The sequence below is a fragment of the Leifsonia sp. GW821-FHT13C05 genome (assembly GCF_058806515.1).
Window position 1 is genome coordinate 224,481 of the sequence record NZ_JBXAPT010000002.1, and the last position, 446,753, is coordinate 671,233.

445 protein-coding genes and 1 tRNA gene (2 of these 446 cut by a window edge) are annotated in these 446,753 nt (G+C 69.8%); 207 read left to right on the top strand and 239 right to left on the bottom strand.

The window, feature by feature from the left end:
* Window positions 1-96, bottom strand: the 5' end (the start) of a protein-coding gene (locus AC1ROC_RS07630) for a glycosyltransferase (protein ID WP_492999226.1). 810 nt of this gene lie to the left of the window's left edge; 96 of the gene's 906 nt are visible here — the first part of the coding sequence; its start codon is at window positions 94-96; the stop codon falls past the left edge of the window.
* 74 nt (window positions 97-170) lie between these two features.
* Between AC1ROC_RS07630 and AC1ROC_RS07635 the strand changes: the two genes are divergently transcribed.
* On the top strand, window positions 171-1,112 hold the full coding sequence (locus AC1ROC_RS07635) for a glycosyltransferase family 2 protein (RefSeq protein ID WP_492999228.1): 942 nt from the start codon (window positions 171-173) through the stop codon (window positions 1,110-1,112).
* Window positions 1,109-1,837 carry a polysaccharide deacetylase family protein gene (locus tag AC1ROC_RS07640; RefSeq protein WP_492999229.1) on the top strand — a complete coding sequence of 243 codons (729 nt, stop codon included), beginning with the start codon at window positions 1,109-1,111 and terminating at the stop codon, window positions 1,835-1,837. The genes AC1ROC_RS07635 and AC1ROC_RS07640 overlap by 4 nt, the downstream gene beginning before the upstream one ends.
* On the opposite strand, the gene AC1ROC_RS07645 is transcribed toward AC1ROC_RS07640, so the two are convergent.
* Window positions 1,827-2,873, bottom strand: a complete 1,047-nt coding sequence (locus tag AC1ROC_RS07645; protein ID WP_492999231.1) for a glycosyltransferase — start codon at window positions 2,871-2,873, stop codon at window positions 1,827-1,829. The two genes, AC1ROC_RS07640 and AC1ROC_RS07645, sit on opposite strands and share 11 nt — an antisense overlap.
* 149 nt (window positions 2,874-3,022) lie before the next feature.
* On the opposite strand from AC1ROC_RS07645, the gene AC1ROC_RS07650 reads away from it, so the two are divergent.
* Together AC1ROC_RS07650 and AC1ROC_RS07655 are read left to right on the top strand one after the other, a co-directional pair.
* The gene (locus AC1ROC_RS07650) at window positions 3,023-4,138 is read left to right on the top strand and encodes a glycosyltransferase family 4 protein (RefSeq protein WP_247597160.1); all 1,116 of its coding nucleotides are present in this window, start codon (window positions 3,023-3,025) and stop codon (window positions 4,136-4,138) included.
* The gene (locus AC1ROC_RS07655) at window positions 4,135-5,484 is read left to right on the top strand and encodes an oligosaccharide flippase family protein (RefSeq protein WP_085369089.1); all 1,350 of its coding nucleotides are present in this window, start codon (window positions 4,135-4,137) and stop codon (window positions 5,482-5,484) included. The genes AC1ROC_RS07650 and AC1ROC_RS07655 overlap by 4 nt, the downstream gene beginning before the upstream one ends.
* Window positions 5,485-5,581: 97 nt before the next feature.
* Here AC1ROC_RS07655 and AC1ROC_RS07660 read toward each other — a convergent pair whose 3' ends face one another.
* Entirely contained in the window at window positions 5,582-8,137 is a 2,556-nt protein-coding gene (locus tag AC1ROC_RS07660; RefSeq protein WP_492999236.1) for a right-handed parallel beta-helix repeat-containing protein, read from the bottom strand.
* Between the two features lie 445 nt (window positions 8,138-8,582).
* Between AC1ROC_RS07660 and AC1ROC_RS07665 the strand changes: the two genes are divergently transcribed.
* Window positions 8,583-9,167 carry an arsenate reductase/protein-tyrosine-phosphatase family protein gene (locus AC1ROC_RS07665; protein ID WP_492999238.1) on the top strand — a complete coding sequence of 195 codons (585 nt, stop codon included), beginning with the start codon at window positions 8,583-8,585 and terminating at the stop codon, window positions 9,165-9,167.
* 90 nt (window positions 9,168-9,257) lie between these two features.
* Window positions 9,258-9,680 carry an FAD synthase family protein gene (locus AC1ROC_RS07670; RefSeq protein WP_085369092.1) on the top strand — a complete coding sequence of 141 codons (423 nt, stop codon included), beginning with the start codon at window positions 9,258-9,260 and terminating at the stop codon, window positions 9,678-9,680.
* Between the two features lie 79 nt (window positions 9,681-9,759).
* On the opposite strand, the gene AC1ROC_RS07675 is transcribed toward AC1ROC_RS07670, so the two are convergent.
* Genes AC1ROC_RS07675 through ypfJ form a run of 3 tightly spaced genes read right to left on the bottom strand, consistent with a single transcriptional unit; the run spans window position 9,760 to window position 12,807 of the window.
* Complete coding sequence (locus tag AC1ROC_RS07675) at window positions 9,760-10,944, bottom strand: amidohydrolase (protein ID WP_492999241.1); 1,185 nt, start codon at window positions 10,942-10,944, stop codon at window positions 9,760-9,762.
* A gap of 5 nt (window positions 10,945-10,949) precedes the next feature.
* Window positions 10,950-11,906, bottom strand: a complete 957-nt coding sequence (pip, locus tag AC1ROC_RS07680; protein WP_085369094.1) for a prolyl aminopeptidase — start codon at window positions 11,904-11,906, stop codon at window positions 10,950-10,952.
* Window positions 11,907-11,916: 10 nt separating this feature from the next.
* The gene (gene ypfJ / locus AC1ROC_RS07685; protein ID WP_492999243.1) at window positions 11,917-12,807 is read right to left on the bottom strand and encodes a KPN_02809 family neutral zinc metallopeptidase; all 891 of its coding nucleotides are present in this window, start codon (window positions 12,805-12,807) and stop codon (window positions 11,917-11,919) included.
* A 46-nt stretch (window positions 12,808-12,853) separates the two neighbouring features.
* Here ypfJ and AC1ROC_RS07690 point away from each other — a divergent pair, with 46 nt between their 5' ends.
* The gene (locus AC1ROC_RS07690; RefSeq protein ID WP_492999244.1) at window positions 12,854-13,876 is read left to right on the top strand and encodes a malate dehydrogenase; all 1,023 of its coding nucleotides are present in this window, start codon (window positions 12,854-12,856) and stop codon (window positions 13,874-13,876) included.
* A gap of 30 nt (window positions 13,877-13,906) precedes the next feature.
* Here AC1ROC_RS07690 and AC1ROC_RS07695 read toward each other — a convergent pair whose 3' ends face one another.
* Window positions 13,907-16,006, bottom strand: coding sequence for an acyl-CoA dehydrogenase family protein (locus AC1ROC_RS07695; protein WP_492999248.1), 2,100 nt, complete (start codon window positions 16,004-16,006; stop codon window positions 13,907-13,909).
* 188 nt (window positions 16,007-16,194) lie between these two features.
* On the opposite strand from AC1ROC_RS07695, the gene AC1ROC_RS07700 reads away from it, so the two are divergent.
* From AC1ROC_RS07700 to AC1ROC_RS07710, 3 genes are read left to right on the top strand one after another with little or no spacing between them, the layout of a single operon-like run.
* Window positions 16,195-16,701 carry an SRPBCC family protein gene (locus tag AC1ROC_RS07700; protein WP_492999250.1) on the top strand — a complete coding sequence of 169 codons (507 nt, stop codon included), beginning with the start codon at window positions 16,195-16,197 and terminating at the stop codon, window positions 16,699-16,701.
* A gap of 31 nt (window positions 16,702-16,732) precedes the next feature.
* Complete coding sequence (locus AC1ROC_RS07705) at window positions 16,733-17,278, top strand: helix-turn-helix domain-containing protein (RefSeq protein WP_492999252.1); 546 nt, start codon at window positions 16,733-16,735, stop codon at window positions 17,276-17,278.
* Window positions 17,275-18,585 carry an MFS transporter gene (locus tag AC1ROC_RS07710; RefSeq protein WP_492999254.1) on the top strand — a complete coding sequence of 437 codons (1,311 nt, stop codon included), beginning with the start codon at window positions 17,275-17,277 and terminating at the stop codon, window positions 18,583-18,585. The genes AC1ROC_RS07705 and AC1ROC_RS07710 overlap by 4 nt, the downstream gene beginning before the upstream one ends.
* Window positions 18,586-18,669: 84 nt before the next feature.
* Here the strand turns inward: AC1ROC_RS07710 and AC1ROC_RS07715 are convergent, their stop codons facing one another.
* On the bottom strand, window positions 18,670-19,140 hold the full coding sequence (locus AC1ROC_RS07715) for a DapH/DapD/GlmU-related protein (protein WP_492999256.1): 471 nt from the start codon (window positions 19,138-19,140) through the stop codon (window positions 18,670-18,672).
* Window positions 19,141-19,288: 148 nt separating this feature from the next.
* Between AC1ROC_RS07715 and AC1ROC_RS07720 the strand changes: the two genes are divergently transcribed.
* The 3 genes from AC1ROC_RS07720 (at window position 19,289) to AC1ROC_RS07730 (ending at window position 22,480) form a co-directional block, all read left to right on the top strand.
* Window positions 19,289-19,858: a YdeI/OmpD-associated family protein gene (locus AC1ROC_RS07720; RefSeq protein WP_492999258.1), complete on the top strand. Its 570-nt coding sequence runs from the start codon at window positions 19,289-19,291 to the stop codon at window positions 19,856-19,858.
* Between the two features lie 270 nt (window positions 19,859-20,128).
* Window positions 20,129-21,151 carry a lamin tail domain-containing protein gene (locus tag AC1ROC_RS07725; RefSeq protein WP_492999260.1) on the top strand — a complete coding sequence of 341 codons (1,023 nt, stop codon included), beginning with the start codon at window positions 20,129-20,131 and terminating at the stop codon, window positions 21,149-21,151.
* A 9-nt stretch (window positions 21,152-21,160) separates the two neighbouring features.
* Window positions 21,161-22,480, top strand: a complete 1,320-nt coding sequence (locus tag AC1ROC_RS07730) for an esterase-like activity of phytase family protein (protein ID WP_492999262.1) — start codon at window positions 21,161-21,163, stop codon at window positions 22,478-22,480.
* Between the two features lie 105 nt (window positions 22,481-22,585).
* Here AC1ROC_RS07730 and recQ read toward each other — a convergent pair whose 3' ends face one another.
* The gene (recQ, locus tag AC1ROC_RS07735) at window positions 22,586-24,607 is read right to left on the bottom strand and encodes a DNA helicase RecQ (protein WP_492999264.1); all 2,022 of its coding nucleotides are present in this window, start codon (window positions 24,605-24,607) and stop codon (window positions 22,586-22,588) included.
* A gap of 114 nt (window positions 24,608-24,721) precedes the next feature.
* Here recQ and AC1ROC_RS07740 point away from each other — a divergent pair, with 114 nt between their 5' ends.
* The 10 genes from AC1ROC_RS07740 (at window position 24,722) to AC1ROC_RS07785 (ending at window position 34,048) form a co-directional block, all read left to right on the top strand.
* Window positions 24,722-25,927, top strand: coding sequence for a hypothetical protein (locus AC1ROC_RS07740; RefSeq protein WP_492999266.1), 1,206 nt, complete (start codon window positions 24,722-24,724; stop codon window positions 25,925-25,927).
* Window positions 25,928-25,952: 25 nt separating this feature from the next.
* Window positions 25,953-26,516, top strand: coding sequence for a dihydrofolate reductase family protein (locus AC1ROC_RS07745; RefSeq protein ID WP_168690327.1), 564 nt, complete (start codon window positions 25,953-25,955; stop codon window positions 26,514-26,516).
* Window positions 26,516-27,430: an EamA family transporter gene (locus AC1ROC_RS07750; protein ID WP_492999268.1), complete on the top strand. Its 915-nt coding sequence runs from the start codon at window positions 26,516-26,518 to the stop codon at window positions 27,428-27,430. The genes AC1ROC_RS07745 and AC1ROC_RS07750 overlap by 1 nt, the downstream gene beginning before the upstream one ends.
* Window positions 27,431-27,479: 49 nt before the next feature.
* Window positions 27,480-29,060 (top strand): amino acid permease, encoded by a 1,581-nt coding sequence (locus tag AC1ROC_RS07755; protein WP_492999270.1) that lies wholly within the window; start codon window positions 27,480-27,482, stop codon window positions 29,058-29,060.
* Window positions 29,061-29,078: 18 nt separating this feature from the next.
* Window positions 29,079-29,798: a helix-turn-helix transcriptional regulator gene (locus AC1ROC_RS07760; protein WP_492999272.1), complete on the top strand. Its 720-nt coding sequence runs from the start codon at window positions 29,079-29,081 to the stop codon at window positions 29,796-29,798.
* A gap of 96 nt (window positions 29,799-29,894) precedes the next feature.
* Window positions 29,895-30,302 (top strand): VOC family protein, encoded by a 408-nt coding sequence (locus AC1ROC_RS07765; protein WP_492999274.1) that lies wholly within the window; start codon window positions 29,895-29,897, stop codon window positions 30,300-30,302.
* A gap of 33 nt (window positions 30,303-30,335) precedes the next feature.
* Window positions 30,336-30,965, top strand: a complete 630-nt coding sequence (locus AC1ROC_RS07770) for an ECF transporter S component (protein WP_492999276.1) — start codon at window positions 30,336-30,338, stop codon at window positions 30,963-30,965.
* Window positions 30,966-30,970: 5 nt separating this feature from the next.
* Window positions 30,971-32,689: an ABC transporter ATP-binding protein gene (locus AC1ROC_RS07775; protein ID WP_492999278.1), complete on the top strand. Its 1,719-nt coding sequence runs from the start codon at window positions 30,971-30,973 to the stop codon at window positions 32,687-32,689.
* Window positions 32,686-33,480, top strand: a complete 795-nt coding sequence (locus AC1ROC_RS07780; protein WP_085370506.1) for an energy-coupling factor transporter transmembrane component T family protein — start codon at window positions 32,686-32,688, stop codon at window positions 33,478-33,480. Before AC1ROC_RS07775 ends, AC1ROC_RS07780 begins: the two co-directional genes overlap by 4 nt.
* 91 nt (window positions 33,481-33,571) lie before the next feature.
* On the top strand, window positions 33,572-34,048 hold the full coding sequence (locus AC1ROC_RS07785) for a GyrI-like domain-containing protein (RefSeq protein ID WP_085370507.1): 477 nt from the start codon (window positions 33,572-33,574) through the stop codon (window positions 34,046-34,048).
* A 35-nt stretch (window positions 34,049-34,083) separates the two neighbouring features.
* Here the strand turns inward: AC1ROC_RS07785 and AC1ROC_RS07790 are convergent, their stop codons facing one another.
* The 9 genes from AC1ROC_RS07790 to AC1ROC_RS07830 form a co-directional block, all read right to left on the bottom strand.
* Window positions 34,084-34,542 carry a MarR family winged helix-turn-helix transcriptional regulator gene (locus AC1ROC_RS07790; RefSeq protein WP_247597166.1) on the bottom strand — a complete coding sequence of 153 codons (459 nt, stop codon included), beginning with the start codon at window positions 34,540-34,542 and terminating at the stop codon, window positions 34,084-34,086.
* Window positions 34,543-34,557: 15 nt separating this feature from the next.
* Window positions 34,558-36,300 (bottom strand): MFS transporter, encoded by a 1,743-nt coding sequence (locus AC1ROC_RS07795; protein ID WP_434949706.1) that lies wholly within the window; start codon window positions 36,298-36,300, stop codon window positions 34,558-34,560.
* Between the two features lie 78 nt (window positions 36,301-36,378).
* Complete coding sequence (locus tag AC1ROC_RS07800; RefSeq protein WP_085370509.1) at window positions 36,379-37,431, bottom strand: SIS domain-containing protein; 1,053 nt, start codon at window positions 37,429-37,431, stop codon at window positions 36,379-36,381.
* Window positions 37,428-38,192: an ATP-binding cassette domain-containing protein gene (locus AC1ROC_RS07805; protein ID WP_085370510.1), complete on the bottom strand. Its 765-nt coding sequence runs from the start codon at window positions 38,190-38,192 to the stop codon at window positions 37,428-37,430. Before AC1ROC_RS07805 ends, AC1ROC_RS07800 begins: the two co-directional genes overlap by 4 nt.
* The gene (locus AC1ROC_RS07810; RefSeq protein WP_085370511.1) at window positions 38,189-39,415 is read right to left on the bottom strand and encodes an alanine racemase; all 1,227 of its coding nucleotides are present in this window, start codon (window positions 39,413-39,415) and stop codon (window positions 38,189-38,191) included. Before AC1ROC_RS07810 ends, AC1ROC_RS07805 begins: the two co-directional genes overlap by 4 nt.
* 27 nt (window positions 39,416-39,442) lie before the next feature.
* The gene (locus tag AC1ROC_RS07815; RefSeq protein ID WP_085370512.1) at window positions 39,443-40,423 is read right to left on the bottom strand and encodes an ABC transporter permease; all 981 of its coding nucleotides are present in this window, start codon (window positions 40,421-40,423) and stop codon (window positions 39,443-39,445) included.
* Window positions 40,420-41,361, bottom strand: coding sequence for an ROK family protein (locus AC1ROC_RS07820; protein ID WP_085370513.1), 942 nt, complete (start codon window positions 41,359-41,361; stop codon window positions 40,420-40,422). Before AC1ROC_RS07820 ends, AC1ROC_RS07815 begins: the two co-directional genes overlap by 4 nt.
* A complete protein-coding gene (locus AC1ROC_RS07825) occupies window positions 41,358-42,368 on the bottom strand; it encodes a phosphotriesterase family protein (protein WP_085370514.1) in 1,011 nt (336 codons plus the stop codon). Before AC1ROC_RS07825 ends, AC1ROC_RS07820 begins: the two co-directional genes overlap by 4 nt.
* Before the next feature lie 124 nt (window positions 42,369-42,492).
* Window positions 42,493-43,614: a substrate-binding domain-containing protein gene (locus tag AC1ROC_RS07830; protein ID WP_085370515.1), complete on the bottom strand. Its 1,122-nt coding sequence runs from the start codon at window positions 43,612-43,614 to the stop codon at window positions 42,493-42,495.
* A 245-nt stretch (window positions 43,615-43,859) separates the two neighbouring features.
* On the opposite strand from AC1ROC_RS07830, the gene AC1ROC_RS07835 reads away from it, so the two are divergent.
* The gene (locus AC1ROC_RS07835; RefSeq protein WP_085370516.1) at window positions 43,860-45,041 is read left to right on the top strand and encodes an ROK family transcriptional regulator; all 1,182 of its coding nucleotides are present in this window, start codon (window positions 43,860-43,862) and stop codon (window positions 45,039-45,041) included.
* 7 nt (window positions 45,042-45,048) lie between these two features.
* Here the strand turns inward: AC1ROC_RS07835 and AC1ROC_RS07840 are convergent, their stop codons facing one another.
* Window positions 45,049-45,744: an esterase/lipase family protein gene (locus AC1ROC_RS07840; protein WP_256922061.1), complete on the bottom strand. Its 696-nt coding sequence runs from the start codon at window positions 45,742-45,744 to the stop codon at window positions 45,049-45,051.
* Window positions 45,741-46,520 (bottom strand): alpha/beta fold hydrolase, encoded by a 780-nt coding sequence (locus AC1ROC_RS07845; RefSeq protein WP_085370517.1) that lies wholly within the window; start codon window positions 46,518-46,520, stop codon window positions 45,741-45,743. Before AC1ROC_RS07845 ends, AC1ROC_RS07840 begins: the two co-directional genes overlap by 4 nt.
* A 107-nt stretch (window positions 46,521-46,627) precedes the next feature.
* Between AC1ROC_RS07845 and AC1ROC_RS07850 the strand changes: the two genes are divergently transcribed.
* Entirely contained in the window at window positions 46,628-47,383 is a 756-nt protein-coding gene (locus tag AC1ROC_RS07850) for an alpha/beta hydrolase (RefSeq protein WP_256922062.1), read from the top strand.
* Here the strand turns inward: AC1ROC_RS07850 and AC1ROC_RS07855 are convergent.
* Window positions 47,380-48,357, bottom strand: a complete 978-nt coding sequence (locus tag AC1ROC_RS07855) for an aldo/keto reductase (RefSeq protein WP_085370519.1) — start codon at window positions 48,355-48,357, stop codon at window positions 47,380-47,382. The genes AC1ROC_RS07850 and AC1ROC_RS07855 overlap by 4 nt on opposite strands.
* A 162-nt stretch (window positions 48,358-48,519) precedes the next feature.
* On the opposite strand from AC1ROC_RS07855, the gene AC1ROC_RS07860 reads away from it, so the two are divergent.
* Entirely contained in the window at window positions 48,520-49,368 is an 849-nt protein-coding gene (locus AC1ROC_RS07860) for a helix-turn-helix transcriptional regulator (RefSeq protein ID WP_085370520.1), read from the top strand.
* A gap of 67 nt (window positions 49,369-49,435) precedes the next feature.
* On the top strand, window positions 49,436-49,876 hold the full coding sequence (locus AC1ROC_RS07865; protein ID WP_085370521.1) for a MarR family winged helix-turn-helix transcriptional regulator: 441 nt from the start codon (window positions 49,436-49,438) through the stop codon (window positions 49,874-49,876).
* A 67-nt stretch (window positions 49,877-49,943) separates the two neighbouring features.
* On the opposite strand, the gene AC1ROC_RS07870 is transcribed toward AC1ROC_RS07865, so the two are convergent.
* On the bottom strand, window positions 49,944-50,909 hold the full coding sequence (locus AC1ROC_RS07870) for a diacylglycerol/lipid kinase family protein (RefSeq protein WP_247597169.1): 966 nt from the start codon (window positions 50,907-50,909) through the stop codon (window positions 49,944-49,946).
* A gap of 125 nt (window positions 50,910-51,034) precedes the next feature.
* Between AC1ROC_RS07870 and AC1ROC_RS07875 the strand changes: the two genes are divergently transcribed.
* Window positions 51,035-51,727 carry a GNAT family N-acetyltransferase gene (locus AC1ROC_RS07875; RefSeq protein ID WP_492999289.1) on the top strand — a complete coding sequence of 231 codons (693 nt, stop codon included), beginning with the start codon at window positions 51,035-51,037 and terminating at the stop codon, window positions 51,725-51,727.
* Between the two features lie 24 nt (window positions 51,728-51,751).
* Here the strand turns inward: AC1ROC_RS07875 and AC1ROC_RS07880 are convergent, their stop codons facing one another.
* Window positions 51,752-53,116: a serine/threonine-protein kinase gene (locus tag AC1ROC_RS07880; RefSeq protein WP_492999290.1), complete on the bottom strand. Its 1,365-nt coding sequence runs from the start codon at window positions 53,114-53,116 to the stop codon at window positions 51,752-51,754.
* A gap of 105 nt (window positions 53,117-53,221) precedes the next feature.
* Here AC1ROC_RS07880 and AC1ROC_RS07885 point away from each other — a divergent pair, with 105 nt between their 5' ends.
* The 3 genes from AC1ROC_RS07885 to AC1ROC_RS07895 all read left to right on the top strand — a co-directional run bounded on the left by AC1ROC_RS07885 (window position 53,222) and on the right by AC1ROC_RS07895 (window position 54,272).
* Window positions 53,222-53,722: a MarR family winged helix-turn-helix transcriptional regulator gene (locus AC1ROC_RS07885; protein ID WP_143465973.1), complete on the top strand. Its 501-nt coding sequence runs from the start codon at window positions 53,222-53,224 to the stop codon at window positions 53,720-53,722.
* A 111-nt stretch (window positions 53,723-53,833) separates the two neighbouring features.
* Window positions 53,834-53,998, top strand: a complete 165-nt coding sequence (locus tag AC1ROC_RS07890) for a hypothetical protein (RefSeq protein ID WP_168690344.1) — start codon at window positions 53,834-53,836, stop codon at window positions 53,996-53,998.
* Between the two features lie 16 nt (window positions 53,999-54,014).
* Entirely contained in the window at window positions 54,015-54,272 is a 258-nt protein-coding gene (locus AC1ROC_RS07895) for a DUF6458 family protein (protein WP_492999293.1), read from the top strand.
* A 96-nt stretch (window positions 54,273-54,368) separates the two neighbouring features.
* Here the strand turns inward: AC1ROC_RS07895 and AC1ROC_RS07900 are convergent, their stop codons facing one another.
* Window positions 54,369-55,718 carry a pyridoxal phosphate-dependent decarboxylase family protein gene (locus AC1ROC_RS07900; RefSeq protein WP_493000003.1) on the bottom strand — a complete coding sequence of 450 codons (1,350 nt, stop codon included), beginning with the start codon at window positions 55,716-55,718 and terminating at the stop codon, window positions 54,369-54,371.
* A 202-nt stretch (window positions 55,719-55,920) separates the two neighbouring features.
* On the opposite strand from AC1ROC_RS07900, the gene AC1ROC_RS07905 reads away from it, so the two are divergent.
* From AC1ROC_RS07905 to AC1ROC_RS07920, 4 genes are all read left to right on the top strand, one after another.
* Window positions 55,921-56,439 (top strand): hypothetical protein, encoded by a 519-nt coding sequence (locus tag AC1ROC_RS07905; protein ID WP_492999294.1) that lies wholly within the window; start codon window positions 55,921-55,923, stop codon window positions 56,437-56,439.
* Window positions 56,440-56,570: 131 nt separating this feature from the next.
* Window positions 56,571-56,699 carry a hypothetical protein gene (locus tag AC1ROC_RS07910; protein WP_492999296.1) on the top strand — a complete coding sequence of 43 codons (129 nt, stop codon included), beginning with the start codon at window positions 56,571-56,573 and terminating at the stop codon, window positions 56,697-56,699.
* 3 nt (window positions 56,700-56,702) lie between these two features.
* A complete protein-coding gene (locus AC1ROC_RS07915; protein WP_492999298.1) occupies window positions 56,703-57,305 on the top strand; it encodes a hypothetical protein in 603 nt (200 codons plus the stop codon).
* On the top strand, window positions 57,278-57,466 hold the full coding sequence (locus AC1ROC_RS07920) for a hypothetical protein (RefSeq protein WP_168690346.1): 189 nt from the start codon (window positions 57,278-57,280) through the stop codon (window positions 57,464-57,466). Before AC1ROC_RS07915 ends, AC1ROC_RS07920 begins: the two co-directional genes overlap by 28 nt.
* A 70-nt stretch (window positions 57,467-57,536) precedes the next feature.
* On the opposite strand, the gene AC1ROC_RS07925 is transcribed toward AC1ROC_RS07920, so the two are convergent.
* The 13 genes from AC1ROC_RS07925 to AC1ROC_RS07985 all read right to left on the bottom strand — a co-directional run bounded on the left by AC1ROC_RS07925 (window position 57,537) and on the right by AC1ROC_RS07985 (window position 71,922).
* A complete protein-coding gene (locus AC1ROC_RS07925) occupies window positions 57,537-59,324 on the bottom strand; it encodes an ABC transporter family substrate-binding protein (protein ID WP_492999301.1) in 1,788 nt (595 codons plus the stop codon).
* 49 nt (window positions 59,325-59,373) lie between these two features.
* Window positions 59,374-60,828 (bottom strand): FAD-dependent oxidoreductase, encoded by a 1,455-nt coding sequence (locus AC1ROC_RS07930; protein WP_492999302.1) that lies wholly within the window; start codon window positions 60,826-60,828, stop codon window positions 59,374-59,376.
* 1 nt (window position 60,829) lies between these two features.
* Window positions 60,830-61,111: a (2Fe-2S)-binding protein gene (locus AC1ROC_RS07935; protein WP_085370528.1), complete on the bottom strand. Its 282-nt coding sequence runs from the start codon at window positions 61,109-61,111 to the stop codon at window positions 60,830-60,832.
* Window positions 61,104-62,306: an NAD(P)/FAD-dependent oxidoreductase gene (locus AC1ROC_RS07940; protein WP_085370529.1), complete on the bottom strand. Its 1,203-nt coding sequence runs from the start codon at window positions 62,304-62,306 to the stop codon at window positions 61,104-61,106. Before AC1ROC_RS07940 ends, AC1ROC_RS07935 begins: the two co-directional genes overlap by 8 nt.
* On the bottom strand, window positions 62,303-63,235 hold the full coding sequence (locus AC1ROC_RS07945) for a dihydrodipicolinate synthase family protein (protein WP_492999304.1): 933 nt from the start codon (window positions 63,233-63,235) through the stop codon (window positions 62,303-62,305). The genes AC1ROC_RS07940 and AC1ROC_RS07945 overlap by 4 nt, the downstream gene beginning before the upstream one ends.
* Complete coding sequence (locus AC1ROC_RS07950; protein WP_492999306.1) at window positions 63,232-63,699, bottom strand: nuclear transport factor 2 family protein; 468 nt, start codon at window positions 63,697-63,699, stop codon at window positions 63,232-63,234. The genes AC1ROC_RS07945 and AC1ROC_RS07950 overlap by 4 nt, the downstream gene beginning before the upstream one ends.
* Window positions 63,696-65,390: a DUF885 domain-containing protein gene (locus AC1ROC_RS07955; RefSeq protein ID WP_492999308.1), complete on the bottom strand. Its 1,695-nt coding sequence runs from the start codon at window positions 65,388-65,390 to the stop codon at window positions 63,696-63,698. The genes AC1ROC_RS07950 and AC1ROC_RS07955 overlap by 4 nt, the downstream gene beginning before the upstream one ends.
* Window positions 65,387-66,634: an amidohydrolase family protein gene (locus AC1ROC_RS07960; protein WP_492999311.1), complete on the bottom strand. Its 1,248-nt coding sequence runs from the start codon at window positions 66,632-66,634 to the stop codon at window positions 65,387-65,389. The genes AC1ROC_RS07955 and AC1ROC_RS07960 overlap by 4 nt, the downstream gene beginning before the upstream one ends.
* The gene (locus AC1ROC_RS07965) at window positions 66,624-67,457 is read right to left on the bottom strand and encodes an ABC transporter ATP-binding protein (RefSeq protein ID WP_492999312.1); all 834 of its coding nucleotides are present in this window, start codon (window positions 67,455-67,457) and stop codon (window positions 66,624-66,626) included. The genes AC1ROC_RS07960 and AC1ROC_RS07965 overlap by 11 nt, the downstream gene beginning before the upstream one ends.
* Window positions 67,454-68,284, bottom strand: a complete 831-nt coding sequence (locus AC1ROC_RS07970; protein WP_168690352.1) for an ABC transporter ATP-binding protein — start codon at window positions 68,282-68,284, stop codon at window positions 67,454-67,456. The genes AC1ROC_RS07965 and AC1ROC_RS07970 overlap by 4 nt, the downstream gene beginning before the upstream one ends.
* Entirely contained in the window at window positions 68,281-69,186 is a 906-nt protein-coding gene (locus AC1ROC_RS07975; protein ID WP_492999316.1) for an ABC transporter permease, read from the bottom strand. Before AC1ROC_RS07975 ends, AC1ROC_RS07970 begins: the two co-directional genes overlap by 4 nt.
* Complete coding sequence (locus AC1ROC_RS07980) at window positions 69,183-70,205, bottom strand: ABC transporter permease (protein WP_085370537.1); 1,023 nt, start codon at window positions 70,203-70,205, stop codon at window positions 69,183-69,185. Before AC1ROC_RS07980 ends, AC1ROC_RS07975 begins: the two co-directional genes overlap by 4 nt.
* A 118-nt stretch (window positions 70,206-70,323) precedes the next feature.
* Window positions 70,324-71,922, bottom strand: coding sequence for an ABC transporter substrate-binding protein (locus AC1ROC_RS07985; protein ID WP_492999319.1), 1,599 nt, complete (start codon window positions 71,920-71,922; stop codon window positions 70,324-70,326).
* 161 nt (window positions 71,923-72,083) lie between these two features.
* Here AC1ROC_RS07985 and AC1ROC_RS07990 point away from each other — a divergent pair, with 161 nt between their 5' ends.
* Together AC1ROC_RS07990 and AC1ROC_RS07995 are read left to right on the top strand one after the other, a co-directional pair.
* The gene (locus AC1ROC_RS07990; RefSeq protein ID WP_492999321.1) at window positions 72,084-72,620 is read left to right on the top strand and encodes a cupin domain-containing protein; all 537 of its coding nucleotides are present in this window, start codon (window positions 72,084-72,086) and stop codon (window positions 72,618-72,620) included.
* Between the two features lie 96 nt (window positions 72,621-72,716).
* Window positions 72,717-73,616 (top strand): aminoglycoside phosphotransferase family protein, encoded by a 900-nt coding sequence (locus AC1ROC_RS07995; protein ID WP_492999324.1) that lies wholly within the window; start codon window positions 72,717-72,719, stop codon window positions 73,614-73,616.
* Window positions 73,617-73,730: 114 nt separating this feature from the next.
* Here AC1ROC_RS07995 and AC1ROC_RS08000 read toward each other — a convergent pair whose 3' ends face one another.
* The 11 genes from AC1ROC_RS08000 to AC1ROC_RS08050 form a co-directional block, all read right to left on the bottom strand.
* Window positions 73,731-74,591 (bottom strand): patatin-like phospholipase family protein, encoded by an 861-nt coding sequence (locus AC1ROC_RS08000; protein ID WP_492999325.1) that lies wholly within the window; start codon window positions 74,589-74,591, stop codon window positions 73,731-73,733.
* Between the two features lie 82 nt (window positions 74,592-74,673).
* Entirely contained in the window at window positions 74,674-76,929 is a 2,256-nt protein-coding gene (locus AC1ROC_RS08005) for a DEAD/DEAH box helicase (RefSeq protein WP_492999327.1), read from the bottom strand.
* A gap of 272 nt (window positions 76,930-77,201) precedes the next feature.
* Complete coding sequence (locus AC1ROC_RS08010; RefSeq protein ID WP_085370543.1) at window positions 77,202-77,705, bottom strand: hypothetical protein; 504 nt, start codon at window positions 77,703-77,705, stop codon at window positions 77,202-77,204.
* A 148-nt stretch (window positions 77,706-77,853) separates the two neighbouring features.
* A complete protein-coding gene (locus AC1ROC_RS08015) occupies window positions 77,854-78,204 on the bottom strand; it encodes a VOC family protein (RefSeq protein WP_085370544.1) in 351 nt (116 codons plus the stop codon).
* Between the two features lie 42 nt (window positions 78,205-78,246).
* Window positions 78,247-79,104, bottom strand: a complete 858-nt coding sequence (locus AC1ROC_RS08020) for a MurR/RpiR family transcriptional regulator (protein WP_492999329.1) — start codon at window positions 79,102-79,104, stop codon at window positions 78,247-78,249.
* Window positions 79,101-79,952 (bottom strand): metallophosphoesterase family protein, encoded by an 852-nt coding sequence (locus AC1ROC_RS08025; protein WP_492999330.1) that lies wholly within the window; start codon window positions 79,950-79,952, stop codon window positions 79,101-79,103. The genes AC1ROC_RS08020 and AC1ROC_RS08025 overlap by 4 nt, the downstream gene beginning before the upstream one ends.
* A 9-nt stretch (window positions 79,953-79,961) precedes the next feature.
* Entirely contained in the window at window positions 79,962-80,894 is a 933-nt protein-coding gene (gene phnE / locus AC1ROC_RS08030) for a phosphonate ABC transporter, permease protein PhnE (protein ID WP_492999332.1), read from the bottom strand.
* A complete protein-coding gene (gene phnE / locus AC1ROC_RS08035; RefSeq protein WP_492999334.1) occupies window positions 80,891-81,688 on the bottom strand; it encodes a phosphonate ABC transporter, permease protein PhnE in 798 nt (265 codons plus the stop codon). The genes phnE (AC1ROC_RS08030) and phnE (AC1ROC_RS08035) overlap by 4 nt, the downstream gene beginning before the upstream one ends.
* Window positions 81,685-82,485, bottom strand: a complete 801-nt coding sequence (gene phnC, locus AC1ROC_RS08040) for a phosphonate ABC transporter ATP-binding protein (protein ID WP_085370548.1) — start codon at window positions 82,483-82,485, stop codon at window positions 81,685-81,687. Before phnC (AC1ROC_RS08040) ends, phnE (AC1ROC_RS08035) begins: the two co-directional genes overlap by 4 nt.
* A gap of 77 nt (window positions 82,486-82,562) precedes the next feature.
* Window positions 82,563-83,594, bottom strand: a complete 1,032-nt coding sequence (gene phnD / locus AC1ROC_RS08045) for a phosphate/phosphite/phosphonate ABC transporter substrate-binding protein (RefSeq protein ID WP_492999336.1) — start codon at window positions 83,592-83,594, stop codon at window positions 82,563-82,565.
* Between the two features lie 91 nt (window positions 83,595-83,685).
* Entirely contained in the window at window positions 83,686-84,435 is a 750-nt protein-coding gene (locus AC1ROC_RS08050) for an HAD family hydrolase (RefSeq protein ID WP_168690363.1), read from the bottom strand.
* 99 nt (window positions 84,436-84,534) lie between these two features.
* On the opposite strand from AC1ROC_RS08050, the gene AC1ROC_RS08055 reads away from it, so the two are divergent.
* The 6 genes from AC1ROC_RS08055 (at window position 84,535) to AC1ROC_RS08080 (ending at window position 88,779) form a co-directional block, all read left to right on the top strand.
* Window positions 84,535-84,918, top strand: coding sequence for a hypothetical protein (locus AC1ROC_RS08055; RefSeq protein WP_085370551.1), 384 nt, complete (start codon window positions 84,535-84,537; stop codon window positions 84,916-84,918).
* A gap of 118 nt (window positions 84,919-85,036) precedes the next feature.
* Window positions 85,037-85,486 carry a hypothetical protein gene (locus AC1ROC_RS08060; RefSeq protein ID WP_492999339.1) on the top strand — a complete coding sequence of 150 codons (450 nt, stop codon included), beginning with the start codon at window positions 85,037-85,039 and terminating at the stop codon, window positions 85,484-85,486.
* Between the two features lie 53 nt (window positions 85,487-85,539).
* Window positions 85,540-86,130, top strand: a complete 591-nt coding sequence (locus AC1ROC_RS08065; protein WP_492999341.1) for an RNA polymerase sigma factor — start codon at window positions 85,540-85,542, stop codon at window positions 86,128-86,130.
* On the top strand, window positions 86,127-86,738 hold the full coding sequence (locus AC1ROC_RS08070) for a hypothetical protein (protein WP_492999343.1): 612 nt from the start codon (window positions 86,127-86,129) through the stop codon (window positions 86,736-86,738). The genes AC1ROC_RS08065 and AC1ROC_RS08070 overlap by 4 nt, the downstream gene beginning before the upstream one ends.
* 33 nt (window positions 86,739-86,771) lie before the next feature.
* Window positions 86,772-88,337: a phytoene desaturase family protein gene (locus AC1ROC_RS08075; protein ID WP_492999345.1), complete on the top strand. Its 1,566-nt coding sequence runs from the start codon at window positions 86,772-86,774 to the stop codon at window positions 88,335-88,337.
* Between the two features lies 1 nt (window position 88,338).
* On the top strand, window positions 88,339-88,779 hold the full coding sequence (locus AC1ROC_RS08080) for an SRPBCC family protein (protein ID WP_492999347.1): 441 nt from the start codon (window positions 88,339-88,341) through the stop codon (window positions 88,777-88,779).
* 5 nt (window positions 88,780-88,784) lie between these two features.
* Here AC1ROC_RS08080 and AC1ROC_RS08085 read toward each other — a convergent pair whose 3' ends face one another.
* From AC1ROC_RS08085 to AC1ROC_RS08135, 11 genes are all read right to left on the bottom strand, one after another.
* Window positions 88,785-89,567: an alpha/beta hydrolase gene (locus AC1ROC_RS08085; RefSeq protein ID WP_492999349.1), complete on the bottom strand. Its 783-nt coding sequence runs from the start codon at window positions 89,565-89,567 to the stop codon at window positions 88,785-88,787.
* Window positions 89,568-89,577: 10 nt separating this feature from the next.
* Window positions 89,578-90,390, bottom strand: a complete 813-nt coding sequence (locus tag AC1ROC_RS08090) for an HpcH/HpaI aldolase/citrate lyase family protein (RefSeq protein WP_492999351.1) — start codon at window positions 90,388-90,390, stop codon at window positions 89,578-89,580.
* On the bottom strand, window positions 90,387-91,580 hold the full coding sequence (locus AC1ROC_RS08095; protein ID WP_492999353.1) for a CaiB/BaiF CoA transferase family protein: 1,194 nt from the start codon (window positions 91,578-91,580) through the stop codon (window positions 90,387-90,389). Before AC1ROC_RS08095 ends, AC1ROC_RS08090 begins: the two co-directional genes overlap by 4 nt.
* Entirely contained in the window at window positions 91,577-93,550 is a 1,974-nt protein-coding gene (locus AC1ROC_RS08100; RefSeq protein ID WP_492999356.1) for an SUMF1/EgtB/PvdO family nonheme iron enzyme, read from the bottom strand. The genes AC1ROC_RS08095 and AC1ROC_RS08100 overlap by 4 nt, the downstream gene beginning before the upstream one ends.
* 67 nt (window positions 93,551-93,617) lie before the next feature.
* Window positions 93,618-94,583, bottom strand: coding sequence for a ribokinase (locus AC1ROC_RS08105; protein WP_492999357.1), 966 nt, complete (start codon window positions 94,581-94,583; stop codon window positions 93,618-93,620).
* A complete protein-coding gene (locus tag AC1ROC_RS08110) occupies window positions 94,580-96,028 on the bottom strand; it encodes an ADP-ribosylglycohydrolase family protein (RefSeq protein ID WP_492999359.1) in 1,449 nt (482 codons plus the stop codon). The genes AC1ROC_RS08105 and AC1ROC_RS08110 overlap by 4 nt, the downstream gene beginning before the upstream one ends.
* A complete protein-coding gene (locus tag AC1ROC_RS08115) occupies window positions 96,028-97,179 on the bottom strand; it encodes an ADP-ribosylglycohydrolase family protein (RefSeq protein WP_492999361.1) in 1,152 nt (383 codons plus the stop codon). The genes AC1ROC_RS08110 and AC1ROC_RS08115 overlap by 1 nt, the downstream gene beginning before the upstream one ends.
* Window positions 97,180-97,244: 65 nt before the next feature.
* Window positions 97,245-98,540: an ABC transporter substrate-binding protein gene (locus AC1ROC_RS08120; protein ID WP_492999364.1), complete on the bottom strand. Its 1,296-nt coding sequence runs from the start codon at window positions 98,538-98,540 to the stop codon at window positions 97,245-97,247.
* Between the two features lie 56 nt (window positions 98,541-98,596).
* Window positions 98,597-99,541: a carbohydrate ABC transporter permease gene (locus AC1ROC_RS08125; protein ID WP_179150844.1), complete on the bottom strand. Its 945-nt coding sequence runs from the start codon at window positions 99,539-99,541 to the stop codon at window positions 98,597-98,599.
* Window positions 99,538-100,494 carry a carbohydrate ABC transporter permease gene (locus AC1ROC_RS08130; protein ID WP_085370564.1) on the bottom strand — a complete coding sequence of 319 codons (957 nt, stop codon included), beginning with the start codon at window positions 100,492-100,494 and terminating at the stop codon, window positions 99,538-99,540. The genes AC1ROC_RS08125 and AC1ROC_RS08130 overlap by 4 nt, the downstream gene beginning before the upstream one ends.
* On the bottom strand, window positions 100,491-101,564 hold the full coding sequence (locus AC1ROC_RS08135; protein WP_492999366.1) for a LacI family DNA-binding transcriptional regulator: 1,074 nt from the start codon (window positions 101,562-101,564) through the stop codon (window positions 100,491-100,493). The genes AC1ROC_RS08130 and AC1ROC_RS08135 overlap by 4 nt, the downstream gene beginning before the upstream one ends.
* Window positions 101,565-101,703: 139 nt before the next feature.
* Between AC1ROC_RS08135 and AC1ROC_RS08140 the strand changes: the two genes are divergently transcribed.
* The 3 genes from AC1ROC_RS08140 (at window position 101,704) to AC1ROC_RS08150 (ending at window position 103,748) form a co-directional block, all read left to right on the top strand.
* A complete protein-coding gene (locus AC1ROC_RS08140; protein WP_085370566.1) occupies window positions 101,704-101,976 on the top strand; it encodes a DUF2277 domain-containing protein in 273 nt (90 codons plus the stop codon).
* 100 nt (window positions 101,977-102,076) lie between these two features.
* Window positions 102,077-102,553 (top strand): GNAT family N-acetyltransferase, encoded by a 477-nt coding sequence (locus tag AC1ROC_RS08145; RefSeq protein ID WP_492999369.1) that lies wholly within the window; start codon window positions 102,077-102,079, stop codon window positions 102,551-102,553.
* A gap of 52 nt (window positions 102,554-102,605) precedes the next feature.
* Window positions 102,606-103,748 (top strand): S1C family serine protease, encoded by a 1,143-nt coding sequence (locus tag AC1ROC_RS08150; protein ID WP_492999371.1) that lies wholly within the window; start codon window positions 102,606-102,608, stop codon window positions 103,746-103,748.
* A gap of 55 nt (window positions 103,749-103,803) precedes the next feature.
* Here the strand turns inward: AC1ROC_RS08150 and AC1ROC_RS08155 are convergent, their stop codons facing one another.
* The gene (locus tag AC1ROC_RS08155) at window positions 103,804-104,562 is read right to left on the bottom strand and encodes an IclR family transcriptional regulator (RefSeq protein ID WP_492999373.1); all 759 of its coding nucleotides are present in this window, start codon (window positions 104,560-104,562) and stop codon (window positions 103,804-103,806) included.
* 137 nt (window positions 104,563-104,699) lie between these two features.
* Between AC1ROC_RS08155 and hutH the strand changes: the two genes are divergently transcribed.
* Genes hutH through hutI form a run of 3 tightly spaced genes read left to right on the top strand, consistent with a single transcriptional unit; the run spans window position 104,700 to window position 109,190 of the window.
* Entirely contained in the window at window positions 104,700-106,247 is a 1,548-nt protein-coding gene (hutH, locus tag AC1ROC_RS08160) for a histidine ammonia-lyase (RefSeq protein WP_492999376.1), read from the top strand.
* Window positions 106,248-106,296: 49 nt separating this feature from the next.
* Entirely contained in the window at window positions 106,297-107,952 is a 1,656-nt protein-coding gene (gene hutU / locus AC1ROC_RS08165; RefSeq protein ID WP_492999377.1) for a urocanate hydratase, read from the top strand.
* A gap of 2 nt (window positions 107,953-107,954) precedes the next feature.
* On the top strand, window positions 107,955-109,190 hold the full coding sequence (gene hutI / locus AC1ROC_RS08170) for an imidazolonepropionase (protein ID WP_492999379.1): 1,236 nt from the start codon (window positions 107,955-107,957) through the stop codon (window positions 109,188-109,190).
* A gap of 23 nt (window positions 109,191-109,213) precedes the next feature.
* Here the strand turns inward: hutI and AC1ROC_RS08175 are convergent, their stop codons facing one another.
* From AC1ROC_RS08175 to yczR, 4 genes are all read right to left on the bottom strand, one after another.
* Window positions 109,214-110,125: an arginase family protein gene (locus AC1ROC_RS08175; protein WP_085371320.1), complete on the bottom strand. Its 912-nt coding sequence runs from the start codon at window positions 110,123-110,125 to the stop codon at window positions 109,214-109,216.
* 263 nt (window positions 110,126-110,388) lie between these two features.
* Complete coding sequence (locus tag AC1ROC_RS08180) at window positions 110,389-113,862, bottom strand: efflux RND transporter permease subunit (protein ID WP_492999380.1); 3,474 nt, start codon at window positions 113,860-113,862, stop codon at window positions 110,389-110,391.
* A gap of 157 nt (window positions 113,863-114,019) precedes the next feature.
* Entirely contained in the window at window positions 114,020-115,021 is a 1,002-nt protein-coding gene (locus tag AC1ROC_RS08185; protein WP_143466087.1) for a putative endonuclease domain-containing protein, read from the bottom strand.
* 145 nt (window positions 115,022-115,166) lie between these two features.
* Entirely contained in the window at window positions 115,167-116,651 is a 1,485-nt protein-coding gene (gene yczR / locus AC1ROC_RS08190) for a MocR-like transcription factor YczR (RefSeq protein WP_492999383.1), read from the bottom strand.
* A gap of 61 nt (window positions 116,652-116,712) precedes the next feature.
* Between yczR and yczE the strand changes: the two genes are divergently transcribed.
* On the top strand, window positions 116,713-117,606 hold the full coding sequence (gene yczE, locus AC1ROC_RS08195; protein ID WP_492999385.1) for a membrane protein YczE: 894 nt from the start codon (window positions 116,713-116,715) through the stop codon (window positions 117,604-117,606).
* A 247-nt stretch (window positions 117,607-117,853) separates the two neighbouring features.
* On the opposite strand, the gene AC1ROC_RS08200 is transcribed toward yczE, so the two are convergent.
* From AC1ROC_RS08200 to AC1ROC_RS08225, 6 genes are all read right to left on the bottom strand, one after another.
* Window positions 117,854-118,609 (bottom strand): MerR family transcriptional regulator, encoded by a 756-nt coding sequence (locus tag AC1ROC_RS08200; protein WP_492999387.1) that lies wholly within the window; start codon window positions 118,607-118,609, stop codon window positions 117,854-117,856.
* Window positions 118,610-118,680: 71 nt separating this feature from the next.
* Window positions 118,681-120,810 (bottom strand): APC family permease, encoded by a 2,130-nt coding sequence (locus tag AC1ROC_RS08205; protein WP_492999389.1) that lies wholly within the window; start codon window positions 120,808-120,810, stop codon window positions 118,681-118,683.
* Window positions 120,811-121,083: 273 nt separating this feature from the next.
* A complete protein-coding gene (locus AC1ROC_RS08210; protein ID WP_085371313.1) occupies window positions 121,084-121,710 on the bottom strand; it encodes a PadR family transcriptional regulator in 627 nt (208 codons plus the stop codon).
* Window positions 121,707-122,591 carry a DUF4097 family beta strand repeat-containing protein gene (locus AC1ROC_RS08215; protein WP_492999392.1) on the bottom strand — a complete coding sequence of 295 codons (885 nt, stop codon included), beginning with the start codon at window positions 122,589-122,591 and terminating at the stop codon, window positions 121,707-121,709. Before AC1ROC_RS08215 ends, AC1ROC_RS08210 begins: the two co-directional genes overlap by 4 nt.
* Window positions 122,592-123,142: 551 nt before the next feature.
* A complete protein-coding gene (locus AC1ROC_RS08220; RefSeq protein WP_168690387.1) occupies window positions 123,143-123,772 on the bottom strand; it encodes an antibiotic biosynthesis monooxygenase in 630 nt (209 codons plus the stop codon).
* 55 nt (window positions 123,773-123,827) lie between these two features.
* On the bottom strand, window positions 123,828-124,877 hold the full coding sequence (locus tag AC1ROC_RS08225; protein ID WP_434949834.1) for a LacI family DNA-binding transcriptional regulator: 1,050 nt from the start codon (window positions 124,875-124,877) through the stop codon (window positions 123,828-123,830).
* A gap of 332 nt (window positions 124,878-125,209) precedes the next feature.
* On the opposite strand from AC1ROC_RS08225, the gene AC1ROC_RS08230 reads away from it, so the two are divergent.
* The 5 genes from AC1ROC_RS08230 to AC1ROC_RS08250 are packed head-to-tail and all read left to right on the top strand — an operon-like array spanning window position 125,210 to window position 131,389.
* Window positions 125,210-126,463, top strand: a complete 1,254-nt coding sequence (locus AC1ROC_RS08230; RefSeq protein WP_085370913.1) for a sugar ABC transporter substrate-binding protein — start codon at window positions 125,210-125,212, stop codon at window positions 126,461-126,463.
* Between the two features lie 24 nt (window positions 126,464-126,487).
* Entirely contained in the window at window positions 126,488-127,651 is a 1,164-nt protein-coding gene (locus AC1ROC_RS08235) for a carbohydrate ABC transporter permease (RefSeq protein ID WP_492999396.1), read from the top strand.
* Complete coding sequence (locus AC1ROC_RS08240) at window positions 127,648-128,574, top strand: carbohydrate ABC transporter permease (RefSeq protein WP_085370911.1); 927 nt, start codon at window positions 127,648-127,650, stop codon at window positions 128,572-128,574. The genes AC1ROC_RS08235 and AC1ROC_RS08240 overlap by 4 nt, the downstream gene beginning before the upstream one ends.
* Entirely contained in the window at window positions 128,571-129,359 is a 789-nt protein-coding gene (locus AC1ROC_RS08245) for a Type 1 glutamine amidotransferase-like domain-containing protein (RefSeq protein WP_492999399.1), read from the top strand. Before AC1ROC_RS08240 ends, AC1ROC_RS08245 begins: the two co-directional genes overlap by 4 nt.
* Window positions 129,356-131,389, top strand: coding sequence for a glycogen debranching N-terminal domain-containing protein (locus AC1ROC_RS08250; RefSeq protein WP_492999402.1), 2,034 nt, complete (start codon window positions 129,356-129,358; stop codon window positions 131,387-131,389). Before AC1ROC_RS08245 ends, AC1ROC_RS08250 begins: the two co-directional genes overlap by 4 nt.
* 54 nt (window positions 131,390-131,443) lie before the next feature.
* Here the strand turns inward: AC1ROC_RS08250 and AC1ROC_RS08255 are convergent, their stop codons facing one another.
* On the bottom strand, window positions 131,444-132,517 hold the full coding sequence (locus AC1ROC_RS08255) for an NAD(P)-binding domain-containing protein (RefSeq protein ID WP_085370909.1): 1,074 nt from the start codon (window positions 132,515-132,517) through the stop codon (window positions 131,444-131,446).
* A gap of 145 nt (window positions 132,518-132,662) precedes the next feature.
* Here AC1ROC_RS08255 and AC1ROC_RS08260 point away from each other — a divergent pair, with 145 nt between their 5' ends.
* Entirely contained in the window at window positions 132,663-132,866 is a 204-nt protein-coding gene (locus tag AC1ROC_RS08260; protein ID WP_055898390.1) for a DUF3073 domain-containing protein, read from the top strand.
* Window positions 132,867-132,908: 42 nt separating this feature from the next.
* Here the strand turns inward: AC1ROC_RS08260 and AC1ROC_RS08265 are convergent, their stop codons facing one another.
* The 10 genes from AC1ROC_RS08265 to AC1ROC_RS08310 all read right to left on the bottom strand — a co-directional run bounded on the left by AC1ROC_RS08265 (window position 132,909) and on the right by AC1ROC_RS08310 (window position 142,643).
* Window positions 132,909-133,523: a response regulator transcription factor gene (locus tag AC1ROC_RS08265; RefSeq protein WP_492999404.1), complete on the bottom strand. Its 615-nt coding sequence runs from the start codon at window positions 133,521-133,523 to the stop codon at window positions 132,909-132,911.
* Window positions 133,520-134,701 carry a sensor histidine kinase gene (locus AC1ROC_RS08270; protein ID WP_492999406.1) on the bottom strand — a complete coding sequence of 394 codons (1,182 nt, stop codon included), beginning with the start codon at window positions 134,699-134,701 and terminating at the stop codon, window positions 133,520-133,522. The genes AC1ROC_RS08265 and AC1ROC_RS08270 overlap by 4 nt, the downstream gene beginning before the upstream one ends.
* 25 nt (window positions 134,702-134,726) lie before the next feature.
* Window positions 134,727-135,470: an ABC transporter permease gene (locus tag AC1ROC_RS08275; RefSeq protein ID WP_492999408.1), complete on the bottom strand. Its 744-nt coding sequence runs from the start codon at window positions 135,468-135,470 to the stop codon at window positions 134,727-134,729.
* Window positions 135,467-136,441, bottom strand: coding sequence for an ABC transporter ATP-binding protein (locus tag AC1ROC_RS08280; RefSeq protein WP_492999410.1), 975 nt, complete (start codon window positions 136,439-136,441; stop codon window positions 135,467-135,469). The genes AC1ROC_RS08275 and AC1ROC_RS08280 overlap by 4 nt, the downstream gene beginning before the upstream one ends.
* A 177-nt stretch (window positions 136,442-136,618) precedes the next feature.
* The gene (locus tag AC1ROC_RS08285; RefSeq protein WP_492999412.1) at window positions 136,619-137,932 is read right to left on the bottom strand and encodes a Calx-beta domain-containing protein; all 1,314 of its coding nucleotides are present in this window, start codon (window positions 137,930-137,932) and stop codon (window positions 136,619-136,621) included.
* A 132-nt stretch (window positions 137,933-138,064) separates the two neighbouring features.
* Window positions 138,065-139,087: a glycosyltransferase family 2 protein gene (locus AC1ROC_RS08290; RefSeq protein WP_492999414.1), complete on the bottom strand. Its 1,023-nt coding sequence runs from the start codon at window positions 139,085-139,087 to the stop codon at window positions 138,065-138,067.
* Window positions 139,088-139,128: 41 nt separating this feature from the next.
* Entirely contained in the window at window positions 139,129-140,250 is a 1,122-nt protein-coding gene (gene purM / locus AC1ROC_RS08295; protein ID WP_085370902.1) for a phosphoribosylformylglycinamidine cyclo-ligase, read from the bottom strand.
* Between the two features lie 27 nt (window positions 140,251-140,277).
* Window positions 140,278-141,852, bottom strand: a complete 1,575-nt coding sequence (purF, locus tag AC1ROC_RS08300) for an amidophosphoribosyltransferase (protein ID WP_085370901.1) — start codon at window positions 141,850-141,852, stop codon at window positions 140,278-140,280.
* A 21-nt stretch (window positions 141,853-141,873) separates the two neighbouring features.
* Complete coding sequence (locus AC1ROC_RS08305) at window positions 141,874-142,236, bottom strand: hypothetical protein (protein WP_085370900.1); 363 nt, start codon at window positions 142,234-142,236, stop codon at window positions 141,874-141,876.
* A 50-nt stretch (window positions 142,237-142,286) separates the two neighbouring features.
* Window positions 142,287-142,643 (bottom strand): sterol carrier family protein, encoded by a 357-nt coding sequence (locus tag AC1ROC_RS08310; RefSeq protein ID WP_492999418.1) that lies wholly within the window; start codon window positions 142,641-142,643, stop codon window positions 142,287-142,289.
* A gap of 33 nt (window positions 142,644-142,676) precedes the next feature.
* Between AC1ROC_RS08310 and purD the strand changes: the two genes are divergently transcribed.
* Complete coding sequence (gene purD / locus AC1ROC_RS08315) at window positions 142,677-143,936, top strand: phosphoribosylamine--glycine ligase (protein WP_085370898.1); 1,260 nt, start codon at window positions 142,677-142,679, stop codon at window positions 143,934-143,936.
* Window positions 143,937-144,032: 96 nt separating this feature from the next.
* Here the strand turns inward: purD and AC1ROC_RS08320 are convergent, their stop codons facing one another.
* Entirely contained in the window at window positions 144,033-145,277 is a 1,245-nt protein-coding gene (locus tag AC1ROC_RS08320) for an FAD-binding protein (RefSeq protein WP_085370897.1), read from the bottom strand.
* A 215-nt stretch (window positions 145,278-145,492) separates the two neighbouring features.
* On the opposite strand from AC1ROC_RS08320, the gene AC1ROC_RS08325 reads away from it, so the two are divergent.
* Both AC1ROC_RS08325 and AC1ROC_RS08330 read left to right on the top strand, forming a co-directional pair.
* Window positions 145,493-145,921 (top strand): DUF6325 family protein, encoded by a 429-nt coding sequence (locus tag AC1ROC_RS08325; protein WP_085370896.1) that lies wholly within the window; start codon window positions 145,493-145,495, stop codon window positions 145,919-145,921.
* 8 nt (window positions 145,922-145,929) lie between these two features.
* A complete protein-coding gene (locus AC1ROC_RS08330) occupies window positions 145,930-146,310 on the top strand; it encodes an SHOCT domain-containing protein (protein ID WP_492999423.1) in 381 nt (126 codons plus the stop codon).
* A gap of 31 nt (window positions 146,311-146,341) precedes the next feature.
* Here the strand turns inward: AC1ROC_RS08330 and AC1ROC_RS08335 are convergent, their stop codons facing one another.
* Window positions 146,342-146,752, bottom strand: coding sequence for a GntR family transcriptional regulator (locus AC1ROC_RS08335; RefSeq protein WP_256922097.1), 411 nt, complete (start codon window positions 146,750-146,752; stop codon window positions 146,342-146,344).
* A 385-nt stretch (window positions 146,753-147,137) separates the two neighbouring features.
* On the opposite strand from AC1ROC_RS08335, the gene AC1ROC_RS08340 reads away from it, so the two are divergent.
* On the top strand, window positions 147,138-148,049 hold the full coding sequence (locus AC1ROC_RS08340) for a phosphoribosylaminoimidazolesuccinocarboxamide synthase (RefSeq protein WP_085370894.1): 912 nt from the start codon (window positions 147,138-147,140) through the stop codon (window positions 148,047-148,049).
* A gap of 159 nt (window positions 148,050-148,208) precedes the next feature.
* Here the strand turns inward: AC1ROC_RS08340 and AC1ROC_RS08345 are convergent, their stop codons facing one another.
* Complete coding sequence (locus AC1ROC_RS08345) at window positions 148,209-150,101, bottom strand: heavy metal translocating P-type ATPase (RefSeq protein WP_085370893.1); 1,893 nt, start codon at window positions 150,099-150,101, stop codon at window positions 148,209-148,211.
* 97 nt (window positions 150,102-150,198) lie between these two features.
* Between AC1ROC_RS08345 and AC1ROC_RS08350 the strand changes: the two genes are divergently transcribed.
* Window positions 150,199-150,894: an RraA family protein gene (locus AC1ROC_RS08350; RefSeq protein WP_143466026.1), complete on the top strand. Its 696-nt coding sequence runs from the start codon at window positions 150,199-150,201 to the stop codon at window positions 150,892-150,894.
* A 12-nt stretch (window positions 150,895-150,906) separates the two neighbouring features.
* On the opposite strand, the gene AC1ROC_RS08355 is transcribed toward AC1ROC_RS08350, so the two are convergent.
* Entirely contained in the window at window positions 150,907-151,467 is a 561-nt protein-coding gene (locus tag AC1ROC_RS08355; RefSeq protein ID WP_085370892.1) for a hypothetical protein, read from the bottom strand.
* A gap of 36 nt (window positions 151,468-151,503) precedes the next feature.
* On the opposite strand from AC1ROC_RS08355, the gene AC1ROC_RS08360 reads away from it, so the two are divergent.
* Window positions 151,504-152,109, top strand: coding sequence for a TetR/AcrR family transcriptional regulator (locus tag AC1ROC_RS08360; protein ID WP_085370891.1), 606 nt, complete (start codon window positions 151,504-151,506; stop codon window positions 152,107-152,109).
* A 42-nt stretch (window positions 152,110-152,151) separates the two neighbouring features.
* Entirely contained in the window at window positions 152,152-153,024 is an 873-nt protein-coding gene (locus AC1ROC_RS08365; protein ID WP_085370890.1) for a VOC family protein, read from the top strand.
* A 64-nt stretch (window positions 153,025-153,088) separates the two neighbouring features.
* Here the strand turns inward: AC1ROC_RS08365 and AC1ROC_RS08370 are convergent, their stop codons facing one another.
* Both AC1ROC_RS08370 and AC1ROC_RS08375 read right to left on the bottom strand, forming a co-directional pair.
* On the bottom strand, window positions 153,089-154,765 hold the full coding sequence (locus tag AC1ROC_RS08370) for a DHA2 family efflux MFS transporter permease subunit (protein WP_085370889.1): 1,677 nt from the start codon (window positions 154,763-154,765) through the stop codon (window positions 153,089-153,091).
* 13 nt (window positions 154,766-154,778) lie between these two features.
* Window positions 154,779-155,360 carry a PadR family transcriptional regulator gene (locus AC1ROC_RS08375; RefSeq protein WP_085370888.1) on the bottom strand — a complete coding sequence of 194 codons (582 nt, stop codon included), beginning with the start codon at window positions 155,358-155,360 and terminating at the stop codon, window positions 154,779-154,781.
* A gap of 111 nt (window positions 155,361-155,471) precedes the next feature.
* Here AC1ROC_RS08375 and AC1ROC_RS08380 point away from each other — a divergent pair, with 111 nt between their 5' ends.
* Window positions 155,472-156,281, top strand: coding sequence for a FadR/GntR family transcriptional regulator (locus AC1ROC_RS08380; protein WP_492999434.1), 810 nt, complete (start codon window positions 155,472-155,474; stop codon window positions 156,279-156,281).
* Here the strand turns inward: AC1ROC_RS08380 and AC1ROC_RS08385 are convergent.
* From AC1ROC_RS08385 to AC1ROC_RS08420, 8 genes are all read right to left on the bottom strand, one after another.
* The gene (locus AC1ROC_RS08385; protein WP_247597176.1) at window positions 156,266-157,102 is read right to left on the bottom strand and encodes an amidohydrolase family protein; all 837 of its coding nucleotides are present in this window, start codon (window positions 157,100-157,102) and stop codon (window positions 156,266-156,268) included. The genes AC1ROC_RS08380 and AC1ROC_RS08385 overlap by 16 nt on opposite strands.
* Window positions 157,099-157,437 carry an L-rhamnose mutarotase gene (locus tag AC1ROC_RS08390; RefSeq protein WP_492999437.1) on the bottom strand — a complete coding sequence of 113 codons (339 nt, stop codon included), beginning with the start codon at window positions 157,435-157,437 and terminating at the stop codon, window positions 157,099-157,101. The genes AC1ROC_RS08385 and AC1ROC_RS08390 overlap by 4 nt, the downstream gene beginning before the upstream one ends.
* Window positions 157,434-158,615 (bottom strand): mandelate racemase/muconate lactonizing enzyme family protein, encoded by a 1,182-nt coding sequence (locus tag AC1ROC_RS08395; RefSeq protein WP_168690406.1) that lies wholly within the window; start codon window positions 158,613-158,615, stop codon window positions 157,434-157,436. The genes AC1ROC_RS08390 and AC1ROC_RS08395 overlap by 4 nt, the downstream gene beginning before the upstream one ends.
* 28 nt (window positions 158,616-158,643) lie before the next feature.
* A complete protein-coding gene (locus AC1ROC_RS08400) occupies window positions 158,644-159,552 on the bottom strand; it encodes a carbohydrate ABC transporter permease (protein ID WP_492999439.1) in 909 nt (302 codons plus the stop codon).
* Between the two features lie 2 nt (window positions 159,553-159,554).
* Complete coding sequence (locus AC1ROC_RS08405) at window positions 159,555-160,496, bottom strand: carbohydrate ABC transporter permease (RefSeq protein ID WP_085370884.1); 942 nt, start codon at window positions 160,494-160,496, stop codon at window positions 159,555-159,557.
* Window position 160,497: 1 nt separating this feature from the next.
* Window positions 160,498-161,820: an ABC transporter substrate-binding protein gene (locus tag AC1ROC_RS08410; protein WP_434949896.1), complete on the bottom strand. Its 1,323-nt coding sequence runs from the start codon at window positions 161,818-161,820 to the stop codon at window positions 160,498-160,500.
* A gap of 145 nt (window positions 161,821-161,965) precedes the next feature.
* Window positions 161,966-162,727 (bottom strand): SDR family oxidoreductase, encoded by a 762-nt coding sequence (locus tag AC1ROC_RS08415; RefSeq protein ID WP_492999441.1) that lies wholly within the window; start codon window positions 162,725-162,727, stop codon window positions 161,966-161,968.
* Window positions 162,724-163,740, bottom strand: a complete 1,017-nt coding sequence (locus AC1ROC_RS08420) for a zinc-dependent alcohol dehydrogenase (RefSeq protein WP_492999443.1) — start codon at window positions 163,738-163,740, stop codon at window positions 162,724-162,726. The genes AC1ROC_RS08415 and AC1ROC_RS08420 overlap by 4 nt, the downstream gene beginning before the upstream one ends.
* A 140-nt stretch (window positions 163,741-163,880) precedes the next feature.
* Here AC1ROC_RS08420 and AC1ROC_RS08425 point away from each other — a divergent pair, with 140 nt between their 5' ends.
* The 3 genes from AC1ROC_RS08425 (at window position 163,881) to arfA (ending at window position 167,600) form a co-directional block, all read left to right on the top strand.
* Entirely contained in the window at window positions 163,881-164,888 is a 1,008-nt protein-coding gene (locus AC1ROC_RS08425) for an aldo/keto reductase (RefSeq protein WP_492999447.1), read from the top strand.
* Window positions 164,889-164,986: 98 nt separating this feature from the next.
* The gene (locus AC1ROC_RS08430; protein WP_492999450.1) at window positions 164,987-165,991 is read left to right on the top strand and encodes a LacI family DNA-binding transcriptional regulator; all 1,005 of its coding nucleotides are present in this window, start codon (window positions 164,987-164,989) and stop codon (window positions 165,989-165,991) included.
* A gap of 103 nt (window positions 165,992-166,094) precedes the next feature.
* The gene (gene arfA / locus AC1ROC_RS08435; RefSeq protein ID WP_434949906.1) at window positions 166,095-167,600 is read left to right on the top strand and encodes an arabinosylfuranosidase ArfA; all 1,506 of its coding nucleotides are present in this window, start codon (window positions 166,095-166,097) and stop codon (window positions 167,598-167,600) included.
* A 7-nt stretch (window positions 167,601-167,607) separates the two neighbouring features.
* On the opposite strand, the gene AC1ROC_RS08440 is transcribed toward arfA, so the two are convergent.
* Together AC1ROC_RS08440 and AC1ROC_RS08445 are read right to left on the bottom strand one after the other, a co-directional pair.
* Window positions 167,608-168,222 (bottom strand): TIGR00645 family protein, encoded by a 615-nt coding sequence (locus AC1ROC_RS08440; RefSeq protein WP_168690412.1) that lies wholly within the window; start codon window positions 168,220-168,222, stop codon window positions 167,608-167,610.
* A 338-nt stretch (window positions 168,223-168,560) separates the two neighbouring features.
* A complete protein-coding gene (locus AC1ROC_RS08445; RefSeq protein WP_492999456.1) occupies window positions 168,561-169,172 on the bottom strand; it encodes a uracil-DNA glycosylase in 612 nt (203 codons plus the stop codon).
* Window positions 169,173-169,248: 76 nt separating this feature from the next.
* Here AC1ROC_RS08445 and AC1ROC_RS08450 point away from each other — a divergent pair, with 76 nt between their 5' ends.
* Window positions 169,249-170,529: a cation:proton antiporter gene (locus AC1ROC_RS08450; RefSeq protein WP_492999458.1), complete on the top strand. Its 1,281-nt coding sequence runs from the start codon at window positions 169,249-169,251 to the stop codon at window positions 170,527-170,529.
* A gap of 5 nt (window positions 170,530-170,534) precedes the next feature.
* Here the strand turns inward: AC1ROC_RS08450 and AC1ROC_RS08455 are convergent, their stop codons facing one another.
* From AC1ROC_RS08455 to AC1ROC_RS08465, 3 genes are read right to left on the bottom strand one after another with little or no spacing between them, the layout of a single operon-like run.
* Window positions 170,535-171,347 (bottom strand): DUF6999 family protein, encoded by an 813-nt coding sequence (locus AC1ROC_RS08455; protein WP_492999459.1) that lies wholly within the window; start codon window positions 171,345-171,347, stop codon window positions 170,535-170,537.
* Window position 171,348: 1 nt separating this feature from the next.
* Window positions 171,349-172,041 carry an iron-containing redox enzyme family protein gene (locus tag AC1ROC_RS08460; RefSeq protein WP_168690416.1) on the bottom strand — a complete coding sequence of 231 codons (693 nt, stop codon included), beginning with the start codon at window positions 172,039-172,041 and terminating at the stop codon, window positions 171,349-171,351.
* 1 nt (window position 172,042) lies between these two features.
* Window positions 172,043-173,200 (bottom strand): 3-oxoacyl-[acyl-carrier-protein] synthase III C-terminal domain-containing protein, encoded by a 1,158-nt coding sequence (locus AC1ROC_RS08465; RefSeq protein WP_492999461.1) that lies wholly within the window; start codon window positions 173,198-173,200, stop codon window positions 172,043-172,045.
* Window positions 173,201-173,469: 269 nt separating this feature from the next.
* On the opposite strand from AC1ROC_RS08465, the gene AC1ROC_RS08470 reads away from it, so the two are divergent.
* On the top strand, window positions 173,470-175,566 hold the full coding sequence (locus tag AC1ROC_RS08470) for an Ig-like domain-containing protein (protein ID WP_492999463.1): 2,097 nt from the start codon (window positions 173,470-173,472) through the stop codon (window positions 175,564-175,566).
* A gap of 72 nt (window positions 175,567-175,638) precedes the next feature.
* Here the strand turns inward: AC1ROC_RS08470 and AC1ROC_RS08475 are convergent, their stop codons facing one another.
* From AC1ROC_RS08475 to AC1ROC_RS08500, 6 genes are all read right to left on the bottom strand, one after another.
* Window positions 175,639-176,682 (bottom strand): alcohol dehydrogenase catalytic domain-containing protein, encoded by a 1,044-nt coding sequence (locus AC1ROC_RS08475; protein ID WP_492999465.1) that lies wholly within the window; start codon window positions 176,680-176,682, stop codon window positions 175,639-175,641.
* 119 nt (window positions 176,683-176,801) lie between these two features.
* Window positions 176,802-177,656: a phosphonatase-like hydrolase gene (locus AC1ROC_RS08480; RefSeq protein WP_168690419.1), complete on the bottom strand. Its 855-nt coding sequence runs from the start codon at window positions 177,654-177,656 to the stop codon at window positions 176,802-176,804.
* Window positions 177,657-177,715: 59 nt separating this feature from the next.
* Window positions 177,716-178,924 (bottom strand): TIGR03364 family FAD-dependent oxidoreductase, encoded by a 1,209-nt coding sequence (locus AC1ROC_RS08485; protein WP_247597180.1) that lies wholly within the window; start codon window positions 178,922-178,924, stop codon window positions 177,716-177,718.
* Entirely contained in the window at window positions 178,921-180,522 is a 1,602-nt protein-coding gene (gene phnE, locus AC1ROC_RS08490; protein WP_085370867.1) for a phosphonate ABC transporter, permease protein PhnE, read from the bottom strand. The genes AC1ROC_RS08485 and phnE (AC1ROC_RS08490) overlap by 4 nt, the downstream gene beginning before the upstream one ends.
* Window positions 180,522-181,376: a phosphonate ABC transporter ATP-binding protein gene (gene phnC / locus AC1ROC_RS08495; RefSeq protein ID WP_085370866.1), complete on the bottom strand. Its 855-nt coding sequence runs from the start codon at window positions 181,374-181,376 to the stop codon at window positions 180,522-180,524. Before phnC (AC1ROC_RS08495) ends, phnE (AC1ROC_RS08490) begins: the two co-directional genes overlap by 1 nt.
* Window positions 181,377-181,590: 214 nt before the next feature.
* Complete coding sequence (locus AC1ROC_RS08500; RefSeq protein WP_085370865.1) at window positions 181,591-182,529, bottom strand: phosphate/phosphite/phosphonate ABC transporter substrate-binding protein; 939 nt, start codon at window positions 182,527-182,529, stop codon at window positions 181,591-181,593.
* Here AC1ROC_RS08500 and AC1ROC_RS08505 point away from each other — a divergent pair.
* From AC1ROC_RS08505 to purL, 10 genes are all read left to right on the top strand, one after another.
* Window positions 182,516-182,731, top strand: a complete 216-nt coding sequence (locus AC1ROC_RS08505) for a hypothetical protein (RefSeq protein ID WP_143466024.1) — start codon at window positions 182,516-182,518, stop codon at window positions 182,729-182,731. The genes AC1ROC_RS08500 and AC1ROC_RS08505 overlap by 14 nt on opposite strands.
* Window positions 182,728-183,588 carry a tryptophan 2,3-dioxygenase gene (gene kynA, locus AC1ROC_RS08510; protein WP_085370864.1) on the top strand — a complete coding sequence of 287 codons (861 nt, stop codon included), beginning with the start codon at window positions 182,728-182,730 and terminating at the stop codon, window positions 183,586-183,588. The genes AC1ROC_RS08505 and kynA overlap by 4 nt, the downstream gene beginning before the upstream one ends.
* Window positions 183,585-184,751 (top strand): amidohydrolase family protein, encoded by a 1,167-nt coding sequence (locus tag AC1ROC_RS08515; protein WP_492999473.1) that lies wholly within the window; start codon window positions 183,585-183,587, stop codon window positions 184,749-184,751. Before kynA ends, AC1ROC_RS08515 begins: the two co-directional genes overlap by 4 nt.
* The gene (locus tag AC1ROC_RS08520) at window positions 184,748-186,106 is read left to right on the top strand and encodes a kynureninase (protein ID WP_492999475.1); all 1,359 of its coding nucleotides are present in this window, start codon (window positions 184,748-184,750) and stop codon (window positions 186,104-186,106) included. The genes AC1ROC_RS08515 and AC1ROC_RS08520 overlap by 4 nt, the downstream gene beginning before the upstream one ends.
* Window positions 186,099-186,989 (top strand): PaaX family transcriptional regulator, encoded by an 891-nt coding sequence (locus tag AC1ROC_RS08525; protein WP_492999478.1) that lies wholly within the window; start codon window positions 186,099-186,101, stop codon window positions 186,987-186,989. Before AC1ROC_RS08520 ends, AC1ROC_RS08525 begins: the two co-directional genes overlap by 8 nt.
* Window positions 186,990-187,077: 88 nt before the next feature.
* On the top strand, window positions 187,078-187,338 hold the full coding sequence (locus AC1ROC_RS08530; RefSeq protein WP_055898292.1) for a phosphoribosylformylglycinamidine synthase subunit PurS: 261 nt from the start codon (window positions 187,078-187,080) through the stop codon (window positions 187,336-187,338).
* Complete coding sequence (gene purQ, locus AC1ROC_RS08535) at window positions 187,338-188,036, top strand: phosphoribosylformylglycinamidine synthase subunit PurQ (RefSeq protein WP_085371445.1); 699 nt, start codon at window positions 187,338-187,340, stop codon at window positions 188,034-188,036. Before AC1ROC_RS08530 ends, purQ begins: the two co-directional genes overlap by 1 nt.
* 67 nt (window positions 188,037-188,103) lie before the next feature.
* Window positions 188,104-188,562, top strand: coding sequence for a DUF3817 domain-containing protein (locus tag AC1ROC_RS08540; protein WP_085371446.1), 459 nt, complete (start codon window positions 188,104-188,106; stop codon window positions 188,560-188,562).
* Window positions 188,563-188,636: 74 nt separating this feature from the next.
* Window positions 188,637-188,849 (top strand): hypothetical protein, encoded by a 213-nt coding sequence (locus AC1ROC_RS08545; protein WP_085371447.1) that lies wholly within the window; start codon window positions 188,637-188,639, stop codon window positions 188,847-188,849.
* A gap of 113 nt (window positions 188,850-188,962) precedes the next feature.
* On the top strand, window positions 188,963-191,281 hold the full coding sequence (gene purL, locus AC1ROC_RS08550) for a phosphoribosylformylglycinamidine synthase subunit PurL (RefSeq protein ID WP_492999482.1): 2,319 nt from the start codon (window positions 188,963-188,965) through the stop codon (window positions 191,279-191,281).
* 9 nt (window positions 191,282-191,290) lie between these two features.
* Here purL and AC1ROC_RS08555 read toward each other — a convergent pair whose 3' ends face one another.
* Window positions 191,291-192,202 carry a DMT family transporter gene (locus AC1ROC_RS08555; protein WP_434949947.1) on the bottom strand — a complete coding sequence of 304 codons (912 nt, stop codon included), beginning with the start codon at window positions 192,200-192,202 and terminating at the stop codon, window positions 191,291-191,293.
* Between the two features lie 153 nt (window positions 192,203-192,355).
* Between AC1ROC_RS08555 and AC1ROC_RS08560 the strand changes: the two genes are divergently transcribed.
* Complete coding sequence (locus AC1ROC_RS08560; protein WP_492999484.1) at window positions 192,356-193,849, top strand: glycosyltransferase family 2 protein; 1,494 nt, start codon at window positions 192,356-192,358, stop codon at window positions 193,847-193,849.
* Window positions 193,850-193,861: 12 nt separating this feature from the next.
* On the opposite strand, the gene AC1ROC_RS08565 is transcribed toward AC1ROC_RS08560, so the two are convergent.
* From AC1ROC_RS08565 to AC1ROC_RS08585, 5 genes are all read right to left on the bottom strand, one after another.
* Window positions 193,862-194,281 carry an organic hydroperoxide resistance protein gene (locus AC1ROC_RS08565; protein WP_085371355.1) on the bottom strand — a complete coding sequence of 140 codons (420 nt, stop codon included), beginning with the start codon at window positions 194,279-194,281 and terminating at the stop codon, window positions 193,862-193,864.
* Window positions 194,282-194,350: 69 nt separating this feature from the next.
* A complete protein-coding gene (locus tag AC1ROC_RS08570; protein ID WP_492999487.1) occupies window positions 194,351-195,277 on the bottom strand; it encodes an SDR family NAD(P)-dependent oxidoreductase in 927 nt (308 codons plus the stop codon).
* Window positions 195,274-195,588, bottom strand: coding sequence for a chorismate mutase (locus tag AC1ROC_RS08575; RefSeq protein WP_085371357.1), 315 nt, complete (start codon window positions 195,586-195,588; stop codon window positions 195,274-195,276). Before AC1ROC_RS08575 ends, AC1ROC_RS08570 begins: the two co-directional genes overlap by 4 nt.
* A 55-nt stretch (window positions 195,589-195,643) precedes the next feature.
* Window positions 195,644-196,984, bottom strand: coding sequence for an FtsX-like permease family protein (locus AC1ROC_RS08580; RefSeq protein WP_492999489.1), 1,341 nt, complete (start codon window positions 196,982-196,984; stop codon window positions 195,644-195,646).
* Entirely contained in the window at window positions 196,981-197,712 is a 732-nt protein-coding gene (locus AC1ROC_RS08585; RefSeq protein ID WP_492999491.1) for an ABC transporter ATP-binding protein, read from the bottom strand. Before AC1ROC_RS08585 ends, AC1ROC_RS08580 begins: the two co-directional genes overlap by 4 nt.
* Window positions 197,713-197,885: 173 nt before the next feature.
* On the opposite strand from AC1ROC_RS08585, the gene AC1ROC_RS08590 reads away from it, so the two are divergent.
* Together AC1ROC_RS08590 and AC1ROC_RS08595 are read left to right on the top strand one after the other, a co-directional pair.
* Window positions 197,886-198,305 carry an SRPBCC family protein gene (locus tag AC1ROC_RS08590; protein ID WP_492999493.1) on the top strand — a complete coding sequence of 140 codons (420 nt, stop codon included), beginning with the start codon at window positions 197,886-197,888 and terminating at the stop codon, window positions 198,303-198,305.
* Entirely contained in the window at window positions 198,302-198,742 is a 441-nt protein-coding gene (locus tag AC1ROC_RS08595; protein WP_492999495.1) for a MarR family winged helix-turn-helix transcriptional regulator, read from the top strand. Before AC1ROC_RS08590 ends, AC1ROC_RS08595 begins: the two co-directional genes overlap by 4 nt.
* A gap of 11 nt (window positions 198,743-198,753) precedes the next feature.
* On the opposite strand, the gene AC1ROC_RS08600 is transcribed toward AC1ROC_RS08595, so the two are convergent.
* Window positions 198,754-200,040, bottom strand: coding sequence for an adenylosuccinate synthase (locus AC1ROC_RS08600; protein WP_085371362.1), 1,287 nt, complete (start codon window positions 200,038-200,040; stop codon window positions 198,754-198,756).
* A gap of 116 nt (window positions 200,041-200,156) precedes the next feature.
* Here AC1ROC_RS08600 and AC1ROC_RS08605 point away from each other — a divergent pair, with 116 nt between their 5' ends.
* The 5 genes from AC1ROC_RS08605 to AC1ROC_RS08625 are packed head-to-tail and all read left to right on the top strand — an operon-like array spanning window position 200,157 to window position 204,669.
* Complete coding sequence (locus AC1ROC_RS08605) at window positions 200,157-200,795, top strand: TetR/AcrR family transcriptional regulator (RefSeq protein ID WP_434949964.1); 639 nt, start codon at window positions 200,157-200,159, stop codon at window positions 200,793-200,795.
* Entirely contained in the window at window positions 200,792-201,535 is a 744-nt protein-coding gene (locus AC1ROC_RS08610; protein WP_492999498.1) for a hypothetical protein, read from the top strand. Before AC1ROC_RS08605 ends, AC1ROC_RS08610 begins: the two co-directional genes overlap by 4 nt.
* On the top strand, window positions 201,532-203,385 hold the full coding sequence (locus AC1ROC_RS08615; protein WP_434949968.1) for a YhgE/Pip family protein: 1,854 nt from the start codon (window positions 201,532-201,534) through the stop codon (window positions 203,383-203,385). The genes AC1ROC_RS08610 and AC1ROC_RS08615 overlap by 4 nt, the downstream gene beginning before the upstream one ends.
* Before the next feature lie 25 nt (window positions 203,386-203,410).
* Window positions 203,411-204,256 carry a metallophosphoesterase gene (locus AC1ROC_RS08620; RefSeq protein WP_168690437.1) on the top strand — a complete coding sequence of 282 codons (846 nt, stop codon included), beginning with the start codon at window positions 203,411-203,413 and terminating at the stop codon, window positions 204,254-204,256.
* Window positions 204,253-204,669, top strand: coding sequence for a DUF3052 family protein (locus AC1ROC_RS08625; protein ID WP_492999500.1), 417 nt, complete (start codon window positions 204,253-204,255; stop codon window positions 204,667-204,669). The genes AC1ROC_RS08620 and AC1ROC_RS08625 overlap by 4 nt, the downstream gene beginning before the upstream one ends.
* On the opposite strand, the gene AC1ROC_RS08630 is transcribed toward AC1ROC_RS08625, so the two are convergent.
* The gene (locus tag AC1ROC_RS08630; protein ID WP_492999502.1) at window positions 204,638-205,285 is read right to left on the bottom strand and encodes a TrmH family RNA methyltransferase; all 648 of its coding nucleotides are present in this window, start codon (window positions 205,283-205,285) and stop codon (window positions 204,638-204,640) included. The two genes, AC1ROC_RS08625 and AC1ROC_RS08630, sit on opposite strands and share 32 nt — an antisense overlap.
* Window positions 205,286-205,344: 59 nt before the next feature.
* Here AC1ROC_RS08630 and AC1ROC_RS08635 point away from each other — a divergent pair, with 59 nt between their 5' ends.
* Entirely contained in the window at window positions 205,345-206,139 is a 795-nt protein-coding gene (locus tag AC1ROC_RS08635) for an HAD-IIA family hydrolase (RefSeq protein ID WP_143466093.1), read from the top strand.
* Window positions 206,140-206,227: 88 nt separating this feature from the next.
* Here AC1ROC_RS08635 and AC1ROC_RS08640 read toward each other — a convergent pair whose 3' ends face one another.
* Together AC1ROC_RS08640 and pyrE are read right to left on the bottom strand one after the other, a co-directional pair.
* On the bottom strand, window positions 206,228-208,831 hold the full coding sequence (locus AC1ROC_RS08640; RefSeq protein ID WP_492999504.1) for a hypothetical protein: 2,604 nt from the start codon (window positions 208,829-208,831) through the stop codon (window positions 206,228-206,230).
* The gene (pyrE, locus tag AC1ROC_RS08645) at window positions 208,831-209,379 is read right to left on the bottom strand and encodes an orotate phosphoribosyltransferase (RefSeq protein ID WP_085368122.1); all 549 of its coding nucleotides are present in this window, start codon (window positions 209,377-209,379) and stop codon (window positions 208,831-208,833) included. Before pyrE ends, AC1ROC_RS08640 begins: the two co-directional genes overlap by 1 nt.
* Before the next feature lie 89 nt (window positions 209,380-209,468).
* On the opposite strand from pyrE, the gene AC1ROC_RS08650 reads away from it, so the two are divergent.
* Both AC1ROC_RS08650 and AC1ROC_RS08655 read left to right on the top strand, forming a co-directional pair.
* Window positions 209,469-210,314, top strand: a complete 846-nt coding sequence (locus tag AC1ROC_RS08650; RefSeq protein WP_085368124.1) for an exodeoxyribonuclease III — start codon at window positions 209,469-209,471, stop codon at window positions 210,312-210,314.
* Window positions 210,315-210,420: 106 nt separating this feature from the next.
* Window positions 210,421-210,717, top strand: a complete 297-nt coding sequence (locus AC1ROC_RS08655; protein ID WP_085368127.1) for a hypothetical protein — start codon at window positions 210,421-210,423, stop codon at window positions 210,715-210,717.
* A gap of 11 nt (window positions 210,718-210,728) precedes the next feature.
* Here AC1ROC_RS08655 and AC1ROC_RS08660 read toward each other — a convergent pair whose 3' ends face one another.
* Entirely contained in the window at window positions 210,729-211,235 is a 507-nt protein-coding gene (locus AC1ROC_RS08660; protein ID WP_492999506.1) for a DUF1990 domain-containing protein, read from the bottom strand.
* A gap of 77 nt (window positions 211,236-211,312) precedes the next feature.
* Between AC1ROC_RS08660 and AC1ROC_RS08665 the strand changes: the two genes are divergently transcribed.
* The 8 genes from AC1ROC_RS08665 (at window position 211,313) to AC1ROC_RS08700 (ending at window position 216,946) form a co-directional block, all read left to right on the top strand.
* Window positions 211,313-211,555, top strand: coding sequence for a hypothetical protein (locus AC1ROC_RS08665; RefSeq protein ID WP_492999510.1), 243 nt, complete (start codon window positions 211,313-211,315; stop codon window positions 211,553-211,555).
* Window positions 211,556-211,692: 137 nt separating this feature from the next.
* Window positions 211,693-212,349: a hypothetical protein gene (locus tag AC1ROC_RS08670; protein WP_085368133.1), complete on the top strand. Its 657-nt coding sequence runs from the start codon at window positions 211,693-211,695 to the stop codon at window positions 212,347-212,349.
* Window positions 212,350-212,357: 8 nt separating this feature from the next.
* The gene (locus tag AC1ROC_RS08675) at window positions 212,358-212,948 is read left to right on the top strand and encodes a hypothetical protein (RefSeq protein ID WP_492999514.1); all 591 of its coding nucleotides are present in this window, start codon (window positions 212,358-212,360) and stop codon (window positions 212,946-212,948) included.
* The gene (locus AC1ROC_RS08680) at window positions 212,945-213,583 is read left to right on the top strand and encodes a hypothetical protein (RefSeq protein ID WP_492999516.1); all 639 of its coding nucleotides are present in this window, start codon (window positions 212,945-212,947) and stop codon (window positions 213,581-213,583) included. The genes AC1ROC_RS08675 and AC1ROC_RS08680 overlap by 4 nt, the downstream gene beginning before the upstream one ends.
* On the top strand, window positions 213,580-214,236 hold the full coding sequence (locus AC1ROC_RS08685) for an LAVTG motif-containing sortase-dependent surface protein (RefSeq protein ID WP_492999518.1): 657 nt from the start codon (window positions 213,580-213,582) through the stop codon (window positions 214,234-214,236). Before AC1ROC_RS08680 ends, AC1ROC_RS08685 begins: the two co-directional genes overlap by 4 nt.
* Window positions 214,233-215,708: an RCC1 domain-containing protein gene (locus tag AC1ROC_RS08690; RefSeq protein ID WP_492999520.1), complete on the top strand. Its 1,476-nt coding sequence runs from the start codon at window positions 214,233-214,235 to the stop codon at window positions 215,706-215,708. Before AC1ROC_RS08685 ends, AC1ROC_RS08690 begins: the two co-directional genes overlap by 4 nt.
* A 1-nt stretch (window position 215,709) precedes the next feature.
* Window positions 215,710-216,381, top strand: a complete 672-nt coding sequence (locus AC1ROC_RS08695; RefSeq protein ID WP_492999522.1) for a hypothetical protein — start codon at window positions 215,710-215,712, stop codon at window positions 216,379-216,381.
* Between the two features lie 22 nt (window positions 216,382-216,403).
* Window positions 216,404-216,946 carry a signal peptidase I gene (locus AC1ROC_RS08700; protein ID WP_492999524.1) on the top strand — a complete coding sequence of 181 codons (543 nt, stop codon included), beginning with the start codon at window positions 216,404-216,406 and terminating at the stop codon, window positions 216,944-216,946.
* Window positions 216,947-216,949: 3 nt separating this feature from the next.
* Here AC1ROC_RS08700 and AC1ROC_RS08705 read toward each other — a convergent pair whose 3' ends face one another.
* The 3 genes from AC1ROC_RS08705 to AC1ROC_RS08715 are packed head-to-tail and all read right to left on the bottom strand — an operon-like array spanning window position 216,950 to window position 217,559.
* A complete protein-coding gene (locus tag AC1ROC_RS08705; protein WP_179150712.1) occupies window positions 216,950-217,108 on the bottom strand; it encodes a hypothetical protein in 159 nt (52 codons plus the stop codon).
* A complete protein-coding gene (locus tag AC1ROC_RS08710; protein ID WP_179150713.1) occupies window positions 217,108-217,281 on the bottom strand; it encodes a hypothetical protein in 174 nt (57 codons plus the stop codon). Before AC1ROC_RS08710 ends, AC1ROC_RS08705 begins: the two co-directional genes overlap by 1 nt.
* On the bottom strand, window positions 217,278-217,559 hold the full coding sequence (locus AC1ROC_RS08715; protein ID WP_168690454.1) for a ParB family protein: 282 nt from the start codon (window positions 217,557-217,559) through the stop codon (window positions 217,278-217,280). Before AC1ROC_RS08715 ends, AC1ROC_RS08710 begins: the two co-directional genes overlap by 4 nt.
* 204 nt (window positions 217,560-217,763) lie before the next feature.
* Here AC1ROC_RS08715 and AC1ROC_RS08720 point away from each other — a divergent pair, with 204 nt between their 5' ends.
* Entirely contained in the window at window positions 217,764-220,064 is a 2,301-nt protein-coding gene (locus AC1ROC_RS08720) for an ATP-binding protein (protein ID WP_492999529.1), read from the top strand.
* 60 nt (window positions 220,065-220,124) lie between these two features.
* A complete protein-coding gene (locus tag AC1ROC_RS08725) occupies window positions 220,125-220,829 on the top strand; it encodes an RNA polymerase sigma factor (protein WP_492999531.1) in 705 nt (234 codons plus the stop codon).
* Here the strand turns inward: AC1ROC_RS08725 and AC1ROC_RS08730 are convergent.
* From AC1ROC_RS08730 to AC1ROC_RS08740, 3 genes are read right to left on the bottom strand one after another with little or no spacing between them, the layout of a single operon-like run.
* The gene (locus AC1ROC_RS08730; protein ID WP_492999532.1) at window positions 220,745-222,238 is read right to left on the bottom strand and encodes a phytoene desaturase family protein; all 1,494 of its coding nucleotides are present in this window, start codon (window positions 222,236-222,238) and stop codon (window positions 220,745-220,747) included. The genes AC1ROC_RS08725 and AC1ROC_RS08730 overlap by 85 nt on opposite strands.
* Entirely contained in the window at window positions 222,235-223,479 is a 1,245-nt protein-coding gene (locus AC1ROC_RS08735) for an HTTM domain-containing protein (RefSeq protein ID WP_085368156.1), read from the bottom strand. Before AC1ROC_RS08735 ends, AC1ROC_RS08730 begins: the two co-directional genes overlap by 4 nt.
* The gene (locus AC1ROC_RS08740; protein ID WP_256921849.1) at window positions 223,476-224,303 is read right to left on the bottom strand and encodes a DUF5819 family protein; all 828 of its coding nucleotides are present in this window, start codon (window positions 224,301-224,303) and stop codon (window positions 223,476-223,478) included. Before AC1ROC_RS08740 ends, AC1ROC_RS08735 begins: the two co-directional genes overlap by 4 nt.
* Before the next feature lie 174 nt (window positions 224,304-224,477).
* Here AC1ROC_RS08740 and AC1ROC_RS08745 point away from each other — a divergent pair, with 174 nt between their 5' ends.
* The 3 genes from AC1ROC_RS08745 to AC1ROC_RS08755 all read left to right on the top strand — a co-directional run bounded on the left by AC1ROC_RS08745 (window position 224,478) and on the right by AC1ROC_RS08755 (window position 227,482).
* Window positions 224,478-225,329 carry an ABC transporter ATP-binding protein gene (locus AC1ROC_RS08745; protein WP_085368158.1) on the top strand — a complete coding sequence of 284 codons (852 nt, stop codon included), beginning with the start codon at window positions 224,478-224,480 and terminating at the stop codon, window positions 225,327-225,329.
* Window positions 225,330-225,519: 190 nt separating this feature from the next.
* Window positions 225,520-226,557, top strand: coding sequence for an aliphatic sulfonate ABC transporter substrate-binding protein (locus AC1ROC_RS08750; RefSeq protein ID WP_168690460.1), 1,038 nt, complete (start codon window positions 225,520-225,522; stop codon window positions 226,555-226,557).
* A 7-nt stretch (window positions 226,558-226,564) separates the two neighbouring features.
* Window positions 226,565-227,482 (top strand): ABC transporter permease, encoded by a 918-nt coding sequence (locus tag AC1ROC_RS08755; RefSeq protein WP_492999537.1) that lies wholly within the window; start codon window positions 226,565-226,567, stop codon window positions 227,480-227,482.
* 51 nt (window positions 227,483-227,533) lie between these two features.
* On the opposite strand, the gene AC1ROC_RS08760 is transcribed toward AC1ROC_RS08755, so the two are convergent.
* The 3 genes from AC1ROC_RS08760 to AC1ROC_RS08770 all read right to left on the bottom strand — a co-directional run bounded on the left by AC1ROC_RS08760 (window position 227,534) and on the right by AC1ROC_RS08770 (window position 230,583).
* A complete protein-coding gene (locus AC1ROC_RS08760; protein ID WP_168690461.1) occupies window positions 227,534-228,937 on the bottom strand; it encodes an APC family permease in 1,404 nt (467 codons plus the stop codon).
* Window positions 228,938-229,041: 104 nt separating this feature from the next.
* Window positions 229,042-229,815: an SDR family NAD(P)-dependent oxidoreductase gene (locus tag AC1ROC_RS08765; protein WP_492999540.1), complete on the bottom strand. Its 774-nt coding sequence runs from the start codon at window positions 229,813-229,815 to the stop codon at window positions 229,042-229,044.
* Window positions 229,816-229,854: 39 nt separating this feature from the next.
* Window positions 229,855-230,583, bottom strand: a complete 729-nt coding sequence (locus AC1ROC_RS08770; RefSeq protein WP_492999542.1) for a DNA alkylation repair protein — start codon at window positions 230,581-230,583, stop codon at window positions 229,855-229,857.
* 181 nt (window positions 230,584-230,764) lie between these two features.
* Here AC1ROC_RS08770 and AC1ROC_RS08775 point away from each other — a divergent pair, with 181 nt between their 5' ends.
* Genes AC1ROC_RS08775 through AC1ROC_RS08785 form a run of 3 tightly spaced genes read left to right on the top strand, consistent with a single transcriptional unit; the run spans window position 230,765 to window position 233,985 of the window.
* Window positions 230,765-232,210, top strand: coding sequence for a DUF6421 family protein (locus AC1ROC_RS08775; protein ID WP_492999544.1), 1,446 nt, complete (start codon window positions 230,765-230,767; stop codon window positions 232,208-232,210).
* On the top strand, window positions 232,207-232,887 hold the full coding sequence (locus AC1ROC_RS08780) for an SDR family NAD(P)-dependent oxidoreductase (protein WP_492999546.1): 681 nt from the start codon (window positions 232,207-232,209) through the stop codon (window positions 232,885-232,887). Before AC1ROC_RS08775 ends, AC1ROC_RS08780 begins: the two co-directional genes overlap by 4 nt.
* 27 nt (window positions 232,888-232,914) lie before the next feature.
* Entirely contained in the window at window positions 232,915-233,985 is a 1,071-nt protein-coding gene (locus AC1ROC_RS08785; RefSeq protein ID WP_492999548.1) for a threonine aldolase family protein, read from the top strand.
* 214 nt (window positions 233,986-234,199) lie between these two features.
* Here the strand turns inward: AC1ROC_RS08785 and AC1ROC_RS08790 are convergent, their stop codons facing one another.
* Entirely contained in the window at window positions 234,200-235,003 is an 804-nt protein-coding gene (locus AC1ROC_RS08790; protein WP_492999551.1) for a GNAT family N-acetyltransferase, read from the bottom strand.
* A gap of 100 nt (window positions 235,004-235,103) precedes the next feature.
* Here AC1ROC_RS08790 and AC1ROC_RS08795 point away from each other — a divergent pair, with 100 nt between their 5' ends.
* A complete protein-coding gene (locus AC1ROC_RS08795; RefSeq protein WP_085368174.1) occupies window positions 235,104-235,397 on the top strand; it encodes a hypothetical protein in 294 nt (97 codons plus the stop codon).
* A 30-nt stretch (window positions 235,398-235,427) separates the two neighbouring features.
* On the opposite strand, the gene galU is transcribed toward AC1ROC_RS08795, so the two are convergent.
* From galU to AC1ROC_RS08815, 4 genes are read right to left on the bottom strand one after another with little or no spacing between them, the layout of a single operon-like run.
* Entirely contained in the window at window positions 235,428-236,507 is a 1,080-nt protein-coding gene (galU, locus tag AC1ROC_RS08800; protein ID WP_492999554.1) for a UTP--glucose-1-phosphate uridylyltransferase GalU, read from the bottom strand.
* A gap of 16 nt (window positions 236,508-236,523) precedes the next feature.
* On the bottom strand, window positions 236,524-237,918 hold the full coding sequence (locus AC1ROC_RS08805; protein ID WP_085368178.1) for a UDP-glucose dehydrogenase family protein: 1,395 nt from the start codon (window positions 237,916-237,918) through the stop codon (window positions 236,524-236,526).
* Between the two features lie 25 nt (window positions 237,919-237,943).
* Window positions 237,944-239,398, bottom strand: coding sequence for a glycosyl hydrolase (locus AC1ROC_RS08810; protein ID WP_168690468.1), 1,455 nt, complete (start codon window positions 239,396-239,398; stop codon window positions 237,944-237,946).
* A 43-nt stretch (window positions 239,399-239,441) separates the two neighbouring features.
* A complete protein-coding gene (locus AC1ROC_RS08815) occupies window positions 239,442-240,983 on the bottom strand; it encodes a glycosyltransferase (protein WP_492999557.1) in 1,542 nt (513 codons plus the stop codon).
* Window positions 240,984-241,462: 479 nt separating this feature from the next.
* Here AC1ROC_RS08815 and AC1ROC_RS08820 point away from each other — a divergent pair, with 479 nt between their 5' ends.
* The 3 genes from AC1ROC_RS08820 to AC1ROC_RS08830 all read left to right on the top strand — a co-directional run bounded on the left by AC1ROC_RS08820 (window position 241,463) and on the right by AC1ROC_RS08830 (window position 245,077).
* A complete protein-coding gene (locus AC1ROC_RS08820; protein ID WP_085368184.1) occupies window positions 241,463-242,053 on the top strand; it encodes a nitroreductase family protein in 591 nt (196 codons plus the stop codon).
* Between the two features lie 173 nt (window positions 242,054-242,226).
* The gene (locus AC1ROC_RS08825; RefSeq protein ID WP_179150714.1) at window positions 242,227-243,624 is read left to right on the top strand and encodes an APC family permease; all 1,398 of its coding nucleotides are present in this window, start codon (window positions 242,227-242,229) and stop codon (window positions 243,622-243,624) included.
* A gap of 160 nt (window positions 243,625-243,784) precedes the next feature.
* On the top strand, window positions 243,785-245,077 hold the full coding sequence (locus AC1ROC_RS08830) for an ABC transporter substrate-binding protein (protein WP_085368187.1): 1,293 nt from the start codon (window positions 243,785-243,787) through the stop codon (window positions 245,075-245,077).
* 75 nt (window positions 245,078-245,152) lie between these two features.
* Here the strand turns inward: AC1ROC_RS08830 and AC1ROC_RS08835 are convergent, their stop codons facing one another.
* The 3 genes from AC1ROC_RS08835 to AC1ROC_RS08845 all read right to left on the bottom strand — a co-directional run bounded on the left by AC1ROC_RS08835 (window position 245,153) and on the right by AC1ROC_RS08845 (window position 251,354).
* Complete coding sequence (locus AC1ROC_RS08835; protein WP_492999561.1) at window positions 245,153-246,202, bottom strand: zinc-dependent alcohol dehydrogenase family protein; 1,050 nt, start codon at window positions 246,200-246,202, stop codon at window positions 245,153-245,155.
* 68 nt (window positions 246,203-246,270) lie between these two features.
* Window positions 246,271-247,176 (bottom strand): homocysteine S-methyltransferase family protein, encoded by a 906-nt coding sequence (locus AC1ROC_RS08840; protein WP_247597185.1) that lies wholly within the window; start codon window positions 247,174-247,176, stop codon window positions 246,271-246,273.
* Between the two features lie 311 nt (window positions 247,177-247,487).
* Complete coding sequence (locus AC1ROC_RS08845) at window positions 247,488-251,354, bottom strand: beta strand repeat-containing protein (RefSeq protein ID WP_492999564.1); 3,867 nt, start codon at window positions 251,352-251,354, stop codon at window positions 247,488-247,490.
* Between the two features lie 198 nt (window positions 251,355-251,552).
* Here AC1ROC_RS08845 and AC1ROC_RS08850 point away from each other — a divergent pair, with 198 nt between their 5' ends.
* From AC1ROC_RS08850 to AC1ROC_RS08875, 6 genes are read left to right on the top strand one after another with little or no spacing between them, the layout of a single operon-like run.
* On the top strand, window positions 251,553-251,990 hold the full coding sequence (locus tag AC1ROC_RS08850; RefSeq protein ID WP_492999566.1) for a DUF6916 family protein: 438 nt from the start codon (window positions 251,553-251,555) through the stop codon (window positions 251,988-251,990).
* The gene (locus tag AC1ROC_RS08855; RefSeq protein ID WP_492999568.1) at window positions 251,990-252,454 is read left to right on the top strand and encodes a GNAT family N-acetyltransferase; all 465 of its coding nucleotides are present in this window, start codon (window positions 251,990-251,992) and stop codon (window positions 252,452-252,454) included. Before AC1ROC_RS08850 ends, AC1ROC_RS08855 begins: the two co-directional genes overlap by 1 nt.
* Entirely contained in the window at window positions 252,451-252,750 is a 300-nt protein-coding gene (locus AC1ROC_RS08860) for a DUF6916 family protein (protein WP_492999569.1), read from the top strand. The genes AC1ROC_RS08855 and AC1ROC_RS08860 overlap by 4 nt, the downstream gene beginning before the upstream one ends.
* On the top strand, window positions 252,747-253,259 hold the full coding sequence (locus tag AC1ROC_RS08865; protein WP_085368198.1) for a phage tail protein: 513 nt from the start codon (window positions 252,747-252,749) through the stop codon (window positions 253,257-253,259). The genes AC1ROC_RS08860 and AC1ROC_RS08865 overlap by 4 nt, the downstream gene beginning before the upstream one ends.
* Before the next feature lie 19 nt (window positions 253,260-253,278).
* The gene (locus AC1ROC_RS08870) at window positions 253,279-253,773 is read left to right on the top strand and encodes a phage tail protein (RefSeq protein ID WP_085368200.1); all 495 of its coding nucleotides are present in this window, start codon (window positions 253,279-253,281) and stop codon (window positions 253,771-253,773) included.
* Window positions 253,774-253,780: 7 nt separating this feature from the next.
* On the top strand, window positions 253,781-254,323 hold the full coding sequence (locus AC1ROC_RS08875) for a phage tail protein (RefSeq protein ID WP_168690475.1): 543 nt from the start codon (window positions 253,781-253,783) through the stop codon (window positions 254,321-254,323).
* A gap of 39 nt (window positions 254,324-254,362) precedes the next feature.
* On the opposite strand, the gene AC1ROC_RS08880 is transcribed toward AC1ROC_RS08875, so the two are convergent.
* Window positions 254,363-256,522: an ATP-dependent Clp protease ATP-binding subunit gene (locus AC1ROC_RS08880; protein ID WP_085368204.1), complete on the bottom strand. Its 2,160-nt coding sequence runs from the start codon at window positions 256,520-256,522 to the stop codon at window positions 254,363-254,365.
* A gap of 171 nt (window positions 256,523-256,693) precedes the next feature.
* Here AC1ROC_RS08880 and AC1ROC_RS08885 point away from each other — a divergent pair, with 171 nt between their 5' ends.
* The 4 genes from AC1ROC_RS08885 to AC1ROC_RS08900 are packed head-to-tail and all read left to right on the top strand — an operon-like array spanning window position 256,694 to window position 259,024.
* A complete protein-coding gene (locus tag AC1ROC_RS08885) occupies window positions 256,694-257,053 on the top strand; it encodes a PadR family transcriptional regulator (protein WP_492999574.1) in 360 nt (119 codons plus the stop codon).
* A 2-nt stretch (window positions 257,054-257,055) separates the two neighbouring features.
* The gene (locus AC1ROC_RS08890) at window positions 257,056-257,448 is read left to right on the top strand and encodes a DUF1048 domain-containing protein (RefSeq protein WP_085368209.1); all 393 of its coding nucleotides are present in this window, start codon (window positions 257,056-257,058) and stop codon (window positions 257,446-257,448) included.
* Between the two features lie 11 nt (window positions 257,449-257,459).
* The gene (locus AC1ROC_RS08895; RefSeq protein WP_493000005.1) at window positions 257,460-258,263 is read left to right on the top strand and encodes an ABC transporter ATP-binding protein; all 804 of its coding nucleotides are present in this window, start codon (window positions 257,460-257,462) and stop codon (window positions 258,261-258,263) included.
* Window positions 258,260-259,024, top strand: a complete 765-nt coding sequence (locus AC1ROC_RS08900; protein ID WP_492999576.1) for an ABC transporter permease — start codon at window positions 258,260-258,262, stop codon at window positions 259,022-259,024. Before AC1ROC_RS08895 ends, AC1ROC_RS08900 begins: the two co-directional genes overlap by 4 nt.
* An 86-nt stretch (window positions 259,025-259,110) precedes the next feature.
* Here the strand turns inward: AC1ROC_RS08900 and AC1ROC_RS08905 are convergent, their stop codons facing one another.
* Both AC1ROC_RS08905 and glsA read right to left on the bottom strand, forming a co-directional pair.
* On the bottom strand, window positions 259,111-260,739 hold the full coding sequence (locus tag AC1ROC_RS08905) for an MFS transporter (RefSeq protein ID WP_492999578.1): 1,629 nt from the start codon (window positions 260,737-260,739) through the stop codon (window positions 259,111-259,113).
* Window positions 260,736-261,776: a glutaminase A gene (gene glsA / locus AC1ROC_RS08910; protein ID WP_492999580.1), complete on the bottom strand. Its 1,041-nt coding sequence runs from the start codon at window positions 261,774-261,776 to the stop codon at window positions 260,736-260,738. The genes AC1ROC_RS08905 and glsA overlap by 4 nt, the downstream gene beginning before the upstream one ends.
* 161 nt (window positions 261,777-261,937) lie before the next feature.
* Here glsA and AC1ROC_RS08915 point away from each other — a divergent pair, with 161 nt between their 5' ends.
* From AC1ROC_RS08915 to AC1ROC_RS08945, 7 genes are all read left to right on the top strand, one after another.
* A complete protein-coding gene (locus tag AC1ROC_RS08915) occupies window positions 261,938-262,294 on the top strand; it encodes a hypothetical protein (protein ID WP_168690479.1) in 357 nt (118 codons plus the stop codon).
* A 41-nt stretch (window positions 262,295-262,335) separates the two neighbouring features.
* Complete coding sequence (locus AC1ROC_RS08920; protein ID WP_085368216.1) at window positions 262,336-262,962, top strand: MerR family transcriptional regulator; 627 nt, start codon at window positions 262,336-262,338, stop codon at window positions 262,960-262,962.
* Window positions 262,959-263,909: a hypothetical protein gene (locus AC1ROC_RS08925; protein ID WP_168690480.1), complete on the top strand. Its 951-nt coding sequence runs from the start codon at window positions 262,959-262,961 to the stop codon at window positions 263,907-263,909. The genes AC1ROC_RS08920 and AC1ROC_RS08925 overlap by 4 nt, the downstream gene beginning before the upstream one ends.
* Window positions 263,906-264,298, top strand: coding sequence for a DUF2834 domain-containing protein (locus AC1ROC_RS08930; protein WP_085368218.1), 393 nt, complete (start codon window positions 263,906-263,908; stop codon window positions 264,296-264,298). The genes AC1ROC_RS08925 and AC1ROC_RS08930 overlap by 4 nt, the downstream gene beginning before the upstream one ends.
* A gap of 57 nt (window positions 264,299-264,355) precedes the next feature.
* Entirely contained in the window at window positions 264,356-265,030 is a 675-nt protein-coding gene (locus tag AC1ROC_RS08935; protein ID WP_492999582.1) for a LysE family translocator, read from the top strand.
* A gap of 37 nt (window positions 265,031-265,067) precedes the next feature.
* The gene (locus AC1ROC_RS08940; RefSeq protein WP_085368220.1) at window positions 265,068-265,598 is read left to right on the top strand and encodes a GNAT family N-acetyltransferase; all 531 of its coding nucleotides are present in this window, start codon (window positions 265,068-265,070) and stop codon (window positions 265,596-265,598) included.
* An 87-nt stretch (window positions 265,599-265,685) separates the two neighbouring features.
* Window positions 265,686-266,894, top strand: coding sequence for an MFS transporter (locus AC1ROC_RS08945; RefSeq protein ID WP_492999584.1), 1,209 nt, complete (start codon window positions 265,686-265,688; stop codon window positions 266,892-266,894).
* 18 nt (window positions 266,895-266,912) lie between these two features.
* On the opposite strand, the gene AC1ROC_RS08950 is transcribed toward AC1ROC_RS08945, so the two are convergent.
* Complete coding sequence (locus AC1ROC_RS08950; RefSeq protein WP_492999586.1) at window positions 266,913-267,740, bottom strand: AraC family transcriptional regulator; 828 nt, start codon at window positions 267,738-267,740, stop codon at window positions 266,913-266,915.
* 80 nt (window positions 267,741-267,820) lie between these two features.
* Window positions 267,821-268,000 (bottom strand): hypothetical protein, encoded by a 180-nt coding sequence (locus tag AC1ROC_RS08955; RefSeq protein ID WP_492999588.1) that lies wholly within the window; start codon window positions 267,998-268,000, stop codon window positions 267,821-267,823.
* Between the two features lie 74 nt (window positions 268,001-268,074).
* Between AC1ROC_RS08955 and AC1ROC_RS08960 the strand changes: the two genes are divergently transcribed.
* Window positions 268,075-269,334: an MFS transporter gene (locus AC1ROC_RS08960; protein WP_492999590.1), complete on the top strand. Its 1,260-nt coding sequence runs from the start codon at window positions 268,075-268,077 to the stop codon at window positions 269,332-269,334.
* A 39-nt stretch (window positions 269,335-269,373) separates the two neighbouring features.
* Here AC1ROC_RS08960 and AC1ROC_RS08965 read toward each other — a convergent pair whose 3' ends face one another.
* Window positions 269,374-270,495: a class I SAM-dependent methyltransferase gene (locus tag AC1ROC_RS08965; protein WP_492999592.1), complete on the bottom strand. Its 1,122-nt coding sequence runs from the start codon at window positions 270,493-270,495 to the stop codon at window positions 269,374-269,376.
* 70 nt (window positions 270,496-270,565) lie between these two features.
* Window positions 270,566-271,537, bottom strand: coding sequence for a magnesium/cobalt transporter CorA (gene corA / locus AC1ROC_RS08970; RefSeq protein ID WP_492999594.1), 972 nt, complete (start codon window positions 271,535-271,537; stop codon window positions 270,566-270,568).
* Between the two features lie 191 nt (window positions 271,538-271,728).
* Between corA and AC1ROC_RS08975 the strand changes: the two genes are divergently transcribed.
* Together AC1ROC_RS08975 and AC1ROC_RS08980 are read left to right on the top strand one after the other, a co-directional pair.
* A complete protein-coding gene (locus AC1ROC_RS08975) occupies window positions 271,729-272,676 on the top strand; it encodes a DUF2599 domain-containing protein (protein ID WP_492999596.1) in 948 nt (315 codons plus the stop codon).
* Between the two features lie 10 nt (window positions 272,677-272,686).
* Window positions 272,687-272,935 (top strand): hypothetical protein, encoded by a 249-nt coding sequence (locus AC1ROC_RS08980; protein ID WP_492999597.1) that lies wholly within the window; start codon window positions 272,687-272,689, stop codon window positions 272,933-272,935.
* 48 nt (window positions 272,936-272,983) lie between these two features.
* Here AC1ROC_RS08980 and AC1ROC_RS08985 read toward each other — a convergent pair whose 3' ends face one another.
* Window positions 272,984-275,479, bottom strand: coding sequence for a beta-glucosidase family protein (locus tag AC1ROC_RS08985; protein ID WP_492999599.1), 2,496 nt, complete (start codon window positions 275,477-275,479; stop codon window positions 272,984-272,986).
* 35 nt (window positions 275,480-275,514) lie between these two features.
* A complete protein-coding gene (locus AC1ROC_RS08990) occupies window positions 275,515-276,912 on the bottom strand; it encodes an MFS transporter (RefSeq protein WP_492999601.1) in 1,398 nt (465 codons plus the stop codon).
* 142 nt (window positions 276,913-277,054) lie between these two features.
* On the opposite strand from AC1ROC_RS08990, the gene AC1ROC_RS08995 reads away from it, so the two are divergent.
* Entirely contained in the window at window positions 277,055-278,104 is a 1,050-nt protein-coding gene (locus AC1ROC_RS08995) for a LacI family DNA-binding transcriptional regulator (RefSeq protein ID WP_492999602.1), read from the top strand.
* On the opposite strand, the gene AC1ROC_RS09000 is transcribed toward AC1ROC_RS08995, so the two are convergent.
* From AC1ROC_RS09000 to AC1ROC_RS09030, 7 genes are all read right to left on the bottom strand, one after another.
* On the bottom strand, window positions 278,101-279,285 hold the full coding sequence (locus AC1ROC_RS09000) for a glycine C-acetyltransferase (RefSeq protein ID WP_492999604.1): 1,185 nt from the start codon (window positions 279,283-279,285) through the stop codon (window positions 278,101-278,103). The genes AC1ROC_RS08995 and AC1ROC_RS09000 overlap by 4 nt on opposite strands.
* Window positions 279,285-280,328 (bottom strand): L-threonine 3-dehydrogenase, encoded by a 1,044-nt coding sequence (gene tdh, locus AC1ROC_RS09005; RefSeq protein ID WP_492999606.1) that lies wholly within the window; start codon window positions 280,326-280,328, stop codon window positions 279,285-279,287. Before tdh ends, AC1ROC_RS09000 begins: the two co-directional genes overlap by 1 nt.
* 111 nt (window positions 280,329-280,439) lie before the next feature.
* Window positions 280,440-280,856: a heat shock protein transcriptional repressor HspR gene (locus AC1ROC_RS09010; RefSeq protein ID WP_085368231.1), complete on the bottom strand. Its 417-nt coding sequence runs from the start codon at window positions 280,854-280,856 to the stop codon at window positions 280,440-280,442.
* Between the two features lie 2 nt (window positions 280,857-280,858).
* Entirely contained in the window at window positions 280,859-281,848 is a 990-nt protein-coding gene (locus AC1ROC_RS09015) for a DnaJ C-terminal domain-containing protein (protein WP_492999608.1), read from the bottom strand.
* 167 nt (window positions 281,849-282,015) lie between these two features.
* Window positions 282,016-282,708 carry a nucleotide exchange factor GrpE gene (locus AC1ROC_RS09020; protein ID WP_168690490.1) on the bottom strand — a complete coding sequence of 231 codons (693 nt, stop codon included), beginning with the start codon at window positions 282,706-282,708 and terminating at the stop codon, window positions 282,016-282,018.
* 2 nt (window positions 282,709-282,710) lie between these two features.
* Complete coding sequence (gene dnaK, locus AC1ROC_RS09025; protein WP_168690491.1) at window positions 282,711-284,573, bottom strand: molecular chaperone DnaK; 1,863 nt, start codon at window positions 284,571-284,573, stop codon at window positions 282,711-282,713.
* Window positions 284,574-284,776: 203 nt separating this feature from the next.
* Window positions 284,777-285,391 carry a C39 family peptidase gene (locus AC1ROC_RS09030; protein ID WP_492999611.1) on the bottom strand — a complete coding sequence of 205 codons (615 nt, stop codon included), beginning with the start codon at window positions 285,389-285,391 and terminating at the stop codon, window positions 284,777-284,779.
* Window positions 285,392-285,427: 36 nt separating this feature from the next.
* Between AC1ROC_RS09030 and AC1ROC_RS09035 the strand changes: the two genes are divergently transcribed.
* Window positions 285,428-286,168 (top strand): GTP pyrophosphokinase, encoded by a 741-nt coding sequence (locus AC1ROC_RS09035; protein ID WP_085368394.1) that lies wholly within the window; start codon window positions 285,428-285,430, stop codon window positions 286,166-286,168.
* A gap of 12 nt (window positions 286,169-286,180) precedes the next feature.
* Here AC1ROC_RS09035 and AC1ROC_RS09040 read toward each other — a convergent pair whose 3' ends face one another.
* The gene (locus AC1ROC_RS09040) at window positions 286,181-287,185 is read right to left on the bottom strand and encodes a hypothetical protein (protein WP_492999612.1); all 1,005 of its coding nucleotides are present in this window, start codon (window positions 287,183-287,185) and stop codon (window positions 286,181-286,183) included.
* 135 nt (window positions 287,186-287,320) lie between these two features.
* On the opposite strand from AC1ROC_RS09040, the gene AC1ROC_RS09045 reads away from it, so the two are divergent.
* Both AC1ROC_RS09045 and AC1ROC_RS09050 read left to right on the top strand, forming a co-directional pair.
* Entirely contained in the window at window positions 287,321-288,787 is a 1,467-nt protein-coding gene (locus tag AC1ROC_RS09045; protein WP_492999614.1) for an MFS transporter, read from the top strand.
* A 122-nt stretch (window positions 288,788-288,909) separates the two neighbouring features.
* On the top strand, window positions 288,910-289,359 hold the full coding sequence (locus AC1ROC_RS09050; RefSeq protein ID WP_492999616.1) for an NUDIX hydrolase: 450 nt from the start codon (window positions 288,910-288,912) through the stop codon (window positions 289,357-289,359).
* Here the strand turns inward: AC1ROC_RS09050 and AC1ROC_RS09055 are convergent.
* The 3 genes from AC1ROC_RS09055 to AC1ROC_RS09065 form a co-directional block, all read right to left on the bottom strand.
* The gene (locus tag AC1ROC_RS09055; protein WP_493000007.1) at window positions 289,303-290,511 is read right to left on the bottom strand and encodes an RNA polymerase sigma factor; all 1,209 of its coding nucleotides are present in this window, start codon (window positions 290,509-290,511) and stop codon (window positions 289,303-289,305) included. The genes AC1ROC_RS09050 and AC1ROC_RS09055 overlap by 57 nt on opposite strands.
* A 77-nt stretch (window positions 290,512-290,588) precedes the next feature.
* Entirely contained in the window at window positions 290,589-291,008 is a 420-nt protein-coding gene (locus tag AC1ROC_RS09060) for a YciI family protein (RefSeq protein ID WP_168690496.1), read from the bottom strand.
* Window positions 291,009-291,145: 137 nt separating this feature from the next.
* Window positions 291,146-291,865, bottom strand: a complete 720-nt coding sequence (locus AC1ROC_RS09065) for a MarR family winged helix-turn-helix transcriptional regulator (RefSeq protein WP_492999619.1) — start codon at window positions 291,863-291,865, stop codon at window positions 291,146-291,148.
* Between the two features lie 55 nt (window positions 291,866-291,920).
* Between AC1ROC_RS09065 and AC1ROC_RS09070 the strand changes: the two genes are divergently transcribed.
* The 3 genes from AC1ROC_RS09070 to AC1ROC_RS09080 all read left to right on the top strand — a co-directional run bounded on the left by AC1ROC_RS09070 (window position 291,921) and on the right by AC1ROC_RS09080 (window position 293,907).
* Window positions 291,921-292,739, top strand: a complete 819-nt coding sequence (locus tag AC1ROC_RS09070) for a hypothetical protein (protein WP_492999620.1) — start codon at window positions 291,921-291,923, stop codon at window positions 292,737-292,739.
* A gap of 109 nt (window positions 292,740-292,848) precedes the next feature.
* On the top strand, window positions 292,849-293,400 hold the full coding sequence (gene idi / locus AC1ROC_RS09075; RefSeq protein WP_492999623.1) for an isopentenyl-diphosphate Delta-isomerase: 552 nt from the start codon (window positions 292,849-292,851) through the stop codon (window positions 293,398-293,400).
* 183 nt (window positions 293,401-293,583) lie between these two features.
* Window positions 293,584-293,907: a ParB family protein gene (locus AC1ROC_RS09080; protein WP_143465585.1), complete on the top strand. Its 324-nt coding sequence runs from the start codon at window positions 293,584-293,586 to the stop codon at window positions 293,905-293,907.
* A 41-nt stretch (window positions 293,908-293,948) separates the two neighbouring features.
* On the opposite strand, the gene AC1ROC_RS09085 is transcribed toward AC1ROC_RS09080, so the two are convergent.
* The 6 genes from AC1ROC_RS09085 to AC1ROC_RS09110 all read right to left on the bottom strand — a co-directional run bounded on the left by AC1ROC_RS09085 (window position 293,949) and on the right by AC1ROC_RS09110 (window position 298,295).
* Window positions 293,949-294,770: a M55 family metallopeptidase gene (locus tag AC1ROC_RS09085; RefSeq protein ID WP_085368243.1), complete on the bottom strand. Its 822-nt coding sequence runs from the start codon at window positions 294,768-294,770 to the stop codon at window positions 293,949-293,951.
* Window positions 294,771-294,794: 24 nt separating this feature from the next.
* Window positions 294,795-294,977, bottom strand: a complete 183-nt coding sequence (locus tag AC1ROC_RS09090; protein WP_085368244.1) for a hypothetical protein — start codon at window positions 294,975-294,977, stop codon at window positions 294,795-294,797.
* A gap of 75 nt (window positions 294,978-295,052) precedes the next feature.
* Window positions 295,053-296,126, bottom strand: a complete 1,074-nt coding sequence (locus AC1ROC_RS09095) for an alpha/beta hydrolase (protein ID WP_492999626.1) — start codon at window positions 296,124-296,126, stop codon at window positions 295,053-295,055.
* Window positions 296,127-296,171: 45 nt separating this feature from the next.
* Window positions 296,172-296,699 carry a hypothetical protein gene (locus AC1ROC_RS09100; protein WP_168690503.1) on the bottom strand — a complete coding sequence of 176 codons (528 nt, stop codon included), beginning with the start codon at window positions 296,697-296,699 and terminating at the stop codon, window positions 296,172-296,174.
* A gap of 34 nt (window positions 296,700-296,733) precedes the next feature.
* The gene (dcd, locus tag AC1ROC_RS09105; protein ID WP_085368246.1) at window positions 296,734-297,339 is read right to left on the bottom strand and encodes a dCTP deaminase; all 606 of its coding nucleotides are present in this window, start codon (window positions 297,337-297,339) and stop codon (window positions 296,734-296,736) included.
* A 53-nt stretch (window positions 297,340-297,392) separates the two neighbouring features.
* Window positions 297,393-298,295, bottom strand: a complete 903-nt coding sequence (locus AC1ROC_RS09110; RefSeq protein ID WP_492999628.1) for a helix-turn-helix transcriptional regulator — start codon at window positions 298,293-298,295, stop codon at window positions 297,393-297,395.
* Window positions 298,296-298,397: 102 nt separating this feature from the next.
* On the opposite strand from AC1ROC_RS09110, the gene AC1ROC_RS09115 reads away from it, so the two are divergent.
* From AC1ROC_RS09115 to AC1ROC_RS09130, 4 genes are read left to right on the top strand one after another with little or no spacing between them, the layout of a single operon-like run.
* A complete protein-coding gene (locus tag AC1ROC_RS09115; protein ID WP_492999630.1) occupies window positions 298,398-299,660 on the top strand; it encodes a multidrug effflux MFS transporter in 1,263 nt (420 codons plus the stop codon).
* Window positions 299,648-300,679: a zinc-dependent alcohol dehydrogenase family protein gene (locus tag AC1ROC_RS09120; RefSeq protein ID WP_492999631.1), complete on the top strand. Its 1,032-nt coding sequence runs from the start codon at window positions 299,648-299,650 to the stop codon at window positions 300,677-300,679. Before AC1ROC_RS09115 ends, AC1ROC_RS09120 begins: the two co-directional genes overlap by 13 nt.
* Window positions 300,676-301,083, top strand: a complete 408-nt coding sequence (locus AC1ROC_RS09125; protein ID WP_434950150.1) for a (R)-mandelonitrile lyase — start codon at window positions 300,676-300,678, stop codon at window positions 301,081-301,083. The genes AC1ROC_RS09120 and AC1ROC_RS09125 overlap by 4 nt, the downstream gene beginning before the upstream one ends.
* On the top strand, window positions 301,080-301,424 hold the full coding sequence (locus AC1ROC_RS09130; RefSeq protein ID WP_492999637.1) for a carboxymuconolactone decarboxylase family protein: 345 nt from the start codon (window positions 301,080-301,082) through the stop codon (window positions 301,422-301,424). Before AC1ROC_RS09125 ends, AC1ROC_RS09130 begins: the two co-directional genes overlap by 4 nt.
* Before the next feature lie 47 nt (window positions 301,425-301,471).
* Here the strand turns inward: AC1ROC_RS09130 and AC1ROC_RS09135 are convergent, their stop codons facing one another.
* On the bottom strand, window positions 301,472-301,888 hold the full coding sequence (locus AC1ROC_RS09135; RefSeq protein ID WP_492999639.1) for a hypothetical protein: 417 nt from the start codon (window positions 301,886-301,888) through the stop codon (window positions 301,472-301,474).
* A 146-nt stretch (window positions 301,889-302,034) separates the two neighbouring features.
* Entirely contained in the window at window positions 302,035-303,696 is a 1,662-nt protein-coding gene (locus AC1ROC_RS09140) for an FAD-dependent oxidoreductase (protein WP_492999641.1), read from the bottom strand.
* Between the two features lie 106 nt (window positions 303,697-303,802).
* Here AC1ROC_RS09140 and AC1ROC_RS09145 point away from each other — a divergent pair, with 106 nt between their 5' ends.
* Both AC1ROC_RS09145 and AC1ROC_RS09150 read left to right on the top strand, forming a co-directional pair.
* Complete coding sequence (locus AC1ROC_RS09145) at window positions 303,803-303,988, top strand: DUF8730 family Cys-rich protein (protein WP_085368252.1); 186 nt, start codon at window positions 303,803-303,805, stop codon at window positions 303,986-303,988.
* A gap of 33 nt (window positions 303,989-304,021) precedes the next feature.
* Window positions 304,022-304,294, top strand: coding sequence for a metal-sensitive transcriptional regulator (locus AC1ROC_RS09150; RefSeq protein WP_179150718.1), 273 nt, complete (start codon window positions 304,022-304,024; stop codon window positions 304,292-304,294).
* Window positions 304,295-304,591: 297 nt separating this feature from the next.
* Here the strand turns inward: AC1ROC_RS09150 and AC1ROC_RS09155 are convergent, their stop codons facing one another.
* Both AC1ROC_RS09155 and AC1ROC_RS09160 read right to left on the bottom strand, forming a co-directional pair.
* Window positions 304,592-305,401 (bottom strand): hypothetical protein, encoded by an 810-nt coding sequence (locus tag AC1ROC_RS09155; protein WP_492999645.1) that lies wholly within the window; start codon window positions 305,399-305,401, stop codon window positions 304,592-304,594.
* Window positions 305,385-306,293 carry a HipA domain-containing protein gene (locus AC1ROC_RS09160; protein ID WP_492999650.1) on the bottom strand — a complete coding sequence of 303 codons (909 nt, stop codon included), beginning with the start codon at window positions 306,291-306,293 and terminating at the stop codon, window positions 305,385-305,387. The genes AC1ROC_RS09155 and AC1ROC_RS09160 overlap by 17 nt, the downstream gene beginning before the upstream one ends.
* Before the next feature lie 233 nt (window positions 306,294-306,526).
* Between AC1ROC_RS09160 and AC1ROC_RS09165 the strand changes: the two genes are divergently transcribed.
* Window positions 306,527-306,597, top strand: a tRNA-Gly gene (locus tag AC1ROC_RS09165).
* A 13-nt stretch (window positions 306,598-306,610) separates the two neighbouring features.
* Here AC1ROC_RS09165 and AC1ROC_RS09170 read toward each other — a convergent pair.
* Window positions 306,611-307,567, bottom strand: coding sequence for an NAD(P)/FAD-dependent oxidoreductase (locus AC1ROC_RS09170; RefSeq protein ID WP_492999652.1), 957 nt, complete (start codon window positions 307,565-307,567; stop codon window positions 306,611-306,613).
* Window positions 307,568-307,638: 71 nt separating this feature from the next.
* On the opposite strand from AC1ROC_RS09170, the gene AC1ROC_RS09175 reads away from it, so the two are divergent.
* From AC1ROC_RS09175 to AC1ROC_RS09185, 3 genes are read left to right on the top strand one after another with little or no spacing between them, the layout of a single operon-like run.
* Entirely contained in the window at window positions 307,639-308,205 is a 567-nt protein-coding gene (locus AC1ROC_RS09175; protein ID WP_492999657.1) for a helix-turn-helix domain-containing protein, read from the top strand.
* 48 nt (window positions 308,206-308,253) lie between these two features.
* Entirely contained in the window at window positions 308,254-308,748 is a 495-nt protein-coding gene (locus AC1ROC_RS09180) for a GNAT family N-acetyltransferase (RefSeq protein WP_492999658.1), read from the top strand.
* Complete coding sequence (locus AC1ROC_RS09185; RefSeq protein ID WP_492999661.1) at window positions 308,745-309,050, top strand: NIPSNAP family protein; 306 nt, start codon at window positions 308,745-308,747, stop codon at window positions 309,048-309,050. The genes AC1ROC_RS09180 and AC1ROC_RS09185 overlap by 4 nt, the downstream gene beginning before the upstream one ends.
* Window positions 309,051-309,062: 12 nt before the next feature.
* Here the strand turns inward: AC1ROC_RS09185 and AC1ROC_RS09190 are convergent, their stop codons facing one another.
* Complete coding sequence (locus AC1ROC_RS09190; RefSeq protein ID WP_492999663.1) at window positions 309,063-310,298, bottom strand: alpha/beta hydrolase family protein; 1,236 nt, start codon at window positions 310,296-310,298, stop codon at window positions 309,063-309,065.
* A gap of 110 nt (window positions 310,299-310,408) precedes the next feature.
* On the opposite strand from AC1ROC_RS09190, the gene AC1ROC_RS09195 reads away from it, so the two are divergent.
* Window positions 310,409-310,780 carry a hypothetical protein gene (locus tag AC1ROC_RS09195; protein WP_492999665.1) on the top strand — a complete coding sequence of 124 codons (372 nt, stop codon included), beginning with the start codon at window positions 310,409-310,411 and terminating at the stop codon, window positions 310,778-310,780.
* Here the strand turns inward: AC1ROC_RS09195 and AC1ROC_RS09200 are convergent.
* From AC1ROC_RS09200 to AC1ROC_RS09230, 7 genes are all read right to left on the bottom strand, one after another.
* Entirely contained in the window at window positions 310,740-311,984 is a 1,245-nt protein-coding gene (locus AC1ROC_RS09200) for a sensor histidine kinase (protein WP_492999667.1), read from the bottom strand. The genes AC1ROC_RS09195 and AC1ROC_RS09200 overlap by 41 nt on opposite strands.
* Before the next feature lie 13 nt (window positions 311,985-311,997).
* The gene (locus AC1ROC_RS09205) at window positions 311,998-312,657 is read right to left on the bottom strand and encodes a response regulator transcription factor (protein WP_493000009.1); all 660 of its coding nucleotides are present in this window, start codon (window positions 312,655-312,657) and stop codon (window positions 311,998-312,000) included.
* A 35-nt stretch (window positions 312,658-312,692) separates the two neighbouring features.
* On the bottom strand, window positions 312,693-313,445 hold the full coding sequence (locus tag AC1ROC_RS09210) for an FAD:protein FMN transferase (protein WP_492999670.1): 753 nt from the start codon (window positions 313,443-313,445) through the stop codon (window positions 312,693-312,695).
* The gene (locus tag AC1ROC_RS09215) at window positions 313,442-313,972 is read right to left on the bottom strand and encodes an FMN-binding protein (RefSeq protein ID WP_492999672.1); all 531 of its coding nucleotides are present in this window, start codon (window positions 313,970-313,972) and stop codon (window positions 313,442-313,444) included. Before AC1ROC_RS09215 ends, AC1ROC_RS09210 begins: the two co-directional genes overlap by 4 nt.
* Window positions 313,969-315,339 carry a ferredoxin reductase family protein gene (locus AC1ROC_RS09220; RefSeq protein WP_492999674.1) on the bottom strand — a complete coding sequence of 457 codons (1,371 nt, stop codon included), beginning with the start codon at window positions 315,337-315,339 and terminating at the stop codon, window positions 313,969-313,971. The genes AC1ROC_RS09215 and AC1ROC_RS09220 overlap by 4 nt, the downstream gene beginning before the upstream one ends.
* A 49-nt stretch (window positions 315,340-315,388) precedes the next feature.
* On the bottom strand, window positions 315,389-316,165 hold the full coding sequence (locus AC1ROC_RS09225) for a COG4705 family protein (protein ID WP_492999677.1): 777 nt from the start codon (window positions 316,163-316,165) through the stop codon (window positions 315,389-315,391).
* A gap of 75 nt (window positions 316,166-316,240) precedes the next feature.
* Window positions 316,241-316,984: a Type 1 glutamine amidotransferase-like domain-containing protein gene (locus AC1ROC_RS09230; RefSeq protein WP_492999679.1), complete on the bottom strand. Its 744-nt coding sequence runs from the start codon at window positions 316,982-316,984 to the stop codon at window positions 316,241-316,243.
* Window positions 316,985-317,057: 73 nt separating this feature from the next.
* Here AC1ROC_RS09230 and AC1ROC_RS09235 point away from each other — a divergent pair, with 73 nt between their 5' ends.
* The 4 genes from AC1ROC_RS09235 to AC1ROC_RS09250 all read left to right on the top strand — a co-directional run bounded on the left by AC1ROC_RS09235 (window position 317,058) and on the right by AC1ROC_RS09250 (window position 320,742).
* The gene (locus tag AC1ROC_RS09235) at window positions 317,058-317,378 is read left to right on the top strand and encodes a hypothetical protein (RefSeq protein WP_492999683.1); all 321 of its coding nucleotides are present in this window, start codon (window positions 317,058-317,060) and stop codon (window positions 317,376-317,378) included.
* The gene (locus AC1ROC_RS09240; protein WP_085368281.1) at window positions 317,368-318,033 is read left to right on the top strand and encodes a response regulator transcription factor; all 666 of its coding nucleotides are present in this window, start codon (window positions 317,368-317,370) and stop codon (window positions 318,031-318,033) included. The genes AC1ROC_RS09235 and AC1ROC_RS09240 overlap by 11 nt, the downstream gene beginning before the upstream one ends.
* Complete coding sequence (locus AC1ROC_RS09245) at window positions 318,030-319,070, top strand: sensor histidine kinase (protein WP_143465591.1); 1,041 nt, start codon at window positions 318,030-318,032, stop codon at window positions 319,068-319,070. The genes AC1ROC_RS09240 and AC1ROC_RS09245 overlap by 4 nt, the downstream gene beginning before the upstream one ends.
* 133 nt (window positions 319,071-319,203) lie before the next feature.
* Complete coding sequence (locus AC1ROC_RS09250; protein ID WP_492999686.1) at window positions 319,204-320,742, top strand: glycosyltransferase family 39 protein; 1,539 nt, start codon at window positions 319,204-319,206, stop codon at window positions 320,740-320,742.
* Between the two features lie 29 nt (window positions 320,743-320,771).
* Here the strand turns inward: AC1ROC_RS09250 and AC1ROC_RS09255 are convergent, their stop codons facing one another.
* Complete coding sequence (locus tag AC1ROC_RS09255; protein WP_492999689.1) at window positions 320,772-321,692, bottom strand: hypothetical protein; 921 nt, start codon at window positions 321,690-321,692, stop codon at window positions 320,772-320,774.
* Between the two features lie 466 nt (window positions 321,693-322,158).
* Between AC1ROC_RS09255 and AC1ROC_RS09260 the strand changes: the two genes are divergently transcribed.
* Window positions 322,159-323,091 carry an NAD-dependent epimerase/dehydratase family protein gene (locus tag AC1ROC_RS09260; protein ID WP_492999690.1) on the top strand — a complete coding sequence of 311 codons (933 nt, stop codon included), beginning with the start codon at window positions 322,159-322,161 and terminating at the stop codon, window positions 323,089-323,091.
* Window positions 323,084-324,151, top strand: coding sequence for a S66 family peptidase (locus AC1ROC_RS09265; protein WP_492999691.1), 1,068 nt, complete (start codon window positions 323,084-323,086; stop codon window positions 324,149-324,151). The genes AC1ROC_RS09260 and AC1ROC_RS09265 overlap by 8 nt, the downstream gene beginning before the upstream one ends.
* 102 nt (window positions 324,152-324,253) lie before the next feature.
* Here the strand turns inward: AC1ROC_RS09265 and AC1ROC_RS09270 are convergent, their stop codons facing one another.
* Together AC1ROC_RS09270 and AC1ROC_RS09275 are read right to left on the bottom strand one after the other, a co-directional pair.
* Window positions 324,254-325,150: a serine hydrolase gene (locus AC1ROC_RS09270; protein WP_492999693.1), complete on the bottom strand. Its 897-nt coding sequence runs from the start codon at window positions 325,148-325,150 to the stop codon at window positions 324,254-324,256.
* The gene (locus tag AC1ROC_RS09275) at window positions 325,143-326,036 is read right to left on the bottom strand and encodes a LysR family transcriptional regulator (protein ID WP_492999695.1); all 894 of its coding nucleotides are present in this window, start codon (window positions 326,034-326,036) and stop codon (window positions 325,143-325,145) included. The genes AC1ROC_RS09270 and AC1ROC_RS09275 overlap by 8 nt, the downstream gene beginning before the upstream one ends.
* A gap of 88 nt (window positions 326,037-326,124) precedes the next feature.
* Here AC1ROC_RS09275 and bla point away from each other — a divergent pair, with 88 nt between their 5' ends.
* Window positions 326,125-327,114, top strand: coding sequence for a class A beta-lactamase (gene bla / locus AC1ROC_RS09280; protein WP_492999697.1), 990 nt, complete (start codon window positions 326,125-326,127; stop codon window positions 327,112-327,114).
* Between the two features lie 5 nt (window positions 327,115-327,119).
* On the opposite strand, the gene AC1ROC_RS09285 is transcribed toward bla, so the two are convergent.
* The 5 genes from AC1ROC_RS09285 to AC1ROC_RS09305 all read right to left on the bottom strand — a co-directional run bounded on the left by AC1ROC_RS09285 (window position 327,120) and on the right by AC1ROC_RS09305 (window position 331,602).
* Window positions 327,120-328,355 (bottom strand): RNA polymerase sigma factor, encoded by a 1,236-nt coding sequence (locus tag AC1ROC_RS09285; RefSeq protein ID WP_085368293.1) that lies wholly within the window; start codon window positions 328,353-328,355, stop codon window positions 327,120-327,122.
* On the bottom strand, window positions 328,352-328,675 hold the full coding sequence (locus AC1ROC_RS09290; RefSeq protein WP_085368294.1) for a YciI family protein: 324 nt from the start codon (window positions 328,673-328,675) through the stop codon (window positions 328,352-328,354). The genes AC1ROC_RS09285 and AC1ROC_RS09290 overlap by 4 nt, the downstream gene beginning before the upstream one ends.
* Before the next feature lie 32 nt (window positions 328,676-328,707).
* On the bottom strand, window positions 328,708-329,319 hold the full coding sequence (locus AC1ROC_RS09295; RefSeq protein WP_085368295.1) for a dihydrofolate reductase family protein: 612 nt from the start codon (window positions 329,317-329,319) through the stop codon (window positions 328,708-328,710).
* 106 nt (window positions 329,320-329,425) lie between these two features.
* A complete protein-coding gene (locus AC1ROC_RS09300; RefSeq protein ID WP_492999700.1) occupies window positions 329,426-330,364 on the bottom strand; it encodes an RNA polymerase sigma-70 factor in 939 nt (312 codons plus the stop codon).
* Window positions 330,361-331,602 carry an NAD(P)/FAD-dependent oxidoreductase gene (locus AC1ROC_RS09305; protein WP_492999702.1) on the bottom strand — a complete coding sequence of 414 codons (1,242 nt, stop codon included), beginning with the start codon at window positions 331,600-331,602 and terminating at the stop codon, window positions 330,361-330,363. The genes AC1ROC_RS09300 and AC1ROC_RS09305 overlap by 4 nt, the downstream gene beginning before the upstream one ends.
* A gap of 120 nt (window positions 331,603-331,722) precedes the next feature.
* Here AC1ROC_RS09305 and AC1ROC_RS09310 point away from each other — a divergent pair, with 120 nt between their 5' ends.
* The 3 genes from AC1ROC_RS09310 to AC1ROC_RS09320 are packed head-to-tail and all read left to right on the top strand — an operon-like array spanning window position 331,723 to window position 335,611.
* Window positions 331,723-332,583, top strand: a complete 861-nt coding sequence (locus AC1ROC_RS09310) for an ABC transporter ATP-binding protein (protein WP_492999703.1) — start codon at window positions 331,723-331,725, stop codon at window positions 332,581-332,583.
* Complete coding sequence (locus tag AC1ROC_RS09315; RefSeq protein WP_085368299.1) at window positions 332,580-333,551, top strand: ABC transporter substrate-binding protein; 972 nt, start codon at window positions 332,580-332,582, stop codon at window positions 333,549-333,551. The genes AC1ROC_RS09310 and AC1ROC_RS09315 overlap by 4 nt, the downstream gene beginning before the upstream one ends.
* A gap of 2 nt (window positions 333,552-333,553) precedes the next feature.
* Window positions 333,554-335,611 (top strand): iron ABC transporter permease, encoded by a 2,058-nt coding sequence (locus AC1ROC_RS09320; RefSeq protein WP_492999705.1) that lies wholly within the window; start codon window positions 333,554-333,556, stop codon window positions 335,609-335,611.
* 42 nt (window positions 335,612-335,653) lie between these two features.
* On the opposite strand, the gene AC1ROC_RS09325 is transcribed toward AC1ROC_RS09320, so the two are convergent.
* The 3 genes from AC1ROC_RS09325 to AC1ROC_RS09335 all read right to left on the bottom strand — a co-directional run bounded on the left by AC1ROC_RS09325 (window position 335,654) and on the right by AC1ROC_RS09335 (window position 341,152).
* Window positions 335,654-338,602 (bottom strand): DEAD/DEAH box helicase, encoded by a 2,949-nt coding sequence (locus tag AC1ROC_RS09325; protein WP_492999707.1) that lies wholly within the window; start codon window positions 338,600-338,602, stop codon window positions 335,654-335,656.
* Between the two features lie 65 nt (window positions 338,603-338,667).
* A complete protein-coding gene (locus AC1ROC_RS09330; RefSeq protein WP_492999709.1) occupies window positions 338,668-339,870 on the bottom strand; it encodes a Fic family protein in 1,203 nt (400 codons plus the stop codon).
* Between the two features lie 88 nt (window positions 339,871-339,958).
* Window positions 339,959-341,152: an alpha/beta fold hydrolase gene (locus tag AC1ROC_RS09335; protein WP_492999711.1), complete on the bottom strand. Its 1,194-nt coding sequence runs from the start codon at window positions 341,150-341,152 to the stop codon at window positions 339,959-339,961.
* Between the two features lie 141 nt (window positions 341,153-341,293).
* On the opposite strand from AC1ROC_RS09335, the gene AC1ROC_RS09340 reads away from it, so the two are divergent.
* Window positions 341,294-342,817 carry an ATP-dependent DNA ligase gene (locus AC1ROC_RS09340; protein ID WP_492999713.1) on the top strand — a complete coding sequence of 508 codons (1,524 nt, stop codon included), beginning with the start codon at window positions 341,294-341,296 and terminating at the stop codon, window positions 342,815-342,817.
* 10 nt (window positions 342,818-342,827) lie between these two features.
* Here AC1ROC_RS09340 and AC1ROC_RS09345 read toward each other — a convergent pair whose 3' ends face one another.
* Window positions 342,828-343,001, bottom strand: coding sequence for a hypothetical protein (locus AC1ROC_RS09345; RefSeq protein ID WP_168690547.1), 174 nt, complete (start codon window positions 342,999-343,001; stop codon window positions 342,828-342,830).
* A gap of 157 nt (window positions 343,002-343,158) precedes the next feature.
* Here AC1ROC_RS09345 and AC1ROC_RS09350 point away from each other — a divergent pair, with 157 nt between their 5' ends.
* Window positions 343,159-346,743, top strand: coding sequence for a beta strand repeat-containing protein (locus AC1ROC_RS09350; protein WP_492999717.1), 3,585 nt, complete (start codon window positions 343,159-343,161; stop codon window positions 346,741-346,743).
* 76 nt (window positions 346,744-346,819) lie between these two features.
* Here AC1ROC_RS09350 and AC1ROC_RS09355 read toward each other — a convergent pair whose 3' ends face one another.
* Entirely contained in the window at window positions 346,820-347,965 is a 1,146-nt protein-coding gene (locus AC1ROC_RS09355; protein ID WP_492999719.1) for a glycerate kinase, read from the bottom strand.
* A 35-nt stretch (window positions 347,966-348,000) separates the two neighbouring features.
* Window positions 348,001-348,903 (bottom strand): SDR family oxidoreductase, encoded by a 903-nt coding sequence (locus AC1ROC_RS09360; protein WP_492999721.1) that lies wholly within the window; start codon window positions 348,901-348,903, stop codon window positions 348,001-348,003.
* An 82-nt stretch (window positions 348,904-348,985) separates the two neighbouring features.
* Here AC1ROC_RS09360 and AC1ROC_RS09365 point away from each other — a divergent pair, with 82 nt between their 5' ends.
* Window positions 348,986-349,591, top strand: a complete 606-nt coding sequence (locus AC1ROC_RS09365) for a TetR/AcrR family transcriptional regulator (RefSeq protein ID WP_492999723.1) — start codon at window positions 348,986-348,988, stop codon at window positions 349,589-349,591.
* On the opposite strand, the gene AC1ROC_RS09370 is transcribed toward AC1ROC_RS09365, so the two are convergent.
* The 3 genes from AC1ROC_RS09370 to AC1ROC_RS09380 form a co-directional block, all read right to left on the bottom strand.
* Complete coding sequence (locus AC1ROC_RS09370; protein WP_492999724.1) at window positions 349,560-350,336, bottom strand: SDR family NAD(P)-dependent oxidoreductase; 777 nt, start codon at window positions 350,334-350,336, stop codon at window positions 349,560-349,562. The genes AC1ROC_RS09365 and AC1ROC_RS09370 overlap by 32 nt on opposite strands.
* A gap of 48 nt (window positions 350,337-350,384) precedes the next feature.
* Window positions 350,385-351,173: an alpha/beta hydrolase gene (locus tag AC1ROC_RS09375; protein ID WP_492999727.1), complete on the bottom strand. Its 789-nt coding sequence runs from the start codon at window positions 351,171-351,173 to the stop codon at window positions 350,385-350,387.
* Window positions 351,174-351,326: 153 nt separating this feature from the next.
* Window positions 351,327-351,539, bottom strand: a complete 213-nt coding sequence (locus tag AC1ROC_RS09380) for a three-helix bundle dimerization domain-containing protein (protein ID WP_168690554.1) — start codon at window positions 351,537-351,539, stop codon at window positions 351,327-351,329.
* Between the two features lie 60 nt (window positions 351,540-351,599).
* On the opposite strand from AC1ROC_RS09380, the gene AC1ROC_RS09385 reads away from it, so the two are divergent.
* Entirely contained in the window at window positions 351,600-352,109 is a 510-nt protein-coding gene (locus AC1ROC_RS09385; RefSeq protein ID WP_492999729.1) for a 4'-phosphopantetheinyl transferase family protein, read from the top strand.
* Here AC1ROC_RS09385 and AC1ROC_RS09390 read toward each other — a convergent pair.
* The 3 genes from AC1ROC_RS09390 to AC1ROC_RS09400 form a co-directional block, all read right to left on the bottom strand.
* Window positions 352,087-353,436, bottom strand: a complete 1,350-nt coding sequence (locus AC1ROC_RS09390) for a M1 family metallopeptidase (RefSeq protein ID WP_492999730.1) — start codon at window positions 353,434-353,436, stop codon at window positions 352,087-352,089. The two genes, AC1ROC_RS09385 and AC1ROC_RS09390, sit on opposite strands and share 23 nt — an antisense overlap.
* The gene (locus AC1ROC_RS09395; protein ID WP_492999732.1) at window positions 353,433-357,455 is read right to left on the bottom strand and encodes a Pls/PosA family non-ribosomal peptide synthetase; all 4,023 of its coding nucleotides are present in this window, start codon (window positions 357,453-357,455) and stop codon (window positions 353,433-353,435) included. The genes AC1ROC_RS09390 and AC1ROC_RS09395 overlap by 4 nt, the downstream gene beginning before the upstream one ends.
* 113 nt (window positions 357,456-357,568) lie before the next feature.
* Window positions 357,569-358,168 carry a histone H1 gene (locus AC1ROC_RS09400; RefSeq protein ID WP_168690558.1) on the bottom strand — a complete coding sequence of 200 codons (600 nt, stop codon included), beginning with the start codon at window positions 358,166-358,168 and terminating at the stop codon, window positions 357,569-357,571.
* Window positions 358,169-358,309: 141 nt separating this feature from the next.
* Between AC1ROC_RS09400 and AC1ROC_RS09405 the strand changes: the two genes are divergently transcribed.
* Window positions 358,310-358,525: a hypothetical protein gene (locus AC1ROC_RS09405; RefSeq protein ID WP_085368317.1), complete on the top strand. Its 216-nt coding sequence runs from the start codon at window positions 358,310-358,312 to the stop codon at window positions 358,523-358,525.
* A gap of 49 nt (window positions 358,526-358,574) precedes the next feature.
* On the opposite strand, the gene AC1ROC_RS09410 is transcribed toward AC1ROC_RS09405, so the two are convergent.
* From AC1ROC_RS09410 to AC1ROC_RS09430, 5 genes are all read right to left on the bottom strand, one after another.
* Window positions 358,575-359,648: an NAD(P)H-dependent flavin oxidoreductase gene (locus AC1ROC_RS09410; RefSeq protein ID WP_492999736.1), complete on the bottom strand. Its 1,074-nt coding sequence runs from the start codon at window positions 359,646-359,648 to the stop codon at window positions 358,575-358,577.
* A gap of 53 nt (window positions 359,649-359,701) precedes the next feature.
* A complete protein-coding gene (locus AC1ROC_RS09415; protein ID WP_168690560.1) occupies window positions 359,702-360,463 on the bottom strand; it encodes an SDR family NAD(P)-dependent oxidoreductase in 762 nt (253 codons plus the stop codon).
* A 55-nt stretch (window positions 360,464-360,518) separates the two neighbouring features.
* Complete coding sequence (gene helR / locus AC1ROC_RS09420) at window positions 360,519-362,711, bottom strand: RNA polymerase recycling motor ATPase HelR (RefSeq protein WP_493000011.1); 2,193 nt, start codon at window positions 362,709-362,711, stop codon at window positions 360,519-360,521.
* Window positions 362,712-362,818: 107 nt separating this feature from the next.
* Complete coding sequence (locus tag AC1ROC_RS09425) at window positions 362,819-363,442, bottom strand: MBL fold metallo-hydrolase (protein ID WP_492999739.1); 624 nt, start codon at window positions 363,440-363,442, stop codon at window positions 362,819-362,821.
* Window positions 363,443-363,691: 249 nt separating this feature from the next.
* Window positions 363,692-364,282 (bottom strand): GNAT family N-acetyltransferase, encoded by a 591-nt coding sequence (locus AC1ROC_RS09430; RefSeq protein WP_085368321.1) that lies wholly within the window; start codon window positions 364,280-364,282, stop codon window positions 363,692-363,694.
* A gap of 78 nt (window positions 364,283-364,360) precedes the next feature.
* Here AC1ROC_RS09430 and AC1ROC_RS09435 point away from each other — a divergent pair, with 78 nt between their 5' ends.
* Window positions 364,361-364,825, top strand: a complete 465-nt coding sequence (locus AC1ROC_RS09435) for a DUF1801 domain-containing protein (RefSeq protein ID WP_218775133.1) — start codon at window positions 364,361-364,363, stop codon at window positions 364,823-364,825.
* Between the two features lie 64 nt (window positions 364,826-364,889).
* Here AC1ROC_RS09435 and AC1ROC_RS09440 read toward each other — a convergent pair whose 3' ends face one another.
* Entirely contained in the window at window positions 364,890-365,345 is a 456-nt protein-coding gene (locus AC1ROC_RS09440; RefSeq protein ID WP_218775134.1) for a MarR family transcriptional regulator, read from the bottom strand.
* 114 nt (window positions 365,346-365,459) lie between these two features.
* Between AC1ROC_RS09440 and AC1ROC_RS09445 the strand changes: the two genes are divergently transcribed.
* Window positions 365,460-366,155, top strand: coding sequence for an NAD(P)-dependent oxidoreductase (locus tag AC1ROC_RS09445; RefSeq protein WP_492999744.1), 696 nt, complete (start codon window positions 365,460-365,462; stop codon window positions 366,153-366,155).
* A 13-nt stretch (window positions 366,156-366,168) separates the two neighbouring features.
* Here AC1ROC_RS09445 and AC1ROC_RS09450 read toward each other — a convergent pair whose 3' ends face one another.
* On the bottom strand, window positions 366,169-366,783 hold the full coding sequence (locus AC1ROC_RS09450; RefSeq protein WP_492999747.1) for a hypothetical protein: 615 nt from the start codon (window positions 366,781-366,783) through the stop codon (window positions 366,169-366,171).
* Window positions 366,784-366,920: 137 nt separating this feature from the next.
* On the opposite strand from AC1ROC_RS09450, the gene AC1ROC_RS09455 reads away from it, so the two are divergent.
* Both AC1ROC_RS09455 and AC1ROC_RS09460 read left to right on the top strand, forming a co-directional pair.
* Window positions 366,921-367,529 (top strand): RNA polymerase sigma factor, encoded by a 609-nt coding sequence (locus tag AC1ROC_RS09455; protein ID WP_492999749.1) that lies wholly within the window; start codon window positions 366,921-366,923, stop codon window positions 367,527-367,529.
* Complete coding sequence (locus tag AC1ROC_RS09460) at window positions 367,526-368,032, top strand: hypothetical protein (protein WP_085368327.1); 507 nt, start codon at window positions 367,526-367,528, stop codon at window positions 368,030-368,032. Before AC1ROC_RS09455 ends, AC1ROC_RS09460 begins: the two co-directional genes overlap by 4 nt.
* 299 nt (window positions 368,033-368,331) lie before the next feature.
* Here the strand turns inward: AC1ROC_RS09460 and AC1ROC_RS09465 are convergent, their stop codons facing one another.
* The 4 genes from AC1ROC_RS09465 to AC1ROC_RS09480 all read right to left on the bottom strand — a co-directional run bounded on the left by AC1ROC_RS09465 (window position 368,332) and on the right by AC1ROC_RS09480 (window position 371,227).
* On the bottom strand, window positions 368,332-368,616 hold the full coding sequence (locus AC1ROC_RS09465; protein ID WP_492999752.1) for an immunity protein CdiI family protein: 285 nt from the start codon (window positions 368,614-368,616) through the stop codon (window positions 368,332-368,334).
* 17 nt (window positions 368,617-368,633) lie between these two features.
* The gene (locus AC1ROC_RS09470; protein WP_492999754.1) at window positions 368,634-369,311 is read right to left on the bottom strand and encodes a hypothetical protein; all 678 of its coding nucleotides are present in this window, start codon (window positions 369,309-369,311) and stop codon (window positions 368,634-368,636) included.
* A 111-nt stretch (window positions 369,312-369,422) separates the two neighbouring features.
* A complete protein-coding gene (locus tag AC1ROC_RS09475; protein ID WP_434950313.1) occupies window positions 369,423-370,043 on the bottom strand; it encodes a response regulator in 621 nt (206 codons plus the stop codon).
* Window positions 370,040-371,227 (bottom strand): sensor histidine kinase, encoded by a 1,188-nt coding sequence (locus AC1ROC_RS09480; RefSeq protein ID WP_492999756.1) that lies wholly within the window; start codon window positions 371,225-371,227, stop codon window positions 370,040-370,042. The genes AC1ROC_RS09475 and AC1ROC_RS09480 overlap by 4 nt, the downstream gene beginning before the upstream one ends.
* A 149-nt stretch (window positions 371,228-371,376) precedes the next feature.
* On the opposite strand from AC1ROC_RS09480, the gene AC1ROC_RS09485 reads away from it, so the two are divergent.
* Both AC1ROC_RS09485 and AC1ROC_RS09490 read left to right on the top strand, forming a co-directional pair.
* Window positions 371,377-372,486: an ABC transporter permease gene (locus AC1ROC_RS09485; RefSeq protein WP_492999758.1), complete on the top strand. Its 1,110-nt coding sequence runs from the start codon at window positions 371,377-371,379 to the stop codon at window positions 372,484-372,486.
* The gene (locus AC1ROC_RS09490) at window positions 372,483-373,193 is read left to right on the top strand and encodes an ABC transporter ATP-binding protein (protein WP_492999759.1); all 711 of its coding nucleotides are present in this window, start codon (window positions 372,483-372,485) and stop codon (window positions 373,191-373,193) included. Before AC1ROC_RS09485 ends, AC1ROC_RS09490 begins: the two co-directional genes overlap by 4 nt.
* A 65-nt stretch (window positions 373,194-373,258) precedes the next feature.
* On the opposite strand, the gene AC1ROC_RS09495 is transcribed toward AC1ROC_RS09490, so the two are convergent.
* Complete coding sequence (locus AC1ROC_RS09495; RefSeq protein WP_492999761.1) at window positions 373,259-373,828, bottom strand: NADPH-dependent F420 reductase; 570 nt, start codon at window positions 373,826-373,828, stop codon at window positions 373,259-373,261.
* A gap of 92 nt (window positions 373,829-373,920) precedes the next feature.
* Between AC1ROC_RS09495 and AC1ROC_RS09500 the strand changes: the two genes are divergently transcribed.
* A complete protein-coding gene (locus AC1ROC_RS09500; protein WP_168690575.1) occupies window positions 373,921-374,430 on the top strand; it encodes a MarR family winged helix-turn-helix transcriptional regulator in 510 nt (169 codons plus the stop codon).
* Between the two features lie 48 nt (window positions 374,431-374,478).
* Here AC1ROC_RS09500 and AC1ROC_RS09505 read toward each other — a convergent pair whose 3' ends face one another.
* The 13 genes from AC1ROC_RS09505 to AC1ROC_RS09565 all read right to left on the bottom strand — a co-directional run bounded on the left by AC1ROC_RS09505 (window position 374,479) and on the right by AC1ROC_RS09565 (window position 390,706).
* Entirely contained in the window at window positions 374,479-375,267 is a 789-nt protein-coding gene (locus AC1ROC_RS09505; protein WP_492999763.1) for a heme oxygenase-like domain-containing protein, read from the bottom strand.
* Window positions 375,268-375,271: 4 nt separating this feature from the next.
* Window positions 375,272-377,596, bottom strand: a complete 2,325-nt coding sequence (locus tag AC1ROC_RS09510) for a glycoside hydrolase family 31 protein (RefSeq protein WP_492999766.1) — start codon at window positions 377,594-377,596, stop codon at window positions 375,272-375,274.
* The gene (locus AC1ROC_RS09515) at window positions 377,593-378,771 is read right to left on the bottom strand and encodes a glycoside hydrolase family 15 protein (protein ID WP_492999769.1); all 1,179 of its coding nucleotides are present in this window, start codon (window positions 378,769-378,771) and stop codon (window positions 377,593-377,595) included. Before AC1ROC_RS09515 ends, AC1ROC_RS09510 begins: the two co-directional genes overlap by 4 nt.
* A gap of 122 nt (window positions 378,772-378,893) precedes the next feature.
* Window positions 378,894-380,138 carry an ABC transporter substrate-binding protein gene (locus AC1ROC_RS09520; RefSeq protein WP_085368340.1) on the bottom strand — a complete coding sequence of 415 codons (1,245 nt, stop codon included), beginning with the start codon at window positions 380,136-380,138 and terminating at the stop codon, window positions 378,894-378,896.
* 69 nt (window positions 380,139-380,207) lie between these two features.
* Complete coding sequence (locus tag AC1ROC_RS09525) at window positions 380,208-381,023, bottom strand: carbohydrate ABC transporter permease (protein WP_168690579.1); 816 nt, start codon at window positions 381,021-381,023, stop codon at window positions 380,208-380,210.
* On the bottom strand, window positions 381,016-382,026 hold the full coding sequence (locus AC1ROC_RS09530) for a carbohydrate ABC transporter permease (protein ID WP_168690580.1): 1,011 nt from the start codon (window positions 382,024-382,026) through the stop codon (window positions 381,016-381,018). The genes AC1ROC_RS09525 and AC1ROC_RS09530 overlap by 8 nt, the downstream gene beginning before the upstream one ends.
* Window positions 382,023-383,237, bottom strand: a complete 1,215-nt coding sequence (locus AC1ROC_RS09535) for an ROK family transcriptional regulator (RefSeq protein WP_085368343.1) — start codon at window positions 383,235-383,237, stop codon at window positions 382,023-382,025. Before AC1ROC_RS09535 ends, AC1ROC_RS09530 begins: the two co-directional genes overlap by 4 nt.
* A gap of 185 nt (window positions 383,238-383,422) precedes the next feature.
* Complete coding sequence (locus AC1ROC_RS09540; RefSeq protein WP_492999773.1) at window positions 383,423-384,472, bottom strand: P1 family peptidase; 1,050 nt, start codon at window positions 384,470-384,472, stop codon at window positions 383,423-383,425.
* Window positions 384,469-386,013, bottom strand: a complete 1,545-nt coding sequence (locus AC1ROC_RS09545) for a serine hydrolase domain-containing protein (RefSeq protein ID WP_492999774.1) — start codon at window positions 386,011-386,013, stop codon at window positions 384,469-384,471. Before AC1ROC_RS09545 ends, AC1ROC_RS09540 begins: the two co-directional genes overlap by 4 nt.
* The gene (locus AC1ROC_RS09550) at window positions 386,010-387,848 is read right to left on the bottom strand and encodes a membrane dipeptidase (RefSeq protein ID WP_492999777.1); all 1,839 of its coding nucleotides are present in this window, start codon (window positions 387,846-387,848) and stop codon (window positions 386,010-386,012) included. The genes AC1ROC_RS09545 and AC1ROC_RS09550 overlap by 4 nt, the downstream gene beginning before the upstream one ends.
* Window positions 387,845-388,735 carry an aminodeoxychorismate lyase gene (locus AC1ROC_RS09555; protein WP_492999778.1) on the bottom strand — a complete coding sequence of 297 codons (891 nt, stop codon included), beginning with the start codon at window positions 388,733-388,735 and terminating at the stop codon, window positions 387,845-387,847. Before AC1ROC_RS09555 ends, AC1ROC_RS09550 begins: the two co-directional genes overlap by 4 nt.
* A gap of 13 nt (window positions 388,736-388,748) precedes the next feature.
* Window positions 388,749-389,873 (bottom strand): o-succinylbenzoate synthase, encoded by a 1,125-nt coding sequence (gene menC, locus AC1ROC_RS09560; protein WP_492999780.1) that lies wholly within the window; start codon window positions 389,871-389,873, stop codon window positions 388,749-388,751.
* Window positions 389,870-390,706, bottom strand: coding sequence for a GNAT family N-acetyltransferase (locus AC1ROC_RS09565; protein WP_492999783.1), 837 nt, complete (start codon window positions 390,704-390,706; stop codon window positions 389,870-389,872). The genes menC and AC1ROC_RS09565 overlap by 4 nt, the downstream gene beginning before the upstream one ends.
* A 110-nt stretch (window positions 390,707-390,816) precedes the next feature.
* On the opposite strand from AC1ROC_RS09565, the gene AC1ROC_RS09570 reads away from it, so the two are divergent.
* Window positions 390,817-391,977: a M20/M25/M40 family metallo-hydrolase gene (locus tag AC1ROC_RS09570; RefSeq protein ID WP_492999785.1), complete on the top strand. Its 1,161-nt coding sequence runs from the start codon at window positions 390,817-390,819 to the stop codon at window positions 391,975-391,977.
* 14 nt (window positions 391,978-391,991) lie between these two features.
* Here AC1ROC_RS09570 and AC1ROC_RS09575 read toward each other — a convergent pair whose 3' ends face one another.
* On the bottom strand, window positions 391,992-393,125 hold the full coding sequence (locus tag AC1ROC_RS09575) for a C39 family peptidase (RefSeq protein ID WP_492999787.1): 1,134 nt from the start codon (window positions 393,123-393,125) through the stop codon (window positions 391,992-391,994).
* A 320-nt stretch (window positions 393,126-393,445) separates the two neighbouring features.
* Here AC1ROC_RS09575 and AC1ROC_RS09580 point away from each other — a divergent pair, with 320 nt between their 5' ends.
* The 8 genes from AC1ROC_RS09580 (at window position 393,446) to AC1ROC_RS09615 (ending at window position 402,279) form a co-directional block, all read left to right on the top strand.
* The gene (locus AC1ROC_RS09580; RefSeq protein WP_085368351.1) at window positions 393,446-395,302 is read left to right on the top strand and encodes an ABC transporter substrate-binding protein; all 1,857 of its coding nucleotides are present in this window, start codon (window positions 393,446-393,448) and stop codon (window positions 395,300-395,302) included.
* Between the two features lie 69 nt (window positions 395,303-395,371).
* On the top strand, window positions 395,372-396,412 hold the full coding sequence (locus AC1ROC_RS09585; protein WP_492999790.1) for an ABC transporter permease: 1,041 nt from the start codon (window positions 395,372-395,374) through the stop codon (window positions 396,410-396,412).
* A complete protein-coding gene (locus AC1ROC_RS09590) occupies window positions 396,409-397,329 on the top strand; it encodes an ABC transporter permease (protein ID WP_085368353.1) in 921 nt (306 codons plus the stop codon). The genes AC1ROC_RS09585 and AC1ROC_RS09590 overlap by 4 nt, the downstream gene beginning before the upstream one ends.
* Window positions 397,329-398,981 (top strand): ATP-binding cassette domain-containing protein, encoded by a 1,653-nt coding sequence (locus tag AC1ROC_RS09595; protein WP_492999794.1) that lies wholly within the window; start codon window positions 397,329-397,331, stop codon window positions 398,979-398,981. Before AC1ROC_RS09590 ends, AC1ROC_RS09595 begins: the two co-directional genes overlap by 1 nt.
* Complete coding sequence (locus AC1ROC_RS09600) at window positions 398,978-399,946, top strand: S66 peptidase family protein (protein WP_492999797.1); 969 nt, start codon at window positions 398,978-398,980, stop codon at window positions 399,944-399,946. Before AC1ROC_RS09595 ends, AC1ROC_RS09600 begins: the two co-directional genes overlap by 4 nt.
* 11 nt (window positions 399,947-399,957) lie before the next feature.
* Window positions 399,958-400,803, top strand: a complete 846-nt coding sequence (locus AC1ROC_RS09605; protein WP_492999799.1) for a serine hydrolase — start codon at window positions 399,958-399,960, stop codon at window positions 400,801-400,803.
* On the top strand, window positions 400,800-401,612 hold the full coding sequence (locus AC1ROC_RS09610; RefSeq protein ID WP_492999801.1) for a serine hydrolase: 813 nt from the start codon (window positions 400,800-400,802) through the stop codon (window positions 401,610-401,612). The genes AC1ROC_RS09605 and AC1ROC_RS09610 overlap by 4 nt, the downstream gene beginning before the upstream one ends.
* Window positions 401,613-401,622: 10 nt before the next feature.
* Window positions 401,623-402,279, top strand: a complete 657-nt coding sequence (locus AC1ROC_RS09615) for a MurR/RpiR family transcriptional regulator (RefSeq protein WP_085368357.1) — start codon at window positions 401,623-401,625, stop codon at window positions 402,277-402,279.
* A gap of 66 nt (window positions 402,280-402,345) precedes the next feature.
* On the opposite strand, the gene AC1ROC_RS09620 is transcribed toward AC1ROC_RS09615, so the two are convergent.
* Window positions 402,346-402,747, bottom strand: a complete 402-nt coding sequence (locus AC1ROC_RS09620; RefSeq protein WP_492999803.1) for a hypothetical protein — start codon at window positions 402,745-402,747, stop codon at window positions 402,346-402,348.
* A gap of 87 nt (window positions 402,748-402,834) precedes the next feature.
* On the opposite strand from AC1ROC_RS09620, the gene AC1ROC_RS09625 reads away from it, so the two are divergent.
* Together AC1ROC_RS09625 and AC1ROC_RS09630 are read left to right on the top strand one after the other, a co-directional pair.
* Entirely contained in the window at window positions 402,835-403,380 is a 546-nt protein-coding gene (locus AC1ROC_RS09625) for an SRPBCC family protein (RefSeq protein WP_492999805.1), read from the top strand.
* A 67-nt stretch (window positions 403,381-403,447) separates the two neighbouring features.
* Window positions 403,448-404,362, top strand: a complete 915-nt coding sequence (locus tag AC1ROC_RS09630) for a 5'-3' exonuclease (RefSeq protein ID WP_493000013.1) — start codon at window positions 403,448-403,450, stop codon at window positions 404,360-404,362.
* 6 nt (window positions 404,363-404,368) lie between these two features.
* Here the strand turns inward: AC1ROC_RS09630 and AC1ROC_RS09635 are convergent, their stop codons facing one another.
* Complete coding sequence (locus AC1ROC_RS09635; RefSeq protein WP_492999806.1) at window positions 404,369-404,602, bottom strand: hypothetical protein; 234 nt, start codon at window positions 404,600-404,602, stop codon at window positions 404,369-404,371.
* 557 nt (window positions 404,603-405,159) lie between these two features.
* On the opposite strand from AC1ROC_RS09635, the gene AC1ROC_RS09640 reads away from it, so the two are divergent.
* A complete protein-coding gene (locus tag AC1ROC_RS09640; RefSeq protein WP_085368377.1) occupies window positions 405,160-405,369 on the top strand; it encodes a cold-shock protein in 210 nt (69 codons plus the stop codon).
* A 50-nt stretch (window positions 405,370-405,419) separates the two neighbouring features.
* On the opposite strand, the gene AC1ROC_RS09645 is transcribed toward AC1ROC_RS09640, so the two are convergent.
* Entirely contained in the window at window positions 405,420-406,625 is a 1,206-nt protein-coding gene (locus AC1ROC_RS09645; RefSeq protein ID WP_492999809.1) for a GDSL-type esterase/lipase family protein, read from the bottom strand.
* Window positions 406,626-406,738: 113 nt separating this feature from the next.
* A complete protein-coding gene (locus AC1ROC_RS09650) occupies window positions 406,739-407,668 on the bottom strand; it encodes an aldo/keto reductase (protein WP_434950385.1) in 930 nt (309 codons plus the stop codon).
* 129 nt (window positions 407,669-407,797) lie between these two features.
* Between AC1ROC_RS09650 and AC1ROC_RS09655 the strand changes: the two genes are divergently transcribed.
* On the top strand, window positions 407,798-408,109 hold the full coding sequence (locus tag AC1ROC_RS09655; RefSeq protein ID WP_085368379.1) for a TetR family transcriptional regulator: 312 nt from the start codon (window positions 407,798-407,800) through the stop codon (window positions 408,107-408,109).
* A gap of 7 nt (window positions 408,110-408,116) precedes the next feature.
* On the opposite strand, the gene AC1ROC_RS09660 is transcribed toward AC1ROC_RS09655, so the two are convergent.
* On the bottom strand, window positions 408,117-408,767 hold the full coding sequence (locus AC1ROC_RS09660; RefSeq protein WP_492999811.1) for a TOPRIM nucleotidyl transferase/hydrolase domain-containing protein: 651 nt from the start codon (window positions 408,765-408,767) through the stop codon (window positions 408,117-408,119).
* 84 nt (window positions 408,768-408,851) lie between these two features.
* On the opposite strand from AC1ROC_RS09660, the gene AC1ROC_RS09665 reads away from it, so the two are divergent.
* On the top strand, window positions 408,852-409,136 hold the full coding sequence (locus AC1ROC_RS09665) for a YtxH domain-containing protein (RefSeq protein ID WP_085368381.1): 285 nt from the start codon (window positions 408,852-408,854) through the stop codon (window positions 409,134-409,136).
* Between the two features lie 11 nt (window positions 409,137-409,147).
* Here AC1ROC_RS09665 and AC1ROC_RS09670 read toward each other — a convergent pair whose 3' ends face one another.
* Both AC1ROC_RS09670 and AC1ROC_RS09675 read right to left on the bottom strand, forming a co-directional pair.
* Complete coding sequence (locus AC1ROC_RS09670; RefSeq protein ID WP_492999813.1) at window positions 409,148-409,684, bottom strand: hypothetical protein; 537 nt, start codon at window positions 409,682-409,684, stop codon at window positions 409,148-409,150.
* A 45-nt stretch (window positions 409,685-409,729) separates the two neighbouring features.
* On the bottom strand, window positions 409,730-410,062 hold the full coding sequence (locus tag AC1ROC_RS09675) for a YciI family protein (RefSeq protein WP_085368383.1): 333 nt from the start codon (window positions 410,060-410,062) through the stop codon (window positions 409,730-409,732).
* 97 nt (window positions 410,063-410,159) lie between these two features.
* Between AC1ROC_RS09675 and AC1ROC_RS09680 the strand changes: the two genes are divergently transcribed.
* Window positions 410,160-410,672 carry a tetratricopeptide repeat protein gene (locus tag AC1ROC_RS09680; RefSeq protein ID WP_168690609.1) on the top strand — a complete coding sequence of 171 codons (513 nt, stop codon included), beginning with the start codon at window positions 410,160-410,162 and terminating at the stop codon, window positions 410,670-410,672.
* A gap of 27 nt (window positions 410,673-410,699) precedes the next feature.
* On the opposite strand, the gene AC1ROC_RS09685 is transcribed toward AC1ROC_RS09680, so the two are convergent.
* Window positions 410,700-411,620 carry an AEC family transporter gene (locus tag AC1ROC_RS09685; protein ID WP_492999817.1) on the bottom strand — a complete coding sequence of 307 codons (921 nt, stop codon included), beginning with the start codon at window positions 411,618-411,620 and terminating at the stop codon, window positions 410,700-410,702.
* 355 nt (window positions 411,621-411,975) lie between these two features.
* Here AC1ROC_RS09685 and AC1ROC_RS09690 point away from each other — a divergent pair, with 355 nt between their 5' ends.
* Entirely contained in the window at window positions 411,976-413,397 is a 1,422-nt protein-coding gene (locus AC1ROC_RS09690; RefSeq protein ID WP_492999820.1) for a basic amino acid/polyamine antiporter, read from the top strand.
* Window positions 413,398-413,403: 6 nt separating this feature from the next.
* On the opposite strand, the gene AC1ROC_RS09695 is transcribed toward AC1ROC_RS09690, so the two are convergent.
* Window positions 413,404-414,243, bottom strand: a complete 840-nt coding sequence (locus AC1ROC_RS09695; protein WP_492999822.1) for a TspO/MBR family protein — start codon at window positions 414,241-414,243, stop codon at window positions 413,404-413,406.
* Between the two features lie 32 nt (window positions 414,244-414,275).
* Window positions 414,276-415,067 (bottom strand): putative protein N(5)-glutamine methyltransferase, encoded by a 792-nt coding sequence (locus tag AC1ROC_RS09700; protein WP_492999824.1) that lies wholly within the window; start codon window positions 415,065-415,067, stop codon window positions 414,276-414,278.
* Window positions 415,068-415,147: 80 nt separating this feature from the next.
* Here AC1ROC_RS09700 and AC1ROC_RS09705 point away from each other — a divergent pair, with 80 nt between their 5' ends.
* The 6 genes from AC1ROC_RS09705 to AC1ROC_RS09730 all read left to right on the top strand — a co-directional run bounded on the left by AC1ROC_RS09705 (window position 415,148) and on the right by AC1ROC_RS09730 (window position 426,776).
* Complete coding sequence (locus tag AC1ROC_RS09705) at window positions 415,148-415,480, top strand: hypothetical protein (RefSeq protein WP_492999825.1); 333 nt, start codon at window positions 415,148-415,150, stop codon at window positions 415,478-415,480.
* A gap of 103 nt (window positions 415,481-415,583) precedes the next feature.
* Complete coding sequence (locus tag AC1ROC_RS09710; RefSeq protein ID WP_085367301.1) at window positions 415,584-415,853, top strand: hypothetical protein; 270 nt, start codon at window positions 415,584-415,586, stop codon at window positions 415,851-415,853.
* A 17-nt stretch (window positions 415,854-415,870) separates the two neighbouring features.
* Window positions 415,871-417,382: an FAD-dependent oxidoreductase gene (locus AC1ROC_RS09715; RefSeq protein WP_168690615.1), complete on the top strand. Its 1,512-nt coding sequence runs from the start codon at window positions 415,871-415,873 to the stop codon at window positions 417,380-417,382.
* Between the two features lie 833 nt (window positions 417,383-418,215).
* Entirely contained in the window at window positions 418,216-425,082 is a 6,867-nt protein-coding gene (locus AC1ROC_RS09720; RefSeq protein WP_492999829.1) for a PA14 domain-containing protein, read from the top strand.
* A gap of 37 nt (window positions 425,083-425,119) precedes the next feature.
* On the top strand, window positions 425,120-425,359 hold the full coding sequence (locus AC1ROC_RS09725; protein WP_143465468.1) for a hypothetical protein: 240 nt from the start codon (window positions 425,120-425,122) through the stop codon (window positions 425,357-425,359).
* Between the two features lie 547 nt (window positions 425,360-425,906).
* Entirely contained in the window at window positions 425,907-426,776 is an 870-nt protein-coding gene (locus tag AC1ROC_RS09730) for a hypothetical protein (RefSeq protein ID WP_492999832.1), read from the top strand.
* Between the two features lie 195 nt (window positions 426,777-426,971).
* Here the strand turns inward: AC1ROC_RS09730 and AC1ROC_RS09735 are convergent, their stop codons facing one another.
* On the bottom strand, window positions 426,972-427,769 hold the full coding sequence (locus AC1ROC_RS09735; RefSeq protein ID WP_085367309.1) for a hypothetical protein: 798 nt from the start codon (window positions 427,767-427,769) through the stop codon (window positions 426,972-426,974).
* A gap of 102 nt (window positions 427,770-427,871) precedes the next feature.
* Here AC1ROC_RS09735 and AC1ROC_RS09740 point away from each other — a divergent pair, with 102 nt between their 5' ends.
* From AC1ROC_RS09740 to AC1ROC_RS09765, 6 genes are all read left to right on the top strand, one after another.
* Window positions 427,872-428,159, top strand: a complete 288-nt coding sequence (locus AC1ROC_RS09740; RefSeq protein ID WP_492999834.1) for a TetR/AcrR family transcriptional regulator — start codon at window positions 427,872-427,874, stop codon at window positions 428,157-428,159.
* A gap of 299 nt (window positions 428,160-428,458) precedes the next feature.
* The gene (locus tag AC1ROC_RS09745) at window positions 428,459-428,716 is read left to right on the top strand and encodes a hypothetical protein (protein WP_492999838.1); all 258 of its coding nucleotides are present in this window, start codon (window positions 428,459-428,461) and stop codon (window positions 428,714-428,716) included.
* 9 nt (window positions 428,717-428,725) lie between these two features.
* Window positions 428,726-429,082 carry a hypothetical protein gene (locus AC1ROC_RS09750; RefSeq protein ID WP_492999839.1) on the top strand — a complete coding sequence of 119 codons (357 nt, stop codon included), beginning with the start codon at window positions 428,726-428,728 and terminating at the stop codon, window positions 429,080-429,082.
* Between the two features lie 173 nt (window positions 429,083-429,255).
* A complete protein-coding gene (locus tag AC1ROC_RS09755; protein ID WP_492999841.1) occupies window positions 429,256-429,636 on the top strand; it encodes a hypothetical protein in 381 nt (126 codons plus the stop codon).
* Window positions 429,637-429,698: 62 nt separating this feature from the next.
* Window positions 429,699-430,409 carry a hypothetical protein gene (locus tag AC1ROC_RS09760; protein ID WP_492999842.1) on the top strand — a complete coding sequence of 237 codons (711 nt, stop codon included), beginning with the start codon at window positions 429,699-429,701 and terminating at the stop codon, window positions 430,407-430,409.
* A gap of 57 nt (window positions 430,410-430,466) precedes the next feature.
* A complete protein-coding gene (locus tag AC1ROC_RS09765) occupies window positions 430,467-430,628 on the top strand; it encodes a hypothetical protein (RefSeq protein ID WP_179150685.1) in 162 nt (53 codons plus the stop codon).
* Here the strand turns inward: AC1ROC_RS09765 and AC1ROC_RS09770 are convergent.
* Window positions 430,625-430,816, bottom strand: a complete 192-nt coding sequence (locus tag AC1ROC_RS09770) for a hypothetical protein (protein ID WP_085367313.1) — start codon at window positions 430,814-430,816, stop codon at window positions 430,625-430,627. The genes AC1ROC_RS09765 and AC1ROC_RS09770 overlap by 4 nt on opposite strands.
* On the opposite strand from AC1ROC_RS09770, the gene AC1ROC_RS09775 reads away from it, so the two are divergent.
* Entirely contained in the window at window positions 430,815-431,024 is a 210-nt protein-coding gene (locus AC1ROC_RS09775) for a hypothetical protein (protein WP_085367314.1), read from the top strand. The genes AC1ROC_RS09770 and AC1ROC_RS09775 overlap by 2 nt on opposite strands.
* Before the next feature lie 150 nt (window positions 431,025-431,174).
* Here the strand turns inward: AC1ROC_RS09775 and AC1ROC_RS09780 are convergent, their stop codons facing one another.
* Window positions 431,175-431,336 (bottom strand): hypothetical protein, encoded by a 162-nt coding sequence (locus AC1ROC_RS09780; RefSeq protein WP_492999846.1) that lies wholly within the window; start codon window positions 431,334-431,336, stop codon window positions 431,175-431,177.
* Between the two features lie 916 nt (window positions 431,337-432,252).
* Here AC1ROC_RS09780 and AC1ROC_RS09785 point away from each other — a divergent pair.
* Window positions 432,253-432,963, top strand: coding sequence for a hypothetical protein (locus tag AC1ROC_RS09785; RefSeq protein WP_247597206.1), 711 nt, complete (start codon window positions 432,253-432,255; stop codon window positions 432,961-432,963).
* A gap of 30 nt (window positions 432,964-432,993) precedes the next feature.
* Here AC1ROC_RS09785 and AC1ROC_RS09790 read toward each other — a convergent pair whose 3' ends face one another.
* Window positions 432,994-434,469: an MFS transporter gene (locus tag AC1ROC_RS09790; protein ID WP_492999848.1), complete on the bottom strand. Its 1,476-nt coding sequence runs from the start codon at window positions 434,467-434,469 to the stop codon at window positions 432,994-432,996.
* Between the two features lie 107 nt (window positions 434,470-434,576).
* On the opposite strand from AC1ROC_RS09790, the gene AC1ROC_RS09795 reads away from it, so the two are divergent.
* The 4 genes from AC1ROC_RS09795 to AC1ROC_RS09810 all read left to right on the top strand — a co-directional run bounded on the left by AC1ROC_RS09795 (window position 434,577) and on the right by AC1ROC_RS09810 (window position 436,850).
* Window positions 434,577-435,317, top strand: a complete 741-nt coding sequence (locus AC1ROC_RS09795) for a TetR/AcrR family transcriptional regulator (RefSeq protein WP_492999849.1) — start codon at window positions 434,577-434,579, stop codon at window positions 435,315-435,317.
* 99 nt (window positions 435,318-435,416) lie between these two features.
* Window positions 435,417-435,581, top strand: coding sequence for a DUF4175 domain-containing protein (locus AC1ROC_RS09800; RefSeq protein ID WP_143465476.1), 165 nt, complete (start codon window positions 435,417-435,419; stop codon window positions 435,579-435,581).
* Between the two features lie 130 nt (window positions 435,582-435,711).
* Window positions 435,712-435,978, top strand: coding sequence for a DUF7218 family protein (locus tag AC1ROC_RS09805; protein ID WP_168690627.1), 267 nt, complete (start codon window positions 435,712-435,714; stop codon window positions 435,976-435,978).
* Window positions 435,979-436,010: 32 nt separating this feature from the next.
* Window positions 436,011-436,850 (top strand): hypothetical protein, encoded by an 840-nt coding sequence (locus AC1ROC_RS09810; RefSeq protein WP_492999853.1) that lies wholly within the window; start codon window positions 436,011-436,013, stop codon window positions 436,848-436,850.
* 35 nt (window positions 436,851-436,885) lie between these two features.
* On the opposite strand, the gene AC1ROC_RS09815 is transcribed toward AC1ROC_RS09810, so the two are convergent.
* Window positions 436,886-437,203, bottom strand: coding sequence for a DUF7882 family protein (locus AC1ROC_RS09815; protein ID WP_085367319.1), 318 nt, complete (start codon window positions 437,201-437,203; stop codon window positions 436,886-436,888).
* 141 nt (window positions 437,204-437,344) lie between these two features.
* On the opposite strand from AC1ROC_RS09815, the gene AC1ROC_RS09820 reads away from it, so the two are divergent.
* Complete coding sequence (locus tag AC1ROC_RS09820) at window positions 437,345-438,922, top strand: stealth family protein (RefSeq protein ID WP_492999855.1); 1,578 nt, start codon at window positions 437,345-437,347, stop codon at window positions 438,920-438,922.
* 61 nt (window positions 438,923-438,983) lie between these two features.
* On the opposite strand, the gene AC1ROC_RS09825 is transcribed toward AC1ROC_RS09820, so the two are convergent.
* From AC1ROC_RS09825 to AC1ROC_RS09840, 4 genes are read right to left on the bottom strand one after another with little or no spacing between them, the layout of a single operon-like run.
* On the bottom strand, window positions 438,984-441,014 hold the full coding sequence (locus AC1ROC_RS09825) for a glycoside hydrolase family 2 protein (protein ID WP_492999857.1): 2,031 nt from the start codon (window positions 441,012-441,014) through the stop codon (window positions 438,984-438,986).
* 37 nt (window positions 441,015-441,051) lie between these two features.
* Window positions 441,052-441,921 (bottom strand): carbohydrate ABC transporter permease, encoded by an 870-nt coding sequence (locus AC1ROC_RS09830; RefSeq protein WP_218775120.1) that lies wholly within the window; start codon window positions 441,919-441,921, stop codon window positions 441,052-441,054.
* A gap of 3 nt (window positions 441,922-441,924) precedes the next feature.
* Window positions 441,925-442,854, bottom strand: coding sequence for a carbohydrate ABC transporter permease (locus AC1ROC_RS09835; protein ID WP_085367322.1), 930 nt, complete (start codon window positions 442,852-442,854; stop codon window positions 441,925-441,927).
* A 40-nt stretch (window positions 442,855-442,894) separates the two neighbouring features.
* The gene (locus tag AC1ROC_RS09840) at window positions 442,895-444,271 is read right to left on the bottom strand and encodes an ABC transporter substrate-binding protein (protein WP_085367323.1); all 1,377 of its coding nucleotides are present in this window, start codon (window positions 444,269-444,271) and stop codon (window positions 442,895-442,897) included.
* Between the two features lie 93 nt (window positions 444,272-444,364).
* Here AC1ROC_RS09840 and AC1ROC_RS09845 point away from each other — a divergent pair, with 93 nt between their 5' ends.
* Window positions 444,365-445,390 carry a LacI family DNA-binding transcriptional regulator gene (locus AC1ROC_RS09845; RefSeq protein WP_492999859.1) on the top strand — a complete coding sequence of 342 codons (1,026 nt, stop codon included), beginning with the start codon at window positions 444,365-444,367 and terminating at the stop codon, window positions 445,388-445,390.
* A 6-nt stretch (window positions 445,391-445,396) separates the two neighbouring features.
* Here the strand turns inward: AC1ROC_RS09845 and AC1ROC_RS09850 are convergent, their stop codons facing one another.
* Window positions 445,397-446,338, bottom strand: coding sequence for a phosphodiesterase (locus AC1ROC_RS09850; RefSeq protein WP_492999861.1), 942 nt, complete (start codon window positions 446,336-446,338; stop codon window positions 445,397-445,399).
* 168 nt (window positions 446,339-446,506) lie between these two features.
* Here AC1ROC_RS09850 and AC1ROC_RS09855 point away from each other — a divergent pair, with 168 nt between their 5' ends.
* A protein-coding gene (locus AC1ROC_RS09855) for a Gfo/Idh/MocA family protein (protein WP_492999863.1) crosses the window boundary here: on the top strand, window positions 446,507-446,753 show its beginning. It continues 761 nt past the right edge of the window; the window shows 247 of its 1,008 coding nt (coding positions 1-247); its start codon is at window positions 446,507-446,509; its stop codon lies off the right edge, out of view.

Sequence of the window (446,753 nt, forward strand, 5' to 3'; positions counted from 1 at the left end):
CGCCTCCGGCATGGCGTCGGCGAGCGGGACGAGGTTGGCGCGCAGCAGGGACGACGAGCCGTAGTTCACCACGACGACCGCGAGCTGTCCGACCATCCGCGGATGCTATCACGGGGGTGCTGCCCGGCCCGGGGCAGACGAACGCGGCCGACTGTGGATAGGTTGTCCCTGTGCCGAAACTGACGATCGCGGTGCCCACATACCACCGCCCTGACGACCTGCGCGAGCTGCTGCCCGCCCTCGTCGCGCACGGACGCGCTCTCGAAGCGGAGGACGACAGCGATTACACCGTCGAGGTGCTCGCCGTCGACAACGACCCGGAGGGAAGCGGCAGGGCGGCGGCGTCCGCGGTGGAGGGCGTGCGGTACGTCGTCGAGCCGCACCCCGGGATCGCCGCCGTGCGCAACCGGGCCATCGACGAGGCGTCCGGGTCGCGGCTGCTGGCGTTCATCGACGACGACGAGCGGCCGCATCCCGGGTGGCTGACCCAGCTGGTGCGGGTTTGGGAGGCGTCGGAGGCCGCCGCCGTGGCCGGCAGGGTGGTCGCGGCGTTCGAGCGACCGCTCGACCCGTGGCTGAAGGCCGGCGACTTCTTCACCCGGCGTTCGCTGCCGACGGGGACGGACATCGACGTCGCCGCGGCGGGCAACCTGCTGCTCGACCTCGATCAGGTGCGCAGCAGCGGAGTGCGGTTCGCCGTCGATCTCGGTCTGAGCGGCGGAGAGGACACCCTGTTCAGCCGCCAGCTGCACCACGCCGGGTTCCGGATGGTGTGGTGCAACGAGTCCGTGATCACCGACCTCGTCCCTCCCGCTCGGCAGAACAGGCGGTGGGTGCTGCGGCGCGCGTGGAGTCACGGCAACTCGGCGGCCGTGGTGCGCCTGCGGCTCGCCGACGGTGCCGGCGGGATGCTCGCCGCGCGCCTGTGGGCGGTCGCGGGCGGCGCGGCCAGGGTCGTCGGCGGGGTGCTGAGGGTCGCGCTCGGGATCGTGACGGGCTCCCTGCGGCATCAGGCCCGCGGTTCGCGGGCGGCATACCGGGGACTCGGGATGATCTGGGGAGCGTTCGGCGGCGTCTACCAGGAGTACGCGCGCACGGAGGCCGCGGCATGAGCGCGCTGCACAGGCTGCGCAACGGCGGCGTCACGGCCGTGCGCCGCGTCGGCGCGCCGGTCGGCTCCGTGATGCGGGTGCGGACGGACGCACCGCTCGTCGCGCTCACCTTCGACGACGGGCCGGTCGACGGCGACACGCAGAAGGTGCTCGCCGCGCTCGGCGACGCCGGAGCGACGGCCACGTTCTTCGTGCTGCTCACCCGCGTCCGCCGCGCGCCCGCGCTGTTGCGCGACGTGGTGGCCGCCGGTCACGAGATCGCCCTCCACGGCCCGGACCACCGGCGCCTCACCACCCTCCCGCCGGACAGCATCCGCTCCAGGATGCGCGACAGCCGCTCCGAGCTCGAAGACGCGGCGGGCGTCCCCGTGCGCTGGTTCCGCCCGCCGTACGGCGCGCAGAACATGCGCATCTGGCGGGCGACCAGGGCCGCCGGGATGACCCCCGTGCTGTGGGGGCCGACGCTCGCCGACTGGCGCACGACATCGACCGAGGAACGGCTGCGGCTCGCCGTGCAGGGTGAGCGCGGCGCGATCATCCTCGGGCACGACGGGTTCGCCGACGCGGTCGACGGGGTCGACGACGGGCCGGCGCCCGAGCTCGACAAGGGGCGACTGGTGTCGGCCGTCGCCGCGGGTTACGCGGACAAGGGGCTGAGCCTGCGGTCACTCGGTGAGGTCGCAGCGAGCGGCGGGCTCGTGCGCGAGGCCCGCTTCACGCACTGACCGAGCGTCGCCTCGCCGCCCTGCTGCCCGCCAGGGCGATCGCCTGACGGTAGGCGTCCGCGTGCTGCTCGCCCGCCTTCGCCCAGTCGCGCGCGCTCAGGTCCGGTCTGCCCGCCGGCGGCGTCTCCGCGACATCCGCGATGGCGGCGGCCAGCGCATCCGGAGTCAGCGCCCCGGTGTACCGGTGCACCCACGCCTGGCCGACCTCCTCGGCGAGCGCCGCCGTCGTCGGGTTGTCCGGCACGAGGATCGGGCGGTCGAGCGACAGCGCCGTGAGGGCGCCTCCGGAGTTGTGCATCTCGCGGTACGGCAGAGCGATCAGCGCCGCCCGCGAGACCAGCTCGACGATCTCGGCGTCGTGCAGGAATGCCAGGGTGACGTCGACGCGGCGGTCGCGCTCCGCGCGCTCGAGGACGGAGGTGGCGAGTTCGTCGCTCGACGGCTTGCCTGCGACCTCGAGCCGGAGGTCGTCCCCCGGCACGGCGGCGAACACATCCAGCAGCTCTTCGACGCCCTTGTAGCGGCGGATCAGCCCGAAGTAGCCGACCCGTCCCTGCTGCGGGGAGCTCTTCGCATATGCGGCGAACCAGTCTCGATAGTGGCCGTGCAGGATGGTCGCGTACTCGACGCCCGGCGCGAACTCGGTGGTCGGGTTCAGCCGGATGCGCAGGGTGGTCCTGTCGTCGAACCAGCGCAGCAGGGCGTGCTCGCGGCGGGAGATGCCGGTGGGCAGGTGGAGGTTGTGGGTGGTCCGGACGATGGGCGTCTTCATGAGGGCGAGCTTCCACATCAGCAGCACGAACAGCGCCTGCCGGACGAGCGCTTTCGGCTTGCTCTGGCCGGCGACGAGGATCTCCGGCCAGTGGGCGTGGAACACGTCGTACCGGCCGAGCAGCGCCTTCTTCCAGGAGAACGTGCGCAGTTCCAGGTCGGGGGTCGAGCGCAGACTGTCGCGCAGCATGATGATGTACGGGTTCGTGGTCGGCCGCGGGTCGGGGAACGACTGCTGCACGACGATTCGCTCTGCGGCTGTCATGGTGCCACCCACAATAGGCCCACCGGGATGCGCCCCCCACAAGCAGGGGACATTTGATGAGAAATGCTCGTTATTGATCCGGATTCGTCCTAAGCTCGTTCGACAGAGCCAGCGAACCGACCCTCGCCGGCCGAAGGACGTTCGACGAGATGGCCACCGCAACCAGCCTGCAGCACCCCCGTGTGCGGCTCTACGACCAAGTGCGCAGCGTGCACCTGGAGCGGGCGCGCGAGCTGGAGCCTGCGGCGATCGTCTTCCGCAGCAAACGCTACGACTTCGACGAAGACCTCACGGACGGCCTCGAGCTCGCCCAGGCCGGCACCATCGCCGCAGCGCGCCTCGCTCTCACCAGCAGGATCACCCACCTCGAGATCAACGAGCCGCTCTACCTGGATGCGCTGCCCCGCACCGCCGTCACCCTCTTCGCCATCGGCCTCCGCCGCATCGTCGGCGGCCGCCGCGTGACCGTCGCGACGTACGCCATCGAGAACCTCGACCCGTTCGCGACCACCCCTCCGCGCTTCAAGACCCGCGTGCGCCGCGGCATCGAGCGCCTCCTGGCCGAGTACGTCTGGCGCAGGGTCGACAACGCGGTGTTCGGAACGGCAGGGGCGCACGGGCTGTACGCGCAGTCGTTCCGCACCCAGCCGCGGCGCCACTCCACCGTCGAGGCGCTGCCGAGCCCGTGCCCCTGCGTCGACGACGCGGACACCGCGAACGGCGACAGGAACAGCGTCGTCTTCCTCGGCAACTTCGGAGCGCGCAAAGGCTTCAGCGACGTACTCGCCGCCTGGCCGCTCGTCCGGGAGAGCAGGCCGGATGCGCGGCTCACCCTCCTCGGCACCGGCAGCCAGCTCGACGACGCCCGCGCCGCAGCAGCCGCGGACCCGACGATCACCCTCCACGTCGACCCTCCCCGCTCCGAGATCCACGCGCACCTCCGCACCGCGCACGCCCTGGTGCTCCCGTCGCGCAGGATGCCCGGCTGGCGCGAACAGGTCGGCCTGCCCATCGTCGAAGCGCTCGCGCACGGCTGCGAGATCGTGACGACCGACGAGACCGGCATCGCGGACTGGCTGCGCGAGAAGCGGCACAGGGTGCTCCCGTCCGACGCGAGCGCCGCGCGCATCGCCGGGGCGATCGCCGCCGCCGTCGACGCCGATCGTGCCAAGGCCGACATCCTCGCCACACTGCCCGCCGTCGACGGGCGGATCGCGGCGGGACGCCTGCTGTTCGACGACCCCGCGCATCCGGTGGCCCGATGAGCCACGCGAGGGCTGCAGGCACCGGGATGCTCAAGTCGGTCGGATCGACGGCCGTCATGAAGGTGCTCGTGATGGGCGTCTCCGGCATCATCGGCATCGTCAACAGCCGCCTCATCATCCAGAACTTCGGCACCGACGCGTACGCCCAATACGGGCTGCTCGCCGCGCTCCCCGCCCTGCTGCCGTTCGCGGACCTCGGCATCGCCGCCGTCGCGATCAACGCGGTCGCCGGCTCCTCCGACCCGCGCAGCGACCCCGTGGTGCGGCGAACGCTGACGACGGCGTTCCGCATCCTGTTGCTGTCCGGCGCCACGATCATCGGGATCGGCATCGTCATCTCACTGCTCGGCTGGTGGCCGCTGCTGCTCGGCCAGGGACTGCTCCCGGACGGCGGCAGTCTTGCGGCGATGCTCTGCCTCGGCACGTTCGGGCTGGTGCTTCCGCTGAGCGTCGGTTCGCGCATCCTGGTCGGGCTGGGCAAGACGAGCACCCAGGTGGCGAGTCAGGCCGTGGTCGCGCCCGCGATGTTCCTCGGCATCGCGACGCTGGTGGCGCTGTCAGCGCCCGCGGGGAGCTTCATCGCGATCCTCTCCTACATCGCCAACGGGCTGGCGTCGCTGATCTGCCTGCTGGTGGCGGCCAGGATGATCAAGCCACAGGTCGGAGCCGCGCTGCGCGAGGTGCCGTTCCCCCGCCGCTACCCCGGCGTGCCTGCCATCGGCGTCGCCTGGCCGATGCTCGTGCAGATGGTGGCGCTGCCGATCGCGATGCAGACGGACCGGCTGCTGCTCAGCCACCTGACCACCGGGACAGAACTCGCGCAGTACAACCTCGCCTCCCAGCTGTTCGGCCTCGCCGTGCAGACGATCGCCGCGGCCGGCGTCGCGCTCTGGCCGATCTACGCGCGCGCCCGCTCGGAGCGCAGGGTCGAGTCCCCGCTCAAGCCGACGATCTGGTTCCTCGCGGGCGGCCTCGCCATCGGGCTGGCCCTCGCCGTGCTCGCGCCCTGGCTGACGAAGTTCATCGCGGGCGACGCGCTCACGCTCGACCCGTGGCTGATCGGCGGCTTCGTCGTGTTCGTCGCGCTGCAGGCAGCCAAGTACCCGGTCGGGATGTACATGACCGACCAGCGCGGCCTCACCTTCCAGGTCTGGCCGATCCTCGCGAGCATCCCGCTGAACCTCGGCCTCTCCTGGTGGCTGATCGGCGTGATCGGCGCCGGAGGGCCGATCGTCGGCTCCGCGGTCAGCGTGCTGCTGTGCCAGGTGATCCCGAACCTCTGGTTCGTGTCCCGCGATCTGCGCCGCCGTCGCGCAGAGCTGGCCGACGTGCCCGCCCCGGTCTGAGCCGCCCCCGACGACAGCGAGCCCAGGGTTCCCACCTGACGACGGTGTCGTGAGGCGAAGAACCCTGGGCTCGAGTGCTGCGGGGTGGAGCCCCGGGCTACCAGGCCCCGAGGTGGACGCTTCCTGCAGGCTTGCCCGCCAGGGAGGCCAGCGCGGCCGGGATACCGGTCGGCACGCTGGTGAGCGCCGCGGCGATGCCGGTGAGCTGGGTGGGTGCCGCGGACGCCGCACCCTCCTGGAGCACACTGTGCGCATCCTGACCGGTCGCCGCGGTGAAGGCGGAGAAGGTCGGGTAGATCGCCGGGTCACCGGCCCCACGGGACCAGATCACTGCCCACGACGGCGCGTTGGCCGACGGGCGGCGGTACAGGTTGTGGTCCGCCGTGATCTTCATCTGGGCCGCAGAGAACTGGTGCGAGTAGTCCTCGACGCAGAGCAGGCAGTTGCCCGAGCCACCGGAGATCACGTTGTTGCTGATCGAGATCGGGCCGGTGATCCAGGTCATCGTCGGGTCGGGGAAGGCCTGACGCTGGTCGTGACCGGCGTCGGACGCGTTCGCCCCGCGGCGCGAGTCCTGGGTGATGTCCAGGTTGCGCACATTGTTCGAGATGGTGTTGTTCCAGACCTGCGCGTTGCTCACGTCGTTCAGCTTGATGCCGGACTTCTGGTTGCCGGACACCACGTTGTCGACGAGGTTGGCCGTGGCCGAGATCTCGATGACGATGCCGTTTCCGACGTTGTTGAGCGAGTCGTTGCCCGCGACGGTCATCCCGTACACCGACTCGTCGAACCACAGGCCGTGGCTGGCGTTGTTGAGGAACGCGCTCGACCGGACGTCGACCCCGCGTGACCGGGTGATCTTCACGCCGCCGCTGACGGGCGATGTATTGAAGTGCTCGCTGTTGTCGTTGGCTGCGAGCACACCGGTCAGCTTGAGGTTGTCCGAGTTGTTCGCGTGGATGCCGAGCAGGCCGTTGCGGGCCGCCGTCACCTGCCGGAACGTGTTGCCGGAACCGCCGACCGACACACCGGTGGTGGCGTTGTCGAGGAACGAGACGTTCTCGAACGTCGCGCCGCCCTTGTAGTCGGTGACCGTGCCCATGTCAGGGACGGACGGGGCGTAGCGGCGCACGCCGACACCCTTCAGGGTAAAGCCGGTGCTGCCGACCGAGATGGCCTTCTGCAGGTCGCTCGCGCGGACCTCCTTGCCGGTCGGGTCGGACCCCATCACGAGTGCCTTGGCTCCCGTGTCGTAGAAGAACGTGCCCGGCTTGACGGCGGCGCGGCTGGAGACCTGCGTCTGCGCGACCCCGCCGACGAACAGCTGGTCGGGATGCGCGGCCATCGGGTATGCGGGGTTCAGCCACTGCCAGCCCGCTGCCGTGCCGTCGGATGCTCCGCGGTCGTACGTGGGGCTCGCGTCGAAGACGTGGTTCCAGCCGGAGGCGACCCAGGTCGTCCCGGACTTCGCCCAGCCGCCGACCACGGAGCTGCCATCGAACCAGGCGGCTTCCTTCGGGTACGACTGCACGGTGATGGCCTTGCCGGAGGGGACGTTCACCGACTCGTGATAGGTGCCACCGCGGAGCACGATGGTCGCGCCGGACGGTGCCACGTCGAGCGCGCGCTGCACCGTGCGGAACGGAGCAGCGACGGTGCCCGCCGCGGAGTCGGAGCCGGAGGGCGAGACGACGACCGCGTTGGCCGGCACGGCGTACGCCGTGCTTCCGATGGCCGCGGCGCCTGCCGCGACGCGCATCCCGGTGGTGTCGATCGACGGGTCGCCTGACGGCGCCGGCTGCGTGGGCTGGGTCGGCTGCGTGGGCGTCGTCGGGGGAACCGGCTTCGCCGGGGTGGTCGGAGCCGGGGCCGGAGTGGTCGGCGCCGGGGCGGGCGTCGTGGTCGGCGGCTTCGTCGGGGCGGGAGCCGGGGTCGTCGTGGTGACGGGGACCAGGGTGCTCGCGCTCAGGTTGTCGAAGGCGACGTTCTGGGCGGCGGTGGAACCGGACAGGTACGACCAGGCCGCGATGCTGCCCGCGCGCTGGATGCGCTGAGCGCTGCTGTCGGATGCGGTGGCCTGCCAGTTGGGCTTGGCCGCGCCGTTCTGCCAGGCACGTGCCGAGAGAGCGACCGGGTTGGTGCCCGTCGCCTGGAACTCGAGCTGAACGCTGGCGCCGGGCTTCAGGCCGGTGGCGACACGCACCTCGGGTGCGACCGTCGTCTGGTTGGCGGTGGAACCGTTGACGCGCACGATCGTGAGCGTGAGGTTCCCTCCGGCGCCGACGCGCACGTTGGCCTGGTAGTACGACCCTGCTGCGAGGCGCAGCTGCAGACCGGCGTACACGCCGTTGCCGCTGGTCGGGATGCGCGGCACGTCGATCGTGGTCGACGCCGTCACATCGTTGGCGCTGACCGCGGGAAGCGCGGCGGTGAGAGACGAACCCGGGCGGGGGAGCGCCATGACGCCCGTCTTCCCGTCGGCGGAGAACGACTTGCTGCTGCTGAGGGAGTAGCTGCCGCCGACCTGGGCTGCACCCCAGCCGTTCGGCTGGGTGCGGTCGAGGGAGTCGGCGACGATGCGCTGACCGACCTGGTAGCTCAGTGGAGCTGCGGTCGCTGCAAGCGCGGGCAGCCCGAAGGCCGCAACAGCCACGACGGTAGCGCCGGCGGCGATCCCGTATCCGAGTCTGCGGTTCTTTTTGGGGGTTTCATTACGGTGGGCAGGCTGACGAATCATCAATACGTCTGTCCAAACTTTCGTCGTTGTGGGGATGGAACAGTAGGTGAGACCAACGACTACTGAAATGCTGCTGAGCACGCTAGCAGACGGGATACGCCCGCGCGAAACATAAATCAATAAGCGTACCGCGTGTCTCACGATTGCTCTCACCATCGGCGACCCCCCATTCGGGTGGCGCGATCCGCGAGATAGCGCGCCATTCAGATTGGCCAACAAACGTTTTCTTGAGGAAAACACAGGGGTGAAGCGCTCTCACAGACCCACTTAGAGGGCCACCGCTCTCAGGGGATTGCCAGCCTGAAGGCCCCTGCGTCGCGTGGTAAGCGCATCCATCGCGGCGGTCCGCGAGAATGGTGGGGTGCCAGCACCGACCTTCCGCATCCTGACGCTCTGCACGGGGAACATCTGCCGGTCCCCCGCCGCCGATCTGCTCCTCGCGCACGCCCTCGCCGGCGACGAGCGCTTCGACGTCAGCTCGGCCGGCACGCACGCGATGACCGGATGGGGCATCTCCTCCCCGATGGACGAACTCCTCGCCGAGCGGGGCATCGAGAGCGACCAGTTCGTCTCCCGGCAGGCGGATCGCGCGCTGCTCTCCTCCGCCGACCTCATCCTCACGGCCACCCGCGAACACCGCGAGTGGGCGGTGGGTGCCGCGCCGGGCGCGGTGCGGAGGGCCTTCACGCTGACGGAGTTCGCGGATGCCGCCGACGCGCATCCCGAGCCTGCTGCGGTCACCGCGCGGGAACTGACGGCGTGGGCGGCATCGCACCGGCCGAGCGCCGCCGTCGCGAACCGCGGGGCGGCGACCAGGCGCGGGTATGTGGAGGGGGACATCCTCGACCCGTACGGGCGCGGGCGGTCGGCGTATGTGGCATCGCTCGGACAGATCGAACCGCTCACCGGGAGGATCGCGCGGGTGCTGCTGAGCACGCATCACTAGCTCGACGGAGCGAGTTTCGCGGATGGGGTGACAAATTCTCACTTATTCGACAGAATAGGTGAGGAAACCTCAACCCGGAAGGCGAAGCCCGTGACCCGACGCGTCGGCTATGCAGCAGGGGCGTTCGATCTGTTCCACATCGGACACCTCAACATCCTCAAGCACGCCAAGAGCCAGTGCGACTACCTGATCGCCGGCGTCGTGTCCGACGAGATGCTGCGGCAGGTCAAAGGCATCGACCCTGTCATTCCGCTCGCCGAGCGGCTCGAGATCGTGCGGAACATCGGCTTCGTCGACGAGGCGGTCGCCGAGACGGTGCCGGACAAGCTCGACACCTGGCGCGAACTGCAGTTCGACGTGTTCTTCAAGGGCGACGACTGGCGCGGCACGGAGAAGGGCCTGCGCCTCGAACGCGAGTTCGCCGCCGTCGGCGTCGAGGTCGTCTACTTCCCGTACACGATGACCACGTCGTCCACCACGCTCCGCCGAGCCCTCGCGGTCCTCGCCGGCTGACCCCGAAACAATCGAGTCCGAACTTATTCACGCGACACGCCGAGGCGGGGCGTGAACAAGTTCGGACTCGATTTTTGGGTCAGGCGGGGAGCTCCTGGCCCGCGACGAGGACGAGCGCGCGGGGCGGCGCGGCGACGAGCGCCTCCGGCACGTTCTGGGCGTCGAGAAGCACGACGTCGGCGACCGAGCCGACCGTGAGGTCGTGGGTGGCCCTGCCGACGAACGACGCGGCGTCGCTCGTGGCGACGCGCACCGCATCCACCAGGTCGTCGTCGCGGCGGAAGCCGGACAGCTGCGCCAGCCTGGCCGCCAGCCGCAGCAGGTCGCCGTCCCCGTACGGTCCCCACAGATCCCGGATGCCGTCGGTGCCGAGCCCGACGGGCACGCCGGCCGCGCGCAGCTCGGCGAGCGGCAGGCGGGGCGCGTTGATCGGGGCGACCGTGGTGATGGACACGCCGGTCTCGCGCATCCCGTCGATGAGCGCCCGCCGCCGCGCCTCCGGCAGCTCGCCGATGGCGAAGCCGTGCGCCACGTTCACCCGCCCGGCGAGTCCGGTCGCGCGCGTGCGCTCGATGATGAGCTCGTACTGGAACGCGCCGAGCTCGCCGCCGTCGTGCAGGTGGATGTCGATGCCGACGCCGCGCCGGTCTGCGATGTCGAACAGCGCGTCCAGCTGACCGACGGGGTCGCGGTCGATGGATGCCGGGTCGAGGCCGCCGATGTGCTCCGCGCCCTCCGCAGCGGCACGGTCGAGCAGGTCGAGCACACCCGGCCTGCGCAGCACGCCGTCCTGCGGGAACGCCACGATCTCCAGCGCCACCGGCACGCCGAGCGCCGCGACAGCCTCCCGCACCACCCGGATGCCGTCCAGCCCGACCCCGAGGTCAACGTCGACGTGCGAGCGGAACGCCGTCGTTCCCTGCTCCACCAGCGCGCGCAGCAGCGCCAGCGTGCTCTCGCCGCTCGGGATGCCCAGCTCGCCCCGGTGCGCCCGCTCGTGCTCGATGCGCCCCTGCGTGGTGGCCTCGCCGCCGTACGACACCCACGGCTTGCCCCACCAGCTCTTGTCGAGGTGGGCGTGCGCGTTCACCAGTCCGGGCAGGGCCAGCAGCCCGTCGCCCTCGATGAACCGGGTGCCCGGGTCGCCGGACACGGCCTCCGCCGTCGGGTTGTGCCGCTCGACGGCGACGATCACGCCGTCGGCGATCCGGAGGTCGGACGCCTCCCCACCCCATGGCCGCACATTGCGCAGAACGGTCTGCATCGCACTCACCCGGCGAACCGGTCGGTGGCCTCGATCAGCGCATCCAGGATGCCCGGCTCGTCGAAGGCGTGACCCGCATCCGGGATCATGCGGAAGTCGGCCTCCGGCCACGCACGGTGCAGATCCCACGCCGTCATCGCCGGGGTGCACACGTCGTACCGGCCCTGCACGATCACGGCCGGGATGTCCGCGAGCAGGTGGGCGTTCCTGATCAGCTGCTCCTCCTCGAACCAGCCGCCGTTCATGAAGTAGTGGTTCTCGATGCGCGCGAACGCCACGGCGTACTGCTGCTCGGTGAAGCTCTCCACCACATCCGGCCGGGGAAGCAGGGTGATCGTCGACGACTCCCACCGCGACCACGCGACACCCGCCGGGATGTGCACGGCAGGGTCCGGATCGTTGAGCAGCCTGCTGTACGCCCGGATGAGCCTCCCGCGCTCGGCGACGGGCACGGGCTCCACGAAGCCCTCCCACAGGTCCGGGAACAGCGCGGCCGCCCCTCCCTCGTAGAACCAGTCGAGCTCGGCGGGACGCAGCGTGAAGATGCCGCGCAGCACCAGCTCGGTCACCCGGTCGGTGTGCGTCTCGGCGTACGCGAGCGCGAGCGTGCTCCCCCACGAACCGCCGAACACCATCCAGCGTTCCACGCCGAGGTGCTCGCGCAGCTTCTCGATGTCGGCCACGAGATGCCAGGTGGTGTTCGCACTGAGGTCGGCCTCCGGCTCGCTGGCGTGCGGCAAGCTTTTGCCGCAGCCCCGCTGGTCGAACAGCACGATCCGGTACTTCTCCGGGTCGAACGCGCGCCGCTGGTTCGGGTTCGTGCCTCCGCCCGGGCCGCCGTGCAGGAACACCACCGGCTTGCCGTCCGGGTTTCCGCTCGTCTCCCAGTAGAGCTGCTGGCCGTCGCCCACGTCGAGCAGGCCGGAGTCGTATGGCTCGATTTCGGGGTAGAAAGTGCGCATACGCCCGAGGCTACAGCGAGCCCGCCCGCACCGAGAACGTGTCGCAGGACGCCGCGCCGTTCTGGAACCCGGTGGAGAACCAGCGCTGCCGCTGCTCGGACGATCCGTGCGTCCAGGTGTCCGGCTGGATGTCGCCAGTGGATGCGCGCTGGATGCGGTCGTCTCCGACGGCGGAGGCCGCGCTGAGCGCATCCTGGATCTGGGCCTCGGTGATCGGCTGCAGGAAGGGCACGCCGTTCTCGTCCTTCGTGGTCGACGCCGCGCCCGCCCACGCCCCGGCGAAGCAGTCGGCCTGCAGCTCCAGCCGCACGCTGTCGGAGGCCGCGCCGCTGGAACGGCTGGGGTGCGCATCCATGATCCCGCCGATGTTCTGGATGTGGTGACCCCACTCGTGCGCCACCACGTACATCTCGGCGAGCGGGCCGCCGCTCGACCCGAAGCGGGTGCGCAGCTCGTCGTAGAACGCGGTGTCGACGTAGACGGTCTGGTCGGTCGGGCAGTAGAACGGGCCGGTCGCGCTCGACGCAGCGCCGCATCCCGTGCCGGTCTGGCCGGTGAAGAGCACGAACTGCGGGGAGGTGTACGAGCCGCCGAGCGCGGGCATCTCGGTGGTCCAGAACGCCTCGATGGATGCGGCGGCCCCCTTCATCCTGCAGTCGATCCGCGCGTTGGCGTCCGCGCCGGTCTGGCAGTCGGTGAGCTCCTCCCCCGTGCCGATCTGCTGCGTCTGGCTCTGCGACGCCCCGCCGTCGACGAACCCGGTGAGGTCGACGCCGAGAAGCTGCGAGAGCAGCAGGATGGCGACGGCGCCGAGCCCGACGCCACCGGCCGCGATCCCGGCCGTGCGCCCGCGCCGCTTGGTCTTTCCACCGCTGATGTCGGCGTTCGGGTTGAAGGTCATGCCCGCCACGGTAGTACGGGTTGGTGGCCCGTCATAGGCTGGCGGCATGAGCACCGCGAGCCCCGAGAACACCGCAGACGCCACCACCGGCCTAGCCCCCGTCACCGTCACGGTCACCGGGGCGGGAGGGCAGATCGGCTACGCCCTCCTGTTCCGCATCGCGTCCGGGCAGCTGCTCGGGCCGGACGTGCCCGTGCGCCTGCGGCTGCTGGAGATCCCGCAGGGCCGCGCCGCCGCGGAGGGCACGGCGCTCGAACTGCAGGACGGCGCGTTCCCGCTCGTGCACGACCTCAGCGTCACCGAGGACGCCACCGCCGCGTTCGACGGCGTCAACATCGCGCTGCTGGTCGGCGCGCGCCCGCGCGGCCCCGGCATGGAACGCGCGGACCTGCTCGAGGCGAACGGCGCCATCTTCGGTCCGCAGGGCGCCGCGATCAACGCGGGTGCAGCATCCAACGTCCGCGTGCTGGTGGTCGGCAACCCGGCGAACACGAACGCGCTGATCGCCGGCGCCCATGCCCCGGACGTGCCGGCGGACCGGTTCACGGCGATGACCAGACTCGACCACAACCGCGCGGTCGCCCAGCTCGCGGTGAAGCTCGGCGTTCCGGTGTCGGCGATCGACGGCGTGATCGTGTGGGGCAACCACTCGGCCAGCCAGTATCCGGACATCAGCCACGCCACCGTGAACGGCCGCCCGGTGACCGACCTGGTCGACGAGGGCTGGCTGGCGGACGAGTTCATCCCCCGGGTCGCGAAGCGCGGGGCGGAGATCATCGCGGTGCGCGGATCGTCGAGCGCCGCCTCCGCGGCGAGCGCCGCCATCGACCACGTGCGCGACTGGGTCGACGGCACAGGCTCACGGTGGACGTCGGCCGGCGTCGTCTCGGACGGCTCGTACGGTGTGGAGGCCGGCCTGATCTCGTCGTTCCCCGTCCGCTCGGAGGGCGGCGCGTGGCGAATCGTCGACGGCCTCGACATCGACGCGTTCTCCCGCGCCCGCATCGACGCCTCGGTCGCCGAGCTCCGCGAGGAGCGCGACGCCGTTCGCGCCCTCGGGCTGCTGTAGGCCGGCAGCCGCGCTCCTCGCTCCCGGCCGTTAGCGCTTGGGCGACTTCTCCGGGGTGGGGGCCGTGCCGGAGGCGCGCTGGTCCGCGTAGTAGGCGCGGGCCTCCGCCTGGCGCTCCGCCTCTGCGCCGGTCGCGATCTTCGCACGGATGTGCTCCGGCCCGTAACCGAACGCATCCACCAGGTCGACGGCGTGCGGGCGGAGGCGGGTGAGCAGCCGGTCGATGTACGCCGTGACCGCCTGCGCGCGCTGCGGAGACAGACGACCGTGGATGAGGTACCAGGCCAGGTGCTTCTCGATCAGCCCGAAGCCGAACAGGTCGCGCAGCCAGGTCAGGACCTGGCGGGTCCCCGCATCCGGAGCCTGGTCGAGGGCGTCGGTGAACGCCTCCCATTGCAGGAGTTCCGCGTGGGCGCGGGCCGCCTCGATGAGCTCGTTCTGCTGTGAGTTGAACAGGTCGGCCGCCGCCTTCTTGCCCAGCTTGGATGCCGGACGCAGCTTGCCGGCGACGTCGGCGATCATCGTCGCGACCCTGTCGGTGAGCAGTTCGCGCTGGGTGGCGGGCTCCTGCAGCCAGTTGACGGCGCGGGCGGTCGATCCGAAGTCCTTGACCGTCTGCGCGACCGACCGCAGGCCGGAGCCGTGGTAGGCCTTGCCCGCCGCCTGCGTGACGACGTAGCGGGCGAGCGCGCCGGTGTCCGCCTTGGCGAACTTGCGCGAGAAGTCCGTGAGCAGACGCTTGGCGACGAGCTGCAGCAGCACGTTGTTGTCGCCCTCGAAGGTCACGTAGATGTCGAGGTCCTGGCGCAGGGAGGTGAGCCGGTTCTCGGTGAGGAAGCCGGAGCCCCCGCACGCCTCCCGCGCCTCCTGCAGCGTGTCGAGCGCGTGCCAGGTGGACAGCGGCTTGAGGGCCGCCGCGATGGTCTCGAGGTCCTGGCGGTCGGTGTCGCTGTCCGCGCGCCCGCTGAACACGTCGTCGAACTTGTGCAGGAACACCTCGTGCGCGAACCCGGCCGCGTATGTGGTCGCGAGCAGCGGCAGCAGGCGGCGCTGGTGGCGCTGGTAGTCGAGGATGACCTCTTCATCCGTGTCGCTTCCCGCGGTGAACTGGCGGCGCTCGTTGCCGTAGGTGATCGCGATCTTCAGCGCGACCTTCGCGGCGTTGACAGCGGAGCCGTCGAGCGAGACGCGACCCTGCACGAGCGTCCCGAGCATGGTGAAGAAGCGGCGGCCCGGGCTGCTGATCGGCGACGAGTACGTCCCGTCCTCCGCCACGTCGCCGTACTTGTTGAGCAGGTCGGTGCGCGGGACGCGGACGCCGGTGAAGTGCAGGCGGCCGTTGTCGATGCCGTTCAGACCGCCCTTGAGGCCGTCGTCCTCCCCGCCGACACCGGGCAGGAACGCGCCGTCCGCATCCCGGATCGGCACGTAGAAGGCGTGGACGCCGTGGTTGACGCCCTTGGTGATGAGCTGCGCGAACACGACGGCCGCGATGCCGTCCTTCGCCGCATTGCCCAGGTAGTCCTTCCACGCCCCGCGGAAGGGGGTGTCGATGACGAACTCCTGGGTCTCCTCGTCGTAGGTGGCCGTGGTGGCGACGCTGGCGACGTCGGAGCCGTGCCCGGTCTCCGTCATCGCGAACGCGCCAGGCACATCCAGCGACATGATCCCCGGCAGGTACTTCTCGTGGTGCTGGGCGGTGCCGAGCTGCAGCACGGCGGCGCCGAACAGCCCCCACTGCACGCCGGACTTGATCTGCAGAGACGGGTCGGCGACCACCAGCTCCTCGAAGCCGGCGATGTTGCCGCCATTGTCGTCCCCGCCCCCGACGCTCTTCGGGAACGCGCGGTGCACCTGGCCGTTCTCGACCAGCAGCTTCAGCTGCTCGAAGGTGCGGGCGCGCTGGTCGTTGAGGCTGAGCCCCTCGACCTTCTGCATCTCCGGACGGCCGGACAGCTCGCGGGACGCCAGCCGGATCTCGGCCCAGTCGCCGAGCAGCTGACGCCCGAGCGCCTCGACGTCGACACGCGCGGACGGATCGCCGGGCGGAGTGGTTGCCGATCGGGGGTCCGCCACCGGGGCGGTCGGCTTCTTCGCGGACGGAGTCGTGCGCTCGGCGGTATCGACCATCAGGGTTCCTCTTCGCTCTCGTGCGGGATATCGTCACGCTACGACGAGCATCCCCGTTCGCGAAGTCGTCGGTGCGCGGCCTACAAACCGCAGCCGGATGCGCCGCGACTGGTTTGCGGAATGCTCCAATCGCGGGGGTGCCGATTGTGCCTCTGTCCACAACAATGCATGGAAAGCGACGGAATGCCATGGGCGAGCACAGCGATGCGACGGGTGCGCAGAGCGACGCGACGGGCGAGCACAGCGCGCGCGTGACGAAGACCGTCGCGGCGGACCGGCCGCTGGTCTGGGAGGCGTTCACTTCCGCGGACGCCCTGGCCTCGTGGTTCTGGCCGCCCCGCTTCGCCACGACGGCGACGATGGATGCGCGCGAGGGCGGCGCGTGGAGCATCCGGTCGGCGCCGACGGCGATGGGCGCATCCGGGACGGTGCTGCGGGCGGTGGAGCCGGAGCGGCTGGAGCTGACCTGGCGCTGGGACGGGGAGGCGGAGGAGACGCGCGTGGCGGTGACGCTGGTGGAGGTGGTGCCGGCGGCGGGCGAGGGCGGCACGGCGGATGGCGCGGCGGGTGCCACGACGATCACCGTCGTGCACGACGGCTTCGCGTCGGAGGAGGCGGCAGCCGACCACGTGGAGGGGTGGAGCGACTGCCTGGACAGGCTAGCGGCGCGACTCGACTCCCAAAGAACTGTTTGACAGTTGCTGCGCGAGTGGCCAGACTGGCAGGGTGACCGACCAGAACACCCAGACGCACCCGTCTGCGCCGCGCGAGCTGCGCGACCTGCGCGTTCTCGCGCATCCACTGCGGCTGCGGCTGCTCTCGCTCCTCGGCGGCGCCGCCCTCAGCGCGGCGGAGGCCGCCCGCGAGCTCGGCGACACCCAGGCGAACGTGAGCTACCACCTCCGGCGGCTGCACGACGCCGGGCTCGTCGACGTGGTGGAGGAGGTCGCGATCCGCGGCGGCAAGGCCAAGCGCTACCGCCACGATCCCACCAGCGGCGAGCGCCTCGGGATGGCCGGAGCCCCCGAACTGTTCCTCGCCATGAGCGCGGAGCTCGCCCGCCGTGCCGTGCTGCAGGCGCCGGACACGCGCTCCACCTTCACCGACGCGGAGTTCTCGATCGACGACGCCGCGTACCGCAAGGTGGAGGCGCTGGTGCGGGAGGCGGGCATCGTCCTGGCCGACGCCGCCCAGCCCAGCGGCACCGCCGGAACCCACCGGGTGGCGGCGACGCTGGCGCTATTCGAGCTGGCGCAGGGAGACGCGCAGTGAGCCGCGAGTCATACGCCGACGTCCTCCGCATCCCGGGCGCCGCCGCGCTGTTCGGCTCCGCGCTGGTCGGGCGGCTCGCGTTCGCGACCGTCTCGCTGTCGCTGCTGCTCAGCGTGCAGGCGTCGACGGGAACCTTCGCCGCCGCAGGCGCCGCCACGGGCGCGTTCGGCGTGACCAACGTGATCGCCTCCCCCACCCGCGCGCGGGCCGTCGACCGGTTCGGGCCCACCAGGGCGCTGCTGGTGATGGGGGTGCTGTTCTCCGCATCCCTTGTCGCCACCGCGTTCGGCTGCCTGGCCGACGCCCCGGCCGCGCTGCTGATCGTCCTCGCGGCAGTCGCCGGTGTGTTCGCGCCGCCGCTCGGGTCGACCATGCGTGTGATGTGGGCGTCCATCGCCCCGGATGCGCGCATCCTGCCCCGCGCGTACAGCCTGGATGCGGTGGCGGAGGAGCTGCTGTTCACCACCGGCCCCCTGCTGGTCGGGCTGCTCGTGTTCGTCGCCGGGCCGGTGACGGCGCTCTTCACGACGGCCGGTGTGGCGTTCGCGGGGACCGCGCTGTTCTGCCTGCACAGGCACGTGCGCGCGAAGGGCGCGGCGACGACGACCGCGCACGCGCACGAACGCCCGCTGCGGCAGCGCGGCTTCCCGACGGTGCTGGTCGCGCTGACAGGGGTTGGCCTGGTGATCGGCACGGTCGAGACGGCCGTGCCCGCGTTCACCGCCGAACGGTCGATGGCGGCGGCGTCCGGCATCCTGCTCGCCCTGCTGGCGGCGGGGAGCGCGGTCGGCGGGCTGGTCTACGGCCACCGCGCCTGGAAGCCTGCGCTGGCGATCCGGCTCACCGTGCTGAGCATCGCGTTCGTCGCGGTCAGCGCCATCGCCGCCCTCGCGCCCGACCAGATCACGCTCGGCGTCATCCTGTTCGGCCTCGGCCTGTTCCTCGCTCCGACGGTCATCACGGCGTACCTGCTCGCCGACGCGCTCACCGCCGAACACGTGCGCACCGAGGCGACCACCTGGACCAACACCGCCGTGAACTTCGGCGTCGCGGTGGGGGCGGCGGTGGCGGGCGTGCTCGTCGACCACGCGGGCACGACCACCGCCTTCGCGGTCGGCGCGGCGGTCGCGGGCGTGCTGGTGCTCGCCGCCGGCTCGCGCACGCGCGCGCTCGGCGAGGCGAGTGCGCCGGCCGCGGGCGGCGCGGGCGGCGCGGCCGCGGGCGGCGGCCCCACCCTCCCCGAGGAGGACGGCACCACCCCCACGGCCGCCTCCGCCCCCGGCGACCTGCCCGCATCCCGCGACTGACACCCCCAGACAGACGAAATACCAGCAACTGTCGCGAAACGCGCGGGATGCGCGACAGTTACTGGTATCTCGTGGGGTGGGGCGCTACGCCGCGCGGCGGGTGGCGTCCCTCCGAGCGTGCTGCACCGCGGGGCGCACGGGCGCCGACAGGGCGGCGCGGGCTGCGGCGGAGCCGCGGAGCTCGATCACCGTGCCGGCCTCCACCTGCGCGTCGCGGTCGATGCGCGCTCCGTTGCCGACCATGACGGCCTGGCCCAGCTTGGCGTTGCTGCCGATGCGCACACCGCTGCCGATCACGCATCCGGCTCCGACGTGGACGTTCGCGCCCACGAAGGTGCGGTCGCCGACCGTCGCACCGGTGTCGATCCAGCTGCCGGCGCCGACGTATGCGTCGAGTCCGACGCGGGCGTCCTTCTCGACGTATGCGGTCGCGTCGATGAACGCCGACTCCGCCACACGCGCGGTGGGCGCGACGAGGCCACGCCCGTTGACGTGCCTCTTGTACTTGATTACGGCGCCGGTCTCATCCTCGAGCTCTTCGATCATTCGTGCCATCGCGTCTCCCTTCGAGATCGTCGCTTCAGTCCACATTCTGATAACACGAGACGGCCAGGAAAGATTCCCTGATCGTCCCGCAGAACCGGGACAGTACACCGTCGCTTTCGTTACAGCCACCCCGTACTTTTCCGGGCAGTATTCAGGTATGGCCGAACACAGCATCCTGTACCTCCCCGACGCGGCAGCCTGGCGGGACTGGCTGCAGCAGAACCACGACACGGAAGCGGGCGTCCGGCTCGCCATCGCGAAGAAGAACTCCGGCCACACGAGCCCCACCTACGCGGAGGCGGTCGACGGCGCCCTCTGCTTCGGCTGGATAGACGGCCGCAGGAACAGCCTCGACGACACCCACTTCCTGCAGACCTTCACCCCGCGCGGCCGCCGCAGCATCTGGTCGCAGCGCAACCGCGAACTCGTCGCGGCGCTCATCGAATCCGGCGCGATGACCGAGCACGGGATGCGCGAGATCGAGCGCGCGCAGGCCGACGGCCGCTGGGATGCGGCCTACCAGCGCCAGTCGGACAAGACGGTGCCCGACGACCTCGCCGCCGCCCTCGCCGCCAACCCGGAGGCCGCGTCCTTCTTCGAGACCATCAGCGGCCAGAACCGCTTCGCGATCATCTTCCGCGTGTCCACGGCCAAACGCGCGGACACCCGCGCCCGCCGCATCGCCACCTTCGTCGACCAGCTCGCCCGCCACGAGACGCTGTACTGAGGGCGGGACGGGCTCGCCTGCATCGACGCCACCCGAGCCCGCGGATGTGAAGAACCTCAGACTCGATGGATGCGCGTCATCCGCCGTTCGCGAGCCGTTCATCCCGTGTTCCCGCAGCGTCACGAAGCTGCGAGTGTTCGCATCCACGTCGGAGCGGCGCGCGAGCTGCACCCGGGCGCGCCGCATCCATCCGGTGAGCCGCGCCAGCCGCGGTCGCCTCGCGGTCGCCGTCGATGCGCGCTCCCCCGTCGTCGCAGAAGGAGAACACGCTTGCGCACTCACTGGCGAGGAACGATGGCGGCCCTGGTGGCCGCAGCGTTCGCCACAGCTCCCCTGGTCGCGGTCGCGGCCCCCGCATCCGCAGCCCCCGCGCCATCGCCGGTGGTCATCAACGAGGTCGAGTCGAGCGGCGGAACGCCGGGCGACTGGGTCGAGCTGATGAACACGGGCACCACCACCGTCGACGTCACCGGCTGGTCGCTGCTCGACAACGACGACACCCACACGGCCGTTCCGCTTCCGGCAGGGTCGACCATCGCCGCCGGCGGTTTCCTCAGCGTCGACGAATCCCTGCTCGGCTTCGGCCTCGGCGGCGCGGACTCCGCCCGTCTGTACGACGCATCCCACACACTGGTCGACTCGTACAGCTGGACAGCGCACGCGACCACCACCTACGGCCGTTGCCCGGACGGTTCCGGCGCGTTCACCACCACCACCTCGCCGACCAAGGCCGCCGCCAACGACTGCAGCGTCCCCGTCGCCATCAACGAGGTCGAGTCGAACGGCGACGCCACCGACTGGATCGAACTCATCAACAACGGCTCCGCACCGGTCGACCTGTCCGGGTACATCCTGCGCGACAACAAGGACAGCGACGCCTTCCCGATCCCCGCCGGCACCGTCGTCGCGGCGGGCGGCTACTACACGGCCGACGTGGATGCGGCGTTCGGACTGGGAGGGGCGGACTCCGCGCGCCTCTTCGCACCGGACGGCACGACCCTGGTCGACTCGTACGAATGGACGGCGCACGCCGCCACCACCTACGGGCGCTGCCCCAACGGCACCGGCGCGTTCGCCACGACGGCTGCTTCCACGAAGAACGCGCCGAACGCGTGCGAGGGCGATGTGCAGCTCACCCCGTGGCCGGGCGGATCGACGATCGCGACCGCCGACGACGCCACCGTGCTCGGCGGCAACATGAGCGGCCTCTACTACCAGGCGTCCGGAACCAGCGCGCCGGGCGTGCTGTGGGCCGTGAAGAACGGGCCGGGCACCCTGTACCGCCTGCTCTAGAACGGCACGGTGTGGACACCGGACACGGCCAACGGCTGGGCAGCGGGCAAGGCGCTGCATTACGCCGACGGCACGGGCGACCCGGACTCGGAGGGCGTCACCATCACCGGCACGGGTCCGGATGGGGGCATCTTCGTCTCGACCGAGCGCAACAACGCCAACAACGGCGTGAGCCGCCCGGCCATCCTCCGCTTCGACCCGGCGCAGCCCGGCACGAGCCTCACCGCGACGGCCGACTGGAACCTCACCGCCGACCTTCCGGCGGTCGGCCCGAACCTGGGCCTCGAGGCGGTCACCTGGATCCCGGATGCGTACCTCACGGCCAACGGGTTCGCCGACCAGCACACCGGAGCGGCTTACGACCCTGCGTCGTACCCCGGACACGGCGACGGCCTGTTCTTCACCGGCCTCGAAGCGAACGGCTCCATCTACGCGTACGCGCTCGACCAGTCCGGCACAGGATTCACCAGGGTCGCGACCATCGTGAGCGGGATGCCCGGCGTGATGGAACTGCAGTTCGACCAGGAGACGCAGAAGCTGTGGGCGGTCTGCGACGACACCTGCGACGGGCAGCACGAGACGCTGACGATCGCATCCACGGGTGCGGACGCGGGCCACTTCACGGTCGACACCACGTACGCCCGGCCGACCGGGATGCCCAACTTCAACAACGAGGGCTTCGCGATCGCCCCGCAGGCGGAGTGCGTCGACGGCCACAAGCCGGTGATCTGGTCGGACGACACGAACGACGACGGCCACGCGCTGCGCGCCGGCACCATCGCGTGCACGGTGGTGACGGAGCCGGGCGGACCCGGTGAGCCGGGCGGACCCGGTGAGCCGGGCGGTCCCGGTGAGCCGGGCACCACACCCGCGACCGTGACGCTGTCGTCCGGGACGGTGGCGGTCGGCGGCGCGCTGAGCCTCACGGCCTCCGGGTTCACGGCGGGCGAGACGGTCGAGGTGTGGCTGCACTCGACGCCGGTGAAGCTGGCGACGCTCACGGCATCGGGAACCGGCGCGATCTCGGCGACCGTGAGCATCCCCAGCGGGACGCCAGCGGGCGCGCACACGATCGTGGTGACAGGCCTGACCTCGGGCGTCACGGGCTCGATGGCCATCACGGTAACGGCAGCCGCCGCCCCGGGAGGCACGGACCCGGGCACCACTCCACCCGGCACGACCCCGGCGGTCACCTCCCCGGCCGACAACACCCCTGCCGGACTCGCCGCGACAGGTTCGTCGGTCACGGTCCCGCTGCTCGCGGCCCTCGCCGCCGCGCTGCTCGGAACCGTCCTGCTCCTGCTCCGGATGCGCCGCCCTGCCCGCTGACCGGCGTTCAGCCGGACATGTCCCGCGACACGCCGCCGCGTCCTCCGTTCCGACGGAGAACGCGGCGGAGGTGGCGCGGGACGTCCGCTTTTACGAAGGCGCCGCCTACGCCGACGCCACCACTTCCAGCAGGGCCTCGCCGTAGGCCTCGCGCTTCTTGGCGCCGATGCCGGTGATGCCGTCGAGGTCGCCGAGAGTGGCGGGCTTCGCGGAGGCGACGGCGCGGAGGGTGGCGTCGCCGAAGACGATGTATGCGGGGACGCCTTGCGATCTGGCCGCCTCTGCCCGCCAGGCGCGGAGGGCTTCGAACAGGGGGTGGTCTGCCGGTTCGAGGTCGGCGGCCGCCGTTGCGGAGCGGGCGGCGCGGGCCGGGCGCTCCGGGCGGTCCGGTTCGCGGCGCAGCACGACCGGGCGGTCCCCGGCGAGGACGGCGGCGCTCTGCGGTGTGATCGCGAGCACGCCGTATTCGCCTTCCGGCTTCAGCAGCTCCTGGGCGATGAGCTGCCGCACGACGCCGCGCCACTGGCTCTCGCTGAGGTCGGCGCCGATGCTCCAGGTGGCGAGCGCGTCGTGGCCGTGCTGCTCGACGCGCGGGGTGCGCTTGCCGCGCAGGATGTCGACGAGGTGGCCCGCGCCGAACTGCTGGTTGCGTTCGCGCTTCAGACGCACCACGGTCGACAGCAGCTTCTGGGCGGGGACGGTGCCGTCCCAGCTCTCCGGCGGGGTGAGGCAGGTGTCGCAGTTGCCGCACGGCTCCGCGCGCTGACCGAAGTAGTTCAGGAGGTTGACGCGGCGGCACTGCACGGTCTCGCAGAGGGCGAGCATCGCATCCAGGTGCTGCGTCATGCGGCGGCGGTGGGCGAGGTCGCCGGGCGAGTCGTCGATCATGCGCCGCTGCTGCACCACGTCTTGCAGGCCGTAGGCGAGCCAGGCGGTGGACGGCACGCCGTCGCGGCCGGCGCGCCCGGTCTCCTGGTAGTAGCCCTCGACCGACTTGGGCAGGTCGATGTGGGCGACGAACCGCACATCGGGTTTGTCGATGCCCATGCCGAACGCGATGGTGGCGACCACGATCACGCCCTCCTCGCGGAGGAACCTGGCCTGCGTCTGGGCGCGCACCCGCGCATCCAGTCCCGCGTGATACGGGAGGGCGTTCAGGCCGCGCGCGCTGAGGAACTCGGCCGTGCGCTCCACCGTGTTGCGCGACAGGCCGTAGACGATGCCGGCGTCGTTCGGGTGCTCCGTGGTGATGAAGTCGAGCAGCTGCTTGCGCACCTCCACCTTGGGAACGATGCGGTACTGGATGTTCGGACGGTCGAAGTCCGCGACGAACTGCGCCGCCTTCTGCATGCCGAGGCGCTCGGTGATCTCGCGGTGGGTCGCCTCGGTGGCCGTGGCGGTGAGGGCGATGCGCGGCACCTCCGGCCAGCGCTCCCCCAGCTCGGACAGCGCCAGGTAGTCCGGACGGAAGTCGTGGCCCCACTGGGAGACACAGTGCGCCTCGTCGATGGCGAAGAGTGCGATCTTGCCGCCGGAGAGGAACCGCTTTGTCGCCTCGGAGGACAGCCGCTCCGGCGCGACGTAGAGCACATCCAGCTCGCCGGAGAGGTAGGCGTTCTCGACCCTGGACCGCTCGGCGGAATCTTGGGTGGAGTTGAGGAAGGCGGCGCGCACGCCGACGGCGGTCAGCGCATCCACCTGGTCTTGCATGAGCGCGATCAGCGGCGAGATGACGACGCCTGTGCCCTCGCGCACGAGCGACGGGATCTGGTAGCAGAGGCTCTTGCCTCCACCCGTCGGCATGAGCACGACGGCGTCGCCGCCGCCGACGAGCTGGTCGATGATCTCGGCCTGCTCCCCACGGAACGAGTCGTAGCCGAACACCGTGTGCAGCGCCTCGGCCGGACTCGCGAACTTGGCCGTGGATGCGCGGACCTCCCGCCGAGGATCCGCCACGCGCGCCGACGCAGTCGCGGCCCCCGCCGCCGCACCACCGAACTCCACCGCACCACCGAACTCCACCGCACCGCCGAGGTACGCGTCGTCAGGCGGGAACGCCTCCTCCGGATACTCCGGTGGCGCGTCGCGCTCGTCCGGCTCCCAGGGGTGTTCCGCGTTCCAACTCATCCCCTGATCGTAACGAGCGGGACCGACGAAAACCTGGCCGTCGCGGATCTGTGGAAAACACCCCGGTTTTGATAGCTTGTGGAAGCTCGACCACGGGGGAAACCAAGGGGGACCATGACCGACGACGCCGCGCACCCGACCGCGCACGCGGACGCGCACCCGACCGCGCCGACCACCAGCCCCCGCGAACGCCGGCGCGCCCGGCCCTGGATCGTCGCCACCGCCGCCATCCTGCTCGGAGCCGGTGTCGTCTCCGGCGCGGCGTACGGCTGGTCCGTGTTCGCCCAGGCCAGGTTCACCGTGGCGAACCAGCAGTCCGTGCAGGTCGCCCACGCGCTCACCGACGTGTCCGACCAGCGCGGCGCCGCCATCGACAAGGCGAAGGTCACCACCAGCGCCGTCGACAGCTTCGTCGCGCAGCCCCACACAGGGTACGTCAGCGCCGCGGCACTGGATGCGCTGAAGAAGGCGGACAACGACCTCCACTCCGCGAGCAACGACCTCACCTACGCGCCGGAGGAGGTCACACCGGTGCCGTCCCGTCCGTCCGACCTCTGGCCACTGACCGTCATCCGGGAACTGCTGCTCATCCGGACATCGACCGACGGCGAAGTCGCTCTCCTCAAATCCCGGGCGGCGGAGCTCGCGGCGATGAAGACCGCGCAGAAGGAGGTCGGCACCGCCGGCACGGCCGTCTACGGCCAGGTCAAGGCGCGCGCTGAAGCCACCATGAAGGCGGCCGTCGACGCCACGTACGAGAGCAGGATCGGCCTCACGCACGCGCTGGCCGGAGCATCCGGTTCGGTCAGCTTCTCCGGGATGGGACTGCCCGCGATCATCAGTGCGTCCGACGCCGTCGCAGCGTCGGAGGCAGCGGGCCAGGCGGCGAAGCAGGACCCGGCATACCCCGCACACGCGGCGATCGAGGCGTATGCGCGGAGCATCGCGCACGGCGTCAACCTGGACTTCCAGTGGCACCAGGTGGTCGGCGGCTACGGCACCGGCTGGTATTCGGGCACCACCATGTATCACGAGGGGGACGGCGGCTGGGCGACCATCGACCTCAACTTCGACACCGTCGACGGCTGGTCGCGGGGCGACGTGGATGCGAAAGCACTCATCACGCACGAGGTGGGCCACTCGCAGGTGGTGCGCCCGGAGTGCCGCACGCTCTTCACCGGGCCGGTGTTCAACTCGGACGACGAGATGTGGGCGACCGCGTGGGCGATCAGCATGGGCTTCGACGACGACGGCTCCGGCATCCAGGCGTACGGGCGGCCGAGCGACCAGCAGATCGCGACCGCCGGGCAGTGCCGCTGACCGCAACAGCGGTACCATCGGCCACATGCGCCGATTGATCGTGACCGAGTTCATGACCCTCGACGGGGTCGTCGAGGCCCCGGGAGGGGAGCCGACGCATCCGCACGCCGGATGGACGATGCCGTACGGCACGGACGCCCTGTACGCGTTCAAACTGCGCGAGACGATGGAGGCGGAGTCCCTTCTGCTCGGACGCAAGACGTTCGAAGGCTTCAGCGCGGCCTGGCCGGGGCGCGACGGCGAGTTCGCCGACAAGATGAACGCGATGCCGAAGCTGGTGGCCGCGAGCGGCACGGGCGACCTCGGCTGGAACGCCACGCGCATCCAGGGTGAGGTGCGCACGGCCGTCGCCGACCTGAAGGAGGGCGACGGCGGCCCGATCCTGGTGGCGGGAAGCGCGACCCTCGTGCGCTCCCTGCTGGTCTGGGGTCTCGTGGACGAGCTGCGCCTGCTCACCTACCCGGTGATGGTCGGCGGGGGCCTGCGCATCTTCCCCGACGACAGGGAGAAGTGGTCGTTCGAGCTGGCCGAGCTCGAACGGTTCGACAGCGGCGCCGTGCTGCACGTCTACCGGCTCGCCGGGAGCTGATGCTCACCGTCGTCCTCGGGCTGGTCGGGGCGTTCGTCTACGGGTCCGCCGACTTCCTCGGCGGGATCGCCTCCCGGCGGATCAGCGCGCTCAGGGTGACGGCGATCGGCGCGCTGTCCGGGCTCGTGCTGCTGCTCATCGCCCTGCCGGTCTTCGGTGGAGAGTGGTCGGCTGCCGCGATCGGCTGGGGCGCCCTCTCCGGCGTGACCGGAGCCGTCGCCATCTCGCTGCTGTACGCCTGCCTCGCGATCGGGCCGATGAGCATCCTGTCCCCGCTCACCGCGCTGGTGTCCGCGATCGTCCCGATGACCTGGGGGCTGCTCGGCGGCGAGCAGTTCGCGCCGATCGGCTACGCGGCGCTCGGCGTGGCCCTCGTGGCGGTGGTGCTCGTCGGGTTCGTGCCGGAGAAGGGGGCGGTGCGGCCGAGCGTCCGCGGCATCCTGATGGCGGTCGGCTCGGGGACGATGATCGGCGCGTTCCTGATCATCATCGACCAGACTCCGGAATCGTCAGGGCTCGTTCCCCTCGTGCTGAACCGCGGCGTGAACGGCGCCATCATGCTGGCGGTGATCGGGCTGGTCGCGCTGCAGGCCAGGTCCAGGCGGGCGCGCGCAGCCACCCGCCAGGCACCGGATGCGGCGGTCGCCCCCGACGCGCGGCCCACCCTCGCCGCCGGCTGGCTGCCCGGGCTCCCGTTCGCTCTCGCCTGCGGGGTGCTCGACACCGTGGCGAACGTGGTGATGCTCGTCGGCCTTCGACTCGGCGATCTCGCCGCGTTCTCCGTGCTGATCGCGCTGTATCCGGCGGGGACCATCGTGCTCGCCGCCGTGGTCCTGCGGGAGCGGATCGCCCCCATCCAGTGGGTCGGGCTGGCGCTCGCCATCGCGGCGGCCGGGATGCTCGCTGTCGCCTGACGCCGCATCGTTCACTAGTGTGAACAACTGAAACACGGAGGGGCTCGACATGACACAGCACGACCCGGCCGACGAGCTGGAGAACAATCGCGAACACATCGGCGACATGAGCCAGGCGGTTCAGGACTTCTCGAGCGAGCAGGAGGGCTACCACAAGAGCCTCAAGCCGCGGCAGGTGCAGATGATCGCCATCGGCGGCGCGATCGGCACCGGCCTCTTCCTCGGGGCGGGCGGCAGGCTCGAACAGGGCGGCCCGATCCTCGTCTTCGTCTACGCGCTGTGCGGGTTCTTCGCCTTCCTCGTGCTGCGCGCGCTCGGCGAGCTGGTGCTGCACCGGCCGTCGTCCGGTTCGTTCGTGTCGTACGCGCGCGAGTTCTACGGCGAGAAGATGGCGTACGTCGCCGGGTGGATGTACTTCCTCAACTGGGCGATGACGGCCATCGTCGACTCCACCGCCATCGCGCTCTACGTCAAATACTGGAGCGCATTCTCCTCGGTGCCGCAGTGGCTGCTCGCGCTCATCGCACTGATCGTGGTGGTGAGCCTCAACCTCATCTCGGTGAAGGTGTTCGGCGAGATGGAGTTCTGGTTCGCGCTGATCAAGGTGACGGCCCTGGTGGCGTTCCTCATCATCGGCATCGTCGTGCTCGCCTTCGGCTGGCCGACCGACCAGGGTGCGACCGGCATCGCGATGCTCGCGGAGAACGGCGGCCTGCTGCCGCACGGGATCGCGACGATCGGCATGGCGATCGTGCTCGTGCAGGGCGTCGTGTTCGCGTACGCGGGCGTGGAGCTGGTGGGCATCGCGGCGGGCGAGACCGAGCATCCGGAGAAGATCATGCCGCGCGCGATCAACAGCGTCGTGCTGCGCATCGCGGTGTTCTACTGCGGCTCGGTGCTGCTGCTGGCCCTGCTGCTCCCCTCCCACGTCTACAGCGGTGACGAGAGCCCGTTCGTGACGTTCTTCAGCCATCTCGGATCGCCGGAGCTGGGCGCCATCGTCGGCTCGATCATGAACTTCGTCGTGCTCACCGCCGCCCTGTCCAGCCTGAACGCCGGGATGTACTCGACGGGGCGCATCCTGCACTCGATGGCGCAGACGGGGGCGTCGCCGAGGTTCACCGGCCGCATGAACAAGCGGGGAGTGCCGTACGGCGGCATCCTGCTCACGGCCTGCATCGGTGTGCTCGGCGTGTTCCTCAACCTGATCGTGCCGGAGGAGGCGTTCAACATCGTCGTGAACGTGGCATCCCTCGGCATCATCACCAGCTGGGGCATGATCGTGATCTGCCAGATGCAGCTGCGCAGGTGGGCGCTGCAGGGCAAGCTCGAGCGACCGGCCTTCCGGCTGTTCGGGGCGCCGTTCACGGCGTACCTGACGCTGGCGTTCCTGGTGGCCGTCGTCGTGCTGATGGCGTTCGACTACCCCACGGGCACATACACGGTCGCGTCGCTCGTCATCATCATCCCGTTGCTGGTGATCGGCTGGTTCGCGCAGCGTCAGCGCATCCTGGCCATCGCGCAGGAGCGGCAGGGGTACACCGGCGCGCATCCGGTGATCGCTGCGCGGCCCGGCATGAACGGCGGCCGCCGTCCCCCGTCGACGCCCTCCGATGACCCGCCGGCGTAGCCCGGTCTTCGTCGACGCATGAACCGCACGGACCGGCTGTATGCGCTGGTGGAGGAGCTGCGGGCGGTCGCGCCGCGGGCGCGGAGCGCGCGGTGGCTCGCCGAGCGCTTCGAGGTGAGCACGCGCACGATCGAGCGCGACCTGTCCGCGCTGCAGCAGTCCGGCGTGCCGATCTGGGCGGAGCAGGGCCGCACGGGCGGATACTGCATCGACCCGGCACACACCCTCGCGCCGCTGGGCTTCACCCCGGATGAGGCGCTCGCCGTCAGCATCGGGCTCGGGATGCTCGCGGCGAGCCCGTTCGGCAGCGCTGCGGCCTCCGCGGCGCGCAAGGTGGCGGCGGTGATGGACGAGCGCGGGCTCGCACGGACCGCCGAGCTCGCGGCGCGCATCCACCTACTGGACGACGGTCCCGTCCGGGATGCGCCGTCCGCGCTCAGCGACATGCTCGGCGGTGCGCTCAGTTCCCGGCGCGTGCTCACGATCGCCTACCGCGACCGCGCGGGGGCGGAGACCGTGCGCGACGTGGAGCCGCTCGGCTACGTCGGCAAGGGAACGGACTGGTATCTGATCGGCTGGTGCCGCCTCCGCGACGGCATCCGGGCGTTCAAGGGCGACCGGATCGTGCGGGCGACCCCGACCGGCGAACGGGCGCCGGAGCGCACTCTGCGGGCGGAAGACCTGGAGATCCCGTACGGCGAGCTGCGCACTGTCGGCCTCGGCCGGGACGCGGACTGAAACTCCCGCTAAACACCGACAGGACGGTGTCGCCTCGGCGGCCCACGATGGAGTCAACCGGCCGGATCGCGGCCGGACTCCCTCGAAAGGACCCTCATGGACTTCGCCTCGATCAGGATCATCACCGACGACGTCGACAGGCTCGCGCACTTCTACGAGCTCGTCACCGGCACCCCCGCCGCGCGCCCCGCGCCGGTGTTCGCCGAGTTCCGCACGCAGAGCGCCACGCTCGCGATCGGCAGCACAGCGACCGTCGCCATGCTCGGCGACCGCGCCCCGCGCCCGGGCAGCAACGCCTCCGTCATCATCGAGTTCCAGGTGCAGGACGTGGATGCGGAGTTCGCGCGCATCCGGAACGACATCGGGGGCGCCGACGCGGCCACCGCCGACGCCGCCGTCGTGATGGAACCCACGACGATGCCGTGGGGCAACCGCTCCGCCATCGTCCGCGACCCCGACTGCAACCTCGTGAACATCTTCTCCCGCCCGGAGGCGCGCTTGTAAGGTAATCCTTACCTCATCTACGCTGGTGGGGACATGAAGAACACCAGCACCCGACTCCTCCTCACCTGCGCCGCGATCGGTGTCGCCGGTGGGATCGTGTTCTCGATCAGCGCGTACATCTCCGGCACGCTCGCCGCCGCTGCGCCGATGTTCTACGGCGCGGTGATCGGCGTGTACTTCCTGCCGGGCGTGATCGCCCAGGCCCTGCTGCGCCGGGGCGGTGTCGCGCTGATCACCTCGGTGATCGCCGGCCTGGTCTCCGTGCCGTTCCAGCCGATCGGTTTCGCGGCGGTGATGGCGGCCGGGTCGATCGGGCTGCTGCAGGAACTGCCGTTCGCGGTCACGCTCTACCGCTACTGGAGGGCGTGGCTGTTCTACGCGGCCGTGACGGTGGCCGGGCTGGTGTTCGGCATCGGTGTGTACATCGCGCAGGGCGCGGAGCAGAGCCAGCCCTGGGTGCAGGTGCTGCACATCGGCCTGTTCGTGGTGTCGCCGATCCTGTTCACCTGGGCGGGCCGCGCCGTCGCCGCCGGGCTCGACCGCACGGGGGCGGGCCGCGGACTGCAGCTGCCCGTCGTGCGCACACGGCGCGGCAGCAGCGGGGACGCCGGCCCGGACGCGCTGCCGCTACTCGCCGCGCCATCGCCGACACTGTCGCTCTGAGCGCCGTGGCCCCCGAGCCCGCGTCCCCGCCGCTGTCGGTGCGCGGGGTGCGCATCCGGCACGATGGTGCCGACCAGTGGACGCCCGACGGCGTGACGTTCGATCTCCACCCCGGCGAGGTGCTACTGGTGCTCGGTCCGAGCGGCTGCGGCAAGTCGACGCTGGCCCTCGCCCTCAACGGCCTGGTGCCACACGCGGTCCCCGCGACCCTCGACGGGTCGGTGCTCGTGGCGGGCGTCGACACCGTGGATGCGCGGGTCGCCGAGCTGAGCGAGCACGTCGGCACGGTGTTCCAGGATCCGGATGCGCAGCTCGTCACCGCGACGGTGCTGGACGAGGTCTGCTTCGGCCCGGAGAACCAGCTGGTGCCTGCCGACGTGGTGCTCGCCCGCGCGGAGGCCGCGCTGCGCGCCGTCGGGCTGTGGGAGCGCAGGGGCGACAACCCGGACACACTCTCGGGAGGAGGCAAACAGCGCCTCGCCATCGCCTGCGCGCTCGCCCTTGAGGCTCCGGTGCTCGTGCTCGACGAGCCGACGGCCAACCTCGACCCGGCCGGAGCGGAAGAGGTCTACGCGGTGCTCGCCGCGCTCACCGGGCCGGGTTCGACCAGGGCGGTGGTTTTGGTGGAGCACAACCTGGATGCGGCGATGCCGGTGGTGGACACGGTGATGGTACTGGATGCTGCGGGCAGGCAGGTGGCGCACGGACCGGTCGCGACGGTGTTCCGCGAGCGTGCGGAGGAGCTGGCGGCGCTGGGCGTGTGGCTGCCGGTGGCGACGCTCGCCGGGCTGCGGCTGCGGGCGGCGGGGTGGGACGTGGAGCGGCTGCCGGTGACGGCGGAGGAGCTGGCGGACGTGGTGGCGGGTGCCGGAGCTGCGTTCGCGGGTGGCGAGCGCCACCGGCCCGAGCGCCCCGAGGCGCCCACCGAGCCCGCCGTCGACGTGCGCGGACTGGAGGTGCGGCGCGGCAAGCGCACCGTGCTGCGCGACGTGCGGCTGCGGGTGGGTCGCGGCGACTTCGTCGCGGTGCTCGGCGCGAACGGCGCGGGGAAGACCTCGCTCGTGCAGGCCATCACCGGGGTGGTGCGGCCGCCGCGCGGCACCGTGTCCGTGGGCGGGATCGACCCTGCCCGCGCGAGCGTCGCGGAGCTGACCGCGGCCATCGGGTTCGTGTTCCAGAATCCCGAGCATCAGTTCGTGGCCGACTCCGTCGAGGACGAGCTCGCGTACGGCCTGCGCGTGCGACGCACCCCCGCCGACGAGATCGCGCGCCGCGTCGACGGGATGCTCGGCACGCTCGATCTCGCCGGGCACCGCCACGCGCATCCATACCTGTTGTCCGGAGGGCAGAAGAGGCGGCTGTCCGTCGGGACCGCGCTGATCGCCGGCGCCCCCGTGCTCGTGCTCGACGAACCGACGTTCGGCCAGGACCGCGAGCGCGCCACCGAGCTGCTCGCGATGCTGGCCGACCTCAACGAGCAGGGCACCACGGTGATCATCGTCACCCACGACCTCCAGCTGGTCGCCGAGTACGCCACGCACGCGGCGGTGCTCGTCGACGGCGCGCTCGCCGCCCACGGACCGACCGCAGACATCCTCGCCGACGCCGCCCTGCTCGAACGCAGCGGGCTGCGGCAGCCGCCGCTCGCCAGGGCGCTCAGCGGAGTGCCCGGCTGGAGCCATGTCACCCGGCTCGCCGACCTGCGGGGAGGGGATGCGCCGTGACCTTCCTCTCCACCGATCCGTACGGCACCACCGCCGCGCCCGCCGGACGCTTCCTGCACCACCTGAACCCGCTCGCGAAGGTGGCCGCCGTCGTCCCCGCCTGGGTGGCGCTGCTGTTCACCCGCGACATCCTGACGCCGCTGATCTTCATCGTCATCGCCGTGCTGCTCATCCTCGTCGGCGCCCGGCTGCGTCCGTCGATCGTCGTCGGGCTACTGCTCGTGCTGCCCGCGGTCGTGCTGGTGATGGCGCTGAGCTTCGGGCTCTGGACCGACGCCTCCCGGGTCGCGGACCAGCGCATCCTGTTCTCCGTCGGGGAGTTCCACTACACCGTCGGTGCGTTCGCGGTGGGCCTCGCCACCTCGCTGCGGCTCGGCGCGCTGGTGTCCCTCGCGCTCGTCGGCGGACTCACCACCACCGGGCCCGACCTGGCCCGCTCACTCGTCGCGCAGCTGCGCATCCCGTACCGGATCGGATACACGGCCATCGCCGCCTACCGTTTCCTGCCGCGCTTCGGCAGCGAGCTCGCGCTGATCAGGCAGGCCCAGCGGGTGCGCGGCGTCGCAGGGGGATGGGGTCCCGTCGCGGCCGTGCGGCGCGCGTTCGCCGCGGTGGTGCCGCTGCTGGCGTCGTCGATCAGGCACGCCGAGCGTATGGCGCTGGCGATGGAGTCGCGGGCGTTCGGCGCACACCCGACCCGCACGGAGCGCGCCCCGTCGCGCTGGCGCGCGCGCGACACGGTGTTCGTGGCGGTCGGCGTCGCCGTGACCGTCGCGGTCTTCGCGGTCTGACGAGGCGGCCGGTGCACGCGACGCCGACGGCCGCCGACCGGTATGTTCGGGGGACAACGCTGCCACTGCGTTGCGCTGCGAAGGAGCACGAATGTCGACACCTATCGAGTATCGGCCGCTGGATGCGGTCACCGTCTATGCGGTCAGCGGCACGGCGCCCGGCACAGGGCCGGAGAAGGTCGGCCCCGTCGTCGGGCCCCTGATCGGCGCGCTCGACCAGGCGCTGACCGCGGCAGGGCGTCCCCTTCTCGCCCCCTCCACGTTCTGGTACGAACCGCTCGACGACGGCGGGATGGCGGTCTCCATCTCGTATCCCGCCGAGAATCCACCGCAACCGGGCGACGGTTACGACGTGGTCGAGCTTCCCGCCGTCCCGCTGGCGGCGACGCGGCTGCACCGGGGCGACATGTCCGGCATCGGCGACTCCTGGATGGCCCTGATCGACCAGCTTTCCGCGGACGGCTATCGCATCACCGGTCCGACGCGTGAGGTCTACCTGGAGGCGGCGGGGCACGAGCCGGGTCCCGACTGGGTCACCGAACTCCAGGCACCCGTCGAGCGCGCGTAGCCGGTGGGTACGGAGCGCGACGACGGCCGACGCCGCTAGGAGACGTGCGCAGCAGCCTCCAGCGCCGGCAGGGCCGCCGCGAGCGCTGTGACCTGCTCCGGTGTCAGCTCGGCGATGATCGACTGCACCGTGCGGGCCCGGTCGGAGCGGGCGCGCAGGAGCAGCTCGATGCCGGCCTCGGTGCCGCTGACGAACGACGAGCGGCCGTCGTCCGGGTCCGGCTCGCGCTGCACCAGGCCGCGCGACTCGAGGTCGGCGACCACGCGGGTGATGGTCGGGGCGGCGACAACCTCGATGGCGGCGAGCTCGCCGGGGCGCAGCGGCCCGCGGCGGACGATGGTGGACAGCGCGGAGAGCTGGCCGTGGCTCAGGTCGCCGGTGGACGAGCGCATCCGGCGGTTGAGGCGGCCGACCGCGAGCGCCAGGCGTCCGGCGAGGTCGTCGTCGTTCAGGGCGGAGCGTCCGTCCACGGACCGCCCCTTCTCGGTCACCACGGTCGTTCCTTGACGCTATGCGCGGCTCGCACCGACTTCCTCGCCTTCTTCGCTGACCGCCCGGGATTCTGCGATCTTCTCCTCATGAACATACTTGCCGCCGCCTGCGAATGAGGCGATAGCTCCGATGATGCTCATGATGGCGGCGGCGATGAAGACGACGACGAGGCCGTCGTGGAACGGTCCGGAGATCAGCTGGGGAAAGAACTCCTTGCCGGTGAGGGTGGCCGCATCCACGTGGGGGCTGCTGAGCACGCCCGTCGGCCCGAGCAGGCTCGCGATCGGGTTGTAGCCGAGGAACGCGGCGAACAGGCTGCCGACCGGAGGGGTGGCGCCGATCTGCGTCGCGACGGCGTGCGGGACGCCGTGCGTGGTGAGCCCGTTCGTGAGCGCCGTCGGCAGGGCCACGGAAAGGCCGGCGATCATCAGCGAGAAGAAGATGCCGATGGACAGCGAGCTTCCCGCGTTGAGGGCGACGCCCGCCATCCCGGATGCTGCCCCGCGCTCGTTCGCCGGCACGCTGTTCATGATGGAGGTGCGGTTCGGCGACGAGAACAGGCCGGAGCCGATGCCGTTGAGGCCGGTGAGCACGGCGAACTGCCAGTAGTCGAAGTTCACCGGGATGAGCAGCAGGCCCACGAAGGTGACCGCCACGAGCGAGAGGCCGACCGTCGCGAAGACGCGCGAGCCGTACCGGTCGGACAGCGCGCCGGAGATCGGCCCTGCGACCAGGAAGCCGACCGTGATGGGCAGCATGTAGATGCCGGCCCAGAGCGGCGTCGACTCGTAGCTGTACCCGTGCAGCGGCAGCCAGATGCCCTGCAGCCAGATGATCAGCATGAACTGCAGGCCGCCGCGCCCGATGGCGGCGAGGAATCCGGCGAAGATGCCGGACGAGAACGACCGGATGCGGAACAGCCGCATGTCGAACATCGGCGACTTCACCCGCAGCTCGATCAGGACGAACGCCGCCAGCAGCACGATGCCGCCGATGATCGAGCCCAGCACCCACGGGTTGCCCCAGCCCTGCGAGCTTCCGCCGTACGGCTGGATGCCGTACGTGATGCCGGTGAGCAGGGCGATCAGGCCGACCGCGAACGTCGCGTTGCCGATCCAGTCGATCCTGCCCGGGTTCTTCTGGCCCACCTCGTGCAGCGACTTGTACGACCAGATGGTCCCGACGATGCCGATCGGTACGGAGACGAAGAACACCGCACGCCAGTCGATCTCGGCCAGCACCCCGCCGACGATGAGGCCGATGAAGCTTCCCGCGATGGCCGCGACCTGGTTGAGGCCGAGGGCGAACCCGCGCTTGTTGGCCGGGAACGCATCCGTGAGGATGGCGGTCGAGTTCGCGAACAGCGCCGCGCCTCCGATGCCCTGCACGAACCGCCACACGATCAGCCACATGGCGGCAGGGCCGCCGGTGAACGGGTCGAGCGACAGCGCGATGGCGGCCACGGTGAAGATGACGAACCCGGCGTTGTAGATCTTCACACGCCCGAACTGGTCGCCCATCCGCCCGAACATCACGACGAGCACGGCGGTGACGAGCATGTAGCCCATCAGCATCCAGAGCAGGTAGGAGACGTTGCCCGGTTCGAGCGGGTTGAGCTTGATGCCGGTGAAGATCGCGGGGAGCGAGATGATGACGATCGACGAGTTGATCGTCGCCATCAGCATCCCGAGGGTGGTGTTACTGAGCGCGACCCACTTGTAGTGCGGGTGATCCTTGGCGAACATGCCGGTGCGTGGCAAAAGAGTGCGTCCTTCGAGTTGGTTTATATGCATTAACTATATAACTCGAAGGGCGGTGGGGGAACGGCCGAGGGGGCGTCAGACGGTCAGCGTGACCTTCTTCAGGCCGGCGGGGTTGTCCGGGTCGAGGCCGCGGCCGAGTGCCAGCTCCAGGGCGATGCGCTGCAGCGGCACGATCTCGCGCAGGGGAAGCAGTTCGTCGTCCCGTTCGTCCAGCGGGAGGTGCACGGCGGCGCCGTCGACCAGGCCGGGGCCGAGTTCGATCACACGCGCGCCGAGCGCGGCAGCCGCTGACGCGAACGACAAGACGGAGTCGCGTCCGGCCGGGCTGCCGGTGAGGGCGACCACCACCGAGCCGGGGACCACCTGGCCGAGCGGGCCGTGCGTCGCGTCGGCCGCGCTCCATCCGGATGCCGCGATCGCGTTCGTCTCCATCAGCTTCAGCGCGCCCTCGCGGGCGGTCGACATCGAGTATCCGCGGCCGACGACGATCACCCTGTCGACGCCGGAGAGGGCGGCGACCGCGGCGTCCACAGCACTGGGAGCGGCGAGGTCGGCCGCGACGGAGGCGGCGATGCGGCGCACGCGCTCGTCGAGCTCCGGCCATCCGGTTCCGGCAGCGCGGTGCAGGGTCAGCGCGAGGGCGAGGAGCTCTGCGGTGTACGTCTTCGTGGCGGCGACCGACGTCTCCGGGCCCGCCGCGAGCGAGACGTGAACATCGGCGGCCCCGGCGAGCGCGCTGCCCGGATCGTTGGAGAAGGCGATCACCGGCACGTCGGCGGCCGCGATGGAGGCGACGGTCGCGAGCAGGTCGGGAGAGCTGCCGGACTGCGACACGGCGAGCGCGACCGAGCGGGGGAAGGCGAGCTGCGTTCCGAAGCCGGTGACGCTGGCCGGGGTCGCGAGCATCGCCGGGATGCGCAGCAGGTTGTGGGCGAGGTACTGGGCGTACATCGCGGCGTGGTCGCTCGATCCGCGCGCCGCGAACACCAGGAGCTCCGGCCGCTGCGACGCGATCAGCTCTGCCGCGGCGTCGATCGACGCGCGCGCGTCGAGGAGGTCGAGCCAGCGGTCGGGCTGCTCGGCGATCTCCGCGCGCATCCGGTGGCCGGCGACGGGTGCGCCCCTCACGAGCTGAGCCCCGTGATCATCGCGACCAGTTCGTTGTGGCTGGTCTCGTCGATGCGCTTGGTGCCCACCTGCGTTCCCCGGCGCAGCACGGAGACGCGGTCGGCGACCCGGAACACCTGCTCCATGTTGTGGCTGACGATCAGCACGGCGGCCCCGCGCTCCTTCAGCTTCAGGATCAGCTCCTCCACCTTGGCCGTCTCCGCGACGCCGAGGGCGGCGGTCGGCTCGTCCATCAGGACCAGGCTGCTGGCCCAGTGGGTGGCCCGGGCGATCGCGATCCCCTGGCGCTGGCCGCCGGAGAGGTCGCTCAGCGTGGCACGCGCCGACGGGATGCGCACATCCAGTTCGTCGACGAGCGCCTGCGTGCGCGCGGCCATCGTCTTGCGGTCGAGCGTTCCAAAGGGCTTGCGCCGGAGTTCTCTGCCGAGGAACAGGTTCATGTAGACCGGCTGCAGGTCGACGAGCGCGAGGTCCTGGTAGACCACCTCGACTCCTCTGCTCCTGGCGTCCGACGGGTCGCGGAAGCTGGCCCGCTCGCCGTTGACCCAGATCTCGCCGTCGGTCGGCTGGTACATGCCGGAGATGATCTTGACCAGCGTCGACTTCCCTGCGCCGTTGTCGCCGACGAGGGCGACGATCTCGCCAGGCTCGATCTCGAGGTCGAAGCGCTTGATGGCGACGATGCCGCCGAAGTGCTTGGTGATGCCGTCGAGCCGAAGCGGCTTCACCGTCGTGTCCTGCGGAGCGGTGGTGGGGGTCATGCTGTCCTCCCGGATGCGGCGAGCGCCGCCGCGGTCGTGATCGGTGCGGAGCCGTCGGCCGACCAGATGCCTGCGACGGTGGGGTTTCCTGTGCTGAGCCCGGCGATGCCCGCTGTGAGGCCGCGGGTGACGAAGACCTGCGGGCGGAATCCGAACAGCACGGTGTCCCCCGGCTGCACGGTGCGCCCGGAGAGCGGGATCGTGGCGTAGTAGTCGATGGCCTCCGGAGCCGGCATGTCGACCAGCAGTTCGGGGGCGGATGCGGTGTCCGCTCCCTCCCCGACGATCAGGGCACTCGTCGTGGTCCCGCCGAGCACGGGGTCGACGTAGAGGCCGCCGCCGAACACGTACGCGTCGCCGTTCCAGAGGTGCGACACCTCGGAGACGTAGGCGATGGCCGGCTCCTCGATGAGGTCGTGGGCGGCGTGCAGCGGCGTCGTCCCGGTGAGGCCGTGGCCCGGTTCGACCTGCGTCGCCCCTGCGGCGGCGAGGGTCTCGAGGACGGACACGGACGTGGTTCCTGGGGCGTTCACCTGCACGCCGGTGCGGCCGGCGCCTTCGAGCGCACGGAGCGCCGTCGTCAGGGTCTCCAGGTTGTGCGTGGAGCGGGCGGTGCCGGTCTCCGCGTCGAAGAGGGTCGCGGGGAAGGTGGTGATGCCGGCGAAGCGCACGCCGGGGATGGCGTCGACCCTGTCGGCCGCCGCGACGATGTCGGCTGCGTCGAATCCGCCCTCGTGGCCGCGGTAGAACCGGTCGCCGGGGGCCGCGATGCGCAGCAGCACATCCTGCACCCTGCCGCGTTCCGCTGCCGCCGCACCGGCCTCGCGCGCCTTCTGCTCGGAGAAGACGGTCCAGTAGAGCGGTTCGAGCGCCGCGGCGTCCGCGGCCGAGTGGCGGGGGATCTGCACCAGGTGGCCGAGGTGACCGGTGGCCAGGCCGCCGCTCGCCGCTGCGACCGCGCACTCCAGGTCGACGCCGACGGCGTGGCCGATGCCTCCCGCCGCGATGGCACGGGATGCGTCCGGGTTGCGGCCGATCTGCTTGGTCATGGCGAACGGCGTGAGACCGAGCCTGGCCGACTCCGCCGCGAGGGCGGAGGCGTTGCGGGTGACCGCATCCAGGTCGATGACGTAGGTGTTGGGCGGGATGGCGCCGCTCTGGTGGAACCGGGTGGCCGCGTCGAGCAGTGCCTGGTTGCGGCGGCGGAGGAGGTCGAGGAACATCGTTTGTCTTCCTTACTGTCTTCCCGGCTAGTTGCTCTTCTTGGCGCGGAGGGAGAGCGAGACCGCCACCAGGATGATCGCGCCGCGCACGATCATCTGCTGTGCGACGGTGAGCCCGCCGAGGAGCAGCCCGTAGTTGATCATGCTCATGAAGAGGCTGCCGACCAGGGCGCCGATGATCGAGCCCTTTCCTCCGGTGAGCGCGGTTCCTCCGACGATCACGGCGGCGAGCACGCTCATCAGGTCCGAGCTGCCGAGCGTGTACGTCGCACCGGCCAGCCGCCCCGCGTAGAGCAGACCGGCGAGTGCCGCCGTCACTCCGCTGACGATGAAGACGGCCATCCGGACGCGGTTGACCTTGATGCCGCTGACCGCGGCAGCCGCCGCCTTGTTGCCGACGGCGAGCACGTGGGCGCCGAACGCCCGCTGACGGAGCACGTGCCAGCCGATCGCCGTCACCGCCGCCGTCCACCAGATCAGGATCGGGATGCCGAGCAGCGTTCCACCGCCGAAGAGCCAGCCGAACGCTGCATCGGTCACCGGCACGGACTGCAGGTTGGTCGACTGCTGGGCGAGGCCGGTGATGAGTCCCATCGTCGCCAGCGTGACGAGGAAGGACGGCAGCCGAACGAGCGTGACGAAGATGCCGTTGACCGCGCCGATGACGGCGCCGACCGCGAGGCCGGCGATGGCCGCGATCAGCCACTGGTGCGTGCTCTGCAGCGTGACGGCCGCGACCAGGGCGGAGAGGGCGACGGTCGAGCCGATCGAGAGGTCGATCTCGCCGAGGCTGAGCACGAACACCGTGCCGATCGCCATCACCGTGATCGGCGTCGCCTGGGTGATGATGTTGACCAGCGTCGTGCCGTTGAGGAAGTTGCCGCCCTGGGTGATGGCGAAGTAGAGGAACACCACCACGAACCCGATGTAGACGACGTACTGCCGCCAGTCCGCGTGACGCAGCCGTTCGCCGACGGTCATCCTGCCGTCGGTGGTCGATACAGTCATGATGCTTCTCTTTCCGTGCTGAGCAATGCGGCGTCGATGGCGAGACGGACGGCGCCGAGGATGGGGGCATTGGAACCGAGGCGGCTGATGCGCACCTCGATCGTCGGCCGGCCGAGTTCGCCGAGCCAGTGGAGGACGGGTGCGAGCAACTCCTCGCGGCTGCCGATGCCGCCGCCGAGGACGAACAGTCCAGGATCGACGACGGCGTCGACGGAGAGGATCGCGTGGGCGAGCCAGCGCGCCTCCTCGTCGAGCGACGCCGCCGCATCCCGGTCTCCGTCGCCGGAGCGCTCGAAGACGTCGACGGTGGTCGAACCGGTGCTGCCGGATGCACGCTCGTAGCGCTGGACGATCGCCTCACCGCTGACGACCTCCTCCAGCGGGCCGCGGCGGTGGTTGGCGGGGTCGAGCGGGTCGGCGCCGATCGGCAGGTAGCCGATCTCGCCCGCGGCACCGCGGACGCCCTGCCAGACGCGGCGGTCGAGCACGAGCCCGACGCCGATGCCGGTGCCGACGGAGACGAAGGCGAAGCTGTCGACCTCTGTTCCCACGCCGTCGTGCAGTTCGCCGAGCGCTGCGATGTTCACGTCGTTGTCGATCACGACGGCGTGCCCCAGTCGCCTTTCGAGCTCGGCGACCACGCCGAAGCCTTCGAGGCCGCCGAGGTTCGGCGCCAGGTCGAAGTGGCCCGCGTCCGCGTCCGGCACGCCCGCCCCGCCGATCGCCGTTGCGACGATGGCTGCTCCGGATGCGCCGACCGCCGCGGCGAGGGCGGACACGATCTCCGTCACCTGCGCGACGATCTCCCGCCCGTCGAGGGTCGGCTGGGTCAGCTCGTGCAGGACGTCGCCCGTCATGGTCGCGATGCCTGCGCGGATCTTCGTTCCGCCGAGGTCGATGCCGACGACGTACCGGCCGTCGGTGCGCTGGGCGCTCATACGACCTCCAGGACGGCGGCGGGGTTGGCCGCGAGCATCGTCTCGATGGCGGCGTCGGAGACGCCGCGCTCCTGCAGCGCGGGCACGAACACCGTTCCGAGGTACGAGTATCCGAGGGCGCCGTGGGTGCCGGGGTTCATCCACACCTCCGCGCCGGTCAGGTCCTGTGCGAGCAGGATGCGGTCGGCCAGCCCGTCCGCGACGAGTCCGGCGACGAGGTCGGCGCGTCCCGCATCCGATCGGTGGAACGACTGCTTGGCGTACTCGCCGTCGTCGCGCGCGTCGGGCACCGGCCCGAGGAAGAACTCCCAGTCCTCCTTGCCGATGGTGTCGACAGCCACCCGGGCGCCGGCGTCGATCACCCGGCGCGGCAGTTCGGAGCCGAGCTGGGTGTCGATGTGACCGACGACCACGCGGTCGAGGTCGACGCCCTCCGAGCGGAGGATGTCGAGCTGCTCCAGCGCCTGGGTGCCGTGCGTGGTGTGCGTCATGATGCCGAGTCCCGTCGCGCGCTGGGCCCTGGCAACGGCACGGAGGCACTTCTCCTCGTGCGGCGTGATCTCGCCCAGGCTGGTCGCCTGCTCGCCGAACACGCCGGCCCGGACACCGGAGTCGCCGATCCCCTGCTCCGCGTCGCGGATGAGGCGGGCCGTGAGGGCGTCGAGGTCGGCGTCGAGCGCCCAGCCCGGCGCGTACGCCTCGAGGTAGAGCGCCGTCCCTGACACGATGTGGAGGCCGCTGCGCCGGGAGATCACGACGAGCTGCGCGGCGTTGTCGCCGTTCGCGTCGCGGCCGACCACGTTGTACGGACTCAGGTCGACCACGGTTCCGAAGCCGAGGTCGCGGAGCCCGGCGAGCGCATCCACCGCCCTGTCGACGCTGTCGTCGCTGGTTCCCCCGGTGAGCCAGGGGCCCGGCGTGAGCGACAGCAGATGCTCGTGCGGCATCACCCGCCCGAGGTCCGCGGGGTCGACCGGGCCGAGCACGGTCATGACCTGCCGTGTCATCGTTCTCCTTCATGGTGCGTGCGGCAGGCGCTCGCGCGCGCTGTGCCGCCTGTTTCGTGTGCTGCTGGTGGAAGCCGAGCGGCCGGAGGGGGAGTCCGGCCGCTCAGCCGTTCTGGGGGGGGCGTCAGCCGGTGACGCTCGCCGGCGGCTTCACGCCGTAGTCGGCCTTCCACGCCTCGTCGAGATTGGCCTTCGTGACCTTGGTCGGAACGGACGCGACGAGCTCAGGGGCCTTCTTGCCGATGACTCCGTATGCGCCGGCCAGTGCGAGGCCCTTGCCGATGCCGATGGAGCCGTTGCCCACCATGCCCGCGACGTTCGTGCCGGACATCATCGCGGCGCCGAGCGTGGTGTCGAGGTCGTTCGTGACCACTTTGATGTCGCTGCGGCCGGATGCCTTGATGGCGGCGACGACGCCCTGCGCCGCTGTCGCCCAGGAGACGTAGATTCCCTTGAGGTTCGGGTTCTTGGCGATCATCGCGGCCGCGATGGTCTGCGTCGCCGTCTCGTCGGCGAAGCCCTCGGAGTCGACGATCTTCACATCCGGGTACTCGTAGGCCAGCCAGTCCTTGAAGGCCTTGTCGCGCTGGTTGGTGAACCAGAAGTTCGCGTTGTACGACAGGTAGCCGACCTCGCCCTTCTTGCCGAGCGCGTCGCCGAGGATCTCGGCGTTGTCCCTCCCGGCCGCTGCGAGGTCTTCGGTGACGATCGAGACGAAGTCCGTCCCCGCCTTGTATCCCTCCGGCGGCGTCGTCATGATGACGAGCTTCGTCCCGGCCTCGACGGCGGGCTTGAACGCCTTGGCCGCCGAGGTGGGGTCGACGGCGATCGTGACGATGATGCTCGGGTGCAGGGCGAGCACGGTCTGGACGTTGTTGGCCTGGGTCGCCGCGTTGAAGCTCGCCTGGGTGCTCGCCACCACGTCGATGCCGAGCTTCTTGAACTCGTCGCGGGCGCCCTTCTCGACGGCCGTGACGAAGTCGGACGAGGTGTGCCAGACGAACGCCGCGGTGTACTTGCCGTCCTCGACCTTCTTCTGCTCGTCGCTGGTGAGGGACAGCTCGGACAGCGCGCCCGGCTTCTCTCCGTTGGGACCTTCGAACACGAGGCTCGGCTTCTCGGCGGGGGTGGACGAGGAGGACGCCGCTGTTCCGGCCGAACAGCCGGTGAGCGCGAGGGCCAGTGCGAGGGCGCCGACCAAAGCGGCGCGGGCGCCGGGGCGCCGGGTGGGATGTGCTGTGCTCATGTGTGGATTGCCTTCCGGGACCGGGTTGAACTCCTGTGCGGTGGCGTCCCCCGGGCATCTCGTGACCCCGTCACCGTTGACTTGCTGAAGCCATTTTGATTTCAACAAGCAATCAAAGTCAAGCGCGAATTTGTGTCAGACAGGTTTCGGGGTGGTAAATCCTGCGAAATCGGGGCTGCGGGTGGCGCCGGATCCGCATCCTGAGCTAGTTTTGGGTTCACATTGAAGACAAAGGGGGTGGAGCGGTGCAAGACACCCGTGCCATCAACCGGAACGCCGTGCTCACCGCCCTGATGGGGTCGCGTCCGGCCAGCCGCAAACAGATCGCGGAGCTGACCGGCATCTCCGCCGCAACGGTCACCCGCTCGGTCGATCAGCTCCTGGCCGAGGGCATCGTGCGCGAGACGACGGAGATCGTGTCGGAGGCCAGAGGACGCCGCGCGGTCGAGCTCGACATAGTGGCCGACCGCTCGTACGTGGTCGGTGTCGACCTCGGCGCATCCAACACCCGCATCATCGTGGCCGACCTTCTCGCCCGCCCGGTCTTCGCCTCGGAGACGCCCACCCCGACCACCATGCCGGAAGCCGAACTGGTGGAGTGGATCGCCGCGACGGTCCGCGAGGCGGCCGCCGATGTCTGGGACAGCGTCGAGCACGTCTGCCTCGGCCTCCCCGGCGCGGTGAGCCAGCGGGACCTCACCGTCTCCAACGCCCCCAACTTGCTCCAGGTCGAGTCGCCCACCTTCCTCGCCGCCGTGCAGCGCGCGGTGGGGCGGGCGATGCGCTTCGACAACGACGCCAACTACGCCCTCCTCGGCGAGATGCACTACGGCGCCGCCCGCGGAGCCCCCAACGCCGCGATGCTCACGATCGGCTTCGGACTGGGCGCCGGTCTCGCCATCGAGGGACGCATCCTGCAGGGCGAACGCGGACTGATCGGCGAGTTCGGCCAGCTGCCGATCGGCCCGCTCGGCACCCGGCTCGAACACATGGTGACGGGCGGAGGGATCCTGCGCAGGGCTGCGGAGGCCGGACTCCACCTGGATGCACCGGCTGAGCTGTTCGCGGACGATGCCGGCCCCGGCCTTCTGTCGCTCAGAGGGCACTTCGACCAGGCGCTGCTCGTGGTGCTCACCGCCACCACGGTCTCCTGCGACCCGCAGACGATCGTGCTCGGCGGGGGCATCGCGAACTCGCTGATCTCCTCCATCGACCGCTACCGGATCGCCCTGGAACAGAACCTCCGCATCTCCCCCGACATCGCCACGGCCGAGCTCGGCGTCTTCTCCGGGGCCGTCGGCGCCGTCGTCGCCGGGCTGCACGCGGTCTACGCAGGGCTCGGCGTCGAGGAGGTCGCGATCGTGAGCCTGCCCAACGGGGATGCGCTGACCGCCGACCAGGTCGCGCGCGCCAGGAGCCTCGCCTAGCTCCGATCTACACGCACCCGTCCACCACCTCCAGCAGCTCCCTGCTCGCCAGGATCCGGAAGTGGCCACCCACCGGCAGCTCGATGTTCCTTGCGCCCTCCAGCGCGCTTCCGCCCGGGATGTGCGGGTCGAACCACCCGTAGACCGACACGATGCGCTCGTTCGCCGCGCTCTCCCGCCCGAGGCGGAGCAGCGACGCGTCGGTCGGCGCGAGCGAACGGAGGCTGCGCGTCGGCAGGTAGCGTGCGTACACCGATCCGGCGAACGGCGTGCAGACGGTCACGGCCAGCCGAACGCGCCCGCCGGCCGGCAGCGACGACATCAGCTGCTTGGCGATCAGGCCGCCTTTGCTGTGCGCCACGATCGTCACGTCGCGCAGGTCGTGCTCGTCCAGGTGCGCGGCGACCAGCTCGGCGCCGTCCGCGATGCTCAGGCGGTTCCGGCCGAGAGCAGCGATGACGTGCACGGCGTTGCCGCGGTCGTGCAGGCGCCTGGCGAGCGGGAGCATGAACCGCCAGGTCTCCAGGATGCCGGGCAGCAGCACGACCGTGGATGCGCCGGGCCGCCCAGCGGCGAGCACCTCCGGGTCGTCGCGGCTCACGGCGGTGCGCAGCTGGTGCCGTGCCGCGTACAGGTAGTCGAGCATCCACACCCCGGCCTTGCGGAGGGAGACGCCCGCCCGCCGGAGGGGCCGCGCGGTCACCGGACGGAACCGGCCAGGAGGGCGAGCAGCCCGTCCGTCGCCTCCGGTCGCGTGTGCATGGCGAGGTGGCGGGCGCCGTCGATGGTCTTCGCTCCCCCGCGCCGGGCCGACGCCGCCAGGACGGACACCCACCCCGCACGCGCGATGGGGTCCCGCTCGCCGCGGAGCACGAGCACGGGGCAGTCGACCCGGGGGATGTCGTCCTCGATCCGGTAGGTCAGCATCGAGGGGAGCACGGCGAGGTACCACCGGAGGCCGCAGCGGGCGTAATCGCTGAGCACCAGCCAGTTGGCGCGCGGACGCTCCCCCGCGCAGTCGAGCGCCAGGAGGGCCGCTGCGCGAAACGGGGACCGGTCGCGCGGGTCCATCACCGGGCCCATCAGGGCGAGCGCCGCCACCGCCTCCGGCCGGTCGATGGCGAGCCTGGTGGCCACCTGCGTGCCCATCGAGTGGCCGAACACGACGCATCCGGACAGGCCGAACTCGTCGACGACCGCCGCAACGCACTCGGCGAAGTCTTCGACGCTCAGAGCATGACCGGGCTTCGGAGCGCGGCCGAACCCCGGCAGGTCGACGGCCACGACCCTCGCGCGGCGGGCGAGCAACGGGATGATGCGCTCGAAGTAGCGCGAGCTCACGCCGATGCCGTGGATGAGGAGGTAGTCGGGTCCGTCCGAGCCGTCCGGCGGGGCACCGGTGTCGACGGTGACGACGGCGCGCGCCCGGTTTGTCTGCTGGGCGGTCCGGCCATCCTCGGTCTGGGCATCCTTGGTCACTCTCGAGTTGTACACCTGGCCGCGCCGGGATCAATGGCCGCGCACGGCCGACACAGATAGTCAGCCTGCTTATAATCGGCAGTGACCGACCGAATCGAGGAGCCAGGATGCCGCGAACGAACCGCCGAGGGATGCGCACCGCCGTCCGCATCCTGATCTCCGTCGTCGCCGTGCTCGCCCTCGTGGTGGTCGGCTTCCTCGCCTGGGCGAACACGCCGATGATGGGCGACCGCGCACGGGCGATCGACGTGTGGACCGACCCGGCGGTCAGCATCACCGACGAGGGAGACTCGGTGCTCCTCGCGCCGACGGGGGACGCATCCGGTCAGGGGCTGGTGTTCGTACCCGGCGCGCTGGTCGACCCGTACGCCTATCTCTACAAGCTCGCCGGCGCCGTGGAGGACACCGGGCTGACCGTCGTCGTGACCAAGCCGACGCTGAACCTGGCGTTCTTCGACCAGCGGCCACTGTCGACGTTCACCTCCCACGCACCGGAGGTGTCCTCGTGGTACGTCGGCGGCCACTCACTCGGCGGGGTGCGCGCCTGCCAGCTCGCCGACGACACGAGCGTGGACGGGCTCATCCTGTTCGGCAGCTACTGCGCGAACGACCTCAGCCGCAGCGACCTGCGCGTGCTCTCGATCGGCGGGGGCGCCGACGGCCTGAGCACCCCCGCGAAGATCGCTGCGGCCAGACCGCTGCTGCCCGCAGACGCCACGATGGTCGAGATCCCCGGCATGAACCACGCCCAGTTCGGCGACTACGGGCCGCAGCCGGGCGACAACCCCGCCGGCATAACGAACGCTCAGGCGCGCGACAGGATCACCGAGACGCTGACCGCGTTCCTCGGGAAGGCCGGCTAGAAGCCTTCCGCCCTCCGCGGCGTGTACGGGGCTTCGAGGGCCGCGCACTCCTCCGGCGTGAGGGTCAGGTCCACCGAGGCGACGGCATCCACCAGGTGCTGCTGCTTCGTCGCGCCGACGATGGGCGCCGTCACCGCGCCCTGCTGACGCACCCAGGCGAGCGCCACCTGCGCCCGTGAGACGCCCCGCGCCTCCGCCACCTCGGCGACCGCGGCCACGATGCGCCGGTTCGACTCCTCCTCGCCGCGATACAGCGTCGCGCCGAACACATCCCCGGCGGAACGGTCGGTGCTGACTCCCCAGTCGCGCGTCAGCACGCCGCGGGCGAGCGGGGACCACGGGATGACGCCGACGCCCTGATCGACGCACAGCGGATGCATCTCCCGCTCCTCCTCGCGCTGCAGCAGGTTGTACTGGTCCTGCATCGAGACGAACCGCGCCCATCCATTGGCCTGGGCGGTGTGCTGCGCCTTCGCGAACTGCCACGCCCACATCGACGACGCACCGATGTACCGCGCCTTGCCGGAGCGCACGACGTCGTTCAGCGCCTCCATCGTCTCCTCGATCGGGGTGGACGGGTCCCAGCGGTGGATCTGGTACAGGTCGACGTGATCGGTGCCGAGACGACGCAGGCTGTCGTCGATGGCCGACAGGATGTGCGCCCGCGACAGGCCGGCCTGGTTCGGCCCCTCGCCCATCCGGCCGTGCACCTTGGTGGCGATGACCACCTCGTCGCGCGTCGCGAAGTCGGCGAGCGCCCTGCCGACGATCTCCTCGCTCGTGCCGTCCGAGTACACGTCGGCCGTGTCGAACGTGGTGATCCCGGACTCCAGGGCGCTCCGGATGAACGGCCGGCTCTGCTCCTCCGGCAGGCTCCACGGGTGCGCGCCGCGCTCCGGGACGCCGTAGCTCATACAGCCGAGCACGACCGCCGAGATCTTCAGTCCGGTGCTGCCGAGGTTGACGTACTGCATGGGTGCTCCGTTCGCTGCCGACTGGGAGCAACGCTACTCGCGCCCAGCGAGATGCCACCAACTGTCGCGAAACGCTCGGGATGCGGCGCAGTTACTGGCATCTCGCAGTGGTGGGACTACGGGGGCCAGGACAAGCGAAGCCGGGTGGCGCACACTGGATGCGTGGAAGCGAACGAGTTCGGGCGGATGGTGCGCCGCATCCGGGACCGAGTCACGCCGGAGACGGTCGGCCTGCCCCCTGGACGCCGCCGCCGGGCCGTCGGGCTGCGCCGCGAGGAGCTCGCCGCTCTCGCCGGCATCTCGGCCGACTACCTGACCAGGCTGGAACAAGGGCGGGCGACCTCGCCGTCCGTGCAGATCGTCGCATCGCTCGCGCGGGCCCTCCGCATCTCCGACGCGGAACGCGAACTGCTCTACCAGCTCGCCGGGCACGCGGCCCCCGGCCTGGACGTGGTGCCGACGCGCATCCCGCCCAGTGTGCAGCGGATGCTCGACCGGTTGGCGAACACCCCGGTCGCTGTCTACGACGCCACGATGACGCTCATCCAGGCCAACGCCCCGTTCGACGCGCTGATGGGCGAGACAAGCAGCTGGCGCGGCAACGAACGCAACGCGGTCTGGCGCCACATCGTCGGCCCGGCAGGCCGAGTCCTGCAGTCGCAGGAAGACCACGACGACCTCGTCGCCGGGCTGGTCTCTGACCTGCGCCTCACCGCCTCCCGCTACCCGGCCGACCGCTCGGTCACACGGTTGGTCGCCGCCCTCACGGCGGCGAGCCCCCAATTCGTCGAACTGTGGGAGAACGGCGACCTCGGCCCGCGCCGGCAAGACCCGTCGAAGCGCAAGACGATCGAACATCCCCTGGTCGGCCGCATCACCCTCGACTGCGACACCCTCATCGTCACCACCGACGACCTGCGCATCATGGTCTACACGGCCGAACCCGGCACGGAAGACGCGGAGCGCCTGGCGCTCGCGGTGGTGCTGGGGACGCAGACGCTGGTGGAGTAGGGGGCGGACCACCCTCCTCAGCAGGCTTAGTATTGGCACACGCACTGGGCATGACGAGGATGAACCGATGGACGACCACCCCGCTGAGGCGGACGAGCAGCGGCCGGAGAACTGGCCGATCGGCAGGCTGCTCGGTGTCGCATCCCGGTCGGTCGAGCGGAGCTGGGCGCAGGCGCTCGAACAGCGGGGGCTGACCCATGCCGGGCTGATCGTGCTGCACTTCCTGGATGCGGGGATCACCTCGCAGACCGAGCTGGCGCGGCTGGCCAGGGTGGAGGCGCAGACGATGTCGCGCACCATCGACCGGCTCGAACGGGAAGGGCTGGTCGCCCGCTCACCGTATCCCGGCGACCGGCGCAGGCACGTGCTCAGCATCACCGCGGCCGGGCGGGAGGCGTTCGCGGGGGCGAAGGACCTGGAACGGGATGTGTTCCCGGCCGTCAGCGACCCGGAGGCGTTGCGTACGGCCCTGGTGCAGATCGTCGCCGCCCTCGGCGACCGCAGCTAGACGGCAAGCGCCGCTCGGCAGCGCCTAGCCAGCGCGCGCCGCCCCTCAGCGCCCCAGCATCACTCGCCTACGCCGCCCCCTCCGGCACCTTCACGATCAAACTCCGCGGGTCGATCCACGTCTTGATCGCGGAGGCCTTGCCGAACAGGTCGCCGTCGAGTTCGACGTCTTCCGGGCTGCTGAGGCGCAGCACGAACTCGCTGCCTTTCAGGTAGTTGAGCGCCCTGACCTCCCTGGAGAGGCCCATCAGGCGGCGGCCCGCGGAGGTGCGACGCAGCACCCCGTTCTCCCAGAACACCTTCCAGACGATCTGCACCCAGCCGATGAACCCTTCCGGGCGGAGGACCACGATGTCGAACTCGCCGTCGTCGACCGCCGCATCCGGGAGCAGCAGGATGTTCGCCGGGAGCGACCCGCAGTTGCCGATCATCACGGTGTGCGCGCGCACGGAGTGCACCCGCCCGCCGTCGAGCTGGTAGCGGAGGCGCAGCTGGTTCTTGTCGCGGAGGACGGTGCCGATCGCCTTCACGTATGCCAGCCAGCCCGCCTTGGCTTTGAGGTCGTCGTCGGTGGCAGCGAGCATCTTCGCGTCGATGCCGAGCCCGGCCATCACCAGGTATGCGCGCCTGCTCACCGAGCCGTCCGCATCCCGGATGTCGGCCACGCCCACGTCGATCGGCCGGTCTTCGCCGCCGAACGCCGTCTGGAGCGCGTTCTCCACGTCGTCGAGGGTGAGGTTCAGGTTGCGGGCGAGCAGGTTGCCGGTGCCGGAGGGCAGCAGAGCGAGCGGGGTGCCGGTGCCGCGGAGCTCCTCGGCCACGGTGCGGACGGTGCCGTCGCCCCCGGCCGCGATCACCACATCGACGCCGCGTTCGAGCGCCTGCTTGGTCTGACCGGTGCCGGGGTCGTCCTCCGTGGTCTCCAGCCAGAGCGTCTCAGCCCAGCCGTGCTCGGCCTCCGCGGCGGCGACGGCCTCCTTGATCGCCGACAGGTCGACCTTGATCGGGTTCACGACGATGGCTGCGGTCTTCACGGAGTCCTCCTCTTGCGGGTGCGACGGCGAAAGCACGGGTCACGCCGCGACACTACTGGGAGGACGCCCCCGGCGTAACCGGGCCACGGCACATCCGCAGCCCCGCGGCATGGAAAGCTGGGGGGATGCACGTTCTCGACAACCCCGCCTGGCACGCACTCACCGGGGCGCACCGCTCGTTCGCCGTCGGAACGGAGGACGCCAAGCGCTACCGTCCGGACATGTCGCCGTTCGCGGCCGTCCCCGACCCGGACGGCCCTCTGGATGCCCTGACCGAGTTGGTGGGCCTCTCCGGCGGCGGAGACTCCGCGCTCGGCGTCTTCGGCGCATCCACGGGGCCGGACGGCTGGGAGACGCTCGGCGCGTACGACTGCTGGCAGCTCGTCTACGAGCACGAGACGATGCCGGAGGTGCGGCAGCTCGGCGACGACGCGCGGCTGGTGACGCTCGGCGACGCCGACGTACCGGATGCGCTCGACCTGGTCGACCGGACCAGGCCGGGGCCGTTCCTCCCGCGCACGATCGAGTTCGGCGGGTACCGCGGCATCCGGGTGGGCGAGCGGCTCGCGGCGATGGCCGGACAGCGGATGCGGCCGGACGGCTGGTGCGAGGTCAGCGCGGTCTGCGCAGACCCCGAGTTCCGTGGGCGGGGCTTCGCGGCGACCGTGATGGTCGAGGTGATGCGCGGGATCGTCGCTCGCGGCGAGCGGCCGTTCCTGCACGTCGAGGCGACGAACGAGCGCGCGCTCGGTGTGTACGAAGCGCTCGGATTCACCCGGCGGCGGCGGGCGAACATCCTGGTGTGCCAGCCGCTCTGAGTGCAGCGCGAGGGCGGTAGCCGGCTACCTCTCCTGGCTTTTGTCCTTGCCCTTCCCCGGGCCGTTTCCTGGGCCGTTACCTTTGCCCTTGCCCGGGTTTCCTTTCTCCTTCTGGCTCGGCGCAGGGGCCGGCGCTGGAGCCGGCGCAGGATCGGTGGTCGTGACGGGCGCGACGGTCGGCGCCACGCTCGGCGACGCGGGCGTGGAGGTCGTCGGCGATGGCGTCGACGGAACGCTCGACGGGTTGGTGCCGGACGGCGCGAACAGCACGCCCAGCCCGATCGCGCCGGCGACCAGCACGACGAGCGCGCCGGCGACCAGCGCGACCAGGAGCCCGCGCCGATGCTTCGCGGGAGGGGCGAGGACGGCCGTGGGCGCGTCGGCGGCGGCCACCCCAACCGGTCCGGCGTGCGGCACCGGCGGCGCCATCGCGACGGTGGGCTCCATCTCGTCCGTCGCGCCCGCAGCACCCGCAACGCCCGCAGCACCCGCAACTCCCGCCGCGCCCGCCGACGGCATCACCGCGGTCGGCATCTCGTCGTCCGGCTCACCCGACGCATCCCATCCCGTCAGCTGCGGGGCCAGCTCGCGCGCCATCACCGCGATCTCCATCGCCGTGGGACGTAGCGCCTGACTGCGGGCCGTCATGGCGGCGAGCATCCCGCGCCAGTCGTCCGGCAGCGTGCTCGGGATGCGCGGATCGTACGCCGCGCGAGCGCTCACCGACTCGACGGGCGAACCGGGGTAGCTGCGGCGGCCGGTGAGCGCTTCGAGCAGCACCAGCCCGAGCGCGTAGACGTCCGTGGACGCATCCGGTTCGGCTCCGGCGACCTGCTCCGGGCTCAGGTACGCGGCCGTCCCGATCACCGTGCCGTCGGTGGTGAGGCGTTCGGCCCCGAGCAGGTGGGCGATGCCGAAGTCGGCGAGCTTGGCGTGCAGACGGCCGCCGGGGACAGTGGATGCGGGCAGAAGGATGTTCGCCGGCTTGAGGTCGCGGTGCACCATCCCCGCGTCGTGCACGACCACGAGGCCCTCCGCGATCTCGGCGGCCAGCTCGGCCGCCTCGACGCCCGTCAGCGGACCGTCGTCGAGACGCGTGCGCAGGTCGGTGCCCTCGACGAGTTCCATCACGAGGAAGCTGGGGGTGTCGTCGTCCACCCCGGCGAGGTGGGCGTCGTGCAGCGTCACCAGGTTCGGGTGGCTGAGGCGCGCGAGCATCGTTGCCTCCGCGCGACGGCGGGCGTCGTCGACGGCCGTGCCGGACGCGAACAGCTTGACAGCGACGAACCGGCCCAGCTGGCGGTCGAGGGCACGGTACACCGTCGCCATCCCGCCGCGGCCGAGAGCCTCGCGCAGTTCGTAGCGTTCCAGAAGCACACGATCGTTCACTGCCCGAGCATACCCGCGTTAAGCAACCCCATCCTGTCCGTGAATCAGCCGAAAGTGTGGCCGCACTCCCTTGCCAGATCGCCGAACCTGGGTTGAGTGAATGGTGTGAGCGACGAGACCGAAGTGCCCGACCAGCCGGAGACGGGTGTTCTGGAAGCGCTGCAGGTCTACCGGGCAGCGGAGGCAGCGATGCGCAGGCGCACGGGCGCCGCGATGGGGATCGGGGACAGCGACCTCCTGGCGCTCCGGTACATCCTCGACCGCCGCGCCCTCGGGCAGGTGACCGCCTCCAAAGACGTCAGCGCCTACCTCGGCATCTCCAGCGCATCCACCACCGCCCTGATCGACCGGCTCGCCAAGGGCGGTTTCGTCGAGCGCAGGCCGAGCACCGTGGACAAGCGCTCCATCGAGATCGTGCCGACCGCCGCTGCACTGGGAGACACCGGCCCGATGCTGGAGGCCGCGCAGACCCAGATCGAGGCGGCCACGGCCGAACTGAGCCCGGAGGAAGCGGCGACCATCACGCGGTTCCTCACCAAGATGCGCGAGACCGTCGACCGCATCGCGACGAAACCACGGCGTTCCGGCCCGGCAGCGAGGTCGTGAGCGCGTCGTAGCCGCGCGCGAGTAAAGCAGGATTTTCCGCCATGTCAAGGGGATTGCTAGGCAACTGAACTAGTAGTTCAGTGGTGTGGTCAAGGAAAGGACAACTCTGCCATGAACATCCTGCTCATCGTGATCGCCATCATCGCGATCATCCTTCTGCTTACCGGCGGTTTCGTACAGTCCCTGAACTTCCTGCTCTGGGTCGGAATCGTGCTGCTCGTGATCGCGGTGATCGTCTGGCTTGTTCGGATGCTCACCGGAAGCCGACGAGTCTGACAGGACGGGTAAGACCATGAGTCTCGGAACCGGAATCGTCCTGTTCGTCATCGGCGCGATCCTGGCGTTCGCTCTGAACCTGCAGGTCGCCTGGATCGACCTCCACCTGGTCGGGTACATCCTGATGGCCGCCGGTCTGATCGGCATCATCATCGGCATCGTGCTGCTCACCCGCCGTCGCCAGTCTGTCGCCACCACGCGCACCGCTGTCGACCCTGCGTCGGGCGAGCGCGTCACGCGCCGGACCAGCGAGAGCGACGACCCCATCGTCTGACCCGCCCCACACGCACCACACAGTCCGAACCCCTTCACGCCGGAGCTCTCGCGCCGGGTGGAGGGGTTCGGCTTTTCTGCGTCTCCGTGCCTGCGTCTACATCGTGTCGAGGATGGACGTGAGGTGCTCGAAGGTCGTGGTCGGGTTGACGATCGCGAACCGCGTGTTCGGCCGACCCTCGTGCGAGCTGGGCGTGACGAACGCCCGCTGCTCGTCCAGCAGCCTCGTCGACCAGCGCGCGTAGTCGTCGCGGGTCCAGCCCTCCCGCTCGAACACGACGACGGACAGCTGCGGCGCCCGCACCAGCCGGAACCCGTCGCGCGACTCGATCTCGCGCGCGATCCGCTGCGCCAGCTGCAGGGAGGCCGTCACCGCCTCCCGGTAGGCCGCTGCGCCGTACGTGGCGAGCGAGAACCACAGCGGAAGGCCCCGCGCACGCCTGGTGAGGTGCGCCGCATAGTCCGACGGGCTCCACTCCGAGGTGTCGGTGAGCGTGTCGAGGTACTCGGCGTGCTGCGTGTGCGCCCTGCGTCCGGCCTCCGGATCCCGGTACAGCAGCGCGCAGGCGTCGAACGGCGCGAACAGCCACTTGTGCGGGTCGACGATCGCGGAGTCCGCGCGCTCCACCCCGGCGAACCGGTGCTTGGCCTCCGGCGACAGCATCCCGGCCAGCCCGTACGCGCCGTCGACGTGCAGCCAGAAGTCGTATTCGTCCTTGAGCGCCGCAATGGATGCGAGGTCGTCCACGATGCCGAAGTTGGTCGACCCGGCCGTGGCGACCACCGCGAACACGGACGCGCCGTGCTCGTCTAGCGCCTCGCGCACGGCGTCGCCGGTGAGCATCCCGGAGTCGTCGGGGCGGACGGGCACGACCTCCACATCCATCACCCGCGCCGCGGACGCGATGGAGGAGTGCGCTTCTGCACTGCAGACGATCTTCCAGCGGCCGTGGCCGAGCTGGGCTCCGCGCTCGGCCTTGGCGTGCTCGCGGGCGGCGACGAGTGCCGACAGGTTGCCGAGCGTGCCGCCCTGCACGAACACGCCGCCGGCGCTGGCGGGCAGCCCGAATTCGGCGGCGAGCCAGGCGAGCACCTGGTTCTCGGCGAAGACGGCGCCGGACCCCTCCAGCCACGAGCCGCCGTAGACCGCGCTGGCGGAGACGACGAGGTCGAACGCGGTGGCCGCCTTGGTGGGCGCGGTCGGGATGAACGACAGGTACTGCGGGTGGTCCGTGGTGATGCACGCGGGCGCGAGCACGTGCTCGAACAGCGCGAGCGCGCGCTCGGCGCCGATGCCGCCCTCCACCACCGTCTGCCCGGCCAGCCGGTTCAGCTCGAACTCGGACAGCGGCTTGTCGAGCGGGGTGTCCGTGCTCAGGATGCGCCGCCGCGAGTACTCGAGCACGAGGTCGACGAGGCTCCTGGTCTCGTCCGAGACGGCGTGCATCCTGGTCGGGGTGCCGGTCTGCGTGGCGGTCGGCGTGCCGATCCGGCTGTCGTCGGCTTTGCGTGTATCCATGTTTTCCTCTCGGGCCCAGAGCAGACTCTCACAACGCTTCGGCACTCGTTCGCCGTCCGGCGCAACGATCGGGCGCATCCCGCGCACTGCACGCAATACTTCGCCGCGCCCGGTGCGGTTGACTGGTCGGATGCGCGACCACGCCCTCTTCCTGAACGGTACCGTCGGCGTCGGCAAGACCGCCACAGCGGACGCCATCAGCCGCATCCTGATCCAGCGCGGCATCCCGCACGCGATCGTCGACCTGGATGCACTCCGCGCCGCCTGGCCGGCGCCGGAGGGCGACCCGTTCAACAACGCGCTGGAACTGGCCAACCTGCGCGCCGTCGCCGCGAACCACCGCGCGGCCGGCGCGCGCATCCTGGTGCTGGCCGGGGTGATCGAGGACCCGGACGCCGTTCCCCTCTACCGCGACGCCATCGGCGGCATCCCGCTCACGGTCGTGCGGCTCACCGTCGGCCCGGCGGTCGGCGAGGCCAGGCTGCGCGCCAGGCACGGCGACGACCACGACGCCCTCGCCTGGCACCTGCACCGCCACGGCGAGCTGGACGCGGTGCTCGATGCCGCGCGCATCCCGGGGCCCACGGTCGACACGACGGGCAGGTCGCCCAGCGAGGTGGCGGAGGCCGTGCTCGCGGCCTCCGCCTAGAAGCGGCAAGCCTCCGCCGGCAAGGCGGCGAATCGCTCCTCCTTGCGGCATGTGGAATGTATATATTTCATATCGTGATAGGTTCAGCGCCAGGCTGTATCAGCGGCCATTCAACGAGGAATGGAGAGACGATGACGACTCGAGAGAAGACGTGGGGCGCCGCGGCGGCGGCATTCCTGATCAGTGGGATGCTGGTCGGATTCGCACCACTCGACTCAGATGCGATCCACGCGGCAAACGGCATCCAGGTCGAAGGGTGACCATTGGTCTCCCGTTCGCGCACCGTCCCCGTGATTCGCGAGCGCGGTACTGTGCAGATTACAACGGTCATCGGAAACGCGAACGCGCCGAAACGGTACGACTATCCGATGCGGCTGGCGCGCGGGCAGTCATTGCACCTCAACGAGGACGGGTCGGTCGTCGCAGCAGGTCGGGACGGCTCGTTCACCGCCTACGTTGCGAGCCCTTGGGCCAAGGACGCCAACGGCGACGCAGTTCCGACCCACTATGAAGTCAGCGGCAACACACTGACTCAGGTTGTGGACTTCACTGCCGCCACCGCGTTTCCCGTCGTCGCCGACCCCACCATGGACATCCTCTGGTGGGGCGTTGCGGCCAAGCTGTCGAAGGCTGAGACCAAGAGCCTTGCGAGCCGGATCAGCACAGCTGCGGGTGGAGTGGCTGCGTTCTGCGGCTACGTGCCGATCATCCAAGCCCGCGTGGCTTGCGGAATGACGATTGCGTGGCGTATCGCCTCCTGGGTCGACCCGGTTCGCCAGGCAGCCGCTCAGGGCCGTTGCGCCCAGATCAATGTCCCTTACGCGTCAGGAGTGGCCCTGTGGAACGTGACCAACGAAAAGTGCTGAGGGTCGACCTTCTGTGGGCGCTCGGCGGTGGAGCGCTGCTGCTGGCCTTCCTCCTCTGGGCGACCGAATCAACCGTTGGTGAGTCGGCTGTTGGTGCAGGCATCTTCGTCGTGATTGGCGCGACGGTAGCCCTGATGCGATTCAAGCGACGTTCAAGCTGAGCGGGCCCAGGGTCCCGCCGCGAACATCCGTTCGCGGTGGGACCCTGGGCCTGATCGGTGGAGGCGGCGACTACTTCCCGCTCTTCACCGACCACTCCCAGAAGTTCCAGAACGGCCCGGTCTGGTTGCCCATGTACTTCACGCCGTCGACGCGCGCGCTGACGCCGAAGATGCCGGGCAGCTGGAAGAGCGGCAGGCCGTAGCCGTCGGCGAACGTGGCCTTGTCGATCTGCTGCTCGAGCGTGATGAGCTCGTCCTTGTCGACGGTGGTCTGCGTCTTGACCGCCACGTCGTTCATCGCGTTGTAGCGGTTGTTGTTTCCCCCGCCGCCGGTCGCGAAGAGCTGCGGGATCATCGTGGTTCCCGCTCCGGGGCTGATCCAGCCGAACAGGGATGCGTCGTAGTTGCCACCGGGGAGGAGCTTGCTCCAGTCGGGCGAACCGGCGTCGACGACCTTGAAGCCCGCCTTGGCCGCCGAGGCCGAGATGGCCTGGAACTCGTCGACGCGGTTCGGGTTGTTCGTGTTGTAGAGGATCCGGACGGTCGGGGTGGCACCTGCGAGGAGCGCCTTGGCGCCGTCGATGTCGACCTTGTCGAACTTGTCAGAACCGTTCTGCTTCACACTGGCGGCGTACTCGTCCTGGCTGGGAAGCCAGATCTGCGAGTTCAGCACCTCGGCCTTGGGGTTCACCGGGGTGACGATGGAGTCGAGGATCTGCTGACGCGGGACGGTCTTCAGGAACGCCTCACGCACCTTCGGGTCCTGGAAGACGGGAGCCCCGAAGTTGAGATCGAGGTGGTCGTACGAGACCTGATCGCCCGCCAGCACCGTCGCACTGGTCGCCTTGAGGGCGGTCAGCGTGTCCGCGGAGGCCTGCGGGTTGATGATGTCGACCTCACCGTTCTGCAGCGCGGTCACCTGCGCGTTCGAGTCCGGGATGATGCGGAAGACGACCTTGTCGACCTTCGGCTTCAGGCCGCCGGCGTAGTACTTGTTCTTGACCATCGTGATCGACTGCCCGGGCGTCCAGCCGGATACCACGAACGGGCCGGAGGCGACCAGGAGGTCCTTGTCGGTCGGGAACGCGGTGATGTCGTAGCCGGTGTTGGCGAAGTCCGCGGCCTTCTTGAGCGTCGCATCCGGGGCGGTCGGTGCGGCCTTGTCGCCCTTGGGCAGGCCCTTCAGCAGTTTGGTCAGGTCGGCGGGGGACGAGAGACCAGCCTTCTTGGCGAGCACATGCGCGGGGAGCGCGATCGGGTTGAACAGCTCCCAGTCCACGAACGGCTTGGCGTACGTCAGTGTGATCGTCCTGTTGTCGTCGCTGACGGCGGGGTACGCCGTCTGGTCGATGCCCGCCGTGCCGGCGGCCGGCGTGAAGTACTGGGTGCCGGAGGTGACCTCGCCGGTGGCCTGGTCGAACGTGGCCGAGTCGTAGTATCCGGACTGCATCGCCCAGCCGAGGATCATGTCGTCGGCCGTGACCGGCTCACCGTCCGACCACTTGTCCGCCTTGTTCAGCGTGTACTTGACCGTCAGCGGGTCGTCCGAGGTCTTCTCGAAGGTGCCGAACTTGTCGTCGTGGACGATCTTGTAGTTGTCGTCGATGTACTGGAACCCCGAGCCGTACGCGCCGTTGAGGTAGCCGACCTGACCGTTGGTGTCCACGTTGCCCTGCGGCGTCGACGGGTTCAGCGAGGTCAGGTCGTTGACCACGGCGACCGTGACGGTGCCTCCCGTCGCGGCGGTCGAACCCGACGTGCTGCCGGATGTGGTGCAGGCGGACAGCGCAAGGGCTGCGACGCCGGCGAGGGCGACAGCGGTGATCGCGTGCCGTGCCCTGCTCTTTCTGATGTGCATTGTTTCTCCTGTGTTTGTGCTGCGGATCGTGAGTCTGGGAGCGCTTCGGTCAGGGTTCCATCGGGTCCTCCCCGAGCGCGGCGTACGCACTGAGAGGGACGGGCTTGACCGGCACGTGCGCGGCGAACCGTCCGACCTCATCCACCCGGCGGTGGCGTCTGGCCGCGACGATGCCGGCGACGGCGGTCTCGCAGTAGCGGCCTTGGCACGGGCCCATGCCGCTGCGGCACTCGAGTTTGACGGCACTCGCCGTGCCGAAATGGGGGTTGCTGTCGAGGACGTCTTCGATCGTACGTCGGCTGACGACCTCGCACCGGCACACGGTGGTCGCCGGAGTCGCCAGGGCGAGGAGCGCCGCGCGGTTCGGCTCGAACATGCGCTCGACCACGCGGGAGAAGCGACGGGCCGCGCGGACGCCGCGACGCGCATCCAGGAGGGCGCGCTCGCTCGCCGTGGCACCGGTGCGCCCGTCGGCCGACGCCAGGTCGGCGGCGATGCCGAGTCCAGCGAGCCGTCCTTCCGCCCGGGATTGCTCGGCCCCGGCGACGCCGGTCGGCTCGCCCGCCACGTACACGCCGGGAATCGAGGTCGCCATCGTCTCATCGTGTTCGACGACCCAGCCGCCCTTCGGAGAGTCCCAGCGCAGCGTGCAGTCGAGTTGCCTGGCGAGCTCGGTCGACGGCTGGAACCCGTAGCCGACCACCAGCGCGTCCGCCTGCACGGTGCGCGGTGTCCCGCGCTTCCGCCAGGCCCGGTCGACCGGAGCGAGGGTCGCGGCCGTGAGCGCGCCATCCCCTTCTGCCGCCGTCACGATCGTGCGCGTGGAGATGCGCACCCCGGCGGCGACGAGTCTGGCGACGGACGCCGCCGTCTCCGCGAACAGCCCGACGTGTCCTGGGACGGCGGGCACAGCACGGACGGCCTCGCCGAGCCCCGGCAGCCCGCGGGCGAATGCGACCTCGGCGATGTCGGCCCCGGCTGACCGCAGCTGCTCGGCGACGACGAGCAGCAGTGGGTGCGATCCCGCCAGCACGAACCGCTTCGCCACGAGCAGCCGCTGGCTCTTCAGGAATCCCTGCACAGCGCCCGCCATCATCACACCGGGCAGCGTCCATCCCGGGAAGGCGACGGGCAGGTCGTACGCTCCGGTCGCGATCAGCAGGCGGCGGGCTCTGATGCGCCTCGAACCGTCCGGCGCTACCAGCGCGATGCTGAACGCCGAAGCGCCGTCCACCCGTTCGGGGAACACCCCGAAGGCCGTCGTCCCCGCCAGCCACTGGATGCGCTGGTGCGTCTCCGCAGCGGCGAGCAGACCGCCTGCCCACCGGTATCCGGCCGGGGACGGGGCACCCGTCGCCCCGAACTCCACGGGAGGACGCCGGAAGATCTGGCCGCCCGGGCGCTGCTGCTCGTCGATGACGACGACGCCGATCCCCTGGTCGGCGGCTGCCAGCGCGGCGGCGACGCCTGCCGGTCCTGCCCCGATCACAGCGAGGTCGTACATGTCAGTCTCCTTGTCCGGTTCGGATGCTCATGCCGTCCGCCACCGGCGTCAGGCAGGCGCGGGTCATCGGCCGCCCGTCGATCTCGACAGAGCAGTCGAAGCAGGTGCCCATGTTGCACAGCGGCTGCCGCGGCTCCCCTCCGCGCGTGGTGAACACCGTGACCCCTGCCGCGAGCAGGGCGCCGGCCACGGTCTCGCCGGCGAAGCAGGCCACCGGTGCGCCGTCGACGTCCAGCGTCACCGGTTCCTCGCGCTCACGCGGGAGTCTCCTGGTCTCAGACATGGGCCATCCCTCCGAAGCGCAGCGGCTGGTACGGCGCCATCTCGATCGCGGTGCTGCGCCCCTGCGCCAGATCGGTCAGGATGCGCGCGAAGCTCGGGCCGAGCGTGAAAGCGGAGCCGCCCGTTGCGACGAAGACGCCCGGCCGCCCCGGCACGGCGCCCGCGAGGGGGAGCTGGTCCGGGGTCACGGTGGTGGTCCCGACCCAGGTGCGCAGCACGGGCAGCGGAGCGAGCCGCGGCACCACGCGCAGCGCGGCGAGCGCATTCCCGGCGACGGACTCCTGCAGCAGGTGCGGTCGCGCAGACAGGTCCGGCAGCCCGTCGGCTCCGGTGGCGAGCGTGGCGGGCCAGCCGCCTCCGATCAGCACGGTCCCGTCCGGCGACTGCTTGAGCGACAGCCGGGTTCCCGCGTGCTGCACGAGATGCGGGATGAACGACGGGGTCTTGGCGGTCACCGACATGGTCAGCGCCAGAGGGATGGTCGACAGGCGCACGTCGAGCATCGCCCCCAGCTGCGACGTCCACACGCCGCCGGCGAGCATCACGGTCTGGGCGACGAAGGTGCGCTGCACGGCGCGCCCGTCCGCATCCACCGACGACGTCTCCACACGCCAGCGGGAGCCGTCGCGGCGGATCGCGGTCACCTCCGTTCCGGTCAGGATGCTCGCGCCGAGACGCTCTGCACCGCGCGCGAGCGCCGGCCCGGCCCTGCGGGTGTCCGCCTTGCCCTCGATCGGGCAGAACGCCGCCGCCACGACGGAGTCGGAGAGGTACGGCGCGATCGCGTGCACCTCATCCCGGTCGAGGAGCGACACGTCGAGGCCCCATGACCGCTCCAGCTCGGCCTTGCGTTCGAGGACGGCGGCCTGCTCGGCGTTCTCGGCGAGCATCAGGCCGCCGTTCTGCACCACACCGACGGATTCGCCGAGCTCGTCGGCGAGACGCGCCCAGTGGGCCGCGGCGTCCAGGTGCAGTGGCATGGCCTCTGCCGCCTGCCGCGCCGCCTCCAGACCGTGCTCCACCATCCGGTATTCGAGCTGGAAGTGCAGGCTGCCCGCGTTCTGGCCGGAGGCGTGCTGGTTCAGCTGGTCGCGCTCGATCAGCACGACCTCAGCGCCGTCACCGGCGAGCATCCAGGCCAGCGCCGATCCGAGCAGCCCGCCGCCGACGACGACGGAATCGACGATGGTGCTCACGACAGCGGAACGGTTTCGACGCCGAGACCCTCCAGCGTCGAACGCACGATCTGCACCTCGTCCTCGGTGAGTTCGAGCAGGGGGCGGCGGACGTATCCGGCCGGGACGCCCCGCAGCCGGAGCGCGGTCTTCATGATGGCCTGGGCGTTGCCGAACTGCGCCCCGTAGTCCTGGGTGAACCAGCGCTGCATCACGACGCGGTCCTTGGCGCCGAGCGCCAGCGCACGGTCGCGGTCCCCCGCGGCGAGCGCCCGCCAGAAGTCGGGGTGGTCGGCGCCGAGCGGAGCGCCGGAGCCCATCAGCCCGTCGCCGCGGCCCAGACCGACGAGGTCGGCGCCGAGCTCGCTGGTCGGGATGCCGAAGTACCGCACCGTGTTGCCGAGCGCGTACAGACCGCCCAGGAACCCGGCCGTGTCGCCCGTGGAGTTCTTGATGGCGACGACGTTCTCGATCTCCGCGAGTTCGGAGAGCAGGTCGGTGTCGAGGTCGACGATGCAGCCGCGCGGCCAGTTGTAGATGCAGATCGGGATGTCCGTCGCATCCGAGACCTCCTGGTAGAAGGCGACGACCTCGCGCCTGGTCGGCACGATGTACGGCGGCGGGGTGAGCAGGATGCCGTCGAGCCCGGCGCGCTCAGCCGCCTTGGCGTGCCGGATGGCCTCCGCCGCCGTGAACGCGTTGCAGCCGCCGAGCACCCACATGCCCGATCCGGCGATGGATGCGCCCTGCCGGAACAGCTCGGCGCGCTCCTGCTCGCTCAGGCTGAACCACTCGCCCGTCGTCCCCGCGAGCACGACACCGTGCATCCTCTCGGCGGCGAGCCAGCCCAGCTGCTGCTCGAACGCCGGGAAGTCGAGCTCGCCGTCGCGGGTGAACGGCGTCGTGATGGCCGGGATATAGCCGTGCCACTCCACGCTGTCTCTGTTCATCGGTGGTCCTCCTCTGCCGGCACCGCTGCCGGTTCGATGTCTGTGGCGTGGTGGTGCACGATCCGCCAGCCGGATTCGTCGCGGCGTACAACGTCGGTGACCCTCACCAGCTCGCTGACCGGCGCGCCGGTGGATGCGCGCACCTCCAGCAGGTAGCGGAGCACGCCGGTGTCTCCCCACCGGTCGGCGACGATGCCGACGGGCTCGACGAGCGGGAGCGGCGTCGTGCGCTGCTCGAGGGCGATCGCCGGTCCGCGGAGTTCGTCCAGCTCGGCGATCCCCCGCAGCAGCCGCGGGTCCGCGCTCTCCCAGACCGTCACCTCAGGATGCAGCCTCCGGTCGAACGCCGAGCGGTCGCCGAGGTGCGCGTAGAGGTCTTCGACAAACGCGTGGAGCTCGTTTGCGTCCGTGCGCGCATCCTGGGCGGGTGGTTCCTGGTGCACTGTCGTGCCTTTCGTGGTCATCGGTCGCCGAGGAGGGTGGAGCGGAGCGGGCCGAGGCCCATCGGGCCGGCCCCGAGCGCATCCCGGTGGAAACGTGCGAGGTCGAAGTCGGCGCCGAGCCGCTGGCGGGACTGCTCGCGCGCATCCCGCCACAGCTTCGCGCCGACCTTGAACGCGAGCGCCTGACCCGGCCAGCCGAAGTACCTGTCGACCTCGAATTTCGCCGTGTGAGCGTCGGTCATCGCCAGGTCGCGCAGGAAGGAGCCGGCGAGCTCCGGCGTCCAGGCGGTGGCGTCGGTGATGGTGGTCGCGGGGATCGCGCGTCCGGTGTGCAGGCCGAGGTCGGCGACGATGCGCACCGACCGCCAGATCTGGCCGAGCACCATGCCGAGCCGTTCGGCGGGGCTGCGGATCAGCCCCAACTCGTCGGCGAGCCCCTCGGAGTAGTGCGCCCAGCCCTCTGCGTAGCCGTGCACCTCGCAGAGGTAGCGCTGCCAGGGGTGCAGGGATGCGTTGGCCCGGTTGATCGAGTGCTCGAGGTGGTGGCCGGGGACGCCCTCGTGGTGCACACTCGTCACCTCGTGCCAGGTGGCGATGGACGTCAGGCCACGCGGGATGGTCCAGACGATCTTGCTCCTGCTGCTCCCATCCGGTGCGCCCGGCAGGTAGTAGACGACTCCGGATGCTGCTTCCGTGACCACGCACTCCACCTCGCCGATGTCGGCGGGCAGGTCGAACGCCGTGCCGTCGAGCTGAGCGATGGTCTGGTCGACGCGGGCGCGGAGCCACGCTGCGATCTCGTCCTGACCGGATAGGGACTGGTCCCCAGACGCCTCGAGAGCGGCGACGGCGCGACGGACGACGTCCGGATCCACAGGCGTCCCGGTGAGTTCGGACGCGATGCGCCTGGACTCGGCGACGAGGCGTTCCAGTTCGCTCCAGCCGTATGCGTAGATGTCGTCGAGGTCGAGGTCGCTGCCGAGGAACGCACGCGCTGTGGCCTGGTAGACCTCCTCGCCGACGGCGTCCTGGGTCGGAGCGTCTGGCGCGAGGTCCGACCGCAGGAACCGCTCGAACGCGGCGAAGGCGGCGGTCGCGTCCGCGGAGAGCGACGCGAGTCTCGTCGCGCGCGCGGCGTCCAGTCCGTGGCTGCGCAGCGAACCGAAGTAGTCCATCCCGTCCGGATCGATCCACGACGCGATCTGGTCCGCGACGACGATCACCTGGGTGCGGCCCGCGACCCCTCCGCCGCTGAAACGGCCGAGCTCGCCCTGGTCGCGCGACCATTCGAGGCGGCGGCGCAGGTCGCCGAGGGTTGCCGGGACGGCGGCGAGGCGCTCCAGCACGGCGTCGCCCGCGTCGTCGGCGGTCACCACGGTGTCGTCGAACGCCTCGCGGATGAAGTGCACCGGGGTGGCGAGCGGCGCGAGCAGGCGGGGCGTGAATCCCGTGTCGAACAGGGACACGTCGCTGTCGAGCCGTTCGAGCATCGCCGCGTGCAGGGGGCGGTCCGCCGCATCCAGTGTCGTCCGGTCGATGGCGCGGAGCTCGTCGGCGACCGCGGCGTCGAGTGCCCGCCTGGCCTCCGCCCACTCGGGCGAGAAGTCCTGCAGGCGGTCGGCGGCCGGACGGCCGAGCGCTTGGGCCGCGGCAGGCTCGTGCGGAGCCAGCGCCGCCAGGTAGCGGTCGGCGATCTCGCGCACGGCGCTCATCGGGACGTCTCGCGATCGTCGCGGTACACGCGGCCGTCTTTCATCACCCAGTCGATGCCGCGCAGTGCGGACACATCCAGGGTCGGGTCGTCCGCCATCGCGACGAAATCCGCGCGAGAGCCGACGCGGATCGAGCCGAACGACTCGTCGCCGATCAGCTCGGCGGCAGAGGACGTGGCCGAGCGCATCACGTCGATGGGCGACATGCCGGCATCGACCATGAACTCCATCTCGCGCACGGTCGCCGTCGTACCGTCGAAGTTCGCGGCGGGCGGCATGTCCGTGCCCATCGCGATCTTCACCCCGCTGGCGATGGCGTTCTGCAGGCTCTCCCAGTGCCGGGGCCCCGCGCCGAGCGCGCGCTCCTTCATCCAGGCCGGCACACCCTGCTCGTCGAAGAATTCGGCGCACCGGCTGACCGTGATCGTCGGCACGTACCAGACGCCGTGCTCGGCCATCAGGTCCGTCGTCTCACTGGTGAGCTCGTACCCGTGCTCGACACAGTCGAGTCCGAGCCGGATGGCGCGGTCGAGCGTCGATGACGGTCCAACGTGCGCCGTCACCTTCCTGCCCCAGTCGTGCGCCACCTGGATGACGGCCTCCATCTCGTCGTCGAACAGCTGCGGAGTGTCGATCTGCTCGTGCTCTCCGGCGATGCCGCCGGAGACGCACACCTTGATGAGGTCGGCTCCCTCGCGGATCTGCAGCCGGGTGAGCCTGCGGAAGTCGTCGGGGCCGTCGCCCTCCAGCGCGTCGGACTCCCAGCCGTGCCCTCCCGTGCAGCACAGGGCGTGCCCTGCTGTGAAGATGCGCGGGCCGTCGACGGCCCCCGCGCGCACCCCGCGGCGCAGCGCGAAGTCGAGGTAGCGGCTCTCGCCGACCAGCCGGACAGTGGTCACTCCGGCCAGCAGGGTGCGCCTGGCGGAGTCGGCCATGACGAGCAGGAGGTCGCCGTCGGAACCGCTGGAGACCAGGTCGCCCGCCGTGCCAGGCAGCGCGAGACCGAAGTGCACGTGCATGTTGATGAGGCCGGGCGACAGCACGCGGCCTCCGAGGTCGATGCGGCGCGCATCCGCAGCAGCCGCCGCCACGACGTCGGCCTCCTGACCGAGCGCGACGATGGTCCCCTCCCGGTCGATCTCGACGGCGTGACCGGTGAGCAGCTCACCGTTCCTGCCGTCGAACATCCGGATGCCCGTCAGCACTGTTCCTGTCGATGGTCCGGCGATGGTGTCAACCGACATGGCTGTTCCTTTCCCGACCGGCGGCCGGGGCGGTGCCCGCGGTCTTCCGGCGTATGGTCTTCGGTCCGATCACCGGGATGGCGGAGATCAGCGTCTTCGTGTATTCGTGCGCCGGTTCGTTCCACACCCGCTCCGACGGCCCGCGTTCAACGATCTCACCCGCGAACATGACGGCGGTCTCGTCGGCGATGGCGCGCACGAGCGAGAGGTCGTGGGAGATGAAGAGCATGCCCATCCCGAGCTCGCGCACGAGGCCGGTGAGCAGGGTGACGATCTGGGCAGAGGAGAAGGCGTCGAGGGCGGTCACCGGCTCGTCGGCGATCACCAGCGACGGCTTGGCGGCGAGCGCCCGCGCGATGGCGAGACGCTGGCGCTGGCCTCCGGAGAACTGGTTGGGGTAGCGATTGCGACTGTCCGGGTCGAGCCCCACCAACTGCAGCAGCCTGGCTGCTTCTGCTGCGCGCTCCTGACGGGGCAACGGTGCGCGCACACCGTCGAGCAGCTGGCTGCCGATCGAGCGGCGGGGGCTGAGCGAGGCGTACGGGTTTTGGAAGATCATCTGCAGCCCGAGTGCATCCTTCGCCCTCGCCCGCAGGCGCGACGCTTCGAGCGGCCTGCCCTCGAAGCGCACCGCTCCCTCTGTCGGCGCGGAGAGGCCGACGGCCACCCGGGCGAGCGACGACTTGCCGCACCCCGATTCGCCGACGAGGCCGACGATCTGGCCGGGCGCGACCGTGAGGCTCACCCCGCGTACAGCACGGACCGGGTCTCTGCCGCGGCGGTGATGCGTCACGTGCACATCGTCGAGTTCGAGCAGGTTCATCGCTGCGTCCCTTCCGCGGCCGCCTCGGCCACGCGCTCCTGCGCGAGCGACTGCGCGCGCGAGGCGATCAGCGCCCTGGTGTACTCGTGGGTCGGCCGCAGCAGCACGTCCTCCGTGTCACCGGACTCCACGACCGTGCCGTCCTTGAAGACGTATGTGCGATCGGCGATCGTCGACAGCACGCCGAGGTCGTGGGTGATGAACAGCACAGACACCCCTGTCTCGTCGCGCAGCCGGTCGAACAGCTGCAGGATGCCCGCCTGCACGGTCACGTCGAGTGCCGTCGTGGGCTCGTCGGCGATCAGCAGCCGAGGCTCGCAGGCCAGCGCAATGGCGATCGCCGCGCGCTGCCGCATCCCTCCGGAGAACTGGTGCGGGTACGAGCGAAGCGCCTTGCGCGGTTCGGCGATCCTGACCTGGTCGAGCAGTTCGACAGCGCGCTCGACGGCCACGCTCTTGCTGACGCCCAGGTGGTGCCGCATGTGCTCGGTGATCTGCGTGCCGATCGTCAGCAGGGGGTGCAGGGCGGCAGACGGGTCCTGGAAGACCATCGCGATGCGGTTGCCCCGCACCTGGGAGAGCTCCCGTTCCGGCAGGGTCAGCAGGTTGCGACCCTCGAAGGCCACGGTGCCCGACGTGCGCGCACCCTTCGGCAGGATGCCGAGGATCGCGGACGACGTCATCGTCTTGCCGGAGCCGCTCTCCCCGGCGAGCCCGACGATCTCGCCCTCCCCGACCGTCAGCGAGGCGTCGCGAACGACGCCGACGTATCCCGATGCGGTCGGCAGCGAGACCGTGAGGTCGTCGACGGTCAGCAGTGGCGTCATCGGAGCTTCCCCGTCCTGTTGCGCGGGTCCAGATAGTCCTGGACGCTGTCGCCGAGCATGTTGAAGGCGAGCACGATCGTGAGGATCGCGAGACCGGGGAACAGGCTGATCCACCAGTTCGAGAGATTCTGCGACCCGAGGGCGATCATGGCGCCCCACTCTGCGGCGGGCGGCCGGGGGCCGAGCCCGAGGAACGACAGCGCAGCGAGCATCAGGATCGCGTTGCCCAGCTCGATGGTCGCCATGACCAGAGCGGGCCCTGCACTGTTCGGGATGACGTCCTTGACGATGGATTTGATCGTCCCGGAACCGAGGAGGTGCCCGGAGACGACATACTCCTGCTCCCGCACGCTCAGCACCGAGCTCCGGATGATGCGCGCGTAGAGCGGCCAGGAGACGATCACCAGCGCGAGCACCGCGTTCCCCGTGCTCGGCCCGAAGGCCGCGGTCACGGCCATCGCCAGGATGATCTGCGGGAAGGCGAGCACCAGGTCGGCCAGCCGCATCGCGACCGTGTCGACCGTGCGGCCGAGGTATCCGGCGAGCAGCCCGACGATGCCGCCGACGAGCAGCGAGAGGGCGACGATGACCACGGCGAGCGGCAGGGAGAGCCTGGTTCCTGTGATCACCCTGCTGAGCACATCCCGGCCGAGCTCGTCCGTGCCGAACCAGTGGGCGCCGCTCGGCGATTGAAGGTTGTCTCCCACGGTCTTGAGCGGATCGTACGGCGCGATCCAGGGGGCGAAGACGGCCAGGAGCGCCCAGACGACGATGACGGCCATCGAGACGACGGTCCACGGCCGAAGCCAGACGGAGCCGAAGCGGGAGCGCAGCATCCGGTCGTCTGCCGAACGGCGCCCGGCGCGCACGAGGGTCTCTGCGGGAGGTGGGATTGCGGTCATTTCGATCCGATCCGGGGGTCGACGACGCTGTAGAGCACGTCGACGAGCAGGTTGATCAGGGTGTAGACGAGCGCGACGAACAGGGTGACGCCGAGGATCGCCTGGAGGTCGAGCGACAGGGCGCTCTTGTACGCGTACTGCCCGAGGCCCGGCCAGCTCAGGATCTGCTCCACCAGTACCGCTCCGCCGAGCAGCGACGCCATCGTCAGCCCGGACACGGTGAGCACGGGAAGAAGACCGGCGCGGAAGACGTGCCGCCAGGTGATGACACGGCGCGGCAACCCCTTGGCGACGGCGGCGCGGATGTAGTCGGAGTCGAGCACTTCCAGCATCGACGAGCGCACGAACCGCAGCAGTCCGGAGACCGTGAGGAAGGCCAGGATGCCGACCGGGAGCACGAGGTGCCACACCGCATCCCAGAACACGTCGAACTGGCCCGCGAACAGCGCATCGACGGTGTACATGCCGGTGACCGTGGGCGGAGGGTCGAAGCTGTTGCTGAGACGGCCGCCGTTCGGCACCCAGCCGAGCACGTAGAAGAAGATGTAGAGCGCGACGAGCGCCAGCCAGAACGGCGGCGTCGACAGGCCGGTCAGGGAGAGCACCCTGATGCCGTTGTCTGTGGCGCTGCCCTTGCGCATCGCGGACAGGATGCCGAGGCCGACCGCGATCACGATCGCGATGATCATGGCGGGGATGGCGATCTCGATCGTCGCGGGGATGTACTGGCCGAGATCCTGGATGACGGGGCGGTGCGTCTGCTGGGACGTGCCGAGGTCGCCGTGCAGGATGTTCCACAGGTAGCGGCCGTACTGCACGATCAACGGCTGATCGAGGCCCCACTTCTGACGGAACGCCTCCCGGATCGCAGGGTCGTCGTACGCCTGCTGCGAGAGGTTCGCCGCCGCGGGGTCGCCGGGCACCACGCTCACCAGGAGGAACGTGACGACGGTGACACCCCAGAGCAGCACGATCGTCGTGAGCACACGCTTCGCGATCGTCTTCACGAGAGGGGGCATGTCAGTCTTTCGGGATTCCCGCGCGGGGCGGACGCCGCGCGGAGGCAGGGGAAAGGGAGGGGTACGGTGCCGGTGGACCGCACAGGAGGCCCACCGGCACCGCGTTCGGGGGAACCGGCTACTTGCTGCTCACGGCGGCGAGGTCGACGGTCCAGCCTGCGGGCGAGTACACGGCGCCCTTCAGGTTTCCGGCAGCGACGACGATGCCGGAGTTGTTGGCCAGCGGGATGTACGGAGAGGTCGCGTTCATGACCTTCTGCCAGTCCTGCATGGCGGTGTTGCGTGCATCCTGGGTCGTGGCCGCCAGCACGGCCTCACCGGCGGCGACGGCCTTCTGGTCTGCGCGCTCGACGGTCCAGCCGGTGCGCAGCGACGTGCTCGCGCCGGGAGCCATGTTGTTCACCAGCGACGCGGCCACCGGGTAGTTCAGGCTGTTCGGCGAGAATCCGATCTCGTTCTTGCCCGCGGACTGCGAATCGAGGAAGACGTTGATCGGCTGCGGGGTCAGCTCGATGTCGATGCCCGCCTCCTTCGCGTCGGACTGCACCTTGGTGACCACGGTGCCGAGGTCGACGCCACGGTAGGTGATAGCCGGGTAGATCAGCTTCGCCTTCGGGTTGCTGAGACCGGCGGCTGCCAGCAGCGACTTGGCCTTGGCGAGGTCGCGCTTCGGAGCTTCCGACTGCGGGAGGGCGCCGGCGAATGCCGGAGGAACGAGACCGGCTGCCGCCGTCGCGTCCTTGCCGAACAGCTTGGCGATGCCCGCGTTGTCGATGGCTGCGCGGAGCGCAGAGACGAACGCCGGGTTCGACGTGACCGCCGAGACCGCCGGGTCCTGGTTGAGGCTCAGGAAGTACGAGGTGTCCGGGACGCCGGAGACCTGAACGCTCGACGGCAGGCCCTCGGAGAGCGCACCGGACAGGTCGAGTGCGATCTCGTCGCCGGCCGACTTCGTGATGGTGAGCTTCTGGTTCTGCACATCCACGTTCTGCAGCACGACCCTGCCGTACGCGGGCGCTTTGCCCCAGTATTTGGCGTTGGCCTTCAGCACGACCTTGGAGCTGGGGTCGAAGCTGCCGATCGTGTACGGACCAGACCCGATCGAGTGCGTGTCCAGGTAGGTGCCGATAGTGTCCGTGGTCGCTGCGTCTGCCGCGTCCGTCGCGCCGTGCTTCTTCGCCTCGGCCGAGTTCAGGATGCCCGTGCTCGGCATGGCCAGGATGGTCGGCACATCCGGGTTGGCGATGTCGGAGGTCACCACGACCGTCTTGGGGTCCGGGGAGCTGAAGGCGAGACCGGCGACGGTCTGCGAAGCGCTGCCCTTGAGGTTCTGCAGGCGGGTGAGGCTGAAGACGACGTCGTCTGCAGTCAGCTTGGTTCCGTCGGAGAAGGTCACGTCGTCGCGCAGGTGGAAAGTGAAGGTCTTCGCGTCGGAGGATGCGTCGAACGAGGAGGCGAGGTCGGGCTTGACGTCGGAGACGTCGGAGCCCTCGAACGTGACGAGCGTGTCGTAGATGCTGTGAACGGCGGTCGCTCCCGTCTGCTCGTAGACCATCCCGGGGTCGAGGGTCTTCAGGACGAACGAGGTGTCGACCGTGAGGGTCTTCGATCCCGCACTGGATGCGGAGGAGTTCGTCCCAGCACAGGCGGTGAGGGTCAAGGGGATCGCGGCGAGACCCGCGACGACGGCGAGCAATCGTTGAGGCTTGTTCATCATTCTCGGTCCAAACTTCCTTGTGATTGGAGAACGTCCGGAGCGATAGAGTTCCTGGACGGCTCGGCTGATGGTGCAGCGGGCGATTTTCAGGAAGCCTAATTCAATTAGGTTAAAATTCGTTAATCTGTATCGAACTTGTTACAACGGAGGGTGCACACGACGTGCTCGGAGACAGAGTCAAAGCGCTGCGGCTCGAACGCGGAATGACGCTGAAACAGCTGTCGGAAGTATCCGGGCTCTCGGTCGGAATGCTCAGCCAGATCGAGAACGGCACCGCCGATCCGAGCCTCGGCTCGCTGCGCAAACTCGCGGGCGTCTTCGAGGCGGCGATCTCGTCGCTGTTCACCGACCCGGACGCGCCGCTCGTGCACGTCAGTTCCCCCAACCACCGGCCGACGCTCGGCACCACGGGCAGCGAGTTCTTCTACGAGCGCCTCACCCCCGGCCGGGGCGACCTCGAGATGCTCACGGCCACCATCCCGCCCGGCCGCGCCAGCTCGGCGCGCGAATGGGCCCATCCGTCCACCGAGTGCGCTTTCGTCATCTCCGGCGAACTCCGGGTCGAGATCGGCGAGGCGGAGTACACGCTGACGGCCGGCGAGTCGATCACCTTCGACTCCCGCCAGGCCCACCGCTACGTGAACGCCTCCGACGCGGACACCTCCATCGTCATCGCGGTCACGCCGCCCACACCCTAGGCACGAGCCACGCACGAGATGCCAGTAACTGTCGCGCATCCCGGGCGTTTCGCGACAGTTACTGGTATCTCGGTTACTCTGCGGTAGCGTCGAGCGGTGCACACCCCAGAGGCAGACATCGCGAGCGACGCCGACCTGGTCGCCCGGCTCGTGGATACGCAGCATCCCGACCTCGCCGGACCGCTCACGCTGGTGTCCGACGGCTGGGACAACCTGATCTACCGGCTGGGCAGCGAGTACGCGGTGCGCATCCCGCGCCGGGAGGTCGCCGCGCACCTGATCGAGCACGAGCAGCAGGTGCTGCCAGCGTTCGCCGCGCGCGTCGACGTGCCCATCCCCGCTCCGGTGCGGGTCGGTACGCCGTCTGAGCTGTTCCCGTTCGCGTGGAGCATCGTGCGGTGGGTGGACGGGGTCGACGGGGCGGACGTGACGGCGGAGGAACGCGCATCCATCGCCCTGCCGCTGGCTGCGTTCGTCGCGGCGCTGCACGAGCCGGCGACGGGCGACATCCCGGCCAACCCGGTGCGCGGCGTGCCGCTGGCGACCAGGGATGCGGCGGTGCAGGAGCGCCTGCGGCACCTGTCCGAGCGGAGAGAGGTCGCCGGTCTCGCCGAGGCGTGGCGGGATGCGCTCGACGCACCTGTCTGGGACGGGCCGCCGATCTGGCTGCACGGAGACCTGCACCCGGGCAACCTGCTGCTGACGCCGGACCGCTCCGGCCTCGCGGCCGTTGTCGACTTCGGCGACGTCACCGCCGGCGACCCGGCGACCGACCTCGCGACCGCCTGGCTTACGTTCGATCCGGATGCGCGGGCCGTGTTCCGCGACGAGCTCACCCGCCGCTCCCCCTCCGCCCTGCCGGCGCTGGCCGACGACGCCACCTGGCGCCGCGCCCGCGGCTGGGCGGTCGTCATGGGCTCGGCCCTCGCCGCCAACTCCGACGACAACCCCCGTATGGCCTCCATCGCCACCCACGCCCTCGCCCAGTTCCCCTGACCCCGGCCACGGCCCCACACAATCGAGTCCGAACTTATTCACGCGACACGCCGGGTCGAGGCGTGAACAACTTCGGACTCGATTTTGTGGGGCCGGGCGGGGCGGGACAGAGGGTCAGTGGGTGCGGTCGAGGGCGGCGCGGATGCGCGGTGCGGCGGCGACGCCGATGGCGCGTCCGGCGGCCGCTGCGGCGGGGCGGGTCGCGGGGTCGAGAGGGTTGACGCCGAAGGCGGCGGCCGAGGCGTCGTCGGCGTAGACGACGAACACGGGTGCAGGGTCGAGCGACGCCAGCTCGCCGGGCGGGATCTGGCCGAGGCCGGGCGCGCCCTCGATGGTCGGCGCGACGACGAGCACCCAGTCCGAGCCGGCGGCGAGGTCGGCGTTCGCGAGCGAGCGCGTCCCGCCGTCCATGTAGCGACGGTCGCCGATGGTCACCGGCGGCCAGACGCCCGGCACGGCACAGCTGGCGGCGACCGCCTCAGCGAGCGGCACCCCCGCGTCGGCGTCGAAGACGCGGAACTGGCCGCTCTCCGCATCCACTGCCGTGATCAGCAGGCGTCGCTCCGGCCACTCGCCGGACGGCAGCCGCCCCTCGATCGACACCATGCGCTCCGCCTCGGTGACCGTCTGCGCGTCGCGCGCGAGCCGTCCGATCGCGAGCAAGGTGTCCGACGGGGATGCGCCGGGTGACGCCGCCGCGGTGAACAGTTCCATCAGCGCGGTGAGGTCGACGCGGGGGTCGAACTCGGCCGTTTCGTCGGAGAGCTGCGCGGCGTAGAGCTCCTCCAGTCCGACGCCGCTGGCGAGCTGGGCCGCCACCGCGGAGCCGGCGGAGGTGCCGATGAACGTGACCTCCGGTGCGAGGAGATGTTCGGCGAGCTGCGGATCAGCGTCGGCGATCCCGGCGATGACGCCGATCTCCCACGCGATACCCGCGACACCGCCACCAGCGAAGACGATCGAACCGTTGGTCATGGGCACACGCTACTCCCCGCAGGGACGACGATGGCCGCACCGGATGCATCCGGTGCGGCCATGTTCGTGTGTTGCTGTCGCGCTACGCCTGCGCTGCCGCCTGGGCCAGGTCGGTGATGAGCTCGTCGCCGGGGATCGCGGGCACGAAGTCGGCCTCGATCTCTGCACGGCCGAGCAGTTCGGTCATGCGACGCTGACGCTGACGCGGGATGAGCGTGACGACGGTGCCCTGCTTGCCGGCGCGGCCGGTGCGGCCGGAGCGGTGCAGGTACGTCTTGTACTCGTCGGGCGCATCGGCCTGGATGACCAGGTCGATGTCGTCCACGTGGATGCCGCGGGCGGCGACGTCGGTGGCGACCAGCACGTTGACCCGGCCGCTGGTCAGCTGACCGAGGTTGCGGGTGCGGCGCGACTGGTTGAGGTCGCCGTGCAGGCTGACGGCCGGGATGCCGGCGTCTTCGAGCTGGTCGGCGAGCATCTCGGCGAACGCGCGGGTGCGTGCGAAGACCAGGGTCTTGCCGTCGCGGTCGGCGAGCTGCTCGATGATCGCGGCCTTGTCGCGGTGCTCGATCACGAGCACGCGGTGGTCGATCGTGGAGGAGGCCTGGTCTTCACCGGCGACCTCGTGCACGGTCGGGTTCACCAGGAACTCGTCGACGAGCTGGGCGACACCCTTGTCGAGGGTGGCCGAGAACAGCAGCTTCTGGCCGCCCTCCGACGTCTCGCGCAGGATGCGCTGCACCGGCTCCAGGAAGCCGAGGTCGCACATGTGGTCCGCCTCGTCCAGGACGGTGATGACGACCTCGCTGAGGTCGAGACGACCCTGCTCGATGAGGTCCTCGATGCGGCCGGGGGTGCCGATCACGATGTCGACGCCGCGCTGCAGCGCACCGACCTGACGGGCCTGCGGAACGCCGCCGTAGATCTGGGTGGTGAACAGGCCGACGCTGCGGGCGATCGGCTGCACGGTGCGGTCGATCTGCAGCGCCAGCTCGCGGGTCGGGGCCAGGATGAGGGCGCGCGGCTTGCGGCCCATCTGACGCTTGCCGCCGGACTTGCCGGACTCGGCCCAGAGCGACATCAGTCGCTCGACCATCGGGGCGCCGAAGGCGATCGTCTTGCCGGAGCCCGTGCGGCCGCGGCCGAGCACGTCCTTGCCGGCGAGCACATCCGGAGTGGTGGCAGCCTGGATCGGGAACGGACGGTCCGCACCGAGCTCAGCGAGCGCGCGGACGATGTTGCCGCCGAGACCGAGGTCGGCGAAGGTCACGCCGTCGACGTCCTCCGCCTGGATGGCGTCGGCCTCGAGGCGCTCGAGCACGACGTCGTCGTTGGACGTGAACGCGGGCTTCTCGTCGCGCGACGGGTAGAACGAGGACGAGCTGTCACGGCGCGGCGCGCGGTCGGCGTCGAAGTCGCGGCGCGGGGCGCGGTCGCCGTCGAACGAACGACGGGGACGGTCGTTGTCGAAGGAACGACGCGGACGGTCGGTGTCGGAGTCGCGACGCGGGGCGCGGTCACCGTCGAAGGAGCGGCGCGGGGCGCTGTCCTTGTCGAAGTCGCGGCGGGGCGCGCGGTCACCGTCGAACGAACGACGGGGACGGTCGTTGTCGAAGTCGCGACGCGGAGCGCGGTCACCATCGAACGAGCGGCGCGGACGGTCGTTGTCGAAATCACGACGCGGGCCACGGTCACCATCGAACGAGCGACGGGGAGCGCGGTCCTTGTCGAAGTCGCGACGGGGAGCGCGGTCCTTGTCGAAGTCACGACGCGGCGCACGGTCGTTGTCGAACGAACGACGGGGACGGTCGTTGTCGAAATCGCGGCGCGGGGCACGGTCGCCATCGAACGAACGACGCGGACGGTCGTTGTCGAAGTCACGACGCGGAGCGCGGTCACCGTCGAACGAACGACGCGGACGGTCGTTGTCGAAGTCACGACGCGGAGCGCGGTCGCCATCGAACGAACGACGAGGACGGTCGTTGTCGAAGTCGCGACGGGGAGCGCGGTCGTCACGGCCGCGCGAGCGGTCGCCGTCCGGCTGCCAGGTGCGGCGTGCGTCCTTGCCGCGGGGCTCCCAGTTGGGGCGCTCCTTGCGGGCTCCGGTCGAGCCTGCGCCGTCACGGCCGCCGTCACGCGCTCCGTCACGACCGCCATCGCGGCTGCCGTACGTGGCGCGGCCGCGGGCTGCGCGGTCCTCCTCGGACCAGCGGGCCTTCTTCGGGCCGCCCTCTTCCGCGCGGTATCCGCGGTGGTTGGGGCTGCGGCTGCCTGCCTTGGGCGCACCCTTGCGGGCGCCGCCGGCGCTGTTGTTTCCGTGCTTCTTGAATCCGGGCATGGATGTCTTCCTGGGTTGTTCTCGTTATGCATGACGAAGCGCGCGGATCATTTCCGCACTTCAAGGAGAACCCGGGCAGTCTTTGGCCGGGGCCGTTCACATACAGTGATCATTCGCCTGCCGAACGGCAGCGAAACCGGCCCACCTGACTTACAAACCCATCCGCACGAACGTGCGGTGTCAAGAGCCGACTTATCTACGATACAGGAACAAGCCTGAGTGTGGGCGGTGACTTTCGCCACCGCCCACATCCCGAGCCTGTCAGGTGCTGATCAGACCCGCTTGCTCGCCTTCACGGCGGCGAAGTACTCGTTCGCCGGCTTGAGGAAGATGAGCACGGTGGCGATGACGCCGACGACCACGCGGGCCGCGCCGAGACCGAAGCCGCCGAGGATGCCGAACAGCGACAGCACGGTGACGATGAGCAGCACGATGCGTGCCCAGTTCGCACCGCGACGCATGAAGAACGCGAACAGCACGTACGCGGCGATGTAGAGGATGCCGAACACGACGGCGAAGGTCACGGACACGCCGACGGTCGCGTTCAGCGTCGCGTCGGAGATCTGTTGGCCCTGGTTGGCGAGCTGCTTCTGTACGTCGTCCTTCAGCGACCCGATGGTCGCCAGCGAGACGATGAGCGCGATCAGGCTCAGCGCTGCGCCGACGATGTAGAGCCAGAACGCGATGTTCACCTGCTGCGGCGGGGCGACGGGCGCTCCGCCTCCGGCCGGTGACGAGGATGCTGGGTAGCTTGCCGGTGGAGTGCGATCACTCATGTTGTTCTCCTAGAACGTCGATCGAGCACAAAATTGCCGGGCTGCAAAGACCGGCGCCGCACACGGTAGCCCTTCCCGCGCTGGTGAGCAATAGTCGGTTACGGCGCGTCGCCATGCCCGGAACGCTCGGACCGGATGCTCCCACGGTTCAGGCCGGAGCCTCCCACAGCTCGATCGGCAGCCCCTCCGGATCGTGGATGCGGGCGAACCGCCCGTACTCCGTCTCCCATTCGTCGCGGCGCTCGACCGGGATGCCCGCCTGCGTCAGGCGCTCGGCCAGCGCATCCAGGTCTGTGACCCGGAGGTTGAGCATGAACGCCTGGTCGGCGGGGAAATAGTCGGTGTCGGCGGGGAACGGCGCGAAGACCGTCATGCCCGCCTCCTGATTCCAGACGGCGTTGCTCCCCGCGTCGATGCCGAGGTGCTCCGCATACCAGGCGGCCCTGCCGTCGGGGTCTGCGCTGCGGAAGAAGAGTCCGCCGATTCCTGTCACGGCCATGAGCTGCCTCCCCTGGTTGCCGGATGTGGTGTCATTCTGCCCTCACTCGGCCAGGTTGTCGCTGATCGCGTCGAGCGCGAGCGACTTCGCCGTGGTGGCCGCGTCACCGAGGCGCTGGGTGACCGCCGCGACGAGCCCCTCGATGAGGATGGCTTGCGGCAGACGGGACGCGAGGGTGATCTCGTCGCGGAAGGTGAGGTCGGGCATCGTCACCACGAGGCCGATGTGCGCCCCCTGCGCGATGGGGCTGCGCACGAACGCCGTCACCGCGATCACGGTGGCGCCCGCCGCCGTCGCCGCGCCGACCGTGCGGAGCGTGGAGGCGTTCGAGCCGCTTCCGCTGACGGCCAGCAGCACGTCGTCCTGCGACAGCAGCCGCGCGGTGATCTGCTGCCCGATCACGTCGAGCGGGGCCTCCGCCGCGCGGCCGATGCTGGTGAGGCGGGCGGCAGCATCCAGTGCCAGCGGTGCCGACAGGCCGTTGCCCACGGCGACGACGCGGCGGGCGGCGACCAGCGCATCCACTGCCCGCTCCACCGCGTCGGCGTCGAGGAGCGCGACCATGTCGTCGACGCGGCCCGCGATGTGCGTGAAGGTCTGCGTGACGATCCCCGCCGACCCGACCGGCGCGGCGGTCGCTGCGGCAGGCGGCCGGTAGCCCGCGTCTCTGGCGAGCAGCACGCGCAGCTGCTGGTAGCCGGTGAAGCCGAGGCTCTGGCAGGTGCGCACCACGGTGGCCCTGGATGCTCCGGCCAGCTCGGCGACCTGCTGCGAGCTGAGTTCGACGATCTCGGCCGAACGTTCGAGCAGCACGGCGGCGACGGCCTGCTCCGTCGGCAGCAGGGAGGGAAGCACGGACCGGATGGTCGCGATGACCTCGCCGGGGCGGTGGTCGTTCATCGGGGCTCCTTCGGTCCTGCCGCCGCTGCGATGCGTTCGACCTCTGCGGCGTCGAGATCGAAGATCTCGGTGCCGTCGTCTGCGCTCGGGACCGCGACGAAGACGGCGGTCGGCTCCCCGTCGATCGGCAGGTCGACCACGGCGAAGCCGGAGCCGACGGTCGCGCGCTCGGTTCCCGCGGCCGCGATCGGGTCGGACGAGTTGGCCGTGCCGGGCGCGACGACCACGGGGATGCCGGAGGCGACCGTGCTCAGCGCGTGGTGGTAGTGGCCCGCGAGCACCAGGCGCACGTCGCCGGAGGCGCACGCGTCGAGCACGTCGGCGGGGTTCTGCAGTTCGAGCGCCGCCAGCAGCGCGCTCGCGGCGGGCACGGGCGGGTGGTGCAGCACCACGACGGTGCCGTGCGCGGACGGAGAGGCGACGATGCCGCGCAGCCGGTCGAGGGCCGCCGCATCCACCGCCCCGTAGCCGGCGCCGGGCACGGAGGTGTCCACCGTGACCACGCGGAATCCGGCGACGTCGACCACCGTCTCCCGCGCGCCGAGGACGCTCTCGAAGGCGTCGCGGAGGTCGTGGTTGCCCATCGCGTACACGATCACGGCGCCGTGCTCCGCCGCCCAGGGCGCGATCCGGGTGGCCAGCAGCCGGTACGACTCCGGGCTGCCGTCGTCGGACAGATCGCCGGAGACGGCCACGACGTCGACGGCGCCGAGCGTCGCCGCCCTGCCGAGGACGCGATCGAGCGCGGCGAGCGTGTCGACCATCCCGTAGTGCAGGCTGCCGTCGCCGAAGAGGTGCGTGTCTGACAGGTGCAGGATGCGCAGGCCGCGCTCAGCCGGGAAGCTCACGAAGTCACCCTATTCCGTCGCCTTCAGCTCGGTGCTCTCCGCCCGTGCCCTGCGCGCGGAACGGCGGCGAACGGCCGTGACCACCGGCAGCTCCCAGTGCCCGGAGATGATCCTGTGCCGCACCAGGCCGGAGAGCTGGTCGATGATCATCGTGACGACGATGACCACGATCATCAGCATCCCGACCACGTCCCACACCCGGAACTGGATGTTGTCGACGAGCATCTTGCCGATGCCGCCCGCGCCGATCAGGCCCAGGATGGCGGACGCGCGCACGTTGATCTCGAACCGGTAGAGCCAGAACGCCAGAACGTCGGGTTTCGCGTTCGGCCAGACGCCCCAGCGCATGATCTGCACCCGGGATCCACCGGACGCCGTCGCCGCCTCGATAGCTCCCCTGTCGACGGACTCGAAGCTCTCGTAGCCCCACTTGCCGAGCGTTCCGATCGAGCCGATGGCGATGGCCAGCGCGCCGGTGTATGCGGTGAGCCCGGTGACGGACAGCATCAGCACGGCGATCACCACCTCCGGCACGGCACGCAGCACGGCGAACACCGCGCGCAGCGGCCAGCGCACCACGGCGGGGGTCAGCCCGCGCGTGGCGAGGAGACTGAGCGGGAAGGAGACGATCACGCCGATCACGGTGCCGAACCAGGCCATCGCGACGGACAGCATGGTCGCGGACAGCGCATCCGGGAGCTTGTCCCACGCCGGGGGCAGGAACATCAGGCCGAGGTAGTGGGCGAGCTTCTGCGGCAGCTGCCAGAGCGCATCCCAGGAGATGTCGACGCCCCAGAACGCGGCCACCACGACCAGCGTGACGACTGCCCACACCACGGCACGGGCCACCCGCAGCGGCTTGCGGGGCCGCTGCCCACGCTGCCCGTCGCCCGGGATGCCCGCGGCCGGGCGTGCGATGTCGGCGACAGTGGATGCGCTCATCGGATCAGCCTCCGCCGCGTGTACGAGCTGAGCAGTTCGAGCAGCACGACGAGGACGAGGATCTCGAAGATGATCATGCTGAGGTAGTGGTACTGGTAGAAGGTGCGCACCTTGTCGATGAGCATCCCGAGGCCGCCGGCGCCGACCAGGCCGATGACGGTCGAGGCGCGGATGTTCAGTTCGAGCACGTAGATCGCCTGCGACAGATAGGTGGGCGCGACCTCCGGCACCATCGCAGCGCGGTTGGCCTTGAACCAGGTGCCACCCGCGGCGAGCGCGGCCTCCTGGCCTCCGCGGTCGAGGCCGTCGAGGGCTTCGGAGATGAGCTTGACGATGATGCCGACGTTGAACAGCACGAGGGCGAGGATGCCGGACAGCGCCCCCGTGCCGACGACGGTGACGAACAGCGAGGCGTAGAGCAGGTCGGGGACGCTGCGGACGATGTTCATCACGAACCGCACGATGCCGAGGACGACGCTGTTCGGGTTGGTGGCGCGCGAGGCGAGGAACGACAGCGGGAGGGCGATGACCACGCTCACGGCGGTGGAGATGACGGCCATCTGCACGGTCTGGAGCAGCCACGGCAGCGTCTCGGGGAAGAAGGTGTAGTCGGGCTGGAACAGCTGCACGAGGGTGTTGGATGCGTTCTGCGCGTTGGCGAACAGGGCGCCGACATCCACCTGGACCGCGACGGCGGACCAGACCGTGATCGCGGCGAGGATCGCCAGCGTGACCACGATCTTCCACGCCGAGCGCGGCTTGACCGGGCGGGTGCCCGCTGTCGCGCTCGTCACGGCAGCACCGCTGGGGCGTCGAGCACGTCTTCGGCGGTGAGCGAGCGGCCGTAGATCGACTCGAACACCGACTCGTCCGCTCCAGCGCCCGGACCGTCGTAGACGACCTCGCCGTTGCGCAGCCCGATCAGCCGGGTGCCGTACCGACGGGCGAGGTCGAGGAAGTGCAGGTTGACGACCACGGTGATGCCGAGCTCGGCGTTGATGCGCTGCAGGTCGCGCATCACGACGTGGGAGGTGGGAGGGTCGAGGGACGCGACCGGCTCGTCGGCCAGGATGACCTTCGGCCGCTGAGCGAGCGTGCGGGCGATGGCCACGCGCTGCTGCTGGCCGCCGGACAGCTCGGAGGCGCTGGAGTACGCCTTGGAGACGATCTCGACGCGTTCCAGCGCTTGCATCGCGAGCTCGACGTCGTCGGCCGACCAGGCCGCGAGCAGCGTGCGCCAGGCGGAGGTGTGGTGCAGACGGCCCATCAGCACGTTGTTCAGCACCGTGGTGCGCTTGGCCAGGTTGAAGCTCTGGAACACCATCCCGACCTCGCTGCGCAGCGTGCGCAGACGCTTGCCGCGCAGACCGGAGAGCCGGTAGTCGCCGACCGTGATCTCCCCCGAAGTGATCGGGACGAGGCCGTTGATGGTCCGGATGAGGGTCGACTTGCCTGCGCCGGACAGTCCGACAACGGCCACCATCTCGCCGGGCTCGATGGTGAGGTCCACATCCCGCAACCCGGAGAATCCGTTGGGGTACGTGACGCCCACCCGGTCGAACCGGATGCGCGCTCCTGCCGTCTCCGTCATCTCTGTCCCTTTCGTCAAGCGGTGATGCGGGGTGGCGATGGCGTCTCCGCCCCGCCACCCCGCTCAGGTCAGTGCGATCAGCCGAGGCCGATCGACGCTGCTGCGTCCTGCGTCTTCTTGAGGCTCTTCGGGTCCGCGTCGACCAGACCGGTGATCTGGTAGATCGCGGTGAGCGCCTTCACGCCCTCCGGAGTGCCCGCGTAGTCCTTCATCGCGTCGGCGATCTTGGTCTGCCAGGTCTTGCTGAGCTTGCTGCTGATCGAGGCTCCGTCGTTCGGGATCTCGTCGGTCAGTGCGAAGACCACGACCTTCTCTCCCACATCCGGGGTGTCTTTCTGCACGACGGAGCGAGCATCCCAGTAGCTGGTGCCGACCTCGGCGTCGCCGTTGTAGACGGCGAGCACGCTGGCGTCGTTGGCCGTGACCTGGACGGTCTTGATGTCTTTGTCGACGTCGAGTCCGGCCTTCTTCATGGCCGCGACGGGGAAGATGTAGCCGGCCGGGGAGGCCGCCTGCAACAGCGAGACCGTCGCGCCCTTGATCTTGGTGATGCTGTCGAGCCCGGCAGGACCGGTGCCCTTCTCCGTTCCGTTGCAGTAGAGCATGCCGTTCGCGCCCTTGACGGGGGTGTCTGCGCAGTACTTCTTGGGGTCGTTGGTGAAGAACTGCGCGGCGTACGAGCTCTTGCCGTTGCGCTGGGTCTGCAGCGCGGGGACGGCGCCGTACTTGTCGCAGGCCTGGCTCATCTGCAGGCTGGGGAGCATCCCGATCTGCGCCTGGTTGCTGCCGATCGCCTCGACGGCCGCCTGGTAGTCCTGCGTGATGACGCCCTTGACCGGGATGCCGAGGCGCGAGGTGAGGGCCTCCTCCAACGGCTTGACGGTCTCGACGAGCTTGGCGGCGTCGCCGGACGGGACGAGCGCGAGGGTGAGCGATGTTGGCGCCTTGGCCGCGTCGTCCGAGGTGCCCGTGCACGCGGCAGGAGCGGCCCCGCCGGATGCGGTGGCGCCGGATGCGGTCTGCTGCTGCACACCGCATCCACTCAGCGCGAGCGCGGTGAGGATGGCGAGGCCAGAGGCGCTCGCGACGGCGATCTTCCGGATTTTCATGACGTTCCCATTCTGTGCGGAGGTGAGGACTGCGAGTGGTGGGGTGGTGCGATCTGTGGATGGACGAGCGGGGTGTGGAGAAGTCGTGCGGTCAGGCGGTGGTTGTGGCGGGCTCGTGCGCGGCCGCGAACCCTGCCGGGTCCACCGCCCAGCGGCGGATGCCGTCGTACAGTCCGGGGAAGTCGGCCGCCACGAGGTGGGCCGGGCCGGCGCGGTGGCCGAACCGGTCGATGAGGGCGGTGACGCATCCCGCTGCCAGGGGCTGCTCGAGGTCGTTGCCCCAGATGTCGCCCACCGACAGCAACTGCGACGGCTCCCTGCCGTCGAGGAGCTGCGGCAGGATCGTGGTCCAGCCGGCGGGTTTGTCCGCGTCGGTGACGATCCGGTCGATGCTCCCGGCCAGCCCGATGGCCGCGAGCGTCTCCCGAACCCCGTCGAGCGGCGCGTTCGTCACGAGCACGCGCTCGACGCTCTCCCCCAGGCTGCCGAGGAATCCGGCGAGCCCGTCCGGCGCGGACACCGCGACGGTTCCCCCGGCGAGCGCCCGCCGGCTGGTCTGGTACGCGCTCTGCAGCAGGTCGTCGTCTGCGTGCTCTGCCGCGAGCGCTGCGACGGCCGCATAGCCGTCGATGTATGCGGGCGAGCCAGGCTCGCCGTCGAGGAACGCGCCGAGCCTGGCGCGGAGCGAGGCGTCGAGGTCGACGGCGGCCGCGGATCCCGCGTCGAGGATGCCCGCGATGACGGCTTCCGCGTACTCCCACACCGGCGCATCGCCGACGCACACCGTCCCGTCGAAATCGAGGACGAGGATCGGTCTGCTGGGGGTCTGGCGGTCGTTCACGAGTGCAGCCTATGCGCTGATGAACACTCTGTTCACGTTTTTTTGTCTGATGAAACAACTGTTCACATCGAGTTAACCTCGCACGATACGCTCATCCTCATGGCCAAAGCGCACGACTTCTTCATCCTCGGCGACCACGAGAGCGGCAAGCACCTGGTCGCATCCGCACTCCAGAGCGAAGGGTTCACCGTCACGACGACGCCGACCGGCGGCCTGCTCGCCAAGCGCGGCAGCACGACGGCGACGGTGCTCCTCGGCGGTCTCGCCGGGAACAACTTCCAGATCACCTTCACCGTCGACTTCATGGTCGACGAGCAGGGCAGGCTGGTCGCCCGCCTGAACCGCAACATGTCCGGCGGAGCCCTCAAGGGCGGCGCGATCGGCGCGTCGAAGACCGACACGGCGTTCCAGCGCACGGCCAACACCATCGGCGCTGCGCTGCACGGCGCTGGGACGCTCGCGGACAGCATCTCGCAGGTCTGAGGGCGGTACCCCTCCGACTGCTGCGACCGTCGGGAACCGTTTCGGCGGTGCGGACATTACCGTTGTGCATCCTGATCCGGATGCTCCGTTTGCAGCAGTCACTTATCGGGGGTACATCGTGAAGACACACACATCCACGGCCAGGGCGGCACTCGCCGCGTCCGCTGTCGTTCTCGCCGTCCTCGGCGCACTCTCGGGATGCGCGGGCTCGGCCCCAGCCGCATTCCACGATCCGAGCGCGTCAGCGATCGGCGCCAGCACCAGCACCACGCCCACACCAACCCCCGCCGCCCCCTCACCAGACGACCCCATCGACGCCCTCACCGCGTGGCACGCGTGCGCCGTGCTCGGCCTGGAGAACTACGTGGCGCAGAACCCGGGGGCGGCGCTGCATCCGTACGACGCCTCCGTCCCGTCGACTAGGAACGCCGACGGCAGCTTCCAGGCGATCGCGTCCTTCTCCCTGCCGAAGCCCGTCGAGGGTGCGAAGAGCATCGTCTACATCTGCACCATCGGCGGGACCCTCGGCAATCCCACCCTCCTGAACGTGACGACCAAAGACGTTTAGGCTGGCCGGTCGCGTGACGGGAACCGTTTCGCCGATGCGGACATTATCTGAGTGTGACGACCGATGACACCGAGGAGCTGGGGGTGATCCCGACGACTCGACGCGACGATCCGGAGGCGTTCGGGGAGTTGTTCGACCTCCACCGCGATCGCGTGTTCCGGCACGCCCTCCGGCTGACGCGCTCGGTGCACGACGCCGAGGACGTGACGGGCATGGTGTTCCTCGAAGCCTGGCGCCGCCGCGACGCGATGCGGGAGGTGGACGGGTCGGTGATCGGCTGGCTGCTGGTCACCGCGAACAACGTGAGCAGGAACTTCGCCAGGTCGAGCCGCCGCTACGCGCACGTGCTCAGCATCCTTCCTGCGCAGGGGACCACCCCCGATCACAGCGAGGCGGTGGATGACCGGCTCGACTCCGACGTGCAGCGGAACGCCCTCCGCGTCGCGCTCGCTCAGCTGCCGAAGCGCGACCTGGATGTGCTGTCGCTGTGCGTGATCGAAGAGCTCAGCACCGCTGAGGCCGCCGCCGTGCTCGGCGTGGCGCTCGGCACCGTGAAGTCCCGGCTGTCCAGGGCGAAAGCACGACTCGGCGGGTTGCTCGCCGAAACGGCCCCGCTGACCCAGACGGAAGGAGGCACCCGATGAACGACGACCGGCCACTCGACGACCAGCACTTCGACGACCAGCACCCCGACGACCCGCAGTTCGACGACCGTCGCAGCGCCGCCTGGCGCAATGCCATCGTGGAGTCCGCCCGCGCCGACCTGGCCAGGGGCGGACACGGCAGAAAACACGTGTGGACCGTCGTCGGCCTGGTGATCGCCGCGCTGGTCGTGTCCGGCAGCGGTGTCGCGTACGCGCTCAGCACCACGATCCTGTCCGACCGCTCCGCCCCGGCGACGTCCAGCGCGACCGCGACGCCGACCCCGGAGGAGAGGGACACCCCGACCGTCATCCCCGCACCCGTCACCCCGACCGTGTCGCCGGACGACCCCATCGACGCACTCGGCGCGTGGCAGGCGTGCGCCGACGTCGGCGTCGAGCACCTGACGGGGGATGGCCCTGACCCCGTGCTCACCCCGTACGACCCTGCCGACCCGCCGACCAGGAACGACGATGGGACGTACCGGGCTGTCGTCGCGTTCACCCCTGCCGTGCCGACCCCGGGTGTCGGCAGCATCGTCACCATCTGTACCGTCGGCGGAACCAGGGGCGACCCCGTCATTCTGGACTGGACGACCAAGGACATCTGACCGCGTTCGCCAACGAGGGGTATACAGGGAGGCATGAGTTCCACACCACCGGATGCGATCGTCATCGGTTCCGGACCCAACGGCCTCGCCGCCGCCGTCACGCTCGCCCGCGCCGGCCTCGCGGTGCGCGTGTACGAGCGCAACGCGACGGCGGGCGGCGGCACGCGGACCGAGGAGGTGACGCTTCCCGGATTCCGGCACGACATCTGCTCCGCCGTGCATCCATTGGCTTTCGCGTCCGGGTTCTTCCAGCGGTTCGGGATCGAGGAGCGGGTGCCGTTCATCGTGCCGACCGCGTCGTACGCGCATCCTCTGGACGGCGGGAGAGCTGCCGTCGCATACCGGGACTTCGAGCGAACGGTGGATGCGCTCGGCGTCGACGGGCCCGCATGGCGCCGGATGCTCGGGCCGCTCGTGCGGAACGCGGACGCCGTCGCGCAGTTCACCGGCTCCCAGCTGTTCCAGGTGCCCCGCCACCCACTCGTGGCCGCCAGGCTGGGCGCGACGATGCTGGCGCAGGGCGGGCCGTGGTGGGATGCGTTCTTCCGCACCGAGGCGCCGGGCGCGTTGCTCACCGGGGTGTTCGCGCACTCCACCCTCCCGTTGCCGAGTCTCGCGGGTGCGGCCGCCGGGCTGACGCTCGCGACGTACGCGCACGCCCGCGGCTGGCCCATCCCGGTGGGAGGGAGCCAGTCGATCGCGGATGCGATGGTCGCCGACATCGTCGCGCACGGCGGGGAGGTGGTCACCGGCACGGAGGTCTCCAGCCTGGCCGAGCTGCCCGATGCCCGCGTGGTGCTGTTCGACACCGGCGCGGAGGCTGCCGCCCGCCTGGGCGAGGACCGGCTGCCCCCGTCGTATCTGCGCCGCATCGCCGCGTTCCGTAACGGCAACGGCGTCTCGAAGGTCGACTTCGCGCTGTCCGGGCCGGTTCCGTGGGCGAACGCGGAACTCACCGAGTCCGCCACCGTGCACCTCGGCGGGACGCGCGCCGCCGTCGCCCGCTCGGAGCGCGAGGTCGCCGCCGGTCGGCACAGCGACGACCCGTATGTGCTGGTGTCGCAGCCGTCGCTGTTCGACAGCACCCGCGCTCCGGCCGGGAAGCACGTCCTCTGGGCATACACCCACGTGCCGGCCGGGTCGCCCGTGGACCAGACCGAGGCGATCACGCGCCAGATCGAACGGTTCGCGCCCGGCGTCCGGGATCTGATCCTCGGCAGCGCGCACAAGACCGCCGTGGAGATGGCCGCGTACAACCCCAACTACGTCGGCGGGGACATCTCGGCGGGAGCGCCCAGCCTGCGGCAGCTGATCGCCCGGCCGGTGGCCTCCCCCGACCCGTGGCGGATGCCCGGCCGCGGACTCTACCTCGCCTCCGCCGCCGCGGCCCCCGGGCCCGGCGTGCACGGGCTGGTCGGGTACTACGCCGCCCGCAGCGCGCTGCGACACGAGTTCGGGATGCGCACCATGCCGTCGCTCGCGCCCGACGACCTGAACCGGGATGCGCTGCACGGGTCGACCCGTCCTCGCCTCGACCCGACCGGCCCCATCGACCCCGCCGAAGCGTCGCTCCGGCCCGACGGACTCCCGGAGCAGTGACATGTCTGTGACCGTGCGCGCACTCGACTGCACCCCCGAGCAGGTCTTCGCCGTGCTCGAAGACCCGTGGGTCTATCCGACCTGGGTGGTCGGGGCGTCCAGGCTGCGCGCCGCCGACCCGACGTACCCGCGCCAGGGCGCCCGCCTGCACCACTCGATCGGCGTCTGGCCGTTCGTGCTCGACGACGAGACGGTGGTGGACACCTGGGATGCGCCGCGGCGCATGGTGCTGGAAGCCAAGACCCGGCCGTTCGGCAGGGAGCGCGTGATCATCGACGTGAAGCCGCGCGGCACGGGCTGCGTCGTACGCATGGAGGAGTACCCGATCGGCGGCCCGGCCCGGCTCATCCCGCGCCCGATCGCCGACCTCATCCTGCACATCCGGAACGTCGAGACGCTCCGCCGCCTCGAATACGTCGCCAGGGGCCGCGCCGCCGAATAATCGACTCAGCGGAGGAAGAGCGGGCGGAGGGCGTCGAGGAGGGCGGGGCGCCAGACGGTGAAGTCGTGGGCGCCGGGGTACGTGCGGGCGTGGACGGTTATGGCGGGGGTCGCGCGGGCGCGGCGCGCGATGGCGGCGGTCTGAGGGCCGATGGCGAGCGCATCCGGAGCACCGGGATGCGGCTGCTCGGCGTCGCCGGCCGCGAGCACGAGGTCGAGCGGCGGGCCCTGGAACGCGTCGAGCATGGCGCGCGGTCCGAGGGCGCGGTAGCGGTCTGCTTCGTAGAGCGCGTCCCCCACTCCGAACGCGCCGTGCTCGCGCGCCGACGACCCGGCCGGCGGCTCCGGATCGTACGCGGCCGGGCTGAGCGCGACCGCCCGCCCGAACAGCTCCGGATGCGCGAGGCCGAACCGCAGGGCGCCGAACCCGCCCATCGAGTATCCGGCCACCACACGGGATGCGCGCCCCGCCACCGCGATCCCATCCGGCAGCTGCGCCTCGGCGTGCGCGACCAGGTCGCGGGTGAATGCGGTCTCGACGGGTCTGCCGTCTCGGTGGGCGGAGTCGACGTAGTATCCGGCGCGGTCGCTCCACGGCGCATCCGGGAGCACCGCGATCAGAGGAAGGGCGAGCAGGTCGTCGATGACGGGAGCCCACGACTCCGCGCTGTCGCCGCGGCCGTGCAGCAGGTAGACGATCGGCAGCGGGCCGTCCGCGCGCTCCGGCGTCAGCAGCGCGTACGTCAGCGGCCCGGTCGCGGGGCTGACGAACGAGCGCTGTTCCAGCATCGGCTCTGCCTCAGCGGCCGGGCTGCGCGGCGAGGATGCCGCGGGCGCGGCCGAGCATGGCCGGATCGACCATCTCTCCGGAGTCCAGCGTCGCCACCCCTCCGCGGTCCACCGCGGCGACCACCGCGCTCGCCCAGGCCAGGTCGGCCTCGCTCGGCGCGAACACCGCGGCGATCACGGCCAGCTGAATGGGGTGCACGGCCGTGCGGCCGAACCAGCCGAGCCGCGCCCCGCGCTCGGTGTCTGCGCGGAGGCCGTCGAGATCCCGGATGTCCGGGTACGCGGACAGCATCGGCGCCGGCAGCCCGGCCGCGCGGGCGGCGAACAGCAGGCGCGTCCGCGCGTAGTCGATCACGGTGGCGTCCCGGCTGCCGACGTCGCTCGCGAGGTCCGACTCCCCGAGGGCGAGCGACACGACCCGGGGATGCGCGGCGATGGCCCCCGCGTTCTCGACGCCGAGCGCGGACTCCACCAGGGCGGCGACGGGCAGGTCTCCCGCGACCGCGACCACTCTGTCGATGTCCGCGGCGCTCTCCACCTTCGGCACCCGCAGCTCGACGGCGGCGCCGAGGTCGCGCAGCGCGGCGAGCTCGTGGTCGGCTCCGGCGTTCACCCGTACCTGGATGAGCGGACCACCGGATGCGCGCCCGCGCAGCCACGCCGTGACAGCATCCAGCGCCGCCGGCTTCGCCTCTGGTGCGACCGCGTCCTCCAGGTCGAGGATGACGAGGTCCGCTCCCGTTGCGACCGCCTTGTCGAAGCGGTCCGGCCGGTCGCCCGGCACATACAGGCCGGTGACGATCCGTCGCTCGTCCGTCGTCATCGCACGACCCCCTTCTCCCGCAGGGCGTCCAGCTGTTCCCTGGTCACGCCGATCTCCGCGAGCACGTCGTCGGTGTCCCGGCCGTGCTGCCTCCCCGCCCAGCGGATCGCGCCCGGCGTTCCGGAGAGCCGGAACAGCACGTTCTGCATCTTCACCGGCCCGAGTTCGTCGTCGTCGACCGTCTGCACGGTGCCGATCGCCTGGTATTGCGGGTCGGAGAGGATGCCGCGCACGTCGTAGACCTGCGCGATGGCGGCCTGCGCCTGCTCGAACTCGCGGACGACCTCCTCGGTGGGGCGGGCCGCGATCCAGGCGGCGACCGCCGCATCCAGTTCGTCGGCGTGCTCCGCCCGGCTGTGCCCGGTCGCGAACCACGGTTCGTCGATCACGTCCGGCCGCCCGACGAGCCGCATCACCCGCTCTGCGATGGACTGCGAGCTGGTGGACACCGCCACCCAGTCCCCGTCGGCTGTGCGATAGACGTTGCGGGGCGCGTTGTTGACCGAGCGGTTGCCGGTTCGCGGCTGCACGGCGCCGAGCTGGTCGTATGCGGTGATCTGGCCGCCGAGCAACATCAGGATCGGCTCGATGATGGCGAGGTCGATCACCTGCCCGTGCCCGTCCCGCTCCGCAGCGCGCAGCGCGACCATCACGGCGTACGCGGTGGACAGCGCGGCGATGCCGTCTGCCAGCCCGAACGGCGGGAGCGTCGGAGGGCCGTCCGGCTCGCCGGTGAGCGCTGCGAAGCCGCTCATCGCCTCCGCCAGGCTGCCGAACCCCGGCCGCCCGGAGTACGGGCCGAACTGGCCGAACGCGGTGACCCGCGCGATCACGAGCCGCGGGTTGGCCGCGTGCAGCGCATCCGGGCCGATGCCCCAGCGCTCGAGGGTGCCCGGCCGGAAGTTCTCGATCAGCACGTCAGCGTCCGCGGCGAGCGCGAGCAGCAGCTTCGCGCCCTCCGGCGATCCGAGGTCGATCGTGACCGTGCGCTTGTTGCGCCCGAGCGTCTTCCACCAGAGGTTCACGCCGTCCTTCGCCGGGCCGTGCCCGCGGGCGGCATCCGGCCGGGTGGGATGCTCGACCTTGATCACGTCGGCGCCGTAGTCGCCGAGGAAGGTCGCGGCAAGGGGCCCGGCGAACAGGGTCGACACATCCAGGACGCGGAGGCCGTCGAGGGCGGGCGCGGTCATCGGTCGCCCTCCAGGTCCCCCGCTACGTCCCACGCCAGCCGGAATCCGATGCTGCTGGAGCGCTCGACGCCGAGGCCGGGAAGCAGGAACTTGAGGCTGAACGTCGCGTCGCGTCGTCCGCCGTCGGTGTACCAGTCCGAGCCGGTCGTGACGTGGTCGCTGCCGCCCTTCAGCATCACGAACCGGGTGATGCCGTCGGTGTGCTCGCTCTCCGTCCAGTTCCACACGGCCGGTTCCGCCCTGCCGAACCCCGGCTGCTCGGCCGCGAGCTGCCACTCGAACTCGTCGGGGAGCCTGGCGCCCGCCCAGGCCGCATACGCGCGGGCGTCCGCCAGCGAGACGCCGGTCACGGGTCCAACGCCGGAGGCGGCGCCCACCAGGAACCGGGCCGCGACCGGCGGCCGGTATCCGGTCTCCTCCACGAATGCGCGGAACTCGGCCGCCGTGACCTCGCGGGCCGCGACGGCGACGCGGCCGCGGATGGTGACCGTCAGCGTCTCGCTCCGGTCGTCGTGCAGCCGGGGAGGCAGCGGCTTCCACTCCTCCACATACGGCGCACCCTGGTAGAAACCGGTCTCGCGGCGGCGGAAGGTCACGGTCAGCTCGCGCGTCCCCTGCTCGACGACGACCGCATCCGCCGGGATGCGCGTCGCAGGCGCGAGCGCGGGAACCGTGCGCACCGCGTCGCGCGCCGGGAACCGGGCGTCGCCTGCTTCGTTGTCCGCGGCGGTGTCCGCCGCGGCAGCCAGCAGCAGCGACTCCGGATGCGCGCCCCCGGCAGCGACCTCGATCACCCCGGTCACACCCCGCGCGGGCACCCGCACCGTCGTCACGTTGGCCACGCCCCCAGTCACGTCGTGCCTGCGCGCACCCGCTGCCGCGGGCTCGGCGAGGGGATCGCCCGTCCAGTCGGCGTCTCCGCGGTTCACGACCGTCCAGAGCGTCACGCCGTCCGCGGCGAACCGGGACACGTAGATCCCGGCCGCGAGCGCGGCCTCCGTCGCGCCGAGCAGAGGGGACCACTCGCCGTCCACCAGTAGGTCGCCGTACGCCCGCTGCACCCGGAGCATCCTCCGCAGGGTGGCCTTGTCGCGCTCGTTCCAGCCGACCCACACCCCGAAGACCGCATCCCACACCAGCAGACCGGTGCCGTTCATCCACGCCGACTGGAGCTCGTCGCTGTGGTCGCGGTTCCAGCGGCGGGTCGAGTGCATCATGTGCCTGCGCTCGAACCAGTGCGCCCGCATCACGCCGGGCGCCGCCGAGTCGGAGAACCACTGCGCCCAGCTCAGCTGGTGGTCCTGGATGCGCTGGTTCGGCACCCGGGATTCGCCCTCCAGCACCTGCGGCGGCGTGGCCTGCAGCAGGGCGTCGATGAGGCGGGCGTCTCCCTCTTTCATCGTGTCGAGGAAGACGCCGTCGACGCCGAGCTCCCCGACGATCGCCGCCAGCTCCTCCGGGTCGGCGTGCTGGGCGCGGCGCGTGCCGGTGTCCCAGGGGTTGTAGTCGATGAACACGCGGACGCCACGGTCGTGGAAGGCCGCCACCACCGCATCCAGGCCGGGCACGTCCCGGTAGAAGTCGAACTGGTTGCGGTCGTCGATGCCGATGACCGGGTACGCGTGCCAGAGCACGACGCCGTCGAAGCCGCCGTGGTCCGCTGTCGCCGCGAGGAAGGCGTCGACCGTGAACTCCTGGCGTTCGTGGTCGAACAGCCGCTCGTCCCAGAGCCAGATCTGCGCGACGCTGTACGCGCGGCGGGCCCAGCCGGTCGCCGCGCGCTCGTACACGGCGCCGTCGTAGTCGAGACGGGCCCGGGCCTCGTCGCGCCAGGCGGCCAGGTCGGAGCGCCAGGCCGGCCAGTCCGCCGGATCGTCGGGGGCCGCGAAGATCTTGGCGATGTCGCCCACCGCCGGGTCGATGGCGCCGCCGCGCGGCAGCACAGTCGGCCGGTCGATCGCGCGCGGCACCAGCGGATCGAAGTCGTTGGTGTTCTCCTCGTCCGGGTCGAACGCGGCGACGGGAGCGGGAGCCTGGTCAGCTGGCCGAGTGGAAATCGTGAATCTCCTCGAGAGTGGGGATGGACGGAACGGCGCCTGCGCGCTGTACAGAGAGAGCGGCTGCGACCGTCGCGAACTCGGCGGCGCGCACAAGCGTGCCGAGGTCGGGGCGGGCGCCGGCTGTGCTTCCGGATCGCTCGGCGGGGCCGCGGCGGCGGTCGAGTTCGGCGACGAGGGCGCCGCAGAAGGTGTCGCCCGCTCCTGTCGTGTCGACGGCCTGGACGCGGAGCCCCGCGACGTGTGCAGGCGGCTCGTCCGGCACGCGCACGACGGCGCCCTGGGCGCCGAGCGTGACGATGACGGCGAGGCCGAGCCTGCTGAGCACCCCGGCGAGGTCTTCGCCGCTCGCGTCGTGCAGGGGCTCGCCGGACAGTTCGGCGGCGAGGTGCGCCGCCTCGTGCTCGTTCACCACGAGCACGTCCACGTCGCCCAGCAGAGCGGAGGGCAGCGACCGGATGGGCGCGGCGTTGAGCACCACGGTCGTCCCCGCGGCGTGCGCGACGGCTGCGGCCTCGGCCACGGTGGCGAGCGGCGTCTCGAGCTGCAGCAGGAGCACGTCGGCCGCCGCGACGAGGTCGCGCTCCGCCTGGTCGAGGCGGTCGAGCATCCCGTTGGCTCCTGAGTCGACGACGATGGCGTTCTCCGCTCCGTCGTCGACGGTGATGATGGCGGTGCCGGTCGGGGCGTCCACCCGGCGAGCGCGCAGGTCGACCCCCGCGTCGGCGAGGCTCGCGATAAGCCGCTCGGCCGCAGCATCCCTGCCGAGTGCGACGACGAACGCCGACGGAGCACCCGCCCTGGCTGCGGCGATCACCTGGTTGTTGCCCTTGCCGCCCGGAGCGGAGTCCGACCCGAGCGCGAGCACCGTCTCGCCGGGCGACGGGATGCGCTCGACGCGGTAGACGAGATCCAGGTTGGCGCTGCCGACGACCACGACGCTCATCGCGTGGGCTCCGTGCGCTTCTGACGCTCCGGGTGCTCCCCGCCCTCCGCCAGGCGCAGCGTGCGCGCGGCGAGGTCGCTGAACCGCACCCCGGAGAACCCGGGAACGCTGGTGGCGAGGGTGTCGTGCAGCGGGTCGATCCAGCGCGCGGGGAGCGCACGGGCGCCGGTGACGGCTCCCGCGATGGATCCGGCGGTCGCGCCGACGGAGTCCGTGTCCCAGCCGCCGCTGACCGCCAGCGTGATCGTCCGCTCGAAATCGCCTGCGCCGCGGGTGAGCGCGAACGCCAGCACGGCGGAGTTGCCGAGCACGTGCACCCAGTGCAGGTGCCCGAACTCGGCGTGCAGCGCATCCACGGCCGCCTCGTCGTCGAGGTCGCTCGTGCCGAGTTCGACGCCGCGACGGATGGCGGCGGCGTACCTGCTGCCGGTGGGCACGACAGACAGCCCTGCCCGGATCGCCTCGGCGACTCTGGCTTTGGGGACGCCGTCTGCGACGACCGCGGCCGAGCAGGCCGCCGCGGCGAACATCGCGCCGTAGACGCCGTTGCGCGCGTGGCTCAGGCGGGCGTCCGTCCAGGCGAGACGTGCGGCGGCGACCGGGTCGCCGGGGTGCGCCCAGCCGTACACATCGGTGCGGATCTGCGCGCCGATCCAGTCCCGGAACGGGTTGCGCGCCGCGGCGGCCTGCTCCGGCTCGTAGCCGTCGAGCAGGTTGCGGTAGACCACCCGCTCCGCGGTGAACACGCGGCCGCCCGGCAGGCTGTCCAGCCACGCCTGGGCGACATCGTCGGTCGTGAAGGCGTCGCCCGAGCGTTCGAGCAGGCCGAGCGCGATCAGCGGGAAGTTCAGGTCGTCGTCCTCCGGCATCCCGTCGATGTTCTCGACGAGGCTGGTCGGGCGGCTGCGTCTATTCCACGGGTAGCGCGCTGCGACCTCGGGGTCGAGCCCGACCTCGGTGAAGTACGACCGCAGTGGCCAATTGCCCGTCGACCGCGCGATGGCCCTGATGCCCTCCAGCGAGATCTTCTCCACCGGCTTGCCCAGCAGGCATCCGGATGCGCGGCCCAGCCAGGCGCCCAGGATGCGGTCGCCGAGGTCGCCGGGGTCGCCGGGGTCGCCGGGCCCTGCGGAGCGACCGCCGTCGGCCTCACCTGCCGCGCCGACCGGCGACGCCGCCAGGATCGCGTCGAGCGCATCCGGTTCCGCCGCGAGCAGCGCAGCCGGGTCGTCGCGCTGGTCGATCTCCGCCAGCAGCTCCCTGGCCAGCGCCACCAGCGCCGGGGGCGCAGGCTCCGCCGTCGCGCCGCTGACCGCCGCCGTCGGCGCGCCGCCCGCCGCCTCCCACCGCTCCCGAAGCTCGGCCACCGGCCGCCCGTCGAGCTCGGCGGCGACCAGCGCGTGCGGCAGCAGGTCCTCCGGCTGCGTCCAGCTGAGCCTGAGCACTACGCCACCTCGAGGTCGGCGGCGAAGGCGTCGCGCACGGACTCCACCGCGCGGGCACGGGCAGCGTCCGCCGCCCAGACCTCCCGCGCGACGGACGCGATGACCGGTCCCGTCGCCGTGATGTCCATCCGGCTGCCGTCGCTCACGCCGTCGATCCACTCGGAGGGCACCACGTCCACCCCGCCGAGAGCACCGGCGATCGAGCCGGCCATCACGGCGATCGAGTCGGAGTCCCTGCCGTAGTTGATCGAGCCGAGCACCGCCTCCCGGTAGTCGCCCTGCGCCGCCACGAGCATCCCGAGCGCCACCGGCAGCTCCTCGATCGACTTCGTCCTGCTCGGGATGCGCGCATCCTTCGCGGGCTGCCGGTACTGCGGGCCGACCGTGTCGAACGGCTCGACCGCGGCGCGGAGCACGCCGAGACCGGAGCGCCAGTCCGTCACCGTCGCCGCAGCGTCGACGACGGCCTCGATCGCGTCCCGGGTGCCGTCCTTCGCCAGCCGGAGCGCCGTCTCGACGACGCTGCCGACCGACGCGCCTGGACGCATCGCCTCGGCGACGGCCGCGGCGTAGACGCCCGCCGCCTCGCGGCCGTAGCTGGACTGGTGCGCCCCCGCCACGTCGATGGCCTCCGCGTACGCCGCATCCGGGGCCCCGGCGTTGACGATGCCGATGGGGGCGACGTACATGGTCGCGCCGCAGTTGACGATGTTGCCGACCCCGGCCTCGCGCGGGTCGATGTGCCCGTAGTGCAGCCTCGTCACCAGCCACTTCTCCGCGAGGAAGATGCGGTGCAGCAGCAGTCCTTCCGACTCGAACTCCGGAATCCAGCGCTTCTCGCCGATCAGCAGCGGCACCAGGTGGTCGGCGATGGCGTACGCATCCAGGTGGTCGCGCACGGTGTCGTAGACGTCGACGAGCGCGGTCGTCATCAGGGTGTCGTCCGTGACGTGCCCGTCGCCCTTGTGGTACGGCGCGATCGGCCTGGCGTTGCGCCAGTCCTCCAGGAACGGCGGGACGATGCCGGTGATGAAGCCGTCGTAGCGCTCCTGGATGGCCTCCGGCGTGTTGCCCTCAGCCGCTCCTCCGAGCGCGTCGCCGACAGCCGCTCCCGCGAGTGCCCCCGTCGCCTTCATCACCAGCGCGTCCATCGATCCTTCTCCTTGTTTCCGTTGTTCTCTGTCGCCGTGTTCAGCAGGTCAGCAGGCCGGCCAGGTCAGCCGACGGCCGACCAGCCGTCCGTCAGCTGCTTTTTGAGCTCGTCCAGCGAGATCGAGTTGGCGAAGTACTTCTGCAGGGCGGGAGTCGCGTACTGGTCCTTCCACTGCGGGTAGTTCGTCGCCCCCTGGAACGGAGCGGCCTTCAGCGCCTCGCCCGACTTCAGGATGGCCTCCCAGCCGTTCTTGCCGGAGGTGTCCTTCGCGACCTGGTCGCGCGCGGCGGCCGATGCCGGGATCAGCCAGTCGCCCTCTGCGAGCTTCGCCTGGTTGGCCGCATCCATGAAGTAGTTGATGAACTTGGCGGACTGCTCGATGTGCTTGCTCTGCGCGGAGACGGACATCGTCTGCGGGTTGGCTGCCTGAGCGGCGCCGTCCGAGCCGGCCAGCGGCGGGAGGACGGCCCAGTTGAAGCCGGCGGGCGCGGACTCGGTGATCTGCTGGGCGACGTAGTTGCCGCCGACGTACATCGCGTACTTGCCGCCGAAGAAGCCGGGAAGCACATCCGTGCCGCTCTGCGTCAGCGAGGTCGGGTCGAGCGACTTGTCGGTGTACGCCATCTCGTTGATGCGCTTCGGCACCTGCAGCTCGTCGTCGCCGACCTTGATCGTGGACTTGCCGTCCTTGTTGGTGAAGAAGGTGCCGTCGAAGCCGAGCGCCAGGTTCATGACGGTGGCGGTGGGCTGCTTCAGACCCCATCCCGTGCCGAAGTTGCCGCCCGAGGTGAGCTTCTTCGACAGGTCCTGGAAGTCGTCCCAGCTGAGCGTCTTGCCGCTCGGGACCTCGGCGCCCGCCGCCTTGATCGCGTCGGTGTTCGCGAAGACCACGTACGACTGCAGCAGCGTCGGCGCCGCCACGATCTTCCCGTCTCCGGTGGTGACCGAGCTCCAGACGTCCTTGGAGACCTGCTTCTTGACGTCGGCGTCGAGGTATTTGCTGAGGTCGGCGAGGTAGCCCTGGTTGGCGAAGCCCATGATGTCCGCCGACTCGTCGTGGATGATGTCCGGGGCCGTACCGCCCTGGAACTGCGTGACCAGCTGGTCGTGCACGTTGTCCCAGCTGCCCTGGCGGAGCTTCACCTGGATGTCCGGGTTCTTCTTGTTCCAGGAGTCCACGATCTCCTTGGTCGCGGCGACCGTGGTGTCCTGGTAGGCCAGCGACTGGAAGGTCAGGGTGACCTTGCCGCCGCTGGAGGCGTCCGAGCTGCCAGACGTGGAGCATCCGGACAGTGCGAGCGACGCGGCCACGATGCCGGCAACCGCAACGCCCAGACGGGCGAAGGTTGTTGTGCGCATTGCACACCTCTTTCTGTTGATTCGACTCTCGATGTGGTGGGGGTGATGCGGGTGTTCTAGCCCTTGACGGCTCCGCTGAGGAGACCGGACGTGAGGCGTTTCTGGATGAGCATGAAGAAGACCAGGCTCGGGATGGTCGCGAGCAGCGAGGCGGCGGCGAGCTGCCCGAGCTGCACCTGGCCCTCCGCACCGACGAAGCGGGCGAGCGCCAGCGGCAGGGTCTGCAGGTTGGGGTCCTGGATGAGCACCAGGGCGAAGAAGAACTCGTTCCACGCCGAGATGAACGTGAACAGGCTGGTGGCGACGAGCCCGGGCGCGAGGAGCGGGAGCACGATGGAGCGCAGCGTGCGGAACCGGGTGGCTCCGTCCATCGCTCCGGCCTCTTCGAGCTCGACGGGGATGCCGGCCACGTAGCCCTGCAGCATCCAGAGCGCGAACGGCAGCGACCACACCGTGTAGACGAGGATCAGCCCGAACAGGCTGTTGATGAGGCCGATGTTCTTCAGCACCAGGAACAGCGGAATGATGATCAGGATGAACGGGAAGACCTGGCTGAGCAGGATCCAGCCGGTCGCGAGCCCGCGCAGCTTGGTGCGGAACCGGGCGAGCGCATATGCGGCAGGCAGTGAGATGAGCGTCACCAGCACCGTGGTGCAGACGGCGACGATCAGGCTGTTGCCCGCGGCCGTGAACAGGTTGGCCTTCTCGATCGCCTGGGCGAAGTTGTCCCAGTTGAGCGTGGACGGGAAGAACCCGGGGTTCGGCGACTGCAGCTCGCGCGGGGTCTTGAACGCGGCCGTCAGCAGGAACAGCAGCGGGAACCCGAGGAAGACGATGTACGCGAACAGCGCGAGGTACTGCAGCGGGCGGCCGATCATCCTGCCGCGGCGCAGCGACCCGCTCTGAGACGACTCCGGCTTACGGCCGCCCTGGCGCTGGCGCTGGACCTGGTGCTGGCCCTCCGCCGCTGTGTTCTGGATGCTGGTGTTCGTGGCGCTCATGAGTTCCGGCTCCTCATCTGGCCGCGCAGGTAGGCGAACAGGAAGATCGCGATCACCACGACCATCACGTTGCCCATCGCGGCGGCGTACCCGAAGTTGCCGTACCGGAACGCCTCGTTGTACGCGAACAGCATCGGCAGCATCGTCGTGCCTCCCGGCCCGCCCGCCGTCAGCACGTAGACGAGGGCGAACGAGTTGAAGTTCCAGATCAGGTCGAGCGTGGTGATCGCGACGATGATCGGGCGAAGCGCAGGCAGCGTGACGTGCCAGAACCTGCTCCACGTGCCCGCGCCGTCGATGGCTGCGGCTTCGAGCAGCTCGGTCTGCACGCTCTGCAACCCGGCCAGCAGGGTGATGGTGGTCTGCGGCATCCCGGCCCAGACGCCCACGATGATCACCACGGGCAGGGCGATGGATGCGTTCCCCAGCCAGTTGATGTCGCTCGGCAGCCCGACGGCCTTCAGCATCTGGTTGATCGGCCCGTAGCTCGGGTTCAGCATCAGGCGCCACATGATCGCAATGATCACCGGGGGCATGGCCCACGGCACGAGGGCGAGCGTGCGGGCCAGCCAGCGCAGCCGGAGATTGAGGTTGAGCAGCAGGGCGAGGCCGAGCGAGGCGAGGAACTGCAGGATCGTGACGCTGAACGCCCAGACCAGCCCGATGCCGAACGAGTTCCAGAACAGCTGGTTGGAGCCCAGCTTGACGTAGTTGTCGACGCCGTTGAAGTTGACGGGCAGGTTCAGTCCGGCGCGCGCATCGGTGAAGCCGAGGAAGATGCCCTGCACCAGCGGGTAGACGCTGAACAGCACGACGGGGATGAGCGCGGGAAGGACGAGCAGCCAGGCGTCGCGGCCGCTTCCGCCCGCGGGTCCGCCGCGGTTGCGGCGGCGGCGCTTGGGGGTCTTGGCTGCGTCGCCGGGGGCGAGGATCACGGGGGCGGAGGTGGTCATGCCTGCACCTCCTCGGTGGTGGTTGTGTTGGCGGCGGCGGCGGGGGCGTTGGTGCTCTTCCCTCCGACGACGGACGACTCGCGCACCGAGAGCGTCGGCTCGATCACCACCTGCTTGACCGCAGCATCCGGGTTGGCGAGGCGACGCAGCAGCAGCTTCGCCGCCGCCTTCGCGCGCTTGCCAGAACCGAGGTCGACGCTGGTGATGGACGGGTTGGCGAGCTCGGCGGCGTCCGTGTCGTCCATGCCGACCACGGCCACGTCCTCCGGAACGCGCACGCCGCGGCTGGTCAGTTCTTTCAGCGTCGCGACGGCGAGGAGGTCGTTGGCGCAGACGATCGCATCCGGGGTCGACTGGCGCAGCAGCTTCGCGGCGGCCTTGCGACCGGCCTTGTACGTGAAGTCGGACGCCGCGACCTGCACGTCGGCGCTCGTGCTGAGTCCGAAGCGCTCGATCGCGGTCAGGTACCCGCTGAGACGGGCGGCACCAGGAACGGTGTCGACGGGGCCGTTGACGAACGCGATGCGCTTGCGTCCCTGGCCGACGAGGTGCTCGACGGCCAGGCCGATGCCCGCGACGGAGTCGGCGCGCACGTTGTCGAGTTCGACGCCCGCCGGGAGAGAACCGATGATGACGATGGGGAGGCGGCTGGCGCGCAGCGCATCCACCAGGGGCTCCGTCACGCGCAGCGGGCTGAGCAGGAGCCCGTCGACGAACCCGCGGTTGAGGCTGCTGAGCAGGTCGATCTGGTCCTGCGGGTCGTTGCCGGTCGAGGAGAGCACGAGGCGGTAGCCCGCCTTGGAGACGACGCGGGAGACCTCGTGCATCATCGCCACGTAGACGGGGTTTCCGACGTCGGCCACGGCGAACGAGATCTGGTCGGTGCGGCCGACCTTGAGGGAGCGTGCTGTGGCGTCCGGGACGTAGCCGAGCGCATCCGCCGCTTCGCGCACCTTCGCGGTGAGCTGGGGAGAGGCCGGCAGCCCGTTGAGCACCCGGGAGACCGAGGCGATCGAGACTCCCGCGCGCTCCGCCACGAGGACGAGCGTCGACTTCCTGCTCTCAGCCATGGTGCTCCCTGCATCATCGAAGGTGGGTTTCGTAAACGTTTACAAGAACGTTTACAGAGACTATAGGCGCTCGCCTCGCCACCTGCAAGCCGAGCAATCGCCCGACCATTCGGCGCAGCGGCGGCGTACCCTGGTCGGCATGTGCCGGAACATTCACACGCTCCACAACTTCGAACCGGCCGCGACGAGCGACGAAGTCCACGCGGCCGCCCTGCAGTACGTGCGCAAGATCAGCGGAACGACCAAGCCGTCGAAAGCCAATGCAGAGGCCTTCGACCGCGCGGTCGCCGAGATCGCCCACCTCACGCAGCACCTCCTCGACGACCTCGTCACCAACGCGCCGCCGAAGAACCGGGACGAGGAGGCCGCGAAGTTGAAAGAGCGGTCGGCCAGGCGGTTCGCGGCGGCCTGAGGCGTCGGCGCGCGCATCCACCCGGTGCGCCGCGCGTCCGCCGTGCGCGCTGCTCGGCGCGCGCATCCACCGCCGCCGCGGGCTCGATACGATCGTGGGCATGCACACCGCGCTCGCCGCAGAACCACCTCGCACGCCCGACGTGGAGGAACTGCTGCGCCTCGGCGACGAGTTCACCTTCGCGCTGTACCCGGCGGACAGCTGCTATCTGCTCGACGTGTCCGAGCTGGAGGCGCCCGGCGTGACCGTGTTCGTCGGCCGCGACGAGACGGGGCGCGCGATCGGCATGGCCGCCCTCGTCGTGAAGCCCGACGGTTCCGCCGAGCTCAAGCGCATGTTCGTCCACCCGGATGCGCGGGGCCGCGGCCTCGCCTCCTCCCTCCTCGCCGCCGTGGAGGGCGCAGCGGTGACGGCCGGTGTCGAGACGCTGCAGCTCGAGACGGGTCCGCTGCAGGATGCGGCGATCGCGCTGTACGAGCGCAACGGGTACACGCGCATCCCGAACTTCGGCCCGTACGTGGGCGACCCGCACTCCGTCTGTTACGCCAAGCGGCTCGCGCAGGCCCGTGTTCTCTAGCGGCGGCGACGCCTGAGCGCTAGCCTGGCGCCATCGAGGGAAGGGGCCGGCGATGAGCGACGAGACGAGGGGCGCGACGCCGCCCGGTGACGACGGTCTCAGCAACACCCCATCCGTCACCCCATCCGTCACCCCGTCCGCCAGCGGCCGCGCCTGGCTGATCGCCGGCTTCGTGACCGCCGCCGCCCTCATCCTGATCGCCGGCGGTTTCATCGCGGGGACCGTCACCACCGTCGCGCTGTCCTCCGGTGCGGGCGGCAGCTGCAACGCCGCCGCGGTCGCCGACCGAGTACTGCCGAGCATCGTCACCATCAACGTCGTCGGCCCGGCGGGTTCGGGGACGGGCAGCGGGCAGGTCATCAGCAGCGACGGCTACATCCTCACCAACAACCACGTCATCTCCCCCGCCGCCTCCGGCGGGAAGCTGACCGTTCGGTTCAGCGACGGCCACACCGCGGACGCCACCCTCACCGGCCGCGACCCGAAGACCGACCTCGCCGTCATCAAGGTGGAGGACGAGAAGTCGCTGTCCGTGATCGCCATCGGCGACTCCGGCCGCCTCGTGGTCGGAGAGCCGGTGGTCGCACTCGGCGCCCCGCTCGGCCTGTCGAGCACCGTCACCGCCGGCATCGTGAGCGCGCTCGGCCGCACCGTTCCCGTGCCGAGCGACGACGATCGCAACGCCATCCTGGTGGGTGCCATCCAGACGGATGCGTCGATCAACCCCGGCAACTCCGGCGGCGCGCTCGTCGACTGCGACGGCCGCCTGGTCGGCGTCAACTCGGCCATCGCGACCGTTCCCGGCGAGGACGGCCAGCGCAGCACCGGCAGCGTCGGGATCGGGTTCGCCGTCCCGCAGGCGCTGGCCATGCCGATCGCGAAGGAGCTCATCGACACCGGCAGTGTCAGTTACCCGACAGCCGGGCTGGATGCGGTCCCCATCCCGCACGCGGTCGCCCAGCACTACGGGTTGAGCGACGGATTGTTCGTCCAGTCGGTGGTTCGCGGAGGCCCCGCTGCGAGCGCCGGCATCCGTCCCGGCGACATCATCACCACCATCGACGGAGCGCCGGCGGTCAGCATCGACGTGCTCACCGCCATCCAGGTCACCAGCAAACCGGGCGACACCGTGAAGGTCGAGTTCGAGCGCGCGGGCGAGCGCCACACCACCACGGTGACGCTGGCGGAGGGGTAGCGGTCAACTGCCCCGGATGCGCCAGGTCAACTCCGCGGCGTCGGCACCGTAGCGGTCAGCTACCCCGGATGCGCCGAGACAGCTCTGCGGCCGCGTCGGCCACCCGGGAGGCCAGCGCATCCCACTGGTCGCGGGCTATATTTTCGCGCGGGAATGTGACGGCGATGCCCGCCGCCGGCCACCCGGCGTGGTCGCGCACGGGCACCGCGACCGAGGCGAAGCCGGGCGTCACCTCGCCGTCTTCGGTCGCGTAGCCGCGCTCGCGCACCTCGGCGACGACCCGCTTCAACTCTCCATAGGTGTGCGGACCGGCGCCGGTGCGGTCTTCGAACGCGGCAGCATCCGGGTAGAGCGCGCGCAGCTGTCCGGCCGGGAGCGTGGCGAGCAGCGCCCTGCCGCTCGCGGTGAGGTGACTCGGCAGGCGGACGCCCACATCCGTCACCAGACGCGGGCGGCGCGGCGCGCGCTCCTCGACGATGTAGACGACGTCTCGCCCGTGCAGCACGGCCACGTGCCCCGACTCGCCGATGCCGTCGACCAGCGAAGCAAGGATCGGACGGCCCAGCCTGCTCAGCGGCTCTTGCCGAGAGAACGCCGAGCTGAGCTCGTACGCGGCCACCCCGAGCCCGTACCGCTTCGCCTCCGGGAAGTGCAGCACGAACCCGTGATCGCCCAGCACCGTCAGCAGGTGGTAGACCGTCGACCGCGGCAACCCCAGCGCCGTAGCCACCGTCGCCGCCGGCACCGGCCCGCGCTGCGCGCTCAAGTACTCCAGTATCCGCAGCGTATTCTCGGCCGCCGGCACCTTACTCACGCGCCCGCCTCCGTTCCGCCCAGCCTCGCCTGACTTGCCCTGCCCCGCAGAGGCTATCGCCCGCAGTGTCTGGGATCCCGGACGGGGATGAGTGTACAGCCGGGACACGCGCCCACGCGAGGGGGTGAGATCGGATCATGCTCCACACCACGCACACCGTCACCGTCGGCGCCCACCCGCTCAGCGTCGCCGACGTCGTCGCCGTCGCCCGCCACGGCGCGGACATCGTCCTCGAACCGGAGTCCCTCGATCAGGTCGAGGCCTCGCGCGCCATCGTCGAAGCACTCGCAGACGACGTCGAACCGCACTACGGCATCTCGACCGGCTTCGGGGCGCTCGCGACCACGTTCATCCCGAGCGACCGCCGTGCCCAGCTGCAGGCGAGCCTGGTCCGTTCGCACGCTGCCGGCTCCGGCCCCGAGGTCGAGCGCGAGGTCGTCCGCGCGCTCATGCTGCTGCGCCTGTCCACCCTGATGACCGGCCGCACCGGCGCCCAGCGCGCCACCGTCGAGACCTACGCCGCCCTGCTCAACGCGGGCATCACCCCGGTCGTGCGGGAGTACGGCTCGCTCGGCTGCTCCGGCGACCTCGCCCCGCTCGCCCACTGCGCCCTCGCGGCGATGGGCGAGGGCCAGGTGCGGGTCGACGGCGAGCTGGTCGACGCATCCACTGCCCTGGCCGCCGCAGGAATCACCCCCGTCGTCCTCGCCGAGAAGGAGGGCCTGGCGCTCATCAACGGCACCGACGGGATGCTCGGGATGCTCGCCCTCGCGATCCACGATCTCACCGCGCTGCTCCGCACGGCAGACATCGCCGCGGCGATGAGCGTGGAGGCCCTGCTCGGCACGGACGCCGTCTTCGCCGAGGACCTGCAGCGGTTGCGCCCGCAGCACGGCCAGTCCGTCGCCGCCGCGAACCTGCGCTCGCTGCTCGCCGGGTCGCCGATCGTCGCCAGCCACAAGGGTCCGGAGTGCACCAGGGTGCAGGATGCGTACTCGCTGCGCTGTGCCCCGCAGGTGCACGGCGGCGCGCGCGACACTCTCGCGCACGCCACCATCGTCGCCGAGCGCGAGCTCGCCTCCGCGATCGACAACCCGGTGCTCACCCTCGACGGCCGGGTCGAGTCCAACGGCAACTTCCACGGGGCGCCGGTCGCGTACGTGCTCGACTTCCTGGCGATCGTCGCCGCCGATGTCGCCAGCATGTCGGAGCGTCGCACGGACCGGTTCCTCGACCCCGCCCGCAACCAGGGCCTCACCCCGTTCCTCGCCCACGAGGTCGGCGTCGACTCCGGGCTGATGATCGCGCAGTACACCGCGGCGGGCATCGTCTCCGAGTTGAAGCGGCTGGCGTCCCCGGCGTCCGTCGACTCCATCCCGTCGTCCGCGATGCAGGAGGACCACGTCTCGATGGGCTGGGCGGCTGCCCGCAAGCTGCGCCGCTCGGTCGACGGCCTCGGCAGGGTGCTCGCCATCGAGATCATGACGGCCGCGCGCGGCGCAGACCTGCGTCGGCCGCTCCTCCCCGGTGCGGCCACCGGGGCCGTCATCGCCGAGGTGCGCGACGTGGTCGCGGGACCGGGATCCGACCGCTACCTATCGCCGGAGATCGAGGCGGTCGTCGCGCTCGTACAGTCCGGCCGCGTGCTCGCAGCGGCGGAGAGCGTCACAGGGCCGCTCGGCTGAGCCCACCCACATCCACCACCGACTTCCACTCACCGACGAGGAGACAGCAATGCAGGGAGCACGAGAGGTCCGCGCCCCGCGCGGCACCACCATCAGCGCGAAGAGCTGGCAGACCGAGGCGCCGCTCCGGATGCTCATGAACAACCTCGACCCGGACGTCGCCGAGCGCCCGGACGACCTGGTCGTCTACGGCGGCACCGGCCGCGCCGCGCGCAGCTGGGAGGCGTTCGACGCGATCGTCCGCACCCTGCGCGACCTCGAACCGGACGAGACCCTGCTCGTCCAGTCCGGCAAGCCGGTCGGCGTCTTCCGCACCCACGAGTGGGCTCCGCGCGTGCTGATCGCCAACTCGAACCTCGTCGGCGACTGGGCCACCTGGCCGGAGTTCCGCCGCCTCGAAGCGCTCGGCCTCACGATGTACGGCCAGATGACGGCCGGATCGTGGATCTACATCGGCACCCAGGGCATCCTGCAGGGCACGTACGAGACGTTCGCCGCCGTCGCGGCGAAGAGGTTCAACGGCACCCTGGCCGGCACGATCACCCTCACCGGCGGGGCGGGCGGCATGGGCGGAGCGCAGCCCCTCGCCGTGACGATGAACGAGGGCGTCGTGCTCATCGTGGACGTCGATGAGACCCGCCTGCAGCGCCGCATCGACCACGGCTACCTCGACGAGCTCGCCACCGGCCTGGATGACGCCGTCGCCCGGGTGGTCGCCGCGAAGGAGGCGCGCGTCCCGTTGTCGGTGGGCCTGGTGGGCAACGCGGCCACGGTCTTCCCGGAGTTGCTGGCGCGCGGCGTGCCGATCGACGTGGTGACCGACCAGACCAGCGCGCACGACCCGCTCAGCTACCTGCCGGAGGGCTACACGGTGGAGGAATGGCACGACGCCGCCGCGGCCGACCCGGAGGGCTTCACCACCGCATCCCGCGCGTCGATGGCCAAGCACGTGGAGGCGATGGTCGGATTCCAGGATGCGGGCGCCGAGGTCTTCGACTACGGCAACTCCCTCCGCGCGGAGGCCCGGCTCGGAGGCTACGAGCGCGCGTTCGACTTCCCCGGCTTCGTGCCCGCGTACATCCGGCCGCTGTTCGCGGAGGGCAAGGGCCCGTTCCGCTGGGCGGCGCTGTCCGGCGACCCCGCCGACATCGCGGCGACCGACCGAGCCATCCTGGAGCTGTTCCCCGACGACGAGCACCTGCACCGCTGGATCACGCAGGCGAGCGAGAAGGTGCACTTCGAGGGCCTGCCGGCGCGCATCTGCTGGCTCGGCTACAAGGAACGCCACCTGGCCGGCCTGAAGTTCAACGAGATGGTCGCGAGCGGCGAACTCTCCGCCCCCATCGCCATCGGCCGCGACCACCTCGACTCCGGCTCCGTCGCCTCGCCGTACCGCGAGACGGAGGCGATGGCGGACGGATCCGACGCAATCGCCGACTGGCCGCTGCTCAACGCCCTGCTGAACACCGCATCCGGCGCCACCTGGGTGTCCATCCACCACGGAGGCGGCGTCGGCATCGGCCGATCCATCCACGCCGGACAGGTGATCGTCGCCGACGGCACGCCGCTCGCCGCCGAGAAGATCGAGCGCGTGCTGGTCAACGACCCGGGCACGGGCGTGATGCGGCACGTGGATGCCGGGTACGAGCGGGCGGTGGAGGTCGCGGAAGATCGCGGCCTGCGCATCCCGATGCGGGAGGGGTGAGGATGGGTGCTGTAGGTGGGGCTGGCGCTGTGGGCACGGGTGGTGCGGGTTCATCCACCCTGCTCGTGACCGGAATCGGCGAGCTGGTCACCAACGATCCGGCCGGGCCGGGGATGCTCGGGCTCGTGCCGTCTGCATCCCTCCTCGTGACCGATGGGCGGGTGGTGTGGGCGGGTGCATCCGGTGCAGTGCCCCCGGAATTCGCAGACCTGGCCGCCACCGCCGAGGTGCTGGATGTCGACGGGGCAGCGCTCATCCCGGGTTTCGTCGACAGCCACACGCACCTCGTCTTCGGCGGAGACAGGGCCGCCGAGTTCGAGGCGCGGATGTCCGGCCAGCCGTATACCGCTGGCGGCATACGCAGCACGGTGGCCGCCACGCGCGCCGCCACGGACGCCGAGCTGGCCTCCCGCCTCGACGACTTCGTGGCCGAGTTGCACGCTCAGGGCACCACCACGTTCGAGATCAAGAGCGGCTACGGTCTCACGGTCGACGACGAGGCCAGACTGCTGCGCCTCGCCGAACGCGTGACGCCGGAGACGACCTTCCTCGGCGCCCACGTCGTCCCGGCCGAGTACGCCGACGATCCCGAGGCTTACGTCGACCTCGTCGTCGGCCCGATGCTCGACGCGTGCGCGCCCCACGCCCGCTGGATCGACGTATTCTGCGAGACGGGCGCCTTCACGCCGGAGCAGTCCCGCCGCATCCTGTCGGCCGGCGCATCCCGCGGGCTGGGCGTGCGCGTCCACGCCAGCCAGCTCGCCCCCGGTCTCGGCGTCGCCCTCGCGGTCTCCCTCGACGCGGCGAGCGTCGACCACTGCACCCACCTCACGCCCGACGACATCGCCCGGCTGGCCGCCTCCCGCACGGTGGCGACGCTGCTGCCCGGCGTCGAGTTCTCCACCCGCCAGCCGTACCCGGATGCGCGCCGCCTCCTCGACGCGGGCGTCACCGTCGCACTGGCGAGCGACTGCAACCCCGGCTCGTCGTTCACGTCGTCGATGCCGTTCTGCATCGCCGTCGCGGTGCGCGACATGGGGATGACGCCCGCGGAGGCGCTGTGGGCGGCGACCGCAGGCGGCGCGGCTGCGCTGCGCCGCGACGACGTCGGACACCTCGCGCCGGGGGCCAGCGCCGACTTCGCGGTACTGCGCGCGCCCGGGTATGTGCACCTGGCGTACCGGCCGGGGGTGCCGCTGGTGGCGGCGACGTATCGGGCCGGGGTGCAGGTGGGGTGACGGGCACGCTGCTCGGGTAAACCTCAGCCGCGGGACGCCAGCCCCGCCGCGACCTCCAGCACCAGCAGCGCCGCGAGCCGGACGGTGCGTCCGTCCGGCGCGTCGGCCGTCGCATCCACCTCGGCGATGTCCACCGACCGCACGGCCCCGGATGCGCCCGCCAGCCTGGCGAACCGCCGCAGCTCCCACGCGGCCAGTCCTCCCGGCACCGACGCCGGGCAGCCGGGCGCGACCGACCGGTCGCACACATCCACGTCCAGGTCGACGTGCACCGGCCCGCCGGCCGCGCCGGCGATCTCGAGCGCCTCGGCCATCACGTCGTCGATCGGGCGCGCGTGCAGCGCATCCCGGGGCACGACCGTGATGCCGTACGCCTCCGCCCGCGCTGCGTACGCGGACGAGTTCGCGAAGTCGGCGATCCCGATCTGCACCACCCTCCGCCCGTCCAGCCCGGCCTCGACCAGCCGGCGCACAGGCGACCCGTTGGAGACGCCGTCGCGCAGGTCGTGGTGCGCGTCGAGCGTGATCAGCCCGGCGGTCGGCAGCGCGTCGCCCCAGGCGCCGAGGGCGGCGGGAACGGTGAGCGCGTTGTCCCCGCCCACCGCAACCGTCACCCGCGAACGGCCGACCGCGTCCGCCATCGCGGCGATGGCGCGCCCTTCGCCCTCCGGCCCGTCGGGTTCGTCGACATCCCCGGCGTCGGCGAACGCCAGCCGCTCCACCTCGGAGCCCGGCACGAACGCCGCGTAGTAGCGCAGCGCCTCCCGAACCGCTGCCGGTGTCTCCCTCGCTCCGGTTGCCGACAGCGACGTGTGCCAGGTCGGAATGCCGAGAAACGCCAGATCGACCGCCCCATCGCCGGGGATGCCGTCAAGCGACGGCCACGCCCCAGCGCGGGGCCACAGAGGATCGACGGACAGCTGACGCGTGCTCATACCGCGACGGTAGCAACCCGGTTGCCCCTCCGGGCGGTGGGGCGGCGTCCCGCGTCTGGTATCTCGGACGCGACCCTCTCCGCGAGATGCCAGTATCTGCGCCGCATCCCGGGCGTTTCGCGACAGTTACTGGCATCTCGCGCAGCGCGCGCGATGCGCGGGTGGCACGGGTGCGAGAACCGGCCCGGATGCGAGACCCCGGGCACGAGACCCCGGGCGCGAGAACGGGCCGGACTCCGAGGAGTCCGGCCCGTTCGTGGTCGCTAGCGCTGCTGGCCGCCTGCGGGCGCCGTCCAGACGGGCGGCGCTGCCGCCGGGCCGCCGGATCCAGGGCCACCGGACTCGCCCGGCCCTCCGGGCGCACCCGGCGCACCCGGCGCGCCGGGGCCCCCGTCGCCGCCGCCGGTACCGCTCCCGCCAGCTCCGTCACCCGAGCCGGCATCCGGCCCTCCGGCCGCTGCGGCCTTCCGGGCGCGCTTCGCCGCCCGGCGCTCGCGCGCGCCCTCGACGAGGTTGTAGAGGGTCGGCAGCACCACGAGGGTGAGCAGCGTGGACGAGACCAGGCCGCCGATCACCACGATGGCGAGCGGCTGCGAGATGAAGCCGCCGTGGCCGGTGAGGCCGATCGCCATCGGGGTGAGGGCCGCGATGGTCGCGAGCGCCGTCATCAGGATCGGGCGCAGACGGCGGGAGGCGCCGTGCGCCACCGCCTCCGGCACGGACATCCCGCGTCTCCTGTACTGGTTGACCAGGTCGATGAGGACGATCGCGTTCGTCACCACGATGCCGATCAGCATCAGCACACCGATCAGCGACGCGACGCCGAGCGGGATGCCCGAGATGATCTGCAGCGCGATGGCGCCTGTCGCCGCGAACGGCACGGAGACCAGGAGCAGCAGCGGCTGGCGCAGCGACCGGAACGTCGCCACCATCACGATGTAGACGATCAGGATGGCCGCGAGCAGCGCGATCCCGAGCTGCGAGAACGCGTCCGACTGGCTGGAGGAGACTCCGCCGATCTTGGCCGTGGCCCCGGACGGCAGGTTCGCGTCCTTGAGCGCCGTGGTCACCGCGGCGTTCGCGGTGCCGAGGTTGTCGGTGGCCGGGGTGGCCGTGACCGTCGAGGTGCGCAGGCCGCGCTCGGTGGTGACCGTGGACGGACCGTTGGTCTCCTCGACCGACGCCAGTGTGCTCAGCGCAACCGGACCGGTGACCGTCGGAATCTGCAGGTCGGCCAGCTGGGCGACCGTCGACGGCGGGTTGTCGCTCTGGATGTAGATGTTGAGCGTCGTGTTGTCGAGTGCGACGGAACCGGCCTGCGTCGGCTGCATGGCCTGCGACACGATGCCGCCGACGGCGACCTCGCTCAGACCGGCCGCTGCCGCCTTGGAACGGTCGACGTTCACCGCGACGTACGGAAGCGACGCGCTGAGGTTGTCCGTGACCTGCTTGACCGAGTCCTGCTTCTTGACCTCGGCGACGACCGCATCCGTCGCCTTCTGCAGGTCTTCGTTGCTGGTGGCCGTGATGTCGATCTCGATATCGCTCGATCCGCCGAACCCGCTCTGCGCGGAGACGACGATGTCGCCCTGGTCCTTCACCGCCGCGAGCTCGTCCTCGATGGTGCTCTTCAGCGCATCCTGGTCGGCATCCGGGTCGGTGGTCACCGAGAACGTGGTGTTGCCGCCGCCGCCGGTGAACGCGGCCTGCAGGGATGCCCCGCTCGACCCGATCGAGACCTGCACCGTCTTGACGCCCTTGGTGTCGATGAGCTTCTGCTCGACCACCTTGGATGCGTCGTCCTTCGCCTGCAGGGAGGTGCCCGGCGCGAGAGTCTGCGTGATGGTGAGCGTGTTCTGGCCCGTGGATCCGAGGAAGTTCGTCTTCATCAGCGGGGTGAGCGCCAGCGTTCCGACGAGCACGACCACCGCGATGAGCACGGTCGCGACCGAGTGCTTCAGCGTCCAGTGGATGATCGGAAGGTAACCGCGCTGCAATCGCGACGGGTGCTCCAGCTCGTCCTCGCCGGCGGCCATCGCCTCCTCGATCGACAGGTGCGATGCGTCGGACGCCTCGACGCCACCCTCGTGCTTGCGCGCCTTCGGCGGGCGGAGGAACCAGTATGCGAGCACCGGCACGATCGTCAGCGAGACGAGCAGCGACGACAGCAGCGCGATGGTGACCGTGAGCGCGAACGGCCGGAACAGCTCGCCGGTCACGTCGCCGACGAACGCCAGCGGCAGGAACACGGCGACGGTGGTGATGGTGGATGCGGTGATCGCCCCCGCCACCTCGCGCACGGCCTTGACGATGGTCGCCGCCCTGTCGACGCCGGCAACGAGCTGTCTCTTGATGTTCTCGATGACCACGATGGAGTCGTCGACCACACGGCCGATGGCGATGGTCAGCGCGCCGAGCGTGATGATGTTGAGCGTGTAGCCGGTCGCCCACATCACGATGAAGGTGATGAGCACGCTGGTCGGGATCGAGATCGCGGTGACCAGGGTGGAGCGGATCGACAGCAGGAAGATCAGGATGACGATCACGGCCATCAGGAGGCCGAGCAGGCCCTCCTCGGTGAGCGAGTTGATCGACTGGGTGATGAACGGCGCCTGGTCGAACACGACGGTGATCTTCGCGCCGTCGCCGAGCTTCGTCTGCAGGTCGTCGATCAGGGCGCTGACGCCGTGCGAGACCTCGACGGTGTTCGCAGACGGCAGCTTGGTGACGGCGATGGTCAGCGCCGGCTTGCCGTCGACGCGCGAGATGGAGGTGGTGGGGTCGTCGGTCTTCTGCACCGTCGCGACGTCGCCGATGGTGGGCGGGGTGGCTGCTGCGGTGGCAGCGGCGGCCGCGGCTGCGTCAGCTGCGCCCGTCGAGCCGGTCGCCCCGGTCGCTCCTGCCCCGGCAGCGCCAGCAGCTGCGGCGGCACCGGCACCAGCACCCGCGCCAGCACCTGCGCCAGCACCAGACGCCCCAGCACCGGATGCACCCGCCGACCGGATGAGCGGAAGCCCGGCGATGTCGTCGATCGAGCTCAGCTTCGCCCCGGACTGCACGGAGAGCGTCTTGCCATTCTCGGTGATCGAGCCGCCCGGGATGAGGACGCCGTTCTGCTGCAGCGCATCCTTGATCGACTGGCTGGTCACGCCGGCGGCGGCGAGCTTGGCACTGTCCGGGGTGATGGTGATGCGCTGGCCGACCTCGCCGACGAGCTGGGCGTCGTTGACGCCGGAGACGTCTTTGATGTCGGGGATGACCAGCTTGGTGATCTTGTCGGCGAGCGCGCGCGAGTCCTGGTCGCTGGTGACGGCGAGCTGGATGACGGGGAAGTCGTCGATGCTGCCGGAGAACACCTGCGGGTCGACGTTGCTCGGCAGCGTGGACTTGATGCGGTTGATCGCCTGGTCGATCTTCTGCTCTGCGGTCGCGAGGTCGGTGCCGTAGGTGAACTTCGCCGTGATGATCGACTGGTTGGTGCTGCTCACCGCCGACGTGCTCTCGAGGTCCGGCACGCCCTGGATGGCCGTCTCGACCGGCGTGCTCACGTCGTTGTTGACCACCTCGGGCGATGCGCCGGGGTAGCTGGTGATGATCGCGAGCTGCGGGAACGAGATGGTCGGCGCGAGCTCCTGCTTGAGGTTCGTCAGCGCCAGGCCGCCGAACACCGCGGCCACGATCGTGACGAGCGCGATCAGCGCGCGGTTCTTCATACTCAGGACGGCGAGGAAATGCACAGTCTTTTCCCTTGACAGAAAGTGGATGCGAGACGCGCGGCACCACAGCCGCCCGCAAAGTATCTCATTGCAGCCTGTGCAAGTTCCTCATGCCCTGGTACGACTTCGGGGTGGAGACGTACTCCCCCGGGACGGTTCTCGCGCCCGCTGCTGACACTCACGACGGATCCCATCCTCGCGACGCGAGCGAGCGGAAGACCAACCCGACCAGCCGTTTCTCCGACCGCAGGTGCTCGGCCCCCACCCGAAGCACCAGCTCGCCCTGCTGCTGCAGAGCGGTGGTCCGCGTCAGGTCTCTGCGCCACTGGCGCGGCTCGATGCGGTGGTGGTCGCCCTCGTACTCGACGATCGTGCGGTATGGCGCGAACCGGAGCTCCGGCCTCGCCAGGAACCGCCCATCCGGAGTGTGCAGGTCGACGTTCACATCCGGCGCGGGCAGCCCGGCCTCCGCCAGGATCAGCCGCAGCAGCGACTCGGGCGGAGACTCCGCGCGGCCGTCGAGCAACTCGACTGCGGCTCTGGCCCGGGATGCGCCCCGAGCGCCCGCGGGAGGGACCGCCGCCCGCAGGTCGTCGTGGCAGGCGAGCGGCGCCCGGCCGCCGAGAACCGCATCGCCCAGCACCACCAGCTCCCGGATGCTCGCCGTCGCGGCCAGGTCGGCCCACGTCCGCGCCGCCGACGTCACCGGCAGCCCGCGCACCCTACACGTCTCGCCCGCGGAGAGCGGACGCGAGTGAGAGCGCACCCCGGTGAGGCGCGGCGGCCGCGCGGGTGGGGCGACGGTCAGGTGCAGGACGGGCTGTGCGTGCGTGGGTGGCGCATCCGGAGGTGGGAGGTGGTCGTGAAGCGCAGACGAGCTCGGCGCATCCGGAGGCGGCAGATGAGCCCGCGCACCCTGCTGCCGCCACACGCCAGGCAGCCACCGCGTATCCGGCAGCCCCAAAAGGATGGCGGCCGTGGTGTGCGAGAGGACACCGCCGGGCTCCCTCGCGCAGAGGGCGGCGCAGCGCGCGACGAAGTCGGCCGCCAGCCTGGCGGGCACCCGGGCGCCGCGGAACGGCGTGACCAGCTCGCTGCGCGACAGGCGGACGGGCTCGACGCCGAGCGCCCGCGCCTCGCGGAGGGAGAACGGGCGGTTGCGCAACCGGGGATGACTCATGCCCCCAACCATGCCCAATTCCGCCACCACGCGTCGGATTCTCTCCACAGGTCGTCCCGCCAGCCCGCGAGATGCCACTATCTGTCGCGCATCCCGGGCGTTTCGCGACAGATACTGGCATCTCGCCGCCCAGCCGCCGGCCGCCCTAGACCACGTTGGGCAGCGGGGCCGCGTCGGCGAATGCCGACGGCTCCCGCAGCGCGTCCGGCCACGCGCGCGACAGCGCCGCGAACGCGCGCACCGTCTCCTCCTCCGAGTACGTGATCGGGATGCGCAGGAAGCGCTCGAACGCCCCATCCAGCCCGAACCGCGGCCCGGCCGCGATCAGCAGCCCGTGGTTGCGCGCACCCAGCGTCAGCGCCGAGCTGACCGGCGCGCCGATCCCGATCCACGCCGCGAGACCGCCGTGCATCCTGGGCACCACCCACTCCGGGAACGTCTGCGCCGCCAGCCGCGCCACCCGCTCCCTCCCCGCCGCGAGCTCCGAGCGCCGGGACTCCAGGATCTCCGCCATCTGCGGCAGCATCCGGGCCACCACCAGCTGTTCCAGCAGCGGCGTGCCCAGGTCGGTCGCCGGTTTCGCCGCGATCAGCTTCTGGATGTGCGGCCGTTCCGCCCGGATCCAGCCGATCCGCAGGCCGCCCCACAGGCTCTTGCTCGCCGACCCGATCAGCAGCACGGGCGCATCCCCCGCCCCTCGCGAGCCGTAACGGGGCAGCGGCAGGTGTTCGCCGAGCCTGTCGATGTCGAGGTCGGCCGTCGTCTCGTCGCCGACCACGATCGTGCCCTGCGCTGCCGTCGCCGCCAGCAGCCGCGCGCGGGTTTCCGGCGACATGGATGCGCCCGTCGGGTTCTGGAAATCCGGGATCAGATAGGCGAGAGCCGGGTTGGCACGCCGCAGCGTCTGCTCGATCGCGTCGATGTCCCAGCCGTCCTCCTCCGCACCCACCGGATGCGGGGCGTCGGCGGGCGGGATGGTGACCGTCACCGGAACCAGGCGCGCCCCGGCGAGCCGGAACGACTCCGTGGCGTGCGGGTAGGTGGGCATCTCGATCATCGTGCGGTCGCCGCGGCCGACGAAGGTGCGCGCGATCAGGGCGATGGCCTGCTGCGCGCCGACCGTGACGAGCACCTGGTCCGGGTCGGTGGGGAGGCCGCGCTCGCGGTAGCGGTCGGCGATGGCCTCCCGGAGGTGCGGGAGCCCGACCGCGTCGTATCCGGAGTGCGGGAGGAAGTGCGGCAGCTCCTCCGCCGCCGCGCGCGCCGCTGCGGGGAGGGACGATGCCGCCGGCAGCGCCGCCTTGGTGAAGTCGAGCATCCCGTCGCCGCCGGGGGTCGGGGCGGTGACGAGCACCGGTCCAGGCAGCCGGGCGACGCTGCCGGATCCGCGCACGCTGTCGAGGAATCCGGCGTCGCGCAGCCCCCGGTACGCGGCGGTCACGGTGGTGCGGCTGAGCTCCAGCCGGGCGGCGAGGTCGCGCTCGGCGGGCAGTCGCGTGTCGATCGGGATGCGTCCGTCGAGCACCAGCAGCCGGATGCGGTCGGCGAGCGCCTGGTAGTGGGCGCCGCCTCCTCGCCACTCCCCGAGGAGCATTTCGAGCGATCGGGCGGTGAGCTGAGCATCCGGCATAAGGCCACCTTAAGCGAATTGGACTCTTGATAAAAGGCCAATCAACAAATTGGATAGGAGCGTGACCCGCCGACTCCTTCTCACCAGACGCCTCGCGCAACTCCTCATCGGGCTGTTCCTCTACGGAATCGCCATCGCGATGATGGTGCGCGCCGGCATCGGGGTGTCGCCGTGGGACGTGCTCGCGCAAGGCCTGTCGATCAAGACCGGCCTGCTGTTCGGGCTCATCACCAACCTCGTCGGCATCGGCGTGCTGCTGTTCTGGATCCCGCTCCGCCAGCGCCCGGGACTCGGCACCGTGCTCAACGTGCTGCTCGTCGGCCCGAGCGCGCAGCTCGGGCTCACGCTCATCCCGCAGCAGACCGAACTGTGGGCGCAGGTGCTGCTGTTCGCCGGCGGCCTGCTGCTCCTGGCGGTCGCGACCGGCCTCTACATCGGCCCCAAACTGGGCCCGGGCCCGCGCGACGGCCTGATGACCGGGCTGCACGCCCGCACCGGCTGGCCGATCTGGGCCGTGCGCACCGGCATCGAGGTGACCGTGCTCATCATCGGGTGGCTGCTCGGCGGCAACGTCGGCATCGGGACGCTCGCGTTCGCGCTGCTGGTCGGGCCGCTCTGCAGCATCACCCTCCCCTTCTTCGCGATCCGGCTGCCGCAGGACGCTGCAACGACTGCGGCGGCGCTGGAAAGCGAGCTCGAGGGAACGGCCGAGCAATCGGCCGGCCTCGGGGAGCAGGATGCCGCCGCGTTCGACGTGCGCGACGGCATCCTGCTCGAAACCGACGCGGCCACCAGGATGCGCGACCACCGCGCGGCCGACAGCAACGTTATCGGCGGGGTGCAGCCCGACCGCGAGGCGCCCGCGCCGTCCGCATCCGCATCCCGTCGCCCGGCGCAGGCAGTCGCCGCGTACTGGCTGGATGATCGGCTGATGGCGCGAACACGCCGAGCCTGACCCCACTCCATCTCACCCCGGCCACCACCGCACCGCAAGCTCCGCATGGTCGTGGCCGCGTCCCCCGCGCCCCGCGCGTCGCCGAGGCGCTCACCGTGGGCGGGTCGCGTCCCAGCCGGCTCGCGTCCGCAGCCATCGAGTCCGAAGTTGTTCACGCCCCGACACGGCGTGTCGCGTGAATAACTTCGGACTCGATTGCGTCGCGACCGCTGGCGCAAGACCAGGGGCGAGGGACGGGGGCGACGACCTACAGCCCCGCGGCGTACGCGCGCAGCGCGTCGCGCACGAACGTGGCGCCCGCGGCGCCGCCGTAGTTCGCGGCGAACCGCGGGTCGGCGACGTACATCTCGCCGAGGCCGGTGAGGTAGGCGGCCGTCGGGCGGCCGTTCTCGCTGCCGGGGGTGCCGGGGATCGAGCCGAGCCAGTCGGCGTGGCGCTGGGCGAGTGCCTGCGCCTCATCGCCCTCCGGGTCGATGCCGCGGTCGGCGGCGGCGATCCAGTCGGCGGCGAGCTGCTTCTGCAGTCGCTGCCATTCGGCGCGCTCGGCGGGCGTCTTGCTGCGCCACCACGCGTCGGACGCCGCGTACGCGTCCTTGCCCCAGCGCTCCTCCACCTCCTCTTTGTATTGGGTGTGGTCGAAACCGTCGAGCATGTCTTCCGCCATGATGTCTTCTCCTTCGCTGATCGCCTGGATGGTCGTCTCGACTGACGCGATCTGCCGCGCCAGCCGTTCCCGCTCGTCGCGCAGCCACGCGAGGTGGCCGTGCAGGGCGGGGATCGCATCCACCTGGTTCGTGAGCACGTCGGCGATGGCAGGGAGGCCGAGTCCGAGGTCGCGGAGCAGCAGGATGCGCTGCAACCGCACGAGGGAGTCCCTGTCGTAATACCGATAGCCATTGCTGCCGATCCTGCTGGGCGGGAGGAGCCCGATGTCGTCGTAGTGACGCAGCGCCCTGCTGGTCGTTCCGGCGAGCCTGGCGATCTCTTGGATGGACCAGTCCATCGTCGTCTCCTCTCTCTCGTGGGTGCGAAACCCACGGTAGAGGTTGACGTTACGTCAAGGTCAAGCGGCGATCAACGCTTGGCGCGGGCCGGGATCTTCTTCGTCTCCGACACCGGCGTCTGCGGCTGCGGCTGCTGATCCGTCGCGCCCTGCGTCGGCGCGGGCGACTGCCCGGCGGAGGCGGGCGTCCCGTGGCCGCGGGGATGACCGTGCTGCTTCGACGCCGGCTCCAGCGGACGCCGCGCGACCGGGCGCACCGGCTCGCCACGGCGATCCTGACCGGGAAGCGGGCGGGAGCGGCGGCCGTAGATCAGCGACGACGAGTCGAGCAGCCACGGCACGAGCGCGACGGTCACACCGTGGCAGAGCAGCAGCTGCTGCCGGATGCGCCGCGCTCGGTGGTTGTGCAGCAGCGACTCCCACCAGTGCCCGACGATGTACTGCGGAAGGTAGACGGTCACCACTTCGGAGCCGTGCTCCTCGCGGCGGTGCTTCAGGTACTTGATCAGCGGGTGGCCGAACTCGCGGTACGGGGACTCGATGATCGTCAGCGGCACGTGGATGTTCTGCTGGATCCACTGCTGCTGCAGCTTCTCCGTCGACTCCTCATCGACCGCCACGTGCACGGCCTCGATCGAGTCGTGCCGGGCGGCGATGGCGTAGTCGAGCGCCTTGAGCGCCGGCTTCTGCATCTTGCCGACGAGCACGATCGCGTGGTCTCCGCGGCTGCCGAACGTGGTGACCGGGTCGACCTCGATCTCCTTCTCCACGTCCCGGTAGTAGCGGTTCACGCCGAGCATGAGCAGCCACAGGATGGGCATGAAGATGAAGACGAGGTATGCGCCGTGGGTGAACTTGGTGATCGTCACGACGATGAGCACCACGGCGGTGAGGAACGCGCCGAACGCGTTGATGCAGAGCGAGCGGACGATGCTCGACCGTTCGTGCGGCTTCACGGTCCCGGACCGCAGCAGGGTGATCCAGTGCTTGACCATCCCGGACTGGCCGAGCGTGAACGAGACGAACACGCCGATGATGTAGAGCTGGATGAGCTGGGTCAGGTTGGCGCGGTAGACCAGCAGCAGCACGGTCGCTGCGAGGGCCAGCAGGATCATGCCGTTCGAGTAGACCAGGCGGTCGCCGCGGGTGTTCAGCGACTTGGGCGCGTACGAGTCGCGGGCGAGCACGGAGCCGAGCAGCGGGAAGCCGTTGAACGCGGTGTTCGCCGCGAGCAGCAGCACGACGGCGGTGGCGGCCTGCACGATGAAGAACAGGATGGTGTTGTTGCCGAACGTCGCTGCGGCGATCTGGGCGATCAGGCTGCGCTGCGGCTCGGTGGCGCACTGCGCCCAGCCCTGCAGGTCGCAGGGGTTCTCGGCGTAGTGCACGCCGCTGATCAGGGCGACCGTGGTGAGCCCGGCGAACAGGATGATGGCGATGCCGCCCATCAGTCCGAGCGTCTTGCGGGCGTTCTTGATCTTCGGGGTGCGGAACGCCGGCACGCCGTTGGCGACGGCCTCCACACCGGTGAGGGCCGAACATCCGCTGGAGAAGGCGCGCAGCAGCAGGAGCACCGTCGCGGCCTGGGTGAGGCTGGTGGCGTGCACCTCGAAATTCGCGGACTCGGCGATCGGCGCATCCCCGAACGCGGTGCGCACCAGCGCGGTCACGATCATCACGAAGATGCTGCCGATGAAGAGGTAGGTCGGGATGGCGAACGCCTTGCTCGACTCCCGCACGCCGCGGAGGTTCACCGCAGCGATGACGATCACGAAGAGCACGGCCAGCTCGACCCGCCAGTTGGACAGGAACGGCAGCGCCGAGATGATGTTGTCCACACCGGATGCGACGGACACGGCCACGGTGAGCACGTAGTCGACGAGCAGCGCGGAGGCGACGACCAGGCCGGCCTTCTCACCGAGGTTCTTGTGCGCGACCTCGTAGTCCCCGCCGCCGGACGGGTATGCCTTGACCAGCTGGCGGTAGCTCAGCACGACGGTGATGAGGAGCACGACGACCGCTGCGGCGACCCACGGGGCGAAGCTCAGGAACGCGAGTCCGCCGATGAGCAGGATCATCAGGAGTTCCTGCGGAGCGTACGCCACGCTCGACAGTGCGTCGGAGGCGAAGATGGGTAGGGCGAGGTGCTTCGGGAGTAGCTGTCCTTCGAGCTTTTCGCTCGGAAGCGGGTCGCCGATCAACCACCGCTTCGGGGATCTCCCCTCATTTGTCACGAGCCTCGACACTACTCGCTGCCAAACCGCTGTCAAGTCGGCGCGTCGCGGCACCCGATGCTTGCGGTTCTGCGAAGGATTGTGTCTGCGCTTTCAGCCGCCCGAAATGAAAGCAAAACCCCTGGAAACACGCCGGAAACACGGAAAGCGCGCCCGCACCTGAGTGTCGGACGCGCTTTCGCTGAGTGTGGCTGTGTGCAGAGAGGGGACGGCGTGTCGAGACGCGCGTCCGGCGTCCGCTCAGCGGCGGCCCAGGGCCTCCAGCACCGTGGCGCGCACGCGCGCGAGCTCGGACTTCAGCTGCGGCACCACCCCATCCGGGATGTCGCCGCGCGCCGCCTGCGACCGGAAGTCGGTGCGGAGCTGCTGACGGAACTCGTTCAGCGCCGCCTCGGCATCCCGGGCCGCCGCGTTCGCCGCTTGCCGCGCATCCCGCCCCGCGTCGCGCGCCTCCTGCCGCACGTCGATGCGCGGGCCTCTGCTCGCATCCCGTGCCGCCGAGGCCAGGTCGGCGCGCAGCGAACGCATCGCCTCGTTGACGCCGGCGCGCACCTCGTCGGCGAGACGACGGACGGAGTCGGTGACCTCGTCCTCGATCGCGTCGAGCTCGTGCTCCCGCTCCGCCAGCTCTGCCCGGCCGGCGTCGGTGATCGCGTAGACGGTCTTCCTGCCCTCCGCCGCCTTGGTCACCAGGCCCTCCTCCTCGAGCTTCGCGAGCCGCGGGTAGATGGTCCCTGCGCTCGGGCTGTACGTGCCGCCGAAGCGGTCGCTGAGCGCCTGGATGAGCTCGTAGCCGTGCCGGGGCGACTCCGCCAGGAGGCTGAGCAGGTAGAGGCGCAGACTCCCGTGCGCGAACACGGGGGTCACGCCGACGCCCCGTTGTGGTCGGAGCCGGAGGCGGAGCCAGCGGGTGCGTCCGTGCCAGCGCCAGCGCCCGTGCCGGTCGGCGCGCTGCGCAGCACGTAGACGTTCCCGGACACCGAGTTGGCGTTGACGTCCATCCAGGTGCCGTCGAGCGAGCCGGAGGTGCCCTGGTACGTCTTGCCGGGCATCCCGTGGATGAAGGTGTTGTCGAGCTGCACCTTGCCGGAGATCGTGTTGACCCGGTAGCGCGCGCCGAGCGCCTCGGGGACGCGGATGGTCAGGTCGCCGGAGACCGTGTTGCTGGAGATCTCGTCGGGCGTGCCGACCACATCCACCATCACGTTGCCGGAGACGCTGTCGACCGTGAACTTCGGGATGCGACCGGATGCCGTCACGTCGCCGGACACCGTGTGCGCGAAGATGCGGCCGGAGTGGTCGCGGGCGGAGAGCTCTCCGCTGACGCTGTTGAGCTCGATGTCGCCCGTGACGCCGTCGACGACGATGTCGCCGGAGACGGTGCTGAGCTTCGCGTCGGTCTCGAGGCCCGCGACGAGCGCCGTGGCGGAGACGACGCCGAGCTTCAGCGCGACATCGCGCGGCACGAGCACGCTGACCTCGGCCCTGGCGTTGTCCCGCATCGACTTGAACACCTCGATGAAGTTGTCCCAGCGAAGCTGCGGGTGATCGATTTCGAGACGGTCGCCGTCGAGCGTGATCTTGAGGTCGCGGCCGGTGACCGAGTGGACCTCGACCCGCGCTCCCTGCTCGTCGTGCCCGATGATGTCGACCTGCCCTGCGATGAATCCGGCCTTGAGCGATCGGACGAGCTCGACGTCGATGGTCTTGCTCTCGCCGGGCTGGATCAGCCACTTGTCTTGTGTCATTGCGTGCTCCTGAGTGCTTTCGTTCGCGGACCGCTGCCGCCGTCCGCCGGTCGGTGCCCGCTGAGCGGACCCTCGGTGATTCGCGATATATCGCGTTGTTGACAAGGTCACGATATATCGCGTCTGCGTGCGGCGCAAGTGGATGCGGCGAAAACGGAGCGGATTCAGGGTGCGGTCAGGGTTCCCCCTGAGCGCGGACCTCGCCCCGCTTCCTCCGCTCGAACGTCGACCCGCCGCAACGGGACCGGATTATCCGCCCAAACGGAAAAGCCGCCCCATCGGGGCCGGATTCTCCGTTCGAGCGAAGAAAAGCCACATCCGGGCCCGATTCAACCGCCCGAACGGAACCTTGCCCGGCGTGTCGCGCGAGACTTCCTCCGGTACGCTCGACGGCCTGCGCCCATCCACGTTTTCCGTTCGTGCGGAACTTCGCCGCGACGCGCCGACGGGAGTTCCGTTGGGGCGGAGAAAGGAGGATCAGCGCACGCGAACTCCGCGCGAACGGACAAGCCTGGCGGGCGGCGATCAACGGCCACACCCGGCGGAAGCCGTCAGCGGCGGGGCCGCTGCAGCCACGGGTGCAGGATGCGCGTGACCAGCGGGAGCAGGAGGTACGTCATCGTCGGGGTGAGGCACAGCGTGGTGATCAGCACCGTGGCCGGAAGCCAGAGCTGGTGCCAGAACGGGACGAAGGTGGTCACGAGGAACGTGAACAGCAGCGACAGCGGGAAGAAGCCGAGCCAGATGGTCACGGCCTGCTTCCAGCGCGGCGGGGAGGTCGGGGCGAGGCGGTCTGGCGCATCCTGAGCGTCTGCGCCCTGCGTCTGGTGCTGCGGCTGGTCGAACCAGCCCTCGATGCCCGTGCGGCGCTCCACCCGCGAGAGCTCGACCAGTTCGCGGCCCTCGAACAGCCAGGCGGCGCGGTCCTCCGAGCCCTCCCAGGCGTCCAGTGCCGCATCGTCGGCGAAGCGGTAGAGCATGTGCCACTCGTCCGAGTCGTGGGCGGCGCGCACCCAGCCGGAGCCGAGGAAGCCCTCGTACGTGTTGGCGATGTTCACGCCGGATTGCACCCAGCGGGTCACGTCCGGCAGGCGGGTGCTGTCGACGCGGCGGGTGATGGAGACGGTGACGGGGAGGCGACGCGCTTGTGGCGCATCCAGCAGAGACTCTTGTGGAGGCATACCTCCAGTGTCGCCGACGGAGCGTTACACGCGCATTTCGGGATGCTGCACGGTGTCAGCGAGCGGCCGTGATCACGGTCGGGCCGTCGCGCACCACCAGGTGCGGAGCGACGAGTCTGTGCATCGGGTCGGCCGTCGACGATCCGGGATGCACGCGGCCGCCGTGCGTGCCGGTCAGCAGGTCGAGGACGCCCGCCGCCACCTCGTCGAGCGGCTGCTCGACGCTCGAGAAGCCGAGGGATGCGGCGACCGGCGTGTTGTCGTAGCCGACCACCGGGATGCGGCCCGCCGTGGCCATGAGCGCGCCGAGGGCGAGCGAGTCGCTCGTGCAGACCACCGCATCCACGGTGCCTGCTGCGCGCTCGAGGCGGCGCATGGCGTCCGCGCCGAAGGTGACGCCGTCTTCCGCGGCGACCTCGAGGGAGGCGAGGTCGTCGTCGCCGAGGCCGCTCCCCGCTCGCATGGCGTCGAGCCAGCCGCGGCGGCGGTCGTCGCCGGTCCCCGAGCCGCTCGGCCAGCCGACGAAGCCGATGCGGCGCGCGCCGGTGCCGAGCAGGTATGCGGTGGCGTCACGCAGCCCGGACGAGCCGTCGACGTCGACCCAGAGGTGCTGCGGGTCGGCCATGTCGTCGATGCCCCACGGCCGGCCGAAGGTGACGAACGACTGGCCGTGCTCGATCAGCCACTCGGTGCGCGGGTCGCCGTGGAAGGTGGAGGTGAGCACGAACGCATCCACGTCTGCACCGTCGCTGAGCCGGCGGAACTGCTCGATCTCCCCCTCCGGCCCGGATGCGGTGAACAGCAGCACGCGCAGGTTCATCCGGTCGGCCTGCTCCGTGAGCGCGTGCAGGAATCTGTCCAGGATGCTGCCGGAGATGCCGTCCGTGGTGATCGGGTCGAGGCGGATGCCGATGGTGGAGCTCTTCTGGGTGCGCAGGCGCCGGGCGGAGGCGTGCGGCCGGTAGCCGAGTTCTGCGATGGCGGCCTGGACGCGTTCCCTGGTCTCGGGGCGGACGAGCTGCGGGGAGTTGAGGACGTTGGAGACGGTCTGGCGGGAGACGCCTGCGACGTCGGCGACGTCGCTGACCGTGGGTTGAGCACCCATGTCTCTCCTCTCCGTCGGCTGGATAAGACCCTAGCGTGGCGCCGCTTGACACGTCGGGAACGCGGTGGTTATCTTGGCAGCACCCCGATTTGATCGTTCAAAACATAACCTAGCAGTGCAAAATTTGATCGATCAAACCCGTTCGACAGACCAAGGAGGTCCGATGCCCGCGACGATCGCCCCGCATCCCTCCCGTCCCGTCTGCCCTGCCGATCCCGGCCGCCCCGGCAGCCAGCTCGGCCCCGCCCACCCGGGCGCCCACACCCGTCCCTTCCCCGCCTGACCCCCCTGTGCGTCCGATGACGGGCGCACTCACACCAAGGAGAGAACACATGCAACGACCTTCACACCGGTGGCTCGCCGGCGGCGCCGTCGCCGTCGCGACCGCCCTCGCCCTCACCGCCTGCGGCTCCGGCTTCAGCGGCGGGAGCGGAGACGACTCGTCCGGCAAGCTCACGTCGTCCGACAAGGCGCTGACCGTCATGATCGGCTCGTCGGGAGACGCCGAGACCGCCGCGGTCAAGTCCGCGGTCGCCGACTGGTCGAAGAGCGACGGCACCAAGGCGTCCGTCGTCGCGGCGAGCGACCTCAACCAGCAGCTGTCCCAGGGCTTCGCGGCGAAGAAGCCCGCCGACGTCTTCTACCTGTCGACGGATGCGCTGGCCGGGTACGCCTCCAACGGCTCGCTCCTCGCATACGGAGACCAGCTCTCCAACAAGAGCGACTTCTACCCGAGCCTGGTGAAGTCGTTCACCTACGACGGCAAGTTCTACTGCGCGCCGAAGGACTTCTCCACGCTGCAGCTGATCATCAACACCGACATGTGGTCGGCCGCGGGCCTCACCGACAGCGACATCCCGAAGACGTGGGACCAGCTGCAGGCCGTCTCCAAGAAGCTCACCGGCGCCGGCCACGTCGGCCTCGGCATCTCCGGCGAGTACGCGCGCATCGGGTCGTTCATGACCCAGGCGGGCGGCAACCTGATGAACGACGACAGCACCAAGGCCACCGCCAACAGCGACGCCAACGTCAAGGCGCTCGACTACGTCAAGACGCTGCTCAACGACGGCGACCTCAAGTACGCGAAGGACCTCGGAGCCGGCTGGGGCGGCGAGGCGTTCGGCAAGGGCCTGGCCGCGATGACCATCGAGGGCAACTGGATCACCGGCGCGCTCTCGTCCGACTTCCCGAACATCAAGTACAAGGTCGTCGAGCTGCCGAAGGGCCCGGCCGGCAACGGCACCCTGCAGTTCACCAACTGCTGGGGCATCGCAGCCGACAGCCCCAACCAGGCGGCGGCGCTGAAGCTCGTCGAGAAGCTGACCAGCAAGGACGACCAGCTCGCCTTCTCCAAGGCGTTCGGCCCGATGCCGTCGATCAAGTCGGCCGCCGACGAGTGGAAGTCGCAGAACCCGGACCTCGTCCCGTTCCTGAACGCCGCCGACTACGCCAAGGGCGTTCCGACGGCCAAGGGAGCAGCCGACGTCGTCACCGACCTCAACAGCAAGCTCGAATCGCTGTCGACCGGTGACCCGAAGGCGATCCTGGATGCGACGCAGAAGAACCTCGAAGCCCTCCTGAAGTAGCCGAGTAGCCGAGAGCCAAGCACAATGTCGCAAACCACGAGTCGGTCTCGCCGTTCCGGAATCCGGCGCGGCGAGGCCGCCTCGGGGTGGTTGTTCACCGCCCCGGTCATCCTCCTCCTCGGGGTCTTCCTCGTCGTCCCCGTGCTCATGGCACTGTGGGTGAGCTTCTCCGACTGGGGAGGCCGGGGCAGCCCCTTCTCCTCCGGGGTCCACTTCGTGGGCTTCGAGAACTACCAGGCGATCCTCTCCGGAGGCGGACTGGCCGAGCAGGACTTCGGCATGTCGCTCAAGAACAACGCCTGGTACGTGGTGCTGGTGGTCCCCATCCAGACCGCCGTCGCCCTCGGGCTGGCCGTGCTGGTCAACCGGGCGATCCTGCGCGGACGCGGCTTCTTCCGCACCGCCTTCTACTTCCCGTCCGTGACCAGCTCGGTCGCGATCACGGTGCTCTGGCTGTTCCTGTTCAGCACGACGGGCGCCGTGAACAAGGTGCTCTCCTGGGTCGGCATCAACGGACCCAACTGGTTCAACGATCCAGACGGCATCGTGCACAACTTCCTCGGGCTGTTCGGCGTGAAGCAGGGGCCGAGCGCTCTCACCCAGAACACCCTGCTCGGCGTCTCCTGGTGGGACTGGCTCGGCGGTCCGTCCGTCGCGATGAGCGCGTTCGTCATCATGGCCGTCTTCACCACGAGCGGCACGTTCATGCTGCTGTTCATCGCCGCGCTGCAGAACCTCGGCGGCGACATCACGGAGGCGGCGATGATGGACGGCGCGAACGGCTGGCAGCGGTTCTGGCGCATCACGCTCCCGCAGCTCCGCCCGACGCTGTTCACAGTGCTCACCCTCGGGCTGATCGGGTGCTGGCAGGTCTTCGACGCCATCTACACCGGCACGCGAGGCGCGCCGGGCAAGACGACGCTGACGCCGGCGTACCTCTCATACAAGAGCTCGTTCGTCGACCAGGACTGGGGACAGGGCGCCGCGATCGCGTTCATCCTGTTCGTCATCATCGTGGTCTTCACCATCTTCCAGCGCTGGGTGCTGCGCGAACGCAGCGTGTCCAAGCGCCGGATGCGGTTGTACCAGCCGGCCGTGACGGCGTCTTCAGAGCCTGCCCAGTCGGCAGACAGCAACGCAGACAGCAGTGCAGACAGCAGTGCAGACAGCAGAGGAGTCCGCCGATGACCGCCGGGACCACCACCTCCGATGCCGCGAACACGATCGCCGTCGGCACCCTCGCGAACGCGCAGCCCCCGCTCCGCCCTCAGCGGCAGCGGTCCACCGGCTCCGTCGTCGCGTCGTCGATCACGTACGCGATCCTCGTGGTCATCGCCGTCATCTACATCGCGCCGTTCCTCATCCAGCTGGCCACCTCGTTCAAAACGGACGCGGATGCGACGGCCAACCCGGTGTCCCTGATCCCGGAGACCTGGACGACCGCCGCGTACACGAAGCTCTTCCTCAACTCCGACTTCCCCACCTGGTTCAAGAACTCGATCATCGTCACCGTGTTCGTCACGGCGGGGCGCGTGTTCTTCAACTCGCTGGCCGGCTACGCGCTCGCGCGCCTGCACTTCCGCGGCCGCGGAGTCGTGTTCGCCGGGCTCGTGGCCGTGATGTCCGTGCCGGTGGTCGTGCTGCTCATCCCGAAGTTCCTGGTCATCAACCAGCTCGGGATCTACGACTCGTACGCGGGCATGATCATCCCGCTGCTGACGGATGCGGCCGGAGTGTTCATCATGAAGAACTTCTTCGAATCCATCCCGGCGAGCGTCGAGGAGCAGGCGCGCATCGACGGAGCAGGCACCTTCCGGGTGTTCTGGTCGATCGTGCTTCCGATGGCGAGGCCGGCACTCATCACCATCGTCATCCTGTCGTTCCAGGGGTCGTGGAACGAACTCGCGCACTTCATCGTGTCCACCCAGGATCCGTCGCTGACCACGCTGACCAAGGGCGTCGCCGGGCTGGCGAGCGGGCAGCTGAGCCAGGGCAGCCAGTACCCGATCAAGCTCGCGGCGGCGGCGATCATGACCATCCCGGTTGCCGTGCTGTTCTTCATCTTCCAGCGGCGCATCATGAACACCAGCGAAGGGGCGGTGAAGGAGTGACCGCCGCAGCGCCCACCATCGTCGCCACCTGCGGCGGCCTCACCCCCGGCACCTGGACCGACGCGGCCTACGGCCCGCTGATCGAGCACGCCGTGTCGCTCGCCCGGGTCTCCGGCCGCCGTCCGCGGGTCACGCACGTCAACACGGCGGGCGGAGATCAGCGCCAGATCGAGGGCACCGAACTCGAAGCCGCGCGTCTCGCGGGCGTCGACGCCGTGCATCTGCGTCTGTTCCCCCACCCGAACGTGGAGGACGTGCGCGCGCACCTCCTGTCTCAGGATGTGGTCTGGGTCAGCGGAGGCAGCATCGTCAACCTTCTGGCCGTGTGGCGCGCCCACGGACTGGATGCGGTCTTCCGCGAAGCCTGGGAGGCCGGCGTCGTGCTCGCAGGAGGGTCGGCGGGTGCGCTCTGCTGGCACAGCGGAGGGACGACGTCGTCGTTCGGCCCGCAGATCGGCGCCGTTCCCGACGGGCTCGGCCTGCTGCCCGGCTCCCTCGGCGTCCACTACGACTCCGACCCGAACCGCAGGGTCGCCCACCGCGCGGCGGTCGCCGCCGGGATCCTGCCGGACGGCTACGCGCTCGACGAGGGGGTCGGCCTCGTCTACGACGGCACCCGCCTCGTCGAGGTGATCGCCGAACAGCCCGGCCGCTTCGCCTGGCGCGTCGAGCGCGACATGGCGAGCGCCGACCCGTCCTCACCCGGCGTCCGCGAGAGCAGGATCGTGCCGCGCACACTCACTTCGACCAGACCATCAGACAACCCCCACTCCGAGGAGGCGTGAACGCCACGATGACCCAGCCGCTCCAACCCCTACTGCACGACAGTGTCGTGGTGCTCACCGCGCCCAGCCAGGCGTGGTCGACAGCAGACGGCACCGTCGACGGCCGGGGCATCCACGGCTTCTACCACTCGGACCTGCGGGTCCTCGGCGGTATCGGGCTCACCATCGACGGCGCGACACCGGAGCACATCGCTACGGGCTCCCCCGACGCGGCGACGGCCGTGTTCACCTCCCTCGCCCGCGGCATCGACGACCACACCGCCGACCCCCGCGTGCGCATCGACCGCACCAGGAGGGTCGACGCCGGTTCCCTGGTGGAGTCGATCACCGTCAGCAACGCGCTGTCCACGGCCGTCCAGCCCACCGTCGAGGTGTCGCTGCTCGCCGACTTCAGCCCAATGCAGGTGGTGAAGGCCGGACTGACCGGCAGCGAGCATCCCGTCGTCGCGACAGCCACGGCGGACGGCGTGACGTTCGCATCCGGGGCGGTCGCCGCCACGGTGGTCGCGCCTGCTGCCAGCGTGGCGGTGGACGACATCGGCGCGACACTGATCTGGACCGCCGAGATCCCCGCGCACAGCACCGTCACCTTCACCTGGCGCATCGAGGTCGACGACCCGACGGCCGTGGTCGCCGGTGCGGAGCCGTCGCAGGACTGGGCATCGTTCTCGGCCGCGACGGGCGACTCCCGTCTCGCCGCCTGGCTGCACCGCGCGCTCGGCGATCTGCAGGCGCTGCGCATGTCCACCACCGACCGTCCGGAGGACGTCTTCCTCGCGGCGGGCGCCCCGTGGTTCTTCACGCTGTTCGGCCGCGACTCCCTCTGGGCGGCCAGGATGCTCCTGCCGCTCGGCACCAACATCGCCGCCTCCACGCTGCGCGTGCTCGCCTCGATGCAGGGCACGGAGACCGTGAACGCCACTGCGGAGCAGCCGGGCAAGATCATGCACGAGCTCCGCCCCGCCGCGCTGACCATCCCCGGCGAGGGCGTCGTGCTGCCCCCGCTCTACTACGGCACCGTGGATGCGACGGCCCTCTGGGTCACGCTGCTGCACGACGCGTGGACCTGGGGCATGCCCGCCGCAGAGGTGGAAGCCCTGCTGCCCCACCTGGAGGCCGCCCTCGCGTGGATGCGCGACTACGGCGACAGCGACGGAGACGGCTTCCTCGAATACGTCGACACCACCGGCCACGGCCTCGCCAACCAGGGCTGGAAGGACTCGGGCGACTCCATCCAGTGGATGGACGGCACCCTCGCCGACGGACCCATCGCCCTCTGCGAGGTGCAGGGCTACGCCTACGAGGCGGCGGTGGGCGGCGCGGAGCTGCTCGAGGCGTTCGGACGCTCCGGCGCCGACGAGTGGCGCACCTGGGCGGCGGAACTGAAGGAGCGCTTCGCCGCATCCTTCTGGATCGACGACCCCGACGGCGCATACCCCGCGATCGCCCTCGACAGCGCCAAGCGCAAGGTCGACACGGTCACCAGCAACATCGGGCACCTTCTCGGCACGGGCATCCTCACCGCAGACCAGGCCGCGCTGGTGGCCCGCCGCCTGGCCTCCCCCGAACTGAACTCGGGCTACGGGCTGCGCACCATGTCGTCGGCGTCCGGGGGATACTGGCCGCTGAGCTACCACGGCGGCTCGGTGTGGGCGCACGACACGGCCATCGTCATCACCGGGCTCGCCCGCGAAGGCCACACCGCCGAGGCGGAGGCGCTCGCGAGCGGCCTGCTCGCCGCCGCGGAGGGCTTCGGCTACCGGATGCCCGAGCTGCACTCCGGCGACCCGGCGACGCTCACCGCGACCCCCATCCCGTACCCCGCCGCGTGCCGCCCACAGGCCTGGTCGGCAGCGGCGGCGGTCGCCGTGCTCGGGGCGCGGCTCGGTCTCCGCGCCGACGCGCGCGCCGGAACCCTCTCCGTCTCGCCGGCGCCCGGCGTGGGCACCATCGAGGTCGACGGTCTCCGGTTCGCCGGGGAACCGGTGAGCATCGCGGTCGACGACGCCGGGGTGGTCACGCGGAGCTGAGGGGCTGAGCAGGCTGAGCAGCTGAGCGCTGCTGTGGGAGCCTCCGGGGGGCTCCTACAGCTGCGCCATGATCTGCCTGGCGATCACGCGCCCTGCGCGGTTCGCGCCGATGGTGCTCGCCTGCGGGCCGTATCCGGCCAGGAAGATGCGCGGGTCCTGCCACGACGCACCCGATGCAACGGTCAGCCCTCCGGACTTCTCGCGCAGCCGCAGCGGCGCCAGGTGACGCAGCTCCGGGCGGAAGCCGGTGGCCCAGATGATCGCGTCCGCGCGCGTGAAGGAGCCGTCGCCCCAGCGCACGCCGTCCCGCTCGATGGCGGCGAACATCGGCCGCTCGACGAGCAGCCCGCGCGAGATCCCGGAGGCGATGCGCCTGGTGCGAGGGACGCCCGTGCCGCTCACGATGCTGGGCAGCGCCCCGCCTGCGCGGGCGGCAGCATCCTGTGCGGCCACCGCCGCGACGCCGCCCTCGATGGTCAGCTCGGACTCGTCCTTGAACTCGACCGGCCTGCGGGTGGCCCAGACGACCGCATCCGCCACGTTCTCGAGCTCCAGCAGGAACCCGATCGCCGACGTCCCCCCTCCGACCACCACCACGGACAGCCCGGCGAACTCCTCGGCCGCCAGATAGCCCGAGGTGTGCACGTGCCGCCCGGCGAACGCGTTCATCCCCGGGTAGTACGGCACGAACGGCGCGCCCCAGGTGCCGGATGCGTTGACCACCATCCGTGTCGCCGTCTCGCCGCGGGTGTGCTGCACGATCAGGTCTGCCCCGCGGTCGAACACGCTCGTCACGGTGACGGGACGCTGGACGTCGAGCCCGAAATGCTCCTCGTAACGGCGGTAGTAGCCGGCGACGATGTCCTTGGCCGGGAGCGACCTGTCCGCGGTCTCGAAGCTGATGCCGAGCTCGGCCATCCCCGGCAGATCGTTGACGTGGTGAGCGCTGCCGAGCTTCAGTGCATCCCAGCGGTGCTGCCACGCTCCGCCGGTGGACGGACCGCGGTCGTAGACGATGAAATCGGTGCCGGGAGTCAGCTCGAACCGGCGAAGATAGTAGGCGACAGCGAGACCTGCCTGGCCTGCGCCGATGATCGCCACCTGAGTGTCGGTCCTCGTCGTTGTCACGCGCCCATCCCATCATGTCTCGCTGTGCGCGAACTAAGGGCCACTCAGGTCCTACATGCTAAACTAGACGCTAGTTTTCACGTTCATGTTCGGATTCCCGGGTGGCTCATCTCCTACCCGGCCTGGCACCGTAAGGGGGTCACGCATGGGGCGCGGCCGTCAAAAGGCAAAGCACACCAAGATTGCGCGCGAGTTGAAGTCATTCAGCCCGAACGTGAACTACGACGCGCTCGAACGTGAGCTGACGGGACACTCTCACAACGACGAGCAGTACGAGAAGTGGGCGGACTACGAGCCCGAGGGCTACAAGGACGACTACGAAGACGAGGAAACGCCGAAGCGCGCCTGACGGCCCCGGCGGATGTCGTGCATCACGGCCGGCTCCCGCACCTCACAACCACCCCTGTGAGGCCGCGATCGTCGCCGCTTCCGAGCGGTTTCGCGCGCCCGTCTTCCCGATCGCGTTCGACAGGTGATTGCGCACCGTTCCCTCGCTGAGGTGCAGTTCCCGCGCGATATCGGTGACGCTCCCTCCCCGGGCGGCCACGGACAGCACCTCCGTCTCGCGCGGCGTGAGCGGCGACGTCCCCGACGCCAGCGACTCCGCCGCCAGCGTCGGATCGACCACCCGCAACCCCTGAGCCACCCGCCGCACGGCGTCGGCCAACTGCCCGGACGGCGTGTCCTTCACCACGAACCCGGATGCGCCCGCCTCCATCGCACGCCGCAGGTAGCCCGGCCGCCCGAACGTCGTGACGATCAGCGACCGGCAGTCCGGATACTGCGAGCGCAGAGCTGCGGCAGCCTGGATCCCGTCCAGGCCCGGCATCTCCACGTCGAGGAGCGCGACCTGCGCCGCCGACGCTCGTGCCGCATCCACCACCTCGTCGCCGCGTCCCACCTGGGCGACCACCGTGAGATCCGGTTCGAGGTCGAGCAGGGCGGCGAGCGCACCGCGCACGAGCGCCTGGTCGTCGGCCAGCAGCAGCCGGATGGGTTCTGTCACGCTTCCGCCTTCCGCACCGTGAGGCGCACACCGCCGTGGGGGCTGGCACTCACCAGCACCCTGGCCCCGACCGCGCGGGCCCGCGCGATCAGCCCGTCGAGCCCATTGCCACCTGCCGGCGGGAGCGCCACGCCTCCCGGCGCGCGCTGGTCCGCCGCCGAGCCAGGTCCCACGGCACCGACCCCGGCCATCCCCCGGCCGTCGTCGTCGATCTCCAGCCTGTCTTCCGTCACCGTCACCCAGCAGTTGCGCGACCCGGAGTGCCTGATCACGTTAGTGACGCCTTCGCGCAGCACCCAGCCGAACAGCTCCCGCAGCTCGGGGTCGACGCCGTCGCCGTTGCGCGGCAGGTGCGCCTCGATGTCGGCGGCGGCGAGCGCAGCCTGCGCGGCGGCCAGCTCGGTCGACAGGCTCATCTCGCGGTAGCCGGCGACGGCGGCGCGCAGGTCGGCGAGCGCCGACCTGGCCAGGCGCTCGATGTCCGCGATCTCGTCCTCCGCCCTGGCCGGGTCGAGCGGCACGAGCCTCCTGGCCAGCTCCGACTTCACCGTGACGACGGTGAGCGAGTGCCCGAGCACGTCGTGCATGTCTCGCGAGAACCGGGCGCGTTCCTCGATCACGGCCAGCCTGGCGATCTCGCCCTGCGCCTCCCTCAGCGCCCGCAGCGACGCGATCTGGCGGGAGAACGCCGACATCATCACCCCGATGGACACGGTCACGAGGGCGATGTACCAGCTGTCGTCGAACTCGCCCGCGAGGAAGATGATGGCCAGCTGCAGCGCGCCGATGATCCCGATGATGATGAGCGATGTCCGCGCGCTGGTCAGCACCATCCCCGCCGCGCAGGCGACGTACACCCAGGTCCAGGTGGTCGCCGTCCCGATGAACGGGAACAGCAGGCAGGTGAACGCGAAATACACGCCGACCCCGACCAGACGCACCCGTTCGCTCTCCCACCAGAGCAGCGGGGGAAGGAGCAGGAAGCCGACGTAGACGACCACGAGCAGCGCGGTCGCCGTGACCTTCGTGGCTGTGTCGCCCACCGCCGTCCACAGGCCGACCAGGACCGAGATCTGGTAGAGCAGGCCGATCATGGCCCCGGGATACCAGCGGCGTGCGGCCGGGTGGGTGAGGCGCGGGACGACTCCGGCCGGGCGGCCGCTCTCTGTGCTCTGCACGCTCACCAGCCTAGGCCGCACGCCGTCAGCTGCGCGCGGCATCCCGGCGGTAGCGCCAGATGATGAACGCACCGAGGGCGATGGTCCAGCCGGCCAGCACGAGGGCGGGCGAGAGGATGTCGCCGCTCTGGTGGGCGCCCATCTGGCCGATCCTGTTGAGCCAGTACGACGGGACGATCTGGGCGACGTTCGCCACCCAGGCGGGGAAGATCTGCAGCGGAACCCACAGGCCGCCCAGCACGGCCATCCCCATGAACACCGCCATGAAGAGCGGCTGCGCGAACTCCGGCTTGGCGAACTGGCCGATCAGGATGCCGAGCAGCGCGAACGGGATGACCCCGCACCAGATGGCGAGCCCGGTCGTGAGCCAGTTCCCAAGCGCGAGCGGCGGGTGGTAGAGCAGTTCGGACACGGTGAAGATGACGACGATGGACACCAGCGCCATCAGCATCGCCGTGATCGCCTTCGAGACCAGATAGCCGGTGCCGGTCAGCGGCGTGATGCGCAGCTGGCGATTCCAGCCGATCGAGCGCTCGGTGACGATGTTGAACGCCTGGGACAGCGCCGCCATCATCCCTCCGTAGCTGGCGACCTGGATGGTGGTGACCACGATCCACGGGAGCTTCGTCACCGGGTCCACCTGCCCGCTGCCGCCGAAGCTGCCGCCGAACGCGACCAGCATGATGAGCGGGACGGCCAGGGTGAAGATCATCGAGCGGGCGTTCTTGAGCTGGCGGAAGGATTCCAGCCCGAGGTAGGCGATGCTCATCGGAGTGCTCCGTTCGTGATGGTGTCTGTGGTGGGTGCGGTGGTGGTGGGCGCGGTGCCGGCCAGGCCCGTCGCGCCTTCGGTGAGGGCGAGGAACGCGTCGTCCATCGTGTGCGCCGTGACCTCGATGTCGTGGATGTCGTCGTGTGCGGCGAGCAGGGCGCGCAGGGTGGCGTCGGAGTCGTCGCTGACGATGGTGAGCTGGCCGGAGCGGTGGTCGAGCGAGCGGACGCCGGGGAGGCGGCCGAGCGCATCCCGTGCTGCGTCGGTCCAGTCGAAGTCGATGGATGCGCGGATCCGGCGCCCGGACACCACCGCCTTCACCTCGTTGGGCGTGCCGTCGGCGACGACGACCCCCTTCGAGAGCATCACGATCCTGTCGGCGTACGTGTCCGCCTCGTCGAGGTAGTGGGTGGCGAAGACGACGGTGCGCCCTTCGTCGGTGAACTCGCGCATCGACTGCCAGAAGGTGCGCCTGGCCTCCACATCCATCGCCGCGGTCGGCTCGTCGAGGAACAGCAGGTCCGGGTTGGAGACCACCGCGACCGCGAACCGCGCCCGCTGCATCTGCCCGCCGGACAGCTTGCTGACCTTCTGCTTGGCGATCTCGGTGCACCGCGCCCGTTCGAGCGCCTCCTCGACGCTCAGCGGATGCGCGTGCGCCGCGGCGACGAGCGCGACCGACTGTGCGACGGTGAGCGTCGGCAGCAGCGCGCCGCCCTGCAGCATCGCCCCGACCCTCCCCTGCTCGATGGCATTGCGCGGGCTCTCCCCGAACAGGGTGGCGGTGCCGGACGTCGGATGCGCGAGCCCGAGCGCCAGGTCGATGGTGGTCGACTTGCCCGCGCCGTTCGGCCCGAGCAGCGCGACGACCTCGCCGGGCGCGATGCTGAGACTCACGCCGTTGACGGCGTGCAACGAGCCGAACGACTTCCGCAGGTCGGTGAGCTGGATGGCTGGTGTCTGATTCACCCTCTCAGACTGGCGGCGCGGAGGCGGCGGGGAGCAGAGCGGATGTCAGGGATGCCGGGTGACATTTGTCATGAGGGTGGGGCGGGTGGGGGGTGCGGCTAGCGAGCGGGCTGCGAGACGAGCGCGGGGTGCGACGAGCGAGCGAGATGCGTCGAGCGCGCGGGGTGCGTCCGCCGCTCACACCCGCGCTTCGCGCGAGCCGCCGAACCGCACCAGCCCGACCACGCCCAGGATGCCGCCCGCCGTGAGCAACGCTGCCCCGATCAGCATGGCCAGATCTTCGGCGTGGGCGACCGGGGACGGGCTCGTCGGGTCGCCGGCGGGGAGGACGGAGTCGCCGCCGATGCCGCCGGAGCGCGATGCTCCGGTGACCGCGGCGCCGCCCGGGGTGGACGGGACCGCGGGGAGCGTGATCGTGGCGGAGGCCACATCCACGGTGGTCGTCGCGCGCTGCAGCAGCACGAAGAACCCGGATGCCGGTGCTCCGGGAGCGCGCGCCGCGAGCCGGATCTCGATGGTGGCGCTCGTCTGGCCGTCGTGGAAGGCGAGAGTGCCGCGGGAGGCCGTGTACTCGGTCCCGGCGACGGCGGTCCCGTCCGCGGTGGCGTAGTCGACGGAGGCGGCCCCTGCACCGGATGCGCGGCTCACCGTGACCGTCGCCGTTCCGCCGTCCGCGGAGGGGGTGACGGAGGTGGCGGTGATGCCGAGCGCGCCGGTGGCGGTCGTGACCGTGAGCGGCGACGTGCGGGTGGATGGACGGAGCTGTGAGCCGTCAACCGGGCGGTACGCGGCGGTGACGGTGTGGTCGCCGGGCGGCGGAGCGGGAAGGTCGGCGCGCGCCACGCCGTCTGCGCCGACGGCGGCGGTCACGGGCGCTGCGCCGTCGACGGCGAACTCGACGGTTCCGTCGGTGGGCGGCGCGAGGAACAGCCGACCGACCGCTGCGGACACGGTGATGGTCGCGCCGGACGCCGCGACGCGTGGGGCGGAGAGCGCCACGGTGGTGACGGTGGCGCAGGACGGGGCGCCTGCATCGATGGTGACGGTCGCGCCGCCGAGCTGCCAGGTGGCGGACGGGGTGCTGTGCGCATCCAGGGTCAGCGACCAGACGGCGTGGTGCTCGCCCGGCTCGAACGCGGTGGGCTGGCCGCGGTCGGCACGGCCGGGCGCGAGGCCGTTGCTGCCAGCGGCCGCCACGACCCGCAGGGTGTCGTGCGCGGAGCTGCGGTAGCCGAGCAGGACGGTGCGCGAGGTGACCGTGCTGCCGAGCGGCGCATCCACGATGCAGTCGACGAGCGGCGTGAGCGTCCCCGGCGGGACGGCGGAGGCGGGAGCCGGTGGCGACGACGGTGTGGATGTGGAGGACGGTGCGGACGTGGAGGAACCGGAAGCAGGGGCGGAGGGCGTCGCCGCCTGCGCGGGAGCCGCCGCGGCCTGCGCCAGCAGCGCGCCGCCGCTCACGGCGACGACGAGTCCGGCAACGCCGAGCATCCTTCGGATACTGGAATACATGGCGGCCACGACCGCAACTCTAGCCGGTGGGGGCCGACCGGCGCGTCTACCACAACGGGTGACATCGCGAGATACCACCAACTGTCGCGAAACGCCCGGGATGCGGCGCAGTTACTGGTATCTCGTCCGCAGCGCGCGCAGCGAGTTGCCAGCGCGGGCCAGGCGGCCGTCGGAGTAGCGGACCCCGCCGCGTACCCGCAGCCCCACCGCGATCCACGCGCAGACGCCGCGTTCCAGGACCCAGAGCGGCGCCCACAGGGCGCTCGTCGCCGGGAACGCGCGCCGGGTCCGCGCACCCCCCTGCCGCACCCCGTCCCCGCGCCGCCGCACCTCCGCGCGCGCATCCCCGCGCCGCCGCCCGGCCTCCGCCGCCGCGACCGCGACCGCCCCCAGGGCGGGCAGCCAGCGCGGCGCGCGCACCGCCAACACGAGCACCACCGGCAGGATCAGCAGCTCGGCCGCCAGGCGTCCCGGCTGCGCGAAGCTGTCGTACGCCTGCCGCACCCGCTGCCGCAGGAAGTGCGCGGCAGACGGAGGGCGTCGCGCCACCAGGCAGTCGTCCGCCGCGAGATGCGTCCCACCCGCTGCCCGCACCGTCCGGATGAGCTCCAGGTTCTCGAACAGCACGTCGCCGTCGTATCCCTCTTCCGGCAGCGCCGACCGGCGCAGGGCGAGCGTGCCGGGGTAGTCGTGCGCCAGCGCCCGGTTGAGCAGGATGCGCGCCGTATCCCACCTGGCGTGCCAGGGCAGCGGCGCGAAGAAGTTCTGCGGCGTGACCACGTCGGCGACGCCGAGCAGGTCCACGACGGTCGCGAGGGCGGCAGCGTCGTAGCGCACGTCGTCGTCGCCGAGGACGATCCGCTCGTGCCGGGATGCGCGGATCCCGGTCATCACGCCGGCCACCTTGCCGTTGCGTCCGGGCCGCGGCTCGACGGGGAGGTGCCTGACCGCCGCAGGGAACGCCGACGCGTGCCGGGCGAACGCGGCGGGCGCAGAGCCGTCGACCACCGTCACGTCGATCAGTGCGGACAGCACCTGCAGATACGCGGCGAGCTCGGACAGCGCACCATCCGCGTCAGCGTCGTCATCGTCGTCGTCCCAGCGCAGCGGCAGCACGTATTCGGCGTCGATCATGCCGTGAAACGTACGCGCGCGGGGCGCCGCCTGCTAGCCGATCAGTTCGCGTAGCTCCCGACGAGACGCACAGCGCCGCCGTCGACGCCCTTCGCGCCCTGCTCGAACCCGGTGAGGTCGCGCGTCGAGGTCGACACCGTCCCGACGCTCCAGGCCGGGATGCCGTCCTGCTCGATCGCCGCGATGACCCGGTCGGCGGCCGGAGCGGCGACGACGGCGAACATCCCGATGCCGAGGTTCCAGGTGCCTTCGCTCGACTCCAGGCTGCTGCCGGCGAGGTCGCTCAGGATGCGGAACACGGGGCTCGGCGACCAGCTCGCGCGGTCCACCTCCACCCACGATCCGACCGGAAGCACGCGCGCGAGGTTCGCGGCGATGCCTCCGCCGGTCACGTGGCTCAGCGAGTGGATGGCGCCGGCGAGCGACGGCTCGCTCAGCACCCGCAGGAGCGGCGTGGTGTAGAGCCTGGTCGGCTCCAGCAGGGCCTCGCCGACGGTGCCGCCGAACGCATCCGAGTGGTCGGTGAAGCCGATGCTGTTCTTCGCCAGGATGTGGCGCACGAGTGAGAAGCCGTTGGAGTGCAGGCCGGAGGACGCGAGCGCGATCACCAGGTCGCCGTCCTGCACCAGCTCGGCGCCGAGCACGGCGTTCGCCTCGACGGCGCCGACCGCGGCGCCCGCCACGTCGTAGTCGTCCGGGCCAAGGAGTCCGGGGTGCTCCGCGGTCTCTCCGCCGACCAGGGCGGTGCCCGTCTCCTCACAGGCGCGCGCGATGCCGGCGACGATGTCGGCGATGCGCGACGGCACCACCTTTCCGCAGGCGATGTAGTCCGTCATGAACAGCGGCTTCGCACCCACCACGACGATGTCGTCGACGACCATGCCGACCAGATCCTGACCGATGGTGTCGTGCTTGTCGATGGCCTGCGCGATGGCGACCTTCGTGCCGACGCCGTCCGTGGACGTGGCGAGCAGCGGGCGGTCGAACAGCTTGAGGAACGACACGTCGAACAGCCCGGCGAACCCGCCGACCCCGCCCAGGACGTTCGGACCGTGCGTGCGGGACACCGCCGACTTCATCAGCTCGACGGCGAGGTCACCGGCGGCTGTGTCGACGCCGGCCTCGGCGTAGGAGGCGGACGTGAATGCGGGCTGTTCGGTCACGGGGTCAATCGTACTGGGACCGGGCTGCTATTCCTTGCGCCCCGGATCTCCGTACGAGGGCAGCAGCACGCTCTCGAACTCGGCGTCCGGACCGGGATCGCATCCATCGGCCGCCGCGCCCTCACCCTCGCCGCGCGGAGCCTCCGGGCGTTCGAGCAGGTTCTTGCCGAGGTGGTGCGCATCCGGGAGCTCGATCGGGTACACGCCGGTGAAGCAGGCGGTGCAGAGACGTTCGCGCGGCTGCTCGGTGGAGGCGATCATGCCGTCCTCCGACAGGTAGCCGAGGCTGTCCGCCCCGATCGACTGGCGCACCTCGTCTACGCCGAGGCCCGTGGCGATGAGCTCTGCGCGGGAGGCGAAGTCGATGCCGTAGAAGCACGGCCAGGTGATGGGCGGGCTGGAGATGCGGACGTGCACCTCCGCCGCTCCGGCCTCGCGCAGCATCGAGACGAGCGCGCGCTGGGTGTTCCCGCGCACGATCGAGTCGTCGACGACCACCAGGCGCTTGCCCTTGATGACCTCTTTCAGCGGGTTCAGCTTGAGCTTGATGCCGCGCTGGCGGATGGTCTGCGACGGCTGGATGAACGTGCGGCCGACGTACGAGTTCTTCACAAGTCCCTGGCCGAACGGGATGCCGGACGCCTGCGCGTAGCCGATCGCCGCCGGGGTTCCGGACTCGGGGGTCGGGATGACGAGGTCGGCTTCGACCGCGTGCTCGCGGGCCAGCTGGCGGCCCATCTCGACGCGCGCCTCGTGCACGCCGCGGCCGGCGATGGTCGTATCGGGACGGGCCAGGTAGACGTATTCGAACACGCAGCCCGCGCGCTTCTCCTCGGCGAAGCGCTGGCTGCGGAGGCCGTTCTCGTCGATGGCGATCAGCTCGCCGGGCTCGACCTCGCGCACGAAGCTCGCGCCGACGATGTCGAGCGCAGCGGTCTCCGAGGCGACGACCCAGCCGCGCTCCAGGCGTCCGAGCACCAGCGGGCGGACGCCCTGCGGGTCACGCGCCGCGTACAGGGTGTGCTCGTCCATGTAGACGAGGCAGTATGCGCCGCGCAGCCGCGGAAGGACTTCGAGCGACGTGGCTTCGAGGGTGTGGTCGAGGTCGCCGGTGAGCAGCGCGGTGACCACGGCGGTGTCTGTCGTGTTGCCCCTGGACAGCTCGCCGTCGTGCTCCGGATACCGGTCGTGGACGAGCTGCATCAGCTCGGCCGTGTTGGTCAGGTTGCCGTTGTGGCCGAGGGCGACCGTGCCGCTCGACGTGCGGCCGAGCGTCGGCTGCGCGTTCTGCCAGCTGGATGCGCCGGTGGTCGAGTATCGCGTGTGCCCGACGGCGATGTGGCCGGTCAGCGAGTTCAGCGCGTTCTCGTTGAACACCTGCGAGACGAGACCCATGTCTTTGTAGATGAGGATCTTCGAGCCGTCGCTGGTCGCGATGCCCGCGGACTCCTGCCCGCGGTGCTGCAGGGCGTAGAGACCGAAGTAGCTGAGTTTGGCGACTTCCTCGCCAGGGGCCCAGACACCGAAGACACCGCAGGCATCCTGCGGACCCTTCTCGCCGGGAAGTAGATCGTGACTGAGAAGACCGTCGCCTCCGGACAAACCGGAACCCCCTTCAGGGAATTAGCTCTCGATGGATGAGCGGGTGTCAGGTGCGTCGCCATCCCCTGGCTGCTCGCCCTGGGTGGTGCGCACGTCGATTCTATCCGCCTGGACGGTGCGCGCCCGACGGTTCGTCGCACGGTCGAGGATCAGGGCGACGACCGCCCCGATCGTGACCCCGACGGCCACGCCGATCGCCAGCAGGAAGCCGAAGACGCTGCCGCGGTCGTACGTGGGGTTCGCCGGGAACGCGAACGTGAGGATGAGCGCGACGATCGCGAACAGGATCGCCCCGGCCAGCATGAACCGGAAGTAGCGCGGCGACCGCCGCACGAGCACCGAGCTCTCGGTGACCGTGGCCTGCTCGTCGTTCTCCTGACTCATGCATCCATTCTCCCTCACGTTGTCTGGGAGCTCGGACGGGAGGGGCCGCGTCAGAACCGCAGCGGCAGCAGCCCGTCGAGGGATGCGCGCTGACCGGACGCGTGCACGGCATCGGATGCGACGGCGTCGGCCCACGGGGTCGCTCCGCTGGCGAGCGCGAGCCAGGTCGGCGCATCCATCTCCACCACGTTGGGCGGGGTGCCCCTGGTGTGCCGGGGGCCCGGGATGCACTGGGTGGCGCCGAACGGCGGCACCCGCACCTCGACGGTGTTGCCCGGCGCACGCTCGGCGAGCAGCTGCAGGAGGTAGCGCACGGCCATCGCCGTGGTGTTGCGGTCCGCTCCACCCGCCAGTGCTGCACGCACGGCCGGGCCGCCCTCCGCATCCTGGATCTTCGCTCTGGCCATCCCCTTATCCTCGCAGCCTCTACCATTGGTCGCGTGAAGATTCTGGTCCTGGGTTCCGGTGCACGCGAGCACGCCATCGTCACGTCGTTGCTGAGCGAGGAGGCCGATCACCGGATCGTCGTCGCTCCCGGCAACGCGGGGATCGCAGCGGAAGCCGCCGTCGAGCCCGGGCTCGACCCTCTCGACGGCGAGGCGGTCACCGAGTACGCGATCGAGAACGGCATCGAGCTCGTGGTGATCGGTCCGGAGGCCCCCCTCGTCGCCGGTGTCGCCGACCCGCTGCGCACCCGCGGCATCCCGGTGTTCGGCCCGGGCAAGGTCGCGGCGCAGCTCGAAGGGTCGAAGACGTTCGCCAAGCGGATCATGGACGCTGCCGGGGTTCCGACGGGACGCGCGGTGCGCGCATCCACGTTGGCGGAGGCGGAGAGCGCGCTGGACACGTTCGGTGCTCCGTACGTGGTGAAGGCGGACGGCCTGGCGGCGGGCAAGGGCGTGCTGGTCACCTCCGACCGCGAGGCGGCCGTCGCCCACGCGACCCACTGGCTCGGCCACGGCGGCGTGCTGATCGAGGAGTTCCTCGACGGCCAGGAGGTGTCCCTCTTCCTGGTGAGCGACGGACACAACGTGCTGCCGCTGTCGCCCGCGCAGGACTACAAGCGGCTGCTCGACGGCGACGGCGGACCGAACACGGGCGGGATGGGCGCGTACTCGCCGCTGCCGTGGCTACCGGAGAACTTCGTCGACGAGGTCATCGACACGGTCGCCCTGCCGACCGTGCGCCAGCTGGCGAAGGAGCAGACGCCGTTCATCGGCCTGCTCTACTGCGGGCTCATCATGACGAGCCGCGGCATCCGGGTGATCGAGTTCAACGCGCGATTCGGCGACCCGGAGACGCAGGTGGTGCTGCCCCGGCTCGTGACGCCGCTGTCGTCGCTGCTGTTCGCCGCGGCGACCGGCGCGCTGGCCGGAGTGCCACGTCCGGAGTTCGCGCTCGACACCGCCGTGACCGTGGTGCTCGCCAGCGAGGGATACCCGGAGGCGCCGCAGATCGGGCGGCCGATCACCGGGCTGGATGAGGCGGCGCGCGTCCCCGAGGTGACCATCGCGCACGCCGCGACGGCCCGCGACGAGGAGACGGGCGCGCTGCTCGCGACCGGCGGGCGCGTGCTCAGCGTCGTCGCCCGCGGCACCACGTTCGCCGAGGCCCGCGCCCGGGCGTACGAGGCGGTCGCGCTCATCGAGCTTCCCGGCTCGCACTTCCGCACCGACATCGCCGCCCGCGTCGCCGACTGACCGCGCCCACTCCATTCCCAAATAATCGAGTCCGAAGTTGTTCACGGTTCGACACGGCGTGTCGCGTGAATAACTTCGGACTCGATTTTTTTGGGGTCAGCCGAGGAGGCGCGTGACGAAGGCGTTGCGGAAGGTGCCAGCGGGGTCGAAGGAGGCGGCGAGGTCGCGGAACGCGTCGAGGCGCGGGTAGAGGCCGGGGACGACGCCGTCGACGTCGAGGTAGAGCTTTCCCCAGTGCGGGCGGGCGCCCAGCGGCAACAGCGCTGCTTCGAGCGCCGGCAGGATCGCCTCGACGCCCTCCTGATCGCGCAGCCAGGTGAAGTGCAGGCCGACCGCATCCGTGCCGGACGCGCTCGACAGCCACAGCTCGTCGGCCGCGACCGTGCGGATCTCGCTGATCTGCAGCAGGGGCGCGATGAGCGGACCCAGCTCGCGCACGGCGGCGATCGCGGCGACGGCGTTGGCGCGCGGCACCAGGTACTCCGACTGGATCTCCGCACCGTTCGACGGCGTGAACTCGAACCGGAAGTGCGGCAGCCGCTCGCTCCACGGACCGAAGACGCCGAGCTGCTCCGTGGTGTTGCGCACATCCATCGTCGCGATCATGTGGCGGGCCTCGGTGAGCGCCGTCGCTCCGAAGAAGTCGTCGCCGATCTCGGTCCGATCGTCCGCGCGCTCCTTGAGCCAGGCGAGGCTGACCGCGTCTTCCGCCCAGTCGGTGAAGAGGGAGACGCTGTATGCGGCCGAGGTGACCTCGTCGAACCGGTCGAGCACCGCATCCCACGGCAGGCCGCCGAACAGCCGCTGCCGCACGTCGAACGTCGGCCGGATGTCGATGGTCACCTCGGTGACGATGCCCAGCGCGCCGAGCGAGACCACGGCGCCGTCGAATCCGGGGTCGCCCCGGCGCAGCTCGACCAGCTCGCCGTCCGCCCGCAGGATGCGCAGCCCGCTGACGCCGGTGGCCAGGTTGCCGTTCCTGTCGCCCGAGCCGTGCGTCGCGGTCGCGATGGCTCCTGCGACGGAGATGTGCGGGAGGGAGGCGAGGTTGTGCAGCGCCCATCCGGCGTTCTGCAGTTCGCGGGCGAGGTCGCCGTAGCGCACGCCGCCGCCGACCGTGACCGTGGAGGCCGCCTCGTCGATCCGGATCGCGGACGGAAGGCCCGCCGTGCTCACGAGCAGACGGTCGTCGTCGGCGAGGTCGTTGAAGGAGTGGCGGCTGCCGAGTGCGCGCACCGATTCGGCGCCGAGCACCAGTTCGCGCAGTTCGTCCAGAGAACGTGGATGCGCGATGCGCTCCGCCCTGTACGTGTAGTTTCCTGCCCAGTTCTGTTCGGTCACCGTGGTCCTTCCTCGCACCGTCTCGTGTACAGCGTTGCCCAGTCTGACACCGATGAGAACGTCGCCTCTGCGAAATATGCCGCTAACCATGAGGAAAAGTTTCCAATCCCGGAGGCTCTCCCCCTCCAGGACGCGGAAAGCCATCATTGTGCCGCTCTCACCCCCGCGAGTAGCGTGACGCCTGTCGGGATGATCCGGCACGGAGGGAGTACAACGTGACCGAGTTCGAGTACGGCCCCGCTGAGTTCATCGTGGCGCAGTTCGACGGCGATCGCCCGTCGCCCGGCGTCGTGCAGGCCATCGTCGACCTGATCGGTTCCGGAAGCGTGCGCATCCTCGACCTCGTCTTCGTCTCCCGCTCGCTGAGCGGCGAGGTCGACATCGTCGAGTTCGAGGATGTCGGCGACGAATACGGCCTCACCGAGATCACGCTCGAAGCGAGCGGGATCGCGGGCACCGAGGATGTCGACGACATCGCCGACCTGATCGAGCCGGGCACCTCCGGCGCGATCCTGGTCATCGAGCACACCTGGGCGAAAGACCTCGCCAGCAAGTTCTTCGCCGCGGGCGGCAGCGTCGTCCACGCCGAGCGCATCCCCGCTCCCGTGGTCAACGCCGTTCTCACCGAAGCGTCGGAAGAGTAGGAGACATCATGCCATTACGTCGAGTAGGCCGTCCGGGACTCCTCGGGCTGGCCGCACGCACCGCCGTCGTCGCAGGCACGGCCACCGCCGTCAGCGGCGGGATGCAGCGTCGCCAGCAGGACAGGGCGATGGAGGAGCAGCAGGCCGCCGACTACCAGGCCCAGCAGCAGCAGGCGCAGATGGATGCGGCCGCCCAGCAGGCCGTCGCGCAACAGCAGGCCCAGCAGCAGGCCCAGTGGCAGGCGCAGCAGCAGGCGGCGCCCGCCGCACCAGCCGCGCCCGCCGGTGGCGACATGATGGCGCAGCTGCAGCAGCTCGCCGCACTGCACGCGCAGGGCATCCTGTCGGACGACGAGTTCTCGGCGGCGAAGGCCAAGCTGCTGAGCTGACCGAGGCGTCAGCAACTCCGTCCGTGACGACTCACGGGCGTCCCGCCCGCCTGTCTCCACCCTCGTGGGAGACCGCGTCGATCCATTGCTCAAGATCCTGCAGTTCGAGACCCAGTATCCAGATCTCGCGCAGCATGGGACGAATGTAGTTGTCGAGGAGTGCTGCACGGCGTCGTGCAAGGATCCCGTCGCGCGCTCCGGATGCAACCACCATCCCAATTCCTCGGCGCTTTTCGAGAACCCCGTCCGCCACCAGGAGGGCAGCCCCACGCTGGGCGGTCGCCGGGTTAACCCCGAGGGTCGCGGCGAGACTATTGGTAGACGGAGTGAAGTCACCCTCGACTAGCTCGCCTCGCAGGATCGAGTTTTCGATAGTCGTAGCAATTTTGACGAAGAGAGCCCGGCCGCTAAACGGCATCGACTCCTCCATGGTCTCGGTCATCGGGATCAACTAATGCGGTCGGCCGCAGCATGAAGGGTAGGCAGAGCCTCCATGAGCCCAATTTGATCGGTCACCGGGAACGGGTATATCAGGTCGTAGATCTCAGCGATCTCCTCTCCGTAGAGATCATCTCCCGAAGGAGGCGCTGATACTGATGCATCCTGAAGCATTCGTTAAGCATTTCATATGAGATAGCTTAAGTACAAAACGCTAAATGTATGCGTTGTTGCCAATCGCGTTAGCGGTCGGTGAAGATTCCCCAGGCTTGGGCCGAACGGCGACGACCGGTCTGCTCGCGTCAGAGACAGCGACGTGGCCGAGCCAACCACGAGCACCACTGCTCAACTGGGGAAACACTCCTGCGGCCAGCCCGTACGATGGACGCGTGACATCCTCCGCCTCCCTCGCCGACTGGTCGCACGTCTACTCCGGCAAGGTCCGCGACCTCTACGTCCCCGCCGGGCGCTCCGGCCTCGACGACACGGACGCGGTCCTCGTCGTCGCGAGCGACAGGGTCAGCGCGTTCGACCACGTGCTCGAGCCGGGCATCCCCGGCAAGGGCGAGTTGCTGACCACGCTCAGCCTGTGGTGGTTCGACCAGCTGACCGAGGTGCCGAACCACCTGATCCCGGACCATGTCCTCGACGGCGAGAAGGCGATCGAGCGCATCCCGGCCGAAGTCGTCGGGCGGGCGATGCTGGTGAAGCCGCTCGACATGTTCCCGGTGGAGTGCGTCGTGCGCGGCTATCTCACCGGCAGCGGCTGGCTGGAGTACCAGCAGACCCAGAGCGTGTGCGGTGTGCCACTGCCCGCCGGCCTGACCGACGGCGACCGCCTGCCCGAGCCGATCTACACCCCGGCCTGGAAAGCCCCGCTCGGCGAGCACGACGAGAACATCAGCTTCGAGCGCACGGTCGAGCTGGTCGGCGCCGAGGTCGCGGAGGAGCTGCGGAGGCTCTCCCTCCTCATCTACACGGGCGCGTCCGAGATCGCCGAGAAGCGCGGCGTGATCATCGCCGACACCAAATTCGAGTTCGGCGCAGACCGCGACACCGGCGAGATCACCCTCGCCGACGAGGTGCTCACCAGCGATTCCAGCCGGTACTGGGATGCGGTGGCCTACGCCTCCGGCACCACCCCGCGCGAGCGCATGGCCAGCTTCGACAAGCAGATCGTGCGCGACTGGCTCAGCGCCAACTGGGACAAGACGGGAACGCCGCCCGAGCTGCCCGCCGACATCGTCGAGCGCACGGCCGCCCGCTACCGCGAGCTCCTCGAGCGGCTCACGCGGGCGTAGCCGCCGCGCGGCTCGCCGCGCGCCTCGCGACGAGATGCCAGTATCTGTCGCGCATCCCGGGCGTTTCGCAACAGTTAGTGGCATCTCGCCGTGGGGTGGGTGTGGCGCGGGCGCAGCCCAGGGCCGCCCAGGACCAGGGCCGGGGCCGGGGCCGGCGCATCAGCGCGCGGCGCGGACGGGGCGCGGGTCGGCGAGGGAGGCCGTGGCGGGAGCCGCGCGCGCGTCCAGCCGGCCGCCGATCGCACGAAGCGCGGCGAGGATGGTGGCGAGGTCGACCACCTCTTGGATGAGCGCGCCCGCGGTCGCCGGGATGAACCCGAACGCCGCGATCAGCATCAGCACCACGGAGACCGCGATGCCGAGCCAGATGCTCTGCAGCGCGATCCTGACCGTGTCCTTCCCGAACTGCACGGCGCGGGCGACGCCGGAGATGTCGTCCACCAGGATCACTGCGTCGGCCGACTCGCTCGCCGCCGTCGCCCCCTTCGCGCCCATCGCGACGCCCACATCGGCCGCCGCCAGCACCGGGGCGTCGTTCACGCCGTCTCCGACCATGATCACCGGGCGTTCCGCGATGGCGGCCACCTCCGCGACCTTGTCGGCGGGCAGGCACTCGGCGCGCACCCGGGTGACGCCGAGTTCTGCGGCGATGTGCGACGCCGTCTCCTGCGCGTCGCCCGTCAGGATCATCGTGCGGGTGACACCCAGCTCGGCGAGCCGGGCGATCGTCGCCTTCGCGTTCGCGCGCAGCCGGTCGCGGGCGAGGATCGCACCGGCGTATAGTCCGTCGATCGCCACGTACACGGCCAGCTCGCCGGGCGCGATGTCCGTGCGGCGCGCATCCGGGGCGTGGGCGGCGACGAACGCGAACTTGCCCACCACCACCTCCCTGCCCTGGATGCGGGCGACCACCCCGTTCGTGGCCGCCTCCTCCGCCCACTCCGCCTCGTGCAGCGGCAGCCCTCTCTCCCTGGCGGCGTCGATCATCGCCGCGGCGAGGACGTGCGACGAGTACTGCTCGGCGCTCGCTACCGCGCCGAGCACCTCGGCGGAGGTGAACGGCGCCTCGACCCTGACCTCGGTGAGAGCGGGCGTCCCATAGGTGAGCGTGCCCGTCTTGTCGAACACCGCCGTGCGAGCCCGCGACAGCGACTCCAGCACTCCGCCGCTCTTGACGATGATGCCGTTGCGCGCCGCCCGGCTCATCCCGCCGATGAACGCGACAGGAGCGGCGATCAGCAGTGGGCACGGGGTAGCGAGCACGAGCACCTCCGCGAACCGCACCGGATCCCCGCTGACCGCCCAGGCGATGGCGCCGAGCGCGAGAGAGAACACGGTGAACGGCACGGCGTAGCGGTCGGCCAGCCGCACGACCGGCGCCTTGCTCTCGGCCGCCTGCGCCACGAGCGCGACGATCTGCTGGTACTGGCTGGCCGATGCGGTCTCCGTCGCACGCAGCTCGACCGCCGCGTTCCCGTTGACCACCCCGCTGAGGATGGTGTCGCCCTCGTGCTTCTCGACCGGGATGCTCTCCCCCGTGATCGACGACTCGTCCACCGTGGTCTCCGCCGAGAGCAGCACGCCGTCCACCGGCACGATCTCGGACGGACGCACGAGCAGCACGTCCCCGGCGCGCACCTCGTCGATGTGCACGTCCTGGTACCCGCGGCCCTGGACAGCGCGGTGGGCGAGCTGCGGCGCCCTGGTGAGCAGCGCATCCAGTTCTCGCTTGGCCCGCTGGTTGGCGTAGTCCTCCAGGGCGTCGCCGCCGGTGAGCATGAGCACCACGACCAGGGCAGCGACGTACTCGCCGACGAGCACCGTGGACACGATGGCGGTCACGGCCAGGATGTCGAGGCCGAACTCGCGCCGCAGCATCGCGCGGACCATCCCCACCGCCTGCCACGCGGCGATCACGAGCGAGTACGCGCTGAACAGCCACTGCACGGTCCAGCCGGCGCCGGTCGCGGCCAGCGCGATCCCGACCACGCCGATGACGACGGTGAGCGTGACCACCCAGTAGCGCCGGGCGAGACCGAGGACGCGGGACATGCGGCCAGTCTTGCCCACGATCCGCCGCCGCGCCAGGGCCGGTGGTCGCACGCGTCCATGCCGCTGCCCGCATACGGACGGGACTAGGTTCAAACGCATGGACATGGACGAACTCAGCGAGCCGCTCCCCACCGCCGCCATCGCGGACGCCGCCGTGCGGCTCGGAATCCGGGTCTCCGCCGCCCCGGCGGCCCTGATCCCGCTGCTCCCCGGCACGGCGTTCGCCGGACCGGCGGCGCCCGTCACGCACCTCGGAAGCGTGGATGTGCTGCTCGAGACCATCGACGACGCCCCGCCCGGCGCGGTGCTCGTGGTCGACAACGGCGGCCGGCACGACGAGGCCTGCGTCGGCGACCTCATGCTGCTCGAAGCCCGGGAGGCCGGGATGCGCGGAGCGGTCATCTGGGGACGCCACCGCGACACCGCGCAACTTCGCGAGATCGGTCTGCCGGTGTTCAGCCTCGGTGCGTACCCGTTCGGACCGCGGCGGGTGCCGCCCGCCGGCCGGGCGATGCGGAGCGCGTACCTCGACGGCGTGCCCGTCGGCGCAGGCGACTGGATCGTCGCGGACGACGACGGCGTGCTGGTGGTGGGGCAGGACCGGCGCGAGGAGCTCGTGGCGACGGCGGTGCGCATCCAGTCGGTGGAGGGCGAGCAGTCGCAGCGGATGCGCGCAGGGGCGTCGCTGCGCGATCAGCTGGACTTCGCCGAGTACCGCCGCAGGCAGGCCGCCGACCCAGAACTCACGCTGCGGCGCTACCTACAGGAGACCGGCGGCGCGATCGAGACCTGACGACCGCCTGCGTCAGCGCGCAGGCTGGCCCGTGCGCTTCTGCCCGTCCGAGCCCGGCCAGATCGTGTAGCTGATCGGCCAGATCGCGGCGATGCCGAGGATCAGCGTCAGCGTGCCCAGCCAGGCGCTGAGCGCCGCGGTGCGGGCCTCGTCGCCGACCACCAGGATCGCTGCGAGCAGCAGGGCGCAGGCGATCGCCCAGGCGATGACGGTCTGACCGAACACCTTCCACTCGTGCAGCACGCGCCGCCGCCCGCCTTTCGGGATGCGCTCCGGCGCCGGGGCGCCGTCGTAGCGGTGCGCGAACCGCGCATCCATGCGGCTGATGATGCCGCGCCCGAAGGCCACGGAGAAGCCGAGGTATGCGGCGGCGAGCCCGTGCGCCCACTCGGCCGTCGCCCCTCCGGCGAGGTCGGCGACGGTCGCGGCGAGGAGCACCAGGTCGGCGACGGGCACGAGCACCAGGAGCACGGAGCCGAGGCGGCGGCGGCGCAGGGCGTAGCGGGCGAGCAGGCCGCCGAGCAGGAAGACCCAGAACAGGATCTCGCAGGCGACGATGACGAAGACGAGCATGGTCCATGTCTAGCACATTTGTACTAGAGTGGGGTCATGCGGACCACAGAGACCCCGGACGAACGCCGCCGCGACATCGGTGAGGCCGTCTGGCGCATCATCCGGCGCGACGGCATCAACGCCGTGAGCACGCGCACCGTCGCCGCGGAGGCCGGGATGGCCCTCGGCTCGCTGCGGCACTACTTCCCGCGGCAGCCGGACGCCGTCGCCTTCGCCATGCGACTCGTCATCGAGCGGGCCACCGGCCGCATCCAGAGCATCATCGCGGACGCGGGTGACGCCGGACCGGACGGGCTCGCCCTGCTGGAGCAGTTCCTGCCGCTCGACGACGACCGCAGGGAGGAGATGGAAGTCTGGCTGGTCTTCGCGGGGGCGGCCATCGCCGACGACGAGCTCGCGCCGGTGAAGCGCGAGTCCGACGCCGCGATGCTCGACCTCATCCGGCAGGTGGTGGCGGCGAGCGCTCCGGACGACGTTCCCGCCGCGCGCATCCAGCGGGAGGCCGACCGGATGCGGGCGCTGATCGACGGCCTGGCCGCCCACCTCGTCGGGAGACACCCGGCACTGACGCCGGAGTCGGCGCGCTCGATCCTGGCCGAGGACTACCGGCGGCTGTGGGAGCGACCGAGCCCCGGGGAGTGAAGTTCTGAAATATATTCAGGCCCGCCAGCGTTGTAGAACGCCATGACCGACCTCCTTCCCGCCGACTCCGCGATGGGTGCGGTGACGCTCCGCGTCGCCGACCTCGACGCCATGACCACCTACTACCGCGACGCCGTGACCCTGAGCGTGCTCGCACAGGAGGGCGGCAGGACCATCCTGGGACGCGGCAGCACCCCCGTCGTGATCCTGGAGCACGCCCCCGAGCTGCGCCACGCCGGGCCGCGCGACGCCGGGCTGTTCCACACGGCCATCCTGTTCGACACGGAGGAGACGCTCGCCGCCGCGGTGTACTCGGTCGCCCGCCGCGCGCCAGGCACGTTCACCGGCAGCGCCGACCACCTCGTCAGCAAGGCCTTCTACTTCACCGACCCGGAGGGCAACGGCGTCGAGCTGTACTGGGACCGCGACCGCAGCCAGTGGAGCTGGACCCACGGCCAGGTCGAGATGGCGACCCTCTACCTCGACCCGAACGGCTTCCTCGGCGAGCACCTCACCGAGCGGGCCGCGACCCTGGCCGACGCGGCAGGAGACGAGCGCATCGGCGACGCGGTCGTCGGCCACGTGCACCTCTCGGTCGGGGATGTGGCCTCCGCTCGCGCGTTCTACGTCGACCGCCTCGGCTTCGAGGCGACGGCGACGCTGGGCGACCAGGCGCTGTTCGTCAGCGCGGGCGGCTACCACCACCACATGGCCATGAACACCTGGAACAGCAGGGGCGCCGGCCCGCGACGCCTCGCACTCGGACTCGGCGAGGTCGAGATCCACGTGCCCACCGCCGACGACCTCGGCGAACTCACCGAGCGCATGCGGCACTACGGCGTGCAGACCCGCGACGACGGGCGCTCCGTGGCGTTCGACGACCCGTGGGCCAACGCCGTGCGCGTCGTCGCCTGACCCGTTAACGGCGCAACCGCCCGTCCCGGCGTGGGGCGAGCGGCTGCGGGATGCGCGGTCGGCGTCAGTCGACGACGGGCGCTGCGTGCGCTCCGTGCGGCGGTTCCTCGCCGGAGGCGAGGCCGGTCGCGGGAGGGACGTCCGCGGCGTGCGAGCCGTGCTGGACGGCATCCACCGGCACCGGCGCGGCGTGCGAGCCGTGCGACGCAGCGCCGACAGGAGCAGGGGCCTCGGCGGGCGCACCGGCAGCAGCCGCGGCTCCCGGACCCCACGCCGGCGGCTTGGGCCGCTCCCACCACACGACGATGAGCGCACCGAGGAACGCGACGGCAGCAGGCAGGAGCAGCGCCTCCGACATGGCCTGGGTGAACCCGGCGTGCAGGAAGGTCGGCAGCTCGGTTCCCGCTCCAGCCTCGGTCGGCGTTCCGCCCGGCGCCTTGGGCAGGTCGACGGCGAGACGGCTCGAGATGAGGGCGGCGATGGATGCGCTGCCCAGCACCGCGCCGATCTGACGGGTGGTGTTGTACACGCCGGAACCGGCGCCGGCCTGGTTCATCGGCAGGTTGCGGGTGACGGTCGTGGAGATCGGACCCCAGACGCCCGACATCGCGATGCCGAGCGTGGCGCTCGGTGCGAGCAGCCACCAGATCGACACATCCGGTGTCAGCAGGCGCGAATACCAGAACAGCGACAGCGCGAACAGCACGAGTCCGGTGGTGGCGAAGTAGCGCGGGTTGATCCGGTCGATCAGCTTGCCGACGAACGGCGCCAGCACACCGGAGAAGACCGCCATCGGGGCGAGCATCAGAGCCGACTGGGTCGGGGTCAGACCGCGGACCGTCTGGAAGTAGAACACGAGAGGCAGCGCCATGCAGGTCACCGCGAAGCCGACGGTGGTGATCGCGGCGTTCGAGAGCGAGAAGTTGCGGTCGCGGAACAGCTTCAGCGGCAGCAGCGGCTCCTTCTTGTTGAACGCCTGCCAGACGACGAACGCGATCAGCACGACGATGCCCGAGATGATCAGGCCCCAGACGGTGATCGGGCCGGTGATGGTGCCCCAGTCGTACGTGCCGCCCTCCTGGATGCCGAACACCAGCAGGAACATGCCGACGCCGCTCAGGACGACGCCGAGGATGTCGAAGCTGTGCGAGTGCGTCGGCAGCTTCGGCACGAGCCGGGCGGCCAGGATGAACGCGACGACGCCCACGGGCACGTTGATGAAGAAGATCCACTCCCAGCCGAGGCCGTCGACGAGCACGCCGCCGAGCAGCGGGCCGATCAGGGTGGCGACGCCGGCGACGGCGCCCCACAGCCCCATCGCAGCACCGCGGCGGTCCGGCGGGAAGATGCGGGTGATGACGGCCATCGTCTGCGGCGTCATCAGCGCGGCGCCGAGACCCTGCACGACCCTGGCCGTGATGAGCATCCCGATGCCGCCGCCCGGCATGACACCGGAGAAGCCACACCAGGCGGAGGCGAGCGTGAAGATCACGAGGCCGATGAGGTAGAGGTTCTTCGGGCCGAAGCGGTCACCGAGACGACCGGTGATGAGCAGAGGGACGGCGTAGGCGAGGAGGTAGGCGCTGGTCACCCAGATGACCGCGTTGTAGTCGGTGCCGAGGTCGAGGCCCTTCATGATCGCCGGGTTGGCGACCGACACGATGGTCGTGTCGATGAGGATCATGAAGAACCCGATGACCAGGGCCCACAGTGCGGGCCACGGCTTCAGTTCTTTTTCCATGGAAGTGTTCCTGTCAGTGATGCTTCTCCTCGGACCAGGACAGTTCGCCTGATACGAGGTCGTCGATGAGGGATTCCAGCCAGGTCGCTTCGACCTCGCTGATGGCCCTGCTGTACTGCACGTTGATCCAGTACTTGCGCGGCAGCCGTTTGGCCTCCAGGTCGGCGATCCCCGCATCCATCGACGCCAGGTCGGCGCGGATGAGCGCGACCCTGTTGCGTAGGAGCTGGATGACGGACTCGACGGGAAGGTTGTGCGACTCGCCCAGGGCGAGCGGGAACTCCGGGTATTCGTTGATGGGCGTCGCGAGGATTTCCGCGACCCGTTCGGTGAGCACGAGATAGCCGCTCTCAGTGATCTCGTACGTGGTGCGCTCCGGCCTGTTGCCTTCGCGCTCTGTTCCGATCGCACGCACCAGCCCCTGCCCGGCGAGCCGGTCGACGGTGTGGTACAGCGACCCGGGCCGCACCTTGACCACGCGTTCCTCCGAGCGCTGCACCAGGGTCTGGTACATCTCGTACGGATGCATCGGTCGCTCGACGAGCAGCGCGAGGGCTGCGACGCCGAGCGGCGTGAGCGTGGTGGTGGGGGGCATGTGTGGTGGGACCCTTGGTATTCCTGGCTGATTATTCCTTGAGGAATATACGGCGTGGACTAAGGCAATGTCAACCCCCGGCGGCCGGACAGGCGAGCTAAGGTCATACGTATGGCGCTTGACTCACATTCGGCGGCCCGCCTCATCCCGCAGCGGCTCCCCGCCGCCCGGCTCGGCGTGGCCGTGGTCGCCGAGCTGGTCGAGCTGATCGTCACCGGACAGCTCAACGAGGGCGACCTCCTGCCGCCCGAGGGACCGCTCAGCGAGCACTTCGGCGTGAGCCGCACGGTGCTGCGCGAGTCGGTCAAGCGGCTGGAGGAGAAGGGCCTCGTCATCGTCTCCCAGGGGCGGGGCACGCAGGTGCTCGCTCCCGGGTACTGGAACATGCTCGATCCCGTGGTGCTGTCCGCGCTGATCGACAACGACGAGAGCGTCGGCGTGCTCGACGAGCTGACCGTGGTGCGGGCGAGCCTGGAATCCGCGATGGCCGGCGCCGTCGCGGAGACGCACACCTCCGAGGAGCTGCGCCGGCTGAACAACGCGCTCACGGCGATGCGCGAGAGCGAGTCCGAGACGGACTCGTTCCGTCAGGCCGACGTGGTCTTCCACTACGCGCTGATGGAGATCTCGGGGAACCGGCTGGCGGAGAACATCGCCAAGCACCTCTACAAGCGCGCCGTCGAGTCCAGCCGCTACCAGGGCATCAACCCCCCGGATGCTGTGGCGCTGACCCTGGATGAGCACGCGGCCATCGTCGAGGCGATCGAGCGCAAAGACGTCCAGGGGGCGCAGAAGGCGATGCACGACCACATCCACATCTCGTGGGAGCGCCGCCGCCTTCCCGACCACGCACCGCGCAGCCGGGCGAGCCAGAAAGGGCAGCCGGGCCAGAAGGCGCAGCGCGCTCAGGCGAGCGAGTAGGCCTCCCGCGCCGTCCCACCGAACACGCGGTCGCGCTCTGCGGCGGAGAGACCGTCGAGAAGTGTCTCCACCGCGGCGATCCACGCCGGGGCTCCCCCGCCGAGCTCGGCGAGCGGCCAGTCGGAGCCGTACATCAGCCGGGAAGGGCCGAAGGCGTCGAGCGCGACGTCGACCACCGGAGCGAGGTCGCGCGCCGTCCAGGATCCTGCCGCGAGCCCGGAGCTGAGCCCGGACAGCTTCGCCGTCACGTTCGGACGCCGGGCCAGTTCGCGCAGCCCGGCCGCCCACTCGCCGAGGTCGCCTCCCGGAGCAGGAGGGCCGCCGAGGTGATCGAGCACGAACCGCATCCCGTCGTGGCGGTCGGCCAGCCGGGCCGCCTGGCCCAGCTGCCAGTCGCGCACCACGAGGTCGAAGCTCAGCCGCTCGGCTTCGAGGGCCGCCATCCCCCGGCCGACCTCCTCGCGCGACAGCCACTCCGGGTCCGGGTCGATGTGCGCGAGGTGCCTGATCCCGACTACCGGGGTTGCACCGCCCATCCGGATGCGGTCGAGCTGCCCCCGAATGTCGCCCGCCAGGTCCACCCAGGCGACGAGTCCCGCGATGACGGGCGAGGCGAGCCGTGCAAGCCGGACGCTCTCGTCCAGGCTGTTGCTCGCCTGCACGACGATCGCGCTCCGCACCCCCGTGCTCGCGAGCATGGCGGTCAGCTCGTCCGCACCGAAGTCGCGGTCGATGGCCTGCATCGTCTGCGGGTCGATCCAGTCCTGCGGGTCGGTCGTGCGGTCCCACAGGTGCACGTGCGCGTCGATGCGACCGCTCACGCGAGGTGCCAGATCTCGTCGATGGGCTGCCACAGCGCGCCCTCGGCGCGCTCCTCCGCGATCCTCACCTGGCACGGGTCGGTGTGCGTCCACCACTCCTGCGAGACGGGATCGGCGGCGATGCGCTCCATATCGGCGTCGTGGTCGTCTCCGACGTACTCGTAGTACGCGAAGAGCGTGTCTCCGAAGAGGAAGATGCTGTAGTTGCGGATGCCGCACTCCGTCATCTTCGCCTCGACGCCCGGCCAGACGGCGCGGTGCAGTTCGAGATACTCCTCGCGCTTCTCCGGCCGGACCCCGACCACGAGCGCCCTGCGCTCCGGCGTGGCGCTCACGAGACCGGCCTCAGCGGGTTCACCGGCACGTCGATCACGTCCGGCTCGGCGACGAGCCGCAGCGCCGCGCGTTCGGGCCGGATGTGCGGACCGGACGCCGACGAGAGGACAGGGCTCGGAACGGAGGACGTCAGCAACGCCTCGTCGACGATGATCCCGATGCCCGGCCGGTCGCCCAGCACGATCCCGCCGTCGTCGAACTCCTGATCGACGTCCAGGCCGACCGGGAAGTGCAGATCCTGCACCTCGTGCGTCAGCAGGTTCGGGATGGCCGCGGCGGCGTGCGCGGCCGGGTTCGCGTTGTACGCGACAGGGCTCACCGGCAGGTCCCGTCCGTGCGCCAGCGTCGCGACGCGGAGCAGGTGGGTAATGCCCCACACGTTGCCCACCTGCACGATGTCGACGGCGTTCGCGTCGAGCAGCGGCCGGTACTGTTCCAGCCCGGTGAGGTTCTCCCCGCTGGCGATCGCCGCGCGGACCTTGCCGCGGAGCGCCGCCATCCCGGCCGCGTCCCAGCGCCGCAGCGGCTCCTCCACCCAGGTGAGGTCCATCCGCTCCTCGATCGCCGACAGGAACCGCGCGGCCTGCGCGTGGTTCCACGACTCGTTCACGTCGAACATGATGGCCGGCCTGCGGGAGTTGCGGCTGAGCGTGTCCCGCAGGATCTCCAGGCGGGGCAGGTCGCGGTCGAGGTCACGGCCGCCCTTGAGCTTGCCTGCCTTGAAGCCGCGATCGGCGAACTGCTCGTAGAGAGCGGCGACCTCCTCGTCGGACAGGCCGTACTCCAGCCCGGAGGCGTAGCCGGGCACGAATCGCTCGCGCGCGCCGAGCATCCGCCAGAGCGGTTCGTCCGCCGCCTTCGCCTTGAGGTCCCAGAGGGCCATGTCGATGGCGCCGATCGTGCCGAAGGTCGAGCCCGAGTGACCGGCTTTGAACACCCAGTCGAGCATCCGGTCGTAGAGGGCGACCACCGAGCGAGGGTCCTCTCCCTCCACGGCGGGGAACACGCGCGCGATGTCGCTGTGCGCCCCGAGGCCGACGCCCTCGATGCCGGCGTCCGTCTCGATGATGAGGACGGGGACGGGTGTGGTGTTCCCGCTCTGCACGCCGTTGACGTCGCCGGTGACCCTCCCCCAGTCGTGGACGGTCGAGAGGCTGCGATATCCGGTGATCTTCATCGGTGGTACTCCTTGATTTCTGGCGCGGTCATTCCTTGGTTCCCCCCGCCGTCATGCCAGAGACGAGGAATCGCTGGGAGAAGAGGAAGACGATCAGGACGGGCAGGATCGACACGATGGTCGCGAGCGCCAGGGTCGGCAGCTGCACCGAGTCCGAGCCGGCCGAGCTCGGGTTGAAGGCCGGGGTGGCCGAGAGCAGCGAGGTGAGCCCGACCTGCACGGGGTAGCCGTCACTCGACGGCAGCATCACGAACGGCAGGAAGAAGTTGTTCCAGTTCTGCACGAAGCTGAAGAACGCGACCAGCGCGACGATCGGCGCCGCCAGCGGCAGAGCGACCTTGGTGAACACCTGCAGCTCCGAGCATCCGTCGATGCGGGCGGCGGCGAGCAGATCCCTCGGGATGCTCGTGGAGAAGTAGATGTACGTGAGGTAGACCCCGAACGGGAAGAACGACATCGGCAGGATCACCGACAGCGGGCTGCCGATCAGGCCCACCGCGTTGAGTTCGAGGAAGATCGGGAGCACGAGCGCGGTGCTCGGGATGAGCATGACCACCAGGGTCAGCACGAGCATCGCCTTGCGCAGCCGGAACTCGGTGAGCGCGAGCGCGTATCCGGCCGGGACGCTGACGATGAGGGTGATGACCAGGGCGCCGATCGAGTACATGGCCGAGTTGCCGATCCACGTCGTCACCGCGCCGCCCTGGAAGGCGAACAGCTGGTTCCAGTTGGCGACGAAGTCCGACCACGAGCCGAGCGCGAACGGGTTGGACAGGATGAGCGCCTTCGACGACTTGGTCACGGCGAACAGCAGCCACACGATCGGGATGGCGAAGAACAGGACGAAGACGGCGAGGACGACGGCCGCGATGGAGCGCCCGCTCCAGCCGCGGAGGGCCGAGCCCAGTCCGCGGCGTTCGCTCGGGAGTGCTGTCATGGTCATTCCTTCTCGAAGAGGCCGCCGCGGGTGACGAACACCCACGAGAGGAGCAGCGCGACGACCAGCAGGATGAGCGAGATCGCGGCGGCGCCGTTGAAGTCGTTCTGCTGGAAGGCGTATTGATACGCGAGCTGGTTGAGCGAGTAGTCGTTGGGGACGATCGCGTTGCTGGCCTGACTGAGCAGCTGCGGCTCGACGAAGAGCTGGGTGCCGGCGGCCAGCGACATGACGCCCATGTACGCGATCCACTTGCGGAGCATCGGCAATTGGATGCGCAGGGCGATCTGGAACGCGTTCGCTCCGTCGATCCTGGCCGCCTCGAGGATGTCGGTGCTGATGTTGTTCAGCGCGCCGTACATGATGACGATCCAGCCGCCTGCTCCCGTCCAGAACGCGATGATCGCGAAGATCGCCGGCAGGTTTCCCGGCTGGATCACCTCGACGAAGCTGTTCAGCCCCAGGAAGCGGAGGATGCCGCTGACCGGGCTGGCGGTCGGGTCGAGCACGAAGAGCCAGAGCAGGACGCTCGACGCCCCGGCGAGCGCGCCGGGCAGGTAGTAGATGAAGCGCAGGGAGGTCGCGGCCCAGCGCGCGCGGAGTGAGTGGACGATCAGCGCGAGCACGACCACGAAGATCACGAGGCTGATCAGCCAGATCACGAGGTAGACCGTGACGTGGAGCACGGCGGGCCAGAACCGGAAGTCGGTGACCACCGTCACGAAGTTCTGGAACCCGGCGAATCCGCCGTCGGCCGTGGTGAAGGCCAGGAGCACCGCATAGAGCGCCGGGAGCACGCCGAAGGCGATCGTGAGCAGTGCGTAGAGCGAGATGAAGACGTAGCCGATCGGGGTGCGCCCAGGTGCCCGGCCGCCTGGCCGGGCTGACCGCCGGCGCCCGGAGGCGCCGACGGTCAGCTGGTCGCTCGGGGGAGCGAGTGTCATGTCAGTTCACCGTGTATCCGTCGACCTTGGCCTGGTTCTCGATGGCCGTCTGCCAGGTCGGCAGCAGGTCGACGATGGACTTGCCTCCGGTGATGGCCGGGGTCATGGTCTTCGCCCAGACGGCTTCCTGGCTGAAGACCGGGTAGCCCCAGCCGTCCCAGACCTGGGATGCGGCGGTCACGATGGGTTTGAGCGGCGTCGCGAAGTACTTGCTCGACTCCTGCTTGGCGATCCACTTCTCCGCGGCCGGCGCGTACGCCGGGTATCCGGGGGCGAGGGCGACCTGGTAGTCGTCCGCCGTGGTGACGAACTCGGCGAACTTCGCAGCCGCCTTCAGGTTCTTCGAGTGGCTGGAGATGAACCAGGTGCCGCCTCCGACGTTTCCGGTGACCGCCTTGTCCTCACCCTTCCAGGTGGGCGGCTCTGCGACGCCGAGCTGTCCGGCCGGCACGTTCAGCGACTGCGCGTTGTTGAAGATGGCGCCCGCGTACCAGGCCGGGCCGGGCATCATCAGGACCTTGCCGCTGTAGTTCTTGACGAACTCCGGGGTGAAGACGCTCACGACGGGGACGGTCTTGTTCTCGCGGAGCGTGTCGAGCATGGATGCCGCCCGCTTGCACTCCTCGCTGTCCGTCTTGACCGTGACGGCTTTGGGACCGGTCACGTCGTTCGCCTGGCACTTGCTCGCCCACATGAAGACCTCGGGGGTCCAGGCGTCGCCCGCCGTGCCGACGATGTAGCCGGGGTGCTCCTTGGCCACCTTCTCGCCGAGGGCCTGGTATTCCTCCCAGGTGGTGGGGACCGTATAGCCGAACTGGTCCATCAGGGACTTGTCGAACCACAGCACCGCCTGCGCGAGGTCGTTGCGGAGGCAGTAGACCTTGCCCTCGACGGTGCAGGGGTTCAGGGCCCCTCCGGTGAACTTGCTCAGCGTGTCGCTGGGAACGAGCCCCTTGTCGAGCACAGCGGCGAAGGCCTGTTTGCCTCCCGACTTCTGGCTGGCCCAGGATGCGTCGCTGTTCTGGCTGGAGAACACGACGTCCGGCCAGCCGCTGCCCGCCCTGTCGAAGAGTTGCATCTTCGTGCGGAACGAGTTGGAGCCGTTCGCCGATCCGTCGTACGTGACGACCTTGATCTTCGTTTCGGGATTGGCCTTCTCGAAGGCCTTCGCAGCGGACTGGCGGTCCGCGTCCACCCAGACGGTGATCGTCGAGGAGGTGTCCTGCTTGGCTTCGGGAAAGCCGTATGAACCGTTCGTGGTGCTTCCGCCGGTGCTGCAACCGGTGAGGGCGATCAGTGCCGCTGCGGCTCCGATCGCTGCCACCGTCAGCGCGGGCCTTCGGCTCGAACGCACCACAGTGTGGATTCCGACCATGAGATGTCCTTGTCTTGTCGACTTCGTTGACGACGCCGAGGAGGCGTAGTGCGAGCATAGAGCATACGTATGATGTTTGCCAAGGGGCAATCGCCTACCGGCCGAGCCAGCCCCCATCGACGGGCAGGATGGAGCCCGTGACGTACGCCGCAGCGTCGGAGGCGAGGAACACGGCGGCCCCCGCCACGTCCTCCGCAGCACCCCAGCGACCGGCGGGGATGCGCTCGATGATCGACCGCGACCGCTGCTCGTCGTCCTGCAGCGCCTGGGTGTTGTCCGTCGCGATGTAGCCGGGAGCGATGCCGTTGACGGTCACACCCCTCCCCGCCCACTCGTTGGAGAGCGCACGCACGAGACCGGCGACACCGGACTTCGCCGCCGCATAGCCCGGCACGTTGATGCCGCCCTGGAACGAGAGCAGCGACGCGGTGAAGATGACGCGCCCCCGGCCGGCATCGAGCATCCGGCGCCCGAGCACCTGGCTGAGCAGGAAGCCGCTCGTCAGGTCCACCTCCAGCACCTCGTCGAACCACTCCATCGGATGCTCGGCGGCGGGCGCGCGGCGGATGACGCCCGCGTTGTTGACCAGGATGTCCACCGTGCGATCCCCGGCGACCAGTCCGTCGGCGAACGCCGTGACCTGCGCCCTGTCCGCGAAGTCGACCCTGTGCCCGGTGAAGGAGCGACCCATCCCGCGCACCCGGTCGGCGATCGCCGACGCCTCCGGATCGAGCGTCGCCGAGACGCCGACGATGTCCGCTCCGGCCGCGGCGAACGCCTCGGCCATCGCGAACCCGATCCCGCGTTTCGCGCCCGTGACGACGGCGAGCCTGCCGGTCAGATCGAACGGGTTCATGCTCCGACCTCCACGAGCAGCTTCATGGCCTGGCCGGCCTCGAGCGCTTCGAACGCCGCCGCGACCTCGGCCAGCGCGACCACGCGCGTGATGAGCTTCCCGGCCGGAATGGTGCCACCGGCCACCAGCTCGACCGCGCGCTCGAAGTCCTGCCGCTCGTACACCCGCGCCCCCAGAATGGTGAGCTCGCGCCAGAAGACGCGGTGCAGGTCGAGCGGCCTCGGCTGCGAGTGGATCGCGACCACGACCACAGTGCCGCGGACCTTCGCCAGCCCGGTCGCGCCGAGCACGGCGGCCGCGGCGCCGGAGACCTCGAACACCACGTCGGCGCCCGCATCCCCCGTCCACTCGTTCACCCACGCCACCTGGTCGACCCCGGACGGGTCGATGGTGCGCAGCCCCATGTCCTCGGCGGCCGCCCTGCGGTTCGCGTCGATCTCCGCGATCACCACCTCGGCACCGGATGCGGTCGCCACCGTCGCGATGAGCACGCCGATGGGTCCTGCGCCGATCACGACGACCTTGTCGCCGGCGCCCGCGCCGGATCGGCGGACATCGTGCACGGCCACGGCGACCGGCTCGACGAGCGCGGCATCCCGCAGCGACACGCCATCCGGGAGCCGGACGAGGGTGCGGGCCGGCACGTTCCAGTACTGCTGGAGCGCTCCGGGGCTGTCGATGCCGATGAAGTCGAGGTTCTGGCAGATGTGCTGGTTTCCGGCGAGGCAGGCCGGGCAGGTGCCGTCCCAGTCGAGAGGCATCACGGTGACCAGGTCGCCGACCGCCCAGCCGTCGACGCCCGGGCCGAGCTCGGCGATGGTGCCGGACATCTCGTGGCCGATGGTCGCCGGGGTGGTCACCCGCGCATCCATGTCGCCGTGGTAGACGTGCAGGTCTGTGCCGCAGATGCCGACGTACGCGACGGCGATCCTGACCTCCCCGTCGCGCAGAGCCGCCGGCTCGCGCTCCTCGACCGTGATCGTTCGTGCCCCTGTGTACTCTGCCGCCAACATCGCCGACTGCTCCTCTTCTCTGCGTTTACGCCTCGTCGCGCCGCTTCGACCCCTGGCGGGATGCGGCGACCACAGCTTAGATCAGAATGTCCGCAAACATAATACGTATGCTGAGTTATCATCACGGTCATGGAGAAGCGATGAACCCACGAACGAGCATCCCGGCACGCACCCTCCGCACGGGAGCAGCGGTGACGGAACTCGGCCTCGGCGCCGCCCAGTTCGGGAACCTCTTCCGCGAGACCACGGACGAGGAGACCGAGAGTGCGGTCGCCACAGCGCTCGGCGCCGGCATCCGGTACTTCGACACGGCCCCGCACTACGGGCTCGGGCTGTCGGAGCGGCGGCTCGGTGCCGCTCTGCGTGCGAACGACGCGCGGCGCGACGAGCTCGTGCTCTCGTCGAAGGTGGGCAGGCTGCTCGTCGAGACCCCGGAGACCGCCGACCGGCTCGACGACGACGGGTTCGTCGTGCCCGCCGACCGCAGGCGCGTGTGGGACTTCAGCAGGGACGGCATCCTCCGCTCGGTCGAGTCGTCCCTTGAACGCCTCGGAACGGACTACCTCGACATCGCGTACCTGCACGACCCGGACGACCACTGGCCGGAGGCGTCGACCACCGGCATCGGGGCACTCGTCGAACTCCGCGACCAGGGCGTCGTGCGCGCCTTCGGGGCCGGGATGAACCAGTCGGCCATGCTCACCGCGTTCGTCGAGCAGACCGACGTGGATGTGGTGATGGTCGCCGGCAGGTTCACCCTCCTCGACCAGTCGGCGCTGACCGACCTCCTTCCCGCGGCGCTGCGCCGCGGGGTGTTCGTGGTCGCTGCGGCGGTCTACAACTCCGGACTGCTGAGCAGCCCGACCGTCGACAGGGCCGCGCACTTCGACTACGGAACGGCCCCGGCTGCGGTCGTCGAACGCGCGGAGGCGCTGGCGGAGGCGTGCGCGCGGCACGGCGTGAGCCTGCCGGAGGCGGCCGTCCAGTATCCCCTGCGGCACCCGGCCGTCGTCTCCGTGGTGACCGGGATGCGCACCGCGTCCCACGTGCGGAGCACGGCGGACCGGTACGCGGCGACCATCCCGGATGCGCTCTGGGAGGAGCTGGACGCGAGCGGCCTGGCGGCCGACCCGGCGCGCATCCACTGATCGCGCTCCCCTGCCGCCCACTGCCGCCAGCCCTCCGCGCCCGCGCCGTTGTAGCATTCCAGGGGACCGCTCCGGGGTGGCTCGGGAAGGATTCGACTGTGGCCGTGACGCTCCGCGAGGTGGCTGCGGCGGCGGGCGTGTCCATCAAGACCGTCTCGAACGTGATCAACGGCTACGCGTACATCAGCGACGCAACGCGGGCGGCGGTCGACGCCGCCATCGCCGAGCTCGGCTACCAGCCCAACCTGTCGGCGCGCGGCCTGCGCTCCGGACGCACGGGCGTGATCAGCCTCGTGATCCCCGACCTCAAGAACCCGTACTTCGCGGAGCTCGCCGACTCCGTGATGCGCGAAGCCGCCACGCACGACGTCGCGGTGTTCATCCAGCAGAGCGGGGGCGACCGTGACAGGGAGCTCGCGATCCTGCGCGGCCCGCAGATGCGGATGGCGGACGGCATCCTGTTCAGCGTCGCCGGCCTCGGCCAGGAGGACGCCGCCCTCGTCGACGTGCCGACCCCGATCGTGCTGCTGGGCGAGCGGATCTTCCACGGTCCCGCCGACCACGTCACCATGATGAACGTCGCGGCCTCCCGGGCGGCCACGGAGCACCTGCTGTCGCTCGGGCGTCGCCGGATCGTCGCGCTGGGCGCGCATCCCGGTGAGGTCGTCGGCTCGGCCGGGCTGCGCCTGGCCGGGTACCGGGAGGCTCTGGAGGCGGCCGGGGTCGAGTACCGCGACGAGCTGGTGCTCGAAGCCGGGGAGTGGCGCAGAGTCGACGGCGCGCGCGCCATGCGGACGTTCCTCGAGACCGGCATCGACGTGGACGGCGTCGTGGCCTTCAACGACTCGCTGGCATTCGGCGCGATGCGCGCCATCGAGGACCGCGGGTTCCGCATCCCGGACGACGTGGCGGTGATCGGCTTCGACGACCTCGACGAGACGAGGTACTCCATCCCGACCCTGTCGTCGATCGAGCCCGGCCGCGACGACATCGCGGAGACGGCCGTGCGCCTGCTGCTGGCGCGGATCGGCGGCGACACCACTCCGTTCCAGGAGCACGAGGCGCCGTTCCGGCTGGTCGCCCGCGAGTCGACCGCTCGCTGACCGCGCGTCTCCGAACCGGGGTTGACAGGGCGCCCCGGATTGTCGGATAGTCTTCCTACAACGTTATAGGTAAACGTTGTACTACGACGAAGGAAGCCAACGAATGTCTGACTCCACGATCATCCTCGACCGCGCGAACACCGTCGGCCCCGTGCGCCGCCGCACCTTCGGCGCCTTCGTCGAACACCTCGGCCGGTGCGTGTACGACGGCCTGTACGAGCCCGGCCACCCGACCGCCGACGCCGACGGTTTCCGGCGGGATGTGGTCGACCTCGTCAAGGAGCTCGGCACCAGCACCGTCCGCTATCCAGGAGGCAACTTCGTCTCCGGCTTCCGCTGGGAGGACTCCGTCGGCCCGCGCGAGAGCCGCCCGGTGCGCCGCGACCTCGCCTGGCACTCGCTGGAGACCAACCAGGTCGGACTCGACGAGTTCTCCCGCTGGCTGAAGCTGACGAACTCCGAGCTGATGCTCGCCGTCAACCTCGGCACCCGCGGCATCGAGTCGGCGCTCGACCTGCTCGAATACGCCAACCACCCGTCCGGCACGGCGCTCAGCGACCAGCGCATCGCCAACGGAACGCCCGAACCGCACAACATCCGGATGTGGTGCCTCGGCAACGAGATGGACGGCCAGTGGCAGACCGGCTACCTCACGGCTGACGACTACGGCAAGCTCGCCGCCAGGACCGCCGCCGCGATGAAGATGGCGGACAAAGACCTCGAACTCGTCGCCTGCGGCTCCTCCGGCTCCGGGATGCCCACCTTCGGCGAGTGGGAGCGCGTCGTCCTGGAGCACGCGTACGACCACGTCGACTACATCTCCGCGCACGCCTACTACCAGGAGCGCGGCGGCGACCTCGGATCGTTCCTCGCCTCGTCGGTGGACATGCAGTACTTCATCGACACGGTCGTCGCGACCGCCGACCACGTCGGGTACCGCAAGAAGAGCACGAAGAAGATCAACATCTCGTTCGACGAGTGGAACATCTGGTACCTCGACGAGCACCAGGCCTCCGACGAGATCAACGACGAGTGGCGCATCGCCCCCCGCCAGCTCGAAGACGTCTATTCGGTCGCAGACGCCGTCGTGCTCGGCAACCTGCTGATCACCCTCCTGAAGAACAGCGACAGGGTCACCTCCGCCTCCCTCGCCCAGCTGGTCAACGTGATCGCCCCGATCATGACGGAGCCGGGCGGGGACGCCTGGCGCCAGACCACATTCTTCCCGTTCTCGGTCACCAGCAGGCTGGCGCGCGGCACGGTGCTGCGCCCGGTCATCGACTCGCCGACCTACGCCACCGCCGTCCACGGCGATGCCGCGGTGGTGGATGCCGTCGCCACGTTCGACGACGAGACCGCGACCGGCGCGGTGTTCCTCGTGAACCGGGACCAGACCGCATCCCGGACCGTCACCATCGACGTGCGCGACCTCGGCGCATCCCGGATCGACGAAGCGGTCACGCTGGCCGACGACGACGTCTACGCGAAGAACACCCTCGAGAACCAGACGCGCGTCGGCCTCACGCCGAACACGTCGGCGGCGATCGAGGACGGCCGCCTCACGGTCGTGCTGCCGCCCGTGTCGTGGACGGCCGTGTCGTTCGGCTGACGCCCGGTCACTTCGTCTTCGACAGCTTGTCGATCCAGGCCAGCGCCACGGCCGAGAGGATGAAGACGCAGTGGATGACCACCTGCCAGAAGACGCCCTCGCTGGTGTACTTCTCGCTGCCGAGGACGCCGCCGTTGGCTGCCCCGATATCGGCGACGGCGATGAACGTCTTCAGCAGGTGGATGGAGGAGATGCCGATGATCGCCATCGCCAGCTTCACCTTGAGCACGTTGGCGTTGACGTGCGACAGCCACTCGGGCTGATCGGGGTGTCCCTCCACGTTCACGCGTGACACGAACGTCTCGTAGCCGCCGATGATCACCATGATCAGCAGGTTCGCGATCATCACCACGTCGATCAGCCCGAGGACCGCGAGCATGATGTCCGCTTCCTCGATGTGCGTCGGGTGGGCGATGACGTCCTCGGCGATGTGCCACAGCTCCACCATGAAGACGTAGACATAGATCAGCTGCGCGACGATCAGGCCGAGGTAGAGCGGGGCCTGCAGCCACCGGCTGGCGAAGATCAGCGAGCTGATCCCGCGCTGCGGAGCGTTCGGACGGCGCGGCGACGGCTGCTCTGCCTGGGTGGGGGCGACGACGGGTGGGGCAGTCTCTGACACGGGGGCTTCCTCACGTATTCGGGAGGGAAAGCCTAAACGGGCATTTATGTGAGAACGCTCAGGATCGGGCGTTCAGGTGGCGGCTGCGAGCTGCGTATGCGATTCATCGCTCAATCGTCGCGTGGTTTCCGCGGCCTGAGCTTCCGAAGCGGCCTGACCATCGAGGTCACGATCCAGAGCACAAGCATGCCGACACCGAGCAGTGCTGCACCGAAGATCAGTTGCACGAAGTCCACGCGAGTTCTCTCTTTCAAAAAACGGCTCGAGATACTCTCCCGGCCTATTGATCCATATGCAAGATAACAGATTTTAGGCTGGTCTTGAACGCGACGAGTCCCTCAGGATCGGGCGTTCAGCGCCAGCACCTGCTCGGTGAACGCCCGCGCGCCGCCCTGCGCAGGGTGGCGCACGGCGGGCGCATCCACCCCCTCCGCTGCGAGCGCGCCCTGCGCCTTCCTGCCGACAGCGACGATGGTCTGGATGCCGAACGCCCTGGCCAGCTCGAGCGCGACGGGTGTTCCGTCGCGCACCTCGGCGGGCCGCGGAGTGCGGTTGGTGCGCGGGTCGCCGGCGACGAACGGATGGTGCGGGTAGATCGGCCAGGTCAGCGGCAGCGGCCCGCGCCAGTCGGCGAGCGCCGCCCAGACCACCCTGCTCGACGCCTCCCACGGGGCCTGTGGATGCTCGGGCAGCTCCAGCCCCGGAACGGCGCGCGCGGCGGCCCCACCCTCACCGGCCTCGCGCGCGGAGACGAACGGGACGCCGGTGACCGTCATGCCGCGCCAGCCGGGCGCCTCGGCGAGGAGGAGCACGGTGGTCCCGTGCACGGCGGCGAGGTAGCGGCGGAGGTTGCGCTCCCGCATCCGGCCGAGCTCGTCGTCGCCGTAGAGGTACTCGGCGTCCGGCGGCACCGGCACCGCGTCGAGCAGGCGAAAGAAGGTGTCGAGCATCCCTTCATGGTCGCAGACAGGGCAGAATTGTCCCACCTCGCGCCGCGGGGCCGAGAGTCGGAGCGAAGGGTCCCGGATGCCGACCATCATCCTCGTGGGGTTCGCCGCGATCGTGCTGTGGTCACTGGTCGCTCATCGGTTCGAGCGCAGCGGGATCGCCGGGCCGCTGGCGCTGGCGCTGATCGGTTCGCTGGTGGTGCTGATCGACATCCCGGCGTTCGTCGAAGCCGTCGACAGCGATGTGGCCGAGCACGTGGTGGAGCTGATCCTGGCCGTGCTGCTGTTCGTGGACGCCTGCGAGGTGAAGGGCGGCGTGTTCGGCGGCGAGGGCAAGATGATCGCGCGGCTGGTGCTGATCGCGCTCCCGCTGTCGCTCGCGCTCGTGGTCGTCAGCGGGCTCTGGCTGCTGCCCGGCGTGAACCTGTTCGTGCTCATCGTCATCGCCTGCGTCGTGATGCCGACCGACTTCGCGCCGGCGACGGCGCTGCTCCGCTCTCCGAGGATCCCGGCCAGGGTGCGGCAGATCCTCAACGTGGAGAGCGGGTACAACGACGGCCTCATCTCCCCGATCTTCGGTATGTCGCTGGCCATCGCGGTGGTGCTGCCGACGCTGATCAAGGTCGCGGACAGCGGCACGGAGCCGTCGCACAGCACCGAGACCGAACTGGAGAAGAACGTCGAGGACTTCATCAACGCGTTCTTCGGCGCCGTGCCGGCGACCATCGTCGCCATCCTCGTCGGCGTGCTGCTCGGCGGCGCGATCGGCCTGCTCACCCGCTGGGCATCCGGCCGCGGCTTCGCCAACCCGACCGGCGTGCGCATCGTCATGCTGATCACCCCTCTCCTCACCTACGGGATCGCGACGATCCACGGGGTCGGCGCCAACGGTTTCGTCGCCGCCTTCGTCGCCGGGGTGATGTTCCGCTTCACCCGCACACGCAAGACGGAGCAACTGTCGATCGCGCACGACGAACTCGTGCTGGTGGAGGAGGTCGGCGTCCTCGCGACCAACTTCGTCTGGTTCGTCCTCGGCGCCATGACCACCGACATGATCGTCAGAGGCGTCGACTGGATGCTCCTGCTGGTCGCGCTGCTCGCGCTCACCGTGTTCCGCGCCGTGCCGGTCTACCTGGCTACGCTCGGCTCATCCATCTCGTGGCGGGACCGCACGATCGTGGGGCTCGTCGGGCCGCGCGGAGCCGCATCCATCGTCTTCGGCCTGCTGGCGTTCAACAAGCTGCCCACCGGCGCCGGAGACGACGTCTGGGATGTCGCGGTGCTGACGGTGGTCTCGAGCATCATCCTGCACGGCCTGGTCGCGCCGTACATCGTGAAGCGGCTGCCTGCCCGGGTCTGATCGCGTCAGGCGAGCTCCACCAGGCGGGCGTGGGCGTACTCGCAGACGAGGGCGTGCAGGTAGACGGCCTGCGGCACATCCACGTTGGAGTCCATGCGCAGGCTGAGCGCGCCCGTCTTCCAATGCCGGAACGTGTCGTCGTCGCAGACCACCGCGAGCAGTTCAAGGAGCGAGTCGTCGAACCGGATGGAGTGGATCGCCCTGCGGTACTCCTCCAGGGTGAGCGCCATCGAGAACGGGATGTTCATGAAGCAGAGGGCGGTCTGGATGTCCAGCCTGAGCAGCCGGCGGCGGCCGCGCTCCGGGTCGATGGCCGGGATGTCCAACTGCTGCAGGTCGAGCGGTTCGCGCCGGGTGACCGGAACGCCGTCCAGCGCGATGAACACGTCGTAGACGTTCACGTCGTGCTCGACCACGGCGTGGTCGCCCAGCCCGGCGAGCGTCACCGGCCGCAGGGTGACCGGCTCCATCGCGGCGGGGGTGTTGCGGATGAGGAAGTTCACGAGGTTCGTCTCGACCACGAAGTGCCGGATCAGCAGTTCCACCGCATCCGGATGCACGAACCGGCGCAGGAACCAGACGCAGAGCACATCCATCGTGCCGAGCGACATCCAGCGGAACGGCAGCACCCGCTTGACGATCGAGACCAGGGCGACGATCACCCGGGACAGCACCCGGGCGACCGGGTACAACCAGCGCCGGGAAAGCCGCCGCTGATCGTCCAGGATCTTCCGCACCAGCGCGCGATCGAGCGGGATGGACGGGTCGGCGGAGATCGCATCCCACATGCTCGGGTCGGACAGCCCTACCTCCGGCATGTCACTGATCCAGTTCCTCGAGCTGCAGCACGTACAGCCTGGCGACCACCTGCGCGCAGCGCACGATGTCGTCGGCCGCGGCGTCGTCGATGATGCCGGAGGTCAGGATCGCCTCCAGAGCCCCGGTGTGCTCGGCGTCCGCATCCTGGTGGTAGCGCATGAAGTGCACCTGGTTGTCTGCCAGGCCGAGCACCTCCTGGAACCGGGCGGCCCAGCCGGCCGCCCGCTTCGCGCCGAGCCCCTCGATGATGAACATCGCGCCGAGCAGGCCCACCGGGTTCGGGCGGTCGGCGTAGTGGAACATGTAGCCGGACAGCGCCTCGGAGCCGAGGTTCTTCCTGCCGGCGCGCAGCTCATCCAGCGATCCGCCGATCGCCACGTAGTCGCGTTCCAGCATGAGGTAGTCGCGGTGCTCCTCCTCCGCGTGGCGGATCGCCGCCGACCGCAGGGTGAAGTGGTCGACGTCGAAGCTGGACGCCGCGCGGGAGATCCACGGCGACCCGTCTACCACCTGCTGCCGGAGGTTGAAGAGCAGCCTGCTGTAGTCGTCGATGGTGACCGTGCCCTCGGCGAGCCTGCTCAGGATGGGGACCCGGTCCAGCCGCTCCTCCAGGTCGGCCCACACCTCGGTCAGGCGGGTGAAGAGGGATTCGGCGACGGCGGTCGCGTCTGGCGTGGCTGTGGCTGTCGTCATGTCACTGCTCCTTGGTGGTGTTCTGCGTGCTGGTGTTCTGCGGGGCTCCCGGCCCCACGACGGTGAGGTGGGCGAAGGCGAACGAGAACCGGCCGGACTCCGGCACGGCGAGAAGCACGGTGTCCCCGACGGCGAACCGTCCGGTGCTCCACGCCTCCTCCAGCGCGATGAAGATGCTGGCGGAGCCGGTGTTGCCGCGGGTCTCCAGGTTGGAGAACCAGCGGTCGGTGTCCAGGGTGGGCAGGCGGCGGCGCAGGGAGTCGAAGGCGAGGTCCCTGAACGCGTTGGTGCTGTAGTGGCAGATCACGTGGTCGAGGTGCTTCACATCCACCAGGCCGATGTCGACCAGCTCCTCGAACTGCTTCAGCCCGGCCTCTGCCAGCTCGTCGAGCACGCTCACGTCCTGCCGCAGCAGGAACATCCCCGCCGCATCGGCCTCGGCGACGCTGACGTCCTGCCAGGTGCTCCCGACGCTCGCCTCCGTGCCGTCCATCCCCGCCCGCATGCACACCGGATGCTGGTGGGCGAGCGACACCTGCCGCACCCAGTCGAGCCGCAGCGACGGCCTGCTCGGGTGCGGCTGGAACTCCAGCACCACCGCCCCGGCGCCGTCGGAGAGCATCCAGCGCAGGAAGTGCGAGTCGAGCCCTGCGCGCTTGCCGTCGAACCGGCGCTGCCGGAGGCTCCGACTGGGCAGCTCGGAACCGACGACGGCGGCCCGTGGATGGTCGCCCAGCCGGATCTTGCTCGCGGCGGCATCCAGGGCGGCGAGGCTCGACGCGCACACGCCGGAGGCGGACAGCACCTGCATGGGTCCCCCGCCGAGCCTGCCGTGCACCATCGACGCGAAGCCGGGCACGAGTACGTCGCCCATCGTGGTCGCCGTCGCGAGCATCCGAAGGCCGGAGGCCGGGATCCCGCGGTCGTCCAGGGCAGCCTGCAGCGCCTTGACGGCGAGCTCTTCGTTGAGCTCCGTCGGCTCGCCGTGCTCGTCGAGCGCGTAGTGCCGCTTCCGGATGCCGTTCGCAGCCAGCACCCGACGCCGGATGCGCTCGGTGACCGGGTCGTCGCCGCCGAGCCTGGCCGCAATCCCGTCGTTGTCGACCGGCTCCCCGGGGAGGTAGCTCCCGAAGCCGGTCAGGTATGCGGCCGCCGTCATGGCGCGATTCGGGTCATCGGAGGCGTCCTTTCGGTCAGGCAAACATACCTGACACCAGTTTTCGGACCCGCGACCGTCGAAGCTACCCCCCTTTGTGTCGTCGTCTCTCCCTCCCTCGCGCGCGGGAGCCGTGATTGTATATCGGATATACCCTTTTGAATATAAATCTTTGTCGTCGCAAAGATGTGAAACTGGCGCTCTAGGGCTGGCCCCTCCGTGACGCGTCACACGACCTGTCCGGTGAGAACTGAGAAAGGAATCGCATCCCCATGCGAAGCAAGAGATCACATTCACACGCTGCAGCCACGAGGCTCTGCGCCCTCGCGGCGTTCGGCGCACTGACCGTCGGGTCCGTCGGGCTCGCCGCGCCGGCGAGCGCGACGACGCTCCAGGAGACGGGTTCGGCGCCGACCACCATGCTCGGATGGTCGGAGAGGACCGTCGGCAGCCACGACGAGTGGCGCGGCGATTTCACCCTGCGGGTGAAGTCCGGCACGGTTCCGTCCAAGATCGAGTGGAACTACGCCCCGTACAACCCGGCCGCCTGGGCCGCTCTGACCAAGGTTGCCTCCGTCCAGGCCTCCGTCGCCAGCGTGTACTCGATCGTGCAGACCGTCCAGGACGGCGAGGAGGACGTGCTGTACATCAGCGCCCGCGGCGACGCGTCCGTGCCCGCGGTCGCGCAGTCGATCACGTACCAGCTGGGCCTCCGCATCACGATGGCAGACGGGACCACGACCACGACGCATGCCGTGGAGAACGTCGGCAGGAACGCATCCACCGGCCGCCCCGTGCCGATCGAGGCGTGGGGGACGACCACCTCCACCCTCCCCGGCTATTACGGACCGAACTCGGAGACCGGTTGGGGCAACGTCGTCGCCGCCGACAGCTCTGACGCCCTCCTCGGAGTGAAGTTCCACGTCGACGCGCTCAACTCCGGCCGCTCTGCCGCCAACGGCTGCGACGTGACGGACTCCCTGTACTACCAGTTCGTCCGCGGCGACGACGGAACGCCCGCGTCGGTCACGCCGACCCCACAGCTGATGAGCATCGCGAACCACTCTGCGGGCGTCAAGGGCGCTGTGCTCGTCAACGAAGGCCGGTTCTCCCTCGACGCTCCGGGATACTACAAGCTGGTGATCTGGCCGCAGGCCTCCAGCTCGAAGGACACCGCCCCGCAGGACTGCACCGGCGTCTCGTACGACCCGGCCGTGCTGAGCGAGAGCACCCAGGTCGGCAGCGTGTTCTGGAAGATGCCCACCACGCTCGCGCAGCCCGTCACCGCGGTGACAGTCGCAACGCCGGCGGACAGCGAGGTCGTCTCGACCACGAAGCCGGTGTTCTCCGGCACGGGACACCCCGGGGCCACCGTCGAGGTGAAGGCCGACGACGGCACGCTGCACGGCAGCGCACTCGTGGATGCTGACGGCCAGTGGTCGGTCGAGGCCGCGAACCACCACGCCGACGGCGAATACGCCGCCACCGTGACGCAGACCGCGGGAGCCGACGTCAGCTCGGCGTCTGTGGCGTACAGCGTCAGCACCGTCACCGCGGTCACCGCGGTCACCCTCACCTCCCCCGCCGACGGCGAAACCGTCACCGTCGCGCGGCCGGAGTTCTCCGGCACCGGGCACCCGGGAGCGAGCGTGGTCGTCCGCGGAAGCAGCGGTGTCGTGCTCGCGATCGCCACGGTCGACCCCGCGGGCACCTGGTCGGCCACGTCGACCATCGAGCTCGGGAACGGCGCGTACGTCGGGGTGATCGAGCAGACGTTCGGCGCATCCACGACCACAGCAGCTCTCCGGTACTCCGTCGTTCGCACGCCGGACGCTCCCGCCATTCCGTTCGCCGTGACCAGCCCCACGGTCGACGGCACGCTCGTCAGCATCACGCCCATCTTCCGCGGCACCGGCACGCCGGGCGCGACGGTCGAGGTGCACGGCAACAGCGGTCGCGTGATCGCCAGCGCGACCGTGGATGCAAGCGGAAACTGGTCGGCGCAGTCGACCGTCGACCTCAAATCGGGCCAGTACATCGGCGCCATCCACCACACCACCGGTGGCGTGACCACGGTGAACCCGATCTCGTACCGAATCGCGAGCGGCGTCACCCTGACCAGCCCGGTCAGCGGCGGCACCGTGTCCGGCCCCGTTCCCACGTACTCGGGCCGCGGAGACGCCGGAGCGACGGTGCTGGTCCGCGGGTCCTCCGGCCGGACGGTCGCGACGACCACGGTCGGCGCGGACGGCACCTGGTCGGCCGACGCTCTGTTCGATCTGACCCCCGGCGAGTACGTCGGCTTCGTCGTGCAGATCATCGACGAGGTCGAGACCCACACCGCTTCCATCTCGTACACGGTCTCCTAACGACCGTTCACACCACGCAGGGACACCAGGCGTGACCCGCTCACCGCGAGCGGGTCACGCCTGACTCCGCCTCTACGGCCGGAGCCCCACCCGCGGGTGCCGTCCTGCCGCAGCGAGCGCCGCATCCACGTCGGCCAGCCGGAAGGTCTCGCCCACCTGCGCCGCGAACGGGTAGCGCTGCCACGCGCCGGCGAGGTATCGCACGGCCTCCGCCAAATGGCGAGGGGCGTAGTTGTGGACGCCGCGGATGGTGAGCAGGCGGCGGACCAGCTGCTCGGGGTCGATGGCGAGGTCTGGACCGGGGGAGACCGAGCCGACGAGCACGAGGACGCCGCCGACGTCCACGGCGTGGAACAGCGAGCGCACGGCCGTCGGTGCCCCGGAGAGTTCCAGCGCGATCGTCGGCGCAGCACCACGACCGCCCGCTGCGGCGAGGGCGGCGTTGAGGCCGCCGGGGGCGTCGATGGCGACCCGGGGGTCGCTGACCGCCGCCGCGCCGAACGCGAGCGCAGCATCCCGGCGTTCGGCGATCGGGTCGCTGACCACGACGTGCGCGCCGGCGTCGGACGCCATCGCGGTCGCCGTGAGACCGAGCATCCCCGCCCCGGCGACGAGCACGAGCGCGCCCTCCAGGGGGGTGATCCCGGATGCCGCCTCCAGCGCAGCCGCGACCGTCGCGGTGGCGCACGATGCCGGCGCCAGCACCTCGGCGGGCACGTCCTCGGGGACGGCGACCATCGGGGTGCCGTCGAGGATGTGGCCGTGTGTGGCGAAACCGCCGGACAGCTCCCAGCCCCTGCGCATGCGCTCGTGACCGTACTTCTGCAGGTTCGCGCACTTCTGCGGCAGGCCGCGACGGCACCTGCTGCACCGTCCGCACGGCACGGCGACCGACCAGACGACCCTCTCGCCGAGGCTCACCCGGTGACCGTCGATCGTCTTCGCTCCGCCGCGGCCGAGCGCGACCACCCTGCCCACCTGCTCGTGCCCGAGGATGAGCGGCGTCGGCGCCGACCTGTGCCCGAGGACCGTGTGCACGTCCGAGCCGCACACCGTCGCCAGCTCGATCTCGACCAGAGCGTCCCCCGGCGACAGCCGCACCCCCGGCACAGCCACCGCCTCATGCAGATGACCCTCCCCCGGCCACACCATCGCCGTCGCCGACGGATAGACGCTGACCCCTTTCCCCAAGCGCGCTGGTGGTTCCACCACGCGCGGGGTCACCGCCCGCACGGTCATCGTCCGGCGGTGTCGTCGAGGCCGAGCAGCTCGGCGAGGTCGGCGATGCTCGGGATGACCGCGTCGGCCCCCGCTTCGGTCAGTGTCTCCTCGTCGTGGGCGCCGGTGAGCACGCCGACCACGAGGCCTGCCCCTGCGGCGATCCCGGATGCGATGTCGCTCGCCGTGTCTCCGACCACGACCATGCCCTCCACGCTCGTGCCGCCCGTGCGCAGCAGTGCCGTCAGCGGGAGGTCGGGGAACGGACGGCCGCGACCGGCCTCCGCCGGGCTCAGGGTGAGGTCTGCGAGGTCGCGCCAGCCGAGCGCATCCAGGACGGCATCCTGGGTCGGGCGGGAGAAGCCGGTGGTCAGCGCGACTTTCACCCCCAGCTGCCGCAGGTGCCGGATGAGGTCTTCCGCACCAGGGACGGCGCGCAGCCCTTCGCTCGCCGCGAGCTCGCCGTACGCGGACTCGAACAGGGCGTTGGCGTGCTGCGCCTGGTCTTCGTCGTCGGTGAGGGCGCGGAAGACGGCGATCTTGGACTGGCCCATCGTCTCGCGCACGTAGTCGAGCGCCTGCTCGCGCTCCTCCGGCGTGCTGCCGATGCCCGCCGCGTCCGCCGCGCGCTCGAAGGCGCGCTCGACCAGGCCGTCGTCGACGACGGTGGTGCCCGCCATGTCGAGCACGACGAGTTCGAGGTCTGCGTCGAGGTCGTCGGCGTCGTCGAGGTCGTCGTCACTGAACTCCTCGTCGTCCTCCCAGTCCTCGTCCGTCGCGTCGTCGGCGGCGTGCTCGTCGACCGCCGTCCCGGTGGATGCGCGGCCGAAGTCGTCGAACTCGCTGGTGATGATTCCGTCATCAGTGCTCATGGTCGGTGCCCTTCTGTGGTGGTTCAGGTGAAACTCGTGAAACGGGTGGAGGTGGGGTCTCAGCCCACGCGCGCTGCGCCGGGTGCGCCGGCTGCGCCCGCGGTGGCGAGAACGCCGGACGCCGACGAGAACAGCTCGTCGACCACCCGCTCCGCGAGGCCGAGGCCGGTCGTCATCCCGATGCCGGTGGTCACCGAGACCACGCGCACTTCGGGGGCCGGCGCGGCGACGAGGAACTCGTCCGGTGCGGAGGCGTAGACGCCCTGCCACCGCTCCCTGACCCGGATGCGGTCGGTGCCGAACAGCAGCCGCGCCTGTTCGAGCAGCAGGTCGTACGCCGCCTCCGACTGGAACGGAGGGACATCGGCCCCTCGGTAGTGCGTGTCGCCGACGATCAGCCCGCCATCCGGCCGCTGCGTGTACATCTGGTTCAGATCGAGTGCCGACAGCTCGGGATGCTCCTCCGCCAGCCGCTCGCGCAACGCCGCTGCGCTCGGCGTGTGCGCGAATCCGGCGTACCGCACCAGGGACCAGCCCGTCAGCAGCGGTGCGCTGAGCGGCCGGTCGAGTTCCGCATCCACCAGCATCATGTCGAGTCCGCAGCGTTGGATGCCGTGCGCCTCGGCGAGGCCGGGGAAGAGGTGGTCGACGTCGTGATTGACGGCGACGACGACCGCGTCGGCGGACAGCGTGCCGCGCGTGGTGTGCACGGCCCCGGTCTGCACGCCGAGCACGGCGGTCTGCCAGAAGAAGTCCACGCCGTGCGCATCCAGCCAGCGCACGATCGCCGGGGCGGCCTCGCGCGGATCCACCTGCAGGTCGCGCGGCAGCCACGCCCCACCGATCGCCACACCGTCCGCGACCGGGATGCGCTCACGCACCTCCGCCGGCGTGAGCAGCCGCACGTCGGAGCCGCCCCTCCTCTGCCGGAACTCGTCGAGCACGGCCAGCTCGTCCTGCGCCTGCGCGACCACGACGGTCCCGCTCTCCCGCAGCCAGAATCCCGCCTCGGGGGCGAGCGTCAGCCAGAGCTCCCTCGCCAGCTCGGCGTACGCGCGCGCCTCGCCTTCCTGCCCGGTGATGCAGAGGTGCCCGAAGTTGCGGACGGACGCCCCGACGACGCTCGACGCCCTGTCGACGACAGCGACCGTGAGGCCGCGCCGCAACGCGGCGACCGCGTGCCCGAGTCCGACGATGCCGCCGCCGACGATGGCGAGGTCGTAGTGTCTGCCCATCCCAGTGCCCTTCCTGCCCGAGGCGCCGCTCATCGCAGCGCCTTCCTCATCCAGACCGCGATCCCCTCCACGATGAAGACGGTCGCCATGATCACCAGCACGAACGCGAAGACCTCGTTCCAGGCCGACACGCGTGCCGCGTTGTTCAGGTAGAAGCCGATCCCCCCGCTGCCGACCACGCCGAGCACGGTCGCCGCACGGATGTTGCTGTCGAACAGGTAGAAGCTGTGGCCGACGAACGCGGGAACGCTCGGAGGAACGGTGGCCGACGTGTACACCTGCAGGCGGCGGGCGCCGACCGCGGTGAGCGCACGCTGCGGCCCGCCCGGCACCTCCTCGATCGAGTCGGCGAACAGCTTGCCGAGCAGGCCGACGCCGCCGAACGCCAGAGCGAACACGGCAGCGGTCGGACCGAGCCCGGTGATGATGATGAGCACGATCGCGAGCACCAGCTCCGGGACGCCGCGAACGGCGACGAGGATCACGCGGAAGATGTTGCGCGTCGCGGCGTTCGGGGCGACGTTCCTCGCGGCGAGCGAGCCGACCACGAGCGAGAACAGCAGACTCACCACGGTCGCGGCGAGCGCGATCAGCACGGTGTCCCGCATGGCGACCGCGATCTGCTCCACCGAGTACGGCTCGAAGGTCGGCGGCCAGAACTTGATCAGCGGCAGGTTGCGCCAGAACGTGAGGAAGTCGCCCCAGTGCACCTGCGCGATCAGCAGGGCGCCGACGATCACCACGCCGGTGAGCACCCAGGTGATCGTGTTCCTCACGCGGCGGGCACCGAGGCTGCGGGCGGCGCCGCCTCCGAGCATCCCGCGCCGGACGGTCGAGGAGACGACCTCCATCAGCACGCACAGCGCGAACATGACGAGCGCGAGCGCCATGGCGGTGCGGTAGTCGAGGGTGGCGAGCGCCTTCCACATCTCGTAGCCGAGCCCGGCGACGCCGACGTAGCCCAGGATGATCGACCCGCGCAGGTTGATGTCGTTGCGGTGCAGGACGGTCGCGACCCAGCTGGGAGCGACCTGCGGCACGATGCCGGAGAAGAACTCCTGCGCCTTGCTGCCGCCCGCAGCGCGGATGGCGAGCCTCGGCCCTTCGTCGATCTGCTCGATGGCGTCGGCGAACAGCTTCGAGATCATGCCGACCGAGTGGATGCCGATGGCCAGGATGCCCGGAAGCGTGCCGAGCGTGAACAGCACGGCGAAGACCATCGCGAGGACGACATCCGGGATGGACCTGGCCATGACGGTGATGAACCGACCGGCCCACTGCGCCGCCCTGTTCGGGCTCGTGTTGGCGGCGGCGAGGTAGGCGACGGGCACCGAGATGATCGCGGCGAGCAGGGTGCCGAGCACGACCATCCCGAGCGTCTGGCCGATCGCGGGCCACAGCACGTCGGGCGCAGGAAGACGGAGCGGGACGATCCGGCCGAAGAAGGCCTCGGCCTTCGGGATGCTGCGAACGACGGTATCGAAGCTGACGCCGAGGACGGGGAACGCGATGATGCCGGTGGCGAGCAGCGCGATCAGGACGACGACGGCGGCGACCCTGGACGCGGGCGGCCGTGGGCGGCGGAGCGCAGCAGTGGATGCGCGCGCGTCGGCGAGCGGGACGGTGGCCATCAGGCGCGCGGGGCGGCGGTCGGGGCGGCGAGGTCGAGCTCAGCCGCATCCACTTCGGCGGCGAGCTCGTCGTCGATGACCGTCAGCTCGCGGGTGGTGGCGGCGGCCCTGCCGTAGATCTCCATCACCTGCGCCTTGTCGAGTCCGGCGGTGGGGGTGTCGAGCACGACCTGGCCGTGGCGGAGGCCGACGATGCGGTCGCCCCAGCTGAGGGCGAGGTCGACCTGGTGCAGGCTGCAGATCACGGTGAGGCCGTTGTCGGCGGCGATCTCGCGGATGAGGGCCATCACCTGCTCGCTGGACTCCGGGTCGAGCGACGCGACCGGCTCGTCGGCGAGCAGCACCTCCGGGTCCTGCATGAGCGCGCGGGCGATGGCGACGCGCTGCTGCTGGCCGCCGGAGAGGGTGTCGGCGCGCTGGTACGCCTTGTCGGCGAGTCCGACGCGGTCGAGGTGGGCGATGGCCTTGCGGCGCAGGGCGGCGGGGTAGCTGAACGTGCCGAGGCGTGGTCCGCGGAGGGTCGCGAGCGCCCCGGTGAGGACGTTCTCGAGCACCGTGAGCGGGCCCACCAGCTCGAACTGCTGGAAGATGAAGCCGATGCGGCTGCGCAGCGCCCGCAACGGCCGCGCGCCGAGCTGCGGCACCGACTGGCCGAGCACCCTGACCTCGCCACTCGTCGGTCGCTCCAGCCCGTCGATGTGGCGGAGGAGCGTCGACTTGCCGGAGCCGGACAGGCCGAGGAGTACGACGACCTCGCCCCGTGCGACGCTCATCGTCACGCCGTCCAGCGCCGTCGTCTCCGCGAATCTCTTGGTGACCCCGGCCACCTCGACGATGCGTGCTGCCTCGCTCATGTTCCTCAACCTGTCCCTGCCATCCGAAACCTGCGGCAACAGTAGGAGCCGGGTGCGTCCGACGCCGCAACGCCCGGTTACCGCCAGGTGAACGGCGGGCGGCGTCGAGGGGCGGCAGCGGCATCCACTGGCCGGATATGCGAGACCGCCGCCCGCCCGGTGAGGGCGAGCGGCGGCCGTGGTGCGCGTTAGTGCTGGTGCGCCAGCTCGTGCGTTACTTGACCTCGCACTGCGCGGCCTTGGTGACCTTGCAGATGTCGCGGATCTGGTCGTAGTACTTGTCGTCGACCGGGCTGAAGGCGAAGAAGGTCGCCTTGAAGCCGTCCGAGTCCGCGTTCTTGATTCCGGCCTTCTGGATGTCGGCGATCGTCACGGAGGAGAGCTTGTCGCTGAGGTCCTTCTTGATCTCGTCCGGGAGGGTGTTGGAGAACACCATCGGAGCGCCGGGGACCATCGTCTTGGCGACGACCTTGAGGCCGGGCTGCGCTTCGACGGCGGAGTCCTCAGCGAAGCCGGCGTCGCACTCCGCACCCTGCGAGACCTTCAGCGCGGACGCGTCGTGCTTGCCAGCGAACACCGGCGTGATGTCCTTGGCCGGGTCGATTCCGGCCTTCAGCAGGTTGTAGGTGGGGAAGAGGTAGCCGGAGGTCGAGCTCGGGTCGACGAAGCAGACCTTCTTGCCCTTGAACTCTTCGAGCTTGGTGATCGACGACTTCTCCGGCACGACGGCCTCGGAGTAGTAGCCGGGCTTCTGCCCTTCCTTGGTGATGATCGACGCGAACGGTGTGATCTTGGCGCCGCCGTTGGTCGCGGTGACGTAGGTGAACCCGGAGAAGCTGGCCACGTCGATCTGCCCGGCGATGGCCGCCTGGATCAGCGCGGTGTAGTCGCTCGACTCGCGGTACTCGACCTTCTTGCCGGTGATCTTCGCGATGTAGTCGGCGATCGGCTGGTAGTTGGACTGCGTGTTCACGGTGTCGGGAACGACACCGAAGACGAGCGTGCTCGAGTCCTTCGCGAAGGTCGCGGCCGACGCGCCGGACGATGCGCCGTCGGTCGAGCTGGCGTTCGCGGACCCGGTGCAGGCGGCGAGGCCGAGGGAGAGGACGAGCGCTGCGCCGACGGCGAGCGTCTTGGAGATGGACAGTTTCATCGAAGACCTTCCTGGTGTGGTGCGTGGTCTGAGGCATCTGCGCCGGACGGCGCTGCTGTGGGACGTTGGAACGGTACGGTCGCCATGCGACGCGCCCGGCAACCTCCGGTTACGGCTCGATGAACGCGCGGAGGCGGATCGGCGGGCCCGGCGCATCCACCTGTTGCAGTTTCGTGACGACCGGTGCAATATTGCAGCATGACCGTCGACGACAACACGCGCGCGTTCGATCCGGGGATCGTCACCGACTTCCGAAAGCGGATGTCGTACGGCTCCTATCTCGACCTGGAAACCCTGCTCAGCGCCCAGAAACCGGTGAGCATGCCTGAGCATCACGACGAGCTGCTGTTCATCATCCAGCACCAGACGACGGAGCTCTGGCTGAAGCTCGTCCTCCACGAACTCGAGTCGGCCCGCGATCTCCTCCGCGCAGACCAGCTCGCCCCCGCACTGAAGCGCATCGCCCGCGTCAAGCACATCCAGAGGACCCTCACCGAGCAGTGGTCGGTGCTCGCCACGCTGACGCCCACCGAGTACGCCGAATTCCGCGGCTTCCTCGGCAACTCGTCCGGCTTCCAGTCGTACCAGTACCGGGCCGTCGAGTTCGTGCTCGGCAACAAGAACCGCCGGATGCTCAGCGTCTTCGAGAACGACCCCGTCGCGCACGCCCTCCTCGCCCAGCTGCTGGAAGCGCCCAGCATCTACGACGAGTTCCTGCGCTACCTGGACCGCGCCGGGTTCGCCGTGCCCGCCTCCGTGCTCGACCGCGACGTGACGGAGGCATACGTGTTCACCCCCGAACTCGTCCCGGTCTTCCGAAGCATCTACGAGAACGCGTCGGACAACTGGGCGGAGTACGAGGCCTGCGAAGAACTCGTCGACCTGGAGGACAACTTCCAACTCTGGCGCTTCCGCCACCTCAAGACCGTGCAGCGCACCATCGGCATGAAGACGGGAACAGGAGGCTCGACCGGCGTCGGCTTCCTGCAGAAAGCCCTCGAACTCACCTTCTTCCCCGAACTGTTCGCCGTGCGCACCGAGATCGGCGCCCCGCAATGACCCCGACCGCGCAGAGGTACACGTTCGACGCAGTCTGGGACGGCCACGCCTTCCGCGGCCCCGCCACCTACGAGGTCGACGGCGACCTGCTGCGCGCCGTCACTGCCACACCCGCCAGGGCCACCCCCGCGGCGCCATCCGCGGTCGCAGCACCCACCCCCACGCCCGCGGAACCCACCCCCATCCACCTCGGCGGCGCCCTCATCCCGCACCTCACCGACCACCACACGCACCTCGGCCTCACCGACCAGCGCGCGCTCTTCGCCGCTGGCATCACCGACGCCGTCGATCTCGGCTGGATCCCCGAAGTCGCATCCACCTGGCTGGACGGCGATCTCGACCGGCCGGCGGTGGCGATCGCCGGGGCTCTCCTCACCTCTCCGGGCGGATATCCGGTCAACGCGGGCTGGGGACCTCCCGGGTCGAGCGCCGAGCTGACGGGGCCGAGTGCTGCACGGGATGCGGTTCGTAAACAGGTCATGCTGGGAGCCTCTCGCATCAAAGTCGCCCTCAACTCCGACGCGGGAACAACGGTGGATAACTCCACGCTCGCCGCGATTGTGGAGGAGGCAGCGGCCGCCGGTGTGCCCGTCACGTTCCATGCGCAGGGCGCAGGCCAGGTGGCCCGCGCCATCGCAGCCGGCGCCGATCAGCTCGCGCACGCGCCCTTCTCCGAACGCGTCGACGACGCCGACCTCGTGCGTGCCGTCGACGCCGGGATGACCTGGGTGTCGACCATCGACATCCACGGCTGGGGAACGCCGACGGCCGACTTCGCGGTGGCGCAGGACAACATCCGGCGCTTCGTCGCCCTGGGCGGCCGGATCCTCTACGGCACCGACCTCGGAAACGGCCCGCTCCCGGTGGGCGTCAACCAGCGCGAGCTCGAGGCGCTCTCCGACTGCGGGCTGGACGACGCAGCACTGCTGACGTCGATCGCCACAGCCCCTGCGGGCGCAGCACCCGCACCGTCGGCCGCCGAAGCGCACACCCCTACCTCTCCCACCGACCTCATCGGCCCCCGCTTCGCGTGGCTCCCGACCGTCCTCCCGCCGCTCACCGCATCCACCCCCGGCACTCCCTCCCGCGTCCCCGCGTGGCTCGCCACCGCTCGCGGCTGCACCGTCGCATCCCTCCGCACCCACACCCAGGAGCCCGCATGACCGACCAGACCGCACCCACCCCGGGCTCCCCCGCCGACGACCAGCTGCGGCGGCGGTTCACCGCCGCCGACCTCCCCACCCCGGCCGCCCCGTCCGACTTCGCCGACCCGAGCGCCATCCCCGACCCGCTCGCCACGGCGCGCGCCCTCGATGCCGCCGACCCGCTCGCCGCATACCGCACCCGGTTCGCGGGCATCGACGACGACACCAGCAGCGTGGTCGCCTACCTCGACGGCAACTCGCTTGGACGTCCGACGCGGGCGAGCGTCGAGCGCATCCATCGTTTCCTGCTCGACGGCTGGGGCGGGCGGCTGATCCGCGGCTGGGATGAGGAGTGGCTCGAACTGCCCTTCACCATCGGCGACGCCATCGGCCGTTCCGTGGTCGGGGCGGCGCCCGGGCAGATGTTCGTCGGCGACTCGACCACCGTCATCCTCTACAAGCTGGCCCGCGCGGCAGTGGATGCGCAGCCAGAGCGCACCGAGATCGTGCTCGACACCGACAACTTCCCCACCGACCGCTACGTGCTCGACGGGATCGCGCGCGAGCGCGGCCTCACCCTGGTTTGGATCGAGGCGGACACGCACGCGGGCGTCACTCCCGAGCAGGTCGCCGCCGTCGTCGGGCCGCAGACCGCGCTCGTCGTGCTGAGCCAGGTCGCGTACCGCTCCGGATTCCTCGCCGACGTGCCGACGATCACGCGCATCGCCCACGACGCCGGCGCTCTGGTGCTCTGGGACCTCTGCCACTCGGCGGGCTCCGTGCCGGTCGAACTCGACGCCTGGGGCGTCGACCTGGCGGCCGGCTGCACGTACAAGTATCTGAACGGCGGCCCCGGCGCTCCGGCCTTCGGCTACGTGCGTGCTGGGTTGCAGGACAGTCTGGTCCAGCCGATCCAGGGCTGGATGGGCACCGCCGACATGTTCGCGATGGGTCCGGAGTATCAGCCGGCCCCGAGCATCCGGCGGTTCATCAGCGGGACGCCTCCGATCGTCGGGATGCTCGCCATGCAGGACACCATCGCGATGATCGCCGAGTGCGGGATCGACGCCGTGCGCACCAAGTCGGTCGCGCTGACCGAGTTCGCCATCGCCCTGGCCGACGAGTGGCTCGCGCCGCTCGGCGTCACCGTGGTCAGCCCGCGCGACGCCGAGCGGAGGGGCGGGCACGTGACCCTCGACCATCCGGCGATGCGTCAGGTGACCGCGATGCTGTGGGAGCGCGACGTGATCCCCGACTACCGCGACCCGGACGGCCTCCGCCTCGGCCTCTCCCCCCTGAGCACGAGCTTCGAGGAAACGTACCGGGGAATCGTCGCCGTGCGGGATGCGCTCGGCGAGCTCACGCATGACTGACCTGCCGACGGCGGCAGTGACAGCGAAAGCAGGCACACCACCACCGGACACCCCGCGCGAAGACCTCGAAGCGAGCACCGGCAGTTCCACGGCGCTCCTCCGCACCATCGTCGGCAGCGTGCTACGCCCGATCGGTGGCTGGATGAGCGCATCCGGGGCCGTCGACCTGCTCGGCGCCCTGGGCATCCCGGCCAGCACGGCCCGGTCCAGCCTCGCCAGGCTGTGCGCGCGAGGCGTGCTGGAGCGCCGGTCGCTCGGCGACGCGGCCGGCTACGCGCTCGACCCGGGCGCGTTCCCCATGCTGGAGCGCGGGGACGCCCGCATCTTCACCCCGGTGGATGCCGACGCTCCGGCCTCCTGGTGCCTTGTCTCGTTCTCCCTCCCCGAGCACCAGCGCGCACGCCGCCACCAGCTGCGCCGCCGTCTCTCCGCGCTCGGCTGCGGCACCGTCGCCGACGGCCTCTGGATCGCGCCCGCCAGACTCGAGGCCGAACTCTCCGAGACCATCGACGAGCTCGGGATGCGCGACCAGGCCGTCCTGTTCACTCACGCCATCGCGCTCGGGAACCTCTCGGACGCGCTGCCGCGCTGGTACGACCTGGAGGCGATCCGCGCCGCGTACGACGGGTTTCTGGCGCGCCACGCGCATCCGGTGGCCGACCCGGACCCGACTTCAGACACGACCCCTCGCGACGCCTTCGCCCGCTGGGTGCGCGCCCTCGACGAGTGGCGCGTGATCCCCTACCTCGACCCCGGGCTGCCGCTCGCCGCTCTGCCGTCCGACTGGCCGGGCGCAGCCGCCTCAGCGGCGTTCTCCACCATCCGCGCACAACTCGAACCGGTCGCCATCTCCTACGCGGCCGCCGTCGCGGCGCCCGACTAGACGGCGCCTCCGCCCGCCCGCGCGAATGAGCGCGCCGCAGCACGGTAGAATCGTGGCATCCCCCGGACCACGCGAGCGGAGTGAAGCCTTGCCAACGATCGTTGTAGAAGTCATGCCGAAAGCCGAACTGCTCGACCCGCAGGGCAAGGCCGTCGCCGGCGCTCTCGCGCGCACCGGCAAGGGCCAGTTCACCGGCGTCCGCGTCGGCAAGCGGTTCGAGCTGACCGTCGACGGGCCGATCGACGACGCCACGCGCGCCGCCGTCGAGGAGATCGCGGGCGAGATCCTGTCGAACTCCGTGATCGAAGACGTCGTCGGCATCCACTACCCCGCAGAGGTCGACGCCTGATGCGCATCGGCGTCGTCACCTTCCCCGGCTCCCTCGACGACCGCGACGCCCTGCGTGCGATCCGTCTGGCCGGTGCAGAGCCGGTCGCCCTCTGGCACGGCGAGCACGACCTGCACGGCGTCGACGCCCTCGTCCTTCCCGGCGGTTTCAGCTACGGCGACTACCTGCGCTGCGGCGCCATCGCCAGCCTGTCGCCGATCATGACCGAGGTCGTGGATGCCGCAGGCAAGGGCATGCCCGTACTCGGCATCTGCAACGGCTTCCAGATGCTCGCCGAGGCGCACCTCGTCTCCGGCGGCCTGATCCGCAACGACCACGGCAACTTCATCCGCCGCGACCAGCACCTCACGGTCGAGAACGCCGACACCCCGTGGACGAGCGGGTTCGAGGCCGGCCAGGAGATCGTCATCCCGCTGAAGAACGGCGAGGGCGGCTTCATCGCGTCCGCCGAGGAGCTGAAGCGCCTCGAGGGCGAAGGCCTGGTCGTGTTCCGTTATAAGGGCGTCAACCCGAACGGCTCGCTCGACGACATCGCCGGCGTCCGCAACGAGCGCGGCAACGTGGTCGGCCTCATGCCGCACCCCGAGCACGCGGTCGAGCCCGGTTTCGGCCCGGACACCGATGCCGCGATGCGTTCCGGCATCGACGGTCTCACCTTCTTCACCTCGGTCATCCGCTCCACCCTCGTCGAGGCGTAAACAGCACCAGGGAGCTTTCCAACTTTCGGACGATTCGGGATGCACGCCGAACCGTCAGGCTGGAAGCATGACCCCTCGTGTGCTGTACAGGACGCTCGCGATCGCTGAGGCGATCACCTGGACCCTGCTGATCGCCGGGATGCTGCTCAAGTACGTGGCGAAGGTCGGCGACTGGCCGGTGCTCGTCGCCGGGTCCGTCCACGGGCTGGTGTTCATCAGTTACGCCGTCGCCTCCGTGCTGGTCGGCGTGAACCAGCGGTGGCGCATCCCGGTCATCGTCGTGGCGGTAGCATCGGCGATCGTGCCGTACGCCACCATCCCGTTCGACCTGTGGGCCGACCGCACCGGCCGCCTCGACGGCCGCTGGCGCACCACCCCCACCGACGACCCGCGCGACCACACCGCCATCGGCCGCCTGTTCCGGTGGATGCTCAACCACGTCCCTGTGCTCGCCGTCACGCTGGTCGTCCTCATCGCCGCGATCATGGGCACGCTGCTGATGATCGGCCCGCCGAAACTGAGCTGAGTGCGTGCAGGCAACCCGGCGGGCCACTCCGTGCGTCGATTGCTTTCGCCGCACCGAGGTGGAACGCTGAGTCCATGCATCGTGCCGGCTGGTCGTCTTTCGCTTTCCTGGTCGGCGCGCTGACCCTCCTGATCGGGGCATTCACCACGCACCTGCCGATCGAGCTCCTCGTGCTGAGCGGTGCCGCGACGCTCGCCGGACTCAACAACCTGCTGCGTGCGACGGTCAGCCGCGACGGTGAGAAGTCGAACAGCGCCGCCGCCGCAGAGACCGGCTCCCGCGGCTAGCGCCTCACCGCCGGAGCGATCGACGGCCCCCGGCCACCCCGCCCTCCGCACCCCTCCACCCCCGGTAGACTGGTCGCATCCCCGCCACCGTCTCCCCTCTTTGGAGTGCCAGCGTGACCGACACCACCACCACGCACGTCGTCGACACCGTCGAGAATGCGATCGCCACTCCCGAGCGCGAGCAGCCGTATGCGGCGCTCGGCCTGAAGGAGGACGAGTACGCGCGCATCCGGGAGATCCTGGGCCGGCGTCCGACGAGCGGCGAGCTCGCCATGTACTCCGTCATGTGGTCGGAGCACTGCTCGTACAAGTCGTCGAAGATGTACCTGCGCCAGTTCGGGCAGAAGGTCACCCCCGCCATGAAGAAGAACCTCATGGTCGGCATGGGCGAGAACGCGGGCGTCGTGGATGTCGGGGAGGGCTGGGCGGTCACCTTCAAGGTCGAGTCGCACAACCACCCCTCCTACATCGAGCCGTTCCAGGGCGCTGCGACGGGCGTCGGCGGCATCGTCCGCGACATCATCTCGATGGGCGCGCGTCCGGTGGCGGTCATGGACCAGCTGCGGTTCGGCGCCATCGACAACCCGGACACGGCGCGCGTCGTGCACGGCGTCGTCTCCGGCATCTCGTTCTACGGCAACTGCCTCGGCCTGCCGAACATCGGCGGCGAGACGTACTTCGACCCGGTATACCAGGGCAACCCGCTGGTGAACGCCCTCTCCGTCGGCGTCCTCCGCCACGAAGACCTGCACCTCGCCAACGCGTCCGGCCTCGGCAACAAGGTCGTCCTGTTCGGTGCCCGCACGGGCGGCGACGGCATCGGCGGCGCGAGCATCCTGGCGTCCGACACGTTCTCGGCCGGCGGCCCTACCAAGCGTCCCGCCGTGCAGGTCGGCGACCCGTTCGCCGAGAAGGTGCTCATCGAGTGCTGCCTGGAGCTGTTCCGCGACAAGCTGGTCGAGGGCATCCAGGACCTGGGCGCTGCCGGCATCTCCTGCGCGACGAGCGAGCTGGCGTCGAACGGCGACGGCGGCATGTTCATCGAGCTGGAGAAGGTGCTGCTGCGCGACCCCACGCTCACCGCTGAGGAGATCCTCATGTCGGAGAGCCAGGAGCGCATGATGGCCGTCGTCAAGCCGGAACTGCTGGATGCGTTCCTCGCCGTCACCGCGAAGTGGGACGTCGAGACCAGCGTGCTCGGCGAGGTTACCGACACCGGCCGCCTCGTCATCAACTGGCACGGCGAGGAGATCGTCAACGTCGAGCCGCGCACCGTCGCCGTCGACGGCCCGGTCTACGAGCGTCCCGTCGCATACCCGGCGTGGATCGACGCCCTGCAGGCCGACAGCGCCTCGCGCCTCTCCCGCCCGGCCGGCGGCGACGAGCTGCGCGACCAGTTCCTCGCCCTGCTCGGCAGCGCGAACCTGGCCGACAAGGGCTGGATCACCGACCAGTACGACTACTTCGTCGGCGGCAACACCGCCCTCGCCTTCCCGGACGACGCCGGAATGATCCGCGTCGACGAGGAGAGCGGACTCGGTTTCGCCATCGCCACCGACGCGAACGGCCGATACTGCCAGCTCGACCCGAAGCAGGGCGCCGTGCTGGCGCTGGCCGAGGCGTACCGCAACGTCGCGTCGTCCGGTGCTGTGCCCGCCGCCGTCACCGACTGCCTCAACTTCGGCAGCCCGGAGAACCCCGAGGTCATGTGGCAGTTCTCGCAGGCCGTCGAGGGCCTGTCGGACGCCTGCCTCGAACTCGAGATCCCGGTCACCGGCGGCAACGTGTCGTTCTACAACCAGACCGGCACCAAGCCGATCTTCCCGACCCCGGTGGTCGGTGTGCTCGGCGTCATCGACGACGTGGCCCGCCGCATCCCGAGCGGGTGGCAGGACGAGGGCGACAACATCTACCTGCTCGGCGTCACCCGCGAAGAGCTGGACGGCTCGGCCTGGGCCGGCACGGTGCACGGCCACCTCGGCGGACGCCCGCCGGTGGTCGACCTCGCCGGTGAGCGCAACCTGGCGGAGCTGCTGCACGCCGCCTCGCTGGAGAGCCTGGTCGCCTCCGCGCACGACCTCTCCGACGGCGGCCTCGCGCAGGCTCTCGCCGAGTCGGTCATGCGCTTCGGCGTCGGCGCCCGCGTGTGGCTCACCGAGATCATGGAGCGCGACGGCGTGGATGCGGCGACCGCCCTGTTCAGCGAGTCCACCGGACGCGTTCTCGTCTCCGTCCCGCGCGAAGACGACGTGAAGTTCCGTGGCCTCTGCGACGGACGCGGCATCCCCGCACTGCGCATCGGCGTCACCGACGCCGAGGTCGGCGCGCAGCCGGTGCTCGAAGTGCAGGACCTGTTCACCGTCGGCCTCGAGGAGCAGCGCGGCACCCACCGCTCGACCCTCCCCGAGCACTTCGGCCCGGTCGTCGCGTAGCGCGGCCGGCTAGGCCGGCTCGTCCACGAGTTCGGCCTGCCTGCGCGTGAACAGCCGCACCCGCTGCTGCGTCAGCAGGATGCCCGCGAGCACCACCACGGCGCCCACCGGCTCGTTCCAGCTGAGCGTCTCGCCGAGCACCAGGATGCCCAGCGCCACCCCGACCACCGGCGTCACGTACGTCACCCCGGAGGTCGCCGTCGGACCCCACGCGCGCAGCACGTTCATGTTCCAGATGTAGACGACGCCCGTGCCGAGCGCGCCGAGCGCGAGCAGACTGAGCAGCACCGGCCAGCTGAACGTGATCGGACCCCAGGCGATCACCGGCGTCAGCACGAGCATGATGGCCGCCGCGACTCCGATGTTCATCACGGCGATGGTCGTCGCCGGCATCGCCCTGTGGCTGATGAACCGGCGGATGTAGCCGAAGCTGAAGCCGTAGCAGGTGACGGCGCCGAGGCAGGCGAGCTGCCCCCAGACGCTGCCGGAGAGGGCAGCGATCTGCCACGGGCCGACCACGATCACCACGCCGAGCACGCCGATCAGCACCCCGAGCACCTGGTCGCGGTTCAGCTTCTCCACGCGGAACGCCGCCGTGACCAGGATGGCCGTGGTGATCGGCGTGACCGCGTTGTAGATGCTCGCCAGGCTCGACGACACGTACTGCTCCGCCCAGGCGAACAGCAGGTACGGGATGACGCAGTACGTGATCGCCACCACCAGGAAGTGCAGCCACACGATCGGCTCGCGCGGGAGCCTGCTCCTGGTGATGATCGCGATCACCGCCAGCGTCACCGCGCCGAAGACCAGGCGCGCCCACACCACCTGCCCGAAGCTCACACCCTCGAGCCCTACCTTCATGAACAGGAAGCTGGCTCCCCAGACGAGACCCATGGCGATGAACTGCAGTGCGACCTTCACGGTCTGACGCTATCGGTCCCCGCCGACGTCCGCTCGCACGAATCGGACATGGCGCAGCATCCCGCATGCATCCCGCATGCATCCCGCATGCATCCCGCATCCCGACCGGTCTGTCTCCTGTTGGTATCGTTGGCCGTCGAAGGGGAGGCATTCATGGACGTGGTGGCTGTATTGCAATCGATCGGCGTCTGGGTCTGCCTGATCCTGGCGCTGACCGGCCTCATCCCGGTCATCGCAGCAGCGGCGACGTTCGTCGTCATCCCGTTCCACGCCTTCATCAACCACTACGGCAAGGCCAAGCCGTACCTTCCGCGCGTCGCCATCGTGGTGCCGGCCTGGAACGAGGGCGCGGTGATCGGCGCATCCATCGACCGGCTGATGAAGCTCGACTACCCGCGCGAGGCGCTCCGCATCTTCGTCGTCGACGACGCGAGCACCGACCTGACCCCGGATGTGGTGCGCGAGAAGGAGGCCCTCTACCCGGGCAACGTGGTGCTGCTGCGTCGAGACAAGGGCGGCGAGGGCAAGGCGCACACGCTGAACCACGGCATCCGGGAGATCCTCAAGGACGACTGGATGGAGGCCCTCCTGATCATGGACGCCGACGTCATCTACCTCCCGGACTCGCTGCGCAAGATGACCCGCCACTTCGCCGACCCGGAGGTGGGCGCCGTCTCCGCGTACATCCGCGAGGGCAGCAGCGACCGCAACTACCTGACCAAGTTCATCGGCGTCGAATACGTGCTGTCGCAGCCGGCAGCGCGCCGCGCCCAGAACGTGCTCGGCGCGCAGGCCTGCCTGGCGGGCGGCGCGCAGCTGCACACGCGCGAGAACCTGCTCGCCATCGGCGGTCAGATCGACACGTCATCGCTCGCGGAGGACACGATCACCACGTTCGAGACGCAGCTCAAGGGTCGCACAGTGGTGTTCGAGCCGCACGCGCACGTCCTCGCGGAGGAGCCGCGGTCGGTCGACGCCCTGTGGAAGCAGCGGCTGCGCTGGGCGCGCGGCAACGTGACGGTGACGGCGCGCTACAAGAACATCTGGTTCCGCCCGAGCGGCAACCACCACCTGGGCGCGTGGACGTTCGGCATCGTCTGGTTCAGCCTGTGGCTGCTGCCGCTCATCATGATCGTGTCGTCGATCGGCCTGGCCGGACTGCTGTTCCTGCAGGCCGAGTTCGCCACGAACGTCTTCCGCGTGCTCTGGATCTCCGCGGCCCTCGCCTACCTGTTCATCCTGATCCTGGGCTCGCTGACGGATGCGAAGACCAGCAAACGCGAGCTGGGCCAGATCCTGCTGTTCCCCGGCATCGTCAACATCCTGGTGATGCTGACGGCGCTGTTCCCGAAGGTGATGCTGGTCTGGCTGCCCGGCCTGTTCGGCGCCACCCTGGACGGGCCGGCGCTGTTCTGGCTGACGCTCGCCATCTACATCTGGATCCCGTTCTCGATGGTCGTCGCGTGGCTCGCCCGCAAGGCGGACCGCACCCGCGCGGGCGCCTGGCTCGCGCCCGCGCTGATCTACCTGGCCGGGTACGGTTCGCTGCTGTGCGCGATCACGTTCGACTCCTACCTCAAGGAGCTCGCCCACGTCGAGGCGCGCTGGGACAAGACCGAGAAGGTCGGCAGGGTCGCGACGAACTGAGGCGCGCGTCGCCTATTCGACGATCGTGACCTTCACCGGGATGTTCCCGCGGGTGGCGTTCGAGTACGGGCAGAGCTGGTGCGCCTTCTCGGCGAGCAGGTCGGCCTGCTCGCGACCGACGCGCGGGATGTAGACGTCGAGCTCGACCGCGAGCCCGAACCCGCCGTCCCCGTTCGCCCCGATGCCGACGCTCGACGACACGGACGCATCCGTGGTGTCCAGCTTCTCGCTGCGCCCGGCGGCGTGGATGGCGCTGAGGAAGCACGCGGCGTACCCGGCGGCGAACAGCTGCTCCGGGTTGGTCCCCTCGCCGGAGCCGCCCAGCTCCTTCGGCGGACGCGTGTCGAAGTCGAGGAGGTCGTCCTCGCTGCGGACGTGGCCGTCCCGTCCCCCACCAGTGGCGTGCGCGATTGCGGTGTAAGCGATATCCATGCCTTCAGCACACAGCAGCGCTCTGAACGGGCGCTGGGAGGGGTGTGGGAGGGGTGGGTGTATGGGTGGCTACCGCCCCAGCGGGAACCGCTGCCCCGAGTACTCCTCCAGCAGCGCCCACACCCGCTCGCCGACCGCCCGGTCGCGCGTGGTCGGCGTCGCGAGCGCGCGGGCCGGCACGCCCTTGGTCACCCAGCGCGGGCCGAGGAAGTCGCCGCCGCGCACCTCCGGGTCCAATGCTGCGCGCACCGGAACCCAGGCGCCGTGATCTTTGCCCTGGGTCCACGCCGCCTGCAGGTTGTCCGCGAAGCGCTTCACCTTCGACGGCTGGTTGACGCCCCGGATGCCCGGGGTGCGGCCAGAGGTCGAGTATCCGGGATGCACGACGACACTCGCGATGTCCGCACCGGCGGCGCGCAGCCGGCGGTCGAGTTCGAAGCCGAAGACCTGCGCGGCGATCTTCGATTGCGCGTACGCCCTCCACGACGTGTACGAACCGTCGAGTTGCAGGTCGTCGAGCGGGAAGCGGGCGAGAAGTGTCGCGAGGGAGCCGAGGGTCACGATTCTCGCTCCCGGGGTGCGTTCGAGCACAGGCAGGGCGAGCGCCGTCAGCTGGAAGTGGCCGAGCACGTTGGTGGAGAGGACGAGTTCGTTGCCCCGCGCATCCACTGCCCGGTCGGCGGGTGCGTGCACGATGCCGGCGTTGAGGAGCAGCACGTCCAGCCGCTCCCGTTCCAGCAGCGCGGCGGCGGCCTCGGCGACCGAGGCGTGGTCGGAGACGTCGAGCGGTGTCGCCTCGACGCTCGCGCCCGGCACGCGGCGACGGATCGCGGAAACGGCCGCCTCCGCCCGTTCCTGGCTGCGGCAGGCGAGCACGACGTGCGCCCCTGCTGCCGCGAGCTGTTCGCTCGCGAAGTAGCCGACTCCGGCGTTCGCGCCGGTGACCACGACCGTCTTGCCGTGCACGTCAGGCACGGCCTCCGGGTGCCAGGTCACTTGGCGCTCTCGGTGGCGATCCGTTCGTGGTGGTGGATGACTTCGGCGACGATGAAGTTGAGGAACTTCTCGGCGAACGCCGGGTCGAGGTGGCTCTCCTCGGCGAGCGCGCGCAGGCGCTGGATCTGCTCGCGCTCGCGCTCCGGATCGGCGGCGGGGAGCCCGTGCTCCGCTTTCAGCGCGCCGACCTGCTGCGTGAACTTGAACCGTTCGGCGAGCATGTGCACCACCGCCGCGTCGATGTTGTCGATGCTCTGCCGGATGCTGTGCAGCCGCTCGATCGCTGCGGCGGCGTCCTCGTTCTGACCCATCCTCCGACTTTATCCGACAGGGCTGTATACCACTGGCCCACGCCGGACCGTGCGGCTACAGCGACGGCGACGGGTCGGCCAGCACGCGCGTCAGCACCGGCCTCGTTGCGCGCGGGCCGAGCCACACCAGCAGGATCCCGGCGGCCAGGCAGCCGGCGATCATCAGGATGCTGGCGGGCGCCACGATCAGGCTGATCCCCGCGAGCGGGAAGATCACGACCGCCGCCGTCACCGCAGAGCCGATCGTCGTGATGCGGAGCGGGGAGAGCACGGCGCGGGAGCGGGCGGCGTTCATCGTCTCCACGGGCATCCCGAGCCTGTCGAGGCTGACGTACACGGCCCTGCGGTCAAGCACCGCCGACGCCTGGTTCACGCCGACCGAGCAGGCCACCATCAGGAATGACGCGACCACCGTGATGATGACGCCGGTGCGGATGTCCGCGAACAGCTGCAGGGATGCGGCGTCCGCCTTCCCGCTGTCGGCCGCGACGCCGAGCAGGGCGACCCCGACCCCCGCGAAGACGGCCATGAAGCTGGTCATCGCGACACCGGACACCTGCCGCCAGGCCGCCTTGGGCGACTCCAGGATGCTGCGGGCGGCGAGCAGTTTCGTCACCGTTCCCGCACGCTTGGCCTGACCGGAGGCGACCAGCCTGATCACCCACGGTCCCACCAGGTTGAGCACCGCGATGGTGCTGCCGAACCCGACGGCCAGGATCGTCAGGATCACGCCGAAGCCGGAGACCAGCTGCACGATGTACATCGCCACGAACGTCACGGCGACCACCGCCAGGCCGACCACCACGCGCACCCAGTGCATCCTGGGCGCCGTCTGCCTGGTGCGGACTCCGAGCGGCGACAGGATGACGCCGCGCAGCCCGACCACGGCGCTGACCGCGGCGAGCGCCCCGACGGCGACCACCACGAGCACGACGAGCAGTGGATGCAGGAACACCGCAGCAGCGCCGAGCGGCTCCCCGCGGAACGGGATGAGCCCCACCAGCGGCACGGCGCCGAGCGAGATCACCACCCCGGCGAGCGCACCGACCAGCGCGAGCACGGTCGACTCGATGACGGTCAGGGCGGTGACGGTGCCCGGCGTCGCGCCGAGCAGGCGCAGGCTGGCGAGCCTGTCGTCCCTGCGGCGGGCGGAGAGCCGCGCCGCAGAGCCACCGAGCGCCACCAGGGGCACGATCAGCAGTGCGAGGGCGACCACGGCGAGCAGCTGGTAGAGGAAGGCCGTCTCGTCCGTCCAGGAGAAGAACGCCTGGGCGCCGCCCGCGACGACGAGCAGCAGGGCGGTGACCACGGCGAAGGCGACGACGGGGAGCACGATGGTCGCCCGGTCGGTGGCGGAGCGACGGCCGAGCAGCCAGGCCAGTCTGAGGGTGTTCATCGGGTGACCGCCTCGTCGACGATGCGGCCGTCGGCGAGCCGCAGCACCCGGGAGCAACGGGCCGCGACCTCCTCGTCGTGGGTGACGACCACGAGCGACCGGCCGCGGCCGGTGGTCGAGCCGATCAGCGCATCCATCACCTCGACGGACGTGTGCGAGTCGAGTGCCCCGGTCGGCTCGTCGGCGAAGACCACGGATGCCCCGGTCACCTGGGCGCGCGCGATGGCCACCCGCTGCGCCTGCCCCCCGGACAGCTGGCCGATGCGACGTGTCTCGAAGCCGGCGAGACCCAGGGCTGCAAGCCAGCCTGCGGCGTTCTGCTCGGCCACCGAGCGAGCGGCGCCGCCGAGCATCAGCGGGAGGGCGACGTTCTCGATCACGGTCAGCTCGGGCAGCAGGAAGCCCTGCTGGAAGACGAACCCGAACGCCTCCCTCCGCAGCCGCGACCGCTCCTTCTCGCCGAGCGCCGTCACGTCGAGCGGGCCGTGCGGGGTGGCGAAGGTGACGCTCCCCTCGTCCGGCCGCACGATGCCGGCGAGCACGTGCAGGAGCGTGGTCTTGCCAGAGCCGGATGCGCCCATGATCGCCACGGAGTCGCCCACGTTGAGCCGGAAGTCGACTCCGGCGAGCGCGACGGCCGTGCCGTACGCCTTGGTGAGTCCGATGGCGGAGAGGGCCGGGTGCCGCTGGACGCTGGGATGCTGCTGGGCGCTGGAAAGGGAGGTCATGCATCCATCGTCTCCGTGTGCCGCGCCAGGCACATCGGCCGCGGGCCTCATCCTGGGCGGCGGCGCGTCATCCTCCGGATGGAGAGGAGGTGCGCCCCGGGTCTTGCGCAGGTCGCCCGTCAGGAATATTCTCTACGCATAGATCATCTACTCCTAGACAGAAAGGCACGATCATGTGGAGCACCGAGCACACCGCGGAGACCACGCTCTCCCGCGACGCCGTCTGGGCCGCACTGCGCGACCTGCACACCGGAGACCTCACTTACGAGGGCGCCGACGCGTTCGAGCTCGACGGCCCGTTCGCCGTCGGAACCGAGCTCACCATCACCCCCGTCGGCCAGGACCCGTTCCGCTCGACCATCGTCGACCTGGTCGAGACGGAGACCTACGCCGACCGCACCGAGTTCGGCGACATCGTCCTCACCTTCCGCCATACGCTCGTCGACACCCCGACCGGCACGCGCGTCACACACCGCCTCGACATCACCGGCCCGGGCGCCGACGAGGTCGGTCCCGAGCTCGGCCCGCAGATCAGCGACGACTTCCCCGAGTCGATGGCCGCCCTGTTCGAGCAGGCGGCGCTCAGAGCATGACCGACTTCCCCGAGGGTCCGACCACGAGTCCCGGCTTCCTGCTCTGGCACGCCACCCTGCGCTGGCAGCGCGCGATGGCCGACGCGCTCACGCCGCTCGACCTGACGCACGTGCAGTTCGTCATCCTCGCATCCACGTGGTGGCTGAACGGCACGGACGAACGGCCCAACCAGGCGCGCCTGTCCGACTTCACCGGGTCGGATGCGCGGATGACCTCCGAGGTGGTCCGCCGCCTGATCGCGAAAGGGCTGATCGACCGCGAGCAGGACCCGGCGGACTCCCGCGCCAAAGTGCTGCACGTGACGGAGACGGGACGTGCCGTGGCGGCTTCAGCGATCCAGGCGGTCGAGTCGGCGGACACCGAGTTCTTCACGCCGGCGACGGCAGCGGCACCGGATGCGCTGCTCCCGCTGCTGCACGCGCTCAGCGGTCGCTGAGCACGCCTCCGTCAGTCGACCAGGTCGTGCCGCACGACGATCTCGTCGCGCGCCGGCCCGACGCCGATCGCCGAGATGCGAGCGCCGGACAGCTTCTCCAGCGCGATCACGTAGTCCTGGGCGTTCTTCGGCAGGTCGTCGAAGGTGCGCGCTCCGCTGATGTCCTCGGTCCAGCCGGGGAACTCCTCGTAGATCGGCACCGCGTGGTGGAAGTCGCTCTGCGAAGCAGGCACCTCGTCGTGGCGCACGCCGTCGACGTCGTACGCCACGCAGACCGGGATGCGCTCGATGCCGGTGAGCGTGTCCAGCTTGGTGAGCACGAAGTCGGTGACGCCGTTGATGCGCGCCGTGTAGCGGGCGACGGGAGCGTCGTACCAGCCGGTGCGGCGCGGACGGCCGGTGGTGGTGCCGAACTCGAAGCCGCGCTCGCGCAGGAACTCGCCCCACTCGTCGAACAGCTCGGTCGGGAACGGCCCTGCGCCGACGCGGGTCGTGTACGCCTTCACGATGGCGATGACGCGGTCGATGCGGTTCGGGCCGATGCCGGATCCCGTCGCCGCTCCGCCCGCGGTGGAGTTGGAGGAGGTGACGAACGGGTACGTGCCGTGGTCGACATCCAGCATCGTGGCCTGGCCGCCCTCGAACAGGACGTACTTGCCGTCTTCGAGGGCCTGGTGCAGCAGCAGGGAGCTGTCGACGACCATCGGGCGCAGGCGCTCCGCGTAGCCGAGCAGCTGCTCGACCACCTCGTCCACGCTGATGGCACGGCGGTTGTAGACCTTGACCAGCAGGTGGTTCTTCTGGTCGAGGGCGCCCTCCACCTTCTGGCGCAGGATGTTCTCGTCGAACAGATCCTGGATGCGGATGCCGACACGGTTGATCTTGTCGGCGTACGTGGGGCCGATGCCGCGGCCGGTCGTGCCGATCTGGCGCTTGCCGAGGAAGCGCTCCGTGACCTTGTCGATCGTGCGGTGGTAGGACGTGATGACGTGCGCGTTCGAGCTGACTTTGAGGCGGGAGACGTCGACGCCGCGGGCGATCAGCCCGTCCAGCTCCTCGAACAGCACCTCGATGTCGACGACGACGCCGTTGGAGATGACGGGCGTGACGCCCTCGGTCAGGATGCCGGAGGGGAGCAGGTGCAGCGCGTACTTCTCGCTGCCGACGACGACCGTGTGGCCGGCGTTGTTGCCCCCGTTGAACTTGACGACGTAGTCGATGCGGCTGCCGAGGAGGTCGGTCGCTTTGCCTTTGCCTTCGTCGCCCCACTGGGCGCCGATGATCACGATCGCGGGCACTTTTCGGTCCTCTCGATGGGATGTGCGCGCCGGTGCCCATCGGGCTGACCGTCGCACTCGATCCTATCGCGCCATTATCTTGCACAGTCGTGTGCAAGAAGAGTAGTATCCAATGCATGCCTTCCTCCACGACCCGCGCTCCTCGGCGCGACGCAGCAGCGAACAGGGAGGCGATTATCGCCGCGGCGGCCGCCGCGCTCAACGAGGACATCGACGCCTCGCTCGAGACCATCGCCGCCCGCGCCGGCCTCAGCCGCCGGGCCATCTACGGCCACTTCGCCACCAGGGACGACCTGCTCGTCGACGTCTTCACACGCGGGGCAGCCCGCCTCGCAGCACTGCTCGACCCCGTCTCCCATCCGGATGCGCGGGTCGAGATCGCACTGTTCGGCGCGACCCTATGGGCCGAGGTCGAGCACGTGCGCGTCAGCGCAGCCCTCGCCGTTCGCGGCCCGCACCGCGAGATCGTCGGCGCAGCGCTCGACCCGGCCCGCGAGCGGCTGCGCGACACCGTGCGCCGCGGCATGGCGGCGGAGCAGCTGCGCACCGACCTCGACCTCGAGACCGTCACCAGGCTCATCGAGAACGCCGCCGTCTCCGTGCTCGACGAGGCGATGCGCGCCAAGCTCACTAACAGCGAAGGCCACAGGCTCGTGATGCTCGCCGGACTCAGCGCAGCCGGTCTGAGCTGGCGCGAAGCCGGCGCCCTCATCGCCGAAACCCCCGAACTTGCCTTCCAGGAGGTCACAGCATGAAGATCGTGCTCGATCGCGTCGCCAAGGGCGCGCACAACGCCGCCCTGCCCCCGACCTCCGCGACGTTCCAGACCGGAGAGGTGACGCTCGCCAGGGCGGAGACCGAGCAGCGGCCGACCGTGCTCGGACTGATCGCATCCGGCCGGATGCGCCCGGACGCCGGAACCGTCACCATCGACGGCGCCAGCGACTACTCCGCCATGCGCAAGCGCATCGCCCTCATCGACGCACCGGATGTGTGCGAGCCCGCCGCCGACGTGACGGTCGCCGGGATCGTGGCGGAGGAGCTGATGTTCGCCGGGCGCGCATCCAACCCCATCGCCGTCAACAGGAGACTGAACGAGCTGGGCGCGTCAGAGTGGGCGCGGTTCGCGATCGGCACCGTGCCGCCGACCGTGCGCATCCGGTTGCTGGCCGAGCTCGCGCTGATGCGTAAGGGTGTGGATGGGCTCGTCATCACGTCGCCGGACCGGCACGGCGGCGACCCGAACGAGTGGTGGGAGCTCGCACGCCGGATCGCGGCCCGCGACATCGCCGTGCTCGTCGTGGCCGGCGACGCCTCCGCTGCCGCCATCGCGGCGTCCGGCATGATCTCCCGGATGGGCGAGACGGCCACGCAGGGCCCCGCCAGCACCTTCGACGAAGACCCTGGACGCGACGACACCGACGAGCTGCCCGACCTCATCGTCGCCCCAGCACTCGAACAGCGCGGCACCGACCGCGCGGAGGAAGCCGAATGAAGATCCCCCAGATGATCGCGGCGGAGTTCCGTCGCCTCACCGCCAGCCCGATGTCGATCGTGGCGCTCATCGCGCTCATGTGCGTCCCCGTGCTCTACGGCGGGCTGTACCTGTGGGCCAACCAGAACCCGTACGCGAACCTGAACAAGATCCCCGCGGCCATCGTGATGGACGACAGCGGAACGACGGTCGACGGCAAGACGGTCAACTACGGGAGCGACGTGGCCGACGAGCTCATCAGGGACGGCTCGTTCGACTGGCACAGGGTCGAATCCGGCTCCGCGGCGAGCGGCGTCGACGACTCGAAGTACGACTTCAGCATCACCTTCCCCGCCAACTTCTCCGAAGCGCTCGCCTCCGCCTCCACGAAGACGCCGCACCGCGCGACGGTGACGCTCACCACCAACGACACCAACAGCTATCTGGCGTCCACGATCGGCACGCAGGCCGCGGAGAAGATCCGCACCTCCATCGTCAAGAAGGTCAACCAGCAGGCGGCGGAGCAGTTCCTCCTCGGTCTCGCCGACATCCGCTCCAACCTGGTCACGGCCGTGGATGGGGCGAACCAGCTGGTCGACGGCAGCGAGACGGCGCGCTCGGGCGCATCCACTCTCGCCGACGGCACCAGCCAGCTGGCGACGGGCTCGCAACAGCTGTCGGATGCGCTGGCCCAGCTCTCCGGAGGAGCAGCGCAGGTGAGCGACGGCGCCGCCCAGGTGGCGGCCGGAAACGACCAGCTCGCCGCGAAGGCGACCCAGGCGGGAACGGCGGCGGCCCAGCTCGCGGCCGACGCGCCGGCGGTCGGGCAGCAGTTGCTCGACCAGCTGAAGCAGGCCGGAGCGACGCAGGAGCAGCTCGACCAGGTGTCCGCTGCTCTCGGCAAGATCGACGCCAAGGTGCAGGACGGCAACACCCAGGTGCAGACGCTCGTCGGGCAGGTCAACCAGCTCGCGGCGGGCGCCGACCAGGTCGCATCCGGAGCGTCGCAGGTGGCGTCCGGCTCCACGCAGGCCGCCGGTGGCGCCGCCCAGCTCGCGGACGGCAGCAAGCAGGCCGCATCCGGCGCATCCCAGTTGCGCGACGGCCTCACCACGCTGCACGACGGCACGGCGAAGCTGCGCGACGGCCTCACCGACGGCGTCGGCCAGATCCCGGACAACTCCCCCGCCCTGCAGAAGAAGCAGGCGACGACCATCGCCGACCCGGTCAACCTGAAGAACGACTCCATCACCTCTGCGGGAACCTACGGGGCCGGCCTCGCGCCGTTCTTCGTCGCCCTGGCCGGCTGGATCGGCATCTACGCGCTGTTCCTCATCGTGAAGCCGGTTTCCCGCCGCGCCATCACGGCACTGCACTCCCCGGTGAAGATCACCCTCGCGGGCTGGCTCACCCCCGGCCTGCTCGGCGCGGTGCAGATGATCGGCCTGTTCGCCATCGTGTCCGGCGCGCTCGGCTTCCGCATCGACAACCCGCTCGGGATGTACGGGCTGATGGCGCTGGCCTCCCTCACGTTCGCCGCGATCATCCTGGCCCTGAACGTCTGGCTGGGCAGCGTCGGCCAGTTCCTCGGCCTGGTGCTGATGGTGCTGCAACTCGTGACGGCGGGAGGCACGTTCCCCTGGCAGACCTTGCCTGGACCACTCGCCGCACTGCACCACGTGCTGCCGATGTCGTACGCCGTGGACGGCATCCGGCAGCTGATGTACGGAGGCAACCCCGCCACCGCACTGGCGGACGCCGGGGTGCTCGGCCTGTGGCTGCTCATCGCGCTGCTGGTCTCCGCCATCGGCGTGACCCGGATGACGCACTTCCGCACCCTGCGCGATCTGAGGCCGAGCCTCATCGGGTGACGGTGCCAGGCGGTATGGTGTCCGCGTGAGCGAGACCCTGCGCATCCTGCACCTGAGCGACACGCACCTGTACGGCGACGGCCGCCTGCACTACGGGCTGGTGGACACGCTGGCGGCGCTCGACCGGGTGCTGGCGCGCGCCGCGACCATCGAGGCGATCGACCTGGTGGTCGCCTCCGGCGATCTCTCCGACGACGGGAGTGCAGAGTCGTACCGGCTGCTGGCCGGGCGGCTCGAGCCGTGGGCGTCCGAGCGGGACGCGCGGGTGGTCTACGCGATGGGCAACCACGATCTGGCCGGGCCGTTCGAGCAGGTGCTCGGGCCTCGCGAGGCGGTCACCGTCGTCGACGGCTTCCGGGTCGTGACCGTGGACACCGTGGTGGCCGGAGCCGGGTACGGCCGCATCGACGCCGCCCGGTTCGACCGGCTGCGGGCTGCGCTCGCCGAGCCGGCGGAGCACGGAACCGTGGTGGTGCTGCACCACCCGCCCGTGCCGCCGACCACCGGCCTGTTCGAGACGCTGCGCCTGGTCGACCCGGAGGCGCTGATCGACCTCTGCACGGCCGCCGACGTGCGCCTCGTGCTCGCCGGGCACTACCACCACTCGCTCGTCACGGAGATGGGACCTCGGCGCATCCCGGTCGTGGTCGCGCCTGCGGTGGCGAACACGACGGACGTGCTGTGGGCGCCGGAGCGCGAGCGGGCCGTGCGCGGTTCCGGCTTCGCGGTGGTGCAGCTGCCGGTCGCCGGGCCGGTGCGTGCTCACCTGGTCTCCGCACCAGCGCCGGACGACGGCGAGACGGTCTACGACCTCGACCCGGCGGCCATCCAGCGGATCGCCGACAGCGCGGGATGGTCGGTGCGCGCATGAGCGAGGCGGCGGGATACTCCGGCACCCCGCTGTGGAAGAAGCTCGGCCTCAAACCGGGCATGACGGCACAGGTGCTGCACGCCGACGACGGGTGGCGCATCCCGCTCGACGGCGCGCCGGACGACATCGTCTGGCTCCCGGAGGGCGACGATGGCCCGGCCGGGCTGGTGCTCGCCTTCTATCGCGGCGCCGGCGAGTTCCTGGCCGAGCTCGACGGCATCGGCGACCGCATCCGCCCCGACGGGATGCTCTGGGCGGCCTGGCCGCGCAAGGCGGCCGGACACGTGAGCGACCTCGACGAAAACCTCATCAGGAACGCTGCACTCGAACGCGGGCTCGTGGATGTGAAGGTCGCGGCCGTCGACACGAACTGGTCGGGGCTCAAGCTGGTGTGGCGGCGCGAGAACCGCTGAACGACACGTGCTGCAGCACCCAGGCGTGCATCGCGACCGCGGCGGCAGCAGACGCGTTGATCGACCGCGTCGAGCCGAACTGCGAGATCTCCACCACCGCATCCGCGGCGTCGATGGCCTCGGGTGAGAGCCCCGGCCCCTCCTGGCCGAACAGCAGCACGCACTCCTTCGGGAACGCGAACGTCTCGATGATGACCGACCCGGGAACGTTGTCGATGGCGATGATCGGCAGTGACGCATCCCGGGCCCAGGCGACGAACGCGGCAACGTCGTCGTGGTGCACGACGTGCTGGTAGCGGTCGGTGACCATCGCGCCGCGCTTGTTCCAACGGCGGCGCCCGATGATGTGCACGGTGTCCGCGGCGAACGCGTTCGCGCTGCGCACGATCGAGCCGATGTTCATGTCGTGCTGCCAGTTCTCGATGGCGACATGGAACGGATGGCGGTGCTGGTCGAGGTCGGCGACGATGGCTTCCATGCGCCAGTACCGGTAGCGGTCGATCACGTTGCGGGTGTCGCCGTGCTGCAGCAGGTCGCGGTCGTAATACTCGTCCACGGGCCACTCGCCCTGCCAGGGACCGACGCCGTGCGTCGTCTGCTCGGCTGTCCCATCCACCCGTCGAGCGTACCGCGCGCCACCGAGCGAATAAGCTGTACCCGTCGAAAGGGGATTGCGTGGCGCGACGCGACGAGATCGAATGCTGGCTCACCGACATGGACGGCGTGCTGGTGCACGAGAACCACGCCCTGCCAGGAGCTTCCGCCCTCATCCAGCAGTGGCGGGACGACGGCACGCCCTTCCTGGTGCTCACCAACAACTCCATCTTCACGCCGCGCGACCTCGCGGCCCGCCTGCGCGCATCCGGACTGGATGTGCCGGAGGAGTCCATCTGGACCTCCGCACTGGCGACGGCGGACTTCCTCAAGTCGCAGATCCCCGGCGGCAGCGCCTACGTGATCGGCGAGGCCGGCATCACGACCGCGCTGCACGAGGCGGGCTTCATCATGACCGACACGAACCCGGACTACGTGGTCGTCGGCGAGACCCGCTCGTACTCGTTCGACGCGATCACCAAGGCGATCCGGCTCATCGGCAAGGGCGCGCGCTTCATCTCCACCAACCCGGATGCGACGGGCCCGAGCGCGGACGGCCCCCTGCCCGCGACCGGCGCGGTGACCGCGATGATCACCAAGGCGACCGGCATGGAGCCGTACGTGGTCGGCAAGCCGAACCCGATGATGTTCCGCTCGGCGATGAACCGCATCGGCGCGCACTCGGAGAACACGGCGATGATCGGCGACCGGATGGACACCGACATCGTCGCGGGCATCGAGGCCGGACTGCACACGATCCTGGTGCTCACCGGGATCAGCGACCAGAGCGAGATCGACCGATACCCGTTCCGGCCGGACGAGATCCTGACCGGCGTGAGCGAGCTGGTGGCGGAGCCGCACGAGACCGACCTGTAAGGGGTCGGGCCCGGGGCCCGTTACGGCGGGGTCGGGGCCGGTTGCGGCGGGCTCGGGGCCCGTCGTGGTGGGTGCGGCGCCGGTTGCGCTAGGCGGCCGGGCCCGGTCCGGCGACGGACGACGTGAGCGGCTCCCCGCCCGACCGGCTGGCGAAGCAGTAGAACGAGCGCTGCCCGTCCTTCCACTGCTGCTCCGTGGCGGGGAAGGTGCCCTGCAGCTGCAGGTCGGGATACGCGGCGGCCGCAGCCAGATCGACGATCCCCGGCTGCGTGCAGACCGCATTGATCTGCCCGGCGAGAGCGTCGGCACCCGGATACGGCGCGGCGATGTCGGCCGAGAACAGGTTCGTGTACACCAGCTGCGCGGTATGCGGCGCCGCGCAGTCGACCACGGTGAACGTCTCCACCCACGGCGACGTGTACGGCTGGATGCACTCCCCGCCGCCCAGCGTGTTCCAGGCGTGCGTGCCCGGCCCGACGGGCCCGGCCGGCTTGGCCTGCACGGTCGGCGTTGGGGTCGGCGTCGGAGTCGCGCTCGGTGTCTTGCTCGCGGTCGCGGAGGGGGACGGCTTGGCGTCGGCCCCGAACATCTGCGGGATGCGTGTACCGAGCGCGAACAGGCCGATCAGCACCAGGATTACGGCGAGACCGCCCGCCACCCAGTACAGGATGCGGTTGACGCGGTGCGAGCCGCCGCGGCCCGTGGGCGGCGGCGCGGTGGGGCTGGTGGGAGCGGCGGGGCCGCCGGAGCGTGGGGGTGTGGGGCCGGAGGCTGTGGGAGTCTGGCCGGTGGCTACCGGCGCGGGGGCGGCTGGCGCCACCGGCGGCGCGAGGGCGATGGTCTCCGCCGTCGCGGGGGAGGCGAGCTCGGGGAAGAGGATGGTCGCCGCCGTGGGTGCCTGGCCCTCCTCGTCGGTGTCGCGGGTGTCGTCGTCCTGCTCGCTGTCGTGGTCGTCGGGGGCTCCCGCATCCACTGCCGCGGTCGATCCGGTGAACGGTGCGGGCTCGCTCGCCTCGCCGATGCTCTCGGCGTCGAGGGGCTGGGTGGCCGGGGACGGCAGAGCGCCGAGCAGCAGCGTCGCCTCCTCGATCGGCGGGACCGTGGCCGGAGGAACATCCGGGATCGAGTCGGTGTCGGTGGGAGCAAGCTCGCTGGGCTCCGGCTCGCCCGGCTCGGGGTCACCGGGCCTGGCGCGGAGGAGTGCGGCGATCTCCGCCGTGTCGAGCTTGGCCGTGGGGACGTCGGCCTGGCTCGGCTCGGGGGTGGCGGTCGGCTCGAAGAGGCGCGACGCGTCCGGGGGCGGGAGCACGGGCGGCGTCGGCGGGACGGGAGGCGCAGGAGGCGTGAAGGCGGCGGGCGCAGCGGGCGCGGCTTCCGGAGGCGTCAGTGCGCCGGGCGGGATCGGGATGATGCCAGTGGTGTCGCCGATTACCGAACGGCTGGTGGAGGTGGGCTCTTCGTCGTCCTCGCCGAAGAAGCCGAGCAGCGCGGCGAGGCCGTGGCTCTCCTCCTCGGGCTCGCCTGCCGACGTCGGTTCTGGCTCGGGTGCGGGCTCCGGCTCTGGCTCAGGTTCTGGCTCAGCTTCCTGCGCTGGTGCTGGCTGCGCAGGCACCGGCTCGGGCGTCACGGGGACAGCAATGGATGGGCGGAACAGCGGCGGCTCTGCTGGTTCGTCCGGCGTGGCTGAAGTGGGTTCGACGGGTGCAGCGGGCTCGGCGGCGGTGAGCTCGGGTGCGACCGCGGGCTCGACGGGTGCAGCAGGCTCAGCGGCGGTGGGCTCGGGTGCGACCGCGGGCTCGGCGTCGATGTTCCACACGGGGGGCTGCGGGAGGCGGAGCGATTCGTAGAAGCTGGGCGGCTCGAAGGTGGTGGTGTCCGGCGGGGTCGGCTCGCGGCGCTCCGGCTCGGCTGCCTCCGGTTCCGCGGATTCCGTGTGGGACGACGACTCGTAGGAATCGAACGACGGCACCGGGATCACCGGCGGCACCGCCGGCGCTGCGGGAGCGATCGGCTCCGCCACGGGCTCCGCGACGGGCGCGGACTCGTCGGGGGTTTCCGCCTGCTCGGTGCTGGTGTCGTCGAGGTGCCAGACGGTGCTGGAGGCGGGCTGGGCGGGCTCGTCCACGAGAGGGTCTGTCCCGACGCCGGGCGTGAGGTGCCAGCTGAAGCCGGAACCCTGCTCGGGCTCCTCGACCGGTTCGGCTGCCTGCTCGGGCTGCACCGGACCCTCGGCCGGGAGCTCAGGCTCGACCACCGGGTTCAGGAACAGCTCGAACGTGTCCTGGGCGTTCGGCGCCTCGTCGGAGCGGTGCTGTTCGGTCTCGGGAACCACGGGCAACGCGACCGTCGGTTCTGCGGCCTCTGGAATGACGGGCAACGCGACCGTCGGCTCTGCGGCCTCCGGTTCGTGGCTGGGCACTGGAGCGTTCTCCGGCGCGACATGGGCGGCGGGGACGGCAGGAGCATCCGGAGTATCTGCGTCCGGAGCGTCCGGAGCACCAGCATCCGGCGCATCCACCCCACCCGCATCCGGCGTATCCGCCGCATCCGCCTGCTCCGCCGGGCGCGCCACGCGCCGCCCGCCGGTGAGCTGCTGCAGCAGCCATTCCGAACTGCCGAACTCGGGTTCGTGCGTGTCGGGGCGCTCGTCGCCCTCGGCGTCGTCCGATCCCGGGTGGCGTTCGTCGGTCACTACTCGAGCCCCAGGTCCTTCAGGCCGATGGCGGCGAAGTACGGGTAGCCGGCCTCTTCGATGACCTCGCGCGCGCCCGTGTTGCGGTCGACGACGACGGCGACGCCGACGATCTCAGCGCCGACCTTCTTCAGCGCTTCGATCGCTTTCAGCGGCGAACCGCCCGTCGTGGACGTGTCTTCGAGCACGATCACGCGCTTGCCGGCGAGGTCCGGGCCCTCGACCTGCTTGCCGCGGCCGTGGTCCTTGGGCTCCTTGCGGACAACGAACGCGTCGTACGCGAGCCCGCGGGCGGCGCCCTGGTGCAGGATCGCGGCGGCGACGGGGTCTGCGCCCATCGTCATCCCACCGACCGCGAACACGTCGGGGACGTCGGCGATGAGGTCGATCATCACCTGGCCGATGAGGGGCGCGACACGGTGGTCGAGGCTGACCTTGCGCAGGTCGACGTAGTAGCTCGCCTTCTTGCCGCTCGTGAGTGTGAAGTCCCCGTGGAACACGGCTTCGGCCGAGATGTAGTCGATGAGCTGCTGTCTTGCGTCGGTCACGTCCCCGATTCTAGGGGGGAACACGGCGAAAACGCCTCCCCACCAGGCCGTGACCCGTGGCTGTCTGCGGTGGCCGATACGATCGAGGCATGCGCGTTGCGACCTGGAATGTGAACTCGATCCGCACCCGAGTGGGCCGTACCGTCGACTGGATGGTCCGCGAAGACGTGGATGTGCTGGCCATGCAGGAGATCAAGTGCAAGCCGGAGCAGTTCCCGATGCAGCAGTTCGAGGATGCCGGATACGAGGTGGTGCTGCACGGGCTCAACCAGTGGAACGGCGTCGCGATCGCGAGCCGTCTGCCGATCGAGGACGTCGAGATCGGCTTCCCAGACATGCCGGGCTTCCTCAAAGGACACGAGGGCCCCGACCTGCCCAAGGAGGCGCGGGCGATCGGTGCGACCATCGGCGGCATCCGGGTGTGGAGCCTGTACGTGCCGAACGGCAGGGCGCTCGACGACCCGCACTTCCACTACAAGCTCGACTGGCTGGCCACCCTCGCCGCGGACACCCAGCGCTGGCTCGCCGAGCAGCCGGACCTGCCGCTCGCGCTGATGGGCGACTGGAACGTCGCCCCGCTCGACTCCGACGTCGGCGACCCCAGCCTCATCCCGGGCGTCTCGACCCACATCTCCCCGCCGGAGCGCAGCGCGTTCAGCGCGTTCGAGACGATCGGGCTGACGGACGTCGTTCGCCCGCTCGTGCCGGAGGGCTACACCTACTGGGACTACAAGCAGCTGCGTTTCCCGCGCAACGAAGGCCTGCGCATCGACTTCATCCTCGGCTCCAAGCCGTTCGCCGATCTGGTCACGTCGGCGAGCATCCACCGCAACGAGCGCAAGGGCGAAGCCCCGAGCGACCACGTGCCGGTGCTGGTCGAACTCGACCTCGGGGGCGACGAGGACGACGACGACCGGCCGATGATCTTCGGATAGGGGTCGGCGGCGCGTCTGCGGTCGGAGAATATCCTGACATTCTGCGTTTGTGACGGTTTCCTGGTCGTGATTCCCCATCGACGGGGACCTCACGAATGGACGTGAAATGCGGAGAATCGCTGACGACTTCCGGCCCAACGCCGCCAGCATCACCATCCTCGGCATCGGAGCGGGTCTCCTCGCGGCCGGCGCGATTCTGGCCGTCGCGGGGATACCGGGTGCCGACGGCGGCTCCCAGACACTCTTCCTCCTCGCGACGGTGGCGGCGCTCGCGGCAGCCGTCGTGGGGTTTCTCGTCAACCTTCGGCGGGACGGGAATACCCTCCTCAGCACGGGCATCCCCAACGCCGCCCTAGCGTGCGCAGTCGGAGTCGTGGTAAACGTTCGACGACAGCGAGAGTAGCCTGCCCACGCTCAGCGCAACGCCCGCAGGTAGCGCCGCTTGGCGACGCGCTGCGCGACCAGCAGCACCGGGAACAGTGCGCGCCACGGCTGCTGCGGCGCCGCCCTGGTCAGCGAGCGCACCACGATGCGCACCTCGTCGCCGTTGCGCTCGACGATGAACGCCTCCTCGCCGGCAACCGGATGCCCGGGGAGCGTGCGGTAGGAGAATCCGACGCGATCCGGGTCGTCCACCACGCGCACCACCTCCACCGGCTCCGTCACGGTGACACCGAGGACGCGCGCGGTGATCACCTGCCGCTGCCCCGGGATCACGCGCGGCGGGTCGGCCGTGCCGCCGACCAGGAAGCCGCTCGCCGTCTTCACCCGCCAGCGCAGGATGTCCGCGGCCGCGCGCATCCACTGCTCGTCTCCGGAGCCGATGGGGGCGGAGACCTCCGAGCGTCGGTAGCCCGGAACGCTGGGCGCCCAGTGACGGAACGCTGGGGTCGTCCAGCCCTGGTCGTCAGCGTCGTTCACGAGGCGAGCGTAACAAACGTCCATATCGCCTAGAATTGATATTGGTATTCGGAACACTTTTGGGTCAGTATTTGCGCATGGCAAATGACCCTCATCGAATCACGTCGCCGAGCCGCACCGATCAGGTCGGGCTGGGCATCCCGCATCTTCGGACAGGAGAGGCGATCACCCTCATCTCGTGGCGACGCACCAAGCAGGGGTGGGCCTTCGATGTGCGCGCCGGCAGTTACGTGGCGCACAACGCCACGCACTGGCTGCTTCAGAGCGGCACAGACCGCGTCCTGCTGCCCATCTCGGAATGGTCGCTCTTCAGTTCTTGATGCCGCTTCCAAACTGATATTAAGCATGCATTGCGTAACCATGTCGGGCGGGCAAGAATGAGCGCCTGAGGGCAGCGCGGTGGCTCGACCGGAGCTCCGCGCATCACCGACAGCGTGCCCACAGCAAGGAGATCAGCATGACAATCGAGAATGCGCAGCCTCGGCGACGCTCCAGCCGTAAGCGGGCGTTCCTCGCCCTCGGCGCAGTGGTCGCGGTGGGCGCAGGCATCACCGCAGCGGCTTTCACCGACTTCGCGAACCTGAACCTCGGGGCGAACGGCATCGGCGCCGACCAGTACAACATCCAGGTCGTCGACACCGACCCGGTCACCGGCGTTCAGAACCCGGGATCCTGGCAGGAGGCCGACACCCCCGCCGGTGCTCCGATCGAGCTCGTCGGCGCGCAGACGCTCTTCCCCGGAAGCGCGGCGATCAGCGTCGACATCCCCGTCCGCAACGCATCCACCACACTCGGCTCCACGCTGACGCTCACCCTGGCGCAGCTCCCGGATGCCGGCGCGAACGTGACGGACGCGAACTACCTGTCGAGCCTGCGGTTCTCATACGCGCAGGCCGCCACGTCCGTCGACGGCACCGCCATCAGCGGCACCGACCTGACCTTCGCTCAGCTCAACGACGTCGCTCTCAACGGCCTCGCCGCCGGCGAGGAGTCGAGCGTGACGATCACGGTCCGACTGCTCGACCAGGCCGAGTCCGGCGCTGCCTTCGACGACAACTCGCTGAACGGCGCGAAGGCGTTCGTGCAGGCGCAGTTCAACGGCACGTCTGTCTGATCACCGCCGTGAGCCTGTTCAGCCCGTCGTCGCGTCGGCCCCCGGTGGTCCGCGTGCTCGCGTCGCTCGTCGGCGTCGGAGCGTTCGCTCTCGTCGGCTTCACCGCCGCGAGCACGGTCGACTGGGGTCAGCTGATCGTCGCGGTCGACGGGTCGGAGAACACCTTCGACCTGCAGGCAGCAGGCAGTGACGAGCCGGGCTGGACACCCACCGCGGCGTCGTGGGAGCAGGGCCGCCCCGACCCGATCGTCGTCGTCCTCCGGGACGCGACGATCGGGCCGGGCACGTCCATCGCCACGCGCGTCGCGGTGCGGAACGCCAGCCCGCGGCTCGGCGCCATCGTGGTCTTCCATGTGATGCGCCCCGCCACCCCCAACCCTCTCTTCGACCAGCTCCGCTTCACCGTCTCCGAGGGCGGCCACGTCTACGCCAGCGATGTGGATGCGGCGCACGCGTCGGCCATCGCGCTGACCGGACCGACCGCATCCGGAGCGTCGCGGACGCTGGACGTGACCGTGTCCGTCCCTGCAGATGCCACGGACGAGCTCGAAGGGCTCAGAACCCCCGTGTCCGTCCGATTCTCCGGAGTGAGCGAATGACGAGCAGACCCCGCATCCTCCGCGGACCCCACGTCCGCCGGCTTCCCGGCGTCGCCGTCGCCGCCCTGCTGACGACCGCGACAGTCGCGGCCGTCGCATCCATCGGCGTCACGTCGGCGAGCTTCACCGACCAGGCCGCCAGCGCCATCGGCACGAACGGCTCTGTCGGCGGCTCGTACGACATCGCCCAGCTCGCGCCGGACGACTCCGTCGTGCAGGGCGACCCTGACCCCGTCATCCTCGACACCACGAACACCGGCACGGTCACCCTCGACGCCTCGGCGTCCACCTCCGTCGAGACGCGCGTCGTGACCACCACCGCTGCGACCGGCCTCGTGCACCTCACGCTCTATAACGCGTACCAGGGCACGCGCCCCGGCGACCCCGGCATCGCGGGGGCGGGAGCCGACCCGTACGACTACGCCCTCTACACGGTCAGTGTGGACGGGACACCCGTGGCCACAGCACTGTCCGCCACCGACCTCAACGCCGCAGCCATCGTCATCGGCGGATGGACGAAGGATGTGCCGAAGACCATCACCGTCCAGCCGCAGATGATGCGCGCGGCGGGCAACGCATACGCGTTCAACAGGTCGTTCGCCATCGGCATCCGCTTCGACGGGGCGACATCGTGACCAGGCGGATGGGCGGCGCGCGCGCCGTGAGCGCCATCCGGGCCGTGACCACCTCCATCGTCGCGGTGTCAGTCGCCGCGTCGCTCGCGCTGAGCAGCGCACTCCTTCCCTCCGGCGCCGCCGAGGCCGCACCCTCCGGATCGTCCACCGTGAGCGTGGCCATGCCGGGTCCCGGTCACTCCTCCTCCTGGTCCGGCTCCATCGCGAACCCCGGACGGGATGCGGCGGAGGCGTTCCTCACGGTGACGGAGGTCGGCGGCTCCGCCGACGCGTTCGGCGATCTGCTGACGGCCACCGTCACCCTCCCGTCCGGCAGGGTGCTCATCCCGGAGACGCCAGTCGCCCGGATGCTCGGCGGAGCGCCGATCCCCCTCGGCCCTCTCGCCGCAGGAGCCGCGGTCACCATCGACGGCACCGTCACGCTGGCGAGGGATGCCGGGGACGAGTTCCAGGGTCTCAGCGCAGCGGTCGTCTTCCAGCTCACCGCCGTCGAGAAGACGCAGCCTCACCCGCCGGTCGCCCCGCCCATCGCACTGCCGGACACGGGGTCGACCATCGCCGTCACAGCCATCGCGGTCGCGGCCGTCGCCATCCTCGGCGGCGCGATCCTGCTCATCGTCCGACGAAAGAAGAAGAGGAGGGAGGAGCCGTGAGCGCACCTCGATCGCGCATTCTCACCGCATCCATCGGCGCCGTCGCCGCCGCAGGACTAGTGCTCTCAACGCTCGGACTCGGTGCAGACGCCACGACCGCCGCGTACACCGACACCACGGCGGCGGAGACCTCGCAGAGCCAATCGCCGCTGACCGCGCAGTCCGCCAGGATGCTCCCGACGCAGACGCGGATCGCCAACACGATCACCTGGCTGCAGAGCGACGGGACGCTGTGGGTGTGGGGCTTCCGCGGCAACGGGCTCTCCGGGTCCGGGTCTGCCACCGTCCCCAACAACAACACCGCGCCGTCCGCGGTGATCCTCCCGAACGACGGGTACGCCGGCCCCGGCCGCCGGAGCATCGTGAAAGTCGCGGGCACCAGCCTGGACGGCTACTACCCGACCGACGTCAACACCACCGGGCTGGCCGCGCTGTCCGACGACGGCCAGGTGTACACCTGGGGAGGAAACTCGGCCAACAACATCATGGGTCGACCGTCCACACCCACTCCGTACACCCTGCCCGGCCTCGTCTCCATCCCCGGCCGGGTGGTCGACCTCGCCTCGTCCGCCACGGTCTACATGGCGCTCACCGACACCGGGGACGTCTACACCTGGGGCTACGCGCAGGCCAGGGGCGTGACCGGGCAAGGCACAGCGACCGCCTCGTCGGCCACGCCGTCCCTCATCATGTCCGGCGTCCACAGCATCGGAGCCGGGTTGTGGAACGGCTGGGCGATCAGAGGCGACTCGAGCCCGGGGGACACGACGACAGGGGTGTTCTGGTGGGGCTGGGCGAATACGGGTTCCGCGTACGCCTCCGACCCGTCGGGAGACAACATCGGTACCAATGCCAACTCCCCCACCCGCTCGACGGCGCTGTCCGCGTATGCGACCAGTGGATGCGACACCGTCGGCGTGATCATGGGCTCGGCAGACGACGAGTGCTCGATCAAACAGCTCAACGGGCATTACTTCGGGAACCAGCTGGTCACCTCCGACGGACAGCTCATCGCCTGGGGCGCCGGCAGCCAATACGGCACGGGCCGCCCATACGTCAGCGGGGCCGAGTCGGCCACGCCGACGGTCGTGCCGCTTCCGAACGGCGACACGGTCGCATCCGTCTCCGTCACCGTCGACTACGTGGAGGTGCTCGCAGCGTCGGGAACGCTCTACATCTACGGCCGGTACTCGTTCGCCTGGGGTCCGAACCCTGCCACAGGTGCCGTCTCGGCGACGAACATCGTCACCCCGACAGCCATCACGGCGTTCTCCGGGCCGGTGGCCGCCGTCGGTGGCTTCGGGTATTCGGGCACCGCGCTGCTGGCCGACGGCACGCTTGCCTCCTGGGGAGGGAGCACCCAGGGCGGGAACAGCAACCTGTACAACTCGATCAGGCCCGACTGGTATACGACCCAACCGACGAACAATGCCGTCCAAGGCATTCTGCCGATGACCCCACCAGGACTGTGACATGCCGCGCATCAGAATCACCCTCCCGTTGATCACCGCCGGCGTTGTCGCGACCGCCCTGGCTGTCCTCGGCACGACCTCCACGATGAGCGCCCTGACCGACACGGCCGCGCTCAACCTCGGCCAGGGCGGCATCGGCTCTGACGTGCCCTTCGGGATCGTGACAGTCCATCCGGACGGCACCGTGCACCACGCCCCGCCCGGAGCGGCCGCCGCGGTCCCGCTGACAGGAGACGACGCGTTCGTGCCCGGCCGTTCCCTCTCCGTCGACCTCGGTGTCGCCAACAACTCTCCCGGCGTCGCCGCACAGGTGACGATGACGATCGGCCCCTCTGATGCGGCGGGCACGGGCCAGGTGGGCAGCGCGCCGAACATCACCCCGTTCATCCGGGTCACCATCGTGGACACCAGCACCGGTCAGCTCCTGCTCGGCGGGAGCGCGAGCGATCCATCGCAGGGCGTGCCCGTCGGCGCGGCGAACGCGGTGATCGGGCGCCTCGGCGCCCGGGGGGCCGCCCCGTTGACCGACGGCGACACGTGGGCGCCGGGCGCAGCGGACAGCCGCCGCGACCTGACGATCGTCCTCTACTACGTGGACACACCGGAGACCAGCGCGTACAACGGCGGCGCGACGGCACTGGAGGTGGTGTTCGATGGCTCGTCGAGCTCGTAGGCGCGCTCGACCGAGGCGGAGCATGCTCGGCATGGTCGGCTCGGTCATGCTCACCATCGCCGCGATCGTCGGTGTCGCCGCGGTGCTGGCCGTCGCGGCGAGCGCCATCCTCGGCATCCGGCCCGTGGTCGTGATCTCCGGCTCGATGGAGCCCGTCCTCCCGGTCGGCTCGATGGTCTTCGCGCAGGACGTTCCCGCCAGCACGGTGCGGGTCGGCGACATCGTCACGACGCAGCGTCAGGACGGCGCGAAGGGCCTCATCACACACCGGGTCGTGAGCGTGGAGACCGCAGGTACGACCACCACGCTGCGGCTGAAGGGCGATGCGAACACCACGGAGGACCCGCTGCCGTACGTCACGACAAGGGTCGGGATGTACCTCTTCCACGTGCCGTGGGTCGGCACGCTCGCCCTCGCAGCCCGGACCCCGTTCGGGCTGACCGCGATCGGGCTGTACGTGCTCGCGCTCGTGGCCATCATGATCGTGGGGCGCAGACGGCCGTCCGCCCGCCCCGCCAAAGGGACGGCGGAGCGGGCGGACGATCGAGCGGCGGTCGAGGGCTGAGCGCTACACGCGACGACGGGACGCTTTCAGCGTCAAGACCACGACGTCGCTGCCGAAGGCGCGACGGAGCCGCGCCGTGGCGGTCACCGGGTCGTCCCCTTCGACTTCGACCACGAACCTGCGCTGCTGCGCGGTCTCGACGACCGCTTCGTAGCGCTGCATCAGAACCCCGCCCTGGTGAACCGCGCCAGCCAGTCGGCGTACGTGTGGTCTTCACCGATCGGGCAGTCGCATTCGATGCGGATCAGCTCCCCGGTCACGCCGCTGATCGACTGCTCGAAGTGGGACGCGTCTGCCACCTGCTGGGTGGGACGGCCGGACGGTATCGTGCTCATGCTTCATCTCCATCGAGTGTGTTCGTCATGGCCGGTCTGCCCTTGCGGAACCGGCCGTCGTTCGGCGGAAACGGGTCGCCTTCGTTGAACTGCGTCGCCAGGCTCTCGAGCTCGCGCTGGATGGCCGCCTCGACGAGAGAGTTCATCGAGGAATGGCCTCCTGCCCTGCCCGCCGTACTGAGCACGGCGGTCTCTGCGCTCTTCTTCACGGAGAGACGCACGCGGACCGTCATCGTCGTTCGCAGCGGCTCCGTGAACCCGCTCTCCTCGATCGTCATGTCGCTCCTTGCCTGTGGCATCCATTCGATGGATAAGAGCCCGGCACGGCGACGCGATAACGCGGGCGCGAGCCGATGGGAGCGGCGACCGCGTTATCGCGTCGCGGGGCGGCCGAAAGTGGATAGTTCGCACACCCTGAGCGGATTTCGGCGACGGTTGCGCCGGCGTTGACTGGAAAACCCGCCCGAGAACAGAGCACCGCCATGTCGTCGACCGCCGACCTCCCGACCGAGACAACGCCCCTCATCGGAAGGAAGGCGGATATCGCCGACGCGCGCTCTGCGCTGGGCGAGACCCGCATCCTGACCATCGTCGGTGCGGCGGGCATCGGCAAGACCCGCATCGCTCTCCGGCTCGCGCACGACGTCAAGCGACGCTTCCGCGACGGCGCACTCCTCGTGCGGCTGGATGACGCATCGGACGCGCACGACGTCGTCCACGCGGTCGCCGAGGGCCTGGGGGGCTCCACCGCGGCTCCGGACACTCCGACTCAGGACACACCCGCCGCGGTGGTCGCCGCCCTCGCAGACAAGGACCTGCTGCTCGTGCTCGACACCTGCGACAGGGTGCTCGACGGGTGCGCCGAACTCATCGTCGCGATCATGGACTCGTGCCCGCACGTCAAGGTCGTCACGACGACGCGGGAGGCTTTGCGCATCGCCGGGGAGCGCATCCACGTCGTCCATCCGCTGTCGACCCCGACGTCAGACGCCTTCGATCCGCGGCAGAGTACGACGGGCGCTGTCGAGCTGTTCCTGGATCGCTCCCTGCCGGACAGGGACGCTCCGCTAACCGGCGGCCCGGATCTCGCCTCCATCTCCGCGATCTGCCGCAGTCTCGACGGCGTTCCCCTCGCGATCGAGCACGCTGCGGGCCGCCGCGTCGTGCTCTCGGCGAGACACATCCTGGAACGGCTCGACCTGGAGCTGCTGTCGAGCCAGGACAGGGATGTGATCGGGAGGCACCGCAGCCTGCGTGCGGCGCTGCAGTGGAGCCACGACACGCTCACGACGATCGAGCAGGAGGCGTGGACGCTGCTGTCGGTGTTCGACGGCCGGTGGGGCCCGGAGGCGACGGCCGCCGTCCTCGCACCGTGCGAGCTGTCCCCCGTCCGGATGCTCGACCTGATGCAGGAGCTCGTGGCGAAGTCGATCGTGGGCAGGGAGGAGGCCGACGGTCACATCTGGTACTCGATGCTCGACGGCACCCGCCGATTCGGACGCGAACTGCTGCACCAGCATCCCGCATACCGCGAGACCCGCGCACGCCATCGCGATTGGTATCTGCAGCAGCTCGTGGAGGCGAACGAGACCTGGCTGAGCGACCGGCAGGGCGCGTGGCTCACCCGGTTCGCCCACGAGCTGCCGAATCTCACGGCAGCGGTGGAGTTCTGCATCGACGACCTCGATCCCGACGCGGCCCTCGCCATCCTGGTGCGGGGGTGGAGAATCGCGTGGGGCACCCACGGCCGGCTCGCCGAATTCCGGCTGCTGCTGAACCGTGCTCTCGGGGCGGCGTGCGGGCTCGAGACAGCCGAGCACGCGATCGCCCTGGCGATCAGCGGGAGCCTCCTCGGCCTCGACGGGGACGCCGGGGCGCACAGCGTCCTCGCCGAAGCCAGAGGCATTGCGAGCGCGCTCTGCGACGCGGCGGCGATGGCCTTCGTCGACGGAGCGGCCGCGTCGGCGGAACGGGACGCACGCGAATCCATCCGGCTCTTCCACAGCGCGCTCCGGCTCGACCCTCAACCGGGATCGCCGGCCGACGTCGCCTTCTTCACCTCCGGGCTGGCGCTCGCATACGACCGTCTCGGGTTCGATCGGAGCGCCACCATCGTGCGGGAGCGTTTCCTCCGCGCAGCAGCGGCGAACGGCGAGCGCTATGAGGGAGCCGCCCTGCTCCTGCACTCCGCCGCGTACAGCCTGCGCCGCGGCGACGCGAAGCAGGCGCAGGAGCTGGCACGTCAGTCTCTCGTGCTGCTGCGGGAGTTGCGCGCCCCGCTCGGCATCGCGCACGCATTGCACGCGATCGGGCGGGCAGATCTTTCGGCCGGGGACCTCGCCAAGGGGCACGTCATCATCGACGCCGCGGAAGCCGTGTGGCGGGGAGCCGGCGAGCTGCCGCAGCCTGGGCCGTTCCCCGGCGACGCCGTCCGATTGGGCGCGCGGCACGGGTCGCCCTCGCACCAGGGACGGGCTGCAGGCGGGGAAGGGGGCCCGCGCGAGCTTCCGATCGAGGACGCCATCCGGCTCGCTCTCGGTGAGGCCATCGCCGTTCCGCCGGCGCCTGCCCGTCGCCTGGTCGACGGGCAGCTGAGCGCGCGCGAGCTGGAGGTCTGCGACCTGATCACCGAGGGACTGACCGATCGCGATATCGCCGCTCGTCTCGTGCTCTCCGTGCGCACGGTCAACAACCACGTCCAGCGCATCCTGGCCAAGCTCGGCTTCACCTCGCGCACCCAGGTGGCGGCCTGGCGGCTGCGAAGTCGCGGATACCATACGTGAGGCATTAGAATAGGTATTTATCACTACACGTATGAGAAAGCTCAGCCCGAAGCTCAGAGAATGATCCATCCCGGAGAGACCAGCTGCCGAGAACCCCGCTCTTCCGAGCCGTCGGAGAAGCGCCCCGGACCGATTAGCACCCTTGACGACGACCTCCTGATCGCCCTGGTGCGCGCGGGTGAGTTCCAGGCGACGGACGCGTTCGCCGAGCTGTGGAAGCGCCATCTGCCCGCGGCCCTCGCCGCAGCGAGGCGCATCACGCTGTCGTACGACGCGTCGGACCTCGCCTCGGAGGCGTTCGCGCGCGTGCTCGTCTCGCTGCAGGCCGGGCGGGGTCCCGACCTGTCGTTCCGCGCGTACCTGATCGTGACGATGCGCAACGTGGCGGCGGGATGGGCGCGGCAGGCGGCCCGGCTTTCCCTGCAGGAACTCGACGACCTGGACGACCTGCCACAGACGTCCAGCGGCCTGGACCGACTCGACAGGCTCGCCGGATTCGAAGCTTTCCGCTCCCTGCCGGAACGGTGGAGGAAGGCGCTTTGGTACAGCGAGGTGGAAGACCTCAACCCCGCAGAACTCGGCGAGGTGTTCGGCATCTCGTCGTCGGCGGCGGCCATGCTGGCGTTCCGTGCTCGCCAGGGCCTACGCAAGGCGTGGCAGTCCTCGATGGATGCGGACGGTCACCCGGCGGCGATGCCGCCGGTGCGATCGGCGCCGTCGCTGTCGTCCGCGCCCATCGGATCGTCCTGCACGCCGAACTCGTGATGCAGCGCTGAACGGGCGGCGTTCCAGCCGGACAGCCCGTGCACGCCCGGCCCCGGCGGGGTGGAGGACGAGCACAGATAGACCCCCCGGAGCGGCGTCCGCCACGGGTCGGCGGACAGCACGGGACGCTTGAGCAGCTGCCGGATGCTCGGAGCACCCGCGTAGATGTCGCCGCCCACGTAGTTCGGGTTGTAGCGGGCCGCATCCACGGCCGTCGTGCTGCGGCAGCCGACGACGAGGTCGCGGAAGCCGGGGGCGAGGCGCTCGATGGCGCGAGTGATCGTCTCGCGCTGGTCGACGTCCGAGCCGGACGGGACGTGCGTGTACGTCCACAGGGTGTGCGCTCCTTGTGGCGCGCGGGACGGGTCGAAGGTGCTGGGCTGCGACGCCAGGATGAACGGGGCGTCCGCGTGCCTGCCGCGCGCGACGGCGCGCTCCGCGGCCTGCACCTCGGCCTGGGTGCCGCCGAGGTGCACGGTGGCGGCCTTCGCGAGCTCCTGGTCGGTCCACGGCACGGGACCGGAGAGCGCGAAGTCGACCTTGGCGACGCCGGGGCCGTACCGGAACGCCCGGACAGCGCGCTCGTACCTCGGCGGGAACGCCCCGCCAGCGAGATCGAGCATCGCGCGAGCACTCACGTCGAGCAGAACGGCACGCGCCGGAGGCAGTTCGGCGAGCGACGACACCGGATGATCGAGCACCACCTCGCCGCCGAGCCGCACCAGCTCCGCGGCGAGCGCGTCGGCGATCGCCTGGCTGCCGCCGACGGGGATGGGCCAGCCGTGGGCGTGCGCGTACGCGCCGATCACGATGCCGGTGGCTGCGGCCGCCAGAGACGGCAGCGGCTGGATGGCGTGCGCCACGAGGCCGGCGATCATGGCCGGAGCGTGCCTGCCGCGGAAGCGCGCCGACCAAGCCGGGGTCCCGTGTTCGAGCACCGCCAGCCCGAGCGGGACCGCGGCCGACAGCGGGGTCGGGATGTGTAAGAGGTGCCCGGCGGAGATGCCTGCGATGTCCGCCGCGTGCCGCACCAGCGGCTCCATCAGCCGACGCCAGGCCCGCCCGTCCACGCCGAGGGCGTCGACCGTGCGGTCCAGGTCGCGGTAGGCGATCCCGGAGGTGCCATCGGCCAGTGGATGCGCGTACGACACCTCGGGAATCACGAACTCCACCCGCTCCGCCAGCCCGAACGCCCGGAAGAACGGGGAGGCGAACGCCATCGGGTGCACGGCGGAGCAGACGTCGTGGTGGAAGCCGCGGAGGGTCAGCTCGCTGGTGCGGGTGCCTCCGCCCACGGTGGCCGCTCGCTCGTAGACGCGGACGCGCATCCCGGCCCTGGCCATCGTGACGGCAGCGGCCAGTCCATTGGGGCCGCTGCCGACGACGATGGCGTCGAGACTGTCCGTCACGGAGCGGAGGCGGTGGACGCGAGCACGGGGACGTCTTCCTCGGCAGGGTCGGTGTCGTGGTCGGCGTGCCGGGCGGGGGCGGCGTCAGCGTCGGCCGCGGCGTCGGCGTCAGCCGGTGCCTCCGTCGACGCCTCCAGCGGCGCGGCCGTCGACGCACCGGCTGTGCGCGTCCTCCGCCACGCCTTGGCCAGGCCGCCGCTGAGCTCCAGGTACGTCACGTCGCGGATGAAGATCGCGTCGATCGCGATCATCGCCAACGAGAACCACGGCAGCCCCATCAGCACGGCGATCCCGATGTGGAAGCTGAGCATCACGATCAGCGCGAAGATGCGCGTGCCGCGGCGCATCAGCAACATGGGGAAACTCACCTGCACCATCAGCGTCAGCAGAGTGGCGAACGCGACACCAGGACCCCACGTCGTGACGAAGTCGCTCAGCTCCGGCCACGGACCGAACTGGGTTACGTGGAGGGGGTCGTAAATCGCCCAGCCGCCCGACCACGGGGCGCCTCCGGCCTTGTACAGGCCACCGGAGACGTAGATGAACGAGACCTGTGCGGCAAGCGCGATGACCGCGAAGTTGTGCAGGATGTTCGTGTAGTGCTCGGGGACGACCCGCTGGAAGCGCCACCAGCGCACAAGGAAGACGGCTTTCGTGCCCTTCCGCACCGCCTTCTCGTCCGCCTTCCTGCGACGCCGCGCATCCACTGACCAGCGGTCGCCGGCGGCGGTGAAGAACATCACCATCAGCGCGATGCGCGTGAGGTTGTCGCTCTGGTCGTTGACGTTCGCGTTCGACTCGACCATTGCGACCCAGAAGAAGAACAGGAAGAACTGCGACAGCCTGGTGCGATAGCCGATCACAAAACTCAGCGCGAGCAGGATCGCGATCAGGTACAGCACCGTGAACAGGGGCGGGTTCTGCGCCTGGTCGAGGAAGATCCTGAACGGCCACAGCTTGACGAAGTCGTTGCCCGGATACTCGAACTGGCCGCTCCACGCCATCCCGGCACCCCAGGTGTAGAACCGGGTGGAGAAGTTCGTGAGCATCAGCCCGAGCATCATCGTGCCGAGCAGGATGCGTGTGACCGCGAGGCCGTACGAGGCACGTTTGCCGTCCAGGATCCAAGACTCGCCCTGCAGATACAGGGACCGTATGAGGGAGAGTCCTCCGCGCATCCCGCGTCGGACGAGGTCGGCGATCAGGGCGCCGAGCCTGCGGAAGAAGCCGGAGACGGTCATTTCTTGCTCACCTTCGCGTGGAGGGGAGCGAAAATCTCGGCGAATTGCTCCTCCGACTGTCCTGGCATGACGATGAGACCGCGCCAGCCGGTGGTCGCGAACTGCAGCGGCGGCAGCTTCGCGTCCGGGTTGTTCCGCTCGGTGAACGGGATGATGTTCTGGCGGCTGGTCATGTACTGCACGCGCACGACCGACGTGCCCCAGACGGCGCGGGCGGCCTGGACAGCGTATGCGTCGGTGTATCGCTCCTGCACGATGTATGACGCGACGACCATCGGATTCTTCTTGTCGTTCGCCTCGTTCATCGCCACCTGCATCCGGCCGAGCCAGTCGTCGCCCTTGAAGTAGTTGAGTTCGGCGATCTTCTGCTGCTCAGGTGTCAGCGCATCCCAGGCTCCCTTGAGCGAGGACGCCTGCTTGATCGCGAGGTTGGAGGCGCGCGGGGGGAACAGGTTGTGCACCAGCATCTTCTGCTCGATGCCCACGGCGGAGATCCACTCGGTGGAGATCTCGGCGCCGTTCTTGTCCGCGAGCACGGCGCGGATCTTGAGGTCGTAGTTGCCGTTGATCGGCGCCGGCGCGAACACGCTCCAGCTCTGGCCGAGCCACGGGATCATGTACTGGGTCAGCAGATTGCCTGGCACGACTTGGCGGAGCGGGGTGGGCGGGCCGATCCAGAGGAAGCTCGCGAAGATGTGCCACACGGTGACCAAGGCGACGATGGCGAGCGCGATCCGGGCTCCGCGGGTTCTGCGTTTGCCGCGCTCCGGCGGCGGGGCGTCGATCCGGCCCTCCGTGTCTCGTTCGGGTGAAAGCACGCTCATATCTCTGTCTTCTCCGGGTGGTGTGCGAAATGTTCACGCTGTTAGAGCCGAGAGAGCGGCCGCAATAACGTTGCATTTCTTTTCGGGCGGGAACGAACGGAACGCACGGTTTCGTTACGCCGCGTTTCAGCGGGCGCTGCGGGGAGAAGTGCCGAGCGATAGCGTCGAACCACCATGCCCGCCACCCCGTCCGCATACCCCGTCGAATTCGTCGACGTGGGGCGCACGTTCGTGGCGCCGCGGGCCAAGGGCGAGCGGGGCACCACCCAGCGGGTCGTGCTGCGCGACGTGTCGCTGACCGTCGCGGCCGGCGAGGTCGTCGCCATCCTCGGCGCGAGCGGATGCGGCAAGTCGACGCTGCTGCGCATCGCGGGTGGCCTCGACAGCCCGAGCGCTGGGGCAGCGCTCATCGACGGGACGGCGGTGGCCGGAATCGACGGACGCTGCGCCGTCGGATTCCAGGAGCCCCGACTGCTCCCCTGGCGCTCGATCACCGACAACGTCGCCCTCGGACTCCCCCGCGGCATCGACAGGACGGCAGGGCGCGAACGCGTCGCCCAGCTCCTCGACCTGGTGGGCCTGTCCACCTCGGCCGGGCTGCGGCCCCGTGAGGTGTCCGGTGGGATGGCGCAGCGCGCATCCCTCGCACGGGCGCTCGCCCGCAACCCCGGCGTCCTGCTGCTCGACGAGCCCTTCGGGGCCCTGGATGCGCTCACCCGCCTCAAGATGCAGGACCTGCTTCTCGACGTGCACGGAGCAGCCCCCACCACGATCCTCCTCGTCACCCACGACGTCGACGAGGCCCTCCAACTCGCCGACCGCATCATCCTGCTGGGCGCCGAGGAAGGACGACAGGGCGCGACCATCCGGCGCGTCGTCACCGTGCCGGGCAGCCGCCCGCGCGACCGGGGTTCAGCGGAACTCGCCGAGCTCCGCGCCGAACTGCTCGACGGACTCGGCATCGACCGTCACGGTCACGCGCGCGGGATCCCGGCGACCAGCACGATCCCGGCCTTCCCGTACTGATCGGGGACCCGGGACCCGGGACCCGGATGCACTGGTGCGGGCCGCCGGTGCTTTCTCCCACCGCACCGCATCATCCACAGCCCCGAGTCATCCACAGTTTTGGCAGGCGGCCCCCGCAGGCCGCGCAGGTCCGGGATGCTCGACCCACGCACTTCCACAGCACAGCACGACTGACAACCTGAGAGGCATCATGCGCCGCACATCCACCATCGTCACCGCCGTCGCCGCCATCGCGGCCGCCGCCAGCCTGATGCTCACCGGCTGCGTCGCCGGAGAGGGCCAGGCAGCGGCAGACCCCGCGAAGTCGGCCGGCACCACGGGCGGAACGCTCAACATCGACTTCGCCACGTACAACCCGCTCAGCCTCGTCATCAAGAAGGAGGGCTGGCTCGAGAAGGCGCTGAAGAAGCAGGACATCACCGTCAACTGGGTGCAGTCGGCCGGGTCGAACAAGGCCAACGAGGCGCTCCGCTCGAACGCGATCGACGTGGGATCGACCGCCGGCTCCGCCGCGCTGCTGGCCCGCTCCAACGGTTCGGCGATCAAGACGATCGACATCTTCTCGCAGCCGGAGTGGTCGGCCATCGTGGTCGGGCAGAACTCGACGATCACGTCGGTCAAAGACCTGAAAGGCAAGCAGGTCGCCGCCACCAAGGGCACGGACCCCTACTTCTTCCTGCTCCAGTCGCTCGAGGCGAACGGCCTGTCCGCCAGCGACGTCACCATCCAGAACCTGCAGCACGCCGACGGCTGGGCTGCACTGCAGAACGGCTCGGTCGACGCCTGGGCCGGTCTCGACCCGATCATGGCCAACGCGGAGAAGTCCGGTGCGAAGCTGATCTACCGCAACGTCGGGTTCAACACCTACGGCTTCCTCAACGCCACGGAGTCGTTCCTCAAGAACAAGCCGGATGTGGCGCAGACCGTCGTCAACACGTACGAGTATGCCCGCGCCTGGGCACTCAAGCACCCGGACGAGACGGCGAGCATCCTTTCCGATGTCGCGTCGATCGACCCCGCTGTCGCCACCACCGTCATCACGGAGCGCACCAACCTCGACGTGTCGAACATCCCCGGCGACGCACAGCTCAAGGTCCTGAAGAAGGTCGGCCCGATCTTCGTGACGACCGGTGACGTGCGCAGCCAGTCCGACATCGACAAGGCGCTCGACACGCTGCTCGACCCGACCTTCGCCAAGAAGGCCGACCCGAGCGCCATCGGAGGCTAGTGCGCGCATGAGCTACCAGAACTCACCGGAGGGCGACGGGGCGCTCGTCGCGACGTCGATGTACGGCACCTCGGTGGCGCGCGACGGCGAGCCACGCGACCAGGAGCCGGAGCGCCGGGTGCCCGGCGCGCGCGACGGCGTGCAGGAACGGGATGCGCGCATCCCGTTCCTGTCGCGGCGCTCGACCAGGATCGTGGGAGGCTTCGTCCTCCCGCTGATCCTGCTCGTGGCGTGGCAGCTGGCGTCGACCTCCGGTGCGTTCACCTCCGCGCAGCTCCCGTCGCCCGCGATGGTGTGGGAGGCGGCGGTCGACCTGGCGCAGCGCGGACTGCTCGGGCTCTACATTGCGATCTCCACCCAGCGCGTGCTGATCGGCTTCGCCTGCGGTGCGCTGCTCGGACTGGTGCTCGGCGCCCTGGTCGGCCTGTCCCGGCTGTGGGACATCTTCTTCAGCGGAACGCTCAGCGCCATCCGGGCCGTGCCGTCGCTGGCCTGGGTGCCGCTGCTGATCCTCTGGTTCAAGATCGGCGAGGAGTCGAAGGTCATCCTGATCGCGATCGGGGCGTTCTTCCCCGTCTACACGACAGTCGCGGCGGCACTCAAGCACGTCGACCGGCATCTGGTGGAGGCGGGCAGGGCGTTCGGGCTGGGCGGGGTGCGGCTGTTCACCACGGTGCAGCTGCCGTTCGTGCTGCCGACGGTCATCTCCGGGCTGCGACTCGCGCTCGCGCAGTCGTGGCTGTTCCTGGTGGCCGCTGAGCTCATCGCGTCGTCGATGGGTCTCGGCTTCATGCTGAACGACTCCGCGAGCAACGGACGCACCGACCGGCTGTTCCTGGCGATCATCCTGCTCGCCATCCTGGGCAAGCTCAGCGACTCGCTGGTGGGGTTGTTCGAACGCTGGTCGGCGAAGCGCTGGGGCTGACGCGCGCTGCGGTCGAACGGTCAGGACCGGGGCGGCGCGTGGCGGGACCGCTCAGCGGGAGCGGCGCTCCGCGGCGGCGGTGAAGGCGCGGGCGATGGCCCACAGGATCACGCCGATCGCCAGGAGGGCCAGCGCGATGCCGTACTGGCCGACCGGACGGCCGGAGGTCCAGGGGAAGACCAGGTACAGGCAGGTGATCGCACCGATGATCGGCAGGACCCGCGCCGTGCGGAAATGCTTGTGGTCGACCGGCTGGCGGCGCAGCACGAGCACTGCGATATTGACGACCGCGAACACCGCGAGCAGCAGGAGTGAGGTCGTCCCGCCGAGGAGGGCGACGATCGAGCCCTTCGGGTCGAGCGACACGTAGACGATCAGGCCGAGGGCGAGCGCGCTGGTGAACAGGATCGCTGCCCACGGCGTGCGGCGCTTCTTCTGCACTTTGGACAGGAAGCCCGGGAGCACCTTCTGCTTGCTCATGCCGTAGAGCAGGCGGCTCGCCATCATCATGTTGATCAGCGCCGTGTTCGCCACCGCGAACATCGAGATGAACGGCAGCAGGTCGGCGATCGGGAAGTCCGGCGCCGCTGCGTTGACCGCGGTGACCAGCGGGGTCTCGCTGCCGGCCAGCTCACCGATCGGCACCAGGGCGACCACGCAGATCGAGACCAGCACGTAGATGACCGCCGCGATCCCGAGGCCCGTCAGCATCATCTTGGGGAAGATCCTGCTCGGTTCCTTCGTCTCCTCCGCCATGTTGACCGAGTCCTCGAAGCCGACCATCGCGAAGAACGCCAGAGACGTCGCCGTGCTCACCGCGAGCAGGATGCCCTTGTCCTCCGGCGTCTCGAACGCCACCACCCGGGAGAGGTCCGCGTTGCCGCCGCCGATCGCCCACAGGCCGATCATGATGACCAGCAGCAGACCGGACAGCTCCACCAGGGTGAGCACCACGTTCAGCCAGACGCTCTCCGTCACGCCGCGCAGATTCACGAGCATGATCAGCACGATGAACGCGAGCGCGACCATCATCGTGAAGAGATTGTCCGACGGCAGCCCGAACCCGACGGACAGGTTCACCGCGAACGCCCGGGATGCCGTGGCCGCCGACGTGATGCCGGACGTCATCACGATGAAGCAGACGATGAACGTGAAGAAGTGGATGCCGAACGCCTTGTGCGTGTACAGAGCTGCGCCAGCGGCCTGCGGGTACTTGGTCACGAGCTCCAGATAGGAGAACGCAGTGACCGTCGCCACCGCGAACGCGAGCAGGAACGGCAGCCAGGCCGCGCCTCCCACCTCGGCGGCCACCTGGCCGGTGAGCGCGTAGACGCCCGTGCCGAGGATGTCCCCGACGATGAAGAGCAGCAGCAGGCCGGGGCCGAGTGCGCGCTTCAGTTCAGGCTGCTCGCTGTCTGCGGTCTTGATGACCTGGGTCCAGGAAGGATTGCTCACGATGGCTCCGTTGTCGGTCGACGGTGGGAGCTACTTTATGTGAAAGTTCTCAGGAATGTCACCCGAAGGGGGCGCGACATGCCGGTATACCTCGCGGCGGTCGGTCAGCGCTTGCGGCCGGCGAGCATCGCCTTCCACACCCCGTCGGCCATGCGCTCGGGGGTGAGCACCCGCGCGAGCAGCGGGTCGACGGCTCCGTCGAGCATCCAGGGCCGGACCACCGCGGTGACCCTGACGTGACCGAAGCCCTGGTGCCGCAGTTCGGCACGCAGGCTGTCGCTCCAGGCGACGACCGCTGCCACGGACGCGCTGTGGACAGCACCGACATCGCCCGCACCCGCACCGGCGCCCGCCCCAGCGCCGGTGCCGCCCGCGATGGTGACGATGCGGGCCTCCCTGGCGCTCGAGATCATGGCGGGAAGGAACTCGCGCGCGATGTGCATCGGGGCGAGCGCGTTGATCAGCATGGTGCGCCGGGTGTCGTCGCCGTTGTCGTGCTCCCAGAACGGGGAGCTGCGCACGATTCCCGCGGCATTGACGATCACATCCACGCCGTCCAGCTCCTTGCGGACCGCCTGCGCCGTCTGCGCGATGGCGCCCAGCTCCGCCAGGTCGAGCACGAAGGGATGCACGGTCGTCCCGGGCCGTCCGGCCGACGAACTCGGCGACCGGGTGGGGCCGCCCCACGGCGACGCCGAGCGCTGCTCCATCACCTGCGCGCGCAGGCGGGCGGTCAGCGCGGACAGTGCAGCCTCATCCCGGTCCCAGAGCACGACGGCCGCCGCACCCTCGCGCACGGCGCGCTCCGCGAACAGGTATCCCATCCCGGAGGCGGCGCCCGTGATCAGCACGCGTGCACCCCGAACCGTTCTCGTCATAGGTACATCATCCCAAGTCGAGGGAGGCCCCGTGCTGCGTCACCGCCGGGCGCGGTACTCCGCCCGCAGCTCCGGCGTCAGGTGCTCGGTGGCGTAGCTCAGCATGGTGCGCGGCATCCGGGGCGCGTACTTGTCCAGGAACGCGAGCAGCACATCCCGGTCGACGCGCTTCCCGACCTCGCGGAGCATCCAGCCGACCGCCTTGTGCATGAGGTCCTCCCGGTCGTCGAGGAGCCTGGCCGCGAGGTCGACGGTGGTGGATGCGTCCCCGCGTTTGATGAACGCGAAGGTGCTGAGCACGGCGACGCGACGCTCCCAGAGCACCTCGCTGGCCGCCAGTTCGTCGAGCACGTCGCGGGGGCGATCCCAGAGGAACGCGCCCAGGACGTACTCGGCGGATGAGTCCACTAGATCCCAATTGTTCACGCGGCCTCGTCGCACCGCATCCAAGTAGAACGCCGCCAGTTCCTCGCGCCGCGCGTCGTCGCGGGCCGCGGGACGGCTGGCGAGCTCGAACTCGCGATTGAGGATGATGAGCGCGGCGAGGCGGTGCTCGTGCACCTCGCTGTCCAGCAGCTCGCGGAGCTGGTCGAGAGGCAGCCCGCCGAAGCGCTTGGCGACGGCGCGGGTCTGCGGCACGCGCACGCCGATGAAGACGTCGCCCTCCCCGTACTCCCCTTCCCCGGCCTTGAAGAAGCGCTGCAGGAACACCGCGTCCTCCGGGCTGGCCACCTCCGCGAGCGCATCCCGCACCTCTGCTGCCGTCACCCGGCGAGCATAGCGAGGCGTCCCGGCGCTGGAAAAGTGCGTCGGCGAGCCGCGGGGCGCAAGGGACGACACCGGATGGGCAATAAAAGTTCGAAGACGAGTGGATAGGCTCGAATGCGGGCGCGCTCTGCGTCCGGACCAAGCGCCGCAGCCGCGGACGACCAACGACGGGAGGTTCGTCATGTCACAATTCGTTTCCCAGTTCAGTGCAAACGCCATTGTCGGAGAGCCCGAGGTCGTCGAGGACGTCCATTCCGTGCGGTCGCTGGCGACGCATCCCGCGTGGCTGGCCCTCAAAGAGGCCGCCGTCGCACTGCAACAGGTGCAGGTCAAGGACGGGTCCGTGCCGGAGGAGGCCGACAAGGCCGGCGCAGCACAGCAGGTGGATGCGGTCATCGCGTCGATCGCCGAGCTCGCTCCGCACTTCCCACACGACGCCGCCTACCTGGATGCGCTGCAGGCCGACTTCCGCCGCTGGGCGGACGAGGGCCTCGGCGTCCCGGACTTCCTGGACTCGCTGAACGCGTTCCAGCCGCAGCAGCACCGCGTCGACGGGCTCGGCCACCTGGTCGTGTTCCCGATGTACACGCAGAACGGTTCGACCAACCGCCTCGTCGAGGCCGTGCTGGTCGAGGTGATCTGGCCGGAGTTCATCGCGGAGCTCGAAGCGGGCGACTACGGCAACAAGCTGTTCGTGCCGCTCCGGTTCGTTGACTTCACCCCCGGATACGACACCAACTCCGCCGTGCTGTTCCCCGAGACGGTGGCCATGCGCGAGATCCCGCAGTTCACCTGGGGCGCGATCTTCCAGGACCGCGAAGCCGCCAGATACCGCAGGGTGGTGCGCGCGGCTTCGGAGATCACGAAGCTGCAACTGCCGGAGGATGCGGCGGCGATGCTGGACGACCAGAAGCTCGCGGAGGAGACCTTCGTGATGTGGGACCTCATCCACGACCGCAGTCACATGCGCGGGGATCTGCCGTTCGATCCGTTCATGATCAAGCAGCGGATGCCGTTCTTCCTCTACTCGCTGGAGGAGCTGCGCTGCGACCTGACGGCGTTCCGCGAGTCCGTGCGGCAGGAGCGCGAGCTGAAGGCGCTGCCGGATGCGGAGCTCTCCGACGCGCAGCGGGAGATCCGTGACCACGCGAAGCTGGTGCAGTACGCGGTGATCTTCGACCGGATCTTCCGGTTCGCGATCACCGGCAGCCGCGTCCGGAACTACGACGGCCTGGGCGGGCAGTTGCTGTTCGCGTGGATGCACCAGCACGACGTGCTGCACTGGACGGACACGCAGCTCACCATCGACTGGGACGGTGTTCCCGAGGTCGTCGTCGCACTCAGCGACCGGATCAACGACCTGTACTGGCGGTCCATCGACCGTCCCAAGGTGGCGCACTGGCTGGCCGCGTACGAGATGCTGACCGAGACGCTCACCCCGAACCCGGCATCCAACTGGGCGCGAGGGCTTCCGGATGAGATCCTCGCCGGGGTGCCGAAGGGTTACACCGATGCGGTGCTGGACGACGAGTTCCCGCTCTCGATGTTCTACGAGGCGCTGAACAAGAAGATGGCCACCGTCATCGAATCCACAGCAGGCATCACCGGCCACTCGGACGACAAGTGACGGAAAGCCTGCCCCTCTCCGGGCGGCTGGTGCTGGTCGCCGGTGCGACCAGCACCAGCGGCGAGGCCGTGTCGCGCTCGCTCGTCGAGGCGGGCGCGACGGTCCTCGCCGTCGGCACGCGGCCGGAGGCGCTCGACGCCCTGGCCGCTGCCGTGCCGGGCGTCGACACCCGGGTCTGCGACCTGGCCGACCGGGATGCCGTGGCCGAGCTGGCCATGCGCATCCACCTGAAGTTCGGCGCGATCGACGGGCTGATCCACCTGGTCGGCGGCTGGCGAGGCGGCGGCGGGATCGCCGGGCAGTCCGACGACGACTGGGACTTCCTGGAGCGCGGGTTCCGCACGCTGCGCAACACGACGCGGGTGTTCTACGACGACCTCGTCGCGTCGCCGGCCGGGCGGCTCGCCATCGTGTCGTCCACCGCGGTCGAACGGCCGTACGCCGGTGGCGCGAACTACGCCGCCGCGAAGGCGGCCGCCGACGCGTGGACCAGGTCGGTCGCGCAGGGGTTCGCGAAGGAGGCGCCGAACGCGGCGGCCGTCGTCTTCGTGGTGACGTCGCTGTCCGGGCTCGAGGACACGCTCGGCGCAGCCGTCGTGCAGCTCTGGGAGGGCGATCCCTCCACAATCAACGGCACGCGCGAGTTGCTCACAACTTCCGCCGACGCCGCGAACTGACTCTCTCACTCCTGCAAGGATGGATACGTGACGCTACAACTCCATGACCTCAACCTGCGCGGATTCGCCTCCGACAACTACGCGGGTGTCCACCCCGAGATCCTCGACGCCATCGCGGCCGCCAACGAAGGCCACCAGATCGCCTACGGCGAAGACGTCTACACGGCACGCCTGCACGACGTGTTCGCCGAGCACTTCGGCGAGGGCGTCCAGGTCTTCCCTGTGTTCAACGGCACGGGGGCGAACGTCGTCGGGCTGCAGTCAATGCTCCCCCGCTGGGGCGCGGTGGTGTGCGCGAAGACGGCGCACATCAACACCGACGAGGCAGGGGCTCCCGAGCGGGTCGCCGGCATCAAGCTGCTGCAGATCGAGACCCCGGATGGCAAGCTCACCCCCGACCTGATCGACAAGGAGGCGTGGGGCTGGGGCGACGAGCACCGGGCCCAGCCGCTCGTCGTGTCCATCACCCAGACCACCGAGCTCGGCACGGCATACAGCGTCGACGAGGTCAGAGCCATCGCCGACCACGTCCACTCGCTCGGCATGAAGCTGCACATGGACGGGGCGCGCATCGCAAACGCCGCGGCATCGCTCGGTGTCCCGCTGCGCGCGTTCACCACCGACGCCGGCGTCGACGTGCTCAGCTTCGGCGGCACCAAGAACGGGATGCTCTACGGCGAGGCCGTCGTCGTGCTCAACCCCGAGGCGTCGGAGGGGCTGATCTACCTGCGCAAGCTGAACATGCAGCTCGCGTCGAAGATGCGCTTCATCTCGGCCCAGCTGATCGCCCTGCTCTCGGACGACCTCTACCTGCGCTCCGCATCGCACGCGAACGCGATGGCGCACCGTCTCCGCACGGCGCTCGAAGCCGGCATCGCCGACGGGAGCATCGAGGGTGTCGGGTTCAGCCAGGCGACGCAGTCGAACGGCGTGTTCGCCACGCTGCCCGCCGGCGTCGCCGACCGCCTGCGCGAGCATTTCCGCTTCTACGACTGGGATGCGGCACGCCACGAGGTGCGCTGGATGTGCTCGTTCGACACCACCGAGCACGACATCGACGCGTTCGTGGAGGCTCTGAAGCAGGAGCTCGCCGCCTAAGCAGTGCGGTTTTTGCGCTACAGCGTCGGATTTCTGACGTCAAGAGGTGCGAACACCCCAAGTGAGGGCCAGAATGACACTCCTACTGGGGTACAAAACGTGTCCTCCATATGACCCACACGAGCACTTTTTTCGCTAGTCTGTAATAGCCGGCGGAGGAACCCGAATATCCTCCGAAGGTAACCCCGAACGTATGCCGGGCTGCGTGGATTCCCTAGGTCCCCGCACCCGGCATCGTGGGTTTAACGGGGGGTTCGGTGGCGGGTTCGGTCCAGTACGCATAGCGGGACGCCTCGACGAAACCGAGCCGCTCGTAGAGAGCGCGAGCCGGGGAGTTGGCAGCTGTGACCTGTAACCACAGGTACCGGATCCCGTGCCGTTCGGCGTCGGCGGCGAGAGCTCGGATGATGGCCGCTGCGTGCCCGCGGCGGCGTTGGTCCGGCCTGGTCGCCACGGCGAACACGCCGCCCCACTCGCCCACGATGGCAAGGCGCGCGACGGCGTCCGGATGGTCGGGGTCGCCCGTCGAGGCGTAGAGCGCCGGGCCGCCGGTGAGGATGCGCTCGGCGACGGCCTCTGCGTCGGCGTCGCCGCGCCCGTCGACGGACCACCAGAGGTCCATCCAGGCACGGGATGGGGTGGTGGCGATGGAGAGCGGTGCGGCAGGGGTGGAGACACCGGCTGACGCGACAGCGGCTCGGTCGGCGACGAGGACGAGGGTGTCGGAGTGTTCGCGATAGCCCCTCGCGGCGAGCGCAGAGACGAGAGCGGGGTCGGTGGCCGGGCTGACCTGGAACACCGTGGGGAGGCCGCGGTCGCGGTATGCGCGCTCGGCCGCGGCGAGCGTGGCGGACAGCCTCTCCGCACCCAATCGGCCGGTGGGGAGGACCGAGTTGGCGCGGTTGGTGACACCGGAGGCGAAGCGGAGGGTCCAGGGGCCGAGGGGTTCGCGCTGGACGGAGGGCCAGCCGCGGTCGGCGAGCACGTCCAGCTCGGCAGGCGACGGGAGGGACTGCATGACCGCAACGCTATCCCGGAACGATGGCATCGCCGGTTGACTCCGCCGGGGAGGCGAGTAGCGTCGGTGAGCGGCTGATGCCGCACCCGAAAGGACCGAAATGACCGAGACGCTGACCGAATCCGTCGTCGCCGGACTGGGCGCGAAGACCGTCGCGCACGTGGTCCACTACCGACGCAAGACCTACGTGACCAAGCCGTCCGAAGGGTATGCGCTGTTGAAGCGCATCCGGACGCTGCTCAAAGACGGCACCACCGATCTCGTTCCCCTGGTGCACAGGGACGGCTTCGTGTGGCTCGCGATCGGGCCGGGCATCCCGGTCTCCGTCGACGAGATCGAGTCGGACCCCGGACACAGCGACCACCACACGCTCAAGCGGCTCGGGCTGGATTAGCCCGAGCCTGCTCGATGCGTGCGGCCGAGGTTACGCTCCGGCGACCGGGACGAGGTCGCGCTTGCGCGGCGACCGGTCAGGGGCCGGAGCAGTGGCCGGCGCGGTGGCGACGGCCGGTTCGGCGGGCGCTGCCGGCTTGACAGGAACGGCGGGCTTGGCGGGGGCGGCCGGTGCCTGCGCATCCGGTGCCTGCGCATCCAGGGCAGAAGCATCCTGGGCGCCCTCCGCCGCCGTGAACTCGCGCAGCCACGGCACGAGGTCTTTGCCGAGGTCGTCGCGGGCGGCGGCCAGCTGGACGATCGCCTTGATGTAGTCGAGACGGTCGCCCGTGTCGTAGCGGCGACCGGAGAAGACCACGCCGTGCACGCCGCCTGTCCAGTCCGGAGCCGTCGCGAGGCCCTGCAGCGCATCCGTCAGCTGGATCTCGCCACCCTTGCCCGGCTCCGTCTTCTCGAGAATGTCGAAGATCTCCGGGCGGAGGACGTAGCGGCCGATCACCGCGTAGTTCGACGGAGCGCTCGCGCGGTCGGGCTTCTCGACCAGTCCGGTGATGCGCACCACGTCGTCCTCGTCCGTCTCCACCACAGCGGCGGCGCCGTAGAGGTGGATCTGGCTGGGGTCCACCTCGAGGAGTGCCACGACCGTCGTGTTCAGCTGCTGCTGCACCTCCAGCATCCTGGACAGCAGCGGGTCGCGGGCGTCGATGATGTCGTCGCCGAGGAGCACGGCGAACGGCTCGTGGCCGATGTGCATCTTGGCGCGCAGCACGGCGTGGCCGAGGCCCTTCGGGTCGCCCTGGCGCACGTAGTGCATGTCGGCGAGCGCCGTGGACTGGTTCACCTTCTCCAGGCGGTCGAGGTCGCCCTTCCTGGCGAGGGTGTCCTCGAGTTCGGTGTTGCGATCGAAGTGGTTCTCAAGTGCGTTCTTGTTGCGGCCGGTGACGAGCAGCACGTCGTGGAGCCCCGCGCCGACCGCCTCCTCGACCACGTACTGGATGGCCGGCTTGTCGACGACCGGCAGCATCTCTTTCGGCATGGCCTTGGTGGCGGGCAGGAAGCGGGTGCCGAGCCCGGCGGCGGGGATGACGGCCTTGGTGACGTAACTGGACATGATGGTTTCCTCTCGTTCAGCGCACGCCGGCAAGGGCGGCGAGGTCGTCGGCGATGGGGGCGCCCTCCGGCACCCTGCCCATGACGTGCACGGCCCAGCCGGCACGCGACCAGGCGGTGGCGTCGAGGCAGTTGCGGGCGTCGATCACGGTCTTGCCGTGCACGATGGCGGCGAGCGCGGCCGGGTCGGCCTCCACGAACTCGGGCCACTCCGTGAGCACGACCGTGACGTCTGCCCCGTTCACCGCCTCCTCGACGGAGTCGGCGTAGCCGAGCGTCGGGAACATGCGCTGGGCGGTGGCACGCGCCTCCGGGTCGTAGACGACGACCTGCGCACCGCGGAGGTGCAGGGCCGCCGCCACGTTGAGTGCCGGCGAGTCGCGCACGTCGTCCGTGTGCGGCTTGAACGCGGCGCCGAGCACGCCGATCCTGCGGTTGAGCACGGAGCCCCCGCAGGCTTCGAGGGCGAGGTCGATGACCCGCTGGCGGCGGCCCATGTTGATCTCGTCGACCTGCTGCAGGAGTCCGACCGCCGCGTGGGCGCCGAGCTCGCTCGACCGGTGCATCAGGGCGCGGATGTCCTTGGGCAGGCACCCTCCGCCGAAGCCGAGCCCCGCGTTGAGGAACTGGCGGCCGATGCGCACGTCATGACCGAGCGCATCCGCCAGCAGCGAGACGTCGGCGCCCGCCGCGTCGCACACCTCTGCGATGGCGTTGATGAACGAGATCTTGGTGGCGAGGAACGCGTTCGCGCTCACCTTCACCAGCTCGGCGGTCGGCAGGTCGGCGACGAGCACCGGCGTCCCCGCCTCGATCGGCGTCGCGTAGATGCGGCGCAACACCGCCTCCGAGCGCTCCGACGTTCCGCCGAAGACCAGGCGGTCGGGAGAGAGGGTGTCCTCCACCGCTTTGCCCTCGCGCAGGAACTCGGGGTTCCAGACGAGTTCGGCGGAGACCCCATCCGGAAGCTCGGCGGCGACGATGGCCCGGAGGCGAGCCGCGGTGCCCACCGGCACCGTCGACTTGCCGACGATGACGCCGTCGTGGGTCATGTTCTGCGCGATCGACCGTGCGGCGGCCTCGACGTAGCTGAGGTTGGCGGCGAAGCTGCCGGACTGCTGCGGCGTTCCGACGCAGATGAAGTGCACGTCGGCGAGCGCGGTGGCCTCGGCGATGTCGGTGGTGAAGTTCAACCGACCGGATGCGACGTGCTCGGTGATGAGCTCGGGCAGCCCGGGCTCGAAGAACGGCACACGGCCGTCGCGGAGCGCGTCGACCTTGCTCTGGTCGGTGTCGACGCCGATCACGTCGAATCCGAGTTCGGCCATCGCCGCCGCGTGGGTCGCGCCGAGGTATCCAGTGCCGATCACGCTGATGCGCGGGGCGGGCTGTTCCTTCTTCTTGGTCGTCATTCGCGTTGTCCTTTCGCGGGGATGGCTAGGAGGCCGGGGTGAGGGTGAAGCGGTCTTCTGGTCGCGTGAGCCCGGCGATGAACGCCGAGAGCGTGTCCGCCCGGGAGTCGATGCGCCAGTCGTTCGTGGCTCTGACCCCTTCGACGTAACTGGTGACCGCGAGGTTGAACCAGGAGAAGCCGACGATGTCGTCGTTCTCCGGTTTGCCGAGGGCGTTGAAGAAGTCGGTGACCCAGGCCGTCTTGTGTCCTTGGGTCTCCGATGCCCCGACCTCGGCGAGGACGATCGGCTTCTTCGTGATGGCACGGAGCTGGTCGAGGCTCGGCGTGAAGGTGTAATCGAAGGTGAAGGACTGGTCGGCCTTATACGGAGGACGCAGGTAGCCGGAGAGCCCGACCCAGTCGACGTAGTCGTCGCCGGGGTAGAGCGACGGGAGGTAGCCGTCGACCTTGTGCTGGGCAGGCAGGTTGTTGACGATGTTCGGCGCCCAGACCCAGATGACCAGGTCGTTCGCGCCCTCCGCCTGGAAGACGTCGTGGACGTGCTTCCACATCTTCACGTAGTCGCCCTGGCTGTTGCCGTTGATCGAGTTGCCCTTGCCGTCGGTCTCCGACCACGGGTACCAGACGCCGTTCATCTCGTGGTCGAGACGGATGGCGAGCGGCAGTCCGGTGGCGACGATGTCCTTGGCGTACTGGTGCAGGTAGGCGTCGAAGTCGCCTCCGATGATCTTCGGGAGCGAGTACTCCGGCGCATCCACCGAGTCGTTGCCTGCCGAGATGGGCCGGGACTCCCAGGTCATCATCGGCAGTCTGCCCTGCTGCCAGGCGCGGGTGACCGCGTTGGCGCGGAACGTCTCGTCCCAGCCGCTGAAGTAGCCGACGAGGTTCGGCTGCACGCCGACCTTCGCGCTGGTCGCGTCGAAGGTGGCCCAGTTGAACGGAGCCTGCTCGGTGTACATGCCGTAGTAGCGGCTGGCCGGCTGCAGCAGTTCCGCCTTGGTCGGCGCGGTGATGGGGGTGGGCTCCGGCGCGATGTTGCCGCCGCCGTTGCCGCTGCCGCCGGTGCCGCTGTTGCCGCCGGTTCCGCTCTTGGTTCCGGATGCTCCACTGCCCTTCGCACCCGCCGCCGTGTTCGCGGCGAGTGCGCCCTTCGCGCTGGCGAGCTGCAGCTTCGCCTGGGCGAGCGCCTTCTCCGCACTCACCGCGCGCTGCTGCGCCGTGGCGAGCTGCTTCGCGGTCGACGCCTGGGCGGCGAGCGCCTGCTGCTGCAGCGAGGTGAGCTTGCCGCTCTGGGTGGCGATGGTCTTCTTGGCGGTGCTGAGGTTCTTCTGCAGGCTGGCGTTCTGCGCGGCCAGCGGGTTGACGGCGGTCGCCGCCGCGTCGACCACGGTGCGGACCGCGCTCGTCGGAGACGACCAGACGTAGTAGGAGATGCCGCCGAGCACGAGGCTGAGGACGACGAAGGCTGCGGTGGTCATCAGGGAACGCGACTTGGTCGCCGCCCACCAGTGAGCTGCTTTGCTAGACAAGGAACAGGGCCTCCAGGGTCAGGATCGCGATACCGATCAGGTACGGGATGGCGGCGAGCGGGTTGAGCCGACGCCGCTCGGCGCGAGCGGTCTTGGTCTTGGGTGTGGATGCGGACGCCGGCGCTGCGGCCGTCGCCCTGCGGGTCTCTGCGCGGGTGGCCAGAGCCGTGGTGGTGGTCAGCCCGCCGACGGAGTCGGGGAGCTGCGGAAGCGCATCCGGAGCGGTGGGCGCATCCTTCGCCGAGGCCGCCAGGGCGATCTCGTCGTCGCTGCTGATCTCGTTCGGACCGCCGTTGTACGCGCCGGCACGAGTGCCCCAGCCGCTGGCGTGCGCCATGCGGAAGAAGCCGAGCAGCCGGATCGGCATGAGGAAGAACGTCGAGACGATGATGAAGACCGGCAGGCGGAAGAAGTCGGACGGCTTCTCGGAGAGGTGCCTGATCTGGCGGATCGACATGCTGATCACGGAGGACGCGACCATCAGGGCGACGACGGTGAGCACACCGCCTTGCACGCCGTACGCCTGCAGGAAGCCGGCGTAGAAGTTGTAGCCCTCGCCGGTGATCGAGCGGTAGACCCAGCCGCCGAGCACGCCCGCGAGGACGAACGGCAGGATGATGTCCGAGATGAAGAAGAACGCCAGCAGCGGGGCGTGGCCGAGCATCCAGGGCAGCATGCGCAGGGTGTTGTACTGGCTGCCGCGCGCCCAGCGGAGCTGCTGCTTGAACAGCTTCTTCACCTTGAGCGGCGCATCCGTGTAGACCAGGCTGGTGTGCTGGTAGACGGTGCGGTAGCCCTCCTTGAGGGTGAGGTTGGTGAGCGTGCGGTCGTCGGAGACCTCGAGGAAGACGCCGAGGAACTTCTCGTTCATGAACTTGTCCATGACGCGCATCAGGATCGAGCGGCGGAACGCGATGGTGCGACCGGGAAGGCAGCCGATCTGCCCGACGACGCTCTGCGCCGGCATCGAGTACAGCGCCCGGGAGTTCTCCAGCCAGTCCGCCCAGCGGGTGATCCAGCTGCGCTCCGGCTCCAGGATGCGCTGCTTGGTCGTGACGCCGCCGACGCGCTCGTCCTTGAACGGCTTGACGAGCTCGGAGAGGGTGTCCTCCGTCCAGACGGTGTCGGAGTCGACCAGCACGGTGATGTCGCCCGTGGACATCCTCGTGCCGATCATCACGGCGTTGCGCTTGCCGGGGATCGGGGTGTGCACCCAGCGCACCAGCGGGGCGAACTCCTCGCACACCTCGACCAGGCCGGGGTTGGGGGCGCCGTTGATGACGACGATGATCTCACCGGGCTTCTGCTCCACCATGCGGCCGATGACGTCGCGGAACAGGTCGAGCGGTTCGTCGACGACGGGGACGACCACGCTCGTGGAGACCTCGAAGTCCTCGGTGTATGCGCGGTATCGCCGGGAGACGGCCACCTTGATGATCCAGATGACCCAGATGAAGGCGGAGTAGACGGCGAACAGATAGAACTCTGGATGGCCCTCCAGCATGTGCCGGATCTGCAAAATGAAAATGAACACGGGACGAGACCTCTCAGGGGGGACAGGGGTTGCATCCACGTCTCTGGGGATCTGGGCGGTCGGGTTGATCAAGTTGTAGCTGTGGGCTCTCTCACGGCGCAAGCGAGGTTTTCTCGGTGGTCACGGCGGGAAACGGTGGCCCCGGATGTGCCCCTGTCCGCCGACACGCGGACACCTGGAGGCTGTCGGCAGAATGGTGGACACACCCCCGTTCGGGGGAGGCGTAACGGCAGGTCAGGAACGGAATCGCTCGGACGGTCGATCGGGCGACCGGGGGACGATGACCGGGGGACGACGGGGCCGTTTTGTACCCCGGATGCGGGTAGAAAAACTATGACGCGAAACGGCTGAGAATTAACACAGCCGTAACAATCGATTCACTACCGGGAGCAGGAATACTCGCCAGCAAAATGTGTTTGCATGGATATAGCTTGGCAATGGAGACAAGCGCATCCATGTCGTCAAGCACCAGGAGAGTCATGTCCATCGCCGAGCTGAATTCGCGCGCCGCCGTCACCGCAGCACCCCTCATCCCCGCCCTCGCCGAGCGCTGGAGCCCCCGCGCCTTCGACCCGACCGCCGTCGTTCCGGAGACCGCTCTGACCGCGGCTCTCGAGGCAGCGCGCTGGTCGCCGTCCGCCAGCAACACGCAGCCGTGGCGCTTCATCGTCGCCCGTCGCGGAAGCGCCGAGTTCGACACCATCGCCTCCGCCCTGATGGGCTTCAACCAGGCGTGGGCAGGGTCGGCGAGCGCGCTGATCGTCGCCATCGCCGAGATGGAGGACGCGGAGGGCACCCCGCGCCGCTGGGCGACGTACGACCTGGGTCAGGCCGTTGCGCACCTCAGCGTCCAGGCCCACCACGACGGCCTGCACGTGCACCAGATGGGCGGATTCGACGTGGATGCGCTCCGCTCGGCGTTCGACATCGAGGAGCGTTTCGTGCCCACCTCCGTCAGCGCCATCGGCATCCTCGGCGACCCGGAGGCCCTTCCCGACCCGCTGCGCGAGCGCGAGCTCGCACCCCGCTCGCGTGCCGCGCTGGACGAGATCGTCGTCGTCAACGCCTGAGAGCAGCCGGTCAGCAGTACCCGAGGAGGGCGTCGTCAGCGACGCCCTCCTTTTTTCGCGTCTCCGTCGAATTTGCCGGCCGCCCGATCTGTGGGAATATGGCCGAACTCAGACGGCCAAGCAGTGTCGCGGGTCGCTGCAGGGACGCAGCGTCGCCCGCTGAAGGAGAGACGATGACGACTCCCATCGCCCCGGCGATCGCCACCGGCGGGAAGCTCAAGCGCAACCTCGGCCTGTGGGCAATCGTCGGCCTCGGGCTCGGCTACATGACCCCGACGGTCGTCTTCGACACGTTCGGCATGGTGGCACGCGACACGAACAACGTCGTGCCGTCCGCCTACCTGGTCGCTCTCGTCGTGATGATGTTCACGGCCGTCAGCTACGGCAAGATGGCCGGGGCCATCCCGAGCGCCGGATCGGCGTACACCTACGTGCGCGAGTCCATCCACCCGAACGTCGGGTTCCTGGTGGGCTGGACGTCGCTGATCGACTACGTGCTCCTGCCGATGGTGAACTGCCTCATCATCCGGAGCTACCTGGAGGCGCTGTTCCCCAGTGTGCCCGGCTGGATCTGGGTGGTCATCTACTGTGCGGTCGTCACCTCGATCATCTACCTGACGATGCGCGGCACGTCGAACATCAACATGCTGCTGCTCGTGTTCGCCGTGGTGGTGATGGCGGTGTTCGTGATCATGGTCATCGCGCAGCTGGTGCAGGGCGAGGGGGCTGGAACGATCGCCTCCGCCCAGCCGTTCTTCCACGACGCCGTGACGCTCGGAGCCGTGCTCACCGGGGCCACGATCGTCTGCTTCTCGTTCATCGGCTTCGACGCCGTGACGATGTACGCCGAGGAGGCGAAGTCGCCGAAGATCATGCCGAGGGCGATCCTGTTCACGGTGATCATCGGCGGCGCGATCTTCCTGATCACGTCGTACTTCACCCAGCTCAGGTTCCCGTCGTCCGACGAGTTCCCGACCGCGGCCATCGAGGACAGCACACTCCCGGAGATCGGCAAGCAGGTCGGCGGCCAGACGCTGCAGGCGGTGCTCACAGCCGCCGGGTTCGCCGCGACGCTGGCCTCCGGACTGGCCTCGCACGCCTCGGTGTCCAGGATGCTGCTGGTGATGGGGCGCAACAACGTGCTGCCCAACCGGTTCTTCGGCCACATCAACGCCAAGACGTCCACGCCGACCTTCAACATCGTGCTCGTCGGCGCGATCAGCCTGCTGGCCGCCGCGTTCACACTGGAGACGATCGCCGCGTTCATCAACTTCGGCGCGCTCATCGCGTTCACCTTCGTGAACATCTCGGTGATCGCCTGGTTCGCCATCCGCAAGGGCCGCAGGCGCACGCCGCGAGACATCGTCACGTTCATCGTCCTGCCCGCGATCGGGATGCTCCTGACGGGCATCCTGTGGGCCAACCTCCACGTCGACGCACTGATCGGCGGGAGCATTTGGATGGCGCTCGGGTTCGTCTATCTGCTGGTGCTGACGCGCGGTTTCCGCCGCAGCGTCCCCGGCTTCGACGAGAGCCAGCCGGTCACCGGCTTCAACAAAGCCGTCAAGTAGCGCGCGCCCGGAGGCCCTTCCGAAGCCTCGGATCGGTCGTTTCGAAATCGTTATCGAAGTTTGGCCATTTCGATGGACAAACAACATATTCGGATGCGAAGCTCGGCAGGCGACGGCGCGACCGTCGCACGTCGTGAACCGTTATCAAGGAGTTTCCACAATGAAGAGGAATATTCGCGTCGCGGGCGTTCTCGCACTTGTCGCGGGCACTGCGCTGCTCGCCACAGGCTGCAGCGGCTCAGGCACAACGCCCAGCAACGGCAAGGTCACCATGTCCTTCTGGGACAACTCGACGACCGGCCCGGGCAAGGCGTTCTGGGTCAAGACGATCGCGGACTTCGAGAAGGCCAACCCGAACGTCACCATCAAGCTTCAGACGGTCCAGAACGAGGACCTCGACGGCAAGCTCCAGACCGCGCTCAACTCGGCGTCCGCACCGGACATCTTCCTGCAGCGCGGCGGCGGCAAGATGAACGCCATGGTCGACGCCGGCCAGCTGATGGACATCACCGACTCGATCGACGCGACCACCAAGGCGTCCGTGAACGCCGGCGTGCTCAAGAGCAACGAGTACAAGGGCAAGATTTACGCGATGCCCGTCAACGTGAACCCCGAGGGCATCTTCTACAGCAAGGACCTGTTCAAGGCGGCGGGGATCGACACTCCCCCGACCACCATGGACGAGCTGAACGCCGCCATCGTCAAGCTGAAGGCGACCGGCGTCGCCCCCGTCGCCGTCGGCGCGAAGGACGCTTGGCCTGCTGCGCACTGGTACTACAACTTCGCTCTGCGCGAGTGCAGCGAGAGCGCGCTCAACAAGTCGGCGGCATCCCTCGACTTCAGCGACAAGTGCTGGACGAAGGCCGGAGAGGACCTCAAGGCGTTCAACGACACCAACCCGTTCAACAACGGCTTCCTCACCACCCCCGCCCAGCAGGGCGCAGGCAGCTCCGCCGGCCTCCTGGCCAACCACAAGGCGGCGATGGAGCTCATGGGCGGATGGGACCCGGGAGTGATCGCGTCGCTCACCCCCGACCAGAAGCCGCTGCCCGACCTCGGCTGGTTCCCCTTCCCGTCCGTCCCCGGCGGAGCAGGCGACCCCAGCGCCATGATGGGCGGCGTCGGCGGGTACTCGTGCTCGGCGAAGGCCCCGAAGAAGGAGTGCACCGCGTTCCTCAACTACATGACGACGAAGTCGGTGCAGGAGGAGAACTACACGGCCTTCAACGCGATCCCGGTCAACAAGGACGCGCAGAGCGGCATCACCGACTCCGTGACCAAGTCGGAGCTGGATGCGTACAACAACACCAAGTTCATGGCTCAGTTCCTCGACACCCTGCTCGGGCAGAACGTCGGCAACGCGATGAACACCGGAGTGGTCAACCTGCTCGCAGGCAAGGGCTCGGCGGCGGACATCATCGACACCGTCAACCAGGCAGCATCCAAGGGGTAGCCGGACACCCGCGATAACCGATCGGGGGCGACGCGCAGTGTGCGCGTCGCCCCCGATTTCTCGTCGGTGGCCGGCTCAGGGACGGAGGAGCACCTTGATGGCGCGGCGCTCATCCATTGCCGCGTACGCCTCGGCCGCCTCGTAGAGCGGGAGCTCCAGGTCGAAGACGCGGCCGGGGTCGATGGCGCCGGACCAGACATCCTGCAGCAGCTCCTCGACGTAGTTGCGCACGGGAGCGACACCGCCGTTGACGCCGACGTTGTTGTTGAACAGCGGGCGCACGGGCAGCTCAGGGCCGCCGTTGGGGACGCCGACGTATCCGACCATGCCGCCCGGGCGCGCCGAGCGGATCGCCTGGTCCATCGACTCCTTGGTGCCGACGGCCTCGAGCACGCAGTCCGCCCCGATGCCGCCGAGCAGCTCCTTGACGGCTGCGACGCCGTCGTCGCCGCGCTCGGCGACGACGTCGGTCGCGCCGAACGCGCGTGCCAGTTCCTGGCGCGACTCGTGCCGCGACATCGCGATGATGCGCGAAGCGCCCAGGCGCGCGGAGGCGAGCACCGCGCACAGCCCGACCGCGCCGTCGCCCACCACGACGACCGTGCTGCCCTCGGTGACCCCGGCGGAGACGGCGGCGTGGTGGCCGGTGCCCATCACATCCGAGAGCGTCAGCAGGCTCGGGATGAGGTCGTCGCTCGGGTATTCCGGCGTCGCCACGAGCGAACCGTCCGCGTGCGGGACGCGCACCTTCTGACCCTGGCCGCCGTCGGCGAAGCCGCCGAGCTTGTCGTCCGACCCCCACCATCCGCCGTTGAGGCAGGAGGTGCTGACGCCGTTCTTGCAGTTGACGCACGTCATGTCGCAGTCGTAGAACGGCGCGATGACGAAGTCGCCGGGGGCGATCGTCTTCACGTCCGGCCCCACCTCCTCGACGACGCCGACGAACTCGTGACCGATGCGGTGCGCGTGGTGCGTCGGCGTGACACCGCGGTACGGCCACAGGTCGGAGCCGCAGACGCAGGCTGCGACGACGCGCACGATGGCGTCGCCCCCGGTGGACAGGACAGGATCGGGGACCTCTTCGACGCGGATGTCTTTTTCACCGTGGATGACCGTTGCAAGCATGGTCAGAAGCCTACGCCGCACGGTGGAGGCCTGCGGCTGTCCGCCTGCTCCGGGGAGCGTCGACCGATTCACCCTGACCGATCAATGCTCGCCCACAGCGCAGCGACGTGCCGGCTGTCTGTGCCGCAGCATCCGCCGATGACCGTCACCTGGGGTAGCTGAACGAGAAGCTCCCGTGTCGCTCGGACGAGGAGGGGAAGATCACCGGAATCGAGTTCCTCCATCTCGTCGAGTTCGGCGTGCGAAAGCGTCGAGGCATTCGGGCGGAAGAACGTGAGACGCTCCTGCCACGATTCACCATCGAGCGCGGCCATGAGGTGTGTCGGGTGGGCACAGTTGACACCATAGAAGTCGGCCGGAGCCGCCGCATCCACCGATGCGATCGCGTCGACCAGCCGGCTTGCGTCCGGCAGCCGCCCATCGGTTTCGACGGTGAAGGAGATCGAGACCGGGACGCCTACGCTCCGGGCGGCGCGCACGACGCCGATCGCCTCGGCGGCCCCGGTCATCGTCATAGCGTGAACGAGGTCGGCTCCGGCATCGGCGAGCGACTGCACCTGCGGCAGGTGAAACGCCGCCGCCTCGTCGGCGTCGCCATCCGCAGCGATGTACCCGTCGCCGCGAGGCCCGATACATCCCGAAACCAGGCCGTCGAGCGCTCCGGCATCGGCGAGCACAGACCGGATGAGCGCGACCGCATCCCGGTTCGTCCGGTCGAGGGAAGCCTCGTCGTAGCCGAGCTCACCGCCCCAGGCCGAGTTGGCTCGCCAGGTGGGTGTCTCGAGTAGCACTCCCGCGTCGGCCGCGTGCGCGATCGCGGCGTAGTCGGCGTAGTAGCGCCGCAGCAGGTCGATCCCGTCGGCGCTCTCCAGGATCGGGAAAGCGGCGAAGGAGGGCAAGTCGATTCCGTGGTTGAAGATGAGGTCGGTCTCGAGGCCTCCGTCAGTCACCCATTTCCCGTCGAGCATTCCCATGGTCAGCGCCTTTCCAGACCGCGTGCACACCATGCACCAGATCAGTAACGAGATGCTACTCGCCTGCGTCTCCTCAACAGGGCGAGGTGCTTGTCTCGCCGGGGCCGCCGCGCAGAGGGTGGTCACGGTGGGCGAGTTACCCGAGGCGTAACATTTTCCACGTCAGGTTTCTGTTATGGTTGGCGGAATCGTGACGAGCGGGTGAGATCTGGACAGCGTTCGCCATGCCGCTCGCGGCCGGGCTGATCTGCCTCGCCCTGTACCTGCGCACCGTCGACGACCGGTGACGTTCGGCGCGGCTTCGCGTCGCGCTATGGCCGCTGCGGGCGGCGGCGGAAGGCGACGACGGCGCCTGCTGCGAGGAGCAGGACCGCGAGGGCGGCGAGCCCGGACGGGTCGAGGCCGGTCGCGGCCAGGCCGGAGCCGCCGGACGCGGTCGGCGCACTGGGCGCACCTGGCGTGGCCGGCGTGCCAGGCGTCCCCGGCGTCCCCGGGTCGACCGGGGCGGTCGGCAACGCGATGTCGGTGCGCACGAAGCGAGGCGTGCCGTCCGGGCCGATGCCGCTCGCGACCAGCGAGTGCGCGCCCGTCAGTCCCGCGGGGATCGTCACCGTCGCCGTGGCCGAGCCCGTGGCGTCGGCCGTGACCGTCGCGAGGACGACCGGGCTGGAGTAGATGCCGAAGGTGACGGGGGCCGCTGGGGCGAAGCCGCTGGCGGTCAGCGTGAGCTGCTGGCCCGTTGTCACCGTCGTCGGAACGCCGGAGAGCGGCCCTGCCGCCGTGGGCGGGAGGGGCGGCAGGGGCACGGCGGCGGCGTCGACGACCGCGACGGTCACGACCTGCACGAGGTCGGGCTGTCCCGGCGTCGTTGCGGTGATGGTGACAGTGGATGCGCCGGCCTGGTCGGTCGTGACGCCCCGGATGCTCGCGGTCCCGTCGCCGTTGTCCGTGAAGGTCAGCCCAGCGGGGAGGGGCGTCGCCGACAGCGCGCCGATCGCCGGGTAGGCGTGGCCGGTGGTCACGGTGGCCGCGAACGTGACACCGCGCGTGGCCGTCAGGGCGGCCGGGCTGGTGAACGTCGGCGCCTCGATCACGGTGACCGTGAGCGTCTGCGTCGCCGAGGCTGCGCGTCCGTTCGTCGCCGTCAGGGTGACCGCGTACGCGCCGCCCTCACCAGGTGCCGGGGTCCCGGACAGTGTCGCCGTGCCGTCGCCGTTGTCGGTGAACGCCAGTCCGGACGGCAGCGTCCCGCTCGCCGAGACGGTCGTCGCCGCGGGGAATCCCGGCGCCGTCGTGACCGTGAACGATCCGGCGCTGCCAACGCTCATCCCGGCGGTGGCCGCGGAGGTGAAGCCCGGGGACTGCAGCACGGTGAGCACGAAGGCCTGGCTGGCGTTCGGCGTGAAGCCGTTGTTCGCGGTGATCGTGAACGGGTACAGGCCCCCGGATGCGGCGGGAGGGTCGACGGAGATGGTCGCCGTTCCGTCGTGGTGGTCGGTGAAGGTCGCCCAGGCGGGGAGCGCGCCGGTCGCCGCGAGCGTCGCAGACGGGAAGCCCGCCGTGGTGACGGCGATGTCCTGGACCCCGGCGCCCGCCGTGACCTCTGCAGCGGCCGGGCTCGAGATGGTGGGGGCGTCGCCGACGGTCAGGCGTGCATCGGTGTGCGTGCTGCCCGCCGCGTTCGTGAAGACGGCGCGGAAGATGCGGCCGTCGTCGATGGTGCGCGCGGTGAGCGACACCGTGGTCGACGTCGCTCCGGGGATCTGGACGAACGACGCCCCGTTGTCCGACGAGACCCACCACTGAACCGCCGGGGCGGGGAAGCCGCTCGCGGCGGCCGTGAAGCTCACCGTGGCTCCGACGTTCGCGGTCTGGGCAGCCGCGGCGACAGTCACCACGGGGGCCGCGTGCACGAGGAGCTGGAAGGACTGGGTCGCATCCTGGCCCACCCCGTTGGCGGCGGTGATCGTGACGACCGTGCTCCCGCCGGGACCGGTGGGGGTGCCGGAGATGGTGCCCGTGCCGTCGCCGTTGTCGGCGAAGACCAGACCGGCGGGCAGAGCCCCGGTGACCGCGAGCGCCGAGACGGCGGGGTACGCGTGCCCGGTGGTGACGGTGAACGCGGCCGCTGTGCCGAGCGTGGTGGTCACGCTCGGCGCGCTGGTGATGCGCGGCGCCTCGTTCACGGTCAGCGTGAACGACTGGACAGCCGTGGCGCCGACGCCGTTCGAGGTCTGGAGGGTCACCGGGTACACCCCGCCAGACCCTGCCGACGGCGTCCCGGCGATGGAGGCGGTTCCGTCGTGGTGGTCGGTGAACGTCACGCCGGACGGGAGCGTGCCGGTCACGGTGATCGGCGTGGGGGTCGGGCGGCCGGATGCGGTCACGGTGAAGCTCCCGCTCGATCCAGCCGCGAACGTGCTCGCTGCCGCGCTCGTGAAGGCGGCGGCCTGCTGCACCACGATGGTCACCGTCTGAGCGACACTGGACGGCGATGCGGCGTTCCTGGCCGTGACGGTGACGGGATAGTCGCCCGCGCTGCCCGCTGCCGGGACCCCGCTGATGGTCGCGGTGCCGTTGCCGTTGATCGTGGCGGTCAGTCCGGGCGGCAGGGTGCCGGTGAAAGTGAGCGCAGGAGCGGGATAGCCGGTGGCGACCACCGTGAACGATGCCGGGGTGCCGACGACGGCGCCGAACGTGGACGGCGACGTGAACGACGCGAGCGTGTACACCGAGACGGGGGCGGACACCGTGCCGCCGTCGAGCTGAGCGGTCGCGGAACCCACCCCGCCCGTCGCGCCCGCCGTGAAGGTGGAGGAGGCGACACCGGCAGCGATGGTCGACGACGCACCGATCGACGACCCGGCCGGCAGCGCGTTCGACCAGGCGACGGGGAGGCCGTCGAACGCCGTGAGTGACGACGGCGCGACCGCCGCGCCCGCCGAGTCGAGGAGGAGGCTCGCGGTGAAGGTCGAGGTGGTCGCCGGACGCACGATCGGCGAGGGGTTCGCGGTGGCCGTCAAGCGCAGGTACGGCGTGTACGCCGCGGCCGTGGTGCCGCTCACCGTGTCGCATCCGGAGCCGCCCGGGCCGGTCGAGCATCCCCACCAGTTCTGGGTCGCGAGCGCCGAGCCCCCGGCGACGGCGAGCGCCGGAGCGGTGTTCCCGATGATCCTGTTGAAGTGGGCGGTGAGGGAACCGGCCGTCACGGCGACGGCAGAGCCGCCCGTTCCCGTGTTGCCGGTGAACGTCGAACCGGTGATCGAGAGCGAGCCGCCGTTCAGCCAGACGGCCGAGCCGGTGGACGGTCCACCGCTCGACACTCCTGCATTGTTCGCGAAGGTGCTTCCCGTGATGCTCATCGGCGTCGACCCGGCGACGTCGCTGATCGCGAGCGCTCCTCCGCCGTTGCCGACCGGGCTCGTCGCCGTCGTGGTGTTGCCGGTGAACCGGCTGCCGGTGATCGAGAGCTTCTCGCCGGACGCTGCGCCCTGCGCCTGGTAAGCGATGGCGCCTCCCGCGCTGCTGCCGGCGTCGTTGCCGGTGAAGGTCGAGTCGACGACGGTGAGCGCACCGCCGATGAACTGGATGGCGCCGCCGGGGTTCGCAGTGCTCTGGCCCGTCGCCGTGTTGGCCTTGTTGCCGGAGAACGTCGAGTTGCGGATGGTGAGGGAGTCGAGCGTCGCTGCGCTGCCGGAGCCGCCGATCAGGGCCCCGCCTCCCATGACGTTGTCGACGCCGCCGAGCACCGAGAGTCCGTCCAGCGTCACGCAGACGCCGCCGACACCGCTCGGGTCGAGCACGAACACCTGCTTCGCCCCGGCGCCCACCACCTTCGGGGACGCACCGGATGCCGCTGCCAGGGTGATGTCCGCTCCAGATGCGGTGCCCACGGTCAGCGGGCCGAGCGTGTCGTCGAGCGCGTACGTTCCCGCGCCGACCGTGATGTCCCACGCGCCGCCCGCGTTGTTCGCGACGCAGAGCGCATTGCGGAGGGTGACCGGGTTCGCCAGTGTCGTCCCGCCCGAGCATGCGCCGGTCGCATCCGTGTCGGCCGTGCTGGTGACCACGACGGTCGAGCCCGCCGCCAGCGCTGGTGCGGGACCGGTGAGTATCCCGGCGGTCGCGAGAAGGAGGGCGGTGACGACCGAGAGGGCGCGCACGGGTACGGACGGCATGGGCGGTCGGGCTCCCTCTGCCAACCCGGGTCGCTGGCCTAGTTATGAGTGCATTGCGATGCTATCGGCACCGGCGCGTCCGCGAATGCCCCCTCTGTGAGTGTCAGAACGCGAGGCGGCGATGCCCTAGGCTCGCAGTCGAACTCCCGCGGCGACCCGACCCGCGCGGTGCCCGCAGGAAGGACTCTCGTGCCCGAGGTGTCACGTCGAACCGTCATGGTCTCTGCGCTGAGCGGGCTGGGTGTCGCCGCCGTCGCCGCGGCAGCTCCCGCCGTTCCCGCGTTCGCGGGGACCGCATCCCGAGCAGCCGCCGCGACCCCGGCGCCCGCTGCGGCCGCCGTCGAGCCGACGCGCTCGCTCTACCTCCCCGCCGTCGGACGCGCCTTCACCGCCGTCTCGGACGAGCGCACCATCCACCTCACCCTCGCGAGCGTCGACGACGTCGCCGGAGGGGCGGACGCGGGTCACGAGCACCGTTTCGGTCTGCACTTCACCGCCGCCGCCGGATACGAGGCGGCTGACGGCATCTACACGCTCACCGCCGACGGCGTGCCGGCGACGACGCTGTTCCTCGTCGCGATCGGGCCGAGGCGCATGACGCGCTCGCTTCAGGCCATCGTCATCCGGAACCTGTGATGCTGACCGACACGATCGGGTTCCGTGCCGCCACCCCGGACGACGCCGCCCTGGTGCGCGCGATCTTCGACGACGCAAAGCGGAGCGAGTTCCTCGGCATCGACGGCCCCGTGCTCGACCAGCTGCTCGACCTGCAGTTCCGTGCAGCATCGGCGGAGCGGGCATCGCGGCATCCCGGCGCCGTCACCTCGCTCGTCCTCCTCGACAGCGAGGTGGTCGGCTCGATCACGGCCGACCACACCGGCAGGGATGCGCACCTCGTCGATCTCGCGATCCTCTCGCAGCACAGAGGCGGCGGCCTCGGCTCGCGCGCCCTGTCCTGGCTCGCTGCCTCGGCCGACCGGGTGACCCTCACCGTCTGGGCGCTGAACGACGGCGCGATCCGGCTGTATCGGCGGCACGGTTTCACGACCGTGTCCGAACAGGGAGGCTACCTGGCCATGAGCACGGAGGCCGCCCGATGAGCCTTACGGCATACGAGCGCTGGAGCGCGGCGAACGGCGCCGACCTGGAGGCCGTGGATGGGGCAGGAACGCGGTACCGCATCCACCTGGCGTCGATCAGCGACCAGCAGACCGACGGCGCCTGGACGACGTTCTCACTCGAGTTCCGCGCGGGGACGGACTTCCCCGCCGAGCAGAACAGCTACGACATCGTCGGCGCCGGGATCGCCGAACCCGTCTTCGTCGTGCCGCTCTCGCGCGACGCAGAGGGGCTCCGCCTCGAAGCCGTCTTCACCCAGGACAAGGAGCAGGCATGAGTCAGCCGTACGTCGGAGAGATCCGGATGTTCGCGGGCACCTTCGCGCCGGTGGGATGGGCGCTCTGCACCGGCGGTCTGCTGCCGATCTCGGACAACGATGTGCTGTTCCAGGTCATCGGGACGACATACGGCGGCGACGGCATCGAGACCTTCGGCCTGCCGGACCTGAGCGGGCGCCTTCCCGTGCACCAGGGCACCGGGCCCTCGCTGGGTCGCACCTTCACGATGGGCGAAGCCGCTGGGGCGGAGACGGTCCAGCTCGGTGTGCAGCAGCTCCCCCGGCACGGGCACCCGATCGCCGCGGCGGCGACGGCGACCACGCCGTCCGCCTCCGGCAACTACCTGGCCGGCTGGGCCGACGTCCCGTTCAGCACGGACACGCCCACGGCCCAGCTCGGAACGGCACTCAACCCGGCCGGCGGCAATCAGGCGCACGACAACATGCCGCCGTACCTCGCCATCAACTACATCATCTCGTTGTACGGCCTGTTTCCGTCCCAGACTTGAACACATTGAGGAGACCAGCGTGAGCACACCGTACCTGGGCGAAATCCGCCTGGCCTCGTTCTCATTCGCGCCGAAGAACTGGGCGATGTGCGACGGGCAATTCCTTCCGATCAACCAGAATCAAGCACTGTTCTCGCTGCTCGGCACGACCTACGGCGGAAACGGTCAGACCAACTTCCGCCTCCCCGACCTGCGCGGGCGGGTGCCCGTCGGGTTCGCGAACGACTTCCCGCAGGGCCAGGCGGGCGGGGAATACGACCACACGCTGACCGCGAGCGAGCTCGGCGCGCACACGCATCAAGCGGCCGTCGCCGTCGTGCCGAACACGGCGACGCCGACCGGATCGCAGCTCGCCCAGCCGGGAAAGGCGGCGTACGCAGCCGCTCCGACGGCGACGATGGCGCCCATCGCCGTGTCGCAGGTCGGCGGCGGCCTGGCGCACACCAACACCGCTCCATACCTCACCGTCAACTTCCTGATCGCCCTGGTGGGCATCTTCCCCACCCCGAACTGAGGAACCGATGTCTGACCAATTCGTCGGCGAGATCCGCCTCGTCGCCTTCGCCTTCGCCCCTCAGGGGTGGGCGTTCTGTCTGGGACAGCTCCTGCCGCTCTCGCAGAACACGGCGCTCTTCTCCCTGCTCGGCACCACGTACGGCGGAGACGGAAGGTCGACGTTCGCGCTGCCGAATCTGCAAGGGCGGACCGCGCTCGGCTGGACGCCGAACGGGCCACGCGGCGGACTCTCGTCGTACGACCTCGGTCAGAGCGGTGGCGAACAGGCCGTCTCGCTCGACCAGAGCACGATCCCGTCGCACACGCACAACGTGCTCGCCGTCAACGCGCCGGGCACGACGGGCGTCGTGTCCTCGGACGCCTCGCTCGCCATCCCGCGCTACGGCAGGGTGACCGAGCGGGCGTACTCGACCGACCAGGCCACCGTGCCGCTCGCGGCCGGCGCGTTCGCCGTCGCGGGAGGCGGCCAGCCACACAACAACCTGCAGCCGTACCTCTCGCTCAACTACATCATCGCCCTCCAGGGCGTCTTCCCGCCGCGTCCGTAGTACGGCACGGCGGCTAGTACGGACGCGGCGGCCGCCGCGCTACTCCCGCACCGGCGCCACGGTCAGGTGCTCGCCGTCCTCCGCGAGATCGACCCTCACCACGTCGCCGTCCCGGATCTCTCCGGCCAGCAGCTCCGTGGCGAGCCTGTCGTCGATCTCGCGCTGCATCAGGCGACGCAGCGGGCGGGCACCGTAGATCGGATCGTAGCCGCGTTCGGCCAGCCAGCGCCGTGCATCCGGGGTCACCGCCAGTTCGAGGCGGCGTTCCTGCAGGCGGCGCATCAGCCGGTCGATGTTGAGCTCGACGATCTCGCCCAGCTCCTCCTTGTCGAGAGCCGAGAACACCACGATGTCGTCGAGGCGGTTCACGAACTCCGGCTTGAAGGCCTGGCGGACCATCTGCATCACCGCCTCCTCCTTCTCGGTCTCGTTCAGGGCCGGGTCGACCAGGAACTGGCTTCCGAGGTTGGAGGTGAGGATCAGGATGGCGTTGCGGAAGTCGACCGTGCGGCCCTGGCCGTCGGTGAGGCGTCCGTCGTCGAGCACCTGCAACAGCACGTCGAAAACCTCGGGATGCGCCTTCTCCACCTCGTCGAGGAGGATCACCGAATACGGACGGCGGCGGACAGCCTCGGTCAGCTGACCGCCCTGCTCGTAACCGACATAGCCGGGAGGGGCGCCGACGAGCCTGGACACCGAGAACTTCTCGCCATACTCGCTCATGTCGATGCGCACCATCGACTTCTCGTCGTCGAACAGGAAAGCCGCGAGCGCCTTCGCCAGCTCCGTCTTGCCGACACCGGTCGGCCCGAGGAACAGGAAGGAGCCCGTCGGCCGGTCGGGGTCGGAGATGCCGGCGCGCGTGCGACGCACGGCGTCCGCCACCGCGGCGACGGCCTTCTTCTGCCCGATGATGCGGCGGCCGAGCTCGGCCTCCAGGTGCAGCAGCTTCTCCGTCTCGCCCTGCGTCAGCCGGTCGACGGGGATGCCCGTCCACGCGGCGACGACGGCGGCGATGTCGTCGGCGGTCACCTGCTCGTTGACCATGCGCGGCTGATCCGGGTGCTTCTCGGCGTTCTCCGCCTCCGCGAGCTCCCGCTCGATGGCCGGGATGGTCTCGTACTCGATGCGCGACGCCTCCTGGTAGCGGCCGTCCCGCAGCGCGAGGTCGCGCTTGGTCTTGGCCTCATCCAGCTGGGAGCGGAGTTCTCCCACGCGGTTCAGCGACGCCTTCTCCGCACGCCAGCGTTCCTGCAGCTCGGCCAGCTGGGCCTCCTGCTCGTGCAGCCGGGTGCGCAACTGCTCCAGGCGCTCCTTGCTGGCCTCGTCCTTCTCCTTCTTGAGCGCGAACTCTTCGAGCTTCATGCGCTCGACGACGCGCTGCAGCGTGTCGATCTCGACGGGGGCGGAGTCGATCTCCATCTTGAGCCTGCTCGCGGCCTCGTCGATGAGGTCGATCGCCTTGTCCGGCAGCTGCCTGGCGGTGATGTACCTGTTCGACAGGGATGCGGCTGCGACCAGGGCGGAGTCCTCGATCGTGACGCCGTGGTGCGCCTCGTACCTGCCCTTGAGGCCGCGGAGGATCGCGACGGTGTCCTCGACGCTCGGCTCACCCACGTAGACCTGCTGGAAGCGGCGTTCGAGGGCGGCGTCCTTCTCGATGAACTCGCGGTACTCGTTGAGCGTGGTCGCGCCGATGAGGCGCAGCTCGCCGCGGGCGAGCATCGGCTTCAGCATGTTGGAGGCCGCGACGGAGCCCTCTCCACCACCGGCGCCCATCAGGATGTGCAGCTCGTCGACGAAGGTGATGATCTCCCCCTCCGCGTCGTTGATCTCCTTGAGGACGGCCTTGAGCCGCTCCTCGAACTGGCCGCGGTACATCGCGCCTGCCACGAGCGCGGAGAGGTCGAGGGAGACCAGCTGCTTCCCCTTCAGGGAGTCTGCGACGTCGCCCGCGACGATGCGCTGGGCGAGGCCTTCGACAACAGCGGTCTTACCGACGCCCGGCTCACCGATGAGCACGGGGTTGTTCTTGGTGCGGCGCGTGAGCACCTGGCTGACGCGGCGGATCTCGGCGTCCCGGCCGATGACCGGGTCGAGCTTGCCGCTCTTGGCGATCTCGGTGAGGTTGACGCCGTACTGTTCGAGCGCGCTTTTCTGCTCCTCTTGAGTGGAGGGCGCGCCTTGCATGTTCGCCATTGGTGTCCTTTCCTCGGTCGGGCAAACTTGAGTCTACTAGGCTCAACTTTCTTTCGCACCCCCCTATTTCCACCCGCTTGGAAAAAGTTCACTATTCAGTCTTGCTAACTACCGGTACTCGGCCTTACTATCTAGTAGTACCAAGCAACACTGAGTAGTAAGGAGAGCGTCATGAGCAAGCAAGCGACAGAGATGCTCAAGGGAACCCTCGAGGGCATCGTCCTCGCCATCCTCGCCGGCCGCGCAGCATACGGCTACGAGATCACCTCCTGGCTGAGGGACCAGGGTTTCTCCGACATCGCAGAGGGCACCATCTACGCGCTGCTCGTCCGCATCGAGCAGCGCGGCCTCGTGGATGTGGAGAAGGTCCCGTCCGAGAAGGGACCGCCCCGCAAGGTGTACTCCCTCAACAGCCGGGGCCAGGAATACCTCGACGAATTCTGGACCACCTGGAGCTTCCTCTCCGAGCGACTGGAACAGCTCCGCCACACCGAACAGACCGAAACACACACCCAGGAAGAGGAACAGTAGTCATGGTCGCGAAATGGATCGAAGCCCTCACCGGCTCCCTCGAACAGAAGAAGCAGTACAAGCAGGCCGTCGCCCGCGTCGAAGCTCTCCCCGAGCCCTATCGGAGCACGGCCAAGGCCCTCAACAGGTACTTCATGTACTACGGCGGCATCACAGACGGCGACACCCTGGTCACGATGATCGGCGACCACACCGACCTGTGGGAGCGCGCATCCATCGACGGCACTCCGGTGCGCGACATCGTCGGCGACGACCCCGTGGAGTTCGCGGAAGAGTTCGCCGCCTCGTACTCGGGCCACCAGTGGATCGACAAGGAGCGGGCACGCCTCACCAACGCGATCGACGCGGCGGTCAGCGGAAAGGCCGCCCCCGACAACAAGGAGACGGACGAATGACCACCACCACCATGCCGGCACCCGCCATCCGGGTGCACGGCGTCGAGAAGTCCTTCAAGGAGCTGAACGTGCTCCGCGGCGTCGACTTCGACGTCGCCCCCGGCAGCATCTTCGCCCTGCTCGGCTCGAACGGCGCTGGCAAGACCACCCTGGTGCGCATCCTGTCGACGCTGCTGAAGTCGGATGCGGGGACCGCGACGGTCGCCGGGTTCGACGTGGCGGCCGAGCCGGGCAGCGTGCGCGAGTCGATCAGCCTGACCGGCCAGTTCGCCGCAGTGGATGGGGTGCTCACCGGCAGGGAGAACCTCATCCTGGTGGCCAAGCTGCGCCACCTGAAGAACCCGGGCGGGATCGCGGACGACCTGCTCGCCCGGTTCTCGCTCACCGACGCCGGCAACCGCAAGGCCGCCACGTACTCCGGAGGGATGCGCCGCCGCCTCGACATCGCGATGAGCCTGATCGGCAACCCGCCCGTCATCTTCCTCGACGAGCCGACGACGGGCCTCGACCCCCAGGCGCGCATCGAGGTGTGGCAGACGGTCAAGCAGCTGGCCGGCCAGGGCACGACGGTGCTGCTCACGACGCAGTACCTCGACGAGGCCGAGCAGCTCGCAGACCGCATCGCGATCCTGCACAAGGGCACGATCATCCAGAACGGCACGCTCGCCGAGCTGAAGCAGCTCCTCCCCGCGGCGAAAGTCGAGTACGTGGAGAAGCAGCCATCGCTCGAGGACGTGTTCCTCGCCCTCGTCGGTGAGACCGGCGAGACAGCCGAAGAGACCGCAACCGAAACCACACGAAAGGCAGACCGATGACCACGCACGTCATCAGCGACACCGGCGTTCTGACCGGTCGGTCGCTGCGCCACATCCTCCGCAGTCCTGACACCATCATCACCACAGTGATCACCCCGATCGCGCTGATGCTGCTCTTCGTCTACGTGCTCGGCGGGGCCATCCGCACCGGCTCGGACGAGTCGTACGTCAACTACATGCTCCCCGGCATCCTGCTCATCACGATCGCATCCGGCGTGGCGTACACCGCGTACCGGCTGTTCCTCGATCTGCAGGGCGGCATCTTCGAGCGGTTCCAGTCCATGCCGATCTCCCGGTCGAGCGTGCTCTGGGGCCACGTGCTTACCTCGCTGGCCGCGAACCTGGTCTCCGTGGCCGTCGTCATCGGCGTCGCGCTGATCATGGGGTTCCGCACCGGGGCGTCGGTCGGTGCCTGGCTGGCCGTCGCGGGCATCCTGATCCTGTTCACCCTCGCGCTGACCTGGATCGCCGTGATCGCCGGGCTCTCGGCCAAGACCGTGGACGGGGCGAGCGGCTTCAGCTACCCGCTGATCTTCCTCCCGTTCATCAGCTCCGCCTTCGTGCCCACCGAGTCGATGCCGGCCCCGGTGGCCTGGTTCGCCGAGAACCAGCCGGTGACCTCGATCGTCAACACCATCCGGGCGCTCTTCGCCGAGCAGCCGGTGGGCGGGGACATCTGGATCGCCCTCGCCTGGCTCGTCGGCATCCTGGTGGTGGCCTACGGCTTCGCCATCGCGATCTACCGGCGGAAGATCAGCTGACCTCGGAATGAGCGCGATCATCGAGTTCGAACACACTCACGCGGCACCCGTCTCGGGTGTCGCGTGGATGTGTTGGGGCCCGATGGTCAGTCGGCGGCCGGCGACGGGTCCGGGATCTCGTGGGAGCGGTAGCGCGGGAGACGCGCAGCGGGGATGATGGCGAGCGCACTCACAGCGCCGAGCATCAGCAGGCCGAGGCGGAGGGCGTCGAGGCGCGCCTGCTCGTTGATCTGCACGGCCGCATCCACCTGGGCGGGTGAGGCGTCCGTCTGGGCAAGCACGTCGCGGAGGCGGTCGTTGCTGACGAAGTTGACGTTGTCGAGATCCACCTGCGAGGTCAGCGACTCCGGCAGCTTGGGATGCGCGATCACCGCCTGCCCGACGTTCAGCCCGAGGATGGTGACGAGCAGCGCGCCGGCGATCGCCGTGCCGACGGCGGAGGCCAGGTTCTGCGTGGTCCCGCGCACCGAGCCGACGTCTCCGGCGAGTTCTTTCGGCGACGCCGTGACCAGCACGTTGAACACCAGGGTCACGAGGGCGCCCTGCCCGATGCCGAACACGATCAGCCCCAGGATGGTCGGGAGCGTCTCCCAGTTGTTGGTCACCACGAGCGACAGCCAGGCCAGCGCTGCCGTGGTCAGAATGAAGGAGAAGACGCCGATCGTGCGCGGGCTGAACCTGCGGTAGAACCGCACGACCAGCATCGCAGTGACGAACACCGTCAGGTTGAACGGGATCATGGCGAGCGACGTGTCGAACGGCGTGCGGCCCTGCACGATCTGCGTGTAGAGCGGGATGGTGAAGTTGATGGCGGCTTCCAACAGCACGATGATGAACATCGCGTACACCGCCGAGCGCTCCCGCGACGAGCGCAGCACGCTCAGCGCGATCAGCGGCACCCGTCCCGTCTTGGTGCGGCGGCGGGTCCAGAGGAAGAACGCCTGCCCGAGCACGATGCCGACCACGATGAACACGATCGCGGGAGAGAGCCCCAGGATGTCGAACGGCGCATCCGGCCTGGCCTCGATGATGCCCCACGCGTTCAGGTTGTTGAAGCCGAGCGTCAGCAGCACGATGCCGAGGCCGATCAGGATGGCGCCGACCACGTCGATCTTGATGCTGCTGTCCCCGCGGTCGGAGCGCAGCGAGAAGCTCAGGATGAACACCACGACCGCGAGCACCACCAGGATCGCGAACACCGGCCGCCAGCCCACCAGGGTGCCGAGCGCGCCGCCGATGAAGAACGCGCTGAACCCGGAGATGGCGCGGGCGGAGCCGAGCGATCCGATGGCCGTCGCCTGCTGCGTCCCCCGGTAGTTCTCCGCGATCAGCGCGACGAGCGCCGGGACGATGATGGCCGCGGACGCTCCGGCGAGCGCCTGGGCGCCGATCACCCAGCCGACGGTCGGCGCGAAGATCATCATCACCTCGGCGACCGCGAACAGGGCGATCACGATGCGGAAGATCAGCACCCAGCCGATGCGCTGACCGAGCTTGGCACCCACCATCACGAGCGCAGCGACCGCGATGCCGTACATGACGATGGCGGTGCTGACGGTGGTCGGGGGGACCCCGAAGTCGTCGACCATTCCTCCGAGCGACACCGGCAGGGCCGCGACGTTGAACGACATCAGGATCTGCGCGCAGAACAGCGCGATCATCGGTCGCCACGAGGCCTTCTCGATCACCGGTGCGACGGCTTCTGTTGCACTCATCGTTCCTGCCCTTCTGTCGACGTGTCATGGAGCTGCGCGTCCGGCCTGCCGTGCACGTCGGACGCGAAGACGTTCAGCCCGAGGCTGCGTGAGAGGAACGCCGTGGCCCGCTGGCCGCGAACGCTGTTGCCCGCCGCATCCAGCGGGGGAGAGAACGTGCCGATCCCCGCCTTGCCCGGCGCGATGGCGACGAGGCCGCCCGCGACGCCGGACTTGCCCGGTATCCCGATCTCGAACAGCCACTCCCCCGACTGCTCGTAGAGTCCGCTGGCCGCCATCACGGCGAGCGTGTCCCTGCAGACGTGCGGGGAGACGACGCGTTCGCCGGTGACCGGGTTCACGCCGCCGTCGGCGAGCGTGGCGCCCATCACAGCGAGGTCGCGTGCCGTGACGAGGAGCGAGCACTGCCGCGTGTAGACGTCGACGACCTCGACGGGGTCCGCGGTGATCCTGCCGTAGCTCTCCAGCAGCCGGGCGATGGCCTGGTTGCGCTGGTTGGTCGCCGCCTCCGACTCGTACACGCCGGTGTCGAGTTCGAGCCGCCTCCCGGCGAACCGCGAGAGGCCGTCCTGGATGAACGCCCAACGTTCGTCGGCGGTCGCTCCCGGAACGAGCGCCGTGGTGGCGAGGGCTCCCGCGTTGACCATCGGGTTCATCGGGTGCCCGTCGTTCAGCTCGATGGCCATCACCGAGTTGAAGGCGAGGCCGGTGTTGTTCACCCCGACGCGTTCGAGGGCGAGCTCATGGCCGAGTTCCTCGCAGACCAGGGCGTAGACGAACGCCTTCGAAATCGACTGGATGGAGAACGCGTGCCCGACGTCGCCTGCGCTGTGCACGGCGCCGTTCACCTCGGCGACGCTCACACCGAACAGGGCGGGGTCGGCGACGGCCAGCGCCGGGATGTAGTCGGCGACCGTTCCCGCGGTCACACCCCTGTTGCGTTCGAACGCATCCTGGACGAGGTGCTCGACGTCGTCCCAGGACGGGAGCGCGCCGGTCGAGACCCGTTCGGCTACTCCATCGACATCCAACTCCATGTGTGGGCTCCCCTCCACGCGTCGCCGCACGACGGTCGGTGTGCGGCGCTGTAGGCCCGTCGGGCTCATCATTTCGCTGTTCGGTGCCACGCGCAACAAATGTTTCCCCCGCCGTAACGAGCGGGGTGGCGCGGGGCGGCCCTGCGGTGAAAGATGGGGACGTGGTTGACCCGATGGATGTGCGGATCGTGCTCATGGACAGCGCGACCGCCGCCGCACTCGCCCAGATCCTTCCGCTGCTGCTGCTGACCCTGATGGTGGAGCTGCGCAGGCTCGAACTGCACAGGCGCGGACGCTCGGTGCGGAGGACGAGGGCGCTGCTCGCCGCGTTCTTCCTGGTCTTCGGTTTCATCGAGTCCGCGCTGGTGCTGTCGATCGACGGCGAGCTCGTGCCGTTCACCTGGAGCGACCTCGCCTCCTCGCTGGTGATCTTCGGCCTGCTGGCGATCCTGTTCTGGCTCTCGCTGCAGGAGGCCCCGTCCCGGTCGAAGCGCTCACACGGAGACGACGCGCTCTGAGGCACTGGTAGTGGCACTACCGGTAGTGCTACTATCAGCGCATGCTCATCACCGAACTCGCCGAGACCACCGGAACCCCGTCCGCCACGATCAAGTACTACGTGCGCGAGGGACTCCTGCCGGCCGGTGAGCGCCTCAACGGCAACCGCACGGAATACGGCGATGCGCACATCCACCGGCTGCGGCTCATCCGGTCGATGCTCGAAGTCGGGCACCTGTCCGTCAGCTCGGTGGCGCAGGTGCTGGCGGCGCTCGACGATCCGGATGCGCCGATCGCGCACACGTTCGACGTGGCGCAGCAGGCGTTGTCCCGCGCCGCGGTCCCCGACGTGTCGGAGCCGACGGACGCATCCATCGCCCGCATCGACGCGCTGATCGGGCGCGCGGGATGGTCGGACTGCGAAGGCAACATCGGCCAGCAGATCGCCGCGCGCGTGCTCGACGCGTTCGCGAACGCCGGTTTCCCGCTGCCGGACAGTTATCTGGACGCATACGCGTCAGCGGCCCGTGCGGCCGCCGACGCCGACCTCGACGCCGTCGCGGCTCTGCCGGACGCGTCGCGGATGGCCGAGCTCATGGTGGTCGGCACCGTGCTCGGCGACTCGCTCGCCCTCGGTCTGCGGCGCATCGCCCAGGCCGCCGTCACCTCGGAGAGAAGGCTCTCATGAAGTCCGTCTTCGCCTGGCACCGTCCGCTCATGACGGTCGCCGCCCTCATGGTCGTCAGCACCATCGTCTGCCTGATCGGCCTGCTGGTCGACCAGAGGCAGGTCCTCGGCGTCGACACCTGGCTCAAGCCGCTCAAGTTCTCCCTGTCGATCCTGCTTTACAGCGTGACCTGGGCCTGGCTGATCGCGCACCTCCCCCGGTTCCGCCGCGTGGCGCACACCGCGGGAACCGTCATCGCGGTCGCCCTGATCGTCGAACAGGTCGCCATCGTCGGCGCCGCCGCGGCCGGCACCACCAGCCACTTCAACGTCTCCACCGGACTCGCGGCCGCGGTGTGGGGCATCATGGCCGTGTCCATCACGGTGCTCTACGTCGGGACGTTCGTGACGACGATCGCGGTGTTCTTCCTGCGGCTGCCGACCGCATCCACCACCATCGCCGTGCGGGCGGGCGCTCTGATCGCGCTCGTCGGGATGGGCCTCGCCTACCTGATGACCGGCCCGACCGCGGCGCAGCTCCACGACTTCCAGGGCATCGCCGGCGCCCACACGGTCGGGCTGGCGGACGGCGGCCCCGGGCTGCCGCTGCTCGGCTGGAGCACGGTGGGCGGCGATCTGCGCATCCCGCACTTCATCGGGATGCACGCGCTGCAGTTGCTGCCGCTCTTCGCCATCGCGCTCGGCTGGCTCGGCCGCCATTGGCGCGCCGTCGCCGACGACAGGGTGCGGCTGCGGCTCGTCGTGGTGGCGACCGCGGTGTACGCGGCCGTGCTTGTCCTGGTGACGTTCCAGGCGCTCGCCGGGCAGTCGATCGTGCGGCCGGACGGGCTCTTCCTGGCCGGAGGATGGATCATCGCCGTCGGCGGAGTGATCGCCGCCGTCGCTGTCGTCGCGGTCGGAACGCACTCCGGCTCGCGGCCGAGGATGCACGCGGGGGCGACGGCATGACCGGGCCGCGCTGGAACAGCAGGGCGGTCTTCTTCCTCGTCGTCGCCCTCCTCGGGCTCGTCGGCACCTGGGCGTTCAACATCGCCGCCATCCTGCAGCACCGCGACTACGTGGGCGACTGGCTGCAGAGCGGCCCGGCGGTTTCGTCGCTCACGGTCGACGTGCTGATCGCCGCCGTGGCCGCAATCGCGTTCATGGTCTTCGAGAGCAGGCGGCTCGGGATGCGGCGGGTGTGGGTCTACATCGTCCTCATCCCGCTGGTGGCGCTCGCGTTCGCGCTTCCGCTGTTCCTCGCGATGCGGGAGCGGGCGCTGGCGGCGCGCGCGGCGGCGGCGGATGCGGAGGCAGTACCGGACGCGGCGGCACCGGACGCGGAAGGTGCCCCGTGATCGCAGTGGGCGTCGCGACCTATACCCTCGCGCTCTGACCGGCCCTAGGATCGTCGCATGTCGCTGCTCACGATCCTCGCCTTCTCCGGGCTCTGCCTGGTGCTCGCGCTGACGCCGGGACCTGACACGTTCCTGGTGCTCCGCTACAGCATGGCCAGGGCGCGCGACGGTTTCGCGGCGGCGGTCGGCTGCTCGCTCGGCTCGCTCGTCTGGGCCGGGCTGGTCGCGGTCGGGCTCGCGACGCTGATGGAGCAGTCGGCGGAGGTGTTCCGCATCGTGAAGATCGTGGGAGGGCTGTACCTCATCTACCTCGGCGTGATGGCGTTCGTCGCGACGCGGAGGAGCGCCCGCGCTGCGGCTGCCGCCGCCGCCGCTGACGCTTCGGCGGAGGATGGCGCGGAGTCCCCCGCGGCTCCGGCGACCGGCGGCTGGTCGCTCCGCAGCCTCCTGGCCGGGATGCTCTCCACCCTGCTCAACCCGAAGGTCGGCCTGTTCTTCCTCGCGGTCGTGCCGCAGTTCGTGCCGGCGAACGCCGGTCTGGGCGAGACCATGCTGCTCGGCGCGGTGGACGCGCTCGTCTCCGTCGCCTACCTCGGCGTCGTGGTGCTGCTCGCCTCCCGCATGGTCGCCTGGCTGAAGCGCCCGCGGGTCACCCGCGCGCTCGAACGGGTGTCCGCCGACATCCTCGCGGCCCTCGGCATCGGCACCGTGGTCGCCGGCGCGGAAAGCTGACCCTGCCCGACCTTCCCCGTTCTTATACGCTCGGACGGTGACGATTCGAGCGGCACGGACCACGGACATCCCGGCCATCCAGGAGATCGAACGGGCAGCGGGAGAGCCCTTCCGCGGGATCGGGCTCGCGGAGATCGCCGACGACGAGCCGCCCGGCGCGGACGAGCTGGCGGCGTGCATCCGGAGCGGCGGAGCGCTGGTGGCGGTCGACGGGACGGACACCCCCGTCGCGTATCTGCTGGTCGAGACGCTCGGCAGCCGGGCGCACATCGAGCAGGTGTCCGTGCATCCATCGCACGCCAGGCAGGGGCTGGGCGCGCGGTTGATCGAGGCTGCGGACGCCTGGGCGCTGGAGCGCGGGCTGACCGAGCTGACGCTGACGACGTTCGCGGACGTCCCGTGGAACGCGCCGTACTACGCCCGTCTCGGATTCTCGCTGCTTCCCGACGAGCAGCGGGACGACGCGCTCCGCGAGCGGGTGCGCGAGGAGGCCGCTGCCGGGCTCGCGCTCAGCGACTGGCCCCGGGTGGCGATGGCGCGGGATGCGCGGCGCCGGTCGGCGGTCTGACCGACCGCGCAGACGATCCGGACGGATGGTCGCCTGTCCCGGACGGAGGATCAGGTGCGCCCCTCCGCGATCCGCCAGGGTGGAACAGTGACGACAGACACCTCTCCCATCCGGGCCACCTCCCCCGCCGCTCCCACGCACCAGCGCACGCGCTGGGCCGCCCTCATCGTCATGCTCCTGACGAGCTTCGTGCTGGTGACGGCCGAGTTCCTGCCGTCCGGTGTGCTGACCGCGATGGCCACCGAGCTGGGGGTGACGCCCGGACAGGCCGGGCAGACCGTCACCGTCACCGCGTTCGTCGGGTTCCTGGCGGCGCCGACACTCGGCATCCTGATCCCCCGGATGGACAGGCGCACCTTCCTGGTGCTCGTCGCGATCCTCGCCGCGGTGTCGAATCTGGCGGTGGCAGTGGCGCCGTCGCTGTGGCTGCTGCTGGTGGCGCGACTGCTCATCGGCGTGGCGATCAGCGGCTTCTGGTCGATGTCGCTCACGGTGGCTGCGCAGCTGGCCAGCCCGGAACGGCTCGGGCGGGCGATGACCATCGTCAGCGCCGGCATGACCCTGGCCGTCGTGGCCGGTGTGCCGATCGGGGTGTACCTCACCGAGCTGGTCGACTGGCGCGGCGTGTTCCTCGGCGCGGCTGTGCTCACCGCTGTCGTCGCGGTCGCCCTGCGCCTGACGCTGCCACGGATCGCACCGGCCGAGGCGTCGAGCCTGAACATCCTGGTCGACACGCTCAAGCGGCCAGGAGTGCGGCAGGGCCTCGCCGGCCACATCCTGATCGTGTTCGGGCACTTCATGGCGTACACGTTCATCCGGCTCGCGCTCGACCAGGTGCCAGGACTCGACACGGCCTTCGCGGCCGGCCTGCTCGTGGTGTTCGGCGTGGGCGGCGTGGTCGGGAACCTCGTGGTCGGCGCGCTCGCCGACCGGTACCTCGGACTGCTGCGCTACCTGCAGCCGGCGCTCATCGCCGGGGCGATCCTGCTCTCGGTGCTCGGGCAGGGCTCAGTGATCGTCGTGGCGGCGGCCATCGTGGTCTGGGGCTTCGGCTTCGGCGCATGGCCGGCGGTCATCAACACCTGGGCCGGACGCTACATCCCGGACAGGCTCGAAGCAGCGGGCGGCCTCGTCGTCGCCGGGTTCCAGCTGGCGATCACCCTCGGCGCCGGGCTCGGCGGCATCCTGGTCGACAGTGTGGATGTGCGGTTCACGTACCTGGTGGCGGTGGCCGTGGTCGCGGTGGGCGTGGTGCTGTTCGGCAGCGCGGGGAGGCGCCGGGCGCTGCAGGGGTGAGTGCGGCTGGGGGCGCGGCTAGCTCGCGCGCTGCCGCCAGACGGACGGGGCGGAGCCGGTGTGGCGGCGGAAGGCGCGGCTGAAGCCGGCGTCCGACTCGTAGCCGAGCATCCGGGCGGTCTCGCTGACCGTGAGACCGTCCTGCGACAGGTAGGTCATCGCCGCATCCATCCGCACCTGGGCGAGATAGCTCGCGGGCGACTGCCCGACCTGCTCGCGGAAACGCTCGGCGAAGATGGTGCGCGACATGGCGCCGACCGCAGCGAGGTCGCCGACGGTCCACGGGCGACCGGGGTTCGCGTGCATCGCGTCGAGCACGCGCGACACGTACGGGTCCTCGACCACCGACGGCCAGTTCTCGGGAGCGCAGTCGCCCTCCGCCCAGGCCCGGATCGCGACCGAGACGATGGTGGTGGCCATCCGGCCGCAGATCACGTCGTCGCCGGCGCGGCGCGGCTTCAGCGAGCCGCCCATCTGCGCGGCGAGGAGGGCGATGGCCGGGTCGAGCTCCGCCAGCTGGTTCACGCCCACCACGTCGGGCAGCGCGTCGAGCGCTCGGGTGCCGCCCACCGGCCGCAGCTCGCTGACGATCACCTCGCCGACGCCGTCCGCCAGCAGGTCGACCACGTTGCGGCCGGTCGTGAAGACCACGTCGCCGGCGCGAAAGGCGAGCTGAACGCCCTGCGGGCCGCGCGAACGCACCCGGATGGACCCCGCAAGCAGATAGACGAACGTCGCACCGGGGAAGGTCGCCCGGTCGCCGGGCTCGAGTGCGACGCGACGCGACGCATCCACTCGCCACTCGAGCGTGGACAGCAGCTCGTCGAGCGTGGCGGGGGAGGTCATCGCAGTGATCGTCACGTTCGCGAAAACAGCGCGAGGGGGTGCGCTATTCCTGGGGTGCGGGCGTGCGGCGCGGCCGTGGTCTACGGCCGGTAGTCACGATTCGGCTGCTCGTAGCCTTTTCTGGCCTCCGGATCACCCGCACCGCGCGCCGGCCCGAGCGACGAGCCGACGACCATCAATGCATCCACGACCCGCTTGAACGCGCGGCCGACAACCCGGCCGACGCGGACGACGACCCGATCTGTTTTCTCCGAAACCATGGGACCCCCCTGCCTCATCGTGGCACACGCGCCCCATTCGTTACCCTGATCGCAGACACGAGCGGAGGAGCGGCATGTCGGGACCGGGGCGACGCGACGTCTTCAGGATTCGCGGATTCTTCGCGTACTGGGCGTCGTACACCGTCTCGGGATTCGGCACGTACGTCACGACGCTGGCCCTCCAGGTGCTCGTGCTGGTGTCGCTGCACGGGACCGCCGCTGACATCGGGCTGCTCAACGCGGCCAGGTGGCTCCCGTATCTGGTGCTCGGCGTCGTGGTCGGGGCGTTGGTCGACCGGCGGAGGCGGTGCCCGGTGCTGATCGGGAGCGACCTCGGGCGGGCCGTGCTGCTGGCGTTGATCCCGCTGTTCTTCGTTCTCGGCGTGCTGAACATCCCGGTGCTGCTCGCGATCGTCTGCGCCGTGGGCCTGCTGTCGCTGTTCGGGGACGCCGCCTCCCAGTCGCTGGTGCCGCGGATCGTGCCCCGCAGCGCCCTGCTGGCCGCCCACGCCCGCACCGATCAGAGCGACGCCGTCGCGCAGACCTCTGGGCCGCTCGTCGCCGGTGCGCTGGTGTCGCTCGTCGGCGCGGCGTCCGCCATCGTCGTGGATGCGGTGTCCTACCTCTTCTCCGCGGTCGCGATCTGGCGGGTCAGGGTGGACGAACCACCGGCGACGGCGACCCCGGCCCGCAGCCTTCGCCGCGAGATCACGGAGGGGCTGCGGTGGGTCTACCGCCATCCCGTGCTCGGTCCGATGGCGTTCGGCTCGCACGGCTGGTTCTTCTTCAACAGCATCCTGGGCACGGTCTTCGTGCCGTTCGCGCTGCTCGCGCTCGACCTGAGCGCGTTCCAGCTCGGGATCGCCCTGGCCGGCGCCGGGGTCGCCGGGCTGATCGGCAGCTCGGTGTCGATCCGCGTCGGACGCCGCTGGGGAGCGGGCGTCGCAGTCGTCGCGAGCAACCTGCTGATGGCGGTCGGCTGGGTCCTCATCGCGACCGTGCCCGGCGACGCAGCCACCTGGCTGGTGGTGACGGTCCTCACGGTCGGCCAAGGGTTCTACGGGCTTGGGCTGGGACTCAGCAACGCCAACGAGATGGGCTACCGGCAAGCCGTCACCCCGGACGAGCTGCAGGCGCGCACCAACACCACGATGCGGTCGGCGAACCGCGCCATGATCGTCGTCGGGGCGCCCATCGGCGGCCTCGCCGCGACGGTCATCGGCTACCGGCCGACGCTCTGGATCGCGATAGCCGGGATCGTCGTGGTCACCGTCTTCCTCGCGCTCTCGCCGTTCGGTCGCGCGCGCCACGCGAGCGACGACGCGGTCGGCTGAGGGCACCACCCGCGCGGCGCGGCCACTCGCCCACCACGCTCACTCGCGGCGGGAGGCCGTGACCGTGAACTTGGCGTTGCGCGCCACCTGCCTGGTCGGCCCGACCGTGCGTTCCAGCGCGGAACGGTAGCCGAGGTGGGAGTTCCAGACCGTCCACAGTTCGCCGCCGGGGGCGAGGACGCGTGCGGCGTCGGCGAACATCCGGTGGGCGATCCCGGTGTGCACGGCGCTGCCGATGTGGAAGGGCGGGTTGAGGACGATCAGGTCGGCGCTCGCATCCGGCTGCCCGGCGAGACCGTTGTCGCGCACGACGGTGACGCGGTCGGCGACGCCGTTCGCCACAGCGGTGGCCGAGGCAGAGGCGACGGCCGCGGCGGACTGGTCGGTCGCGATGACCTGCAGGCCCGGCCTGCGCAGGGCGAGCGTGGTCGCGAGCACGCCGGTTCCGCAGCCGAGGTCGATGGCGGTGCGCGCATCCGGAGCGGCGGCGTCGATCACGCTGAGCAGGAAGCGGGTGCCGATGTCGACCGAGGTGCCCGCGAACGCGGTGCCGTGCGCGCACACTGTGATCCCGAGTTCGTCGTCGTGCGAACGCCGCGGCCACCGATCGTGCGCGTCCGCGACCGGCTGCGGATGCTCGGCGGTGAGCACACGCGCCTTCTGCCGGGCGAGCGACGCCGTGACGGAAGCGAAGGCACTGCCGAGCACCTCGTTCATGGCCAGGCTCATGTGTTTCAGCATTCCGCCCGCGTAGACGACCGCCTCCGGATGAGCGTGCGCCGCCACCAGCGTCGCGATCTCGTCCAGCGCATCCAGGCTCCGCGGCAGGCGCAGCAGGACCACCCGCGCGTCGCGGACGAGTTCGGCGTCGAGCGGGAGTCCACGGTATGCGTCCGAGTAGCCGAGCTCGGCGGCGTTGGCGGCGAGCGCCTGCTCGCCGGTGAGTGGATCCTGGTGCACGCGGATACCGGTGGCGCCCTCTGCGGCCGCCGCCAGGGTGAGCGCACCGTACGCGTCGCCGATGACGACGACCTCGCCGTCCGCAGCCGCGGCGACCGCATCCCGTGCCAGGTCGGCGATCAGGCGGTCGGCCGCATCCGAGGCGAACAGGTTCTCGCCTTCCACATCCGGCCACCGCCGCAACCGCGCATACTCGAACACGGGATCAATTCTCGCAGCCCCGGGATGCCCGCCGACCTCGCGGGATGCCCGACGGCCCGCGCATCCGGCGTCAGAGCCAGTTGTTCCGCTTGAACGCGTAGTACAGCCCGATGCCGGTCGCCAGCATCAGCGCGAGCGCGAACGGGTAGCCGAGCGCCCAGTGCAGCTCCGGCATGTGGTCGAAGTTCATCCCGTAGATCGTGCCGACGAGCGTCGGGGTGAACAGGATGGCCGCCCAGGACGAGATCTTCTTGACCTCGTCGTTCTGCGCCTGGCCGACGAGCGTGGTGTGCACCAGCAGCGCGTTCTGCAGGATCTGCCGGAACCCGTCCGCCCGCTCCACGATCCGGATGACGTGGTCGTGCACATCCCGGAACCGGTCGCGCAACGACTCGTCCGCACCGGATGCGGCGAGCGCGTCCCTGAGACTCTGCAGCACCCCGCCGAGCGGGTTGACTGCCCGCTGGAACGTCATCACCTCGGAAGACAGCTCGTAGATGCGGCGCGACACCGTGCGGTCGCCGTTGAAGAGCTGGTCCTCGATCTCGTCGATGTCGTTCTCGAGGCCGGCGATCACGGGCGCGTAGTCGTCGACGATCTGGTCCAGGATGCCGTACAGCACCCCGATCGGACCGGGCGCGAGCAGCCGGGGGTCGTGCTCCATCCTGTGCCGGACGATCGAGAGGTCCGGCCATTCGAAGTGCCGCACGGTGATGACGAACTGCTCGCCGAGGAAGACGTGCACCTCACCGAACTCGACCTTCTCGGTCTCGTCGATGTAGTGCGCGGGCCGCAGCGCCACGAACGTCGTGGTGCCGTACTTCTCCAGCTTTGCGCGCTGGTGCCCGCTCAGGGCGTCTTCCACGGCGAGCTCCGGCAGCTCGAACTCGGTCGCGACGGCTGCCAGCTCCTTCTCGGTCGGCCGGTACAGGCCGATCCAGGCGAACCCGTTGCGTTCCCGCACCGTCTCGAACGTCTGCTCCAGCGATGTCGGGTCAGCGGTGCGCCGACCGTCGACGTAGACGGCGTTGTCGACGATCATGGGGTCTCCTTCCGGGAGGGCTCCCCCACGCTACCCGGTCACACGGCGAGGTGGGGCGGAGGCGCGGGGCGTTGTGGTTGCGGGGACGCGTGAGCAGTGCAGCGCGCGCCACATAGAGGATGGATTAGTGTATGACGTTAGGTTCGGAATTTTAGATATCCGGGCTTCTACTCGATGACGAGAGGAACAGCATGACGAAGGTGACGAAGCGGTGGGTGTCCGCGTTCGCGGTGGGTACGACAATCGCGACGGCTGGCGCGGTTCCCGCATTCGCGGATAACCCGGACGACACGTTGGCGGTGGTGGCTTCCGCAACACCAGAGACCATCGAGTCTGCGGCGAGCGTGCCGACGACCGCTACCGGTGAGAATGCGATCGACGCGACCGTGGCCGGGGCGACGGTGACGGTGCCGGTCGACGCCTCCAACGGCATCACACTGGGCAGCGAAGGCGGCACGGTCTCGATCGGCCTCCCGTTCGCAGACCAGGCGGCGGACGCTGAGGTGCAGATGCCGGGTGTGGTGTCATTCGACAACCGCAATGGATCGAGCACGGTGCCGGTTGTCCAAAGCGACGGCAGTGTGCAGATCAACACCATCATCGAAGGGGCGGATGCGCCGACGTCGTACTCGTATGACTACTCCGGTGGCGTGACGTTGCGACGGTTGGCGGACGGCGGAATTATCGCTGTCGACGGAGCGGGAGAACTCGTGGCCTCCATCGCGCTGCCGTGGGCCAAGGATGCGCGAGGAAAGGATGTTGCGACGCGGTACGTCATCAACGGAACCACGCTCACGCAGATAGTTGAGCATGGCGTCGGGTCGGCGTACCCGATCGTCGCCGATCCGACGACACTCGGAAGCAACGGCTTCTACACCAGGATCGTCCAGAACAGCAGCTCGCAGGGAACGATCATCAGCGTCTATCCTGCACAGATCAAGTGGAATGCGTACTCGGGAGACACGATCTACGCGAACTACAAGGCGATCGTTCCCGCCGCCTACGAAGGAAACAAGTGGCGGGACCAACTCGTCTGCCACGCAGCCAACGTCGGGATCTGGAAGACACCCTGGAATCTGGATTCGTGGCGTCCCGACGTCGGCTACGCGCGCACTGTTCTCGCGGCGTGCAACCCGTAGTGAGGCAACCGTGAAGACGAGTCTCATCGGACTTGCCCTTTCCCTCGTGGGCACGGTCTCAGCCCTTTGGTCGGGCACCACGCTGTTCGAAAGCGGCGTCGATGCCGACCTGAACGGAACGGCGGGTCAGCTGAACCCGTTCGTCATCGCAGCGTTCGTCGCAGGGCTCTGCGCTGCCTGTGTGGGGCTCGTCCTGGCTGTGTACGGGATGTCGAAGCACAGCAGTTCCAGACACCCCGGCGGCAACCGGCAGAACTGAACCACGCTGGTCACACCGTGCATCCACACGGTGTGACCAGCGCACCGCTCACACCGTGAACTCCACCGCCTCCGACAGCTCCGCTACCGACGAACCGACCCGCACCGCGTACGTGCCTCTCTCTGTCAGCCAGGCGTGGTCGTCGACCGACCAGTGCTGCAGCGAGCGCGGTTCGATGGCGACAGTCGCGGCCGTCGATTCTCCCGCCTCCGCGCGCACCACCGCGTAGCCCGCGAGCCAGAGCGCCGGTCGCTCGATGTCGGAGTCCGACACCCGGCTCAGGTAGACCTGCACCACCTGCTTGCCCGCACGGTCGCCGACGTTGGTCACGGGAACGCTGACTTCGAGGCCGGCACCGCGAGCACCACCGCTTTCGACGCTCGGCTCCCCGAACTCCCAGCTCGTGTAGCCGAGGCCGTGACCGAACGGGATGGCCGGGGCCGGTCCGCCCGCCGCCTGCCTGCGCATCCACTCGCGGTAGCCGACGTTGAGCTTCTCGTCGTAGTAGAGCTGGCCATCGACGGGCTCGACCTGCCAGACAGGCACGTCGTCCTCCGTCGCCGCCCAGGTGGTCGGGATGCGGCCGCCCGGTTCGACGGCGCCGGTCAGCACGTCGGCGAGCGCGTGGCCCATCTCCTGGCCGGGGAACCAGGTGAGGAGCACGGCGGGAGCGTCGTCGAGCCAGGGGAGGATCACCGGGCCGCCCGAGTTGACGACGACGACGGTGCGCGGGTTCGCGGCGACGACGCGGCGCACGAGCTCGTCCTGTCCGTCCGGGAGGCGCAGGCCGTCGCGGTCGAAGCCCTCCGATTCCAGCTGCTCCGTCGTGCCGACGACCACGACGGCCACGTCGGAGGCCGCGGCGAGCGACACGGCGCGCTCCAGCTCGTCGTCCGCACTGCCGAAGGGCTCCTCGTAGCCGAGCGTGAACATCACGGCCGCGAGGCCGAGCTGCTGCTGGGGGCGGTGTTCGAGCCGCAGCGCGACCGTCTGCCCGGCCGCGAGCGTGATCGGGAAGGACTGCTTGGGCGGGTTGAGGAACGCCATGAACGGGTCGGTGCCGTCGGGGAAGAACAGGCCGTCGCTCTTCAGCTCGCCGTCGACCTCGAAGCGGAACAGTCCGAGACCGGCGAACCCGACCGCGTACTCGCCGTCCTCCGGCGCGGTGAACGTGGTGGTCGCCTCGACCACCGCCGTGTCGGCGAGCACGGGGTCTCCGAGCCATGTGAGACGGCCGCTTCCGCGGTGCTCATCCAGCACCACTTCGCCGTCAGCACCGAGGAAGCGCACGTGCACCCCGGATTCGCCGGTCGCCGGATCGGTGGCGACCGTCGCATCCACGGGGAGCAGCGACTCGGAGGCCCGCACCCCTGGCGCGAACGACACGCGCTCTGCGCCGAACGCCTCCTCAAGGCCGTCGAGCGGGGTGACGACGTGATCGGGGAACACCGTCGCCGATCCACCGCCCTGGCTGCGGGCGATGCGGGCGTGCTGACCGATCACCGCGACGGTGCCGGGGTCCGTGCCGAGCGGCAGGACGGGGGATGCGCCCGCCGCGTCGTTCTTCACCAGCACCATGCCGTCCGCCGCGGCCTCACGAAGAAGCGCGTCGATGCGCTCGGCCGGCCACGGCTCGGCCAGCGGGGTCACCGCTTCAACACCGTCGAGCGCGCCGAGACGCCCTGCCAGCCTCAGGATGCGCAGCACCTTCTCGTCGATGTCGGTCTCCGACACCTGACCGGCGCGCACGGCCTCGACCAGCGCATCGCCCCAGACGCCGTCCGGACCCGGCATCGCGAGGTCCTGTGCCGAGACACCGGCCGCGACCGTGTCGCGCACGCCCATCCAGTCGGAGACGACCACGCCGTCGAAGCCCCATTCGTCTTTGAGCGGGGAGCGCAGCAACTCGTTCTCGGTCATCGTGACGCCGTTGACCGAGTTGTACGACGACATCACCAGCCAGGCTCCGCCCTCGGTGACCATGCGCTCGAACGGCGCGAGGTAGACCTCGCGCAGGGTGCGCTCATCCACGTTGACGTTGACCGTCATGCGGTCGGTCTCGCTGTCGTTGGCGACGAAGTGCTTCGGGGTCGCGCCGACGCCGCAGGACTGCACGCCCTTGACGAACGCCGTGCCGACGACGCCGGACAGCCACGGGTCCTCGCTGTACGCCTCGAAGTGGCGGCCGCCGCGCGGCGAGCGCTGGATGTTGACGGTCGGGCCGAGTGCGACGCCGACGCCCTTGCGACGCGCCTCCGCAGCGATCAGCTGGCCGAGTGCGTACACCCGGTCGATGTCCCAGGATGCGGCGAGCGCGGTCGGCGACGGAAGGTTGGCCGAGCTGTCCCTCTCGTCCCAGAGCTGACCGCGCACACCGGCAGGTCCGTCGGAGACGACGATCGTGTCGAGCCCGATCTGCGGTTCGCTGTGCAGCGTCCAGAACGAGGCGCCGGTGAGCAGGCGCACCTTCTGTTCGAGGGTGAGGGAGGAGACGAGGCCGGCGACGACGGAGTCGGTGTCGGTGTCTGTGCTGAGGTCGGTCATGGTTGGTGCGTCTTTCGGTTCGATGGATGCGCTGGTCAGCGCACGGACTTGATCGGGAGGACCGCGAAGGCTCCGACGAGGGCGAGCACGATGCCGACGGGGAACAGCGGCGTGTACGAGCTGAAAGCGAAGACGAGCAGCCCGGCGAGTCCGGGGGCGAGCGTCTGCGGCAGGGTGGCGGCGATGTTGAGCACGCCGAGGTCTTTGGCGAAGTCGTCCTTCGACGGCAGGACCTCGCTCATCAGGGCGGTGTCGACGGCCTGGTATGCGCCGAAGCCGAGCCCGGAGACGAAGGCGAACAGCATCATCCCGGTGACGGTCGGCAGGATCAGCGGGAACACCAGCGAGATGGCCATGACGGAGCCCGCGATGATGACGACGATCTTCCTGCGGCCGATCTTGTCGGAGATCGGGCCGCCGATGAGGGTGGTGATGATGATGCCGACGAGGCTGATCAGACTGAGGACGGGCACCATGCCGACCGCGTTGGCGCCGAGGCCGATGTACTTCTGCAGGATGAACAGCTGGAAGCCGGTGACCATGAAGTAGCCGGCGTAGAGCAGCAGGCGGCCGGTGAAGCCCCAGAAGAAGTCCGGATGCTTGCGCGGACTGACCCAGAACGTCTGCAGGAAGGCGACGAAGCTGAACGGCGGCTTCGGCTCCCCCTTGTTCGAGCTGTCCGGGTTGAAGAGCACGAACAGCACGATGACGATGAGCGCGATTCCGGCGAAGGTGAGGTAGCCGGCCGGGATCGACTTCGCGAACTGGGCGCCGGCGATGGAGCCGCCGAGCGAGCCGAGCATGAGGCCGAGCCCGGACAGCGACGAGAACGTTCCGCGCGCTCCGCTCGGGACACGGTCCGGCAGGATCGCGCTCAGCGGCCCCTGGGCGAAGTTGAAGGTGATCTGCACCATCACCCAGCCGACGGTGAGCTGCACGATGCCGTTGGCCGCGCCCATGAAGAGGAGGGACAGGCCGCCGAGCAGCACGCCGAGGACCATCCACGGGGCGCGGCGGCCGAACCTGCTGCGCGTGCGGTCGGAGACGAGGCCGGCGACCGGCTGCGCGATCATCGCGGCGAACGCACCGATGGTCGCCACGAGCCCGAAGATGGGTCCGCTGTTCTGCTCGCCGACGATGCCCTGCACCTGCAGGGGGAGCAGCACGCCCGGCACGGCGCCCCAGATGGCGAAGATGGCGATGTTGCCCACCATCATCGACAGCATCAGCTTGAGCAGCCTGCCCCGGATGCGCACCTTCTCCGGGCGCTGCGCGCTGACGGCGGAGGTCGGGGCCGCGCTGAACGGGCTGCCGGCGGTGGTGATGGTCGACGCGAGCGCCGAGCTTTCGGGCACTCCGGAGAGGTTGGAGGGGATGGTGGGCTGAACCGGACGCTGGGGGGTGGTGCCGGTTTCTTCCGACGGCGTTGTCACAGGGGTTGTCCTTTCGAGCAGGCGACGTTGCGTGCTAACACGCGTAACCATAGGACACCGTCCGGCTTAATACAAGTCATTGGTCGGTTTTCCGCTTACTCGCGTAACCATCGAGGTCGCTCCGGCCTAGACTGAGACCAGGATGTTCACCCCTCACGTCGTCAAAGCCCCGACGAGCGCAGACGTCGCCCTCGCGGCAGGCGTCTCGCGCGCGACGGTCTCCTTCGTGCTCAACGACAAGCCCAACTCCCGGGTCTCAGACGACACCAGGCACCGCGTGCTCGAAGCCGCCAGGCTGCTCGGCTACACACCCAACACGGCGGCGCGGTCGCTCGCCAGCGGAGAGGCGGTCTCCGGGCTGCTGTTCACCGCATCCGGGCGCGACAGCGGAGCCACGCTGGAACGCGCGTTCGCCGCACTCCTCGCTCGCACCGTCGACGACGGGGTGGATGCGCTCAGCCACGTCGAGACCGACCTCACCGGTGCGGAGGCCGCCCAGCTCTGGGCTCGGCTGCGCCCGGAGGCCGTGCTCGCCGAGGCGGCCCGCTGCGACGCGGAGGCGACAGAGCTGCTGCGCCTCGCCGGGGTCCGCGCGCTGATCGTGCACGGCCAGGAGCCGGTCGGCTACGCCCCCACCCTCGTCGTGCCGCAGGAGCCGTTCGGCGACGCCGCCGTCAGCGAGCTCACGCGGCTCGGGCACGACCGGATCGTGTTCATCGCCCCGACAGACCCCACGGCCGCCGCGACCGCCGCCGCCCGCCTCGCCGGGGCGCGCGCCGCAGCAGCACGCGCCGGTGCCACCCTCACCGTCTCCCACGCCGGCACGTCGGCGGCCTCCCTCCGCGACTGGGCGCGCGGCTGGCGCTTCGACGCGGAGCGCCCCACCGCCGTCGCCGCATACGACGACCGCCTCGCGATGGCGGCCGTGCGCGCGCTGGCCGACGCGGGCATCCACGTGCCGCACGACGTGTCGGTGATCGGCGCAGACGACCACGCGGGCTCCGCCGAGTTCATCCCGCGCCTCAGCACGGTCGCCTTCGACGCGGACGCCCTCGCGGCGACCCTGCACGACGCGTACACGAGAATGCGCGCGGGCGAGCGCGTCGAACGCGTCGACGCACCGCCCGTGCGCGTCATCGCGCGCGAGTCCACTGCCGCCCCCAGCAGTGGCGGGGCGGGCAGGGAGCGCTAGGCCACCGCATCCCTGGCAGCGCTGAACGCCTCCACGCAGCGCCGGATCTCGTCCTCCGTGTGCGCCGCGGACAGCTGCACCCGGATGCGCGCCTTCCCGCGCGGGACCACCGGGAACGAGAACGCCGTCACGTACACGCCGTGGCGCTGCATCTCGTCGGCGATGCGCGCAGTGAGCGCTGCATCCCCGAACATCACCGGCACGATCGGGTGCTCGCCCGGCAGCAGGTCGAAGCCGGCCTCGGTCATCAGCGAGCGGAACAGTGCAGCGTTGGCGACGAGCTGCGCCCGCAGGTGGTCGGACTGCTCCAGCAGGTCGAGTGCCGCGATGGTGCCGGCGACGATCGACGGCGCCAGCGTGTTCGAGAACAGGTAGGGCCGTGCGCGCTGGCGCAGCAGGTCCACGATCTCGCGGTGCGACGACACGTAGCCGCCGGATGCGCCGCCCAGCGCCTTGCCGAACGTGCCGGTGTAGATGTCCACCCGGTCCGCCACGCCGCAGAACTCCGGCGTCCCCCTCCCGTGCTCCCCGACGAACCCGACGGCGTGGGAGTCGTCCACGAACACCAGGGCGCCGAACTCGTCCGCCAGGTCGCAGATCTCGCGCAGCGGGGCGATGTACCCGTCCATCGAGAACACGCCGTCTGTGACGATCACCGTGTGGCGGGCGCCCGCATCCCGTGCCGCGGTGAGCTGGGCGCGCAGGTCGGCCAGGTCGCGGTTCTTGTAGCGGAACCGCTGCGCCTTGGAGAGGCGGATGCCGTCGATGATGGATGCGTGGTTCAGCTCGTCGGAGACGATCGCGTCGTCCGCGGTGAACAGCGTCTCGAACACGCCGCCGTTCGCGTCGAAGCACGACGAGAACAGGATGGTCGCCTCCGTGCCGAGGAACTGCGACACCCGCCGCTCCAGCTCCAGGTGCTGCTCCTGCGTTCCGCAGATGAAGCGCACGCTGGCGAGGCCGTAACCCCAGTCGTCGAGCGCGAGCTTGGCCGCATCCCGCAGCGCAGGATGGTCGGCGAGGCCCAGGTAGTTGTTGGCGCAGAAGTTGAGCACCTCCGCGCCGTCCGCCACGATCTGCGACGACTGCGGACCGTGGATGCTGCGCTCGCGCTTGGTGAGCCCGGCCTCCTCGATCTCGCTCAGCTGCGTCGCGACCGTCTCCCGAAACGTTCCGTACATCAGAGCTCCGTCCAATCCAGGATCACTTTGCCTCCGCCTGCCGACGCCGCGGCGGCGAAACCCTTCTCCCAGTCCCGCGCGGCGAACCGGTCGGAGACGATGGAGGCGATGGCGTCGCGCAGCGTCGCCGACGTCTGCAGCATCGCGCCCATCGCGTTCCAGGTCTCGAACATCTCACGGCCGTAGATGCCCTTGAGGGTGAGCATGTGGGTGACCACGTTGCCCCAGTCGATCGCGATCGGCGCGGAGGGAAGCCCGAGCATGGCGATGCGGCCGCCGTGGTTCATGTTCTCGATCATCTGCGGCAGCGCGCTGGGCGCCCCGCTCATCTCGAAGCCGACGTCGAAGCCTTCGCGCATCCCGAGCGCCTGTTGCGCCGAGCGGATGGGGGCCTGCGAGACGTCGACCGTGTAGTCGGCGCCCATGCCCTCCGCGAGAGCGAGCCGGGATGCGCTGATGTCCGTGCCGACGATGAACCGCGCTCCGACGTGCCTCGCGACGGCGATGGCCATGAGGCCGATGGGGCCGCATCCGGTGACCAGCACGTCCTCGCCGACCACGGGAAACGCGAGGGCCGTGTGCACCGCGTTGCCGAGCGGGTCGAACAGTGCGCCGACCTCCGGCTCGATGGTGCTGTGGTGCACCCAGACGTTGGTGGCGGGGAGGGTGAGGTATTCGGCGAACGAACCGTTGCGCTGCACGCCGAGGCCCTGGGTGCGGATGCACATCTGGCGGCGGCCGGCGCGACAGTTGCGGCAGGTTCCGCAGACGATGTGCCCTTCGCCGGACACCTGATCGCCCACGGCGACGTCGTGCACCAGCGGCCCGACCTCGACCACCTCGCCGAAGAACTCGTGCCCGGGGATCAGCGGGGCGGCGACGGCGGAGGCCGCCCAGTCGTCCCAGCGCTGGATGTGCAGATCGGTTCCGCAGATGCCCGTCCGCAGCACGCGGATCTTGACGTCCTCCTGCCCGATCACGGGCTCCGGTACGTCGACCAGTTCGAGACCGGGTCCGGCCTCGCTCTTGAAGAGAGCCTTCATCGCCACCTTCCTTGTGGACGGCCCCTCGTGGGGGTGCTGAAGCTGTTCGGGATGCGCCGCCCTCGTGAGGCGGGACGTATCGCCGCTGACAGCCTAGACGGGCGAGAGGCTTCAGTCTCTGTCGAGCGGGCGCCAGACGACCACCTGGGTGCTGCGCCTGGTTCGGGTGCCCGCGCGCAGCGAGACGACCTCGCCCGCGGGGCCGGCGGCGAACACGCGGTGGCCCGGGCGGTTCAGGAGCTCGTCGGCCAGCGCCGTCTCCAGTTCGCGGACCCTGGTGGTCAGCGCTCCCACCTGATCCTCCAGGTCCAGGATGCGCCTGATCCCTTCCAGGCTCACGCCCTCCGCGCCGAGCCGCGCGATCTCCTGCAGCTTCGCCACATCCCGCATCGAGTACCTGCGGGACTTGCCCGCCGTCCTGCTCGGGCTGACGAGACCGAGCCTGTCGTACTGGCGGAGGGTCTGTGGGTGCATCCCCGCCAGTTCGGCCGCGATCGAGATCACGAAGACCTGGCTGTTCTCATCCATGATCAGGCGCGGGCCTTGGCGAGCAGCTCTTCGCGCGGGTTCTCGTCCGGAAGCTTCGCGGCGAACTCCTTGAGCGCCTCCTGAGCCTCGGCGGACAGGTGCGACGGCACGGCCACCTGGACGACGGCGAGCAGGTCGCCGGTGCCCTTCGAGGTCTGCACCCCGCGGCCCTTGACGCGCAGCACGCGGCCGCTCGGCGTTCCCGGAGCGACGCGCAGCTTGACGGGGTCGCCGCCCAGCGTCGGCACCTCGATGGTCGCGCCGAGGGCCGCCTCCGCGAACGTCACGGGAACCGTGACGCGCAGGTTGAGCCCGTCGCGCTCGAACACCGGGTGCTTGCGCACGGTGACGGTGAGGACGATGTCGCCCGGCTCTCCGCCATCCGGGCTGGGCTGGCCTTTGCCGCGCAGCTTGATCTTCTGCCCGTCGGCGACGCCGGCAGGGATCTTGACCTTGATCGGCTTGCCGTCCGACGCCTGCAGGGTGATGGTCTCGCCCTTGGTCGCCGTGATGAAGTCGATGGTGGTGTGCGCGGTCACGTCGCGGCCGCGGGTCGGTCCGCCGTAGCCGCGGAATCCGCCGCTCGCCGAACCGAAGCCACCGCCGCTGTTGCCGAACAGCCCTCCGAACACGTCGTCGAAGTTGCCGCCCTGCTGGTAGCTGTATCCGCGGTTGCCACCGCCGCCGAACATCCCGCCGAACACGTCGTCGAAGCCGCCCTGGCCTGCCGAGCCCGGCGCGGTGAAGCGGGCACCGGAGCCCATCGCGCGAATCTGGTCGTACTCTTTGCGCTGCTCGGGATCACCGAGCACGGAGTGCGCTTCGCTGATCTCCTTGAACTTGGCCTCTGCCGCCGGGTCGCCCGGGTTGGAGTCCGGGTGATACTTGCGCGCGAGCTTGCGGTAGACCTTTTTGAGCTCCGCGGGGGTGACGTCCTTGGAGACGCCAAGAACCTTGTAGAAGTCCTTGTCGAACCAGTCCTGGCTTGCCACGGCGCCTCCTTTCTCAGCCTGTGTGTGCCTGTGTGTATGAAGTCTGTTGGTGTGAAGTCTGTTGGTGTGAAGTCTGTGTGTATGAAGTCTGCATCTATCGCGAGCGCGCACCACGGAAGCGGCGGGATGAGGATCCCGCCGCTTCGCGTGGCGTGCGCATCCGGAGCCTAGGCCGGAACCGCGACGACGACCTTGGCCACCCGCACCGTGGTGGAGCCGAGCTTGTAGCCCGTCTCGACCACGTCCGCGACGGTGTCGACCGTCACGCCGGGGGTCGGCTGCTGGAAGATCGCCTCGTGGATCTGCGGGTCGAACGGGTCGCCCTTCTCGCCGTACGGCGTGAGGCCGAGTCGCTCAGCGGTGGTCCGGAGCTTGGCCGCGATGGTCGAGAACGCGCTGCCCTCTTCGAGGTCGCCGTGCTTCTCGGCACGGTCGAGGTCGTCGAGCACGGGAAGAAGGCTCTTCACCGTGTCGCCGACCGCGCGCTCGCGCTCGATCTCGCGGTTGGACTCTGTCCGCTTGCGGTAGTTCGCGTACTCCGCGGTGACCCGCTGGAGGTCGGCGAGCCGTTCGGCCGCGAGCTGGTCCGCCGTCGACTGGCCGCTCAGCACGTCCAGGTCTTCGTCGGAGAGGAAGGACCCGAGGCCCTCGCCGTCGGCCGGGCCGACATCGACGAGTTCCTCGTGGGCGAGGTCGGGGGCGTCGTTTCCGGCGTCCCCGCCCTCCTGGCCGTCCTGGCCGTCCTGGCCCGCCGGCTGCCGAACCTTGCCGGTCTCGGGGTCGATCCTCCGCTTGTCGCGGACTACCGGCTCCTCGCGCTCAGGGTCTTCGCCCTGCCCGTTGGGGTTCTGGTCCGACATGCTTACTTCTTCTCCTCGTCTTCGACGACCTCTGCGTCGATGACATCCTCGTCCGAGTTCTCCTCGGCGGGCTGGTCACCTGCAGGAGCCTGCTCACCGGCGCCCGCGTCGGCCTGAGCGGACGAGTAGATCGCCTCTCCGAGCTTCTGCTGGCTCGCGTTGAGCTTGTCGTACGCGGTCTTGACAGCGTCCTCGTCGTCGCCCGCGAGTGCGGTCTTCAACGCGTCGACGTCGCCCTGGACCTCGTTCTTGACGTCTTCGGGGAGCTTGTCCTCGTTGTCCTTGATCAGCTTCTCGATCGAGTATGCGAGCTGCTCGGCCGTGTTGCGGGTCTCGGCGGTCTCACGACGCTTCTTGTCCTCGGCCGCGTGCTCCTCGGCCTCGCGCACCATGCGCTCGATGTCGTCCTTCGGCAGCGAGGAACCGCCGGTGATCGTCATCGACTGCTCCTTGCCGGTGCCCTTGTCCTTGGCGGACACGTGCACGATGCCGTTGGCGTCGATGTCGAAGGTCACCTCGACCTGCGGGATGCCACGGGGTGCCGGGGCGATGCCGGTGAGCTCGAAGGTGCCGAGCGGCTTGTTGTCGCGGGTGAACTCACGCTCGCCCTGGAAGACCTGGATGGCGACGGACGGCTGGTTGTCGTCCGCGGTCGTGAAGGTCTCGCTGCGCTTGGTCGGGATCGCGGTGTTGCGGTCGATCAGCTTCGTCATGATGCCGCCCTTGGTCTCGATTCCGAGGCTCAGGGGGGTCACGTCGATGAGCAGGACGTCCTTGCGCTCGCCCTTCAGGACGCCGGCCTGGAGTGCGGCGCCGACGGCGACGACCTCATCCGGGTTCACGCCCTTGTTGGGCTCCTTGCCGCCGGTCTCCTGCTTCACGAGCTCGCTCACGGCGGGCATGCGGGTGGAACCACCGACGAGCACGACGTGCGAGATGTCGGACACCTTGATGCCGGCCTCACGGATGACGTCCTGGAACGGCTTCTTGGTGCGGTCGAGGAGGTCGCTGGTCATCTGCTCGAACTGGGCGCGGGTGAGCGTCTCGTCGAGATTGGCCGGGCCGTTCTCCGTCAGCGACAGGTACGGCAGCTGGATGCTCGTCGACATGCTCGACGAGAGCTCCTTCTTGGCCTGCTCAGCGGCTTCCTTCAGACGCTGCAGGGCGATCTTGTCCTTCGAGACGTCGACACCGGTCGAGTCCTTGAAGCGCTTGATCAGCCACTCGACGATGCGCTGGTCCCAGTCGTCTCCACCGAGGCGGTTGTCACCGGCGGTCGCGCGGACCTGGATGGTCGAGAAGTCGTCGTCCTTGCCCACCTCGAGGAGGGAGACGTCGAAGGTTCCACCACCGAGGTCGAAGACCAGGATGAGCTCGTCTTCCTTGCCCTTGTCGAGGCCGTACGCGAGTGCGGCTGCGGTGGGCTCGTTGATGATGCGGAGCACGTTGAGGCCCGCGATCTCACCGGCCTCCTTGGTGGCCTGACGCTCGGCGTCGTTGAAGTACGCGGGGACGGTGATGACGGCGTCCGTCACGGTGTCTCCGAGGTACTGCTCCGCGTCCCTCTTGAGCTTGGCGAGGATGCGGGCCGAGATCTCCTGCGGCGTGTACTTCTTGTCGTCGATCTCGACCGTCCAGTCGGTGCCCATGTGGCGCTTGACCGACGCGATGGTGCGGTCGACGTTGGTCACGGCCTGGCGCTTGGCGGTCTCGCCGACGAGCACCTCGCCGTCCTTCGTGAACGCGACGACCGACGGGGTGGTGCGGAAACCCTCCGCGTTGGCGATGACGGTGGGCTCGCCACCCTCGAGGACGGCGACGACCGAGTTCGTGGTTCCGAGGTCGATTCCTACTGCACGTGACATATGTGCTGTTCTCCTTTTGTTGCTGGATGTTCGGTTGTAAAAGCTGGGGGTCAAGAGTTGAGTCCCGACGGCTCAAGTGTCGCATCCGCGGGGGAGGCTGTCAAGCTGCGAGCTCTAAACTTGAGCACACTAGACTCAACTTTGGCGAGAGGGGTTTCATTCCCGGAATCGGCGGGAAGAACGGCGCATCCAGCCGTGAATGCTCAGTCGCGGAGGAGCATCCCGCGCCCGGCGTAGAAGCGCTCGAACTCATCGACGGGCAGGGATGCGTCCGCCGCCGTCCGCCCGATGCCGGACGGATTGTGGAACGACACGGTCTCCCCGTCGAAGCCGTGCACGAGCACGAGGTGGCCGCCGACCCGCTCGTTGGGCCGGTCCGGGTAGCGGATCTCGGGCGCGACAGACGCGATGGCCACGACGCCGGGCGCCACCGCCGAGAAGTGCTCGCGCGCGGTCACCCCCTCGACGACCTCGCCGTCCAGGCCGAACTCGTCGGCGATCCAGGAGAGGAACGGGCGGTAGTAGAGGCCGCGGACGGTGTGCTCCTCCGGGACGAGCGCGCCAGCATCCATCGCCCCATCGATCAGCTCGCGCATCGTCGCATCGGCGGCGGACGGCCGCCACACCCGCACCACGGAACGGAGGCAGGCCAGGCCGCAGACGTTTCGCGCCCAGTAGCGGTACTCGTCGGCGGTCGCGTACCCGTCGAGCATCCAGTCGTGGTGGGCCGCCGGGTCCTCCCCGCGGACGATCAGCGCCTCGTTGCAGCGCGGGTCGCCCCACTGCGACTCGTACGGGAATGACGACCCCGGATTCACACCGCCTCCACAAGGACCGTCGATAGCGTGCTGTACATGGTTCCGGAGTCCTTTCACGTCGATCACAACGGCCCGCTGCTGTCGTCCAGGGCCATCGAGGCTCTGCAGAACATCGACCCGGCGACTCTGGATGAGGTGCAGGCGTTCAACACGGACTTCGCGCGGTTCATCATGCCCTACAAGTTCGGCATCGACGAGATCTCCACCAAGGTGTCGATCCTCCGCGAAGAGTTCGCCGAGCTGCACGACTACAACCCGATCGAGCACATCAACAGCAGGCTCAAGTCGGCGGAGAGCATCGAGCAGAAGATCGTCCGCAAAGAGTGCGAGCCGTCGTTCGACGCGATCAGGGAGGCGATCACCGACATCGCGGGCATCCGGATCGTCTGCAGCTTCGTCTCCGACGTCTACCACGTGTTCGAGCTGCTCTCCGCGCAGGCGGACGTGAACGTGCTGCGCGTGAAGGACTACATCGCGCACCCGAAGCCCAACGGCTACAAGAGCCTGCACGCGATCGTCGAGGTCCCGGTGTTCCTGTCCGGCGGGCCGATCGCGGTGCCCGTCGAGGTGCAGATCCGCACGGTCGCGATGGACTTCTGGGCGAGCCTCGAGCACAAGATCTACTACAAGTACGACGGCGAGGTGCCGGATGAGCTGCTGCGCGACCTCACCGACGCCGCCGTCAAGGCGAACCAGCTCGACATCACGATGGAGAGCCTGCACCGCCAGGTGCGCAACCACGGCGGCAACCAGTACACGCTGCCGATCGCGATCTAGGCATCCCGCGGGTCAGTATCCGACGACGCCCGTGAAGTCCGGGGAGCCGTCTGGGCGAGCAGGGAGCGGCTGGCCGCTGATGTAGCGGGGCCACTCCAGCCGTAGCCCGGCGGCGGCGTCGAGCCGCGGGTACGCGGCGGTCGGCGGCACCGGGGTGGTGGATGCGGTCGGTGCGGCGGGTGCAGCCGGCGGGGCGGGCGCGGCCTGGGCGGGGAATGCGGGCGCTGCGGGCGCGACAGGCGGCGTGAACGCCATCGGCGGGGTGGATGCGGCGGGCGGCGCCGACGGGAACGCCTGCGGCGCGAACGTCGCCGCGGGCGGTGGCACCTGCTGCTGCACCGCCGCCTTCGGCCCGAACAGCGAGTACGTGAGCGGGATCAGGATCGTGCCCAGCGCATCCAGGATCGCCACCACCGCCAGCAGCCGCCAGTACGTCTCGCCGAAGTCCACCGTCGGCAGCGCAAGCGGCAGCGAGAGGCCGAGCGTCAGCGCACCCACGAGCAGCAGGGTCACCACGGTCACGTTGCTCATCACCGGGCCCGTGAACCGGCGCTGCGTGTTCAGCACCAGATGGATGTGCAGCAGGCCGAGCCTGGTCACCGCCACCAGTGCGAACCAGGCGAACGGCTCCCACCACGGGCGGTAGGCGAACGGATCGTACGGTCCGCCCGCGACCGGCACCCAGATCTTCGCCAGGCCGGCCATCAGCAGGTAGGCGGACGTGATCACGCTGACCACCCCGAACCAGGGAGCGCGCCGGGCGGAGACGTCCGCGTCGTACCAGGACACCAGCGAGAAGAACACGAGCAGCGCGATGGTGCCGATGAGCCGCCAGCAGGTCTCGTCGAACCGGCCGATGACGACCGCGTACACGCCGACCAGCGCGGCGGCGATGAGCGCGCCGATCACGATGCGGGGCAGCAGATGCCGCACCCAGCCGTACTGTCGAACTTCGTGCGCCGTAGCGGTCATTCCAGCCTCCCGTGCCTCGTATGCCGCTCCGGACATATTGCGCATCCGGAGCACCTTCGGCCGCGAGCCTACCGGCGTCCGGACGACACCGGGAACCGTGCGCGCACGGATCATCGGCACCGGGCGCGCCACGGCGTCCCGGTTCACCCTCCGGCAACCGCGAACCCATACGCTGTGCACATGAGCACTCCTCCGAGCGCGAACGGCAGCGACGCCGAGCGCGGCAAGCAGCCGGCGCCCGCGAACACCGACGCCCTGGTCACCTCGACCTCTCCGCTGTTCGTGGACAGTTCGGCCGAGCGGCGCATCCCGCGTCGTCAGGTGGTGTCGTGGGCGCTGTGGGATTGGGGCGGCGCGGCGTTCAACGCGGTCATCACCACGTTCGTGTTCACCGTCTATCTGACCGGCAGCCTGTTCGTCGACCCCGCCCTCGTCGCCGCCCGGGATGCGGAGACCGACCTCAAAGGACCGGCCCACGCCGCCGTCACCGCGGCAGAGGCTCCGCTGTCGAGCGGGCTCGGCTGGGGGCTCGCCATCGCGGGCATCGTGGTCGCCCTGATCGCGCCGGTGCTCGGGCAGCGCACCGACGGGTCCGGCAGGCGCAAGCTGTGGCTCGGCATCAACACCGGCGTGGTCGTGGTGATGACCGCGCTGATGTTCTTCGTGGTCGGCGAGCCGAGCTATTTCCTGTTCGGAGTGGTCCTGGTGGCCGTCGGCACGATCTTCTACGAGATCGCGACGGTCAACTACAACGCGATGCTGGTGCAGGTCTCCACGCCGAAGACCGTTGGCCGGGTCAGCGGGTTCGGCTGGGGCGCGGGATACCTGGGCGGCATCGTCCTGCTCCTCATCGTCTACTTCGGTCTCGTCACCGGCAACGACGACGGCACGGGCGGGATGCTCCACGTCACCGAGGACGCCGGCCTCAACATCCGGATCATCGCGCTGATCGCCGCCGCCTGGACGCTGATCTTCTCGCTGCCCGTGCTGATCGCCGTGCCGGAGATGCCGATCGGCTCCCGCCGCCCGCGCGTCGGGTTCTTCCAGTCGTACGGCGTGCTGGTGCGCGACATCGGGACGCTGTGGAAGGAGAGCAGGAACACGGTGCTCTTCCTGATCGCGTCCGCGCTGTTCCGCGATGGGCTGGTCGGCGTGTTCACGTTCGGCGGCATCCTCGCCCAGGGCACGTTCGGGTTCAGCAGCGGCGACGTCATCATCTTCGCCATCGCGGCCAACGTGGTCGCGGGCATCAGCACCTTCGTCTCCGGCCGGTTCGACGACCGGTTCGGCGCGAAACCGGTGATCGTCACCTCCCTGGTCGGCCTCGTGATCGCCGGGCTCGCGGTGTTCTTCGCGCACGACCTCGGCGCGACGGCGTTCTGGATCGGCGGCCTCGTTCTGTGCCTGTTCGTCGGGCCGGCGCAGTCGGCGAGCAGGACGTTCCTCGCCAGAGTCACGCCCGCCGGCCGCGAGGGCGAGGTGTTCGGGCTGTACGCGACCACCGGACGCGCCGTCTCGTTCCTCGCGCCGCTGCTGTTCGCGACGTTCGTCGCGGTCGGCGGCGCGCAGTACTGGGGCATTCTCGGGATCGTGCTGGTGCTGGCCGCGGGCCTCGCCCTCCTCATCCCGGTGCGCGCTACGAAGTAATCGAGTCCGAACTTGTTCACGCGACACGCCGCGCTGGGCGTGAACAACTTCGGACTCGATGGATGCGCGCGGACGCGGAGGCGGGACATCGGCGTGGGATGCTGCCGGGATACGCTCGAAGAATGCCGCACCCCGTGATCATCGTGTCCGCCGTCGCGTTCGTCAGGGAGGACGGGCACGTGCTCACGGTGCGCAAGCGGGGAACATCCCGGTTCATGCTGCCCGGCGGCAAGCCGGAGCCCGGCGAGTCCGCGGCCGAGGCCGCGGTGCGGGAGGTGCGCGAGGAGGTGGGCATCCGGCTCGCCATCGACGAACTCCGGCTGCTGGGTGCGTGGGAGGCCGACGCCGCGAACGAACCCGGCCACACGCTCGATGCGACGGTATACGCAGCCGAACTCGCCGGCGTGCCGGTGGCCGCGGCGGAGATCGCCGAGCTGCGCTGGTCGGACCCGGCCGACCCGCTGGGCGACCTCGCCCCATTGCTCCGCGACCGCGTCATCCCTGCGCTCGCGCTGTCAGGGGGCGCGGAGGGCGGCGAGCTTGCGGGAGAGGGCGGCGCGCTCGGGGGGTGACGGGCAGGCGGCGTGCGCCTCTTCGAGGGCGGCGATGGCCGCATCCCGTCGGCCGAGGCGCGTCAGCAGCTCGCCCCGGGTGGCCGGAAGCAGGTAGGAGCCCGCGAGGTCGCCGCGCGCGACCATCGCGTCGACGAGAGCGAGGCCCGCTGCCGGGCCGTCGGACATGGCCACCGCGACCGCGCGGTTCAGCTCGATGACCGGCGACGGGGCCAGCCGGCCGAGTGCCTCGTAGAGCAGCACGATGCGTTTCCAGTCGGTCTCCGCCACCGACGGCGCCACCGCGTGACACTCGGCGATCGACGCTTGCAGACCGTACGCCCCGAGCCCGCGGCCGGCGGATGCGGCGTGCGCGAGAGCTGCGCGACCACGGAGGATCGCCGCCTGATCCCACAGACCCCTGTCCTGGTCTTCGAGCAGGATCGGCTCGCCCCGCGCATCCATCCTGGCCGGAAAGCGCGCGGCGGTCAGCTCCATCAGCGCCAGCAGGCCGAACACCTCCGGCTCAGGGGCGAGGCGCACCAGCACCCGCGCCAGCCGCCTGGCCTCGTCGGCGAGGTCGGTGCGCATCCACGTCTGGCCAGTGGATGCGAACGAGCCCTCCGAAAACACCAGATAGACCACTTGCAGCACCGAGCCGAGGCGTTCGGCGCGCTCGTCCGGCTCCGGGATCGCGAACGGGATGCGCGCGGCGGCGATGGTCTTCTTCGCGCGGGTGATTCTGGCCTGGATGGTCGGAACCGGCACGAGGAACGCCCGCGCTATCTCCTCGCTCGTGAGACCGCCGACGACCCGCAGGGTCAGGGCGATCCTCGCCTCCCGGGAGAGGACGGGGTGGCAGCTGACGAACATGAGCGCGGGCACGTCGTCGTCGATGGCATCCGGAGCGAACAGGGCGTCGGCACCCGGCAGCTCCTCCTCCAGGTCGCGGGCGAGGAGCGCATACCGCTCATCGCGGGCCGCCCTCCTGCGGAACGAGTCGATCGCCCGGCGCCGCCCGACGGTCAACAGCCAGCCGGTCGGCTGCGCGGGGACGCCGTCGACCGCCCAGGAGACGAGCGCCTCTGCAAGCGCCTCCTGGGCAAGGTCTTCGGCCAGCGCGAAGTCGCCGGTGTAGCGCGCGAGGGCGCCGACGACGCGGGCGGACTCCATCCGCCACACCGCCTCGACCGCCGCGCGCGCCGGGGTGGGCGGTGGGGTGGGCGCCGGAGTGGGCGAGCCTGGCGTGCTCAGAGCTGCCCGGTCTGCTCGCGCCAGGCTCGTTCCTTCTGGATCCACTCGTTGTCCTGGGGGAACTCGTCGATCGACGGCACACGGCGGATCTCGATGATGCTGCCGGACGTCATCGGCGCCCGCTTCGCCCACTCGACGGCCTCCTGCACAGAGGCGACATCGAGGATGTAGTAGCCGTTGAACAGCTCGCGCGTCTCCCCGTACGGACCGTCGGTGACCACCGGCGCCTCCCCGGTGAAGTCGACGACCACGCCCTCGCTCGGGTCGGCGAGACCCTCGGCGGCCAGCAGGACCCCGGCCCGGATGAGCTCGTCGTTGAACCGGCCCATCGCATCCAGGACCTCGGTGAAGTCGACGTTCGCGAAAGCCGCCGCAGCAGCCTCGGTGGGCCGCAGGATGAGCATGTACTTGGACATTGGGTTTTCTCCTTGATCTGAGGTCGCTCTTCGACCTTTGCACCCAGAGGTCGAACGGCGCGAGCCCCGATCGACATGAATGCGGGGAGATTTCGGAATTTCTTTTGCGCGCTGGGGTGGGAAGCGGGCGTCGGCGGTCAGTCGCGCGGCCACGCCCGCACGAACCGGGCGAACAGGTCCGCGAACTCCCGCGCCTCTTGCGGCGTGAACGTCGCGAGGGCCTGCTCCACCGCCGAGCGCCGGTGGGTGCGCACCTCGCCGATCTGCTTGCGTCCCGCGGCGGTCAACTGGATGAGGGTGCGCCGCGCATCCGCCGGATCGGTGACCCTGCTGACGAGTCCGCGATCGACCGCCTCCTGCACGAGCCTGCTCGCCCGCGGCTGGTCGACGCCGATGGCGGGCGCGAGGGTGCTGATCGAGTACGTCGTGCCGTCGCGCTCGGCCGCTTCGAGCACGTCGAGCATCCGGAAGCGGGCGGCGCGTCCGAGTGAGCCGTCGGGGCGGCCGCGGCGTCCGGGACCCGGACGACCGGAGTCGCCGAACGCGGGGAAGCCGGGGAAGGCGCCTGCGCCAGTACCCGGCTCCTGATCGCCACCACCGTGTTCGCCATGTTCACCGTGGTCGTGCGTGCGCGGGTCGTGGTGGTCGCCGTGGCCGCCCCAGCCCGGGCCGCCGTGGGCGGTGCGGCCGAAGCCGTCCTGCCACGGCGGGCGTCCGGGCATCCCGTGGCTGGGCGGGCCTCCGTGCATCCGACGCCGCGACTGGTCGTGGCGCACGGCTATCAGCGACTGCTCGACGAGCGCGACGATGTCCGCATCCTGCGAATCGGATTCGGGGGCTTGACCATCCATTTCCATGTATGTAATCATACAACTGCTTGTAACAGTACATGCAATAGGAAAGGGTTCGACAATGAACACCCACACGAATTCACACACCACCCCGCCGGCCTACTGGTTCGGCGTCATCGAGCACGAGCTCCGCCACCGGATGCGCGACGAGCTCTCCGACTTCGACCTCCGCCGCGGAAGCTGGCGCATCCTCAGCACGATCGCCGACGGCGCCACCAGCGTCGACGAGGTCGCCGCTGCCCTCCCGCCCCGCCGTGGACGGGCCAGCCGAGACAACCGAGGCGGCAGAGGCCGCATGCCGTTCGGCGGCACGCGCGGCTGGAACGGCCGCGGCGAGTCCCGGCGGGACAGCGACGGGCACGGACGCTTCGGCGACCACCCCCGATTCGCCTCCGACAGCGAGCGCGCCGCCTTCTGGGAGGAACGCCGTCAGCGCTTCGAGGGGCTGCGCGCGCAGCACCACGGGGAGCACCCGCACCGCCCCGGTCCGTTCGCCGCTGGCCACCAGCACCCGCACGACCACCACGGCGAGCACCCGCACGGTGACCACCACCACGGCGAGCACCCCCACCACCACGACCACCCCCGCAAGCACCACTCCCCCGCCTCCCGCGTCGAGTCGACCATCGCCGATTTCGCGGAGCGCGGATGGGTCACCCTGTCCGGCGAGCGCAACGAGCGCGTCGAGCTGACCGAGGCCGGGCGTGCGGCGTACGAGTCGGCGCTGGCGCGCATCCAGGGAGTCCGGGATGCGGTGACCGCCGGCATCGCGGAGGAGGACTACACGACCACGCTCCAAACGCTCGAAGCGATGGCCCGCAACCTCGGCTGGCGCGAGCGCCCCGCCCAGGACGGTCAGCCGTCCGACGCGGCGGAGTGAGCACCGTGACCACGCGGGCGCGCCCCGGTTCCCCAGGGACCGGGGCGCGCTCGCGTTCCGCCGTGCGGCGGGGGCGAGTGCCCGCGTCCTGATCGGCGAGAATGGATGCATGACCGCATCCCGCGAAGAGGTCGTCCTGCTCGCCGACGACGGCACCCCGATCGGGGTCGCCGACAAAGCGACCGTCCACACCACGGACACGCCCCTGCATCTGGCGTTCTCGTGCCACCTGTTCGACGGCGATGGACGCATCCTGGTCACCAGGCGGGCGCTGAGCAAACTGACCTGGCCCGGCGTGTGGACGAACTCGTTCTGCGGGCATCCGGCCCCCGGCGAAGACTTCGAGGACGCCATCGCGCGCCGTGCTGGTCAGGAGCTGGGCGCCGCGATCGACAACCTGGTGGTGGCCCTCCCCGATTTCCGCTACCGGGCAGTGGATGCGGCGGGCATCGTCGAGTACGAGGTGTGCCCGGTGTACACGGCCACGATCTCCGGCGAGCTCGCCCCCGAGCCGAGCGAGGTGGCGGAGTGGCGCTGGGTGGACCCGCGCGTGCTGCTCGACGCCGTCGAGGCGACGCCGTGGGCGTTCAGCCCGTGGCTCACACTGCAGCTTCCCGCGCTGTACGCCGATACGAGCCTCGAGGCGTCCGACCTGATCTGAGTCGGCCGAACAATGAAATGAACTCATTATTTCCACCTGTGTAATTCACTGTGGATAACTAGCTCGCCGTATTCCGCACGGCACATGCATCCCACCCCGGCGGCGCCCGGAAAAGGTGGCCGGAATCGGCTACCGCTCGGGCGCGAATCGTCTCGTGGCGAGCCTCGCGCATCCCCTAGCGTCGTGTCCACGACAGCATCGAGCGGGCCGGGGGTACCAGTGATGGCGGACGACGACGAGCGCAATTCCGTCTCGTTCTATCTGCGATCGTCCGTGCGCCAGCGCTCGCGCGCGGCCTTCGAGGCGACCAAGCACCACGAATCCGACCGGAGCTGGTCCGACCTGATGGAGAAGGCGCTCGTCGCTGAGCTGGAACGCCGCGAGGCGCTCTACAACGACGGGCACCCATACCTCGGCGGGCCTGAACGACTGACGCCCGGCCGTCGCCCGCGCAGCGAGATCGCGTCAGCCGGCGAGCAGGGCGAGGCAGCTGCGCCCCGGGGCTAGGCCAACGCGTTCAGCACGAGCGCCGCGATGGTGTCGTGCGGTCACGGGATGCCCGCGAGGTCTGCGATGACACCCACCAAACCGTAGCTCTCCGGGAGGGCGAGGCCGGAGAACCCGAGCGTGGAGGGTCCGCGGCGTTCCATGCCCGGGATGAGCAGAGCACGCTCGGTCATCTCCGGCCGGCGCACATCGACCTCCAGGTCGACGGGCCCGGCGAATCGCGGAGGCCGCACGGATGCGCGGGCCGCGAGAGCCTCCGGGACGGCCTGCTCGATGCGCTCACTGGCGACGGCCGGGTGAAGGTTCTCGGCGGCGTGACCTCCGCGAGCCCACTTGACGACCACCGCCCGGATGCCCGGAGCGACATCCTCGGCTTCAGCGGCCACCGTGTCGTCACCGCTGACCAGCACCGGAACGGCCCCGTAGTGTGCTGCCAGGGCTGCGCTCAGGCCGATCTCGCCCAGGGTCGTCCCGTCGATGCGCACGGACGAGATGACCGCCCCGCTGATCGTGTGCGCCAGGACCGAGTCGGCGGTTCCGGCCCGGCCGTGGTAACCGATCAGGCACACCGCATCCACTGCGCTGTCGATGCCGGTCAGCATGTCCTGCGGACGGGGAGTGCCGCGAACCAGTCGCGCTCGCCTGTCGAGCCGTTGCGGCAGGATGTTCCGGTACTTCGCGTGGGCGTCGCACACCAGCACCTCAGCGTCCTGGTCGAAGGCGAGCACCCCACGGACGGCCGCGCTGGCTTCGTCGGTCATCCACTCCCTGGCCAGCGCCCACTCCGGGGAGCCCGGTGCGATGTCGGCGCGGTCGACCACCCCGGCGATGCCTTCCATGTCCACAGAGATCAGAACTCGCATCACCGCATCATAAGGCGGGCGTCGTCACGGTTCGGTGTCTGAGTCTGATCTCAGTGCGTCGGCGAGCGTGTTGGATTCCGCGGCTTCGCGGTACCTGGCCCAGGCCGCCAGCTGCCACGCGGTCGGCTCGCGCCCTTCGAAGATCGCCTCCGCGATCGCGTTGGCATAGAGATCACGCATCTCTTCGGCCTGGCGTCGCAACGGCATGGGGCTCCCACTCACGTTCACTCACACCCCGTCGGTAGCGCCGGGAGCATTCATGATTATGCATGCTTTTGACGCTCAGTGAGTCTTCGACCCCTCCAGCTCGACGCTGGCACCCTCGGCCCCGGATGCTTTGACCCTGTCCAAAAACGCGATGGTCGACTGCAGGGCTGAGCGCGCCTTCGCGAAGTCGAGGTGGAACTGGTACTCGTGGGGCAGGGCGGGCGACTCGTCGGCCGGGTAGAAGACGCTCGTCACATCCACTCCGAGCCCTTCGAGCTTCTTCGCGAGCGGCTTCGACTGGCTGTCGGTGAGCGGGTCGGCGTTGCCGCCGGAGATCCACGTGGTCGGGAAGTCGGCGGTCACGTCCTCGATCGTGGACATGTCGCGGCCGCCCGGGGTCTTCGACCAGTCCTTCTCGCCGAGGTACGACCAGAGCGCGATGCGGAAGCCCCAGCCGCCGATGCCGGGGGCGTCCGGGATGCCGCGCACGTCGTAGATCCCGCAGTTGAGGATGACGGCCTTGAGCTGCTTCGCGGTCAGCGTCGGGGTGACGCCGACGCGCTCGGCGTATGCCGGGTTGGTGACGATGGTGGCGAGCTGCGCCGTGTACTGGGAACCGGCGGAGTCGCCGGCGATCACGATGCTGTTCGGGTCGATGTTGTACTCGGCCGCGTGCTCGACGAGGAAGCCGAGGGCATCGTTGAGCTGGTTCAGGGCGGTGGGGTACGTGGTCTCGGGCGAGATCGTGTAGTTGAGGGAGACCGTAGTGTAGCCGTGCGAGGCGAGGATCTGGGTGTACGGGTCCACGTTGGACTTGTCGCCGGAGATCCAGGCGCCGCCGTGGATCCAGACCACCGTGGTCAACGGGGTGGATGCGCCGGTGGGCGTGAACACGTCCAGCGAGGTGTCGGATCCGGCGTTCCCGTACGCGATGTCGCGGTGCGCATCCACCCCGGACTTCGGGACGTATGGTTCCATCTCCGCGACGGTGTCGGCGGCGCCCCGCTCGAACAGCGCCCGGATGAGCAGCGCGGACGGCCACGGGTTGAAGAACGCCACCACCAGGACGGTGACCACCGCGAGCCCCAGCGCCATGAACACGACCGAGACGACGCTGTCATACCAGCGTTTATGTATACGAGTCCCCACGGGATGACCCTATTGGATGCGCCGGATGCGCGGGATGCGCCCCGCTCAGCCCGTGCGGGTGGCGTCGATGTGCTGCTCCAGCCACCAGGTGCTGCCCTCGTCGTCGGACACCCAGCCGTCCCACGAGAACGAGTCGGCGGTGATCGCGCTGAAGTTCCAGCGGATCGGCCTGCCGTCGGTCTGGGTGCCGTCCTGGCGGATCCCGTCGCGGTGGTGGGCGCTCGCGACGAGCGTGCAGAAGTCACCGGCGACCGCGCCGAACCAGCTCACCCGCCACAGCCCGAGCACCGGGTCGTAGACGCGGATCGTGGTGCCCTTCGCCTCCGTCATCGACGGGTCGGACGCTGCCGGGGCGACCAGCACATCCTGAACGGCTCGGCCGCCGAGCGTGTACGCGAACAGCCAGTCGGTCGTGAACTCCGACCACGCGCCCGACTCCTCGTCGAGGAAGCGGCACTCCGCCCGCCAGCTGCCGACCAGTTGGCCGAACAGCTGCATCCTCTGCGGGCGGACGGGCGTCGGGCCTGCCGCCACGAGTGCCCGCGCGAACGCTGCGTCTGTCGTCTCGCTCATGGTTCTGCCCTCCGGGAGGATGGGACGGACGCGATCAACCGGCGGTGCGACCCGCCTCTGTCGTGGACACGTCCGTGCGGTGGAAGTTGAGGAACGAACGCGACGCCGTCGGGCCGCGCTGGCCCTGGTATCGCGAGCTGTACTCGCTCGACCCGTACGGCTTCTCGGCCGCGGAGGTGAGCCGGAAGAAGCACATCTGCCCGATCTTCATGCCGGGCCAGAGCTTGATCGGCAGGGTGGCCACGTTGCTCAGTTCGAGCGTGACGTGCCCGGAGAATCCCGGGTCGATGAAGCCCGCGGTGGAGTGCGTGAGCAGGCCGAGGCGACCGAGCGAGCTCTTGCCCTCGAGCCGGGCGGCGACGTCGTCCGGAAGCGAGACCAGCTCGAAGGTGGAGCCGAGCACGAACTCACCGGGGTGCAGGATGAACGGCTGGTCAGCATCCACTTCGACCAACCTGGTCAGCTCGGGCTGATCCTCTGCCGGGTCGATGAAGGGGTACTTGTGGTTGTCGAACAGCCGGAAGAAGCGGTCGAGGCGCACATCGACGCTCGACGGCTGCACCATCGACACGTCGAACGGTTCGAGAGCGATACGGCCGGAGCCGAGCTCGGCCTTGATGTCGCGGTCTGAGAGAAGCACGGGATCAGCCTACCGGGATGCGCGTGGCGCGCAGAGGGAAACCGGGCGCCGGGTCAGCGCGCGGCGTCGGCGGACGCGTCGGCAGCATCCACCGCGGTGTCCGCGTGCTCGGCGGCCCACGAGGCGAGCAGCCGCAGCCGTTCGACCGACGGAGAGCCGGGCTCCGCCGTGTAGAGGAGGAGCACATGGCCCGGCTCCGCCGTCACCGCGAACTCCTCGAAGGCGAGGGTCAGCTCGCCGACGACCGGATGGTGGAAGCGTTTCGTCCCTGCACCGTGGGTGCGGACGTTGTGCGCACCCCACAGCCGACGGAATGTCTCGCTCTGCGTCGAGAGCTCGCCGACGAGATCCTGCATCGCCCTGTTGTGCGGATCCCTGCCCGCCTCTGCGCGCATCATGGCGACGCACATGTCGGCGAACAGGTCCCAGTCCGGATAGAAGTCGCGGGACACGGGATCGAGGAACTGGAACCTGGCGAGGTTCGGCGTGCGCCCTCCGTCGCCGATCAGCGGCGAGTAGAACGCCCGCGCGAGAGCGTTGAACGCGATCACGTCCGACTGGGCGTTGCGCACGACCGCGACACCGTCGGTGAACGCCTCCAGCGCCCAGTGCAGGCTCGGACGCGCAGCCGGGCTCCTGCCCGACCGCCTCCGCTGGCGCCCGGAGACCGGGATGCCGTCTGCCGCACGAGCGAGGTCGAACAGGTGCGCCCGCTCGGTGTCGTCGAGCTGCAACGCCCGCGCCACGGCGTCGAGGACCGCGGCCGACGCGCCCGCGATGCCACCGCGCTCCAGCTTGGCGTAGTACTCCACACTCACATCGGCGAGCATCGCCACTTCCGAGCGGCGCAGCCCGGCGACCCTGCGCCCGGTCCCGGCAGGGAGCCCTGCCTGCTCCGGCGCGAGCTTGGCCCTGCGCGACATGAGGAACTCACGCACCTCTGCTCGATTGTCCATGCAGTCGAGGGTAGGTCAGGATCCGGCCGGGAGGGGTGCCCTGCTGGTACACCTCTCGTCAGAGACTCCCTCGCGCGGCGCGACAGGGGTGTGCTTGATGTCGTGACAGCTTCTCTCCCGACCATTTCCCGGGTTCCGGCAGGACGCGGACTCGCCACGCTTCTGTTGGTGCTGACCGTCTTCGGCCCGATCTCGATGGACCTCTACCTTCCCGCCCTCCCCGCTCTCACCACCGAGCTGGCGGCGGCGACCTCCACGGCGCAGCTCACCGTCACGGCCTGCCTGGTCGGGCTGGCGGCCGGGCAGCTGATCGCCGGGCCACTGTCCGACCGGTTCGGGCGGCGGCGCCCCGCACTGATCGGCGTCGCGGCCTACGTGATCGTGTCCGTGCTCTGCGCGGTGAGTCCCACCGTCGACACCCTCATCGCCGCCAGGCTGGTCCAGGGCATCGCCGGCGGCGTCGGCATCGTGATCGCGCAGGCAGCCGGGCGCGACGTGTACGACGGCGGCAGGCTCATCCGGTTCTACGGGCGGCTGACGGTGGTCGGCGGGTTCGCCGCGATCGTCGGGCCGCTGCTCGGCGGGGCGCTGACGGCGGTGCTCGACTGGCGCGGGCTCTTCCTGGTGCTCGCCGCGATCGGCGCGGTCATCCTCGGCTGGGTCGCCCTCCGGCTGCCGGAGACACTGCACCCGGATGCGCGCACGGCGGCGGGCTTCTCCGTCATCGGCCGCGACCTGCGGCTGCTGTTCGCCGACCGCCGTTTCGTCGGCGCCGTGATCGCGCAGGGCTTCGTCTACGCAGCTCTGTTCGCGTATCTCAGCGGAGCGACCTACGTGCTGCAGGGCGTCTACGGCCTGTCCCCGCAGGGCTACGCGGCCGCCTTCGGGCTGAACTCGGCCGGGTTCATGGTCTTCGGGTATCTGGCCGGACGCGCCAGCAAGACGTGGAGCGTGCTGGGCACGCTGGTCACCGGCCTCGCGGTGGCCGGGCTCGGGGCCGCAGGGCTGCTGGTCGCCGGCCTGGCGCATGTGTCGCTGATCGTGGTCGTCGTCTCGCTCTTCCTCCTGGCGGCGGGCACCGCGATCACCAGCCCGCCGTCGACGACCATCGCGCTAGCGGACTACCCGCAGATCGCGGGGACCGCATCCTCTGTCCTGGGCGCTGCACGCTTCGCGTTCGGAGGCGTGGCCGCTCCGCTGGTCGGCGTCGCCGGCGCCCTGAGCATCCTGCCTCTCGGCCTGGTCACCTCGGTGTCGATCGTCTTGGCGGTGGCCGCTGTGCTCGTCTTCCTCCTCCGTCCGGCGCGAGGGAGCGCCGGCATCACCCACCCCGCAACGGAAGGAACCCCAACATGCGTGGAGTAGTCATGTACGCACCCCGGGATGTGCGCGTCGAAGAGCGCGCGGACCCCACCATCCAGGAGCCGACGGATGCGATCATCCGCGTCTCCGCCGCCTGCATCTGCGGTTCAGACCTGTGGCCGTACCGCGGCACGGACGAGCTCACCGGCCCGACACCGATGGGGCACGAATACGTCGGAGTGGTCGAGCAGCTCGGCGACGACGTGAAGAACGTGAAGGTCGGGGACTTCGTGGTCGGGTCGTTCTTCGCCTCCGACAACACCTGCGAACTCTGCCGGGCGGGATACCAGTCCCACTGCATCCATCGGGTGCCGATGGGCACGCTCGGCACGCAGGCGGAACTCCTCCGGGTGCCGCTGGCGGACGGCACGCTCGTCGCCACCGCGACGGCTCCCACCCCGCGGCAGGTCCGCGGACTGCTCGCCGCCTCCGACGTGCTCGGCACCGGATGGTTCGCGGCCGTCGCTGCCGAGGCCGGTCCTGGGAAGACGGTCGCGGTCGTCGGTGACGGCGCGGTCGGCCTCCTCGGCGTGCTCGCGGCGAAGCAGCTCGGTGCCGACCGCATCATCGCGATGAGCCGCCACGCCGACCGGCAGGCGCTCGCTCGCCGCTTCGGAGCGACGGACATCGTCGAGGAGCGCGGGGACGACGGCGTCGCGAAGATCCAGGCACTCACCGACGGGCTCGGCGCGCACTCGGTCATCGAGGCCGTCGGCACCCAGGAGTCGATGATGCAGGCCATCCGGGCCACCCGGCCGGGCGGACACGTCGGCTACGTCGGCGTCTCGCACGGGGTGGAACTGCCCGGCGAAGAACTGTTCTTCTCCGGCGTGCACCTGCACGGCGGTCCCGCCCCGGTCCGCCGCTTCCTCCCCGAGCTGATCGGGTTGATCATGAATGACGACATCGACGCAGGAGCGGTCTTCGACCTCACCCTGCCGCTCGAGGAGGCGGCAGAGGGATACCGGGCGATGGATGAGCGTCGCGCCACCAAAGTGCTGCTGGAAACGGAGAACGCATGAACATCGAACCGACCGCTCCCACCGTCAAGAATCCGCCGGAGCAGTTCGCCGGCGACGTCTGGGTCGACCCGATCGCCGCGCCGCACGAGGCGGACCAGCGGATGACCGCAGCCCTCGTGCGCTTCGCGCCGGGCGCCCGCACGGCCTGGCACTCGCACGCGAGAGGCCAGTACCTGCGGGTCACGGCGGGCGTCGCCCGGTTCGGCGACCGCGACGGCACCATCATCGAGGTGCATCCCGGCCAGACGCTCTACACCCCGCCCGGCCAGGACCACTGGCACGCCGCCGCCCCCGGATGCTTCATGGAGCACATCGCGCTGCTGGAGTCCGCGGACGATCCTGCAGACACCACCACCTGGAAAGAGCACATCACCGACGACGAGTACGAAGGACGGCGACCGTGAACGACGAGACGACCGGCTGGACCGGCGGCCAGCGCGCCTTCGGGGACTTCGCCCCCGGCATCGCCCACTACACCGACCGCGTGCTGTTCGACGAGGTGTGGGAGCGACAGGATCTCAGCAAGCGCGACCGCAGCCTGATCACCGTCGCCGCACTCGTGGCGGGCGGCAACGTCGACCAGCTGCGCTTCCACCTGCCGTTCGCCCGCGACAACGGGGTGACCCGGGATGAACTGGTCGAGGCGATCACGCACCTCGCGTTCTACTGCGGCTGGCCGAAGGCGATGTCGGCCATGACGGTCGCGAAGGAGGTCTTCGGCGGCGACGAGGCCGCGGCGGGGTGACGGCGGACGGGTGACGGCGGCTGGGTGACGGCGGCTGGGCGCTAGGGTCAGCGCCCGACCGCGGTCCTCAGGATGGCGGCGATGCGCTCCTTGTCCGCGTCGTCCATGCTGGTGACGGCGAAGCCGACCGGCCACAGGTTGCCGTCGTCCAGCTTCGCCGCCTGCTGGAACTCGATGGTGGCGTAACGGATCTTGAACTTCGAGCCCGGCTTGAACGCGACGACCGTCTTGCCGTCCGCGTCGGCGTACGCGGGCATCCCGTACCAGGTCTTGGCGGCGAGCGACGTGTTCTCGGCGACGAGCGCGTGGAACGCCTCGGCGAGCTCCTTGTCCGCGCCGGTCATGGCGGCGATGGCGGCATCGCACGCCGCTGCGGCGTCTGCCCCCTCCTGCGCGGCCTTCTTCTCTGCGACGGCGGCCTTGATCGCGGCCTTCTCTTCTTTGCTGAACGTGGTGGTTGCCATGGTGTCTCCTCTGCCAGGGTTCCGGTGAACTGCCGCCAATCTACGACGGGGCCGGATGCGGCCGCTTCTCGAAACCTGCTCGATCCGTTCGGCGGGCGCGTCGGGCGTGCGGCGCGCATCCCGTGTCGTCGGAGGATATGGCGAGGTCACACCCCGGCGGGCTGCCGCACGCGCGTCGCCGCCCCGGCGGCCCAGGTGCGGTAGCCGCCGTCGAGGTTGACGACGTCGAACCCGTGCTGGGCGAGGATGCGGGCGGCGGTGTGACCGCGCTGGCCCACCTGGCAGTGCACGACGAGCGGCCCATCCGGAAGCTCGGCGAGCCGGGACCGCAGCTCGTCGACCGGGATGTTGAGCGCATCCGGGATCGCGCCGGCCGCATGCTCGCCGGCCGTGCGGACGTCGAAAAGCGTTGCTCCCGCCGCCATGGCATGCTCGAGTTCGTGCCACTGGATCGCGCCCGTGGCGCCAGTGCGCAGGTTGTCTGCGACGTAGCCGAGCTGGTTCACCGGGTCTTTGGCGGAGCCGAACTGCGGTGCATACGCGAGTTCGAGCCGGGCGAGTCCGGAGGCGGTGATGCCGCCCGCCATCGCCACCGCCAGGACGTCGATGCGCTTGTCGACACCATCGCCGCCGACGATCTGGGCGCCGAGGATCGCGTCGCTCTCCGGATCGACCAGCAGCTTCATCGACATCGACTGCGCGCCGGGATAGTAGGTCGCGTGCGACGCGGGATGCGTATGGATGACGCGGTGCGCGCGCCCGGCGGACACCAGCTGCCGCTCGCTCCAGCCGACCTTCGCGGCGACCGTGTCGAACACCTTCACGATGGCGGTGCCGAGCGCGGGCGTGTTCCGCTCCGGACGCCCGGCGATCACGTCGGCGACCGAGCGGCCGTGCCGGTTGGCGAGGCCGGCCATCGTGACCAGCGCCTCCCCACCGGACAGCGCGTCGACCTTCTCGACGCCGTCGCCCACCGCGTAGATGTGCTGGTCGCTGGTGCGGTTGCTCTCGTCCACGGCGATGCCGCCGGTCGGGCCGAGCGTCAGCCCGGCCGTGCGCGCCAGGTCCACGCTCGGCACCACACCGGACGCGTCGACGATGAAGTCGGGCCGCAGCACGCTGCCGTCGTCGAGCACGACGACGCCATCCTGCACCGTGTCGATGGTGACCTGAGTGCGCACGTCGACGCCGTGGCTGCGCAGCTCGGCCTCCAGCTGCACCACCATCTCGGCGTCCAGCGGGGTCAGGATGTGCGGGCCGCGCTGGATGAGCGTGACGTGGATCCCGCGCCGCACCAGGTTCTCGACGGCCTCCAGCCCGATGAACCCGCCGCCGACGACCAGCGCGGAGGGGTTGCCTGCGCCGTCCGCCACTGTCTCCAGCAGCGCGCCGATCGCGTCGACGTCCTCCACGGTGCGCAGCGTGTGGGTGGGGATTCCGGGATGCCCCGCCGCCTCGCGCGCGGTCGCTCCGACGGCCAGAACCAGCTCGTCGTACGCCTCGGTCGAGGTCTCCCCCGACGCGTGATCGAGGATCGTCACCATGCGGGCTGCGGCGTCGATGGCCAGGACTTCGTGGCCGGTCCGCACATCCAGCCGGAACCGGGATGCGAGGGACTGCGGCGTCTGCAGCAGCAGCGCCGACCGGTCACTGATCACGCCGCCGACGTAGTACGGGAGGCCACAGTTCGCGTACGAGACGTACGGGCCACGCTCGAAGACCACGATCTCGCGCTGCTCATCGAGCCGACGCAGCCGGGTCGCTGCCGACATGCCTCCGGCGACGCCGCCGATGATGACGGTTCTCATTCCTGTCTGCCTCCTCGGGCGGTTTGGTATACCCTCCCCGGTATCGTACGATACGGAGGGGGGTATACGAAATCGCCCCTCGAACCCGAGAAAGAGGATCCACCCCGTGTGTTACCCCGTCACCTGCACCACCTGCGGCAAGACCACCTGGAACGGCTGCGGCCAGCACGTCGCCGAGGTCCGCAAGCGCGTCCCGGCGAACGAGTGGTGCAACGGCACCCACACCGACGCGGAAAAGGCGGCGGCGGCACCCACCAGTGGCTTCTTCGCGCGCCTGTTCGGCAAAAGCTGAGCACTCCCCTCCCTACTGCAGAAAGAAGGAACCGTGGCCGAGAACCCCACCCCCGCCGACATCAAGCCCGTCCTCAACCGGCTGCGCCGCGCCCAGGGCCAGCTCAACGCGGTGATCGCCGCCGTCGAGAACGGCGGCAAATGCCGCGACGTCGTCATCCAGCTCGCCGCAGTCTCCAGCGCACTCGACAAGGCCGGCTTCCAGATCATCTCCACCGCCATGCAGAAGTGCCTGAACGACCCGGACGACACCACGGACCCGATCACGGTCGAAGAGCTGGAGAAGCTGTTTCTGACGCTGGCCTGATCGCCCGCTACTGCGAGTCACCTCAAAAACGCGCGTCACTCAGCGAATCAACTCGGGAGCCAAACCGTCGAGGAAGCAGCAATCTCACGCGCACCCAAGTATGGGTCTCGCGTACGAAACACTGGCTCTATTTCGCGCCGAACGGCCGTTGAGACCTCGGCCAGTCCGCCCGGGCAGGGATGGATCGCAGAAGTTCCTTTCCTGCTCGATTCTTCCTGACCCTAGGCTTAGTTTTCGCAAGAATATGGAACACCTGTGCTGCCGCGCGCTGCGGTCCCGAAACCCCGGGTACTCAGATCAGTGAGAACGAGTAGCCGCGTCGAGTCGGCTTTGAAGACTCGCGAAGGCCTCGTCGGCGTAAAGCGTCACGAGCACCCGCAGATGCCAACCCCCACCCATTCCGTTCACACGTTCAACAACGGCTCGGACGCGTGTTCCATCGTTGAGGCAGGGAGTCGTGAGCTTCGCGAGCCAGTCAGGCACATAGCCGACAGGCTCTCCGAGTTCGGTGAAGAACAGTTGAGCGTCAGCGTTGTAGTCGTTTCCAACTTCCGCGACAACCCGAAGTGGTTGGCCCGGTGTAAGTCGTCCCAGGAGATCTTCGAGTTCGACATCTGAGTAAGGACGCGTCCACCCGTCGGCAGTCTCGACGGGTTTCTTGGCCAGATAGCGAACGCCTGCCACCAACGCGGTGCAAGTCCAGCCATCTGCGCTTTCGCGAGGGAAGGGAGTGACCTGGAGGGTGTCACCCTCCGAGGATCCTCCCGAGCGTACGAGCTGCTCCCATAGCGTGGCCGACTCCGGGTCGAGACTCAATCCGTCGAGTACGCGGACGAAGTCTGGACGCGTTGGGTCCAACACTCGCTCGCGGAAAAGGGGAAAGAGCTCATCGCTCTTGTAGGTCTTCGTGAGATCGCGGAAGCCAAGTAGCGGCCTGAATTCTGCGACGTCAGCGACATCGGGTAGGTAGTCGAAGGTGTAGGTTACGCCGTCAAATGTGAGGACGCCGACAGGAATCATCGCACGAGTGCTGGGCTGCTGCCAGATGACGAGCAACTCGGTCTCTGTCACGACGTCAGCACCCTGCGCGTCAAGGACGAATGGCATCTTGGATCCTCCTTCCATTGATCTCCAACACTGCACCTGCGAACCTACACGTGACCTCTGACACTCCGCCGTGGAGCGCGAGGAGAGCCTCGTAGTTTGCGTATGCCAACGAATTCAACAGTCCGGCGAGCCGTGCTCTTCCCGCATCCGTGCAGTTCTTCGAAGCGCGCGCTGCCAGGTCGACCAGCGAAGTCTTCAAGTCTCCATCAAAGCGACGTGCCAGGCCCTTCGACGCGAACGACTCCAGCGCGGCAGTGTCGGCGAGCCTCACAACCCTCGCGGTGTCCGTGAGTTGGAAGCCCAAGCTTGCCTCCATATCGTATGCCGGCGCCAGCGCATCAACGGGTCCTGCACTGGACCGAGCGCGGAGCACAGACCAGTTCTGCTCGTGACGGTCGCCGTTGCCAATCAGTGCATCAAGCACCAAGTAAGCAACGAACACGTCATACGCCGTACATGCCGCCCAGGACGTTGCCTGCGGCGGCGGCGCATACCCATCCAGGGTCCGACCGATGTTCTCGAGCGAGTGCCCGATCGATGCCGATCGATCCCGCAGCGAGTCTCGGAGCTCCACGCCAATCTGGTCCAGCATCGCGAGCCGACCTGTGTCCATGTCGTATTCGGCTGGCCGCACATTTCGTGTGATGACGCCTTCGACCCCGTCACGAACGGCGAGCTGCGCCTCCGCGGCTGGTACCTCCAGGTGGTTGGCAATGGTCGAGGCGACGACCTCAGCCCAATCGCCTACTTGTCGATTGCCGTTGGTCTGTATAGTGGCCGGTTTGAATAGCCAATGTGTTTCCGGACGCGTGGATGATCCGCCTGGTTCCGACACCCACTCCTTCTCTGAGGCACCGCGAGTTTCGACGCGTAGGAACTCCCACTTCGTCACGTCTATACGGTCTGGACTCACACTCCGAAGTCTAGGGATCGCCCCCAGGCCTCGGTGTAGGACACTCGCCCGGGGCGAGGTCAGCCGACGTGACTTCGCCACGTTAGCGGCGCACGAAACGCAGAGTGATTTCTCACGACGCTGAGCAAACGGTGAGTTTGGCCAATAACCATCGACCAGGTAGTCTGGGCCTTAGCCTTCCTTCCCAGTGTTTATCTGGGATTCCAGGCCGCGCGAGTGTAGTTCAATGGTAGAACTTCAGCTTCCCAAGCTGATAGCGCGGGTTCGATTCCCGTCACTCGCTCTCTTTCGGACGCTCACACCAGCACCCCACCGACCGCCGCGTCGAAGTCCTCCTCCACAAGCGCGCCGTTCACCGCCCCGCCCGCGAGGGCCCCGGCGCCGACGGCAATCGGGACGGTGGCCATCGGGTTGATCACGTTGCCTGCCGCCCAGATTCGGGGGTGGCTCGTCGCGCCTGCCTGGTCGACGGTGAGGAAGGAGCCGAGGCCGGCGGGGAGGTCCGTGCGTGCCAGGACGAGGCCGGTCAGGAAGGTGTCGTGCGGGCGGGGTGCTCCGGCGGTGAAGAGGGCGTCGAGGGGGGTCAGCGTTCCGTCTGCGGTGCGGACGCCGGTGACCTGGGGGCCGTCGCCGAGCACCTCCGTGACCGGGGAGGTGACGACGGTTACGCCTCTCGCGCGCAGGCGAGCCTCGTCGGCCGGGGCGAGTTCGCCTGCGGCGGCGGAGAAGAAGATGACGTGGTCGCTCCACTGGCGCACGAGCTTGGCCTGGTGCATGGCCATTGGCGACGTCGCCAGCACCCCGAGGCGACGGTCGCGGACCTCCCAGCCGTGGCAGTACGGGCAGTGCAGCACGGTCTTGCCCCAGCGTTCCGCCAGGCCCGGGATGGTGGGCAGCTCGTCGGTGATTCCCGTCGCGACGACGAGGGCGCGCGCCGGCAGTTCGCGGCCGTCGGTGAGTGTCACCGTGACAGTGGGGCCGCCGTCGGTCACGCTGGCGACCGTGGCGTCCAGGAAGTGGACCCCGTATGCGGCGGCCTCCGCTCGACCAGCGCGCACGAAGTCCGCCGGCGACGTTCCGTCGTTGCCGAGGACGCCGTGCATGCGGTCGGCGAAACGGTTGCGCGGGAGACCGGCGTCGATGACGAGCACACGGCGGCGCGCCCTGCCCAGCATGAGGGCGGCGGAGAGGCCGGCCGCGCTGCCGCCGACGATGATCGCATCCCGAACGGTGGAGGTGTCTGCGGTGTTCATGTCGACAGTCCAGACCACAGATGTGAGAATAGCAATAGCGTTTGCGGAAACGGCAAGATGGGAGACAGTGGATGCGCGACGAGCTCGCACAGGTGGGCGCACGACTCCGGATCGTGCGGCGGTCGCGCGGCTGGACCCTGGAGGAGCTCGCGTCCCGAGCCGGCATGTCGGCGAGCACGCTGTCCCGGCTGGAGTCCGGCAAGCGGCAGGCGAGCCTCGAGCTGCTGCTGCCGCTGACCAGGCAGCTGGGCATCCGGGTCGACGATCTGATCAGTGTCGACGCGAGCGATCCGCGCATCCATCGTCCGGTGATCCGCCGCGACGGGCTCGTGATCGCTCCGCTCGCGCCAGAGAGCTCGCCCGTGCACACGTACAAGATCACGTATCCGCCGGTTGCCGTGCTTCCCGAGCTGCGGGTGCACGACGGATACGAGTGGATCTACGTGCTCGCCGGCCGACTGCGCCTGCGGCTCGGGGATCAGGACCTCACCCTCACCCGCGGCGAGGCCGCCGAGTTCGACACGCGCACACCGCACGCCATCTCGGCAGCGGGCGGCAAACCGGCGCAGGTGATCAGCATCTTCAACGACGACGGGGTCAGGATGCACACCCACGCCCCCGAGCCGCAGGACCCCTGAGCGCCGGGGCCGAGCATCCACCCCGCCACGCTGCGATAGCGTCGTCCCATGCCCGCCGCCCTCACGATCACCCGCGCCGACTTCGCCTCACCGTCCCTGAGCGCGTTCCTGCAGGCGCACCTCGACGACCTCGAGCCGACCGCGCCGCCGGAGAGCAGGCACGCGCTCGACCTGGCCGGGCTGCAGTTGCCGCGAGTGCGGATGTGGACGGCGGTCGACGGCGACGACGTGGTGGGGACCGTCGCGCTCGCCACGCTCGACGAGCCGGGGCACGAGGAACTGAAATCCATGCGCACCGACCCGGAGCGGCGGGGGCAGGGGATCGCCGCCGCACTGCTCGCCCACGCGCTCGACGACGCTCGGGCACGGGGTGTGCGGAGAGTGTCGCTGGAGACCGGATCGATGGACTTCTTCGTGCCTGCGCGGCGGCTGTACGCCAAGGCCGGGTTCGTGGAGTGCGGGCCGTACGGGTCGTACACGGACGACCCGAACAGCGCCTTCATGACCCTGGACATCGACGCCCGACGAGAGGACCGAGCATGATCACCGTTCACCTGCGCTACGAGATCGACGCCGACAAACTCGAGGAGTTCACCGAGTACGGCAGGCGGTGGATCCGGCTGGTCGAGAAGCTGGGCGGACAGCACCACGGCTACTTCATGCCGAGCGAAGGGGACAGCGACGAGGCGTTCGCGCTGTTCACGTTCCCCTCGCTGGCCGAGTACGAGAAGTACCGCACAGCCGTAGCGTCGGACCCCGAGTGCATCGCGGCCTTCCAGTACGCGCGCGACACCGGATGCATCCGCCGCTACGAGCGCCGCTTCACGACGCCGGTCTTCGCGTAGAGAGGCACAGGGTCACCCGAGTCGCGCATCCAGCCAGTCGAACGTGCGCTGGTCGACCAGCGAGCGCGCCAGCGGCTCGCAGTGGAAGTTGGCGCCCTCGTCCGCGGTGAACGGGACGACAGTGGAGACGCCGGGCGTCAGCTCGGCGAGGCGCCGGGACTGGCCCGGCCAGAACTGCTCGTCTTCCGGTTCGGTGATCAGCAGCGGCGTGGTGATGGAGGACGCGACGTTGTCCAGGCGGTAGTTGAGAACCGCCTTGACCGTCTCGAAATAGCTGTCCTTCATGTACGGCCTGGCCCGGAACTCCCAGGTGCGGGCGAGATCCGGGGAGAACTTCATCGCGAGCTCCATGTCGCGGTCGAACTTCTCGCTCTCGCCGTCGGCCAGGAGCTTCAGCATGCTCTTGGGGAGGTGGCCGGTCCACGAGGTCGACACATCCACGACGCCGGGGTCGACGACGGCGGCCGCGATGCGGTGCTCGAACGCGAGCGCCCTCGGCACCCAGTAGCCGCCCTGGCTGATGCCGCAGATCGCCAGCTTGTCGCGGTCGACGTCGTCGCGGCCGAGGAGGTAATCGACCACCGGGGTGATCACCGCCTCCCAGTCGTGACGGAACGGCATCCCGCGCTCGAACAGCATCGACTGCTGGCCCGGGCCGTCGAACATCAGCACGTTGTACCCGCGCTGCAACGCTCCAGCTCCGCCGCTCGCCCACATCGAACTGATCGCGCCGTCGCTGCCGTTGTTCATGATGAGCGTCCGGCCCGACCCCGCCGTGCCCCACGGCCGGAAGAAGTATCCGGGAAGCGACGTGCCCTCGTACGGGATGTTCACCCGGTGGATCGAGACAGGGGTCGTGTCGACGAAACGGTCCCAGGCCGCACGGTGCTCGCGGAACGTCGGCAGCAGCGCATCCGACGACGGCAGGGAGGCGACCGCGTTCAGCGCCGCGCCCAGATACGTGGATGCGCGGAGGTACGACCGCGAGGCACTGATGTCGTTCCCGGCAGCCGCCTGGTCGTCCCCGGCGGCGCGCAGCCGCGAGCCGAGCGCCAGCCACGCGGCGAACCAGGCCTCGTGGTCCCGCTCCCCGACGGACTCCACCGCGGCGAGCACCTCACCGGTGTCCGCTGCCCCGGAGAACGCGTGACCGAGCACGACGCGGAGGTCGTAATCGAAGTCGTGGTTGTGGAAGAACCCGTCGGTGAACGGGCCGTGGGGGTGGTGCACAGGTGAGCCGAGAGCCATGTCCGGCCTCCTTCGACGAAGCGGCTGACATTTCGGAGCCTAATCCTGCCGTGCGCTCTGCGCCAGGAGGTCCCTTCCCGGCCGCAGACGCCGACCCCTATGCTGTGCGCATGAGCACCAAGAGCAGGCAGGGACCCCACAAGGAAGAGACGCTCGACATCAGTGCCGGTGTCGGTCGGGGCGCGTGGGGCGCCTTCGCCGGGCTGATCGTCGCCGTGCTGATCGCATACCCGCTGTCCGCGTGCATCGCGTTCGCCACGCATCCCGCGACGCAGAAGATGTTCGGCGGACGCCTCGAATCGGCGTCGCAGTTCGGTTTTCAGGCGTTCTGGTGGATCCTCGCCCTCGGCTGCCTCGCCCTGCCGTTCCTCGTCGGGTTCGGCATCGCCAAGCTGTCCAAGCGCACCCTCGGCGTGATCGGCGGGATCGTGGGCGTGTTCCTCATCCTGGTGATCGTGTTCGGTCAGGTGTTCGCGTTCTGAGGTCGGCCGGGAGCCGGACGGTGACGACCGCGCCGCCGTCCTTCCCCTCGTTCGCCACCGCGACGGTGCCGCCGTGCCTGGAGACGACGTCGGCGACGAGGGCGAGACCCAGGCCGTAGTGCCTGCCCGCCCTGTCGGCGGTGCGCGTCGACGCGAACCGCTCGAACACGCGGCGATCGTCGCCGTCCGCGAACCCGGGGCCGTCGTCGCTGACGGTGAGCACCACGTCCCCTCCTGCGCGCCCGACATCGACGACCACTCGGGATGCGGCGTGATCGACGGCGTTGTCGACCAGCGCCACCACCATCCTCCTCAGCGACACCGGGGTCCCGGATACCTCGGCGGACTCCCCCGGGCCGCCGACCTCGATCACCACGTCGCGTTCTGCGGCCCGCGCCTCCGCCGCCCGCGCCACCGCTGCCGCGACAACCGCGAGGTTCACCCGTTCCGCCTCCGCCGCCTGCCGGGGGTCGGCCGCGATCAGCAGGTCTTCGACGATCTCCGTGAGCGCCTTGCTGTCGTCGACGATCTCGTCGATGCCGGACCTGACCTCCTGGTCGACGGCGGGGGACGCATCCCGTGCCCGGCGGCGCACCAGCTGGGCGCGCGTGCTGAGCAGGGTCAGCGGGGTGCGCAGTTCGTGGCTCGCGTCGGCGACGAACCGGCGCTGCAGGGCGAGGGCGTCGGCGAGCGGCTGCATGGCGCGGCGCGCGAAGAAGACGGCGAGGAACGCGCCGGCCACCACGGCGACGACGCCCGAGATGACGAGAGCCCCGACGAGGCGGCCAAGCTCCTCCGCCTGCTCGCCCAGCCCGTACGACACCTGCACCACCTTCCCGCGGCGGATGTCGGTGACGGTGAGGTAGCTCTGCCCTCCGGCCTCGACGGTGGAGGTCTCTGCCGGGCCGCCCGCCTGCACGCGCGCGAGCGCCGCTTCGTCCGGCAGCCCGTCCGGCAGCCCGGGCGAACTCTCCCTGCCCAGCGGCGAGATGACGGTCACGAGGAGGTTGCGCGGGGCGTCGTGCACCGAGTCGACCTGGGAGGCGTCGGCCAGCGTGCGCTTGGCCGCTTCGGTCTGCCCTGCCGACACGACCAGCAGGACAACGGCACCGAGCACCACGAACAGCACCAGGATGGTCGCCGTGAACTGGAGCGCGAGCCTGGTGGCCGCCGAGCGAGCCTCCGTGCGTTCGGGCGACGTCACGACGCTGCACCCGTCACGACAGCGAGCCCATCCGGTAGCCGAGGCCGCGGACCGTCTCGATGAGGTCGCGGCCGAACTTCTTGCGCAGGTGGTGCACGTACGTGTCGACCACCCCCGGGTCGTCCGCATCGGCGAACACGGTGTCCAGCAGCACGGCCCGCGAGAACACCTGCGTCGGCCGCCGCGCCAGCTGCTCGAGCAGCGCGGACTCGCGTTCGGAGAGCACGACGCGCTCGCCCTGGGAGGTGACGACCGTGCGGTTGCCGACCTCGAGCATCCCGCCCGGGAACCGCACAGCGGGGGTGGTGGATCCGCTCCTCCGCCTGAGCACCCGCAGCCGCGCGAGCAGTTCGTCGATGTCGAACGGCTTGGCCAGGTAGTCTTCCGCGCCGCCGTCCAGCCCCTCGACCCTGTGCGCGGCGTTGCCGAGGGCGGAGAGGATGAGCACGGGAACGGTGACGCCGTTGTCGCGCAGGCGGCCGAGCACATCCAGTCCGTCCAGGATGGGCAGCCCGCGGTCGAGGAGGACGACGTCGACCTCCTCGGTGAGGCCGAGGTGGAGGGCGCGCTGGCCGTCCGTGGCGACGACGACCTCGTAGCCCTCCGAGGTGAGGAGTTCGGTCAGCATCCCGGCAAGGCGCGCGTCGTCCTCGGCTACCAGCACCCGGGGCATCCCGCTCACTGTCGCAGTATAGGTCGCGGGCTCGGTCATGCCGCCGGCCGCGCGAAGTGGATGGTGCCGGAGACGAGGAGCTGCCCGCTGTCGGTGAGTGCGAGCACGCCGGTGGCGCCGTGCCCGATCGCCCAGTCGACGCCGGGGCGGCCCAGGGCGAAGACCGCGGTGGCGAGGATGTCGGCGGTGGTGAGGTCGCCCGCGACGACGGTGGCGCTGAGCAACCCCGCGGCGGGCGCGCCCGTGCGACCGTCGACGATGTGGGCTCCGCGCTCGTACGCGCCGGAGGTGGCAACCGCGGCGTTCTCCGCGGCGAGCACGGCCAGGACCGCGTCGGGATCGCTCGGTGCCCGCACGCCGACGTTCCAGGCCGGCGCAGCATCCGGAGCGTCGCCGACCACCACGTCGCCGCCCGCGTTCAGACAGAACCGGCGCATCCCGTGCCTGCGCAGCGCCTCGGCCGCGCGCGCCGCCGCCCATCCCTTGACGACGCCGTCGAGGTCGAGCGTCCCGTCCGGCTTCCGGATTCGGAACGCACCGCCCGACGCCCGCTCGGCCTTCTCGCCCAGCGCGATCACGGCGGTCAGCTCGTCGCTGAACGCGGACGATGGATGCTCGCCGCGGTTGGCCGCGCTCACCTCGGAGTCCGGACGGTAGACGCTGAACCGCTCGTCCGCCTCCCTCAGCACCGCGAAGGCCGCGGTGGCAGCGTCCGCCGCCGCGTTGTCCTCCGCATCCCGGAGGTCGATGGACATCGGGATGCCCATCACCGTCTCCACGAATCTCACCGCTGGTCGATCGCCGACTGCAGGGACCGCATGTAGCCCTCGGACGTGTAGGTGGCGCCGGAGACGGTGTCGATGGACGCCGACTGCGAGGCCAGCGCCTCCTGGGTGAGGATCGGCACCGCCTGCTCATTGATGGAGACGCTGCGGCCATCCTGATCGGGGGTCTGCAGGGCGGTGATCGCGGTGATCGTCGTGCCGGAGAAGGTGACCTGCAGTTGGATGGGGCCGTAGCGGGTGTCGACGGTGCTGCCGGTGACGACCGTGCTGGCGGAGGCAGGCGCGGTCGCGGGGGTGGAGGTCGCGGACGGGGACGGGGACGGGGTGGTGGAGGTGCCGGTGCTGCCGGTGCCGGTGGTTCCCGACGTGCCCGTGCCCGTGCTCGCACCCGCGCTCGTCCGCCCCGCCACCGCCGCCGTGGTCGCGGTCTGCGTCTCCCCCAGCCCGTACAGCTTGAGGCCGATCGTCCCGCCCATCACCACCACGATGATCGTGAACAGGATGGTTCCTCGCCACTTCTTCTGGCTCATGACATGCTCAGTTCTTCTCGGTGGATGAAGCGCCCGGGCATCCCGAGCTCTCGGAGGGTCTGCTCTGCGCGGTCGGCCATCCCCTGCGGTCCGCAGATGAACGCCTCCCAGTCGCGCAGCGCAGGGATGAACCGCTGCATCGGCTCGACGTCGAGCGGGTCGTAGCCGAGTTCGCTGCGGCGGCCGGGCACCGGCACGACCGTGACCCCCGGCATGGCCTGCAGCTCGGCGGCCAGCGCCAGGTGCGCCGTCGAGTGCGCCCGGTACAGCACCACCGGCTGCGCCCCGCGGGCCACGAGTTCTTCGGCGAGCGCCCTGATCGGCCCGATGCCCGCACCACCGGCGATCAGCAGGATGCGCGGCCTGGTCGCCCTGTCCGCGGTGAAGTGCCCGAACGGGCCTTCCGCGAACACCAGCGTGCCCTTCTTCAGCCCGGACAGGCGCGTCGAGTGGTCGCCGAGCGCCCCGACCGTGATCCGCAGATACCCGTCGGTGGGCAGGCGCGACACCGAGTACGGGTGCGCCGTGAGCAGGTGACCCCAGGCGAGGAAGCGGAAGTTCAGGAAGTTGCCTCCGCGCACGCCGAGTTCGTGCATCCGGTTGCCGGTGAGCCAGACGCTCGACATGCCCTCGCCCTCCGGCACCACGGCGGCGACGCGCATCCTGTGCCGCCACGCATCCATTGTCGGCAGGACGAAACGCCAGGTGAGCACGGCGGCGGCCGTCCCCAGGTACAGCGCGATCCACAGGATGCGCGCGAACGGCTGCCCGACGAAGTGCGTGCCTCCGCTCAGCTGGTGCAGGAAGGTGAGGAAGATCGCGACGTAGGTGGACAGGTGCAGCCAGTACCAGACCTCGTAGGACAGCTTCGCGCGCACCAGCCGGGCGCTGCTCAGCCCAACGGCGAGGAACGCGATGGTGCCGACGAGGGCGGTGAGCATGTCCGGGTAGTCCTGCAGCATCGCGACGAACGCATCCCACGGCATCGTCTTCGACAGGATCTCTGCGCCCAGCACCATGAACACGACATGCGTGATCACGAGCAGGACGACGGATGCGCCGAGCGACCGGTGCCAGGAGACCAGCCGGTCGAGCCCGACCGCCCGCTCGAACCATGGCACTCGCGCGATCAGGAGCACCTGGGCGCAGACCAGGTATGCGCCGAGCAGCCCGCTCAGCTCGCCGACGGTGGTGGCGACGCTGGCGGGCGTTGCGGTGAAGCCCGCCGGGACGCCGACCCACCACAGCCAGAGCACGCCGACGAGGCCCACCGCCAGCACGACGCGCACGGTCACCGAACCGTGGCGCCTGGCCGGACGGCTCGTCTCCGCAGCGGCCGCCGGGGGCGGTGTCGCGATCGCGGTCATGGTCTGATCTCCATGCTTCCAACGATCGCGGCTGATTCTTGCCGGATTCTTAGTTCTCCTGGGGAGGGGCTGCGGGGTTGCTATGGGTTAGCCCAGTGACGCGCATCCGGTTGCGGCCGCTGCTGATGCCGACCACCACGATGATGGCGACGAACAGCGCCAGACTCACCTGGCCGGTGCCGAGGCCCAGCCCGTGGCGCGCGTGCGACACCGCCAGCCAGTCCGAGATGGATGCGCCGAACGGCCTGGTCAGTACATACGACGCCCAGAACGCGGCCGTGGCGCCGAGCCCCCACCAGCGGTACCCGGCGCCCGGCAGTGCGAACAGCACCAGGAAGACGACCCCGGAGGCGAGGTAGCCGAGCCCGAAGGTGACCGCGGTGAGGTCGCCGACCGCGGTGCCGAGCGCGAACGTGGTGAGCACGGCGCACCAGTAGAAGAACTCCCGCGGCCGCGTGTTGATGCTGTGCACCGAGAGGGTCCGCTGGGTCGTGTACCAGAGCGCGAACACCACGGCGAGAACCACCAGGAACACCGTCGTCGACACCAGGTAGGGCACCCCGAACTGCACGTGGATGACGTCGGCGACCATCGTCCCGAACACCGCCACCATCAGCACCGCGAACCAGTACACCCACGAGATGTACCTGCGCACCGCGAACTGCAGCACCAGGGCGACGGCCAGCACGACGGCGGCCCCGGCGACCGCCACGGGAGGGTCGATCCGGTGCACGAGGAAATCGGAGGTCGTCTCGCCCATCGCGGTGGTCAGCACTTTGGCCACCCAGAACAGGGCGGTCACTTCGGGGACTTTGTTGCGCAGCACCAGGACACTCTGGCGCTGCGGCTCCCAGAAATCGCTAAGAGGCGGGGATCACACGCGTCGCGGCGCCACTCCCGATCAATGGATGCTCTGCACCTGCACGTGCGGCGTCCCCCGCGTCACCGCCCACACGGTTCCCGCGCCGGCCGCGCGCAGCGGACCGGACCCGACAGACAGCACCGTGTGCTCGTCGATGGCGACGCCGCCGTCGACGAGTTGCGCATCCACTGCCGCGATCAGCCGCGAGAGGTTGCCCCACTGCACCGCGTGCACGTCGACGGTCACGTCCACGAGCCCGAGTCCGGGGACGACGGTGACCTCGTCCAGCTCCTCGGAGCCGTCCTCCGGGGAGACCTCGACGCCACCGATGCGCCAGCCTCCGATGAGGGCGCGATCCGGCGCGATCATCGCGCCCGCGGAGAAGCCGAGGTACGGCATCCCGTCGACGACGGCCGCCTGGATGGTCTCGGCCGAGGGGAGCAGGGCGTCGAGGTAGGCGGGCGTGAGGCCTCCGCCGACCACCAGGGCGTCGATGCCCTCCAGCGCGCTCGGGTCGACCAGCTGGCCCTCTGCGAAGGCGGCGATCACCGGCTCGATGCTGACGCCACCGGCCGCTTCCGACGCCGCGGCGGTGGTCAACGCCTCCGTGAGCCGAGCGGCGTGGTCGGCTTCTCCGCCCTCGCGGACCGTGATCACGGCGATTCTGGCCGTCGCATCCGGTTCGCGCCTCGCGGCACGCTGCGCCGCCTCGATCACGAAGCCTGTGTACACGTCGATGTCGTAGCGCGGGTCATTGCCGCCGCCGACCAAGTGGATGCCCATCCCATCACGCTACCGTCGATCGCCCTTCACCCCGTGGGAGCGCGACCGGACGGTGGGCATGTAGATTCGCTGCATGATCGAAGCCGTGCGGCGGAACAAGCGCATCACTGCGCTGCTGGTGGTGGGTGCGCTGGCGACCATCGGCGGCCTGATCGTGACCTGGGTGGCGAGCCCGGTGGACACGATCGTGGTGATCTCGAAGGGCCCGATCCCGACGCTCCCCGTGAACACGTACACCCAGTACACCCAAGCCGGGACCTCGATGCCGGTCATCCCCGTTGCCGACTACTCCGGCATGTGGATCGGCATCGTGATCGGCGTCATCGGGGTCGCTCTGCTGCTGACCGGAGTCGTCCTCGCCGTGAGGAGGGCGCGGAGCGCTCATGGAGCGTGAACGGCAGCGCGTGCTGCTGGTCGAGGACGACCAGCGCCTCGGCCCGCTGATCGAACAGGTGCTCGCGGAGACCTATGAGGTGACGCTGATCGCCGACGGCGACGCCGGGCTGCGCGCCGGGCTCGACGGGACGTTCGACGCCATCGTGGTGGACCGACGACTGCCCGGCACGGACGGGGTGACCATCGTGGAGACGCTGCGGGCGCGCCGCGTCGTCACGCCCATTCTCATGCTGACGGCGCTCGGTGGTCTCGCCGACCGCGTCGGTGGGCTGGATGCCGGGGCGAACGACTACCTCGTGAAGCCGTTCGAGTTCGACGAACTGCTCGCGCGGCTGCGCGCCATCACGCGCACGTTCACGGGCGAGGGGCCGGTGATCGCGGTGGGCGATTGGCAGTTCTACCCGGAGAGCCGCTGCATCTACTCGCCGTACGACGGGCGCATCCAGTTGACCGCGCGGGAGACCGCTCTGCTGCGCCTGCTGGCGGAGAACCCGCTGCGCACGTTCAGCCGTCGCCAGATCCTGAGCGAGGTGTTCGAGAACGACGAACAGCCCGGGACCGTGGACACCTACGTGCACTACGTGCGGCGCAAGACCGACAAAGACCTCATCAGCACGGTGCGCGGCGAGGGATACCGGCTGGGGGCGCTGTGAGGCGCAGCGGGCGTGCCGGGGTGGATGCGACGGATGTCGACGCGACGGCCGTAAGGCGCGCATCCCGTGTGGTCGGGGTGCAGCTGACCATCGCATCCGGGGCGCTCGTGGTCGCGGCGATCGGAGTGGCGTTCTTCTTCGTGCTCGATCAGCTGCGGCCCGCCGAGCTGGCGGAGAAACCGCGGCCCGGTGAGCACAAGATCTATATCGACACCACGGAGGCGATGATCGCTTTCGTCGTGGTCGGTGTGCTCGCTGTGGCGGTGGCCGGGGCGGCCAGCCTGATCATCACCCGGCGGGCCGTGCGCCCGCTCGGCCGGGCACTGCAGATGCAGCGGACGTTCGTGCAGGATGCGAGCCACGAACTGCGCACTCCGCTCGCCGTGCTCGACGCACGGTTGCAGATCCTCCAGCGCACGCTGCCGCCCGACGACCCGTCTTCGCCGGTCGTCGCCGAGCTGCGCACCGACGCGCGCGCCCTCATCGACATCGTCGACGACCTGCTGCTTGCCGCAGAGCCAGTCCAGGATGCGCACGGAGACCCCACATCGGTGCTCGCGGCCGTCGACCGCGCGGCCGATGCGATGCGGGTGCTCGCCGTGCCGCGCGGCATCGACGTGCGACTGGATGCTCCTGCCGGGCACGACGCGCTCGTCGCGATGCCCGCCGCGAGCCTGCAACGCTGCGTGACGGCGCTGGTCGACAACGCGCTCGCGCACTCGCCGGACGGGTCGACGATCACCGTCGCCGTGCGGGTGCAGGGGCGGACGGTGACGCTGACGGTGGCCGACCAGGGGACGGGCATCTGGGGCATCGACCCCCGGCGGATCTTCGACCGGTTCGCGCGGGCGCCGCAGGCGTCGGCGGGCGCGGCGGGCGCGGGCGCGTCGGGGACCAGCCCCACCCCCGTCCGTCCCAGCTTCGGCATCGGCCTCGCCCTCGTGCGCGACATCGCGGCGCGGTCCGGCGGCAGCGTCGATGTCGCCGCCACCAGCGACGCGGGAACAGTGCTCAGACTGACCCTGCCGACGCTGTAACCCTGAACACCCTGCCGATCCGCTCAGGTTCGTAGCGCATTCCTCCGTCTTGGAGGATTCTGGGACTCAACAGGATGAACTGAGGGGAAGAGTTCGCCTGTGAGGGTTCGCCTGTGAGAGGGGAGGTCGCCCCGTGTCACTCGTCGCGACGCGCCAAGCGCCTCTCCGAGCGCGGCCGCTCACCGGCTCGCTGTGGTTCGTCGCCACCCTCGCCGGGCTCCTTTCGACGCTGCTCGCCGCTGCGGGGTCGTGGATCCCGTCGCTGTGGGGCGACGAGGCGGCCAGCCTGCTCTCCGCCGAGCGCTCCCTGCCGTCGCTGGCCAGGATGCTCGGTCACGTGGACGCCGTGCACGGCGCTTACTATCTGGGCCTGCACTGGTGGATCAGCGTGTTCGGAACGTCGCCGTTCGCCCTCCGCTTCCCGAGCGCCGTCGCGGTCGGGCTGACGACCGCCGCAGTCGTGGTGCTCGTCTGGCGCCTCGACGGCCGCCGACTGGCCGTGCTGGCCGGTGCGGTGTGCATGATCCTCCCGCGCGTGACCTACATGGGAGAGGAAGCACGGTCGTACGCGTTCAGCGCGGCCGTCGTCGCCTGGCTGACCGTGCTGCTGGTGGAGATCCTGCACCGCAGAGAGGTCGGGACGGGCTGGTGGGTCGGCTACGCGGCCCTCCTGGCGGTCGGCACGTACGTGTTCCTCTACGTGGCGCTCTTCGTCGCGGTGCACGCGGTGATCCTCGCCACCCTCCGCGTCCGGCGCGCGACCCTGATCGGCTGGGCGGCGGCCGTCGCCTGCGCGATGCTCGCCGCGGTCCCCCTCGGCGTCGTCGGCCTGCTGGAACGCAACCAGATCTCCTACCTGGCGACCACCGACCAGTCCTCGTTCGAGACGATGTTCCGCTCGCTCTGGTTCGGGTCGTGGTGGGTGGCCGCTGTGGCGTGGGCGCTCATGCTGGCCGCGGTGTGCATCCCGTGGCTGCTGCGCGTGCGGTCCGGCGTCCGCAACACGTGGATGCTCACCCGCAGCACCCCGACGCCGCTCGCCCTGGCCGTGGCCTGGCTTCTCGTGCCGACGGTCATCCTCGTCTCCGCGCAGGCGGTGATCCCCGGGTTCACGGCTAGGTACGTCTCGTTCTGCGCGCCGGCGGCGGCGATCCTGATCGCCTGCGGGGTGCGTTCGCTGTTCCATCTGCGGGCGTGGGCCGGGATCACGGCGAGCGCGCTGCTGCTCGCCCTGATCGTGCCGGTCTATGTCGGCCAGCGGACGGCCTACGCGAAGAACGACAGCGACTGGGCCGAGCTGAGCGCGGTCGTCGGCGCCCACGCGCATCCGGGAGACGGTGTGGTCTTCGACGAATCGGTCCGCCCCTCCCGCCGCCCCCGGCTGGCGATGCACACGTACCCGGCGGGGTTCGCCGGGCTGGTCGACGTGACCCTCCAGACCCCGTACCAGCAGAACGACACCTGGCACGACGCCGCGTACTCGGTCGACCAGGCGGACGCGCGCGACCGCCTGGAGGGCGTCGAACGCATCTGGCTGATCGAATACGTCGACGCCGAGACACCGAAGCAGCCGGACAGCTGGGGGCTGCTGCCGCTGGAGCGCGAAGGGTTCGTGCAGACCGGGCTGCGGGTGGCGACGCATCGGGAGCTGGTGATCGAGCTCACGCGGTGATGGGTGGGGGCGGGTGGCTTCGCGGGTCACTATTGCGGAGCGCGGCCGAGCTCCTGGCTCTTCAGAGCAAGAAGCACACCGACAGCTTCGTCCGCATCCGGGGTGGTGACGGCGATCTCGGCCCCACTGTGAAGTGTCGCGACAATAGCTGGACCACCCCGAAGAACGAGAGCCATACCTCGAGGGCCGACGCGATAGCCCCATCCAGCCCACCGCGAGGGTTCGAGTCGGGTCACAGCCGCCTTGTCAATCTCGTTCAATCGAACCGACATGAGCCGAATTCCTAGCGTTGCGGACCGTGCACGAAGCCCCCGAAGGTCTACCGATACGCGCACTCGGGCACATACGCAGAACATTGCAGCGAGGCTCGACGCCACGATCGCGACGCTGAGGTTGGACGCCACGATTCCTGTCATCACCATCGGCAGGTAGCCGAGCGCGATCGCCACCAGACCGCTGATCGCGGTCGCCCAGGCAAAGAGCGGTACAGACTGCGCTCGCGACCACGCAAGGGTCTCGTTGGCTTCCAGCACGATCTCAACAGGTTCACCGGTGGAGTCCGCCTGAGCGCGAGACGGTGCGAAAGCGAAAGGGATGAAGCCGTAGAACACTGCAGCCACCGCCACGAGCCCGGCGGCACCGATCTCCTGGCCGGACGTACGAACGGCGCTTGCGCTGATCAGCCACGCCGCGGCGGTGACTGCGCCGACCGACCCCGCGATGAGGAAGACCCGCCGGGGGCGGTCGTAGTGTTCGGGCCGGACTGCAGCGTGCCAGGCAAAGGCCGAGGCTACAGCGGAAATCACGACTGCCATCCCAGCGAACACCCACGTGGGAAGTCGCGAGACCACCTCCGCTCCCGACCACTGTGAAGGCAGCTCAGCGGGCAGAGAATCGCCCCAGACAACGAGCGACCACACGATCGCGACGGATGTGGCCGTGACCAACATCGCCGCGAAACCTCTTCGTGCACCATCGAACCGAACCACGGGGCTAACACTCATGTCGACGTTTCCTCCAGATACCTGACCAGCTGCGGGAGCGAGACGCCCCGCCTTGCTGCACCCCTGACGAGGGCATCAATGGCGGCGACGACATCCGCGGGCAGATCGTCCGGAGATGGGAGCACACGAGCCCCGCGGCCCTGGCGAGCCCATCGAGAGGACCGCGACCATAGCTGTCTTTGCCATCTTTTTCATGAACTGACTCCAATCTCGATACATCGCCATCGACCGCCCGGGCGCTTCATCGCGATACCAACACGGTATATGCAGGTCGCACGCATCTAAAATTTATCTATAAGAATGCAACGTTTTGTGTGAGAAGCGGGGCCGTTTTCACTTATCCAATGCGGCGTGCAACCGACTCCCGCGGGGCACCGGTAGATTGCAGTGCAGAGACGAACGGGGGACGTGGATGCGCGCGGTCGTGCTGGGCGGGACGGGAGCCATCGGAGGGGCGACGGCGGAGAGGCTCGCGCTGAGCGGCTGGACGGTCGACGTCACCGGTCGCGACGCGGCGGCGATGCCGGCCGAACTCGCCGAGGCCGGGGTACGGTTCCATGCGCTGCCGCGGACCGACGCATCCGGGATCGGGCGGCTGGTCGGCGACGACACCGACCTGCTGGTCGACCTGGTGGCCTACTCGGCACGGGATGTGCGCAGCCTGCTCCCCGTGATGGGCTCGGTCGCGCACACGGTCGTCATCTCGACCAGGGCCGTCTACGTCGACGCGGACGGGCGCCACATCAACGGCGACGAGCCCCCGCGGTTCGCCGTTCCGCTGCGGGAGGACAATCCGACGCTTCCCCCTGCCGGCGACGACGTCGACCCGTATACGCGCGACGGGTACGCGCCGTCGAAGGTCGCGGTGGAGCTGGCGGCGCTCAGCAGCGGACTGCCCATCACGGTGATCCGGCCGTCGAAGGTGCACGGGCGCTGGGCGCGCAATGCACGCAGCCGGCACTTCGTCGAGCGGATGCTGCGCGGAGACGAACGGATCGAGCTGGCCGAGGGTGGGCGGTCCGTCGACCACCTGACCGCTGCGGCGAACACGGCCGCGCTCATCGAGGCCATCGCGGGCACGCCGGGGACACGCATCCTGAACAGTGCCGACCCGGACACGCCGACGGCGGAAAAGATCGCGCGGGCGATCGGCGAGCGGGTGGGCTGGCAGGGAGCGCTCGACCTCGTGGATGCGCCGGATGACGGCGAGCGCGGACACCACCCGTGGCGCACGGTGCACCCGATCGTGCTCGACACCACCGCATCCACGTCGCTCGGCTACACGCCGGTCGGACGCGGGATCGACCTGCTGATGGACGAAGTGGATTGGGTGCGCCGTGGCTGATCGCGTCATCGGTTCGCTCCGCTCGCCCGGGAAGCTGCGGCCCGGCGACAGGATCGCGGTGCTGTCCCCGTCGTTCGCCGCGCCGGGGTTCGCGCCGGAGGTGCACGAGCAGGCCATGCGGCGGCTCGCCGAGGCGACGGGACTGGTGCCGGTTGAATACCCGACCACCCGGATGCTCGGCGCGTCACCGGAGGCGCGCGCCGCCGACCTGAACGCCGCGTTCGGCGACCCGGACATCCGGGCGATCATCGCGACGATCGGCGGCGACGACCAGATCACGGTCGTCCCGCATCTCGACGCCGCCCTCGCCACCGCGAACCCCACGATCTTCCTCGGCTACAGCGACAACACGAACATCCTGAACTGGATGTGGCACCTCGGGATCGAGGCGTACTACGGCGGTTCCACCCAGGTGCACCTCGGCCCAGGACCCGGCATCGACCCCATCCACCTGGCGTCCCTGCGGGCGGCACTGCTCGACGGAGGCCGCCTCGACGTGACCGATCCCGGCGACTCCGAAGACTTCGGGATCGACTGGCGTTCGCCGCACGCGCTGACCGACCACGGCGACCGCGAGACGACCGAACCGTGGGTGTGGGCCGGACCCGCCGCGCGCGTCACCGGACGCACCTGGGGCGGATGCATCGAGGTGGTCGACCAGCTGGCGGTCGCCGACCGGCTCCCCGCACTCGACGCGCTGCGCGGCGCGGTGCTCATCCTCGAGACGAGCGAAGAGGTGCCGCCCGCGCGACTGATCCGGCGATGGATGCGCGCCCTCGGCGAGCGCGGCATCCTCGGCGCGGTGGCGGGCGTGATCGTCGCGCGGCCGGCCGCAAGTGAGTTCGGCGACGTTCCGCCCGCGGCGGACCGGGCCGCATACCGGGCCGAGCAGAGCGCGACCGTCATCGACGAGGTCGCGCGGTACAACCCAGATGCGGTGGTTTGCGCGGGCGTGCCCTTCGGGCACACCCGGCCGCAGTGGATACTGCCGTACGGCGGCGTGGTGGAGCTGGACGGTGCGGCGCGGACGCTGGTGGCGGACTACGGCGCGGCCGGCTAGACCGCGCCGCCCGCGTGCCGCGCCGCCTGGCCGCGAGATGCCAGCAACTGTCGCGCATCCCGGGCGTTTCGCGACAGTTACTGGTGTCTCGCGTGGGGGGCGTCAGCCGCGCAGGTGCTCGTAGAGGGCGCGGGCAGCGGCGCCGAGGGCGGCCTCGGCGGCCGGCTGCACCGATGCGGGGACCGTGGATGCGCTCAGCGCGACGATCGCGAAGCGGGAGCCGTCCGCGTTCTCGAGCACACCGGCCTCGTGCCGCAGGTTGAGGAGTGTGCCGGTCTTGGACGCCCAGCGGGCGTCGTCGGCGGCCAGGTCGGGGGCGAGGCGGTGGCGGATCGCGTTGCCGTGCAGGTGCTCGCGCAGCCGTGACGCGACCACGGGCGGGATGCCGCGCTCGCGCCAGATCGCTTCGAGCAGGTCGGCGAAACCGGCGGCGGTGACCGTGTTGGTGCGCGCGACGTCGAGCTGCCGCACGGGATGGCCGTGGGCGGGGGTGCTGCCCCGGATGGCGAGGGTGTGGGCGAGGTGCGCGTCGTCGGGCGCGAACCGTTCGAGCGGGGTGTCGGACAGGTCGGCGAACGGGTGCCGGACGGCGATGCCGCGGATGCCGAGCACATCCAGGTCGGCCATGACCTCGGCGGCGGGCACCAGGGCGAGGAGGGCGTCGGCGGCCCCGTTGTCGCTGATGCTGATGGCGAGCGAGACGAGGTCGTCGACGGCGATGGTCGACGGATGACGGAACCGTCCGGTGCCGGGGGTGCCCTCCGCCGGATCTCCGGGCGGGACGGTCACGGGCGAAGCGCCGTCGATCCGGCCGTCGGCGATGCGGAGGAGGACGGACATCGCGATCGGCACCTTCGCGAGCGACGCGGCCGGGGTGGGGACGTCGGCGTCGATGGCGACCTCGCGGCCGGCGTCGATGTCCCGCACGACGATGGATGCGCGCAGGCCCGCCGCGGCGAGGTCGGCACGCACGGCGGAGAGGAGGCGGTGGTCAGGCACGGGGCGCCTCCGCCCCGAGCGCTGCCGCCAGCTCGTCGGCGACCGCCGCGCGCACCGCATCCACGTCGTGGGCGCTGTCGCCGCCCAGTGCGAAACCGCGCGCGAGCGGCAGGCCGGTGAACGGCCGCCAGTGCAGGCCGAGGTCGTGGGCTTCCGCACGGGTGCACAGCAGCAGGTCGCCGTCGGCGAGCACCGCGGCGAGCGCGGACGTGACCGACGCATCCACCGGCAGCTGCCCGGGGAGCAGGCCCGCCGCGTACGCCGCCCTGGTGAGGGGGTCGCGGAGGTGCGGCAGGTCGTCCTCGGGGGCGATCCGGATGCGGGTGCCGGCATCCGCATCCCTGGTGCTGCGCCCTCGTCGGCTTGGCCGGAGGGCTTCGAGGCGGAGGGCGCGGTCGGAGGGGCGGCGTCCGGCTGCTCCGAGTACGGCGACCCACTCCGCCTCGTCGACGGGGACCGCGAGCACGGCGGCGCGCACCGCGAGCGTGCTGGCGAGCTCCGCCCTGCGCGGTGGCGGCTCGGCGCGGAACTCGAGGCGGAGGCCGGCCGCGCGCCCGGCGGCGACGGTGACGGCGAGGTCGCGTGTCGAGCATCCGGCGGGTACGGCGACCGTCACCGGCTGCAGTCTGGCGCGCTCGGCATCCAGTTCGACCTCGTCGGCGAGCCGCACGAGGCGACGGGCCGACGGCACGAGGTCACGCCCGAACGCGGTGAGCACGGCGTGGCGGGCGTTGCGTTCGAGCAGCGGGGCGCCGAGCTGCCGTTCGAGTGCCAGGATGCGGCGGCTCGCGACCGACTGGGCAACATCCAGGGCTGCCGCGGCGCGCGTCACCGAGCCGCGCTCGTCGATCTCGACGAGCACCCGGTACGCCGCGATCAGGTCCACGCCAGCAGCCTAACGTCATGCTGTTTGCACATGAGTCGGCGCGATCCGGTCTTGGACGGGATGGGTGGCGGCGGGTGAGGCTGGAGGCATGAACGCTCGAACACGAATCGTCCTCCGCGCGGCCGCCGCCACCGTCGCCGCCACCGTGCTGCTGTCCGGGTGCCAGGCGGCGCTCGCCGCGACAGGAGTGGGGGTGCCCGCGGCGGTGTCAGGGATGCACGGCGCGGCCGGGGCGCCTGCCGCATTCGGCGCCCCCGCTGCATCCGCGGTGCCCGCCGCCCCCGCCGCATCCACCGCCACCAGCCGCGCCTTCGCGGCCCTCGAACGCACGCACGGCGCCACCCTCGGAGTGACCGCCGTCGACACCGGCAACGGGCGTGCGGCGGGCTACCGGTCGGGTGAGCGGTTCCCGTTCGCGTCGTCCAACAAGACGTTCATCGCCGCCGCGACCCTGCAGCGGACGACCACCGCCGACCTCGGCACGGTCATCCACTACACGCGCGCGGACCTGCTCGACTACGCGCCGATCACGAGCCGTTTCGTCGACACCGGCATGACGGTGCGCGAGCTCCTCGACGCGATGCTCCGCTTCAGCGACAACACCGCGGCCAACCTGCTGGTCGCCCGGCTCGGCGGCCCGGACGCGGTCGAACAGTGGATGCGCGGCATCGGCGACCGAGTCACCAACGTCGACCGCGTCGAGCCCGACCTCAACGAGGCCCTACCCGGCGACCCCCGCGACACGACCACCCCTGCCCAGTTCGCCGCCGACCTGCGCACGGTCGTTCTCGGGAAGACGCTGGAGACGGCCGACCGGACGCTGCTCCGCAACACGATGCTCGACAACACGACAGGCGACGAGACAATCCGCGCCGGAGTGGACCCCGCGTGGCCGGTCGCCGACAAGACGGGCACGGGCGAATACGGCGTGCGGGACGACATCGCGGTGGTTTACCCGGGAGGCAGGGCGCCGGTGATCGTGGTGGTGCTGACGCGGAAGGACACGCCGGACGCCACGCCGGACAACGCGCTGGTGGCGGAGGCGGCGAAGGTGGCGGTGCGGGCGCTGGGGCGGTAGGGGCTCTACCGCAGCCGATCGCGGAGGCGTCGCAGGCTGGCGATCTCGGCGGTGTTGCCCGCCAGGTCGATCGCCCTGTCGTACGCTGCGCGGGCATCCTGAGTGCGGCCCAGCCTGCGCAGCACGTCCGCGCGGGTTGCGTGGAACGCGTGATAGTCGCTCAGGCTCTTCTCGAGCCGGTCGACGGTCGCGAGAGCTGCTTCCGGCCCGTCGAGTTCCGCGACTGCGACGGACCTGTTCAGCTCGACGATGGGCGACGGGTCGAGCGTGACGAGCTGGTCGTAGAGGGCGAGGACCTGTGACCAATCGGTGTCGCGCATGTCGCGCGCAGAGGTGTGAACGGCGCCGATCGCCGCAAGGATCTGGTACCGCCCCGGGGCCACCCCCGCCGCGGCCGCAGCAAGACGCTCGCGCACGATCCGGTGACCCTCGGCGATGAGCACGGCGTCCCACGCTCCCCGGTCCTGCTCAGCGAGGGGAACCAGTTCGCCGTCCACCGAGATCCGGGAGGCGCGGCGGGCCTCCGTGAGGAGCATCAGCGCCAGCAGCCCGGCCACTTCGCCATTGTCCGGCATGAGGTCACGGAGCAGGCGCGTGAGCCGGATCGCCTCGGCGGTCAGGTCGGCGCGCACCGGGTCGGCGTGGGGGCCGGTCGCCAGGTAGCCCTCGTTGAAGACCAGGAAAAGCACGGCGAGGACACCGGACACCCGGTCGGGGAGGTCCGCGTCAGAGGGCACCCGATAGGGGATGCGGGCCGCCTTGATCTTCGCTTTCGCGCGGGTGATCCTCTGCCCCATCGTGCTCTCGGTCACCAGGAAGGCGCGAGCGATCTCTGCCACGGTCAGACCGCCGACCATGCGCAGGGTCAGTGCCACCCGTGCGTCCATCGCCAACGCCGGATGACAGCAGACGAAGATCAGCCGGAGCCGGTCGTCAGCGATGGCGCCGACCGGCTCGGCTGGTACGTTCTCGTACACCAGCTGAGCGTGCTTGTGCTTATCGTCTCGTTTGTTCTCGCGTCGCATCCGGTCGACGGCCTTGCGGCTGGCGGTGAGGTGGATCCAGGCACCGGGATTGGGCGGCACGCCGTCGCGCGACCACCGCTCGACGGCGATCGCGAATGCTTCGGCCGTGGCTTCTTCGGCGATGTCGAGGTTGCCGAAGCGCCTGGTCAGGCCGGCCACCACCCTGGCCCACTCGTCCTGGTGTGCCCGAGTGATCGCTCGCTCGACGTCGTTCACGCGAACGGCCGCACCTCGATCTTCCGGTCGCAGACCTTCGACGCCTCCGCGGCGAGGGCGAGTGCCACATCCAGATCGGGCGCCTCCCACACCCAGACACCGGCGAGGTATTCCTTCGACTCGACGAACGGCCCATCGCTGAAGATCGGCTGCTCGCCCCGGTTGTCGATGACCGTGGCCGTCTCGGTGTCCGCGAGTCCCCCCGCGAAGACCCAATAGCCTTGGCTGATCAGCCGTTCGTTGAACGCGCTGATTTCAGGCCGCCTGTCCGTGCTGCCGGGATCGTTCTTGTCGTCGATCACGGATACGAGGTACTGCATCTGCCGATCCTCTCCTTGGTTCCTCTATTCGATCAGAAGGTCGCGTAGCTGGGGCGGCCGACGGGGCGGAAGGTCTGAATCATGACCCCCTTCGAATCGGAACGCGCATCCACGAGGTCGAACGCGATGTCGGGGCCCGGCCGAGCGAAGAGCCGGTCACCCTGACCGAGGACCACAGGGACGGTGATGAGTTCCATCTCGTCGACGAGGTCGTGCTCCAGCAACCACTGGATGAGACGGCTGCTTCCGTGCACCTGCAGCTCGCCGTCCCTGCTGGCCTTCAATTCCGTGACGGCGGCGAACAGATCGTCCCCGAGGACCGCCGTGTTCGCCCAGTCCGGCTCCGTCAGCGTCCTGGATGCCACGTACTTCGGCTTCGCGTTCAGGGCAACTCCGATGGGATGCCGTTTCAGGTCCTCCATCGTCCCCCAGAATTCGAGGAAGACGTCGTACGTTCGGCGGCCGAACAGAAACGCGTCGGCGCGCTGGAACGTCGCGGCGATGTGATCGCGGGTCGTGTCGTCGCCCGCTCCCCGCGCCCAGCCGCCGCGCTCGAAACCGCTGGCGCGGTCCTCCTCGGTCGAGCCGCCGTTCCCCTGAGTCACTCCGTCGAGTGTGAGCTGCGTGATCGTCGTGAGCTTCATTCTTCCGTTCGTCTCCCTGAGTCTGGGTGCCCGCTCGTGCGGCACCTTCTACCCAGACAACGAACGAGTCCGCTCGGATCCGACAACAGCCGAAAGAAATTCTCCCTCACCGCCGCGACAGCATCGTCTCCTCGGCCACGCGGGTCAGTTTCTGCGGGTTGCGGACGAAGTAGAGGCCGACGATACGGCCGTCGGCGACTTGGGCGGCGAGGACGCCGTCCATCTCGCCGTCGACGCTGAGGACCAGAGCCGGGTTGCCGTTGACGGTCGTCGCCGCCCCGGTGACGGATGCTCCCGTCTTGCGGATGCCTCCTGCGATGAAGCGGGCGACCTTGTCGGCGCCGACGATCGGGCGGAGGGCTGCCTGCTTGACGCCGCCGCCGTCGCTGACGAGCACCACATCCGGGGCCAGCACGGCGAGGACGCCCTGCGTGTCCCCGGTCTCCACCGCGACCCGGAAGGCTTCGAGGGCCGCTCGCGCCTCGCCGGCCGTGACGGTGACGCGGGGGCGCCGCGCCTCCACGTGCCCGCGGGCGCGGTGGGCGATCTGGCGCACGGCGGCCGGGGTCCTGTCGACGGCGGCGGCGATCTCGTCGAAGCCGAAACCGAACACCTCGCGCAGCACGAATACGACCCGCTCGGTGGGGCCGAGGGTTTCCAGCACCACCATGAGCGCAATCGAGACGGACTCGGCGAGTTCGGCGTCGTCGGCCACATCCGGGGCGGTCAGCAGTGGCTCGGGCAGCCACGGGCCCACGTACGCCTCGCGGCGGCGCTGCACGGAACGCAGGCGGTTGAGGGCGAGCCTGGTCGCGATCCTGACCAGGTACGCACGCTCGTTGCGCACCTCCGCCCTGTCGACCCTCACCCAGCGCAGCCAGGTCTCCTGCAGCACGTCCTCCGCGTCGGCGGCCGAGCCGAGCATCTCGTACGCGACGGTGAACAGCAGGTTCCGGTGGGCGACGAAGAACTCGGTGGCGTCACCGGATGCGTCGGCCGCCGGGCCGTCCTGCCGGTCCGCGTCCTCCGCCTCGTCGTCGCTCACGCCAGCTCCCCTCCACCCGAAACCGCACCAGCACCAGCACCCACACCCGACGCGGCTCCCGCATCCGCACCCGCTTCTGCGAGCATACGGCGACGCTCCCGATCTCCGAAGGCCGCCGGGAGCCGCGTCGCCCCGGGATGCCGCGCCTCGATGACCAGCGACTCGACCGTTCCCCAGCACACCACCTCTTTCACTTTCGCTCCCGCGCGCCCGGAGATGTACACCCGCGTCGCGGTGTCGTTCCTGTGCTCGAACTGGAAGATTCCGCTGCGCCGTCCGAGGCTGATGCACAGTCCGACGAAGCCGAGCACGAACGGCGCCGGCTGCTCTCCGGCGATGCGGCGCAGTACCGTGTCCGCCGCCGAACCGCCGAGCGGGCCGGCTGCCTGGCAGCTCATCCGCACCGCGACCCCCGACGGTGCGGCGGAGTCTCCCGCCGCCACGATGCGGTCGTCGTCCACGCTGGTCAGCGTCTCGTCGGTGACGAGGCGGCCGATGGCGTCCGTGGTCAACCCGCTGCTCCGCGCCAGTTGCGGCACGCCGAAACCGGTCGCCCACACGGTCACCACGCTCGGGATGCTGCGTCCGTCCGCCAGCTGGACCGCATCCGGTGTCACCGCGGTCACCCGCGAGCCCTGGCCGTCCTCGATGCGGACGCCGAGCGCCGCCAGCCGTCGCCCGACCGTCCGGCGGGCGCGCTGGTGCAGCGTCGGACCGAGCGGACCGGCGCAGAACAGCACGACGTCGCGGCCCTGCTCGGCGAGCTCCGCCGCGGTCTCGATGCCCGCCGGGCCACCGCCCACGACGGCGACGGGAGCCGCCTGGCCTGCCGCCGCGAGCGCATCCCGCAGCCGTTCGGCGTCGGCCAAATCGGCGATCGGATGCGCGTGCTCGGCCGCACCGGGCACCTCCAGCACCGCGCGCCCGCTGCCGAGGGCGTAGACGAGGTAGTCGTAGCCGAGCACGGCACCGGATGCGAGCTGCACGGTCCGCGCATCCCGGTCGATGCGGTCGGCGGTGTCGACCACGAGCCGGATGCCGTCGGCGAGCACTTTCGCGTATTCGACCACGGCGTCGTCCGAGCCACCGGCCAGCTGGTGCAGCCGGATGCGCTCGACGAAGACGGGCCGCGCGTTGACAAGGGTCACGGCGATTTCGCCGCGCGTGGTCAGGCGGTTTGCTGCTGTCACTCCTGCATATCCTCCGCCTATGACGACGACCTGGATCGGGGTGGTCATGAGATCTCCTTCGTTCGACTCTCTGCCCCTTGAGACACCGGTGGAGGCGGACGTGTGACACGCGCGGCGGAACAATTCCCGGTTGCCGAGTTAGGTAAGGCTGCCCTAAGCTCTTGCATCGTGACCTCCCGCCGCCCAACGCATCCCGAGCATCACGCCGGGCTTCGGGCCGCCGCCGTCACGGTCGCGTACGACGGTGTGGATGTGGTCCACGGCGCCGACCTCGACCTCCCGGCCGGGCGCGTCACGGCGCTGATCGGCCCGAACGGGAGCGGGAAATCCACCCTGCTGCGCGCCATCGCCCGGCTGCACGCCGCCCGCGCCGGACGTGTGACGCTGCACGGCGACGGCGACCCGACCGACGCCCTCACCCTCTCTCGCACCGCCTTCGCCCGCCGCATCACCCTCCTCGCCCAGAGCCGCCCCACCCCCGCCGGCCTGAGCGTGCGCGACGTCGTCGGTTTCGGCCGCCACCCGCACCGGCAGCGGTTCCGCGGCACCGACCAGGACGGTCCGGCGACCGTCGAGCGCGCCATGTCGCTGACCGGCGTCTCCGAGTTCGCCGAGCGCGGCGTGGAGGTCCTGTCCGGCGGGCAGCTGCAGCGGGTATGGCTGGCGTGCTGTCTCGCGCAGGACACCGATGTGCTGCTGCTCGACGAGCCCACCACCTACCTCGATCTGCGCTACCAGGTGGAGATCCTCGACCTCATCCGGGAGCTCGCCGACATCCACGGCGTGACCATCGGCGTCGTCCTGCACGACCTCGACCAGGCGGCGGCCGTCGCCGATCAGGTCGTGCTGCTCTCGGCCGGTCGCGTCGTCGCATCCGGCACCGCCGAGGAGGTCTACGACCCCGCGCTCCTCACCGAGACGTACGGCATCCGGATCGACGTGGATGTGAACCCGTCGACCGGCATGCCACGAACACACCCGATGGGCAGCCATCACCTGAGAACCGAAAGGACCCCCACCCCCTCATGATCAGACACCGGATCGCAGCAGCGCTCGCCGTCGCCACCGTGCTCGCCCTCACCGGATGCGGCACCACGGAGGCACCGGCGGCGAACGGCTCAGCAGCGAGCGCGCTCACCATCACCGATGCGCGCGGCGAGAAGGTGAAGCTCGACGGCCCGGCCAAGCGCGTCGTCGGGACCGAGTGGGGTGTCGTCGAGACGCTGGTGAGCCTGGGCGTCGACCCGGTCGGCGTCGCCGACGTGAAGGGGTACACCGCGTACGACACGGCCGCGCCGCTCCCCAAGGACGTGAAGGACATCGGCACCCGCGGAGAGCCCAGCCTCGACACGGTCGCCGCGCTCAAGCCGGACCTGATCGTCGCCACCACCGACCTCACCGACTCGGCCATCGCGCAGCTCGAGAAGGTGGGCCCGGTGATCGTCGTGCGGTCGGCGGACGCGTCGAAGCAGATCGACCAGATGATCGAGAACACCGAGCTGATCGCCGAGGCGACGGGCACCGAGTCCCAGGCGAAGACCGAGATCGAGGCGTTCAAGAAGACGGTGAGCGACGGCAAGGCGAAGCTGGAGGCGGCCGGTCTCGGCGGGACGCCGCTCGCGTTCGCCGACGGCTGGCAGGAGGGCAACCAGGTCTCGGTGCGCCCGTACGTCACCGGTTCGCTGATCGCCGACATCAACACCGAGCTCGGCCTCACCGACCCGTGGAAGCTCGAAGGCGACAAGGCGTACGGCCTCGCTGCCACCGACGTCGAGGGCCTCACGAAGCTCGGCGACGTGCGCTTCGCATACATCGCCAACGACTCCGACGGAGGAGACCCGTTCGCGGACGGCCTCAAGGACAACGCCGTCTGGAAGTCCCTGCCGTTCGTGCAGAAGGGCACCGTCTACCGCCTGCCGGACGGCATCTGGATGTTCGGCGGCACGGCCTCCGCGCAGCAGTACGTCGACGCCATCGTGAAGGCTCTGACGAACTGACCGTGAACGTCCGCTCCCAACGAAGCGGCCGCCTCCCCGTCCTCGCGGGCGTCGCCGTGCTGGCGATCGGCGTCCTCGCCGTGATCCACCTGGGCCAGGGCACCGCATCCATCGACCCGTCGGCGCTCTGGAGGGCGCTGACGGGTTCGGGCGCAGGCACAGTGGATGCGCAGGCCGACGCCGTGCTCCTCAGCTCGCGGCTGCCCCGGCTCGTGGTGGGCCTGGTCGTCGGCTGCGCGCTCGGCGCATCGGGTGCCGCCCTGCAGTCGGTCTCGCGCAACGTGCTCGCATCGCCGGACACGCTGGCGGTGAACGCGGGAGCGTACCTGGCGGTGGTCTCCGTCGCGGCGTTCGGCATCGCGCTGCCCGCCCTCCCCGCCGGCGGGGCGGCGTTCCTCGGCGGCCTGATCGCCGCCGGGATCGTACTCGGCCTGTCGCGCGCAGGGGCGGGACCGATCCGGCTGGTGCTCGCCGGGTCGGCGCTGACGCTGGCGTTCAGCGGGGTGAGCGGGATGCTGTTGCTCCTGCGCCAGCAGCAGACCACCGGACTGTTCGCCTGGGGCAACGGCTCGCTCGCCCAGATCGGGATGCAGGGCGTGCAGCAGCTGGCGCCGGTCGCGCTGGTCGCACTGGCCGGGCTCCTGGTGCTCGGGCGCCGGCTCGACATCCTCTCCATCGGGGACGACGGCGCTGCCGCAGTGGGCATCAATCCGCGTCTCACGCGCAGCGTCGCCGTCGTCCTGTCGGTGCTGCTCGCCGCGGTCGCCGTAACCCTCGCCGGTCCGATCGGGTTCGTGGGGCTGTGCGCTCCCGCGATCGTGCGGCTGGTCGCCACCCGCGTGCCCGGCCTGATGAAGCACTACGCGTTCATCCCGGCCTCCGCGGTGGCCGGTGTGATCGTGGTGCTCGGCTCCGACGTGCTGTTGCGCGCGGTGTTCGGGGCGCAGGCGAGCGTGGCCGTGCCGACGGGCATCGTCACCACGATCCTCGGCGCCGGTGTGCTGGTGTGGCTGGCGTACCGGTCGCGGGACGCCAGCTCGAACACCGCATCCACCGCCTTCACCCGGCTGCGCAGCCGCAGGGCGTTCATCCTGACGCTGGTGATCTCGTCGGCCGCGCTGCTGGCCGCCATCGTCGCGGCGACCCTGCTGGGGGATGCTCGGCTGCTGCTCGGCGACATCGCCAACTGGGCGACGGGTCAGGCCGGACGCGTGGTGACGTTCGTGCTCGACACCCGCCTGCCGCGCGTGGCCGCAGCACTCCTGGCAGGGGCGGCGCTCGCGGTCGCCGGCGCCGTGGTGCAGGCGGTGTCGCGGAACCCGCTGGCCGAGCCGGGCATCCTGGGCGTGGTCGGCGGGGCGGGTGTCGGCGCCGTGGCGGTGGTGACCGCGATCCCGCTGGCGAGTTTCTGGCTGATCGGCTCGGCGGCGCTGGCCGGCGCGGTCGCCGCGGCGGCCGTCGTGTTCGGCCTCGCGGCCCGGCGCGGCCTCGAACAGAACAGGCTGGTGCTGATCGGCATCGGCGTCTCGGCGGGGACAACCTCGATCGTGAGCCTGCTCATCGTGCTCACCGATCCGTACAACGCGGCGAAGGCGCTGGTCTGGCTGTCCGGCTCGACATACGGGCGCACGTTCCCGCAGGTGCTCCCGGTGCTGATCGCCCTGGTCTGCGCGCTGCCGATCCTCGCCGCGATGAGCCGCAGACTCGACCTGATCGGGCTGGATGCGGACACCCCGCGCCTGCTCGGCGTGCGCCTCGGCTCCACCCGGCTCGCCCTGCTGAGCATCGCGGTCGTGCTGACGGCCGCCTCCGTCGCCGCGGTCGGCGTGATCAGTTTCGTCGGGCTGGTCGCGCCGCACGCCGCCCGCGCCCTGGTCGGACAGCGGCACGCGCGGGTGATCCCGGTCGCCGCGATCCTCGGGGCGCTGCTGGTGTGCGTGGCCGACACGGTCGGCCGCACGCTGATCGCGCCCGCGCAGATCCCGGTGGGGCTGGTGACGGCCGTGATCGGGGCGCCGTACTTCCTGTGGCTGCTGTGGCGGTCGCGGCGGGAAGCGTGAGGGGCGGGGCCGCCGCAGCCGCGGAACCGGAACCGCCACCGCTCACCCGTCCAGCAGCCCCCGGATGTCGTCGGCGCTGAAGCTCGCATCGAACGCGCCGCCCGGGTCATCCATCAGCGCCTCGAACAGGCGCGCCTTGCGCTCTTTCAGCGCCATCACCTTGTCTTCGATCGTCTCGTCCGCGATCATCCGGTAGACCATCACGTTCGAGCGCTGGCCGATGCGGTGGGTGCGGTCGATCGCCTGCGACTCCGCCGCCGGGTTCCACCACGGGTCGAGCAGGAAGACGTAGTCGGCCTCCGTCAGGTTGAGGCCGAAACCGCCCGCTTTCAGGCTGATCAGGAAGGCGGGGGCGTCGCCGTCGCGGAAGCCGTCGATCGCCTCGGCGCGACGGCGCGTCGACCCGTCGAGGTAGCTGTACGCGATGCCGCGCTCGTCGAGCCGCTGCGCCACCTTCCGCAGCAGGCTGGTGAACTGGCTGAAGATCAGCGCGCGGTGCCCACCGGCCACCACGTCGTCCAGTTCCTCCAGCAGCACGTCGATCTTCGCCGACGGGATGCTCGCATACTGTTCGTCGACGATGGAGGCGTCGAGCGCCAGCATCCGCAGCAGCGTCAGCGAGCGGAACACGATGAACCGGTTGCGGTCGAGGTCGTCGACCAGGCCGAGGATCTTCTGGCGCTCGCGCTGCAGCACGAGGTCGTAGAGCTTGCGGTGGCGAGGCGCCAGCTCGACGCGCAGCACCTGCTCCTGCTTGGGCGGCAGCTCGGACGCGACCGCCTCCTTGGTGCGGCGCAGCATGAGCGGGCGCACCCGTTGCCGCAGCCGCAGCAGCAGGTCCGGCCTGTCGCCGGCGGCGAGCGGCTTGAGGTACCGGTCGGTGAACGCCGAGCGGGGAGGCAGCAGCCCGGGCGAGACCACCCGGAAGATCGACCACACGTCGAGCAGGTCGTTCTCCATCGGGGTGCCGGTGATCGCCAGCTTGAACGGCACCCGCAGGTCTTTCGCGGCGTCGTGCGCCTTGGAGGTGCGGTTCTTGATGAGCTGCGCCTCGTCGAGCACGAGCCCCGCCCATCCGGTGGCGTGATAGCGGGCGATGTCGAGCCGGAACAGCGCGTACGAGGTGACGACCACGTCCGCCCCGTCTGCGATGTCGCTGAGCGGGCGGCGGCTCTTCGCCTGGGTGGCGGTGACGGCGCGCACGGTGAGCCCAGGCGTGAACCGGGCGGCCTCGCTCACCCAGTTGGGCACGACGGAGGTGGGCGCGACCACGAGGAAGGGCGGAGCATCCGGGCGCCTGCTGCGGGCGTGCGCGATCATGGCGAGCGTCTGCAGGGTCTTGCCGAGCCCCATGTCGTCGGCGAGGACGCCGCCGAGCCCGTGCTCCCAGAGGAACGCCAGCCAGCGGAACCCGTCGACCTGATACGGCCGCAGGGTGGCGGTGACCGCATCCGGGACAGCCAGGTCGCCGGGCGACTCCCCGTCGCGGATGGCGTGCAGCCCGTCGGCCGTTCGGCGCCACGACTCGGCCTGGTGCGCCTCGTCGGCGAGCTCCACGAACTCCGACCAGAGGCTCGCCTGATACCGGCTGATCCTGAGTGAGCCCGGCTCCCACTCGTCCAGCGACTTCGCCTCGTCGATGAGCGCCCGGAGCCTGTCGAACACGGGCTGCTGCAGCGACAGATAGGACTTGTCGACCAGCAGCAGCTTCGGTCGCCCCTGCGAGAGGGCCGTGAAGAGCGGAGTGAACGGGATGGTGCGCCCCTCCACCGTGACGAGCACGCCGAGGTCGAACCAGTCGCGCCGGTCGGTCTCCACGGTGGTCACCACGAGCTTCGGCGTATCCACCAGCTCGCGGTAGTCCGGGCGCTCGCCGACGATGTCGACGCGCACATCCCTGCGCCGTTCGAGGGCCGGAAGGGTGGTGGCGGTGAACTCGGCGGCATCCAGGCCGGACAGCTCTGCCGGATGCGGCCGCCAGCCGAGCATCTCGGTGACCGCATCCGGCACGGGATGCGCGCCGAGCGGCTCCGCGCCGGTCGCGGACACCCAGCCCCAGTCGAGTTCCAGCCTGTCGTTCGCGCCGAACGTGGCCGTGAGCACGAGCACGGGCGGCAGGACCTGGGGGAACACGACGGAGGCGTCCGTGCTGGTCACGCTGACCAGGCTCTGCAACCGCGGGTAGTACTGCCCGAGGAACTCGTCGGTCTCCTCCGCGGGCACGTCGATGGTGTCCCCGGCGGCGAGCAGGCGCCGCTGCTCGGCGGTGAGCGGGGCGCCAGCGCGCGCCAGGGTGAACCGCGGTTCGGGCTTCAGAGACCACAGGTACAGACCGTGATCCCCGATCGCACCGACGGTCGATCCGGGATGCGCGGCGCCGTCCACCACGGCGACCGTTCGCAACCGCAGCCCGCCATCCGGAAGCTTGGTGGCGTCGACGGCCACGCGGGCGCCGTCGGTCACGAGCACCTCGGTCTCCCGCTTGCCGGTGACCAGGGCGACACCGACACGCTCCGCCTCGTCGAGCAGCGGCCAGAGCAGCGGACTGGCGAACTCGTCGACGAACAACCAGTCGGCCTCCCCCGGCACGTACACGTCGCGCCCGGCACGGTGCAGCGCGGCGAACTGCCCGAACCAGGCATGCTGCGCAGGATCGAGCGCGAGCCGGTTGAGCAGGTGCGGCAGGGCAGACCAGGTGAGCGACCCGCGCACCCAGTTGCCGGTGGCGCTGAGCATGACCGGGCGCACGCCGAGGCGGAGGAGGCGGGGGGTGGTTGTGCCGGTAGTGGCTGTCGCGGCCGCCGCCGCCGCCGCGGCCGCCGTCGCTGGGCGCGACTTGGGCGCATCCCATCGGCCGGTGGATGCGCGGGTCCGCTCCCGCAGCTCGAACTGCAGCCCCATGCGCGTCGCGCCGGTGGCGGGTCGCGGGGCCGAGCGGGTGAGCCCGGAGACGCTCGCCTTCCACCCGGAGGAGGCGGGGGTGTCGGGCATGCCCTCAGCCTCTCACGGGCCGGTGACAGCCGAGGGCGCGCTGGCCAGGCTCGGCGCGCGCGGGCTCACGCGACGCGGGTGCGCCGCATCGCCGCCTGGATGCGGCGGTCCAGGTCGTCGAGCTCCGCGATCAGGTCGGCTGCGACCCAGACCCTGCCGCGCTTCCTGCCGGTGATCTCGCGGATGATCCCGGCACCGGCGAGACGGTCGAGCGCCTTGAACGTCTGCGATTCGCCGGAGCCGGACAGCCGCTCCGCATCCTCCGACGTCATCACCGGATGGTCGAAGAACGCCGGGATGAGGTTGAAGATGGCCGAACCTCTGCGGGTGTCCATCTCGGCATGCCACTCGTCCGGCAGCAGCGAGAGCTGCCCGATGGACACGCGCGCCTCCACTGCGGCGACCCGCGTCGCCGTCGCGATGATCCGGATGATGTCGGCCGGGTCGCCGGAGCGGTAGGTGGTGAGCGCGTCGAAGTAGTCGTCTCTGCGGGCGAGGATCCCGCTCGCGAGCGGGATGACCGTGTTCGCCGTGACACCGCGACGCCACAGCACCGCACTGATGAGCGCGCGACCGATGCGCCCGTTGCCGTCCGTGAAGGGGTGGATCGACTCGAACTGCGCGTGCGCGATGGCCGCCTGCACGAGCACGGGCACGTCGTCCCGGTTCAGGTACGCGACCAGATCCTCCAGCAGCTCCGGGATGCGCTCGGGCGCAGGAGGAACGTGCAGTGCGCCGCGCGGCGAGTGGTCGCTGCCGCCGATCCAGTTCTGCATGTCGCGTACACGGCCCGCATACCGGGCCTCGTACTCGTCCTCCTCCATCAGGGCGCGGTGAGCGGCGAGCATCCCGTCGATGGTGATTACACCGGACTCGCCCGCGTCGCGCACGAGCGTGTGCAAGGCGACGGAGGCGGCGACCATGCTCGTGGCGCTGCTGTTGCCCCGCCCGCCCGCGATCGCGCGGGCGAAGTCCTCCGCCGACGCCTCGATCCTCTCGATCTTGGAGGAGGCGACGGACTCGGTGCGCAGCATGAAGCGGGACAGCGCTGCGCTGTGGCCTTCCGCCGCGGTGTCGGCGACGGCGGCGGCGAGCAGCGCCCGCTCGCTGTCCCGCACGATGTCGAGCGACGGCTCGTAATTGAGCGCGGCGATGTGCGGCGGGATGGTCGCGGCCACCTCGGTCATCATCCGGTCGTCGCGCGTGCCCGCTCGCTGCGTCTGGCGCCACGGAAGCGTCTCGCTGCCGTGAGCTGGCCAGGAGGTCATAAGCCGGAGTACCTCTCGCGTTACTGTGGTTTATGGTCATTAAAGCACAGTAATGGTGTCGTCACTGTGCTTTACTGCGCTGGCGACCTCACCCCGCCGCCCCGCCCCCGTTCGCATCCAGCCACTCCAGCACGCGCGGAATCGCCTTGTCCGCCACCGTCCCGTGCGTCGCGCCGGGGATCCTGTCGTACGTCACCGCGGTGCCCTCCGCCTTCTCGCGCGCGACGAACGCATCCGTGGCCGACGGGCGCACCAGCTTGTCGGAGAGACCCTGCGCGACGAACAGCGGAACCGCGATCCGGGATGCGCCCGGCGTATTCGCGGCGAGGAGGCCGGACCACGGTTCCGTCGTCTCCGGATCCGCCGAGAGGAACGCGCCGATCAGCGGCTTCGCGATCTTGTGGAGGGCCGAGTTCTGGGTGAGGAGGCAGAAGGTGTTCATGGTGGGCAGCGCATCCACTGCCGCCGGGGTCAGGATGCTCTGCAGCGGCTGGTCGTACACCGCCGCGTATGCCGCGAAGGCGTACGACGCGATGCTCACCCCGGAGACGTCGCCGATGTCTGCGCGCATGAGGCTGGCCAGATCGGTGGCCGGGGCGGCGACCGCGGCGGCGCGCACGTCGAGGTCCGGCGCGTATGAAGCGGCCAACTGCGCAGCGAAGAGCACGGCCTGGCCGCCCTGCGAGTGGCCCCAGAGCACGACGCGGTCGCTGGCCTCGGGGCCGAGCACCGTCCGAGCGGCGCGGGCGGCGTCGAGCACGTTCCTTCCCTCAGTGTCGCCCACTAAGTAGGAGTCCGGACCCGGCACGCCCATCCCGGTGTAGTCGGTGTAGACCACGGCGTAGCCGCGGTCGAGGAGGTCGGTGAGGCCCTCGACGAAGACGTACGGGTCGAAGAAGCGGGACGGCGCGCACTTCTCCGCGCTGCCCGTGGTCGGGTGGCCCCAGGAGACGATGGTTCGCCCGCCCGCCGGAGCAGGCGTATCGGGAACGACGAGGAGGCCGCTGTTCACGACCAGCTTGCCGGTGAGGTCGGTGGAGCGGAACAGGATGCGCCAGGCCGCTGCGCCGTCCGGCTGGCCGGGCGCCTGCTCGGTGGCGATCAGGGTGCCGGGCGCGCCACTCGGCAGCGGGGATGGGATCTTGTAGAAGTCGCCGACATACGGCCTCGCGCCCAGATCCTCCTCGATGCGCACGGGCTGGCTGGACGAGCATCCGGCCAGCACGGCCACCGCCGCCACCACCACGGCGACGGCCCCCAAGCGCAACGCTCGCCGGCTCACACCCCGACGCTACCGTTCCCTGCCGCCCCTCCCCAAGCAATCGAGCCGGGACTTATGCACGCGACACGCCGGGCGGGAGCGTGCATAAGTCCCGGTTCGATTGCTTGGGGTGGTGTCGGGGGTCGGTGGGAGGATGTGGGCGTGCTGGTTGATGAGCTGGTGAAGACGTCGAGTGCGGTCGCGGGCACGCGGTCGCGGCTGGCGAAAGTGGATGCGCTGGCCGCTCTGCTCGCGCAGCTCGCGCCGGAGGAGATCGCCCCGGCCGTCGGGCTGCTCGTCGGCAAGCCGCGCCAGGGAAGGGTCGGCGTCGGCTGGCGCGGGCTCTCGGCCGCGATGGGCACCCCGGCCGCACAGCCCAGCCTCACCGTCGACGACCTGGATGCGCTGCTCGACCGCCTGGCCGCGCTGTCCGGTGCAGGGTCGGCGGGCGACCGCACCCGCGAACTGCGCGAGTTCACCGAGCGCGCGACGGCGGAAGAACAGGACTTCATCGCCAGGGCACTGCTCGGCGAGATGCGCACGGGCGCCCTGGAGGGCGTGCTCACCGACGCCATCGCGCGGGCGGCAGACCGGCCGGGCGACGCTGTGCGGCGCGCGGCGATGCTCACTGGCGATCTCGGCGAGACCGCCAGGCTCGCCATCACCGGCACGGCGGCCGAGCTCGACGAGGTCGGGCTGGTGCCGGGGCGTCCGGTGCAGCCGATGCTCGCCGCGACGGCCGCGAGCGCGTCGGCGGCGCTGGCGACGACGGGCGAGGCGTCGGTGGAGTTCAAGCTGGACGGTGCGCGCATCCAGGTGCACCGGGTGGGCGACGACGTGCGCGTGTTCACCAGGAACCTCGCCGACGTCACCCGCCGCGTGCCCGAGGTCGTCGAGGTGGTGCGCGGGATGCCGGTGCACGACGTCATCCTCGACGGTGAGACGCTCTCGCTCGACGAGGACGGAGCGCCGCGGCCGTTCCAGGAGACGATGTCGCGCTTCGGGGCGGAGGCGGCGAGGGAGACGGTGCTGCATCCCTGGTTCTTCGACGTGCTCCACGTCGACGGCCGCGACCTGCTCGACGAACCGCTCTCGACGCGCCTGGCCGAGCTGCAGCGGATCGCGGGCGAGCACCGCATCCCGGGCGAGGTGACGGCTGATCCCGCTGTCGCGGAGCGCGTGGCCCAGGATGCGCTGGCCGCCGGGCAGGAAGGCGTCGTCGTGAAGTCGATCGACTCCCCGTACGCGGCCGGGCGGCGCGGATCGTCCTGGATCAAGGTCAAGCCGGTGCACACCTACGACCTGGTGGTGCTGGCCTGCGAGTGGGGCTCGGGACGCAGACAGGGCTGGCTCTCGAACCTCCACCTCGGCGCGCTCGACCCGACCGGGGAGTTCGGCGAGCCGGGCGGGTTCGTGATGGTGGGCAAGACATTCAAGGGCCTCACCGACGAGCTGCTGCGCTGGCAGACGGAGCACTTCCAGCAGATCGAGACGCGCCGCACGGCCGGCACGGTGTGGGTGACGCCGACGACGGTGGTCGAGATCGCGATCGACGGCGTGCAGCGTTCGAGCCGCTACCCGGGCGGGATCGCTCTGCGGTTCGCGCGCGTGAAGCGGTATCGCGACGACAAGGACGCGGCGGAGGCCGACACGATCCAGACGCTGCGGGGGCTGCTGCGGGAGTAGGAGCGCGAGCCTAGAAGTCCTCGCGGCCCTCCGCATCCACATCCAGTGTCTTCTCGTCCTCCGCCCAGGCGGCGAGCGCGAGGTCGAGTTGCCGCCGCAGCCAGTCCGGTGGCAGCGGGCCCTCCGCGTCGAGGGCGGCGAGGCGGCGTGCGCGCTCGACCGATGAACCGGTGAGGTCGTCCATGATCGTTCCCTTCCGTCACCGATCATCCTCCTCGGGATGCGCGACGGGAACAGGCGGATGCCGGATGAAGGAGCCCTCTTGCCACGGGTAGGGCCGCGAGTCTATCCTCAGTTGCGAAGAGGGGATGCCATGAGAGGCGACACCAGGTAGTCCGGTCATGAGTCGGAGCACGGGGAAGCTCGACTCGCCACGCCGCTCACGCGGCGCGCTCTCACTGGTGCGTTCCGTCGCCATCGCCGGGGTCGCTCTGCTCGGGCTGGGCGTCCTGGGCACCGGTCCAGCACTGGCTGCGCCGGGCAGTCCCGGTGTGCCGCGGGCGCCCGCGACCAATGTGTTCTTCGAGAACTTCCAGAACCAGGTCGCCACGAACGGCATCCGGATCGGGCAGTACACCGGCGGGGCGGCGGCGAACACCTCCACCTACGTGGCGAGCCCGAACTGGTCGCCGGCCGGCGACCAGTGCAACGGCTGGCTGCTGCGGTCGAGCACGCCACGCAACGCCACCGTGACGGGCATCGACTCCGGATGCGACGTCACGGCCTGGGGCTACCTGCAGGGGATGGCGACCGCGATCGGCCTCTACCGGGGCGAGCCGCTCGCGACAGCGCAGACCAACCAGATCCTGTCCGCGTACACGAACGGCGGGTCGAATCCCGGGCCGGGCGTCCAGGTGCAGACGGCGAAGCCGATCACCGGGACCATCGTTCCCGGGCACTTCTACCTGATCAGCGCGATCTACGGTGCGGCGAACTGCGTGTCGGAGGGCCCCACCCTGAACCGGCAGGATCCGAGCCTCAGCTTCAACCTCATCCGGAATCAGACGGGGAGCGGGCCGCCGCCGGGGACAGGCACCGGCACGGTGACCACTCTCGCGTCCGGCCTGAACCCGTGCACCGACGCCCACACGCGCGTCATCACGACCGGCGGCCGCACCTTCCACGTCGCGCAGCTGAACTCGGCGGGCTTCCGGATGCCTGCTGGTGTCACGTCGCTCGGCGTCCAGCTCTACAACGCCGCAGGCGCGTTCCGCGGCAACGACTCCGGGTTCGACGATCCGACGATCGTGGATGCGACCCCGCAGCTGGACAAGGTCTTCTCACCGTCGACACTGCCGGCCGGGCAGAGCACCACGCTGACGTTCACGATCACGAACACCGACGAGCTCTCCGCGAAGAACGGCTGGTCGTTCACGGACACGCTGCCCGCCGGGCTCCGGTTCTCCGGGGCGCCGGCGACCGACTGCCCCGCCGGGGTGGCGACCGTGACGGGCACGTCGGTCAGCGGAAGCGGGAACCTCGACGCCGGGATGGCGTCCTGCACCGTCACCGTTCCCGTCACGTCGGACACGACGGGCACCTTCACCAACGGGCCGAGCAACATCGGGCCGCTCGACGGCCTCCTCGAGCCCGGGACCAGCACGGTCGTGTTCACCGAGCCCGATCAGCCGGCCATCTCGCTCATCAAGTCCACCGACCTCACCGCCCCGACGCAGTACGTCGTCGGACGCGTCGTCACGTATTCGTTCCTCGTGACGAACACGGGCAATGTCCCGCTGACCGCCGTCTCGGTGGCGGAGACCGCCTTCAGCGGGTCTGGGACGCCGCCCGTCGCCTCGTGTCCGGCCACCACGCTCGCGGCCGGGGACTCCGTCACCTGCACGGGCACGTACACGATCACCCAGGCGGACGTGAATGCGGGGAGCGTCACGAACACGGCCGTCGCGACGGGGACGCCGCCCACCGGGCCACCGGTGACCGCCACCTCCGACGCCCTCATCTCGGGAAGCGAGGCGCCGTCGCTCGACCTCGTCAAGACCGCGAACGCGAGCGGGGTGAGCTCCCCCGCCGCGGTGGGCGACTCCGTCTCGTACACGGTCACCGTCACGAACACCGGCAACGTGACGCTGCTCGGCGTCACCGTCACCGACACGCTTCTCGGCGCCGGCCTCGCCCTGGCGTGGCCGGGCACGCCCGGCACCCTCGCGCCCGGCGAATCGGTCGTCGGCACGGGCACGCACGCGGTGACGCAGGCCGAGATCGACGTCGGCCACGTCGACAACACGGCGACGGCTGCCGGGTCGACGGCAGGGGGCACCGACGTCACCGCCGGACCGCAGAGCACGGTCACCCCTCTGCCACCCGGCCCGCACCTGACGCTGCAGAAGAGCGCATCGGCGGCCCTCTCCACGCCGGCGGCCGTCGGAGACCTGATCACCTACAGTTTCACGATCACGAACGACGGCAACCTCACCCTGCACGCCGTCTCGTTCACCGACCGCCTGCCTGGCCTGTCGGTGCCGACATACACCTGGCCCGGTCCAGCCGGTGAGCTCGCCCCCGGCGGCGTCGCCACCGCGACGGCGACATACCCGATCACGCAGGCGGACATCGACGCCGGACAGGTGCTCAACTCCGCCATCGCCACAGGCACGACACCGGCGGGAGCGGAGACGCCGTCCGATCCGGCCGACACCGTGACGCCCATCCCGAACGTGTCGCAACTCGGCCTGACGAAGTCGGCTGACGCATCCGGTATTCAGAACCCGACGCAACCGGGCGACCCCATCGTCTACACGTTCGTGGTGACCAACACGGGCAACACGACGCTCACAGGCGTCACGATCGCCGACCAGCTCGCGGGCCTCGGACCTTTCACCTTCACCTGGCCTGGCGCTGACGGCGAACTCGCCCCCGGGCAGCAGGCCACCGCCATCGCGACGTATGCGGTGACCAGTGCCGACATCGCCGCCGGGCAGGTCGTGAACAGCGCCGTCGCATCCGGGACGGCACCGGACAGCAGCACAGTCGACTCGCCACCGGCGGGCACGACCACCCCGCTCGGCGCCGTCGCCGCCCTCTCGCTCGTGAAATCGGTGGCACCGAACGGTCCGGCCGAATTCGTGGTCGGCCAGGTCGTCACGTACACGTTCGTGGTGACAAACACCGGCAACGTTCCGGTTGGCGCTGTCACCATTACGGAGACCGCCTTCTCGGGGAGCGGCACTCTGCCGCCCGCGGTCTGCCCGCCGACGGTGCTCGCCCCGGGGAGCCAGCTCGTCTGCACCACGACGTACACGCTCACCCAGGCAGACATCGACGCGGGCGAGGTGACCAACACGGCGACGGCCTCGGGATCCGCGCCGGACGCGAGCACGGTGACCTCCAACGAGTCCGGCACGATAATCCCGGCCGACCCGGCGCCCGCCCTCACGCTCGTCAAGGCAGCGGACCTGACGGAGGTGACGGACGCCGGCCAGACCGTGAACTACACGTACACACTGACCAACGCCGGCAACGTCACCCTCACCGCCTTCACGGTGACCGAGACGATCTTCACCGGGGTCGGGACACCTCCCGCGCCGACCTGCCCGGCCGACCCCGCCAGCCTGGCGCCGGGGCAGAGCGTCGTCTGCACGGCGACGTACGAGGTGGATGCGGCCGACCTCACCGGGCAGCCGATCGTCAACACCGCGACGGCCACCGCCGACCCGCCGGGCGGACAGAGCGTGACCACGCCGCCGTCGAGTGCGTCGGTGGATACGGTGGTCCCCACGACGCCGACGCCGACTCCGACGCCGACGCCGCCTGGCCCGGGGCCCGGGCCGTCGGGCGGAGGGTCGAGCCCGCTGGCAGGGACGGGGTCCGTGCTGCCGCTCGCGGGGATCGTGATCGGGGCACTGCTGGTGGCGGCCGGAGCGGTACTGCTGGCGGTGCGGTGGCGGCGGAGGGCCGCGCGACGGTAGCTGTGGTGGGCTTCGGCGGTGCGCGGCGTCGCTGGGGTGAGGCGGGGTGAGGCGGGGTGAGGTGAGGTGAGCCGCGCTACCCGATCTGACGGGCCAGCACGGCACCCGCTTCTCGCGCCCAGCGTTGCGGGTCGGCGATGGCGGCGTCTGCGCTTCCCGCGAGTTCGCTGAGCGCCACGGCCGCGGCGAACCCATCGGTGGGCGCCTGGATCGCGCCCGCGGCGAGCAGGGCGGGGATACCCGCATCCCGTGCCAGGTGCGACACGTAGGCGGGAACCTTGCCTGCCGCCGACTGGCTGTCGAAGCGGCCCTCGCCGGTGATCACGACGTCGGCGGTCGCCACCAGGGCGGGGAGCCCGAGGGCGTCGCCCACCGCCGCGGATCCGGGAGCGAGTGAGGCGCCCCAGGCCAGTAGGCCGTAGCCGGTGCCGCCCGCCGCGCCCGCGCCCGGGGTGGTGGCCCGGAGTTGCCTGCCGCCACGCTCAGCACCCGCATCGGGCGCCGCCGCCCGCACCCGGCCGCCGCCGAGCACGCGCGCCAGCCGCGCGAGCCCCGACTCCATCCCGGCCGCCTGCTCCGGGGTCGCGCCTTTCTGCGGGCCGAACACGGCCGCTGCGCCCGTCGGGCCGAGCAGCGGGTTGGTGACGTCGCTCAGGATGCGCACCCCGCCGGGCGGTAGCGGCGGAAGTCCGCTGAGGTCGGCCTTGGCGAGCGTGCCGAGGCCGCGGTTGCCCAGGCGGATGGGGCGGCCCGTCGGGTCGGTGAAGTGTGCGCCGAGGGCGGCGAGGGCTCCGACGCCGCCGTCCGTGGAGGAGCTGCCGCCGATCGCCAGGAGGAGTCCGGTCGCGCCGGAGGCGAGGGCTGCCGCGATCGCCTGTCCGAAACCGTAGGTGTGCGCGTCGAGCGGGGCGAGCGTCGGCAGGTGGGCGAGGCCGCTCGTCTCGGCGAGTTCGACGACCACCGTGCCGTCCGGGAGGGACAGCCAGGACGCATCCAGGTCGGCGCCCGCCGGACCGAGCACCGTGATGGCGTGCCTGACCGAGCCGGGGACGGCGACCTCGAACGCGTCGAGGGTGCCCTCGCCGCCGTCGGCCATCGGGGCGAGGACGAGCCTGTCGTCGGAGCGCACCGACGACCAGCCGGATGCGAGGGCCTCGGCGACCGCGGTGGCGGTCCCCGAGCCCTTGAACGAGTCCGGCGCGACGACGACGGTGTACGGCATCCCCCTACAGTGGCACGCCGACGCCCTCGATCAGCTCAGGCGGCCGCACGGAAGTAGTACCCGGCGGCGAGATCGTCCAGCAGTCCAGGATGCGTCGGCGTCCAGCCGAGGAGTTCCCGCGTCAGCGCGCTCGACGCGGGGACGTCGGCGCCGAAGAACTGTCCGAGCCAGCCGAAGTGCTCCGGCGCGTCCTCCGCCGGGATGGAGACGACGGGCAGGCCGAGTCCCTGCCCGATGGCCGTCGCGATGTCACGGGTCGGCACGCCCTCCTCGGCGACCGCGTGCACGACGCTGCCCGCCGGGGCGCCGTCGAGCGCGAGGCGCACCAGATGGGCGGCGTCGAGGCGGTGGACAGCGGGCCAGCGGTTGGCGCCGTCGCCGATGTAGGCGGCGACGCCGGTGCGGCGGGCGATGTCGACGAGCGCGGCCGTGAAGCCGTGGTCGCCGTCGCCGTGGACGGTCGGCGCGAAGCGCAGGCTGACCGGGCGCACGCCGCGCTCCGCGTAGCCGAAAGCGAGCGGCTCTGCTCCGCCGCGCGGGGCGTCCGGCCCGCTGTACGGCGACACGTCGCGCTCGGTCGCCAGGCGGCCGGGTGCGAGCAGGGCGACGCCGGAGGCGAACAGGAACGGACGGCCGGAACCTTCGAGCTCGCCGGCGAGGGTCTCGATGGCGGCGCGCTCCGTGCGCCCGGCGCCCTGGTAGTCGGAGAAGTCGTGCTTGAACGCCAGGTGGATGACCCCATCCGACTCCACTGCGCCCGCCTTCAGCGATGCCAGGTCGTCGAGGCTGCCGCGGTGGGCCTGGGCGCCGACCGCTTCGAGCGCGGCGGCCGATGCGTCGGACCGGGCGAGGCCGACGACCGCGTGGCCGGCGGAGAGGAGTTCTGGGACGACGGCGGAGCCGATCCAGCCGGATGCTCCCGTGACGAATACGCGCATGTGACGCCTACTTCCTTTGATGTCAGTAACTGTCATCAGGCTAGCACCACATGACAGTGACTGTCATCAGTAGAATCATCTCGTGGCACGATGGGAACCGGATGCGCGCGGCCGCCTCGCCGTCGCCGCGCTCGAGCTGTACGCGGAGCGCGGCTACGACCGGACGACGGTCGCAGACATCGCCGAGCGCGCCGGTGTGACGGAGCGCACCTTCTTCCGCCACTTCGCCGACAAGCGCGAGGTGCTGTTCGACGGCTCCAACGCGCTCCAGAACGCCACGGTCGCTGGAATCGCGGACGCACCCGCCGACGCCGCCCCGCTCGAGATCGCGGGCGAAGCGCTCGCACTGGCCTCGCGCATCCTGGAGGATCGCCGGCCATTCGCGCTATTGCGCGCGCAGGTCATCGCCGCGAACACGAGCCTGCTGGAGCGCGAGCTGCTCAAGATGTGGGCGCTCGGGGCCGCCGCGGCGGACGCCCTCCACGCCCGCGGGGTGCCGGCCGCGGAGGCGAACCTGGCCGCCGAGTCTGCGGTGACGGTGTTCCGCGCCGCGTTCGCGCGCTGGATCGCGGCAGAGCCCGGCACCACCATCGACGACTACGTACGCGCCGCCCTCGCCGACCTCAAGGCCCTCACCGCCACCGCAGACACCGCCACTACATCGTCGGACGCATCCCGCCGTCGATGACCACGTCGGCCCCGGTCAGGTTGCCGAGCCGCGGGCTGGACAGCATGACGGCCAGGTCGGCCACCTCCTCCGGCCGGGTGAACCTGCCGGTCGCCATCTGGCTCTCCGCCCCCGCCCGCACCGCGGCCGGGTCGATGTTCTGCGCCTTCGAGACCGTCGCCGCCACGCCGCTGTCACCGAGCCAGAGCGCGGTCTCGACCGGTCCCGGACTGATCGAGTTGACCCGGAACCCTCGCGGCCCGAGCTCCTTCGACAGCGACTTCGTCACGCTCAGCAGGGCGGCCTTCGCCGCGCTGTAGTCGAGCACCTGCGGGTCGGCGAGGATCGCGTTCTCCGACACGATGTTCAGGATGCTCCCCCGCTCGGCCAGCCGCGGGAGCGCCGACCGGCAGGCGCGCACCGCCGCGAGCAGGTTGAGCCCGATGGTCTGCGCCCACGTCTCGTCGTCGATCGACGAGAAGCCGCCCGGCCGCACGGGAGCCGACCCGACGTTGTTCACGAGCACGTCGATCTGGCCGGGGAACGCATCCACCATCGCCGCCGGCCCTGCCGGGTCGGAGAGGTCGACTCCGAAGAACGAAAACCGGTCGTCGGCATCCACCAGCGCCGTCGTCTCGTCCGTCGCGCGGCGGGAAGCGCCGACCACCGTCGCGCCCTCCGCGAGGAACGCACGCACGATCGCCAGCCCGATCCCCCGCCCTGCGCCGGTGACGAGCACCCGCTTTCCGTCGAGTCCGAGGTCCATGTCAGCCCTTCCTGCTCCGGATGCGCGGCCCGGCCACGTCGGCGCCGGTCATGACTCGACCGGCGCGAACTCCTGGACGAACTCGAGCGCGATGTCCGCGACCTCGCGCCAGCCGCTGTCGATCGTGAGCGAGTGGCCGCGGTTCGGCACCGTGGCGAGCCTGGTCACTCCCTCGTTGCGGGACTGGATCTTGTAGCTGGCCTCGACGATCGACGCTGGCACCGTGTTGTCGCCCTCGCCCGAGATGAGCAGCAGCGGCCCGCGCTCCGGGTTCTTCGTGTCGACCTTGGTCTCGGCGAACGGGTTGAAGTTGGCTGTCGCCGCCTGGAACAGCGGCACCCCGGAGGTGGGCACGTGGTACGTCTCGTACAGTTCGCGCGCTTCCGCCTCATCGACGTGGTTGGCCCAGCCGTAGCGGAACTGCTCGAACGTGAGTGACACCGCCTTGCCGATGTTGGTCGGGTTGGTGAGCACCGGCGCCGCCGACTTCAGCGACGACGCGGGAAGCTGGAGCACGCCCTGGAACGGCGCGTTGTCGATCGACACCGTGGCCGCCGCGACGCCCTCCCCCGCGATCTTCTGTGCGATCAGCCCGCCGAACGAGTGACCGATCACTGCCGGCTCGTGCTCGAGGGCGTCGATCGCTTCGAGGTAGTGCTCTGTGACCTGCTTGACCATCTTCTTGGCGAAGACCTCCGGATCACGCCGCGCCTCTTCGACGCTGCCCGGGTCGTCCGGCCAGCCCGGCGCGATGGTGGCATAGCCCTGGTCTTCGAAGAGCGCCCGCCATTTGTCCCAGCTGCTCGACAGCAGCCACAGGCCATGGACGAACACCACCGGCCGCCTGCCGCTCTCATTCGCTTTCGCGACTTCGTCCTGTTCCCATTGCGTCAAAGTGCCCATCGCCACACCCCTGCTCTCGGGTCAGCGCCCGACGGCGCGGACTGGTCTGAGCGTAGCGAGCGGGGAGGCCGCCGGATAGTGCCGGAACTACTTCTTCTTGCGCTTCTCGTCCTGGAGCGCCGACTTCGCCCCGTGCTCCACGAGCACGGCGATGTAGTCGCGCAGCCTGGCGTTCTTGAAGGAGTCGTAGTTCTCTTCGACGAGCTTCTCGATGTGCTTGCCGGAGGCTTCCGGATACTTCTTCTTCAGACGCGTGATCACGTCGTCGATCGCTGCCCGCTCGCTCTTCTTCTCCGCCATGCTCGAAGCGTGCCGTGGCCAGGTGACCAAAACCTGTGAATCCCGTGGCACACTGAGCGCGTGCGCACCGGCGACCTCCTCCTCCGACGCGGCACAGCGGTCGACGGCCGTGCCATGCTGCGCGAGCTCGTGGCCGAGCTGGCCGCCGTGCCGGCCGACGACGTGCGCATCGCGGCGCGCTGCCCCGACTGCGGCGGCGAGCACGGGCGCCCCGTGGTGATGGCACCGGATGCGGCGACAGGGGTTCGCGTGTCCCTCGCGCGCGCGGGTGGCGTCACCGTGGCGGCGGCGCTGGCGGGCGGCTCGGTCGGAGTGGATGCGGAGCCCAGCACCGCGCCCGAGACCGCGACCACGGCCGGGACCGGGGCCACTGACCTGCGCCAGTGGACGAGGATCGAGGCCGTCCTCAAAGCCGACGGCCGCGGCCTCCGGGTCGACCCGGCGGCCGTGGCCTTCGAGCGCACCGGAGACCTGCTCATCGCGTCGGTCCCCGGCGATCCGCGCCGCTACGAGGTGCGGGATGCGCACCTCGGCGACGACCTGTACGTCACCGTCGCGATCGAACGGTGACGCCCGTCGCGGGTAACGCGGGCAGCGGCAGGTCGTCCAGCCAGGCGCCGAAGAGCGCATCCAGGTCGGCGCCCGTCGTCTCTGCGGCGAACGAGCGGAAGTCGTCGGTGGTGACGGTCGCGAAGCGGTACGACGCCGTCCAGGCGCGCAGCAGCGCGAAGAAGCGCTCGTCGCCGACCGTGAGTCGTAGCGCGTGCAGGGCGAGCGCTCCCCGCTTGTACACGCGGTCGTCGAACATGCTCGCCGCGCCAGGGTCGCTGAGCAGGATGTCCTGGGGCAGCCTCGCCAGCGCGGCGTGATACCTCCTGGCGAGGGTGTCCGCGTGCTCCTTGCCCGCCGCCTCCGACCACAGCCACTCCGCGTAGCAGGCGAAGCCCTCGTTGAGCCAGATGTGCTTCCAGGCCGCCAGGCCGACGCTGTTGCCGAACCACTGGTGGGCGAGCTCGTGCGCGATCAGTCGCTCGGAGCCGCCCTCCCCGTCGACGTGGTTCGCGCCGAAGATCGCGGACGCCTGCGCTTCGAGCGGGATCTCGAGGTCGTCGGCGGTGACGACCACCGTGTACCGGTCGAACGGGTACGGCCCGAACGCCTCGGAGAAGTATCCGACCATGTCGGGCAGCCGCGCGAAGTCGGCGGAGAGCCGCTGCTCCAGCTCGGCCGGGTATGCGAAGCCGATCGCGGCGTCTGCGGCCTGCTGATCGGCCACCGCGTACCGGCCGATCTGCACGGTCGCGAGGTAGCTGGCGGTGGGCACGTCGCACTCGTACGTCCACGTCGCGCGCCCGGACGACACGGTCCGGTCGACCAGCTCACCCGTCGCCACCACCGTGTACGGCTGCTCGGCCGAGACCCGGATGCGGTACCTCGCCCGGTCGGACGGGTGGTCGTTGCAGGGGAACCACGTGGGCGCCCCGGACGGCTGCGCCGCCACGATGACGCCGTCGGTCAGCTCCTCCCAGCCGACCAGGCCCCAGGAACTGCGCCGCGGGGCGGGCGAGCCTGCATAGTCCACGGCGACCGTGAACGTCGCGCCGGCAGGGATCGGCTGCTCCGGTGTGACGACGAGCTTCGACGCCGCCTGCCGGAAACGGGTGCGACGGCCGCCGTCCACGGACACCTTTCCCACCTTCAGCCGCACCAGGTCGAGGCTGAACGATGACAGCTCCTGGGTGGCCGTCGCGGTGATGACGGCCCGCGCATCGAGCCGGTTGGTGGCCACGCGGTAGCGCAGGTCGAGATCGTAGGCGTCGACGCCGTATCCACCGTTGCCGGAGTGCGGGAGGTAGTCGTCGCCGACGCCGCGGGAACCCGCGGACGCCGAGGTCATGAGACCGTCGCGTGGTAGTCGGCGACCTTGACCTCGCGCCACGGCCCGATCGGGTTGCCGCTCCACCTGCTGCGGTCGGGGACGAGCTCCCCGCGCATCACGAGCGACGCCGGTCCGACCGTCGCGTGCGCCCCGATCCTGGCGGCGGGGAGGATGACGCTGTGCGGCCCGAGAGTGCCGCCGGTCTCCAAAGTCACCGTGTCCATGCTCATGATTCGATCATGGAACAGGTGCGTTTGCACGACGCAGCCGCGATTCACAGTGGATGCGTCGCCCAGCCTCACCAGGTCGGCCTCCGGCAGCCAGTAGCTCTCGCACCACACCCCGCGCCCGATCCGCGCGCCGAGGCTGCGCAGCCACCACACCAGGGCAGGCGTGCCGGAGGCGGCCTGGGCGAACCACGGCGCCGCCACCATCTCGACGAACGCGTCGGACACCTCGCTGCGCCACACGAACGACGACCACAGCGGATGCTCCGCCACCCGGATGCGCTGCACCAGTGCCCACTTCGCCACCGTGCTCACCGCCGCGGCGACCGCTCCGAACGCGAGCATCACCACGCCGCTGAGCAGCACGGCCGCCCACGGCCCCCAGGCTTCGGCGAGCGCCGTCAGCGTGAACAGCACGCCGAGCCCGATGGCGCAGGTGACGAACACGGGCACGATCCGGCACAGCTCCCAGAGCGCGCGGGCCACGCGGAGTCCCGCCGATGGGCTGTACGTGCGGCTGAGGTCGCCGCTCGCCGCGCTGCGCCGGAGTCGCACCGGGGGCGAGCCGAGCCACGACGATCCCGGCTTGGACTTGCGCGGTGCGGCGGACAGCACGGCGACGAGCCCGTCCTTCGGCACGCGGTGCCCGGGCGCCGCCATGCCGGAGTTGCCGAGGAAGGCGCGCGCTCCGATGTCGGAGCGGGCCACCCTGACCCGCCCGCCGCCCAGTTCGTACGACGCGACCAGAGTGTCGTCCGCGAGGAAGGCGCCGTCCCTCACCCGTGTCATCGCCGGAATGAGGAGCACCGTGGACGCCTCGACGTCCCTGCCGATGTCCGCCCCGAGCATCCGGAGCCAGACGGGGGTGAACAGGGAGGCGTAGAGCGGGAACAGCAAGGTGCGGGCGAGGTCGAGCACGCGCTCGGTCGCCCAGACCCCCCAGCCGACCGAGCTGCGCACCGGGTAGATGCCCTCGCGGAGCCCGAGGCCGAGCAGCCGCACGATCACGACCACGAGCCCGGCGAGCACGAACCCGGAGACCAGTGTGGCGGGGATCAGGGCCGCTGCGGCGCGCAGTGCAGCCTCGCCGATGGACGCCGACCCCGCCATCCCGAACGCGACGATCACGCCGCCGGCGGCGAACGCGACGATCGGCAGCAGCGCCACCACCACGCCACCGACGGCGTATGCGGCCAGCCAGCGTTTGCGCAGCGGGGGCCGCTCCTCGTCCCACCACGGCTCGCTCGGGCCCACCCGCACCGCGGGGGATCCGGCCCAGCGCTCGCCCGACCGCACGCGGCCGAAGACCGACGAGCCCGGATCGACCTGCGCGTTCTTGCCGATGCGCGTTCCCGGCAGCAGGGTGCTCCGCGCGCCGACGGTGCTGTTCGCGCCGATCCGCACGGCGCCGATCCGCAGCAGGTCGCCGTCGATCCAGTATCCGGAGAGGTCCACCTCCGGTTCGATGGCCGCGCCGTCGCCGATCCGGAGCATCCCGGTGACCGGCGGCAGTGCGTGCAGGTCGACGTTCGGCCCGATGCGGGCGCCGAGCGCCCGGGCGTAGTAGGAGATCCAGGGCGCCCCGGCGAGGCTGACCGCACCGACCTGGTGGGCCACCTGCTCGGCGAGCCACAGCCGCAGGTGCACGCCGCCGCCGCGCGGGTAGTCGCCGGCGCGCACCCCGGAGAGCAGCAGCCTGGCACAGACGACCGAGATGGCCATCCGGCCGAACGGCGTCGCGAACACGAGCAGGCCGACGATCAGCAGCCAGGCCGGCGTCGCCGGCAGGAAGCCGAAGCCGTCGAAGAGCCGCAGGATCGCGGACGCCGTGAGGGCATAGAGCAGCCAGCGCACACCGCTGAGGACGAACAGCGGCACACCGAGAATGGTCTGCAACCACTGCATCCTGGCAGGGGTGGGCGGCACGGCGTGGGTGGATGCCGTCGCCTCGCGTGCACCGGATGCGCGGGACGCGAGTTCCGCCGCCATTGCCCCGAGCCGGGGATGCGCGTAGATGTCGGCCACCGTGAACTCCGGATCGCGCTGCCGGATGCGCGTGACCAGCTGCGCGGCGGAGAGCGAGCCGCCGCCGAGGTCGAAGAAGTTGTCTCCGTCGCCGGAGACGGGCAGGCCGAGCACCGCCTGCCAGTCCGCGGCGAGGGCGCTGAGCACGGGGTCGGTGTCGAGGTCGGTGTCGGCGTCCGGGCCGTCGCCCTTGTTGCCGCCTGCGCCGCTGCCGGAAGCGCTGCGTGCCTGACCGGCAGGGAGCGGCCACGGCAACGCGGCTTTGTCCACCTTGCCGGACGTACGGGTCGGCAGCTCGCCGAGCACCGCGAGCAGGGGGACGAGCGCGGCGGGAAGCTCCTCGCGCAGCCGGGCAAGGGCGGCCGCCCTGTCGAACGCGCCGGGATCCACGGCGGACAGGTAGCCGACGAGCACCTGGTTGCCCGACTCCGTCGTCCGCACGGCGACCGCGGCGGCGGAGACGCCGGGCAACTGCTGCAGTGCGGACTCGATCTCCCCCAGCTCGATGCGCCGGCCGCCGACCTTCACCTGGTCGTCCGCCCTGCCCTGGAACAGCAGGCCGGCCGGGTCGAAGCGCACGAGGTCGCCGCTGCGGTACGCCCGCTCCCAGCCGAGCGTCGGCAGCGGAGCGTACTTCTCCGCATCCTTCGCCGGGTCGAGATAGCGGGCCAGCCCGACGCCGCCGATGATCAGCTCGCCCACCTCGCCGTCGCCCACCGGCTGCCCGTCGGCGTCGACCACCGCCAGGTCCCAGCCGTCGAGCGGCAGACCGATCCGCACCGGCTCACCCGGCCGGAGGAGGGAACCGCAGGCCACCACCGTCGCCTCGGTCGGGCCGTAGGTGTTCCAGACCTCCCGCCCGTCGACGGCGAGCCTGTCCACCAGCTCCGGCGGGCATGCCTCCCCGCCGAAGATCAGCAGCCGCACGTTCTCCAGCGACTCGGCGGGCCACAGCGCGGCGAGCGTCGGCACCGTCGACACGATGGTGATGCCGCGCGTCGTCAGCCACGGACCGAGATCCATCCCGCTGCGCACCAGCGACCGCGGCGCGGGCACGAGGCACGCGCCGTGCCGCCAGGCCAGCCACATCTCCTCGCACGACGCGTCGAACGCGACGGACAGCCCGGCGAGCACCCGGTCGCTCTGACCGATCGGCTCGTCCTGCAGGAACAGCCTGGCCTCCGCATCCACGAACGCCGCGGCGGACCGGTGACTGACGGCGACGCCCTTCGGCGTGCCGGTGGAGCCGGACGTGAAGATGATCCAGGCGTCGTCGTCGGGAGTGGGCGCGGAGATGATCGGGGTGGTGGCGGTGCTGGGATGCGCCGGGGCGCCCTCGAAGAGCTGCGACGACGCATCCACCGGCGCGGCGTCGAGCGCGTCGGCCGGGTCGGTGGGCAGGTACTCGGCGTCACCGGTGATGATGCCGCGCACGGCCGCCTCGCCGAAGACCAGGTCCGCCCGCTCCTCCGGGTCGTCCGCATCCACGGGAACGTACGCGGCCCCCGCGGCGATCACGGCGAGGATCGAGATGTACAGCTCGCGCGTTCCGGAGGCGAGACGGATGCCCACCCTGTCACCGCGCCGCACCCCCGCCAGCGTCAGCCGAGCGGCCACCCGCACGACCGCCGCCATCAACTCGCGGTAGCTGAGCGCGCCACGCCCGTCCTCCATGGCGGACGCATCCGGATGTGCGGCCGCTGTGGCGCGCAGCACATCCAGCAGCGTGCGTGGCTCAGCGGCGAACGCGCCGCGGTCCAGGATGCCCGTGCGAGCTTCGGTCACGTGTCACTCCATCCGAACGGCGAGGAAACGAACCTATGGGGCCACAGTAGCCAGCAGGTGAACGACCGGCTACTGCGACCCGCCCGACGCGTGGGTGCGGTGGCGCGCTGCGCTCAACTTGTGGCGGACAGAGCCTCCACGAGACGCGCCTTGGTCATCGACGAATAGCCGACGACACTGCGGCTGCGCGCTCTGCGTCGGAGTTCGACGACGGTGAGTTCGGCCAGCACCTCGCTGGCGGGGACTGGGGTGACGGCGGTGGAGGAGGAAGAGGAAGAGGTGGTGCGCTTCGCGGGGGTGGGGCGCTTGGCGGGAGACTTCGGGGCAGTGGCTTTCGCGGGAGTGGCTTTGGGAGCGCTGGCTTTCGGCGCTGTGACCTTCGGGGCGGCGACCGTCCGCCCGGTGGCTTTTGGCGCGGTGGCTTTGGTTGCCGCCTTGGTCGCGGCTGGCTTCGCCGCCTTCCCCGCGTCCTTCTTCCCGCTCGTCTTCGTCACGGGCGTCTTCGCAGGGGGCGTCTTCGCGGCGGGCTTCTTCGCGGCGGGCTTCCCCGCCGACTTCTTACGCAGCCGGTCGAACTCGCTTGCGAGTTCTTCGACTTTCTTCCTGGCCTTCTTGTCGACCTTCTTCGCCGCGCGTTTCGCGTCGGCGAGCGCCTCTTCCGCCTTCGCGAAGGCGTCGGCGGCGGACTTCTGGAGCTTGGACTGTTTCGGCATTGCGGGCCTCCTCGGCGGATTTCCTGCGCGGCACGGCCAGTTTTGCACCATCCGGTCGCGCCGTCGACGAAATGTCGCCGGTTCTTTGCCTGTTGGTCACACTCCGCGCGTAGCGTGCGGTCCACCGACCAGGAGGTGGACATGACATATACCGAAGCTTTCGACGTGGTGGATGCCGGCGAAGGGCGCTGGGACATCCAACTCCGCGAGACCCTGCTCGTCGCAGGGCAGGTGTGGCGCACGGCCGCCGGTTTCCTGCTCTGGGACTGGGCGGACCGCCAGCTCGGCACCTTCCCCAGCCTCGCCGAAGCGCTCCGCACGCTCTGGGCGACGCAGTCCCGCGAGCGCCTCGTCTAGCGGCGCGTCCGCCGCGCCAGCGCAGCCACCGCACCGCCGCGCGCGTCTCCTACGCCGACGCGGCCAGCCCCGCGGCCAGCTCGGCGAACACGTCAGCGGCGTCGGCGGACCGCACCAGCGGTGCCGCCTGCCCGAGCCACAGCGACTGCAGGTCGCCGATGCCGCGGCGCGAGGCCTCGGCGCGGAAGCGTCCGGTGAGCCAGTTCTGCACGGGGAACGGGGCCACCGCTCCCGCCGCTTCGATGGTGCGCACCGCCCTGTTCGCCGCGCCGCGCGCCAGCCGTCCGCTCATCGAGCGGGTCAGCATCGTGCGGTCGGCCGGTGTCTCCCTGATGGCCCTGCGGTGCGCATCCGTCGCCGCCGACTGGTTCGTGGCCAGGAACGCCGTGCCCACCTGGACCCCGGATGCGCCGAGCGCGAGCGCAGCACGCACGCCCCGCCGATCCGCGATGCCGCCGGCCGCGATGACGGGCACGTCCACCGCATCCACCACCTGCGGGATGAGCGCGAACGTGCCGATCAGCGACTCCTCGGCCGGCCGCAGGAACGAGACGCGGTGCCCGGCCGCCTCCATCCCGGTGGCGACGATGGCGTCGACGCCGCCGTCCCGCAGCGCGACGGCCTCCGCGACGGTCGTGGCGGTGCCGACCACCGCGATCCCGCGGGCGTGAGCGGCCTCGACCGCCTCGGGCGAGGGCACGCCGAACACGAAACTGATGGCGGCAGGGGATGCGGCGAGCGTCGCCTCGTACTGCTCCTCGAAGGTCGGGAGGTAGCGGTCGGGGCGCGTGGGGAGGTCGAGGCCGAGCTCGTCGAAGATCGGGCGGAGCGCATCCACTGCCGCGGCGAACTCGCCCTCGGTCACGTCGGCCTCGCCCTGCTCCACGTGCGGGAGCCACAGGTTGAGCGCAAAAGGGCGCTCGGTACTGCCGCGGAGTTCGGCGGCCGTCTGCGCGATGCGCGCCGCGTCGTAGCCGTAGAGGCCGTAGCCGCCGAGCCCGCCGAGGTCGCTGACGGTGGCGGTCAGCTCCACCGAGGAGAGTCCGCCGAACGGCCCGAGCAGGATCGGGGTGTCGATCCCAAGCAGCGTGGTGAGTTCGGCGCTGCGCCTGTCTGTGCTCATCGGCGTCCCTTCCTCGATCGTTCCGTGCCCATGATCCTCCGCCTCCGCGATCCTCAGCGCGCGGTCCAGCCGCCGTCCACGTGCAGGGTCTCCCCGCTGATCAGCGATGCGCCGTCCGAGGCCAGGAACACCACGGCGTCCGCGACCTCGCGCGGCTCTCCGATGCGGTGCAGTGCCGCGATCCGGTCGATCACGTCGGCCTCGAACGCGGGATCGGCCAGCATCTCCTCCGTGCCGTCCGTGCGCACGAAGGTCGGCGCGACGCAGTTCACCCGTACCCCGTGCACGCCCCACTCCACGGCGAAGCTCTTCGTCAGGTGCGCGACGGCCGCCTTGCTCAGGCAGTAGACCGCCTCGCCCGGCAGGGCGACCGAGCCGGCCTGCGAGCCGATGTTCACGATCGAGCCGCCGCCGTTGGCGATGAAATGTGCGCCGACGTACTGGCTGAGGAAGAAGGTCGACTTCACGTTGAGGTCGATGAGAGAGTCGAAGACGTCGACCGTGTACTCCTCGATCGGACGGTCGGGCACGCCGCCTCCCGCGTTGTTGACGAGCACATCCAGTCCGCCGAACTCCTCGATCGCGCGGTCGACGGCCGCGTAACTCTGCGCCAGGTCGGTCACATCCATCCGCACGGGAAGCGCGCGCCTGCCCAGCGCCTCGATCTCGGCGACCAGTCCGGAGACCGCCGTCTCGTCGCGCACACCGAGCGCCACATCCGCTCCAGCGGCAGCGCTCGCCACGGCGATCGCCCTGCCCAGTCCGCGCGCCGCACCCGTCACCAGGACGCGACGGCCCTCCAGCTGATCGCCCATGCTCTTGCTTCCTCCGACACGTTGTTGACCCCGACGTTGACCCCCGACGAGTCAATCATCTCCCGGCGCCGCTCCCCTCGGGCGTGGTGAGCACGACCAGCTGCTGCGTCGCGCGCGTCATCGCCACATAGTGGTCGACCGCGCCCTCGATCCCCGTCCCGAACGTCTCCGGATCGAGCAGCACCACGAGGTCGAACTCGAGGCCCTTCGACAGCTCGGGCGTCAGATACCGGATGCGCGGGGACGGCGCGAACAGGCCGGCGCCGTCGCGCCCCGCCCCGATCACGCAGGCGATGCCCTCGCCCTCCTCGTGGTCGGCGAGCCACGCATCCAGGATCGGCTGCAGCTCTGTCGCCGGCGCGTGGGTCACCGGCAGGCCGCTGCTCCGGATGGAGGTGGGCACGTTCGCGTCGGGCAGCACGGCCCGGATGACCGGCTCGGCCTCCGCCATGACCTCCTCCGGGGTGCGGTAGTTGATGGTCAGCGAGGCCAGCTCGGCGTGCGGAAGGCCGATCCTGCCGAGGCGTTCCTGCCAGGTCTCCGTGAAGCCGTGCCTGGCCTGGGCGCGGTCACCGACGATCGTGAAGCTGCGGGACGGGCAGCGGAGGAGCAGCATCCCCCATTCGGCGTCGGACAGCTCCTGCGCCTCGTCGACGATGATGTGCGCGAACGGCCCCGCCAGCAGGTCGGGGTCGACGCTCGGCAGCGCCGCCTCGTCGACGAGACTATTCTGCGCATCCGGTCTGCGAAGCATCGACATCACCAGCATCTCGGAGTCGTCTGCGGCGATCAGGTCGTCGATGACTTTCGCCATCTGCTCCCGCTCCGCCGCGAGGGTGGCGGCGCGGCGGCGGGCGCGCTTCGATGCCTCCGGGTCGCCGATGCGCCGCCGGGCCGCATCCAGGAAGGGGAGGTCTGAGACGGTCCAGGCCCGCGCATCCCTCCGGTGCAGCAGGTCCGCCTGCTCCGGCGTCAGCCACGGAGCGCACACCCGCAGGTATGCGGGCACCGACCAGAGGTCGCCGACGACGCCGACCGGGTCGAGCACGGGCCACGCGCGCGCGAACGTGCGGGTCAGTTCTTCGTTCTGCAGCAGTGCCCTGCGCACCTGATGCGGGGGGACCTCCTCGTCGTCGAATCCGTCGGTGAGGATGTCGAGCAGTGCCTCCCAGACCTGGTCGCGCGCCTCGTTGTGCGGCGTGCCGGGGTCGGGCGCGTCGAACGCCTCCGCCCACTCCGCGGGACTCAGCCGAAGGTCCGTCCAGGGCGTCTCGACCGTGAGGGCTGTAGATGGGGGGACCTCGTAGTACCGGACGGCCGCCTCCACCGCATCCAGCAGGGCTCCAGACGACTTCAGCGCAGCCACCCGCCGGTCGGCCTCCTCCTGCGCGTCTGCGCCTTCGGCGACGAGGTCACGGAGGGTGCAGATCTGCACGCTCTCCTCGCCGAGACCGGGCAGCACGTCGTCGACGTATGCGAGGTAGCCCTGGCTCGGCCCGACGAACAGCACGCCGTCGTCGCCGCGCGAGATGCGCGGGTCGGAGTAGAGCAGGTAGGCGGCACGGTGCAGCGCGACGACGGTCTTGCCCGTTCCCGGCCCGCCGTCGACCACCAGCGGGCCCCGCGAGCCCGCCCGGATGATCGCATCCTGGTCGGACTGGATGGTGCTCAGCACGTCGCGCATCCTGGGCGAGCGGCTGCTGCCGAGGCTGGCGATGAAGGCGGACTGGTCGTCGAGCGCCGCCGCGTCCTGCAGGCCGTCCTCGGTGAAGACCTCGTCCCAGTAGTCGCTCACCCTGCCGCGCGTCCACCGGTAGCGCCGACGACTGACGAGCCCCTGGGGATGCGCGTGCGTCGCCGCGAAGAACGGCTCGGCCGCCGGCGCCCTCCAATCGATGAGCAGCCGCTTGCCGTCGCGATCGGACAGGCTGAGGCGCCCGATGTAGACGGGTTCCGAGCCGTCGTCGGCCACGATCCTGCCGAGGCACAGGTCCAGGGTGAAGCGGCGTAGCGCACGCAGCCGGGCGGTCAGCCGGTGCACCTCGATATCGCGGTCGAGGGCGGCCTGCCCTTCGCCGACGGGCGCCAGCCGCTCCTCGGCGAGCCGCCGTTCCAGCTCGGCGATCTGCTCGTCGAGGCTCGTGGCGATGGCGGCGAACTGTTCCTCGTCGCGCGCGATCAGGTGGGCGTCCCGCTTGGCAGCGAGTCGCTCGGGCAGGGCGAAGGAAGAGGGGGAGAGAGTCACGATGGACGATTCTCCGCCCGACAGGGGGTCTTGCGGCAAGCCCCCTGGTGTGCTATATATTAGAAGTGGCGGAGGGAGTTTTCCCTCCGTTTTCGTTTGTTTAGGGGCGACTAGTCGGCCGGTCGCCACGGCTCGTCCGCGTGAGCCAGCCACACCTCCCGCGGGTGCAGGGACAGGATGAGCCGCTGCCCCTCGGTGCTGGGTTCGTCGAGTTCCCCGAACCACACGGCGGTGTCGCCGGCGATCACGATCGGCCCCTCGCCCGTCTCGATCACGACGATCTGGGATCCGCGGGTGTGGCCGGGAGCGGGCAGCAGCCGGACTCCCGCCACCAGCTCGTACTCGCCGTCCACGGCCGTGTACTGCACGCCGGGGGCGTCCACCCAGTCCGGGATCGTGTAATCGTCCAGCGTGCGGGCATCCTCGAGCTCCTGCCGCTGCACGTAGATCGGCCGACCGGCGAACAGGTGGTTGCCTCCGCAGTGGTCGAAATGCAGGTGGGTGTTGACCACCGCGGTGATACTTCCGAGGTCCAGCTCGTCGTGCCGGTCGAGAGCATCCAGGCGCGGGTCCATGTCAGCCACCGCGGGGTGCAGCTGCGTCAGCCCGGTGTCGACCAGGATCCGTCCATCCGGATGGTCGATGAGGTGCACGTAGACCGGCAGCCGCTCGTCCTCCCCGACGAGGAGACTAGCGACGCGGATGGGCGTGACGGCGACCGGATCAAGAGACATGCGGACACTGTACACAGCGGTGGCGGGCGGGCAGGAACGCGGGCGGCGCGTGCGCGGCATCGGCCTTTGCTCGCGACGCGGTCGCCCGAAGCATCAGCGTGAGCCGCGGGGCGAAGTCCAGGGCCAGATGACCCCACTCTGGATGTTGCTCACACGCAGCTGCGGTGTGAGTGACGGTGGCGGCGGGAGCGAACAGTAGGTTCGCGCGGTCTGTCGTTCCACGGAAACCTGCCCACCATCGGAACCGCCCTAGGCGTAGGCAAGGTAGGCGCCGGACTGCCCGGGTAGCTGCACCCGGAACACGGGGCGGAGGCCGACCAGCTCGAGCAGGGCGACCTGCTGGGGAACCTCCTCGTTCGTCATGGTGACCAGGTCGTGGAGACCCCAGTCGTCCGCGATCCAGCGGAGCACAGCGGCGACCAGGCGCCGGTCGAGCCCGTCGTCCAGCCGCGAGCTGCGCACCCAGAAGCTCACCGTGCCCCGGACCCGGTCCCATTGGTTGCCGGCCAGTGGCGTGATCTCCGCAGTCGTGTACGAGCGCGCGTCACCAGGCATGAAATAGACACACCCGAGACACTCGGACTCGTCCGGCGTCAGCACCGTGTAGGTGAAACGCCGCCCGTCGCGGTGCCCGCGCTCTAGCCCTTCGACGTCGGCGAGGTCATCCTCGAGCGTGAAGTCGTCGGCCGGCCAGCCCGTCTGCTCCCACGGCCTCAACTGTTCCCGGCTCGCCATCACGGCCTCGTAGTCCAACTCGACATCGGCGGCGACGAGCGGACGGAGCACGAACTCCGGCGTCGTCAACCGCTCCGGCACGGAGACCAGATCGGCAAAGTCCATGCGGTGATGCTAACCCCAACCCCGAGCAGCAATGTGGCGATCGACGCGCTGCTGCGTGGTGACTCTAGAATCACGCTCATGACAACCGGCACGAGCGACGAGCGGGGCGACCAGAGCGCGTGGACTCCGCCGGACGACATGACCACGGGCACGGCGAGCCCTGCGAAGGCGGCCGTTGGCGACCGGCCCGTCTTCGCGTACATCGCCAGCCTTCCGCAACCGCAACGCCGCATCGCCGAACGAGTGGATGAGCTGGCAGCCGAAACCCTTCCCGGGCTACGCCGTTCAGTGAAGTGGGGCATGTCCTACTACGGAGTCGGGGACGGATGGTGCTTCAGCTGCGGAGCCTTCGCCGGCCACGTAAAACTCATGTTCATCAACGGCGCGACGCTCGACCCGGTTCCGCCCGTCACACCACTCGGGATGGGCAAGGCAACACGAGGCGTGGAGATCGAGTCCGTCGACGACATCGACGATCATCAGCTTGCCGATTGGATGAGACAGGTCACCTCCCGGCCCGGACTCGGCGGCCCGAAGCGCTAGCAAGGCAACAGAACTCTCGCAACCAGCATTCTGGACGCCGAGTAGCGGCGCCGGGCGCCGCGCGTCAGTCGCTCTCGCCGAACTTCTCCGTCGCTTCGCGCCCGGCGGACGTCGCCCGCTGCAGGAACCCGGCGATGGTCTCCAGCTGCTCCGTGTCGTACCCGGCGCAGAGGTCGTCCATCCGGGTGTTCATGTCGGCGTAGAGGCGGAACATGTCCCTGCTGCGTTCGGGCAGTGCCCGGAGGAGGACCGAGCGACGGTCGGCGGGGTCGCGGTCGCGGGCGATCCAGCCGCCCTTCTCGAGCCGGTCCAGGATGCCCGTGAGCGTGGCAGGGTGGAGGCCGGTCAGCCGCGCGAGGGTGCTCGGACTGATGGGGCCGTTGGCGGAGACGATGTCGAGGCAGTCGAGGTCGATGTCGCGGAGTTCGGCGGCCATCCCGACCTGGTGGTTGAGCACGGACAGTTGCACCCGGAGGTCGCGGAGGGACTGCTTGACGGACGCGGCGGCGCGGCGCTGCATCCGCTGGTTCCGGCTCTGGTTCGGGCGCTGATTCGGGCGCTCAGATAATCCTGAAGTCATATGGTATCGCTTCCGTATTATATGGTTTCCTAACCCAAGAGTAGCGGAGACAGCATGGACATCGTCGTATTCGGGGCCAACGGCCCGACCGGCCGGCTCCTGGTCGGTCAGGCGCTGGCGGCGGGCCACGCCGTGACCGCCGTCACCCGCGATCCGGACGGCTTCCCTCTGCACGACGCATCCCTCCGGGTGGCCGAAGCCAACGTGCACGACCCGGCTGCGGTCGCCTCCGTGGTCCGCGGGGCGGACGCGGTGCTCTCCGCCCTCGGCGTTCCATACGGACGGCAGCCGATCACGGTCTACTCCGACGGCGCGACCAACATCCTGAACGGGATGCGCGCGGCCGGCGTGCGCCGCTTCGCCTGCGTGAGCTCCAGCGCCATCGACCCAGCCGCAGGACCGCACGGCGGCTTCTTCTTCGAGCGCGTGCTGCAACCCGTGATCGTCAACCTGTTCGGCAAGCAGCTCTACGCCGACATGCGCCGGATGGAGGCGATCGTCACCGCGAGCGACCTCGACTGGACCATCGTGCGGCCATCCGGCCTGTTCGACGCATCCGGGGTGAGCGAATACGACTACGCGGAGCGGTACACCCCGGGCGCGTTCACCTCCCGCGCCGACCTCGCCGATGCGCTCCTCCGCCAGGTGACGGAACCCGAATACGTGCGCACGATCGTCGCCGTGTCGACCTCGGCGGGCGCCCCCACCGTGCGCGAACTCATCGTGCGGGAGGCGCTGGGCAAGAAGTGACGCCGCCGCCCGGCTACCTCACGGTGACGGAGTTGGCTTTGTCGTTCATCGAGCCGAGGTTCGTCGCGTTGGCGCTGTATCCGTACGAGGCGCCGGTGTAGTTCGTGCCCTGCCACAGCTTCGTGGTGCAGTTCGAGAAGCTCTTGAACGAGCTGACCCTGCCGGACCAGCCGACGTTGCCGAGCGGCCCGAAGTACCAGACGGTGCTGCCGTTGCAGGCGCTCGAGTTGGTGATCTGGAAGAACGATCCGCCGTATCCCGCGTCGTCGAACAGCTGCGCTTGGACGAAGGTGGCCTTCGCGCCGGCCAGGGCTGCCGGGCTGGGCGCGCCGACCGGGGCGGCGAGCGCATCCTCGGCGGCTCCGCGCGCTCCGCTCGGGGCGACGACGAGGAGGTGCTGCTGCTCCAGGACCGCCTCGTTCAGGTCGTCCCCGTCGTCCACGCACACCACGGATCCGGTGCCGAGGTCGTATGAGCAGGACTGCGCCGGAGACGTGGGAGCCCCGGGCGCCTCCGCGGTGGCCGCGTTCGCCGCGCCGCCGACGGACAGGAACCCGGCCGACAGGGCGGCGACGCTGAGCGCCGAAGCGAGAAAACGGCGCGATCGAGCCGTGGTTGTGATTGCCATTGCGACTTCTCCCCCGAAGTGAACACACGCCCGACCGATACCGGGCAGCCTCATTCTGTCTCTGGCTCGCCGGTGGCACAAGAAATCAGTTCCGAGTCCGGTTGAGAGGATTCGGCGTGGAGGCACATTTCTTAGGTATGAGCGATTTGGCCGAGGTGAGGCCGGCGGGGGACGCGACGGGACGGTCCGGGTCCACGGACCGGGCCCTCCTGCGCGCGCTCTCCGGCGGTAGCACGACCGCGCTCAGCGCTCTCTACGACCGGCACAGCCGTGTGGTCTACGCGTACACCGCCGCGCGACTGGATGCCCGCGAAGACGTCGAAGAGGTCAGCCAGGACGTCTTCGTGACGCTCTGGCGCAAACGCGCCACCATCGAACTCGCCGGGGAGTCTGCGCTGCCCTGGCTCCTCGTGACCAGCCGCAACCTGATCGCCAACCGTCGACGCTCCCTCCACGTCCACCAGAAACGACGCACAGACGACCCTGTCGACGGGTCGGTGCCGGACCCGCGCCCTGGGCCGGATGTGCTCGCCGAGCAGCAGCAACTGCTCGCATACGTCGAGAGCGTCGTCGCCGCGCTCCCCGAGCCGGACCGCACGGTGTTCGAGCTGTGCATCCGCGGCAGCCACAGCTACGACGAGGCCGCCGCGCAGGTCGGCATCACCCCCGGCGCGGTCCGCAACAGGCTGTCCCGACTGCGCGGACGCCTCAGAAGCGAACTCGAAACCCTCAGGGGGATGCCATGACCAACCCCACCTTCCTGCCAACCGACGATCGCTTCGACGAGCTCAAGCAGTCGATGTTCGCCGAGATCACCCGCGCCGAACGGCGTCGCACCCGCAAGCACCGGATCGTCGCCCTCGGCATCGCAGGAACGATCGCCCTCGGCACCACGGCAGGAGCGATCGCCATCGCGGAAGCATCCCAAGGCCAGATCAACTACACCGCAGACTGCTACGCCGCGGCCGACCTGGGCGCGCGCCACGGAACCTCCCTCTACGCGCCGGGCGACCAGGATGCGAAAACGCCGACACCGCTCAGCGAGCGCATCTCGCTTGCCGAGGAGATGTGCGCAGCGACCTGGCGGATCGGCACCTTCTCCCCCGGCGGCTCCACGAGCACGAAAGAGTTCCCCGTCCCCGACCTGGAAACCTGCCAGCTGCCCGACGGGCGACTGGCGGTCTTCCCCTCCGACCTGGCCGCGAGCGAGCTCTGCCCGCAACTCGGCCTCGCAAGCCCGCACGAATGAACACGGGGAACCAGTTCGTGCGGAAAGGGACGGTGCCCGCCGCATCACATGCCTGGGGGTGGGCAGCGGCGGGCACCATCCGACCAGACGTGAACACGGAACGGACCGGATGCCCGCAGCGCGGCACCGGAGAGAGATAGAGGAGATCCCATGTCCACTCACTACATCGACCCGGCGGCCATCGAGCTGCCCCCGACCGAACCGATCGACATGACGGCGCTGCTGGAGCGGGTGTTGGCGGAGAGGGGGTAGGGCGGTCTGCCCTCGCTAGGTCTTCGGCCGTGCGGCACGGCGAAACGTCACTCCACGCTCAGGCTTATCCCGTCTGGCAACTCTGATCGCAGGATCTGGATGACCTCGGTTCGGTCGCGGTCGAAACGCTGGAAGTTCTCCTCCGAGTCCCAGCCTTCAAAGGGATCCAAGTGCTCGCTCCAGAGGTCGTAGAGCCGGCGGAGACGCCTGGTGAGCTCCTCGGAGAGACCGAAGTCGCTCGGCTCCATCGTGTACTTGTCTGTGCCGGACTCCCAGAGCGGCCAGCGGTGGCCCCAGTCGAAGAAGAACCTGATCGTGCGCGTGCCTGTCATGGTGAACCGATGGCTTGTTAGCAGCTTCCCTTGGTCTTCGGTATGGCGGTGATGATCAGCTTATTGTTCTCGGACCACACGACAGTGGGCTCGAATTGCTGCTGGATCCCCTTGTTGGTGAGGTACACGAGGATGCCGTAGGCGCACCGCTTCTGCCCCGCCTGAGCCGTCGTGTACTCGGGGTAGGTCATCGCGGCATAAACTCCGGAGGCCATGACGTCGTCCCACGAGTAGCGCGCGTCTCCGATCTGATCCAGCTTCGCCTGCCAGTCTTTTTGGTGACCAGCGGCGATGTGCTTATATCCCGAGCCCGTCGCTCGAACGTCGTCGTGGAACCCGCACTTCAAATCGATTGAAGTCTTTTGACCGTTCCACCACCAGTCATACGACTTGATCGCGAAGTTGCTGTCGTTTAAGGTCCAGCATTGCCCCCACGCCCACAAGTCCAGGAGACGGGACGAGCGGTCGGGCTCGGGAGCAGGCGTGCGCGCAGAGCCCGGTTGAACCTTCTGTGTCATCCCATCCGGAGCGAGCACGTACCAGCCTTCATTGCCGGACTCCACCGTCAGCTCAGAGCGGTCCGCTGTACTTGTAACAGGTGGGGCCGACGCATTCGCAGGAGCCATCCCCGTTTCCAGGCCACCGAGCACAAACACCATACCGACCGCCCACACCGCTTTTTGCCAGCGCCCCATTGCGCATCCTCATTCCCATCGATTCTCGCTCTGTGAAATCCAGAACCTGACACACGACAGGCTAACCCAAGAAAACCCCGAACACGAATCGCTACCCCGCCACCAACCCGCTCACCGCAGCACCCCGAGCGAGCGCGCCGTCGACACCGCCGCCGTGCGCGACGCGACGCCGAGTTTCGAGAACACGTGCACCAGGTGCGATTTCACCGTGGCGTCGGTGACGTAGAGGCGGCGGGCGATTTCGGCGTTGGATGCGCCGTCGGCGACGAGTTGCAGCACCTCGATCTCGCGGGCCGAGAGGCTCACGCTGGGTGAGCGGAGTCGTTCCATCAGGCGGCCGGCGATGGCGGGGGCGAGCGCGCTCTCGCCGGCCGCCGCGCTGCGGATGGCCGCGATCAGGTCGCCGGGGGGCGCGTCTTTCAACAGGTAGCCGCTCGCGCCGGCCTCCACGGCGCCCAGGATGTCGCCGTCGGTGTCGTAGTTCGTGAGCACCAGCACGTACGGCGGCGCATCCAGGGCCCGGATGCGCCTGGTCGCGTCCGCCCCGCTCTGGCCGTCGGCGAACTGCAGGTCCATGAGCACCAGCTCGGGGGCCGTCGACTCTGCGAGGGCGACGGCCTCGTCGGGGGTGGCGGCCTCGCCGATCACCTGCAGGTCGTCCTCACCTTCCAGCAGCGCCCGGATCCCGGCGCGCACGACGGGATGGTCGTCGGCGATCACGATGCGGATCATCGCGCATCCACCGGGAACGTCACGGTCAGCGTGGTGCCACGGCCGGGCGCGCTGTCGACGAGGAGGTCGCCGCCGAGTTGCTCGACCCGTTCGGCGATGGCGCGCAGGCCGAACGAGTCGGAACCGGCCGCGCGGGCGCCCACCAGTTCCGGGGCGAAGCTGAAACCGTCGCCGTCGTCCGAGACCGTGAGGGTCACCTCGGTGTCCGTCGCGTCGAGCACGACCCTGGCGACCGTGGCGTGCGCGTGCTGGCGCACGTTCGCGAGTGCACCTTGAGCGATGCGCAGCAGGGCGGTCTGCACAGTCATCGGGAGGTGTCCCGTCTGCGACGTCTCGACCTCGATGCGCAGGTCGCCGTCGGTGCCCGGCTGCTGTTCGCCGAGGCGGGCGAGTGCTTGCGCGAGCCCGTCGTCGAGCAGCGGCGACGCCAGCTCCCGGATGAACCTGCGCGTGTCCGCGAGCCCTTCCGCCGCCGTCTCCCGCGCGAGCCGGACGTGCTCAGCGCCGGGCCGGTCGCCGTCCGCGCGCTCGGCGGCGTGCAGCAGCAACTGGATGCTCGACAAGCCCTGCGCGACCGTGTCGTGGATCTCGCGGGCGAGGCGGGAACGCTCGGCGAGCATCCCCTGCTCCCGTTCGCTCTCGGCCAGGCGGTCCCTGGTCGCGACGAGTTCGGCGAGCAGCGCCTCGCGTTCCGCAGCCTCGCGCGCGAGGGCGCGGTAGCCCAGGCCGATCAGCAGGGCGACGGCAGCACCGACCACCGGGCCGATCACGCCTCCGACGGTGAAGCCGCCGTGCATCCCGAGCGCGACGATGGCGACGCCGGTGGCGGCGACCACGGCTGCCGGGCCGAGCAGGCCGGGGAGCACATGCAGGTAGAGGAAGAACATCGGGAAGACGAGGTACGCCGCCTCCGGCACCAGCACGATCAGGCCGATCCAGATGACAGACAGCCCCACGATCCAGAGAGCTGCGGCCGCCTTCCTGCGTCGCTCCGGCACGAATCGCATGAACGCAACCAGTGCGTAGACGACGGCGAACGCCGCCGTGAGCGCCAGCGACGGACCGAGCGACGGGCCGCCCACCAGGAACACCCGCACCAGCACCAGCACGAGCAGGCCGACGACGAGCAGGTGGAGGCCCGTGCGCAGCCCGACGAAGACAGGGGTGAGGGTGTTGTGCGGCATGACGCTTCCAGCGTAAGGACTCGGCGCCGCGGGGGCATCCATCGAAAGTTCGAGCACAGCATCCACAGGCTCGACGATGACCGGGATGCGCGCGGAAACGAGGCTGGAAGACGTGCCGGGACGACGCTCCCGGCCGGAAAGGAGACCCCGTGTTCGTCGCATGGCGCGACCTGCGGTTCGCCAGAGGCCGCTTCATCCTGATCGGCGCCGTCGTCGCGCTCATCACCGTCCTCGTCGGGTTCCTCGCCGGGCTGACCGGCGGGCTCGCGTTCCAGAACGTGTCCGCGGTGCTCGACCTGCCGGGCAACAGACTGGTGCTGCAGCAGACGGACGGGAAGACGGCGGGCTTCTCGGAGTCCGAGCTGTCCGAACGGACGGTGGAAGCGTGGCGGAGCGCGCCGGGGGTGCGCGAGGCGCTGCCGGTGAGCATCGTGCAGGGCCGGGCGACGGCGGGCGGGGCCGGCGGGACGACCGGCGCCGGCGGGACAACCACCGGCGTGGCCCTGTTCGGGATGCCCGCCGGCGATTCACCGGGCGGTTCCTCACTGCGCAGCCTGGTTCCCACGAACGACGACGAGGTCGGCCTGTCGACCGGAGCCGCCGCCGACCTGTCCGCCAGCGTGGGCGATCGGGTGAGCATCGCGGGCGCCGCATACCGGGTCGCGTCGATCGGCGGCGACCTCTGGTACAGCCACACCCCGGTGGTCGCTCTGACGAGCAGCGCGGCGGCCGAGGCGGAGAAGCGGATGGGCGGGAGCGGCGCATCCACGGTCCTGGCGGTGACCGGCGACCCCGACTGGGATGCTGTGGGCCGGTCGACGGGGACCGTCGCGCTCGCGCCGCTCGCGAGTCTGACCGCGCTGGAGACCTTCAAGTCGGAGATCGGCTCGCTGGCGCTCATGGTGGTGATGCTGTTCGGCATCTCGGCCCTGGTGGTCGGCGCGTTCTTCACCGTGTGGACGATGCAGCGCTCCGGCGACATCGCCGTGCTCAAGGCCCTCGGCGCGACGACCGGCTCCCTAGTGCGCGACGCGCTCGGGCAGGCGCTGGTCGTGCTCGTGGCAGGGATCGGCATCGGACTCGCCGCCGTCGTCGGGCTCGGCGCCATCGCCGGCGGGGCGCTGCCGTTCCTGATCAGCCCGCTCACCACCCTCGTGCCCGCCGGGGCGATGGCCGTTCTCGGTCTCGCCGGCGCGGCCGTCGCCCTCCGGACCGTCACCTCGGCGGATCCCCTCACCGCACTCGGGAGCAACAGATGATCACCCTCGACAACGTCACCCTCACCTTCCCCGACGGCGCATCCCGCGTGACGGCAGTGGATGCGGTCACCCTGCACGGCCGCGCCGGCCGCGTCACCGGGATCACCGGCCCGTCGGGCTCCGGCAAGTCGAGCATCCTGGCCATCGCCGGCACGCTCATCCGGCCGGACTCCGGTCGCGTGCTGATCGACGGGGTGGATGCAGCCGGGCTGTCGCGCACAGAGGCGACGGCGCTGCGTCGCTCACGCATCGGCATCGTGTTCCAGCAGTCGAACCTGCTGCCGTCGCTCACCGCCCGCGAACAGCTGCAGGTGATGGGCGAGCTCGGCGGCCGGCCGTCGCGCGGGCTGCGGCGTGCGGTGCGGGCGCGGGTGGACGACCTGCTCGACGCGGTGGGGCTGTCCGGCCAGGCCGACCGGCGACCCGCGCAGCTGTCCGGCGGCCAGCGGCAGCGGGTCGCGATCGCGCGGGCGCTCGTGCGGGAGCCGCGGGTGCTGCTCGTGGACGAGCCGACCAGCGCGCTCGACCAGGAGCGCGGCGCGGCGATCATGGACCTCATCGGGCGCCTCAGCCGCGAACGGGACACGGCGACCCTGCTGGTGACGCACGACCTGGGGCACAGCGGGGCGCTGGACGAGCTGGTCACCGTGGTCGACGGCCGCGTGGTCGACGCTGCGGTCGGGGCCACGGCGGCGAAACACCAGTAACTGTCGCGAAACTCCCGGGATGCGGCGCAGTTACTGGTGTCTCGCGGCGCGGCGCGGCGCGGCGGTTACGCCTGCAGGGCGAAGCCGCCCGTCCAGGCGATCTGCTCGCCGACGGCGAGCGTCAGCTGCAGGAAGCCGAGGGCTTCGAGCTCGCGGGCGCGCTTGAGCGAGCCGGCGTCGACGGCCTTCACGCCTCCGGCGGTGATGGCGGCGGCGAGCTCGGCCTTGGCCGCGTCGTCGTCTCCCGCGATGAGGACGGTGGTCTGCACGTCGCCGACCTTCTTGCTCGCGAGGGTGGCCGCGAACGTCGTGTTGAACGCCTTGACGACCTTCGAGCCGGGCAGCTTGGCGGCGATGACCGCGGCGGCCGAGCTGTCGGCGGGAACCACGAGGCCGTCGAAGGTGGCGAAGTCGAGGGGGTTGGTGATGTCGACGACCGTCTTGCCTGCGAGGGCGTCGCCGTACTGGGCGATCACGTTGTCGACCTCCGGATACGGCACGGCGAGGACGACGATGTCGCCGTTCACTGCGCTGCCGGTGCGGCCGAGGTACTCGACCGTGCTTCCGCCGTCGGCGACGACGCCGCCGATCGCCTTGGCCATGTTGCCGTTTCCGATGATGCTCACCGAGGTCATGATGCTCCTTCCGGCCGAAGCCGCTTTAGTTGATGCTTCAACTATTACTCGGATTTAGTTGAAGTGTCAACTAATTTGCTAGAGTGGTGGTCATGACAGACGCCGAGGCACTCGAGGGACGCGAGAAAGACGCGTGGCTCGGCCTCCTCGCGCTCGTCCAGCTCCTCCCCGGTGCGCTCGACACGCAGCTCAGCCGAGACTCCGCCGCGACGCACTACGAGTTCTTCGTGCTCTCCCGCCTGGCCGAGGCACCCAACCACCGGATGCGGTTGAGCGCGCTCGCGACGGCGACCAACGCATCCATGTCGCGGTTGAGCCACGTCGCCAGCCGCCTCGAAGCGCGCGGGCTGATCCGGCGCCAGCCGTGCGAGGAGGACGGTCGCGCGACCAATGCGGTCCTCACGCCCGCCGGCGAGGACTTCGTGCGGGATGCGTCCCCCGGCCACCTCGACACCGTCCGCTCGACGCTGCTCGGCGCACTGACGGCCGACCAGGTCGAGCAGCTGGCCGCGATCTCGACCACCTTGGTGACCGCGATCGACCCCTCCCGCCGCCCGAGCGACTCCTGCGCGAGCATCGTCGAGGCCGCGAAACACCAGTAACTGTCGCGAAACGCCCGGGATGCGCCACACTTACTGGCATCTCGCGGCTCAGGGGCGATCGGGCCAGCCGAGGCGGCGACGGACCGCGGCGGAGCCGGCGGCCGGGTAGTCGGGCCAGCCCGGGGCGAGCAGGTCGTCGGCGAGGTCGAGCATGGTGCGCGCCGCCGTCTCCGGGTCGGCGGCGAGCGCCGCGGCGATCCGGTGCGCCTCGCGTGGGTACGACTGCTCGAAGCGACGGCGCGCATCCAGGTTGTCGCGCGTGGCGGCGCTGGCGGGCACGCGCTCGGTGATCAGGTCGATGAGCGTCCCCTCCGCCTCCTCCCGGATGACGTGGGCCCCGCTGAGCAGTTCGCCGCGGCGGGTGCGGCCGACACCGACCAGCAGCTGCACCAGGAAGACCGCAGCGGCGGCGGCACCGGAGGTGTGGATGCGCGGCACGGTCGCGGTGGTGACCTCACGCATCCACTGTCTCACCTGGCCGCCGTCCCAGAAAACCTCGGACGCGTTCGCGGAGAACGTGCGCAGCTCGCTCTCGTCGACCACGGCGAACTCAAGCACGTGGCCGTCGTCGTAGAGCGCCTTGAAGCCGTCGTGGTGTTCCCGCCCGACCGCGACCAGGCGCCCATGATCCGGCAGCCAGGTGAGGTCGGTGCGGAAGCGCTCCTGCGCGCCGGGCTCGGTCACGATCGCGAAGTCGTGATCCGACCACTCGTCGACCCGCCGGCGGTCGGCCGTTGAACCCATGCCGACGAAGCCGATCACGTCGGGCTCCGCCTCCGCCCACGCGCGCAGGCGGTCGATGAAGTCCTCGAACGCCGAGGCGACGCCGGAGTCCACGGGGTCAGTCCTCGGCGGCGGGGTCGGCGGCGGCGTCATCGGCAGCGGCGAACAGCGGCAGCATCCGCCCTGCGGCCTCGGCGCGCACGAACACCGGGATCGCGTCGAGCGGGGTGTCCACCGTGACGGTCGCACCTCCCGCGAATTGCTCGCCCGTCCAGGCGTCCACCCACGAACCGGCAGGGAGGTAGACCGGCCAGCTGGTCGCGCCCTCGGACAGCACGGGGGCGACGAGGAGGTCGTCTCCGAGCATCCACTGCGGCTCCGTCGACCAGACGGCCGGGTCGGCCGGGTGGTCGAAGTAGAGCGGGCGCATCAGCGGACGGGCGGTCGCGACCGTGACCGCCGCCTGCTCCGCCAGGTATGGCACGAGACGTTCGCGCAGCTTCGCGTACCGGCGGAACACCGGGATGACACAGTCGTCGCCCGAACGCTCCTGGATGTTCCACGGCGTGCGGTCGCGCGACGGCGTGCGGTGGTGGTTGAACTCGGAGTGGTACTGCATGATCGGCACGAACGTCGCGGCGGCGACCGAGCGGAGGAACAGCTCCGAGGAGGGCACGTCGCCGGAGAAGCCTGCGAGGTCCCAGCCCCAGTAAACGATGCCGCTCGCGGCGGCGGAGAGTCCGGCGAGCATCGACCAGCGGAACGCCTCCCAGGTCGAGTTCTCGTCGCCCGCCCAGAACGCGCCGTGCGCCTGCGAGCCGGTGAAGCCCGCGCGGCTGAACGTCACGGGCGCCTTGCCCGCCGAGCGGAGCAGGTCGCCGTACGCCGCGGCGTACGCGACGGGGAAGGTGTTGTTCTTCTCGTCGCCGCGCCTGCCGTCGAGGTAGACGAGGTCGCTGCCCCAGGCATGCTCTCCACCGTCCGTCTTGAAGCCGTCGATGCCGACCTCCTCGACGAGGTAGCGGCGCTTCTCCGTCCACCAGCGCGCTGCGCGCTCGTCGGTGAGGTCGGGCATCAGGCCGAGCGGGAACCACCAGCCGCGGTTGCGGTACGGACGCAGGCTGCCGTCCGGCGCCTCCTCCCGGATGAGCACGTTCTCCCTGATCGCCGCTGCGGCGTCCGCGGCGACCTGGTCGCGGGGGTGCGGGCGCATCTTGATGAGCGGGATCTGCCACAGGTGCAGCCGGATGTCCCTGGCGTGCAGTTCGTCCGTCATGCCCTTCGGGTCCGGCCACGCGCCGTCCTCGGGGAACTCGAAGTCGGCGAGGCGGTGCGGCGCGCCGTCCTCGGTGACGGCGGCGCGCGCATCCCGGAACGCGGTGAACGTGCTCTCGTCGCTCCACGCCTCGATCACCACGGAACCGACGGGGATGTCGTGCTCGCGGTGCAGGTCGGCCTGGCGCATGACCTCGGCCTGCGTGTTCCACTCGTTGCCGCTCGCCCACAGTCGGAACACCCAGTCGGGCAGCTCGACCGGGGTGCCGGCCTCGGCGAGGAAGCCGCGCAGCACGTCCGTCGGGGATCCGTCGAAGAAGGCGACGGAGAGCAGGTCGCCGGAGGGACCGGATGCGTCGACCGGGGCGTCGAGCTCGGCCTCGACCCGCAGCTCGGAGGGGGTGGATGCGCCGACGTCGAACCAGACGCGACGGGACGTGCGGACGTGGAAACCCCATCCATCGCCACCCACGACGTGCGCGAACGGCATGGGCAGGTAGGTCTTCCGCTCCGCGCCCTGGTTCTTGTACTGCTCGAACACCACGGAGTCGAGTTCGGCGCCGCGGTGGTCGAGCGCGTCGTAGCGCTCGCCGAAACCGGTGACGTGCTCGCCGTCGGCCAGCGGGAGCGCGAACCGGATGCGCGTCGCCCGCTCGCCGTCGTGCAGCACGGAGACCGAGCCGGGGACGATGCGGGATGCGCCGGATGCGCCGGATGCGGTCGCTACCGCCTCCGCATCCACCGGCTGCCACTGCGCCGCGCGGAACGAGAACCAGCGCGTGCGCTCGGTGCGGCCGTCGGTGTGCGTTGCCGTGAAGCGATAGCGGTATCCGCCGCCGAACCGGAGCGGCGGGGTCTCGACCTGCCAGCCGCCGACCGCGCGGGCGAGCCGGGCCTGGGCCGAGGCGAGGTGGCCGCCGTCCTCGGTGCGTCCGCGAGAGGAGCTGGCGACGCGGGCGAGCGGGAGCACGAGCGACTCGGGCGTGCCAGCATCCGCATCCACACCCGCATCCGGTCGCCAGGCGAACTCGACGGCGACCGCATCCACCGTCCCGCTGGCGCGCACGCCGAGCACGGCGGTCGAGCCGGCCTCGGGGACGACCGGCGAGCGCTGCTCGGTGTCGATCGAGTACGGGTGGCCGGAGCCGGACGGGCGGTGGCGGATCATCGGGTGGGTCCTTCCGGGAGCGACGTGAGCGACGTGAGCGAGGTGAGCGAGGTGAGAGTCGGGTCGAGTTCGACGGCGAGACGGATGAGCATGGCGTGGCTCCACAGCAACGGGGTGGCGACGGCGCCCCAGCGGTCGAGCCACTCCTGGCGCATGCCGGGGGCGATCAGGTGGCCGTCGACCTGCTCGGGGAGGTCGAGGTCGGCGGTGGCCGTCGATGCCGCCCACGCGAGCAGTTCCGCCGCGCGCTCCCGCTCGCCCGCCGCGGCGTGCGCCAGGCCGAGGAAGCAGCTGAGGATGGGCCAGCGGCCCCCACCGTAGAAGGTGTCGCCGAGGTAGCGGTGCACGCCGCCGTCGACCGTGAGCTGCCGCTCCAGGGCGTCGATGGTTCCCGCGGCGAGCGCCGAGCGCGCATCCACCATCCCGAGCGGGGCGATGGCTGCCGCGAGGCTGCCGTCGACGGCGGCGACGCCGAGCCATTTGGTCAGGTGGCCGTCGCGCACGCCCCGCTCAGCGACGACCTCGCCGATGGCCCGGGATGCGGCCGTCGCCTCCTCTGCGCGGGTCCCGCTCACCAGGCCGGCGCGCACCGCGGCGTCCAGCCCGGCCGAGACGCAGGCCAGCGTGGAGACGTGCACGGACTCGCTGTGCTCCTCCCACCAGTCGTAGCACGGGCGGTCCCAGGAGCTGGTGAGGTAGTCGACCGTCAGCTCGGCCGCTTCGCGCCACCCGGAGAGGTCGACGCCGTGCCGCTCGGCGTGGGCGACGAGCGCCCACAGCCAGGTGCCGTAACCGTCGAGCTGGAAGTCCCACCACTCGTCGGTGCCGTCCTGGCCGTCGTACGTGAACCGCGCGGGAAGCATGTGCTCCCCGGCCGGCGGTCGTCCTGCCCTGGTCTCGTCGACGATCCAGTGGATGTGGTCCGCCCGCGCCGTGAGCACCCGCGCGCACCAGTCGAAGAAGGCCGTCGCCGATGCCTCGTCGCCGTAGGAGGAGACGCCATCCGCGATGAACGATCCGTCGCGGAACCAGCAGTATCCGGCGTATGCGGAGAACGTGGGACTCGCCGGGTATGCGCCCTCCGGCGTCTGCAGCGCCGCGATCAGGCGGTGGCCGGAGGCGGCGAGGTCCGCGATCCCGGCGAGCGCGGTCTGCGGGGTGAAGGTGGTGGGCACGACGGCCTTTCTGGTGTGTCCGTGACTCGGTGTTCGTGGTCGGCGTTCGTGGTCGACGGCTCCGCGATGGGCGGCCCGGCCGGGATGGGGGTGCCCGGCCGGGCCGCTCTGGCGGTGCGCTGCTACTTGAGCAGCGCGTCGACCTGCTTCGCCGTCGCCGGGATGGTGTCGGCGGTCTTCGACCTGCCCGCCGCGATCTCGCCGAGCGCGTTGGTCACGTCGTCCTGGATCTTCTGCGAGTTGGAGCCCAGGTTCGGCGCGGTGGCGATGTGCTCCAGCGAGTCGAACACGGCCTTGCGGTTCTCCGGGGTCCCGGCGGTGAGATACGGCTTCAGCAGGGACTCGTCCGAGATGGCCGGGAGCTCCCAGCCCGCCTTGAGTCGCACATCCACCATCGTCTTCGAGCTGGACAGGTACGTCGCGAACTTCTGCGCTGCGTCCTTGTGCTTGGAGTCGTTGGAGACGGCGACCGCGTTGGAGAACGTGGCGCTGGCCTTCTGGGTGTCACCGGGCTCGACCGCGACGTCCCAGCCGAACGGCAGCTTCCCGAGGGTGCTGAACATCCAGATGCCGGTGTGCCACATCGCCAGCTTGCCGTCCTTGAACAGGTTGGAGTCGAAGTCCGGGGTGCCTGCTCCGTCGGCAGCGGACGGCATGGTCACGCCGCTCTTGCCGGCGAGCCAGTCCGCGGCCTTCGTGCCGGCGTCGGAGTCGAACGCCGACTTCTTGCCGTCCTTGGTGAGGAAGGAGCCGCCGGCCTGCTGCACGGTCTTGTAGTACTCGTTGTACGTGATCGGCTGGTAGTCGCCCCAGACGCCGGCCGCCTTGTCGGTCAGCTTCTTGGCCGCAGCCTCCTCGTCCGCCCAGGTCCACGAGTCCGTCGGGTATGAGACGCCCGCCTTGTCGAAGAGGTCCTTGTTGTAGAAGAGCACCACGTTGGAGAACGAGGTGGGCAGGCCGTACTGCTTGCCGTCCGTCTTGTAGGTGTCGAGCACCGAGGTGCGGTACGCCTTGGCATCCACACCGTCGAGCGGCGCGAGCACGCCGTCCGCCTGCAGGTTGCCGTAGCTGCCGAGGTCCACGTCGAACACGTCGGACTGCGTACCGGCCGAGAGGTCGGTCTGCAGCTTGGTGAAGTAGTTGGCGTAGTCGGTGGTCGACACCTTGACGGTGATGTCCGGGTTGGCCTTCTCGAACGCGCTCACGATGGTGGCGAGGTTCTTCTCGTTGCCGCCGTTGGAGATGAAGTTCGAGTATGTGATGGTCGTCTTCCCTCCGTCGGAGCCGGATGCGCTGCATCCACTCATCCCGACGGTGGCGAGGGCGGCGACCGCGAGTGCTGCGGTCGCGGCGAGTTTCTTGTTCATGTGTTTGCTATCTCCTTTGATACGGATGGTGCGGATGCTGCTGCTGTGGTGATGGAGGTGATGGCGCGGCTATTTCAGGCCGGTGCCGGCGACGCCCTGGACGATGTACTTCTGGGCGAAGAGGTAGAGCGCGAACATCGGGATGATGCTGACGACCGAGCCGGCCATGAGCACGTCCCACTGGGTGGAGTACTGCCCCTGCAGGCTCGACAGCGCCACCGGGAGCGTCTGCATCAGCGGGTCGCGCAGGATGATGAGCGGCCAGAGGAAGCTGTTCCAGGTGTTCAGGAAGCCGAACACCGCGAGCGTGGCGAGCGCCGGGCGCACCAGGGGGAGCACGATCTGGAAGAACACCCGGAAGTGGCCGGCCCCATCCAGCGTGGCCGCCTGGTCGAGCTCGTACGGGACCGTGCTGATCGCCTGCCGCAGCAGGAACACCCCGAAGGCCGACGCGACGGTGGGCAGGATGGCGCCCGCATACGTGTTGATGAGGCCGAGCGACTTCATCTCCACGAACAGCGGCACGATGAGCACCTGGAACGGGATCATCATGGTCGCCAGGTAGAGCACGAAGATCGCACCGCGGCCGCGGAACGGCATCCGGGCGAACACGTACGCCGCCATCGAGCTGGTGACCAGCTGGAACAGCGTGCTCACCACGGCGATCACCAGGCTGTTGACGATGACCTGCCCGAACGGCACCCGCTGGAACAGCTCGGCGTACGGCGCGAACGACGGGTTGTCCGGGATGAGCTTGGGCGTGCTGGTGAGGCTCGCGCCCGGGCTGATCGACGTGACGATCGTCCAGACGAACGGGAACACCATGATCAGCGCGCCCAGGATGACGGCCGTGTACAGCGACACTTTCGCGACGGGACTACGCATAGTTCACCCACTTCTTCTGGCCGAGGAACTGGATGAGCGTGACGATCAGGATCACGATGAACAGCAGCCAGGAGAGCGCGGACGCCATGCCGGCCTGCCCGTAGCGGAAGGTGAGGTCGTAGACCTGCTGCACCACGACGCGGCTCGAGTTGTTCGGTCCGCCGCCCGTCATCACGAACACCTGGTCGAAGACCTGGAAGCCGTTGATGAGGGAGAGCACGATGACGAAGAAGGTGGAGGGGGAGAGCATCGGGAGGGTGATGCTGAACAGCCGCCGCCACCATCCGGCGCCGTCGATCTCCGCTGCTTCGTAGAGGTCGGGGTTGATGGTCTGCAGCCCGGCCAGCAGGATGACCATGACGAAGCCGAGGTCCTTCCACGCCGAGGCCAGGATGATCGACGGCATCGACCAGGCGGGGTCCGCCCACCAGCCGGGCCCGTCGATCCCGATCAGCGACAGCGCCCAGTTGACGATGCCGACGCTGGGGTTGAGCAGCCAGCGCCAGACCAGCGCGACGACTACCCAGCTGGTGACCACCGGCAGGAAGTAGACGCCGCGGAGGAACGCGCGCCCCTTGATCCTGCTGTTGAGCGCGAGGGCCAGGCCCAGACCGCCGACGTAGACGAGCGGCAGGTAGCCGACGATGTAGTAGAGCGTGTGCAGGAAGGCCTGCTGCGTGCCGGGGTCGCTGACGAGGGTGGCGTAGTTGTCGAAGCCGACCCACTTCATCGGGCCGATCAGGTTCCACTCGTGGAAGCTCGTCCACGCGGCGGCGATCATCGGGCCGATGGTGAAGGCCAGCAGCGGGATGAGGCTCGGCAGCAGGAAGATCGCGACGATGAGGAAGTAGGAGAGGCGCTTCCTGCCTGGCCGGCGACCGGGGCGGCTGCTGCTTCCGCGCCCGCCGGACGGGGTGCGCGCGGCCCGCCGGCCGTCTGCTCCGCTCGCAGCACCGGATGCGCTCGGCGGCGCCCCGACCGGGCTGATGCCCGAGACGGTCATGGCCGCACCCCCGCGCTCGACACCAGACGCTCGCGCATCAGGCGTCCCTGCTCTCCCGCCACCCCGTGGGTATCGAACGGGGTCGCGAGCACGAGCGCCGCTGCGCCCTGCGCCCAGCGGTCGTCCTGCCAGGTCTCGACGGCCACCTCGACCCCGCGCTTGCCGGGGACGAGGGATGCGCGCAGTGCGGGCTCGAACGACGGCGACCAGTGGTCCCACGCCTCTACGCCCTCGCCGAGGATCACGACGAGCTCGGGGTCGAGCATGTTCACCACACCGGCGAGCGTGCGCCCGAGCAGCCGGCCGGCGTCGTCGAACACGCGCACGGCCGCGGCGTTCCCGGCGTCTGCTGCTTCGCGCACATCCCGGATGTCCGCGCCGTCGTTCACGACGCCGTCCCGCACGGCGGTGGCGACCAGCGCACTCTCCCCCACGAACGCTTCGAGGCAGCCGTGGTTGCCGCACTGGCAGAGCGGGCCGCCCTCCGCGACGGGGATGTGGCCGATGTCGCCTGCTCCGCCGGCCCTGCCGCGCAAGATCGAGCCGCCGGACACGATGCCGGCCCCGACGCCGGTGCCGATGGTGACCACCAGGAAGTCGGCGCAGTCGCGCCCCTGCCCGAACAGCCGCTCGGCGACGCTGAGCGCGTTGACGTTGTTCTCGACGACGACGGGCAGGTCGAGCGCCCGGCGGAGGGAGGCGCCGAGCGGCACCTGGTTCCAGCGCAGCTGGGTGGAGTCCACGACGCCGATCCCCTGCTCATCCACAGTGCCGGGGATGCCGACGCCGATGCCGAGCAGCCGGTTGTCCCCTCCCGCCTCGATGAAGGTGCGGGCGAGTTCGATGAGCGCGGAGGTCGCGAGCGGCGACATCGCGTCGAACGGCTCGGTGGCCGAGCGGAGCACCGAACCGTCGATGCCCACCTCCACGAACGCGACGTGATCGGCGACCACCTTGACCCCGATGGCGCAGGCGGTGCGGGCGACGACGCCGAGCATCCTGGCCGGGCGTCCCCCGCCCTGCGAGGTGGAGGTGTCGAGCTCCTCGATGAGTCCCTCCGCGAGCAGGTCGCGGGTGAGCTGGGTGACGAGAGCGGGCGAGACGCCGAGCATCCGCGCCAGATCGGCGCGAGAGGCGGGCCCCTGGCCGCCGAGGTGGGCCAGGATCGCCGTGCGGTTCACGTCGGTGCGTGAGGGAGATGTGAGCGCCATTGCATCCTTTTCTTCAGAACTAAATAAACCATAAAAGATAGTTGTGAAGACGTCAAGAACGGGATGCGCGGAGCGCCGAGAAGAGGCCCGACGAGGGAAAAGAGGGAGGTGGCCGGAGAGGCGGAGAGAAGAGCGGCGGGCTGCCGGCCGTTGTCGCCAGTCGCAGCCCGCCGATTATCAAGACTCTATACGTTCGAATCCATGACGCGGACGACGCCGGCCGCGGCGAGCCGCTCGCGCACCGCCGGCAGCGGGATGGCGTGGGCGATGTGGCCGTCGGCGTGGGACTGCGTGGTCGCGGTGAGGAGGGAGTTCACGAGGGCCTCCTCGACCGCATCCATCGTCGCCTGGAACAGCGGAGAGAGCAGGGCGTCGTCGGGTGGCGTGGCCTGGCCGACGGAGAACGCGATGGCGTAGTCGCCGCTGCCCTGGGCGAAATCGGCTCCCACACCTCGCATGGCGAAGACGGCGCGCCGGGCGCAGCGGGCGAGCTGCCGTGCGTCGAGCGGCGCGTCGGTCGCGACGACGATCATGCACGAGTTGCCGACGGTCTCCGCGGTCGGGCCGGGGACGAGCTCGGCGGACGGCATCGGGACACCCGCGATCGACAGTGTTCCGCTGAAGTTCGATTGCACGAGCGCGCCGACGGTGTGCCGGGTGTCTCCGACCGTCAGGGTCCTGGACGAGGTGCCGATGCCGCCCTTGAAGCCGAGGGCGACGGTGCCGGACCCAGCGCCGACGCTGCCCTCGGCGACGGGACCGGAGGCGGCCGTCGCGAGCGCCTCCTCGACGTGCTGCGTTCCGAGGGGACGGGAGCGGATGTCGGAGAGGAAGCCGTCGTTCGTCTCGCCGACGACGGGGTTGAGGGTCGTGGTCGTCTCGTAGCCGGGCTTCGACAGCATGTGCCCGAGGAGCGCGTCGGCGACGCGGTACGCGGAGAGCGTGCTGGTGAGGAGGATGGGCGTCTCGATGGCGCCGAGCTCCTGGAGCTGTGTCGCGCCGACGAGTTTGCCGTAGCCGTTCCCGACGGCCAGACCGGCGGGGGTCCACCGCCGGTCAGCGCCGATGATCTCGGGGACGATCGCGGTCACGCCGGTGTTCAGCCGGTCGGTGTGGATGGTGGAGTGGCCGACGAGGACGCCGGGCACATCGGTGATCGCGTTGTGCCGCCCGCGGGGATGGGGGCCGAGGGTGACGCCGAGATCCGCGAGGCGGAGCCGGGGCTGCGCCGTCATCGCGCACCCTCCCGTTCGACCCGGTGGTGGTCGGTCACGCGCGCGGCCTCGTCGCGCGGCTTGCGTCCACCCTCCCCGGCCACCTGGATCGTGAACTCCTGCACGACGGGCTCGCGCAGGCCGACGAGGTGCACGTCGCACACGAGGGCGCCGCGCTCGCACGGGACGACCCAGCGCAGTGCCGAACGATCGGCGGCGACGACGATGCGGTCGGCGAACGGCGCCGCGTCCGCCCGGATGGGCCCGACCTCGGCGAGCGCGGCAGCGAGCCGTTCTGCGCGCACGCTCTCCGGCACATCCAGCAACACGTTGGAGGCGAGGATGCCCGGCGCGTCGGAGAGGGGACGGTCGGCGGCGACGAGTTCGTCGATCCGGCGGGCCGCATCCAGTGTCTCCGGCCAGGGGCGCACGACGGCCGCAGGCGCATCCACACGGGCGAGCACGTCGGTGAGGACGTCGGTGGCGATGCGGCCGGCACCGAAGGCGTCCGAGTTGCCGAAGACGACCACGCCGATGCCGGTGGCCGGCTGCCAGCGCATGTGCGACGAGAATCCGGGGAGACCCCCGGCGTGCTGCACGATGCGGCCGAAGCGCCTGTCGTGCTCGACCACCAAGCCGTAGCCGTACCCGAGGCCGTCGAGCTCGCGCCCGACCGAGGGCGCTCCAATGGGGATCAGGGTGCGCGCCGTCTGCAGCTCCCGCCGGGAGGACGCACTCAGCACGGTGGTGCCGTCGGCGTCGGCGGTCTTGGCGTCGAACGCCGAGCCGAGGAAGCCTGCCCACACCGCGATGTCCCGCACGGTGCTGAACAGGCTGCCGATGCAGGCCAGCGCGCCGGAGCCGACGTATGGTTCCGGCGCGAACGTCGCTCCGTCGTCGAAGGTGCGGAACCCGCCGGCGAGGTCGCTGCCGGCCGGATAGAGGTCGGCAGCGGCGCGGGTGTCTGTGAGTCCGAGCGGATCGAGCATCCGCTCGCGCACCACCGCCTCGACCTCGCGCCCGGTGACGGCCTCGATGGCCCGGCCGATGAGCGAGATCCCGATGTTGGAGTACTGGTACTCGGTGCCCGGCTGGGTGGACGGCGTCAGCCCGGCGGCGACGACGGCCGCCAGTTCCGCTCGGGATGCGCCGAGCCGGCGGTCCCCCCACGCGTTGTCCTCGGCGAGGCCTGCCCGGTTCGACAGGAGCGCGTCGAGCGTGACCGGCGCATCCCCCGCGTGCGCAGCGGCGAGTTCGGGGATGTACTCGGTCGCCGGCGCGTGCAGGTCGAGCAGGCCGTCGTCGCGCAGCGCGAGGGCGGTGGCCCCGAGGAAGCTCTTCGACATCGACGCGATCCGGAAGACGGTGCTCTCCGCGGTCGCGGCACCGTCGCGGCGCGGCTGGCCGTGCGTGCTCACGGCGACGACGCGGCCCCTGTGCACGACAGCGGCAATAGATGCGGGTGCCCGCCGCAGCGTCGGCGCGTCGAGTCGCGCGGCGAGCGCGTCCCGGGCGTGAGAGACGAGGTCGGCGAGCGCTGAGCCCTCGGCATCGCCGGTCATCGGGCCGTCCGCTCCCGCGCGAAGCTGTGCACGTGGTCGGCGAAGCCGCTGACGAGTGCGTGACTGGCCTGCGTGTTCTCCTCGTCCACGCCACGCGCCTCCTCGATCAGCTCCGCCACGGGGCGGTCGCCCGGCGCCGGGGTGGTCGGCTCCTTCCAGCGCAGCAGGTCGTGCGCGCCGACCTCCGGGTGGAACTGCAGCCCGTAGACGCGCTCGCCCAGCCGGAACGCCTGAATGTCCACGGCGTCGCTCGACCCGAGCAGCACAGCGGCGGGCGGCAGCTCCGTGATCATGTCCTGGTGGTTCTCGATCATCGGCGCCGACGAGCCGAGTCCGCCGATGACGCGATCAGCGCGACCGGCGTCCGAGGTCGAGATGACCGTCGCCCCTCGCTCCTTCGGCCCGAATGCCGCGCGCACCTCCCCGCCGGCGACATGGGCGAGGATCTGACCGCCGAGACAGATGCCCAGTGTCGGCAGGTCGGCGTCGATAGCCTCGAGCGCGAGAGCGCGCTCCTGCGCAAGCCACGGAGCGCGCGCATCGTCGTCGGGCATCAGGCCACCACCGAGCATCACGAGCCCGGCGTACCCGTCGAGGCTCTCCGGCAGACCGTCGGTTCCGAGCACCGGCTCGACGACGATGCCCTGCTCCTCGAGCCACTGGCCGAGGCGGCGAGGAGCCGACTCCTTCGCGTTGACGACCACAAGCACCCGCGGGGCAGCATCCGGTTCGCCCGGTTGCAGCGCTTCCCGCGCCGCTGCATCCACTGCCGGGGTCAGCGCAGCGGCCCGCGGGGGCGGCGCCGAACCGTCCAGGAAGGCGAGGTGGTCCGGGTCGGACGCTTCGAGCACGCGCAACACGTTCTCGTGGGCCAGCGCCGTGAGCTCTTGCTCCGACCAGCCGCGCGTGCGCAACTCGTCGAGGAGGTCCTGGTAGCGCGAGACGTCCCCGAGTCCGGCCGGCATGGAATCGGTGCCGTCGTAGTCCGCGCCGAGGCCGACCGCGTGGACGCCCGCGATGTCGCGCACATGCTCGATGTGGTCGGCGACGTCCGCGATGCCGACCGGCGGCGCCTCCCCCTGCTCGCCGCCGCGCACCCACGCGGCGCGAGCCGGGGACAGGAACGACGGGACGAACGCCACCATCACCACACCGCCGACCGCGCCGATCGCGGCCAGCACGTCGTCCGGAACGTTGCGCGGATGGTCGCACAGCGCGAGCGCACAGGAATGGCTCACCATGACCGGGCGCGTGGAGACCGCCAGGGCGTCGCGCATGGTGGCTGGCGCGACGTGGGCGAGATCGACCACCACACCGATGCGGTTCATCTCGCGCACCACCTCGCGGCCGAAATCGGTCAGGCCGCCGTGGCGCGCCTCGTCGGTGGCGGAGTCCGCCCAGTCCGTCGTGCGCGACCACGTCAGCGTGACATACCGTGCCCCGAGGCGGGCGAACTGCCGGAGAACCGCCAGCGAACCGTTGAACTGGTCGCCGCCCTCCACGCCGATCAGCGACGCGATGCGGCCATCGGCCATCGCCGCGCGCACGTCGTCCGCCGTGCGCGCGAACCGCAGCTGCTCCGGATAGGCCTGCACCAGCCGGTGGACGAAGTCGATCTGCTCCAGCGTCGCGGTCACCTGCTCCGCCCCCTGCAGCACAGGGTCGACCCAGACCGACCAGAACTGGCCGCCGACCCCGCCGGCCGCGAGGCGTGGGAGGTCGGTGTGGAGGTCGGGGCAGGACGCATCCAGTGCGGCGACCGTGTATCCGTGGTGCTCGCGACGAGCCCAGGCGAGGTCGTTGTGGCCGTCGACGACGGGGATCTTCGCTGTCATGCCGTCCGCTCGTTCAGTGCGTCGTTCATCCGGTCGGTGGCGTGCGCGTCGACGGGCACCGGAGTGCCGTCGAGGGAGCGCACGGGGGCGGCGCCGCGCGTGCTGGAACACAGCCAGACGGCGTCGGCCGCGCGGAGCTCTGCGACGTCGATGACGCGGGTCTCGACCGGATCGCCCCCGGACGACAGCGCAGAGAAGACGTCGGCCTGCGTGGTGCCCGGCAGCACCCCCAGCTCGGCGGGCGGCGTCACGTAGACACCTCCGATCCTGGCGATGACCGTGGAGTTCGGGCCTTCGAGAACGTAGCCGTCGCTGCTGACGAAGATCACATCCTGGGCTCCGCGGCGTCTGGCCTCGCGCAGGGCAGCCATGTTGACCGCATACGAGAGGGTCTTCGCGCCCTGCAGCAGCCACGGGGACGTCTGCGCGACGTCGTGTCGGTAGCCGCGGTCGAGCAGCACCACATCCACGTCCGGAGTCATTCCTCCCGGGCGACTGTCCGGGGCGAAACCGATGGCCCATCCGGTCGGCACCGGCACGGCGGCCTCCCCGGCCTCGTCGCCTCGCGACATCACGAACTTCACGGCCCCGCGCGCGGTGTGCTCGCGGAGCTCGTCGGCCGCCGCCAGGACGGCGAGTCTCCACAGGTCCCGACGCGGCGCAGGAAGGTCGAGCATGGCGGCCGACCGCTCGAAGCGGTCGAGGTGTGCGTCGAGCGCCTGCGGGACACCGTCGACCACGACCACCGTCTCGAAGACGCCGTCACCGCGGGTCGCCGAGAGGTCTGTGGCCGTCAGGAGGGCGGAGCGCGGGTCGATGCTGGTCAGGCAGTCCGCCGCCTGGGCGTCGGAACCGAGGTCCAGGCGGTGCAGAGTGAGCGTCTTCATGGTGTCCTCCTGATCAGCCGGCCGCGGCCGAGACGTCGAGCGTGCGAGACGCGTTCTGCATCACCCAGTCCACGTCCACCTCGTGGCCGATGCCCGACTCGGTCGGCACCTGCACGATTCCGGCCGTGGCGACGACGGGCGGCACGATCACGTCGCGCGCGTAGTACTTGTCGGAACCCGACACGTCCGAGGGCAGCGTGAAGTTCGGCAGCGAGGAGACGGCGACGTTCGCCGCCCGCCCCACCCCGAACTCGTGCATCCCGCCGCACCAGACCGGGATGCCCGCATCCCGGGCAACGTCGTGGGCGGTCCTGGCCGCCGCGAGCCCGCCCATCCTGGACACCTTGATGTTGAGCACCCGTCCCGCGTCGAGCGCGAGCATGGTGTGTAGATCGTCGACGGCGACGACCGACTCGTCGAGGCAGACCGGGGTGTCGATGACGGCCTGCAGGCGCGCGTGCGCGACGAAGTCCCGCGGGGCGAAAGGCTGCTCGACCATCGTCAGGCCGTAGCCGTCGAGGGCCAGCATCACCGCAGTGGACTCCTCCGACTCCCGGTACGCGCCGTTGGCGTCGACATGCAGATCCAGCCCGGGATGCGCGGCGCGGACCGCGCGGACCGGCTCGACGTCCCAGCCTGGCGCGATCTTGAGCTTCACCCGCTTGTACCCCGCATCCACCTGGCGAGCGACCTGCGCGAGGAGTTCGTCGACCGTCGGCTCGATGCCGAGCGAGACGCCGGCCTCCACCGCAGTGCGCGTCCCGCCGAGTTGCGACGAGAGCGAGCGGCCGGTCGAGCGCGCGTACAGGTCCCAGCCCGCGATGGAGAAGCCGGCCTTGGCGAACTCGTGACCCCGGATGCGCCCCCACGACGCCTCCAGTTCCTCGGGCGTCTCCCAGGTGGCCCCGAGCACGGCGGGCACGAGGTAGCGCTCCGCGATGCTCCACGCGGTGTGCGTGGTCTCCGACCCGTAGTACGGGTCGGAGGGGGTGGCGATCTCGCCCCAGCCGACCCGGCCATCCGCGTCCGTCGCCTCGACGAGAAGGTGGTTGAGCCCCGTCTTGCGGTGCGAGCTCGTCTCGAAGCTGTGGACGAGGGGAAGGGTCACATCGAACAGGCGCAACCGGTCGATTCTCATACGGAGGGCTCCTTGCCGGAATCGGGGTGGGACGGACGTTCGACGGCGAGATAGACGGCTGTGGACGGATCGACGCGCACGCAGGAGACGAGGACGGCTCCGCTGCCGATCAGAGTAGCGAGCGACTGACGCACGTTCGCGCGCAGCAGGTCATGTGACGCACGCTCCTCTCCGTCGTCGGAGACGGCGGGCGCCTGCGCGGGCACGGCGAGCCAGGCGGCCTCCTGGACGGAGCCGTCCCGGCGGGAGAGCGGCCCGTGGACGACGCGGCCCCAGTCGGCCCGGCCGAGAGCCGGCGGCTCGACACGGCGCAGGTCGTCGAACGGGTCGTCGTCGCGCGTCAGCTGCCACTCGACCACCACGCGATCCGTGCCCGCCCTGCCGTAGTAGTCGGGCACGAACCCGACACCCTCCGCACCGAGCGAGGTGAAGTTGAAGTGGGCGTTCCTCGAGAGCACGGGATCGAACGTCCAGCGCATCGTGCGGTGCCCCCACCCGAGCGCCACATCGCGCTGACGCTCTTTGAGCATCCGGCCGACGCCTTCGCCCTGGTGCGCCGCATCCACCACGGCTGCCTGCGAATAGTGGAAGTCACGGCCCAGAGCGTCGCGCCCGGCGAAACCGTATGCGAATCCGATCAGCTCGTCGTCGGCCGTTCGCACGCCGACCGCGGACCCTCCGTTGCGCGCGAGGGCGCTGAGAAGATTGGGGTTGAGCGAGAACTCGGGACGCTCGTAGCCGAAAACGCGAGTGTACAGAGCCGCGGCCGCGCGGAACTCCTCGCCGGAACTCAGCGTCTCCGCGCGAAGCGAGGAAAGGGAAGCCTGGGGCACGATACGTTTCCTATGTTTGGTCGCACGAGGCGTGGACCGCCAGGTTATCGCTCCCATAGCGCCCGATCAAGCAAACGATATGATTCGTAAAACAAGCGACAGGAGTCGGCGTGACGCACGAGGTGAACGACGAAGCAGGTGAGACCCTCGCCCGGTTGGAGCGCCTCGCGCGGATCGAATCGCCCTCCTTCGACGCGGGCGCGAGCGAGCGCATGACGAGTCTCCTCGCCGAATGGTGGGATGCAGCGGGCGCCGACGTGCACATCGAGACGTCGGAGGCCGGCGCCAACCTCGTCGCCGACCTCGAGGGCGTCGGCGAGCCCCTTCTGCTCGTCGGCCACTCGGACACGGTCTGGCCGCACGGCGCGATCGAGGATCAGGTGCCGTGGTCCGTGGACGGCGACACCGTGCGCGGCCCAGGCGTCTACGACATGAAGAGCGGGCTGCTCGTGATGCTCGCGGCCGCCGAGCGCCTGGGCGGACGCCCCCACCGGAGCGTGCGCGTCGTGATCGTGTGCGACGAGGAGGTCGGCTCGCCCACCACGCAGGCGCTGCTCCTGTCGTGCGCCGATGGCGTTTCCGGTGCCATCGGCTTCGAGTCCCCGCATCCGGACGGAGCGCTGAAGGTGGGGCGGCGCGGCAGCACCCGGGTGGGCCTGACGGTTCGCGGGCGTGCTTCCCATGCCGCGCTCGACCCGGACGGGGGCATCTCGGCCATCGACGAACTCGTCGACCAGCTGGTGGCGGTCAGGGGCATCGTCGCCGACGCGTCTCAGCACTCGGAGGTGCTCTGCAACGTCGGGACGATCACAGGTGGCGGACGAGCGAACGTCGTCCCCGCGGAGGCCGAGGCGGAGATCGGCCTGCGGTTCCTGGACGGACAGACGGAACACGCTGTCGTCGAGGCGCTGCGAACTCTCTCCCCGGTACGGAGCGGCGCCGTGGTCGAGACGACGCTGCGCAGCCACCGTCCTGCGTGGAGCCCGTCTGCCGCAGACGGCGACCTGCTGTCGGCGATCGCAGCCGCGGGGGCGCGTGTCGGGCAGACGGTCACCGGCAGGCCGGCGAGTGGAGCAGGTGACACGAATCTGCTCGGGAGCCTGGGCATCCCGACGGTCGACGGCTTCGGCCCCCGGGGCGGCGGCGCTCACGCGGTCGACGAGCGAGTGTCGCTCCGTTCGCTCGGCGAACGGATCGACCTCCTCACGGCGGTGCTCGGCGGCCCGGAGCTCGCGGCCATCGCGCCTCGCGCGCCCCGCGCCGCGGACTGACCACCGCGCCCCCGTCACCACTCTCCCTCCGGGTTCGGAGGGAGAGCGTGGCCACGCGGCACGATCAGGTAGACGGTGCGGCGACTGTGCGACCAGGCATCGTCGAACGCACGGCGGGGATAGGTGCGCAGCCCGGCATCACCGCCGGGGTTCGACGGGTCGGCCACCAGCACATCCCCGCCAGCGTCGAAGCCGCGGATCACGAGCAGGTGACCCGGGGTGTCGTAGTCGGCTCCGGGCAGCTCGCCGGGCGCGAACGAAATCGACGCCACGAGCGGAATCCCCGCATCCGTCAGCGTGCGAGCCGAGCGCAGGGACGACAGCCTCGTCACCAGGGCATCGAAGCCGAGCGCTCCGGCGAGAGCGACGTTGAACGACCAGTTGCCCGTCCCGTCATATGCCGCGTCGTACACGGCCGGCGCCACCCACGGGACGCGCGGGTCGGCTCCGGCCGGGACGTCGGCCGATCCAGCGGCCGGGATCCGGGCACCCCAGGCGGCGGTGACCATGGTGAGCGAGGTCGGCGAACACCACGCCGGACCGCCGCCGCCGAGGTCGGCGCGGGCGGGGTACGCCCGCTGGGACAGAGGCCGCACGGCCGAAGCGGCACCGAACGTCCCTTCCTCGGTCGGGCCGACGACCGCATCCGGAGCCGACGCTGACCCCGCATCATCCGGTGCGCTGAAGCTCACCGCGGCCAGGCGCAGCGCATCCTTGGATGCGGCGCGCTCGCCCTCCCGGCCTTCACCCTGGCCTTCGTGGCCGAGCGTGATGCGCAGCTGCACCGCGTCGAACGAGCCTGCGCTCCCTGCCGTCAGAACGTCGGTCTCCATCGTCGGCGCCCCGGACGTAGCGCCGGCTGCGCCTCCCGGCGCCGCGCTACTGCGCCGGCCGATGTCGCCCCACAGAGCGACGGTCTGCCAGGGATGCCAGCGTTCGCCGGCCGTGCGCGCACGGAGCTCGACGACAGCGGTCGCGTCCGGGTCGAGGTTCCACGAGGCGACGGCCTGGTCGGCGCCCGCGTCGCCCGCCCAAGCCGGTGCGAGCACATTCGACGTCCATTGACGGCCCGTCCATCCCTCGTCCGTTTCGGCGCGCACCAGGCTGGTGCGCCACTCCGATGCGTCGGCCTCCGGTGTTCCTGGCATCGCTCCTCCTCGCCCGAATGGATTATCCGGTACGCATCATCCTCCACCAGCAACCGATATGGACGAATATCGGTTTCAGCGTGAATGGGCAATTTGCACACGATTTGCGCGCTGAAAGGCACCTTGATGGGCACTTTGCGGTGCTCGGGAATGCGATTGTGCACATTATCGGCAAACCCACCCTTAACCGCGCCACCCGCATGGCGTTACGAATTCATTAACATCTGTCACGAATACGTTGACCAGGACGTGCTCCATGCTGTTCCATTACTGCAACCCTCGTGGTCCTGCTCTGGACCTCGGCCGATGGAAGGACTCCCATGCGCACCAGGCACCGCAAACATCTGATCCGAGCGCTGTCATTCGTTGCAGCAGCAGCGATCATCGCCGCGCCCGCCGGCGCAGCGAACGCGGCGGAGCCGCACAGCGTCCAGGCCGCCGACCCCACCTCGTCCCCGACGTCCGGCAAAGATGCCAAGACGATGAGGATCGCGACCTCCGGGTTCGTCGACAGCTTCAACCCCTGGACCTCGATCTATCTGCTTCCGACCAACCTTTTCCGCTACATGTACGAGAACCTGGTGCAGAACAGCGACGTCGACGGCTCGCCGACGAAGGGACTCGCCGACCACTGGAAGGTCGAAGAGGGCGGCAAGAAGTGGGTGTACACCCTGCAGGACGGTCTCACCTGGTCCGACGGGAAGGCCATCACCTCGGCCGACGTGAAGTACACCTTCGACCAGATGATGACCAACCCCGACCTCGCCGTCGCCAACGGCAACTTCCTCGCCAACTTCTCCGACGTGAAGGCGCCGGACGCCAAGACCGTCGTCATCGATCTCAAGGCGCCGCAGGCTCCGAACCCCGGCATCGAGGTCCCGATCCTCCCCAAGCACGTCTGGGAGAAGATCTCCGACCCCGCCACGTACGCGAACGACAAGGACGTCGTCGGCTCCGGACCGTTCCTGCTGGAGAGCTACAAGGCCAACCAGTTCATCACCATGAAGGCCAACCCGAAGTTCTGGAAGGGCGCCCCGAAGATCGACACCATCCAGTACGTGTACTACACGAACTCGGATGCGCAGGTTCAGGCCCTCCGCTCCGGCGACGTCGACTTCGTGACCGGCCTCACCCCCACCCAGTACCAGGCGCTGAAGGGCGCGGAGGGGATCACCGAGCACTCGGGGATCGGCCGCCGGTTCTCGTCGTTCAGCTTCAACTCCGGCGTCAAGACCGTCGACGGCCAGCCGTTCGGAAACGGGAACCCGGCCTTGCAGGACGTGAACGTGCGTCAGGCCATCCGGATGGGCACCGACACCAAGACCCTGCTGTCGAAAGTGCTCAACGGCCTCGGCAACCCCGGCACGAGCTTCATCCCGTCGTCGTACCCGCAGTGGACGCTGCCCACGGACGACTCGGCCGTGAAGGCACTCGCATACAGCCCGGACAAGGCCAAGGCCAAGCTCGACGCCGCGGGCTGGAAGGTCGGAGCGGACGGCATCCGCGTCAAGGACGGCCAGCGCCTCTCGCTCCGCCTCTTCGTGGACTCGACGGACCCGCAGGAGCAGACGGTCGCGCAGTACTTCCAGCCGTGGATGAAGACGATCGGCATCGACATCCAGCCGATCTCGACGGACTCCGACACGATCAACGCCGACACGCTGAAGGGCAACTACGACATCTACTTCAGCGGCTGGAGCGTCGGACCCGACCCGGACTACCAGCTCAGCATCAACACCTGCTCGAGCCTGCCGACCAAGACGGACGGCACCGGCGCGACCTCGCAGGACGGCTGGTGCAACCCGGAGTACGACAAGCTCTACAAGGAGCAGCAGACCGAGACGGACGCCAAGAAGCGTGAGGCCATCGTCCAGAAGATGCTGCAGCTCAACTTCACGGACACCGCGCAGATCGTGTACTGGTATGCCAACGGGCTCGAGGCCTACCGCTCCGACCGGTTCACCGACTTCCGGATGATGCCGGCGAAGGGCGGGATCATCGCCAACCAGTCCGGCTACTGGGGCTTCATGGACGTCGCACCCGTCGGAGACGGCGCGAGCAGCGACTCCGGCCCCAACGTCGGCCTCCTCGTCACGGGTGGGGTGATCGTCCTCATCGTGATCGGTGCGATCATCTTCTTCGTGGTGCGCCGACGCTCGAGCGCCGACGTCGAATAGTCGACCGGGTGGCCGCGGCGGACTCCCGTCGCGGCCACCGCTCTCCCGTCGCGTCAGAAGAGAAGGCATATGAGCAACGCAACCCCCGTCACAGAGGCGGTGATCCTCGAGGAAAAAGGCGAGGCGACCGTCCGCAGCGCCCCAGCGCTGAAATACGCGCTGAACAAGATCGGCGGAGCGGCGATCAGCCTCGTGATGGTGATCATCCTCGGGTTCTTCGCCTTCAAGATCCTGCCGGGCGACCCGGTCGCCGCGATGGCGCGCGAGCACCCGATGACGTCCGAGCAGATGGCGCAGCTGCGCGAGCAGCTCGGCCTCGACAAGCCGCTCTGGCAGCAGTTCGGCGAGTACATCGGCAACGTCGTCACTCTCAACTTCGGCCAGAGCTACGTCTACAAGCAGAGCGTCGCATCGCTCATCGGCGAATACTTCTGGAACACCATCCTGCTCACCGGAACCTCGGCGATCCTGGCCATCGCCCTCGGTCTCTGGCTCGGCCAGAAGGCGGGCTGGCGACCTGGTTCGATGTTCGACAAGGTCACCACCGGCACCTCGCTGGTGCTGTGGTCGGTGCCGACCTTCTGGCTCGCACTGATCCTGCTCATGGTGTTCGGCGGAACCCTGCACTGGTTCCCGACCGGCGGCATGACGTCGCCGAACCCTCCGGACGATCCGCTCGGCATGGTTCTCGACGTGGCGTCGCACATGGTGCTGCCGGTGATCACGATGGTCGCCGTCGTCTACGCCCAGTACGTGATGGTGATGCGCGCATCCGTGATGGAGGAGAAGAGCGCGGACTACCTGGTCACCGCTCGCGCCAAAGGGCTGAGGGATGACGACCTCCGCCGTCGCCACGCCGTCCCGAACGCGCTGCTGCCCACCGTGACGCTGGTCTTCATGCACATCGGCGGCCTGATCGCCGGCGCCGTCACCGTCGAGACCGTCTTCTCCTGGCCCGGACTCGGCAAGCTCACCTACCAGGCGATCCAGGGACCGGATCTTCCGCTCTTGCAGGGAACGTTCGTGGTCTTCTCGGCCATCATCATCGTCATGAACCTCGTCGCGGACTTCGTGTACCGTCGGCTCGACCCGAGAGTGAGGCGCGGATGAGCGGCACCACCACCGCAACCGCACGGCGTTCGCCCCGCAGCATGGCGTGGGCCAGGCGAAGGGATGCGTTCGGCAGCTTCTGCCGGGAGTTCTCGCACAGCCGCGCCGGAATGGCCGGGCTGATCTTCCTCGTCGTCGTGATCCTGCTGGCGCTCCTCGCCCCGGTGCTCGCGCCGTCGTGGATGCTCGACGTCACCAAGCTCCTCGACCAGCCGCGGTTCGCGCCGCCGTCGATCGCGCATCCACTGGGCACAGACGACCAGGGGCGCGAACTGTGGGTGCGGATGATCTGGGGCGCACGGGTCTCGCTGCTCGTCGGCTTCGCCGCCACCGCCGTGTCGATGATCATCGGCACCATCGTCGGCATCGCGGCCGGCCACTTCACCGGCTGGACCGGCGGCCTGCTGATGCGCATCATCGACTTCTTCCTCGTGCTGCCGTCGCTCATCCTCGCGATCGTCCTCTCGTCCGTGCTCTCGCGCGGCGTCTGGACGATCGTGATCGCCATCGGGCTCACCTCCTGGGCGGGGACCGCGCGCGTGGTGAGGGCGCAGACCCTCTCCGTGGAGTCGCGCGACTACATCGAGCGGGCCAGGGTGCTCGGCGCCGGGCACTGGCACATCATCGTGAAGCATCTGCTCCCTGCCGTGCTGCCGCTCGTGCTGGCGAACACGACCCTCACCGTCGGGTCGGCGATCATCGCGGAGTCCACCCTGTCGTTCCTCGGGCTCGGCGACACCACTCTCCAGTCGTGGGGTTCGGTCCTGAAGAACTCGATGGATGTGTCGGCCGCGACGGCGGGCTACTGGTGGTACATCCTCGTGCCCGGCATCGCGATCGTCCTGGTCGTCCTCGCCTTCACCCTCATCGGCCGCGCCGTCGAGACCATCGTGAACCCGACGCTGAGGAGCCGCTGATGCCCGACCTGACCTTCGACGACGTCAGCATCACCTACCGCACGGCGGGACGCAACGACGAGGGCGAGATCGCCGCGGTCAAGAGCGTGTCCCTGCAGCTGCCCGCCGGCGGCACTCTCGGGATCGCCGGCGAGTCCGGATCGGGCAAGTCGACCCTCGCCATGAGCGTGCTGCGACTCCTGCCCGCGAACGCCAGGCTGGACGGCCGCGTGCTGATCGGCGACACCGACATCGCCGACCTGCGGTTCGGCGAGCTGAGGGCCCTGCGCTGGGCGGAAGCATCCATCGTCTTCCAGGGCGCGATGCACTCCCTCAACCCCGTGCGCACGGTCGGGCAGCAGATCGTCGAGGCGCTCGAACTGCACGTCTCCGAGGCGTGGCGCACCGACAAGGCGCGCAAGGCACGCGCGCTCGAACTGCTGTACGCGGTCGACCTGGCACCCGCGAAAGCGGAGGCGTACCCGCACGAATTGTCCGGCGGCCAGAAGCAGCGCGTCATGATCGCGATGGCGCTCGCCTGCGAGCCGGACATCATCATCGCCGACGAACCGACGACGGCCCTCGATGTGATCGTGCAGAAGCAGATCCTGGACATGATCAGCGCCCTGGTCTCCGAGCGCGGCATCTCGATGCTGATGATCAGCCATGACCTCTCCGTGCTCGCCACCGCCTGCGAGCGGATCGCGATCATGCGCGACGGCGAGCTCGTCGAAGTGGGCGACGGATACGAGGTGTGCACGAATCCGCAACACCCGTACACGCGTCAGCTGGCCGAGGCGTTCCCGACGATCGGCGACCCCGCATCCAGGCTCAACCCGGTGACCCGCCGCGCGGACGCGGTCACGGTCACCGACAGATCGCGCGTCCTCTCGGACGAGGTGGTGCTGGAAGCGCGCGGGGTCACCGTCACGTATCACGGGCGCGGCAAGCCGCTCGCGGCCGTCAAAGACGTGAGCCTGAGCCTCCGGCGCGGCGAGATCCTCGCGCTGGTCGGGCAGTCGGGGTCGGGCAAGACCACCCTGGCCCGCACGATCGTCGGGTTGCAGCGGGCGGACGACGGCTCGACCATCCGGTTCCGTGGCAAAGACATCCCGCACCGGGGGCGCGCGCTGCGCGAGTTCCGCAGCGAGGTGCAGATGGTCCTGCAAGACCCGTCGGCAGCACTGAACCCCAAGATCAGCGTCTACGAGTCCGTCGCCGAGGGCCTGCGCGTGCAGCGCTTCCAGGGCGACGAGCAGGAGCGCGTCGCGCAGAGCCTCGCCGATGCCGAACTGCTCCCGCCGGAGCGCTTCTTCCGCGCTATCCCGCAGGAACTGTCCGGCGGCCAGCGCCAGCGCGCGGTGATCGCCGGTGCGCTGGCGGTCGGTCCGCAGCTGCTGGTCGCCGACGAACCGGTCGCGTCGCTGGACGCCTCGGTGCGTGGCGAGATCCTGGCGCTGCTGCTCTCGCTGCGCGACAGGCTGGACCTGAGCGCACTGGTCATCACGCACGACCTCGGGCTGGCGTGGAACATCGCAGACACCGTCGCCGTCATGTACGAGGGCGCCCTCGTGGAGCACGGACCGACGGAGCAGGTGCTCCTCGATCCGCAACACCCGTACACGCGCAGGCTGCTCGCTGCCGCGCCGAGCATCGAGCGGAGGCTCGCATGAGCACATCGAGCCTCGCAGTGGACAGGTCCGCGTACCTCGACACGGCCCCGCTGAAGCCGGGCGACCGCGTGCGGTTCGTGTCGCCGTCCGGACTGGGAAGTGCAGAGAGCCTCGAGCGCGCGGTCGGCTACTACCGCGACTGGGGGCTCGACGTGGTGGTCGGCGAGCACGTGCTCGACCCGCACCCCCACGCCAGCTACCTCGCCGGGCCGGACGACGGGCGCCGCCAAGACCTGGTGGATGCGTGGATGGACCCCGACGCGGACGCCGTGGTGTGCATCCGGGGCGGCTACGGGGCGATGAGGCTGCTCGACGGGCTCGACTGGGAGCAGCTGCGGGATGCGGCGCTGCGGCGCGACGGACGGCCGAAGCTCCTCACGGGCTCCTCCGACATCACCGCCCTGCACGAAGCGTTCCGGGTGAACCTGGATGTGCCGACGCTGTTCTGCCCGATGGTCGGAAACGACGTGTTCCGCGACTCCGAATTCGTGCGTGACGACGTGCGCAGCTGGTTGTTCGAGTCGTGGCGGGGACGCGAGATCGTCGGGCCGAAGACGTCGGTGCTCGTGCCCGGTGTCGCCGAAGGGCGGTTCACGGGGGGCAACCTGAGTCTGCTGGCCGGTGCGATGGGAGCGCGGGAGTCGCTCGACCGGCCGGGCGGCATCCTGTTCCTCGAAGATGTGGACGAGCAGAAGTACCGGATCGACGGATTCCTCGTGCAGCTCGGTCGCGCGGGACGACTGGCGGACGCATCCGGGATCGTGCTCGGATCGTGGGACAACTGCGGCGACCTGGACGCCATCCGGGAGCTCGTGGACGAGCTGCTGCCCGGCCTCGGCGTGCCCGTGCTGTGGGAGCAGGGCTTCGGGCACGACCCCAACGCGCTCAGCATTCCGCTCAACGTGGACGGTGCGCTGATCGCGCAGCCGGACGCCATCCGCCTGACGGTGGGGGCGTCGCTGTGACGGCGATCGCGATGCCCGAGCTCGACCCGCGGGTGCGGTGGTCGATCTGCGTCGTCGACGCCGGGGGCGGCAGCGGTAGTGGCAGCGGCCGCGACGACGGTGGCGGCGTCCTCGCGGCCCACGAGCCGCACGTCGTCTGCGAGACGGCGAGCGTCGGCAAGGTGTTCCTGCTGATCGAGGTGGCGCGCCGGCTGGAGGCCGGGGAGCTCGACCCCGGTCAGCGCGTCCAGATCCCCGAGGAGCACCGCGTCGCCGACTCCGGACTGCTGTACCGGATGCGCGACCAGCGTGTGACCGTGGAGGACGCCGCGCTGCTCGTCGGCGCGGTCAGCGACAACCTCGCCACCAATTCCCTCCTGTGGCTGTGCGGGCTGGAGACCGTGCGTGCGGTGGCGCCGTCGCTCGGCTTCACCGACACGTCGCTGCACGACTTCATCCGCAACGAGCGAACGCCCGACCTGCCGTGGACACCGTCGTACGGCACGGGGGCAGAGCTCGCGGAGCTCATGCGTCGCCTCGGCTCCGGCGACATCGTCTCGCCCGCCGTGAGTGCGCGCGTGCTGGACTGGCTGGCCGCCGACGTCGACACATCCATGGTCGCCGATGCGCTCCTCCTCGACCCTCTCGCACACGTCGATGACGAGTATCAGGGCATGATCCTGCGCCACAAGACGGGGAGCACGTCGTTCGCCCGCATCGACATCGGACACCTCTCCGGCCCGGCCGCCACCGTCGCCTACGCGGTCGCGGCGAACTGGAAGGACGCGGCAGACGATCTGCGCGCGCCCGTCCTCGCGGCCATGCACGCCATCGGCGAGCAGCTGCGCGCGCACGTCACCGGGATCCCCGCCTCGTGAGCGTGCCGTTCGCCGAGCTGGAGCAGGAGCTGCCCGGCCTCCGGTTCTCCGCGCTCGCCGTCGACATCGACTCGGGCGAGACGCTGTTCCGTCACCGGCCGGACCTCGTGCTCGACACCGCCAGCGTCGGGAAGGTGTTCCTGCTGCACCGGCTGCTCACCGAAGTGGATGCGGGCACCCGCTCGCTCGACGAGCGCGTCACCCGGCGTCCATCCGAATGGATGGACAACTCCGGGCTCTGGTATCTGCTGCAGGCCGACACGCTGTCCCTCTACGACGTGGCGGCGCTGATCGGGGCCGTCAGTGACAACGCGGCGACGAACACGCTCTGCCGGGTGATCGGCCTCCCCGCCGTGCAGGAGCACACGCGCGCCATCGGCTACGAGCACTCCGGGCTCGATGACATCGTCCGCTGGCCGCTGCCTCCCGGCGCCCCGCGCACGCTCTCGCACGCGAACGCCGACGAGCTCGTGCGCTTCGTCACCCGCACCGCGCAGGCCGCCGACCTCAGCCCGGCCTCCTCCGACACGCTGCAACGCTGGCTGGGCGCCGGGATGGATCTGTCGATGGTGGCGTCCGCGTTCGGCCTCGACCCGCTCGCGCACTACCTCTTCGATCGCGGCGTGTGGCTGTGGAACAAGACGGGCACCATCTCCACGGTGCGTGCGGACACCGGCCTCGTGATGACCCCCGACCGACGCGTCGCGTACGCGGTGCTCGCCAACTGGCAGCGCGGCTCCGACGTGCGCGACCGGGTGCTCTCCGTCATGCGCACGGCGGGGGATGAACTGCGGAGGAATCTCCTGTGATACTGCTCCTATGTCGTCAGAAGGGCGCGATGTGAATCCCGGAGAACTCAACAGCCCGCACGAGCGCTACGACGCCAGGGTGCAACGCAGATCGGCCCTCGTCCTCAAACGCCGTGTGGTCGAACAGGAGCGCGAGCAGCTCGCTCACGCGCTGGACTGGGCCAAGGACGATCCGGCGTTCGAACTGATCGCCGGGATGATCGTCGCCGCGCGCCGCCGGTTCGTGCTCGGCGCGGCGAAGTCGTTCACCTACGCATCCCTGCTGGCGATGGACCTCAGCGCCGGGCTCGCGAACGTCACCCTGATCGACGGCACGATCGTGCGCCCGCTCGACGTGCTCAGCGACGTGCGCACCAGTGACGTGCTCGTGGCCTTCTCGCTCGCCCGCTACCGCAAATACACGATCGACTTCGCCGAGCTGTTCAAGCAGGCGGGAGGAACGCTCGTCGTGATCACCGACGCGCCGGATGCGCCCCTCGTCGCCATCGCGGACGAATCCCTCGTGGTCGACACAGCCAGCGCATCCTTCGCCAACTCACCGACCTCGGTGGCGCTGGTCATCCACATCCTCACCACGCTGACCACGGCGAGCGCCAAGGGCGCAGGCCGCCGCCTCCTCGAACGGGACAGGCTCGGCGAACAGCTCGGCCTCTACGTCGAAGACTGAACGCGAGATGCCAGTAACTGCGGCGCATCCCGGGCGTTTCGCGACAGTTGGTGGTGTTTCGCGCGGCTAGCGGCGGCGGAGGTAGGCGGACGCGGCGGGCGACCACATCATGATGCCCGCCGCGAGGGTGAGCGCGAGGAGCAGGATGCCCAGCAGGTCGCCGACGAACAGCGAGGGCAGCGAGGTGAGGATCGTCAGGGCGCCCAGGATGGTGAGGATGATCCTCGCCCAGTTGACGCCCTTCGCCAGGAAGATGGCGATGACGACGCGGAGGCCGGCACCGACGATCGCGCCGACGACCGTGCCGGACAGCACGGCGGTGGCGGCCGAACCGGATGCGCCGGCTTGCACAGACGCGACAACGCCGACGATCCCGGCCAGGAAGGAGACGGCAGCGCTGACGATCCACAGCCAGAAGGAGGCGCGGAGGATGCTGGGGGCTGCGGAGATCGGGCGGAGATCGGACACAGGTGGGCCTCTCGGTCTGGGCGGCGGTCATCTCACCCTATCGACACCGCCGCGCGGCGTGCGAAGATCGGCCGTGGAGGGGACACGATGAGCGACGACGGTGGTAGGAACAGCACGAACGACGGCGACCAGGGCGACCGCGACGGCGACGACACCGCCGGGGCGTTCACGGTGGTGCGGACGTTCAACGCGCCGCCCGAGCGCGTGTTCGCGGCGTGGACGGAGCCGGAGCACCTCGGCTGGTTCTTCAGCGGCCACGGCGAGGTCACCGAGCCGATCGTCGCCGACGCGACCGTCGGCGGCGCCTGGCGTCAGCGGATGATCGTCGACGACGACACCAGCTACGTCACGGGCGGCATCTACCGCGAGCTCGTCCCCGGCGAGCGCCTCGTGTTCGACTGGGGTGCGGTCGGCGGCTGGCCCGAACTTCCAGTGGATGCGTCGACCCGCGACGCCGTGGACGTCCCGCGCGTGACGATCACCCTCATCCCGCTGCCCGGCGACCGCACCGAGCTGCGGCTGCACCAGGCACTCCCCGGCCACCTCACCGACGAGCAGCGCGCGGAGTGGGACAAGATCGACTGCTACGCGGGGTGGTCGCAGACGATCGACCGGCTTCCCGCGTCGCTGTGACGCGCATCCACCCCCTCGCGCCCACCCCGCCCGGCGTGGGAGGATCGGGGGCGTGACCGGGCGAACGATGCTTCTGGACAGTGCTTCCCTGTATTTCCGCGGGTTCTACGGGGTTCCTGACACGGTCCGCGCGCCGGACGGCACGCCCGTGAACGCCGTCCGCGGCTTCCTCGACATCATCGCCAAGCTGGTCACCGACTTCGGGCCGGACGAGCTGGTGGCGTGCTGGGACGACGACTGGCGTCCCCGCTGGCGGGTCGACCTCATCCCGAGCTACAAGGCTCACCGGGTGGCGCGCGAGGTTCCGTACGGCGTGGATGTGGAGGAGACGCCGGAGGCCCTGGTGACGCAAGTTCCGATCATCCGGGAGGTGCTGGACGCGCTCGGCATCCCGGTCGTCGGGGCTGCGCAGCACGAGGCGGACGACGTGATCGGCACGCTCGCGACCGGCCAGGCGCATCCGGTGGATGTGGTCACCGGCGACCGCGACCTCTTCCAGCTCGTCGACGACGCCGCAGACGTGCGGGTCATCTACACGGCCCGCGGCATGGGCAACCTGGAGACGCTGACCGAGTCGGTCGTGGTCGGCAAGTACGGCATCCGGCCGCAGCAGTACGCGGACTTCGCGGTGATGCGCGGCGACAGCTCCGACGGCCTGCCCGGCGTCGCCGGAATCGGCGAGAAGACGGCGATGACCCTCCTCACCGAGTACGGCGACCTCGACGGCATCCTCGCAGCGGCAGCCGACCCGGCCAGCAGCATGAAGGCGCCGATGCGCGCCCGCTTCGAGGCGGCCGCCGACTACCTGAAGGTCGCACCCCGCGTGGTCGAAGTGGTGCGCGACCTCGACCTGCCGACCGTGGATGCGCGCATCCAGGCCCCCGACGACGACCGGAGCGCCGCCCTCGATCAGCTGTCCGAGAAGTGGGGCCTCGGCGGCTCGCTCGACCGCGTGCGGCAGGCTCTCACCACGGGGCGCTAGCCGGCCCTACCGCTGCCGCCGAATCCTCGCGGCCACGAAGAATCGCGCAATCGCGAGGGCGACGATCACCGGGAAGGCGATCGCGCCTGTGACGATCCGCTGGTGCGTGTCGCCGAACACGGCGGCAACAGCCGCGATCATCGCCGCAGCGGTCAGGAGCCAGTAGATCCACGCGAACACACCCGTCCTGACCGCGTTGCGGAACGGGTCCCCCGTCCGCTTCGACTCGTCGATGGCCATCGAATTCACCGTCCTCTAGGCGTAGCAATGAACATACACATTGTGGAAGTTGTTCGGAATCGGATAGCTCGCCCAGCGGGTTCCGAAGCACTGGCCGGTGTTCCGCGCGATGTTCGCCTGCGCCTACCCGCCGATCACCGCAGCAGTACACAGCACGACAGTCGGCCCGGTAACACCGCACTTCAAGCCGTGCCGTCTACAGTAACTCGATACGCTAAATTCATTACGTTAAATGCTAGAATCCTTTTCCCCTCGGGCCGCTCTGGGCGGCTCGCTCGACCGCGTGCGGCAGGCTCTCACCAAGGGGCGCTAAGCTCTCAGGCAGCGTCCGGCGTTCTTCTGGCCGTTTCTTCGCAGCGATCCGCTGCCGAACGGACATTCACCGCACCACTTCAGCCCACCAGCGCTCGCGCAGCATCGCCGCCGCCGACCGCATCCAGGGCAGCTCAGCTCGCGCGCACCGTCGACACGGTTCGCGCATCCACCGTCCGCGTCGTCACCGGCGCGGTCGACGGGTCGCATCGCGTGGCCCGCAACACGAATAAAGGAATGACGATATGGCCACCGGCACCGTCAAATGGTTCAACTCCGAAAAGGGATTCGGGTTCATCGCGCCCGATGACGGCACGAAGGATGTCTTCGCGCACCACAGCGCGATCGTCGGCGGCAACGCCGGACACCGCAACCTCGAAGAGAACCAGAAGGTCGAGTTCGACACCGCGAACGGCCCCAAGGGCCCGCAGGCGGAGAACATCCGCGCCCTCTAGGGTTTCGCACGTCAGGCGCGGGCGGGACGGCTCAGCCGTCCTCCCGCCGCCTACTGCTCGCCCGGCTCCCAGCGCCAGAGCTCGCGCTGGGCGAGCAGTGCAAGCTCGCGGAGCACGTCGAGATCCGTCTCCGACTCCGCAGGGTCCCTCGCCGTGCGCCCGAAGACGCAGATCGCGCCGATGCGCGTCCCGTCCGGCGCCTCCACCGGATATCCGGCGTAGAAGCGCAGGTGCGCCGGCCCGGTCACCATGTCGTTCTCCGCGAACCGCGGGTCGGCTTCCGCGTTCGGGATGACCATGCCGTCGTCGGTGGCGATCGTGTACACGCACACCGACTCCTCCAGCGGGAACTCGGTCAGCTGCGTGCCGCTGGACGCCAGATGCCACTGCTTCTCGTCGTCGAGCACGGAGAACAGCGCGATGTCGGACTGCAGGGTGCGGCGGGCGGTGCCGATGATCCCGTCGAGGCGCGCATCCGGGCCCCGTTCGTGCAGCCGCAGCCTGGCGATGGCGTCCACCCTGTCTTCCGCGGGCGCCGGCGGGACGGTGCTGATCACGTCGGCGACGTCCGGGGCGATCACGTCGGCGATCTGTCGCGCCCAGAACAGGTAGTCGGCCGGGGTGCGGTGGCGGGCGCTGTCGTTGTGCGGTGGGGCGGCCAGCGGGACGAACACGGCCAGGTCGGTTTCGGCGCACACCGCGGCGGCGCGCCGGTTCAGCTCGGTCGCCGACCGCTGGACGATGTCGCCATACTCGTTGTCGTACGGCCGCACCGACCGGATCGGCTGGCTCCCGAGCCACACCACGACACCCTGCGACCGCGACCGGATGTGGTCGAGCACCGCCCGCATCCTGGCCTCCCAGCGCTCGGGGTCCGCTCGGTGCAGTGCGTCCGTCATGGTGACGCTGACGACGATCGCCGCATACCGGGACAGGTCGGCGTCTGCGAGCGCCGACCGCAGCGTGCGCACGCCGATGTCCGCGCCGGCGAGCACGTCGACGACGACGCCCCGCCCGGTGGTCGCGGCCATCGCGCGGGCGAGGGCGCCCGGCAGCGCGAGGTCGTGACTGCCCACTCCCCAGCCGGCGGCCGGGCCGGAGCCGACGACGAGCATCCGGATGCTGTCGCGTCCAGAGGCGTACGCCTGCGGCGCGTCCATCGGCCGGATGGTGCGCGACCGTGCTGAGGCGACGCGCCACAACCACAGCCGCGACGCGAGATCGCGCAGCGGCGCCGGAAGCGAATCGACCTGCACCCTCCGACGGTAGCCCGCGAATGCATGCGTTGCGAGTGGATGCTCGGCCGACACGCTGGCCCGCTCATGCGCGCGTGGCGAGTGGATGCGCACCCGCTACGGCAGCCCGTCCGCTACGGCAGGATGTGTCCCGCCGTCGTGAACAGGCGGTACCACTCCTCGCGGGTGAGCGGCACGTCGCTTCCCGCTGCGGAGTCGAGCAGGTGGTGCACGTTCGTGGTGCCGAGCACGACCTGCATGTTCGCGGGGTGCCTGGTGATCCAGGCGACGGCGATGGCGGCGGGCTGCACGTCGTACTTCGCCGCGAGCCCGTCGATCACCTCGTTCAGTTCGGCGTAGTTCTCGCGGTCGCCGAGGAAGACGCCGTCGAAGAAGCCCTTCTGGAACGGCGACCAGGCCTGCAGGGTGATGTCGTTGAGGCGGCTGTAGTCGAGGATGCCGTTGTCGCGGTCGATGGACTGGTCGAGGGCGGCCATGTTGGCGGCGATGCCCTGGGCGATCAGCGGGGAGTGGGTGATGCTGAGCTGCACCTGGTTGACCACGATCGGCTGGCGCACAGAGCGCTTGAGCAGTTCGATCTGGCCGGGGGTCTGGTTGGAGACGCCGAAGTTGCGGACCTTGCCGGACTCGAACAGCTCGTCGAAGGCGGCGGCGACCTCGTCCGGCTCGACCAGCGTGTCCGGGCGGTGCAGGAGCAGCAGGTCGAGGTAGTCGGTCTTGAGGGCGGAGAGGGACTCGTCGACGGTGGTCAGGATGTGCTCGCGGGAGAAGTCGAAGTAGCCGTCCCTGATGCCCACCTTCGACTGGATCTGCACCTGGTCGCGCTCCGACGCCGGAATGGCCCCCGCGTCCCCGAACCGCGTCTCGCAGCCGTGCCGCACATCGCCGTAGATGTCGGCGTGGTCGAACATGGTGATCCCCGCATCCCTGGCCGACCGCACCAGGCTGCGGATCTGCTCGTCGTCGAGCGGGGTGATCCGCATCAGGCCGAGGATGATGTTCGAGGTTTCGACGGTGGTGTTCGGAAGGGTGAAAGTCTTCATGGGCCTATTCTGCTCCCGCCACCGGATGCGCGCTCCCGCCACCGGATGCATGAGTACGGTCCGCGCGCAACCCCTATACCCCCGCGGGGAACGGCCTACCGTTCGTGATCCGACGTCGACGGAGGACCCATGACGATTTCCCACGCAGACCAACGCGCGTGCGACCGCTTCCGCGCGGAGACCCACCTCGAGGCGCGCCCGGCAGCCGCGCCCTGCTACATCGTGCACGCTCTCGGCCGCGACTTCCGCGTGAGCGACGAGATGGCGCGCATCTTCCTGCGCCAGGTCGAGCGCGTGCTCGAAACGGACAGCTCGGCACTCGTCGTGCTGCGCCACCAGCACGGCGTCGAGTTGCTGCTCGTGCGCGACGACAACGCGTTCTCGATCCGGCAGGAGAGCACGGTCGAGGCGACGCGGGAGGCGCACGCGCTGACCGCGTGACTCCGGCTCAGTCGCGCGCCAGCAGCGCCACGAGCGGCTGCGGCACCCGCTCCGCCGGGAGCGCCAGCACGAGGGCACGCCCGTAGTGCTCCTTGCGTCCTGACGTCGTGCCGAGGAACCGGTGCAGCTGCTGCTCCACGGGGCGGAGGCGCTGCGCGGGCTGCTGCTGGAACATCCGGAACAGGCGCAGATCGCCCTCGGCGGCAAGCACCTCCTCGACGCCGCGGACGCCGAGGGCGCCGATCAGTTCGCCCTCCAGATCGGGGTGGCAGACGTGGATGTCGGAGGCGCGCATCCCCGCCCAGTGGAAGAACCGCACCTCGCCGGCGTCGCACAGGCCGCGGAGCGCCACGCCCATCCCGGTCGGTCCGAGCATGGCCACGAACCTCCGGATGCTCATCGCGCCGCCCATCGGTAGCACGGCCCAGCCCTCGCCCGGCAGCTCCCTGCCGTGCAGTTCGGCGAGCGCCTCGACCGCTGCACGGTCACTCGCGCCCTCGACCAGGATGGCGGTGTCGATGCCGTCGCCGCCGGGAACAGGCGCGACGGGAGGAGGCGCGACGCCGGCCGCCCACGCAGACACGGCGTGCTCGAACGCACGCACCTCTGCGGTGCGCGAGCCACCCTCGGAGGGCCGGACGCTCGACGGCTCCGTCACGCAGCCATTCTGGCACCGTGCCCCCTTCCCATCGACGGCGGGGCGCGTACGGTGCGTGGAACAACCACCACGGAGAGGACGACGATGAAGGTAATCATTTTCCTGGCAGGCGCGGCCGTTGGCTTCGTGCTCGGGTCCCGGTCAGGGCGCAAGACCTACGACACCATCAAGCGTCAGGTCAGCGGGTTCACGCACTCCGACCCTGTTCAGCAGGTGAAAGGCGACGTCCGCGACCTCGCAGGCAAGGCGGCGTCCGAACTCGGTGACCGCGCGAGCGACCTGGTCGACAAGGCCAGCGGCAAGCTCGACGACATCACCGGCAAGAGCAGCAGCTCCAGCACGGGCAGCACGAGCCCCAGCGGCGCGTAGGCGCCCGGCGCTCAGGCGCCCTGCGGCGGGTCCGTCAGCAGGCCGACCCGCTCGGCGACGTACCCGTCGAACGCGACGGCATCGGCATCCGGTGTCGTCGCGTTCCAGCGCACCAGGGCGCGTCCGTCGCGCACGAACAGCGGGCCTCTGGATGCGCGCAGGCTCGCCGCATCCAGGTCGATGATCGCCGCGTCGTAGTTGACGGTCTCTCCGTCCGGGAAGTGCCCGCGTTGCGCCGCTGCCCGGTACGCGCGCCTGGTCTCGGCGGACTGCGACTGGTAGGCGGGACGGCCGGGCGCGGTCGCGCGGATGATCGCCCCTGTCGCGCGCAGCACGCCCTGCCGGTCGAGCAGCAGCACGCCCAGCCGCCACACCCTGCCCACCGGCCGCAGCACGGCCTCCCGGGTGACGAGCAGCTTCCGGTGCCTCGGCACGAACTCGGCCAGCGCCTCGTCGCGCGCGCCCGCCGCATCCAGTCGTCGCACCGCCTCGGCGAGCGTCGACCGGATGAGCGTCACCGCCGCGTCGTCCCCGCTCGTCTGCTCCACGCAACGAGAATACTCATCAGGCCGAGAGTCCAGCCCGCCGAACACTCAGCCCAGCGGCCAGAGCTCCCGCACCTCGACACGGCCGAACCGCGCCATCGGGTGCCGCGATGCCAGGTCGACGGCGTCGTCCATCGAGTCGCAGTCGATGACGTCGTAGCCCGCCACCCACTCCTTGGTCTCGGCGAACGGGCCGTCCGTCACGTGGAGCCTGCCGCCGCGCACGCGGACGGTCTTCGCCTCCTCGATGGGGCGCAGGCGGTCGCCGTCCGCCTCCCTGCCGCGCGCATCCACCTCCGCGATCCAGTCGGCGATGGTGTCCTCGCTCTCGCGGTACGGTTCGCCGTCGAGCGCGGTGGTGATCAGAAACAAGTAGCGCATTCCGTGCCTCCTGAAGGGTGACGTTACGGTACTGCGTCGAACGGGACGGCTGGATTTCGACGTATGGTGGCCTCACCCCGACAGGAACAGGAAGAGCATGGTCGCCCACGTCACCCCGCGCCTCGAGCAGCAGCTGCGCGACATCTTCGACAAGCGGGACAGGCAGAACATGCAGCCGACCATCGACGCCTTCCTGGAGGTGCTCGCCGAGAACCCAGGCAACGCGTACGTGCTGTACGACGTCGGCGGCTCGTACGACACCGCCGGCGAGGAGGAGACGGCGCTCGGCTACTACGAGCAGGCGATGGATGCCGGGCTCACCGGGGACACGCTCCGCCGCTGCCTGCTGCAGTACGGAAGCACGCTGCGGAACCTGGGCAGGTTCGACGAGTCGCTCGCCGCCCTCGAGCAGGCGCTCGCCCTGTACCCGAAGTCGGAGTCCGTGCGGATGTGGCACGCGCTCTCGCTGCACGCGGCCGGGCGCAGCGACGCGGCGGTGGCCGAGCTGATGGAGCTGGCCGTCGACCACATCCGGACGGAGGACCTGCTGCGCTACGAGGCGGCGATCCGCGGCAACGCGGAGTACCTGCACTCGCTCGACCGCGGCTGACGCGGCGCGGAGCGCGCAGCGGCGCAGCTACGCCAGCAGCGCCGCGATCAGCAGGAGGGCGGGCACCGCGAACAGCGTCGTGAGCAGCACCACATCCCGCGCCACGGTCATCCCGCGCTCGTAGCGGGCGGCGAAGTTGTAGACGTTCTGAGCGGCGGGCAGTGCGGCGAGCGCGACGGCGGCGAACAGCGCGTGCCCGTACATCCCGAACCCGAGCCAGGCGACCAGGAACGCGATCAGCGGCATGACCGCCGCCTTGATGACGGAGGCGGTGATGATCTCGATCCTGCCGTGGTCGGCGTGCAGCGGGCGTGAGCCGTGCAGCGACATCCCGAACGCCATCAGCACCAGGGGCACTGCGGCCCCGCCGAGCAGCACGAACGGCTGGAACACCGCATCCGGCAACCGGAGGCCGCTGAGGTTGATCAGGATGCCGACCACCGAGGCGATGATCATCGGGTTGCGGACCGGCTGCGTGAGGATGGAGCGCACGGAAACCGACGCGCGCGAGGTGATGTCGAGCACGGTGAGGGCGATCGGCGCGAACACGATCAGCTGCAGCAGCAGCACGGGGGCTACGTACGTCGCACTGCCCAGCACGTAGACGGCCACGGGCAGGCCGATGTTGTTGGCGTTGACGTACCCGGCTCCGAGCGCGCCGATGGTGGTCTCTGCCGCCCCTCGCGGGAAGAAGAGGCGCGAGAGCAGCACGAACAGTCCGGCGGCGGAGATCGCGGCGACCCCGGAGATGAGCAGCTGCGCGGAGAACACGACGTGCAGGTCTGCCCTGGCCAAGGTCACGAACAGCAGCGCGGGGTTGGTGACGAAGAAGGCGATCCTGTTGAGGACGAACGACGCCTGCGGCCCGCCGATGCCCAGCCGCCCTGCCACGTAGCCGACGGCGATCACGAACGCGATGATCGCGAACCCGATCACCACTCCGCCCATCCCTCCACCATACGGCCGTTGCCGTCCGTTGCCTCGCGGCTGCCACCCACACCCACACCAGTTCTCCGCTTACGCGGAAATCTGCGCGCTCACGATCGCGAACTCCGTCCGGACGGGGATCAGCGCGGCGTGTCGGCCGGCTGCTCCTGCGTTGCGCGCGGCGCGCGTTCGACCGGAGTTCCCGGCCGACTCGCCGCCGAATTCTCCGCTTGAACGGAGTTCGCGGTCGTGAGCGCCGAATGTTCCGCTCGGGCGGCAGTGGGGCGGTGGGGTGGGGGCGGTGGGGGCGAGGCGGTGGGGATCGGGCGGAAGCGGCGGCGGCGAGCGCCGCGAAAGAAACGTAAAATGTCTGCACGTGACTCAAACGCGCAAGCTTCCGGTGCTCGTGCTGGCCGGCATGGTCGTCGGCTCGATGGTCGGGGCCGGCGTGTTCTCGCTGCCTGGAACGTTCGCGGGGGCGACCGGCGCGATCGGCGCGATCGTCGCGTGGGGCATCGCCGGGGCCGGGATGCTCGCGCTCGTGTTCGTCTTCCAGCGGCTGGCCGTGCGGAAGCCCGCGCTCGACTCCGGCATCTACGCGTACGCCAAGGCGGGGTTCGGCGACTATGTCGGGTTCTTCTCCGCGTTCGGCTACTGGGCGAGTGGATGCGCGGGGAACGTCACGTACTGGGTGCTCATCGGCTCGACCATCGGCGCCCTGTTCCCGGCGTTCGGGGCGGGGAACACCGTGCTCGCCGTGGCCGTGTCGACGGTGGGGGTGTGGGGGTTCTTCCTGCTGATCCGGCGCGGGGTGCCGCAGGCGGCGTTCATCAACACCATCGTGGCCGTCGCCAAGGTGGTCCCGCTGGTGATCTTCCTGGTGATCGTCGTGGCCATCGGCTTCAACTGGGACACCTTCACGCTCAACCTGTGGGGCACGGGCAGCCCGGATGCGTCGTCGCTGTTCGGGCAGATCCAGAAGACGATGCTGCTGACCGTGTTCGTGTTCCTCGGCGTCGAGGGTGCCTCCGTGTACTCCCGCTACGCGAAGAGCCGGCGCGACGTCGGCCGTGCCACGCTGCTCGGGTTCCTCAGCGTGCTGTGCCTGTTCGTGCTCATCACGGTGCTGTCGTTCGGCGTCGCTCCGCGGGCGGAGATCGGCGGGATGCGGGAGCCGTCCGTCGCGAGCGTGCTGCAGGTGATCGTCGGGCCGTGGGGGTACACGCTGATCAGCGTCGGTCTCGTGGTCTCGGTGCTCGGCGCATACCTGTCCTGGACCCTGATGGCGTCGGAGGTGCTGTTCACCTCGGCGAAGAACGAGGACGCTCCCCGGTTCCTGGCGGCGGTGAGCAGGCGCGGCGTCCCGGTGGCCGCGCTGGTGCTGACGACCCTGCTGGTGCAGGCGCTGCTGATCGTGACGCTGTTCTCGGAGAACGCGTTCCAGTTCATGCTGAGCCTGTGCAGCTCGCTCGCCCTCATCCCGTATGTGCTGACCGCCGGGTACGCGCTGAAGCTCGAGACGCGGGCCGGCGACGATCCGGGCGGTCGCAGCCGCCGTGGGCTGACGGTGGCGATCATCGCGACCGTCTACACACTGTTCCTGATCGTCGCCGCGGGGCCCGGCTACCTGCTGCTGACGTTCATCATCTACGCCCCGGGCACGCTGCTGTTCGTCGCGGCGCGGCGGGAACGCGGCCTGCGGGTGTTCCGTCCGTTCGAGGCGGTGCTCTGCGTCCTGGCCGTGTTGCTGGCTGTCGCGGCGATCGTCTCGCTCGCGGCCGGCTGGATCACGATCTAGGGAGCGTCACCCGAGGTCCACCGCAGAGCGGCCGCGGCCGGAGACCCGGACGGCGACGGCGATCATCAGCAGCACGACCGCAGCGGCGATGGCCGTGATCGCGACGGGCGCGGACTCCAGCGTGCCGGTGAGCCGGGACACACCGATCCAGGCGAGGCCCCACGCGCTCGCGATGGCGGGCGTCAGCCTGCCACGGTCCCAGATCGCCAGGGCGGCGCCGAGGATGGCGGCGACCACCACGAGCGCCATGCCCCAGGCGTGCGGGCTCCAGCCGAAGCCGTCGAAGCCGGCGGCGACGAGCAGGCTGGTGACGTTGGCGACCGTCGCCACCATCACCCAGCCGAGGTAGAGGCCGGTGGTGCCGTCGAACAGGATCGCGTCGGCCGTCGTTCCGCCCGGGATGCGCTGCAGCAGCACGAACGCCACGATCAGCACCACGAGCAGCGCGGCGATGAGCACCGCGGAGATGGCGAGCATCCCGAACTGCACGCTCAGGATCCAGGCGGCGTTGAGGAGCAGCGAGGCGAGCATCCAGTATCCGATGCGGCGCTGGCGGGTCTTGGCGGCCTGCGACGGGAGCGCCTGCCAGATGGCGTAGCCGAGGAGGCCGAGGTAGATCACCGACCAGATCGAGAAGGCGGGGCCCGCCGGGGAGAGCATGGTGGCGTCGGCGCTGAGCGCTCCGCCCGCCGCCTTCTGGATGGGGGTGCCTCCCGCCGCTCCGGAGCCGACGAACGCGCCGATCACGGCGAGGACGGCGCCGACGATCACGGCGATCTGGCGCACCCGGTCTGCGGCGACGGGTCGGGTCGCGGTGGCGGCGTCGGTGACAGCGGTGGTCGACATGCCGGTCACGATATCCCTAGCCCGGCTAGATATCAACGGGACGACGTGGCCACCACGACGGTCGTGTCGTACTCGTCCGATGCGACCGTGCGCACCAGCAGCCCCGCCTCCTCGAACAGCGCGGCCGTCCGGGCCGCCTGCTCGCCGCTCGTCTCGATCAGCAGCGAACCGCCGGGAGCCAGCCACACATCGGCCTCAACCGCGACGCGGCGCTGCACGGCGAGCCCGTCCGCCCCTCCGTCGAGCGCGACGGCCGGCTCGTACAAGCGAGCCTCCGGGGGCATCAACGCTATGGCCTCGGTCGGGACGTACGGCGCGTTCACCGCGAGCACGTCCACCCGCCCACGCAGGGAGGCGGGGAGCGCGTCGAACAGGTCGCCCGCGTACACCGTGCCCCTCGGCTCGATGTTCTCCCGCGCACAGCGCACGGCCGCCGGCTCGATGTCGCAGGCGACCAGCTCGACGCCGTCGCCGACCCGGGATGCGATGGCAGCGCCGATCGCACCGGCACCGCAGCACAGGTCGAGCACTACCGCATCCGAAGCCGCGAGTGCCACCGCCTGCTCCACCAGGAACTCGGTGCGATGCCTGGGCACGAAGACGCCGGGGGCCACCCGGATGCGCAAGCCGCAGAACTCCGCCCAGCCGATCAGCGGTTCCAGCGGAAGGCCGGAGACCCGCTTGGCGACCAGCTCTTCCAGCTGGTCGGCGTCCGCGGCCGCCTCCGCGATGAGGCGCGCCTCGTCCTCGGCGAACACGCATCCCGCCGCGCGGAGACGGGCGACGATGGCGGGATCGGGATGGGGGTCTGTCACGCTGGTCATGCTAGCTCGCGCACCAGAATCCCGAAGCGGGCATCCGCACAAGACCTTGACCTGACCGGCTCAGGCGGTATGGATGGTCTATGAAACGCATCCACTATGCGAGCGGGTCCATGGTGACCGGTGACGCGATCGCCGACGTGATATTGCGTTATGCCGCTGCACTGGCGGAGCATCGAACAGCCGCCGAGCTGTCGGTGCCCGCTGTCGGAGAGGACGGCGCGGTCACGGAGGTGCTGCTCGTGCTCGGTCCGGCCAGTCAGATGCTCGCGGAGCACCTGCCGGGGACGGACGAATTCGTGGACGAGGAGTTCGTGGACTCATTCGAGAAGAAGGTGGCAGCGCTGGGCACCAAGGCCGGGTTCGTCACGAAGGGAACGGAAGAGTCGGACGACCTCGACTTGGACTATCTCTGATGCTCAGTTTCCTGGCAGCTTCCGAAAGTTCTCCCGATGCACTGGCGCATCCGGAAACGCCGCGTACTATCACGACGAGATAGCTAAGGACACGGGAGAGGGCATGCAGGTGTTCCACGTCTACATCGACGACCTTCGGTTCACCTTCGTCGACCGCGCTCCCGTGGAGGAGCTGAAGAGCAGCGTCGTCAAGGCGAGTCGATCCGATGGTGATTTCATCCAGATCACCCAATCGAGCAGGCCGCCGAGCGAGGTGTTCGTCACGGCGCAGACGAAAGTCAGGATCGAGACGGCAACCATCCCGCGCGATCCCGGCGACGGCGGGTCGGACGACGACGACGCCTTCTGGTTCGACTTCGACTCGCTGAACTGAGCGACACCGCACCCGACATGATCTCGCTCTGGCGCGACGTCGCCGCCCCCATCCCCACCGATCCCTTCGTGGACGGCGGCGAGTACGACAGCGTGATCGTCGGCGCAGGACTCACCGGTCTCACCACCGCCCTGCTGCTGGCCAGGCACGGGATGCGCGTCGCCGTGCTCGAAGCGCGCACCGTCGGCGCTGTGACCACCGGCAACACCACCGGCAAGGTCAGCCTGCTGCAGGGCACGACGCTCTCGCAGATCCGCCGCCACACCACGGACAAGGTGCTCTGCGCGTACGTGGACGCCAACACCGCCGGCCAGGGCTGGCTGCTCGACTATCTGGACGAGCGGAGCATCCCGTACGACGTCCGCGACGCGTACACGTACGCGACGACACTGGATGGCCGCGACAAGCTCGACGCCGAACTCTCCGCCGCCCGCGTCGCCGGGCTGGCGGCGACGGAGGAGCGCGGGTGCGAGCTGCCCTTCGCCGTCGAGGCCGCACTGCGGCTGCCCGCGCAGGCGCAGGTCGACCCGATGGCACTGCTCGCGTCGCTCGCCGCCGACGTGCGGGCGCTCGGCGGCGTGATCGTCGAAGGGGAGCGGGTGACCGGCGTCTCGGCGAGCGAACCCGCGGTGGTGACGAGCACCTCCGGCACGACGCGAGCGGGCAACGTGGTGCTGGCGAGCGGAACGCCCATCCTGGATCGCGGGCTCTACTTCGCCAAGACGGAACCGCTGCGCTCGTACATCACCGCGTTCCGGGTGCCCGGCGAACTGCCGCGCGGGATGTACCTCTCTGCCGACGAGCCGACCAGGTCGCTGCGCACGGCGGGATCGCCGGACGGCGAGCTGCTGCTCGTCGGCGGAAACGGGCACGTCGCCGGTCGCGCGGAGTCTCCTGCGGCTCTCGTCGCCGATCTGACGGCGTGGACGGAGACGACCTTCCCCGGAGCGGAGCGCACGCATTGGTGGGCGGCACAGGACTACCGCTCGGCCAACCAGGTGCCGTTCGTCGGCTGGCTGCCGCGCGGACGCGGGCGCGTGTTCCTCGCGACCGGATACAACAAGTGGGGCATGACGAACGGCGTCGCCGCCGCGCTCAGCCTCACCGCAGACCTCACGGGCGAGACCATCGAGTGGGCCCGCGTGCTGCACCACAGGGTCACCCACCCGATCGACATCGCCACCGGCGCCGTCTTCAACGCGGGGGTCGGCAAGGCGGCGGTCACCCAGTGGGCAGAAGCGGAGACGGGAGGACAGCTCCCGGTGGATGCTCCCCCGCCCGCTGAGGGGACGGGCGTGGTCGGCCGCCGGGGTGCTTCGCCCGTCGCCGTCTCGACGGTGGACGGCGTCACCTGCGCCCTCTCCGCCGTGTGCACCCACCTCGGCGGCGTCGTGCGCTGGAACGACGCCGAACTGTCCTGGGACTGCCCGCTGCACGGCTCCCGCTTCGCACCGGACGGCACCGTGCTCGAGGGTCCGGCCACGTCGGCGCTGAAACCCGTGGATGACGCCGAGCCCGCGGGAGAGTAGTCACGGCGAGTGCAGCTGGCTCATCGTTACGTAACTCGAAGGAATTGCCGCTGTCGGGGTCACCAAGTGGCGTGGGTGCACAGCTGACATAGCAATGGGTATCAATTATGTGTTGATGGGATGTTTGAGACCTGTTAGGTGACGATTATTGATCTGGGACGAGAGAGCAGCGCTGCTCTGGAGCTTCAACGGGGCGAAACGCGCGGCACACGCGACGCCACGGTGCACGTGAATGAAAATCCCTCTGAAACGGAATGCGGGCGTGGCGAGACCAGGTCGCTCGGCCTAGCGGGGTCCCGGGACGCTGGCGGCGACACGGCTGGATAACGGGGTTATCACGTCCGGGTGCACTCTTCCGGAGATTCCTAGCCTGCGGGGATGTTCCTGCGCCAACTATTCGAACGCGGGCGAAAGCTTATATGTGTGGTTTCTCATTATTTGGATGGTGTGTTCAGCTGTGCTGCCCAAGTATGTTCAGTTTTGCTGCCTCGGGGGTGGCGGAGAGCTGAGGCGCCGTGTTGAAGTCGGGGGACTGGTTTAGGGCGTGTTTGTCCGTCGTTGCGGCATCGGTGATGGCAGTTGCGGTAGCCGTGCAGCCGTTCACGGTGCCGGCTGCTTCAGCGACTGAGACTTCGGCAGGGGATCTCAGTCCGCTGCCGAGCCAGTCGGCCGCGCCAGTCGTGGGGGATCCGTTGACGGCGGGCGGTGGGGTGCGGGCCGAGGGAGAGTTGCCGGGTGCGCCGGCTGATCCTCATCCGACGAAGACGATGTCGGGAGCTGCGGGATACAACCCGGATACTTCGACTCCAATTTCGCGGTCTGAGTTTGAGACGGTGTATCAGAATCAGGATTCGACGAAGACGGCGCAGTTCTCGACGGAGCCGTTGAATGTGTCGCGGTCTGATGGTTCGTGGGTTCCGGTGAACACAACGGCGACGAAGACGTCGAGTGGCGGGTATGCGGTTGCGGATCACCCGTTGGCGCCTAAGTTCGCGGCGACGTCTGGTTCGTCGTCCGGTGACTATCAGGTCTCGTCGTCGAGCTACACGGTCTCCTTCAGTTTGGAGGGGGCGAAGCCGCGGCCCGCCACGCGGGCGAGCGCAGTCGATCGGACGGCGTCGGGTGGCGATTCCGACTCGTCGGTCGCGTACACGGGCGTCGCGGCTGGTGAGGATCTCGCGTATGAGGTCACGGCGGGCCAGGTGAAGGAGACGTTGGTTCTCAACCAAGCTCCGACTGAGGCCAACCCGTCATGGACATGGAAAGTACACGCACCCGGCTTGCAGCTTGGCCGGGATCAGTTCGGGGACGTTACCTTCACGGACGTCCTGGGCAATGTTGTGTTCATCACACCGATTCCCGCGATGGTCGACTCTTCGGCCGTCCCCGGCGTCTCCGGGGCTGCTGTGACCAATGTGCCCGTCTCCTTGGCTCAGGTGTCCGATGACGACTGGACGATGACGTTGACCCCGGACGCGACGTGGCTGAACGACCCGTCCCGGGTGTATCCGGTGTTCGTCGACCCGTCCACGGCCTCCCCCTACGCGGATGACGCGCATTCTTATGAGAGCACGGGCTCTCAGTTGACTGGTGTCGCCTACGTCGGAAATTCGCGAGCTAGCGGAGACACGATGTGGCGTACGGTCACCCACTTCAACTATGAGCAGCTTTTCGGGTATCAGGTTCTCGGAGTGAACCTAGAGGAATGGTACGGCGGCGACGGCTCCACTGACGCAACGAATGCGTGGGTGTTCTGGGCGAATGCGATGAGTTTCAACGGACAGGGGACCACTCTGTCACCGATAACTGTCTCGTCCGGAACCTCAGGCTACGGTGTCGCGAACGATGCTCGTCTGACGAATCAGTACGCGACGTGGGTGAACAATCGCACGTCGGGCGCGTACTTGATGTTGACCGGCCAGGAAACGCCTGGGGCGTACACGTACAAGTCGCTCGGCTTGCAGATGTTTATCTCGTATGAGTCGAAGCCGACCATCGCGGCGTCGACGGTCTCCGTCGCGGACCCGAACGGGTTCGCGGCGACGTCGTCGTCCCCGCAGGGTGGAGCGGTTGGGTCGTCGACGCCGACGTTGGCGACGACGACGACGCAGGACACCTCGAATGGTTCGGCGCCGGTGAACCGATGGTATTCGGTGTCGGCGAACGCGAACATGTCGAGCCCGTTGTGGCAGTCCGGATGGACGTCGAGTTCGCAAGTGCAGGTGCCGCCCGGGATGCTCGCTCCGGGAGCTACGTATTACTGGCAGGCAGCGGTGCAAGACCAGTACGGGACGACGGGGTCGAGTTCGATCTATTCGTGGAAGACCAGCACGAATCCGACACCCGGTGCCGGGGCGACCACACCATCAGATAATTCAGTGGTCGCGACAACCACACCGACGCTCACCGCACCGGCGGCCACAGCAACCAATGGCAAACCGTTGCAGTATGTGATGAGGCTCGCGTCCGGGCAGGACGGGGCAACAGGGCAAGTGGTGCTTTCGCAGGTGCTGACTCCTGTCGGCGGCGTGCTGACCTGGACGGTGCCCGCGAACGTCCTGCAAGACAACACCGGGTACACCTGGTCGCTCGTCGTCAACGACGTGTACGACGACTGGGCGGCAAGCGTGCAGCGGATCGTCGTGAACCGGCGAGTCACAACATCCGGACCAGCCCCCACCGACACCGCCGGGCCCGTCACGGTCAATCTCGCCAACGGCAACGCCTCCACAAGTGTGCCCACACCAACCGTGAACACGGTCGGCGGCCCGATGGGCTTCCAACTGACCTACAACTCTGAGCAGGTGTCGAACGCTGGTCTGACCAGCCACTACTACAATCTCGATCCCAACAATCTGACTCCCTCGTATAACCCTCTGCCTGCGGGGGCGAAGGTCGCGTTGGTACAAACGGACAGTCAGATCGCTGACAACTGGGGTCAACTCGATTCACCAGCACCAGGAGTGAACCAGTCGAACTATCAGGTGCAATGGACGGGGTTCATCAACCCGCCCGCGGGCTCGTACGCGTTCGGCTTCCAAAGCGACGATGGCGCTGAGCTCACACTAAATACGACACCGGTGATCACCGATCAGTGGACAGCGCACCAGGCGCAGGGAACCCCGCAATTCGAGACCGCGGCCTCGCAGGTCCTTGTTGTCGCCGCCGACGGGACGGCAAAGTTGGGCGGCGCGACGGTGCCGTTACCGCTGCCGATCACGGTGAACTACTTCCAGCGCAGCGGAGAAGCCTCGGTGTCCCTGTCCGTGGAGAGCACCATCGCGCCGGCCAATCCGCAGCTGGTCCCGGCGAACTGGTTCACGCACACGAACCCGCCGCTCCCGGACGGGTGGGCCGCATCCGCCCCGATCGTCGGAGCGGCAGGTCAGTATGTGTCCTTGAAGACCAGTGGAAGTTCAGTCACCGTCACGGACTCCGCCGGCGGCACCCATGTGTACACGAAAGCGGCCGGGGCGGGCGGGTACACACCGCCGGCGGGGGAGCGGAGCACGCTGACCACCGACACAACGGGAGCGTTCACCCTCACCGCCGAGGACGGCACCGTGTACCTGTTCAACACGGCGGGGAAGCTCACCTCCGCAACCCCACCGGTAGATGCGGGCAGCAAACCGGCCACTCCGATCCCCAGCTATGTCAGCAACAGCAGCCTGGACAACGCGCTCCGCAGCCTGTCCGACCCGCTCTCCAACACCGGCACCGCCAGCGCCCCCTCATACCAGCGGGCCGCGTACTTCGCCTACAAGGGGGAGCAGTACTCGAACCTCGGCATCCCGGCGAACGCGGGTATCACCGCCACCGGACCGGTCTGCCAAACGCCGTCCGGGACCGGCTGGGCAGCAGCACCCGATCAGATGATGTGCGCAATCGTGTACCCCGACGGGACAACGACACAACTTGAGTACACCAGCACCGGTCAACTCGGCGGGGTGTTGAACCCAGGTGGTGCGCTCACCCTGTTCAGCTACCAGGCCGTTGGTGGATCGAATCTACTCAGCGCCGTGTCCACCTCGTTGCAAACGGATTGGTCGGCCCTGCACACCAGCTCGCCGCGGCCAGTCACCGCGATCGGCTACGACACGAGTGGGCGGGCGACGAGCGTGAAGCTCGCGGCGCTCGGCAGCGACCCGCAACCATCGAAGACGTACACGTACTCGTCGGCGCCGACAGCAACCCAGGACGGGATCTCGTTCGTCGACGTCGCAGGGCTCACCCCACCCGCCGGTGGCCCAGGTCACGAGCTCAAAGTCACCTACAACACGGCTCTACAGAAGACCACGTCAACGACCGCATCCGGGCTCATTTCCAAGACACTGTGGAACAGCCACGACAACGTCCTCGCCACCCTGGATGCCCAAGGCCACGAATCAAGCACTGTCTACGACACCCAGGACCGCGCCGTAGCGACCTATGGTCCGGCACCCGCCGCCTGTTTCGGCGCCACCGCAGCGCTCCCGTTCGGCCCATCCACTCTCGACGCCAACGGAACGGCAGACCCGGCGGACGCGCCCATCCCGACCGGAACCTGCCCGGCCATGAACGGGACAGCGATCGCCACCAGCACCTCCACGTACGACGGCACTCTGCACGGCCTCAATGCGACCTGGTACAACAACAGCAACCTCGCCGGCCCGCCCGCCGCGTACTCGCTGTCTGTGCCCGCAGCAGCCTCCACCCCCGCCACCCCCGAGAACAACGGAGCAATCAGCCACGACTGGGGAACCACCAATGGCGCCTCCACCACCGTCTCACCCATCACGGGCCCGACCGGAACCGTCGTCGGCGGGTCGACCGGTATCAACTGGACCGCACAATTCACCGGCCTGCTGACCTTCCCGTCGACCGCGAACTACACCCTGTACACGTACGCGGACGACGGGACCATGCTCTGGGTCAACGACAAACTCGTCATCAACACCTGGGGAGGCGGGTCCGCCCGCTACTCAGCCGGATACACGATCCCCGCGACGCTCGGTCAGACGGTACGCATCCGGCTTGCCTACCAGCAGATGACTGCGCAAGCACACCTCGAGCTGGACTGGACGACAGGGGCGGCGCTGCCCACAGCCCCCGCGAACAATGTCGCCATCCCAGGCGCAGACCTCTCACCCGCCTACAATCTCGTGACGAAGACCTCCACCGCCGACTCCGCCCCGACCGGCGTGGCCGGGGTCAGCAATGCCAACGTGCCCGCCGCGTCCACGGCGACCACATACTCGAACCCCTGGTTCGGGACGGTCGCCTCCACCAGCGTCGACTCGGCTGGACTGAACCTGACATCCACGTCAACAACCGAAGCGCCCGGGACCGGATATCTGCGTCAACTCACGTCGACGAAACCGGCCGGCGCGGCAACGAAATCAACGACCGCCTACTACGGCGGAACGTCGACCCCGACGGTTTCCTACGGCACCGCCCTCGGAGTGAGCAGCCCGATCTGCGGGGTACCCGTGAACACCCCGCAATACGGTTTGACCGCATCAGCGACCGGTCCCACACCGGCCACAGGGGTGGCCCGGACAGCGAAGTATGTGTACGACGTCATGGGTCGCGTCGCCGCAACCCTGAACCCCGGTGACACCACCTGGGCATGCACCACCTACGACAGCCGCGGCCGGATCGCATCCCAAACCTTCCCCGCGTTCGGCGGATCCCCCGCGCGGACCGTCACCAACAAGTACACATCCGACGGGACCGCCACCGGTGACCCCCTCACCTCTAGCGTGTCCGACGCCTCCGGAACCATCACCAGCACCATCGGCATTGACGGGCAACGGCTCACGTATACCGACGTGTCCGGGACCGTGACCACCACCAGCTACAACCAGGCTATGCAGACCGTCTCCGCCACGGCGAAGCTCGCGGACGGCACCACCCACACCGAGGCGTACACCTACAACGGTGACGGGCAGGCCCTCACCGTCTCCGAGGACAGCAAGACGATCGCCCAGAATACCTACACGGGCGGAGTCCTCACCGGCGTTGCCTATCCCTCCGGGGCTGGCAACGCCGGCAACGGCACCTCCGGAACGCTCGGCTACGCACCAACCGGCGCCGCCTCATCGCTGGTATGGAGTCTCGCTGGCGGGGCGACTCTCTCCGACAGCCACGTGCTATCGCAGACGGGGCGGATTGTGCAGGACACCATCGTCGATGGTGCAGCCACGTACACGTCCACATACGGGTACGACGGCGCGGGCAGGCTGACCTCCGCGAAGGTCCCGTATAACCAGCTCACCTACTCGTATGCAGCGACAGGCGGCTGCGGTGCCAACACAACCGCAGGCGCGGACGGTGACCGGACTGGGATGACGGACATCACCACCGCACCTGGTGCGAGCACGCCGAATCCGACCCTGTCGATGGGGTATTGCTACGACAACACGGACAGACTCACCGCCGACACCGTGAGCGGCGCGCCGACCAGCCCCGACATCGTCCTCGGGACTGCGCTCACCAGCACTGGGGCTACCCCAAATCTGGTCTACGACAGCCACGGGAACATCACCAAGCTCGCGACCGAGACTCTGGCCTACGACGACACCAACCGACACATGAACACCACGCTCTCCGACGGCACCACCATCGTCTACAAAAGAGACGCAACCGACCGGATCATCAGCGTCACCCAAACCCCGGCCGGTGGTAGCGCAACCGTTACCAATTACGCCTACGCGGGTGGGGGAGATGCGGCCGCGTTCACACTCACCAGCGCTAACCACGTCCAGGAGCAGACACTCAGCCTCCCCGGCGGGGCCAGCGTGTCCATCCAGTCGAGTACGCAGGTGTGGTCGTATGCCGGCCTCAGCGGGCACGTGATCGCAACCGCGGACGCTGCGGGTACGCGAGTCGGCGGGATCTTCCTCACCGACCCATACGGCGACCCCATCGACCCCGCCACCGGGTGCATCGGCACCACAACCGCCGACACCAACGGACCCGCGAATACAACTACCCCGAACGTGTCCAACGGATACGAAGGACAACACGGTAAAGGCATGCTCACCCTCGGCGGGCTCGACACCATCGAAATGGGTGCACGCCAGTACGTGCCCCTCCTCGGCCTCTTCCTCTCCGTCGACCCCGTCCCAGGGGGCAACGCCAACGACTACACCTACCCAAACGACCCCGTCAACAGCAATGACCTCACCGGTAATTACTCATTCCGTTTATCGGACTACGGCACGACCACGCCGATCGTTGGCTCAACCGCGAGGACGGCCTATTCCCCTCACGTGAACCGCGGAATCAAGGCATCGTCCTATCGTGCGACGCGGCCGCTGTCGAGCTACTCCATGCCAGAGCTGCTTGCGAAATACAATGGAAAACAGGCGATTCTGAATCACGAGCCGCCTGCGCCAGAGTGGGTGAAGAAGGTGGGCGTAGGCGCGGGTGCGAGCTTGTGCGCACTGGCGTGCGTGAATGTTGACGTCGGAGCAGACGGTCACGGTCGCGTTGGTCTGGGCGTCGGACCGGAGGCCGGAATCAAGTATAAAATTGGCTTCACCACGGAGACGGAGCCCGGTTGGTATATGGGCGGTGACTGTTCGGCCGGACTGGGACCCGTCGGTGCTTACGTTGAAGGCGGGATTCAAGAGCACGGTCCGCTCGGCTATGGTGGCGGAGGGTACTCACCTGGACTAAACCTTGGGTGCAGTGGCGGCGTCGGATGGGGTTGGTGACATGCACTTGCTAGATCCCGGGATTATTGTTCCCAACATGATCATCGGCCCGCTCGTCTTAGTGAGCGGCATTCTGATCGTTGTCTTTCGCAGACAATTGAGAGACTGGATCGTTTCTTCCGAAAAGTCCGCGCTCGGCGATGACCGCGGAAATTCGCTCGGTCTGCTGCAGACGCCTTTTTGGGCTGGCGTCACCGGGGTTGCAATTGCGCTCTTGGGGGCAGCCATGCTCACGTTCGGGGTTGTGTCGCTCATTCAACACCTAGGCGGTTCGTAACGTGTTCTCGGTACTCGCCGTTATCCTCGGTCTGTTGTTGGTCCTGATTGGCATCGCGACCATTGTTCTTCGCTCGCGTATTGAAGGGCTCGTACACCGTTCGTCCTCATCGAGTCGCGCACCGACCTGGATGTTCAGCGGCGTTTACCTCGGCTCGGTGGGGGCTTTCGCGATCGTCATCGGGCTAGTGGCCATCATTGTGGGAGTTACGCGTTGAACCCAACGATCACCATGATTCAGAAGAGCTGCTCGCCTTGATCGCAGAGGTCCTGAGGGAGCGTGCACCTGCAAATATTGCTAATACACACGATACAAACTGACATAATCATTATTATCAGCCATTATTTCACGCAGTTGACCCGGTCGTTCACCAACCATTACGCGGAAGAGTTCGCAGGAATGTGGGCCTAATGGGTACAAACATCTACTCCGCAGTAGCGCCCGGCCCTACCAGTCATCCCTGGAAACCGGTACGCAAACGACCCTGGTCTCAGACAGCTCAGGGCTGATTCTGGCGCGCACTCGCGCTTCGTTGCGTGAAGGCGATATGGTCACGAACGAGGAGGCCGAGATGTCGGAACTAGCTCCATCTGAAGCACTCGAGGTTATCGAGCGCGCACTCCGGCAGCTGTACGAGTCGGCATTCTCCGATGCGTACGGCACGGACTGGCTAGAGCGGGTATCGACGCCGGAACAGCGGGCCGACTGGGCTGAGAAGCGGGCGACCGAAGCCAGGCGCCGCGAGCCTCGCGGAGTCGCAACCGTGTCAACGCATCTCCTCGACTACGCCGAGTTCTACCAGCTGGTCGCCATTGCCGACCGGCATTGGGCGGCTCTCGCGGCGGCGCTGGGTGACAAGCGAGACACCTTGGCGCTGATCCGACGATTCGATCAGCTGCGGAACACGGTCGCTCATAACCGCACCCTTCTGCCGTTCGAAGAAGACCTTCTGTCAGGAATCGCGGGTGAGATCAGGAATCGGGTGACAATCGCAGTGAGTCAGAACGAACCAGACGAGGACTATTGGGCTCGAGTGGACTTCGTGAGGGACAGCTTCGGAAACGAGATCGACGGGATCCAAACCCTCGCGACGGAGAACCCGAGCGCTGGCACCGGCCTGGTGCTCCGAGTCGGCGACACCGTCTCGTTTACCTGCAGCGCATCTCACCCTCAGGGTCGAAAGATTCGTTGGACGCTCACCCCGTGGCCGGGCCATGAATCGGCCCAAACACTGACCGGGAACAATGTCACCTTCACCTGGACGGTCGGCACCGAGAACGTTGGGGCGCAATCGAGCGTCCAGATCAGAATGATCGGAGACACCACTCACCACCGCTGGGCGATGGGTTACGACGCCTTGGCCATCTTCTACTACCGCGTCCTTCCTGCTGAACAGCCCGGCACGTCTGCCTCATGATGACGTGAGGCCGGTGGTAGACGTTCGCGTCGCTGAGCCGTTGGTTCCGTGCACTACTTTGTCGATGTCGAGCGCGCCGACGTTTCCGAATTCGCACATCGCGCGAGTATGCCGACTAGGCGATTCCGAGGCGGCCACTGCAAGTTCCGACGTGGCCTTTGATCCGCCGACGGCTTTCGCGCGGTGCCGCGCCGCTCAGCGGTCGATGGTGTGCTCGTCGATGAAGTACACGATCGCTGCCCCACACATGCGCACGACGAGAGCGGCCTCATCGTTCGATACTTCCGCGTCGGTGTACGACGAGTGCCGGGCGCCAGGCACGCTCGACACATACCCGTAGAGCGACTTCAGCGAGGCGCCGAGTGCGTTTCGCCAGTCGGTCGTATCTCGAACGAGCTCTGACGCTGCGTCACCGAGCGAAACGCTCTTGCGGCCGGTGATGATTTTCAAGACACCCTCGAGCGCGTTGACCGATTCGCGGATCGCGTCCTTCGGCCGGGCTGGTATCGCGTCGAGCGCCCGCACCGCAAGCAAATAATGTTCGCGTGCCGGTTTGAACCGGCCGACCAGCACCTCGAGGGCGTCCCGTTCGCCGCCCGCGACTCCAAACGCAGCACCTGTCTCATCGAGCCGATGAAACTCTCCCTCCACCATCTCGTAGGCAACACCTGCACGCGCAAGCACCACGTTCACCTCAGTGTCGTAGGCCGCCAGACTGCGGCGCGATGGCCGATGCTCCTCAAGGAGCCTATAGACGCTGAGCCAATCGAGGTCGGCCATTAGTTCGTCAAGCCTGTTGGCCACCCACGATGGACTGTTGTAATCGCTCGTATCCTCGTCGAGTTCGGCCCCGACCACGGTGAGTGCGCCCTTCGGTCCCAAACTCCCAGCGAGGTGTTCCCTCAGGAACCGACGCAGTACCTGGGGTGCGTGCTCGACAATCGTCCGATCGGGCTGACGAGACGCAACGCCGAGGCGGGACTCAAGTGACATGCTGCTCCTCCGAATTCGTGCGACCACGGTATCAACTAACGCAGTGTTGACCGGGAACGACGCCGCTACCGGAGCGACCGGTTTTCGGCTGTGTGAGCCGAAGTGACGAACCTGCCGCAGTCTGTCCGCTGGACTCGGTTGCGAGACGCGGATGCCACCCGCGCGCGCATCCTGGAAGCGGCCGCTGGGGAGTTCGGCGCCCTGGGTATCGCTGGTGCCCGCGTTGACCGGATCGCTGAGGACGCGGACGCGAACAAGGCCATGATCTACCGGTATTTCGGTACCAAGGACGAGCTGTTCGACGCCGTGTTCACGGCCCACGTCGAGCACATCCCCTTCGACCCCACTGACTTCCCCGGGAACGCCACCCAGTTCTTCGACTCCTACTAAGACCGCCCGCGCACCCTCCGCCTCACCCACTGGTTAAAGCTCGAGCGCCCCGACGACGAGCCCCTTCGCGCAATCGTCGAGTCCCACGGTGTCACAGCTCAGCGCCACTGCCGACGCCCAGGCCGCCGGCACGGTTGGTGTCGGCCTGGCCGGGAGGCAACTCCCGTCTCACTGACACCCGCTCCTGCCAGTTCGATCCGGGTCTCAATGCCCCGGTACTTCGAAGTCGACAGGCTGTTTCAAGGCCCCGATTGCACGGACTCTGGCGCACCGCGCAGTCGGGGTGTTTCATTGGCGCTATGAGCGATGAGCAGGCGGGCGCACCGGACTTTGTGAAGGTCGAATTCATGGACGGGCCACACGATAACGAGACTGACCGGTATGCGTCAGTTGGCGGGAATCCCCCCAATCGGATAGGGCGCACTGTTGCAGCGACGGGTGAGACGGCGTGGTATTTCCACGCGGGCGGCCACAGCAACCGAGACGACTGGACGTACACTTTCAAATGGGACCACACCGATCCGCCTCTGGAATTGCCTTTCACGCCGAACGGTTAGCATTCGTGCATGACCTTCACGAACAATCACGCGGGGATGCTCGTCTACAATCTCAATGCCCTTGCGGCGCGGGAGCCTGAGTACACCGTCCACGATGCGGCACGCGACGCTGAGGCTGGGTTCGTCGACTCGTTGCTCGCGAAGCTGCGGCAACACGATCTCGACACGTCGATGCTCGAGTTGTACTTCGCGGACGGAACGACGCGCGAGGACCTGGACGACATGTTCGCCCGCTGGACCAACGCCGCTGACAGTGGCAAGTTCCTCTTATCCTACGAGGCCAACGGGTGGCTCTGGCTCTCCTCCATCGCCGTAAACGTGTTCCTCGTCAGTCCCTACGGCGACCAAACTGCCAACGTGAACTGATTCATCCCGGGATGGCGCGCGCGGACAAGCCGGTGTTCCTCGTGGATCTTTCGACCGCCGACCCAGACCGCAGCCTACTCGACCGTGGCGGCAGCCTCCCGGGTCACGCCAGTTGGGTTACTTTTCAGTTACTTTTTTGACATTCACTTGTCAAAGGCGCGTAGAGTCGATGCATGAGCATCCACACGCCGGTGACGCTGCACCGGAGCACGAACCGCAGTGATCCGCACGAGATTGTGCGTCAACTCAACGAGGCGCTCGGTTCGACGCTGGTGGCGGCGTTGGCCGGGGCGAAGAATCGGAAGCAGCCGTACGACTGGGCGCGCCCGGACGGTCCGGAGCCGCGGGACGCTGCGTGGAACCGTCTGCAGTTCGCTCACCAGATCTGGATCTCCCTGGAAGCTGTTGAAGGACGAGACGTCGCACGGCGCTGGTTCATCGGTGGCAACCCCCTGCTCGGCGAGGGCACTCCGGTGATGGCGATCCGGGAGGACCATCACGCCGAGGTGCGTCGTGCGGCTCAAGCGTTCATCGACGACGACGTCGACGAGTGAGCCCGGCCGAGAGTCACACCTGCACGAGGAGCGGGCTGCGGCTTATCCCTGTCGATGACGCCGTGGGCTTCCATGTGGCCAAACGTGACTACGCGCAGCCGTCCGCGCCGTACCGATCTGCTGATGTGCATCGCCAGGAGTGGGGTCGCTACGACACACTCGGGCGGACCTACTACCTCGCGGGATCCGACGAGTGCGCTTTCGCAGAGGTGCTCTCTCCGCTTCGCCGCGTGAACGGCAGCAATGACTCGCTGGCTCCGATAGCGGCCGCCCTCAACCTCACGATCGACGAGACTGTTCGTGCGATCGCCGAGGAGTGGGACGAGGCAGACTTCCGCGGCGTCGGGGCTCTGCCATCGAGCTGGTACGAACGTCGCCGGATGTACCGGGCACGCACCGTCGGTGGAGGATGGCTGGTCGATATTGAGCACCCCGACACCATCGCGGCGCTCCAGGGTCCTGCCGATGGTGACGTGGCGCGTTTCCTCGCCAACCAGGGCATTCCGTCGCTCACGACGGGCGCGCTGCGAAGCGAGAATCGACTGGTGACCACAATGCTCGCCGAGCTCGTGCGCGACGCGGAGCTCGACGACGGGTCGAACCCGCGCGGAATCCACTTCGGCAGCAAGCACGGCGGGACCTGGTGCCGTGCGGTCTGGCTGCCCTACAACTCGGCAGCTCCCCCCGGCATCGAGATTGCAGGTACCGACGAGATCAAACGCGACGATCCGGCGATGCGTGCTGTGGCAAGACGCTTCGGCCTGGTCGGATAGGCGGGAACGTCCGGCCGCAACACACTAACCGGATCGACCAGGACGAGAGGTGTGCACGTGCGTGTGAGAGTGCGGATAGAGGACAGGGCCAGCCATGAGCTTGGCGAGGAGATCATCGAGCAGGGTGCCGAGTACGAGATGTTGAAGGCGGCCGCGTTGGCGAAGGTCCCGGACGGGTTCGTGGCCAACGCCATCTTGATCGACCGGGAGGCCGGCTAGCCCGCAATCGTGGCGGTGTGCCGGTAGTAGACCGCATCCGGGAGGTCGTACGGGTCGTCGAGCGTGTACACCTCGAGCAGCTGCCTGCCGTCGACGTGGGTGCCGATGCGGATCTCAGCCGGCGGCGGCCCGGTCGGGCCGAGCGCCAACGGCACACGCTCCTCGTCCTGGTAGCTCGGGTCGTCCATGTCCGCCCAGTACAGGGTCGCTGTGAAGATCACCGCGTACGTGCGCTTCCACGAGGCCGTCGTCCGCCCCGACGTCGAGGTGATCGCCTGGAACGAGCACGCCGTGCAGATCCGCTTCACCAGCCGCGACGGGCAGCAGCACGAGGGCTGGGTATGGAAAGACGCCGTCCGCCCGAGGCCGCGGCGGGAGATCCCGCCACGGCGGTGAAGCGGCGTCACGATCCCCGCTGCCGTGCGTCTCATAGGTGTGATGCCTTCGCGCACGCACGCCGCTCCCCCATCAGAGCGGCGGTGACACCGCCGGCCGTAGGTCCCCTCTACAGCCGGCGGTGTTCACGTTCGGGGCCGCGCCACTACCTCACGACGCTCCGCCACATGGGAGGGCGGCCAGCGCGAGGCGCACCAGCGCCAGCGCATAGCCCTGCGCGTCGGGATTGAACAGCGGCACGATGACCACGGCGGCGGCGACGACGAAGGACGCCAGGGTGATGGTCCCCTTCAAGGGCTGGTTCTGTTCCACGGTATTCCTGCTTTCCGGCCGACCGTGCGTGGTCGGCTTGTTCGATGGGTGGACTGTTCAGTTCTCCCTATGCACCGGCCCTCTTGCCGGGTGTGCGCTCGCCTCGAAGTGCGAGCGGGTGTTGATCGTTGAGAGGGCCGGGGAGCCGGATCGGCTCCGAAGTAGGAGTGCGCCAGACTGTGGGCTGGTGCCCACGGAAGCTCTACAACCACCTGCATGTGCGGCAGATTCGCGATGGACGACACGGTCAACGAGCGCGTGGCCGAGTTCGTCATTCCACGGGCCGGAAGCCGGAGGAGTGGCGGATCGGTCTTGGAATCGCGTGCGTTGCGCCAGCGCAAGCAGCCGCTTCCGGCCGGTGCGACGATCTTTACCGAATCGGCTCCAGCCCGGGATACCTCCAAGGCTTTGCTTGCACTAGGACCGTCTCGATTTCATGGACCTGCTCATCGGACCCGTTCTTCAAAACCCAAAACAAGGTCACGCTCAGGTACGGAACAGGTTCTCGCACCCCGAAAATACTGGGCGCGTAAATCCGGATATCCAAATTCGTGGGCGACCAGCTGGGGCCTTAGCTACAGCTGCGATTAGAACCTCACTCATCGCGAAATCGATTCGTAGGTTGCAAGCGCTGTCGGCGCAGCATCTCCGCGTCCGATGTGGAACGCTCGACGACGCACCGTCTAGGGCTCTCTTCACGGCGAATTGGTCGACTGTCGCTTGAGCGCCGGACGCCTCCGTCGTTTCCCGGGTTGCGGTCCTTCGGCTGACGACACAAATGCGGGCAGAACGCCTCGGCGGCCTTGCACGGCGATCTCGCGTGAACCGCAATCTCTGTCGCGGCTGGAGACGGAGCAGAGCCGGTTGGTTTCCGGGAGAGTAGTCACAGCGGTCTGTCCGGCAGTAGGGTCGCGGCATGACTATTCCCAACGACGACAGCACGCCGGAACAGCCCACCGGCGGAAATGTTCCTCCTGCGCCGGACGCCGGAGGGGCTGTCCCGCCTGTTCCGCCCGCACCTCCCGCCTCCCCCGTTCCGCCGGCCGCGCCCGTCGAGCAGACGCCGCCGACCCAGGCTCCCGGGTATCCGTCCGCTGCCGCATCCGGTGGCTTCCCGGCATATTCGGCCGCGCCTTCCGCACCGGCTCCCGCCGCACCGACCGAGCCGCCGTCGCAGATCACCATCGCGTTCTGGCTGTACATCGCGGCCGCGGTGCTCAGCGTGATCAGCGGTATCGTCACGGCGATCTCCGTGTCGGCCAACCGCGACACGATCCTGCAGCAGATCACCGACAGCCTGGCGAAGTCTCAGACCACCGGGACGAAGCTCGACCCGAACACCCTGACGGACGCCGCCATCACGTTCGGCATCGTCTGGGCGGTCGTCACCCTGATCTTCTGGGCGCTCGTCTTCGTGCTGTTCGCGGTCTTCATGCGCCGCGGCCGCAACTGGGCGCGCATCGTCCTGACCGTCCTCACCGTGATCTCGCTGCTGAACCTCGGCGGCCTGTACTTCATCGGCGGCGTGCAGGTGATCGCGGCGATCGTCGCCACGATCCTGATCTGGCTGAAGCCCGCCTCGCAGTACTTCGCTGCGGTGAAGGCGTCCCGCGCCCCGCGCGCCTAGGTTCCATCGACGCGGAGACGGCCGCCTGCGTCAGGCGGCCGTCTCCGCGTCGGCGGGGGCGTGCTCGTCGACGGTGCGCGCGTTCGTCAGCGTGAGCGCGCCGATCCCCGCGATCATGCCGACGGCGACCGCGAGGATGCCGAAGATGATCTGCTCGCCGTCGAAGTACGACGCGACCAGCTGGTGACTCCACGCACCGCTCGGCAAAGTGGTGGTGACGAGGACGGCGATGAGCGTTCCGACGACCGCGGTGCCGATGCTCGTGCCGACCTCCTGCGCTGCGTCGTTCATCGCAGCGCCCATCGACGTGCGGTTCTCCGGCATCGCCCCGACGAGGGCCACCGCGCAGATGGTCATCACAGTGCGGAGGCCGATCGTCATCACGATCATGGAGAGCGCGACGGCCACGTAGTTCTGCTGGACGCTCCACGCCATCATGCCGAGACCCGCTGCCAGGAGCAGCGCACCCACGAAGCAGGCCATCCGGTGGCCGAGGCGACGCACCAGCAATTCGGTGAGCGGTGTCGCGAAGATCATCGTCAGGATGATCGGCAGGTTCGCCAGTCCGGCGACCAGAGGCGACCACCCCCACGCGTACTGGAAGTGCAGCACCAGAGCGAACATGACGCCGGACATGGCGAGCGAGGTGCCGATCTGGGCGATGGCCGCCCCCCGGACGGTGCCGCCGCGGAACAGCGACAGGTCGAGCATCGGCGCTGCCGCCCGGCGCTCGCGCACGATGAACAGGACGAGGGATGCGACCGCACCGAACGCGACCGCGATCGTGGCCGGCGACAGCCACCCGTTCTGCACTCCGCTGGTGAGGGTGTAGCAGGCGAGACCGATCGTCAGGATGCTGAGGACGGCCCCCGGCACGTCGAGCTTGTCCTTCGTGAGACCGTCTGCCGTGTCCGGCGCGACGCCGAAGTGCACGCCGAGACAGGCGATGAGAGCGATCGGCGCGTTCACGAGCAGCAGCCACTGCCAGGACAGGTGCGCGAGCACGGTGCCCGCCAGGAGCGGCCCGAGGACGAAGCCGGACATGCCGACCACCATCATCAGCGTGATCGCGCGCATCCGGAGCTTCTCGTCGTCGAACAGCCGGAACACGAGGGAGTTGGTGATGGGCGCCATCATCGCCGCCGCGACGCCGAGCAGCGCACGCAGCGCGATGAGCTCACCGGTGCTCGTGACCAGCAGCACCCCGAGGCTCAGCAGGCCGAACAACCCCAAGCCCACCTGCAGCACCCGGCGGCGCCCGAAGCGGTCGGCGATCGAACCGGCGGTCAGCAGCAAGCCCCCAAAGGTGAGCGAGTACGCCCCGGTGATCCACTGCAGCGACGTCGTGTCGCCTCCGAGGCTGCGGGCGATCGTCGGGAGGGCGACCGACAGCAGGGTGTTGTCGACCATCTCGACGAAGAAGGCGAGGCAGAGCGCGGCGAGGGGGATCCAGGCCGCCTTCATGGATACGTAGCTGCGGGATGTGGTGATGGATTCGGTGCTCATAGCGACTCCAGTATCGAACGGTGTTCGAGTTTCGAACGCCGTTCGATAGAATAGAACAGTGTTCGATAAACTGCAAGGGGCAGGTCGACTGTGATGGGATGGGTGGCATGAGCAGCACACAGCGAGACGCGGAGCCGCGCGCACGGCGCCACACGGCTTCGCAGCGTCCCCGCGCTTCGCTGTCCCTCGAGTCCGTGCTCACCGAAGCCGTGGCGATCCTGGACGAATCCGGCGCACAGGGGCTCACCATCCGCGCCCTCGCCTCCCGGCTCGGAGGCGGCCCGGCGAGCGTGTACTGGTACGTGTCCGGACGCGACGAACTCCTCGACCTCGCGGCCGACTCCGTTCTCGCCGGCGTGCTGGAAGACGTGGCCGATGTGTCCTCAGCAGATCCGATCGCCGAACTGCGTGCCGTCGCCCACGCGCTCTTCGACACCATCGCCGACCGCCCCTGGCTCGGCGCATACGCCATGCGCGACACCGGGCGCCAGGTCCACTCGCTGATGCTCTACGAGCGCATCGGCCAGCAGGTCATGCGACTCGGCCTCACCGCGCGGCAGAGCTTCTACGCGGCATCCGCCGTCGTCGGCTTCGTGATCGGCACCGCCGCCGACATGGGCCAGGAACTGCCGGACGCCGTCATCTCGGGCGAACTCGACCAGCGGCAGTACCTGGCCGAGGCGACCGAGCAATGGCGCGCGCTCGACCCGGCGGAGTATCCGTTCATCCACTACATCGTCGACGAGTTCGCCGTGCACGAAGACCGCGATCAGTTCCGCGCCGGCCTCGACCTGCTGCTGGCCGGGCTCGAACTGCAAGCGGGGCGCGGGGCAGGGTCGGTCGGCTAGGCGATCTCGCCCGAGGCACTCGACACCCTGCGTTCCGAGGTCTACCGTGGGCGCCGGTCGTCGTCATGGTCGACCGCAAAAGAAAGCAGGTAACGGAAAATGAACATTCTGCTCATCGTGATCGCGATCGTCGCGATCGTGCTCCTGTTCACCGGCGGATTCGTGCAGGCCCTCAACTGGCTGCTCTGGGTGGGAATCATCCTCCTGGTGTTCGCCATCATCGTGTGGCTGGTTCGCATGATCAGCGGTCGGCGTTCCGTCTAGAACCACCGAACGTCCAAGGGCTCCGGATGCACCCGCATCCGGAGCCCTTCGCCGTTGCAGGGCCATTGCCGGGGAGGCGGTGGCGGGGTAGCGTGCGCGGCGACAACGGATCAGACGGAAGGGGCGGTCGATGCCTGGGCGCAACGAACCGGAACTGAAAGACCAGAAGCTCTACGAAGAACTCCGCAAGGAGGGCAACTCGAAAGAGAAGTCGGCGCGCATCTCGAACGCCGCAGCGGCCCGCGGGCGCTCGTCCGTCGGCAAGAAAGGCGGAGAGTCCGGGTCGTACGACGACTGGACGGTGCCCGACCTCAAGAAGCGCGCCAAAGAGCTCGGCCTCAGCGGCTACTCGAAGAAGACCAAGAAGGAACTGATCAGCGCGCTCCGCAACCACTGACCGAGCGCCCGCCCGCGTCGTACACTCACGGCATGGACCTGCGCGAGGTGGCCGACGAGCTCTACGCGCTGCCCGCGGCCGAGTTCACCGCATCCCGCAACGCGGCGGCGGGGAAGGCGGGCACGCCGCTCGCCGCGGACATCCGCGGGCTGCGCAAGCCGTCGGCCGCCGCGGCCGCCGTCAACGCGCTGGTACGCGAGCATCCGGATGTCGTCGACGCCATCCTCGACGTCGGCGACCGGATGCGCGAAGCGTTCGCCGAACGCGACCGCACCGCCATCCGCGAACTCACCGGCGAGCGGCAACGGCTGCTGCAGAAGGCGACGAGCAGCGCTGGCACCGCAAGCCCCGCCGTGCTGCGCGAGGTGGAGGACACGCTGCAGGCCGCCGTCATCGACGCCGCGGCGGCCGCGGCGGTGCGCAGCGGGCTGCTGGTGCGGTCGCTGGAGTCGACCGGGGTGGACCAGGTCGACGTGTCCGACGCGGTGGCGCTGCCGGTGGACGTGGAGGCGGCGACCGTCGCCCACACGGCCCGGAAGACGACCCGCACCGCCGCGAACGCACCCGCCCACGCCGAGCCGACGGAGACGCCGAGCGAACGCCGGGAACGGGAGCGGCGCATCCGGACGGCGGAGAAGGCGCTCGAACGGGCGCGCACCGATGCGGACGCCCTCGACGACGAGCTGGACGAGGAGGTCGACAGGCGCACCGACCTCGAAGCCGAACGGGATGCGCTCGCCCGGCGGCTGGAACGCACCCAGGACGAGCTCGCGGAGTCGCGGGCGGCCGAGCGGGAGCTGCGGAGGAGGATCACCCAGGCGCAGGCGGCGCTGCGGGAGGCGGAGAAAGCGGTGAGGGCCGCACGGGACTGAGCGGGCGTGCGTGCGTGCGCGGGCCGGTGCCGCGGTCAGCCGGGGAGGTGCTGCCCGACCGTGTCCTCGCTCATGACCACCATGCCGCCGGTGCGCTGCGAGGTGTGCATGAGCGCTTCGAGCCACTGGGTGTTGATCGCGGGCGGGCGGCTGCCGCTGAACTGGAACGACAGCGGAACCTCACGGCTGATCCAGATCGAGACGCGGCCGGAGCCCTGCTCGACAGGCACGTCCCAGTTGAGGAGAAAGCTCTCGTGCCGACGAAGCTTCGCCACGATGGCGAGTTTGACGTGGCTCAACACGCGATCGTCGAGGTCGTACTCCTGCCCGGAGCCGTAGACCAGTTTTCCCATGCAAGTATTCTCCACTATGAAACCGGTCGAAACTTTTCGGGGCGGGGGGATTGACCCGAATACTTTCTTCCAGTAACCCTGCGAGCGCGGCTGAACAACGGGGCTGGAACTTAGCTCGGGACGACATAGAGTGGGGCCCATATGGCAGATCACCCGTCTCCCGCCCTCTCCGACCACCCTGAGCCCGTCGTCGTCGTGGGCGACACCCACACGAGCAACCCGACCCTGCGGCGCGACGACGTCGTGCTGCGCAAAGGCGTGCTCACGCTCGTCTCCGGGCCGTTCACCCCGCGCGAGTCGATGGTCGAAGACCTGCTGGCCGTGCGGGATGCACTGGATTCGGCCGGCATCGAGCACCTGCTGGTGCGCGGCGACGACGACAGGCGCGTCATCGCCGTCGACCGCCGACGCCGCAAGGAGATCACGGCGGCGCTCGCGACCGCGTTCGCCAACGAGCCGTTCTACGCCAGCCCGGTCGACGTGGACGGCGCGCCCACGCTGATCGCCGACGGCAGGCTGTCCAGGAGGAAGGCGCACGTCCTGCGGCTGTTCCGCCCGCGGCTGGAACCGATCGGACGCCTCCGCTACGGAGCGGAGACCGCCATGCAGCTGGAGTTCTGGCGGTTCGGCGACGAGGACATCGAAGCCCCGCGGCCGAACGCGCTGATGCGCACGCGCCTCCCGCGCAACGAGGCGATCGAGGAATCGGTGACCATCTACGGGCGCACCTGGCGCACGCTGGAGCACATGTTCGACCCGCTGGCGAGCGACATCGCCTTCGACATCGACATCGTGTTCTCCTGGGTGGACGGTTCGAGCGCGGAGTTCCAGCGGAAGCGCGCTGCGCAGCAGGCGGCGTACGTGGTCGGCGACGGCGACGACAACGAGGCCCGCTACCGCCAGATCGACGAGCTGAAGTACGCGATGCGGAGCGTGCACATGTTCGCGCCGTGGGTGCGCAACATCTACATCGCCACCGACTCCCCACTGCCGTCCTGGCTCGCCCCGCACCCGAACGTGCACATCATGCGCAGCGAGGACTTCTTCGTCGACACGTCGACGCTGCCGACGCACAACTCGCACGCGGTGGAGAGCCAGCTGCACCACATCCCGGGCATCGCGGAGCACTTTCTGTACTCGAACGACGACATGTTCATCGGGCGCCCGATCTCGCCGGACATCTTCTTCTCGCCCGGCGGCGTGACCAAGTTCGTGGAGGCGGGCACGCGGATCGGACTCGGCGAGAGCGACCCGGCGCGCAGCGGCTTCGAGAACGCGGCGCGCGTCAACCGCCGCCTGCTCTGGGAGCGCTTCGGTGCCGTCACCACCCGGCACCTCGAGCACTGCGCAGCCCCGCTCAGGGTCAGCGTGCTCAACGAGATGGAGCGCGAGTTCCCCGACGACTTCGCCAGGACGGCGGCGAGCCCCTTCCGCTCAGCCACCGACATCTCGGTGACCAACTCGCTCTACCACTACTACTCGCTGATGACCGGGCGGGCCGTCGTGCAGACGCAGGCCCGCGTCCAGTACATCGAGACGACCCTGCACGAGGCCGAAGAGAAGATGCGCAGACTGTTGAAGCGCCGCGACCAGGACATGTTCTGCCTCAACGACGGCTCCAAACCGGAGATCGGCGTGGAAGAGCGCACGAGGATCGTGACCGAATTCCTGGAGAGGTACTTCCCGTTCCCCGCTCCGTGGGAGCGCCTGGAAGGGTAGCCGGGCCGGGGACGGCGCGCGCCCGCGTTGGCAGGGAGGGCGCGCGCCGTTCGGCCGCCGCTCAGCCCTGACGGGCCCCGCGGCGGTTCGGTCGCTCGATCACGGCCGCGTCCACGAAGGTGCGCGCGACGCACCGGCCGTCGGCCTCGAGCCACAGGTGCAGCCGTGCAGCGCCGGGCGGCGGCGGCACGGTGAGGGTGACCGGCTCTGTCACCGCGAACGGTGCGGCGGAGACGTCCGCCCGCGCATCCGGTGCTTCATCGACGGTGGGCAGCGGCGAACCGGCTGCCGACCAGGCGGCGTGCAGGACGCCGTCGACCGGGGCGTCCCCGTGGTGCGAGACCCGCACATCCACCCCGAGCGGGCTCGTGGGGATCGGGATGTCCGCCCCGGCCCTCTGCGGCACGATGTCGACGACGAGGACGGTCTCGGCGTTGCTGTCCGCCGGGTTCAGCCCTCCCCAGTCCTTCCTGCGCCGATCGGCGTCGAGCAGTCCTGCCATCTCGTGCTCCACATCCGTGAGCTCGGTGTACACGTAGCCGGCGAAACGGTCGTGGCGGCGGATCTCCTGCGTCTGCCAGCGCACGTGCCAGGCCCGCTCCAGACTGGTGAACCCCGCCCCGAACTCGCTGTTCAGGATGGGCACCCCCGTGCGCGGGAAGTCGGCGGAGCCGTAGAAGGACTTGTCGACGACGAAGTCCGGACCGAGCTTCACCTCGAACGACTCCTTCTCTCCGGAGGCGAGGGCAGCGACATTCGCCGCCCACGCCGCAGGGTCCTCGTCGTAGTAGTGCCAGTCCACCAGGTCGCTGCGCACGTGCGCCCAGCCCGAGTTCTCGACGATGGGACGCGAGTCGTCCAGGGCGCGCATCGTGTCGTACGCGTGCATGGCGGCCTCCGCACGCTCCTGGCTGCCCGGGATATCCCAGTCGAGCCCCCACTCTTCGTTGTAGAGACCCCAGACGATGATCGACGGGTGGTTGCCGTCGCGGCGCACCAGCTCGGGGAGCTGCTCCTCGAAGGCGGCCGCGGCGTCCGGGGTGAACCGGCTGGGGCAGGCGGGCTCCGCCCAGACCAGCATCCCCATCCGGTCCGCCGCGTGCAGCCAGCGCGGCTCCTCGAACTTGAGGTGCTTGCGCACCAGGTTGAAGCCCAGCTCCTCCGCGAGGTCGAGATCCCGGACCAGGGCGGCGTCGTCCGGGGCGGTGAGGCCGGAGTCCGGCCAGTAGCCCTGATCGAGCACGCCCCGGAGGTACAGCCGACGGCCGTTGAGGAACAGCTGCTCGCCGCGCACCTCCATGCTGCGCAGACCGGCCGTCGCCACCACGCGGTCGGCGGCCTCCCCCTCGCCCACGCGGAACTCGATGGCGTAGAGGTGCGGGTCGGCCGGGCTCCACAGCCGGGGCGCATCCACAGTCACGGTGCCGTCGAACCGGCCGTCCGCGTCGGCCGCGATGGTCGTCTCGCGGCCGTCGACGGTCACGACGACCGCAGCGCCGGCCGGGGCGTCGCCGACCACCCGGCCGGAGACGGCGAATCCGGTGAGCGAGTCACCGCGAATCGCGGCGGACTCCACGTAGCTGCGGCCGCGCGCCTCCAGCCAGACCGACTGCCAGATGCCGGACGTCGGCGTGAAGGAGACCCCGTCGTAGTCGTCGCGCGGGATGGAACGCTGCTTGCCGTGCGGGATCTCCCGCTTGTCGGCCGGCGCATCCACCTCCACCACCAGCTCGACCGGCTCCCCCGGCGTCACGAGCTCGGTCACGTCGAACTCGAACGAGGTGTATCCGCCAGTGTGGACCCCGACGACCACTCCGCCGAGCAGCACTCTGGCCACGTGGTGCACGGCGCCGAAGCTCAGGATCACCCGGCGGCCGTCCCACGCGGGCGGCACGGTGACGGAGCGACGGTACACCGCGCGTTCCAGCCAGGTGCGGCGGACACCGGATGCTGCCGTCTCCCAGGCGAACGGCACCACGATCGTGGTGGGCTCCCCGCCCTCCGGCTCGAACCCCCAATCGCCGTTGAGGGTGAGCCAGCGCTCTGACCTGTCGAAGTCGGGCCGCGGATACTCGGGCTTCGGGACGGACATGGATGTGATGCCTTTCGTTCGTTCGGCGCGCATGAGGTCAGCCTTTGACGCTGCCGGCGAGGATGCCGTTGATGAAGTGCTTCTGCAGCACGATGAACAGGATGAGCAGGGGGATGAGGGCGACGGAGCTGGCGGCCAGCAGCTCCCCCGTGACCGTCGCGTAGTCTGCGCCCACCTTGTTGCCGGAGATGTTCTGGGCGAGGGTGGACAGCACCACTTGCAGCGTGGCCATCTTGCTGGAGCTCGCGACCACGACCGGCCAGACGAAGTCGTTGTAGATGTTCATGATGGTGAGCACGGCGAGGCCGGCCAGACCCGGCCGGATGACCGGGACGACGATCCGCCAGAAGATGCCGAACTCACCGCAGCCGTCGACCCTGGCCGCGTCGAGCAGCTCGTCCGGCACGGCGGAGATGACCTGGCGCATCCAGAAGATGGCGAAGGCGTCGACGGAACCGGGGAGGATCAGCGCCTGGTAGGTGTTGACCCAGCCGAGCTCCTTCATCTCCAGCAGCAGCGGGATGATGAGCACGATGGTCGGCAGCATCAGCGTGAGCAGCACGGTTCCGAAGATGAGGTTCTTGCCCCGGAAGTCGTACTTGGCGAACGCATACCCGGCCAGCGGGGCGCAGAACAGGGTGATCGCCCCCTTGAACACCAGCACGATGCCGGTGTTCACGAATCCGGATGCGATCGGAACGTCCTGGAACATCCCGCGGAAGTTGTCGAGCGTGAACGTTGTCGGGTCGAAGCCCAGCGGGTCGCGGATGATGTCGCCCGCCGGTTTGAACGCCGAGAGCACGGCCCAGACCACCGGCGCGAGGAACGCGACGGTGAGGATCATCAGGAACACGTTCGACCCGATGAGCGGCCGTCGATGGATGCGGGTCTCTGCTGTGGTGGTCACGGTTCAGTCCTTCGCCCGCAGGAGTCTCACGAACCCGAGCGACAGCGCCATGACGACGATGACGAGCAGGAACGAGTTGGCCGCGCCCGTGCCGAGGTCGGCGCGCGTGATGTGGTTGTAGAGGAACAGTCCCGCCGTGGTGGTGGAGCCGTACGGCCCTCCCTTGGTGACCACGAACGGCTCGGCGAACATCTGGAACACGGCGAGCGTCTGCAGCACGACGGCGAACATGATCGTGCGCCGCAGCAGCGGGACCGTGATGCTCCAGACCTGCCGCACCCGGCCGGCCCCGTCGATCGACGCGGCTTCGTAGATGTTCGCGTCGATCGACTGCAGGCCGGAGAGCAGGATGATGATGATGAACCCGCTGGTCTTCCAGAGGAAGAGCAGCGCCAGCGTCGGCTTGGCCCACTGGCTGGTCACCAGCCAGCCGACGTCCGGGAGCCCGATGAGGTTGAGCACCCCGTTGACCGCCCCGTAGTTCTGGTCGAAGAGCACGATCCAGATCTGCGCGACCGCGACGAGCGGGGTCACGAACGGGACGATGAACGCCACCCGGTAGAAGCCGCGCAGCCGCAGCTTCGCGTTGTCCAGCAGCACGGCCACCACGACGCACAGCACGATCTGGATGGGGACGATCAGCAGCCAGAGGATGCCGGAGTTCGCCAGCGACGACCAGAAGGCGCTGCTGCCGAGGAGGTAGGCGTAGTTGCCGAGGCCGACCCATTCCGCCGCTCCCGCTCCGTGCCAGTTCGTGAAGCTCAGTCGCAACGTGAACACGAGCGGATAGATGCTGAACGCGAGGAAGATCGCGACGAACGGCAGCACGAACAGGTAGGGCGCGAACGCCCTGCGGAACGCGTATCCCCTGCTCCCCCTCGCCGCGCGGGGCGGAGAGGGGGGCGCGGTCTGCGCGGCGGTCGTTGTGGTCACGGGTGTTCCTCGGTTCGGCGGTCGGGTCGGCCTGGCAGCACTACTGGCGGTCGATCAGGTTGGTCTGGATGTCCTTCGAGGACTGTTCGATGACCTGATCGGGCGTGAGCGAGCCGTCCAGCATCTTCTGAATGTCGTTGCCCAGGTAGTCGACGGCTCCGGCCCACCAGGTCGGCAGCGGTGCGCCGCCGGGGATCTCCTTGCCTGCTTCGATCGCGGTCGACCAGAGATCCTGGTTGCCCATCGCCTCGATCGGCTTGAACAGCGGCTTGTCCGGGTTCGCGGCGGGCTGGTACGCGGGGATGGACGTGTTCAGCCCGCCAGGGTAGACGTCGTTCGGGCCGTAGACCGCGGTGTATCCGGCCTCGTCGTACATCAGGAACTTGTAGAAGAGCCAGGCCAGCTGCGAGTTCTTGCCCTCCTTCGGGAGCACGAACGACGATCCGCCCATCGCGCCGCTGCGTGCGCCGCCGTCCTTCCACGCCGGGAGCGGCATCGCGCGCCAGTCGCCCTTCGTGGCCGTGAGCTGCTGCTGCGGCGCGAAGTCGAACCAGATCGACCACGGGTAGAAGACCTCGTCACCGGAGTCGAGCGCTCCGATGTCGCTCGGGCTGAGGTATTCGGCGCGGGTGCCGACGCCCTGCTTCTGCACCTCGTCGAGCCAGCCGAGGATCTGCTTGTACTCCGGGGAGTCGAGCCGCAGCTTCCCGTCCGCGTCCGCCAGGCTCGTGCCCAGCTGGCTGGCGTACATCTCGAGCTGCAGCTGTCCGAGGAAGGCGCTCTGCTCCAGGTGGATGGGCTTGGACCCCGGCTTGTACGCCTGGTACTTCTTGCCGGCGGCGAGGAGGTCGTCGTAGGTCTTGATCGAGTCCGGGTCGATCCCGGCGGCGGCCACGGCCTTCGCGTTGTAGAACAGCAGCCCGGGATCGAGGTCGAACGGGACGCCGTAGATGCCGCCCTTGACCGTGTTGACGTCGACCTTCTGCTGCGCGATGTCCTTGGTGTACGGGGCGAGCACATCCTTGAGGTTCCAGAGGTATTCGGCGTAGCCGCCGACCTTCGCGTCGTCGAGGAAGACGCCGTCCGGCACGTCGGTGCCGGTGATGAGGGTGTTCTGCAGCTTGGCGTCGATGTCGACGGCCTCGTGCTTGACCGTGATGTCCGGGTAGACCTTGTTGAAGTCGGCGATGGCCGCGTCGAAGACCTTGAACAGGTCGCCGGAGCGATCCCAGATGGTGATCTCGCCCTTCGGGGACTTCTCGGTCGGCGCTTTCAGCACCGTGCTCGATGTCGTGGGGTCGGCCGAGCCGATCTCCGGCCCGCAGCCGGACAGGCCGACGGCGATGAGACCGGCTGCTCCGATGGCGACGATCCGCGTGATCGCGGCCTTCCGCCGTCGCGGGGTTGTGAGCTTCATGACACTCCTTCGTGCGGTCGTTTGCCAACGTATGCAAAACCGTACCCGATGTTTGCTATCGTTGCAAACGTCGGTTGGTCGAGAGGAGAGAGCATGGCGGCAACGCTCCGGGATGTGGCAGAGCACGCGAACGTGTCCGTGCGCACCGTCTCCAACGTGGTGAGTGGATACGAGCACGTGAGCTCGAAGATGCGCGCACGCGTCGAACAGGCCATCGACGAGCTCGGCTACCGGCCCAACCCCGTCGCCCGCACCCTGCGCACCGGCCGCACCGGCCTGCTCGCCCTGGTCGTCCCCGAGATCGACGTGCCGTACTTCAGCGAGCTCGCGCGCGACGTCATCACCGCGGCGGCCGAGGTCGGCTATCAGGTGATGATCGACCAGACCGGCCACGATCACGAGCGCGAGCAGGACCTCCTCCGCGGAACAGACCGCAACATGCTCTTCGACGGGATGCTCTTCGCCCCGCTCGCCACGGAAGCCGAGCTCAGCGGCGTCACCGAGTCCCAGACCATGCCGCTCGTTCTCCTGGGCGAGCACACCTTCGACGGCCGGTTCGATCACGTCGCCATCGATAACGTGCAGGCCGCAGCAGACGCGACCGACCACCTGATCGCCATCGGCCGCACCCGCATCGCCGCCATCGGTGCGCAGCCGAAGGAGCACTACACCACCCCGCTGCAGCGCACGGAGGGGTACACCACGGCCCTCGAACGCGCCGGCCTCGGCCCGGAGCCGTCGCTCATCCGGGCGGCCGACCACTACAGCCGCGCCGACGGATACGCCGCGGCGTCGTCGCTGCTCGCCGAGTCCCCTCGGCCGGATGCGATCTTCTGCTACTCCGACCTGCTCGCGATGGGCGCGGCCCGCGCCGTGTTCGACGCCGGACTGCAGGTGCCGGACGACGTCGCCATCATCGGCATCGACGACATCGAGGAGGGCCGGTACGCGCGCCCGTCCCTCAGCACCGTCTCACTGGACACGCCGTTCATCGCCGAACAGGCGATCGCACGCATCGCCGCCAGGATCGACGACCCGAGGCTGCCTGCTCAGGAGATCGTCGCTCCGCACCTGCTGCTGCCGCGCGAGAGCACAGGGGCGGCGTCCGTCACGCCATGACGTCCGTCACGCCATGACCTGGATGGGAGTGGTGGGCGACGGGTCGTGCCTGCCGCCCGCATCCACTCGCCGGGGCGGGATGCGGATGCCGTCGGCGGCGAGGCGGCGGGCGCTCTCGTCCGGGTCGATGTAGTCGAGCGCCGGGGAGGCGCCGAGCGGCACCACGGAGTGCAGCACCGTCGTCGGGTACACGTGCACGAGGTTGAAGGCGCGGAAGCCGTCGCGGCCGCGGGTACCTCCGACCGGCACGTTGAGGTCCTGCGTGTAGCAGCTGGCCGACGCGACGGAGACCGGGATGCCCGCGAAGGTCGCCATCGACGAGTAGTGCAGGTGACCGGCCAGGATGCTGCGGACATCGCTGCCGTCGAGCACCTCGGCAAGGCCGGACTGGTCGCGCAGCTCGACGGACACGGCCAGGTCGAGCACGCTCGGGACCGGCGGGTGGTGCATGGCCAGGATCGTGCCCTCCGGTGCGGGGGAGGCGAGCTCGGCGGCGAGCCAGTCGAGCTGCGCATCCGTGACCTCGCCGTAGTGGTGGCCGGGCACGCTCGAGTCGAGGGCGATCACCCGGAGGCCGCCGAACCAGAACACGTCGTCGATCGGCTCGGCAGCGGGGAGCTCGTCGCGCAGCCCGAAGCGGAACGCGTCGCGCTCGTCGTGGTTGCCCATCACCCAGACAACGCGGGCACTCAGGCGCTCCGCGACCGGGTCGACGATCGCGCGGACCTCCGCGTACGCATCCGGTTGTCCCCTGTCGGCGATGTCGCCCGTGAACACGATGGCCTCCGGCCTGCCGCCGGACGCTTCGAGGTCGGCCAGGAGGCTGCGGAGGTGGTGCGCGCTGTCGACGGAGCCGTAAAGCTTCTCACCTCCCGCCAGGAGGTGAGTGTCGCTGATGTGCACGAGGAAGTGGTCCGGCCGCGGGTATTCCGCGATTCGCGTCTTCACACGCCCATCCCACCACCGCAGTCTGAACGCTCCGTGAACGAACGCGGCGCGCCGCGACCCCCGCGCGACTTTCGCCCGGTGTGCGGCAAAAGTTGACGACCGGCGGGCGGAACTGGCTAGGCTGGATGCGTTCGCGCGCAACGAATACAGGCAGGGAGGCCTACTGCAATGCCCCAACCCCTCACCGTCGCCGCGATCGGCTTCTGGCATGTGCATGCCGGAGACTACGCGAAAGCCGCACAACAGCATCCGGACACCAGACTCGTCGCCGTCTGGGACGACGACGAAGAACGCGGCCGCGCCGCAGCGGAAGCCTTCGGGGTGGAGTTCGTCCCCGACCTCGACGAACTGCTCGCCCGAGACACTCTGGATGCGGTGACCATCACCACCTCCACCGACCAGCACCACGATGTGA

What these genes read in the sequence shown, in the direction of transcription:
- AC1ROC_RS09535 (WP_085368343.1), bottom strand. Translation starts at nt 383,237, where the DNA reads ATGGCGCTCACATCTCCCTCACGCACCGACGTGAACCGCACGGCGATC.
- hutU (WP_492999377.1), top strand. Translation starts at nt 106,297, where the DNA reads ATGCAGGGAGCACGAGAGGTCCGCGCCCCGCGCGGCACCACCATCAGC.
- AC1ROC_RS09750 (WP_492999839.1), top strand. Translation starts at nt 428,726, where the DNA reads ATGACCTTCACGAACAATCACGCGGGGATGCTCGTCTACAATCTCAAT.
- AC1ROC_RS09820 (WP_492999855.1), top strand. Translation starts at nt 437,345, where the DNA reads ATGGCAGATCACCCGTCTCCCGCCCTCTCCGACCACCCTGAGCCCGTC.
- AC1ROC_RS08900 (WP_492999576.1), top strand. Translation starts at nt 258,260, where the DNA reads ATGACCACGCACGTCATCAGCGACACCGGCGTTCTGACCGGTCGGTCG.
- AC1ROC_RS09685 (WP_492999817.1), bottom strand. Translation starts at nt 411,620, where the DNA reads ATGGGCGGAGTGGTGATCGGGTTCGCGATCATCGCGTTCGTGATCGCC.
- AC1ROC_RS09640 (WP_085368377.1), top strand. Translation starts at nt 405,160, where the DNA reads ATGGCCACCGGCACCGTCAAATGGTTCAACTCCGAAAAGGGATTCGGG.
- AC1ROC_RS07650 (WP_247597160.1), top strand. Translation starts at nt 3,023, where the DNA reads ATGGCCACCGCAACCAGCCTGCAGCACCCCCGTGTGCGGCTCTACGAC.
- AC1ROC_RS09290 (WP_085368294.1), bottom strand. Translation starts at nt 328,675, where the DNA reads ATGCAGTACCTCGTATCCGTGATCGACGACAAGAACGATCCCGGCAGC.
- AC1ROC_RS09360 (WP_492999721.1), bottom strand. Translation starts at nt 348,903, where the DNA reads ATGCGCGTATTCGTCACGGGAGCATCCGGCTGGATCGGCTCCGCCGTC.
- AC1ROC_RS08540 (WP_085371446.1), top strand. Translation starts at nt 188,104, where the DNA reads ATGACCCCTCGTGTGCTGTACAGGACGCTCGCGATCGCTGAGGCGATC.
- AC1ROC_RS09475 (WP_434950313.1), bottom strand. Translation starts at nt 370,043, where the DNA reads ATGATCCGCATCGTGATCGCCGACGACCATCCCGTCGTGCGCGCCGGG.
- AC1ROC_RS08345 (WP_085370893.1), bottom strand. Translation starts at nt 150,101, where the DNA reads ATGTCCCGCGTCCTCGGTCTCGCCCGGCGCTACTGGGTGGTCACGCTC.
- AC1ROC_RS09155 (WP_492999645.1), bottom strand. Translation starts at nt 305,401, where the DNA reads ATGCCATTCGTCCTTGACGCGCAGGGTGCTGACGTCGTGACAGAGACC.
- AC1ROC_RS08200 (WP_492999387.1), bottom strand. Translation starts at nt 118,609, where the DNA reads ATGGACTGGTCCATCCAAGAGATCGCCAGGCTCGCCGGAACGACCAGC.
- AC1ROC_RS09755 (WP_492999841.1), top strand. Translation starts at nt 429,256, where the DNA reads ATGAGCATCCACACGCCGGTGACGCTGCACCGGAGCACGAACCGCAGT.
- AC1ROC_RS08380 (WP_492999434.1), top strand. Translation starts at nt 155,472, where the DNA reads ATGGCGCTTGACTCACATTCGGCGGCCCGCCTCATCCCGCAGCGGCTC.
- AC1ROC_RS09305 (WP_492999702.1), bottom strand. Translation starts at nt 331,602, where the DNA reads ATGACCACCCCGATCCAGGTCGTCGTCATAGGCGGAGGATATGCAGGA.
- AC1ROC_RS09010 (WP_085368231.1), bottom strand. Translation starts at nt 280,856, where the DNA reads ATGGATGAGAACAGCCAGGTCTTCGTGATCTCGATCGCGGCCGAACTG.
- AC1ROC_RS08120 (WP_492999364.1), bottom strand. Translation starts at nt 98,540, where the DNA reads ATGCGCACAACAACCTTCGCCCGTCTGGGCGTTGCGGTTGCCGGCATC.
- AC1ROC_RS09655 (WP_085368379.1), top strand. Translation starts at nt 407,798, where the DNA reads ATGACGATTTCCCACGCAGACCAACGCGCGTGCGACCGCTTCCGCGCG.
- AC1ROC_RS08005 (WP_492999327.1), bottom strand. Translation starts at nt 76,929, where the DNA reads ATGCCCGGATTCAAGAAGCACGGAAACAACAGCGCCGGCGGCGCCCGC.
- AC1ROC_RS08150 (WP_492999371.1), top strand. Translation starts at nt 102,606, where the DNA reads ATGAGCGACGAGACGAGGGGCGCGACGCCGCCCGGTGACGACGGTCTC.
- AC1ROC_RS09580 (WP_085368351.1), top strand. Translation starts at nt 393,446, where the DNA reads ATGCGCACCAGGCACCGCAAACATCTGATCCGAGCGCTGTCATTCGTT.
- phnD (WP_492999336.1), bottom strand. Translation starts at nt 83,594, where the DNA reads ATGAAAATCCGGAAGATCGCCGTCGCGAGCGCCTCTGGCCTCGCCATC.
- AC1ROC_RS09050 (WP_492999616.1), top strand. Translation starts at nt 288,910, where the DNA reads ATGCCGCACCCCGTGATCATCGTGTCCGCCGTCGCGTTCGTCAGGGAG.
- AC1ROC_RS08465 (WP_492999461.1), bottom strand. Translation starts at nt 173,200, where the DNA reads ATGACGGCGGCCGCATACCTGACCGGCTTCGGGAGCTACCTCCCCGGG.
- AC1ROC_RS08115 (WP_492999361.1), bottom strand. Translation starts at nt 97,179, where the DNA reads ATGGACGCGCTGGTGATGAAGGCGACGGGGGCACTCGCGGGAGCGGCT.
- AC1ROC_RS07715 (WP_492999256.1), bottom strand. Translation starts at nt 19,140, where the DNA reads ATGGCACGAATGATCGAAGAGCTCGAGGATGAGACCGGCGCCGTAATC.
- AC1ROC_RS08085 (WP_492999349.1), bottom strand. Translation starts at nt 89,567, where the DNA reads ATGCTGGAACAGCGCTCGTTCGTCAGCCCCGCGACCGGGCCGCTGACG.
- AC1ROC_RS08545 (WP_085371447.1), top strand. Translation starts at nt 188,637, where the DNA reads ATGCATCGTGCCGGCTGGTCGTCTTTCGCTTTCCTGGTCGGCGCGCTG.
- AC1ROC_RS08930 (WP_085368218.1), top strand. Translation starts at nt 263,906, where the DNA reads ATGACCGGGCCGCGCTGGAACAGCAGGGCGGTCTTCTTCCTCGTCGTC.
- AC1ROC_RS08830 (WP_085368187.1), top strand. Translation starts at nt 243,785, where the DNA reads ATGAAGAGGAATATTCGCGTCGCGGGCGTTCTCGCACTTGTCGCGGGC.
- AC1ROC_RS08615 (WP_434949968.1), top strand. Translation starts at nt 201,532, where the DNA reads ATGAAGATCCCCCAGATGATCGCGGCGGAGTTCCGTCGCCTCACCGCC.
- AC1ROC_RS08935 (WP_492999582.1), top strand. Translation starts at nt 264,356, where the DNA reads ATGTCGCTGCTCACGATCCTCGCCTTCTCCGGGCTCTGCCTGGTGCTC.
- AC1ROC_RS09430 (WP_085368321.1), bottom strand. Translation starts at nt 364,282, where the DNA reads ATGGACTTTGCCGATCTGGTCTCCGTGCCGGAGCGGTTGACGACGCCG.
- AC1ROC_RS09140 (WP_492999641.1), bottom strand. Translation starts at nt 303,696, where the DNA reads ATGAGAACCGTCATCATCGGCGGCGTCGCCGGAGGCATGTCGGCAGCG.
- AC1ROC_RS09090 (WP_085368244.1), bottom strand. Translation starts at nt 294,977, where the DNA reads ATGCCGTTGCGACGCCAGGCCGAAGAGATGCGTGATCTCTATGCCAAC.
- AC1ROC_RS09680 (WP_168690609.1), top strand. Translation starts at nt 410,160, where the DNA reads ATGGTCGCCCACGTCACCCCGCGCCTCGAGCAGCAGCTGCGCGACATC.
- AC1ROC_RS08955 (WP_492999588.1), bottom strand. Translation starts at nt 268,000, where the DNA reads ATGGTTTCGGAGAAAACAGATCGGGTCGTCGTCCGCGTCGGCCGGGTT.
- AC1ROC_RS07810 (WP_085370511.1), bottom strand. Translation starts at nt 39,415, where the DNA reads ATGTTCCTCGACCTCCTCCGCCGCCGCAACCAGGCACTGCTCGACGCG.
- AC1ROC_RS07855 (WP_085370519.1), bottom strand. Translation starts at nt 48,357, where the DNA reads ATGCAGTACGTCAACCTCGGCAGCACCGGACTGAAGATCTCGGCGGTC.
- AC1ROC_RS07905 (WP_492999294.1), top strand. Translation starts at nt 55,921, where the DNA reads ATGCGCGACCACGCCCTCTTCCTGAACGGTACCGTCGGCGTCGGCAAG.
- AC1ROC_RS08795 (WP_085368174.1), top strand. Translation starts at nt 235,104, where the DNA reads ATGACCGAGACGCTGACCGAATCCGTCGTCGCCGGACTGGGCGCGAAG.
- phnE (WP_085370867.1), bottom strand. Translation starts at nt 180,522, where the DNA reads ATGGCCACCGTCCCGCTCGCCGACGCGCGCGCATCCACTGCTGCGCTC.
- AC1ROC_RS08585 (WP_492999491.1), bottom strand. Translation starts at nt 197,712, where the DNA reads ATGACCTCCCTTTCCAGCGCCCAGCAGCATCCCAGCGTCCAGCGGCAC.
- AC1ROC_RS08505 (WP_143466024.1), top strand. Translation starts at nt 182,516, where the DNA reads ATGGACAGTTTCATCGAAGACCTTCCTGGTGTGGTGCGTGGTCTGAGG.
- AC1ROC_RS09715 (WP_168690615.1), top strand. Translation starts at nt 415,871, where the DNA reads ATGATCTCGCTCTGGCGCGACGTCGCCGCCCCCATCCCCACCGATCCC.
- AC1ROC_RS09735 (WP_085367309.1), bottom strand. Translation starts at nt 427,769, where the DNA reads ATGTCACTTGAGTCCCGCCTCGGCGTTGCGTCTCGTCAGCCCGATCGG.
- AC1ROC_RS07910 (WP_492999296.1), top strand. Translation starts at nt 56,571, where the DNA reads ATGACGACTCGAGAGAAGACGTGGGGCGCCGCGGCGGCGGCATTCCTG.
- AC1ROC_RS09775 (WP_085367314.1), top strand. Translation starts at nt 430,815, where the DNA reads ATGTCCGCCCAGTACAGGGTCGCTGTGAAGATCACCGCGTACGTGCGC.
- AC1ROC_RS08090 (WP_492999351.1), bottom strand. Translation starts at nt 90,390, where the DNA reads ATGACGACGGACGAGCGACGGATCGTCACCGGCCTGTATGTGCCGGGC.
- AC1ROC_RS09020 (WP_168690490.1), bottom strand. Translation starts at nt 282,708, where the DNA reads ATGTCGGACCAGAACCCCAACGGGCAGGGCGAAGACCCTGAGCGCGAG.
- AC1ROC_RS08710 (WP_179150713.1), bottom strand. Translation starts at nt 217,281, where the DNA reads ATGAGCACGATACCGTCCGGCCGTCCCACCCAGCAGGTGGCAGACGCG.
- AC1ROC_RS08840 (WP_247597185.1), bottom strand. Translation starts at nt 247,176, where the DNA reads ATGGGAATGCTCGACGGGAAATGGGTGACTGACGGAGGCCTCGAGACC.
- AC1ROC_RS09470 (WP_492999754.1), bottom strand. Translation starts at nt 369,311, where the DNA reads ATGGGGCGCTGGCAAAAAGCGGTGTGGGCGGTCGGTATGGTGTTTGTG.
- AC1ROC_RS08375 (WP_085370888.1), bottom strand. Translation starts at nt 155,360, where the DNA reads ATGCCCCCCACCACCACGCTCACGCCGCTCGGCGTCGCAGCCCTCGCG.
- AC1ROC_RS08105 (WP_492999357.1), bottom strand. Translation starts at nt 94,583, where the DNA reads ATGAGCGTCGTGGTCGTCGGCAGCGCCAACCTGGATCTCGTCTACCGC.
- AC1ROC_RS09480 (WP_492999756.1), bottom strand. Translation starts at nt 371,227, where the DNA reads ATGCCGCACAACACCCTCACCCCTGTCTTCGTCGGGCTGCGCACGGGC.
- AC1ROC_RS09435 (WP_218775133.1), top strand. Translation starts at nt 364,361, where the DNA reads ATGACAACCGGCACGAGCGACGAGCGGGGCGACCAGAGCGCGTGGACT.
- AC1ROC_RS08560 (WP_492999484.1), top strand. Translation starts at nt 192,356, where the DNA reads ATGGACGTGGTGGCTGTATTGCAATCGATCGGCGTCTGGGTCTGCCTG.
- AC1ROC_RS08070 (WP_492999343.1), top strand. Translation starts at nt 86,127, where the DNA reads ATGAACGACGACCGGCCACTCGACGACCAGCACTTCGACGACCAGCAC.
- AC1ROC_RS07640 (WP_492999229.1), top strand. Translation starts at nt 1,109, where the DNA reads ATGAGCGCGCTGCACAGGCTGCGCAACGGCGGCGTCACGGCCGTGCGC.
- AC1ROC_RS09220 (WP_492999674.1), bottom strand. Translation starts at nt 315,339, where the DNA reads ATGACCGCGATCGCGACACCGCCCCCGGCGGCCGCTGCGGAGACGAGC.
- AC1ROC_RS09520 (WP_085368340.1), bottom strand. Translation starts at nt 380,138, where the DNA reads ATGAACAAGAAACTCGCCGCGACCGCAGCACTCGCGGTCGCCGCCCTC.
- AC1ROC_RS09590 (WP_085368353.1), top strand. Translation starts at nt 396,409, where the DNA reads ATGAGCGGCACCACCACCGCAACCGCACGGCGTTCGCCCCGCAGCATG.
- AC1ROC_RS08285 (WP_492999412.1), bottom strand. Translation starts at nt 137,932, where the DNA reads ATGCTCGGCGTTGCCGGACTCGTCGTCGCCGTGAGCGGCGGCGCGCTG.
- AC1ROC_RS09235 (WP_492999683.1), top strand. Translation starts at nt 317,058, where the DNA reads ATGATCGAAGCCGTGCGGCGGAACAAGCGCATCACTGCGCTGCTGGTG.
- AC1ROC_RS08920 (WP_085368216.1), top strand. Translation starts at nt 262,336, where the DNA reads ATGCTCATCACCGAACTCGCCGAGACCACCGGAACCCCGTCCGCCACG.
- AC1ROC_RS09410 (WP_492999736.1), bottom strand. Translation starts at nt 359,648, where the DNA reads ATGAGCACAGACAGGCGCAGCGCCGAACTCACCACGCTGCTTGGGATC.
- AC1ROC_RS07975 (WP_492999316.1), bottom strand. Translation starts at nt 69,186, where the DNA reads ATGACCGCAATCCCACCTCCCGCAGAGACCCTCGTGCGCGCCGGGCGC.
- AC1ROC_RS08395 (WP_168690406.1), bottom strand. Translation starts at nt 158,615, where the DNA reads ATGAAGATCACCGGATATCGCAGCCTCTCGACCGTCCACGACTGGGGG.
- AC1ROC_RS07740 (WP_492999266.1), top strand. Translation starts at nt 24,722, where the DNA reads ATGACCGACGACGCCGCGCACCCGACCGCGCACGCGGACGCGCACCCG.
- AC1ROC_RS07760 (WP_492999272.1), top strand. Translation starts at nt 29,079, where the DNA reads ATGAACCGCACGGACCGGCTGTATGCGCTGGTGGAGGAGCTGCGGGCG.
- dnaK (WP_168690491.1), bottom strand. Translation starts at nt 284,573, where the DNA reads ATGTCACGTGCAGTAGGAATCGACCTCGGAACCACGAACTCGGTCGTC.
- menC (WP_492999780.1), bottom strand. Translation starts at nt 389,873, where the DNA reads ATGAGAATCGACCGGTTGCGCCTGTTCGATGTGACCCTTCCCCTCGTC.
- AC1ROC_RS09665 (WP_085368381.1), top strand. Translation starts at nt 408,852, where the DNA reads ATGAAGGTAATCATTTTCCTGGCAGGCGCGGCCGTTGGCTTCGTGCTC.
- AC1ROC_RS08525 (WP_492999478.1), top strand. Translation starts at nt 186,099, where the DNA reads ATGACTGACCTGCCGACGGCGGCAGTGACAGCGAAAGCAGGCACACCA.
- AC1ROC_RS08765 (WP_492999540.1), bottom strand. Translation starts at nt 229,815, where the DNA reads ATGACGAGAACGGTTCGGGGTGCACGCGTGCTGATCACGGGCGCCGCC.
- idi (WP_492999623.1), top strand. Translation starts at nt 292,849, where the DNA reads ATGACCGCATCCCGCGAAGAGGTCGTCCTGCTCGCCGACGACGGCACC.
- AC1ROC_RS09595 (WP_492999794.1), top strand. Translation starts at nt 397,329, where the DNA reads ATGCCCGACCTGACCTTCGACGACGTCAGCATCACCTACCGCACGGCG.
- AC1ROC_RS08735 (WP_085368156.1), bottom strand. Translation starts at nt 223,479, where the DNA reads ATGACCGTCTCCGGCTTCTTCCGCAGGCTCGGCGCCCTGATCGCCGAC.
- AC1ROC_RS08500 (WP_085370865.1), bottom strand. Translation starts at nt 182,529, where the DNA reads ATGAAACTGTCCATCTCCAAGACGCTCGCCGTCGGCGCAGCGCTCGTC.
- AC1ROC_RS09700 (WP_492999824.1), bottom strand. Translation starts at nt 415,067, where the DNA reads ATGACCAGCGTGACAGACCCCCATCCCGATCCCGCCATCGTCGCCCGT.
- AC1ROC_RS09465 (WP_492999752.1), bottom strand. Translation starts at nt 368,616, where the DNA reads ATGACAGGCACGCGCACGATCAGGTTCTTCTTCGACTGGGGCCACCGC.
- AC1ROC_RS09180 (WP_492999658.1), top strand. Translation starts at nt 308,254, where the DNA reads ATGCCCGCCGCCCTCACGATCACCCGCGCCGACTTCGCCTCACCGTCC.
- AC1ROC_RS09230 (WP_492999679.1), bottom strand. Translation starts at nt 316,984, where the DNA reads ATGGGCATCCACTTGGTCGGCGGCGGCAATGACCCGCGCTACGACATC.
- AC1ROC_RS08925 (WP_168690480.1), top strand. Translation starts at nt 262,959, where the DNA reads ATGAAGTCCGTCTTCGCCTGGCACCGTCCGCTCATGACGGTCGCCGCC.
- AC1ROC_RS08215 (WP_492999392.1), bottom strand. Translation starts at nt 122,591, where the DNA reads ATGACACAAGACAAGTGGCTGATCCAGCCCGGCGAGAGCAAGACCATC.
- AC1ROC_RS08880 (WP_085368204.1), bottom strand. Translation starts at nt 256,522, where the DNA reads ATGGCGAACATGCAAGGCGCGCCCTCCACTCAAGAGGAGCAGAAAAGC.
- phnC (WP_085370548.1), bottom strand. Translation starts at nt 82,485, where the DNA reads ATGACGGAGACGGCAGGAGCGCGCATCCGGTTCGACCGGGTGGGCGTC.
- glsA (WP_492999580.1), bottom strand. Translation starts at nt 261,776, where the DNA reads ATGGAGTTGGATGTCGATGGAGTAGCCGAACGGGTCTCGACCGGCGCG.
- kynA (WP_085370864.1), top strand. Translation starts at nt 182,728, where the DNA reads ATGACCGTCGACGACAACACGCGCGCGTTCGATCCGGGGATCGTCACC.
- hutI (WP_492999379.1), top strand. Translation starts at nt 107,955, where the DNA reads ATGGGTGCTGTAGGTGGGGCTGGCGCTGTGGGCACGGGTGGTGCGGGT.
- AC1ROC_RS08310 (WP_492999418.1), bottom strand. Translation starts at nt 142,643, where the DNA reads ATGGCCAGAGCGAAGATCCAGGATGCGGAGGGCGGCCCGGCCGTGCGT.
- AC1ROC_RS08405 (WP_085370884.1), bottom strand. Translation starts at nt 160,496, where the DNA reads ATGACACTCGCTCCCCCGAGCGACCAGCTGACCGTCGGCGCCTCCGGG.
- AC1ROC_RS08835 (WP_492999561.1), bottom strand. Translation starts at nt 246,202, where the DNA reads ATGCTTGCAACGGTCATCCACGGTGAAAAAGACATCCGCGTCGAAGAG.
- AC1ROC_RS08080 (WP_492999347.1), top strand. Translation starts at nt 88,339, where the DNA reads ATGTCTGTGACCGTGCGCGCACTCGACTGCACCCCCGAGCAGGTCTTC.
- AC1ROC_RS09240 (WP_085368281.1), top strand. Translation starts at nt 317,368, where the DNA reads ATGGAGCGTGAACGGCAGCGCGTGCTGCTGGTCGAGGACGACCAGCGC.
- phnE (WP_492999332.1), bottom strand. Translation starts at nt 80,894, where the DNA reads ATGAGCGCATCCACTGTCGCCGACATCGCACGCCCGGCCGCGGGCATC.
- AC1ROC_RS09555 (WP_492999778.1), bottom strand. Translation starts at nt 388,735, where the DNA reads ATGAAGACGCTCACTCTGCACCGCCTGGACCTCGGTTCCGACGCCCAG.
- AC1ROC_RS08950 (WP_492999586.1), bottom strand. Translation starts at nt 267,740, where the DNA reads ATGACCTCCCCCGCCACGCTCGACGAGCTGCTGTCCACGCTCGAGTGG.
- AC1ROC_RS09255 (WP_492999689.1), bottom strand. Translation starts at nt 321,692, where the DNA reads ATGTTGGTCACGGCCACATCCGTCGCGATCGTGTGGTCGCTCGTTGTC.
- AC1ROC_RS08610 (WP_492999498.1), top strand. Translation starts at nt 200,792, where the DNA reads ATGAAGATCGTGCTCGATCGCGTCGCCAAGGGCGCGCACAACGCCGCC.
- AC1ROC_RS08875 (WP_168690475.1), top strand. Translation starts at nt 253,781, where the DNA reads ATGTCTGACCAATTCGTCGGCGAGATCCGCCTCGTCGCCTTCGCCTTC.
- AC1ROC_RS08460 (WP_168690416.1), bottom strand. Translation starts at nt 172,041, where the DNA reads ATGACGACAGCCACAGCCACGCCAGACGCGACCGCCGTCGCCGAATCC.
- AC1ROC_RS09790 (WP_492999848.1), bottom strand. Translation starts at nt 434,469, where the DNA reads ATGAGCACCGAATCCATCACCACATCCCGCAGCTACGTATCCATGAAG.
- AC1ROC_RS07700 (WP_492999250.1), top strand. Translation starts at nt 16,195, where the DNA reads ATGGGCGAGCACAGCGATGCGACGGGTGCGCAGAGCGACGCGACGGGC.
- AC1ROC_RS07985 (WP_492999319.1), bottom strand. Translation starts at nt 71,922, where the DNA reads ATGATGAACAAGCCTCAACGATTGCTCGCCGTCGTCGCGGGTCTCGCC.
- AC1ROC_RS09415 (WP_168690560.1), bottom strand. Translation starts at nt 360,463, where the DNA reads ATGGGCGATCAGCTGGAGGGCCGTCGCGTCCTGGTGACGGGTGCGGCG.
- AC1ROC_RS08885 (WP_492999574.1), top strand. Translation starts at nt 256,694, where the DNA reads ATGAGCAAGCAAGCGACAGAGATGCTCAAGGGAACCCTCGAGGGCATC.
- AC1ROC_RS09045 (WP_492999614.1), top strand. Translation starts at nt 287,321, where the DNA reads ATGAGCACTCCTCCGAGCGCGAACGGCAGCGACGCCGAGCGCGGCAAG.
- AC1ROC_RS08855 (WP_492999568.1), top strand. Translation starts at nt 251,990, where the DNA reads ATGCTGACCGACACGATCGGGTTCCGTGCCGCCACCCCGGACGACGCC.
- AC1ROC_RS08055 (WP_085370551.1), top strand. Translation starts at nt 84,535, where the DNA reads ATGGCCAAAGCGCACGACTTCTTCATCCTCGGCGACCACGAGAGCGGC.
- AC1ROC_RS08335 (WP_256922097.1), bottom strand. Translation starts at nt 146,752, where the DNA reads ATGACCGAGACCATGGAGGAGTCGATGCCGTTTAGCGGCCGGGCTCTC.
- bla (WP_492999697.1), top strand. Translation starts at nt 326,125, where the DNA reads ATGAACGCTCGAACACGAATCGTCCTCCGCGCGGCCGCCGCCACCGTC.
- AC1ROC_RS09525 (WP_168690579.1), bottom strand. Translation starts at nt 381,023, where the DNA reads ATGCGTAGTCCCGTCGCGAAAGTGTCGCTGTACACGGCCGTCATCCTG.
- AC1ROC_RS09545 (WP_492999774.1), bottom strand. Translation starts at nt 386,013, where the DNA reads ATGACCGGCGATGCCGAGGGCTCAGCGCTCGCCGACCTCGTCTCTCAC.
- AC1ROC_RS08680 (WP_492999516.1), top strand. Translation starts at nt 212,945, where the DNA reads ATGACGAGCAGACCCCGCATCCTCCGCGGACCCCACGTCCGCCGGCTT.
- yczR (WP_492999383.1), bottom strand. Translation starts at nt 116,651, where the DNA reads ATGCCGGATGCTCAGCTCACCGCCCGATCGCTCGAAATGCTCCTCGGG.
- AC1ROC_RS09630 (WP_493000013.1), top strand. Translation starts at nt 403,448, where the DNA reads ATGCTTCTGGACAGTGCTTCCCTGTATTTCCGCGGGTTCTACGGGGTT.
- AC1ROC_RS08700 (WP_492999524.1), top strand. Translation starts at nt 216,404, where the DNA reads ATGCTCGGCATGGTCGGCTCGGTCATGCTCACCATCGCCGCGATCGTC.
- AC1ROC_RS07980 (WP_085370537.1), bottom strand. Translation starts at nt 70,205, where the DNA reads ATGCCCCCTCTCGTGAAGACGATCGCGAAGCGTGTGCTCACGACGATC.
- AC1ROC_RS09695 (WP_492999822.1), bottom strand. Translation starts at nt 414,243, where the DNA reads ATGTCGACCACCGCTGTCACCGACGCCGCCACCGCGACCCGACCCGTC.
- AC1ROC_RS08235 (WP_492999396.1), top strand. Translation starts at nt 126,488, where the DNA reads ATGTCGCAAACCACGAGTCGGTCTCGCCGTTCCGGAATCCGGCGCGGC.
- AC1ROC_RS08480 (WP_168690419.1), bottom strand. Translation starts at nt 177,656, where the DNA reads ATGAGCACTGATGACGGAATCATCACCAGCGAGTTCGACGACTTCGGC.
- AC1ROC_RS09490 (WP_492999759.1), top strand. Translation starts at nt 372,483, where the DNA reads ATGATCACCCTCGACAACGTCACCCTCACCTTCCCCGACGGCGCATCC.
- AC1ROC_RS08290 (WP_492999414.1), bottom strand. Translation starts at nt 139,087, where the DNA reads ATGATCGACGCCGAATACGTGCTGCCGCTGCGCTGGGACGACGACGAT.
- pip (WP_085369094.1), bottom strand. Translation starts at nt 11,906, where the DNA reads ATGCGCACTTTCTACCCCGAAATCGAGCCATACGACTCCGGCCTGCTC.
- AC1ROC_RS09770 (WP_085367313.1), bottom strand. Translation starts at nt 430,816, where the DNA reads ATGGACGACCCGAGCTACCAGGACGAGGAGCGTGTGCCGTTGGCGCTC.
- AC1ROC_RS09380 (WP_168690554.1), bottom strand. Translation starts at nt 351,539, where the DNA reads ATGGCGGAGAAGAAGAGCGAGCGGGCAGCGATCGACGACGTGATCACG.
- AC1ROC_RS08745 (WP_085368158.1), top strand. Translation starts at nt 224,478, where the DNA reads ATGCCCGCCACCCCGTCCGCATACCCCGTCGAATTCGTCGACGTGGGG.
- AC1ROC_RS07675 (WP_492999241.1), bottom strand. Translation starts at nt 10,944, where the DNA reads ATGCAGACCGTTCTGCGCAATGTGCGGCCATGGGGTGGGGAGGCGTCC.
- AC1ROC_RS09055 (WP_493000007.1), bottom strand. Translation starts at nt 290,511, where the DNA reads ATGGAGTCCGCCCGCGTCGTCGGCGCCCTCGCGCGCTACACCGGCGAC.
- AC1ROC_RS07695 (WP_492999248.1), bottom strand. Translation starts at nt 16,006, where the DNA reads ATGGTCGATACCGCCGAGCGCACGACTCCGTCCGCGAAGAAGCCGACC.
- AC1ROC_RS09605 (WP_492999799.1), top strand. Translation starts at nt 399,958, where the DNA reads ATGCCCGAGCTCGACCCGCGGGTGCGGTGGTCGATCTGCGTCGTCGAC.
- AC1ROC_RS09845 (WP_492999859.1), top strand. Translation starts at nt 444,365, where the DNA reads ATGGCGGCAACGCTCCGGGATGTGGCAGAGCACGCGAACGTGTCCGTG.
- AC1ROC_RS09675 (WP_085368383.1), bottom strand. Translation starts at nt 410,062, where the DNA reads ATGCGCTACTTGTTTCTGATCACCACCGCGCTCGACGGCGAACCGTAC.
- AC1ROC_RS09840 (WP_085367323.1), bottom strand. Translation starts at nt 444,271, where the DNA reads ATGAAGCTCACAACCCCGCGACGGCGGAAGGCCGCGATCACGCGGATC.
- AC1ROC_RS09400 (WP_168690558.1), bottom strand. Translation starts at nt 358,168, where the DNA reads ATGCCGAAACAGTCCAAGCTCCAGAAGTCCGCCGCCGACGCCTTCGCG.
- AC1ROC_RS08825 (WP_179150714.1), top strand. Translation starts at nt 242,227, where the DNA reads ATGACGACTCCCATCGCCCCGGCGATCGCCACCGGCGGGAAGCTCAAG.
- AC1ROC_RS08720 (WP_492999529.1), top strand. Translation starts at nt 217,764, where the DNA reads ATGTCGTCGACCGCCGACCTCCCGACCGAGACAACGCCCCTCATCGGA.
- AC1ROC_RS07850 (WP_256922062.1), top strand. Translation starts at nt 46,628, where the DNA reads ATGCCGCGAACGAACCGCCGAGGGATGCGCACCGCCGTCCGCATCCTG.
- AC1ROC_RS07745 (WP_168690327.1), top strand. Translation starts at nt 25,953, where the DNA reads ATGCGCCGATTGATCGTGACCGAGTTCATGACCCTCGACGGGGTCGTC.
- AC1ROC_RS09405 (WP_085368317.1), top strand. Translation starts at nt 358,310, where the DNA reads ATGACATATACCGAAGCTTTCGACGTGGTGGATGCCGGCGAAGGGCGC.
- AC1ROC_RS07875 (WP_492999289.1), top strand. Translation starts at nt 51,035, where the DNA reads ATGCACGTTCTCGACAACCCCGCCTGGCACGCACTCACCGGGGCGCAC.
- AC1ROC_RS09650 (WP_434950385.1), bottom strand. Translation starts at nt 407,668, where the DNA reads ATGAAGACTTTCACCCTTCCGAACACCACCGTCGAAACCTCGAACATC.
- phnC (WP_085370866.1), bottom strand. Translation starts at nt 181,376, where the DNA reads ATGAGCGAGGCAGCACGCATCGTCGAGGTGGCCGGGGTCACCAAGAGA.
- AC1ROC_RS08415 (WP_492999441.1), bottom strand. Translation starts at nt 162,727, where the DNA reads ATGAACCCGTTCGATCTGACCGGCAGGCTCGCCGTCGTCACGGGCGCG.
- AC1ROC_RS08360 (WP_085370891.1), top strand. Translation starts at nt 151,504, where the DNA reads ATGCGGACCACAGAGACCCCGGACGAACGCCGCCGCGACATCGGTGAG.
- AC1ROC_RS07935 (WP_085370528.1), bottom strand. Translation starts at nt 61,111, where the DNA reads ATGTCTGAGACCAGGAGACTCCCGCGTGAGCGCGAGGAACCGGTGACG.
- AC1ROC_RS07755 (WP_492999270.1), top strand. Translation starts at nt 27,480, where the DNA reads ATGACACAGCACGACCCGGCCGACGAGCTGGAGAACAATCGCGAACAC.
- AC1ROC_RS08425 (WP_492999447.1), top strand. Translation starts at nt 163,881, where the DNA reads ATGAACCCACGAACGAGCATCCCGGCACGCACCCTCCGCACGGGAGCA.
- AC1ROC_RS09550 (WP_492999777.1), bottom strand. Translation starts at nt 387,848, where the DNA reads ATGACAGCGAAGATCCCCGTCGTCGACGGCCACAACGACCTCGCCTGG.
- AC1ROC_RS08725 (WP_492999531.1), top strand. Translation starts at nt 220,125, where the DNA reads ATGATCCATCCCGGAGAGACCAGCTGCCGAGAACCCCGCTCTTCCGAG.
- AC1ROC_RS08000 (WP_492999325.1), bottom strand. Translation starts at nt 74,591, where the DNA reads ATGACCAACGGTTCGATCGTCTTCGCTGGTGGCGGTGTCGCGGGTATC.
- AC1ROC_RS08740 (WP_256921849.1), bottom strand. Translation starts at nt 224,303, where the DNA reads ATGAGCGTGCTTTCACCCGAACGAGACACGGAGGGCCGGATCGACGCC.
- AC1ROC_RS07945 (WP_492999304.1), bottom strand. Translation starts at nt 63,235, where the DNA reads ATGAACAGAGACAGCGTGGAGTGGCACGGCTATATCCCGGCCATCACG.
- AC1ROC_RS08775 (WP_492999544.1), top strand. Translation starts at nt 230,765, where the DNA reads ATGTCACAATTCGTTTCCCAGTTCAGTGCAAACGCCATTGTCGGAGAG.
- AC1ROC_RS09185 (WP_492999661.1), top strand. Translation starts at nt 308,745, where the DNA reads ATGATCACCGTTCACCTGCGCTACGAGATCGACGCCGACAAACTCGAG.
- AC1ROC_RS08225 (WP_434949834.1), bottom strand. Translation starts at nt 124,877, where the DNA reads ATGGGTGCTCAACCCACGGTCAGCGACGTCGCCGACGTCGCAGGCGTC.
- AC1ROC_RS08350 (WP_143466026.1), top strand. Translation starts at nt 150,199, where the DNA reads ATGGACATGGACGAACTCAGCGAGCCGCTCCCCACCGCCGCCATCGCG.
- AC1ROC_RS07820 (WP_085370513.1), bottom strand. Translation starts at nt 41,361, where the DNA reads ATGAGCGCCCAGCGCACCGACGGCCGGTACGTCGTCGGCATCGACCTC.
- AC1ROC_RS09070 (WP_492999620.1), top strand. Translation starts at nt 291,921, where the DNA reads ATGAACACCCACACGAATTCACACACCACCCCGCCGGCCTACTGGTTC.
- AC1ROC_RS09585 (WP_492999790.1), top strand. Translation starts at nt 395,372, where the DNA reads ATGAGCAACGCAACCCCCGTCACAGAGGCGGTGATCCTCGAGGAAAAA.
- AC1ROC_RS09040 (WP_492999612.1), bottom strand. Translation starts at nt 287,185, where the DNA reads ATGCGCAATATGTCCGGAGCGGCATACGAGGCACGGGAGGCTGGAATG.
- AC1ROC_RS08400 (WP_492999439.1), bottom strand. Translation starts at nt 159,552, where the DNA reads ATGACAGCACTCCCGAGCGAACGCCGCGGACTGGGCTCGGCCCTCCGC.
- AC1ROC_RS08275 (WP_492999408.1), bottom strand. Translation starts at nt 135,470, where the DNA reads ATGAGCATCGCCTACCTCGGGCTGGAATCCTTCCGCCAGCTCAAGAAC.
- AC1ROC_RS08240 (WP_085370911.1), top strand. Translation starts at nt 127,648, where the DNA reads ATGACCGCCGGGACCACCACCTCCGATGCCGCGAACACGATCGCCGTC.
- AC1ROC_RS08810 (WP_168690468.1), bottom strand. Translation starts at nt 239,398, where the DNA reads ATGACCACCGCAGCCTTCGTCGTCCTCAGCCTCGTGCTCGGCGGCATC.
- AC1ROC_RS07815 (WP_085370512.1), bottom strand. Translation starts at nt 40,423, where the DNA reads ATGACTGTATCGACCACCGACGGCAGGATGACCGTCGGCGAACGGCTG.
- AC1ROC_RS08860 (WP_492999569.1), top strand. Translation starts at nt 252,451, where the DNA reads ATGAGCCTTACGGCATACGAGCGCTGGAGCGCGGCGAACGGCGCCGAC.
- AC1ROC_RS09000 (WP_492999604.1), bottom strand. Translation starts at nt 279,285, where the DNA reads ATGTACGGAACGTTTCGGGAGACGGTCGCGACGCAGCTGAGCGAGATC.
- AC1ROC_RS08520 (WP_492999475.1), top strand. Translation starts at nt 184,748, where the DNA reads ATGACCGACCAGACCGCACCCACCCCGGGCTCCCCCGCCGACGACCAG.
- AC1ROC_RS07785 (WP_085370507.1), top strand. Translation starts at nt 33,572, where the DNA reads ATGTCGACACCTATCGAGTATCGGCCGCTGGATGCGGTCACCGTCTAT.
- AC1ROC_RS08705 (WP_179150712.1), bottom strand. Translation starts at nt 217,108, where the DNA reads ATGCAGCGCTACGAAGCGGTCGTCGAGACCGCGCAGCAGCGCAGGTTC.
- AC1ROC_RS09170 (WP_492999652.1), bottom strand. Translation starts at nt 307,567, where the DNA reads ATGAACACCGCAGACACCTCCACCGTTCGGGATGCGATCATCGTCGGC.
- AC1ROC_RS09710 (WP_085367301.1), top strand. Translation starts at nt 415,584, where the DNA reads ATGCAGGTGTTCCACGTCTACATCGACGACCTTCGGTTCACCTTCGTC.
- AC1ROC_RS09370 (WP_492999724.1), bottom strand. Translation starts at nt 350,336, where the DNA reads ATGGACCTCGGACTCGACGGAAAGCGGGTGCTCGTCACCGGCGCAGGG.
- AC1ROC_RS09705 (WP_492999825.1), top strand. Translation starts at nt 415,148, where the DNA reads ATGAAACGCATCCACTATGCGAGCGGGTCCATGGTGACCGGTGACGCG.
- AC1ROC_RS09345 (WP_168690547.1), bottom strand. Translation starts at nt 343,001, where the DNA reads ATGGACGACCTCACCGGTTCATCGGTCGAGCGCGCACGCCGCCTCGCC.
- AC1ROC_RS09175 (WP_492999657.1), top strand. Translation starts at nt 307,639, where the DNA reads ATGCGCGACGAGCTCGCACAGGTGGGCGCACGACTCCGGATCGTGCGG.
- AC1ROC_RS08665 (WP_492999510.1), top strand. Translation starts at nt 211,313, where the DNA reads ATGGCAAATGACCCTCATCGAATCACGTCGCCGAGCCGCACCGATCAG.
- AC1ROC_RS08305 (WP_085370900.1), bottom strand. Translation starts at nt 142,236, where the DNA reads ATGAGTCAGGAGAACGACGAGCAGGCCACGGTCACCGAGAGCTCGGTG.
- AC1ROC_RS09425 (WP_492999739.1), bottom strand. Translation starts at nt 363,442, where the DNA reads ATGTCTCTTGATCCGGTCGCCGTCACGCCCATCCGCGTCGCTAGTCTC.
- AC1ROC_RS09125 (WP_434950150.1), top strand. Translation starts at nt 300,676, where the DNA reads ATGAACATCGAACCGACCGCTCCCACCGTCAAGAATCCGCCGGAGCAG.
- AC1ROC_RS09815 (WP_085367319.1), bottom strand. Translation starts at nt 437,203, where the DNA reads ATGGGAAAACTGGTCTACGGCTCCGGGCAGGAGTACGACCTCGACGAT.
- AC1ROC_RS08230 (WP_085370913.1), top strand. Translation starts at nt 125,210, where the DNA reads ATGCAACGACCTTCACACCGGTGGCTCGCCGGCGGCGCCGTCGCCGTC.
- AC1ROC_RS08515 (WP_492999473.1), top strand. Translation starts at nt 183,585, where the DNA reads ATGACCCCGACCGCGCAGAGGTACACGTTCGACGCAGTCTGGGACGGC.
- purQ (WP_085371445.1), top strand. Translation starts at nt 187,338, where the DNA reads ATGCGCATCGGCGTCGTCACCTTCCCCGGCTCCCTCGACGACCGCGAC.
- AC1ROC_RS07825 (WP_085370514.1), bottom strand. Translation starts at nt 42,368, where the DNA reads ATGACACGGCAGGTCATGACCGTGCTCGGCCCGGTCGACCCCGCGGAC.
- tdh (WP_492999606.1), bottom strand. Translation starts at nt 280,328, where the DNA reads ATGAAGGCTCTCTTCAAGAGCGAGGCCGGACCCGGTCTCGAACTGGTC.
- AC1ROC_RS08995 (WP_492999602.1), top strand. Translation starts at nt 277,055, where the DNA reads ATGTTCACCCCTCACGTCGTCAAAGCCCCGACGAGCGCAGACGTCGCC.
- AC1ROC_RS08135 (WP_492999366.1), bottom strand. Translation starts at nt 101,564, where the DNA reads ATGGCTGAGAGCAGGAAGTCGACGCTCGTCCTCGTGGCGGAGCGCGCG.
- AC1ROC_RS09110 (WP_492999628.1), bottom strand. Translation starts at nt 298,295, where the DNA reads ATGGACAATCGAGCAGAGGTGCGTGAGTTCCTCATGTCGCGCAGGGCC.
- AC1ROC_RS09190 (WP_492999663.1), bottom strand. Translation starts at nt 310,298, where the DNA reads ATGGCTCTCGGCTCACCTGTGCACCACCCCCACGGCCCGTTCACCGAC.
- AC1ROC_RS09060 (WP_168690496.1), bottom strand. Translation starts at nt 291,008, where the DNA reads ATGTCCAAGTACATGCTCATCCTGCGGCCCACCGAGGCTGCTGCGGCG.
- AC1ROC_RS09355 (WP_492999719.1), bottom strand. Translation starts at nt 347,965, where the DNA reads ATGCCGTACACCGTCGTCGTCGCGCCGGACTCGTTCAAGGGCTCGGGG.
- AC1ROC_RS08445 (WP_492999456.1), bottom strand. Translation starts at nt 169,172, where the DNA reads ATGCTCGACACCTTCTTTCGCCTGCTCGACGCGGTGCCGGTGCCGCCG.
- AC1ROC_RS09325 (WP_492999707.1), bottom strand. Translation starts at nt 338,602, where the DNA reads ATGCCCGACACCCCCGCCTCCTCCGGGTGGAAGGCGAGCGTCTCCGGG.
- AC1ROC_RS09440 (WP_218775134.1), bottom strand. Translation starts at nt 365,345, where the DNA reads ATGCAGCGCCGCGCCGCCGCGTCCGTCAAGCAGTCCCTCCGCGACCTC.
- AC1ROC_RS07645 (WP_492999231.1), bottom strand. Translation starts at nt 2,873, where the DNA reads ATGACAGCCGCAGAGCGAATCGTCGTGCAGCAGTCGTTCCCCGACCCG.
- AC1ROC_RS09635 (WP_492999806.1), bottom strand. Translation starts at nt 404,602, where the DNA reads ATGGCCATCGACGAGTCGAAGCGGACGGGGGACCCGTTCCGCAACGCG.
- AC1ROC_RS08755 (WP_492999537.1), top strand. Translation starts at nt 226,565, where the DNA reads ATGAGCTACCAGAACTCACCGGAGGGCGACGGGGCGCTCGTCGCGACG.
- corA (WP_492999594.1), bottom strand. Translation starts at nt 271,537, where the DNA reads ATGATCGTCGACAACGCCGTCTACGTCGACGGTCGGCGCACCGCTGAC.
- AC1ROC_RS08565 (WP_085371355.1), bottom strand. Translation starts at nt 194,281, where the DNA reads ATGGATATCGCTTACACCGCAATCGCGCACGCCACTGGTGGGGGACGG.
- AC1ROC_RS08485 (WP_247597180.1), bottom strand. Translation starts at nt 178,924, where the DNA reads ATGAGCGGCGCCTCGGGCAGGAAGGGCACTGGGATGGGCAGACACTAC.
- AC1ROC_RS08020 (WP_492999329.1), bottom strand. Translation starts at nt 79,104, where the DNA reads ATGAACGACCACCGCCCCGGCGAGGTCATCGCGACCATCCGGTCCGTG.
- AC1ROC_RS09445 (WP_492999744.1), top strand. Translation starts at nt 365,460, where the DNA reads ATGGACATCGTCGTATTCGGGGCCAACGGCCCGACCGGCCGGCTCCTG.
- arfA (WP_434949906.1), top strand. Translation starts at nt 166,095, where the DNA reads ATGTCTGACTCCACGATCATCCTCGACCGCGCGAACACCGTCGGCCCC.
- AC1ROC_RS08845 (WP_492999564.1), bottom strand. Translation starts at nt 251,354, where the DNA reads ATGCCGTCCGTACCCGTGCGCGCCCTCTCGGTCGTCACCGCCCTCCTT.
- AC1ROC_RS08865 (WP_085368198.1), top strand. Translation starts at nt 252,747, where the DNA reads ATGAGTCAGCCGTACGTCGGAGAGATCCGGATGTTCGCGGGCACCTTC.
- AC1ROC_RS08595 (WP_492999495.1), top strand. Translation starts at nt 198,302, where the DNA reads ATGACCGACTTCCCCGAGGGTCCGACCACGAGTCCCGGCTTCCTGCTC.
- AC1ROC_RS08010 (WP_085370543.1), bottom strand. Translation starts at nt 77,705, where the DNA reads ATGAGTGATCGCACTCCACCGGCAAGCTACCCAGCATCCTCGTCACCG.
- AC1ROC_RS09600 (WP_492999797.1), top strand. Translation starts at nt 398,978, where the DNA reads ATGAGCACATCGAGCCTCGCAGTGGACAGGTCCGCGTACCTCGACACG.
- AC1ROC_RS08695 (WP_492999522.1), top strand. Translation starts at nt 215,710, where the DNA reads ATGCCGCGCATCAGAATCACCCTCCCGTTGATCACCGCCGGCGTTGTC.
- AC1ROC_RS09195 (WP_492999665.1), top strand. Translation starts at nt 310,409, where the DNA reads ATGAGCACCAAGAGCAGGCAGGGACCCCACAAGGAAGAGACGCTCGAC.
- AC1ROC_RS08750 (WP_168690460.1), top strand. Translation starts at nt 225,520, where the DNA reads ATGCGCCGCACATCCACCATCGTCACCGCCGTCGCCGCCATCGCGGCC.
- AC1ROC_RS09215 (WP_492999672.1), bottom strand. Translation starts at nt 313,972, where the DNA reads ATGAGCCAGAAGAAGTGGCGAGGAACCATCCTGTTCACGATCATCGTG.
- AC1ROC_RS09390 (WP_492999730.1), bottom strand. Translation starts at nt 353,436, where the DNA reads ATGACCTCGGCGTCCGCGGGTTCCCGCGGCGTCGGCGACGACTACCTC.
- AC1ROC_RS09455 (WP_492999749.1), top strand. Translation starts at nt 366,921, where the DNA reads ATGAGCGATTTGGCCGAGGTGAGGCCGGCGGGGGACGCGACGGGACGG.
- AC1ROC_RS08175 (WP_085371320.1), bottom strand. Translation starts at nt 110,125, where the DNA reads ATGAGCACGCGTCAGCTGTCCGTCGATCCTCTGTGGCCCCGCGCTGGG.
- AC1ROC_RS07805 (WP_085370510.1), bottom strand. Translation starts at nt 38,192, where the DNA reads ATGACCCCCACCACCGCTCCGCAGGACACGACGGTGAAGCCGCTTCGG.
- AC1ROC_RS09805 (WP_168690627.1), top strand. Translation starts at nt 435,712, where the DNA reads ATGCCTGGGCGCAACGAACCGGAACTGAAAGACCAGAAGCTCTACGAA.
- AC1ROC_RS09315 (WP_085368299.1), top strand. Translation starts at nt 332,580, where the DNA reads ATGATCAGACACCGGATCGCAGCAGCGCTCGCCGTCGCCACCGTGCTC.
- AC1ROC_RS08455 (WP_492999459.1), bottom strand. Translation starts at nt 171,347, where the DNA reads ATGCCGGAGGTAGGGCTGTCCGACCCGAGCATGTGGGATGCGATCTCC.
- AC1ROC_RS09495 (WP_492999761.1), bottom strand. Translation starts at nt 373,828, where the DNA reads ATGACCTCGGTGAGCATCATCGGAAACGGCAACATGGCCAAGGCGATC.
- AC1ROC_RS09205 (WP_493000009.1), bottom strand. Translation starts at nt 312,657, where the DNA reads ATGCCCCGGGTGCTGGTAGCCGAGGACGACGCGCGCCTTGCCGGGATG.
- AC1ROC_RS08470 (WP_492999463.1), top strand. Translation starts at nt 173,470, where the DNA reads ATGCGAAGCAAGAGATCACATTCACACGCTGCAGCCACGAGGCTCTGC.
- AC1ROC_RS08625 (WP_492999500.1), top strand. Translation starts at nt 204,253, where the DNA reads ATGAGCGAGGCGGCGGGATACTCCGGCACCCCGCTGTGGAAGAAGCTC.
- AC1ROC_RS09500 (WP_168690575.1), top strand. Translation starts at nt 373,921, where the DNA reads ATGACAGACGCCGAGGCACTCGAGGGACGCGAGAAAGACGCGTGGCTC.
- AC1ROC_RS09100 (WP_168690503.1), bottom strand. Translation starts at nt 296,699, where the DNA reads ATGAGCGAGACGACAGACGCAGCGTTCGCGCGGGCACTCGTGGCGGCA.
- AC1ROC_RS07765 (WP_492999274.1), top strand. Translation starts at nt 29,895, where the DNA reads ATGGACTTCGCCTCGATCAGGATCATCACCGACGACGTCGACAGGCTC.
- AC1ROC_RS07750 (WP_492999268.1), top strand. Translation starts at nt 26,516, where the DNA reads ATGCTCACCGTCGTCCTCGGGCTGGTCGGGGCGTTCGTCTACGGGTCC.
- AC1ROC_RS08095 (WP_492999353.1), bottom strand. Translation starts at nt 91,580, where the DNA reads ATGACCGCGCCCGCCCTCGACGGCCTCCGCGTCCTGGATGTGTCGACC.
- AC1ROC_RS09530 (WP_168690580.1), bottom strand. Translation starts at nt 382,026, where the DNA reads ATGACCGTCTCGGGCATCAGCCCGGTCGGGGCGCCGCCGAGCGCATCC.
- AC1ROC_RS07900 (WP_493000003.1), bottom strand. Translation starts at nt 55,718, where the DNA reads ATGCACGCCGTCTCGGACGAGACCAGGAGCCTCGTCGACCTCGTGCTC.
- AC1ROC_RS08650 (WP_085368124.1), top strand. Translation starts at nt 209,469, where the DNA reads ATGCGCGTTGCGACCTGGAATGTGAACTCGATCCGCACCCGAGTGGGC.
- AC1ROC_RS08895 (WP_493000005.1), top strand. Translation starts at nt 257,460, where the DNA reads ATGCCGGCACCCGCCATCCGGGTGCACGGCGTCGAGAAGTCCTTCAAG.
- AC1ROC_RS08580 (WP_492999489.1), bottom strand. Translation starts at nt 196,984, where the DNA reads ATGAACACCCTCAGACTGGCCTGGCTGCTCGGCCGTCGCTCCGCCACC.
- AC1ROC_RS09575 (WP_492999787.1), bottom strand. Translation starts at nt 393,125, where the DNA reads ATGCCAGGAACACCGGAGGCCGACGCATCGGAGTGGCGCACCAGCCTG.
- AC1ROC_RS09825 (WP_492999857.1), bottom strand. Translation starts at nt 441,014, where the DNA reads ATGTCCGTCCCGAAGCCCGAGTATCCGCGGCCCGACTTCGACAGGTCA.
- AC1ROC_RS08890 (WP_085368209.1), top strand. Translation starts at nt 257,056, where the DNA reads ATGGTCGCGAAATGGATCGAAGCCCTCACCGGCTCCCTCGAACAGAAG.
- AC1ROC_RS09135 (WP_492999639.1), bottom strand. Translation starts at nt 301,888, where the DNA reads ATGGCAACCACCACGTTCAGCAAAGAAGAGAAGGCCGCGATCAAGGCC.
- AC1ROC_RS08220 (WP_168690387.1), bottom strand. Translation starts at nt 123,772, where the DNA reads ATGCCTCCACAAGAGTCTCTGCTGGATGCGCCACAAGCGCGTCGCCTC.
- AC1ROC_RS08905 (WP_492999578.1), bottom strand. Translation starts at nt 260,739, where the DNA reads ATGAGTGCAACAGAAGCCGTCGCACCGGTGATCGAGAAGGCCTCGTGG.
- recQ (WP_492999264.1), bottom strand. Translation starts at nt 24,607, where the DNA reads ATGAGTTGGAACGCGGAACACCCCTGGGAGCCGGACGAGCGCGACGCG.
- AC1ROC_RS09795 (WP_492999849.1), top strand. Translation starts at nt 434,577, where the DNA reads ATGAGCAGCACACAGCGAGACGCGGAGCCGCGCGCACGGCGCCACACG.
- AC1ROC_RS08450 (WP_492999458.1), top strand. Translation starts at nt 169,249, where the DNA reads ATGCCGACCATCATCCTCGTGGGGTTCGCCGCGATCGTGCTGTGGTCA.
- AC1ROC_RS08330 (WP_492999423.1), top strand. Translation starts at nt 145,930, where the DNA reads ATGCCATTACGTCGAGTAGGCCGTCCGGGACTCCTCGGGCTGGCCGCA.
- AC1ROC_RS08130 (WP_085370564.1), bottom strand. Translation starts at nt 100,494, where the DNA reads ATGACCACCTCCGCCCCCGTGATCCTCGCCCCCGGCGACGCAGCCAAG.
- AC1ROC_RS09330 (WP_492999709.1), bottom strand. Translation starts at nt 339,870, where the DNA reads ATGACCTCCTGGCCAGCTCACGGCAGCGAGACGCTTCCGTGGCGCCAG.
- AC1ROC_RS07930 (WP_492999302.1), bottom strand. Translation starts at nt 60,828, where the DNA reads ATGTACGACCTCGCTGTGATCGGGGCAGGACCGGCAGGCGTCGCCGCC.
- AC1ROC_RS09725 (WP_143465468.1), top strand. Translation starts at nt 425,120, where the DNA reads ATGATCATCGGCCCGCTCGTCTTAGTGAGCGGCATTCTGATCGTTGTC.
- AC1ROC_RS07770 (WP_492999276.1), top strand. Translation starts at nt 30,336, where the DNA reads ATGAAGAACACCAGCACCCGACTCCTCCTCACCTGCGCCGCGATCGGT.
- AC1ROC_RS07895 (WP_492999293.1), top strand. Translation starts at nt 54,015, where the DNA reads ATGAGTCTCGGAACCGGAATCGTCCTGTTCGTCATCGGCGCGATCCTG.
- AC1ROC_RS08820 (WP_085368184.1), top strand. Translation starts at nt 241,463, where the DNA reads ATGTCCATCGCCGAGCTGAATTCGCGCGCCGCCGTCACCGCAGCACCC.
- AC1ROC_RS08075 (WP_492999345.1), top strand. Translation starts at nt 86,772, where the DNA reads ATGAGTTCCACACCACCGGATGCGATCGTCATCGGTTCCGGACCCAAC.
- AC1ROC_RS07970 (WP_168690352.1), bottom strand. Translation starts at nt 68,284, where the DNA reads ATGACGCCACTGCTGACCGTCGACGACCTCACGGTCTCGCTGCCGACC.
- AC1ROC_RS09085 (WP_085368243.1), bottom strand. Translation starts at nt 294,770, where the DNA reads ATGCGAGTTCTGATCTCTGTGGACATGGAAGGCATCGCCGGGGTGGTC.
- AC1ROC_RS07950 (WP_492999306.1), bottom strand. Translation starts at nt 63,699, where the DNA reads ATGACCACGAAAGGCACGACAGTGCACCAGGAACCACCCGCCCAGGAT.
- AC1ROC_RS08420 (WP_492999443.1), bottom strand. Translation starts at nt 163,740, where the DNA reads ATGTTGGCGGCAGAGTACACAGGGGCACGAACGATCACGGTCGAGGAG.
- AC1ROC_RS09035 (WP_085368394.1), top strand. Translation starts at nt 285,428, where the DNA reads ATGGTTCCGGAGTCCTTTCACGTCGATCACAACGGCCCGCTGCTGTCG.
- AC1ROC_RS08985 (WP_492999599.1), bottom strand. Translation starts at nt 275,479, where the DNA reads ATGACCGACCTCAGCACAGACACCGACACCGACTCCGTCGTCGCCGGC.
- AC1ROC_RS08590 (WP_492999493.1), top strand. Translation starts at nt 197,886, where the DNA reads ATGTGGAGCACCGAGCACACCGCGGAGACCACGCTCTCCCGCGACGCC.
- AC1ROC_RS07925 (WP_492999301.1), bottom strand. Translation starts at nt 59,324, where the DNA reads ATGCACATCAGAAAGAGCAGGGCACGGCACGCGATCACCGCTGTCGCC.
- AC1ROC_RS08975 (WP_492999596.1), top strand. Translation starts at nt 271,729, where the DNA reads ATGACGAAGGTGACGAAGCGGTGGGTGTCCGCGTTCGCGGTGGGTACG.
- AC1ROC_RS07890 (WP_168690344.1), top strand. Translation starts at nt 53,834, where the DNA reads ATGAACATCCTGCTCATCGTGATCGCCATCATCGCGATCATCCTTCTG.
- AC1ROC_RS07865 (WP_085370521.1), top strand. Translation starts at nt 49,436, where the DNA reads ATGGACGACCACCCCGCTGAGGCGGACGAGCAGCGGCCGGAGAACTGG.
- AC1ROC_RS09260 (WP_492999690.1), top strand. Translation starts at nt 322,159, where the DNA reads ATGCGCGCGGTCGTGCTGGGCGGGACGGGAGCCATCGGAGGGGCGACG.
- AC1ROC_RS08365 (WP_085370890.1), top strand. Translation starts at nt 152,152, where the DNA reads ATGACCGACCTCCTTCCCGCCGACTCCGCGATGGGTGCGGTGACGCTC.
- AC1ROC_RS07830 (WP_085370515.1), bottom strand. Translation starts at nt 43,614, where the DNA reads ATGAGCACAGCACATCCCACCCGGCGCCCCGGCGCCCGCGCCGCTTTG.
- AC1ROC_RS08125 (WP_179150844.1), bottom strand. Translation starts at nt 99,541, where the DNA reads ATGAGCGCCACGAACACCAGCATCCAGAACACAGCGGCGGAGGGCCAG.
- ypfJ (WP_492999243.1), bottom strand. Translation starts at nt 12,807, where the DNA reads ATGACCTTCAACCCGAACGCCGACATCAGCGGTGGAAAGACCAAGCGG.
- AC1ROC_RS08370 (WP_085370889.1), bottom strand. Translation starts at nt 154,765, where the DNA reads ATGGAAAAAGAACTGAAGCCGTGGCCCGCACTGTGGGCCCTGGTCATC.
- AC1ROC_RS09450 (WP_492999747.1), bottom strand. Translation starts at nt 366,783, where the DNA reads ATGGCAATCACAACCACGGCTCGATCGCGCCGTTTTCTCGCTTCGGCG.
- AC1ROC_RS08655 (WP_085368127.1), top strand. Translation starts at nt 210,421, where the DNA reads ATGCGGAGAATCGCTGACGACTTCCGGCCCAACGCCGCCAGCATCACC.
- AC1ROC_RS07655 (WP_085369089.1), top strand. Translation starts at nt 4,135, where the DNA reads ATGAGCCACGCGAGGGCTGCAGGCACCGGGATGCTCAAGTCGGTCGGA.
- AC1ROC_RS07960 (WP_492999311.1), bottom strand. Translation starts at nt 66,634, where the DNA reads ATGTCGGTTGACACCATCGCCGGACCATCGACAGGAACAGTGCTGACG.
- AC1ROC_RS07965 (WP_492999312.1), bottom strand. Translation starts at nt 67,457, where the DNA reads ATGAACCTGCTCGAACTCGACGATGTGCACGTGACGCATCACCGCCGC.
- AC1ROC_RS08715 (WP_168690454.1), bottom strand. Translation starts at nt 217,559, where the DNA reads ATGACGATCGAGGAGAGCGGGTTCACGGAGCCGCTGCGAACGACGATG.
- AC1ROC_RS08145 (WP_492999369.1), top strand. Translation starts at nt 102,077, where the DNA reads ATGCACACCGCGCTCGCCGCAGAACCACCTCGCACGCCCGACGTGGAG.
- galU (WP_492999554.1), bottom strand. Translation starts at nt 236,507, where the DNA reads ATGTCCAGTTACGTCACCAAGGCCGTCATCCCCGCCGCCGGGCTCGGC.
- AC1ROC_RS09625 (WP_492999805.1), top strand. Translation starts at nt 402,835, where the DNA reads ATGAGCGACGACGGTGGTAGGAACAGCACGAACGACGGCGACCAGGGC.
- AC1ROC_RS08790 (WP_492999551.1), bottom strand. Translation starts at nt 235,003, where the DNA reads ATGCAGTCCCTCCCGTCGCCTGCCGAGCTGGACGTGCTCGCCGACCGC.
- AC1ROC_RS08575 (WP_085371357.1), bottom strand. Translation starts at nt 195,588, where the DNA reads ATGGGTCAGAACGAGGACGCCGCCGCAGCGATCGAGCGGCTGCACAGC.
- AC1ROC_RS09120 (WP_492999631.1), top strand. Translation starts at nt 299,648, where the DNA reads ATGCGTGGAGTAGTCATGTACGCACCCCGGGATGTGCGCGTCGAAGAG.
- AC1ROC_RS08355 (WP_085370892.1), bottom strand. Translation starts at nt 151,467, where the DNA reads ATGCTCGTCTTCGTCATCGTCGCCTGCGAGATCCTGTTCTGGGTCTTC.
- hutH (WP_492999376.1), top strand. Translation starts at nt 104,700, where the DNA reads ATGCTCCACACCACGCACACCGTCACCGTCGGCGCCCACCCGCTCAGC.
- AC1ROC_RS09730 (WP_492999832.1), top strand. Translation starts at nt 425,907, where the DNA reads ATGGTCACGAACGAGGAGGCCGAGATGTCGGAACTAGCTCCATCTGAA.
- AC1ROC_RS08960 (WP_492999590.1), top strand. Translation starts at nt 268,075, where the DNA reads ATGTCGGGACCGGGGCGACGCGACGTCTTCAGGATTCGCGGATTCTTC.
- AC1ROC_RS08670 (WP_085368133.1), top strand. Translation starts at nt 211,693, where the DNA reads ATGACAATCGAGAATGCGCAGCCTCGGCGACGCTCCAGCCGTAAGCGG.
- AC1ROC_RS09785 (WP_247597206.1), top strand. Translation starts at nt 432,253, where the DNA reads ATGACTATTCCCAACGACGACAGCACGCCGGAACAGCCCACCGGCGGA.
- AC1ROC_RS08805 (WP_085368178.1), bottom strand. Translation starts at nt 237,918, where the DNA reads ATGACGACCAAGAAGAAGGAACAGCCCGCCCCGCGCATCAGCGTGATC.
- AC1ROC_RS08015 (WP_085370544.1), bottom strand. Translation starts at nt 78,204, where the DNA reads ATGGCCGTGACAGGAATCGGCGGACTCTTCTTCCGCAGCGCAGACCCC.
- AC1ROC_RS08260 (WP_055898390.1), top strand. Translation starts at nt 132,663, where the DNA reads ATGGGGCGCGGCCGTCAAAAGGCAAAGCACACCAAGATTGCGCGCGAG.
- AC1ROC_RS08185 (WP_143466087.1), bottom strand. Translation starts at nt 115,021, where the DNA reads ATGAGTCATCCCCGGTTGCGCAACCGCCCGTTCTCCCTCCGCGAGGCG.
- AC1ROC_RS09540 (WP_492999773.1), bottom strand. Translation starts at nt 384,472, where the DNA reads ATGACGGCGCAGCCCCGGCTCCGCCTCGCGGATCTCGGCGTCACCCTC.
- AC1ROC_RS08140 (WP_085370566.1), top strand. Translation starts at nt 101,704, where the DNA reads ATGTGCCGGAACATTCACACGCTCCACAACTTCGAACCGGCCGCGACG.
- AC1ROC_RS07955 (WP_492999308.1), bottom strand. Translation starts at nt 65,390, where the DNA reads ATGAGCGCCGTGCGCGAGATCGCCGACCGCTACCTGGCGGCGCTGGCT.
- AC1ROC_RS09295 (WP_085368295.1), bottom strand. Translation starts at nt 329,319, where the DNA reads ATGAAGCTCACGACGATCACGCAGCTCACACTCGACGGAGTGACTCAG.
- AC1ROC_RS09810 (WP_492999853.1), top strand. Translation starts at nt 436,011, where the DNA reads ATGGACCTGCGCGAGGTGGCCGACGAGCTCTACGCGCTGCCCGCGGCC.
- AC1ROC_RS09615 (WP_085368357.1), top strand. Translation starts at nt 401,623, where the DNA reads ATGTCGTCAGAAGGGCGCGATGTGAATCCCGGAGAACTCAACAGCCCG.
- AC1ROC_RS07720 (WP_492999258.1), top strand. Translation starts at nt 19,289, where the DNA reads ATGGCCGAACACAGCATCCTGTACCTCCCCGACGCGGCAGCCTGGCGG.
- AC1ROC_RS09350 (WP_492999717.1), top strand. Translation starts at nt 343,159, where the DNA reads ATGAGTCGGAGCACGGGGAAGCTCGACTCGCCACGCCGCTCACGCGGC.
- AC1ROC_RS09800 (WP_143465476.1), top strand. Translation starts at nt 435,417, where the DNA reads ATGAACATTCTGCTCATCGTGATCGCGATCGTCGCGATCGTGCTCCTG.
- AC1ROC_RS09745 (WP_492999838.1), top strand. Translation starts at nt 428,459, where the DNA reads ATGAGCGATGAGCAGGCGGGCGCACCGGACTTTGTGAAGGTCGAATTC.
- AC1ROC_RS09460 (WP_085368327.1), top strand. Translation starts at nt 367,526, where the DNA reads ATGACCAACCCCACCTTCCTGCCAACCGACGATCGCTTCGACGAGCTC.
- AC1ROC_RS08605 (WP_434949964.1), top strand. Translation starts at nt 200,157, where the DNA reads ATGCCTTCCTCCACGACCCGCGCTCCTCGGCGCGACGCAGCAGCGAAC.
- AC1ROC_RS07690 (WP_492999244.1), top strand. Translation starts at nt 12,854, where the DNA reads ATGAGCACCGCGAGCCCCGAGAACACCGCAGACGCCACCACCGGCCTA.
- AC1ROC_RS09510 (WP_492999766.1), bottom strand. Translation starts at nt 377,596, where the DNA reads ATGATCCGCCACCGCCCGTCCGGCTCCGGCCACCCGTACTCGATCGAC.
- AC1ROC_RS09065 (WP_492999619.1), bottom strand. Translation starts at nt 291,865, where the DNA reads ATGGAAATGGATGGTCAAGCCCCCGAATCCGATTCGCAGGATGCGGAC.